At 46.1% G+C, this 370,927-nt stretch carries 360 protein-coding genes, 6 tRNA genes, 1 other RNA gene, 1 pseudogene, 6 riboswitches and 8 other annotated features (1 of these 382 cut by a window edge); of the genes and pseudogenes, 57 read left to right on the forward strand and 311 right to left on the reverse strand.

The features are described from left to right. The 12 genes from QMA01_RS05630 to QMA01_RS05685 form a co-directional block, all read right to left on the reverse strand. Window positions 1-58, reverse strand: the beginning of a protein-coding gene (locus QMA01_RS05630) for a BrxA/BrxB family bacilliredoxin (protein ID WP_191715824.1). Its footprint begins 383 nt before the window's first position; the window shows 58 of its 441 coding nt (coding positions 1-58); the start codon lies at window positions 56-58; the stop codon falls past the left edge of the window. 65 nt (window positions 59-123) lie between these two features. Beyond that, window positions 124-1,191 (reverse strand): methylmalonyl Co-A mutase-associated GTPase MeaB, encoded by a 1,068-nt coding sequence (meaB, locus tag QMA01_RS05635; RefSeq protein ID WP_290214502.1) that lies wholly within the window; start codon window positions 1,189-1,191, stop codon window positions 124-126. After that, window positions 1,191-3,338, reverse strand: coding sequence for a methylmalonyl-CoA mutase (scpA, locus tag QMA01_RS05640; protein WP_191715826.1), 2,148 nt, complete (start codon window positions 3,336-3,338; stop codon window positions 1,191-1,193). The genes meaB and scpA overlap by 1 nt, the downstream gene beginning before the upstream one ends. Window position 3,339: 1 nt before the next feature. Next, on the reverse strand, window positions 3,340-5,034 hold the full coding sequence (locus tag QMA01_RS05645) for a methylmalonyl-CoA mutase family protein (RefSeq protein ID WP_290214503.1): 1,695 nt from the start codon (window positions 5,032-5,034) through the stop codon (window positions 3,340-3,342). Between the two features lie 99 nt (window positions 5,035-5,133). Beyond that, window positions 5,134-6,477: a dihydrolipoamide acetyltransferase family protein gene (locus QMA01_RS05650; protein WP_290214504.1), complete on the reverse strand. Its 1,344-nt coding sequence runs from the start codon at window positions 6,475-6,477 to the stop codon at window positions 5,134-5,136. 151 nt (window positions 6,478-6,628) lie between these two features. Continuing rightward, on the reverse strand, window positions 6,629-7,612 hold the full coding sequence (locus QMA01_RS05655) for an alpha-ketoacid dehydrogenase subunit beta (RefSeq protein WP_290214505.1): 984 nt from the start codon (window positions 7,610-7,612) through the stop codon (window positions 6,629-6,631). Next, window positions 7,612-8,616: a thiamine pyrophosphate-dependent dehydrogenase E1 component subunit alpha gene (locus QMA01_RS05660; protein ID WP_191715830.1), complete on the reverse strand. Its 1,005-nt coding sequence runs from the start codon at window positions 8,614-8,616 to the stop codon at window positions 7,612-7,614. The genes QMA01_RS05655 and QMA01_RS05660 overlap by 1 nt, the downstream gene beginning before the upstream one ends. A 14-nt stretch (window positions 8,617-8,630) precedes the next feature. Beyond that, entirely contained in the window at window positions 8,631-10,058 is a 1,428-nt protein-coding gene (gene lpdA, locus QMA01_RS05665; protein ID WP_290184999.1) for a dihydrolipoyl dehydrogenase, read from the reverse strand. A 71-nt stretch (window positions 10,059-10,129) separates the two neighbouring features. Next, window positions 10,130-11,212 (reverse strand): butyrate kinase, encoded by a 1,083-nt coding sequence (buk, locus tag QMA01_RS05670; RefSeq protein WP_290214506.1) that lies wholly within the window; start codon window positions 11,210-11,212, stop codon window positions 10,130-10,132. 244 nt (window positions 11,213-11,456) lie between these two features. Beyond that, entirely contained in the window at window positions 11,457-12,551 is a 1,095-nt protein-coding gene (locus tag QMA01_RS05675; protein ID WP_191715833.1) for a Leu/Phe/Val dehydrogenase, read from the reverse strand. 25 nt (window positions 12,552-12,576) lie between these two features. Beyond that, complete coding sequence (gene yqiS, locus QMA01_RS05680) at window positions 12,577-13,485, reverse strand: phosphate butyryltransferase (RefSeq protein WP_203339856.1); 909 nt, start codon at window positions 13,483-13,485, stop codon at window positions 12,577-12,579. A 133-nt stretch (window positions 13,486-13,618) separates the two neighbouring features. Next, the gene (locus QMA01_RS05685) at window positions 13,619-15,664 is read right to left on the reverse strand and encodes a sigma-54 interaction domain-containing protein (RefSeq protein WP_290214507.1); all 2,046 of its coding nucleotides are present in this window, start codon (window positions 15,662-15,664) and stop codon (window positions 13,619-13,621) included. 124 nt (window positions 15,665-15,788) lie between these two features. Here QMA01_RS05685 and QMA01_RS05690 point away from each other — a divergent pair, with 124 nt between their 5' ends. Further along, window positions 15,789-16,022 (forward strand): DUF2627 domain-containing protein, encoded by a 234-nt coding sequence (locus QMA01_RS05690; RefSeq protein WP_191716060.1) that lies wholly within the window; start codon window positions 15,789-15,791, stop codon window positions 16,020-16,022. Between the two features lie 11 nt (window positions 16,023-16,033). Here the strand turns inward: QMA01_RS05690 and QMA01_RS05695 are convergent, their stop codons facing one another. The 21 genes from QMA01_RS05695 to QMA01_RS05795 all read right to left on the reverse strand — a co-directional run bounded on the left by QMA01_RS05695 (window position 16,034) and on the right by QMA01_RS05795 (window position 36,406). Further along, a complete protein-coding gene (locus QMA01_RS05695; RefSeq protein WP_290214508.1) occupies window positions 16,034-16,759 on the reverse strand; it encodes a glycerophosphodiester phosphodiesterase in 726 nt (241 codons plus the stop codon). 238 nt (window positions 16,760-16,997) lie between these two features. Continuing rightward, window positions 16,998-17,507, reverse strand: a complete 510-nt coding sequence (locus QMA01_RS05700) for a DUF6241 domain-containing protein (RefSeq protein WP_290214509.1) — start codon at window positions 17,505-17,507, stop codon at window positions 16,998-17,000. A 199-nt stretch (window positions 17,508-17,706) separates the two neighbouring features. Continuing rightward, window positions 17,707-17,841 (reverse strand): hypothetical protein, encoded by a 135-nt coding sequence (locus QMA01_RS05705; RefSeq protein WP_255548253.1) that lies wholly within the window; start codon window positions 17,839-17,841, stop codon window positions 17,707-17,709. Window positions 17,842-18,077: 236 nt separating this feature from the next. Further along, on the reverse strand, window positions 18,078-18,851 hold the full coding sequence (gene spo0A, locus QMA01_RS05710; protein WP_290185012.1) for a sporulation transcription factor Spo0A: 774 nt from the start codon (window positions 18,849-18,851) through the stop codon (window positions 18,078-18,080). Window positions 18,852-18,934: 83 nt separating this feature from the next. Beyond that, window positions 18,935-20,632, reverse strand: a complete 1,698-nt coding sequence (gene recN, locus QMA01_RS05715; RefSeq protein WP_290214510.1) for a DNA repair protein RecN — start codon at window positions 20,630-20,632, stop codon at window positions 18,935-18,937. Between the two features lie 16 nt (window positions 20,633-20,648). Next, on the reverse strand, window positions 20,649-21,098 hold the full coding sequence (gene ahrC, locus QMA01_RS05720) for a transcriptional regulator AhrC/ArgR (protein ID WP_142827854.1): 450 nt from the start codon (window positions 21,096-21,098) through the stop codon (window positions 20,649-20,651). Window positions 21,099-21,194: 96 nt separating this feature from the next. Next, the gene (locus tag QMA01_RS05725; RefSeq protein WP_290214511.1) at window positions 21,195-22,016 is read right to left on the reverse strand and encodes a TlyA family RNA methyltransferase; all 822 of its coding nucleotides are present in this window, start codon (window positions 22,014-22,016) and stop codon (window positions 21,195-21,197) included. Beyond that, entirely contained in the window at window positions 22,013-23,917 is a 1,905-nt protein-coding gene (gene dxs, locus QMA01_RS05730; protein WP_290214512.1) for a 1-deoxy-D-xylulose-5-phosphate synthase, read from the reverse strand. Before dxs ends, QMA01_RS05725 begins: the two co-directional genes overlap by 4 nt. Window positions 23,918-24,012: 95 nt before the next feature. Next, complete coding sequence (locus tag QMA01_RS05735; protein WP_191715841.1) at window positions 24,013-24,894, reverse strand: polyprenyl synthetase family protein; 882 nt, start codon at window positions 24,892-24,894, stop codon at window positions 24,013-24,015. After that, window positions 24,891-25,127: an exodeoxyribonuclease VII small subunit gene (gene xseB, locus QMA01_RS05740; protein WP_142827851.1), complete on the reverse strand. Its 237-nt coding sequence runs from the start codon at window positions 25,125-25,127 to the stop codon at window positions 24,891-24,893. Before xseB ends, QMA01_RS05735 begins: the two co-directional genes overlap by 4 nt. Window positions 25,128-25,131: 4 nt before the next feature. After that, window positions 25,132-26,481, reverse strand: coding sequence for an exodeoxyribonuclease VII large subunit (gene xseA, locus QMA01_RS05745; RefSeq protein WP_290214513.1), 1,350 nt, complete (start codon window positions 26,479-26,481; stop codon window positions 25,132-25,134). Between the two features lie 78 nt (window positions 26,482-26,559). Continuing rightward, a complete protein-coding gene (folD, locus tag QMA01_RS05750; RefSeq protein WP_191715843.1) occupies window positions 26,560-27,426 on the reverse strand; it encodes a bifunctional methylenetetrahydrofolate dehydrogenase/methenyltetrahydrofolate cyclohydrolase FolD in 867 nt (288 codons plus the stop codon). 14 nt (window positions 27,427-27,440) lie between these two features. Beyond that, window positions 27,441-27,830: a transcription antitermination factor NusB gene (nusB, locus tag QMA01_RS05755; protein ID WP_191715844.1), complete on the reverse strand. Its 390-nt coding sequence runs from the start codon at window positions 27,828-27,830 to the stop codon at window positions 27,441-27,443. Window positions 27,831-28,037: 207 nt separating this feature from the next. Further along, the gene (locus tag QMA01_RS05760; protein ID WP_191715845.1) at window positions 28,038-28,433 is read right to left on the reverse strand and encodes an Asp23/Gls24 family envelope stress response protein; all 396 of its coding nucleotides are present in this window, start codon (window positions 28,431-28,433) and stop codon (window positions 28,038-28,040) included. A 15-nt stretch (window positions 28,434-28,448) separates the two neighbouring features. Beyond that, window positions 28,449-29,798, reverse strand: a complete 1,350-nt coding sequence (gene accC, locus QMA01_RS05765; RefSeq protein ID WP_203340042.1) for an acetyl-CoA carboxylase biotin carboxylase subunit — start codon at window positions 29,796-29,798, stop codon at window positions 28,449-28,451. Between the two features lie 26 nt (window positions 29,799-29,824). Continuing rightward, the gene (accB, locus tag QMA01_RS05770; protein WP_290214514.1) at window positions 29,825-30,331 is read right to left on the reverse strand and encodes an acetyl-CoA carboxylase biotin carboxyl carrier protein; all 507 of its coding nucleotides are present in this window, start codon (window positions 30,329-30,331) and stop codon (window positions 29,825-29,827) included. Between the two features lie 127 nt (window positions 30,332-30,458). After that, on the reverse strand, window positions 30,459-31,019 hold the full coding sequence (gene efp / locus QMA01_RS05775) for an elongation factor P (protein ID WP_191715847.1): 561 nt from the start codon (window positions 31,017-31,019) through the stop codon (window positions 30,459-30,461). 17 nt (window positions 31,020-31,036) lie between these two features. Continuing rightward, window positions 31,037-32,104, reverse strand: a complete 1,068-nt coding sequence (locus QMA01_RS05780; protein WP_284700308.1) for a M24 family metallopeptidase — start codon at window positions 32,102-32,104, stop codon at window positions 31,037-31,039. Continuing rightward, complete coding sequence (gene aroQ / locus QMA01_RS05785) at window positions 32,101-32,541, reverse strand: type II 3-dehydroquinate dehydratase (protein ID WP_191715848.1); 441 nt, start codon at window positions 32,539-32,541, stop codon at window positions 32,101-32,103. Before aroQ ends, QMA01_RS05780 begins: the two co-directional genes overlap by 4 nt. 282 nt (window positions 32,542-32,823) lie before the next feature. After that, complete coding sequence (locus tag QMA01_RS05790; RefSeq protein WP_191715849.1) at window positions 32,824-35,382, reverse strand: vitamin B12-dependent ribonucleotide reductase; 2,559 nt, start codon at window positions 35,380-35,382, stop codon at window positions 32,824-32,826. A gap of 187 nt (window positions 35,383-35,569) precedes the next feature. Further along, entirely contained in the window at window positions 35,570-36,406 is an 837-nt protein-coding gene (locus QMA01_RS05795; protein WP_290185025.1) for a lipoate--protein ligase family protein, read from the reverse strand. Window positions 36,407-36,505: 99 nt separating this feature from the next. Here QMA01_RS05795 and QMA01_RS05800 point away from each other — a divergent pair, with 99 nt between their 5' ends. After that, complete coding sequence (locus QMA01_RS05800; protein WP_191715851.1) at window positions 36,506-36,889, forward strand: rhodanese-like domain-containing protein; 384 nt, start codon at window positions 36,506-36,508, stop codon at window positions 36,887-36,889. Window positions 36,890-37,187: 298 nt separating this feature from the next. Here the strand turns inward: QMA01_RS05800 and gcvPB are convergent, their stop codons facing one another. From gcvPB to comGA, 10 genes are all read right to left on the reverse strand, one after another. Next, a complete protein-coding gene (gene gcvPB, locus QMA01_RS05805) occupies window positions 37,188-38,651 on the reverse strand; it encodes an aminomethyl-transferring glycine dehydrogenase subunit GcvPB (RefSeq protein ID WP_191715852.1) in 1,464 nt (487 codons plus the stop codon). Next, window positions 38,644-40,011, reverse strand: a complete 1,368-nt coding sequence (gcvPA, locus tag QMA01_RS05810; protein WP_191715853.1) for an aminomethyl-transferring glycine dehydrogenase subunit GcvPA — start codon at window positions 40,009-40,011, stop codon at window positions 38,644-38,646. Before gcvPA ends, gcvPB begins: the two co-directional genes overlap by 8 nt. A gap of 27 nt (window positions 40,012-40,038) precedes the next feature. Then, window positions 40,039-41,139 (reverse strand): glycine cleavage system aminomethyltransferase GcvT, encoded by a 1,101-nt coding sequence (gene gcvT, locus QMA01_RS05815; protein ID WP_203339844.1) that lies wholly within the window; start codon window positions 41,137-41,139, stop codon window positions 40,039-40,041. Between the two features lie 90 nt (window positions 41,140-41,229). After that, window positions 41,230-41,306, reverse strand: a riboswitch (glycine riboswitch). A 1-nt stretch (window position 41,307) separates the two neighbouring features. Next, a riboswitch (glycine riboswitch) is annotated at window positions 41,308-41,399 on the reverse strand. A gap of 142 nt (window positions 41,400-41,541) precedes the next feature. Beyond that, window positions 41,542-42,054: a shikimate kinase gene (locus QMA01_RS05820; RefSeq protein WP_191715855.1), complete on the reverse strand. Its 513-nt coding sequence runs from the start codon at window positions 42,052-42,054 to the stop codon at window positions 41,542-41,544. 206 nt (window positions 42,055-42,260) lie between these two features. Then, window positions 42,261-42,698: a competence type IV pilus minor pilin ComGF gene (gene comGF, locus QMA01_RS05825; RefSeq protein ID WP_290214515.1), complete on the reverse strand. Its 438-nt coding sequence runs from the start codon at window positions 42,696-42,698 to the stop codon at window positions 42,261-42,263. Further along, entirely contained in the window at window positions 42,686-42,967 is a 282-nt protein-coding gene (locus QMA01_RS05830; RefSeq protein ID WP_225218537.1) for a hypothetical protein, read from the reverse strand. Before QMA01_RS05830 ends, comGF begins: the two co-directional genes overlap by 13 nt. Window positions 42,968-42,974: 7 nt before the next feature. After that, window positions 42,975-43,409, reverse strand: coding sequence for a competence type IV pilus minor pilin ComGD (gene comGD / locus QMA01_RS05835; RefSeq protein WP_340340195.1), 435 nt, complete (start codon window positions 43,407-43,409; stop codon window positions 42,975-42,977). Beyond that, the gene (gene comGC / locus QMA01_RS05840; protein ID WP_191715857.1) at window positions 43,400-43,717 is read right to left on the reverse strand and encodes a competence type IV pilus major pilin ComGC; all 318 of its coding nucleotides are present in this window, start codon (window positions 43,715-43,717) and stop codon (window positions 43,400-43,402) included. The genes comGD and comGC overlap by 10 nt, the downstream gene beginning before the upstream one ends. Before the next feature lie 11 nt (window positions 43,718-43,728). Continuing rightward, window positions 43,729-44,772 carry a competence type IV pilus assembly protein ComGB gene (comGB, locus tag QMA01_RS05845; RefSeq protein WP_290214516.1) on the reverse strand — a complete coding sequence of 348 codons (1,044 nt, stop codon included), beginning with the start codon at window positions 44,770-44,772 and terminating at the stop codon, window positions 43,729-43,731. Then, the gene (gene comGA, locus QMA01_RS05850) at window positions 44,741-45,769 is read right to left on the reverse strand and encodes a competence type IV pilus ATPase ComGA (RefSeq protein ID WP_290214517.1); all 1,029 of its coding nucleotides are present in this window, start codon (window positions 45,767-45,769) and stop codon (window positions 44,741-44,743) included. The genes comGB and comGA overlap by 32 nt, the downstream gene beginning before the upstream one ends. Before the next feature lie 316 nt (window positions 45,770-46,085). On the opposite strand from comGA, the gene QMA01_RS05855 reads away from it, so the two are divergent. Next, the gene (locus QMA01_RS05855; RefSeq protein WP_006830462.1) at window positions 46,086-46,328 is read left to right on the forward strand and encodes a DUF2626 domain-containing protein; all 243 of its coding nucleotides are present in this window, start codon (window positions 46,086-46,088) and stop codon (window positions 46,326-46,328) included. Window positions 46,329-46,399: 71 nt separating this feature from the next. On the opposite strand, the gene QMA01_RS05860 is transcribed toward QMA01_RS05855, so the two are convergent. Next, window positions 46,400-47,038, reverse strand: a complete 639-nt coding sequence (locus QMA01_RS05860) for an MBL fold metallo-hydrolase (protein ID WP_290185035.1) — start codon at window positions 47,036-47,038, stop codon at window positions 46,400-46,402. A 150-nt stretch (window positions 47,039-47,188) separates the two neighbouring features. On the opposite strand from QMA01_RS05860, the gene QMA01_RS05865 reads away from it, so the two are divergent. Continuing rightward, on the forward strand, window positions 47,189-47,371 hold the full coding sequence (locus QMA01_RS05865) for a DUF2759 domain-containing protein (RefSeq protein ID WP_191715861.1): 183 nt from the start codon (window positions 47,189-47,191) through the stop codon (window positions 47,369-47,371). A 77-nt stretch (window positions 47,372-47,448) separates the two neighbouring features. Here QMA01_RS05865 and QMA01_RS05870 read toward each other — a convergent pair whose 3' ends face one another. From QMA01_RS05870 to QMA01_RS05930, 13 genes are all read right to left on the reverse strand, one after another. Further along, entirely contained in the window at window positions 47,449-49,353 is a 1,905-nt protein-coding gene (locus QMA01_RS05870) for an LTA synthase family protein (RefSeq protein WP_290214518.1), read from the reverse strand. 143 nt (window positions 49,354-49,496) lie between these two features. Continuing rightward, window positions 49,497-49,694, reverse strand: coding sequence for a YqgQ family protein (locus tag QMA01_RS05875; protein WP_191715863.1), 198 nt, complete (start codon window positions 49,692-49,694; stop codon window positions 49,497-49,499). Beyond that, window positions 49,691-50,266, reverse strand: a complete 576-nt coding sequence (locus tag QMA01_RS05880; RefSeq protein WP_290214519.1) for a 5-formyltetrahydrofolate cyclo-ligase — start codon at window positions 50,264-50,266, stop codon at window positions 49,691-49,693. Before QMA01_RS05880 ends, QMA01_RS05875 begins: the two co-directional genes overlap by 4 nt. 65 nt (window positions 50,267-50,331) lie before the next feature. Next, the gene (gene rpmG / locus QMA01_RS05885) at window positions 50,332-50,481 is read right to left on the reverse strand and encodes a 50S ribosomal protein L33 (RefSeq protein ID WP_006830468.1); all 150 of its coding nucleotides are present in this window, start codon (window positions 50,479-50,481) and stop codon (window positions 50,332-50,334) included. 216 nt (window positions 50,482-50,697) lie between these two features. Further along, on the reverse strand, window positions 50,698-51,357 hold the full coding sequence (gene phoU / locus QMA01_RS05890) for a phosphate signaling complex protein PhoU (RefSeq protein ID WP_290214520.1): 660 nt from the start codon (window positions 51,355-51,357) through the stop codon (window positions 50,698-50,700). 18 nt (window positions 51,358-51,375) lie between these two features. Further along, complete coding sequence (gene pstB, locus QMA01_RS05895) at window positions 51,376-52,188, reverse strand: phosphate ABC transporter ATP-binding protein PstB (protein ID WP_422766031.1); 813 nt, start codon at window positions 52,186-52,188, stop codon at window positions 51,376-51,378. A gap of 28 nt (window positions 52,189-52,216) precedes the next feature. Further along, entirely contained in the window at window positions 52,217-53,095 is an 879-nt protein-coding gene (pstA, locus tag QMA01_RS05900; protein WP_191715867.1) for a phosphate ABC transporter permease PstA, read from the reverse strand. Between the two features lies 1 nt (window position 53,096). Next, entirely contained in the window at window positions 53,097-54,023 is a 927-nt protein-coding gene (gene pstC / locus QMA01_RS05905; RefSeq protein WP_191715868.1) for a phosphate ABC transporter permease subunit PstC, read from the reverse strand. A gap of 75 nt (window positions 54,024-54,098) precedes the next feature. Then, window positions 54,099-55,070: a PstS family phosphate ABC transporter substrate-binding protein gene (locus tag QMA01_RS05910; protein WP_290214521.1), complete on the reverse strand. Its 972-nt coding sequence runs from the start codon at window positions 55,068-55,070 to the stop codon at window positions 54,099-54,101. Window positions 55,071-55,237: 167 nt separating this feature from the next. After that, the gene (locus QMA01_RS05915; RefSeq protein WP_290185046.1) at window positions 55,238-57,415 is read right to left on the reverse strand and encodes a peptidoglycan D,D-transpeptidase FtsI family protein; all 2,178 of its coding nucleotides are present in this window, start codon (window positions 57,413-57,415) and stop codon (window positions 55,238-55,240) included. 112 nt (window positions 57,416-57,527) lie between these two features. Beyond that, a complete protein-coding gene (sodA, locus tag QMA01_RS05920; protein ID WP_191715871.1) occupies window positions 57,528-58,136 on the reverse strand; it encodes a superoxide dismutase SodA in 609 nt (202 codons plus the stop codon). A gap of 146 nt (window positions 58,137-58,282) precedes the next feature. Then, window positions 58,283-58,762 (reverse strand): DUF456 domain-containing protein, encoded by a 480-nt coding sequence (locus QMA01_RS05925; protein ID WP_191715872.1) that lies wholly within the window; start codon window positions 58,760-58,762, stop codon window positions 58,283-58,285. Window positions 58,763-59,087: 325 nt separating this feature from the next. Continuing rightward, on the reverse strand, window positions 59,088-60,719 hold the full coding sequence (locus QMA01_RS05930; protein ID WP_191715873.1) for a Na/Pi cotransporter family protein: 1,632 nt from the start codon (window positions 60,717-60,719) through the stop codon (window positions 59,088-59,090). Window positions 60,720-60,886: 167 nt separating this feature from the next. On the opposite strand from QMA01_RS05930, the gene QMA01_RS05935 reads away from it, so the two are divergent. From QMA01_RS05935 to QMA01_RS05945, 3 genes are all read left to right on the forward strand, one after another. After that, the gene (locus QMA01_RS05935; protein WP_191715874.1) at window positions 60,887-61,411 is read left to right on the forward strand and encodes a DUF1189 family protein; all 525 of its coding nucleotides are present in this window, start codon (window positions 60,887-60,889) and stop codon (window positions 61,409-61,411) included. 177 nt (window positions 61,412-61,588) lie between these two features. Beyond that, entirely contained in the window at window positions 61,589-62,716 is a 1,128-nt protein-coding gene (ispG, locus tag QMA01_RS05940) for a flavodoxin-dependent (E)-4-hydroxy-3-methylbut-2-enyl-diphosphate synthase (RefSeq protein WP_290185049.1), read from the forward strand. A gap of 13 nt (window positions 62,717-62,729) precedes the next feature. Beyond that, window positions 62,730-63,320, forward strand: coding sequence for a hypothetical protein (locus tag QMA01_RS05945; protein ID WP_191715875.1), 591 nt, complete (start codon window positions 62,730-62,732; stop codon window positions 63,318-63,320). Between the two features lie 45 nt (window positions 63,321-63,365). Here QMA01_RS05945 and QMA01_RS05950 read toward each other — a convergent pair whose 3' ends face one another. The 5 genes from QMA01_RS05950 to QMA01_RS05970 all read right to left on the reverse strand — a co-directional run bounded on the left by QMA01_RS05950 (window position 63,366) and on the right by QMA01_RS05970 (window position 67,828). Then, window positions 63,366-63,776 (reverse strand): Fur family transcriptional regulator, encoded by a 411-nt coding sequence (locus QMA01_RS05950; RefSeq protein WP_191715876.1) that lies wholly within the window; start codon window positions 63,774-63,776, stop codon window positions 63,366-63,368. After that, a complete protein-coding gene (locus tag QMA01_RS05955) occupies window positions 63,773-64,627 on the reverse strand; it encodes a metal ABC transporter permease (RefSeq protein WP_290214522.1) in 855 nt (284 codons plus the stop codon). The genes QMA01_RS05950 and QMA01_RS05955 overlap by 4 nt, the downstream gene beginning before the upstream one ends. Further along, window positions 64,624-65,391, reverse strand: coding sequence for a metal ABC transporter ATP-binding protein (locus QMA01_RS05960; protein WP_191715878.1), 768 nt, complete (start codon window positions 65,389-65,391; stop codon window positions 64,624-64,626). The genes QMA01_RS05955 and QMA01_RS05960 overlap by 4 nt, the downstream gene beginning before the upstream one ends. Window positions 65,392-65,626: 235 nt before the next feature. Continuing rightward, the gene (locus tag QMA01_RS05965; protein ID WP_191715879.1) at window positions 65,627-66,520 is read right to left on the reverse strand and encodes a deoxyribonuclease IV; all 894 of its coding nucleotides are present in this window, start codon (window positions 66,518-66,520) and stop codon (window positions 65,627-65,629) included. A gap of 12 nt (window positions 66,521-66,532) precedes the next feature. Then, entirely contained in the window at window positions 66,533-67,828 is a 1,296-nt protein-coding gene (locus QMA01_RS05970) for a DEAD/DEAH box helicase (protein WP_191715880.1), read from the reverse strand. Window positions 67,829-67,958: 130 nt separating this feature from the next. Between QMA01_RS05970 and QMA01_RS05975 the strand changes: the two genes are divergently transcribed. Both QMA01_RS05975 and QMA01_RS05980 read left to right on the forward strand, forming a co-directional pair. Continuing rightward, window positions 67,959-68,939, forward strand: a complete 981-nt coding sequence (locus QMA01_RS05975; RefSeq protein ID WP_191715881.1) for a 4-hydroxy-3-methylbut-2-enyl diphosphate reductase — start codon at window positions 67,959-67,961, stop codon at window positions 68,937-68,939. A 692-nt stretch (window positions 68,940-69,631) separates the two neighbouring features. Continuing rightward, window positions 69,632-69,997, forward strand: coding sequence for a hypothetical protein (locus QMA01_RS05980; protein WP_290185058.1), 366 nt, complete (start codon window positions 69,632-69,634; stop codon window positions 69,995-69,997). Window positions 69,998-70,091: 94 nt separating this feature from the next. Here the strand turns inward: QMA01_RS05980 and QMA01_RS05985 are convergent, their stop codons facing one another. The 8 genes from QMA01_RS05985 to ccpN form a co-directional block, all read right to left on the reverse strand. Beyond that, window positions 70,092-71,204, reverse strand: coding sequence for a Nif3-like dinuclear metal center hexameric protein (locus QMA01_RS05985; RefSeq protein WP_290214523.1), 1,113 nt, complete (start codon window positions 71,202-71,204; stop codon window positions 70,092-70,094). Then, complete coding sequence (locus tag QMA01_RS05990; protein WP_290185062.1) at window positions 71,191-71,904, reverse strand: tRNA (adenine(22)-N(1))-methyltransferase; 714 nt, start codon at window positions 71,902-71,904, stop codon at window positions 71,191-71,193. The genes QMA01_RS05985 and QMA01_RS05990 overlap by 14 nt, the downstream gene beginning before the upstream one ends. Window positions 71,905-71,967: 63 nt before the next feature. Next, a complete protein-coding gene (gene cccA, locus QMA01_RS05995; protein WP_290185064.1) occupies window positions 71,968-72,357 on the reverse strand; it encodes a cytochrome c550 in 390 nt (129 codons plus the stop codon). A gap of 263 nt (window positions 72,358-72,620) precedes the next feature. After that, window positions 72,621-73,760 (reverse strand): acyl-CoA dehydrogenase, encoded by a 1,140-nt coding sequence (locus tag QMA01_RS06000; RefSeq protein ID WP_290185066.1) that lies wholly within the window; start codon window positions 73,758-73,760, stop codon window positions 72,621-72,623. 151 nt (window positions 73,761-73,911) lie between these two features. Next, entirely contained in the window at window positions 73,912-75,066 is a 1,155-nt protein-coding gene (gene rpoD, locus QMA01_RS06005) for an RNA polymerase sigma factor RpoD (protein WP_142827801.1), read from the reverse strand. A gap of 33 nt (window positions 75,067-75,099) precedes the next feature. Further along, window positions 75,100-76,899 carry a DNA primase gene (gene dnaG / locus QMA01_RS06010; protein ID WP_290185068.1) on the reverse strand — a complete coding sequence of 600 codons (1,800 nt, stop codon included), beginning with the start codon at window positions 76,897-76,899 and terminating at the stop codon, window positions 75,100-75,102. Window positions 76,900-77,097: 198 nt separating this feature from the next. Next, the gene (locus tag QMA01_RS06015) at window positions 77,098-77,904 is read right to left on the reverse strand and encodes a pyruvate, water dikinase regulatory protein (protein ID WP_191715888.1); all 807 of its coding nucleotides are present in this window, start codon (window positions 77,902-77,904) and stop codon (window positions 77,098-77,100) included. A 10-nt stretch (window positions 77,905-77,914) separates the two neighbouring features. Next, window positions 77,915-78,553, reverse strand: a complete 639-nt coding sequence (ccpN, locus tag QMA01_RS06020) for a transcriptional regulator CcpN (RefSeq protein WP_191715889.1) — start codon at window positions 78,551-78,553, stop codon at window positions 77,915-77,917. Window positions 78,554-78,875: 322 nt separating this feature from the next. Between ccpN and QMA01_RS06025 the strand changes: the two genes are divergently transcribed. Continuing rightward, window positions 78,876-80,252, forward strand: a complete 1,377-nt coding sequence (locus tag QMA01_RS06025; RefSeq protein ID WP_191715890.1) for a glycine--tRNA ligase — start codon at window positions 78,876-78,878, stop codon at window positions 80,250-80,252. 255 nt (window positions 80,253-80,507) lie between these two features. On the opposite strand, the gene recO is transcribed toward QMA01_RS06025, so the two are convergent. The 20 genes from recO to lepA form a co-directional block, all read right to left on the reverse strand. Continuing rightward, window positions 80,508-81,290: a DNA repair protein RecO gene (gene recO / locus QMA01_RS06030; RefSeq protein ID WP_191715891.1), complete on the reverse strand. Its 783-nt coding sequence runs from the start codon at window positions 81,288-81,290 to the stop codon at window positions 80,508-80,510. Window positions 81,291-81,302: 12 nt separating this feature from the next. After that, window positions 81,303-82,220 (reverse strand): GTPase Era, encoded by a 918-nt coding sequence (gene era, locus QMA01_RS06035; protein WP_191715892.1) that lies wholly within the window; start codon window positions 82,218-82,220, stop codon window positions 81,303-81,305. After that, a complete protein-coding gene (locus QMA01_RS06040; protein WP_191715893.1) occupies window positions 82,204-82,614 on the reverse strand; it encodes a cytidine deaminase in 411 nt (136 codons plus the stop codon). The genes era and QMA01_RS06040 overlap by 17 nt, the downstream gene beginning before the upstream one ends. A gap of 19 nt (window positions 82,615-82,633) precedes the next feature. After that, window positions 82,634-82,987 (reverse strand): diacylglycerol kinase family protein, encoded by a 354-nt coding sequence (locus QMA01_RS06045; protein ID WP_290214524.1) that lies wholly within the window; start codon window positions 82,985-82,987, stop codon window positions 82,634-82,636. A 1-nt stretch (window position 82,988) separates the two neighbouring features. Continuing rightward, a complete protein-coding gene (gene ybeY / locus QMA01_RS06050; protein WP_290214525.1) occupies window positions 82,989-83,456 on the reverse strand; it encodes an rRNA maturation RNase YbeY in 468 nt (155 codons plus the stop codon). A gap of 14 nt (window positions 83,457-83,470) precedes the next feature. Beyond that, window positions 83,471-85,594: an HD family phosphohydrolase gene (locus tag QMA01_RS06055; protein WP_290214526.1), complete on the reverse strand. Its 2,124-nt coding sequence runs from the start codon at window positions 85,592-85,594 to the stop codon at window positions 83,471-83,473. A 185-nt stretch (window positions 85,595-85,779) separates the two neighbouring features. Further along, window positions 85,780-86,739: a PhoH family protein gene (locus QMA01_RS06060; protein WP_191715897.1), complete on the reverse strand. Its 960-nt coding sequence runs from the start codon at window positions 86,737-86,739 to the stop codon at window positions 85,780-85,782. 243 nt (window positions 86,740-86,982) lie between these two features. Further along, a complete protein-coding gene (locus tag QMA01_RS06065) occupies window positions 86,983-87,477 on the reverse strand; it encodes a hypothetical protein (protein ID WP_191715898.1) in 495 nt (164 codons plus the stop codon). 30 nt (window positions 87,478-87,507) lie between these two features. After that, window positions 87,508-88,494: a flotillin-like protein FloA gene (floA, locus tag QMA01_RS06070; RefSeq protein ID WP_191715899.1), complete on the reverse strand. Its 987-nt coding sequence runs from the start codon at window positions 88,492-88,494 to the stop codon at window positions 87,508-87,510. 4 nt (window positions 88,495-88,498) lie between these two features. Next, complete coding sequence (locus tag QMA01_RS06075; protein ID WP_191715900.1) at window positions 88,499-89,824, reverse strand: NfeD family protein; 1,326 nt, start codon at window positions 89,822-89,824, stop codon at window positions 88,499-88,501. Between the two features lie 230 nt (window positions 89,825-90,054). Continuing rightward, window positions 90,055-90,228 (reverse strand): 30S ribosomal protein S21, encoded by a 174-nt coding sequence (gene rpsU / locus QMA01_RS06080; RefSeq protein ID WP_008431605.1) that lies wholly within the window; start codon window positions 90,226-90,228, stop codon window positions 90,055-90,057. Between the two features lie 95 nt (window positions 90,229-90,323). Continuing rightward, complete coding sequence (deoC, locus tag QMA01_RS06085) at window positions 90,324-90,992, reverse strand: deoxyribose-phosphate aldolase (RefSeq protein WP_290214527.1); 669 nt, start codon at window positions 90,990-90,992, stop codon at window positions 90,324-90,326. A gap of 122 nt (window positions 90,993-91,114) precedes the next feature. Continuing rightward, window positions 91,115-91,852 (reverse strand): 16S rRNA (uracil(1498)-N(3))-methyltransferase, encoded by a 738-nt coding sequence (locus QMA01_RS06090; protein WP_290214528.1) that lies wholly within the window; start codon window positions 91,850-91,852, stop codon window positions 91,115-91,117. 12 nt (window positions 91,853-91,864) lie between these two features. After that, entirely contained in the window at window positions 91,865-92,806 is a 942-nt protein-coding gene (prmA, locus tag QMA01_RS06095; protein ID WP_191715903.1) for a 50S ribosomal protein L11 methyltransferase, read from the reverse strand. Between the two features lie 122 nt (window positions 92,807-92,928). Further along, on the reverse strand, window positions 92,929-94,050 hold the full coding sequence (gene dnaJ / locus QMA01_RS06100) for a molecular chaperone DnaJ (protein WP_191715904.1): 1,122 nt from the start codon (window positions 94,048-94,050) through the stop codon (window positions 92,929-92,931). Window positions 94,051-94,163: 113 nt separating this feature from the next. After that, window positions 94,164-95,990 carry a molecular chaperone DnaK gene (gene dnaK, locus QMA01_RS06105; RefSeq protein ID WP_290214529.1) on the reverse strand — a complete coding sequence of 609 codons (1,827 nt, stop codon included), beginning with the start codon at window positions 95,988-95,990 and terminating at the stop codon, window positions 94,164-94,166. A 22-nt stretch (window positions 95,991-96,012) separates the two neighbouring features. Then, window positions 96,013-96,618 (reverse strand): nucleotide exchange factor GrpE, encoded by a 606-nt coding sequence (gene grpE / locus QMA01_RS06110; RefSeq protein ID WP_225218540.1) that lies wholly within the window; start codon window positions 96,616-96,618, stop codon window positions 96,013-96,015. A 17-nt stretch (window positions 96,619-96,635) separates the two neighbouring features. After that, complete coding sequence (gene hrcA, locus QMA01_RS06115) at window positions 96,636-97,670, reverse strand: heat-inducible transcriptional repressor HrcA (RefSeq protein ID WP_191715906.1); 1,035 nt, start codon at window positions 97,668-97,670, stop codon at window positions 96,636-96,638. A 90-nt stretch (window positions 97,671-97,760) separates the two neighbouring features. Beyond that, the gene (gene hemW / locus QMA01_RS06120) at window positions 97,761-98,900 is read right to left on the reverse strand and encodes a radical SAM family heme chaperone HemW (RefSeq protein WP_290214530.1); all 1,140 of its coding nucleotides are present in this window, start codon (window positions 98,898-98,900) and stop codon (window positions 97,761-97,763) included. A gap of 59 nt (window positions 98,901-98,959) precedes the next feature. Further along, window positions 98,960-100,789 carry a translation elongation factor 4 gene (lepA, locus tag QMA01_RS06125; protein WP_203339811.1) on the reverse strand — a complete coding sequence of 610 codons (1,830 nt, stop codon included), beginning with the start codon at window positions 100,787-100,789 and terminating at the stop codon, window positions 98,960-98,962. 215 nt (window positions 100,790-101,004) lie between these two features. On the opposite strand from lepA, the gene rpsT reads away from it, so the two are divergent. After that, the gene (gene rpsT, locus QMA01_RS06130; RefSeq protein WP_290214531.1) at window positions 101,005-101,253 is read left to right on the forward strand and encodes a 30S ribosomal protein S20; all 249 of its coding nucleotides are present in this window, start codon (window positions 101,005-101,007) and stop codon (window positions 101,251-101,253) included. A gap of 53 nt (window positions 101,254-101,306) precedes the next feature. On the opposite strand, the gene holA is transcribed toward rpsT, so the two are convergent. Next, window positions 101,307-102,335, reverse strand: coding sequence for a DNA polymerase III subunit delta (gene holA, locus QMA01_RS06135; protein WP_191715910.1), 1,029 nt, complete (start codon window positions 102,333-102,335; stop codon window positions 101,307-101,309). A 156-nt stretch (window positions 102,336-102,491) separates the two neighbouring features. On the opposite strand from holA, the gene QMA01_RS06140 reads away from it, so the two are divergent. Further along, a complete protein-coding gene (locus QMA01_RS06140; RefSeq protein ID WP_008431587.1) occupies window positions 102,492-102,626 on the forward strand; it encodes a YqzM family protein in 135 nt (44 codons plus the stop codon). Between the two features lie 63 nt (window positions 102,627-102,689). Here QMA01_RS06140 and QMA01_RS06145 read toward each other — a convergent pair whose 3' ends face one another. From QMA01_RS06145 to QMA01_RS06200, 12 genes are all read right to left on the reverse strand, one after another. Then, window positions 102,690-104,834 carry a DNA internalization-related competence protein ComEC/Rec2 gene (locus tag QMA01_RS06145; RefSeq protein WP_290214532.1) on the reverse strand — a complete coding sequence of 715 codons (2,145 nt, stop codon included), beginning with the start codon at window positions 104,832-104,834 and terminating at the stop codon, window positions 102,690-102,692. A gap of 128 nt (window positions 104,835-104,962) precedes the next feature. Next, window positions 104,963-105,535: a ComE operon protein 2 gene (locus QMA01_RS06150; protein WP_203339810.1), complete on the reverse strand. Its 573-nt coding sequence runs from the start codon at window positions 105,533-105,535 to the stop codon at window positions 104,963-104,965. Window positions 105,536-105,616: 81 nt separating this feature from the next. Continuing rightward, the gene (locus tag QMA01_RS06155; RefSeq protein WP_290214533.1) at window positions 105,617-106,201 is read right to left on the reverse strand and encodes a helix-hairpin-helix domain-containing protein; all 585 of its coding nucleotides are present in this window, start codon (window positions 106,199-106,201) and stop codon (window positions 105,617-105,619) included. 177 nt (window positions 106,202-106,378) lie between these two features. After that, window positions 106,379-107,101 carry a class I SAM-dependent DNA methyltransferase gene (locus tag QMA01_RS06160; protein ID WP_290214534.1) on the reverse strand — a complete coding sequence of 241 codons (723 nt, stop codon included), beginning with the start codon at window positions 107,099-107,101 and terminating at the stop codon, window positions 106,379-106,381. Further along, a complete protein-coding gene (rsfS, locus tag QMA01_RS06165; protein WP_142827773.1) occupies window positions 107,098-107,436 on the reverse strand; it encodes a ribosome silencing factor in 339 nt (112 codons plus the stop codon). Before rsfS ends, QMA01_RS06160 begins: the two co-directional genes overlap by 4 nt. Then, a complete protein-coding gene (yqeK, locus tag QMA01_RS06170; RefSeq protein WP_203339808.1) occupies window positions 107,433-108,008 on the reverse strand; it encodes a bis(5'-nucleosyl)-tetraphosphatase (symmetrical) YqeK in 576 nt (191 codons plus the stop codon). Before yqeK ends, rsfS begins: the two co-directional genes overlap by 4 nt. Beyond that, window positions 107,977-108,564: a nicotinate-nucleotide adenylyltransferase gene (locus QMA01_RS06175; RefSeq protein WP_203339807.1), complete on the reverse strand. Its 588-nt coding sequence runs from the start codon at window positions 108,562-108,564 to the stop codon at window positions 107,977-107,979. The genes yqeK and QMA01_RS06175 overlap by 32 nt, the downstream gene beginning before the upstream one ends. Continuing rightward, on the reverse strand, window positions 108,561-108,860 hold the full coding sequence (gene yhbY, locus QMA01_RS06180) for a ribosome assembly RNA-binding protein YhbY (RefSeq protein ID WP_191715915.1): 300 nt from the start codon (window positions 108,858-108,860) through the stop codon (window positions 108,561-108,563). Before yhbY ends, QMA01_RS06175 begins: the two co-directional genes overlap by 4 nt. Continuing rightward, window positions 108,847-109,674, reverse strand: coding sequence for a shikimate dehydrogenase (gene aroE / locus QMA01_RS06185; protein ID WP_191715916.1), 828 nt, complete (start codon window positions 109,672-109,674; stop codon window positions 108,847-108,849). The genes yhbY and aroE overlap by 14 nt, the downstream gene beginning before the upstream one ends. An 11-nt stretch (window positions 109,675-109,685) precedes the next feature. Next, the gene (gene yqeH / locus QMA01_RS06190; RefSeq protein ID WP_191715917.1) at window positions 109,686-110,789 is read right to left on the reverse strand and encodes a ribosome biogenesis GTPase YqeH; all 1,104 of its coding nucleotides are present in this window, start codon (window positions 110,787-110,789) and stop codon (window positions 109,686-109,688) included. Further along, a complete protein-coding gene (locus QMA01_RS06195; protein WP_191715918.1) occupies window positions 110,786-111,307 on the reverse strand; it encodes a YqeG family HAD IIIA-type phosphatase in 522 nt (173 codons plus the stop codon). Before QMA01_RS06195 ends, yqeH begins: the two co-directional genes overlap by 4 nt. Window positions 111,308-111,345: 38 nt before the next feature. Next, a complete protein-coding gene (locus tag QMA01_RS06200) occupies window positions 111,346-112,119 on the reverse strand; it encodes a phosphatidylserine decarboxylase (protein WP_191715919.1) in 774 nt (257 codons plus the stop codon). 95 nt (window positions 112,120-112,214) lie between these two features. On the opposite strand from QMA01_RS06200, the gene pssA reads away from it, so the two are divergent. Further along, window positions 112,215-112,754 (forward strand): CDP-diacylglycerol--serine O-phosphatidyltransferase, encoded by a 540-nt coding sequence (gene pssA, locus QMA01_RS06205; RefSeq protein WP_203339805.1) that lies wholly within the window; start codon window positions 112,215-112,217, stop codon window positions 112,752-112,754. Between the two features lie 57 nt (window positions 112,755-112,811). Here pssA and mtnN read toward each other — a convergent pair whose 3' ends face one another. The 15 genes and pseudogenes from mtnN to cymR all read right to left on the reverse strand — a co-directional run bounded on the left by mtnN (window position 112,812) and on the right by cymR (window position 127,598). After that, the gene (mtnN, locus tag QMA01_RS06210; RefSeq protein WP_290214535.1) at window positions 112,812-113,516 is read right to left on the reverse strand and encodes a 5'-methylthioadenosine/S-adenosylhomocysteine nucleosidase; all 705 of its coding nucleotides are present in this window, start codon (window positions 113,514-113,516) and stop codon (window positions 112,812-112,814) included. 77 nt (window positions 113,517-113,593) lie between these two features. Continuing rightward, entirely contained in the window at window positions 113,594-114,283 is a 690-nt protein-coding gene (locus tag QMA01_RS06215) for a DUF1510 family protein (RefSeq protein ID WP_290214536.1), read from the reverse strand. Between the two features lie 132 nt (window positions 114,284-114,415). Continuing rightward, complete coding sequence (gene greA, locus QMA01_RS06220; RefSeq protein WP_191715923.1) at window positions 114,416-114,892, reverse strand: transcription elongation factor GreA; 477 nt, start codon at window positions 114,890-114,892, stop codon at window positions 114,416-114,418. An 80-nt stretch (window positions 114,893-114,972) separates the two neighbouring features. Further along, window positions 114,973-115,617, reverse strand: a pseudogene (gene udk / locus QMA01_RS06225) (uridine kinase); the annotation flags it as partial. 16 nt (window positions 115,618-115,633) lie between these two features. Next, the gene (locus tag QMA01_RS06230; protein WP_290214537.1) at window positions 115,634-116,239 is read right to left on the reverse strand and encodes an O-methyltransferase; all 606 of its coding nucleotides are present in this window, start codon (window positions 116,237-116,239) and stop codon (window positions 115,634-115,636) included. A gap of 91 nt (window positions 116,240-116,330) precedes the next feature. After that, window positions 116,331-117,455 carry an endolytic transglycosylase MltG gene (mltG, locus tag QMA01_RS06235; RefSeq protein WP_203339800.1) on the reverse strand — a complete coding sequence of 375 codons (1,125 nt, stop codon included), beginning with the start codon at window positions 117,453-117,455 and terminating at the stop codon, window positions 116,331-116,333. A gap of 125 nt (window positions 117,456-117,580) precedes the next feature. Then, on the reverse strand, window positions 117,581-117,889 hold the full coding sequence (locus QMA01_RS06240) for a DUF1292 domain-containing protein (RefSeq protein ID WP_191715927.1): 309 nt from the start codon (window positions 117,887-117,889) through the stop codon (window positions 117,581-117,583). A gap of 13 nt (window positions 117,890-117,902) precedes the next feature. Then, on the reverse strand, window positions 117,903-118,319 hold the full coding sequence (gene ruvX, locus QMA01_RS06245) for a Holliday junction resolvase RuvX (RefSeq protein ID WP_191715928.1): 417 nt from the start codon (window positions 118,317-118,319) through the stop codon (window positions 117,903-117,905). Between the two features lie 2 nt (window positions 118,320-118,321). Further along, window positions 118,322-118,588: an IreB family regulatory phosphoprotein gene (locus tag QMA01_RS06250; protein WP_191715929.1), complete on the reverse strand. Its 267-nt coding sequence runs from the start codon at window positions 118,586-118,588 to the stop codon at window positions 118,322-118,324. An 89-nt stretch (window positions 118,589-118,677) separates the two neighbouring features. Further along, the gene (gene alaS, locus QMA01_RS06255) at window positions 118,678-121,302 is read right to left on the reverse strand and encodes an alanine--tRNA ligase (protein ID WP_290214538.1); all 2,625 of its coding nucleotides are present in this window, start codon (window positions 121,300-121,302) and stop codon (window positions 118,678-118,680) included. A gap of 41 nt (window positions 121,303-121,343) precedes the next feature. Further along, window positions 121,344-121,553 (reverse strand) — a binding site (T-box leader). Window positions 121,554-121,783: 230 nt separating this feature from the next. Beyond that, entirely contained in the window at window positions 121,784-124,201 is a 2,418-nt protein-coding gene (recD2, locus tag QMA01_RS06260) for an SF1B family DNA helicase RecD2 (protein ID WP_290185115.1), read from the reverse strand. Window positions 124,202-124,225: 24 nt separating this feature from the next. Continuing rightward, window positions 124,226-124,885, reverse strand: a complete 660-nt coding sequence (locus QMA01_RS06265) for a tetratricopeptide repeat protein (RefSeq protein WP_290214539.1) — start codon at window positions 124,883-124,885, stop codon at window positions 124,226-124,228. A 14-nt stretch (window positions 124,886-124,899) separates the two neighbouring features. Further along, window positions 124,900-126,018 carry a tRNA 2-thiouridine(34) synthase MnmA gene (mnmA, locus tag QMA01_RS06270; RefSeq protein WP_290214540.1) on the reverse strand — a complete coding sequence of 373 codons (1,119 nt, stop codon included), beginning with the start codon at window positions 126,016-126,018 and terminating at the stop codon, window positions 124,900-124,902. Window positions 126,019-126,032: 14 nt separating this feature from the next. Further along, window positions 126,033-127,166 carry a cysteine desulfurase family protein gene (locus tag QMA01_RS06275; RefSeq protein WP_290185121.1) on the reverse strand — a complete coding sequence of 378 codons (1,134 nt, stop codon included), beginning with the start codon at window positions 127,164-127,166 and terminating at the stop codon, window positions 126,033-126,035. A 15-nt stretch (window positions 127,167-127,181) separates the two neighbouring features. After that, window positions 127,182-127,598 carry a cysteine metabolism transcriptional regulator CymR gene (gene cymR / locus QMA01_RS06280; RefSeq protein ID WP_191716070.1) on the reverse strand — a complete coding sequence of 139 codons (417 nt, stop codon included), beginning with the start codon at window positions 127,596-127,598 and terminating at the stop codon, window positions 127,182-127,184. A 274-nt stretch (window positions 127,599-127,872) separates the two neighbouring features. Here cymR and QMA01_RS06285 point away from each other — a divergent pair, with 274 nt between their 5' ends. Continuing rightward, window positions 127,873-129,162, forward strand: a complete 1,290-nt coding sequence (locus tag QMA01_RS06285; protein WP_191715935.1) for a replication-associated recombination protein A — start codon at window positions 127,873-127,875, stop codon at window positions 129,160-129,162. 107 nt (window positions 129,163-129,269) lie between these two features. Here QMA01_RS06285 and QMA01_RS06290 read toward each other — a convergent pair whose 3' ends face one another. The 4 genes from QMA01_RS06290 to hisS form a co-directional block, all read right to left on the reverse strand. Next, window positions 129,270-130,034: a tRNA threonylcarbamoyladenosine dehydratase gene (locus QMA01_RS06290; protein WP_290214541.1), complete on the reverse strand. Its 765-nt coding sequence runs from the start codon at window positions 130,032-130,034 to the stop codon at window positions 129,270-129,272. 102 nt (window positions 130,035-130,136) lie between these two features. Next, window positions 130,137-130,319: non-coding RNA, 6S RNA (gene ssrS / locus QMA01_RS06295), on the reverse strand. Between the two features lie 44 nt (window positions 130,320-130,363). Next, on the reverse strand, window positions 130,364-132,148 hold the full coding sequence (gene aspS / locus QMA01_RS06300; RefSeq protein ID WP_290214542.1) for an aspartate--tRNA ligase: 1,785 nt from the start codon (window positions 132,146-132,148) through the stop codon (window positions 130,364-130,366). A 2-nt stretch (window positions 132,149-132,150) separates the two neighbouring features. After that, entirely contained in the window at window positions 132,151-133,434 is a 1,284-nt protein-coding gene (gene hisS, locus QMA01_RS06305) for a histidine--tRNA ligase (protein WP_290214543.1), read from the reverse strand. Between the two features lie 52 nt (window positions 133,435-133,486). Next, window positions 133,487-133,726, reverse strand: a binding site (T-box leader). A 300-nt stretch (window positions 133,727-134,026) separates the two neighbouring features. Between hisS and QMA01_RS06310 the strand changes: the two genes are divergently transcribed. After that, window positions 134,027-135,598, forward strand: a complete 1,572-nt coding sequence (locus QMA01_RS06310; RefSeq protein ID WP_290214544.1) for an N-acetylmuramoyl-L-alanine amidase family protein — start codon at window positions 134,027-134,029, stop codon at window positions 135,596-135,598. A gap of 289 nt (window positions 135,599-135,887) precedes the next feature. On the opposite strand, the gene dtd is transcribed toward QMA01_RS06310, so the two are convergent. The 14 genes from dtd to ruvA all read right to left on the reverse strand — a co-directional run bounded on the left by dtd (window position 135,888) and on the right by ruvA (window position 151,176). Then, entirely contained in the window at window positions 135,888-136,328 is a 441-nt protein-coding gene (gene dtd / locus QMA01_RS06315; protein WP_191715940.1) for a D-aminoacyl-tRNA deacylase, read from the reverse strand. 9 nt (window positions 136,329-136,337) lie between these two features. Continuing rightward, window positions 136,338-138,530 carry a RelA/SpoT family protein gene (locus QMA01_RS06320; RefSeq protein WP_203339790.1) on the reverse strand — a complete coding sequence of 731 codons (2,193 nt, stop codon included), beginning with the start codon at window positions 138,528-138,530 and terminating at the stop codon, window positions 136,338-136,340. Window positions 138,531-138,610: 80 nt separating this feature from the next. Continuing rightward, complete coding sequence (locus QMA01_RS06325; RefSeq protein WP_290185134.1) at window positions 138,611-139,135, reverse strand: type 1 glutamine amidotransferase domain-containing protein; 525 nt, start codon at window positions 139,133-139,135, stop codon at window positions 138,611-138,613. Between the two features lie 25 nt (window positions 139,136-139,160). Next, window positions 139,161-140,714, reverse strand: coding sequence for a glycosyl hydrolase family 28-related protein (locus QMA01_RS06330; RefSeq protein WP_290214546.1), 1,554 nt, complete (start codon window positions 140,712-140,714; stop codon window positions 139,161-139,163). A 93-nt stretch (window positions 140,715-140,807) separates the two neighbouring features. After that, window positions 140,808-141,320, reverse strand: a complete 513-nt coding sequence (locus QMA01_RS06335; protein WP_191715944.1) for an adenine phosphoribosyltransferase — start codon at window positions 141,318-141,320, stop codon at window positions 140,808-140,810. Then, on the reverse strand, window positions 141,311-143,653 hold the full coding sequence (recJ, locus tag QMA01_RS06340; RefSeq protein ID WP_290214547.1) for a single-stranded-DNA-specific exonuclease RecJ: 2,343 nt from the start codon (window positions 143,651-143,653) through the stop codon (window positions 141,311-141,313). Before recJ ends, QMA01_RS06335 begins: the two co-directional genes overlap by 10 nt. A gap of 85 nt (window positions 143,654-143,738) precedes the next feature. Further along, window positions 143,739-144,092 carry a LapA family protein gene (locus QMA01_RS06345; protein ID WP_191715946.1) on the reverse strand — a complete coding sequence of 118 codons (354 nt, stop codon included), beginning with the start codon at window positions 144,090-144,092 and terminating at the stop codon, window positions 143,739-143,741. Window positions 144,093-144,168: 76 nt separating this feature from the next. Beyond that, a complete protein-coding gene (gene secDF, locus QMA01_RS06350) occupies window positions 144,169-146,442 on the reverse strand; it encodes a protein translocase subunit SecDF (protein WP_290214548.1) in 2,274 nt (757 codons plus the stop codon). A 150-nt stretch (window positions 146,443-146,592) separates the two neighbouring features. Beyond that, entirely contained in the window at window positions 146,593-146,907 is a 315-nt protein-coding gene (locus tag QMA01_RS06355) for a post-transcriptional regulator (protein WP_191715948.1), read from the reverse strand. 119 nt (window positions 146,908-147,026) lie between these two features. Next, on the reverse strand, window positions 147,027-147,302 hold the full coding sequence (gene yajC, locus QMA01_RS06360; protein WP_191715949.1) for a preprotein translocase subunit YajC: 276 nt from the start codon (window positions 147,300-147,302) through the stop codon (window positions 147,027-147,029). 42 nt (window positions 147,303-147,344) lie between these two features. Next, a complete protein-coding gene (gene tgt / locus QMA01_RS06365; protein ID WP_191715950.1) occupies window positions 147,345-148,487 on the reverse strand; it encodes a tRNA guanosine(34) transglycosylase Tgt in 1,143 nt (380 codons plus the stop codon). Further along, window positions 148,484-149,536 (reverse strand): tRNA preQ1(34) S-adenosylmethionine ribosyltransferase-isomerase QueA, encoded by a 1,053-nt coding sequence (gene queA / locus QMA01_RS06370; RefSeq protein WP_290214657.1) that lies wholly within the window; start codon window positions 149,534-149,536, stop codon window positions 148,484-148,486. The genes tgt and queA overlap by 4 nt, the downstream gene beginning before the upstream one ends. A gap of 26 nt (window positions 149,537-149,562) precedes the next feature. Further along, window positions 149,563-150,561, reverse strand: a complete 999-nt coding sequence (gene ruvB, locus QMA01_RS06375; RefSeq protein ID WP_191715951.1) for a Holliday junction branch migration DNA helicase RuvB — start codon at window positions 150,559-150,561, stop codon at window positions 149,563-149,565. Between the two features lie 18 nt (window positions 150,562-150,579). Then, window positions 150,580-151,176, reverse strand: coding sequence for a Holliday junction branch migration protein RuvA (gene ruvA / locus QMA01_RS06380; RefSeq protein WP_191715952.1), 597 nt, complete (start codon window positions 151,174-151,176; stop codon window positions 150,580-150,582). Window positions 151,177-151,301: 125 nt separating this feature from the next. On the opposite strand from ruvA, the gene QMA01_RS06385 reads away from it, so the two are divergent. Further along, window positions 151,302-151,835, forward strand: a complete 534-nt coding sequence (locus QMA01_RS06385) for a transcription repressor NadR (protein ID WP_290214549.1) — start codon at window positions 151,302-151,304, stop codon at window positions 151,833-151,835. Window positions 151,836-152,164: 329 nt separating this feature from the next. On the opposite strand, the gene pheA is transcribed toward QMA01_RS06385, so the two are convergent. The 15 genes from pheA to QMA01_RS06460 all read right to left on the reverse strand — a co-directional run bounded on the left by pheA (window position 152,165) and on the right by QMA01_RS06460 (window position 163,077). Continuing rightward, window positions 152,165-153,028 carry a prephenate dehydratase gene (pheA, locus tag QMA01_RS06390; RefSeq protein ID WP_191715954.1) on the reverse strand — a complete coding sequence of 288 codons (864 nt, stop codon included), beginning with the start codon at window positions 153,026-153,028 and terminating at the stop codon, window positions 152,165-152,167. Window positions 153,029-153,043: 15 nt separating this feature from the next. Continuing rightward, window positions 153,044-153,496 (reverse strand): ACT domain-containing protein, encoded by a 453-nt coding sequence (locus QMA01_RS06395; RefSeq protein ID WP_225218543.1) that lies wholly within the window; start codon window positions 153,494-153,496, stop codon window positions 153,044-153,046. A gap of 16 nt (window positions 153,497-153,512) precedes the next feature. Next, window positions 153,513-154,802 carry a GTPase ObgE gene (gene obgE / locus QMA01_RS06400; RefSeq protein ID WP_191715955.1) on the reverse strand — a complete coding sequence of 430 codons (1,290 nt, stop codon included), beginning with the start codon at window positions 154,800-154,802 and terminating at the stop codon, window positions 153,513-153,515. A 1-nt stretch (window position 154,803) separates the two neighbouring features. Next, complete coding sequence (locus QMA01_RS06405) at window positions 154,804-155,319, reverse strand: Spo0B domain-containing protein (RefSeq protein WP_290214550.1); 516 nt, start codon at window positions 155,317-155,319, stop codon at window positions 154,804-154,806. A gap of 143 nt (window positions 155,320-155,462) precedes the next feature. Next, window positions 155,463-155,753, reverse strand: coding sequence for a 50S ribosomal protein L27 (rpmA, locus tag QMA01_RS06410; RefSeq protein ID WP_008431505.1), 291 nt, complete (start codon window positions 155,751-155,753; stop codon window positions 155,463-155,465). Window positions 155,754-155,766: 13 nt separating this feature from the next. Further along, window positions 155,767-156,096, reverse strand: coding sequence for a ribosomal-processing cysteine protease Prp (locus tag QMA01_RS06415; protein ID WP_191715957.1), 330 nt, complete (start codon window positions 156,094-156,096; stop codon window positions 155,767-155,769). Window positions 156,097-156,098: 2 nt separating this feature from the next. Continuing rightward, on the reverse strand, window positions 156,099-156,407 hold the full coding sequence (gene rplU / locus QMA01_RS06420) for a 50S ribosomal protein L21 (protein ID WP_146557532.1): 309 nt from the start codon (window positions 156,405-156,407) through the stop codon (window positions 156,099-156,101). Window positions 156,408-156,421: 14 nt separating this feature from the next. Further along, window positions 156,422-156,503: a sequence feature (ribosomal protein L21 leader region), on the reverse strand. Window positions 156,504-156,744: 241 nt separating this feature from the next. Further along, the gene (locus tag QMA01_RS06425) at window positions 156,745-157,683 is read right to left on the reverse strand and encodes a nuclease-related domain-containing protein (protein WP_290214551.1); all 939 of its coding nucleotides are present in this window, start codon (window positions 157,681-157,683) and stop codon (window positions 156,745-156,747) included. Window positions 157,684-157,743: 60 nt separating this feature from the next. Continuing rightward, window positions 157,744-158,544 (reverse strand): septum site-determining protein MinD, encoded by an 801-nt coding sequence (minD, locus tag QMA01_RS06430; RefSeq protein WP_191715959.1) that lies wholly within the window; start codon window positions 158,542-158,544, stop codon window positions 157,744-157,746. Window position 158,545: 1 nt separating this feature from the next. After that, window positions 158,546-159,211, reverse strand: a complete 666-nt coding sequence (minC, locus tag QMA01_RS06435; RefSeq protein WP_191715960.1) for a septum site-determining protein MinC — start codon at window positions 159,209-159,211, stop codon at window positions 158,546-158,548. Between the two features lie 23 nt (window positions 159,212-159,234). Continuing rightward, the gene (mreD, locus tag QMA01_RS06440) at window positions 159,235-159,765 is read right to left on the reverse strand and encodes a rod shape-determining protein MreD (RefSeq protein WP_191715961.1); all 531 of its coding nucleotides are present in this window, start codon (window positions 159,763-159,765) and stop codon (window positions 159,235-159,237) included. After that, window positions 159,762-160,646, reverse strand: coding sequence for a rod shape-determining protein MreC (mreC, locus tag QMA01_RS06445; protein WP_290185161.1), 885 nt, complete (start codon window positions 160,644-160,646; stop codon window positions 159,762-159,764). Before mreC ends, mreD begins: the two co-directional genes overlap by 4 nt. A 13-nt stretch (window positions 160,647-160,659) precedes the next feature. Further along, on the reverse strand, window positions 160,660-161,688 hold the full coding sequence (locus QMA01_RS06450) for a rod shape-determining protein (protein ID WP_290185163.1): 1,029 nt from the start codon (window positions 161,686-161,688) through the stop codon (window positions 160,660-160,662). A 94-nt stretch (window positions 161,689-161,782) separates the two neighbouring features. Continuing rightward, window positions 161,783-162,475: a RadC family protein gene (gene radC / locus QMA01_RS06455; RefSeq protein ID WP_290214552.1), complete on the reverse strand. Its 693-nt coding sequence runs from the start codon at window positions 162,473-162,475 to the stop codon at window positions 161,783-161,785. After that, on the reverse strand, window positions 162,469-163,077 hold the full coding sequence (locus QMA01_RS06460) for a Maf family protein (protein ID WP_290214553.1): 609 nt from the start codon (window positions 163,075-163,077) through the stop codon (window positions 162,469-162,471). The genes radC and QMA01_RS06460 overlap by 7 nt, the downstream gene beginning before the upstream one ends. Window positions 163,078-163,452: 375 nt before the next feature. On the opposite strand from QMA01_RS06460, the gene QMA01_RS06465 reads away from it, so the two are divergent. Next, entirely contained in the window at window positions 163,453-164,979 is a 1,527-nt protein-coding gene (locus tag QMA01_RS06465; protein ID WP_191715965.1) for an AbgT family transporter, read from the forward strand. Between the two features lie 39 nt (window positions 164,980-165,018). On the opposite strand, the gene QMA01_RS06470 is transcribed toward QMA01_RS06465, so the two are convergent. The 10 genes from QMA01_RS06470 to QMA01_RS06515 all read right to left on the reverse strand — a co-directional run bounded on the left by QMA01_RS06470 (window position 165,019) and on the right by QMA01_RS06515 (window position 174,922). Then, window positions 165,019-165,774: a prepilin peptidase gene (locus QMA01_RS06470; protein ID WP_290214554.1), complete on the reverse strand. Its 756-nt coding sequence runs from the start codon at window positions 165,772-165,774 to the stop codon at window positions 165,019-165,021. Window positions 165,775-166,122: 348 nt separating this feature from the next. Then, a complete protein-coding gene (locus tag QMA01_RS06475) occupies window positions 166,123-166,911 on the reverse strand; it encodes a pilus assembly protein PilO (RefSeq protein ID WP_290214555.1) in 789 nt (262 codons plus the stop codon). Next, the gene (locus QMA01_RS06480) at window positions 166,908-167,630 is read right to left on the reverse strand and encodes a PilN domain-containing protein (RefSeq protein ID WP_290214556.1); all 723 of its coding nucleotides are present in this window, start codon (window positions 167,628-167,630) and stop codon (window positions 166,908-166,910) included. The genes QMA01_RS06475 and QMA01_RS06480 overlap by 4 nt, the downstream gene beginning before the upstream one ends. Before the next feature lie 2 nt (window positions 167,631-167,632). Then, on the reverse strand, window positions 167,633-168,559 hold the full coding sequence (pilM, locus tag QMA01_RS06485; protein WP_290214557.1) for a type IV pilus biogenesis protein PilM: 927 nt from the start codon (window positions 168,557-168,559) through the stop codon (window positions 167,633-167,635). A 23-nt stretch (window positions 168,560-168,582) separates the two neighbouring features. After that, window positions 168,583-169,053 carry a prepilin-type N-terminal cleavage/methylation domain-containing protein gene (locus tag QMA01_RS06490; protein WP_290214558.1) on the reverse strand — a complete coding sequence of 157 codons (471 nt, stop codon included), beginning with the start codon at window positions 169,051-169,053 and terminating at the stop codon, window positions 168,583-168,585. Between the two features lie 123 nt (window positions 169,054-169,176). Then, window positions 169,177-170,388: a type II secretion system F family protein gene (locus tag QMA01_RS06495; RefSeq protein ID WP_290214559.1), complete on the reverse strand. Its 1,212-nt coding sequence runs from the start codon at window positions 170,386-170,388 to the stop codon at window positions 169,177-169,179. 1 nt (window position 170,389) lies between these two features. Then, the gene (locus tag QMA01_RS06500) at window positions 170,390-171,430 is read right to left on the reverse strand and encodes a type IV pilus twitching motility protein PilT (RefSeq protein ID WP_290214560.1); all 1,041 of its coding nucleotides are present in this window, start codon (window positions 171,428-171,430) and stop codon (window positions 170,390-170,392) included. Window positions 171,431-171,434: 4 nt separating this feature from the next. After that, window positions 171,435-173,093, reverse strand: a complete 1,659-nt coding sequence (locus QMA01_RS06505) for a GspE/PulE family protein (RefSeq protein WP_290214561.1) — start codon at window positions 173,091-173,093, stop codon at window positions 171,435-171,437. A 22-nt stretch (window positions 173,094-173,115) separates the two neighbouring features. Then, complete coding sequence (locus QMA01_RS06510; protein WP_290214562.1) at window positions 173,116-174,531, reverse strand: VanW family protein; 1,416 nt, start codon at window positions 174,529-174,531, stop codon at window positions 173,116-173,118. Then, window positions 174,524-174,922: a hypothetical protein gene (locus QMA01_RS06515; RefSeq protein WP_290214563.1), complete on the reverse strand. Its 399-nt coding sequence runs from the start codon at window positions 174,920-174,922 to the stop codon at window positions 174,524-174,526. Before QMA01_RS06515 ends, QMA01_RS06510 begins: the two co-directional genes overlap by 8 nt. A 300-nt stretch (window positions 174,923-175,222) precedes the next feature. Between QMA01_RS06515 and QMA01_RS06520 the strand changes: the two genes are divergently transcribed. The 3 genes from QMA01_RS06520 to QMA01_RS06530 are packed head-to-tail and all read left to right on the forward strand — an operon-like array spanning window position 175,223 to window position 177,984. Continuing rightward, window positions 175,223-175,639 (forward strand): type IV pilus modification PilV family protein, encoded by a 417-nt coding sequence (locus QMA01_RS06520; RefSeq protein WP_225218544.1) that lies wholly within the window; start codon window positions 175,223-175,225, stop codon window positions 175,637-175,639. After that, the gene (locus QMA01_RS06525) at window positions 175,632-176,195 is read left to right on the forward strand and encodes a PulJ/GspJ family protein (RefSeq protein ID WP_191715977.1); all 564 of its coding nucleotides are present in this window, start codon (window positions 175,632-175,634) and stop codon (window positions 176,193-176,195) included. The genes QMA01_RS06520 and QMA01_RS06525 overlap by 8 nt, the downstream gene beginning before the upstream one ends. Further along, a complete protein-coding gene (locus QMA01_RS06530; RefSeq protein WP_290214564.1) occupies window positions 176,188-177,984 on the forward strand; it encodes a hypothetical protein in 1,797 nt (598 codons plus the stop codon). The genes QMA01_RS06525 and QMA01_RS06530 overlap by 8 nt, the downstream gene beginning before the upstream one ends. Window positions 177,985-178,045: 61 nt before the next feature. Here the strand turns inward: QMA01_RS06530 and QMA01_RS06535 are convergent, their stop codons facing one another. Next, a complete protein-coding gene (locus QMA01_RS06535) occupies window positions 178,046-179,749 on the reverse strand; it encodes a sensor domain-containing diguanylate cyclase (protein WP_290214565.1) in 1,704 nt (567 codons plus the stop codon). 51 nt (window positions 179,750-179,800) lie between these two features. Further along, window positions 179,801-180,985 carry a bifunctional folylpolyglutamate synthase/dihydrofolate synthase gene (locus QMA01_RS06540; RefSeq protein WP_290214566.1) on the reverse strand — a complete coding sequence of 395 codons (1,185 nt, stop codon included), beginning with the start codon at window positions 180,983-180,985 and terminating at the stop codon, window positions 179,801-179,803. Between the two features lie 72 nt (window positions 180,986-181,057). Between QMA01_RS06540 and QMA01_RS06545 the strand changes: the two genes are divergently transcribed. After that, the gene (locus tag QMA01_RS06545) at window positions 181,058-181,921 is read left to right on the forward strand and encodes an ATP-grasp domain-containing protein (RefSeq protein WP_290214567.1); all 864 of its coding nucleotides are present in this window, start codon (window positions 181,058-181,060) and stop codon (window positions 181,919-181,921) included. After that, window positions 181,918-182,715 (forward strand): ATP-grasp domain-containing protein, encoded by a 798-nt coding sequence (locus tag QMA01_RS06550; protein ID WP_290214568.1) that lies wholly within the window; start codon window positions 181,918-181,920, stop codon window positions 182,713-182,715. The genes QMA01_RS06545 and QMA01_RS06550 overlap by 4 nt, the downstream gene beginning before the upstream one ends. A 312-nt stretch (window positions 182,716-183,027) precedes the next feature. On the opposite strand, the gene QMA01_RS06555 is transcribed toward QMA01_RS06550, so the two are convergent. From QMA01_RS06555 to zapA, 36 genes are all read right to left on the reverse strand, one after another. After that, a complete protein-coding gene (locus tag QMA01_RS06555) occupies window positions 183,028-185,661 on the reverse strand; it encodes a valine--tRNA ligase (protein WP_290214569.1) in 2,634 nt (877 codons plus the stop codon). A 50-nt stretch (window positions 185,662-185,711) separates the two neighbouring features. Beyond that, window positions 185,712-185,933 (reverse strand) — a binding site (T-box leader). Between the two features lie 21 nt (window positions 185,934-185,954). Further along, window positions 185,955-187,004, reverse strand: coding sequence for an AbrB family transcriptional regulator (locus QMA01_RS06560; RefSeq protein ID WP_301611031.1), 1,050 nt, complete (start codon window positions 187,002-187,004; stop codon window positions 185,955-185,957). Window positions 187,005-187,157: 153 nt separating this feature from the next. Then, the gene (hemL, locus tag QMA01_RS06565; protein ID WP_191715984.1) at window positions 187,158-188,444 is read right to left on the reverse strand and encodes a glutamate-1-semialdehyde 2,1-aminomutase; all 1,287 of its coding nucleotides are present in this window, start codon (window positions 188,442-188,444) and stop codon (window positions 187,158-187,160) included. Next, window positions 188,441-189,424 (reverse strand): porphobilinogen synthase, encoded by a 984-nt coding sequence (gene hemB, locus QMA01_RS06570; protein ID WP_191715985.1) that lies wholly within the window; start codon window positions 189,422-189,424, stop codon window positions 188,441-188,443. The genes hemL and hemB overlap by 4 nt, the downstream gene beginning before the upstream one ends. Next, window positions 189,421-190,122: a uroporphyrinogen-III synthase gene (locus QMA01_RS06575; protein WP_290214571.1), complete on the reverse strand. Its 702-nt coding sequence runs from the start codon at window positions 190,120-190,122 to the stop codon at window positions 189,421-189,423. The genes hemB and QMA01_RS06575 overlap by 4 nt, the downstream gene beginning before the upstream one ends. Further along, complete coding sequence (gene hemC / locus QMA01_RS06580; RefSeq protein ID WP_290214572.1) at window positions 190,115-191,044, reverse strand: hydroxymethylbilane synthase; 930 nt, start codon at window positions 191,042-191,044, stop codon at window positions 190,115-190,117. The genes QMA01_RS06575 and hemC overlap by 8 nt, the downstream gene beginning before the upstream one ends. A 17-nt stretch (window positions 191,045-191,061) precedes the next feature. Further along, on the reverse strand, window positions 191,062-191,892 hold the full coding sequence (gene ccsA, locus QMA01_RS06585) for a cytochrome c biogenesis protein CcsA (protein ID WP_191715988.1): 831 nt from the start codon (window positions 191,890-191,892) through the stop codon (window positions 191,062-191,064). Window positions 191,893-191,976: 84 nt separating this feature from the next. Further along, window positions 191,977-193,347 carry a glutamyl-tRNA reductase gene (gene hemA / locus QMA01_RS06590; RefSeq protein ID WP_191715989.1) on the reverse strand — a complete coding sequence of 457 codons (1,371 nt, stop codon included), beginning with the start codon at window positions 193,345-193,347 and terminating at the stop codon, window positions 191,977-191,979. 314 nt (window positions 193,348-193,661) lie between these two features. Then, the gene (gene yihA, locus QMA01_RS06595; RefSeq protein WP_290214573.1) at window positions 193,662-194,246 is read right to left on the reverse strand and encodes a ribosome biogenesis GTP-binding protein YihA/YsxC; all 585 of its coding nucleotides are present in this window, start codon (window positions 194,244-194,246) and stop codon (window positions 193,662-193,664) included. Then, a complete protein-coding gene (gene lon / locus QMA01_RS06600; RefSeq protein ID WP_290214574.1) occupies window positions 194,243-196,570 on the reverse strand; it encodes an endopeptidase La in 2,328 nt (775 codons plus the stop codon). The genes yihA and lon overlap by 4 nt, the downstream gene beginning before the upstream one ends. Before the next feature lie 226 nt (window positions 196,571-196,796). After that, entirely contained in the window at window positions 196,797-198,068 is a 1,272-nt protein-coding gene (gene clpX, locus QMA01_RS06605) for an ATP-dependent protease ATP-binding subunit ClpX (RefSeq protein ID WP_191715992.1), read from the reverse strand. 173 nt (window positions 198,069-198,241) lie between these two features. Continuing rightward, window positions 198,242-199,528, reverse strand: a complete 1,287-nt coding sequence (gene tig, locus QMA01_RS06610; protein ID WP_191715993.1) for a trigger factor — start codon at window positions 199,526-199,528, stop codon at window positions 198,242-198,244. A 102-nt stretch (window positions 199,529-199,630) separates the two neighbouring features. After that, window positions 199,631-200,611: a tetratricopeptide repeat protein gene (locus QMA01_RS06615; protein ID WP_290214575.1), complete on the reverse strand. Its 981-nt coding sequence runs from the start codon at window positions 200,609-200,611 to the stop codon at window positions 199,631-199,633. Window positions 200,612-200,698: 87 nt separating this feature from the next. Beyond that, the gene (locus tag QMA01_RS06620; protein WP_290185207.1) at window positions 200,699-200,998 is read right to left on the reverse strand and encodes a TIGR04104 family putative zinc finger protein; all 300 of its coding nucleotides are present in this window, start codon (window positions 200,996-200,998) and stop codon (window positions 200,699-200,701) included. 205 nt (window positions 200,999-201,203) lie between these two features. Continuing rightward, window positions 201,204-201,277, reverse strand: a tRNA-Arg gene (locus QMA01_RS06625). Window positions 201,278-201,421: 144 nt separating this feature from the next. After that, window positions 201,422-202,027 (reverse strand): XTP/dITP diphosphatase, encoded by a 606-nt coding sequence (locus QMA01_RS06630; protein WP_290185209.1) that lies wholly within the window; start codon window positions 202,025-202,027, stop codon window positions 201,422-201,424. Then, a complete protein-coding gene (gene rph, locus QMA01_RS06635) occupies window positions 202,024-202,773 on the reverse strand; it encodes a ribonuclease PH (RefSeq protein ID WP_290185211.1) in 750 nt (249 codons plus the stop codon). The genes QMA01_RS06630 and rph overlap by 4 nt, the downstream gene beginning before the upstream one ends. A 77-nt stretch (window positions 202,774-202,850) precedes the next feature. Further along, on the reverse strand, window positions 202,851-203,654 hold the full coding sequence (racE, locus tag QMA01_RS06640; protein ID WP_191716075.1) for a glutamate racemase: 804 nt from the start codon (window positions 203,652-203,654) through the stop codon (window positions 202,851-202,853). 16 nt (window positions 203,655-203,670) lie between these two features. Next, window positions 203,671-204,123 (reverse strand): MarR family winged helix-turn-helix transcriptional regulator, encoded by a 453-nt coding sequence (locus QMA01_RS06645; RefSeq protein ID WP_191715998.1) that lies wholly within the window; start codon window positions 204,121-204,123, stop codon window positions 203,671-203,673. Between the two features lie 74 nt (window positions 204,124-204,197). Next, complete coding sequence (locus QMA01_RS06650) at window positions 204,198-204,665, reverse strand: acyl-CoA thioesterase (protein WP_191715999.1); 468 nt, start codon at window positions 204,663-204,665, stop codon at window positions 204,198-204,200. Window positions 204,666-204,788: 123 nt separating this feature from the next. After that, window positions 204,789-205,559, reverse strand: a complete 771-nt coding sequence (gene sdhB, locus QMA01_RS06655) for a succinate dehydrogenase iron-sulfur subunit (protein ID WP_290185214.1) — start codon at window positions 205,557-205,559, stop codon at window positions 204,789-204,791. Window positions 205,560-205,581: 22 nt separating this feature from the next. Continuing rightward, window positions 205,582-207,330 (reverse strand): succinate dehydrogenase flavoprotein subunit, encoded by a 1,749-nt coding sequence (sdhA, locus tag QMA01_RS06660; RefSeq protein ID WP_191716001.1) that lies wholly within the window; start codon window positions 207,328-207,330, stop codon window positions 205,582-205,584. A 45-nt stretch (window positions 207,331-207,375) separates the two neighbouring features. Next, window positions 207,376-207,990: a succinate dehydrogenase cytochrome b558 subunit gene (locus tag QMA01_RS06665; protein WP_191716002.1), complete on the reverse strand. Its 615-nt coding sequence runs from the start codon at window positions 207,988-207,990 to the stop codon at window positions 207,376-207,378. Window positions 207,991-208,368: 378 nt separating this feature from the next. Then, the gene (locus QMA01_RS06670; RefSeq protein ID WP_290214576.1) at window positions 208,369-209,607 is read right to left on the reverse strand and encodes an aspartate kinase; all 1,239 of its coding nucleotides are present in this window, start codon (window positions 209,605-209,607) and stop codon (window positions 208,369-208,371) included. A gap of 140 nt (window positions 209,608-209,747) precedes the next feature. Continuing rightward, window positions 209,748-209,923, reverse strand: a riboswitch (Lysine riboswitch). A 37-nt stretch (window positions 209,924-209,960) separates the two neighbouring features. Then, window positions 209,961-211,757, reverse strand: coding sequence for an excinuclease ABC subunit UvrC (gene uvrC / locus QMA01_RS06675; RefSeq protein ID WP_191716004.1), 1,797 nt, complete (start codon window positions 211,755-211,757; stop codon window positions 209,961-209,963). 54 nt (window positions 211,758-211,811) lie between these two features. Further along, entirely contained in the window at window positions 211,812-212,126 is a 315-nt protein-coding gene (gene trxA / locus QMA01_RS06680) for a thioredoxin (protein ID WP_008431421.1), read from the reverse strand. A 157-nt stretch (window positions 212,127-212,283) separates the two neighbouring features. Then, window positions 212,284-213,249 carry an electron transfer flavoprotein subunit alpha/FixB family protein gene (locus tag QMA01_RS06685; protein WP_191716005.1) on the reverse strand — a complete coding sequence of 322 codons (966 nt, stop codon included), beginning with the start codon at window positions 213,247-213,249 and terminating at the stop codon, window positions 212,284-212,286. 423 nt (window positions 213,250-213,672) lie between these two features. Further along, the gene (locus tag QMA01_RS06690) at window positions 213,673-214,446 is read right to left on the reverse strand and encodes an electron transfer flavoprotein subunit beta/FixA family protein (RefSeq protein WP_191716006.1); all 774 of its coding nucleotides are present in this window, start codon (window positions 214,444-214,446) and stop codon (window positions 213,673-213,675) included. 20 nt (window positions 214,447-214,466) lie between these two features. Continuing rightward, on the reverse strand, window positions 214,467-215,240 hold the full coding sequence (locus tag QMA01_RS06695) for an enoyl-CoA hydratase (RefSeq protein WP_290214577.1): 774 nt from the start codon (window positions 215,238-215,240) through the stop codon (window positions 214,467-214,469). 17 nt (window positions 215,241-215,257) lie between these two features. Then, the gene (locus tag QMA01_RS06700; RefSeq protein WP_290214578.1) at window positions 215,258-215,842 is read right to left on the reverse strand and encodes a TetR/AcrR family transcriptional regulator; all 585 of its coding nucleotides are present in this window, start codon (window positions 215,840-215,842) and stop codon (window positions 215,258-215,260) included. A 95-nt stretch (window positions 215,843-215,937) separates the two neighbouring features. Further along, complete coding sequence (locus QMA01_RS06705) at window positions 215,938-217,629, reverse strand: AMP-binding protein (protein ID WP_290214579.1); 1,692 nt, start codon at window positions 217,627-217,629, stop codon at window positions 215,938-215,940. Window positions 217,630-217,894: 265 nt separating this feature from the next. Further along, entirely contained in the window at window positions 217,895-218,308 is a 414-nt protein-coding gene (locus QMA01_RS06710; protein ID WP_191716010.1) for a DUF350 domain-containing protein, read from the reverse strand. A 23-nt stretch (window positions 218,309-218,331) separates the two neighbouring features. Beyond that, on the reverse strand, window positions 218,332-220,704 hold the full coding sequence (locus tag QMA01_RS06715) for an endonuclease MutS2 (protein WP_290214580.1): 2,373 nt from the start codon (window positions 220,702-220,704) through the stop codon (window positions 218,332-218,334). Between the two features lie 77 nt (window positions 220,705-220,781). Continuing rightward, window positions 220,782-222,491, reverse strand: coding sequence for a DNA polymerase/3'-5' exonuclease PolX (gene polX, locus QMA01_RS06720; protein ID WP_290214581.1), 1,710 nt, complete (start codon window positions 222,489-222,491; stop codon window positions 220,782-220,784). Between the two features lie 56 nt (window positions 222,492-222,547). Then, window positions 222,548-223,084: a CvpA family protein gene (locus tag QMA01_RS06725; protein WP_203339741.1), complete on the reverse strand. Its 537-nt coding sequence runs from the start codon at window positions 223,082-223,084 to the stop codon at window positions 222,548-222,550. Window positions 223,085-223,089: 5 nt separating this feature from the next. Next, complete coding sequence (gene zapA / locus QMA01_RS06730) at window positions 223,090-223,350, reverse strand: cell division protein ZapA (RefSeq protein ID WP_065537053.1); 261 nt, start codon at window positions 223,348-223,350, stop codon at window positions 223,090-223,092. A gap of 82 nt (window positions 223,351-223,432) precedes the next feature. On the opposite strand from zapA, the gene rnhC reads away from it, so the two are divergent. Further along, a complete protein-coding gene (gene rnhC, locus QMA01_RS06735; RefSeq protein WP_290214582.1) occupies window positions 223,433-224,365 on the forward strand; it encodes a ribonuclease HIII in 933 nt (310 codons plus the stop codon). 53 nt (window positions 224,366-224,418) lie between these two features. On the opposite strand, the gene pheT is transcribed toward rnhC, so the two are convergent. From pheT to QMA01_RS06770, 7 genes are all read right to left on the reverse strand, one after another. Then, entirely contained in the window at window positions 224,419-226,818 is a 2,400-nt protein-coding gene (gene pheT, locus QMA01_RS06740; protein ID WP_290214583.1) for a phenylalanine--tRNA ligase subunit beta, read from the reverse strand. A gap of 14 nt (window positions 226,819-226,832) precedes the next feature. Further along, complete coding sequence (gene pheS / locus QMA01_RS06745; RefSeq protein WP_191716016.1) at window positions 226,833-227,870, reverse strand: phenylalanine--tRNA ligase subunit alpha; 1,038 nt, start codon at window positions 227,868-227,870, stop codon at window positions 226,833-226,835. A gap of 39 nt (window positions 227,871-227,909) precedes the next feature. Then, window positions 227,910-228,137, reverse strand: a binding site (T-box leader). 47 nt (window positions 228,138-228,184) lie between these two features. Next, the gene (locus tag QMA01_RS06750) at window positions 228,185-228,952 is read right to left on the reverse strand and encodes a TrmH family RNA methyltransferase (RefSeq protein ID WP_290185232.1); all 768 of its coding nucleotides are present in this window, start codon (window positions 228,950-228,952) and stop codon (window positions 228,185-228,187) included. Between the two features lie 170 nt (window positions 228,953-229,122). Beyond that, complete coding sequence (locus tag QMA01_RS06755; RefSeq protein ID WP_191716018.1) at window positions 229,123-229,572, reverse strand: small multi-drug export protein; 450 nt, start codon at window positions 229,570-229,572, stop codon at window positions 229,123-229,125. 385 nt (window positions 229,573-229,957) lie between these two features. After that, a complete protein-coding gene (locus tag QMA01_RS06760) occupies window positions 229,958-230,938 on the reverse strand; it encodes a nuclease-related domain-containing protein (protein ID WP_290214584.1) in 981 nt (326 codons plus the stop codon). 277 nt (window positions 230,939-231,215) lie between these two features. After that, window positions 231,216-232,304 carry a M42 family metallopeptidase gene (locus QMA01_RS06765; protein ID WP_290214585.1) on the reverse strand — a complete coding sequence of 363 codons (1,089 nt, stop codon included), beginning with the start codon at window positions 232,302-232,304 and terminating at the stop codon, window positions 231,216-231,218. A gap of 76 nt (window positions 232,305-232,380) precedes the next feature. Then, complete coding sequence (locus tag QMA01_RS06770; protein ID WP_191716020.1) at window positions 232,381-232,866, reverse strand: dUTP diphosphatase; 486 nt, start codon at window positions 232,864-232,866, stop codon at window positions 232,381-232,383. Between the two features lie 97 nt (window positions 232,867-232,963). On the opposite strand from QMA01_RS06770, the gene QMA01_RS06775 reads away from it, so the two are divergent. Beyond that, entirely contained in the window at window positions 232,964-233,350 is a 387-nt protein-coding gene (locus QMA01_RS06775; RefSeq protein ID WP_191716021.1) for a sigma-w pathway protein ysdB, read from the forward strand. A gap of 3 nt (window positions 233,351-233,353) precedes the next feature. Here QMA01_RS06775 and QMA01_RS06780 read toward each other — a convergent pair whose 3' ends face one another. The 30 genes from QMA01_RS06780 to QMA01_RS06925 form a co-directional block, all read right to left on the reverse strand. Beyond that, a complete protein-coding gene (locus QMA01_RS06780; RefSeq protein WP_290214586.1) occupies window positions 233,354-233,638 on the reverse strand; it encodes a DUF1294 domain-containing protein in 285 nt (94 codons plus the stop codon). A 619-nt stretch (window positions 233,639-234,257) separates the two neighbouring features. After that, window positions 234,258-234,617 carry a 50S ribosomal protein L20 gene (gene rplT, locus QMA01_RS06785; RefSeq protein ID WP_146557605.1) on the reverse strand — a complete coding sequence of 120 codons (360 nt, stop codon included), beginning with the start codon at window positions 234,615-234,617 and terminating at the stop codon, window positions 234,258-234,260. Window positions 234,618-234,783: 166 nt separating this feature from the next. Then, on the reverse strand, window positions 234,784-234,984 hold the full coding sequence (gene rpmI, locus QMA01_RS06790) for a 50S ribosomal protein L35 (RefSeq protein WP_191716023.1): 201 nt from the start codon (window positions 234,982-234,984) through the stop codon (window positions 234,784-234,786). Between the two features lie 27 nt (window positions 234,985-235,011). Beyond that, window positions 235,012-235,518 (reverse strand): translation initiation factor IF-3, encoded by a 507-nt coding sequence (infC, locus tag QMA01_RS06795; protein ID WP_191716076.1) that lies wholly within the window; start codon window positions 235,516-235,518, stop codon window positions 235,012-235,014. 83 nt (window positions 235,519-235,601) lie between these two features. Beyond that, window positions 235,602-235,742, reverse strand: a sequence feature (ribosomal protein L20 leader region). A 57-nt stretch (window positions 235,743-235,799) separates the two neighbouring features. Continuing rightward, a complete protein-coding gene (gene thrS / locus QMA01_RS06800) occupies window positions 235,800-237,728 on the reverse strand; it encodes a threonine--tRNA ligase (protein ID WP_191716024.1) in 1,929 nt (642 codons plus the stop codon). Between the two features lie 483 nt (window positions 237,729-238,211). Then, window positions 238,212-239,147, reverse strand: a complete 936-nt coding sequence (gene dnaI / locus QMA01_RS06805; protein WP_191716025.1) for a primosomal protein DnaI — start codon at window positions 239,145-239,147, stop codon at window positions 238,212-238,214. Further along, window positions 239,148-240,530, reverse strand: coding sequence for a replication initiation and membrane attachment family protein (locus QMA01_RS06810; protein WP_191716026.1), 1,383 nt, complete (start codon window positions 240,528-240,530; stop codon window positions 239,148-239,150). Between the two features lie 11 nt (window positions 240,531-240,541). Further along, window positions 240,542-241,018 (reverse strand): transcriptional regulator NrdR, encoded by a 477-nt coding sequence (nrdR, locus tag QMA01_RS06815; protein WP_191716027.1) that lies wholly within the window; start codon window positions 241,016-241,018, stop codon window positions 240,542-240,544. A gap of 113 nt (window positions 241,019-241,131) precedes the next feature. Next, entirely contained in the window at window positions 241,132-241,515 is a 384-nt protein-coding gene (gene speD, locus QMA01_RS06820; protein ID WP_191716028.1) for an adenosylmethionine decarboxylase, read from the reverse strand. 316 nt (window positions 241,516-241,831) lie between these two features. After that, window positions 241,832-242,851 carry a glyceraldehyde-3-phosphate dehydrogenase gene (locus tag QMA01_RS06825; RefSeq protein WP_191716029.1) on the reverse strand — a complete coding sequence of 340 codons (1,020 nt, stop codon included), beginning with the start codon at window positions 242,849-242,851 and terminating at the stop codon, window positions 241,832-241,834. A gap of 101 nt (window positions 242,852-242,952) precedes the next feature. After that, window positions 242,953-243,558, reverse strand: a complete 606-nt coding sequence (gene coaE, locus QMA01_RS06830) for a dephospho-CoA kinase (protein WP_191716077.1) — start codon at window positions 243,556-243,558, stop codon at window positions 242,953-242,955. Window positions 243,559-243,567: 9 nt separating this feature from the next. Further along, complete coding sequence (gene mutM / locus QMA01_RS06835; RefSeq protein WP_290214587.1) at window positions 243,568-244,437, reverse strand: bifunctional DNA-formamidopyrimidine glycosylase/DNA-(apurinic or apyrimidinic site) lyase; 870 nt, start codon at window positions 244,435-244,437, stop codon at window positions 243,568-243,570. A gap of 15 nt (window positions 244,438-244,452) precedes the next feature. Then, window positions 244,453-247,089 carry a DNA polymerase I gene (polA, locus tag QMA01_RS06840; protein WP_290214588.1) on the reverse strand — a complete coding sequence of 879 codons (2,637 nt, stop codon included), beginning with the start codon at window positions 247,087-247,089 and terminating at the stop codon, window positions 244,453-244,455. 66 nt (window positions 247,090-247,155) lie between these two features. Further along, window positions 247,156-248,127 (reverse strand): protease modulator HflC, encoded by a 972-nt coding sequence (gene hflC, locus QMA01_RS06845; RefSeq protein ID WP_191716032.1) that lies wholly within the window; start codon window positions 248,125-248,127, stop codon window positions 247,156-247,158. Next, window positions 248,127-249,095, reverse strand: coding sequence for an FtsH protease activity modulator HflK (gene hflK, locus QMA01_RS06850; RefSeq protein ID WP_203339727.1), 969 nt, complete (start codon window positions 249,093-249,095; stop codon window positions 248,127-248,129). Before hflK ends, hflC begins: the two co-directional genes overlap by 1 nt. 169 nt (window positions 249,096-249,264) lie before the next feature. Further along, the gene (locus QMA01_RS06855) at window positions 249,265-250,482 is read right to left on the reverse strand and encodes a carboxylate--amine ligase (protein WP_290214589.1); all 1,218 of its coding nucleotides are present in this window, start codon (window positions 250,480-250,482) and stop codon (window positions 249,265-249,267) included. Window positions 250,483-250,496: 14 nt separating this feature from the next. Continuing rightward, window positions 250,497-251,894, reverse strand: a complete 1,398-nt coding sequence (gene pnpS, locus QMA01_RS06860; protein WP_191716035.1) for a two-component system histidine kinase PnpS — start codon at window positions 251,892-251,894, stop codon at window positions 250,497-250,499. After that, entirely contained in the window at window positions 251,891-252,598 is a 708-nt protein-coding gene (locus QMA01_RS06865; RefSeq protein WP_191716036.1) for a response regulator transcription factor, read from the reverse strand. The genes pnpS and QMA01_RS06865 overlap by 4 nt, the downstream gene beginning before the upstream one ends. Window positions 252,599-252,681: 83 nt before the next feature. Beyond that, on the reverse strand, window positions 252,682-253,119 hold the full coding sequence (locus QMA01_RS06870; protein WP_191716037.1) for a MaoC/PaaZ C-terminal domain-containing protein: 438 nt from the start codon (window positions 253,117-253,119) through the stop codon (window positions 252,682-252,684). Window positions 253,120-253,276: 157 nt separating this feature from the next. After that, complete coding sequence (mdh, locus tag QMA01_RS06875; protein ID WP_191716038.1) at window positions 253,277-254,215, reverse strand: malate dehydrogenase; 939 nt, start codon at window positions 254,213-254,215, stop codon at window positions 253,277-253,279. A gap of 327 nt (window positions 254,216-254,542) precedes the next feature. Beyond that, window positions 254,543-255,811: an NADP-dependent isocitrate dehydrogenase gene (icd, locus tag QMA01_RS06880; RefSeq protein ID WP_191716039.1), complete on the reverse strand. Its 1,269-nt coding sequence runs from the start codon at window positions 255,809-255,811 to the stop codon at window positions 254,543-254,545. 94 nt (window positions 255,812-255,905) lie between these two features. Beyond that, window positions 255,906-257,021, reverse strand: a complete 1,116-nt coding sequence (citZ, locus tag QMA01_RS06885) for a citrate synthase (RefSeq protein WP_290214590.1) — start codon at window positions 257,019-257,021, stop codon at window positions 255,906-255,908. 187 nt (window positions 257,022-257,208) lie between these two features. Further along, entirely contained in the window at window positions 257,209-257,595 is a 387-nt protein-coding gene (locus QMA01_RS06890) for an FxsA family protein (protein ID WP_191716749.1), read from the reverse strand. A gap of 81 nt (window positions 257,596-257,676) precedes the next feature. After that, the gene (pyk, locus tag QMA01_RS06895) at window positions 257,677-259,437 is read right to left on the reverse strand and encodes a pyruvate kinase (RefSeq protein ID WP_290214591.1); all 1,761 of its coding nucleotides are present in this window, start codon (window positions 259,435-259,437) and stop codon (window positions 257,677-257,679) included. Window positions 259,438-259,459: 22 nt separating this feature from the next. Continuing rightward, window positions 259,460-260,419 (reverse strand): 6-phosphofructokinase, encoded by a 960-nt coding sequence (pfkA, locus tag QMA01_RS06900; RefSeq protein WP_203341177.1) that lies wholly within the window; start codon window positions 260,417-260,419, stop codon window positions 259,460-259,462. Between the two features lie 175 nt (window positions 260,420-260,594). Next, window positions 260,595-261,563, reverse strand: coding sequence for an acetyl-CoA carboxylase carboxyl transferase subunit alpha (accA, locus tag QMA01_RS06905; RefSeq protein WP_290186942.1), 969 nt, complete (start codon window positions 261,561-261,563; stop codon window positions 260,595-260,597). Beyond that, a complete protein-coding gene (accD, locus tag QMA01_RS06910) occupies window positions 261,556-262,428 on the reverse strand; it encodes an acetyl-CoA carboxylase, carboxyltransferase subunit beta (protein WP_191716745.1) in 873 nt (290 codons plus the stop codon). The genes accA and accD overlap by 8 nt, the downstream gene beginning before the upstream one ends. Further along, window positions 262,412-263,062 (reverse strand): FadR/GntR family transcriptional regulator, encoded by a 651-nt coding sequence (locus tag QMA01_RS06915; protein WP_203341179.1) that lies wholly within the window; start codon window positions 263,060-263,062, stop codon window positions 262,412-262,414. The genes accD and QMA01_RS06915 overlap by 17 nt, the downstream gene beginning before the upstream one ends. A 113-nt stretch (window positions 263,063-263,175) precedes the next feature. Further along, on the reverse strand, window positions 263,176-266,232 hold the full coding sequence (gene dnaE, locus QMA01_RS06920) for a DNA polymerase III subunit alpha (protein WP_290187069.1): 3,057 nt from the start codon (window positions 266,230-266,232) through the stop codon (window positions 263,176-263,178). An 18-nt stretch (window positions 266,233-266,250) separates the two neighbouring features. Then, entirely contained in the window at window positions 266,251-267,195 is a 945-nt protein-coding gene (locus QMA01_RS06925) for a DHH family phosphoesterase (protein WP_290214592.1), read from the reverse strand. A gap of 92 nt (window positions 267,196-267,287) precedes the next feature. On the opposite strand from QMA01_RS06925, the gene QMA01_RS06930 reads away from it, so the two are divergent. Beyond that, the gene (locus QMA01_RS06930) at window positions 267,288-267,593 is read left to right on the forward strand and encodes a YtpI family protein (RefSeq protein WP_290186947.1); all 306 of its coding nucleotides are present in this window, start codon (window positions 267,288-267,290) and stop codon (window positions 267,591-267,593) included. Window positions 267,594-267,685: 92 nt separating this feature from the next. On the opposite strand, the gene QMA01_RS06935 is transcribed toward QMA01_RS06930, so the two are convergent. Both QMA01_RS06935 and QMA01_RS06940 read right to left on the reverse strand, forming a co-directional pair. After that, entirely contained in the window at window positions 267,686-268,993 is a 1,308-nt protein-coding gene (locus QMA01_RS06935; RefSeq protein WP_191716740.1) for a DRTGG domain-containing protein, read from the reverse strand. A 418-nt stretch (window positions 268,994-269,411) separates the two neighbouring features. Further along, a complete protein-coding gene (locus QMA01_RS06940; RefSeq protein ID WP_290214593.1) occupies window positions 269,412-270,092 on the reverse strand; it encodes a metal-dependent hydrolase in 681 nt (226 codons plus the stop codon). A gap of 191 nt (window positions 270,093-270,283) precedes the next feature. Between QMA01_RS06940 and QMA01_RS06945 the strand changes: the two genes are divergently transcribed. Continuing rightward, a complete protein-coding gene (locus QMA01_RS06945) occupies window positions 270,284-271,381 on the forward strand; it encodes a M24 family metallopeptidase (RefSeq protein WP_290186950.1) in 1,098 nt (365 codons plus the stop codon). A gap of 39 nt (window positions 271,382-271,420) precedes the next feature. On the opposite strand, the gene ald is transcribed toward QMA01_RS06945, so the two are convergent. Further along, window positions 271,421-272,539, reverse strand: coding sequence for an alanine dehydrogenase (gene ald / locus QMA01_RS06950; RefSeq protein ID WP_290214594.1), 1,119 nt, complete (start codon window positions 272,537-272,539; stop codon window positions 271,421-271,423). A gap of 250 nt (window positions 272,540-272,789) precedes the next feature. On the opposite strand from ald, the gene QMA01_RS06955 reads away from it, so the two are divergent. Then, a complete protein-coding gene (locus QMA01_RS06955; protein WP_191716736.1) occupies window positions 272,790-273,296 on the forward strand; it encodes a universal stress protein in 507 nt (168 codons plus the stop codon). A gap of 55 nt (window positions 273,297-273,351) precedes the next feature. On the opposite strand, the gene QMA01_RS06960 is transcribed toward QMA01_RS06955, so the two are convergent. Further along, a complete protein-coding gene (locus QMA01_RS06960; RefSeq protein ID WP_290214595.1) occupies window positions 273,352-274,290 on the reverse strand; it encodes an NADP-dependent oxidoreductase in 939 nt (312 codons plus the stop codon). Window positions 274,291-274,380: 90 nt separating this feature from the next. Continuing rightward, window positions 274,381-274,782 carry a DUF4362 domain-containing protein gene (locus QMA01_RS06965; protein ID WP_290186956.1) on the reverse strand — a complete coding sequence of 134 codons (402 nt, stop codon included), beginning with the start codon at window positions 274,780-274,782 and terminating at the stop codon, window positions 274,381-274,383. A gap of 158 nt (window positions 274,783-274,940) precedes the next feature. Next, window positions 274,941-274,984: riboswitch (PreQ1 riboswitch) on the forward strand. A gap of 6 nt (window positions 274,985-274,990) precedes the next feature. Here QMA01_RS06965 and queC point away from each other — a divergent pair. The 3 genes from queC to queE are packed head-to-tail and all read left to right on the forward strand — an operon-like array spanning window position 274,991 to window position 276,782. Further along, window positions 274,991-275,656 carry a 7-cyano-7-deazaguanine synthase QueC gene (gene queC / locus QMA01_RS06970; protein ID WP_290186958.1) on the forward strand — a complete coding sequence of 222 codons (666 nt, stop codon included), beginning with the start codon at window positions 274,991-274,993 and terminating at the stop codon, window positions 275,654-275,656. Then, window positions 275,653-276,078, forward strand: coding sequence for a 6-carboxytetrahydropterin synthase QueD (gene queD / locus QMA01_RS06975; RefSeq protein WP_290186960.1), 426 nt, complete (start codon window positions 275,653-275,655; stop codon window positions 276,076-276,078). Before queC ends, queD begins: the two co-directional genes overlap by 4 nt. Then, window positions 276,075-276,782 (forward strand): 7-carboxy-7-deazaguanine synthase QueE, encoded by a 708-nt coding sequence (gene queE, locus QMA01_RS06980; protein WP_290214596.1) that lies wholly within the window; start codon window positions 276,075-276,077, stop codon window positions 276,780-276,782. The genes queD and queE overlap by 4 nt, the downstream gene beginning before the upstream one ends. Window positions 276,783-276,872: 90 nt before the next feature. On the opposite strand, the gene QMA01_RS06985 is transcribed toward queE, so the two are convergent. The 16 genes from QMA01_RS06985 to ezrA all read right to left on the reverse strand — a co-directional run bounded on the left by QMA01_RS06985 (window position 276,873) and on the right by ezrA (window position 292,009). After that, a complete protein-coding gene (locus QMA01_RS06985; protein ID WP_203341189.1) occupies window positions 276,873-277,214 on the reverse strand; it encodes a zinc ribbon domain-containing protein YjdM in 342 nt (113 codons plus the stop codon). 95 nt (window positions 277,215-277,309) lie between these two features. After that, window positions 277,310-277,729, reverse strand: a complete 420-nt coding sequence (locus QMA01_RS06990; RefSeq protein ID WP_290214597.1) for a universal stress protein — start codon at window positions 277,727-277,729, stop codon at window positions 277,310-277,312. A gap of 141 nt (window positions 277,730-277,870) precedes the next feature. Then, entirely contained in the window at window positions 277,871-279,256 is a 1,386-nt protein-coding gene (gene nhaC, locus QMA01_RS06995) for a Na+/H+ antiporter NhaC (protein ID WP_290214598.1), read from the reverse strand. 309 nt (window positions 279,257-279,565) lie between these two features. Further along, window positions 279,566-280,087, reverse strand: a complete 522-nt coding sequence (locus QMA01_RS07000; RefSeq protein ID WP_290214599.1) for an RDD family protein — start codon at window positions 280,085-280,087, stop codon at window positions 279,566-279,568. A 28-nt stretch (window positions 280,088-280,115) separates the two neighbouring features. Beyond that, window positions 280,116-280,388, reverse strand: coding sequence for a pentapeptide repeat-containing protein (locus tag QMA01_RS18185; RefSeq protein ID WP_301611027.1), 273 nt, complete (start codon window positions 280,386-280,388; stop codon window positions 280,116-280,118). Then, window positions 280,372-280,989, reverse strand: coding sequence for a hypothetical protein (locus QMA01_RS07005; protein WP_301611026.1), 618 nt, complete (start codon window positions 280,987-280,989; stop codon window positions 280,372-280,374). The genes QMA01_RS18185 and QMA01_RS07005 overlap by 17 nt, the downstream gene beginning before the upstream one ends. A gap of 135 nt (window positions 280,990-281,124) precedes the next feature. Beyond that, window positions 281,125-281,310, reverse strand: a complete 186-nt coding sequence (locus QMA01_RS07010) for a hypothetical protein (RefSeq protein WP_191716725.1) — start codon at window positions 281,308-281,310, stop codon at window positions 281,125-281,127. A 73-nt stretch (window positions 281,311-281,383) separates the two neighbouring features. After that, window positions 281,384-282,307 (reverse strand): class I SAM-dependent methyltransferase, encoded by a 924-nt coding sequence (locus QMA01_RS07015; RefSeq protein WP_191716724.1) that lies wholly within the window; start codon window positions 282,305-282,307, stop codon window positions 281,384-281,386. A gap of 52 nt (window positions 282,308-282,359) precedes the next feature. After that, a complete protein-coding gene (gene tpx / locus QMA01_RS07020) occupies window positions 282,360-282,866 on the reverse strand; it encodes a thiol peroxidase (RefSeq protein WP_191716723.1) in 507 nt (168 codons plus the stop codon). 35 nt (window positions 282,867-282,901) lie between these two features. Further along, a complete protein-coding gene (locus tag QMA01_RS07025) occupies window positions 282,902-283,477 on the reverse strand; it encodes an RDD family protein (RefSeq protein WP_290214658.1) in 576 nt (191 codons plus the stop codon). A gap of 12 nt (window positions 283,478-283,489) precedes the next feature. Further along, complete coding sequence (sppA, locus tag QMA01_RS07030) at window positions 283,490-284,503, reverse strand: signal peptide peptidase SppA (protein WP_191716722.1); 1,014 nt, start codon at window positions 284,501-284,503, stop codon at window positions 283,490-283,492. A gap of 76 nt (window positions 284,504-284,579) precedes the next feature. Then, window positions 284,580-285,497: an EamA family transporter RarD gene (gene rarD, locus QMA01_RS07035; RefSeq protein WP_290214600.1), complete on the reverse strand. Its 918-nt coding sequence runs from the start codon at window positions 285,495-285,497 to the stop codon at window positions 284,580-284,582. 205 nt (window positions 285,498-285,702) lie between these two features. Beyond that, a complete protein-coding gene (mbcS, locus tag QMA01_RS07040) occupies window positions 285,703-287,277 on the reverse strand; it encodes an acyl-CoA synthetase MbcS (protein ID WP_290214601.1) in 1,575 nt (524 codons plus the stop codon). Between the two features lie 652 nt (window positions 287,278-287,929). Next, window positions 287,930-289,132: a tRNA uracil 4-sulfurtransferase ThiI gene (gene thiI / locus QMA01_RS07045; protein ID WP_290214602.1), complete on the reverse strand. Its 1,203-nt coding sequence runs from the start codon at window positions 289,130-289,132 to the stop codon at window positions 287,930-287,932. Window positions 289,133-289,138: 6 nt separating this feature from the next. Further along, window positions 289,139-290,242, reverse strand: a complete 1,104-nt coding sequence (locus QMA01_RS07050) for a cysteine desulfurase family protein (RefSeq protein WP_191716717.1) — start codon at window positions 290,240-290,242, stop codon at window positions 289,139-289,141. 63 nt (window positions 290,243-290,305) lie between these two features. Next, on the reverse strand, window positions 290,306-292,009 hold the full coding sequence (gene ezrA / locus QMA01_RS07055) for a septation ring formation regulator EzrA (RefSeq protein WP_191716716.1): 1,704 nt from the start codon (window positions 292,007-292,009) through the stop codon (window positions 290,306-290,308). A gap of 153 nt (window positions 292,010-292,162) precedes the next feature. Between ezrA and hisJ the strand changes: the two genes are divergently transcribed. Together hisJ and QMA01_RS07065 are read left to right on the forward strand one after the other, a co-directional pair. Next, the gene (hisJ, locus tag QMA01_RS07060) at window positions 292,163-292,963 is read left to right on the forward strand and encodes a histidinol-phosphatase HisJ (protein WP_290214603.1); all 801 of its coding nucleotides are present in this window, start codon (window positions 292,163-292,165) and stop codon (window positions 292,961-292,963) included. A gap of 36 nt (window positions 292,964-292,999) precedes the next feature. Further along, on the forward strand, window positions 293,000-293,479 hold the full coding sequence (locus QMA01_RS07065; protein ID WP_191716714.1) for a GAF domain-containing protein: 480 nt from the start codon (window positions 293,000-293,002) through the stop codon (window positions 293,477-293,479). A 41-nt stretch (window positions 293,480-293,520) separates the two neighbouring features. Here the strand turns inward: QMA01_RS07065 and megL are convergent, their stop codons facing one another. Continuing rightward, window positions 293,521-294,729: a methionine gamma-lyase gene (gene megL / locus QMA01_RS07070; protein WP_290214604.1), complete on the reverse strand. Its 1,209-nt coding sequence runs from the start codon at window positions 294,727-294,729 to the stop codon at window positions 293,521-293,523. 329 nt (window positions 294,730-295,058) lie between these two features. Between megL and rpsD the strand changes: the two genes are divergently transcribed. Further along, on the forward strand, window positions 295,059-295,661 hold the full coding sequence (gene rpsD, locus QMA01_RS07075) for a 30S ribosomal protein S4 (protein WP_191716712.1): 603 nt from the start codon (window positions 295,059-295,061) through the stop codon (window positions 295,659-295,661). Between the two features lie 297 nt (window positions 295,662-295,958). Here the strand turns inward: rpsD and QMA01_RS07080 are convergent, their stop codons facing one another. After that, window positions 295,959-296,801, reverse strand: a complete 843-nt coding sequence (locus QMA01_RS07080; protein ID WP_290214605.1) for an STAS domain-containing protein — start codon at window positions 296,799-296,801, stop codon at window positions 295,959-295,961. A gap of 316 nt (window positions 296,802-297,117) precedes the next feature. Here QMA01_RS07080 and QMA01_RS07085 point away from each other — a divergent pair, with 316 nt between their 5' ends. Beyond that, window positions 297,118-297,924, forward strand: a complete 807-nt coding sequence (locus QMA01_RS07085; RefSeq protein WP_191716710.1) for a cobalamin-binding protein — start codon at window positions 297,118-297,120, stop codon at window positions 297,922-297,924. An 84-nt stretch (window positions 297,925-298,008) separates the two neighbouring features. Here QMA01_RS07085 and QMA01_RS07090 read toward each other — a convergent pair whose 3' ends face one another. Both QMA01_RS07090 and tyrS read right to left on the reverse strand, forming a co-directional pair. Next, entirely contained in the window at window positions 298,009-298,596 is a 588-nt protein-coding gene (locus QMA01_RS07090) for a general stress protein (protein WP_191716709.1), read from the reverse strand. Window positions 298,597-298,743: 147 nt separating this feature from the next. Next, window positions 298,744-300,009, reverse strand: coding sequence for a tyrosine--tRNA ligase (gene tyrS / locus QMA01_RS07095; protein WP_191716708.1), 1,266 nt, complete (start codon window positions 300,007-300,009; stop codon window positions 298,744-298,746). Window positions 300,010-300,084: 75 nt separating this feature from the next. Then, window positions 300,085-300,273 (reverse strand) — a binding site (T-box leader). 105 nt (window positions 300,274-300,378) lie between these two features. Between tyrS and QMA01_RS07100 the strand changes: the two genes are divergently transcribed. Next, complete coding sequence (locus tag QMA01_RS07100) at window positions 300,379-303,366, forward strand: transglycosylase domain-containing protein (protein WP_290214606.1); 2,988 nt, start codon at window positions 300,379-300,381, stop codon at window positions 303,364-303,366. A gap of 92 nt (window positions 303,367-303,458) precedes the next feature. Here QMA01_RS07100 and acsA read toward each other — a convergent pair whose 3' ends face one another. Beyond that, complete coding sequence (gene acsA, locus QMA01_RS07105) at window positions 303,459-305,177, reverse strand: acetate--CoA ligase (protein ID WP_191716706.1); 1,719 nt, start codon at window positions 305,175-305,177, stop codon at window positions 303,459-303,461. Window positions 305,178-305,345: 168 nt separating this feature from the next. Here acsA and QMA01_RS07110 point away from each other — a divergent pair, with 168 nt between their 5' ends. Genes QMA01_RS07110 through QMA01_RS07120 form a run of 3 tightly spaced genes read left to right on the forward strand, consistent with a single transcriptional unit; the run spans window position 305,346 to window position 307,794 of the window. After that, a complete protein-coding gene (locus QMA01_RS07110) occupies window positions 305,346-305,978 on the forward strand; it encodes a GNAT family N-acetyltransferase (RefSeq protein WP_191716705.1) in 633 nt (210 codons plus the stop codon). A 23-nt stretch (window positions 305,979-306,001) separates the two neighbouring features. Beyond that, on the forward strand, window positions 306,002-306,646 hold the full coding sequence (locus QMA01_RS07115) for an acetoin utilization AcuB family protein (RefSeq protein ID WP_290214607.1): 645 nt from the start codon (window positions 306,002-306,004) through the stop codon (window positions 306,644-306,646). Then, window positions 306,643-307,794 carry an acetoin utilization protein AcuC gene (locus QMA01_RS07120; protein ID WP_191716756.1) on the forward strand — a complete coding sequence of 384 codons (1,152 nt, stop codon included), beginning with the start codon at window positions 306,643-306,645 and terminating at the stop codon, window positions 307,792-307,794. Before QMA01_RS07115 ends, QMA01_RS07120 begins: the two co-directional genes overlap by 4 nt. Before the next feature lie 142 nt (window positions 307,795-307,936). Here QMA01_RS07120 and ccpA read toward each other — a convergent pair whose 3' ends face one another. The 13 genes from ccpA to QMA01_RS07185 all read right to left on the reverse strand — a co-directional run bounded on the left by ccpA (window position 307,937) and on the right by QMA01_RS07185 (window position 320,320). Next, entirely contained in the window at window positions 307,937-308,935 is a 999-nt protein-coding gene (ccpA, locus tag QMA01_RS07125; protein ID WP_191716703.1) for a catabolite control protein A, read from the reverse strand. Between the two features lie 100 nt (window positions 308,936-309,035). After that, window positions 309,036-310,121: a bifunctional 3-deoxy-7-phosphoheptulonate synthase/chorismate mutase gene (locus tag QMA01_RS07130; protein ID WP_191716702.1), complete on the reverse strand. Its 1,086-nt coding sequence runs from the start codon at window positions 310,119-310,121 to the stop codon at window positions 309,036-309,038. Window positions 310,122-310,290: 169 nt separating this feature from the next. Further along, window positions 310,291-310,620 carry a bacillithiol system redox-active protein YtxJ gene (gene ytxJ / locus QMA01_RS07135; protein WP_203341210.1) on the reverse strand — a complete coding sequence of 110 codons (330 nt, stop codon included), beginning with the start codon at window positions 310,618-310,620 and terminating at the stop codon, window positions 310,291-310,293. 16 nt (window positions 310,621-310,636) lie between these two features. After that, window positions 310,637-311,476 (reverse strand): YtxH domain-containing protein, encoded by an 840-nt coding sequence (locus tag QMA01_RS07140; RefSeq protein ID WP_290214609.1) that lies wholly within the window; start codon window positions 311,474-311,476, stop codon window positions 310,637-310,639. A 39-nt stretch (window positions 311,477-311,515) separates the two neighbouring features. Next, window positions 311,516-312,007 (reverse strand): DUF948 domain-containing protein, encoded by a 492-nt coding sequence (locus tag QMA01_RS07145; protein WP_191716699.1) that lies wholly within the window; start codon window positions 312,005-312,007, stop codon window positions 311,516-311,518. A gap of 134 nt (window positions 312,008-312,141) precedes the next feature. Beyond that, window positions 312,142-313,455 carry a UDP-N-acetylmuramate--L-alanine ligase gene (murC, locus tag QMA01_RS07150; protein ID WP_191716698.1) on the reverse strand — a complete coding sequence of 438 codons (1,314 nt, stop codon included), beginning with the start codon at window positions 313,453-313,455 and terminating at the stop codon, window positions 312,142-312,144. Between the two features lie 328 nt (window positions 313,456-313,783). Then, complete coding sequence (locus QMA01_RS07155) at window positions 313,784-316,291, reverse strand: DNA translocase FtsK (RefSeq protein WP_290214610.1); 2,508 nt, start codon at window positions 316,289-316,291, stop codon at window positions 313,784-313,786. A 6-nt stretch (window positions 316,292-316,297) separates the two neighbouring features. Further along, a complete protein-coding gene (gene ytpR / locus QMA01_RS07160) occupies window positions 316,298-316,906 on the reverse strand; it encodes a YtpR family tRNA-binding protein (RefSeq protein ID WP_290214611.1) in 609 nt (202 codons plus the stop codon). Beyond that, the gene (locus QMA01_RS07165) at window positions 316,903-317,718 is read right to left on the reverse strand and encodes a DUF1444 family protein (RefSeq protein WP_191716695.1); all 816 of its coding nucleotides are present in this window, start codon (window positions 317,716-317,718) and stop codon (window positions 316,903-316,905) included. Before QMA01_RS07165 ends, ytpR begins: the two co-directional genes overlap by 4 nt. A 64-nt stretch (window positions 317,719-317,782) precedes the next feature. Beyond that, window positions 317,783-318,100 carry a thioredoxin family protein gene (locus QMA01_RS07170; protein ID WP_203341215.1) on the reverse strand — a complete coding sequence of 106 codons (318 nt, stop codon included), beginning with the start codon at window positions 318,098-318,100 and terminating at the stop codon, window positions 317,783-317,785. 12 nt (window positions 318,101-318,112) lie between these two features. Further along, window positions 318,113-318,625, reverse strand: coding sequence for a hypothetical protein (locus QMA01_RS07175; RefSeq protein WP_290214612.1), 513 nt, complete (start codon window positions 318,623-318,625; stop codon window positions 318,113-318,115). 59 nt (window positions 318,626-318,684) lie between these two features. After that, on the reverse strand, window positions 318,685-319,203 hold the full coding sequence (locus QMA01_RS07180) for a DUF84 family protein (RefSeq protein ID WP_191716692.1): 519 nt from the start codon (window positions 319,201-319,203) through the stop codon (window positions 318,685-318,687). A gap of 43 nt (window positions 319,204-319,246) precedes the next feature. Beyond that, window positions 319,247-320,320, reverse strand: a complete 1,074-nt coding sequence (locus tag QMA01_RS07185; protein WP_191716691.1) for a M42 family metallopeptidase — start codon at window positions 320,318-320,320, stop codon at window positions 319,247-319,249. Between the two features lie 167 nt (window positions 320,321-320,487). Between QMA01_RS07185 and QMA01_RS07190 the strand changes: the two genes are divergently transcribed. Next, window positions 320,488-320,802 (forward strand): PepSY domain-containing protein, encoded by a 315-nt coding sequence (locus QMA01_RS07190; protein ID WP_191716690.1) that lies wholly within the window; start codon window positions 320,488-320,490, stop codon window positions 320,800-320,802. A gap of 28 nt (window positions 320,803-320,830) precedes the next feature. On the opposite strand, the gene QMA01_RS07195 is transcribed toward QMA01_RS07190, so the two are convergent. The 6 genes from QMA01_RS07195 to pepV form a co-directional block, all read right to left on the reverse strand. Next, the gene (locus tag QMA01_RS07195) at window positions 320,831-321,685 is read right to left on the reverse strand and encodes a YtnP family quorum-quenching lactonase (protein WP_290187004.1); all 855 of its coding nucleotides are present in this window, start codon (window positions 321,683-321,685) and stop codon (window positions 320,831-320,833) included. Between the two features lie 22 nt (window positions 321,686-321,707). Further along, the gene (trmB, locus tag QMA01_RS07200) at window positions 321,708-322,358 is read right to left on the reverse strand and encodes a tRNA (guanosine(46)-N7)-methyltransferase TrmB (protein WP_191716688.1); all 651 of its coding nucleotides are present in this window, start codon (window positions 322,356-322,358) and stop codon (window positions 321,708-321,710) included. A gap of 3 nt (window positions 322,359-322,361) precedes the next feature. Beyond that, window positions 322,362-323,285, reverse strand: coding sequence for a diacylglycerol/lipid kinase family protein (locus QMA01_RS07205; RefSeq protein ID WP_290214613.1), 924 nt, complete (start codon window positions 323,283-323,285; stop codon window positions 322,362-322,364). Window positions 323,286-323,313: 28 nt separating this feature from the next. After that, window positions 323,314-323,847, reverse strand: a complete 534-nt coding sequence (gene thpR / locus QMA01_RS07210) for an RNA 2',3'-cyclic phosphodiesterase (RefSeq protein ID WP_290187009.1) — start codon at window positions 323,845-323,847, stop codon at window positions 323,314-323,316. Between the two features lie 91 nt (window positions 323,848-323,938). Then, on the reverse strand, window positions 323,939-324,787 hold the full coding sequence (gene dat, locus QMA01_RS07215) for a D-amino-acid transaminase (protein WP_290214614.1): 849 nt from the start codon (window positions 324,785-324,787) through the stop codon (window positions 323,939-323,941). Window positions 324,788-324,804: 17 nt separating this feature from the next. Continuing rightward, on the reverse strand, window positions 324,805-326,178 hold the full coding sequence (gene pepV / locus QMA01_RS07220; RefSeq protein ID WP_290214615.1) for a dipeptidase PepV: 1,374 nt from the start codon (window positions 326,176-326,178) through the stop codon (window positions 324,805-324,807). 303 nt (window positions 326,179-326,481) lie between these two features. On the opposite strand from pepV, the gene QMA01_RS07225 reads away from it, so the two are divergent. Beyond that, window positions 326,482-326,703 carry a DeoR family transcriptional regulator gene (locus QMA01_RS07225; RefSeq protein ID WP_142829443.1) on the forward strand — a complete coding sequence of 74 codons (222 nt, stop codon included), beginning with the start codon at window positions 326,482-326,484 and terminating at the stop codon, window positions 326,701-326,703. A 40-nt stretch (window positions 326,704-326,743) separates the two neighbouring features. On the opposite strand, the gene QMA01_RS07230 is transcribed toward QMA01_RS07225, so the two are convergent. Both QMA01_RS07230 and QMA01_RS07235 read right to left on the reverse strand, forming a co-directional pair. Next, entirely contained in the window at window positions 326,744-327,457 is a 714-nt protein-coding gene (locus QMA01_RS07230) for a pseudouridine synthase (RefSeq protein WP_203341223.1), read from the reverse strand. 10 nt (window positions 327,458-327,467) lie between these two features. Next, window positions 327,468-329,072: a putative polysaccharide biosynthesis protein gene (locus QMA01_RS07235; RefSeq protein ID WP_290214616.1), complete on the reverse strand. Its 1,605-nt coding sequence runs from the start codon at window positions 329,070-329,072 to the stop codon at window positions 327,468-327,470. Between the two features lie 128 nt (window positions 329,073-329,200). Between QMA01_RS07235 and QMA01_RS07240 the strand changes: the two genes are divergently transcribed. Then, the gene (locus QMA01_RS07240; RefSeq protein ID WP_191716681.1) at window positions 329,201-330,484 is read left to right on the forward strand and encodes a BaiN/RdsA family NAD(P)/FAD-dependent oxidoreductase; all 1,284 of its coding nucleotides are present in this window, start codon (window positions 329,201-329,203) and stop codon (window positions 330,482-330,484) included. A gap of 528 nt (window positions 330,485-331,012) precedes the next feature. Here QMA01_RS07240 and leuS read toward each other — a convergent pair. From leuS to QMA01_RS07255, 3 genes are all read right to left on the reverse strand, one after another. After that, window positions 331,013-333,424, reverse strand: coding sequence for a leucine--tRNA ligase (leuS, locus tag QMA01_RS07245; RefSeq protein WP_290214617.1), 2,412 nt, complete (start codon window positions 333,422-333,424; stop codon window positions 331,013-331,015). 43 nt (window positions 333,425-333,467) lie between these two features. Then, window positions 333,468-333,674: a binding site (T-box leader), on the reverse strand. A gap of 44 nt (window positions 333,675-333,718) precedes the next feature. Continuing rightward, on the reverse strand, window positions 333,719-334,372 hold the full coding sequence (locus QMA01_RS07250) for a 3-oxoacid CoA-transferase subunit B (RefSeq protein WP_191716679.1): 654 nt from the start codon (window positions 334,370-334,372) through the stop codon (window positions 333,719-333,721). Between the two features lie 18 nt (window positions 334,373-334,390). Further along, window positions 334,391-335,083: a CoA transferase subunit A gene (locus QMA01_RS07255; RefSeq protein ID WP_290214618.1), complete on the reverse strand. Its 693-nt coding sequence runs from the start codon at window positions 335,081-335,083 to the stop codon at window positions 334,391-334,393. Between the two features lie 143 nt (window positions 335,084-335,226). Here QMA01_RS07255 and mnmL point away from each other — a divergent pair, with 143 nt between their 5' ends. Both mnmL and mnmM read left to right on the forward strand, forming a co-directional pair. Continuing rightward, complete coding sequence (gene mnmL, locus QMA01_RS07260) at window positions 335,227-336,213, forward strand: tRNA modification radical SAM protein MnmL/YtqA (RefSeq protein ID WP_191716755.1); 987 nt, start codon at window positions 335,227-335,229, stop codon at window positions 336,211-336,213. After that, entirely contained in the window at window positions 336,210-336,773 is a 564-nt protein-coding gene (gene mnmM / locus QMA01_RS07265) for a tRNA 5-(aminomethyl)-2-thiouridylate-methyltransferase MnmM (protein ID WP_191716677.1), read from the forward strand. The genes mnmL and mnmM overlap by 4 nt, the downstream gene beginning before the upstream one ends. Window positions 336,774-336,844: 71 nt before the next feature. Here the strand turns inward: mnmM and QMA01_RS07270 are convergent, their stop codons facing one another. Further along, window positions 336,845-337,645, reverse strand: a complete 801-nt coding sequence (locus QMA01_RS07270; RefSeq protein WP_290214619.1) for a hypothetical protein — start codon at window positions 337,643-337,645, stop codon at window positions 336,845-336,847. A 374-nt stretch (window positions 337,646-338,019) separates the two neighbouring features. Beyond that, window positions 338,020-339,291: a serine/threonine transporter SstT gene (gene sstT / locus QMA01_RS07275; RefSeq protein ID WP_191716675.1), complete on the reverse strand. Its 1,272-nt coding sequence runs from the start codon at window positions 339,289-339,291 to the stop codon at window positions 338,020-338,022. Window positions 339,292-339,601: 310 nt separating this feature from the next. Here sstT and QMA01_RS07280 point away from each other — a divergent pair, with 310 nt between their 5' ends. From QMA01_RS07280 to QMA01_RS07300, 5 genes are all read left to right on the forward strand, one after another. After that, a complete protein-coding gene (locus QMA01_RS07280) occupies window positions 339,602-340,054 on the forward strand; it encodes a MarR family winged helix-turn-helix transcriptional regulator (protein ID WP_290187027.1) in 453 nt (150 codons plus the stop codon). A 26-nt stretch (window positions 340,055-340,080) separates the two neighbouring features. Continuing rightward, on the forward strand, window positions 340,081-340,599 hold the full coding sequence (paiA, locus tag QMA01_RS07285) for a spermidine/spermine N(1)-acetyltransferase (protein WP_290187029.1): 519 nt from the start codon (window positions 340,081-340,083) through the stop codon (window positions 340,597-340,599). Window positions 340,600-340,623: 24 nt separating this feature from the next. After that, a complete protein-coding gene (locus QMA01_RS07290) occupies window positions 340,624-341,241 on the forward strand; it encodes an FMN-binding negative transcriptional regulator (RefSeq protein WP_290187074.1) in 618 nt (205 codons plus the stop codon). Between the two features lie 64 nt (window positions 341,242-341,305). After that, a riboswitch (guanidine-I (ykkC/yxkD leader) is annotated at window positions 341,306-341,403 on the forward strand. Window positions 341,404-341,466: 63 nt separating this feature from the next. Next, window positions 341,467-341,808, forward strand: coding sequence for a DMT family transporter (locus QMA01_RS07295; protein ID WP_290214620.1), 342 nt, complete (start codon window positions 341,467-341,469; stop codon window positions 341,806-341,808). Then, on the forward strand, window positions 341,808-342,122 hold the full coding sequence (locus QMA01_RS07300) for a DMT family transporter (protein ID WP_290214621.1): 315 nt from the start codon (window positions 341,808-341,810) through the stop codon (window positions 342,120-342,122). Before QMA01_RS07295 ends, QMA01_RS07300 begins: the two co-directional genes overlap by 1 nt. Window positions 342,123-342,255: 133 nt before the next feature. Here the strand turns inward: QMA01_RS07300 and QMA01_RS07305 are convergent, their stop codons facing one another. Then, window positions 342,256-343,236 (reverse strand): quinone oxidoreductase family protein, encoded by a 981-nt coding sequence (locus QMA01_RS07305; RefSeq protein WP_290187035.1) that lies wholly within the window; start codon window positions 343,234-343,236, stop codon window positions 342,256-342,258. Window positions 343,237-343,457: 221 nt separating this feature from the next. Here QMA01_RS07305 and QMA01_RS07310 point away from each other — a divergent pair, with 221 nt between their 5' ends. Beyond that, window positions 343,458-344,549 carry an NAD(P)-dependent alcohol dehydrogenase gene (locus QMA01_RS07310; protein ID WP_290214622.1) on the forward strand — a complete coding sequence of 364 codons (1,092 nt, stop codon included), beginning with the start codon at window positions 343,458-343,460 and terminating at the stop codon, window positions 344,547-344,549. Between the two features lie 204 nt (window positions 344,550-344,753). On the opposite strand, the gene QMA01_RS07315 is transcribed toward QMA01_RS07310, so the two are convergent. From QMA01_RS07315 to QMA01_RS07330, 4 genes are all read right to left on the reverse strand, one after another. After that, window positions 344,754-345,035 (reverse strand): hypothetical protein, encoded by a 282-nt coding sequence (locus QMA01_RS07315; protein WP_290187039.1) that lies wholly within the window; start codon window positions 345,033-345,035, stop codon window positions 344,754-344,756. Then, window positions 345,004-346,056: a DUF1565 domain-containing protein gene (locus QMA01_RS07320; RefSeq protein WP_290187041.1), complete on the reverse strand. Its 1,053-nt coding sequence runs from the start codon at window positions 346,054-346,056 to the stop codon at window positions 345,004-345,006. Before QMA01_RS07320 ends, QMA01_RS07315 begins: the two co-directional genes overlap by 32 nt. Before the next feature lie 341 nt (window positions 346,057-346,397). Continuing rightward, window positions 346,398-347,405 carry an LLM class flavin-dependent oxidoreductase gene (locus QMA01_RS07325; RefSeq protein WP_290187043.1) on the reverse strand — a complete coding sequence of 336 codons (1,008 nt, stop codon included), beginning with the start codon at window positions 347,403-347,405 and terminating at the stop codon, window positions 346,398-346,400. Window positions 347,406-347,437: 32 nt separating this feature from the next. Next, window positions 347,438-348,244: an alpha/beta hydrolase gene (locus QMA01_RS07330; protein ID WP_290187045.1), complete on the reverse strand. Its 807-nt coding sequence runs from the start codon at window positions 348,242-348,244 to the stop codon at window positions 347,438-347,440. A 113-nt stretch (window positions 348,245-348,357) separates the two neighbouring features. Here QMA01_RS07330 and QMA01_RS07335 point away from each other — a divergent pair, with 113 nt between their 5' ends. Further along, window positions 348,358-348,873, forward strand: coding sequence for a gamma carbonic anhydrase (locus tag QMA01_RS07335; protein ID WP_290214623.1), 516 nt, complete (start codon window positions 348,358-348,360; stop codon window positions 348,871-348,873). Between the two features lie 63 nt (window positions 348,874-348,936). On the opposite strand, the gene QMA01_RS07340 is transcribed toward QMA01_RS07335, so the two are convergent. Continuing rightward, window positions 348,937-349,638, reverse strand: coding sequence for a response regulator transcription factor (locus QMA01_RS07340; protein ID WP_290214624.1), 702 nt, complete (start codon window positions 349,636-349,638; stop codon window positions 348,937-348,939). 169 nt (window positions 349,639-349,807) lie between these two features. Here QMA01_RS07340 and QMA01_RS07345 point away from each other — a divergent pair, with 169 nt between their 5' ends. After that, entirely contained in the window at window positions 349,808-351,343 is a 1,536-nt protein-coding gene (locus tag QMA01_RS07345) for an aldehyde dehydrogenase family protein (RefSeq protein WP_290214625.1), read from the forward strand. Window positions 351,344-351,367: 24 nt separating this feature from the next. After that, window positions 351,368-352,585: an iron-containing alcohol dehydrogenase gene (locus tag QMA01_RS07350; protein WP_290214626.1), complete on the forward strand. Its 1,218-nt coding sequence runs from the start codon at window positions 351,368-351,370 to the stop codon at window positions 352,583-352,585. A 58-nt stretch (window positions 352,586-352,643) separates the two neighbouring features. On the opposite strand, the gene metK is transcribed toward QMA01_RS07350, so the two are convergent. Then, entirely contained in the window at window positions 352,644-353,852 is a 1,209-nt protein-coding gene (metK, locus tag QMA01_RS07355) for a methionine adenosyltransferase (RefSeq protein ID WP_290214627.1), read from the reverse strand. A gap of 200 nt (window positions 353,853-354,052) precedes the next feature. Continuing rightward, window positions 354,053-354,165, reverse strand: a riboswitch (SAM riboswitch). Between the two features lie 412 nt (window positions 354,166-354,577). On the opposite strand from metK, the gene pckA reads away from it, so the two are divergent. Beyond that, window positions 354,578-356,167, forward strand: coding sequence for a phosphoenolpyruvate carboxykinase (ATP) (gene pckA, locus QMA01_RS07360; protein WP_290214628.1), 1,590 nt, complete (start codon window positions 354,578-354,580; stop codon window positions 356,165-356,167). A gap of 61 nt (window positions 356,168-356,228) precedes the next feature. On the opposite strand, the gene QMA01_RS07365 is transcribed toward pckA, so the two are convergent. The 3 genes from QMA01_RS07365 to QMA01_RS07375 all read right to left on the reverse strand — a co-directional run bounded on the left by QMA01_RS07365 (window position 356,229) and on the right by QMA01_RS07375 (window position 357,963). After that, window positions 356,229-357,011 (reverse strand): alpha/beta hydrolase family protein, encoded by a 783-nt coding sequence (locus tag QMA01_RS07365; protein WP_290187050.1) that lies wholly within the window; start codon window positions 357,009-357,011, stop codon window positions 356,229-356,231. Continuing rightward, the gene (gene ytkD / locus QMA01_RS07370; protein WP_290214629.1) at window positions 356,992-357,450 is read right to left on the reverse strand and encodes an RNA deprotection pyrophosphohydrolase; all 459 of its coding nucleotides are present in this window, start codon (window positions 357,448-357,450) and stop codon (window positions 356,992-356,994) included. Before ytkD ends, QMA01_RS07365 begins: the two co-directional genes overlap by 20 nt. 66 nt (window positions 357,451-357,516) lie before the next feature. Further along, complete coding sequence (locus QMA01_RS07375; RefSeq protein ID WP_290214630.1) at window positions 357,517-357,963, reverse strand: Dps family protein; 447 nt, start codon at window positions 357,961-357,963, stop codon at window positions 357,517-357,519. 107 nt (window positions 357,964-358,070) lie between these two features. On the opposite strand from QMA01_RS07375, the gene yidD reads away from it, so the two are divergent. Next, a complete protein-coding gene (yidD, locus tag QMA01_RS07380; protein ID WP_290214631.1) occupies window positions 358,071-358,301 on the forward strand; it encodes a membrane protein insertion efficiency factor YidD in 231 nt (76 codons plus the stop codon). An 87-nt stretch (window positions 358,302-358,388) separates the two neighbouring features. Continuing rightward, a complete protein-coding gene (locus tag QMA01_RS07385) occupies window positions 358,389-359,375 on the forward strand; it encodes a metal ABC transporter solute-binding protein, Zn/Mn family (RefSeq protein WP_290214632.1) in 987 nt (328 codons plus the stop codon). A gap of 79 nt (window positions 359,376-359,454) precedes the next feature. Here the strand turns inward: QMA01_RS07385 and QMA01_RS07390 are convergent, their stop codons facing one another. The 8 genes from QMA01_RS07390 to QMA01_RS07425 form a co-directional block, all read right to left on the reverse strand. Further along, the gene (locus tag QMA01_RS07390; RefSeq protein WP_290214633.1) at window positions 359,455-360,123 is read right to left on the reverse strand and encodes an MOSC domain-containing protein; all 669 of its coding nucleotides are present in this window, start codon (window positions 360,121-360,123) and stop codon (window positions 359,455-359,457) included. Window positions 360,124-360,184: 61 nt separating this feature from the next. After that, a complete protein-coding gene (locus QMA01_RS07395) occupies window positions 360,185-360,904 on the reverse strand; it encodes an AAA family ATPase (protein ID WP_191716659.1) in 720 nt (239 codons plus the stop codon). 155 nt (window positions 360,905-361,059) lie between these two features. Then, complete coding sequence (gene menC, locus QMA01_RS07400; RefSeq protein ID WP_290214635.1) at window positions 361,060-362,121, reverse strand: o-succinylbenzoate synthase; 1,062 nt, start codon at window positions 362,119-362,121, stop codon at window positions 361,060-361,062. Beyond that, a complete protein-coding gene (locus tag QMA01_RS07405) occupies window positions 362,112-363,545 on the reverse strand; it encodes an o-succinylbenzoate--CoA ligase (RefSeq protein WP_290187076.1) in 1,434 nt (477 codons plus the stop codon). Before QMA01_RS07405 ends, menC begins: the two co-directional genes overlap by 10 nt. Window positions 363,546-363,609: 64 nt before the next feature. Further along, a complete protein-coding gene (gene menB / locus QMA01_RS07410; RefSeq protein WP_191716657.1) occupies window positions 363,610-364,428 on the reverse strand; it encodes a 1,4-dihydroxy-2-naphthoyl-CoA synthase in 819 nt (272 codons plus the stop codon). Further along, a complete protein-coding gene (gene menH, locus QMA01_RS07415; protein ID WP_290214636.1) occupies window positions 364,425-365,252 on the reverse strand; it encodes a 2-succinyl-6-hydroxy-2,4-cyclohexadiene-1-carboxylate synthase in 828 nt (275 codons plus the stop codon). Before menH ends, menB begins: the two co-directional genes overlap by 4 nt. Continuing rightward, the gene (menD, locus tag QMA01_RS07420; RefSeq protein ID WP_290214637.1) at window positions 365,249-366,949 is read right to left on the reverse strand and encodes a 2-succinyl-5-enolpyruvyl-6-hydroxy-3-cyclohexene-1-carboxylic-acid synthase; all 1,701 of its coding nucleotides are present in this window, start codon (window positions 366,947-366,949) and stop codon (window positions 365,249-365,251) included. The genes menH and menD overlap by 4 nt, the downstream gene beginning before the upstream one ends. Further along, window positions 366,936-368,327: an isochorismate synthase gene (locus QMA01_RS07425; RefSeq protein ID WP_203341249.1), complete on the reverse strand. Its 1,392-nt coding sequence runs from the start codon at window positions 368,325-368,327 to the stop codon at window positions 366,936-366,938. Before QMA01_RS07425 ends, menD begins: the two co-directional genes overlap by 14 nt. Window positions 368,328-368,497: 170 nt before the next feature. On the opposite strand from QMA01_RS07425, the gene QMA01_RS07430 reads away from it, so the two are divergent. Beyond that, complete coding sequence (locus QMA01_RS07430) at window positions 368,498-369,409, forward strand: 1,4-dihydroxy-2-naphthoate polyprenyltransferase (protein ID WP_290214638.1); 912 nt, start codon at window positions 368,498-368,500, stop codon at window positions 369,407-369,409. A gap of 125 nt (window positions 369,410-369,534) precedes the next feature. Next, a complete protein-coding gene (locus QMA01_RS07435) occupies window positions 369,535-370,500 on the forward strand; it encodes a DMT family transporter (RefSeq protein ID WP_290214659.1) in 966 nt (321 codons plus the stop codon). A 12-nt stretch (window positions 370,501-370,512) separates the two neighbouring features. Here the strand turns inward: QMA01_RS07435 and QMA01_RS07440 are convergent. From QMA01_RS07440 to QMA01_RS07460, 5 genes are all read right to left on the reverse strand, one after another. Next, window positions 370,513-370,584: transfer RNA gene (locus QMA01_RS07440), tRNA-Glu, on the reverse strand. Window positions 370,585-370,590: 6 nt separating this feature from the next. Then, a tRNA-Ser gene (locus QMA01_RS07445) sits at window positions 370,591-370,681 on the reverse strand. Between the two features lie 4 nt (window positions 370,682-370,685). Further along, window positions 370,686-370,760, reverse strand: a tRNA-Asn gene (locus QMA01_RS07450). Window position 370,761: 1 nt separating this feature from the next. After that, window positions 370,762-370,838 (reverse strand) — tRNA-Ile (locus tag QMA01_RS07455). 14 nt (window positions 370,839-370,852) lie between these two features. Beyond that, window positions 370,853-370,926 (reverse strand) — tRNA-Gly (locus tag QMA01_RS07460). Window position 370,927 lies beyond the last annotated feature (1 nt).

Raw genomic sequence — 370,927 nt, forward strand, 5'->3', positions numbered from 1 at the left:
ATTCCTGGCGGGCTTGTGTAGCTATATCGTTCATCAGAAAATTAAAATCCATGCTCATCAAATATCACTCCTTATTGTCGCTTCTTTTATCATAGCAGGTGTTTATCCCACTTGCAAAAAAGCTTACTCAAACAGTTGCATAATTGCCTGTGCCACGGTCAATTCGTCGTTCAACACCTGCGTTTCCAATGTTTTGACCAATTGGCGTCGTTCTGCGTGATCGAAAAAACGGCTATGCAGTTCATCCGTGATCATCGAGCGGAACCAGTCCTTGGTCTGTTCCTGACGGCGTTTTTTCCAGTAGCCGCTGACTTTCACCGTATCTTCGAACTCCTTGACCATTTTCCAGACTTCGGGAATTCCCGTTTCTTCCACAGAGGACGCCGCAAGCGAACGCGTTTTCCAACTGTCCGTGGCCGGTTGCAGGAAATGCATCATCTGTTTGTATTCTGAAACGGTCTTTTTCGCCAACTGGGCGTTTTCCCCATCCGCTTTGTGGACAATGATGGCATCCGCCAACTCCAGGATGCCTTTTTTCATGCCCTGCAATTCGTCTCCGGCACCCGTCAACACCAACAACAGGAACATGTCGACCATTCCACGGACCAGTGTTTCGCTTTGTCCAACCCCAACCGTCTCCACCAAGATGACATCGTATCCTGCAGCCTCGCATAACAACATCGTTTCGCGGGTCTTTTTATGGACACCGCCAAGTGTTCCTGCTGTAGGGGAAGGGCGGATGAATGCTTTGGGATTTCGAGCCAATTGTTCCATCCGCGTCTTGTCTCCAAGAATGCTGCCGCCGGTAAGCGACGAACTCGGATCGATCGCCAAAACGGCGACCCGATGCCCAAGCCCAGTCAGCATTTCACCAAACGTTTCTATGAAGGTGCTTTTCCCGGCACCGGGAACACCGGTGATGCCGATGCGGATACTATTGCCGGTGAATGGCAGCAATTGGTTGAGCAGTTCCTGGCCATTTTTCTTATGTTCGGCACTCGAACTTTCCAGCAAAGTGATCGCTTTGCCCAAGTACAGACGCGAACCACTCCGGACTCCATCCGCAATAGCCTGGATATCCATGGTTGCATCAGCCGGTTTCTTGAACTTTTTCCGAGGCAAGGCTTTCATGCCGTCATGTGCAGCTTGAACACCCTCCATCACATGCCTGGAATTTTTCTTGCGGCTCATCAGTCTGCCACTTCCTCGTAACCAAGTCGCACGTAAATCTCTTCGATGACTTTCTGTGCCGCTACCGGAATCACTGTCCCCGGACCGAAAATTGCGCTGGCCCCATTATTGCGAAGGAATTCATAATCCTGTGCCGGTATAACTCCACCAACCACAATCAGAATGTCTTCGCGGCCAATTTTCGCCAGTTCCGCTTTCAGATCCGGAACCAATGTCATATGCCCAGCTGCCAGCGAACTTACGCCGATAACGTGGACGTCATTTTCTGCTGCCTGTTGTGCAGTTTCAGCCGGCGTTTGGAACAATGGCCCGATATCCACATCAAAGCCTAAATCAGCAAACGCTGTTGCTATGACTTTCGCTCCGCGGTCATGTCCGTCTTGCCCCATTTTGGCAATCAGGATACGCGGGCGGCGTCCTTCGTTTTCAATAAAGTCTTCCGTCATTTCTTTGACGATTTCCATTTCCTTCTGGTTAGAGAAATTCGAACTGTAAACTCCGCTCACTGAACGAATCACCGCCTTATGTCTTCCGGATGCTTTCTCGATGGCATCGGAGATTTCACCTAATGAGGCACGGTGACGTGCTGCCTCAACGGCGCAAGCCAAAATATTGTCTTCTCCGCTTTGTGCCGCTTTTGTCAATGCTTCCAGCGCGTCTGCCACTTTATCGCTGTCACGCTCTGCTTTCATGCGTTCCAAGCGTTCAATCTGTGTTTTGCGGACCATCGTGTTGTCGATGTTCAAAATATCAATCGGATCTTCCTGGTCCAGGCGATAACGGTTAACCCCGATGATCACTTCTTCATTGGAATCGATTTGTGCCTGTTTTTTCGCCGCTGCTTCTTCAATGCGCATTTTCGGCAAGCCGGTTTCGATGGCTTTTGCCATACCGCCCAATTCTTCAACTTCTTCAATCAATGCCCAAGCTTTTTCCGTCAATTCCTTGGTCAGCGATTCGACATAATAAGAGCCGCCCCATGGATCGATGACATTCGTCATCATGGTTTCTTCCTGAAGGAACAATTGTGTATTGCGGGCGATGCGTGCCGAGAAATCAGTCGGCAAGGCAATCGCTTCGTCGAGCGCATTGGTATGCAGTGATTGTGTATGCCCCATAGCTGCTGCATTCGCTTCAATCAAGGTACGGGTGACATTATTAAATGGATCCTGTTCCGTCAAACTCCAGCCGGATGTTTGGGAGTGCGTACGCAATGCCAAAGCTTTGCTGTTTTTCGGATCGAAGGTTTTCATCATTTTCGCCCAGATCTCACGGCCGGCACGCATTTTCGCAACTTCCATGAAATAGTTCATGCCAATGCCCCAGAAGAAGGATAGGCGCGGCGCGAAATGATCGATGTCGATGCCTGCTGCAAGCCCGGTACGGACATATTCAAGCCCGTCCGCTAGTGTATAGGCCAATTCAAGATCGGCGGTTGCTCCAGCTTCCTGGATGTGATAGCCCGAAATCGAAATGGAGTTGAACTTCGGCATATGGTCGGATGTATATTTGAAAATATCTGCAATGATCTGCATCGACATGGCCGGCGGATAAATATACGTATTGCGGACCATGTATTCTTTAAGAATGTCATTTTGGATGGTTCCGGCCAATTGTTCCGGAGACACACCCTGCTCTTCTGCTGCCACAATAAAGAATGCCATGATCGGCACTACGGCGCCGTTCATTGTCATCGATACGGACATTTGATCCAATGGGATGCCATCGAATAGGATTTTCATGTCTTCAACACTGTCTATTGCAACGCCGGCCTTGCCGACATCTCCAACAACTCGTTTGTGATCGGAATCATAGCCGCGGTGAGTCGCAAGGTCAAAAGCAACAGACAAGCCTTTTTGCCCCATCGCTAAATTGCGTCGGTAAAACGCATTACTTTCTTCCGCTGTTGAAAAACCGGCATATTGGCGTACAGTCCAAGGACGCGACACATACATGGTCGGATAAGGTCCGCGGACATTCGGTGCAAATCCAGGCAGGCTTTCTTCAAGGAAATCTATGTCCTTTTTTGTATATGTCGGTTTGATGTCAATGCCTTCATTGGTGGTAAAGGCGCTTTGCTGCTGAACTGTCTGTGAAGCAATAGCTAATTGGTCGAGTGTGACTTTTGAAAAATCGGGTTTAGCCATCTTATAGCGCCTCCTTTCCTAGAGCGAGAATTTTCTCCAGTTTCGCGGTCATCTGCTTGCCGGAATACACGGTATCTTTAATGCCATAGGTTGCCCATTCTGCTAATTGCTCTTTCGGATATTTGCCTGCAAGATCGATGCTGGCTTGACTGTCCAATCCTGGCACAAGTGCTGATACAGCTTCTTTTGATCCGCACAAGATGGCATAGTCCATTTTCTCGTCAGCTAGAAATTGATTAACTTCTTCAGCCGTAGCCAAATGCGGGCTGACTAATGCTTCGATTCCGCCAACTGCTAAAAAGCCGGAAACGAAATCTACTTGAGGCTTGATTTTCTTCAATGGTTCGATAAGGATGATTGCTGACTTAAGACTTGTTACTTTGCTCTGGGCACGTAGATTTTCAAATGGCGTCGCCAGACGTTTCGCTGTCATGTATTCAAGGTGGCCATCATCGATTTTCGCATCTTTTACCGGCTCTTGAGGATTGGCATAGACATTGGTTCCAATCAGCGATTGTTTGCGGGTAGCCACATTTTTTTCGCGCTCCACCCATTTCGCCTGGATGTCATCTGTCAGCCAGCCTGATTTGATGACTTCTGAATAGCCGCCAGCTTCTTCAATTTCAAGGAAATAGCTCCATGCTGCCTCAACGTATTCTTTTGTCAGCGTTTCGATAAAGTAAGAGCCTGCTGCTGGGTCGATCACATGCGACACATGGGCTTCTTCTTTTATGACTAATTGGACATTGCGGGCGATGCGCCGGCTTGAAGGATCCGGTTCTGTCAAAAAGTCATGTGGATGTACGCTGTGGGCATCGGTTCCTCCCAATACTGATGCAAATGTAGAATTTCCTGCACGCAGCAAGTTCACATAAGGATCCAGTTTAGAGTAGGAACGGACAGACGTTTCCGTAAACAATGGAATTGTCGGAGCTTCTTCGCCATATGCAGAACTGAAGGCTTGCCATAATACGCGGAAGGCACGCAATTTAGCGATTTCCTGGAAAAATTGTGTATCCACCGCAAAGCGGATCCAGCTATTTTCAGCACTTTCTTTGAAATTGTCTTCTGACATACGCTCAGACAAGATGCTGAGTGCGACTCCAAGTTCATGGATCACGGTTCCGCCAGCATGGTGGATTGGAATCGTGTCTACAACCTGTGTACGAATACTTGCCGGTGCCTCAACAGGTTCTTCAGAGAAAATAACCCCTTTGAGTTTCGGCAATTGTTCTGGAGTTACAAAATCGAAAACACGCAGAATGTCTTTATCGTCCCCTGTCAGTTTAAAGTACAAAGGATATTGGACAATCATTTCTGCCAATTCAGCCAATTGGGCATCTGTCCAGTCAAACTTACGGAATCCTTTATAGACAATAGTTTCATTGCCGCGAAGGATATCATCTTTCATCAAGGCCAAATATTCTTCCGCCGAATCCGCCATCACTTCCTGGGACACGAGCCAATTTGGCTGATGTTTTCCTTGTTGGACAGCTGCTGTTTGAGCTGTGATATAGCTGCCTAATTGTTCAAGCATGTCTTTGGTATAAAGAGGTTCCAGTGTTACATCTTCAATTGTGGGGGTCTTTAATGTTTCTTCAAACGGCTTGCCTTTAATCGCTTTTACTGCCGCTTCTTGCCATTCAGTATATGTACGGATTGGAAATTTCGTCTTTTTCATCGATTCGATTGTCAAACTGTTCCCTCCTTAAAGGCTTTCTAGTTTCATTTTACCCGACTCACGACAGACATTAAAGAGGAAAAAAAGCTGGAAGTCCGAAGACTCCAGCTTTTCTTAATATACAGACGTATTTTCTTTGGACATATTCTCCAATATTTCTTTGACGCGCGCAAGGAATTGGCCGCATACCAAACCATCAAGTACACGATGATCCAGTGACAAACAAAGATTGACCATGTCGCGTGCAGCAATCATGCCGTTGTCCATAATGACTGGGCGTTTGACGATCGATTCCACTTGCATGATAGCTGCCTGTGGGTGGTTAATGATTCCCATAGACTGAACAGAACCGAACGATCCGGTGTTGTTGACGGTGAAAGTGCCGCCCTGCATATCTGCAGATTTTAATTTTCCAGAGCGTGCTTTAAGTGCCAATTCATTGACTTCTTTGCCGATGCCTTTCACTGATTTTTCATCAGAATTCTTGATGACCGGTACGAATAAAGCACTATCCGAAGCGACAGCGATGGAAATATTGATGTCTTTCTTCTGGATGATTTTGTCTCCAGCCCACATCGAGTTCATCATCGGGAATTCTTTCAATGCCTGTGACACAGCTTTGACGAAGAAAGCAAAATACGTGATGTTAAAGCCTTCTTTTTTCTTGAATTCGCCTTTGATTGAGTCGCGGTACTGGACAAGGTTGGTGACATCCACTTCGACCATCATCCATGCATGCGGTGCTTCGTGTTTGCTCTTCAGCATATTCGCAGCTATCGCCCGGCGGACGCCGGTTACTGGGATTTCGATATCTCCCGGAGCACTTTCAATCGGTGCAGCTGCTGCTTTCGGAGCTTCCTGGACAGGCGTTTCCTTAGGCGCTGGTGGCTGTTCCTGCTGCTGAGCCTGAGGTTGTGCCGCCGGAGCTTCTCCCGCTTTTGGAATATTGCCGCTGTCGATCAATGCCATCAAATCTTTGCGTGTAATGCGCCCTTCGTTGCCAGAGCCTTCAACTTGTGACAAATCGATGTCATTGTCTTGAGCAAGACGCAAAACAGCTGGTGAGTAGCGCCCTTTCGCCCCTGAAGTTTTAACCGGTTGCGAAGATCCTTTCGTCCCTTCCAGTTTTTCCGTCGGTTTTGCGCCGGCTGCCGGCATTTCGGTCGCTTTCTCGCTGCTGGCAGGTTTTGCTTCTTCTACAGGAGCCGCGTCGCCGCCTTCGGTTTCAATCGTGCAGACGATTTCGCCTACCGCTAAAGTTTCGCCTTCTGAAGCAATCAATTCCTTGATTGTGCCGGTAAACGAAGATGGAACCTCCGCAGTCACTTTGTCTGTATTGACTTCAGCAAGCGGATCGTATTTATTCACATGGTCGCCTGGCTGGACGAGCCATTTTTCTATAGTGCCTTCTGTAACACTTTCACCCAGCTGAGGCATTTTAATGTTTTCAATAGCCAAGGGAGTTCCTCCTTTACTTGATGGTGTTTGATTGTTCTATTGGAGCTTCAGTGCCCGCCGAGGGACCGCAGGATGCGGGTCAGCTAACCGTTGCGACACGATGTCGCGCTTTTAGGTTGGCTTCTGTTGGCGGGCACTTACGCTTTTCGTTTTAAAACTCAGCTAATTCTCTCATTGCTTTTTCTACTTTGTCCGGATTGATCATGAAGAATTTCTCCATGGTTGGCGCATAAGCCATTGCCGGGATATCCGGCCCAGCAAGACGTTTGATTGGAGCGTCTAAGTCGAATAGGCAGTTTTCAGCAATGATTGCCGCTACTTCTCCGATGATGCTTCCTTCTTTATTGTCTTCTGTAACCAATAGCACTTTGCCGGTTTTCTTAGCGGCTTCGATGATGCCTTCTTTGTCCAACGGATAAATCGTACGCAAATCGAGGATATGTGCAGAGATGCCGTCTTCTGCCAAACGTTCGGCAGCCTGCAGCGCAAAGTGAACTGCTAAGCCGTAAGTAATGACGGTGATGTCTTCGCCTTCGTGTTTAACGTCCGCTTTGCCGATTTCAATGGTGTAGTCTTCTTCCGGCACTTCGCCTTTGATCAAGCGGTATGCCCGTTTGTGTTCGAAGAACATAACCGGATCTTCGTCGCGGATCGCTGCTTTCAAAAGGCCTTTTGCATCATATGGAGTGGAAGGAATGACAATTTTCAATCCAGGCTGGTTGGCGAAAATCGCTTCCACTGACTGGGAGTGGTAAAGAGCTCCGTGTACCCCTCCGCCAAAAGGTGCACGGAAGACGATTGGACATGACCAGTCGTTGTTCGAACGGTAACGGATGCGGGATGCTTCAGAAATGATTTGGTTGACAGCCGGCATAATGAAATCCGCAAATTGCATTTCTGCAATCGGCCGTAAGCCATACATTGCTGCGCCAATTCCAACACCGGCAATCGCCGATTCCGCAAGCGGTGTATCCAAGACGCGGTCTTCACCGAATTGGTCGTAGAGGCCTTGCGTCGCTTTAAAGACGCCGCCTTTTTTACCGACATCTTCTCCAAGAACAAAGACGTTTTCGTCACGTTCCATTTCTTCTTTCATGGCAAGCGTGATGGCATCAATATAAGACATAATAGCCATTATTCGTCTCCTCCTTCTTCGGCATAGACATATTTCATTGCATGTTCAGGTTCTGCATAAGGTGCATTTTCAGCGTAATCAGTCGCTTCATTGACTGTTACCATGATTCGGTCGTTGATGTCTTTTTCAAGCTCGTCGTCCATGATGCCATGCTCTTTCAAGTACGCTCCAAATGTCAGGATTGGATCCGTCGATTTTTGCGCAGCCAATTCGTCTGCTGAGCGGTATTGGCGATGGTCATCATCTGATGAGTGGGCGGTCATCCGCTCGGAAACGGTTTCGACCAAACTCGGGCCTTCGCCGCGGCGCGCACGGTCGGCAGCCTCTTTGACATGTTTGTATACTTCAATCGGGTCATTGCCGTCAATCGTCACACCTGGCATGCCATAACCGATTGCACGGTCCGAAACATTCTTGCTCGCCAATTGGCGTTCAACCGGCACCGAAATCGCATATTTATTGTTTTCGACCATGATGACGACCGGCAATTTATGGACACCGGCAAAGTTCATCCCTTCGTGGAAATCACCTTGGTTGGAAGAGCCTTCACCGAGCGTCGTGAACGTAATAAAGTCTTTTTTCTTCATTTTTCCAGCTAAAGCTACGCCTACTGCGTGAGGCAATTGAGTCGTTACAGGCGAAGAACCGGTAATGATGCGGTTGCTCTTCTGCCCAAAATGGCCAGGCATTTGCCGTCCACCTGAATTCGGATCCTCCGCTTTGGCAAAAGCCGACAGCATCAAATCTTTTGGCGTCATGCCAAAATGCAGGACCACACCGATATCACGGTAATAAGGAGCGATATAGTCTTTTGAGTTGTCAAGAGCGAAGGCAGCACCCACTTGAGCCGCTTCCTGCCCCTGGCATGAAATCACAAAAGGAATTTTCCCGGCACGGTTCAAGAGCCACATGCGTTCATCTACACGGCGTGCCATTAACATCGTTTCGTACATTTTCAATAAATCATCATTTGTTAAACCGATTTCTTCGTGTTTTGAAGCCATTGTTTTTTCCTCCTTCAACTATGGATTGCTTTTCCGTCAACGGCCAACGCCGCTTCTCCCATGACCTCTGAAAGAGTCGGGTGCGGGTGGATCGTATCCGCAATTTCCCACGGGGTCGCGTCCAGAACCATGGCCAGCCCTGCTTCAGAAATCATGTCTGTGACATGCGGGCCAATCATATGGACTCCCAGGATATCGTTCGTTTCTTTGTCGGCAATGATTTTGACAAATCCATCAGATTCGCCGTAGACCAATGCTTTACCGATCGCTTTGAAAGAAAACTTGCCGACTTTGACGTCATGCCCTTTTTCTTTTGCCTGATCTTCCGTAATTCCGACGCTTGCTGCTTCCGGATTGGAATAAATGCAGCGTGAAACCAAATCGTAATTGATGGCGTGCGGGTTGTTGCCTTTGATGTGTTCAATCGCTGTGATCCCTTCATGCGAAGCAACATGCGCCAATTGCAGCCCACCGATCACGTCACCGATTGCATAGATATGGGATTCTTTTGTTTGGAAAGATTTTTTCACTTGGATAAAGCCGTTTTCAATGATGATATCCGTGTTTTCGATGCCGATATTTTCGACATTCGCCTGACGGCCGACAGAAACCAGCATTTTTTCAGCGGAAAAACTTTCGTTCTTGCCATTGATTTCTGCCTGGATCGTTACACCATTCTCGCCTGTTTCCAATGTATCCGCCATCACTTTTGCACTTGTCGCAAACTTAATGCCTTTTTTCTTCAATAGCTTCAACATTTCTTTGGAGATATCTTTATCTTCCGTCGGGATGATCCGTTCTGCATATTCGATAACAGTTACATCAACGCCGAAATCATTGAGCATGGACGCCCATTCGATGCCGATGACACCACCGCCGACAATCAGGATTGATTTTGGCAGACTTTCCATTTTCAAAGCTTCGTCGGAACTCATGACGAATTCGCCATCAATTGTCAGCCCAGGCAATGTACGGGGGCGTGATCCGGTTGCAATGATGACATTGCTTGGAATCAGCATTTCATTTTCTTCTCCATTTTTCATTTCAACGGAAATGGTACCCGCGTTTGGAGAAAAAATGGATGGTCCAAGAATTCTGCCGATGCCTTCATAGACATCGATTTTCCCTTTTTTCATCAATCCCTGTACGCCTGCATGCAATTGATCGACAATTCCCTGCTTGCGCTGTTGGACACGTGCGAAATCCAGTGAAACTTCGCCGGTTTCAACACCAAAGTCAGCCGCATGATGTTTTGTTGTTGAATAGACTTCCGCACTGCGGAGCAATGCTTTACTTGGAATGCAGCCTTTATGTAAGCATGTGCCGCCCAGTTCGCCTTTTTCAACAATCGCTGTTTTTAAACCGAGTTGTGCCGACCGAATGGCCGCTACATAACCGCCGGTCCCGCCGCCTAGAATGACGACATCATAATTTTGAGCCATGATTTCTTCCTCCTTTATCCCACTTCGATCCACGGAAAATCAATTCCTGCTGATTGAAGTCTTTACTCTGGTTAAAATGAATAATGCTTGACCCGTTCTTCCCCATTCAATATGCGGACCGCTCCTTCAGCCAAAGCCTGAAGCTCATTTTCACCCGGTTGGATGTCCACATCGGCAATCCAGTTGACCCGTTCCGTGATTGCTTTAACAAAGCTTTCACCATGCGCAAGTTCCCCAGTCAAAATGATCGCATCTATTTGCCCCTTCAACACCGCGCTGGCAGCGCCGATTTCGCGGGCGATCTGATAGGCCATTGCCTGATAAACCAAATCCGCTTGAGAATCACCTTTTTTTATGCGTTGTTCAACTTTCACGACATCATTGGTATCCAGATAGGCCGTCAATCCACCTTGTCTGACCAACTTCATCATCATTTCCTGCCGGTTAAACTGTCCGGAAAAGCACAATTCCACTAAATCGCCTGCCGGTACGGCCCCTGCCCGTTCAGGACTGAATGGACCATCGCCATGCAGACCGTTGTTGACATCAATAACGCGGCCTCCTTGATGTACACCTACCGTGATGCCGACACCCATATGAGCGACAATCAGGTTGACCTCTTCATAAGAGCGTCCAACTTTGCTGGCGTATCGCCGGGCAACGGCCTTTTGGTTGAGTGCATGGAAAATGGACTTGCGTTCAATGGACGCAAAACCGGATATCCGGGCAATCGGCTCCATTTCATCAACCACTACCGGGTCGACGATATATGCGGGAATGTTTAACCCATCTGCAATTTCCGAAGCCAAAATTCCTCCCAGGTTGGATGCATGCTGACCTGCATAGCCTTGCCGCAAATCCTCAAGCATCTGTTCGTTCACCGTGTAGGTTCCACCTTCGATGGGGCGCAGCAAGCCGCCTCTTCCACAGACCGCGGACAACTTGGAAACATTCATGCCTTCTTCGTCCAACGCCTCCAGAATGGTTTGTTTCCTGAAGGGATATTGACTGAAAATATCAGCGGACTTCCCTAAATCTTCTGCCGTATGGAGAATGGTTTTCTCCATAATTAAGATATCGTTGTCAAAAACACCTATTTTAGTCGAAGTGGTTTTAGGGTTGATGATCAGGATACGATTTTGCTGTTTTTGCACATCCACCCCTCCATTTCTTTCTAAAATAACGTTTATTGGTTTTCCTTTTTATAAACTGTTCTTTCTTTTCGAGCAATGCTTCCGGCAGTTTGCTGTTTAAGCCAAGCAAGAAGCCAGGCATCAGATGCCTGGCTTCTCACGGGAGCGGTGCCCAAAGCAGCCGAAGCGGTGTTTATGGGAAACTTCTCAGAGGAAAGCTGCTCTTTTACAGTGGTCGTAAAAGAAACCTCCTGCTGATTGAAGTTTATCTTCTGCTTAAAATATTGTGTTCGTTTCTCAAGAATTGCGAACGTGATTTGCGGACGCGCTCAATGCGTTCTTCAGCCATGCGATCTGCCGCAATGTAACTTGGTACGTTGTCGCGTTTAGAAATTTCAAAGATTTTTGTGATGCTGTCATAAATTGTTTCTACACGTTTCATTGCACGTTCGTTATTGTAGCCATACAATTCATCCGCAACGTTGATGACGCCGCCAGAGTTGATAACAAAGTCAGGAGCATAAACGATGCCGCGTGCTTCAAGTTCATCGCCATGGCGTTCTTCTTTCAATTGGTTGTTGGCAGAACCGGCAACCACTTTCACTTTCAATTGGGGAATCGTGTCATCATTGATGATAGCGCCCATTGCACATGGTGCAAAAATATCCGCTTCCTGTGAATAGATGTCATTTGGTGCAACTGCTGTTGCGCCAAATGCAGTGACTGCACGTTGCACTGCTTCTTCGTTGATGTCCGTAACGATCAATTTCGCGCCTTCTTTATGAAGGTATTCGCAAAGCGGGTAAGCAACATTCCCTACTCCCTGTACTGCAACTGTTTTGCCTTCAAGAGAATCATCGCCGAAAGCTTCAAGTGCAGCAGCTTTCATGCCGATGTAGGCCCCGTATGCAGTAACAGGAGATGGATTGCCTGAAGAACCGAAAGCTGGCGAAATCCCAGTAACGTAATCTGTTTCTTCATGGATCAAATCCATATCCGCAACTGTAGTTCCAACATCTTCAGCAGTTATGTAACGGCCATTCAACCCTTGGATAAAGCGTCCGAAAGCGCGGAACATTTCTTCATTCTTGTCTTTTAACGGGTCACCGATGATAACTGTTTTTCCGCCGCCCAAGTTTAGGCCAGCTGCAGCATTTTTATAGGTCATTCCGCGCCCTAGGCGGATTGCGTCTTCAATTGCTTCTTCTTCAGTTGCATAATTCCACATGCGCGTGCCGCCAAGTGCCGGTCCAAGCGTCGTATCGTGGATACAAATAATGGCTTTAAGCCCTGAGTTTTTATCTTGGCAAAAAATTAATTGTTCGTAATCATGTTGTTCCATTCTGCTGAAAATTTCCATTTCAATTCCTCCTAGTAGTTGTTCCTTATGTTAATGATGAACAAATTGCCAAAGCCAATGAATATAATTTGCTTTCGGCACTGTCGGCACGGGACGTCAGAACAATTGGCGCTTTCGCACCCGCAACAATACTGCCGACTTTTGCATTTGAAAAGAATACCAGCGACTTATACAGGATATTGCCCGATTCAATAGTAGGAACCAGTAGAATGTCGGCTTTGCCGGCGTTGTCGCCGGCAATCCGTTTATGTTTGGCTGCATCAATGGAAATTGCATTGTCGAGGGCGAAAGGGCCGTCCACGATACAATTCTTTATTTGGCCGCGGCGGTTCATTGCGGTCAATGCGGCTGCATCCAGCGTGGCCTGCATATTCGGATTGATGACTTCCACTCCTGCTAATGGCGCGACAATCGGCATAACTACTCCGACTGAACGTGCAATCTGGACAGCATTTTGGATAATTTGTACTTTTTGAGGTAAGTCCGGATTGATGTTCATGCCCGCATCCGTGACGAAAATCAGCCGGTCGAATCCAGCTACTTCAAAAGCGGCAATTTGGGACATGACTCTTCCGGTTCTTAAGCCGTAATCCGGATGCAACACTGCTTTCAGCAGTATGGCGGTTGCAATCTGGCCTTTCATCAAGATATCGGAGTCATTTCTGTACACCGATTTCACGGCTTCTTCAGCAGCCATTTCCAGGCTGCTGACATGATGAAGCTGAACATCCGGATGATCCAGCAATTGAGGGAAATGCTCCCGCATCATTGCTGTTGTTGCCGATTCATCATCGTATAAGCGAAAACGCACCATGTTTCGGGCAACGGCCATACTCACCGCTTCCAGGACAGCCGAATCAGCAGCTGCAGCAACAGCGACAGTGAGATTTGAATCTGTTGGAACATTTTCGATCAATTGTGTTAATGTGGCCATTGATGCTCACCTCATTCTTCTTAATTAAAACAGAACAAATGAGGATATATAAGAGATGAAAGCGTTTTATTTGCAGTTTTAACCATATTTTATTGCAAATTCTTGCAAAACCCTGCAATAAATTGCAAAGTCGTTACATTAAACCGTATTTTTCTAATTTGTAATACAAGGTCCGCAAAGAGATTTCCAATTGCTTGGCTGTCTTCGATTTATTGCCGTTGTATTGCTGCAATGCACGGTGAAGAATTCCTCGTTCAACTGTATCCAACTGTTCCTGAAGTGGGGCCGAAGACTGGATAACGACTTCATTTTTGGCTTCCGCAACTTTTAGCATATTCAAAGGGATATGTTCTTCGGTCAACACTTTATCGTTCATCTGCATAAAAATCATGGCGCGGCTGAGGACGTTCTCTAGTTCTCTGACATTCCCCGGCCAATCGTAGACGCGCAAATACTGCAGAGCTTTGTCTGACACAGACTCAACACTTCGGCCATATTCCTGGTTCAGCTTCAGCAATAGCCGTTCAACGATTCTCGGAATGTCCTGCTTGCGGTTTCGCAGAGGCGGGATGAGGATCGGCATCCGGTTAAGGCGATAGTAAAGATCTTCACGAAACTTGCCGTCCAGCAATGCTTTTTCCATATTGGCATTTGTCGAAGCGATAACACGGACATTGACAGGAATCGGTTTGCCGCCGCCAATCCTCAACGTTTCATGTTCTTGCAGCACGCGCAACAGCTTGCTTTGCAGCGAAGAAGACAATTCACCGATCTCATCGAGGAAAATACTGCCGTTATTCGCTTCTTCGAACAACCCGCGCTTTTCTCCAGTCTTGATGCCGGGAATCGCCCCTTCTTCATAACCGAACAGTTCACTTTCTAGCAATTCTTCAGAAAGCGCTGCACAATTGACACGCACGAATTTGTTGAATTTCCGTTCACTCGCGCTATGGATGGCATGCGCAAAAAGCTCTTTGCCTGTACCGGATTCCCCGCGCAGCAAAACCGTCACCAAAGTCTGTGCCGCCAGTTTCGCCTGCTGAAGAGACAATTGCATTTCCGAAGACAAGCCGATGATGTCATCGAAGGTATATTTCGATTCCAATGTCCGGATGATGCTGCGGGCGCGGTCCAACTCTTTCATCAATGAGCGGATCTCGGTGGTATCATGAATGACCCCGACGCTGCCCTTTAATTTATTGTCGACGATTATTGGAGCGACATTGACGATGACTTCCCGGTTTGATGGGCCCACCTTCAAATTGACGCCCCGAACCGGTTTACGGGTCTGCAGCGCTTTCAAGTGCATACTTTCCCCTTCCGAAATATCCGCCGAGGCCGGTTGGCCGATGACGTCTTCCATCTGCAATCCGGTAATTCGCGTATAGGCAGGGTTGACCAGCAAGCCATTGCCTTTCTCATCAACGACTGAAATGGCATCGTCACTCGATTGGATGATGGCTTCCAGCATGGTCTGTATTTCCTTCAAATCTGTAATTTCCTCTGCCAGCGACACCACTTCCGTAATGTCTTTGAATACTGCAAATGCACCGATTGTCTCTCCATTTTCATCGATCATCGGAAAGCGTGAGGTGACAATCGTTGCTCCATTCATCAGTTCCAGCTCTTTATTCAGTTCAATCCGGCCGGTTTCGTAGATTCTTGGCAATTCGCTGAGTGAAATGAATTCATGAATGTGCCGTCCGATAGTTTCTTCCACCTGCACCCCCAGCATTCTTGCTGCGCTTTTGTTGATAAAAGTGATGCGGCTTGTTTTATCGATGCCGATCATGCCTTCTTCTATGGAATTGAAAATGATTTTTTCCCTGTGGCTATCTTTGCTGAGTTGCGTGATGAAATGCTCTTTCTCTTCCAGCAGCCGGACAAAGACATTTGCCAAGCTCCCCGGAATGACAACCGTTTTCTCCAAATAATAGTCCTTCAATTCCTGATAAAGCTGATCACTTCCCGTTACATTAAAAACAATATCCACCTGTTGCTTGTCGAATTTCGCGTAGTCTTCAGCGGTTGGAATGCCGCGGGATGCTGCTGTTTTAATGGCTGAAGCATTCGGATTTAAATCCACAACTCCATAGACATGCAGGTAATCCGTTTCCATTAGCGCATTGAGGATAGCTGATCCTCCAACGCCTCCTCCAATGATCAATACGTTTTGCAAGATAGTTCAACCTCATTTCCGATGTTTTGCAAGTAATTGCAATATAATTTAAGGGTAACGCAGGAAGGATTTCTTGACAACTTTAACCGAATTGGAAACAATAGATGAAGAAGGATGTGGAATTATGGGACGTTTAGTAGCATTTATTATTTTGCTGATCCCTGGAATCATGGCGGCATACGGCATCAAATTGATGCGCGATACCTTGTTCAATAAATTGCTCGAGCCTTATCCGGCTCTTTGGATTCAATTTACTTTAGGAACTATTTTTGTGGTTCTCGGAATCGGCTTTTTTGCTGGTTTCCTGCTGAACCGTGATCGAAAAAAAGGAACCGTGTCGAAAAGATTCCAGAAATAAAAAAATTGCGTCTACCCGATAAGGGGAGACGCAATTTTTCGTTTAACGCGATCCGGATAATTGGTGATGATTCCTACCAATTGCGGATCCAATCGTTTCATAAGGGGTTCTGACCCCAGAACTCCATATAAACGGACATTCTTATCAAGTTTAAACACATCTGCTTTAACGGATTTTGCAAGAAGCCGTTTATGAAGATGAATGCTATCCACCCATTCCATTTCTTTAATTCGGGACAACTGGACATTTTTCTTGATGATCCACGCCATTTCCGTGGAAGGCATCAACTTTTTCATTTCCTTCAATAACTCTGCATTAAAGGAGGACAGATGGATCTCTTTCATCCCTTCCAGCATAGCAGCGAGTATCTGTGGCCCCTTGGCATTTTTCGCAAACGAGCTTTTCAGTTCAATATTCAACGGTATGTTCTTTTTCTTTGCCCATTGAAAAACCTCATAAGCCAGCGGCATCTGATGGTGCTGAAATTTGCGCAGCCACCTCCGGCCGACAGGCAGATCCTTTATTTCTTCGTAATCGAGCGTTTCAATTCCAGCATCGACGCCAGTCAAGCGCCGCAGATTATCGTCATGGTAAACGACAACAACGCCGTCTTTGGTGATCTGGACATCCAATTCGATGCCAACACCAAATTCACAGGCTTTGTAAAAAGCTGACCATGTATTTTCCAGTGCATATCCTGAAGCGCCTCGGTGTGCATACACTTTGACTTCAGACATTAAATCATCCTCTTCCATTTTTGAAATCCGCTTAACTCAACAAGATCATATTCTGCCAATCCAGCTGACTTCTAAATAGTTTCCCAACCATTTTAACATTTATTGCAACAGACTAAAAGCCTTGCCGGTTGTTGTTTTCTTGTTACGGGTTTGGATTTTGTTCATTTAACCTTATGTAAGATATTACATTTTAAGCTGGGAACAAGAAGAATCCGGCTTCAGGCCGGATTCCGAAATTTTAATTGCTGAAATTATTTTCAATGAATTGCTGTTCTTGTTGTTCTGTCAAAATGCCTGTCGCTCGGCCAATGCTGCCGCCTTGGAGTTCCCAAATGAAGTTATGGTCATCATCCACTTGATCGAATTTGCCTTTTTCCCACCGGTTGATGATTTCCAGCAACTCTTCTTTGAAATTGAAATCAGATGCCTGCAAAAGCTGTTTTGCTTTGGAAATGGATTCTTGGTCCATTTGGATGATTCCCCATTTTTCAGAAGCGATAACTTTTTGATGGGTCATCTTGTGCATCATGGCCATCACCGTGGCTTCTGAAGCATCTTCTGGAACAGATTGGGCAAATTCCAGCCCTTCCATCTTTTTGACGCTTGTCTCAAGCGCCTCTTCCGAAGAAGTTTCAGCAGATATCGAACTGCCGGACAGTTTGTCCTTATCCCAAAACTTCAATGCTCCAAATGCGATAACAGCCATTAAAATAATAGCGGAAACCAAATAGACACTCCGTTTAATCATGCAAAAACTCCTTCAGCAAATTTCATTTTTTTATTCAGCGCAATAAGTACCACTATACCAAATAGCTCATCGATTTTCCATGTATTTGGCAATTTTTTTCCTTTATGTATATAACACGTTGTTCTGCTTTTTCCCATAAAAAATAACCAATGAGCATATTCTCACTGGCTTGCTTTTCCTATGGATCCTGCCTGGACATCTATACTAACGACAGCATGGTAAAAAATGCGATGCCTAAAGTTGCACAATATACCCCGTAAAAATACAGCCGGTCGACAACTGTCCCTTCTCCATTGCCCAAAAAGTAGTCATCAATTTGCCTGATCATTTGCACGTGCATTCGCCTCTTTCCATTTTGCTGAAATCGTTTCATTGAAGTCTTCTACTGCTTGCAATAAAGCAGCGTCTTAACCTTTTCCTCTAATCCACAGAAGCTAAACCTGGATTTCCTGTCTAAAAGTAAGCGTATTTCCATCGAATTCAAGTGCAGCAAGGGACCTTCGGCGTTATCCTCCAGATAAATAAAAAACTTTCTTGCCGCTGTTTAAGCGATAAGAAAGTTAAAAAATTCTATTGGTCTGATTCATTTCGCATTTCAAGCCGCAAACTATCTACGACCATTGCGATAAATTCAGAATTAGTCGGCTTCGATTCTAAATGCGCTACACTGTATCCGAAAATTTTGGCGATGTGGTCAATGGTTTCGTGGCGATTCCACACTTGTTCGATGGCATGGCGAATTGATCTTTCGACCCGCGCTGATGTTGTATCGAATTTAGAGGCGATTCCAGGATACAGTACTTTCGTGACTTTATTGAGTACCTCTGGCTGCTCTAATACTAAAGTGATGGCTTCCTTCAAATAATTATATCCTTTTAAATGAGGAGGGATGCCAATTTCTTTGACCATATTGGTAATTCGGTCTTCTTGCGTCAAACGGCCTTCAGGCGGTCCTCCCGCGTTGCTCCGCGCATTCATGATATGGTTGATTTGTACAGCCAGGCGGTTGGCTTCAAAAGGCTTCATAATGAAATAGGAAGCCCCGTAATCGGCTGCCTGGCTCATGATGGATTCCTGTCCGAAAGCAGACAGCATAATAACGTCAATCTCTTTCAAATCCCCATTTTCCTTGAGTGCATCCAAAACAGCGATACCGTCCAGATAGGGCATGATGATGTCCAGCAATAAGATATCGACCGTTTGCTTTTGCAGCATCTCGATGCAGGTCTTGCCGTTATAGGCAACATCCACCACTTCCATGTTGGGTTGTGCATTTAAATAATCTTCCATCAGTCCGACCAATTCGCGATTATCATCTGCAATTGCGATTTTAATTTTATCCATTTGGCTCTCTCCTTGGTGACTGACTCTTCTGATTTCACATTTACAATCCAACAGCGGGCCCTACTACCCGGCTGCCGGACCGGCTATTTCATCATGAGCTTACGATCGGCTGCAAGCGACAGCAATTCCTCTGCATGCTGCAGTGTCAGGTCCGTTATCTCAGCGCCTGACAGCATCCGGCTCATCTCTTCTGTTCGTTCGCGTCCATCCAACTCGGTGACCGCGGTGGTCGTCCGCTGTTTGTCGACTTTCTTTTCGATAAACAAATGCTGGTCTGCCATTGCAGCAACTTGCGGCAAATGGGAAATGCACAAGACCTGGGAATGCACAGAGATCGCTGCAATCTTCTCAGCAATCGCCTGGGCGACCCGGCCACTGACGCCTGTATCCACTTCATCAAAGATAATGGATGTAATTCCTTGGTGCTTGGAGAAAATAGTTTTCAAAGCCAGCATCATACGGGACAATTCGCCGCCTGAAGCTACTTTCGTCAACGGCTTGAGCGGTTCACCCAAATTGGTGGAAATATAGAAGGAAATTGAGTCATGGCCATTCCGGTCGAATCGGCCATTCGGTAAATTCCCGAAATTCACTTCGAACGAGGCTTTTGCCATATGCAATTCCTTCAATTGTTCCATGATGGCTTTGCCGAGGCTTTTCGCAGCTTTTTTGCGCAGAATCGTCAGCTCTTCGGCTTCGACTCGCAAATCATCGGTCAATTCCTTCAGCTTTTCCTGATCCAATTGATAGCGCTGATCTCGATTGACCAATTTATCCAATTCATCTGTCTGCTTTTCATGATACAGCAAAATGTCTTCTACGGATGCACCGTATTTTCTTTTTAACGATTGAATGACAGCTAGACGCTGTTCAATGTCATTTAAACGGGCAGGATCGAATTCCATATCATCCAAAATGCGCTTGATTTCCGTTCCTGTGTCCTGAATCAGATAAAATGCTCCAGAGAGAGTCTCGGAAGATCCGGTAAACGTTTCATCCACCGATGCAGCATGCTCCAGTTCTGACATGGCAGAACCTATCCAGTCCAGCCCTTTGCTCTCACCTTGGATCGCTTCATGGGCAGCTGAGATCGACTCGTAGATTTTATTGAAATTCTGCAGTTTTTTGCGTTCTGCCACCAATTCCTCTTCTTCACCGATGACCAACTCCGCTGCTTCGATTTCCTGCAGCTGAAACGTCAGCAAGTCGATGCGTTGGGCAATCTGCTGTTCATTCTCCGTATATGAAGAAAACTCGCGCTTCAATTTGGTGTATTTATCAAAAGTATGGTGATAGCTTTCCTTGGACTTAGCCAGGATTTTGCCGGCAAATTGGTCCAGCAGGTACAAATGCTGTTTTTCATCCATCAATTCCTGGGTTTCGTGCTGTCCGTGGATATCGATGAGCGCAGCTCCGACTTCGCGCAAAATGGAAATTGTCACCAGCTTGCCGTTGATGCGGCAAACATTCTTTCCTTTATCGTTCAATTCCCGGCGCAGCAAAATGTCGCCATCACTCCACATGATTCCGAATTCCTCTAATCTGCGGAAGACCGGATGCTGATCGTCGTCCAAAGAAAATAAGCCTTCTATTTCTGCTTTTTTGGCACCATGGCGAATAAATTCCTGGCTTCCCCGTCCACCGGCCAAAAGATGCACCGCATCAATGATAATGGATTTACCGGCACCGGTTTCCCCTGTCAAAACAGTCAGCCCTTCAGAAAAACTGACGGTCAGGGCATCGATAATGGCAAAATTGCGTATATCTAATTCCCGAAGCATATCCGTTCACCTCTTCTTAAAGCATTTCGATTAAACGCTGTTTTAGAATTTCACGATGTTCAGTGTCTCTGCAGATAATCAGGCAGGTATCGTCGCCGCAAATGGTCCCAAGAATCTCTTCCCAGTCCAAATGGTCGATCAGCGAACCGATTGCATGAGCGTTTCCAGGCAATGTTTTCATGACCAGGAAATGGCTGGCTCCATCGATGCTGACAAAAGCGTCCGTCAAAGCACGGTGCAGTTTCTGCATAGGATTAAAGCGCTGGTCTGCTGGCAGGCTGTATTTGTAGCGTCCATCCTGCAATGGGACTTTCACCAGATGCAATTCTTTGATATCACGTGATACGGTCGCTTGCGTTACTTCATAACCCGCTGACTTCAATAAATCCACCAGCTCGTCCTGTGTTTCAATTTCACGATTCGAAATAAGATCACGTATTTTTATGTGGCGCTGTCCTTTATTCATGGTGTTCCCCCTTGAATGAATAATTATTCCATATACTTAATATTCTACAGTTATAACATACATTAGACAAGAAAACACATTCCTTTTGGAATGTGTTTACAACAATTCATGTGCTGCTTTGACTGTTTCATCAATCAATGTTTCGGAAACTTCGGCTATTTCCTGTCCTTCAGCACTGGATTGAAGATGGAATAAAAATTCGATATTGCCTTCTCCTCCGGTAATCGGTGAAAACGACATGTTTTTCACATGGAATCCTGATTCGACTGCAAACTTGCCCACTTTGACCAATACATCCTGATGGATTTTCGGGTCGCGAATAATGCCTTTTTTCCCAACATTCTCCCTGCCGGCTTCAAACTGGGGCTTCACAAGCGCAATTACGTCTCCGCCTGGCACCAAAACTTGTTTCAAGACTGGAAAAATGATGCGCAAAGAAATAAAGGAGACATCAATCGTGGCGAATTCCGGCAGGCCCTGAACGAAATCTTCAGGTTTGGAATGGCGGAAATTAACCCGTTCCATTACCGTGACCCGCTCATCCTGCCGAATTTTCCACGCTAATTGATTATAGCCAACATCCAGCGCGTAGCAATGCTTGGCGCCATTTTGAAGGGCACAATCCGTAAAGCCGCCTGTCGATGAGCCGATATCCAGCATCAATTTGCCGTCAACCGACAAATCAAACTGCTGCAATGCTTTCTCAAGCTTCAAGCCGCCTCGGCTGACGTATTTCAAATCATTGCCTTTCATCTGAAGCGGTGCGTCCTCCGGAATTTTTTCTCCCGGTTTGTTCATCCGCTCAGATCCTGAATAGATGATTCCCGCCATAATGGCACGTTTTGCTTTTTCGCGTGTTTCACAAATACCCCGCTCAACCAACAGGATATCTACTCGCTCTTTTTTTGGTTTGTTCATAGAATAGTTGAACCTGCCTGCTTTTTGGATTGTGTCCATTTTTTCACGACACGTACAACTTCATCACTGTTCAGATGGATTTCGTCCATCAATTCAGAGACGTCGCCATGTTCGATAAAGTGGTCCGGTATTCCCAAACGATCGATGACAGTCTCGCGGTAGCCATTTTCTTGCGCAAATTCCAGAACGGCACTGCCGAATCCACCTTGAAGAACTGCTTCTTCAATCGTAACAACCGGAATATTCCGTTCGAAAATAGAATGCAGCATCGCTTCATCCATCGGTTTGATGAACCGAGCATTGACCACTTGTGCCGAAATGCCTTGTTCAAGCAATTGTTCGGCCGCATGCAAGGCCATCGGAATGGTGGTACCGAATGTCAGGATTACGGCATCGGTTCCTTCTTGCAGGACTTCCCATGAGCCGATCGGCAATGCTTTCAGCTCTTCGTCCATTGGCACACCTAAACCGTTGCCTCTTGGATAGCGGAGGGCAATAGGACCGCCATTGTAATCGATGGCAGTTTTGACCATATGTTGGCCTTCGTTCTCATCTTTCGGCATCATAATGACCATATTCGGCAAATGGCGCAGGAAGGCGATGTCGAATACACCTTGGTGTGTTTCCCCATCAGCTCCGACCAACCCCGAACGGTCAATTCCAATAAAGACGTTCAAATTCTGGCGGCAGATATCATGGACCACCTGATCGTAGGCACGTTGAAGGAATGTCGAGTAAATCGCTAAAAATGGTTTCATGTCCTGTGTTGCAAGTCCTGCAGCCATCGTTGTCGCATGTTGCTCCGCGATGCCGACATCAAACATGCGGTCCGGGAATTCGGAAGCAAACCCTTCCAATTTCGAACCGACCGGCATTGCCGGTGTAATAGCCACAATCCGTTCATCAGTGCGTGCCAATTTGCGGACAGTTTCTGCCACCAAGCCGCTCCATGAAGGAGCTTTTGAAGATGATTTCACCAAATCGCCAGTCTCCATCTTGTAAGGGCCTGTTCCATGCCAAGTGCCGATTGTATCCTGTTCAGCCGGCAAGAAACCTTTGCCTTTCTTCGTAACGACATGAAGCAGGACAGGGCCTTTCGTCTTCTTGGCATAACGCAGGTTGTCTTCCAATTCTTCCAAGTCATGTCCATCAATCGGCCCCAGATATGTAAAGCCCATTTCCTCGAAAAACATACCAGAAACCACTAAATATTTCAACGAGTCTTTTACACGTTCAGCCGTTGACGCCAATCGCCCGCCGACTGCCGGGACTTTCTTCAACAGGTATTCAAGATCGTCTTTGACTTTGTTGTATTTGCCTGCTGTCCGCATACGGCCAAGCATGCTATGCATCGCTCCAACATTCGGAGCGATGGACATTTCGTTGTCATTTAAGATAACGATCATGTCCGTTTTCGTATGGCCGATATGATTTAATGCTTCAAAAGCCATACCGCCCGTAAGCGCTCCGTCACCGATGATCGGAATGACATGATTGCTGTCTTTTTTGATGTCACGGGCTGCTGCCATTCCCATAGCTGCCGACAATGAAGTTGAACTGTGTCCGGTCTCCCACACATCATGGTCGCTTTCATTGCGTTTCGGGAAGCCGCAAAGGCCTTTAAATTGGCGCAAAGTATCAAATTGGCCAGCTCTTCCTGTCAGGATTTTATGGACATACGATTGATGTCCCACATCCCATATAAATTTGTCAGACGGGCTGTCGAATACTTTATGCAGCGCAACTGTCAGTTCCACCACGCCAAGATTCGGACCGATATGTCCGCCTGTTCTTGATAAGTTCTCTATTAGAAACCGTCGAATATCTTCACTTAATACTTCAAGCTGCTTAGTTGTCAGCTCTTTTAAGAAAGATGGACCAGTAATCGAATGAAGATCCATTGCCATCACGCACCTTTATATTGAAATTTTTCCTTCTGACTGTCTGTTCATATTATATCAGTCTACAGCGAATGTACAAATCAGAGCCTCACAATTCAGCTTTTTCTTTGGACAATCAATTGGGTCAATTGCAGAAGCAATGATTTTTCGCCTTCCAGCGATTCAAGTGCCTTAATGGCTTCTGATGCGTGAAAATCGAGTTTTTCTTTTGCTTTCGGCAATGTCAGCAGACTTGGATACGTACTTTTTTCACTCGTTTCATCTTTTCCGGCAGTTTTACCCAGTTCCTGGGAGGTACCGGTAACATCCAGTATGTCGTCTTGAATCTGGAACGCAAGGCCAAGGTGTTCGCCAAATCGGCTGAGTGCCATAATTTCTTCGTTGGATGCCTGCGCTAAAATGCCGCCAGCCAAAATGCTGTAGGTCAGCAAAGCCCCGGTTTTCAATCGATGGACTTGTTCCAGTTCTTCCAGCGTCAATTTCTTTTCTTCGCCTTCAATATCCAATATCTGGCCGCCGACCATTCCTTCAGCTCCAGAAGAAACACTCATCAAGTCAATCAAACGTATTTTATCGTCACTGGAAACGTGTTGAAGGCGTGCGACAATGCCAAAACTGTAAGTCAACAACGCGTCTCCTGCCAAAATCGCTACAGCTTCCCCAAATACTTTGTGGTTGGTCGGCATGCCGCGGCGCAAATCGTCGTCATCCATGCTTGGCAAATCATCGTGGATGAGCGAATATGTATGGATCATTTCAATGGCAGCTGCCACTTTTAATGCATCGGGATGTTCTTCACCACTCAGTTCGTGAAGTACAGCCAACAGCAGAATCGGGCGGATGCGTTTTCCGCCCGCTTGCAATGAATAATGCATGGAATCCTTTAAGGAATCCGGAATTGACAAAGACAAAATTAAATGTGCCATTTCCTGTTGGATAAGCGGTTCATAATGAGCTCGGAATTCAGTCAGATTCATTTCGCATTCCCATCCATTTCTATGTCAGCCGGCACTTCTTTGCCGTCCTTCATCATGGTCACCAATTGGCTTTCTGCATTCTGAAGTTTATCGTGGCAGACTTTCGAAAGCTCCATGCCTTTTTGATAGAGAGTCAGTGCCTGTTCCAGTGGCACATCTCCTTGTTCGAGCTGGCGGACGATTTCTTCAAGTTGCTCCATTGCATCATTGAACATGATTTTCTTTTCAGCCATCGTTTTAGTCTCCTTCATTTGCTGGATTTATTTCATTGACAGTCGCCTGGACAGTTCCATCCTGCATGGTAATGGTCAGACGATCGCCTGTTTTCACCTGCGTTACACTTTTGACGACATTTCCTTCTATATAAGGAATCGAATAGCCACGGTCCATAATCTTCAATGGACTCAGTGCATCAAGCGTCCGGATTGCTGAAGACAGCTGCTGCGATCGGTTTTTCAGCAATTGGTTCATTTGGTAATCAAGCCGTCTCGCCAGTTCCGCCACTTCCGTTTCGGATTGGCGGATCCGCTGCAGCGGCATACGCGATTTCAATTGCTGGTCAAGTGTTTTATGGCGTTCCTGAGAACGCTTCAAATGCTGCAGGGATTCCCTTTGCAAGGATTCTGCAGCGCGTTCGACACGTTCGATGAACGGCCGGTACAGGCGCTCAGGATAAGCCAACGGGAATGATGTCGCTAACCGGTTCAAGGCTATTTTTTGCTGATTGACGCTTCCTGAAACCATCCGGTACATGCGGCTGCGGTAACTCGCTATGCGTTCCAGCAGTTCCGCCTGGCTTGGCACAGCCAGTTCCGCAGCGGCCGTCGGCGTTGGTGCCCGTAGGTCCGAGACAAAGTCTGCAATGGTCGTGTCGGTTTCATGGCCAATGGCAGAAATGACCGGAATTCGGGAATCAAAAATCACCCGTGCGACCGCTTCTTCATTGAATGCCCATAAATCTTCAATCGACCCGCCGCCCCGTCCGACAATCATGACATCGAAATCACCTTTGTTGGCCGCCTGTATCGATTGGACAATGGATTGCGTCGCACCACTTCCCTGTACCAGTGTCGGATACAGCATGACATCTGCCAATGGGTAGCGACGGTGAAGCGTGATGATGATGTCTCGAACGGCAGCGCCGGTCTGGGCCGTCACTACTGCAATCCGTTTAGGGAAACGCGGCAGCGGCTTTTTATAGGAGGCATTAAACAAGCCTTCTTTGGCAAGTTTTTCTTTTAACTGTTCAAAAGCCAAGTAATAATCGCCAATGCCGTCCGCTTGCATCGACTGCGCATACAATTGGTATTGGCCGGATGCTTCGTAAACCGTGACATCTCCGCGGATCAGCACAGTCATGCCGCTTTCAGGTTTAAACTTGACCGATTTGGCATTTGCCGAAAACATGACGCCTGGCAAACGGGCCGCATTATCCTTCAGCGTAAAATAAATATGCCCGCTGGTATGGATTTTGACGTTCGAAAGCTCACCCTTAACGTAAACATCACGCAGGTGAGGATCGGCATCAAATTTCTTTTTTATGTATTTGGTTAACGCTTTGACACTTAAATACGGGTCGGTTGACACACTTTCAACCCCTGTCTGTGAATTTAAAAAGCTGTCTTTCTTTCGAAAAACAGCCCTATTGCTATTTATTTTACATGCTTATGCCTGTTTTGTCTTTGCTAACCCTTTTTCAGCTGATTCAAGCGTATTTTCCATCAGCATGGCAATCGTCATCGGCCCAACTCCGCCTGGTACCGGTGTTACAAAAGAAGCCGTTTCCTGAACATCCTCAAAGTCGACGTCACCGCACAACTTGCCGTTTTCATCGCGGTTCATGCCGACATCGATGATGACTGCACCCGGTTTGATGAACGTTCGGTCAATGAATTTAGCTCTGCCGATCGCGGCAATTAGGATATCCGCCTGCGCTGTGAAATTCGCCAAATCTTTCGTTTTCGAATGGCAATACGTCACGGTTGCATCTTTTTGAAGCAATAACTGTCCAATCGGCTTGCCGACGATATTGCTGCGGCCGATGACCACCGCATGCTTGCCGGCGGGATCGATGCCGTAATGGGCCAATAACTCCATGATGCCGTGCGGTGTACAAGGAAGGAAGGCATCCTTGCCGATCATCATATTGCCGACAGAAATCGGATGGAACCCATCCACATCTTTCTCTGGGCTGATGGCCGTGATGACTTTGAATTCATCAATTTGCTGCGGCAACGGTAATTGGACCAGAATGCCGTGAATTCCCGGATCGCTGTTCAATTCATCGATTTTCGCTAAAAGCTCTTGTTCAGTTAATGTATCCGGAAATTGATGAAGGTCCGATCGCATTCCCAGTGCTTCACACGTTTTTTTCTTGTTTTTCACATATGTAAGGGACGCAGAATCTTCCCCGACCAGCACTACGGCCAGCCCTGGGACAATTCCCTGTTGCGCTAATTTTTCTACGCGTGTTTTCACTTGCATTTTAATTTTCTGGCTTACCGCTTTTCCATCAATCAATTTTGCAGCCACGTAAATTCCTCCAATTAATTTGCTGTTTCGTCTGTGAATTTAGAAAGGACACCATTGACAAACCGGCTGGATTTATCGTCTCCAAATGTTTTGCATAGTTCAATCGCTTCGTTCATGACCACACGTGATGGGGCATCTTCCATATAGCCCAACTCAAAAATAGCCATACGCAGAATGGTCCGTTCAATTTTCGGCAAACGTTCGAGTGACCAATTTTCAAGATGGCCAACCAATTTTTCATCGATTTCCGCCATATTGGCGTGGGTGCCCTGTACCAACAAGCTATAGAAATTATCATTTTCTCCAGCCATTACATGATCCATGGCCTCATCAATCGTCAGTTCAGTACCTTCTAATTGAAATAAGGTCTGAAGCGCTTTTTCGCGTGCTTCGTGTCGTTTCATAATATATCCGATCTCCTTTTCACAGCTAATTATCCCCCATTATACAGGTATTCGGGCTGAACTTCCATGTTTGAAATGTTCGGTCAATAGCCCAGCACCGACTACTGGAGGGGTATTGCGCTGCCGGATTCAGTCTGGAGCGGCCAGCTAAAACAAAGAGAAGGCTGTCCTTGAAGCCATAACAGGACTCCAGGACAGCCTTGCTGATCATTCCGCTGCTTGTGCTTCGAAATTGACGCCGGTAATATGGACATTCACTTCTTGTGTTTGAAGAGACGTCATATTTTCAAGCGTCTGCCGAACCTGCTCCTGAATTTTTAGAGCGGTTTTCGGTATGGAAACACCATAGTTGATGACACAATAAACATCAATGGCAAGACCTTCCTCTGATAGGTCTGTCTTGATGCCTTTGCCATGCACTTTTTTCCCCAAGCGTTCAACAACCCCGGAAGCGAAGTTGCCGCGCATACTGGCGACCCCTTCAATATCCGTTGCTGCAATGCTGGCGATGATTTCCAAAACTTCCGGAGCCACTTCGATGTTGCCGAGGTCTTGTGCTCCGTGCGATTTCATTCGTACATAAGGTGCTGTTTTTTCAGCCATTTGAAAACTTCCTCCTTAAGATCCCAGCACGTCATATTTCTCCAGGAATTTCGTATTGAAATCTCCTGATTTGAATACTTCGTGATCCATTAATTTCAAATGGAATGGAATCGTCGTAAACACGCCTTCAATTACAAATTCGTCCAATGCGCGCTTCATCTTCGCTACCGCTTCTTCACGTGTATCAGCGAAAGTAATCAGCTTGGCAACCATCGAATCATAATAAGGCGGAATCGTATAGCCTGAATACATGGCTGAATCAATTCTGACACCTAAACCGCCCGGAGGCAAGTACATATCGATTTTGCCCGCTGAAGGCATAAAGTTTTTAGCTGGATTTTCCGCATTGATGCGGCATTCGATCGACCAGCCTTTAAACCTAACATCCTCTTGTTTATAAGCGAGTGTTTCGCCTGATGCCACACGCAATTGCTGCTGGATCAAGTCGATTCCAGTAATCATTTCCGTTACCGGATGCTCTACTTGAATGCGCGTGTTCATTTCCATGAAATAGAACTTCTGGTTAACCGCATCAAAAATGAACTCCACTGTGCCCGCTCCGCGGTAATTGACAGCCAAAGCCGCTTTTACAGCTGCATCGCCCATCTCTTCACGCAATTCAGGAGACAAAGCCGGTGATGGCGCTTCTTCGACCAATTTTTGCATGCGGCGCTGGATTGAACAATCGCGCTCGCCTAAATGAATCGCATTGCCATGGGAATCAGCAAGCACTTGAATTTCAATATGGCGGAAATCTTCGATGAATTTCTCGATGTAAACTCCCGGATTGCCGAAAGCCGCTGCCGCTTCTTTCTGCGTCATATTCAAGCCGGTGATGAAATCCTCGCGTGTGCGTGCCACACGGATTCCTTTACCGCCGCCGCCTGCTGTCGCTTTGATGATGACCGGAAAACCGATTTCATCAGCGATGCGCAATCCGTCTTCTTCGCTGGCTACGATGCCAGTCGAACCTGGAACAACTGGAACTCCCGCTTTGCGCATCGTTTCACGTGCCACGTCTTTAGTACCCATACGGGAAATTGCATCCGCTGTCGGGCCGATGAACATGATGTCACAAGCTTCACAAAGTTCTGCAAAGCTCGCATTCTCTGCTAAAAAGCCATAACCCGGGTGAATCCCGTCGCAATTAGTCAGTTTCGCAACCGACATGATATTGGAAAAGTCCAGATAGCTATCTTTCGATAATTTTGGACCGATGCAATACGCTTCGTCTGCCAGTTCAACATGAAGCGCCTCTTTATCGGCTTCAGAATATACAGCAACCGTTTTGATATCCATTTCCTTGCAGGCACGGATGATCCGTACCGCGATTTCTCCACGGTTTGCAATCAATACTTTTTTCATCGTCTTCATCGCCATCTCCCCTTTCCTCAGTTTGCTTTCACGAGGAATAAAGGCTGGCCGTATTCTACAAGCTGGCCGTCTTTTACAAGAATTTCAGCAATTTCCCCATCTACTTCAGCTTCGATTTCATTGAATAATTTCATTGCTTCGACGATGCAGACTACTTGGTCTGCTGTCACTTTAGTTCCCACTTGGACATAAGCATCTTCGTCCGGTGATGGAGATTCGTAGAACGTACCGACCATTGGAGAAAGGATTTTGTGGTACTCCGACTCGTTGTCCGCTGGAATTTCCGGTGCTTCTTCTGATACCAGCTCTTCAGCTTTCGGCTCTTTTGCCGGTGCTGGAGCACTTGGTGCTTCTACTGCTTTTGGTGCTGGGGATGTTTGGATGGATGAGCTGGCGCTTGGCTGAACTTTGCCTGAACCGCTCTTTTTCATCTTAACTTTAACGCCCTCAAATTCATAAGAGAACTCTTCAATAGATGATCCATCAACCAATTTGATAATTTCGCGAATTTCTTGAATTTTCATATTCGTCCGACTCCCCTAATTATGTATTTATTCAACTACTCTTCTATTTTAGACTTTTTCAGTCTATTTTGAAACACTTAATCTGACTTTTTAAAAAAAGACCTCTTTGTTAGAGGTCTTTTCATCATTATTGAGCTCTTGAAACGTATGAAGAATCTGTTGTATTGATGATCAAATGGTCGCCTTCATTAATGAAGAATGGCACTTGAACAGTCAATCCCGTTGTAAGTTTTGCTGGTTTTGATCCGCCGCTGGCTGTGTCGCCTTTGATGCCCGGATCAGTTTCAGCCACTTCCAGAACTACCGTGTTCGGCAACTCAACGCCAAGCACTTCTCCTTGGAATTGGATCACTTGGACTTCCATGTTCTCTTGAAGAAACTTCAATTCGTATTCAATGTTCTTTTCAGGCAACTCAATCTGTTCGTAGGTTTCTGTATCCATAAAGGCATGCATATCGCCATTGGCATACAAATACTGCATTTTGTTGTTGTCAATCTGTGCTTTTGCGACTTTTTCACCGGCACGGAAAGTTTTTTCAGTGACACTTCCTGTACGCAAGTTGCGAAGTTTCGACCGCACGAATGCAGCGCCTTTGCCTGGTTTTACGTGTTGGAATTCCATAACGCGCCAAATTCCGCCATCCACTTCAATTGTGACACCTGTTTTAAAATCGTTTACTGAAATCATAATAGTTCCTCCGTTTGTTATAAAATGCGAAGCTCTTTTGTGGAGTTAGTCAATCGTTCATTTCCTGACTCGGTTACCAGTATATCATCTTCAATGCGAACTCCGCCAACTCCTGGCAGATAAATCCCCGGTTCCACCGTCACAGCCATGCCCGGTTCGAGCACCGTTTCCGATCTGAATGACAACCCTGGGCCTTCATGGACTTCCAAACCGATGCCATGGCCAGTAGAATGGCCGAATGCTTCACCGTAGCCTTTGGACTTGATGTAATCGCGTGCAATGGCATCCGCTTCGATGCCGCTCATGCCTGGTCCAATTTTCTCTACGCCCAGTTCCTGCGCCTTCAATACAATATCATAAATTTCCTTCATCTGTGCAGAAGGTTCTCCGACTGCGACCGTACGGGTAATATCTGAGATATAGCCGTTGTAGAGTGCACCATAATCAAGCGTGATCATGTCTCCTTTTTCAATGACTTTATCCGTTGCCACACCGTGCGGAAGCGCTGAGCGCAGCCCTGAAGCCACAATGGTGTCAAAGCTCGACGAAGTCGCACCCTGTTTGCGCATGAAGAATTCCAGCTCATTGGATACTTCAAGTTCCGTCAATCCCGGACGGATAAATCCACAAATGTGTTCGAATGCATCATCTGCAATTTTGGCCGCTGCTTTCAGAATAGCTACTTCATCCGGTGTCTTGATCATTCGGATCTTTTCAATCAAGTTGCTGACAGGTTCCAGGTCGGCGTCGATTTTTGACTTGTATTGCACAACTGTCGAATAAGTCATATAGTCCTGTTCAAAAGCAAGCGTACGGATGCCCAGAGATTTCACGGACTTGACCGTTTCATCCATCAGGTTTTTTTCAGCCTGGATTACATCAAATTCTTTGACTTGTTCTCCGGCTTGTTCTGTATAACGGAAATCCGTGATGAAAACCGCTTGTTCCGCAGTTACAATCGCCAGCCCTGCAGTACCCGTAAATTCGGTGATGTAACGCAAGTTGAAAGGACTGGTGACGAGCAGCGCCTCCACATCCCGTTGTTTCATTTCAGCACGTAATTTTTGAAGTTTCAATGTGTTCATCCTCTCTCCTGTTTTAAGATCAATGCATGCAATGCTAATTTGTAGACATCTTGGCCGAATCCCACAATTTGCCCGATCGTGACCGGCGCAATGTAGGAATGATGGCGAAATTCCTCGCGTTTGTGGACATTCGATATATGTACTTCGATTACTGGCACTTGAATCGCAGCAATGGCGTCACGAATAGCGATGCTTGTATGGGTATATGCTCCAGCATTCAAGACAATGCCGGATAGGCCATCATCGCCCGCTCCGTGAATCCAGTCGATCAATTCCCCTTCATGATTCGACTGGCGGCAAATCAATTCAATATGATGGTGATAAGAAAACTCCACCAGTTCCTGTTCCAATTCCTCCAGCGTAAACGTTCCATACGCTTCTTTCTCCCGCTTGCCCAAGCGATTTAAATTAGGGCCGTTCAAGATCAGCACACGCATTCAGCTTTCCCCTTCCCCTGACACATTCTTCATTATTTTAACATATCGGAACAATCGAGCAACTTTTTAACAGAAAAGCGGAAGCGACCGTGTAGATTCGACGGGCATAAGACAGATCGGCGAAGCGGCGCTCTTTGCCGCACAGCCGGAATGGCTTATGACCCTAGAATCTGGGCGCTGCAGCTGGACAATAGAAAAGCGGAAGCAGTCAAAAATTCAAGCACCATCCAGAAACAAACCATAAAAAAGCGCGATGGCTATTCGGCCATCGCGCTGGTCATTTTACAATCCGCATTTCAGCTGAGCGTTGCAGTTGGTGCATGTGTTGCAGCCGCCCATTTCTTCGACTGTCCCTTTTCGGCAAACCGGGCATGTATCGCCTACTTCTGAACCGATGGTGACATTGGTTGAACGGAGATCCTGAATTGTGTCGATCAAGACGATCGGACGTTTGCCAGTCTCTTCCGGCTGTTGCTCTTCTTCAAATGTGTTTTCTTCGGCCTTCAGCGTCAAGACTTGTGAATCACGGCTGCCATCGACATAAACCGTTCCGCCTTTAGCGCCACCTTTGTAGAGACGCTCATAGACGCCTTCCACCTGTTTGACTGTATAACCTTTTGGAGCGTTGACAGTTTTCGAAATGGATGAGTCGATCCAGCGCTGGATGATGCACTGAACATCCGCATGTGCTTCAGGCGCCAAGTCCATCGATGTCACAAAGGCCTTCGGCAGGTTTTCTTCATCAGCCTCAGGGTTGTTTTTCAGGTATTCACTGACGATGTCTGCTTTCACCTCGATAAATTTGCCAAGGCGTCCACTGCGGTAGTATGTGAATGAATAATAAGGTTCAAGTCCGGTTGATACGCCAACCATCGTCCCAGTGGATCCTGTTGGAGCTACCGTCAACAGATGCGAGTTGCGGATACCTTTTTCAAGTACTGCTTCGCGAACATGTTCCGGCATTCCCTGCATAAATCCTGTTTCTGTGAAAGCTTTGCGGAGTGCTGCCGTCTCTTCATCAGTTTTGCCGATGAGGAACGGGAAGCTGCCGCGTTCTGCTGCTAAGTCTGTCGAAATTTCATAAGCAGCCGTAGCAATCGTCTTGAAGATTTCATCTACAAGCTCGTTGCCTTCCGGAGAACCGTATTCTTTATCGCAATAGATCAATAAATCTGCAAGCCCCATGACTCCCAAGCCAACACGGCGTTCACCAAGTGCCTGAACCTGGTTTTCTTCCAGGAAGTAAGGAGTTGCATCGATGACGTTGTCCTGCATGCGGACACCGACACGAACCGTTTCTTTCAACGCTTCGAAATCGACCGTCTTCGTTTTCGGATCTGCAAACTGCGCCAAGTTGACGGCAGCCAGGTTACAAACAGAATAAGGCGCCAATGGCTGCTCGCCGCAAGGGTTGGTCGCTACGACTTTTTGCCCGTAAGCTGCTGCATTGGTTTTTTCATTGGCATTGTCAATGAAGAAAATACCCGGTTCTGCTGAATAGGTAGCACAAATATTAATCAGGTTCCACAGTTCGCGTGCTTTCATCGTGCGGTAAACACGGACGCCATGGCCCATGCGTTCCCATTCACGGACATCGCCGACTTCCTGCCATTTTTCATTGTAGACAGCCATCTCTTCTTTTGAATACGACTCTACTGCAGGGAAGCGCAGATCGAAGTCTGCATCATTTTCCACTGCTGTCATGAAATCGCTGGTCAATGTGACGGAAATATTGGCGCCTGTCAGGAATTCTTCGTTGTGGACTGAATAAGTTCCGCCATCACGCAGCTTGGTTTCAGCATCGCGCATGATTTTCTCATTGAATCCGCCCATTCCAGGAATCGCACGGTAATTCAGGATCCCTTGGTACATTGCATCTTCCTGCTCTGTCAAAGGTTTGAATTTCAATTTGTCGTGAGCCAATTTTTTGATGGTCTCATCTTCTGTGTTCTCAATCAAATAACGAAGGATGCGCGGGTTCTGCATTTTCGAAATGATGAATTCCGCAATATCCGGATGCCAGTCAGCCAGCATGATCATCTGTGCGCCTCGGCGTGAACCGCCCTGCTCAACAAGATGCGTCAATTTAGCGATATCATCCAGCCACGAAACAGAACCTGATGATTTGCCGTTGACACCGCGTGCCAAGGTGTTGCGCGGGCGAAGTGTCGAACCATTTGTTCCGACACCGCCGCCGCGGCTCATGATTTCCATCACTTGTTTGCGGTGATCGGAAATGCCTTCACGTGAATCTGCCACGAATGGCATTACGTAACAGTTGAAGTACGTTACGTCCGTATCAGCACCCGCTCCGTATAGGACACGTCCAGCCGGAATGAATTTCAATCCAACCAATTGCTGATAGAATTTTTCAAACCATTCCTGGCGCTTTTCAGCTGTTTCTTCTACAGAGGCAAGCCCCGTTGCATTGCGTTTGGCGATCTGCTCGTAAAACACTTCAAGCGGTTTTTCAATCACGTCGATCGGGCGATTGACGATGCCTACCTGCTGCTCTTCCGGTTTGTCGATTGCACTTCTGTAATCTTCTTCGATCCAAACCTGTGCTTTATTGGCCTGGTGATCGATGGAAACGATGTAGCCAAGGCCGCGCGCCGGGAATTTCGGATCTTCTTTGACAGTCAATACAACAAAATCGCCTGCCTTGAGTGTTTTCTTCTCCGTGTCCTTAAAGGAATAACGGTCGATCATCACGAGGCGCGATACACCTTTATGCGTCAGTTTCATGTCAGGAGTAATTGCATGTACCTGGGGAAACGATTCGATATCTTTGTTTAAAGCTCTTGCATTCAACGAATATTGGGATTGTGTGGCGGAAACCATTTGACAATTCCTCCTTTGTGTTATATGGAGTTAGATACTATATATAGTATTAATTCAATTCCCATCATACTATATGTTGAAACTTCTTTTCAATAACAATTTTATGATGGAAATGATTGAAGCAATGAAAAGCTTTATTTACCAACGTTTCCAGCTTTGGAAATCTACAAAATGAGCCTAAAGACTCTCACGCGCGAAAATTCCATTCCGAATTTCCATATTTTATTTTTTCCAAAGCCTTGACATCCGCCAATTGTTGTACGGTCAAATTATAGGATTCCAGACTGATCGACAAGGCCTGTTCGAAACCGGCTTTAAACGCACGGATACACTCATCCGGCGTCACGGGTTTTTCACGGAGCGAATTGATCGATACTGCTTTTTCCGGAATTTTGCTGCGCATGCGCTCTTTGGCAGCTTCACTGGAAAACTTGAAAACCGACAATAGCTTCTCGGCATCCAGATCTATCAGTATAGCACCATGTTGCAGGATGACGCCTTTTTGGCGCGTTTGGGCACTGCCCGCTACTTTCTTTCCTTCTACGACCATTTCATACCAGCTCGGTGCATCGAAACAAACCGCTGATTTCGGTTTTTTCAAATCGGCCCGTTTTTCTTCTGTATCCGGCACCGAGAAATAGGCGTCCAACCCCAAATTTTTAAACCCTTCCAACAACCCTTCGCTCAATACGCGATAAGCTTCTGTTACGGTTTCGGGCATCTCCGGGTAATCTTCACTGACGATGATGCTATATGTAAGTTCATGCTCATGGAGAACACCTCTGCCTCCTGTAGGCCGACGGACAAATCCAAGGCCAAGCCGGTCGACGGCTTCCATATCAATTTCTTTTTCTACGTTCTGAAAATAACCGATCGATAAGGCAGCAGGCTGCCAGCTGTAAAAACGGATGACGGGCGGAATAAGCCCTTCACTATGCCATGCCAGCAAGGCTTCATCAAGCGCCATGTTGAACGCTGGACTGCCGGCACCGGAATTTATAAAAATCCATTTTGGATATTTCACAAGATCGCCTCCTATTTCCGATAATTAGTGTAACATTGGCATTGAATATCCGTCATCTCTTCTCTTATAATAAAGGAAGATGAGAAAGGGGCAAGAACATTGGAATTTCTGTACATCACGATCGCCATCGTATTGGCAATCATCATTTACGCGGTCATTTCTTATTTCCGCATCAAAAAAGCTGTCACTAACCTGACACAGGAGCAATTTATCGAAGGCTACCGCAGAGCACAATTGATTGATGTGCGCGAACCGAAAGATTTTGCTGCTGGCCATATTCTGGGAGCGCGCAATATTCCGCAAACGCAATTGCGCCAACGCTATAAGGAAATCCGTTCAGACAAGCCGGTTTACCTGTATGACCAAAACGGAGCACGCAGTGGACGGGTAGCTATTTTCCTTAAGAAAAAAGGCTACAATCAATTGTTCCAGCTTCAAGGCGGTTTCAAGCAATGGACCGGAAAAATCAAATCCAAATCCTAGGCTTCAAAAACCCTTTCTTAACCGGAAGGGTTTTCTCTATTTGCTAGGCTAATAAAAAAGTAGACAAGACGCTCTCCATCTTACCCCTCACTGAAATAATGCGGATAGCGGCTTCTTGAAGCGCACACAAAACGATTTACAGGCTTCCCGGTAGTATCTCGTCGACAAACATAACTTCCCCAATAAAGCGACGATGTTGAGACAGTTCCATTAGAAAAGCGTGGAAGCCAAGTGGCTTCCACGCTTTTTATTCATTTCCCTGCAGCAACCGAACGATACAACTGGGAATTATCGTACTTTATTCAGCTTTATAATAACGGAGCACAGGCTGGCGCGCCGCTTTTGTTTCATCCAAACGGTTGATGACAGTGGTATGCGGTGCATTTTGGACGATTTCAGGATTTTCTTCTACTTCTTTCGCAATCTGGATCATCGCATCGACAAATGCATCCAAAGTTTCTTTGGATTCTGTTTCAGTAGGCTCGATCATCATGCCTTCTTCCACATTCAACGGGAAGTAGATTGTCGGTGGATGGTAGCCAAAATCAAGCAGGCGTTTCGCCATATCCAATGTACGGACACCCAGTTTCTTCTGGCGGCGGCCGCTTAAGACGAATTCATGCTTGCAGTGACGGTCATACGGCAAATCGAAATGAGGCTGCAGCCTGCGCATCATGTAATTGGCATTTAGTACAGCATATTCGGTAACTGCCTTTAGGCCATCTGGTCCCATAGAGCGGATATACGTGTAGGCACGTACGTTGATGCCGAAGTTGCCATAGAACGGTTTGACTCGGCCAATGGAATCCGGGCGGTCGTAATCGAACGTATAAGCATCATCTTTTTTCACCAGTACCGGTTTCGGCAAGTACGGCAACAGATCATTTTTAACGCCGACAGGGCCTGAACCAGGTCCACCACCGCCATGAGGTCCGGTGAAGGTCTTGTGCAAGTTCAGGTGAACCACATCAAAGCCCATATCTCCCGGGCGTGCTTTAGACATAACTGCGTTCAAGTTGGCGCCATCGTAATACAGCTTGCCGCCGACTTCATGAATGATCGCAGCCATTTCCAGAATCTGCTCTTCAAACAAGCCGAGCGTATTCGGGTTTGTCAGCATTAATGCTGCTGTGTCTTCTCCAACCACGCGTTTCAAATCTTCCAGGTCTACTAGTCCTTGGTCACTTGATTTGACGGTCACGGTCTCAAAACCGGCAACGGTTGCTGAAGCCGGGTTTGTGCCGTGCGCTGAATCGGGAACAATGACTTTCGTCCGTTTAAAGTCACCGCGCGCTTCGTGGTAGGCACGGATCATCATCAATCCGGTCCATTCACCATGTGCACCTGCAGCTGGCTGCAACGTCACTTCATCCATACCGGTAATTTCTTTCAAATGCTCCTGCAAGTCAAACATCAAAGCAAGAGCCCCTTGAACCGTTTTTTCATCCTGCAGCGGATGGATGTTCGCGAACCCTGGGAAACGTGCTACTGTTTCGTTGATTTTCGGATTGTATTTCATTGTGCACGAGCCGAGCGGATAGAAGCCTGAATCCACACCGTGGTTCCGGTTAGACAGCGCCGTGTAATGGCGCATGATATCCAGTTCGGAAACTTCCGGCAGTTCTGCCGCTTCTGTACGGATCAAGTCAGCCGGCAATAGTTCGCTCAAATCCACTTCTGGTACATCAAGTGTCGGAAGGCTATAGCCGACGCGGCCTTCTTTGGTCAATTCAAAAATTAGCGCTTGGTTGTCCTTATGCATGAGTAGCCCCCACTTCCTGCACTTTGGCAGCGATTTCCTGCACGAATGCATCGATTTCTTCCTTTGTCCGTTGTTCAGTAACAGCAACCAGCATATGGCCACTCAATTCGTTATAGCTCAATCCAAGGTCATAACCGCCGATCATGCCGTTTTCAAACAGACGATCGTTCAACTGTTTAACGGATTCTTTCGTTTTCACAACGATTTCATTAAAATGAGCGCCTTCAAATGCAATTTCAAGGCCTGCTTTTTTCAATTGCTGTTTCATATAATGGGTCTTCACGATATTTTGCTTGGCAATTTCTTGTGTACCGACTTTGCCGAGTGCTGTCATCGCTACAGATGCAGCCAATGCGTTCAATGCTTGGTTGGAACAGATATTCGATGTCGCTTTGTCGCGGCGGATATGCTGTTCGCGTGCCTGCAACGTCAAAACGAATCCACGACGGCCTTCTTCATCCGTCGTTTCACCGACTAAACGGCCAGGTACTTTACGCATCAATTTCTTCGTCACAGCGAAATAACCGCAATGAGGTCCACCGAAAGCTTCCGGAATGCCGAAAGGCTGTGCATCGCCCACTGTAATATCAGCGCCAAGCTGTCCTGGAGAAGTCAAAGCACCGAGTGCCAATGGGTTGGAAGAAACCGATAGCAATGCACCGGCCCCGTGGACAATCGGTTCGATCGCTTTAAGGTTTTCAACTTGTCCAAAGAAGTTCGGGTACTGAATCATCACCGTTGCTACGTTTTCATCGATCATTTCCGTCAAAGCGTCCATATCCGTGTGTCCGTCTTTCAATGGAATTTCAACAACCTCGATCGACTGGCCAAGTGCGTAGCTTCGGACAACAGCACGTGATTCCGGGTGGACTGCACGCGAAACCAGGATTTTTTTGCGTCTCGTGTGTCCAGCAGCAAGCATTCCAGCTTCAGCAAGCGCAGTTCCGCCGTCATACATGGATGAGTTGGCAATGTCCATACCTGTCAATTCACTGATCATGGTCTGGAATTCAAAAATCGCCTGCAATTCGCCTTGAGAAATTTCAGGCTGATAAGGAGTATAAGCCGTATAAAATTCAGAACGGGAAATTACATGATCCACAATAATCGGTTTGTAATGGTCGTATACACCAGCTCCTAAAAACGATGCATAGCGGTTGGTGTCGGCATTTTGAGCAGCAAGCTGTGCCAATTCCTTTGTCAATGAAGACTCGGATTTAGCAGGCTTAATGTTGTATTCGCCTTTGAAACGAACTTTTTCCGGGATATCGGAAAACAATTCATCGATTGATCCGATGCCGATTGTTTCCAGCATTTCTTTTTCGTCTTGAGATGTCATTGGTAAATAACGATGTTTCATAAGGTGCTGTCCCCTTTTCAAGTTAGATTAGTTGGATCGTTTATAAAATGGCGTTTCTACTGTTTTCGCTTTTAACCGTTTGTTGCGAATTTCAACTTCCAATTCAATTCCGAGTTCAGCAAACTCACTTGAAACCAAGGCAAGGCCGATATTTTTTTTCAAAGTCGGCGATTGTGTGCCGGTCGTCACTTCTCCGATTTTACGGTCTTCTGCATATACCGCATAGCCATGACGCGGAATGCCTTTATCGATCATTTCAATGCCGACTGATTTGCGTGGAACACCTGCTTCTTTCTGTGCGGCTAATGCCTGTTTGCCGATAAAGTCCTGCTCTTTTTTCAATTTCACGACAAAATTGATGCCAGCTTCAAGTGGCGTTATGTCTTTCGACAATTCCTGGCCATATAAAGCAAGACCAGCCTCAAAGCGCAATGTATCACGCGCACCAAGACCTACTGGCACAACGCCATCCGATTTTCCTTCTGAAAGGATCTTGTCCCATAGAACAGTCAACGCTTCAGGAGCAGCATAAATCTCAAAACCATTTTCACCGGTATAACCAGTACGCGATAAAATCACCGTCTGACCAGCAACATCGACATCCTGTTTGAAACGGAAGGGCTTGATCGATGACAGGTCTTCATCTGTCAGCCGCTGAAGCACCACTTCTGCAAGAGGCCCCTGCAATGCCAAAAGACCGTACCGATCAGATGCGTTGTCTAATGTAACGTCGCCTTTTTTCGCCTGTTCCATCCATTCGAAATCTTTTTCGATATTAGATGCGTTGACGACCAAAAGATATTGTTGATCCGCCAATTTATAAACCAATAGATCGTCTACTGTACCGCCATCTTCATAGCACATCGCTGTATATTGTGCCTGGCCATCCTGGATTTTGGACACATCATTGGTAACCAGATGCTGGAGGTACGTTAAGCTATCAGGCCCGGTAACGAAGATTTCCCCCATATGGGATACATCAAAAAGTCCTGCTTTGGTTCTGACAGCTTCATGTTCTTCCTTGATGCTTGAAAATTGCACAGGCAGTTCCCAACCGCCAAAATCAATCGTTTTTCCACCATATTCCGAATACGTTTCAAATAAGGGTGTACGTTTTAACTGTGCCAATGATTTTCCTCCTCATTCTTCAACTTCCTTCGGCCGGCCAAACCTGACTGCAGACACGAAAAAAGGACAGAGATTTCCCTTTAAAGGGAAATCTCTGTCCTGGAACCTGAAAGTTTACCGTAATGGCTTTCCTCGTTGGTAGCTGACATGCAGCATTCTCCAGAGATGCGTCCTGTATGAGTCTTTTTGCCTGAGAGATTCATAACTTCTGTTATTTGCTCCTTCGGCGACGCCTTGGCGTTCTCTCCCCATACATTCATCCGCCCAAATCAATATTGATTGGTCCAATCCGTTATACAGAATAGTATAACTTTGAGTCAATCCTAACATTGATCCAAGGAAAGCGCAATCTTTTTTCCTTAAAAGGACTAAAGGCGAATGATTTGATTAATTAAAATCAAATCATTCGCCTTTTAGTCGATTTACTTGAAATGCAGCGTATTGTGTAATTTGCCGCAACGTCCGGAATTCGGTCCGGATAGTGATATGCGCAGTTTGTTTATACGCTTTGTAGCGAGATTTATGCAACGCTTCAATTTCCTCTCGCGTCGACTGGCGGACAATCGGCCTGTTTGGATCTCTATGGATCCGCCGCCAGATTTCCCGGAACGGCGCATCCAAAAACAGCACGAGCCCGGTATTTCTCATGATTTTCTGGTTTTCTTTTCGCATGGTCACGCCGCCGCCGGTGGAGATGATGCAATGATCCTGTTTAAAATTTCGCAAAAACTGCGTTTCCAATTGCCGGAAATATTCTTCGCCATGCTGCTCGAAAATCTCCGGAATCGTTTTCCCTACCTGCCGGACAATCTCTTTGTCCATGTCGTAGAAGGGCAGTTTCAGCAAAAAGCTTAGCCTTCTGCCGACTGCGCTTTTCCCGCAGCCCATGAATCCAATCAAATAAATTCTGTTCATCCTACCCACCCGATACTTACCTCTACTCAGGTATTTTATTTTGCTCTATTTCTATTAGTAGTTGTATCGTAGCATGTCTATGCATATTTTCCAAACCATCGTATGTTTTATATTGGACGGAATAAAGGACGAGCGTGTGGGATAACAGAACCAGAGCGGACATGAAAAAGACGATGGCAATCGGATAGATAGCACCTTTTTCATCCTTAAGGACGCGTAAAAACATACTCTGCCTCTTCCAAGGTGCCGGTGGAAAACTCTGCTTTGACCTTCAACTTGTCACCATTTAAAGAAAAGCTGCAATGGCGGATGCGCGTCAACATAACTTCATGGCCTTTTCTGTCTTTCTGTTTACGGATCATGTCCGTGTACATTTCAATATCATACTCCTCTCCCATCTGGATGATACGGACCCCGTTTCCTTCGTTGATGATTTCAAGCGAGTCGCTGCTGTTCAAATAACCCTGCAAATCGCTTGTGAACAATTGCCATTCGAGCCGGTGCGGATCCAAATCTCCTGTAAAACTGACAGCAAATCCATAAAACAGGACAATCAGCGGCAGCATCGTCATCAACACTAATAAGTCGAAAAGTGATGTCAGAAATGAAAACCCTCTTTCATCCAGCCGCTTTACTCGCTGCATAGCCGCTCCTGCTGACCTCTAAAATCCGCGTAATCGACACACAGGCTGTCTGCCATCTCCCAGCTGTAGACGATGCCGTTTACGCTGCGGCGGCCACGCAATGCCCCAGTCGAATGTATTTCCCTCGCTGCTTCATGGAGGGTTTCAAAAGCACTGACGCGTTCTTTTTTCACCTGCAGGCTTTGTTGGACACTGAGCATGGCCGGCAGCAGGCTGCCAAAAATGATAAACACCATGAACAGGCTTACCATGGTTTCAGCCCAGGACATTCCTCGTTCATTCAGAAAACACCACTCTCCCTCCTCCAAGATGGACAACCATTGTCTTTTCTCCGCTGCTTGTGCCAAAACGGAACGTTCCCGACTGGACCACTGACCCACTGGCATTGAATTTGATTTCCGTGAGATTGCTGGTCTTTTTCAAAGTGACGGAATCCGGAATTTTCCTGGTCTGGCCGGGTATGTGGGTGTCCATATAGATGTCATAAGATCTTTTGGTTTCCCGGAACGCGATTTTCACCACCTGCTTCAAGTCCAAACTCTGGCTTTGCGCATAATAAACATCCTGCTGCAGGATTTCAAAAAAACGCTGTTCTTCTTTCTTGACCGACATCGCCTGATAGCCAGGAATCGTTATGGCAATGATCGCCATCAACACCATCAAGACAAGCAACATTTCCAACAAGGTAAAGCCCTTCTCCTTTATGACGATTTAGTAGAGGTCACCACTCCGTCAACCGAAATATTCACGGCATCGCCATTCGGACACTCCGTCTCCCCAGTTTTCAGATAACCTTCCGTTACAAGATTCGCCAGTGTCGGAACCGCCTTCATGTCCATACGATAGGATTCCACTTGCCCTTGGACCATCTGGACATAAGCTTTACAGCCTTTTTCATCTACAGCAGAAGATTGTTTTGTGACATTTGGAATGGCTATAGCAATCAAGACTGTAATAATTAGCATAACAATGAGCATTTCAATTAACGTAAACCCTCTTTGATTTTTCAATAAGCGCATATTTTTCCTCCTTAAATGGTATGGACCAGGTTATACATCGGCATTAGGATGGCCAAGTAAGCACCCACAATGCAGATGGCGATCATGATAAAAAAACTCGGTTGGATAATGCGCAATATTCGCTGCGTCTGCTGTTCGATCTGTTCCATCAGCACTTCGCTATAGAGAAGCAATTCTTTCCCCAGATAGCCGGTCAATTCACCATGCTGCACAAATGCCGGCATGTCTTTGGAAACAAATGGAAAATGTTCCAGAGATGTTGAAAACGTCTGCCCCAGCATCAGCTCTTCATGGGACAGCCGTGTCATGAACTGGATGATTTTATGGTAATTCTGGCGTTGCAGAAGTTCGAGTGATTCCTGCATGGAAATTCCGCTATGCAACAATGTTCCAAGTTCACGAGCCAAAAGATGCGACCAATACAGTTTCATGAAGCTGCCGATCACGGGCACCGCCAGCAACCATTCGATTTGCCGCTCAATGGGCTGTCTTTTCAGCAATTGCCTGAAAACATAAACCGACAGAGCCGCCAGCGCAAAGATGGTAATAAAAAAATCTGGGAGGCTAAGCAAATAGGCCGGTACTCCGGATCCTTCTTCTCCTGATTGAAGCGAATCCATCATTTCTGTCAGATTCGGCACATAACTGGTGCGGAAAAACAAAAACAATACTGAAGTGAAAATCAACAGGGATACCGGGTAAATCAAAATATTCTTCAGCTTTTTCTGCACTTGTTCCGTCCTTGCAAAACTTTTGGCGATGCTGTCGATCGACTCAGCCAAGCGGCCGTGGTATTCCGCGATTTCAATCGGAAACAGCACATGGTCTTTAAAGCCTAGAAATTTTAGGATTTCAGCGGCATTTCCGCCTCCTTTTAAAATGCCGGTTATGCCTGCCAGTGTTTCCTCCAGCTTCGGCGTATGCATCGGCAGCAATAAGCTCAAAGCTGTCGGCAGCAGGTACCCTTCTTTCATGAGAACAGCCAGACGCGTCAAAAACTGTTCCCGATCACGTAGGCGGATTTTATCTGAGCGCAAAGGAAGCTTGAATTGCACCGATTTTCACCCCTTCCCTGATCTGGCCGTCAAATGTCAGTGAGTCTGGCAATGTGTAGTGTTTTTTCTGGCGGGCTGATGCTAATGCCTCTTCCAGCCTGGCGCCTTCTAAAATCTCATAGAGAGCACGATGGCACGATTCCGATTGGCCGGTATCCGAATACACCGGAATGATTTTTTGTGCCGAAACGGCGATCAGAGTTTGTGACATGTCTTCAAATGACACCCCTAAATCATGCAAACGGTGCAGGCAGCCGACCGAATGCCTGGCGTGAATGGTCGAAAAGACCAGATGGCCCGTCAAAGCAGCGCGCACGGCTATCTGCGCTGTCTCTGCATCACGTATCTCTCCGATCATGATGATGTCAGGATCGTGCCGCAAAATGGCCTTCAGCCCTGCAGCGTAGCTTAGGCCGGCTTTTTCATTGACTTGGATCTGCAGAATTGCCTGGTTTTTCCGTTCAACGGGATCTTCCAGCGTGATGATGTTTCGGTTCAATTTATCGGCGCAATGTTTCAGCAACGAATAAAGTGTGGTCGATTTGCCGCAGCCCGTTGGCCCGGTCAGTAAAATAAGTCCTTGTGAAGCTTCGGACAATTTTTCGAGTATGCGGGCAGAGTCACGGAAAGCCGCCAATTGTTCGAGGGATTGAGCAGCATCGTCCGGCATGATCCGAATGACAATGCTCTCTTTCGTCAAAACGGAAGGCAAAGTTGAAATGCGAAAGTAATAGGAAAGTTCGTCGATGGGAAGCTGGAATGAACCGGTTTGGGGTTTTCTTCTTTCACTCATATCTAAAAGGGATAGGTATTTGAAATAAGCGATCATGCGATCACCCAGATCAAAGGGGAGTTGTGTCACTTGCCGCAGGCTTTGGAACGAACGGTAAGTGACGGAATAGCAGGTTGGTTCGGGTTTGATGTGGATGTCCGTGGTCTTGTTTTTTGCCGCATCTTGCAGAAGATCAACGCAGCGGCGTTCAATAATCGATTGCATATCCACCTCCTGTTTCGGTTTAAACAAAGGCTGCCTCTCTGTTCCCACATAGTATAACCAGCTGGTTTTCAGAAAGGAATAGTTTTGGCCAAAATAAAATTTTGACCCCGGGATTCACGCCAAATCCGAGATTTGAAGCAGTCAGCCACGGCTTCTGAAATCGGATCCACAAATTTTTGTGAGAATCCTGACAATGATGAAAACAGCCGTACACGTGTTTGTCACAAAGAAAGACCAACTCGCTGTTTACACATTCACTGCCTATCCTATATAATGAATGAGAGATTATTGTGTTGTGGCAAAGGAGGGATTACCCATGAATAATATGTTCAAGTTAATGGGATGGTGGACTGGTATATTTGCAGTTCTCTTTTATGTAGGCGATATGGTTGAAGTATCTTTATTAATGGTCGCTAACACCGGATTTTTTGTTCTTCTTGGATTCTTAAATATTTCTGAACGCATGTATTTGTATATTTTTGGCGCCTATTTGACAGTATTTTTCGTAGGCTTCACTTATTACTCTACGTTCATCCACGTTCCTGGTGCTGGGCACTAATCAATACGAATTCAATGATAAAAGGTGCATCGGAGAAATCCGATGCACCTTTTATTTTTTAATTACATGCCTTACAATCCACGAAGAAACGGATTGCTCTTCATTTCCTGTTCGGGCGTCGTTTCCGGGCCGTGACCTGGATATAGAATCATATGCTCGGGAAGTGTCAGCAACGAGTCCTGGATGGACTGCAGCAGTTTTTTCTCAGAGCCGTCGATAAGATCTGTCCGTCCGATGCTTCCGCGGAAAAGTGTATCTCCAACTATGGCAAAGCCTTCTTTTCCAAAAGAGAAACTGACGCTTCCCGGGGAATGTCCAGGCGTATGGAAGATGTCCATCTGGAATGAGCCGATTTGCAGGTGTTTTTCATCAGTCAATAATACATCCGCGTCTTTGATACGGTAATCCGGCAACGCTCCGTATTTTCCAGATCCGTTCAAATTCGGCCGGCTTAGCCATTCCTTTTCCAGATGGTGGAGGTAGACCGGAATCGAATAATGTTCCCGTATATCATCCACTGCCCCGATATGGTCAAAATGGGCATGCGTAAGCAAAATGGCGATCGGTTTTAAGTTTTTCTTTTTAACCAGCGCCTGAATCTTTGCGCTTTCTTCTCCCGGATCGAAAATCAGGCATTCTTTCTGATCATCCGAGATGATGTAACAGTTGGTCTGGACAGGTCCCAGCTCCATTTGGTCGATTTTCAGCATTTTCTTCACCTCTGCCCGATTATACCATGATGCACCGGAAGGACTGTCAACATACTGACACTTTTTGTCCTCGACAAAACAGCGGAATATCTTTACAATATAAAGAGAACAAAGCGGCACTGGCTGTTTAAGTTGAAGGGAGTGTCATCGATGAGTTGGATGTTACTAGTTATTTTTGGCCTTATTGCAATTCTTGCAGCTGTCGGCACATTACAAACGCTTAAAAACAAAGAAATCCTCGGTTTTCTTTTTAACTTTGGGACGTTAGTAATTTTTGGCGGCTTCACTATTGCAACACTTATCACGCAAGGTTATCCACCAGCACTTCATTAATCAAGAAAAAGCCGATGCCGTCAAACGCTCGGCTTTTTTCATTCAAAAAAAAAGAGGGCGCAAAGCGCTCTCTCTTTTTATTGTTCCAGTTCGACGTCTGGAATCGTGGTCAACTGCCCGTCTTCTTCATCGTAGAAACGCAGCAAGTCGCCATTGATGATCGACTCGGAATACTCGATTTCGGTAAACGCCCGCTCAATATACGGTGCACACAGTTCCTGTTCAGCCGGTTCACCGGTTTCTTTGTCATAGCAGACATTTCCTGCGTAAACGACTTCATCTGTCACAAAGCGTCCATCGCGGAAGATGACAAATTCTTCATGCTCCTCAGAGAACAAGTCGCCGCCAAACTGAATATCTTTCGACGTGTCCATGCCCATCAAATTCATGATTGTCGGCCGCATGTCGATCTGGCCGCCGACTTCATCGTCAACATAGCCTTCCCCATATCCGGGAATGTGGACAAAGAAAGGTACTTTCTGCAATTCAGCAGATGTGAAATCCGTCACTTCTTCTCCCAAGTATTGGGTCATGGCTTCGTTATGGTTCTCGGAAATTCCGTAATGATCCCCATACATGACGATAATCGAATTTTCGTATAGGCCTTTTTCCTTCAACTCTTCAAACAGGACTTTGATTGACTCATCCAAATAACGCGATGTTTGGAAATAACGGTTCAAGGTTCCTGAATTGGAATCGTATTCATCGATCAATTTATCTTCTTCATCCAATGTAAACGGATGGTGGTTCGTCAATGTCAGCAAACGGCTGTAGAAAGGCTGTTGCATTTCAGTCATGTGTTCGACCGATTGTTCATGGAACGGAATATCTTTCATTCCCCAGTTGACCGCTTCACCTTCGCCAATTTCAAAGCTTTCGATATCATAAAATTTATCGATATTCATCGATTCGTACATAATATCACGATTCCAGAAGCTCTTCGTATTGGCATGCTGTACATTTGTTGAATAACCATTTTCACCGAGGCTTTCAGCCATGGAATTGAAGGTATTCCCGCTGTGCGTAAAGAAAACCGCACCGCCACTCAATGGATAAAGGGAGTTTTCAAGCAAGAACTCCGAATCCGAAGTTTTCCCCAATCCCGTCTGGTGGTAGAAATTCTCGAAATAAATCGTATCTTCATCTTCTGTCAGCGAATTCAAAAATGGCGTGATGGTCTGTCCATTCATTTCACTGTTGATGGTGAAGCTCTGCAGTGATTCCAATGTCACAACAATCAAGTTGCGCCCTTCGGCAATGCCTTTCATATCTTCTGAAGGATCGATTTGGTTGGCACGAACATAGTTATTGGCTTCCACCAATTCAGAGCCGTCCGCTAAAGCACGTTGGGCCTGAGATTTGGATTGGATGTAAATATCGTATAGATGATAATTGTACATCCCCAGGTTTTTCACCAGCATCTCCCGGTCGAAGCTGCGCGTCAGCAATTGAGGACGTTCAGCTTCAGCCAGCCCCAAGTTAAAGAACAGGACCGCTAGCGCCAAGACATAATAGGCTTTGCGCTGGACCGATGTAGAAGCAGCTATACCCGTTTTAGTTGAAATGAATTTGATCGCCAGCAAAATGATGGCCAAGTCTGCAAAATACAAGAGGTCCGTCCAAAAAATACTGGCAGCCGCACTTGATCCCAAATCGCCGAAGTTTTCAGTCTGAAACAATACCGGCAAGGTGATGAAATCATTGAAAAACCGGTAAAAGGCGACATTTCCATAAAGGACGATCGATGTAATAGCTGCTACAGCAATCAAATAACGATTTTTGGCTTTTTCACTTTTAAAGAACAGTGATATCCCATAGATAAACAACAGCATGCTCAAAGGATTGATAAATAAGATGAATTCCTGTAAAACATTGTCAATGGTGATCGAAAAACTGGTCTTATAAACAATATATGTTTTTAGCCATGTTGCGACAATGGCTATTGCCAGTATTGAATGCTTAGGCCATTCTTTTTTCAACATTCCCGCACAGCCTCCTTATTCGGTTGACTAAAAGTAGTTGAGATTACATCATAATAATACAGTATAAGAGATTTTTAATAGCATATGAAGTAATCACCCTTATTCTAGACGAATGAACTACGAATAAGTTTCGTTAAACGAATTTATTTCTTGTCATATTCCGATCTCTTCTGGCGAAGAATAAGCATGGCCGATGCGAATTCTTTAGCCGAAATAAACTGCATGCGATACAGTTCCTTGACTTCATCTTCCATTAGTTCAAGATCCGCTTTATAGTCAGCTGTATAGATGATCGTGCCGTAGCGCTTCAGTAACTGCATAACATCATATAAGTTTTTCATTTGTCCACCGCCCCCGTATCAATCAAACCGCTTTCGGTGTATATTCCCTGTACAGGCATATCGTGAACTTCCACTGGTATCGCATCCGCTATCTGGCAGTCGAAGGCTAAAGAGCGAGTCGCCCCTTTGTAAAAGGCCAAAAAACGGTCATAATAGCCTCCCCCAAAGCCAATTCGATAACCTTCCTTCGAAAAGACGACACCCGGTACGATTAACAGATCAATTTCTTCCGGTTTTATGTACACAGTTGCTGAAACAATCGGCTCCTGCAGCTTCATGTAAACAACTTCGAGCTGATCCAAACTGTCGATGATCCGGAAATCCATTTCCCTCGTAGCCGGATGGCATTTCGGGGCCGCCACTTTTTTGCCTGCTGCCCAGCATTTTTCCATTAAATCGAGTGTGTCCACTTCTGGATATGCAGAAATGGTCATGCCGATGGTTTCCGCTGCTAAAAATGCAGGATCCTCCAATAACCGGCTGATTATCGCCTCAGACTTTCTTCTATATTCTTTTTCTGTCATTTGATTGAGCAAAGCGAGTACTTTTTTTCGCTGTGAAATTTTTTCCATATCAGCACCATCTCCTCTACAAAGAAAAAAGCCAAAACCTCTGCAGGTTTTGGCAATCAATGTTATTACTTTGTTTCACGGTGTACTGTCATTTTCTTTTCACGTGAGCAATATTTTTTCATTTCAAGACGCTCAGGGTTGTTGCGCTTATTTTTAACAGTGCTGTAGTTACGTTCGCTACATTCTGTACAAGCTAAAGTGATGTTAACACGCATCGGTATCCCTCCTAATTCTTTCAAAGATCATTTATAAATAAGCGTGATCTATACGACTTAATTATTATAGCATATTTCAAAGCAAAGTCTACTGTAAAATCCCACTAAATTGAAGCTTTTAAATAAAAAAACTGCCAGGAGCTTTTTACTCCCGGCAACTGTTCTTACTGCAGAGGCCATTTAAAAGAACGCTAAGCCTGCAGATAATGCTTTCTCTTATTTATTCAAATCGTAATGCTGTCCGCGGACCAGGTAAAACAGTTGTTCCGCAATATTGGTGGCATGGTCAGCCGACCGTTCCATATAGCGGCTGATAAACGCCAATTGGGTGATTTGGCTGAGCTTCTCGGGTTTTTCTCCGCCTTCACGCATCAGCCTGCGAATCACATCACCATACAATTCATCTACTTGATCGTCGAGTTCGGCAATTTCTTTTGCTTTGACGATGTCTTCTTCGACAAATGCATCAATGACCTGGCGCAGCATGGCCACAGCCAACTTCTGCATCTGCTGGATATGCCCGATTTGAGGCAGCAACTCCTGCTTGCCGATGCGGATGGTCTCTTTCGCAATATTGACTGCATAATCCCCAACACGCTCCATATCCGAAGCCACTTTAATCGTCACAATCAAGCGCCTTAAATCGGTGGCAACTGGAGATTGCTTGGCAATCAATAAAATAACCCGGTCGTTGATGAACTCTTCCATCTGATTGATGTCTTTATCGTCTTCGATCACTTCAAGCGCTGCATCGACGTCTTGCGTCACCAATGCGTCCATGGATTTGCTCAAGGCATTGACCGCCATCGTACTCAAAACAATCAATTCTTCCTGCGCAGTCTTTAATTCAACATCGAATTTTTCACGTACCGACAAAATTTCCGCCTCCTGTCATTAACCGAATCTTCCTGAAATGTAATCTTCCGTCCGTTTGTCCGAAGGATTCGAAAAGATCGTGTCTGTATGGTCATACTCGACCACTTCCCCATTGAGGAAAAATGCGGTTTTGTCTGAAATCCGCGCGGCCTGCTGCATATTATGCGTCACAATAATGATGCTATAGTCTTTTTTCAGCTCCTGGACCAATTCCTCCACTTTCAAGGTTGAAATTGGGTCGAGCGCAGAGGTTGGTTCGTCCATCAAGATAACGTCAGGTTCGATTGCCAAGGCGCGCGCGATGCAAATCCGCTGTTGCTGCCCACCGGAGATGCTATAAGCATTTTCATTCAGCCGATCTTTCACTTCATCCCATATGGCAGCGCCGCGCAAGCTTTTTTCGATGATTTCATCAAGAATCTTCTTATTCTTGATGCCATGGATGCGCGGTCCATAAGCGATATTGTCATAGATTGATTTCGGGAATGGGTTCGGCTTTTGGAAAACCATCCCCACCCGCGTACGAAGTTCTTCCACCCCATAGTCGTGATTGAAGATATTTCGTCCGCGGTAGAGAATTTCACCGGATGTCTTCACTGAAGGCACCAACTCCACCATGCGGTTCAAGGTTTTGATATAGGTTGACTTGCCGCAACCGGAGGGTCCGATGATGGCTGTCACTTCATTTTCCATAATTTCCAGATCAATATTTTTAAGGGCATGGTTGTTGCCATACCAAAGATTGAGTTGTTTCGTTTCATAGACAGCCTTTTTCGAAGGCTGGGTCATTGTGTTCTCCATTGGTGGTTTCTTTGTAACGATGGTGGTCATTTGCAGAACCCCTTCCACATAATTTGCCTTAATAGCGTTTATCGAATTTGTTGCGGATGATGACAGCAATGGAATTCATGAACAGCAAGACGGCCATCAATACGATGATCCCCGCTGCTGCCACTGTCTGGAATTCCTGCTGCGGACGGCTGGACCAATCATAAATCTGCATTGGCAGCGCGGTAAATGTATCCATGACACCTGCTGGCAAAAACTGAATGATGACTGGAATGCCGATGACAATCAAAGGAGCTGTCTCACCGATTGCCCGCGACAGCGCCAAAATGCTGCCAGTCAAAATGCCCGGGATTGCGGCGGGCAAGATGATTTTGACGATGGTCTGCCATTTTGTTGCACCCATGCCGTAAGAGGCATCACGCAATTCACCCGGCACAGAACGGATTGCTTCCTGCGACGCCACGACGATCACCGGCAAGATCAATAGGCTCATGGTAAAACCGGCAGCTAATACACTGTTTCCGAGTGCCAGTGCACGGACGAAAATGGTCAGTCCCAGCAAACCGAAAACCACGGACGGAACTCCCGCCAGATTGGAGATGTTCATGCGGATAAACGTAGTGATGCGGTTTTGTTTTGCGTATTCCTCCAAATAGATGGCTGAACCGACACCAAGAATGATGGAAGTCGGCGCCACCACCAACATCAGCCACAAGGATCCGACGAGAGCCGCTTTAATGCCGGCTTTTTCGGGGAAGCGGGAAGCGAAGTTGGTCAAAAATTCGATCGATAAGTGCCCCGCCCCTTGCGTCACAATCCGGTAAAGCAGAATCACCAATGCCAATAAGGCGATCAGCGTCGCTGCCAGAAAGATGTATTTGAAGATGCTGTTGGCAATCAATCGGCCATTCATCCGTTTGACGACGGTCTGTTGTTCAATGTATCTCATATCAGTATTCCTCCCTGAAACGTTTCGAGACGTAGCCGGCAAGGATGTTCATCACCATCGTAAAGACAAACAGCGTGAATCCTACAGCGTAAATGGAATAGTAAATGGTCGTTCCGTATCCAGCGTCTCCTTTGGAAACCTGAACGATATAGGCGGTCATCGTTTGGATCGACCCGGTAAAATCCCCATCAAGCCTTGGGGTGGAACCTGCCGCAAGTGAAACGATCATGGTCTCACCGATTGCCCGGGATACCGCAAGAACCACCGATGCAATAATTCCTGAAAGCGCAGCTGGCACTGTGATTTTCCAGGCTACTTCAAATTTAGTCGAGCCCATCGCCAATGCCCCTTCACGGATGCTTTTCGGTACAGAAGACATGGCGTCTTCCGACAAGGACGCAATCATTGGGATGATCATGATGCCGACAACGATCCCCGGTGAAATGGCGTTGAAAATTTTGATTTCCGGGAATACTGCCTGCAGCACCGGCGTCACGAATGTCAATGCAAAGAATCCATAGACAATCGTCGGAACGCCAGCCAATACTTCAAGAACCGGTTTCAGGATACGCCGGACATTTTCACTGGCGTATTCACTCAAATAGATGGCAGCTGAAATGCCGATCGGCACTGCGACGATGACAGCAATCAACGTTACTTTCAAGGTACCGACGATTAATGGCAAAATGCCGAATTGGGCTTCTTTATTGGAAAATGGCAGCCAAGTGGTGCCAAAGATAAAATCAAAAAATGGAACACGGGTGAAAAATGTAACGGTCTCCACAATCAATGTCAAAACAATGCCGATGGATGTCAAAACCGAGACTGAAGCGATGAGAAATAAAATAATTGGAATGATTTTTTCGATCACTTTCTTGTTTTTCTTGCCGTTCGACTGCGCGATCATTTCCTGCACAGATGGTCGCATATAGAATCCCCTTTCAACCCCAAAAGGCGAGCAGTGGCTGCTCACCCTCAGACTAAACTACACTGGATCTTGTTCTTATTTCAATGCTTCTAAATCTGCTAAGCCTTTGTCGTAATCTTCCTGCGGCAAAGCTACATAACCGACTGCTTCTGCCATAGCTCCTGCATTTTCAAGTGTGTATTTCATGAAATCATAGGCTGCTTCGTTTTCGGTCAATGCTGCATTGTTCGCATAGGTGAACAATGGACGTGATAATGGGGAATATTCGCCTGATTCAATGGTGTCATTGTTCGGCTCCACTCCATCAATCGAAACAACTTTCAGTGTATCCTGATTCGCTACGTAATAGGCATAGCCGAAGAATCCGATAGCGTTTGGATCTGCCTGAATCCCTTGCACTAATGTGTTGTCGTCTTCAGAAAGTGTAGCTGAGCTGACAAGGTCTTCATCTTCAAGAATCACTTCGTTGAAGTAATCAAATGTTCCAGAGTCTGTTCCCGGTGCATAAAAGACCACTTCTTCATCCGGCCATTCCGGATTGATGTCCGACCATTTTTTTGAAGTGCCGTCTTCTATCCATAGTTTTTTCAAATCTTCCACGGTCAGATCTTCCACCCAGTCATTTTCCTGGCTGACCACCACTGATAATCCGTCGAATGCCAATTGGAATTCTGTGTATTCAACGCCAGCTTCTTCAAGGCTGGCAGCCTCTTCTTCTTTAATTGGACGCGAAGCGTTGGAGAAATCTGTTTCGCCTTGGATGAACTTCTCAAATCCGCCGCCAGTCCCTGATGTACCGACTGTCACTTGAACATCCGGCTGTGCTCCAGCGTATTCTTCCACAATACCTTCCATGATCGGTGCCACGGTAGAAGAGCCGTCACCTGACACAGTTCCTTCAACTACTGCTTCTTCTCCAGCTGTATCCGATGTCGTTTGCTCTGTTTCTGTGCCAGAACCGGTATTTTCTTCCGTACTGCCGCACGCACCAAGAATTAAAGCCGAACCAAGAATAGTTGATGCCATAGCGAATTTCCAGTTTCTCATTTTTCTGTTTCCCCCTACAGGTTAGTGTTTGTTTACATTCTCTACTATAAAGACTGATTGTTGAGAACATATAAAGGCTGTGTTAAGAAATTGTAAATTGAAATTCCGCCAAATTAATAAAGCCCCCAGGAAAGTTCTCATACTGAGACGTTCCTGGGGGCTTGCGGTTATTCGCCTTCCACTTCAACTGAAGCGCTGTACGGCGGTTTTATTGAATTGGATGCTGCCTGCGCTTCTTTATTTTTCAATTTAAAGTACTTATCCGCTGCAGCCCGGGCAATTTCATTATTCGCCTTCGGGACGTTTTTCGGATCGGTTGTCACATATGGAATCACGACGGCATAAGCGATTTCCGGATTGTCGAAAGGAGCGTAACCGACATGTGCAATATTGATTGCATATTGGCCGTTCATTTCGTGGTCTTTTTCGTAGAAATAAACTTCTGCGGTTCCGGTTTTCCCGGCGGCAGTATAAGGTGCATCACTGAATTGCGCACGCGCTGATCCTGAGCTGCCAACGTACACATTGCGCATCCCTTTTTGCACCTGTTCAATTTCTTCCTGCGAATTGTTGATGCGGTTAAGGATTTTAGGTTCAATAATGGTTTCGATCGGGCCGAGTGATTCTCCGTCCCGGGTTGCTTCACGAATTTCCTTGACGACATGAGGCTCCATGCGGTATCCATCATTGGCAATTGTCGAAATGTATTGAGCCAATTGAAGAGGGGTGTAGGTATCAAACTGCCCGATTGCCAAATCGAGCAGTTTGGCGCCTGGAGAGGTTCCTCCCATATAACCGGTGGCTTCGTTCGGCAAGTCGATGCCGGTTTTGACGCCCAGACCAAATTGCGCGAATGAATTCCGCATGGTCGCAAAACTCTCTGGCGGCACGTAAAGGCCACGGTTATACTGGTATTCCGCTCCTGCAATCTTCATGGCAATTTTAAACATGTAAACGTTGGAAGAACGTTCGATGGCCATCAAATCCGTCATTGGAATACGGTTGAATAATCGTGTATTGAAAACGGAATTCTTTTGAGCTGTACCGGCGAATTTCAATGGCTCATCAATTTGAACTTCATTCAATTCGACAGCATCCTGCGAATACCCGGTCAACAGCGTAGCTCCTTTAACAGTCGAGCCCATTTCATGGGAAGCTGTAAAACTGCCGAACGCATAATCATTGATGATTTGTTTGCCATTTTCATCTTTGCCCAGGCGTTTGCCTACCATGGAAAGCACTTCACCCGTCTGTGGATTCATCATGACGAGGTATGCGTCTTTGACCAGTTTAGAACTTGGGCCGGCCTTCAACTGCAACAACTTGTCCTCCACAATTTTTTCCAGTTCACTTTGCAATTCGCTGTCAATGGACAGAACCAGGTCTTTCCCTGCTTTGCCTTCATCTACAGGTATGGTTTCGATGACGCTGCCTCTGCCATCCGTAACATTTTTGACAACCGACTTTTGGCCTTGCAGCACGTCTTCATACTGCTGCTCCAGAAAACTGGTCCCGACGCGGTCATTGCGTGAATAATCGCGTGCCAGGTAATATTCAAGTTTATTGGCGGGGATTCCAGTTTCAGGAGTGGTCGTGCTGCCAAGTATGGTTAAATCACTCGATTTGACACGTTTCCAATCGGTTACCGTGTTGACGCCTTTGAGTTTCGGATCCGTCAACCGTTCAGAAACTCGGGCGAACTCTTCATCCGAGACGTCTTCATTTTTGATCATCTGCGGGGCCAGTGCGTAGCCTGAAGTCATCTCCCGGTATATGGCGAGAACTTCCAAGTCTTCAGCGCTTAGAGTAGCCAATTCTTCGTCCGTGATCTTTTCTCTGACTAATGCATCAAGCTTGCGTTGCTTTTCCTTTTCCGGAATGTCTTCAGCGGCGATGGCCGCTTTTTCTTCATCCGTGACTTTTTTGTTGGCACTTTCTGTGTTCATTTGTATATAAAAATCCTGTTTATCACGGAGTGTCACTTTGTCATCGTCTTTTTCGATCAATTTAGCCAATTCTTTAGCCACTGTCAGCATTTCTTCTCTTTTGGTCGTTTGCATCGCTGTATAGGTAATGGCATTGACCGGTGTATTGTTGACTTGGATCCGGCCTTCGCTATCAAAGATGCGCCCTCTCGGCACGCTGGTATTGACAGGAACTTCTTCAGTCCTGGCGATGGCGCGCGCGTAGTCTTCTCCTTTAACGATCTGGAGAAAACCCAAGCGAAGGATCAATACGGAAAACAAGAGGAAGATAGTGAAAAAGAGGATATTCATCCGAAAGACGGTATTGGACTGCAATTTCACTCTTGCAAGCGAAATGCGTCTTTTTTGAGGCGGTTTCATGAGGCGGTTTCTCCTTTCGCAAAAATATCCACTTATCAGTATAGCACCACATAAAAAAAAGCACACACTTTTTCAGACGAAAAAGTGTGTGCAAAGTTTCAATTCGTGACAATTATTTCGAAGTTTCGTAACGGTTTGAAACTTCTTCCCAGTTTACAACGTTCCAGAAAGCGTTGATGTAATCCGGACGTTTGTTTTGGTATTTCAAGTAGTAAGCGTGCTCCCAAACATCAAGGCCAAGTAATGGAGTTTTGCCTTCCATCAATGGTGAATCTTGGTTAGGAGTTGAAGTGATTTCTAATTCGCCGTTAGAAAGAACTAGCCAAGCCCATCCAGAACCAAAACGGGTTTTACCGGCTGCAGCGAATTTTTCTTTGAATTCGTCAAAGCTTCCGAACTTGCTGTTGATTGCTTCTCCAAGAGCGCCTGTTGGGTTGCCGCCGCCATTTGGAGACAATAGTTTCCAGAATAATGAGTGGTTGGCATGCCCTCCGCCGTTGTTGCGGACTGCAGTGCGGATTTCTTCAGGTACTGCGTTCAAATCAGAAATCAATTCTTCCACAGATTTTGAAGCAAGATCTTCGTGGCCTTCTAAAGCCGCATTTACGTTAGTTACGTATGTGTTGTGGTGTTTTGTGTGGTGAATGTTCATTGTTTCTTTGTCGATGTGCGGTTCAAGTGCGTCGTACGCGTAAGGTAATTCCGGTAATTCATATGCCATGATAAAATTCCTCCTTGAGTCTATTGGTCTACTCTCTTAGCCTATCAAAATTATCTGGCCTATACAAACATAATGCACGCCAAATCCTTTTATTCAGACCTTTGACTGAATTCACCTGATTTAGCAGGCTGTGGAACCAGTCCGTCTCAAATAGTGAAAAGGAAGATAGCGACCATGACAATCTGAATGATTCCTTTTGTGAAAACCGACGTGATAAATCCGACAACCGAACCGATTCCGGAATAGAAGGACTTCTTCAACGAAGATTTATTGAACAAAAGCTCGGCGATAATGGCACCAACGAATGGGCCAATCAAAATACCAATAATCGGAATGATAAAAGGACCGATGATCAAGCCGATTGTACTTCCCCACAAACCGGCTCTCGAGCCGCCGAACTTTTTGACACCGAACGCATTGGCGATGGCATCCGCTCCGAACAGCAGAATGACGAACAGGCTTTGAATCGCCCAGAACCACCATGGCAAATCACCAAAGCTGAAAAACAGCCCGTACATGACAAAACCTCCAAAAATAAACAGAACCGCCGGTATAATCGGATAAACCAGACCGATGAAACCAATCACGAAACAAAGCAGAATGACAATCCAGCCGATGATTTCCATCTGTATTCCTCCCTATATAAAAAGCTCTCTTCCATCGTGCCCTACATTTTTTAAAATGTAAAGCAGGATGAAAAAGAGCTTTTCCGTGGTTAAAACCAGTTATTCTGTTCAAAACTTAGTACGGGCGCTTCCGCATTTCTTTTGTCCAGCAACAGCGCCTAGAACCTCGGGGTCTTAAGTCCGCTTGCCTGTGCGGCACAAAACGCCGCTTCGGCAAACTGCCTTAAGCCTGTCGGAGGTCCGCAGGATGCGGATCATGCAAGCGTTGCGACAGGAAGGCGCGTTTTTAGCTTGCGTTCCTTTAGTCAGGCGCTTCCGCTTTTCTTTATGCACGGTTGCCTAAAATCGCTTCTGCAAGGTTTACAGCGTGGTCACCGATACGTTCCAGGTTGCTGACGATATCGACAAACACGATTCCAGCTTGCGCTGTACATTTTCCTTCATTCAGACGCAAAATATGTTTTTTACGGAATTTGCGTTCCATTTTATCAATCAGGTCTTCCTGTTCTGCTACTTCACGAGCCAATTCATGGCTTGTTGTGTTTAAAGCAGAAAGTGCTTTTTGAACCGTTGCGATCGTCAAAGTGAACATTTCATCCAGATCTTCTACCGCATCCGCTGTGATGTTGACACGGTTATTGATTTGGTAGTCGACCAATTCGATAATGTTTTCAAAATGATCACCGATACGTTCGATGTCGCGTACTGTCTCCATCAACATTGTGTGGCGCGTGGAATCAGCCGCAGAAAGAGATTCCGCTGAAATCATGACCAAGTAATCGGTGATTTTCGAATCCAGGTTATTGATGGCATCTTCCAATTGATAACCGGTTTCAGCGTGTTTCTTGCTTTGCGTTTTTAAGTATTGATACGTTTCCTGAAGCCCTTGAACGGAGAATTCACCCATTCGAAGCACTTCTTCTTTCGCCTGTCCAAGCGCGATCGATGGAGATTGTTCAATAAAGTGGATATCCAAATGTTTCGGTTTAAACTCAATTGTTACATCTTCACCTGGGATTGCTCTAGTTACCAGATAAGCCCATGCTCCGATTAACGGGAATTGGATGATCGTATTGGCAACGTTGAACGTTCCGTGGGCAAAAGCAATTTGCATTTTCGGTTCTAAATTCAAGATTCCAGAGATCCATTCAACATATGCGGTAAACGGCATCAGCAGAATCAAGAAGATAACACTTCCCAGCACGTTGAACAAGACATGGACAGCTGCTGCACGGCGGGCTGCAATAGAAGCACCTAGTGCTGCAAGGACTGCGGTTATGGTTGTTCCGATGTTGTCACCGAACAACACTGGCAATGAAGCTGCAAGACTCAGCACGTCTTCGGAATAAAGACCCTGCAATATAGCAACCGTAGCACTCGAGCTTTGGACAATTAAAGTGAAGACTGTCCCGACCACTACGCCAAGAATCGGCATTTCGCTTAGACTGATGGTCATATCGATGAAAGCTTGCGATTCACGCAAAGGTTTCATGCCATCGCTCATCAATTCAAGACCATAGAAGAGACCGCCAAAACCGAATACAACTTCACCTATATTTTGAATTTTATTCTTTTTAAAGAAGAAAATCAAAACTGCGCCTAATGCCAAAATTGGCAATGAATAAGCGCCTACATCCAGACCGATAATGAAGGCGGTGACGGTTGTCCCGATATTGGCTCCCATAATTACGCCAATCGCCTGTTTCAAAGTCATAAATCCGGCACTGACCAATCCTACAACGATTACGGTGGTACCAGAACTAGATTGGATCAATATCGTAACCGCAATCCCTACCAGAACACCCATGAACGGGTTAGTGGTAAAGCGATCCAATATTCCCCGTAATCTATCTCCTGCCGCTTTTTGCAGGGCGTCACCCATAAATTTAATGGAGAATAGAAATAATCCAAGTCCTCCAAAAAATGTAAAGAGCATTTCTTGCCAGTTCGTCTCCACGATTTCCGATCAACTCCTAAATTTAACTTGAACACCTAACCTATTATGAATAGTCCACTAAGGAATTGTAAACACCTTTATTGAAAATTTACATTCCCGTAACAAAGCGCCGTTTTTTTCTTCTTCTATCGTGTTACGATTGTTCTATAGATGAAAGGAAGATGTACGTGAATCTTTATCAATTATTTAAGGCAAGCCTGATGGAACCTAAAAAGCAGGCAGCCGTCCGTATTATGACCATCGGCAAAATCATGCAGTTTATTTTCGTCTTTATCGCGATCTTAACTATTGTCTCATTTGCCGAATGGGTCTTCGGTTTGGGCGATGCCACAGGCAATATCGATGGGTTGGTTGAGTTCGTGGAAGAAATTGAATGGCTCCTGTATCCGTTCGCTTTGGTTTTTCTGTTTGTCTCCACTACACTTTACCATTTTATAAAAATCAGTTTGTTCGCATTGGTGGCAGTGGCAATCCTCAACCTTAGAAAGCGCCGCGGTGAATACAGGCACTTGTGGAGAACCACCGCTCTCAGCGTCACAATTCCGACATTATTGGCATTCATTCTCAGCTTTTGGGATCTCGGTTTTGCCGTCTCGCTGATTACCAGCCTGCTGACTATCCTCTATTTGTATTTGGCGATCGGGTATTACCCGAAAAAGCCCCCTATGCAACAGAAACGCCAACCACGTTAATTTTATGTAAAGAAATGCAGGAAACAGCCGTCTTTCTTGTCTTTTGGCAAGCGACACTGCTAAAATGGCTATAGGTACAGGAAAAGAGCCGGCACTTTCTGGAGTATTCACTAGTATGCCGGACGAAGATATATGAGCCGATAGAACAGGCCATCATCAAAAAGGAGAGATTTTTTCATGAGCGAAATGACACACCGTTCAAAGACACGCCCCGTAAAAGTCGGAGATTTGACGATCGGCGGCAGTAATGAATTATTTATACAGAGTATGGCTACAACGAAAACACACGATGTGGAAGCCACTGTAGCTGAAATCCTGCGTTTGGAAGAAGCGGGATGCCAGATTGTCCGCGTCGCCTGCCCGGATGAACGTGCTGCCTATTCAATCGGCGCCATTAAAGAACGGATTAATATTCCTTTAGTAGTAGATATTCATTTTGATTATAAATTGGCATTGATCGCCATTGAACAAGGCGCAGACAAAATCCGCATCAACCCGGGCAACATTGGGCGACGCGAAAAAGTGGAAGCTGTCGTCAACGCGGCAAAAGCAAAAGGCATCCCAATCCGCATCGGTGTCAACGCCGGTTCATTGGAACGTAAAATCCTTGAGAAATATGGCTATCCAACAGCTGAAGGCATGGTTGAAAGTGCCCTTCACCACATTAAGATCCTGGAAGACCTGGATTTCCATGACATCATCGTTTCATTGAAAGCTTCGGATGTCAGCTTAGCTGTCGAAGCCTATGAATTAGCTTCAAAAGCTTTCGATTACCCATTGCACCTAGGCATCACCGAGTCGGGAACGCTGTTTTCCGGCACAGTAAAAAGCGCTGCCGGCCTCGGTGCCCTATTCGCAAAAGGCATCGGCAACACGCTGCGCGTATCCTTGAGTGCAGATCCGGTCGAGGAAGTTAAAGTAGCACGTGAAATGCTGAAGATTTTCGGTCTTTCTTCAAACGCAGCGACACTGATTTCATGCCCGACCTGCGGACGCATCGAAATCGACTTGATCGCCATCGCCAACGAAGTGGAAGAATACATCTCCCACATCAAAGCGCCATTGAAAGTGGCTGTTCTCGGCTGTGCAGTAAACGGACCGGGTGAAGCACGTGAAGCGGATATCGGCATCGCTGGTGCTCGTGGAGAAGGCTTGCTGTTCATGCACGGCAAAACCGTCCGAAAAGTGCCTGAAGAAACAATGGTTGATGAATTGAAGATCGAAATCGACAAATTGGCGGAAGAATATTTCGCGAAGCAAGCTGCAGAAAAGAAAGAAAAAGAAATGGAACAACAACAAGCATAAGGTTGTGAGCAGATTGAGATACCGTTTTGGAATTGATATAGATGGGACAGTGACTTCTCCAACGTCGCTGATCCCTCACATAAATGAAAAGTTCAAAAGCAAATTGACTTTGGATGATATCAAGGAATACGATTTGACGGCAGCTCTTCCCCATTTGTCGCAAGGTGAATTCTATTCTTGGTTCCGGGATTCCGAGCCGCGGATTTACGCGGCTTCCCCCGTTTCCGAAAACGCCAAGAATATCCTGAACGACTGGAAAGACCAATACGAGCTGTATTACATTTCTGCCCGCGGCGACAATGTCCGGGACGTTACGTTTGAATGGTTTGCCGAGCATGCCATTGCCTATGACCATATCGAATTGATTGGTTCCCATAAGAAAATCGAAACAGCCCGACGCCATAATGTCCATCTGTTCTTTGAGGACAAGCATGACAATGCTGTCGAAATTGCTGAAGAACTGGACATTCCCGTTTTGTTATTCGATACACCTTATAACCGCCAACCAATTCCTGATAAGGTCATTCGCGTTTATGATTGGGTCGAAGCCAATGAATGGGTAAAGAATGAATTCAGCGTCCAGAAAACATTGAGCGGCAACTAATATATAAAATTAAAGCGAGAGTGGGTTTTCCCCACTCTCGCTTTTTTATTTGCATTCCGGGCATTTCCCGTAAATTTCAAACTTGTGATTGGCAATTTCATAGGCAGGCAATGCCGCGCCCAGCATATCCATCGGACAAACCGGTATTTCTTTTATTTTTCCGCAGTCCATACAAATAAAATGATGGTGATGATGGTCGCTCTCACATTGCATACGGAAATGCCGTTCACCTGACAATTCCGTTTCTTCCAAAATGCCGAGTGACACAAACGTCGCCAAGTTCCGGTAAACCGTATCATAACTCATGCTCGGATAATCCTTCTGCATAACATCCAGCAAGTCCCGTGCCGTCAAATACCGTTCGTCATTGGCGAACAGTTCCAGAATCTGATTGCGTTTGGACGTTTCCTTAAATCCGTTCTCTTTCAAGATCGTCCATGCATTGGATAAATTCATGCGATCGCTCCTTTATTAAGTGAAACCGTGATTTTCTTATAGCCGATGACTAATAGCAACAGAAAAATGGATGTAACAACAATCGTGCCTCCCGGCGCCAAGTCGAAATAAAAAGCGGTAACCAATCCCGTGATGACGGAAATTTCGCCAAAAACGATGGACATGATGATGGTCTGTTTAAAGCTTTTGGTGACGCGCATGGCTGTTGCGACTGGAATCGTCATCAATGACGAAACCAGGAGGATGCCGACGATGCGCATCGAACCCGCAATGACCAAAGCCGTGACGATCATGAACATAAAATGAACCCATTTCGCGGGCAGTCCTGAAGCCCGTGCGTATTCGTCATCAAAAGACAAAACAAACAATTCCTTGAAAAAGAAATAGATGAATGCCAGAACAACGACGGCAATCCCTGCCACAATCAACAGGTCTTCCCTGCTGACAGCTGATACCGATCCGAAGAGGTAACCGAACAAGTCGTTTGAGAAGCCCTGTGCCAGAGAAATAAAGATGGCACCAAAGCCGATGCCCGCAGACAAAATAATCGGAATGGCCAGTTCTTCGTAATGTTTATACAAGCTTCTCAAACGCTCAATCAGCACCGAACCGCCGACAGATGCCGCAATTCCGAGAAACAACGGATTCAACATCGCCAGTGAAGCGACACTTTGGCTTAAATACAAGCTGCCTGCAATTCCCGCAAGTGTCACATGGCTTAACGCATCCGCAATCAGCGAAAGCCTGCGGACCACGATAAAGACGCCCAGAAGCGGTGCAATAACGCCGATGATGAGCCCCGCTGCAAAAGCGTTCTGTAAAAATTCGTAAGACAATATAGCATCGATCATGCGTGGCTTCCTCCGATATGATGAATTTTCCGGACAGAATGGCCGTACCACGCTTCGCGCTGTTCATCGCTCATCGTGTGAAGCTGTTCTTTGAATCCGTGGAAATGGATGGTCTGGTTCAAGCAGGCTACATGGGTGATGCGGTCTGTCACCGTATCGACGTCATGTGTCACCAGCACTAAAGTGATGTTCTGGTCCCGGTTAAGAGAAGCCAGCATATCATAGAAAGCCTGGACATTCTGATGGTCCACACCGACAGTCGGCTCATCCAGGATCAGTACTTTCGGCTTGGCAACAAGCGCACGGGCAATGAAGACCCGCTGTTGCTGGCCGCCTGACAGTTCGCTGACGCTTCTGCCCATAAAGTCCTCCATTCCGACCGCCTTCAACGCTTCAGCCACTTGCTGATGAGACGATTTCGGCAATCGATGGAACAATCCGGTCTTTTTGGCCAATCCCCCTGCAACCACTTCTTCTACAGTCGCCGGAAATCCGGAATTGAAGGAATTCGATTTCTGCGAAACATAGCCGATCCATTCACGGTTCTTGAAATTTTTCGCATCCACACCGAACAATTCAATCTTTCCTTTGCTCGGTTTGATCAACCCCAGCATGATTTTTAATAACGTCGATTTTCCGGAACCGTTTGGGCCCAGGATGGCCAGAAAGTCGCCTTCTTCCACTTTCATGGAAATATTATCGAGCGCTTTTGTTTGTTCATATTCAAAACTGATGTCTTTAATGTCAATTAATGGCGCGACCATTGTGTCGCCTCTTTTCTAATTAATAATGATTACGATTTACCTTAAGAAAGTATAGTAGAGTTTATGGCTAATGTAAATAGATTAAGCTTAATTAACTTTATTGTGCCATTTTCTACAGGGGTTGCTTCCGCTTCTTGCCAAATGTCTTTCCTTGCTGGCATTAATGAAAAATAAGAAGCTGAAGACAAACCCTAAAATCGGGGTCATCTTCAGCTTCCGCCTTTTGCCTTCCTGCTTATAGAGGAGATTTCAAATCTTCGATGGAGCCTGGAGAAAAGATGCCTGCTTTGAACATTTCAATTTCAAAGGCATAAGGCGGCTTTTTGTTTTTGGCATCCAGTCCGACATACGGCGTCTCCAAGATTTTCGGCACGTGCATAAGGTCAGGATGATGGACAATGCCGTTTAGAGCATCAAAGCCGATTTCTCCAAAGCCGATGTTCTCGTGGCGGTCTTTGCCCGCTCCGCGAACGTTTTTGCTGTCGTTGATGTGCAGCACTTGAAGGCGGTCGATTCCGACAATGCGGTCGAATTCTTCAAGGACTCCATTGAAATCTTCTTTGATGTTATACCCCGCATCATGTGTATGGCAGGTATCGAAGCACACGGACAGGCGGTCATTATGTGTAACGCCATTGATGATCGCAGCGATTTCTTCAAAACTGCGGCCGCATTCCGTGCCTTTTCCAGCCATGGTTTCCAATGCGATATTGACCGGGTAATCCTGCGTCAAGACTTCATTTAAACCTTCAATGATTTTAGCGATCCCCGCATCCGCCCCGGCTCCGACATGGGCACCTGGATGCAAAACGATTTGTTTTGCGCCAAGAGCCGCTGTCCGTTCAATTTCCTTTTGAAGGAATTCAACACCGTGTGCGAATGTATCAGGTTTTTGGGTATTGCCTAAATTGATGATGTACGGTGCATGGACCACAATGTTCGTTAAATTATGGGCAGCCATATGGGCAAGCCCTGCATCGATATTCAGCTCTTCAATCGGTTTGCGGCGTGTATTTTGCGGCGCACCCGTATAGATCATGAATGTTGTCGCTCCGTAGGAAGCGGCTTCTTCGCTTGCTGCAAGCAGCATCTTTTTGCCGCTCATCGATACGTGAGATCCTAATAGCATGAAACTATCTCCTTACTTTTTGCGATTTTTGCGTCGTTCCATTTTTTTGATTTCGTCCATTTTCCACTTCATTTTCTTCTTGTACATCGGTTTTACCGCTTTGGGTTTGTGGACCATCGTTTTCGCTTTTGCGTCTGCTTCGTTCGCCGTTCTGGTACGGGTCGTCCGGCTGTGGCGCTCTTTCAAATCGACGAATTCGCCTTTGACGATGTCTTTTTGCTGGAATGGAATGCCCATTTTTTCAATGCGCACGATTGCGTCGTCGTCTTCCGGCTTGAACAACGTGATGGCTACGCCTTTCATTCCTGCACGAGCCGTACGTCCGACACGGTGGATGAAGAATTCCAAGTCTTCCGGCAGTTCGTAGTTGATGACATGGCTGACGCCTTGGATGTCGATTCCGCGCGCTGCTAGATCTGTCGCTACGATGTATTGGTATTCAAGATCGCGGATCTGGCGCATCATTTTGACGCGTTCACGTGGAGCCAAATCACCGTGGACACGGCCGACACGGATGCCTTCTCTTGCCAGCTGATCAGCTACGTAATCAGCATTCGTACGGGTATTGACGAAAATGATTGCCAAATACGGATTGATCACTTTCATGACATCCTGCAGGCGATCCATTTTCTTTTTGCTGCGGACTGGCACCAAGTAGAAGTCCAAGCCATCAGCGGTCGGCAGTTTGTCGCCGATTTTCACGTGTACCGGTGATTCCATGTATTTTTTCAGGAACGGTTTTAACTTTTCAGGAATCGTCGCCGAAAAGACATACATCTCCAAGTCTTCCTGCATTTTGCCGGCTACTTGATCGATTTCTTCAATAAAGCCCATATCAAAAGCCAAATCGGCTTCATCCACAACCAGGATTTTGCCCGTGTGAACCAACAAGGCGTTTTCTTTAACCAGGTCTTTCAAACGGCCCGGTGTTCCGATGACGATATGCGGCTGAGTCTTTAATTTGTTGATTGAACGTTGCTTGTCTGTTCCACCGATAAACGATTTCACTTCAATGCCTGATCCGACAACCAATTTCTGCAATTCATTGTAGATCTGCGTTCCAAGTTCACGCGTCGGTGCTGCAATTACCGCCTGCACTTCCTGTTTGCTGACGTCGATACGTTCTACGATCGGGATAATGAAACTATGCGTTTTGCCAGTCCCTGTATGGGATTGTCCAATTGCACTTGAGCCTTTCAGTATATGGGGCATCATTTCCTTTTGGATCGGTGTCGGTTCTGTAAAACCGAGTTTTTCTACCGCTTCCAATAGGAAGGGTTTGAATGGATATTCGTTGAATTTTGTCATGGGATTAAATTCCCTCCTTACGCTCTAGCCATTATAGCATAAAATGGTGTCTTTACGCGATGCAACTTTTGTAAAGCTGCGCCGTCTCCGTTATAATGAATGTATGATTTTGAAAGGAGCGCGGTACTTGATGAAGGTTATGAAAATATCGCCAAGAGGATATTGCTACGGAGTGGTGGATGCCATGGTTATCGCTAAGAACGCTGCGATGGATGAAAGTTTGCCACGCCCCATTTATATACTAGGAATGATTGTCCACAACAAACACGTAACGGATGCGTTCGAAGAAGACGGCATCATTACATTGGACGGCAGCAACCGGCTTGAAATTCTGGAGAAAGTTGAAACCGGCACCGTCATTTTCACTGCGCACGGTGTTTCTCCACAAGTCCGTGAGTTAGCCAGACGGAAAGGTTTGGTGTCGATAGATGCTACGTGCCCTGACGTCACCGTGACGCACGATTTGATTCGTGAGAAGACAGCTGATGGTTACCAGATCGTCTATATCGGCAAGAGCGGACACCCGGAACCGGAAGGCGCAATCGGCGTCGCTCCGGATATGGTTCACCTGGTTGAAACCGTCGAAGACGTCAACCGCCTGGAGATCGACTCAGAGAAAATCATCGTCACCAACCAGACGACGATGAGCCAATGGGACGTTGTCGATATGATGGAACGCCTTAAAGAAAAATTCCCGCATTCAGAAGTCCATAAAGAAATCTGTCTGGCTACTCAGGTTCGGCAGGAAGCTGTTGCTCAGCAAGCAGGCGAAGCGGATCTATTGATCGTCATCGGCGACCCGATGAGCAATAACTCAAACCGTTTGGCGCAGGTATCACAGGACATCGCAGGCACTCCAGCCTACCGCATCTCTGACCTGTCTGAACTGAAATTGGAATGGCTTGAAGGTGTGGAAACTGTCGGCATTACAGCTGGAGCTTCTACACCGACACCGATCGTCAAAGAAGTCATGAAGTTCTTGGATCTTTATGACCCGGCAGACCCGAGCACACATGCACTGACACGCTCTGTACCGCTTAATAAGATTCTCCCTAAAATCAAGCACCCAAAACCTTCGGATCGCATTGAGCCGTATCCAGTAGGCGAATAAAACAGGGCTGCCCCAAAAGTCGTTTCCCGACTTTTGGGGCAGCTTTTTCTTTATATTTTATATTCATAAATTCTCCACTTTATAAATTCCTGTAGCTCTTGCGTTTTTTTCGCAGTGCTTAAACATAGGTTTACTTTTGATTGGCGAAATCTTAAATTTATACAGAAGCTCTTCTATCTAATAAGTTGTACTACTTGTTCTTTAGATGGTAAAGCAGAAATAGCCCCTTTTCCGGTAGTAGCGAGGGCTCCGCTCGCTTTTGCAAAAGCAAGGATTTCTTTATAATGCTCTTTTACTATAGCTTCTAAATTGTCTTGGCTTGCATCCTTGTCCAGCAATTGATATAAGAAACCGCCGATTATTCTCCAACTCCATGGAAATAAAAATTTTGTCTTCAGTATATACTAAAACCTTTCTAGGTTATTCATGATATCAAATTTCCTCCCACATAGCTCACGGCTAGTATACTTTAATAATTTGCGCTATTATATCATAGGTTCTTTCATCTAATTGGCAAATAAGAAAACTAAAGACCTCGTTTATAGATGATGCATGATTTTGCGCGTTTTTTCTAATTAGTAATATTAAGCTCGGTTTTATCAAACAATTTTTTCCTTTTCATTAAAAAAGAGAAGAAACTTCATAGCCGACCATCGCCACAACCACTTCTAATCATTGAAAGGAAGTCTAGTATGACCTATTTTTATTTTATTGCTTCTGATATCGAGTTGACTGGAGAAGCTTATAAAGAATACGAACTATACTTTGAACAATCCAATGAACGAATAAAAGGCTTCGATTTTCCTGTTCAAATTGAAATTGATAATGGCATCCATACAAAAGAAGAAGCAGCGATTCTGTTGGAGTATATTTATAAAAAGGCAGAAAACCAGAAAAGGTGTACGATTCAAATTGCCAAGCTGATTAATTCGAATAGAGTGCCGTTCAAAGTTTTAGAGAAAAAACAATTATTCTTGCATAAGATAAAGTCTGCAGAAGAATTATTATTGCCGGAAGGCCACTTGCTTACGATCAAGAAAGTCCCGGTAGTTTACTAGAGAAAGTTGGAATATGCTGGACATCCCGCTTTTTCTTTCAGGCAGATCAACTTTGATGGCTAAAGCAAAAAGAAGAAGCCGGGGCTTCTTCTTTTTAAATAAACCGGAAAGGTTCTGTATTCGTTTGTGATGGCAGGAATTCACATTGCCACATCGGCTGCTGCTTTGCCATATGCTCCACCACGCCTTGAATCATCACTTTTTCCACATGATGGCCCGGATCGATGATGTTCAGCCCCATTGCCTGTGCATCCTGTGCTACATGGAAATACATATCCCCTGTGACATAGACATCCGCTCCAGCGCGCTTGGCCTGTTGAATGTATTTATTGCCATCGCCTCCGAGCACGGCCACTTTTTTGATTGTGGCATTCGGATCCCCGACCATGCGCAGAGACGGAACATCCAATTGTTGCTTGGTCCGATCGGCAAATTCCTTTAATGTCATTGGCGTTTCCAATAATCCGACGCGCCCCAATCCCATAGCAATCTCTTTGTTCTCCAACGTAAAGACATCGTATGCGACTTCTTCGTATGGATGTGCCGCAATCATCGCTTTAATGACACGGTCTTTTTCTTGTTTGCGGACAACCACTTCCACTTTTGATTCTGCGGTCACTTCCATTTTCCCCGCTTCTCCGATATACGGATCCGCTTCTGCTGTTGGGCGGAAACGTCCTGTTCCGGACAAGGTGTAGCTGCAGTATTCATAATCGCCAATAGCGCCGGCTCCCGCTTTGCCGAACGCTTCCCGTACAGCCTCTTCATGGCTTTCCGGCACGAAGACTGCAATCTTCACCAATTCCGCTTCAAAAGTGGGCACCAGCACGCTCGTATTTTTTAATCCAAGGGCATCCGCTAATAAATCATTGACGCCTCCTTGTGCAACGTCCAGGTTGGTGTGTGCCGCGTAGACGGCAATATCGGATTTGATGAGTTTTTCCATTAGGCGCCCCTGCGGAAAATCCGTCTGCAGGTTTTTCAAAGGACGGAAAATCGGCGGATGATGGGCAATGATCAACCCGGCACCTTTAGCAACCGCTTCGTCTACAACGTCTTCATTGACGTCCAAAGTTACCAGAACCTTTTCGATTTTTTTGTTTAAAGTTCCTACATGCAAACCGATCGGGTCGCCTTCCATCGCTAAATACTTGGGCGACCACTTTTCGAATTCTTCGATGATCTGCTGGCCATTAGGAATTTTCACGCTGCAGCACCTCTTCCACCAATTGTATTTTTTCAACCAATTCCTGTTTTTTCTCTATGATTTCCATAGTTTGGGCTGTTGATTCCATGGAAGCGACAATTTTTTTCCATTGATCGCTTTCACGTGTCCATTTTTCATGGAAAATCGCTGTTTTTTCCTCCAGCAATTTTGGTCCCATCAACAATTGCTGTTGCGTTAATGAAATAGGCGTCTGCTCTTTTTCAAGAACCAAAATTTCATAGATCTTTTCATTTTCTTTTAATATTTCTTCTTCGACAATAGACCAATTATTGGCGACAGCCCAGTCGCGGATGGACTTGGCATGGACGTTCGGCTGCAGAATCAACCGCTCCACTCCAGGCAGCCGGTCTTTGCCCTGTTCCAGGATCGAACAGATCAACGGACCGCCCATGCCTGCTATCGTGACAGCGGTTATGCCATCTTCAGGATGGACGGCATCAAGTCCACTGGCCAGCCGGACTTCAATCTGGCTGTTCAACCCCTCCTGCTGGACTTGTCTTTTGGCCGATTCAAAAGGGCCTCTGACCACTTCTCCCGCCACAGCTTTCCCGGCAATGCCATTCAAGACCAAGTAGCAGGGCAGGTAAGCGTGGTCACTGCCGATGTCAGCCACTACAGCGCCTTTTGGCACATGGTGGGCAACACGGGTCAGACGATGTGATAATTGTTGTGCATTCATTCAGATCCTCCTAATTTGACAGAAAAACCCTTAGCTCCAGAAGAACTAAGGGTTTTTTAGATGCTATTCGAGTGATAATACCCACTCAGCCATTGCTGCTACGTTCGCTTCTGGAACAAGCCCGCCTGGCATAGTGCCTTTACCGTTGATCAAGATATCTTCGATGTCTTCTTGAGCAAGTTCTGTACCAACTAATGATGGACCTACTCCGCCTTCATAGCTTGAACCGTGACAAGAAATACAGTTTGCTTGTGCGTGTGCTTCAGGATCGAAATCTCCAGCTGCTGCTTCTTCGCCGCCTTCAGCTGCTTCTTCACCGCCGCCTTCTTCTTCTGCTGCATGTTCTTCTGCGATTTCGGCTTCGTTGTTAACTCCTTGAATGGACATGAAGAAAATCAAACCAATACCGAACGCCATGATTAAGATATAAGGTACAATTGCATTTTTTTGCATCCGTTACCCCTCCCTCTACTAGTTCTGCTTTATGATATTATTCGTATCATTCATTATTGTACTGTATTATCCGCCAAACGAAAAGTCTTATCAGATAACTTTTCCTTCTTTGTGACAAAAACGGTAATTTAATTTTTATTTCACGTGCAGACAGTGAAGTTTACCCAGATACTTTCCTGATAAAACATATTTCGCTGGCTTCTCATTACTAACGCATCGCGAACAATAAAAGCCCCGCGGGAAGCGGGACTTTTAAAAACTATTCAGCAGCCGATCTGGCGTGCAATAACCATGCGCTGAATTTCAGAAGTTCCCTCGCCGATTTCCAATAATTTAGCGTCACGCATATAGCGCTCCACTTCGTACTCTTTCATGTAGCCGTAGCCGCCGTGGATCTGAATCGCTTCATCGGCCACTTCCATGGAAATTTCAGAAGCATAAAGTTTCGCCATCGATGCCTCTTTAGTGAACGGGCGGCCTTGATCTTTCAACCAGGCTGCTTTATAGACCATATTGCGTGCCAGTTCGATCTTCATCGCCATGTCCGCCAACTTGAACTGCGTCACCTGAAACTCGGATAAAGGCTTTCCGAATTGCTTGCGTTCTTTGGAATAGGCTAGGGCTTTGTTAAATGCCGCCTGAGCGATCCCTACAGCCATTGCCGCAATGCCGATACGTCCGCCGTCGAGTGTCACCAGGAATTGTTTAAAGCCATCTCCACGCTTGCCTAACAGGTTTTCTTTAGGTACACGGACATTGTCGAGTACCAATTCTGTTGTGTTGGAGGAATGGAGACCCATCTTCTCGTAATTATCGATGATCGTAAAGCCTTCAGCGTCTGTCGGTACGATGATCGCACTGATTTCTTTCTTGCCGTCGTTCATGCCGGTGATGGCTGTAATCGCCAAATGCTTGGCATGGCTGGCATTCGTAATATAGACTTTTGATCCGTTGATGACCCAGTCATCGCCATCTTCAACAGCACGGGTTTCGGTGCCTCCTGCATCCGAACCGGCATTCGGTTCCGTCAATCCAAAAGCTCCGAACGATTCACCGGTGCAGATGGGTGTCAGGTATTTTTCTTTCTGTTCTTCCGTTCCGAACAAATTTAAAGGTGCACCGCCAAGTGAAATATGGGCAGAATACGTGATCCCAGTAGAAGCACAGGCACGGCTCAATTCTTCTGTTACAATTGCAAAACTGGTGGTATCCGCTCCAGCTCCACTGTATTTTTCGTCAAACGGCAAGCCCATCATCCCCATGTCGGACAGCTGTTTGAAGATTTCGGTCGGAAACGCCTTGGAACGATCACGGTCGATAGCCCCTGGTGCTACCACCTTATCGGCAAATTCCTTGATGGTCTTTTTGATCATCTGTTGTTCTTGTGTCAAATCGAAATCCATTTGTGTACATCCCCTTTGTCATGAATACGCTTACAACTTTCATTATATAGGGAAAATTAAGGCAAACTCAAGCTTTAACAGGAAATTAACCAGACTTCATCATAAAAAAGCCGCTTTCCGGGAAAAACGGAAGCGGCTCGAGCTATTATTCCTATTCAAGAAAATCTTTCAGTCGTTTGCTGCGGGAAGGATGGCGTAATTTGCGAAGAGCTTTTGCTTCGATTTGGCGAATCCGCTCACGCGTCACTCCAAATACCTTGCCCACTTCTTCGAGTGTCCGTGTACGGCCATCGTCTAAGCCGAAGCGAAGACGCAAGACATTTTCTTCACGGTCTGTCAACGTATCCAAAACATCTTCCAACTGCTCTTTCAACAATTCATAAGCAGCATGGTCAGATGGCGATTGTGCATCTGAATCCTCGATGAAGTCCCCCAAATGCGAATCATCTTCTTCACCGATCGGTGTTTCCAGTGAAACCGGTTCTTGTGCAATTTTAAGGATTTCACGCACTTTTTCAGGCAGCAAATCCATTTCCTCACCGATTTCTTCCGGTGAAGGCTCGCGGCCAAGATCCTGAAGCAATTGGCGTTGCACGCGGATCAGTTTATTGATGGTTTCAACCATGTGAACCGGGATACGGATTGTCCGTGCCTGGTCGGCAATGGCGCGCGTGATGGCCTGGCGAATCCACCAAGTGGCATACGTACTGAATTTAAACCCTTTCGAGTAATCGAACTTTTCAACAGCTTTGATCAACCCCATATTCCCTTCCTGAATCAGATCCAGGAACAGCATACCGCGGCCGACATAACGTTTCGCAATACTGACAACTAAACGCAGGTTGGCTTCAGCCAGACGCTTTTTCGCTTCTTCGTCGCCTTGCTCAATCAATTTCGCCAGACGGACTTCTTCTTCTGCTTTCAGCAAATCCACACGCCCGATTTCTTTCAAGTACATGCGGACCGGGTCATTGATTTTAACGCCAGGCGGAACACTCAAATCATTCAAGTCGAATTTATCTTCGGTCGGCTTCATGAGACGGTCCAAATGCTCTTCGTCATCTGATTTGCGTTCCAATTCGATGCCGTGCCCTTCCAATTGGTCGATAAACTCTTCTACTGCATCGGATTCCATTTCGAAAACCGCTAATTTGTCGGCAATTTGCTCGTAATTGAGTTCTCCGGTTTTTTTACCTGTTTCAATCAGCTGTTTTTTCGCTTCTTCAACAGTTGCTTCCGGACCTTCAGTAGTCAATGGTACATTGCTTGCTTCAACTTCAGTTTGGCGTTCAGATTTCTCAGCCATGTGACTTCCTCCTTTAAAAAAACCGGAATTAACTTACAATGATTTCCGTAAAGCAATCACTTCTTGTGCAAGAAGCAAAGCGCGCTTTATGTCATGCTGTTTTTCCGCTTCTTTTGATTGCTGGATTTTTAGATTGATTTGCTGCTCGACCCGATGTTTTTGCAGATGCTTTAAACAATCGGAAATTTCTTCATCCGCGTGTTCCGGATCGCGTTCGGATAATGCCGTTTCCATAACCAGTTTGCGGAGCTCTGCATCTTGCAGCGTCTCCAGGAATTTATGGAAATCCGCTTTATCCCATTCCTCGTAGAAACCGAGCAATTGAACGTACAGCGCCTGGAATTCTTCACTGACAAATGGTATGCCGTTGTCTTCGAGCGCCAATTTATCCATGACTGCCGGATCTGCCAAGGCATGTGATAAGAGCATCCGTTCCGCCCGGTGCAATGAAGTGACACGTTTCGGTTCTTTTTTGACCGTCTTCACTGCCGGTGTTTCGGGGCGGTTCCGTTCGATGGTCTTGTTCTCCAATTTGCGGTAATGCTGTAGGATCGCTTCTTGTGATAATCCGGTTTCCTCTGATAATTGCTTTATATATAAATCCCGCTCTAAAGGCGAGGATCTACCGGCTAATAATTGCAGCACTTCTTGTATATATTGCAACAGGTCATTTTCGTATTGAAAATTCTTATGCCTGCGGGCGTGCATCATGGCAAAGGCAATAAATGCATGCGGCTTTCCGATGATCTGTTCCTTAAAGGCTTCTGCACCGTTTTCACGAACAAAATCATCGGGGTCCATCTTGCCTGGCAGGACTGCCACTTCCACTTTGAAATTATCTTCGTTGAGTGCGATGGCAGCTCGCTTAGCAGCTTCCCAACCCGCATCATCGCCGTCAAAGCAAATGACGACTTCCTGGGCAAAACGTTTCATCTGCCGGATGTGCTGGGAAGTGAGCGATGTACCCATGGTCGCTAAAGCATTATCAACCCCTGCTTTACCCGCTGCAATGACATCCATAAACCCTTCAAACAAAATGATTTTTCGGTTTTTGCGTATCGCGCCTCTTGCATGATGGACGTTATACAGTACTTGGCTTTTTTGGAATATCGGAGATTCCGGGCTGTTCATGTATTTGGCATCCTGCTTCGTATGCTCAAGAACCCTGCCTGAAAAGGCGATGACTTTGCCGCTTTCATTCATGATTGGAAACATGATCCGGCCGCGAAAACGATCGAAATAGCCACTGGACTGCTCGCGGGCGATCGCTAAACCGCTCGCTTCCAATTCTTCTTCGCTGAAACCCTTCCGCTTGAGTGCAGATGCCATGTAATTCCATTCAGGAAGCGACCAGCCGATTCTGTTCTTCTCGATGATTTCCCGCGTAAAGCCCCTGTCTTCCAAATAATCCAATGCCGCTTGGCCTTCTTCTGTATTGAGAAGGATATGGTGGTACATGTCCGCAGCAAACTCGTGCATCAAAATCAATTGGTGATCGCTTTTTGACTGCACCGGACCGGAATCGGCTGGAGCCTGTATATCGACCTCGATGCCTGCCCTGCTTCCAAGTCTTGACAAGGCATCCTGAAACGTTAGATTTTCAATATCCATGAGAAACGTGATGACGTTACCACCGGCTCCACAACCAAAACAATGAAAGATCTGTTTATCGGCGGTGACAGAAAAAGATGGTGTGCTTTCTCCATGGAAAGGACAAAGGCCGAACCAATTGCGGCCTCTTTTGGTTAGTTGTACGTACTCACCGACGATATCCACAATATCTGTGCTGGAACGGATTTTTTCAATCACTTCTTCAGGAACTCGACTGGACATTATTTTCACCATCTTTGTTTGCTTAACTTATTTAATTCGTGATGCAAAGACAAAATCCTTCATTTTTCGACAAAAAGATAAAGCTGACTATACTATCCATTAGTAAGCTTTAGCCACAATTCTTCATTATAAAACGTTTTTATTAAAAAATCCACACAAAAGAAAGAAAAACCGCCTGTGCAGGTGGTTTTCCTGAAATCATTTTTGAAGTTTACTTAAAATCAGGTTAGCCGTTTCTTCAACCGCCCGATTGGTAACATCAAGAATTTCACAGCCGATGCGATCCACCACATTGTGGAAATGGCCGATTTCTTCATGGATCCGGTCCAGTTTCGCGTAATTGGCGTCATCATTCAAACCCAGTGCAATCAACCGCTCTTTGCGGATGCTATTGAGTTTGTCCGGCGAGATGACCAATCCGAAGCATTTTTTAGGATCTACATGATACAACTCTTCAGGCGGATCGACTTCCGGAACCAACGGCACGTTCGCGACTTTCAAGCGTTTATGTGCCAGGTATTGTGATAATGGCGTCTTGGACGTTCTTGAAATTCCGACAAGGACGATATCGGCCATTAAAATACCGCGAGGATCCCGTCCATCGTCATACTTGACCGCAAATTCAATTGCTTCGACTTTTTTGAAATAATCATCGTCCAATTTTCGGACGAGCCCTGCTTCCTGCAGTGGCGGTGCATCCAGCTCTTTTTCCAATGCATCCAATAAAGGCCCCATCAGATCGACAGCTGTCACCGAAAATTTAGCTGTTTCAGTTTCCATGTAGTTGCGCAGTTCCTGAGAAACCAATGTATAGACGATAAAAGCCTTTTGGGCGACGGCTAGTTTGATGATTTCCTGAAGATGTTCGATGGAATCAATATAAGGAAAACGTTTCAGTACGGCATTTTGATCACTATTAAGGTATTGGCTTATAGCAGCTTTTGCGACCAGCTCCCCTGTCTCTCCGACCGAATCGGAGACGATGAACATGCGGAGTGAATTCATAGTTGGCACCTCACAGATCGTGGTTTTCCGATAACGATAAAAACGCACGAGTAATATTCGTTTTTGTCAATCTGCCGACGACTTTAAAGCCATCCGGCTGTTCTTCAACCACAGGCAAGGCATCAATTTGCTGATTGATTAGTCGATGTGCTGCCTGGATCAAAGATTCGTTTTTCGCGCAATACGTAATGTTCGGCATGCGCGTCATGATGATATGTACAGGAATGCTTGTCAGGTTCTGGCTGCCGAGGCTTGCGCGCAGCAAATCTTTTCTCGACAATACGCCCGTCAGGTAGGATTGTTTGTCCACGACAAAAAGCGTACCCACGTCATCAAGAAACATCTGGCTGATGGCGTCGTAAACACTGACGTCTTCACGGACGACAACCGGAATCGATTGAAAATCCTTGACCTTCATGTTGTTCATCGTATCCGTGACATCCTGGCCCGGTTTTTTGCCCGAATAAAAATAGCCAACACGCGGACGGGCATCTAGAAAGCCTGCCATTGTCAGGATGGCTAAATCAGGTCGTAGCGTTGATCTTGTTAAGTTTAAGCGATCCGCTATCTGTTCGCCAGTAATCGGACCATTGCCTTTTACGATTTGCAATATTTCCTCTTGCCGTTTATTGAGTTCGATTGGACTCACCGCCTCAAAATATATATATGTTATACTCAATATCAATTATTATATACTAATTAACGTGATATTGCGAAGAAAACTTCGCCATGGTACAATATGAAAGAATTGAACACAGGCAATGACGGATAAATAAGTACTGTAACAAAAAGCGAGCAGGGAAAGTGAAAGCCTGCAACTACAGGAAAAGGCGATCCAGAGCTACTTTTTATTTTAAGCGGACTGCATTTTGCAGTCAATCGAGGTGGAACCGCGGGTCTTAACGTACTCGTCCTCGGACATGAAGATGTCCGAGGATGGGTGCGATTTTTTATTTTATGGAGGTTATTTTATGTCAATGGAAGAAGTAGTAGCATTAGCGAAACACAGAGGATTTGTATTCCCGGGCTCTGAAATTTATGGAGGCTTGGCGAACACATGGGATTACGGCCCACTTGGTGTTGAATTGAAAAACAACATCAAAAAAGCTTGGTGGAAAAAGTTCGTCCAGGAATCCCCGTATAACGTAGGATTGGACGCAGCCATCCTGATGAACCCGAAAACTTGGGTAGCTTCAGGGCACGTCGGCAACTTCAACGACCCGATGATCGATTGCAAAAGCTGTAAAACCCGCCACCGCGCAGATAAATTGATCGAAGACGCATTGGACGCCAAAGGCATCGAATTGATCGTCGACGGTTTGTCTTTTGACCGCATGGCCGAACTGATCCAGGAACACGAAGTGAAATGCCCGACATGCGGCAAACAAGATTTCACGGAAATCCGCCAGTTCAACTTGATGTTCAAAACGTTCCAAGGTGTTACTGAAGCTTCAACAAACGAAATCTTCCTGCGCCCGGAAACCGCACAAGGGATTTTCGTCAACTACAAGAACGTCCAGCGCTCGATGCGCAAAAAAATGCCTTTCGGAATTGCGCAGATCGGCAAGAGTTTCCGCAACGAAATCACACCCGGCAACTTTACGTTCCGTACACGCGAGTTTGAACAGATGGAACTTGAATTCTTCTGCAAGCCTGGCGAAGATTTGGAATGGTACGCTTACTGGCGCGATTTCTGCAAAAAATGGCTTTTGGATTTGAACTTGACCGAAGAAAATATGCGTCTGCGCGAGCATGACCAGGACGAGCTTTCCCATTACTCGAATGCCACTGTGGATATCGAATACAAATTCCCATTCGGCTGGGGCGAGCTTTGGGGCATCGCAGACCGTACGGACTTTGACTTGAAGCGCCATATGGAACATTCAGGTGAAGATTTCAATTACATCGATGCCGCAACAAATGAGCGCTTCGTGCCTTATTGCATCGAGCCTTCTCTTGGTGCAGACCGTGTTACACTAGCATTCCTGGTGGACGCTTTCACTGAAGAAGAGCTTGAAAATGACGACAAACGCACTGTATTGCGCTTCCACCCGGCATTGGCTCCTTATAAAGCTGCTGTCCTGCCGTTATCGAAAAAATTGGCAGAAGGCGCAACTGGCGTATTCGCTGATTTGGCTAAGCACTTTATGGTCGATTACGACGAATCGCAATCCATCGGCAAACGCTACCGCCGCCAGGATGAAATCGGTACGCCGTTCTGCATCACTTACGATTTTGACTCTGTCGAAGACGGCCAAGTAACAGTGCGCCACCGCGATTCCATGGAACAAACACGCATGCCGATCGCTGAAGTACAGGCTTATGTCGAGAAGCATATTCAGTTCTAATCTTTCAACATGATATTCCGCAAAACAACTCCGCTATCCCGCGGGAGTCTCCGTTGTTTTGCTCCATATCATTAAAAAAATTGGATTATCCATTAAATCATTAGCTATCGGAAAAAAATTTAATCTGATAACCTTCATGACTTTGAATAGAAAGAGCGATAGGTAATGAAGGGCAAAATATGCTGTTTCGTTCACCTGGAAAAATTTTTCTATTTCTTTTCAACTAAAAGCAAAACAAAAAGAGTTGCCGAAAGACTATTCGTCTTTTGGCAACTCTTCTTTTTTCGGTAAAAATTCAGGCGTCCGCTCCAACTGCTCGAGAAACTTCCTGGACTTTAAGCGGATTCCCGCCTTTTCTTCGTAAATGGTGCGAACGATTTGTTTGAGCAGGCTCTTGGATTCTTTTTTTAAGGTCAAGGAGCCTACCCGTTCAATCGGCACAAAATAGAAGGTACGGATCAATTTCACCAAAGCCGGGCTCAAACGGATGATGTAGCGGTCGATGTGGAAGCAGCGATGGCAGAGAAAGCCCAATTCCTGAAATGAAAATGCGAATTCCCCTTCGGTTGCCCCGCAGTTTGCACATTGATGCAGCGTCGGCGTTAAGCCGGCCTGCTGCAGCATCTTCCATTCCACAAACAATGTGATGGCTTCTGGATCATAGCCTTCATCGATGGCGTGAAGCGCCTGATAAAGCATGTCAAAAATGACAGGTTGCGGCTCGTCCTGTTCCGTCAGCCGGTCAATCAGTTCAGTCACATAGCTGGCATATGCCGTCGACATGATGTCTTCCCGTATATGCCGCAGCGATTCCAACGGATCTCCCGCCTGCAGCGTACCCATGCCTCTTCCTTTGTAGATGGAAAATGTGCCATGAGTAAAAACCTGGGTAATTGCAGCCAACCGGCTCGCCGGTTTTTTCGCACCTCTCGCCATGCAGGTGATTTTCCCCGCTTCTTTAGTAAACAAAGTGACGATTTTATTCGTTTCGCCGTAAGGCATCGTACGAATGACAATTCCCTCTACTTGACTTTGCATGGGAACGACTCCTTAGTATTCGTCTTCTCTAAAGCCGAAATCGCGTAAATGCATCGCTTTATTGCGCCAATCCTTTTGCACTTTGACCCATAGTTCCAAATACACTTTCGATCCCAGCAGGTTTTCGATATCCTGGCGGGCGCGTGTTCCGATCTGTTTCAGAAGCGCACCTTTTTTGCCGATGACAATCCCTTTTTGGGAATCGCGCTCAACCATAATCGTCGCCTGAACTCGGATCATGTCTTTATTCTCAGAATCCGGTGCAATCTTCTCGATCACCACAGCAATGGAATGCGGAATTTCTTCGCGCGTCAAATGCAGGGCTTTTTCACGGATCAATTCAGAAATGATAAAGCGTTCAGGATGGTCCGTGATTTGGTCTGCCGGGTAATATTGCGGGCCTTCCGGAAGCCGCTCGCTGATTTTAGCCAATAAGTTCTCCACGTTATTGCCTTCCAGCGCTGAAATTGGAATCGCTTCTGCAAAATCAAATTCATTGCGGTAAGATTCGATGATCTTCGGCAAATTGTCCGGGTGTACCTGGTCGATTTTATTGATGACCAAAAATACAGGCACGTCGATGCCTTTCAGCATATCAAGCACGTAGCGATCTTCTTTTCCGACACGGTCGACAGCGCTTGCTACAAATAACAGCACATCCACTTCACGGAACGTGTTTTTAGCCACTTTCAGCATAAAATCACCCAATTTATGGCGTGGTTCGTTGATTCCGGGCGTATCAATGAAAATCATTTGGCTTTCATTGGTGGTTACGACTCCCTGCACTTTATTGCGTGTTGTCTGGGGCTTGTCACTCATAATGGCAATTTTCTGGCCCACTACACGGTTAAGGAATGTCGATTTGCCCACATTCGGGCGACCGATGATTGAAATGAACCCTGATTTGAAACCGTTATTCTCTTGCTGCATATTTTAAATCCTCCGTTGAGAATGCGCCGGGAAGCAATTCACTGATTGTCGTTTCCTGGACGTCACCTTTTAAATTTGTTAAGTATACCGGCATATCCGGTGGGCAGAACTCAGCTAACACCTGTCTGCACGCTCCACAAGGTGATACAGGGCCCGGAGTGTCAGCGGACACCGCAAGTGCCGTAAATGTTTTGTTGCCTTCAGACACCGCTTTAAACACGGCTGTGCGCTCTGCGCAGTTTGTTAAAGAGTAGCCGGCATTTTCGATATTGCAGCCGGTGTATACTGTTCCGTCAGCTGCCAGCAAAGCGGCCCCGACAGGAAATTTCGAATAAGGCACATACGCCGTTCCACGTGCTTCTATCGCTTGCTTCATCAATTGTTCTTTTTCCATGTTTATCACCTCTGCGAATTTAAAACCATTTGGGTAGAAATATTAGTAATCCAATTATAGCACTTGCCACCGCAAATACCAAAACGGCACCTGCAGCCATGTCCTTGGCCTGCTTGGCAAGCGGATGAAGCTCAGATGTCGCAAGGTCCACCACCCGTTCAATGGCTGAATTGACCATCTCCAAAGCCATCATGCCCCCGATCAGCCCGATGACCACCAGCCATTCTAAAAGAGACAAACCCGTCAATAACCCTGCCGCCACCACAACAACAGCCGCCAGAATATGAAAGCGAATGTTTTGTTCATGCTTTAAGGCCGTCCGAATGCCTTCAGCCGCAAACAGGAAAGAGCGGAAAAATCTGCGTGCCTTCATCTTAATCACGTGTTATGCCGAGTGATACCAGGATTTCCTCTTGGCGGGAAAACATTTTCTTTTCATCTTCCTCTGTCATATGGTCGTATCCCAGCAGATGCAGAAAACCATGGATGGCCAGAAAGCCCAGCTCCCGTTCAAAGGAATGGCCGTAATCTGCCGCCTGCTCTTTTGTACGGTCCAGCGAAATAATGATATCGCCCAGCATGCGGGGCTCAGGTGAACCGATGATGGCTGTTTCCCCTTCGCCCAACTCCTCCATAGCAAATGAAATGACGTCTGTCGGCTGGTCTTTTCCGCGGTATTCACGGTTGATGTCGCGGATCATTTCATTGGTGACGAACGTCACCGACACTTCGCTTTCTCCCAAGCCTTCTTCTTTCGCTGCGTGCTCCAGTATTTTTTGCACAAAATCCAGTTCCTGCTGGTTCAGGCTTTCCGTCTCGTCCATAAAATCGATTGCAATCATAGCAGTTCCTCCTGTCAATTGGTTTCTTTCGGATATTCGATGCGTGAGTGGAAAATGCCGTTCAGGGTTTCACACATCACCGCTTTTACTGTCTTCAGCTCTTTCAAGGATATATCACATTCCTCGAATTGCCCATCTTTCAGTTTATCCTCAACTATCGCATCCACCAATTTTTTTATCTTTTCTGATGTTGGTTCCTTCATCGACCGGACAGCAGCTTCCAGGCTGTCTGCAATGCAAATGATGGCAATTTCCTTGGTTTGCGGCTTCGGCCCCCGGTAGCGGAAAGACGCTTCTTCAAGATCCGGATTGTTTTCCTTCGCTTTATAATAGAAAAACTTCAACAAACTTGTGCCATGGTGCTGTGCTGCCACATCCACGATTTCCTGAGGCATTTTATGTTTCTTAAGCATCTGCGCCCCTTGAAAGCCATGTGCGAGAATGATATCACGGCTTTTCTCTGGCGGCAGGCGGTCATGCGGATTTCCAATGTTCACTTGGTTTTCAATGAAGAATTGAGGCTGTTTGGTTTTGCCGATATCGTGGTAATAACAGCCGACTCTGGCAAGCAGGCCGTTCGCTCCGATCGCTTCACAGGAAGCATCCGCCAGATTGGCGACCATCAAACTGTGATGGTATGTACCAGGGGTTTCCATCAGGATTTTTTTCAATAAGGGATGATTCGGATTGGACAGCTCAATCAGGCGCATCGTCGACAATAGGCCGAAGGCTGACTCGAAGAACGGCAGCAAACCAATCGCCAAAGCACCGGAAAGCAACCCCGAGACAAGGGCTGCTGTAAAATAAAAGCCGATTTCCGACCAACTATACTGCGTTTGGCCGATCAACAAATAAATGGCGACAAACAGCATATTGACCAATGCGACTGCCAAGCTGATCTGCAGCAGACGCCCACGCCCTCCATCTTGTTCAATCAAATAAATGGCAGCCAATCCACCAAACAGGATATAAAGCGCGACATCAATTTGCAGGGAAGCCGAATAGCTGCTCTGGAGCATGATGCCTGCTGCTGCACTGATTAAAATGGTGACATAAACAGCAGCCCGTTCGCCGGCCAGCAGACGGACAATCATTCCTGCCAGCGCGGTAGGGAAGATAAATGCGATGACAAAATCAAAATTGCCGCCGACCGCATACAATAGTTTCATAAGTGCTAAAGAGATGCCGATGACTGCAGCAACCACCAGCAATTCAGTGGTTTTCTTCCGTTCACTTTCGGTTTTTGAACGGGACATGACGGCTAATAGAAGGCCCATGGCGACCAGCACGAAAATAAACAGCCCCAAAAGCGGCTTATAATCCAATTGCTCCTCCGTCATTCCAGCAAGCTCCAGCTGCCGGTACACTTCCCGGTCGACAACCTGGCCTTCCTGGACCAACACCTGCCCCTGCAGAATACGAGTGGGCTCGACACTATTGCGGACCTGTTCCACTTGGCTGGCCGTCAACTCTTCATTGACCAGTTCGTTCGGTATTATTCCGAAACGGCCGATGGTAACTGCTGCTTGGACAACGTTATCCGGAAATTGCTCATTGCGCCGGATGTCCTGCTCGATTTCCGTGCGAATCCTTGCCACTTCTTCTGTCCGAACAGGTTCACTCAAATAGGTTTCCATTAATGCTTCCAATTGCTGTTGCACGGTCAACAAGCTATCATCCGGCAACGCCAATAAAGACCGGAGCATATCATCCGTCAAACGCAAGCCATTTTCGCTGGTCTCCATCAGCCGAAGGTCTTCTCTCAAGTGCGAGATCATGGCATCCGGAGAACGTTGCTCTTTATCATTTTCAGGCGCAGCTTTTGCGTCCAGGATATAGCCGAACAGCGATTCGATCAACGCCACCTGATTGGCGGCAATTTCATCTATAAACTGATAGCTTGGCGCAACTTCTTCTGCCAAACGCTGTTTTTCCAATTCTGTTTTAATCGGATCTTCCACTGTTTTTTCTGAGCGAATCGTTTCCGATGACAATTGAAAAAGGTTGATGTCGTATGTATTGCCCTGAACCGATTCCACTAAAGCGGCATATAGGATTAGCCCGGTCAATAAAATGGCCACCAACATTATTTTTCGGTAGCCTAATTTATCAAAGATTTTCTGTGCCCTTTGACGCATGCCCCCACCCCGCTTTTCTACTTCCATCATAACAACTTAAGAAATAGATTTCACCGTGTATTTCTAAAAATTTGAAATTATCTCTATCCTTATGACAACAGATTGAACAGAGCTATTCGAGTCTGCGGCTATCACATAAAAAAGCACACAGGATTTTCATCCCGCGCGCCTTTATTCCACATCCGTCAGCTTGGCTGATTTTCATAAGCTTCAATTATTTTGGCCACCAGTGGGTGGCGGACAACATCCCCGCTTTCGAGGTATTGGAAATGGATGTTGCGAACCCCTTTCAAAATTGTTTCTGCCGCAATCAATCCGGATTCCGCTCCACGCGGCAAATCGATTTGAGTTTTGTCTCCGGTAATGATCATTTTCGATCCGAAACCAAGACGCGTCAAAAACATTTTCATTTGTGCTTTAGTGGTATTTTGCGCTTCGTCGAGAATAACAAAAGCTTCGTCCAGTGTCCGCCCTCTCATATACGCCAGAGGAGCGATTTCAATGGTGCCGCGTTCGATAAAGCGATTGGTTTGCTCAAGGCCGAGTACATCATGCAGGGAATCATAGAGCGGACGCAGATATGGATCCACTTTCTCTTTCAAGTCGCCGGGCAGAAAACCAAGGCTTTCTCCCGCTTCTACAGCAGGCCGTGTCAAAATGATCTTTTTCACATGGCCGTTTTTCAGTGCCTGGACAGCCATCACTACAGCTAAATAGGTCTTGCCTGTCCCAGCTGGTCCGATTCCAAATACCAGGTCCTTGCTGCGTACAGCATGGATGTAATGCCGCTGGCCGATGGTCTTCGCCCGTATCGATTTGCCGTTCGCATTGCGGGCCACTTCTTCGTCGTATAACTCCGCGAAGTATTCAATCGTTCCGTTTTTGGCCATCTCGATGGCAGAGACGATATCGCGTTGATCGATATTGATATTTTTGCGAATCACCCGCAATAATTGTTCAATCAATAATTTTCCAGTCTGCTTGCCCTCTTCGGAACCTGATAATTTAATAACGTCACCACGGGTAATAATATGGATGTCGAACGCTTCTTCGATTAAAGTTAAGTGGTTATCTGATATCCCGAGCAGCTGAACCGCTTCATTTGGGTCTTTCACATGTAATTCTAGTAGGTTGTTTTCTGTCATGTGGACGCTCCTTGGAATCGAGTATTTACTGCTATTTTTACTCTATCATTAAAGATAATCCTTTGTAAAATATTTGTATTAGATAATTCGAACTATAAGATTTTGTTTTCTCGGAATGTGTAAATTTCGCTGGATTTTGAATCGATTTTCTGTGTAAACCAAAGTTTTATTCCAGCTCTTTTTGTTTACATAATAAAGTTATCAGAAACATAAAAGGTCGGCCAGTAAAAACTGGCCGACCTTTTATCTTTTGGATTTGGGCGGCATCAAAATCTCTGCCATGATGATCCCTCTTCTGACATCCTCATTAGTCAACGGCAGGAAGTCATCTGCGTCTTTTTCTTTCTGTGCAACGGATGGCTGATTTCTCACTGACCGTAAACCGCCGGTAGTGATGCGGTCTTCTATTTCATCTTGCACTTCACGGGACGACACTCGGCGTTGGACTTCCTGGCGCGCTTCCCGGAGAGGCGTTCGATTTACCACTTCTTCCACTTGTTTTTTCACTTGCTGTGTTCGTTCAGGTCGCTGGGTTTGCTGTTTCTGCAGTTCCCCGTAAATCTCTTTGGCATAATCTTCTACTCGCTTAAACGTTTTTTGACCAGAACGCCTGTCGTCAACAGTGGATGATCTTGTCGGGACGGGGCGTTTCGGAACATCGTCAGCCGAGTCTTTTTTGTTCTTATTGAAAAAAGCACTAATCGCCATGATTACAAGCCCAAATATGAGAGCTTCCATACGAAAAACCTCCCTTATGGTTATCGCCGATTATTTATCGTCGGATTTGTCCATACCGGTTTTCGAAATGGACTCTCGCATACCTGTATCTGCTTGAACATTTTTATAGTTGATATAATCCATAACACCGATATTTCCTGAACGAAGCGCTTCGGACATCGCAAGCGGCACTTCCGCTTCCGCTTCGACAACTTTCGATCTCATTTCCACAACTTTCGCTTTCATTTCCTGTTCACTTGCAACAGCCATTGCTCTGCGTTCTTCAGCTTTAGCCTGGGCAATTTTCTTATCTGCTTCAGCTTGTTCAGTCTGCAGTTCCGCACCGATGTTTTTGCCGATATCAACGTCAGCAATATCAATCGATAGGATTTCAAAGGCCGTACCTGAGTCCAAGCCTTTCGAAAGAACAGTTTGAGAAATCAAGTCCGGGTTTTCAAGAACTTTTTTGTGGCTTGTGCTTGAACCGAGTGTTGATACGATACCTTCACCAACACGGGCAACGATCGTTTCTTCACCCGCACCACCGACTAGACGGTCGATGTTCGCACGAACCGTGATACGCGCCTTCGCTTTCACTTCGATTCCATCCATCGCAACACCGGCGATAAATGGTGTTTCAATCACTTTCGGGTTAACCGACATTTGAACTGCTTCCAACACGTCACGCCCTGCCAAGTCAATTGCAGCTGCACGTTCAAATGGCAATTCAATGTTTGCGCGATGCGCAGCAATCAATGCGTTGACTACGCGGTCAACGTTACCGCCTGCCAAGTAATGGCTTTCCAGTTGGTTGATGCTGACTGTCAAACCTGCTTTTGACGCTTTGATCAACGGATTTACAATCCGTGATGGAATAACACGGCGCAATCTCATCCCGATCAGTGTAAAGATACTGATTTTAACGCCTGCTGCCAATGCTGAAATCCATAATGTAATTGGCACAAATGTGAAGAAAATTGCCAAAACAATGATGATACCTATTATCGCTGCGCCTAAACCAATTGCTTCAATTCCCATTCTCTTATTCCTCCTCTTGTTTTTCAAGTTCGCGAACAACTATGCGCGAACCCTCTACCTTGATTATCTTAACATCTTTCCCATTGTCGATAAACCTGCCCTCCGAAACGGCGTCAATGCGCTCGTCATCCAGCTTGATTGTGCCTGAAGGGCGAAGCGCCGTTACAGTCCGGGCAATTTTGCCGACAAGTTCCGGGCGATTTGTAGTCGATACGTATCCACTTTCTGTATCGGTGGCATCCGTCAAGATAATCCGTTTGAACAAATCCAGCCGCTTACCAAAGAATTTCACTACAATCACCATCCCTACTGTTGCTACTATCATTGCAATAAGTACTGCTATGGCGGTGGACTTTAAATCGCCTCCAGCCAATAAAATGCTGCCAAGAATAGCGGCGATCCCGAGGAATCCGGCAACACCGCCCGGAATAATGAACTCGGCCACCAAAAGCCCGAAGCCGATGACCAATAAAATGATGGACTCGTATCCTGCCAAGCCTGCCACCAAGTGACCGTAAAAAAACAACAACAAGGAAGACAGCCCAATAATCCCAGGAATCCCGACTCCTGGTGTAAACAGTTCAAGCAGCAAACCCAAGCCTGCAATTGACAAAAGGATCGGTACAACGATCGGATTGGTCAGGAAACGAGCTAGACTTTCTGAAAATGTTTCATCGACTGTAACAACCGAAGCATTTTCATAGCCTTTTAGCGCCAGCAACTCGCCAAGAGAAGATACAGTCCCTTGCGAATAGCCAACCTGTTCAGCTTCCTGCGCTCCCAACGTCAGCAGCTCACCTTCTGCAACTCCCAGCTCCGGGAGAGCCATTGAAGCATCAGCCATTGCCAATGCATACTCAGGATCCCGCCCGGCTGTCTGAGCTGCATTCTTCATGGAAGCGAGCCATGCGCTGTTCGCCTTATCCGCAGCCGCATTCCCCGCCTGGTCGATCACCTGAGCAGCGCCCATGCGGCCGTTTGGATGCATATAGATTTCATCGTTATGCAAGGCCAGGAAAGCACCAGCCGATAAAGCATCTTGGTTGACGAATGCCATTGTTTCCAGCTGTGTTTTATTGAGTAGCCGAGCAATGCCATCTGCCGCATCCACAAAACCGCCTGGCGTATCGATTTCAAAGATGATGGCCTCTGCTCCAGCATCTTCAGCTTCTTCAATGCCCCGTTCGATAAAAGCTTGCAGTCCTCGTTCAACTTCATCTTCGATCGGAATTACATACACTGTCGAAGTGTCCGCCTGGATCGCCGGGAGCATGAGCAGAAAAGATAACAGTAAAAGTCCAAATCCTGTATAGACTTTGACTCTGCTCAATGGGATCTCTCCTTTCGCAAGTTAAATTTACTGTTTGTATATATACGGATGAAACTGGATTCGGTTTCATTTTTTTGAGCTATTTCCATTATAAATGATTGGCTGCCCAATAACGAAAGAATGCGCTTACAAATATGACAATTAGAAAAGCCGCCAACACATTTACTGTGTTGGCGGCTTAGGCTGGTCGTTCATATTTTTTAAAAGTCGATTATACTTCTTAATGTCAATTAAAATTTACGTTTACGCGCAGCTTCTGATTTTAATTTACGTTTCACGCTCGGCTTATCATAGTACTCGCGCTTTCTTACCTCTTGCATTGTTCCAGATTTAGAAACAGTGCGTTTGAAGCGGCGAAGAGCATCTTCAATCGATTCGTTTTTACGAACTGTAGTTTTTGTCATCTCTTTTTCCCTCCCTCCGAACACACGTTGAAGCGAAGAACAACAAGTGTTATATACTCAAAAATTATATCGTATTCTCAAAGAAAGGTCAATAGTTAATAATCGGAATCTGAAGTTAAGCCCTGCATAATTTTTACGCCTGAGCTTGCACCGATGCGCGTTGCTCCTGCTTCGATCATCGCTTGAACATCTTCCAGACTGCGAACGCCGCCTGAAGCTTTAACACCCAGATCAGAACCTACTGTCTCGCGCATCAATTTTACGTCCTCGACAGTCGCTCCACCAGTTGAGAAACCAGTTGAAGTTTTAACAAAGTCAGCTCCTGCTTCTTTAGACAGTCGGGAAGCCGCCGCTTTTTCTTCGTCGGTCAGCAGGCATGTTTCAAGGATCACTTTCACGATTGCTTTTCCTTTTGCCGCATTGACAACCGCTTCGATATCTTTTTTCACATGGTCCGTGTTGCCGCTTTTAAGGGCGCCTACATTCAACACCATGTCAATTTCGCCTGCACCTTTTGAAATAGCGTCAGTTGTTTCGAAAGCTTTTGTTTCCGGAGTCGATGCACCAAGCGGAAAGCCGATAACTGTACATACTTTGACTTCAGTGCCTGCCAATTCAGCTGCAGCAGTTTCAACCCAAGTCGGATTGACACATACAGAAGCGAACTTGAATTCAGCTGCTTCTTTGCAAAGCTGGATAACTTGGCTTTCGGTCGATTCCGGTTTTAGTAATGTGTGGTCGATATATGATGCAATGTTCGTCATAATAGAAAATCTCCATTCTTGTTTAAAGTCAGTTACTCATCAGGCCAGTTCCCCCAACCGGGAAATGCCGCCGATCACTGTTCTGAGCGTTTTGGATGCCTTGTACAGGCATAGCCCCATTCCTATTCAAACTCACAGGAAATAGCGGCCAGTGCGTACAAAGGCGCAGTTTCTGTCCGCAGAATCCGCGGGCCAAGCGAAGTGAAAACCGCCCCGAAGTTTTTCAAAGCAGCCACTTCAGACTCTGAAATCCCGCCTTCCGGGCCAAAGACAATCAGGACTGAATCTTTATCATACAACGCTTTTAAAATTTCAGCAAACCGCGTCCGGTTCCCGTCCCGCGCCTCTTCTTCATAAGCGACGATAACGGTGTCATAGGTTTCAGCTTGGACCATCAATTGCTTGAAACTGTGGACGGGATGGATTTCAGGGATGTGGGTTCTGTGAGATTGTTCAGCTGCCTCCTTAGCGATTTTTTGGAGCCTGCCGATTTTTTTCCCGCTTTTGGAACTGTCCCATTTGACAATCGAACGCTCTGCTGCAAATGGCAGCAGCGCGTACATTCCCAGCTCTGTTGCTTTTTGTGTAATCAAATCAAGCTTATCGCCTTTCGGCAACCCACAAGCAATGGTCACTTTTTTAGGCAATTCAACTTGCGTTTCCAATTTCTCGCCAAGCTCCACTTCCACATCGAAATCCGCCGTGACGATTTTTGAAAGGTGCGCTTCGCCTTCCATTACTGCGATCAAATAATCTCCTGCAGTTTGGCGCATAACTTTGGCGATGTGCTTAGCATCATCGCCGGTTATTACCACTATTCGATTTTCAGGAATTTTGCCTTCTATAAAATATCGTTGCATCGTGGCACCCCGTTATTCAGGTTTTTTGGAAATGATGGTGACCCAATCTTCCATCATCATGACGTCTTCAATGACAAAGCCAGATGCTTCGAGCGCTTCTTTGACATTGTTCTTTTTCGCTGCAATGATGCCGGATGTGATGTACTGGCCACCTGGTTTCACGACCTTGAACGCATCATCTGTAAAGGACATGATGACTTCCGCCAGAATATTGGCGACGACCACGTCACCCGGTTCCTTGATTTTATCGACCAGGTTGCCTTCTTCTACGGTCACAGTGTTTTGAACTTTATTCAGCTTGACGTTGATTGTTGCTGATTTTACAGCAATGTCATCCAAATCCAGCGCATAGACTTCTTTGGCAGAAAGCAAAGCCGCTCCAATCGCCAGCACTCCTGATCCCGTACCTATATCAATGACTCGGTCTCCCGGCTTAACTGTCTTTTCAAGTGCCTGTAGGCTCATAACAGTAGTTGGATGCGTGCCTGTACCAAAAGCCATTCCAGGATCCAATTCAATGATCAATTCATCGCTTGATACCGGATTATAAGTTTCCCATGTCGGCACAATTGTGAAACGTTTGGAGATTTTGACGGGATGATAATATTTTTTCCATGAAGTCGCCCATTCCTCTTCGTTCACTTCGCTGATGGTCACTTCGTTTTTGCCCAAATTAATATCAAAGGCCACCAGGTTATTGATAGCCAACTTAATGGCCTCAACCGTTTCGCCTAAAAAACTATTGACCGGCAAATAAGCTTTCAAGATTACGCCGTCCACCGGAAAATCTTCCGGATCCAACGAATAGATTTCACCAAAACGATCTTCCCGTTCTTTCGTCAAATCTTCCGAATCCTCGATGACTACTCCGCTGGCACCTGCTTCGTGCATGATATTGGAAACTGCTTCAATCGCTTCATTCGTGGTATGGATTGCTAATTCTGACCATTTCAATTCCGTCCAGCTCCTTTTTCGCTTCCACAATCAGCAAGACTCCCGCATTACGCAAGAGTCTACTGGTTGCAGAAACTGGATTAATTACTGACAGCAACTTCCCCATCAGTCCAGGTTCTCACTTATTCGCCTTTAATGGTCCGTTTGATTTTATCAAACAGCGAGCTGCTGTGTTCTTCTGGAATATCCCCGCTGATTTCCGCAAACTCACGCAGCAGCTGTTTTTGCTTCTCGCTGAGTTTTGTTTGTGTTTTGACGCGGACAATGACATGTTGATCTCCGGTTCCATAGCCATGAACGTTTTTGACGCCTTTGCCTTTCAGTCGGAAACGGGCTCCACTTTGTGTACCAGCTGGAATCTTCAACTTCACTTTACCTGAAATTGTCGGAACTTCGATTTCATCCCCCAATGCGGCCTGTGGATAGGTGATGGAAATATCCAGATAGATATCGTCCCCTTCACGCTGGAACTGTTTATGCGGTCTGACGCGGAATACAACATAGAGATCCCCTGCTGGTCCTCCGTTGATTCCCGGTCCACCTTGTCCAGTAACGCGCAATTGCTGGCCATCGTCTACACCGGCTGGAATCGTGACTTTGATTTTCTTGACTTTGCGCACTTTTCCTTCGCCGTGGCATGTCTGGCATTTTTCTTCGATGATTTGGCCAGAGCCTTCACAATGATGGCAGGCACGGCGGTTGACCATACGGCCAAATGGCGTATCCTGCGTCACATTCAGCTGGCCGGAGCCTTCACAATATGGACATGTCTTCTTCTTCGTACCTGGCTTAGCGCCAGAACCGTCACATGTTCCACATGTTTCGTCTTTCGGCAATTCAACTTCCGATTCCTTGCCGAATACGGCATCCATGAAATCGATGGTCATGGAGTACTGAAGATCATCGCCTTTACGTGGTGCATTCGGATCGCGGCGTCTTGAACCTCCACCGAAGAAAGTGCTGAAAATATCATCGAAACCGAATCCCTCAGCTCCGCCGAATCCGCCGCCGCCAAAGCCTTGGTTCGGATCCTGATGGCCAAACTGATCGTATTGTGCACGTTTTTGCTCATCGCTTAATACTTCATATGCCTCTTTAACTTCCTGGAACTTAGCAGAAGCATCTTTATCTTTATTGATGTCCGGATGAAACTTTTTGGATAAGGTCCGGTATGCTTTTTTAATTTCTTCTTTAGAAGCGGACTTGGATACGCCCAATACTTCATAATAATCTCGCTTATTCATAAGTCACTCTCCCTCTAGCAATCAACTGTAATTGTACACGGTTTAAATCACTGATGCAAAGACATTGAAAAAGCCAAAGCATGTTGCTTTGCTTTGACTTTTCAAGTTCTTGCTTATTTTTTATCGTCGTTAACTTCTTCAAATTCAGCATCGACTACATCGTCGTTGCCTGGAGCTGCGCCTTCTTCTTGAGCAGCTTGTTGAGCTGCTGCTGCCTGCTCGTACGCTTTCATGGAAAGGCCTTGAAGAATCTCCTGCAATTTATCTTTTTTCTCACGGATGTCTTCGATGTTGTCAGACTCCAATGCCGTTTTTAATTCGTCGCGCGCATCTTCCGCTTGTTTTTTCTCTTCTTCAGAGACAACTTCACCAAGGTCAGTGATTGTTTTGTCAGTTGTGAAGACAGCTTGGTCAGCTTCGTTGCGAAGTTCAACTTCTTCTTTTACTTTAGCATCCGCTTCAGCGTTTTCTTCTGCTTCTTTGATCATGCGTTCGATTTCATCGTCCGTCAAAGAAGTGTTGGATTGAATTGTAATTGTCTGCTCTTTTTGTGTCCCAAGATCTTTCGCTTTAACGCTGACGATACCGTTTTTATCGATATCGAAGCTTACTTCGATTTGCGGCACGCCGCGTGGAGCTGGCGGAATATCTGCCAATTGGAAACGGCCAAGCGTTTTGTTGGCTGCTGCCATCGGACGCTCCCCTTGCAATACATGAATATCTACAGCCGGCTGGTTGTCAGCAGCAGTTGAGAATGTTTGCGATTTAGAAGTCGGGATTGTTGTGTTGCGTTCGATCAATTTAGTGAATACGCCGCCCATTGTTTCAATACCAAGAGATAATGGCGTTACGTCCAATAGGACAACGTCTTTAACGTCACCAGTCAATACGCCGCCTTGGACTGCTGCACCCATAGCTACAACTTCATCCGGGTTAACGCCTTTATGCGGGTCTTTGCCTGTTTCTTTCTTAACAGCTTCCTGTACGGCTGGAATACGAGTAGATCCACCGACAAGGATAACACGGTCAATTTCAGAAGCAGAAATGCCAGCATCTTTCAACGCCTGGCGAGTCGGCCCCATTGTGCGTTCAACTAATGAAGAAGTCAATTCATCAAACTTCGCACGGCTCAATGTAACTTCCAAGTGAAGAGGTCCAGCTTCTCCTGCTGTGATGAACGGCAGTGAAATTTGAGTTGAGGATACGCCAGACAAATCTTTTTTCGCTTTTTCAGCCGCATCTTTCAAACGCTGTGTCGCCATCTTGTCTTTCGACAAGTCAACGCCATTTTCTTTTTTGAATTCCTGCACCAAATAATCGATGACCAATTTATCGAAGTCATCGCCACCCAGACGGTTGTCGCCGGCAGTTGATTTTACTTCAAAAACGCCGTCGCCCAGTTCAAGGATCGATACGTCGAACGTACCGCCGCCAAGGTCATAAACAAGGATTGTTTCATCTGTATCTGTTTTGTCCAAACCGTATGCAAGTGCTGCAGCAGTAGGCTCATTGATGATGCGTTCCACTTCTAAGCCTGCGATACGCCCAGCATCTTTTGTTGCCTGGCGTTCTGCATCGTTGAAATAAGCTGGAACTGTGATAACCGCTTTTGTTACTTTTTCGCCTAAGTATTCTTCAGCATAGCCTTTAAGATATTGAAGAATCATTGCAGAAACTTCTTGTGGCGTATATTCTTTGCCTTCAGCTGTTACTTTTTGCTGAGTACCCATCAAGCGTTTTACAGATTGGATGGTGTTCGGGTTTGTGATCGATTGGCGTTTTGCCACTTCACCGACTTGGCGTTCACCATTTTTGAAAGCGACAACAGAAGGTGTTGTACGGTTGCCTTCTGGGTTTGGAATGATTTTTGGCTCGCCGCCTTCTAATACTGCGACTGCTGAGTTTGTTGTACCTAAGTCAATACCGATAATTTTGCTCATTATGAATTCCTCCAATAATTTTTTATTCGTTTACTTTTACCATTGCCGGACGGAGAACGCGTCCTTTTAGGATATAGCCTTTTTGCAATTCCTGCAGGACAGTTCCCGGTTCAGCGGAATCATCTTTTTCCTGCATGACTGCCTGATGGAAATTCGGGTCGAAAGGTTCGCCAACCGCCTTGATTTCTTCCAAGCCTTCGCGGCTGACAGCTTCAATCAAGGATTTTTGGACCATTTCGACACCCTTCATTACAGAAGCCGATTCTTCGCTGGTGGTTTGAAGCGATAATGCACGCTCGAAATTATCCAAAACTGGCAGGATATCTGACAGCAGGGATTGAGAGCGGAATTTATTGGCTAAATCTTTGTCTATTTGCGTACGCCGTTTGAAATTATCATAATCGGCAAGCAGGCGCAAATATTTGTTCTGTTCTGCTTCCAACTGTTTGCGCAGCTCTTCAGCTTCGTCAACCGTTTCTTCCTCTTGCTCAGCGGAAAGGTCGACTTCCGGAGTTTCTGTATCCGCGAATTCTGTTTCCTCTTCAGCAACAGGCGCTTTCGCTTTTTCTTCCACTTCTTCAGCCATATCTTGTTCTTCAGTTTTTAATGGTTCATTTTTTTTTGACAAGTCTATTCCTCCTTTGTTCACGTTCCTTTAAACATGCGGGTCAACTCTTTCGATAAATCACCGCTTAATAGGTCCAATATGGAAACAATACGTTTGTAATCCATTCGTTTTGGCCCGATTATGGCAATTGACCCTGTTTGTTCTTCACCGATATCGTACGACACCGTAATGACACTGCAATCTTCCATTGCCGACAGCGTATTTTCCGAGCCGATGCGGATGTGGAGGCCTTGGCTTCCCACTGGCAAGATCATCGGAATATGCTTGGCTTCTTCCATAACATCCATCAAATTTCTGATTTTCTGGAGATCGTGAAAATCAGGTTGCTTGAGGATGTTCAATTTCCCACCGTAAAAGACGTTTTCATCTTCATGCGGCAATAAAACCGCTTTTCTGAACGTATGGAATAATTCGCCATAGTGTTCAACATGCTGTTTTAAGATCATCAGCGTTTCCTGTTCCAACCGCAGATGCAGGTTGTTCAGTGAGACGCCAACCAGCCGTTCATTGAGGATATTGGCCATCTTCTCAATATCTGATGGGTTAAGACCAGGCGGAATGGAAAACACGCGATTCTCCACATGCCCCGAATCGGTTACGATAATCGCAACCGCAGCATTTTCCGTCAACGGCACGATCGACAATTTCTTAACGATATGCATGCGCACATCAGGCCCCAAAAGAATGGATGTGTAATTGGTCAACTCCGAAAGAATCATCGCCGAGCGCTTAATGATTTCTTCAGTCTCTGTCAATTTTTCTTCAAAGATGGAACGCAATTGCACGATATCCTGTTGCGGCAATGGCCTTGGCGTCAGCAGGTGATCGACATAATAGCGGTACCCCTTTTCGGAAGGAATGCGTCCGGAAGACGTATGGGTTTTTTCCAGGAAGCCCATTCTTTCAAGCTCGGCCATCTCGTTGCGGATGGTTGCCGAACTATAGGAAATCCCAGGCTTCTTGGAGAGTTGGTTCGATCCTACCGGCTGAGCTGATTGAATATAATCATCCACTGTCACCTTTAAGATGAGCAGTTGCCGTTCTGTTAACATGATCATCACCTCTGTTAGCACTCTAAGTACCCGAGTGCTAATACTACATTAAAATTAACAAATATAACGACCCTTGTCAACGCAAGACCCCTATGCCAATAAAAATTGTTCAAATACTTCGTTGCCGACAAATCGGCCTTTTCTGGTCAACCGGACAAAGTCTCCGGCGATCTCCAAATTTTCCTTTTCGATTTCCTTTTCCAATATGCTGCCATATACATCCTGTATCGGTTTTTGGAACTTATCCTGGAAATGCAGCAGTGATACACCATTTGTCTTCCGCAACCCTAAAAACATTTCCTCTTCCATTTTTTCGTGGACCGGCACTTCGTGTGTATTGAGGATCGGGCGTTGGCCTGAATCCAGCGGTTCCATGTATTTTTTCAACGGTCCGGCATTCGAATAACGGACGCCGTCTACATAACCATGCGCGCCTGCTCCAACACCAATGTATTCAACATTGTCCCAATACAGGAGGTTATGCCGGGACTCATGGCCTGGGCGCGCGAAGTTGGAGATTTCATACTGTTTCAGTCCCCGGCCGTCCATTTCATTCATCAACCGTTCGTACATATCCGCTTCCAAATCTTCTGTGACAGTATTCAACTTGCCTTTTGTCATCAAGTTGTAGAAGACAGTCTTCGGTTCAATGATCAGCGAGTATGCGGAGAAATGCGGCAAGTCGAAAGCGAATGCCTGTGCGAGCGTATCTTCCCATTGCTGCATGCTCTGGCCCGGCAGCCCGTACATCAAATCAAAACTCAAGTTTTTGAAGCCGACTTGGCGCGCCGATTCGACCGCCCGCCCAACATCGGTATTGCTGTGTGTCCGGCCAAGCCGTTTCAGCAGGTCTTCATCAAATGACTGGACGCCCATGCTCAAACGGTTGACGCCTCCGTCAAACAATACCTGCATTTTGTCGCGTGTCAGTTCATCCGGATTGGCTTCTGAAGTCCATTCCAAGTCGTCTGCCATCGGCACATAGCGGTGGATATAGGACAACAGCTTCTCCAGCTGAACAGGTGTCAGCGAAGTTGGCGTGCCGCCTCCCAGAAAAATCGTTTCAAGCGGCTGGTCAAGTGCTCCTTGTTCTTTCCATAAAGCCAGCTCCTTCCCGACAGAATCGATATAGGCATCTACGGGCTGGTCTTTGAAAAAGACTTTATTGAAATCACAGTAAAAGCAGATCTGGTGGCAGAATGGAATATGGATATACAATCCTTTAACCATTTTATTTCCTCTTTTCTAATAAGAAAAGGAGGCTGAAATTCCCGCCCCCTTTTTTCCGTTTATTTTGATTGGTCATCCATTTTCAGGATCGCCATGAATGCTTCTTGTGGAACTTCAACAGATCCAACTTGCTTCATGCGTTTTTTACCTTCTTTTTGCTTGTCCAAAAGTTTGCGTTTTCGGGAGATATCCCCGCCGTAACACTTGGCAAGAACGTTTTTGCGCATGGCACTGATGGTCTGGCGTGCAACAATCTTCTGGCCGATGGCGGCTTGGATCGGCACTTCGAACTGCTGGCGCGGGATCAGGCTTCTCAACTTATCAACGATCACTTTGCCGCGTTCATAGGCAAAATCACGATGGACGATAAAGCTTAAGGCGTCGACTTGTTCGGAATTCAGTAGAATATCCATCTTCACAAGTTTCGACTCTTTGTAGCCGATCAATTCATAATCAAATGAAGCGTAGCCTTTTGTTCCCGATTTGAGCTGATCAAAGAAATCATAGACGATTTCAGCAAGCGGCAGCTCATAGATGATGCTGACACGTGTGTCGTCGACATAATCCATTGTCATGAAATTGCCTCGCTTGCGCTGGCAGATTTCCATAACTGCGCCGACATAATCATTCGGGACCATGACAGTCGCTTTCACATAAGGTTCTTCAACCATTTGGATTTTCTGCGCGTCCGGCATCATGGCAGGGTTATCGATTTTCAGGATTTCCCCGTCCGTCATGTGTACGTCGTAGATTACACTTGGTGCTGTTGTGATCAAATCAATGTTGAATTCACGCTCGATGCGTTCCTGAATGATTTCCATATGCAACAAGCCGAGGAAACCACAACGGTAACCAAAGCCAAGCGCCTGGGAAGATTCCGGTTCAAACTGCAGAGCGGCATCGTTCAACTCCAATTTCTCCAGCGCATCACGCAAGTCGTTGTATTTGGATGTATCGATCGGATACAATCCGCAATAAACCATCGGATTCAAACGGCGATAACCTGGCAATGCTTCTTTTGCCGGGTTATTGGCCAATGTAATGGTATCTCCGACGGTGGAATCGCCGACATTTTTGATGGCAGCGGTCAAAAATCCGACATCGCCAACTGTCAATTCATTACGAAGCGTTGCATGAGGAGTGAAAACCCCTGCTTCAATCACTTCAAATTCTTTTCCGGAAGCCATCATCTGGATGCGGTCTCCAGGCTTCACAGTTCCTTCCACAATCCGGATATAAGCGACGACGCCACGGTATGGATCGTAAAGGGAGTCAAAGATCAATGCTTTTAACGGCGCATTCGGGTCGCCTGTTGGTGCAGGAACTTTTTCGACAATCTGTTCAAGAATATCCTCGATGCCGATTCCCGCTTTTGCTGAAGCCAATACAGCTTCAGAAGCATCCAATCCGATAACATCTTCGATTTCCTGGCGAACACGCTCCGGATCGGCAGCAGGCAAATCGATTTTATTGATAACTGGCAGGATTTCCAAGTCATTGTCCAATGCCAAGTAAACGTTCGCTAAAGTCTGGGCTTCTATGCCTTGAGCCGCATCGACAACCAGTACAGCGCCTTCACAGGCGGCCAGGCTGCGCGATACTTCGTAAGTGAAGTCGACATGGCCCGGTGTGTCGATCAAATGCATAATATAGATTTCTCCGTCTTTGGCTTTATAATTCAGCTGGACAGCATTTAATTTGATGGTAATGCCGCGTTCCCGTTCAAGATCCATGGAATCCAGTGACTGTGCTTTCATTTCACGGGAAGTCAGCGCTTCCGTCTTTTCTAAAATTCGGTCAGCAAGCGTAGACTTGCCGTGGTCAATATGCGCAATAATTGAGAAGTTGCGGATTTTGCTTTGACGGGATAATCTTTCCTCATTATTCATTCTCTTCACTCCTAAATAAACTACTATGAATTATAGCAGTACAGCACGGATTGAGCAATGAAAGCCCAAGAAATCATTTCAGTGTCAAGTGAAACTTCTTTGCACGTAACTATTGCATTCCTGTCGTTGATTTGATAAAATAACTCTTGTTGTATAGAGACATTAAAGAGTTGGGATGATTTCCCCTCTTACATATTGTCTAGGAGGTGAAAGATATGCCAAACATTAAATCTGCAATCAAACGTGTGCGCACGAACGAAATAAAAAACGCTCAAAACTCACATGTGAAATCAGCAATGCGTTCTTCTATTAAGAAAGCTGAAACAGCTTTGACTAACAAAGACGATAACGCTAGCGATTCTGTAAAAGCTGCGATTAAACAGGTGGAAAAAGCGGCTTCTAAAGGCTTGATCCATAAAAACACTGCAGCTCGTAAAAAATCGAGCTTGATGAAAAAAGCGTAAAACCTTTTAAAAAGCCGGTTCCTCCAGAGGAACCGGCTTTTTTTCTATGCATGTTAACGTTTCATTTGAGACGCGCGCTTCATCAGGAAAAATTCCAGGATGCGCTCACGGTTGCCGCTGACTGTCTTCAGCTGCAGATCGATCGCCGCCAAATCCCCCAATACTTGAAGCAGCCGCTTCTCGGAAATCTGTTGGCGCTTTTCCACCAGCAGCTTGACGCGGTACGGATGGGCTTTCAATTGTTTGGAGATCTGCTGCGCATGATAGCCTTTTTTCTGCAAGTAATAGACTTGGATCATGAAGCGAATCTGCGAAGCCAGCAAAGCCGTCAGCGCCACAGGTTCTTCTTTTTGCCTCAACAAATCATAATAGACACTGAGTGCGCCGCTGACATCGCCGTCCAAATAAGATTGCAGCATTTTGAAGGCATCCTGTTCGAGCGTCCGCGCAGTCATTCTTTCTACAAGGTCTACCGTGATATCGCCTTCCGCTGCACCAAGGTACAACGACATCTTCTCAATTTCCGAAGACAGCAGGGTCAGATTGGTGCCTGCCATTTCCATCAGCCGCTGCGCCGCTTTCAAATCGATGCCTTTTCCAAAACTTTTCGCTTCATGCATCAGCCAGCTTTCCAGATCATTTGTCTGCAAAGATTTCGCTTCCACCAGAACGGTATGCTGTTTCATCAGCTTGGTGACTTTTTTCCGCTCATCCAGCTTTTCATAAGGTGCAACAAAAATCGTCACAGAACTGCCCGGTGGATTTTCAAGCCACGCTTCCAAAGCCTTCAAGTCATGATTGATCTTTTCCTTGCCGCGTTCCGCCGCCTTCAGGAACGAAGCATTGCGAGCGATTATGAGCTTTCGGTCGCTGAAGAAAGGAATGGTATCCGCTTCATCGATGACGTGGTCAACAGGAACTTCATCCAAATCAAAAAATGTCAGTTCCAATTCCCCGCCGTCCGTTAATTTATCTTTTAATAAGTCCAATGTTTTTTCAATGAAATAGCTTTCTGTTCCCACTATGAGATAAACAGGGTCTATTTGCCCGCTGCGTATGGATTTCCACACGGATGTAATCATCGTATCAGCCTCCCTCTCTCTACTATATCGGATTTTTGCCCATTTGGGTATTTGACAGTTATGTGTCAGCGCAGAAATTCGTTTGTTAAAGTCCACTTCAATCTAGATTTTTATTCAGACTTCGCTTATAATTAGAAGGAATTAGGAGGGATTTCAATGAATGAATTTGAACAGAATGTACAGTCCAAACGTAACGATGCAATCGACGCGGGAATGGGCTTTGTCGTATCCTTTGGATTTTTCGCCCTTATCTTTATCATCGCTGGACTTGTACAGTTCGCTGCACGGTAATTAAATCAAAAAAGGTTCCGGAGTTTCATATCCGGAACCTTTTTTTGTTGCTCAATACATCAGTCAACGCATAGTCTCCAACTCCACCTGTCCATCATTATATAACAGCCGGATGGTGCCGTTTTCAGCAGTGTTCAATGTACGGAGTTCCAATTCACTAAAGCGCTCGACCACTTCCAGGCTCGGATGTCCGTAACGGTTATCAGCACCCGTCGAAAATATCGACAGTGCAGGCTTGAGGGCAGCCAGGAAGCCTTCGCTGCTGGATGTTTTGCTGCCATGATGACCGACTTTCAATACTGTCAGCCCGGCAAGATCAGGTTCGTAAGACTCCAGCAGACGCGCTTCGCCTTCCGCTTCCAGGTCTCCCGTAAACAAAATTCGGTAATCGCCCGTTTTCATCAGCAATACCAAGGAATCATTATTGCCTTCGTACTCCTCATCATCCGGCGACAGATACGCAAAGTGCGTTTGTCCTACGGTCCAGTTTGATCCCTTAGCTGGAAATGCCACTTCCGTCTGCGCCGCATCAGGAGCCAGTTCGACCATCAACGCGTTCGCCGCTGACCCTGGCGTCAAATGCAACTGATCAATAGGAAACAGCTTGAAAATCTCCTCTGCTCCTTCTGCGTGATCGGCATCCGGATGCGAAATGATGAACAGATCCAGTGAAGAGATTCCACTCCCCTTTAAATAAGGTGCTACAACCTGCCTGCCAATTTCGTAAGGTCGCTTCTTCTCCTTAAAAGCTTCAGTATCGAATCGCAGCAAGCCCCCGCTGTCGATCAAATAGACCGCTTCCCGGTAAGGCAATTCAATTACTGCACTGTCCCCTTGGCCAACGTCCAAAAATGTCACTTTCAAACGCGGATCCAAATAAGGCAACGCTGTGAAAAGCAGGGCCGGAACGATCAAAATCAACAATTGGCGCCAATGGAACCCTAACTCTGCAACACAATAAAATACATAAACACTGGCAATGAGCAAACAGACGGCCAGAACTCCCGGCTTTCCAGGATTCCATAATTGATAAGGCAAATCCGCCAGCCACAGCATTAATTGCCCAACCAGCCCACGCAAAGGTTCGTAAAAATAAAACATGAAATCTGCCGCCGGTCGGCACAGCAGAGTCAGAAACAACAGCAAAAAATTCATCGGCAGAATCAGCAAGGTGAACAGCGGGACAAACAGGCTATTCACCAGGAATGCAGACAGAGACAATTCATAAAAATGAAACAGCAGCAACGGATACAAGGTCACTTGAGATATGAAGGTGATGACAAATCCCGTTTTCAAAGCAGACTGGATTCCCCTCAACAATTTTAGCGAGTATATAATACCGAATGTCGCGCCATAGGACAGTTGGAACCCAATTTTGAAGAGGACATACGGATCCCATAACAGCAAAAGAATCATACTAGTTAACATAACATTTGCAATAGGCAACCGGAATCCAAGCAACTTTCCTGCCAATACAAGAGTTACCATGCTGACAGCCCGCCAAACTGAAGGGGCACCACCAGCCATGACTGCGTAAAGCGGCAGAATGATGAGCAGAATGACTGTAGCCGACTCTTTTCGGACATGCAGGCGGGTAAGGATGAAATACAGCATCCCTGATGCGATTCCCACATGCAATCCCGAAATGGCAAACAGATGAGAAATTCCAAGCGTTTGATAAATGCGTTGATCTTCCGGGTCCATGTTTTCCCGCTCCCCGATCAGCAGCGCTTCCGCTTCCACTGACAAGCTTTCGGGAAAATGTTCACGGATATGGCGCTTGAGTGCATCACGCCTCCCCAACAGCCCTGTAAACCACGAATCGTTTTCGCTGATGCCTTCAATCGACTGAACAACCAGTAACTGGGAAGCTCCATTGTGGATCAGATATTCTTCCATATTGAACGAATAACGATGGGAAGGCGGTGACGGAACCTCAAATACCCCCTTTACCAGAAAGTCCGACCGGTCCACCAGGCCTTCCAGCTGATTTTTTCGCTCTTCCGAAGCTATTCGATAACGGGCATAGACGACCGTCCCATCCGCGATTACCGCAAAGCCTCTTAGGCTGTCACCATCGACAGCTGATCCTGCACGGAATGTCAGTTCACCCGAATAGGGAAGCGAGTAATCAAAATGGTCCTGGCTCCGGAAATCCTGCAAAAGGTAAATCGCGCCAGCAACTAAAAAGATACTGAGAATAAGCATTAGGCTTTCTCTTTTACAGCACATCCAACCAAAAAGCAGCGCCATGAACACGAGTTGAACCGGTGTTTCATGCGCTGCATATGTGGCAAGAGCTGTAGCAGTTGCCAGGTACAAAAATAGATTGGCTGTTACACTTCGACTTCTCCGAATAATTGGTTCACCCGTTCATTATAATGGGCCAATTCTTCCTCGCTTCCGCCTTTTTCACGTAATTTTTCCAGCAGCTCCATGTATAGAGCTGACTTTTCGACACTTAAAAAGTCGATTTTACGCTCATCGAATACCACTTGCACCACTTCCACACCAGCCTGTTCCAGTAATTCAATGGCGTATTCGTGATTTTTGTAGTCAGTTGCGTAATACAGACGGGAAATGCCTGACTGAATGATCGACTTGGTACATTGCAGACACGGGAAATGACTGACATACATGTCGGCGCCATTTACGCTGACGCCGTATTTGGCGCATTGCAACAGTGCATTCATTTCTGCATGGATGGTACGGACACAATGCCCATCGACGACATAACAGCCTTTATCGATGCAATGGTCGCCGCCTGAAATCGATCCGTTATAACCGCCGGCCATGATTCTGCGGTCGCGCACAATGGTCGCTCCGACCGACAGACGTGTACAAGTACTTCTAAGTGCCAGTAAATGGCTTTGCGCCATGAAGAATTGATCCCAAGTTATTCGCTTCATCTAATTGCCTCCTGCAAGTGTAGTTAAAATAAGTGTAGCAGAGGCAGTCGTTTCGTCAACCGTCTTTTCAAGCCGGTTCCGTTATTTAGTGGTGATCAACTCTTTTAATTGTTCGAAGGTTTTATCGCCGATGCCTGAGACTTCGGTCAATTCCTCCGGTGTTTTGAAGCTGCCGGCTTCTTCCCGGTAAGCAAGGATCGCAGCGGCTTTGGAAGGGCCGATGCCCGGCAACTCCATCAACTCGGTTTCAGTTGCCTGATTGATGTTGATCAAGCTGCTGCTGCCCGCTGAAGCTGTCTGTTCCAATGCGGGCAGGACGATTTCTTCACCGGCCGCCGGTACGTATAAACTGGTTTCATCAGCAACAATCAATGCCAAATTGATGGCGCGGCTGTCGGCTTCAGACGTAAATCCACCAGCTGCGTCTATAGCATCCTGCATACGAGAGCCTGGCGCGAGCTCATAAACGCCGGGATTGGCCACTTGGCCTTTCATATCAATCATTACAGTAGATTCGATTACAGGGTCTTCGTTTTCAGGAGTTTCTGTCTGCTGAGGGGATTCAGCGTTGATCAGTTCTAGAGAAGGAACAGGAGTTTTTTCAGGGTTTCCTTGAGGAAATAAAAAATAAATCAACAGCAGCGCAATGACGGCAGCGGGGATCAACAGCCATGCGGTTTTATTCTGAAGCTGGGAAAGTTTCAGCTGGCATTCCTCGTTTCTTCAGAAGGCAATTAAATAGAAGCTGTTTGAATTATATATTAATTCCATTTCACTTGTCCATCCTTTTCGAAATAGAAAAAAGCCCCCTGCATTGTGCAGGAGGCTGAGTAGAATTCTTGTTTATTTTTTAGCATAAAAGAAAATGCGTTCACTTTCTTCATCTGGAGCCTGATCCGAAAAATCGGCTGTAATCGATTCTATGGAAAATCCGGCTTCTTCCAGCCACTTGATGTAAACATCCACCGGGAAAGTCATCTGTTCATGCGTTTCTTCGAAGCGCTCAAACAAGCCATTCTGGCGGACAAAAAAAGTCATGTCATGAATCACACTATGTTCTGCCTCTCCAGGCTCGGTATGCCAAATATAAGCGATTTCCTCTGCATCATAAACAAACGGACTGTCCATATAAACTTTATCCACTTTGAAAACGGAATGCACATCAAAGAAAAAATGGCCTCCTGAGTTCAAGGCTTCATAAGCTTCCCTGAACGTCTGCCGGACCTGTTCGCCGCTCTGCAGATAATTTAAGGAATCGATTGCAATCGTGACGATATCGAAACCGGCAAGCCCTTCCAAGTTGTCCATGGACAATTGAAGCACCGGAATAGACTGGTTTGCTTCTTGAAACCGTTGATTGGCGACCGTCAGCATGTCTTCAGACAAATCGCTTGCGGTCACTTCATAGCCCATTTCAGCAAAAAGCTGTGACAATGTGCCGGTTCCGCACGCCACGTCCAGCAATTTGCCGGACGGGACGTGGGAAGCGACCCACTCCACATACTTTTCATAAGGAATATCTTCCATCAGTCCATCATAGACTGCGGCAAATTTTCCGTATTTCATATTTCCATTTGCGGAGCTTCTCTCCACAGGCGTTCAAGGTTATAGTACGAGCGTTCGTCTTTATGGAAAACGTGGGCTACCACATCTCCAAGGTCAACAAGGATCCAGCGTGCTGAATCGAATCCTTCAACACTTTTCACTTCGTGGCCTTCTTCGTGTGCTTTGTCCATGATTTCTTTTGCAATCGATTGGACTTGGCGATCGGAGTTCCCTGTACAAATAACGAAGAAATCAGCCAAAAGCGAAATCCCCTCCATATTCAAGACAACGATGTCTTCCGCTTTTTTGTCTTCCGCAGCATTATAAGCTACTTGCAGTAAAGTTTCTTTAGTCATTCTTTCACTTTCCCTTTCTGTTGCACGAAGTAGTTGTAGCACTTCAGTGAATCCGGAAATACCGGTTGATTTTTTGATACTAAAAATTCGATGGAATGTTTAACCGAGGCTTCCATCATAACATCCAATCCCCGATCTTTTAATTGTCGCAATTCTTCAACACCGGAAAACTTTCGGTTGGGCTCGATCAAATCGGCAATATAGACGACTTTTTCCAAGTCAGACATCGCTTCGCGCCCCGTCGTATGGTAACGGATGGCATTCAGGACATCTTCATCCTCCACTCCGAATTCGGTAGTTGCCAAATAAGCGCCAACCGGTGCATGCCAAAGTTCCGCATGGTATTCAAGCAAGAGCGGGTCCATCTCTTCAGAGACAATGATGGATTTCATCCAGTCACGATCCGAAAACTTCGCAACGTCGTGAAGAATGGCAGCAATTTCAGCTTTGGATTCAGAAACATTAAATTCCTTTGCCAGTTCAATCGCCGTATCCACTACCCCAAGCACATGCGTAAAACGATTGTCAGGCAGCCGTTCTTTAACTTTCTCCAACATTTGGCTTGGCTCCATACAACCCCTCCTCTCGAATAAATGCTTCCACTTTGTCAGGCACCAAAAATGCCAGCGGCCGCCCAACAGCAGCACGTTCTCTCAACATGGTCGATGACAGCAGCAATTCAGGTGAATCGATCATCATGACCGGATAAGGTGTTTCTGTATTATACCCCGGGCGCTTGACTCCAATAAAGCGAACCAACTTCACCAAATCATCGATGCGATACCAGGAAGGCAAACCTTCCACCATATCTCCGCCGATGATGAAGTAAAATTCCGCATCCGGTTCTTTTTCTGTCAGCTTTGTCAATGTATCAAACGAATAGGAAACGCCGCCGCTGTTGATTTCGAATTCCTCCACCCGGAATTGCGGATGGCCGGATATCGCCAGCCGTGTCATTTCCAGCCGCTGCTCAGCACTGGCTCCCGCTACATCTTTATGAGGTGCAATAAAATTCGGCATGAAGCGCACTTCATCCAGTTTCGCTGAATGGTATGCTTCGCTGGCCATAATCAGATGGCCGAGATGAGGTGGATTGAATGTTCCGCCCAATATCCCGACTTTTTTCATCGTTTGACCGGCAGCTCGATTCGTTTGTTGTTGACCGATTGCTTGTAAAGGACCACCGTATGACCAATCAATTGGACCAATTCCGATTTGGTGCCTTTTGCAAGAGCTTTCGCCACTTCATCTTTGCCGTCTTCATTGTTTTGCAGAATGCTGATTTTTACCAATTCGCGTTTTTCTAATGCTTCTTTGATTTGTACAAGCATCGCTTCATTGACGCCGCCTTTTCCTACCTGGAAAATCGGATCAAGATGATGTGCTTCGCTTCTCAAAAAGCTTTTTTGTTTAGTTGTTAACATAAGTGCCTCCTAGTTTTTCTGTGATCAATTGAATCATTTTCTCGGTGTTCGGCTGAACGCCCGTCCATTTCTCAAATGCAATTGCACCTTGATAGACGAACATGCCGACTCCGTTTACTGTCACGCAGTTTTTTTCTTTTGCTTTTTCTAAAAAAGGGGTAACCAAAGGTGTGTAGATGATATCCGCCGCTACTGTCCCAGCCTTGATCCGTTCCAAGGAAATCGGCAACGCTTCCCCTGTCGACAAACCGACTGAAGTGGTTTGGATGACAACAGAGAATTCTGCCAGCCGCTCTTCAGATTCCAAAAGAGTCACAGCGCTGGCACCGATTTCAGCAGCCAATTCCTCGGCTCTCCGGAATGTCCGGTTGGTGATGGTAATATCGGCAAAACCTGCACGTTTTAATGCAAAAGCGATGCCTCTTGCAGCGCCACCGGCACCAATCAGCAACACTTTCGCTGTCTTATCGACCGGATGCACGAGCAATGACCGGACAAAACCATCGCCATCGGTATTTGAACCCACAAATTCTTTGCCATCAAAATGCACGGTATTGACCGTATTCATCTGCATGGCGCTTTCGTCCAGGCTGCCGAGAAACGGCACAATGGACTGCTTATGCGGCAAGGTGATATTGAAACCGCTGATACCCAAGGTTTTCATGGCTTCAAAAGATTTTTCCAAATGTTCCGGTTCCACATGGATCGGAATATAGGCCGCATCGATGCCATGCTCGTCAAACCATGTTTCATGCATAAACGGGGATAGGGAGTGGGCAATCGGATCACCGATTACCGCGTACCATTTCTTCATCCAAAAACCTCCTAGATCAGCGATGGGCGCAACATGACTTCTACACCTTTAGGGGCATGGGCAGCAATGACTGCGTTGCCGTGCTGAATCGTGATCCAGCCAAGCCCGGAAAATACGATATCTGTTTTGGCATCTTTAACACGGAATTCATGGCGCACCAATTCAGGGAATTCGTCTTTATACTCAGCTGAAGGCGGCGCCAGCATATCTCCCAGATGCTGCTCATAGAGGGCATCTGCATTTTCCAATTTCGTACGGTGTATCGGCAGGTCATTGGCAACATGGACCGTAAACGATGAACGCTCCCCTTGAATAAAGTCAAAGCGCGCCAACCCTCCCACAAACAAGGTCTGCTCGGCATTCAGCTGGAACACACGCGGCTTGATTTCTTTTTTCGGCATGATCTGCTTTAGATCTGCTGTCTTTAAATGATGAGCCAATTGGTGATGGTTGATGATTCCCGGAGTATCAAATAATGAACGTTTGTCATCCAAAGGAATTTCAATCATATCCAATGTCGTTCCAGGGAAATGTGACGTTGTGATGACATCCGATTGGCCAGTCGCCTGTTTGATGACACGGTTGATGAACGTCGATTTCCCAACGTTTGTACAGCCGACCACGTAAACGTCTTTGCCTTTGCGGTACTTTTCAATGGCTTCCATCGCTTCCGGAACTCCTGTCCCTTTATGGGCACTGACCGTCAAGACATCGATTGGGTGCAAGCCCAATTTTTTGGCTTCCTGCTTCATCCAATTGACGAGTTTCTGTTGTTTGACCGACTTCGGCAGAAGATCCGCTTTGTTGGCAACTAACAAAATATCATTATTCCCCACAAAACGGTGAAGGCCTGGAAGCCAGCTGCCGTTGAAGTCGAAAATATCGACGATTTTCACGATCAGTCCATCACGTTCGCCCAATCCATTTAAAATACGCAGGAAATCATCGTCCGTCAACGATACCGGCTGAAGTTCATTGTAATTCTTTAAACGGAAACAGCGTTGGCAAATAATTTCTTCTTTTTCCAATGAAGACGGCGGAGCATATCCTACCTCTTCTTTGTTTTCAGTTTGAATCTGTACACCGCATCCGATGCATGTTGGCATTTCACTCAATTTTCTTCCTCCCACATCAATTGTCCTTTTTCTTTCAATCTCTTCATGATTCTGCGCTCGACTCTCCGGTTAAAACGGGTGAAAAACCCATCTGATTGCGCCACCGGCAACACCAGGATCGTATGCATCTTATTTAAGTTGCCTCCGAAAATATCCGTCAGCATCTGATCCCCGATCACCACTACCTGATCGCGTTTTGCTTCCATAATCCGAAGCGCCTTGCGGAAAGCGCGGCCCATCGGTTTGCGTGCCTGGTGAATAAACGGAATACCTAAAGGATCCGCAAAAGATTTAACGCGCAATTCCTTGTTGTTGGAAACGATGACGACTTGAATACCAGCTTCCTTCATTGATTTCAACCATTCAATCAATTTTGGCGTCGCATCCGGACGGTCCCATTCCACCAGCGTATTATCCAAATCCGTAATGATTCCTTTAATATTCTTTTCAATTAATGTTTCCGGCTTAATGTCAAAAACGTCTTTTACATATTGGCTTGGTACAAAATTCTGATACACGGCAACCCACTCCTGTTTTCCTAACTTAATTCTACTGATTATACCATAATTCCTAACGGTTCTCCCACCTTGATCCGATTGCCATTCGACATATCTTCAACAAATTCAATGGAGTTCGCCTCAAAAAACAAAACAACTGTGGAACCAAAACTGAAATACCCCACTTCGTTTCCTTTTTGCCATTCGCCGCCAGTCTCGGTCAATTTGATGGAATTGACGAACATGGCGCCGACTTTGACTACCAGCATATTGCCGAAAGCGGTATCGAGTTCAGTGACCATTCGGTAATTGCCACTGATCGGCGCTTTGCCATATTGTAATCCGGCAGCATTAACCGGGTAGGATTTTTTTCCAAGTACATACTGTCTGTTGACCTTGCCGTCAGCAGGGCTGTGGATCCGGTGGTAATCGGCCGGAGACAAATAAAGCACTGCGTATTTTCCATCCTGATAGCGATCGGCTAAAGCCTTATCCCCTAAAAGGTCAGCTAACGAGTAATGCTGTCCTTTTACAAGAAAATGGACATTTTCATGCAGGTCACCGGCAATTTCAATTTTTCCATCGACAGGAGAAACTACTGGTGCCGGAGCGACTGGGCGGCTCCCCGGCGACAATTTCCGCACGAAGAAATCATGGAGAGTCGAAAAAGAGTCTAACGGTTTTTCAACATCATCCGTTAAAATCTGATAGGCTTTAATATACCCTGGAATAAATCTGCGGCTGTTTTTAGATTGGGCAAATTTGCGGATTAAATTTGAAGTATAAGCTCCATTGGTCAATTCGATGGAGCGCTGGTACAAATATTTTTTCATAGAGATGCCTCCGTTGCTAAAATAGTCTACCATTTTTTTACCTTTCACAGTATAATAGAGTGAACAAGTTTACAAAAAAGAAGGAGTGTTTTCCATTGTTAATTACAGAAAGAATGGATCACACCATAAAAAAGTTGAGGTCACAGACAGCGAACATTATTACAATCGGTAATATGCTGTTTGGTGGTGCCTCTCTTATGGCCACTTTAAATGGATCATATAGCTATAGTGTGCTATTTATATTTATCGCGGCTTTTTTGGACCGCTTTGACGGTATGGTGGCAAGAAAGTTCAATCAGGAATCCGATTTAGGCAAACAGCTCGATTCAATGAGTGACATATTATCCTTTGGTGTTGCACCCGCAATTTTAATGTACCAGCTCGTTTTATCAGATTTCGGTTTTGTCGGAATGGTTTTTACTGTTATCTACATTTCGTGCGGCGCTTTCCGTCTGGCACGCTTCAACATTTCAGATGCGACAGGTTATTTTACCGGTTTGCCGATTACTGCAGCAGGTACAGTCATCACCCTTTCATACTTTGGGGTGCCAGCTTTTTCACCGGTCGTCTTTATGTTCCTGTTCATCCTTTGTTCATTGCTGATGGTCAGCACATTCACTTTGAGAAAAGTTTAAAAAAGCTGAGCGACGTTGAGAAAACGTCCTCAGCTTTTTTGTTGTCTTTCGGGAAGCTTAAATGCGTGCTGCCAATTGGCTGATGACATTAAAGACGATTTCCGTTGAATGTTTAGCTGCCACTGGCAGGAACTCATCGAAAGATACCGATGATTCCTTTCCGGCAATGTCTGATAAAGCACGGATTACCACAAAGGCAACATCGAATTGATAGCAAACCTGTGCAACCGCGGCCGCTTCCATTTCAGCTGCTTTCATCGTTGGGAAATATTCACGCACTGTAGCAACACGTTCAGGATCGTTCATGAACGAATCGCCAGTTGCGATCAATCCGACTGCATAATCATGCTGTCCCATTTCCTTGACTGCTTTAATTGCCAGTTCAATCAATTCTTCGTTCGAAGTGAATGCAGCCGGCAATTGAGGGACTTGTCCCATTTCATAGCCGAAGACTGTAACATCCACGTCGTGATGGCGAACTTCATCCGATATGACGACTGCCCCAACTTCGAGTTCTTCGTCAAAACCTCCTGCAGAGCCGATATTGATGACGATATCCGGCTGGTATTGCTGAAGGAGAATAGTTGTGGACATTGCAGCATTCACCTTGCCGATGCCGCTTTTCAACAACACGATTTCCTGGCCTGCGTATGTACCTAAAGTAAATTCACATTTAGCGATTTCTTCAGTCTGCGGACTTTCCAGCCTGCTTCTCAATAATTGAACTTCTTCTTCCATCGCACCAATTACACCGATTTTCATTTTGCATTCCTCATTCCGGCTTCGATTTATCTTACTCATTCCAATTACTCATACTAGCAAAGAAAAAGACGCCTTTATCAATAGGCGCCTTGCAGCGTTTTCAATACATCCATCTTCACCGGTTTCCAGCCTTCGCCGTCCACCCATTCCAAATGAACACGGTATTTCTCAGATTCGTCTTTAGACTGTACAGTCGCAATCGATTTCTGAGGGCCTCCGCCATTTTTGATCATCATGACGTACATATTGTTTGAGTCAAGGCCAGTTGCATAGGAAACAGCTTTGACTTTTTCATTCCAGTCAACAGAATCCTTCTGGTAAACGGAAACATGGTCTCCTTTTTGCTTGGTGCCAACCGGCTCCCAGCTTGTATTGATCACTGTTTCGTCTACAATTGGATCACTCGAATCTTCACGTGTGATGGTTCCGCCTTTTGTGACAGATCCTTCTTCTTCTTTTTCTTTTTCTTCTTTAGCTTTCTTGGCTGCTTCTTCTTCAGCTTTTGCTTCAGCGTCTTCATCCTCGTCACCGGCACTTGCGCTTTCACCGTCATCAGAGCCACTCGTTTGTTCTTCGGTACCAGTTGAGATTGCCACTTCTTCAGACTCGTTGGCCTGATCGTCCCCTCCGCTAAATAGCATAGAAACTCCAATAATGAGAATCAATGCAAATACCAGACCGATCATGATGTTCAAAATGGAATTTGACCGATTTTTTTCTTTCTTTTTCTTCAAACGAGAGGGATACGGTTTTTCTTCGTTCGTCATTGGATGTCCCCCTTTCTTGTAAGTTTAACATATAATCTTCATGACAAATTTGACGTTTCAACGATAATTTCGTTTCATATCGAGTAAAGTTAATGAAAAACGGCCATCCTGCATGCAGAATGGCCGCTTCCATCACGTGATAGAAAGAATTTTGATTTCCATTTCTCCGCCAGGCGTCAATACTTTCACATTTTCACCAATTGTGCGGCCGATCATGCTTTTCGCAATAGGAGAATCATTAGAAATGCGGCCTTCTAAAGGATCCGCTTCTGCTGATCCGACGATTGTATAAGATTCTTTATCGCCATCTGGAACTTCTATAAATGTCACAGTCGTCCCCAAACGAACGATATCCTTATTTGATTCGTTTTCATTTATGATAACGGCGTTACGGACCATCGATTCAAGCGTCGAAATACGGCCTTCTACAAAAGCCTGATCTTCTTTCGCAGAATCATACTCTGAGTTCTCGGACAAATCTCCGAAACTGCGGGCTACTTTAATCCGTTCCACTACTTCTTTTCTTTTTACCGTTTTTAAGAAATCCAGTTCGTCTTCCAACTTCTGCTTTCCTGCAGCTGTCATTGGAAATTGTTTTTCGTTAGCCATTCTTTCCACTCCTTCAACTGCTGACCTGGATGCATAGGTGCAACCGTCAGTCTGGTCTCATCATATTATAGTTTAACAATCTATTCAAGAATAGTTTTGATTTTTGTGACCATTAAATCAATCGCCACTTCGTTTTGCCCGCCTTCTGGAATAATTACATCTGCATAACGTTTTGTCGGCTCGATAAATTGGTTGTGCATTGGGCGGACAACCGTCAAATATTGCTCGATGACGGAATCGATGGTACGGCCGCGTTCATTGATATCGCGCAACAAACGGCGAATGATCCGCAAATCGCCATCCGTGTCGACAAACAGCTTGATGTCCATCAAATCGCGCAGGCGTGAATCTTCAAGCACTAAAATGCCTTCCAGTATGATAACATCTTTTGGGTCAATTAGCACCGTTTCTTCTGCACGGGTGTGCAAAGCGTAATTATAGACCGGCTTTTCGATTGGTCTGCGTTCAAGCAAATCATTGATGTGTTCAATCAGCAGATCTGTATCAAATGCCAATGGATGATCATAGTTTGTTTCCAGGCGTTCTTCGAAGGCCAAATGGCTTTGGTCTTTGTAATAATAGTCCTGTTCGATTACCACCACTGAGTTTTCTTTAAATACTTCATAAATGGAGTTCGTGACACTCGTTTTCCCCGAGCCCGAACCCCCTGCGATCCCAATAACGACCGGCCGATTCTTAGACATGTTGTTTAGCTCCTTGCAAACCTCGTTTTTAGTGTGTTCATTTCTTTTTGCAAATCATGATGCCATCGCCCACTGACAATAATTGCGTGTCATAAGCGGGGTGATGAAGCATATGTTCTTTAAATGCTGCAAGATTACGGATCATTGTACGTTTTCTTCTGGGAACTTCGGACAGTGGAATGTCAGAGAGTCCATGCATCGCCATGTTATCGCAATATATGATTCCGCCTGTTGCCAATAAGCTTTCGTACTTGTCGAAAAAGCGTTCATACTGGCCTTTGGCGGCATCGATGAAAATAGCGTCATACTGTGGTTTCAGTTCCGATAAGGCAAGTTCCAATGCATCTGCATGATAAATGCGGATCTGTCCCCCGAAACCTGATTGCGCAATAAATTCAACTGCTTTTTCATAGCGGGAAGCATCCCGTTCAACCGTATCCACTGTACATTCCGGCAGTGCCTCAGCCATTTTAATTGCTGAAAATCCAATGGCTGAACCGATTTCCAAAATCCGTTCGGGTTGTTGTGCTTTCAGTAAACCCACCAGTTCCCGGATTCCCTGATCTTCCATAATCGGCACATGATGTGCCGCTGCATAAGCTTGAACCGCTTTAAGCGTCGTTGATAATTGATTGTTCACCATACTGGAAAGCTCCTTTTCGGCTACGCAAAAATTACTTCAAATCTTACCATAAAAAGAGAAGGAAAGCGAGGACGCTTCCTTCTCGATGGCTTTACTTACCGATATGTTCATCCCGGTTGGCCAAATGTTCTTCATAGGTCTTGGCAAAATGATTCGTACCTGTAGAATCAGCCAAGAAATAGAAATATTCGGTTTCAGCGGGATCCAACACCGCTTCAATCGAAGAACCTCCAGCATTTGCAATCGGTCCAGGCGGCAGCCCTTTATTCTTGTAAGTACTGAATGGATGTTCAAACTCATAATCTGTATTGAAGAGACGATCCTTATGTTCGCCCATCGCATAAATGACCGTTGGATCCGTCTGCAATGGCATGTCATCGTTCAGTCGGTTATAGAATACGCTGGCGATGGTCTGGCGGTCTGATTGAGCCGTTGCCTCTTCTTCCAGTAGGGAAGCGAATGTCAGAAGCCAATGTGGGGTCTCGCCTTGTTCTTCCAACACGCTCTGGTATTGCATGACATTTGCTTGTGTCGTATCGAGCATTTGCTCAATAATCAACGTCAGCGATGGGTCTTCATCGTAGATCGGATAAGTTGCTGGGAACAAATAACCTTCCAACGCGTAGCGGATGTCTTCATTCAAAATCTCATCTGTCAGCAGATCAGGGTATTTGACCATCAGTTCTTCGATGTAAGCAGGATCCTGAATTTTCTCCAAGAACTCTTCTGCCGTAAACGACGTTTTCTTCGCGATGACATTTTCAGCGATTTCTTCTACCGTCAAACCTTCCGGAACATTGATGGTGAATAATGGCTCGCGGTAGACTTTTCCGCTTTTCAGGCTTTCCGTAATTTCATCCAATGTCATGGATGGCAACAAGTCGTATGTCCCTGCCTGGAATTCGGATTCATTGTTGAATTTAACGTAATATTTGTAGATGCGGGCATCTTCAATAATGCCGTTTTCTTCAAGCAATGCTGCAATACTGTCCAGACTCGAACCGATTGGAACTTCGACAGTAACCACTTCTTCAGAATCCGGATCAACCGGTTCCAGGCCGTTCGTGATGTAATTGTAGGTTTGAAAGCCTGCGATTCCGATGATGACCAATAGGATCAGCGCGACTATTAAGACGATGCGTCGGACGACTCTCACTTCCTTCTTTTTTTCTTTCATGCGTTCAAACATGATCTCTTTTTTTGACGGTTTCTCCACGGGTTCCCCCCCCAGCTTTTCTCTTCTGCAAAAGTTGATTTAATTGTCTCAACTTCTATCAGTATACAAGAAAAGTGCACAAAAGAAAAAGACGGAATCAGCAAACAATTCCGTCCCTTCCATTTTTATAGTTCTTCGTTTTCTTCTTCTTCGTCAAGGAACGTATTCAACATCTCTTCGATCATGTCCCACTCTTCATCAGTTTCAACCGGGCGAAGTTCTCCGCCGCCAACAGTTTCGTCTGATTCAGGGTTTTCCGTGAAGGAAGATGCATGAATTTCAATTTCGCCTTCTTCATCTTCTTCAGCGCCTACCGGGAAATACAAAACATATGATTTTCCGAAGTCTTCTGATTCAAATGTGAACAATACTTCAAATAATTGTTCGTTGCCGTTTTCGTCCACGACTGTAATGTGCTCTTGTCCGTGTTCCATTTGTGTCACCTCATCATTTTTTAAAATCAAGATAGCCTTGCAAAATCATGACTGCCGCCATCTTGTCGATCACTTTTTTGCGATTTTTGCGGCTGACGTCCGCGGAGATCAACATCTTTTCTGCTGCCGACGTCGTAAGCCGTTCATCCCATAGGACCACCGGTATACTATACGCTTCTTTCAGCAAAGCTGCAAATCTTTCGGAAGCTTCAGCGCGCGGCCCGATAGAGTTATTCATGTTTTTCGGGTAGCCGACGACCGCTTCGGTCACTTCATATTGCTTGATCAGCTCGCCAAGGCGGGCCATTCCGAATTCTTCGATCGCTTCATTTATTTTGACGGTTTCGATTCCTTGAGCTGTCCAGCCCATCGGGTCGCTGATTGCGACGCCGACTGTCTTCGATCCGACATCAAGTCCCATTATACGCATGATTATTCCCCGTTATTCTTTTTAATATAGAACTTTACAAGCTCTTCCAGAATTTCATCCCGTTCCAGTTTGCGAATCATATTTCGCGCATCCTGATGGCGAGGAATATAAGCCGGATCACCTGATAATAAATATCCGACAATCTGATTGATCGGGTTATAGCCTTTTTCTTCAAGTGCAGCATGGACTTGAAGCATCACTTGCTTCACATCTTGCTCCATCGACTCATCAGAAGAATCGAATTTCATAGTTCGATCAAATGAACTCACGACAAGCACCTCGCTTTCGGATTTTGAATAGGAATACTTACTCCTGCTGTCTGATTTCCATTATAACCGATAGCGTCGATTTATTAAACCTATTTCACTAAGCTATAGACTGATTCGAGCGCCGCGTCCAATTTTCCAGGATCTTTGGCGCCTGCCATTGCCATATCCGGACGTCCGCCGCCTTTGCCGCCGCACAGTTCTGCCACATGTTTGACGATTTGGCCAGCGTGATATTCCCCACTGGCTAAATCTTTCGTAACACCCGCCGCCAGCATGACTTTTTCTCCATCTGTTGCCCCAAGAACGATCACCGCTTTATCGATTTTCGTTTTCAGGTCATCCATCATCTGGCGCAGCTGGTTATTATCCTTCGCTTCAACTTTAACGGACAGGACAGTAATATCGCCTACTTTTTGCGCGCTGTCTAGAATGCCAGCAGATTGGGCATTGGAAATTTTTGCAAGCAGCGATTCGTTTTCACGCTGCAGCGATTTCATTTCCGCTTGGACAGACTGGACTTTTTGGACCATGTCTTTTGGAGATGATTTCAGGAGGCCGGATGCCTGTTCCAAGATATGTTCACTGTCTTTCAAACTTTCGTAAGCGCCTTTTCCTGTAACAGCTTCAATTCTGCGGATGCCGGCGCCGATGCCGCCTTCTGAAACAATTTTGAACAAACCGATTTCCGATGTATTCGTTACATGGACACCGCCGCATAGTTCAAGTGAGTAGCCGCCAATTTCAACGACACGGACAACATCTCCGTATTTCTCGCCGAATAAAGCCATCGCACCCATTTCTTTTGCTTCCTGCAAATTATGGTAGCCGGTCTGGACGGCAATGCCTTCCCAGACTTTTTCATTGACGATTTTTTCGATCGTCTCCAATTCTTCTGTCGTCACCTGGCCGAAATGCGAGAAATCGAAACGCAGACGGTCTGGCCCTACGTATGATCCTGCCTGGTTAACGTGCGTGCCTAGAACATCTTTTAGTGCTTGATGCAGAAGGTGCGTCGCTGTATGGTTCTTGACTGTGTGGCGGCGCTCTGAAGCATCGACTTGTGCATGGACAGCGGATTTCGTCAATTCACCGGTTTCAACTCGTACAGAATGAAGATTCTGGCCATTCGGCGCTTTTTTGACATCCAGTACAGCTGCTTGAACCAAATCGTTGCTCAATGTCCCGCGGTCTGCAATCTGCCCGCCGCTTTCCGCATAGAATGGTGTCTGGTCCAGGATAACTTGAACTTCTTCCCCTTCGTGGGCACTTTCTGCCAATTCGCCATCTTTAATGATGAACAGCACTTGGGCATCGGATACCGTTTGGCTATAGCCGATAAATTCACTGTTGTCTTTAATATTGCCCAATACTTCCGATTGCGTCTGCATTGAATTGACATTTTGACGCGCATTTCTTGCACGGTCACGCTGTGCCTGCATCGCTGCTTCAAATCCTTTATGGTCAATCGCCATGCCTTCTTCTTCCGCATATTCTTCCGTCAGCTCTACTGGGAAGCCGTACGTGTCATACAATCGGAATGCGTCTTCGCCTGGAATTTCCGTCTGGCCAGCCGCTTTTTGTTTTTCTACAACGGACGATAATATAGCCAGGCCATCATGCAGCGTTTCGTGGAAACGTTCTTCTTCAAGCTTCATGACGCGGATAATAAAGTCCTGTTTGTCGCTGACTTCCGGGTAGAAGTTTTTCATGATGTCCCCGACCACTGGAACCAGTTCAAACAAGAACGGTTTCTCGACGCCCAGCTTTTTCGCATAGCGTACAGCACGGCGCAGCAAGCGGCGCAATACATAGCCACGGCCTTCATTCGACGGAAGCGCTCCGTCCCCGATTGCAAATGCCACGGTGCGGATGTGGTCAGCGATTACTTTGAAAGCCATATCCATATCGGCATCTTGGCCATATTTCTTACCTGAAATTTCTTCGGTTTTCTGGATAATCGGAATGAACAGATCCGTGTCATAGTTTGTCGGTACGTCTTGGACAACGGAAGTGATGCGTTCCAAGCCCATTCCTGTATCGATGTTCTGTTTCGGAAGCGGTGTATACGTATGGTCGGGATTGTGGTTGAACTGAGAGAAAACCAAATTCCAGATTTCTAAATAACGGTCGTTTTCGCCACCCGGATACAATTCAGGGTCGTTCAAATCATTGCCGTAGCTTTCGCCGCGGTCGTAGAAAATTTCCGAGTTCGGGCCACTCGGGCCTTCGCCGATGTCCCAGAAGTTTCCTTCCAGGCGGATGATGCGTTCAGCAGGAACGCCGACCTCATTCAACCAAATGCCATATGCTTCTTCATCTTCCGGATGGATCGTTACGGATAATTTCTCCGGATCAAAACCAATCCATTTGTCATCAGTCAGGAATTCCCACGCCCAGTGGATCGCTTCGGTTTTAAAGTATTCACCGATGGAGAAGTTGCCGAGCATCTCAAAGAATGTATGGTGGCGTGCTGTTTTGCCGACGTTTTCGATATCGTTCGTCCGGATTGATTTTTGTGCGTTGACGATCCGTGGATTCTCAGGAATGACGCGACCATCGAAATATTTCTTCAATGTCGCCACGCCGCTGTTGATCCATAATAGGGACGGATCTTCAAATGGCACAAGCGGTGCGCTCGGTTCCTGGTCATGGCCTTTTTCTTTAAAGAAATCGATATACATTTGTCTGATGTCTTCAGCTTTCAAGTTTTTCATCTTTTTTTCCTCCTCAACAATATAAAAAGCCCTCATCCCAAAAAAGGGACGAAGGCTTTATTTCGCGGTACCACCCTAGTTACACAAAGCCAAAAGCTTCATGTCTCTCGAACACCTTAACGCGGTTCAACGGCAGGGATTAGCTGCACTCCGGAGTAGCTTTCTAAAATCAGATCTCGTCGGGGCCTTTCAGCCTGGGGCCCTGTTTCTGTCCGGATGCGATTTTATACTGTCTCCATCATTGTGTTTGTCTATCAGTCTAATTTGAATTATAGAAAAAGCTTTGGTCGATGTCAATAGTGGGACTTTTTATTGCTTCTATGTGCAGCTTAAATGTCGCCTAGTTGTTCCGCAAAACAACTTCGCTGCCAGGTCCGCAGGAAGTGAAGGAACAAAACGGCAGAAGGCATGCCCACGGCAAGCGTACGCCTGAAGCGATTTTTTAATCCTGAAACTATATTCTTTAGTGTGTTTTGATCAATTAAGCTTCCATGAATTTCTGCGGTGTGATGCCCTCCATGCCAATCATCGGGTGGATAGCGTGGACGTTTTCCGTGGTCAGGCTGACCGGTCCGCTTTGGACGGCTTCGGCTTTTTCCATGGTTTGCTGTTCGGTTTTCGGTTCCTCCGCTGCGACCGCCAAACGGTTTTTCAAGGTAGTCATCCGCTGCATATCATCCGTCCGTTCAACACCATATCGGAAAACGCTCGGGTCTCCGCACAGGATGAGAAAATCCCTGCTGCGGGTGATGCCGGTGTAAAGTAGGTTGCGACGCAGCATTTTCATATAGCCGCGGACAACCGGCATGATGACGGTCGGGAACTCCGACCCTTGCGATTTATGGATCGAGCAGCAATAGGCCAACGTCAGCTGGTTCAGGTCGCTGCGTTCGTAGGTCACTTCGATGCCGTCGAAAGACGCCACCAGCATGTCCTGCTTTTCGACTGTTTCTTTCGCTTTGAGAATGGCTACGACTTCGCCCATGTCGCCATTGAAGACGTTGCTTTCCGGCTGGTTGACCAGCTGCAGGATTTTGTCGCCGATGCGGTAGGTGATGTCGCCGAATACCAGTTCTTTGCGTTTGCCGTCGGCATTCGGGTTGACCATTTCCTGGATCAGCCGGTTCAAGGCATCAATTCCTGCCGGTCCTTTATACATCGGCGCCAGCACTTGGATATCCTTGATTGAATGGCCTTTCGACAAGGCACTTTTCACGACTTTTTCAACCACTGATGGAATTTGATCCGCTCCCGCTTTAATGAATGAGCGGTCTGCTGTTTTCGCGGTAATGTCTTCCGGCAATTTGCCTTTTTTCATTTGGTGCGCCAGCTCGATGATGGAAGATCCTGAAGACTGGCGGTAAATCTCGGTCAATTCCACCGTAGGAATCCGTTTTGATTCAAGCAGGTCCCGCAGCACTTGCCCCGGTCCTACCGGCGGCAATTGGTCTTGGTCCCCGACAAAAATCAATTGGGCATCTTCCGGAACGGCTTTCAGGAGCTGGTGCGCAAGCCAAGTGTCGACCATGGACATTTCGTCGATGATGATCAATTTGCCTTCGATTTCCTTTTCGGTTTCTTCGTCTTTTTCCTGTCCGTTAAAACCCAACAAGCGGTGGATGGTCATCGCCGGCAAATCGGTCGATTCGCTCAAGCGTTTGGCCGCCCGTCCTGTCGGTGCTGCCAGGATGATTGGAAATGGTTCTTTTTTCTTGGCGTACTCTTTTGGATCCAGAGATAAACCATGCAGCTCTGCGTAGATTTCAACCAATCCGCGGACTACGGTCGTCTTGCCGGTACCCGGGCCGCCCGTCAGAATCATGACCGATGAGTTGATGCTGTTTTCAATGGCATCCACCTGCGTTTCAGCGTAATTGACGCCAAGCCGCTCTTCCGCTTCTCCGAGTGCTTTGCGGACTTCTGAACTCGGGAATTTCGTGCGGGTTTCCTGCTCTGCCAGCAAGGTTTCCAGTTTGGTCGCAATGCCTACTTCCGAATAATAAAGCGATGGCAAATAAAGCCGCGTTTCTTCCCCTGCGACTTTGCCTTCTTCGTTCAATTCGATGGCTGCTTTGGAGATCGCATCAATCGGAATTTCTGCCTGCTGGCGCGATTCAAGCATTTCTTTAACCATTGGGATCAAGGTTTTAGCATCGACATAAACATGCCCATCCGACAAGGATGCCTGGTTAAGGATATGCAGGATAGATGCTTTGATGCGGTCGGGGTGGGCGCCGGTGATGCCGAGTTTCATTCCCAGTTCATCGGCACGCTGGAAACCGATGCCTTCGATTTCTTCGATCAGCTGGAAAGGATTTTTCGTCAAAATATCGATGGTTTCTTCACGGTAAGCCTGGTAGATCCGCATCCCGATTTGCGGGCCAAATCCCCAGTCGTTGAGCTGGATCATGACGCGCTCAAGTCCGAGATTCATCTGCAGCGTCGCACGGATCGTGTCTTTTTTATCGTCTGACAGACGCGGCACTTTGTCCAATGCATCCGGATCTTCCAAAATCTTTTTAATGGCGTCTTTGCCAAGCTTTTTGACGATGGTTTCAGCCGTCTTGCGGCCGATTCCATTGAACATATCACTCGACAGATAATGGATAATGCCTTGTTCAGTTTCGGGCACTTCCTTGGTGAAGGTTTCCACCTGGAACTGGACGCCGTATCGGGGGTGGTTTTTCACCACGCCGGTAAACCGGTATTGCTCTTCCATGGTCAGCATCGGGAAATAGCCCGACACGATGATTTCTTTTTCGGTATAAGGGGTGTTGGTTTCCTGGATTTTCACTTTCGCGATGGAGAATAAATTTTGGGGATTGTGAAAAATCGAGACGACAGGACGCCCTAATACAAACTGTTTTTCTTCTTGAAATAAATCGATTTGTCCGGTCATTTCTGTCGTCTCCTTTTCACGTGGCTATTCCAGTGTTGTTGCGATCATATCGTACGCGTAGCGCGCCATTTCATTGCGGTCATCAAGTGTATATGCTTGTTTCAGGTGATGCATGGCATCTTCCGTGCGATTGGTGGAAACCGCATAAAGAACACCCAGGTTGTAATGGGCGTCCGAGTGGTTCGGATCCTGTTCAAGCACCTGCAGAAATTGCGGTTCTGCCAGCTCGAACAATTCCATTGATGCCAGAGTGATGCCATAGCTCAAGCGAGCCTGGACATCGCCTTCATCCAGCTCTACTGCACGCTGCAGATAAGGCAGCGCCAATTTAGGCTGCTCCAGCTTTTCGAAGCATTTGCCGATCATGAAATGCGCATCTGCGCCTTCCAATTCGTACTGCAGAGCTTTTTCGTATAACTTTAATGCTTCTTCGTAACGCCCTGAATTGAAATAAAGATTGGCGAGGCCGTAATAAGCCGTCGCCGAGGTTTCATCAAGCGTGATTGCTTTTTGGAAAAAACGTTCTGCACGGTCGATTTCGTCCATGGAAGTCAGCACATGGCCAAAGTTGATGTAGCCAAGCGGATTATCCGGCTGCTCTTCAATCGCTTGTGTAAAAGCTTTGATCGCTTCTTCCGTGTTGCCTTCTTGTAAAGCCTGTATGCCGATTTCGTTGTAATTCATCGCTGTCTCTCCCATTACCCTACATATTCCAAACGCGCGCCATTTTTAAAGACACGGTCGATGGTTCCGCCGCCCAGACATTCTTCGCCGTCATAAAAAACAACGGCTTGTCCTGGTGTAATGGCACGGACCGGTTCTGCAAATGTCACGATGGCTTCCTCGCCTTTAAATTCCACTGTAACGCCGACATCCTGTTGGCGGTAGCGGAATTTCGCTGTGCACTCCAAAATGCCGGTCGGTGCTGTATTTGACGTGAAGCTTAAGTTTACCGCAGTCAGGCTATCCGAGAATAGAGCATCGTGATGGATATTTTGCCCAACGTATAAAACATTCTTTTTCAAATCTTTGCCGATGACAAACCAAGGGTCGCCGGCGCCGCCGATGCCAAGCCCTTGCCGTTGGCCGATTGTGTAATACATCAAACCGTCATGCGTGCCCATTTTGACGCCTTCCAACGTCTCCATCTGGCCGGGTTGAGCCGGCAGGTATTGCCCAAGGAATTCCTTGAAATTGCGTTCGCCAATGAAACAGATGCCTGTGGAATCTTTTTTCGTTGCTGTTGCAAGTTCAGCTTCCAATGCGATTTCACGGACCTTTTTCTTTTCCATATGGCCGATCGGGAACATCACTTTAGACAATTGGCTTTGATCCAATTGGTTCAGGAAATACGTCTGGTCTTTGTTGTTGTCTTTGCCGCGCAGCATTTTTGTTTCCCCGTTTGCCGAGTGTTCTACCTGTGCGTAATGGCCGGTCGCCAAATAATCTGCACCCAGGCTCAAAGCATGTTCAAGGAATGCTTTAAATTTGATTTCCTTGTTGCACATGACATCAGGATTCGGTGTACGCCCTGCTTTGTACTCTTCCAGGAAATATGTGAAAACCTTATCCCAGTACTGCTTTTCAAAATTGACGGCATAATACGGAATGCCAATCTGGTTGCAGACTCGGATAACATCTTCGTAATCTTCCGTCGCTGTACAGACGCCGTTTTCATCGGTGTCATCCCAGTTCTTCATGAAGATGCCGATGACATCATAACCCTGTTCTTTCAATAAATAAGCGGCAACCGAAGAGTCGACCCCTCCGGACATGCCGACGACAACACGTGTATCTTGTGGTGCTTTTGCAGTCATTATCTCTCACCTTTTCATTTTAACGCCAAACGCTGGCTGATTTGAGCTGTCTTTGCAGCAGCTTGTTCAATATCCTCAGGCGCCAATCCGAATCCGAAACTGAATCGGATGGAATTGCGGATTTCAGCAGCTTGTTCACCGTACATGGCCACGAGCACATGGGAAGGATCAATTGACCCGGCTGTGCAGGCGGACCCGCTTGAAGCTGAAATTCCCGCTAAATCCAGATTGACCAGAAACGATTCGATCTCGATGCCCGGAATGCTGAGATTTAATATATGCGGCAGTTGATTGCTGCCGTTTTCCTTGTAATCAATGCCTTGCTGATTCAATGCGGATTTGAAGATGGTTTTGTAGTGCTCATATGCCGCAGTTTTCTCTTCCATCGTCGACAATGAAATTTCTGCAGCTTTGGCAAATGCGGAAATTGCCGGTACGTTTTCTGTTCCTGCACGGCGTTTGCGTTCCTGTTCTCCGCCGTACAACAATGGACTTACCGCTATTCCTTTACGCTGGTATAGAAAACCGACGCCTTTCGGTCCATTCAGCTTGTGTGCGGATACAGACAATAAATCGACGTTCAATTTCTCAACATCAATCGGCAGCACACCATATGCCTGGACAGCATCCGTGTGGAACGTAATGCCTGTCCCTTTCAGCAGTTCACCGATTTCAGCGACCGGCTGAATGGTGCCGACTTCATTGTTGCCCAGCATCACCGACACTAGAATTGTATCGTCACGCAACGCATTTTTCACGTCTTCTGCTTGGACCTGGCCATTTTCATCAACCGCCAGATAAGTAATGTCGTAGCCTTCCCGTTCCAATTTCTCACAAGCATGCAGAACTGCATGATGTTCGATCACTGTCGTGATGATGTGTTTGCCGCTTTTTTTGGCAGCAGTGCCGAAAACCGCCAAATTGTCCGCTTCGGTTCCGCCGCTGGTGAAAATGATCTCCGTGTCATCAGCGTGGATGCTGTCAGCCAGTAATTTGCGGGCGTCGTCCAATGCCTTGCGGGCGGCTCTTCCGGTCCCGTGTATGCTCGACGGATTGCCATAGACCGTTCCAAGTGCTTCTGAAAAAGTGGACACCACTTCAGGATGCATCGGAGAAGTCGCTGCATGGTCTAAATAAATTCGATTCATGATTTGCTAACTCCTTTATATATAATACATATAACTTTCAGTTTCACCGTTATTGGCTTTGGCCAAATCTTCAATAGTCGTTGTATCGAGTACATTTTTCACTGCATCACGGATGCGCACCCATAGCTCGCGCTGGGGCTGTTTCTCGTCTTCAATGCCTTCGACCGGCTGTATCGGCCCTTCCAGCACGCGAATGACATCTCCTGCAGAAATCTCCCGTGGATGGCGAGTCAACATATAACCGCCATATGCTCCGCGGACACTTTTTACAAGTCCCGAGTTGCGGAGTGGTCCGACGAGCTGTTCCAGGTAAGCTTCCGATAAATCATTTTCTGCAGCAATCTTGCGCAGCGGAAGCGGGCCTTCCCCGTATTGTTTTCCTAATTCGATCATTATGGTCAGACCGTAACGGCCTTTGGTTGATATTTTCATCATTGCACCTCTGAGTTTAATAAATTGAATTTATAATTAGCCGGTCAAGAAATGAAGCAAATCAGTTGTGCCACCAGTAATTCTGCAAAAAGCACAGCCGATTTAAAGGATGAAATTAGCAGAATAATGCTAATAATAAATAACTGATCCACGCTAAACAAACACCGATATTCTTCAAAACAGTATAGCATAAATTGGGCCGAATGGACTTGCAATGACTTTTGAAACTTCAAACGCTATACTGATAGAACGAATGTACGGAAGGAGTTTTCTTATGCACAACGAACCTTTAGCTTTCCGTATGCGCCCCCGCACCATCGACGAAGTCGTCGGACAAAAAGATGTTATCGGGCCGCATACGGCTCTTTATAAAATGATCAGCAACGGCCATGTGCCGTCTATGCTGCTATACGGTGAGCCCGGAATCGGCAAGACCTCCATCGCCCACGCGATCGCAGGCACATCCAATTTGCCGTTCATCGCCTTGAACGCCACCACTTCCGGCAAGAAAGATGTTGAAGAGGTGGTGACCGAGTCACGGATGACTGGGAAAGTCTTGCTGTTTTTGGATGAAATCCATCGTTTCAACAAACTCCAGCAAGATGCTTTGCTTCCGCATGTCGAAAGTGGATCGATCGTCCTCATCGGTGCGACGACGGAAAACCCATTCCATGATGTCAACCCCGCAATCCGTTCTCGCTGCGGTGAAATCAAACAGCTGAAGCGATTAACGCAGGAAGATATCGTTCAGCTCTTGAATGCGGCTTTGACCGACACCAAGCGCGGCCTTGGCAGTGAAGAAATTGACATTTCCGCGAAACAAGTCGAACGCATCGCGGAAGGCACCAACGGAGATGCACGCAAAGCATTGACGATGCTTGAGTCAATCGTCATCGCTTCTGATGAACGCGATGGCAAATACATCGTGGAAGATCAGATGGTCGAACAGATGATCAAGCGCGTCGGCGTATTCGGCGACAAAAAAGGATCTCATTTCTTCAACCTGCTGTCTGCCCTCCAAAAATCCGTTCGCGGCAGCGATGTCAATGCCGCTATGTATTATTTGGCGCATCTGCTGGAAAACGGGGATTTGACGGCAGTCACACGCCGCTTATTGGTCATGGCCTACGAAGATATCGGGCTAGCCAACCCGGCAGTCGGTGGACACGTGCTGGCAGCTTGCCAGGCTGCAGACCGGCTCGGCCTTCCTGAAGCGCGCATCCCGCTCGCCCAAGCTGTAGCAGAAATGTGTTTGTCCGAAAAATCCAATTCAGCTTACAAAGCAATCGATGCTGCCACTGCAGCCATCAACAAAGGCCAAGTTGGCGACATCCCGCTGCATCTGCGCGATACCCATTACGCAGGCAGCGCGGAGCTTGGGCACGGCGGCTACCGCTATCCGCATGACTCTCCGATCGGTTCGTTTGGGGGCTGGGTCGATCAGGACTATCTACCGAAAGAAGTAAAATCGGCAGAGTTCTACAAACCGGTCGTCGCCGGTGAAGAAAAGAAATTTGCCGGGATCTATGAAAAACTGAAGAGTTTCCGGAAAAATAAAAAATGATGGTCTCTTAGCAAAGCCATTTCCTTCGTTGGAAATGGCTTTTTCTCTGTCTGGAATCTTTAAAACGGCACAGAAAAGCCGGCTCAAGTTTAAGAGCCGGCGGCTGGTCAGTTCATGCGGACACGCGTGATGGGAATGGACTTTGTGATGTCGTTGACTACCCAGCTCGCTGCAATCAAGCCGACTGTCGATGGCGTGAAGGCATTTGAGGACGGCGGCATCTGCGCTTTGCGGATGGCTGCATCGGGCTTGCCGACATTTTCTACGACATCTTCGCGGACGATGATCGGGCTTTCATCCGAAAAGATAACCGGAATGCCTTTGTAAATTCCAGCTTGGCGTAGCTTCTTGCGGATGATTTTCGCAAGTGGGTCGGTATGTGTCTTGGAAATATCCGCAATCTTGAAGCGTGTTGGGTCGGTTTTATTGGCCGCTCCCATGCTTGCGATGATTTTGATGCCGCGTTTGTAGCATTCTTCCATCAAGTGGACTTTGTAGATCATTGTATCGGAGGCATCAATTACATAGTCCGGATTATAGCTGAAGAATTCCTCATATGTCTCTTCGGTATAGAACATATGCAAGGAAATCACTTTGCATTCCGTGTTGATGTCCGCAATGCGGTCTTTCATGACACCTGCTTTTGACTGCCCAATAGTGGACAGATTGGCGACCAACTGGCGGTTGATGTTGGTGATGTCAACATTGTCTTTATCCACCAGGATGATGGTGCCGACGCCGCTGCGTGCGCATGCTTCTGCTGCAAATGAGCCTACGCCTCCGATGCCAAGAATGGCGACTGTCGCGTTTTTCAATAAATCGATTCCTTCTTTTCCTACTGCTAATTCATTTCTGGAGAATTGGTGTAACATTAAGCCACTGCCTTTCAAAGTTGATACGCATAATAGGAATTATACACAATAAAAATCCCTCCGACAATTAATTGCCGGAGGGATAAAAATGATTTTTTAATTAGGAATCCCAATCGTGCCGTCTTTGTTGGTGCGCATCGTTTGAACCCGCTGAAAGCAGGTGGGTGACCTCTTCACCACTTATAACTTCCCGTTAAGGCATGTTAGCCATGGTGAAATCCAATCTCCCGACGACATAATGTTGGGTCAAAATCGAATTGCTTAAAACGAACACATCAGGATTCTCTATAAACGTATGTTAGCACACCTTTTTTATTTAGACAAGCTTTTTACTCTGATACTTTTTTATTATTCTGAATGTTCAGCGATAGGCTCAATTCATCAAGCTGTGCACCTGAAACCGGGCTCGGCGCATCCGTCAGCAAATCGCTGGCGCTAGCTGTTTTCGGGAAAGCAATGGTGTCGCGCAAGTTTGTACGCCCTGCAAGAAGCATAACAAGACGGTCGAGGCCGAATGCAATCCCGCCATGCGGAGGCGTTCCGTATTCGAAAGCTTCCATAAGGAAACCGAATTGCGCATTGGCTTCTTCTTTGCTGAAGCCCAGTACTTCAAACATCTGCTCCTGAATTTCGCGGCGGTAAATACGCGAAGATCCCCCACCCAATTCATAGCCGTTCAACACAAGATCGTAGGCTTGTGCACGGACATTTTGCGGTTCTGTCGCCAATTTTTCCAAGTCTTCTTCGAATGGCATTGTGAAAGGATGATGGGCTGCATAATAGCGGCCGTCTTTGTCATCGTATTCCAATAGCGGCCAGTCCGTAATCCAAAGGAATTTGTAGATCGAGTTGTCGATCAGGCCAAGTTCTTTGCCGAACTTCAATCGAAGAGCGCCAAGCGCATCTGCGACAATCGTTTTCTTATCAGCTACAAACAGCAATAAATCCCCTGCTTCCGCTTCTGCACGTTCGGTCAAAGCAGTTGCTGCTTCGCCTTCGAAGAATTTCGCGATCGGTCCTTTGACGCCTTCTTCTTCAACTTTCAGCCAAGCTAATCCTTTTGCTCCGTAAACTGCAGCGAATGCACCCAGTGCATCGATGTCTTTTCGTGAATAATTGGCAGCTTGCCCTTTAACGTTGATCAGCTTCACTTGGCCGCCATTTTCAATTGCACCAGTGAAAACTTTGAATGCTGAATCTTTTACCAAATCCGATACATCGACCAATTCCAGGCCGAAACGGACATCCGGTTTATCTGATCCAAAGCGGTCCATTGCTTCTGTGTAGCTCATGCGCTGAAAAGTCGGTTCGATATCGATATTTTTGACATCCTTCATCATTTGCACCATTAGGCGTTCATTCATCCCGATAATGTCTTCCATCGTCTGGAAACTCATTTCCATATCGATTTGGGTGAATTCCGGCTGGCGGTCAGCACGAAGATCTTCATCACGGAAACAACGGGCAATCTGGTAATATTTATCGAATCCGGAAACCATCAGCATTTGCTTGAAAAGCTGCGGCGATTGCGGCAAGGCGTAGAATTCCCCGTCATGGACACGGCTCGGCACCAGGTAATCACGTGCGCCTTCAGGAGTCGATTTCGTCAAAATTGGTGTTTCGACTTCAATGAAACCTTCTTCATCCAAGAAGCGGCGGATCGATTTGGTGACGTCTGAACGCATTTTGAACGTTTCGTACATCGCCGGACGGCGCAAGTCCAAATAACGGTATTTCAAGCGCAGATCTTCATTGACATCGTTATTGTCGTCGATGGCGAAAGGCGGGTTTTTCGCTGCATTGATGATGGCTGCGTGATCCACCTGCACTTCAATTTTCCCGGTCTTCATCGCTGCGTTGATCTGGCCTTCTGACCGTGCCACGACTAAGCCGTCGATGTGGACTACGAATTCGTTCCGCAGGGATTCACCGATTGCAGCAGCTTCTGTTGAAATTTCCGGATTGAAGACCACTTGGACAATTCCTGAACGGTCACGGACGTCGACAAAGATCAAACCGCCAAGGTCCCGGCGTTTTTGTACCCATCCTTTTAATGTAACACGTTGTCCAATAACAGTTTCGTTGACTTCCCCACAATAATGCGTTCTTGACATGTCTATTCCTCCAGTGATTTCTTTTTCAATATGGTTCCAGCGATTTCTTCGAATGCCATTTCCTGTTGTTCACCCGTCGCCATTTCTTTCAATGCCACTTTTCCGCTTTCCAGCTCCGTTTCGCCAATGACAATGACAAATCCGGCGCCTTTGCGGTCTGCAGATTTCATCTGCGCTTTCACTTTGCGGCCTGTGAAATCCATATCCGCTGAAATGCCGTTCATCCGCAGATCGCGAACGACTGAAAAAGCTTTTTTCTTCGTCGACTCGTCCATCGCCACGACGTAGACTTCCAAGTTATTGGATTGGCCGATTTCCACTTTTTCCATTTCAAGCGCCAATAATAAGCGCTCGATGCTCATCGCAAAACCGATTCCCGGAGATTCCGGTCCGCCAAGATCTTCGACAAGGCCGTTATAGCGTCCCCCGCCCGCCAAAGTCGTAATGGCGCCAAAACCTTCTGCATCGCTCATGATTTCAAAGGCGGTGTGGTTATAGTAATCAAGGCCGCGCACCAAGTTGGGATCGACTACGAAGTCGATGTCCATGCTCGACAGATACGATTGCACTTCATCGAAATAAGCCTGCGATTCTTCATTTAAATAATCAGCCAGTGACGGCGCAGTAGCCATCAATGGGTGGTTGCGGTCCACTTTGCAATCAAGGATGCGCAAAGGGTTTTTCTCAAGGCGTGTTTGGCAGTCGCCGCAGAATTCATTGATGCTCGGTTCAAAATGTTGGATCAACGCCTCTTTGTGCGCCACACGGCTTTCCGTGTCACCAAGCGAATTGATGACCAGACGCAATTGTTTCAGACCGACAGAACGGTAAAGGTCCATTGCAAGTGAAATTACTTCTGCATCGATTGCAGGATCCTTCGAACCGATCGCTTCAACGCCAAATTGCACAAATTGGCGCATGCGGCCAGCCTGCGGGCGTTCATAGCGGAACATCGGGCCGGTATAGAATAATTTCACCGGCTGGTCCGGCATGCCGAATAATTTATTTTCTACATACGACCGGACAACTGAAGCTGTGCCTTCCGGACGCAATGTCAGCGAACGGTCGCCACGGTCCTGGAATGTATACATTTCCTTTTGGACAATATCCGTCGTGTCGCCGACACCGCGCTGGAATAATTCCGTATGCTCAAAAATCGGTGTGCGGATTTCCTTGTATTGATAAAGCCTGCATAAATCATTGATCTTTTGTTCCACTTCCTGCCATTTGGCGGATTGGTCGGGCAGCACGTCGTAAGTGCCCCGTGGTGCTTGAATGTTAGCCATGTTTTCACTCCTCTGTTTTTCCATACAAAAAAGCTCCCGTCCCTTGCTTTACGCAAGGGACGAGAGCCTGTATTAGCTTCCGCGGTTCCACCCTAGTTGATGCAAAATGATGCATCCTCTCATTCCGGGTAACGGCCGGTTCCGTTTTTTCCTACTAGGCGGCATACGCTTTTCAGAAAAAAGCCTCGAAAGTGTTTTTCATCACAGTTGTCTGCAGGAAAGTTTACAGCCTAAGACTTTCCTTCTCTTTTCAGCCAAATCATGCAATTACTTTCTTCGTCGTCAGCAAATATATAAGTATAATAAAGAGAAACTTCACTCAGTGAGGATTCTTTATCCCGCACTGAAGAAAAGCGGAACATAGGCTAAGAACGCCGCATCCTGCGGCAACGCCTATGTAACCGACATCCTGTCGGCCTCAATCGGACTGTTACGGGCAGTGGATCTCCATCTTTTTTAAGTAGGAGTCTTACTGCCCGTTAAAGCGGGATAAATCAATCTTAATAACTCACCGGAAGCTTGTCAACCTTTTTGACACAAGGCGTCAGTTTTTTGATACTATTGTAGAGAACTTTGTTTTAGGAGGTATTGAATGAAACACAAATGGTTAATCGTACTTATATTATTCTTTTTATTCATAGCCAGCAGCTTTCCGCTGTTGGACCAAGACCATGTATCAGCTGACAATGGCTCTGTCGAAATTACCGGAACAACTGTCAATATCCGCTCAGGCCCCGGCCTGTCTTACAGCGTAACCGGTGATTTGGAGCAGGGGCAGACCGCTTCTGTCCTTTCAAAAGAAGGTGACTGGCTGGAAGTTCAGGTTGATGGCAAAGAAGGCTGGATCGCTTCTTGGCTAACGACCGGCGAAGGCGAGGAACAGACAGCCGCCGGCCAGACAGCCGTTTCATCCGTCAATGGCTTGAATGTCCGTGCGCAGGCTGATCTCTCGGCAGCCGTATTGACGAAAATGAATGCCGGCGACGAAGCCCAGGTGATCAGCACAGCCGGTGACTGGGTTGAAATCGATTTCCGCAACACACGAGGGTTCGTGTCCAAACAGTATTTGAATGTAACCGACGAAGCAGCGAAAAAAGAGCAGCCGGCTGACGAAGAAAAGCCGGAAGAGAAAAAAGATGCGCTTTCCAAAGTCTCTTCTTTTGAAATTGCTGTCAGTGCATTAAATGTCCGCTCGAAACCCGACCTCAGCTCGAAGATTCAACAGACGGTCAATAAAGGTGAAGTTTTCCCTGTCGTTTCCATGGCAGGCAATTGGGTTGAAATCCAATTGGCCAAAGACAAAAACGGCTGGGTCTATGCATTTCATGGCCAATTGTCCGATCAGACCGCAGAAACGGTAACGAATGACACCAATGAGTCTGTCACAATCCTAACCGACGGCACGAATCTGCGGACTGAGGCAACGACTGCATCCGAAGTTGCCAGCCGCGCGAATGCCGGTGACGAATTAGTGGTGATCGATAAACAAGGCGAATGGTACCACGTTTCATTGCCGGATGGCCAAAAAGCCTTTGTGGCTGAATGGGTTGTATCAGCAGAAGAAGCAATTGTTGAAAAAGAACAAAAAGACGTGCCTGACCGCAAAAAAGGCACGTTGAACGGCGTCACCATCGTGCTTGATCCGGGGCATGGCGGAAATGACGGCGGCACAGTCGGCGTCCGCAAAACAGAAGAAAAAGAATTGACGCTGAAAACAGCTGAAATCCTGTCCCACCATTTGAACGCGGCAGGTGCTGAAGTCGTCATGACGCGGCAATCCGATACTTACGTGGATCTCCGCAAACGTGTAGCTGGAAGCCACCAAGCTGGAGCAGATGCTTTTATCAGCATCCATTACGATGCCACTGAAGACAGCAGTATTTCTGGATTCACCTCATATTACCAGCAGGATTACCAAAAAGAATTGGCCGAATACCTGAATGCCGGTCTTGGCGGTAAATTGACTTTGCATGACCGGGGCGTCCAACGCGGCAACTACCTGGTGCTCCGTGAAAACCGGCAGCCCGCCGTTCTTGTCGAACTTGGCTTCCTGAGCAACTTCAACGAAGAACGCGTCCTGACTACCGATCAATTCAGAGAACAAGCGGCGCTAGGCCTCTACACCGGCGTCATCAATTATTTCGATGCCCAATTAGGCGAATAAAGAGACACTTTAATTAGTGGGATTCTTCATTCTCCACTGAAGAAAAGCGGGATAAAAAAGCGCGGAGAATTTTTCTCCGCGCTTTTTTTGTGCGCATTTTGCGTTGCGTGCGTATTTCTTGTTGAACGTGCGCAAAATCTGTTGAACGTGCGCATTTTCCTATGAACGTGCGTATTTCTTAAAAAGCGAGCGTATCCGGCCACAATCCGTGCGTATACCCCAGGATTCGCCTATATCCAAGCGAAAAAAAGAAGCACAGGCCATTTCACCCGTACTTCTCAACATTTTTCTATTTAGACTCCACTAAAATCGTCACCGGGCCATCATTGACCAATTGGACGTCCATCATAGCGCCGAAGACGCCCGTTTCGACTACGAGACCTTGATGGCGCAAAGCGTCGTTAAAGGCCTGCCAAAGCGGTTCAGCCGTTTCCGGTCGCGCAGCCGACGTGAAACTTGGCCGACGCCCTTTTTTGACGTCGCCGTAGAGCGTGAACTGGGAAATCGACAGGATCTCGCCTCCGTTGTCGAGGATCGAACGATTCATTTTGCCTTCTTCGTCTTCAAACAGGCGAAGCTGGGCAATTTTGCCGGCCAGATAATCAGCGTCTTTTTCTGTATCTTCATGAGTGATGCCGACGAGCAGCACATATCCGGAACTGATGGCTCCGGTTATATCGCCATCGACTGTCACTGATGCTTTTTTGGAACGTTGCAGAACTACTCTCATAGTGCCTCCTTAATTCGTCACACGCTCGACCGAATACACATCCGGGATCGATTTGATCCGTTCAACGACACGGTTTAAGTGTGTGATATGCGGAATCATAATGGAAAGGTTGATCGTTGCGATCTTGTCTTTGTCCGCACGGCCGCTCACTGCGGTGATGGTCGTTTTCGTTTCACTGACCATGTGCATGACTTCATTGATCAAACCGGTACGGTCGTATGCCTGGACTTCAATATCGATTTGATAGGATTTGTTATCCCCTGCGCCGTCGATTTCCCATTCAACCGGAATCAGCCGATCGTTTTCATCGGCATGGATATTCGGGCAATCGGTGCGGTGTACCGATACCCCGCGGCCTTTGGTGATGAACCCGATGATATCGTCTCCTGGCACCGGGTTGCAGCATTTGGACAAGCGGATCATCATATTGTCGATGCCTCTGACGATGACACCTGATTCCGTTTGTTTTTTCGGTGTGTTGGATTTCATTTCAACGGTGATTTTCTCGATGGCTTCTTCTTGCTCACGCTTTTTGCGCATTTTTTCAGCCAATCGGTTGACGACTTGCTGTGCCGTGATGCCGTTAAAGCCGACCGCCGCATACATATCGTCTTCGCCCGCAAAATTGAACTTCTCGCAGACGCGCTTGATGTTTTCGTTGGTCAGCACTTCTTTCACCGGGAACTCCTGCGACTTTATTTCTTTCTCGATCAAATCGCGGCCTTTTTGGACATTGTCTTCTCGCAATTGCTTTTTGAAGAATTGCTTGATCTTATTTTTGGTCTGTGTCGATTTAGCGATTTTCAGCCAATCGCGGCTAGGTCCGAAAGATTGCTTGGACGTCAAAATTTCAACGATGTCCCCTGTATGCAATTCGGTATCGAGCGGTGCCATCTTGCCGTTTATTTTGGCGCCGATGGTTTTATTGCCGATTTCCGAATGGACACGGTAAGCAAAATCGATTGGACAAGATCCAGCCGGCATTTCGATGACGTCGCCTTTTGGCGAAAAGACATAGACCATATCGGAAAACAAGTCGTATTTCAACGACTCCATGAATTCTTCGGCGTTATCGGATTCATTTTGGAAATCCAAAATTTCCCGGAACCATGACAAGCGCGAATCGACGGAGCTTTTCGGCTTGTCGATGGTTTTGCCTTCTTTGTAAGCCCAATGCGCCGCCACCCCGTATTCGGCAATCCGGTGCATTTCTTCTGTACGGATCTGCACTTCCAATGGATCCCCTTGAGGCCCGATGACCGTGGTATGAAGCGACTGGTACAAGTTTTGTTTCGGCATGGCGATGTAGTCCTTGAAGCGGCCCGGCATCGGCTTCCACGTGGAATGGATGATCCCAAGTACCGCATAGCAGTCCTTAATGCTTTCGACCGTAATGCGGACAGCCAATAAATCATAGATTTCATTAAATTGCTTGTTTTGCATCGCCATTTTCCGGTAAATGCTGTAAATGTGTTTCGGCCGCCCGAAAAGATCCGCTTTGATGTCGACTTCGTCGAGCTGCGTGCGGATCTCCCCCATGACGTTATTCAAATATTCTTCCCGTTCGGTCCGTTTCTTTTTCATCAAATTGACGATCCGGTAATACTGCTGCGGATTCAAGTAACGCAGCGCGGTATCTTCCAATTCCCATTTGATGGTGTTGATTCCAAGGCGGTGCGCAATCGGGGCAAAGATTTCCAGTGTCTCGTTTGCTTTGATGCGCTGCTTTTCGACAGACTGGTATTTCAATGTCCGAAGATTGTGCAGGCGGTCAGCCAATTTGATCAAAATGACACGGATGTCCTGTGCCATTGCCACAAACATTTTGCGGTGGTTTTCCGCTTGCTGTTCTTCTTTTGATAAATACTTGATTTTGCTCAGCTTGGTCACGCCGTCGACCAGCATTGCCACTTCTTCATCAAAATCACGGACGATGTCTTCACGGCTGACTTCCGTGTCTTCAACCACATCATGCAAAAAGCCCGCTGCTACGGTAGCTGGATCCATTTGCAACTCTGCCAGGATTCCAGCCACCTGCACCGGATGCACAATATAAGGTTCTCCCGATTTCCGGAACTGTCCCATGTGGGCATCGTACGCAACTTGGTACGCCTTCTTAATCGTTTTCACGTGTTCGGCATTCATATAAGACGCAACCATCTCGAATACATCTTCAGCTGTTCTCACTAGATCTTTCGCCATAATTGCCCACCTTGCTTTAAATTTTTCCAAAAGTATATCTTTCTATTATAAAAAACAAAGTGGCTAAATGTAAAGCTTTGTTAGCTGTTCTCAATCACTTTAATGAATTCACGGAGATAATCCGGCAGATCCGGCGGCCGGCGGCTTGACACCAAATGTCCGTCGACCACAACCGGTTCATCCAGCCACTCCGCGCCGGCGTTGACCATATCGTCTTTTATGCCTGGTGTACTGGTGACTTTTCGGCCGTTTAAAATATTGGCGGAAATAAGCACCCAACCAGCATGGCAAATTTGGCCGATTGGCTTTTGCCGGTCGTCCATATGGCAAACCATTTCCAAAACCTCAGGAAAACGCCTGATTTTATCAGGTGCCCAACCGCCGGGAACTAAAATCGCGTCGTATTGATTGGCAAGAGCTTCCCCGTATGTCATGTCGGATTTTGCGGGAACGCCATATTTGCCGATATAATTGACGCCCGCTTCTTCCCCGGCAATGTCGACATGGGCACCTTCTTCGCGGAGCCTTAAAATCGGATACCAAAGTTCCAAATCTTCAAATTCATGATGAACAAAACTAAGCACTTTCTTTCCAGCTAATCTCATGGTATTTCCTCCTTTTAGCATCGATTCACAATAAATGAGAACTGCGCTTTCTGATGCCCTCGAGTTGCACCAGTTCACTGCCTCTGCCAACAGTTACAGCCTGTTCCGCCGAAGCCAGGCTGACAAGATTCTGAACCCTGACATTTCGCGCGCTTTGTTCGCCTCCTGCAATCGATAGGTCTGCTCCAGCGGTCGTGAAGTCCCTCACGACGCCATTGGCCAGCAAAACACAGGCAGCCCGGTATTGAATAGCGGCTGCCGGCTGCCGTTTATAATCGTAATCCGGGTTTCCGACAAACAGAAAACGGTTGATGGCAACATTGCGGTAGCCTGAAACAACCAGCGAGCGGGGCGCAGACCCTTCATAAAGGGCAGTTTCGATCGGTTCGATCGACACCAGCCGCTGAGCGCGGATATTGAAAGCCGAACGCGATTCGGGATCTTCTTTTTTGTGGTGGCCGATATGACGGAAATTGAATGAACGGTTGTCATGGACCGACAGATGCCCTGAAATATGGACACCAGAAGCAGCAGAAGAATTGGCATGGGCTTTAATTTCAATTCCGCCAAAGCAACGCGTGCTGGAATTATCGGAAAGCCAGACATGTCTTGAGCCATCATCCACTTCAAAACCATTGGAGTTGGAGAATCCACGCTTATGTGCCCGTCCGCTCGGATCGCAGAAATGAGAGTTGGAAACGAAAATATAGTCGCTGTGGTGCGTCGTCAGCCCATCATCGCCGAATCCTGATCCCGTTACCCCGTCCAGCCAGACAAAGCGGCTGCCGCGTTTCCCGCGCAATCCGTCTCCTGCATAATTATATAATGAAGCCGTAATATCGAAGCAATGAAGCCCTGGGTTTAGCGCATCGACGTCTATGACCCAACCGTATGTGACATGGGCATAGGTCAGGCAACTGGAATAGTTCCCCCCAGCACTGGTCATTTCAATGTCACCGAGACGCTCGACATTCCAGTCCAAAGTCAGTTTTTCCACGGCAATATTGCGGTTGCCGGATACATAATTACGGTTTGTCAGCAACCGGGTTTTTCGGGAAGCTTTCGGATGCAGTTTTAAAACGGTACGCCCTTTTCCTGCTCCGACCAAACGGGTCCATGATGGCAAACGCAACCCCTCCACTACAAAAACGCCTGCAGGGACTTTCACTTCCACGGCCCCGGCGCCGAAAGCTTTTTTGAATGCTTCTGTACAATCCGTTTCCCCGTCTCCTACAGCTCCGTAATCCCGGACATTGACACGGCGCTGAATCGTCGCATCAAGTTTGCGGTATTCGGCATCCAACCGATCTTTCCATTCAGGTACTGCCTGGTTTCCTTCAACTCTTGTTCCAAAATTGTGCTCATCTTCAATCGAGAACGGTTCAGCAAACAAAGACCACAATCTTTCGGTGAACGTCATTTTTCGCTGTGCGTGTTCGCTGAGGGCAAAATCTTTTTTGATGGCTGTAAAGAATTGTTCAGTTTCGCGGGTAATTTTTTCAAGAGGTGTGCGATCATCCAAGTATTGGCTGATCCATGCAGCATTTAATCGGGGGTCGTGATCTTTTTCCAGTTTCATTTTCCAGTCACCTCCACAATCCAGTTATTATGTATCCATACCCTTGATGCTAGAAAAAAATCCCCCCGCCCCAAAAGGCGAAGAGATTCGTTATTAATATTGCATTAAAGTCGTTACGTCATAGCCGTTCAAGTTCTTGCGGCCATCCAAATAAGTCAGTTCGATCAAAAATGCGCAGCCGACGACGATTCCGCCCAGTTTTTCAACCAGATTGATTGTCGCGCCGATTGTTCCGCCTGTAGCAAGCAAGTCATCCGTGATCAGGACGCGCTGTCCCGGTTTGATGGCGTCTTTGTGCATAGTCAACACATCAGATCCGTATTCAAGGCCATATTGTGCACGAATAACTTCGCGCGGCAATTTTCCTTCTTTGCGGACAGGGGCAAAGCCAAGCTCAAGTGCATAAGCAACTGGACATCCAATGATGAATCCGCGTGCTTCCGGTCCTACAATAATTTCAGCATTTACTTTTTTTGCGTATTCAACGATCTGGTCTGTTGCATACTTATAGGCAGTTCCATTGTCCATCAACGAAGTGATGTCCTTAAACTGGATTCCTGGTTTCGGCCAATCTTCAACAATAGTGATGTACTTCTTCAAATCCATATTTCTTCCTCCTTGGCAGACACTTTCGCATCGAACCACTCTTTTAAATCTTTATAAGACGCATACAAAAGCTTCTGCTCCAGGGCAATCTGCTGTTCGCGCTTTTTGTAGATCGGCGCTTCCGACAAATCCTTTTTGCTCGGCGATTGTGCAATCTCGGTAACGCCATTGTTAAGTGTAACAAAACCGAGTTCAAAAAACACCTGCAGCATGAAAAATAATGCATCCCGTGTCCAACCTTTGTGTTTTGCCAGTTCGTCACAATGTTTATTGAAATCGAATGTGCCGCGTTTCTTGATGAAAGCGAACAACCATTTGAATTGTTCACGGGTCGGAATCTGCTCAAAATACTGAGAGTCCTTGGCATGGAAATGTGCATAGATGCGCTTCGGCTTCAATTTTGCCAGCACTTCAGCCAATTGTTCTTCCGATTCCGGCAAGTCCAACAGCACCATGTGATGTTGGTTGCCGGGAAGTTCGTCCAATTGAGAAGCCATGCAGATCGGCTGCGACAGGAATGACTGGAAAAGAGCCGGCGTTTCTTCTTTGAAAGCCAAGTAAACCTGATTTTCCTGAGGAATCAGCTTCGACCAGCGCGACACTTGGCGGATGCCGCGGATATCAAACAATTGCCATTGATCCGTTCGGACATCCTCCACCATCAGCTGCGGCTTTTTGCGGCCGTTCCACTCATTGATCTGCAAATCACCGATCACGTCGATTTTGACATCAGGGGTCAACTCGTCACCGACCGGTCCGATACCGAAACCGACGGCGTCCAGTGAAGCGGCATGCTGCGTCAATTCCATCTTCAAGTGATTTTGCGCAGCTCCGATTTTGCGGATAGATGCCACTTTGACGCCTTCCAGGTAAAATTTCGGTTTGGCAAAGCCCATGCCGTATGGCGCCAGAAGACGCATCGATTCGATGGCTGTAATATCGATTTCATCCAAACGGAGCGGAATATCAATTTCCACGACCGGCAACAAATCCTCTTCCGTCAGGCTGGTCTCGGCCTGTTTGTTGAGCCGTTCGCGCAATTCGTCGACATCTTTCGCTTCCAGGGTCATACCGGCTGCCATCGGGTGCCCTCCGAAATGAGGCAGGATGTCCCGGTTCTTGGCGAGCTCGTTATACAAATGAAACCCTTCGATGCTGCGGGCAGATCCTTTCGCTTTGCCGGTTTCCGGATTCAGCGACAAGACAATCGACGGGCGGTAGAATTTCTCTGTCAGTTTCGAAGCCACGATGCCGACAACTCCTGGATTCCAGCCTTCCTGAGCCACCACGATGACACGTGGTGAACCATTCGGATAGCGCTGCTCCACTTGCTGCATCGCTTCCTCTGATATCTGCTTGACGATGGCCTGACGCTCTTTGTTCAATACGTCCAGTCCGGAAGCCAGTGAACGCGCTTCCGCTGCATCATCAGTCAGGAACATCTGCACAGCCGGATCTGCATCCTGCAGACGGCCGATGGCATTGATGCGCGGGCCGAACATGAAACCGATCGTTTCTTCCGTAATGTCCTGCTGCTTGATGCCCGCCACTTCACATAATGCGGCAATCGCCGGACTCGGCGAATCAATCAACGCGGCCAAGCCTTCTTTGACGAACAACCGGTTTTCACCGTGAAGCGGAACCAGGTCGGCCACCGTACCGATCGCTGTCAGTTCAATCAAATGATCAGGAACTTCTTCATATAAGGCATGTGCCATTTTAAATGCCACGCCGACACCAGCCAACTCTCCGAACGGATAATTGCCTTCCGGATGGCGCGGATGGACTACCGCAAGCGCGTTTGGCAAAGCCTCCCCGATATCGTGGTGGTCGCTGATGATGACGTCCATTCCCAATCCATTGGCGAAATCGACTTGTTCGATGCCCGAGATGCCGTTATCGACAGTCACAATCAGTTTTGTGCCATTGTCATACGCCTGCTGGAATAATTCCGTATTCGGCCCATACCCGTGCTTAAAGCGATTGGGGATCATAAAAGATACATCTGCCCCCAGGTCCTGCAACACGGTCATCATAACAGTCGTGCTGGTGACGCCATCCGCATCATAGTCGCCATAGACAACAATTTTTTCCTGTTTATCGATGGCTGCGCGGATCCGTTCGACTGCCACATCCATATCTTTCATCAAATATGGATTATGTATGCCGCTGACGTCCATTTCCATAAACGTACGGGCTGCTTCTGCAGTATCCAGTCCGCGCGTCACTAAAATTTTTGCCAATACGGACGATATATTCAATTCTTTCCGGATTTCCTCAACTGTCTGTTCATCGGGCGTCGTCAAACGCCATCTTTTTTTGGATTCAATCATCTGTATCACTTCCTCACCGATTCATTATACAGCAAAAATTCACAGACAAAAACCTTTCGGCAACTACACCGAAAGGTTCATTTTTTCAGAATTGCTCTTTAGTCTGTTCTTCGTTGGTGACGACCTGGGCTTCCGGCACTACACCGGCTTTCTGATACTCCCCAATTTCATTTTGCTGTGTGGCAATCAGATTTTCTTTGACCGCCATTTCTTTTTGCAGCGCCTTTACTTTACGTTGCATCTGGTAGTTGCGGATGATCGCCAACACACCGCTGAGCAAAAATCCAAGCAATGCAGATGCCAGGATAACCAGGATCAATGGCCATTCAGCTTCACCAAATACGTAATTGACAGGCACTTCGTCAACGTTGACAACGGCGAACACCGCAATAATTACTGCAAATACAAGTCCAATTAAAATAAGCCATTGTAACTTCATTGTGGATTCTCCTCTCAAAATAAAAAAATGGAACAAGGTCATAGTAACTATACCCTGTTCCATTTCAACTCTAAACTTATACAACAGGCTCGTCAGAACCCCATTTGCTTTCCTGCTCTTTCTTCTCGATGTCGATCGGGCCTTTTTTCTTCAACTCGCCTTTTTTCAGTACCAGCCATAGCTGGGCAGCGATAAAGATTGAAGAGTAAGTTCCCGCGATCAAACCGATCAATAAGGCGATGGAGAAGTTGGTGATCGATGGCGCGCCAAAGATCAATAGCGCAATAACCACCAGTACCACGGTCAATACCGTATTGACTGAACGGCCAAGCGTTTGGCGAAGCGATACGTTGACCACCTTTTCCAACTGCTCGAAAGAATCGATTTTCTTCATACGTTTCATATTTTCCCGGATTCGGTCAAATGTCACAATCGTGTCATTGATGGAATACCCGACAATTGTCAGAACTGCCGCGATAAAGGTGATATCCACCTCGAGCCGCAATAGGCTAAAGACGGCAACGATGAAGAATGCATCGTGAATCAATGCCACTACCGAGGCTACACCCATGCGCCATTCAAAACGGAAGGCTACATAGATGATGATGCCGAGAGCGGCAATCGCCAGCGCATACAATGCATTTTTAGCCAGTTCCTGGCCTACTGTAGGCGACACGGTCGAAATATTCGGTTCTGCACCGAATTCTTCTGCAGCGACCGCTTTCAGGCTATTGATTTCTTCCTGACTGAATTCCTCGTTAAACCGGGCTACGCCGATATTGGATGCATCACCCGAAATGACGATATCTTCCGTTTCATAGCCTGCGCCGTCCAGGAAAGTCTGCACTTCCTCTTTCGACAACGCCGCTTCTGATGCGATTTCCACACGTGTACCGCTGGAGAAGTCGATGCCCAAGTTCAAACGGAACACACCGATTACGGCCATTCCTGCAATGATCAGGACAATCGAAGCCAAGAAGAATTTATTGCGGTGGCCCGCAAAATCAAAACGGTCAAAGCGTGTTGAAAGGTCTGTGATTTCCAACCCTTCTTCTCTTGCATGGATAGTCGATTTCTTCAAACCGAACAAACCGAATTTATTGTCAAGCACACCACTGTGGACCCATAGCCCAAGCAACAGGCGAGAGCCCCATACAGCTGTCAGGAAGCTGACCAGAATGGAAATGATCAACAGCGTTGCAAATCCTTTCACGGAACTCGTTCCGAAATAGAACAATACAATAGCTGCCAGCAGCGTCGTGATATTGGCATCGATAATCGCGGAGAAAGAAGAGCGGGCTCCTACTTTAAACGCTTCTTGAACCGATTTGCCGACACGCATTTCTTCGCGTATCCGCTCGTAGGTGATGATGTTGGCATCAACTGCCATCCCGACACCAAGCATGATTGCCGCGATTCCCGGCAAAGTCAGAACGCCGCCGATCCATTCGAACACCAGCAAGATCAGGTACACATAGGTCGATAAGGTGACGACTGCCACCATTCCGGGCAAGCGGTAATAAACCAGCATAAACAGCAGAACCAGTGAAATACCGACTGCTGCAGCGACTATGGTCTGGTCGAGTGCCTGTTCACCGAACTGGGCTCCGACAGAAGTCGAATAGATTTCCGTCAAGCTTACCGGCAACGCACCGGCATTCAAGATTCCTGCCAGGTTCTGTGTTTCTTCCACAGTGAACGATCCCGAAATTTCAACGGATGGTGATGAAATCCGTTGCTGCACACTTGGTGCCGAGACGAATTTCGGGTCTGCCTTCATGCGTTCTTCCGCAAAGGAATCCACGCCTTCTTCAAAATCAAGCCAGATGACCAACACGTTGTCAGGGGCGGGCATCTGGGAAACTTCTTCCGTCACTTCCGCAAACTTGCCGGGATCGTTCAATTCCAGTGTGACAATCGGATTGCCGTTCTGATCGAACGTTCCGGTGGCTCCACCTTGTTTCAGGTCATTTCCGGAAAGCAGCAAATTATCTTGAGCATCACGGAAAGTCAGGTTTGCTTCAGTCGACAGTAACTCACGTGCTGAAGACTGATCCTCTACTCCCGCCAATTGGACACGGATCCGGTTATCCCCTTCAATCTGGATGACCGGTTCACTGACACCCAATACATTGATCCGGTTCATCAACGCATCTGTTGTATCCGTCAGTACTTTTTCCGTAACTTCCTTGCCATCTAAGGTTTCCACCTCGTAGAGCACTTCAAAGCCGCCCTGCAGGTCCAGGCCTAGCCGAATGTCTTTAGCGATGGGTAAACTTGTGGTGCCAATGATTCCTATCAGTACAATAACCAGTAAGAAAAAGGCGATAATGCGACCTCTTGCTTTCATATGTAAACTTCCTCCTCGGGTGTGTAAAACACAGCACTATCATTATGAAACAGCCGCTGATTGCTGTCAAATGCAACTGGACATGAGTTGAATAAAAGATCGAATCAACAAAAGCAATCTGGTTGAACGATGAAATGTTCATCGGTTATTTTACTTCGTTTTTTTCGGGGACGGCCTCAAAAGATGTTCGATGTTCTCCAGTGTGCTGTCATCGTTCCAGCGCGCTTTTTTTAAACCCTCCACTTGGTGGTAAGCCAAAAAGTCGGAAGCGGTCATGTCCATGATGTCGTTGATCATTTCATAGAGATGCATGGTTTCTATATCTTTTTTTCGCCATTTTTTCTTCACACAAAATTCCCATAAGTCTTGTTCTGTAAACGTGTCGTATTCAAAATGATGAAATTCACTGCGTTTGCTCTGAAGGGCCGGCAGAACGAATTCGAATTGCTCAGGGTGACTCGTCATGCGTATACTCCTTTCCGATGTACTGTATCCATTGTACCTCGCAACTGGAAAATTTAGAATAAAATATTATTTAATCATGAAAAAAACGCCTTCACAGTCGAAGGCGTTCCTTTACTTGTTTAGATTGTCGATTTTGCTGATTCCACTACTTTCGCGATTGCTTGGCGCTCGAACTGCATGCGCGTGCCATCCGCTACTGTGATGTAGACAGTTGCATCGTCAACTGCATCCACAAGTCCGTGCAATCCGCCGATTGTAACGATGCGGTCGCCGCGTCTCAATTCTGACTGCATGTTTGCCGTTGCCTTCTGACGTTTTTGGGCAGGACGGATGATGAAAAACCACATTAGCAAGAACATTAATAGTAAAGGTGATAACGCAATTAAAGTTTCCATTATTCATTTTCCCCCTTTCACTTTCTCTATTCTCATACAAACTCAGAAATTTTTAGCGTTGGGTTTATTGAAACCGTATGCTTCAAAAAATTCTTCGCGGAAATCTCCCAGACGGTCTTCGCGAATCGCTTGACGCACCTGTTCCATTAAGTTTAACAGAAATTGCAGGTTATGATAACTAGTAAGCCTAATTCCGAATGTTTCATCTGCTCGGATCAAGTGATGGACATAGGCGCGCGAATAGTTTTTGCATGTATAGCAATCGCATTTCTCATCAATCGGTCCGAAATCACGTTTAAATGCCGCGTTTTTGATGTTCAATCGGCCTGTGCTGGTCATCAATGTCCCATTACGGGCGATGCGCGTCGGCAAGACACAATCGAACATATCGATGCCGCGGATAGCGCCGTCGATCAACGAATCAGGAGATCCGACGCCCATCAGGTAACGCGGTTTGTTGGCAGGCATCAACGGCGTTGTGAACTCAAGCGCACGGTTCATGACATCTTTCGGCTCGCCGACAGACAATCCGCCGATGGCATAGCCAGGAAAATCAAGTGACACCAGATCCTGAGCGCTTTGTTTGCGAAGATCTTCGTACTCGCCGCCCTGGATGATGCCGAACAAGCCCTGGTCCGCTTTGCGGGCATGCGCTTCCAGGCAGCGTTCTGCCCAGCGGGACGTGCGTTCGACACTGGCTTTCATGTATTCATGCGTCGCCGGGAACGGCGGGCATTCGTCAAAAGCCATCATGATGTCAGAACCCAGGTCATTTTGGATCTGCATCGCTTTTTCCGGACTCAGGAACAGCTTGTCGCCGTTCATGTGATTGCGGAAATGGACGCCTTCTTCTTTGATGTTGCGGAATTCGCTTAGCGAAAACACTTGAAACCCGCCGGAATCCGTCAGAATCGGACGGTCCCAGTTCATGAATTTATGCAGGCCGCCCGCTTCTTTGATGACATCATTGCCGGGACGCAGCCACAAGTGGTACGTATTGCTGAGGATAATGCCGGCGTTCATGGCTTTCAACTCTTCAGGTGACATGGTCTTGACCGTCGCTTGCGTGCCGACGGGCATGAATGCCGGGGTTTCAAACGAACCGTGCGGTGTGTGGACGATGCCCAGGCGTGCGCCGGTCTGTTTGCAGGTTTTGATATGTTCATAGGTTACTGCTGCTGTCATTGGTGAGTCTCCTTTTTCTGTGGCTCAATGAACATGGCGTCTCCGAAACTGAAGAAACGGTAGCGTTCATTTACAGCTTGTTGATAAGCGTTCAAAATATAGTCACGGTTCGACAATGCGCTGACGAGCATAACGAGCGTCGATTTCGGCAAATGGAAATTGGTGATCAACCCATCGATCGCTTTGAATTCATAGCCCGGGAAAATGAAGATATCGGTCCAGCCACTATCTTCCTGCAGCTCGCCTCCGAATTTCTGGGCAACGGATTCCAAGGTGCGCGTCGAAGTCGTACCGACCGAAATGATGCGTCCCCCTTGTGCTTTTGTTTGATTGATCAAATCAGCCGTTTCCTGTGTAATGCGATAAAATTCCGAATGCATTTCATGGTCTTCAATCGAATCTACCGATACCGGCCGGAATGTTCCAAGTCCCACGTGAAGTGTGATAAAGGCGATATTGACTCCTTTTGCCCGGATTTCTTCCAATAGCTCATCGGTGAAATGAAGCCCTGCTGTCGGTGCCGCCGCACTTCCCCGCTCTTTCGCGAAAACAGTCTGGTAGCGATCCTGGTCTTCCAGTTTTTCACGGATATATGGCGGCAATGGCATTTCGCCCAATTCGTCCAGAATTTCGTAGAAAATGCCATCGTAGATCATCTTGAAATGGCGTCCGCCATGGTCCAGGATGCCGGTGCATTCAGCACGCAGCAAACCTTCTCCAAATGAAACAACGGTGCCGACTTTCACTTTTTTCGCTGGTTTGACCAACGTCTCCCATACATCGTCTTCTATCTGCTTCAACAGCAGCAATTCGATGTTGGCTCCTGTATCTTCCTTCACACCCATCAGGCGTGCAGGCAAAACACGCGTATCGTTGAGGATCAGCGTATCGCCTTTATGCAGATACTCGGTGATGTCGCGGAAATGGCGGTGCTCCGTGTTGCCGTTGGTTTTATTCATGACCAATAGCCGGCTCGACGTACGGTCCAGCAGCGGTGTTTGGGCGATCAACTCATCCGGAAGTTCAAAATCAAAATCTTGTACATTCAATGTTGTGGGTGGTGTATTTAATTTAGTCATTCAGGCATCTCCATTTTAAAGTGTTCATAGGCAAGCGGCGTTACAGTGCGGCCTCTCGGCGTACGCTGGATAAATCCGATCTGCAGCAAATACGGTTCATAGACGTCTTCAATCGTCGTCGACTCTTCCCCGATGCTGGCTGCGATGGTATCCAGTCCAACCGGGCCGCCGCGGAAACGTTCAATCATGCCCGTCAATAATTTATGGTCTATATGGTCCAATCCAAGCGGATCGACCTGCAGCATTTCCAAAGCCTGTTCCGCCATGTCCATCGTGATGGACCCGGTGCCGCGCACTTGCGCATAATCACGCACGCGCTTCAGCAACCGGTTGGCGATGCGCGGAGTTCCACGGGAACGGCGGGCAATTTCGACAGCTGCGTTCGGATCGATATCCGCTTCGAACAATTTCGAGCTGCGGATGACGATATCCGTCAGTGCTTCTGTATCGTAGTATTCCAGGCGCGACAAGACGCCGAAACGGTCGCGCAGCGGTGCAGACAAAGCGCCTGCGCGCGTCGTCGCCCCAATCAAAGTGAACGGCGGCAGATCCAGCCGGACAGAACGCGCCGTCGGACCTTTGCCGACGACGATATCCAAACAGAAATCCTCCATTGCCGGATACAGCACTTCTTCAATCGAACGGTTCAAGCGATGGATCTCATCAATGAACAGCACATCTCCAGGCTCCAATGACGACACGATTGCCGCCAAGTCACCCGGACGCTCGATTGCCGGTCCGCTGGTCATCTTGATGTTGACTTCCATTTCATTGGCGATGACAGCAGCGAGTGTCGTTTTCCCGAGTCCAGGAGGCCCGTACAACAGCACATGGTCCAAGCTTTCCTGGCGCATTTTCGCTGCCTCGATGAAAATTTGCAGATTGTGTTTTACTTTCTGCTGCCCGATATACTGGCCCAGCAATTGCGGACGCAAGGATTGTTCAAAACGTTCATCAAATTCCGAGATCTCGCTGTCGATAATGCGGTCTTCCATGCCGTTCGCCTCCTTTCATCAGTTTTGTTTAAGCAGCAATTGCAATGCTTTTTTCATGAAGCCTTCTGTATCCAGGTCCAAATCCCGCAGCTGTGGTTTGACTTTGGTGATTTCCCGTTCTGAATAGCCAAGAGCACCCAGTGCCAGCATCGCTTCTTCCAGTTCTGCCTGGTCGTTCGACAGCAATGTAGTTGTCTCTTCCGGATCGAAAGGATCGCCGAAAAACTCGGTCAGCTTGCCTTTCAAATCCAATATCATCTGGCGTGCCGTCTTCTTGCCGACACCCGGGAACTTCACCAAATAGGATTCATCTTCCCGTTCGATCGCTTCGATGACATGCTGCGGCTGTCCGCTGGCCAAAATCGCCAATGCGCCTTTGGGGCCGATGCCCGATACCGAAATCAGCTTGCGGAACAATTCGCGTTGTTCCAGTGTCGGAAAACCGAACAGCAATTGCGCGTCTTCACGGACATGATGATGCAGAAAGACCTGCAATTCATCACTGCCGAAAGAATACGGATTCGGCGCGAAAATCTGCCAGCCGATCCCTTGTTGTTCTATCACTAAATATTCAGGCGTTACGCGTGTAACCTTGCCTTTTATGTAATCGTACATGGACAGTCTCTCCTTCAATTCAACTTTATAATTATAGCATATTCAGCTGCTTTAGACGAAATAAACCCGTTGTTGAGTGGCACATGATAAGATAAAGAGAACGAGTCAATAAGCGAGGGAATCTAATGAAAAAATTATTCGGCGAACAGCGGCGCCAATTCCTGCTGGAAAAAATAAAAACGTCAACACAACCACTGACTGGCGGTGAGCTGGCCGCTTTAACCAGCGTGTCCCGCCAGGTCATCGTCGGCGACATGACATTATTGAAGGCAAAAGGCGAGCCCATCATCGCGACCAGCCAGGGTTATCTGTACCTGGCTGACCGGGCGACAGAAGAAGCAAGCCGGCGCATAGCCTGCCACCACCAGGCTGAAGACACCGAACGCGAACTGAAACTGCTGGTTGAGTCGGGCGTCACAGTGAAAGATGTGTCGATCGAGCATCCGGTATATGGCGAACTGACAGCCGGCATCCACGTATCAAACGTCCAGGAAGTTGAAGCTTTCATGAAGCGCGTCCGCGAAACCGGCGCCAGCTACTTGCTGGAACTGACAGACGGCACGCATCTCCATACCATCACTGCACCTGATAATGCGACGCTTGAAAAAGCTGTCCAGGCGATGCGGGAAAACGGATTTTTGTTGGAGGAAATTGAATAGTTTTATGATGAGCCCGTGATCCGCAATTTGCGGAATTATGGGCTTTTTGTTTTGAATGCTTAGGTATAGCTATGGCAATTTTAAAAAAGGATAGCCCTTACACAACGCTTCGGCCGCTTAGGGCATAGCTTACGCAAGAATCCAGAGCGCAAGACGGCGAAAGGAAAAGATAGGCTCCTGTATCGCTCCGCAAGTCCATGGAAAGCATCCGCCTGGGGTGCAGGATTGGCTATGAAGCTAATAAACCGGCTACTTATTCTTCTAATTAATCATTTATTGCCTAAAAGCTAGAAGTCCCGCAGCGAAAAACGCTGCGGGACTTCTCTTTTTCATTTATACGTATAATACGATCCTAAGGTTTTTACTGTACAGCCAAGTGCCGCAAGCTCTTCGAACGCACCGCGCATCATGGCGTCTTTTTCGTCCGCCAGTACATCAGCGATGAAGAAATAATCGCCGAGGCCGGTTTTCAATGGGCGCGATTCGATTTTGCTCAAGTTCAATCGGCGCCATGCGAAAACGGACAAGATCTGGTGCAGGACACCTGAACGGTCATCGTCAGGCGGTGTGATCATCAACGTTGTTTTGATTTGATCGTCATGCGTCGGGTCTGTCAATTTGTGATCAGACTTCGACAACACGAAAAAGCGTGTGTGGTTAAAATGGAAATCGTGGATGTCACGCTGCAGAATGTCCAACCCGTATTTATGGGCGGAAAATTCGTTGGCGATAGCCGCAATGTTACGCTCCGGCAATTCGGCAACCATCTTCGCTGCAGCCGCTGTCGAACTATACTGCTCCAAAGGCGTATTCTTGTATGTATAAAACAGGAATTTATGGCATTGCGCCAATGCATGCGGATGTGAATAAATCGCTTCAAACGATTCCGCATTGCGGTTATCCGGATGTACCAGCAAATGTTGTTGAATCGACGACAATACTTCCGCCGTCACATACAATTGCGCTTCGTGGAATAGATAATCCACTGTCAATGGAACTGATCCTTCCAACGCATTTTCCAGTGGCACGACAGCGTAATCCACGCTGCCTTCTGCCACTGCTTCTATGCATTCAGGGATGGTCGTAAATGGCACCAGGGTACCTTCAGGGAAAACTTTTGTTGCCGCAAGGTGTGTAAATGACGCTTCCGGCCCTAAATATGAAATTCGTGTATCAACAGCTTGTCCAGTCATTTAAACATTCCTCCATTAAGATGATCCACTTGATACCACATCAGCCGACTCGACGAAATCGAGCTTTTTCAGCTGTTGCAAAAACACGTCCAAATCCCCGTCCATCGCCGTTACGTCCAAAGACAGCGTGACATTCGCACGCCCTTGGATCGGAATGGTCTGGTGGATGGTTAAAATATTGCAGCCGTTTTCAGCGACTGACTGCAGAAGCGTCGCGAGCGTTCCCGAGCGGTCTTCCAGTTGCAGGAAAACCGTCAGGATCCGTTCTTTGACGATCGAATGGAACGGAAATACAGCGTCCCGATATTTATAAAACGCAGAGCGTGAAAGACCTGTCTTGTTGACCGCGTCCATAATGGAAATGCGGTCGTTCTGCAGCATTTTTTTCACTTCAAGCGTTTTTTGCATCGCTTCCGTCAAAACGTCTTCACGCACTAAATAATACCGTTGTTCCGAAATATCCTTCATTCAAGCTACCTCCGCATCAATCCATAAATTCGAATTCGAATTCAAGCAGGCGAACCGTATCGCCGTTTTCTGCACCGCGCTCACGAAGTGCATCGTCAATTCCCATACCGCGCATTTGGCGGGCAAATCGGCGAATCGAATCTTCACGTGAAAAGTCGGTCATCTTGAACATGCGTTCAATGGCATAACCGGACAACACGAATGCGCCATCAGACTCACGCGTGATGCTGAATCCATCTGCATCGGTTTCGTGTTTGTACAAGACCGTGCTTTCTGACTCAGCTTCTTCCTCGTCGATCAATGGGAATTCAGGTGTCACTTCAATAACGTCAGCAATGGCGAACAAGAGATTGTTCAATCCTTTGCGGGATAAAGCAGAAATTGGGAAAATACGGGCATCTTCCGGCAATTTTTCACGGAATTTCGCTAAGTTCTCTTCCGACTCCGGCATATCCATTTTGTTCGCAACGATCAATTGCGGACGTTCGGTCAAACGCATATTGTATTGTTTCAGTTCTTCATTGATTGTTACGTAATCCTCATAAGGGTCGCGTCCTTCAAGACCTGACATATCGATGACGTGGATGATGACACGCGTCCGTTCAATATGGCGAAGGAATTGATGGCCTAGGCCAACGCCTTGGTGAGCGCCTTCGATCAATCCTGGAAGATCGGCCATTACAAAGCTGCGCTGGTCTTCTGTTTCGACCATGCCCAGATTCGGGACGATGGTCGTGAAATGATATTCAGCGATTTTTGGTTTTGCAGCAGAAACAACCGACAACAACGTCGATTTTCCGACACTTGGGAATCCGACAAGCCCGGCATCCGCCAACACTTTCAGCTCCAAGATGACATTGCGTTCAAAGCCCGGTTCGCCTTTTTCAGAAAGCTCTGGCGCCGGATTTGCAGGCGTTGCGAAACGAGAGTTTCCACGGCCGCCGCGGCCGCCTTTTGCGATGACTGCTGTCTGCCCATGTTCCACCAAATCAGCAATGGTTTCACCGGTATCCACGTCTTTAACGACTGTGCCCGGCGGAACTTTGATCAATGTATCTTCAGCTTTGGCACCGTGCTGGTTCTTGCTCATGCCGTGTGTTCCGCGTTCGGCTTTAAAGATCCGTTTGTAGCGGAAATCCATCAGCGTGCGCAATCCTTCTTCAACGATAAAGACGATATTTCCGCCTTTACCGCCATCTCCGCCGGCAGGGCCGCCGTTCGGTACATATTTTTCGCGGCGGAATGCAACCATGCCATCCCCGCCGTCGCCACCTTTAACATAAACTTTTACGTGATCGACAAACATATTATCCCTCCATCTGTGCGCGCACAACAATCAATGTGTTGTTTTCGCTGCACTCTTTTCGTGCCGTGAATCCCTGTACTTCTAAAACGTCCAAATCCAGCCAATTCCCCGGACAAGTAATTTTCATTTCAAACAGCGTGGAACTGGAAGCCAATGAAACTGTGCCATAAAACGCCTGATAAGGTTCCAGGCGCCCTTTGGCCGCTTCCACAAAACTCTCCAGAAAAAACCGAAATGCTGCGTCCAAATGAGTCGGTGCTTTAGCAGCCGAACATTCGACATGAAAATTAAATCCCGGGAAACGCCAATTTGCAGTCAACAGCCATTCCTCTGTCAGCGGAAGCCCGATATCAGACAGCCGGCTGGCATGCATAGCCGCTTCGGCATGCGAACGAATTATTTCTTGCGCCTCTTGCAGACGGCCCAAATCCAAATTCATTTTGATCAATTGCAATTCATTTAAAAAATCATGGCGCGCATGCCGAAGCGATTGTGCCACTGTGATTGTCTTTTCCATAAGTCACGTCCCGATTCAGCTTCTTATTCCAGTATACCAAGAGTTCGCAGGAATTTCCTAAAATAATGCGTTCAGCCGACAGGACCCGCGCTTATAAATTTCAAAAGAAAAAGGACTGCGAAAGCAGCCCTTTTCGTTTTGTATTAAGCTTCTTGTGCAACTGGATATACGCTAACTTTTTTCTTATCGCGTCCGTAACGTTCAAAACGTACGACTCCGTCGATTTTAGCAAAAAGTGTATCGTCTCCGCCGCGTCCAACGTTCTCACCTGGATAAATTTTAGTCCCGCGTTGACGGTATAAAATTGAACCACCAGTAACTTCTTGGCCGTCTGCACGTTTTGCGCCAAGGCGTTTAGATTCAGAGTCACGTCCGTTTCTCGTTGAACCTACACCTTTTTTGGATGCAAAAAACTGAAGATCTAATCTTAACATTCTGTCCCACCTCCTAAGCTGTGAAGGTTATTTTAATATATTCTTCATAGTCTTGTTCAATCGTTTTCAATGAAACAATCATTGCGCGTACAAGCAGTTGAACCTGCTCGTCCGTCTTGTCATCCAGGTTCTCCGGAAAACCGACTTTTAAAAAGCCACTGTTTGCCTGCTGAATGTCCGGTTCGATTCCCGTCAGCTCCATGATGGCGTTCACCGCTCCGAAAGAGACAGCAGACGCTCCAGCACATACGAGGTCTTGCCCGTGTTCAGCATAATCCGCATGGCCTGACATTTCAAAAGACGAAATGCGTTTTGAGGTTTCTTTTACAGTAACTTGTATCATTCTTACAGGTTGATCGCATCGACAGTCAATTTCGTGTATGGCTGACGGTGACCTTGTTTTTTATGGTAGTTCTTTTTAGCTTTATATTTGAAGACTGTGATTTTTTTCTGTTTGCCGTTTTTAACAACTTTGGCTGTAACAGTAGCTCCTTCAACAAAAGGAACACCCACTTTAGTATCGTCTCCACCTACAAATAGAACTTTGTCAAATGTGATAACATCCCCAGCTTCTCCGTTCAATTTCTCAACGTAGATCTCTTGGCCTGCTTCAACTTTGATTTGTTTTCCACCAGTTTCAATAATCGCGTACATATCCTTGCACCTCCTCTTAAAATAAGACTCGCCTATTCAGGTGACTCGCCGGAGCGAATGCTTAAGGTAACCTGATTCGAGCGGTTGCAGCATGGTACGCTACAAACATAACATTAGAATAATACCACGCCGTTGCGTGTCGCGTCAATAGATAATGTGAGGTTTTGAGAAATTGGTGATGAGTGGTTAGGCAAATGGTTGTGAGGAGTGATTTTGTCGATGCGAGGTGCGCTCTTTGGTGCGTGAGGTGCGCTTGTCCGCTTGCGGGGTGCGCTCTTGGACGGATGAGGTGCGCTTGTCCGCGGATGAGGTGCGCTTTTACCCATTTGAGGTGCGCTTACCGATAAATCTTACCAAAATAGCCGCGCAGTAAATCCCGGTCTTCCACAATGCGCCTCTTTCCGCGAACGTTGCTTTGCGGTGCAGCCGTTTTCAACAATCGGTACAACGTATATTTATTTTCTACTCCCAGCAACCGATACGCCAATTGCGTGTCTAGACTTTCACCAAACAGCACGGCATATTCCTGGAGGGTCACTTTATGTGCATCCCGTGAATGAAACCCGCAGATGCGGCAAAGCCATTTGCGTTCTTGCCAATCAAGTGCAAGGATGCGGCAATCCGGGCAGGTCACACCGGGGCGCAAAGCGTTAAAGTCGATGCGATGGCGCGCAAACCAATGGCGGCTCAAATTCTGCTGCGGCAATTGCTCCACTTTAGAAGCCAGTGCGGTCACGTCAAAAATCTTTGAACCCAGCGCAAGCCGTTCCAAATGAAAAGGAAGATAGTCGAGCGACACGATGGGATACTGCTTGGGTGCCTCCACCACTTTGCCGGACCGGCTCGCAAGTACGATTACGCCATGTACGGGGACGCCGAGAAAGTTGCTGACTGCACGGACCGCCCGGTGGAGCTGCGCTTCCGGATTGCGCATCCCTTCCCTGCGCCCATCGATGATCCGGTGAAACTGAAAATTGACGGAATCAAAATAAAACTCACCCACCATGTTCTTCACTTCCAGCACGCAGACCATTTGTTCATGAATCAACAGCAAATCGATTTGCGCCGTCCCATCTTTATAAGGTATGTGCACATCATTCAAAAAAATCGTTTCGCCTGGCAGATCCAATTCCCTTTTCAACAAAGTAGCCGTCCGCTGCTCACCACTGGCACCTGCCAATGAACTTTTTAATTCGAGTAAAACCGCTGCCTTGGATTCATGTGCATTCGGCAAACGTTCAGCTGCAACCATCTGTGCCAGTAAAAAATCGTTCATGCCACACCTCCCGGAAGTTTTAAAAAAGCCCCCGCTTGGACAGCGAGGGCTCTGACAATCTTATTTAGTGAAAACAGCTTTGATTTTGGTGAACAGGCTTGGCGGTGCTTTTTCCATACTCATCAATGGGACCGATTCTCCTAGCAAACGGCGCGCAATGTTGCGGTAGCCAAGTGCTGCAGTATTCGATGGGTCCATGACGATCGGCTCGCCTTTGTTCGAACTTGAGATGACACGCTCGTCATCTGCGATGATGCCCAGAAGATCGATCGACAAGTGAGTCGTGATTTCATTGACATCCAGCGCTTCTCCCGCTTTCATCAAATGGGGACGGATGCGGTTGATGATCAAACGCGGAGCGTCGATATTCTCTTCCAGCTCAAGCAATCCGATGATGCGGTCAGCGTCACGGACAGCTGAAATCTCAGGGGTCGTTACGACGATTGCATGATCTGCTCCAACAACAGCGTTCTTGTAGCCTTGCTCGATACCGGCTGGGCAGTCAATGATGACGAAATCATAGTCTTTCTTCAATTCCGTCACCAATTCCTTCATCTGTTCCGGATTGACGTCATTTTTGTCTGCGGTTTGAGCAGCAGGCAAAAGATACAGCATGTCATCAAAGCGTTTGTCTTTGACAAGTGCCTGATGCACTTTGCAGCGGCCTTCCAGAACGTCGATCAAATCATAGATGATGCGGTTTTCCAAACCGAGGATGACGTCGAGGTTGCGCAATCCGATGTCAGTGTCGATCAGGCATACTTTTTTCCCTTGAAGAGCCAATGCAGTGCCGAGGTTGGCGGTTGTCGTCGTTTTACCGACGCCTCCCTTGCCTGATGTAATTACGATAGCTTCTCCCACACTAGCTTCCTCCTTTAAACGTTGAAATTTGCGGACGAATAAACCGCAATTCCTGCAAACGGTCAATGATGATGGTGCCGTTTGTATGTAAATAAGCACATTCCATTTCCGGTTGTTCCGATAAGCTGGACAATTCGTCTGTCATGGTTTCCAATTCATCAGCGATTTTCAGTTGCGTCGCTTCCAGCCATGAGGCTGCAATGACTGCGTCGCGGTTGCCTTTGGTTCCGGCATGCGCCGCACCTTTCAGCCGGCCCAGCACGTAAACACTGCCGCCCGCTTCGACGCGGCCGTTCGGGTTGACGTCGCCAATGACGACCAGATCGCCGTTCGCTTTGACAACTTGTCCTGAACGCACAATGCCGACATATGTTTCCGACTGGCGTTCAAGGATCATCTGATCGCTTTCTTCGACCGTCAGGATATCGCTCGTTGTCGCAACTACCTTCAGATGAGGATTGGTCGAAACAATGTCGCTGATTTCTTTGATCTGGCTGTCGGTGCAATAGCGTTTATTCAGATGAACCGTCACTTCAGTATCACTGTCAAGCGCAGGATCCGACACCTTCGCCTTCAACTCGGCCAATAGATCCGTGTAGGCACATTGGTCATCGAGATACAGCACGAGGCCTTTATTTTTCCCTTTAATGTTAACGAGATTTTTCAAAAAATGTGTCACCTGCGCTTTCTTTAATATAACCCTATTTTAGTGTCACGCTCCGACAGCTGCGTGACCATTACTGATTTGAACACCCAGCCGAGCATCACCAGGAAGATTGAATTAGCGACCATTGTCGGCCAGAGCCGAGTCGCCAAAAATGTACCGAGCGGCATTCCTGTCAATGAAATCAGCAGGAAGAACTGGTAAAGCAAAAATTCGAATACGCCCAGCAAAACGAGCGTCAGAAGTGTCGCCGTCACCAAGTTCTGCGGAATTCGCTTGAAAGCAAATGCAGCTGCCAAACAAGTGGCTGGATACAAAAAAGAATATAATCCAATAATATCAATGTAAAAGACATCATACAAGAGCCCGAAAAATAATCCATAGAACATCGCATGCTTTAAATCATAGTACAAAGTCAGGAAAATCAGGAACATTATCAGGAAGCGCGGCACAATATAATTTAATTCGCCGCCAATATTAAGCGGTGAAAAAAGGCCGAAAACCGGTTCCATGAAAAACAGGACGAGGCAGATCAACGGGATAAGGAAACGGATCATGATTCATCGTCTCCAGTCACGCCGTTGTCTTCACCGTCCACTTCCGGCATGATGCGGTCAGCGATGACGACGTGGTCCAATAACGAAAAGTCGGCTGCCGGTTTCACATAAGCCAGTTTAGTCAATCCGAATTCATCGATGGTGATTTCGGTGATGGTGCCGACCAGAATGCCTTTCGGAAAAATGCCGCCGAGTCCGCTGGATATGACCTGGTCGCCTTCCTTCAATTCGACATTGGCATCAATCCGCTTGAGCAGCAATTCGCGGCGCTCCGCGTCATAGCCTTCGATCAAACCGAAAACATCTTTCTTCCCGCCAACGACCATCGCTGATACGCGGTAGTTCGGATTGAGTGTGGAAATCAATTCGACCGTTGAAGTTGTCGGAGTCGTCAATGTCACTTTGCCGATCAGGCCTGACGCAGTCATGACCGCCATATTCTCTGCCACTCCTTGGTTGGAGCCGCGGTTGAGGATGATTTTCTCTTCCCATTGATCCGGATTCCGTGCAATAACGGTGGCCTGGATCGGGTTGTAATCGCGCAGGTCTTCTTCTTTCCCTACGAGTTGTTTCAATTCTGCGTTTTCAGAACGCAAGTCTTTGACTTCAGCCTGCACGCCCGCAAATTCTTCTAAGCGCGTTTTCAGATGCTGGTTTTCCTCAAATGTATTCAATAGTGAATCGACATTGTCAAAAATTCCAGTGACAAAATGAGCAGGGCGTGAAAATACCGACTGCCCGGCTCCAACAGCATCTTTTATGATTTGTTCCGGCAGCGACACATTGCCGCGGTCACGGAGCGAAAAAGAAATCAGTGCAACGAGCAGGATGACACCCAACAGCAGCAAAATCAGCCGCTTGTTTGTTAAAAGCTGTGGCATATTGCCATCCTCCTTATTTGATTGATAATTGGCGGCGGAATTGGTCCATGTTCTCCAACGCTTTGCCAGTGCCCAGTGCGACGCAGTCCAATGGATTTTCGGCAATAAAGACCGGCATAGACGTTTCATCTGAAATGACGCGGTCGAGGTTCTTAAGCAATGCCCCTCCACCTGTCAAGACGATGCCGTTTTCCATGACGTCCGCACTTAATTCAGGCGGCGTCTTTTCAAGCGTCGATTTGATGCCTGAGACAATCGCAGCAATCGATTCACTGAGGGCTTCCACAATTTCACCCGACGTGATCTGCAGCGTTTTCGGGAAACCGCTCAACAAATCGCGCCCGCGGATTTCCATGGAAAGGTCTTTTTCAGCCTCTTCCATAATACGGGCGGATCCGATACCCATTTTCAGTGCTTCAGCTGTCCGTTCACCGATCAGGACGTTATACGTCTTGCGGATATACTGGATGATTTCAGTGTCCAGTGCATCTCCGGCTACACGAATCGAGTCGCTTGAAACGACGCCGCCAAGTGAAATGACCGCTACTTCAGTCGTTCCGCCTCCAATATCGACGACCATACTGCCCATAGGTTCCCAAACTGGCAAATCCGCTCCAATCGCCGCTGCGAAAGGCTCTTCAATGGTATAGGCTTCACGCGCGCCGGCTGAACGGGCTGCGTTCAAAACCGCCCGCCGTTCAACGGAGGTAATCCCATAGGGAACACAGATCATAACGTTTCCGCTTTTCCATTTGCCGCCTGCCGCTTTCGCCGCTTCGACCAGATTATGCTTGATCATCGCCAAGGTCATATCGTAATCCGCAATGACGCCATCACGCATCGGACGGATAGCGACGATCGACTCTGCTGTACGGCCCATCATGTTTTTCGCCTGGGTGCCGACAGCGACGATTTCTCCCGTATTTTTATTTTTAACGACAACGGAAGGTTCACGCAGAACAATTCCTTTGCCTTTAATGTACACCAATGTATTTGCAGTACCTAAGTCAATTCCAACATCTTTTGAACCAAATCCAAGCACAGGTTTTCTTCCTTTCTGTTACAAGCCGGTATTTCGGCAATTGCGTTGACACAATACCACTCATTATAGACGAAAAGAAAAAAAATAAACAGTGCTACATGAACCCCTTTTCTTTCAGGGAAATGAATTGATGATCACCGATGATGACATGGTCCAGCAGTTCGATGCCGATGATGCTGCCGGCTTCGACGAGGCGCTTCGTGACATCGATGTCTTCAGGTGATGGCGCAGGATTGCCGGAAGGATGGTTATGGGCACAGACGATCGAAGCTGAAGAACGGCGGACCGCTTCACGGAAAATTTCACGGGGATGGACAATGGAGGCGTTCAGGCTGCCGACAAAAATGGTTTGGCGGTGCATGACCTGATTTTTGATGTTGAGGAACAAGACAACAAAATGCTCCTGTTTCAACGAAGTCATATCGGCCATTAAATAGGAAGCCGCATCTTTCGGGGAACGGATGGTGAATTTCGTATCGGTCTGCTTGGATGACAGCCGCCGGCCAAGTTCTACAGCCGCAAGCAGCTGGACAGCTTTTGCCCGGCCAATGCCATGGATCGCCACCATCTCTTCGATGGTGGCGTTTTTCATTTCCTGGATCTGTTCGAAATGGGTCAGCACCCGATTGGCCAAATGCAGCACCGACTCCTGCTTGCTTCCGGTGCGCAGCAGGATGGCAATCAGCTCTTGATTGGACAATGCCGCTGCCCCTTGGTTGACCAGCCGTTCACGGGGACGGTCGGCAATGTGGACGTCACGGATCATCAACGGCGCGTCGTTCAGCATCGGACACCGCTCCCTTCTAGCGAAATAAACCCAGCAGCTGCCAGTTTCTGCGTCAGTTCCGCAACCGGCAAGCCAACGACAGCGTTGTAATCCCCTTGAATGTTTTTGACGAACAAGCCGGATACCGTTTGGATGCCATAAGCCCCTGCTTTGTCATAAGGATCTTCGGTTTCGGTATAGGCGTTGATCCAGGATTCAGGCAATTCGTAGAATGTTACATTGACCGCTTCATGGAATGACAGCTCGCTGTTTCCCTGCATAACCGTCACCGCTGTAATGACTTCATGTGTGCGGCCAGACAATTTCTGCAGGTAGCTTTTCGCCTGTTCTTTGCTATTCGGCTTCAACAAAATTTCACCATCTAAAACGACAATGGTATCAGATCCAATAACTACGGCTTCTTGATGGGCTGCTGACACTTCCTGCGCTTTTTGAGCGGCACATGCCAATACATAACCAAGCGGCGTTTGGAAGTCCTGTGGATCGGGTTCGTCCTGGAGACTCGGGATAACTTGAAAATGAACGCCAAGCAGACTAAGCAGTTCCTGGCGGCGCGGTGATTGTGAAGCGAGTATGACGGGGAACTCTGATGTGAATTTCATAGGGAAATCTCTCCTTTTTTCAAGAATCATACCATCCCTGACAGCACTCAACAAACCATCAAAAATGATTTTTGCCCTTCAGCAGGCGTTCAAAAATCATTTTTCAGTTAGTTTTTTCTTGAAAGCGCTGTATGCTGCCATCTAAAATTCACATTTGCTTTGTTCACGAACATCCGACAAAAGCTGTCGCAACAAGGTTTTTATGTCAAGCACAAAAGTCTTCTAACATTATTCAAAATTAGCATTATTGGCACTTTTGTATAGCGATTCACTTCATTAAAAAGAGCTATTATAATGAAATTTGGCTTTTAATTTCTGAAAATTATTATTATGAAATAATTTTCACCAATTCTATCAGTAAAGGAGCTGTCTTTTTTGAAGACAAAACGCAAAGGTTTATTTCAGAAATCGCTGGACCGCATCGAGCTGATCGGCAACAAGCTGCCTCATCCGGTGACATTGTTCGCCCTGTTGGCACTTGCCGTCCTTGTGATTTCCTCTATCATCTCGGCAATCGGCATTACCGTCGAACATCCGGGCCAGGAAGGCGAAATCATTGAAGTCAAGAACCTGCTGAATGCAGAAGGCATTCAATACATATTTGCCAGCATGGTCGATAATTTCATCGGATTCGCTCCGCTTGGCGTTGTCCTGGTCACCATGTTAGGTATCGGAATTGCGGAACGCACAGGACTCATCAGTGCTGTACTGCGGGCTTTCGTCCTATCCGTTCCGAAGTTCTTGATCACAGGAGGACTGGTATTCGCCGGAATCATGTCCAGTGTCGCTTCTGACGCAGGATATGTGGTCCTCCCCCCACTTGGTGCTGTCATTTTCGCGGCGCTCGGACGCCATCCATTGGCCGGACTTGCCGCAGCATTTGCCGGTGTATCCGCCGGATTCTCGGCAAACCTGCTGCTGTCTGCCACTGATGCCATGCTTGGTGAAATGACAATCGCGGCAGCAGCGATCATCGATCCGACTTACGCAGAAGGCATGAACATTGCCATGAACTATTACTTCATCATCGCTTCGGTCTTCCTGTTGACTATCGTCGGTGCAATTGTTACGGAAAAAGTGGTTGAACCGCGCCTTGGTGAATACAAAGGGCAATACCGCGAAGACTTGAACGGCTTGACAGCTGAAGAAAAGAAAGGTCTGCTATGGGCTGGGATTTCCGTATTGGTCGGAATTATCCTGACTGCCTTGTTGATCGTTCCAGAAAACGGCGTCTTGCGCGCTGAAGACGGCGGCATCGTCCAGTCACCATTTATGAGTTCATTGGTGCCGATCATTACGATCCTGTTCTTCATCCCTGGATTGTTCTACGGTATCGCCACCAAGAATATCCGCAGCGATAAAGACGTCGCTGCGCATTTGACGGATACAATGGCTGCCATGGGCATGTTCATCGTCCTGGCCTTCACTGCCGGACAATTCGTCGCCTATTTCACAGAATCAAATATTGGAATGGTGCTTGGCGTCTACGGGGCTGAAGCACTCGAAGCCGCTAATTTGACCGGCATCCCGTTGATCATTGGGTTTATCGTGGTCACTGGAATCATTAACCTGTTCATCGGTTCAGCTTCTGCGAAGTGGGCGATGATGGCGCCGGTCTTCGTTCCGATCATGATGCAGCTCGGCTACTCGCCTGAACTGACGCAGATGGCTTACCGCATCGCGGATTCATCGACGAACATCATCACGCCATTGATGACGTATTTCGCCATCATCATCGCTTTTGCCCAGAAATACGATAAGAAAATGGGCATCGGTACATTGATTTCGGTCATGTTCCCGTACTCCATCTTCTTCATGATCTTCTGGTCATTGATGCTGATCGTCTGGATGCTGTTTGGTCTTGATTTGGGGCCGGCATCACCGATTCTTTATTCAAAATAAAATAACAAAAAGCTCAAGGGAACATCCCTTGAGCTTTTTTTATAGCCAAAAATTCCAGTACCAAGAAAGCATGGCGTCGCCCCAGAAATAGACGATGACGGCTGCCGCTGCAATCGAAGGGCCGAACGGAATCGGTGTCTTGCGCCCTTTATTCGTCACGCGCAGCTGAATGATGCCGACAATCGCACCGATGAACGATGCAAAAAACAAGGTCATCAAGGTGCCGGCTGTACCGAGCACCAATCCGATAACGAAGAACAGCTTGATGTCTCCGCCCCCCATGCCGCCTTTGGAGACGACGGCGATTAGGAACAGCACTGAAAATCCAATGGCAGCGCCGAGCAGGCTATCCCACCACGGATCGAGCGGAATGACAAAACGCAAGCCCAGCAGCACCACTGCAAACGGCAGCAGCACTTTATCCGGAATAAGCATATAAGCGATGTCCGACACGGTGATGATCACCAGCAGTGAAACGAACAGGAGCGCTACAATCAGTTCCGGCGTAAACCCGAATACCAAGTACGACGCCACGAATAAAACCGCAGTGACCGCCTCCATCAAAGGATAGACCCAATGGATTTTCGAGCCGCACGTCCGGCATTGGCCTTTCAGAAAAAGATAAGAGAACACCGGCACCAGGTCGGGCGCGGTCAAACGGCGCTGGCAATTGGTGCAATGCGAAGGCGGATACGCAATCGATTCCTTTTTCGGCACACGCAAGCCCACCACATTGAAAAACGACCCAAAGACGAGCCCGAACAGCGAAATGAAAACAGAATAAGTCAGTACCATAGAAACCCTCTTTGCTTTAGTTTATTTTTGGTGATATTTCATAAGCAGCCTCACTTTTCGGCAGGAGGCTTCGGTGTTTCATTCTATATTGTTGGTGAAAAAACGGTTGATGGATGCTTTCCGCGGGCGAAAAGCGAATGAAAGAACTTTTGTTTGCGGAATACGGGTTTTATTTGCGGAATCTGCTCGGTTGTTTGCGGAATTCTGAGTTTGTTTGCGGAATAACACCGGTTGTTTGCAGAATCCGTCCTTTTGTTTGCAGAACGGCCTATTCCCTCTGCAAAACAAAGCTTCTAAGCTCAATTTATCAAAAAGAGAGAAATCACGATGATTTCTCTCTTTCCTCTATTACCGGTCTGACACTTTTTCCTGTTCCTCTACATTCACTTCCACATTCACTTCAGTTTGTGAACCGTCTGACGAAATTTCCGTTTCCACTTCTTCGTCAGTTGTTTTGTCGGGTATGACTAAGCTGGTGCCGTCATTTTGAGGTAGCGGATTTACTTTTTTCGCAGGTGCAGGGGAATCGACTTTCAATTGCGTCTCCGCAAGTTCAACGAGATCCGGACGGTAATAGGCTGAGAATGAAACGGAAACGGTTAACGGTTCCCCTTCCTGCTCCGCTTTTGTCACTTCCGGTGTAGAAGTGAAATCGATTCCGCCGATGACCATGATGCGCTCCATCGCTTCAATTTCTTTTATGAAAGCGATGATGCTCTTGTAGTCTGTGGCATTGAATTCCACTGTCGTGATGACTTCCTGGACATTTTCCATTCCTTCGACCGGCTGCAACAGCGTCAGTGGCGCTTCGGCGAAATTGACGGACGTGACAAGTGTTTCGGACAGCAGCTCGGCTTGTTCAACCTGCAAGAGAATCAAATCCGTCAAAGGTTCAATGGTGACTTTATGCTGCAATTCACGTGTACTAATTTTTTCAGCTGGTGGTGCAGCTTCTTGCTGCGCCTGCAAAGACATCAGCACTTCGTTTTCCGAGGTCAGCAATTGTTCAGATTGCAAGCGAGCGTCTCTAGTTGGAACGTAGAGGGAAAAATAGGAATAAGCTGCACTCCCTATCAATAACAGTACCGCCAAGACCAGCATAGCTATTTCTTTCTGCCGCTTTGATAAACTGCTCATTGAACGTCACCCTCCCCTTCGGCAGGAACGGTTTCCGCTTCTTCTGCTGGAACTTCTTCGGCAGATGCATCTTCAATAGCCGGCACTTCCGTAACGGTTCCATCAGCATTGATAATTTCTTCTACTGCCGGCAAACGTTCATCTACATAAACCAAACTGTAAGTTGCCAAATAGCGTGGATTTTCAATAATTTTTTCTTCTGCTACTTCAGTGCCTTCTTCTGTTGTTTCCACCAATTCCAATTCTTGATTCGTCACCGAATCCAGCTTTGCGGAATCCAGCAACTCGGAAGCTTTTAATTGTGACAAGTAATATGCCGCTTCACGGGCTGTATCAAATTGAATCGTCAACGTAGCCAAGTTCGGTTTGACAAAGGAAAAGGAATCAAAGAATCCGCGCTCCGGCAATCTGGATACCAAATCACTCAGTAAAGGCACAGTATCGAACTGGTAGCCTTCTGCCCAATCGACTGTCGCTTTTAATTGCTGTTCTTCGTTCAGTCCGACTGAAGCAGTTAGTTGCGTGCGAATCGCTTCGCTCTGTGCAGCGACTTGTGTATATTCTGCATCTATTGCTGCCTGTTGATTAGCCTGCGACTGTGCCAAAAAGAAAAAGGTCGCCCAGATGAAAACTGCCACCAATAAAATTCCAAACACCGCAAAAAGAAAAACAGGGCGTTCCCGTTCCTTTTGCGGCAATAAATTAATATCAACTAACATGTTCACACCTCTTTCAGGGCTAAACCGATAGCACGGTTAAAACGTTCAGGAACGCTGTCGTTTAATTCGGTAGGAATTGGTTTCATAACAATCGGATAAACTGGAACAGAGAGACGGCTTTCAAGCCGTGACTGAAGTTCCGGCCAATCGCCGAGTCCGTTGCAGATTATTTTGGTGATACCAGCTTCGCCGGCGTTCATGCTGTAGCGGTAAAAATTGCCGAGTTTTTCAATTTCCGTTTCAATCTCTTCTATAAAAATATCTGGATTGATGAACTCTTCATCCGTGAGATTCAATTCGACCGGGCGCATGAACAACGGGTAATGCTCGTGAAAAATGGAAACCGTCATTTTCTTTGATTGCAAATCAATCATCATGATATGCTCGTCTTCAATGAAATCATGTTGCAAATACGCCAGACGATATAAAGCCAGCGGCGTGATGTCCGCCACTGCCGCTTTTAATTTCGCCTGACCCAATACTTGTTCATACGAATTGACGACGGATTCCTTGGAAGCGATGATGAGCACTTCTTTATTGTCGTTGTAAGGCACAACGTCAAAGACAGGATCTTCAAAAGGAAGATAAAGGGTCGAACCGATTTCAATAAAGAAATGGCCTTGCAGCTCATCGGTTTTGACTCCTTGGGGAAATGCAACTTTGCGGATGATAACGAATTCGTCAGGGGCGAGGAATCGGACTGACTTCTTAGAGAGACCCCACTGATTGACAGCCTCACCAAGTATCGATCCAAGCGCTTTTACGTCGACAATTTCGCCATCTCTGATAACGCCGGCAGGAAGAACCATCTCTTCCGCCAGGCTAATATGAAGCGGGTCTATGGACTTCAATTCCACATACCGGATGGCGTCTTCTTCTATAGTAATTGTCACGACGCGTGCTTTTTTCGATAAAAACGGTAAGGCCATTTTTTCAGCTCCTAAAATATTTATTATCTTGAAGTTACAGTTACACCAGCAGGAGTGGAAGTTCCACCTTTTTCTGCTCCATTTGGCAAGCCATTTATTGAAGCTATTGAAGCATCTTTAAATGTTAGAACAATACCACTTAATTCTGAATTTGCACCACTTAAAGTATTATTTGTTAAGTTAACTGTAACAGCCCCAGTACCAGTTTTAACTGCAGACTCAAAAGATCCAGCGTCATCTATTAAACCAGCTTTTTCAAGTTGATCCAAAGTTACTGTAGTACCAGCACTAGATTCCGTTTTATATAGCTGTGCTGCATTAATGATATTTATTGCATCTGATTTTACAGCCCCAACACGACTATTCTCAATAATATTCCCGATTGCCGGAATTGCAATAGCTGCGATAATCGCGATGATTACGATAACGGCCAATAGCTCAATCAGCGTCATTCCTTTTTGATCTTTTAACTTTTTCTGAATGAAATTTTTCATTCTTATTCCCCCTGTTTTTGCTAAATTTTTAGTACTTCCTTCTTACTGCTTTATTATATCAAGTGATTCTAATTAAGCAATAGAGAAATATATAATTTTTAACATTTATTTGTATAGTTACTACTACATCGTGTCTACGTTATTAAACATTTCAAACATTGGAAGCATGATAGATAAGACTATAGTCCCGACTAAAGCTGCAAGTAAGACAATCATCAATGGTTCAACCAATGCTTTTAGCCGGTCAGTCTCTGCATCCACTTCTTTTTCATAAAACTCCGCTACTTTGAGCAGCATGTGATCGAGAGATCCTGTCTGTTCCCCAATGGAAATCATATGGGGAATCAGTGGCGGAAATGCCCAATGATCGCGCATCGGTTCGGTCAGTGAACCGCCCCGCTCCAAGGAGTCCCTAGAAGCCAGCACCACTTTAGACATCACTTCATTGCCGACCACTTTTTCGACCATGGTCAATGCTTGAAGAATAGGCACAGAACTGGTGAATAACGAGCTTAAAGTCCGTGTTAACCGTGCCAACGCTGATTTCTTAAAGATTTTTCCGAATATCGGCATGCGCAAAAGCATGGTATCCAGCACGAGACGTCCCTGCAGGCTACGCTTCATCAGCCAGTATGCACCGATAAGTGCTAGAACAGCCAGCACGATCAAGTACCAATAGCTGATGGTCAAATCGCTTAACTGCATGACGATTTGTGTCAATAGCGGAAGTTCCCCTCCGAAGCCTGCAAACATATCCACGAACATCGGCACAATGGTCGCCAAAAGAAAAATGACTACGCCGATTGCCAATACGCCAACGATTGCCGGGTAAGACATAGCAGAAACCACTTTCTGGCGGGTTTGATAAGCTTTATCGTAATGATTGGCCAAGCGTTCCAATGATTCATCAATATTTCCGGACATCTCCCCAGCTTTAATTAAGTTGATGGTCAGCGGTTCGAAGATTTTTGGATGTTTGGCTAGGCTGTCGGACAAAGTATTGCCTTTACGCAATTCATCCTCGACCATTGCCAGCGTCTTGGCTAATGCTTTTGATTCGACTTGTTGGGACAGGATGCGGATCGTATCGACGATTGTTACGCCGGCGCGCATCAATGTGGAGAACTGGCGCAGGAACATGATGAACTGGTCCCGCTTCACCGGATTTCCGATGGTGATGTCTTTTTGCAGGGTGGTAGTTTCGATCTCCCGCATATCAATGACTTTGATGCCCTCATCGCGCAGCTTGATGATAGCTTCCCTGCGGTTGCCGGCAGTGACGATGCCGGTTCTTATTTGTTTTGTATCGCGTCCTTCGTATTTAAAGCGAGCCATCTTATCCTTCTCCTTTCAGATAAGGATGAGCGACATGACGTGCGATTTTCCCATTCGCCAGAAGCTCTTGGACCGATGAAGACATCATATGCATTCCCGTTGCGCGATTCGTCAAAATGACGTTGGGAATTTGATGCACTTTTTCCGTACGGATCAAATTCGAGATCGCGGTGTTGTTGATCATGATTTCTGTAGCGGACACCCGCCCCTTGCCATCAGCTGTCGGCAGCAAACGCTGTGAAACGACCGCTTTTAAGACACCTGCTAATTGGGTGCGGATTTGGGATTGCTGGCCGGCCGGAAACACATCTATGATGCGCTCGATTGTCGAAGCGGCACTTGAGGTATGCAATGTCGCCATAACCAAATGGCCGGTCTCCGCTGCAGTAATCGCCGTTGTAATGGTTTCCAGATCCCGCATTTCGCCGACTAAAATAACATCGGGGTCTTGCCGCAATGCTGCGCGCAATCCATTGGCAAAGGAATGGGTATCAGATCCGATTTCGCGTTGGTTGATGATGGAATTTCCGTGCCTGTGCAGGTATTCAATCGGGTCCTCCAAGGTGATGATGTGTTTCGACATGTTGTCGTTGATGTGGCGGATCATGGATGCAAGTGTTGTCGACTTGCCGGATCCGGTCGGGCCTGTAACCAATATCAGTCCTTGTTGAGATTCTGAAAGCACCTTCAAAATATCCGGCATTTTGAGTTGATCGATTGTCGGAACACCTGTCGTAATTGTCCGAAAAGCATGGGAATCGGATCCACGCTGATGGAACGTGTTGACACGGAAACGGGCTACTCCCGGCAATGAATAGGAATAGTCCATTTCTCCTTTTTCCAGAAATTTATCAAAAGACCTTTCCGGAATAAGAAGTTTGCTGATTTTCCTTGTTTGCTCATAGCTGACGTTGTCTTTTCCGTAACGGCGCAATTCCCCGTTTAAACGGAAAACAGGAGGAATTCCAACGGTCAAATGAATATCAGAAGCATCTAAATTGATTGCGGCTGTTAAAATTTCATCTATATAAGTTGTCGGCATAGGCTTAGTCCATCATGGCAACGCGCAGAACTTCTTCTGTTGTCGTCATGCCCTCCTTCACTTTTAATAGACCATCATCAATCAGGAAAATCGTCTTGTTTCTGATGGCGACTTCACGAATTTCGCCCGCTGTGCCGTTGCGGTTGATAATGTCTTTGATTTCTTCGTTGACCACCAGCACTTCATGGATGGCCATACGTCCCCGGTAGCCCGTCATATTGCATTGCGAACACCCTTTGCCGCGGGCAATTGTTTCGATCGACAAGCCTCTTTTTTCAAAGATGTGTTTTTCGCGTTCGGTTGCCTGGTGGATTTCCCGACAATCCCGGCATACTTTCCGAATCAAGCGCTGAGCGACCACTGCATTCAGTGAAGCGGTGACGAGAAAGGGCTCGATTCCCATGTCCATCAAACGGGTGATCGAAGCGATTGAGTCGTTGGTGTGGATGGTGCTCAATACCAAATGTCCGGTAAGCGACGCACGGATGGAAATATCGGCCGTTTCTTTGTCGCGAATTTCGCCGACCATGACAATATCCGGATCCTGACGGAGAATTGAGCGAAGCCCTGCTGCGAACGTCAAGCCGACATTTGTATTCACTTGAATCTGGTTGATGCCTTCAAGCTGGTACTCTACCGGATCTTCAACAGTAATGATGTTGACTTCTTCGTTATTTAATTTGTTCAAGGCTGCATACAGCGTCGAAGATTTCCCTGATCCCGTCGGACCTGATATTAAAATGATGCCATTCGGTTTATCGATTTCACGCATAAAACGTTCCATGTTCAAGTCATTAAAGCCAAGCTTCGAAATATCGGTCAAGTTGGCACTCAAATCCAAAATACGCATAACGATTTTTTCGCCGTAGACGGTCGGCAACGACGAAACACGCAAATCGATGGGGCGCATATCGACATTGGTCTTGATCCGTCCATCCTGCGGAATCCGGCTTTCGGTGATATCGAGGTTCGCCAAAATCTTGATTCGCGCCGTGATCATTCCTTGCATGGCTTTCGGCAAAATGCGTTCGGTCCGGAGCGAGCCGTCAATCCGATACCGAATCAAGACGCGGTTTTCCTGAGGATCCATGTGAACATCACTGGCTTTCAGTGAAACAGCATTCGACAGGATTTGGCTCACCAGGCGGACGATGGGCGCATCCAAATCGCTCATATCTTCCTGTTGGTCCTGTTTGGTCTCAGGCAATTCGCCGATCAGATCATCGAACGATTCTTCATCGTAATATTTGGATATAGTTTTTAAGACATCTTCTTTTGAAGCGATTGCTGGCTGGATCTGAAATCCCGTCATCAAACGGAGATCATCGATGACGATGTAATCCATCGGATTAGTCATCGCCAGAAATAATTTATCCCCTTCAATTTTCAACGGAACCAGCTGATTCCGTTTCGCCATTTCTTTCGGCACCATATTGAATAAGTTTTTATCGAAAGGATAGCGGAATAAGGAAACGTGCGGAATGCCCAGCTGCACTTCAAGCGTCTCGATCAATTGTTGTTCCGTGATCAAGCCGCGCTGCAAGAGAGCATCCCCAATTCGCTGTTCCGCTGTTTTCGTCTGTAAAGCTTCATTTAAATCATCTTGCGTTAGTAACCCATGTTCGACCAGGATATCCCCCAGCCGCTTGCGTATTTTCGCCACTCTTTTTCCTCCTTAAAACCGATTAAGGGTTAACCAAATTCCCGCCCTTGTCGTATACAGGTTCACTCGACTTGGCATCCCCATCTGTTCCAGGGTTCTCGATATTTTTTTCGTTGCCTTTAGGATTCTGTTTGTTTTCGGAATTGCCAGTTGAGCTGCCATCTCCAGCTGGTTGATCACCAGCGCCTTCCCCGGATGAATCTGCCGGCACTTGCCCGCCTTCAGTAAGCCCTTCTTCCGTTTCACCGTCTGGAGTTTCACTTCCATTCGTTCCTGGCACACTTTCTACTGAAACTGGTTCGGTTTCCAACGGATAAATTTCCACACGGTTAACCGGAGGATAAAAGTCTGTTGAAATCGACTCGAGTTCCAATTCATTTCCGTCCGAAATTACGGAACGATTGACGTGAATCCGGATCCCTTCACTGCCTTCTTCGTCTACCGCTTTCCCTGCAGTCACAAAAGCACTGTATTGCTTAATCAAACGGGGTTCGACTGTTTCTTTGCCGCTGGTCTGAAGCGCATAGTCATAGATGAATGGAAACCCACTCAACGAAGCAATCAACGAATCTCCTGTAAGCTCTGTGTTTAACGTAAATGAACTGGCGTTGGGATTGGTGAAGACCAAATCCACTCCAAGAGAACGGTTAATGGCAGCTTCTTGTCCAGCCGGAATATTTTTTGGAATTGAAGTTCCAATGCTGCGTTCATCAACCGTAAAGTTTGTTTCAAGCACAGCTGCATAGATGGCTGAAGCGATCTTTGTCAGCTCTTTATCAGTAGCTCCGGTCGGCGGAAGCTGACTTAAGAACTCCAAGAAGGAAAATTTCGCACCAGGCGCAATTTGAATTTCATCAATCGCTGAAATTACAGCCGCTGCCCCTTCGCCAGTCGAACCTTGTGGAAACACAACTTCAGAGACCGTTTCACGATCTACAGCCAGTGAATCGTCACTGATTGTCACATGCGTTTGTGCAAGCCCTGATTCAAGTGCCTGCTCCAGCTTCATGGTGATGCGCTCCGCTTCTATATTGGAAAATTCAGCCGCTTGGAAGTTGGCAACTAAAAACTTTTTTGTCGTTTGTTCTTGAAGATCAAACACAAAAGTATTTTGAACACCCGTTTGAGCGCGGGCAGCTGTTTCTTCTAATAGAATATTGGCATTATTGAGTGGATACTTCGCTGTTGCATCCTGGTAAGTCACCAATAGTTCAGAAGAGGCGCGAAATGACTCAGCTGTACCGGAAAATTGAGCCATGGCACTGGCAACATCCATATTCGAAACATTTGTCGTGCCAATATACGTATGATCACCAAATTTTTCAGTCGGGAATATCCATTTATCCACAACGGCCGCTCCTGCATTGGCGACTCCAAAAAACAGTAGTGCAGATCCCATAATTGCTGCAAAGGTCATTCCAAAAACTTTATTATTCAACTTTCTGTTCCTCCCTAACGACTGGTATCGACTTCATTCCATACGTTTTATCGGCTGCAGGTTCTTCAAACCGTTTATTTGTTATTACGGTTGAACTCGGCTGCACTCGAGTTTTATTGTTTCTCCGCTCTTCAAGCAATTGCTCATTTTTCATTTGTTCTTTTTCGAGAACTTTCATATAGATCATTGCTGCAATCAAGGCTACCGCCAGCATTCCTAATAAGGACTGGTATAACGGAAATGCCGTCTGCATGAATACTCCAACTGCCGCAGCCAAGATGCCGCTTCCAAGAAGAATCATGAACTTCTTTTTGCTACTGCTCTTTCCTATGAAGTAAACAAGCGCCATAGCAATAGCAGCTACCATAATGAAGATAAGTATACGGACCATTTAAACTCCTCCTGTGAAATTATGCGCTGATAAGAATATTTTATTTGCTATTCCCTCGAAATTGTAAATTTAAGTAATAGAAACAGTTAAAGTATCCCATCTGATATAGCTATAATACAAGATAAATGGTATAAATAATAGCGAATAACAAAAATAAATTTCATTACTAATATACTATTTTAGATATAAAAATTTCCATTAATAATCTAGTCAGTTCAAAAAGAAAATGGTATATATAACAGTACGGTTAATTTTTATTAAATGTATCCATGACTTTAGACATAAGCGGGTGATTTTTTTATGTGGTATTTGACGAAGAACGAAAGAGGTTTCACATTGGTAGAGGTGTTGGCTTCACTGGTCATACTTTCGATTGTATTAATGAGTTTTATGGCGGTATTTGCGAATACAAATCGTTTAGCGGTAAGCAATAGTGAAAAGTTGGTTGTCATTAATTTAGCAGATGCTTATCTAGAAAGGGTTAAGGCCAACCCTTCTGAATTTATTTCCCCTTTTCCCCCTACCAAAGTAAATGAAAGCAAAGGAAAAGCATTAAATTCATTTGAAATGAATAATAAGAAATACAAAGTAACTATTAAAGTAACTCAAACAGCGGATGAATATAATAAGTTTACACTCTTAAACATCGTGGTCACAGTAAACTCCGAAAGTTCAAAACATAAAAGTTCTGTGGAAGGATACATTCCATATGAATAAGGGCTTAAAAATTATTAAAGATCACAAAGGAGTTACCTTGGTAGAATTGCTTGCTACCATAATCATCGTAGGTATTGTTGGAGCCCTCGCGTTCTCCGTTCTTTTTCAAGGCTATTCAAATTATCAAAGAATAAAAGTCGAATCAGAACTTAGAGATGAAGCGGATTTAATCATGGCAAGTATGGTAAAAGATCTCTTTGTGTTAAAAAAATCTCAAATAAGCTTAAAAAACCAATGTACTTCCGGAGTTAACAATTCTTTTATTGAAGTAAAAAAACCAGGAGCTGTGGCAGGAACTACAGAAATATACAAAACTGGATTTGAAAACGGCAAAGTCATAGTAAAGGATAAGGAAGTCAGTTTTTATAATAATATTAAACTTCTAAAAAATGATTGTACTGCCCTCTCTCCAACAGTAATTAAGAAGAAAGAGGATACAAATGCCTATACTATCATTTTTACGCTTGAGACAATGAAAGACAAAACGATGCATTCAATGAAATTTGAAAATACGATAACTATAATTGATGATTCCAGGGAGGTTCGAGATGAATAAACTAATTGTTAATGAAAAAGGATATTCCCTGCTGCTTACATTAATGTTAGTTCTATTGTTTAGCATTCTCGGAGCCAGTTTAATGGCAATGACCTTTAATGGTGCTCAAAAAAATGTAACAAGAGAGCATATAGTTCAGTCTGAAGATTTGGCTACTAAGGGAATAGAAAGAATCGAAAAAGAAGTCTCAGCCAAATTAAAAATATTTCCAGCTAGCTATACAAACGGAATGACAAACTCTCAATTTGAAAGCCACTTCAATAATGTAATACTCGGCTTCAGATGCTCTACCGGCAAAGAAATAACGTTGGCTGATGAAACAGGTGATGGCAAATTCAGAACTTGTATTGATCAAGTAAAAGAAATATCAGATGGAAGCGGTAGTAAGACTAGGAAAGAGTTAGTTTTTAAAAGCACCGGCTATAAGGGCAAACAAGAATCCACTGTATATGAAACACTAGAAATGGGTGCTGATGATATACAAAAAGTGCTTAATTATACTGTATCTACATTGAAACGCGGTGAAGATGGAGGAAACCTTTTACTTAATGGTGGCTCTGAAATTACAGGTGATATGAATATTGCAGGGAATATTTTCTCCACTAACAATGGACATGGGGATGGAGGATGGCTTCAAAGTGTTTTGCCACGCTCACTTAAAACTATGGACAGTGAAAATAATTTAGTGAACAGCAAGCTTAATTTGGGTGGAAAAGCTTATAATTTTAAAGACTATTTCGACAGAACCTATGCACAGCATATTACTGGAGATTTTTCTAACAGAAACTATGATGAATTGAGTAGAGAGAATACTAAAAATATATTTGCTACTAACTATGCCCCTTCCATCCAATATGAATCCGAAAAAATAAAACCTGTAAACTTTACCGAAGAATTTAATATTGATAGAAGCTCCTATTCCAGAATATCCGCAAGCATAGCCTATACTTCAGATCAGAATATTAAAAGTTCGACCAGTTATAATGAAAATTTAACCATTAGAGGAAACAACACTGATATAAAATTTGATAAGAATATTTATGTGAATAAAAATTTTACGATTGGAAATTCTTCTAATACTACCTTTGAAAATGTTTCAATTGATGGAAAAAGAATTTATGTAAATGGCGACGTAAATATTAACAAAGTGAATCTTCAAGCAAATTTCACTATGTTTGTAAAAGGAAAAGTATCTATTCAATATGTAACAGTGTCTGGCATAAAAGAAAATACCAGTACCAATCCTCGAGGTTCCTTAATAGTATTTGCAGATGGAAACTTTATTTTATCCAACTTATCTGAATTTCAAGATACTCCAAGCACTGTTAACGGGTTCTTTTATTCTACCGGTACTATGGAAATGTATGGTTTTGGCTCCAATACGAAAATTATCGGAGGAGTAGCTGCAAATAATATCGTTTTGAATGCAATGCGTGGAAAATCAAAAGCCAACCTTTCTGAGTGGGAAAAAACAGCTCAAACGGGCACCAAAGAAGAATGTCGTTTTGGTTTTAGATCGCCCGGAAATGAGTGGCGTTATGAAAGCTTCTTATACTGGTGCAGAGATGTTCCCGATATAACAACAATTGTAAAACCATATCAAAAAATAAATAATCATTATTATGAAACAAGAGAAAACCAAGAAAATGCCGCTTCGCGTCTTCAAATAATTTACGATCATGAGTTATTGGATACCTATAGAAACACAATTGATTACACAAGCAGTGTCATCATGCCGCAAAATATAATCGATCCAATAAAAAAAGGTCGAAGTCTTGGTCCGGATTAACATTAAATTCTTTATTATTACAGAAAAAAGACGGAAGTTTATCCCGTCTTTTTTCTGTGCTCTATTTCACATACGCCGCAACCTTATTCCGTCCCGCCTGTTTCGCTCCAATATACAACGCCCTATCGGCATTCCGGATCAGCGACATGCCTTCATCGCTGTCGTCCGGTGCAGTGGATACGCCGATGCTTAAAGTGATGTGGACGATTTGTTGGCTACGGTCTTCCCCCAAGTCGTTTTCAATTACGAAGTCGTGCTTCTCGATGCGTTTGCGCAGATTTTCTGCCAGCAGCACGGCTACGTCCTTACTGTAATTCGGCAACAGGATGACGAATTCTTCGCCGCCGTAGCGGGCGATGGTTCCTTCATCGCCAAACTCTTCCCGCAAAATATCAGCCAATTGCACAAGAATATCGTTTCCGCTCTGGTGTCCGTAGCGGTCATTGATGCTCTTGAAATGATCGATGTCCATCATGACCAAAGACAATTGCTCGAGACGGCCTTCATTCATTTCCTTAATGCAACTTTCCAGACTTTCGTCCAGATAGCGATAATTATATAACTTGGTCAATCCGCAGCGTTCACTTTTGGCAATGACTTTTTGCATATACCCTGCTTTTTCCACCGATACGGCGAAATAAGTACTGAGGATTTCCAAAATTTGAAGCTGGTGCTTGGCAAAAGCGTATTTCTTTTTAGAAGCTAAAATCAGTACACCCTCGGTTTTATTGTTTCGGGCAATCGGCGTGGCCATCAAACTCTGTGTATCTTCTGGCAGGTTGCCGGTGACATAATCCGCCCATTGGCTTTTTTCATCAAAGATGAACGAGTCGTTGGTGACGATGACATGTCCAGCAACTCCCCGATTATAAGGAAGTGACTCAATTTCACGGGGCTGCAATTGATTATTTTCATAAAGCCGCAACATTTGCTGTTGGCCATCACGGTAATCGACGATATAGGCATATTCAACTTTGAACATCTTGGCAACCTCTACAACAAATTGATCAAGCACTTCATTCGCTTCCAGACGATCTGCAAGCTGATGGCCAATATCTCCAGCCCGTTTCAAGTCAATATTGACTTGTTCTGAGCTGGTGAACTTTTTCATGACCGCTGCCATAATGAAAAACGGCACACCCAGCAATACAAGCGCCGGAATTCCGATATGCGACTCAAACAAATACAAAGCGACCGCAAAAGGGAAAATCACAAACATCAAGGCAAAATCCCAAATGGCGTCGACCGAAAAGAATTTGCTCCGACCACCTGTCGTGTAGTCATATAAGTGATAAATGATTTGATTAATCAATACGGAAAGCACCTGGAATATCAAGCCATACAAAATGACATGCGACATTTCCAATGTTCCGATTTGGCCGCCTGCCCCTATGAAAGCCAATCCTGCTATTAATGAGACAAAGAAAAACATCAGCGAGTTGAAAGGAATCCGCACCGATTGTTCTTCATTGGTTCGAATACGGTACAGCACAATCAACATGCTCAATTGGGATACCAGCATTTCGATAAAAAGTCCATATTTCAGAAACAGCGCCACTGTTACCCATTGCACCAAAAATGTCGAGGCTCCATTGATGTTCATCGGCATCAAACTCATCAAAATAAAAAACAGAATGTACGCCATTAAGTTCCACGGATCTGCTACAGATGGCGGGAAGAAACGGTAAACAATCACTAAGCCTGCCGGAACTATCAATGCCCATAGGCACCATAAAACGATTTTCCGGTTAAATTTCTCCCCCATGACATCTTTCCTTTCTGAAACGAATTAGTGAGGTATAGATCAGGGTATGATTTATTGATAATTCTTGAAAAAGACGTTCGCTGAGTTTCGAAGAAGTGTAAGAAGATGTAACGAACCTGTGACTATAGTCTTTTCTTTGTTGTGCGATACAGGTAATATATCACACATATTTGTAATTGTCTTTCTTTTACTGGAACTTTCCTTAAATAGTTCTGCAGCTGGCAATGCCCGTTCATTGTCAAAGTCCACAAAGGTGAAATGATTACTGATTGTCTCCAAATGGCGGAGTACGCTTCGATAATCTTTATCTTTGAAGATTCCCATGACGATATGGATAGGGTCATCCGGAAATGTGTCTCTTATGGTAGCAACCAAGGCTTCGGCACTCGCCTGATTATGGGCACCGTCAAAAATAACATCAGGAAATACTTCTTCAAAACGGTACGGCAAAGTAGCTGAAGAAAGCCCAAGCCCCGCTTTTTCCTCGCTAAATTCCAAGCCCAGCAGTTCCTTAGCGGCTTCCAACGCCAGTTGGGCATTTTTTTGTTGATGCGGCCCTTTCAGTTTCAGCGGTACATCAATTTGTCCAGCCGGTCGGATGACTTCTGCATGTAAACGGTCAGCTGTCTCCTGGATGATTTCCAGAGACTTAAGCGGCAGTTCCCCTATGACCACCGGCTTCCATTTCTTGATGATTCCTGCTTTATGGCGTGTAATTTCTTCTATAGTTTCTCCCAGAAAATTCGTGTGTTCAATGGAAATGGAAGGAATGATGGAAAGTTCGGGATTGATGACGTTCGTGCTGTCAAGCGCTCCTCCCATGCCTGCTTCAATGATGGCAAAATCAGGTGCCTGCTGCTGGAAAGCGATAAAGGCGGCCGCCGTCAAGAGTTCAAAATCCGTTAACGGCGTCTTTATTTTGCTTAACCGCTCCATCACTTGCTCAAGTTCCACTGGGTTGATCGGCTCTCCATTCATTTGGATCTGGTCATGGAGATCTTCAAGGCAAGGAGAAAAGAAATTCCCGACACTGTGGCCATGCGCCTGAAGGATTGCCGACAGGAATGTAGCTGTCGACCCTTTGCCGTTGGTGCCTGCCAGATGAATGAATCTGCCGTTTTTATGCGGGTTCCCCAATTCGTCCAATGCCCCTGTAATAGCTTCCAGACCGGGTTGAATCGAAGCATCTGTATGAATATTCCATTTGTCTTTGTATTGTTCGAGTCCAATTATCATTTTGAAGCCTCTTTTCTGCGGTAAACATGATACACTTTTTGAGTATGATTATAGCACGAAGGTGGAATGGATATGACGAGTTGTTGGGTTATTTACAACGGAAGCTTAGTTTCCGATAAGTTTGCAGATCAGGCCAGACTTGTTGCTGAAGCAGCAGAACGTGCTGGCATCACTGTCAAGATTATGAAAAACTACGAAACTATTATGGATTTATCTGTTACTTTAAGTATACCTGATTTTGCAATTTTATTGGATAAAGATATATTGCTTGGATATTTTTTGAAGAGTCGCGGGGTCCCCGTTTATAACGATCCGGCTGTCATCGATTTATGTGATAATAAAGCTACACAATACGTCCAATTGGCTGCAAAAGGTTTGCCGATGCCACGGACCATCGTGGCGCCGAAAGTCTATCCGAATTTCTCCATACTGGATTCGGGCTATTTCGAAAGAGTCATTGATCGTCTCGGGTTGCCGATGGTCATCAAGGAAGGGCATGGCTCTTTTGGCATGAAGGTCTACCTGATTGAAACCGAGGAACAATTCTACGAAAAAGTCGATAGCCTGCGGGGCATCGATTTTGTGTTCCAGGAGTTTATCGCCTCCAGCCGGGGGCGCGATATCCGTGTCAATATCGTCGGCGGACGGATTTTGGCTGCCATGTACCGCCATTCCGAAACCGATTTCCGCGCCAACATCACCAATGGCGGTGTCGCTTCACCCGTAGAATTAACTGAGGCACAACAAGAGCTGGCCCTGTCAGCGGCTGAAGCAGTTGGTGCAACATTTGCGGGTGTCGATCTGTTGTTCGGTGAAAACGACCAGCCCTTGGTTTGTGAAGTGAATGCCGCTGCCCATATCCGCAATATCCTTAATGTCACAGGAGTTAATGTTGCAGACGCCATGATCGCTTATATACTGGAGGACTTAGCATGAAACTTCTTTATGAAACTAAAGAGGCCAAACGTAATCACGGGTTTATTGAAGAGTTGCAGCGTTTTGGTGATTTTGAGCTGATTCAATGGGATGACTGGAGCGAAGAAGGCTTGGCTATGCTTGTGGATAAGTTGCGCAGCGGCATCACTCTTTTCCGCGCACGGCGTCCGGAAGCGGCCCGTTTTCTTGAAGATCAAGGCATCCATTTAGCGAACCGCGCCGAAGTCAACCGTATCGCCAACGATAAATGGCAAAGCTATCAACTGCTTTTATTGCTCGGTGTTCCGGCGGTACCGACTTTCCGCGAAGCCATGGAGTTTCCGTGCGTCGCCAAAACTGCGGATGGCCACGGCGGCTCGGAGGTCTGGCTCGTTCAATCGGCTGAGGAAATTCCACCTGCCTCTTCCCCGCTGATTTTCCAGCCGGTTGTTGAACATGTGGCAGACGTTCGCGCCTATGTCGTTGGAACAGAAGTCGTCGGTGCGGTTAAACGTAGTTCCACTGATGATTTTAAAGCCAATTATTCACTTGGCGGCCATGCTGAGAAATACGTCTTGAGTGCTGCCCAAGAAAAAGACGTCTTGCGAATTGCCCGTGCCTTGAACAGCGACTATATCGGTATCGACTTTCTTTTGTTGGATGACGGCCGTCATCTGTTCAATGAAATTGAAGATCCCGTCGGCGCCCGCTCGTTCTACGAAACGCACGACGAAAATATCGCAGAACTATTAGTGGAGCATCTGCGGAAATTGGAAAAGCATGCACCGTTTCGGCAGGAAGATCGGCCGAAGTAGTTAGTGAGCTATTTTAAATCGCTTCGGTCGCTTTGGGCATGACTCACACGCTGAACCAGGAAAAGCACCTGTTTCATGGCTCCGTCTAGCCCGGGGACGCGCCGGCGCTAAGAGATTCAGGAAATTCGAAGTGAGTATTTAGTTTCCATGTTTAAATAACCAGTTTAGAGCTATGCAAGCTAAACTGAAGACTAACTTTTTTATTCCTTATGTTCTTTCTTCTGAGAATTCTTTAGCGGAGTTAGTTTACGGAATATCCTTATAAAATCGAAAAAACCGCTCTCCCATTTGGGAAAGCGGTTTTTGTAGTTCTTACAAGTTCTGCAACTCTTCAATGCGTTTTTCAACCGTTGCGTGTTTTTCAACGTAATCGGCTTGCTTCGCACGTTCTTCTGCAACAACGGCTTCAGGAGCTTTCGAAACAAAGCGTTCGTTCGACAATTTGCCGCTGACGAGCTTCACTTCTTTCGCCCATTTTTCCAATTCTTTTTGCAAGCGTGCAAGTTCGGCATCAATATCGATCAGGCCTTCAAGCGGCATGAACAATTCAGCACCGGATACAACCGCTGACATCGATTTGTCTGGAGCTTCGATGTTTTGGCCGATCGTCAATGTTTCCGGGTTGCAGAAACGTTCGATGTAGGCAGCGTTCGCTTCAAGCACTGCATGCGTGTCGGCGTCTTTCGCTGAAATCGTCAACGGCACTTTCTTGCTCATCGGCGACTGAACTTCTGCGCGGATAGTCCGTACCGAACGGATCACATCCATCAACAGCTTCATGCTAGAAGACTGGCTTTGGTCGGTCAAGGAATCGTCCACTGTCGGCCATGCAGCAACGGTGATCGATTCGCCTTCATGCGGCAGGTTCTGCCAGATTTCTTCTGTAATGAACGGCATGAACGGATGCAATAGGCGCATCGTGTTATCCAATACATAAGCGAGGACTGAACGCGTCATTTTCTTCGCTTCTTCGTCTTCACCGTATAATGGCAATTTCGACATCTCGATGTACCAATCACAGAAATCGTCCCAGATGAAGTTATAAAGCGAACGGCCTACTTCGCCGAATTCATAGCGTTCTGCAAGGTCCGTCACTTGTTCGATGGTTTCATTCAAACGAGTCAGGATCCATGAATCGGCTACGGATTTCTTGCCGGACAAATCGATTTGATCGTACGTCATGCCTTCCATGTTCATCAATGCAAAACGGGAAGCGTTCCAGATTTTATTGGCAAAGTTCCAAACCGACTCTACTTTGTCGTTCGAGTAGCGGAGATCCTGTCCTGGAGATGAAGCAGTAGCCAGGAAGTAACGCAGGGAATCCGCACCGTATTGAGAAATGACATCCATCGGATCAACGCCGTTGCCCAGTGATTTGGACATTTTACGTCCTTCCGCATCGCGTACAAGGCCGTGGATCAACACGTCTTTAAACGGTTTTTCACCTGTGAATTCAAGTGCCTGGAAAATCATCCGGGATACCCAGAAATTGATGATGTCGTAGCCTGTAACCAACGCGTCGGTCGGGTAATAGCGGCTAAGGTCATCGTTTTCTTTCGGCCAGCCGAGCGTTGAGAACGGCCATAATGCAGATGAGAACCAAGTATCCAAAACGTCTTCGTCCTGTGTCCAGTTTTCAGCATCCGCCGGCGCTTCGTGCCCTACATAAATTTCACCTGTTTCGTTATGGTACCAGGCTGGAATTTGATGTCCCCACCAAAGCTGGCGTGAAATACACCAGTCGCGGATGTTCTCCATCCAGTGCAGGTAGGTTTTCTCGAAACGGTCCGGTACAAAATTAACGCCCGTCTCGTTTTTCTGCGCTTCCACTGAAGCGGCAGCCAAAGGCTTCATGTCAACAAACCATTGTGTAGACAGATAAGGCTCAACAACTGCTCCACTGCGCTCTGAGTGTCCTACAGAATGCATATGTTCTTCGATTTTGAACAACACATCCAAATCCTGCAGGTCCTTGACGATTTGCTTGCGGCATTCGAAGCGGTCGAGCCCTTCGTATTTGCCGGCGTTTTCATTCATCGTACCGTCTTCGTGCATGATCAGCACACGTTCCAGGTTGTGGCGATTGCCGATTTCAAAGTCATTCGGGTCATGCGCTGGCGTAATTTTTACAGCGCCGCTTCCGAATTCCATGTCCACGTAATCGTCCGCAACGATTTCCATTTCACGGCCGATAATTGGCAGGATCACTTTTTTGCCGATCAAGTGCTGGTAGCGCTCATCTTTCGGGTGAACCGCAACCGCTGTATCGCCCAGCATCGTTTCCGGACGCGTCGTCGCGATTTCGATATGGCCGCTGCCATCTGCCAGCGGATAGCGCATATGGTAAAACGCACCTTGTACGTCTTTGTAGATAACTTCAATATCCGAAATAGCAGTTTTCGTCGCCGGATCCCAGTTGATAATGTATTTCCCACGGTAGATCAATTTTTTCTCATAGAGTTTCACGAAAACTTCGCGCACCGCATCTGATAAACCGGCATCCAATGTAAACCGCTCACGGGAATAGTCAAGGCCAAGGCCTAGTTTTGCCCATTGCTCACGGATATGTCCCGCGTATTGGTCTTTCCATTTCCACGACTCTTCAAGAAATGCTTCACGGCCCAAATCATAGCGTGAACGCCCTTCTTCTTTCAATTTGCCTTCCACTTTCGCTTGTGTCGCAATGCCTGCGTGGTCCATTCCAGGCAGCCATAATGCGTCAAAGCCCTGCATACGTTTCATGCGTGTCATGATGTCCTGCAATGTCGTGTCCCAGGCATGCCCTAAATGCAGCTTGCCGGTAACGTTCGGCGGGGGAATCACAATGGTATACGGCGTTTTGCCGCTTTCCGGTTTCGCTTCGAAGAATTTTTTGTCGACCCACCAATCGTAACGGCCTTTCTCAATCGATTGTGGATCGTACTTAGTAGACATTTGTTCAGTCATTGGAATTCCTCCTCTTATTTCTGATAGAACGCAAAAAACTCCTGTCGTCTGTAAAGGACGAAGGAGTTTTTCGCGGTACCACCTTTATACACAGGTCCACTTGCACACCTGGCTCTCAAGTTTCATAACGGATGTTAAGTCCGGTTCCCGCTACTCATTTCACGGCAACTGCTCCGAGGTGACATTCAAATATGGGTCCATGAAAGCCTCTCACCAATCGGCCTTCTCTCTGAAATGCACACACATTCTACTATCCTCATCAACGCATGAATATCTAATTACTCTTATTGTACTCAATATCCGGTTTTAGCGTCAAGTTTTTTTACAATGAATGCCACAAGCGGCGCGGCCACCAATAGAATAAAGAACAGCCGGAACAGCTGGAATCCGGTGATGAGTGCCACGTCCCCTCCAACAGCGAGCGCGGTGATGGCCATTTCCGCTATGCCACCGGGTGCTGCACTTAGAAAGAAGTCGAGGAATATGTATTCAGGCAGCCAGTTTGCAAGGATGTAAGCAATCAATACAGTAAAACTGATGAGCAGCACATTATTCAACACAATCGCAGCACCCAACCGGAACGTCAGCTTATCGCCGATGCCTTCCATCTGCAGGCCGAGATTCGCACCGATGCAGACCTGTGCAATGGCAATGAGCCAATACGGCATATCAATCAGGACATCCCCCGACACGGCCTGGACAATCGCCATGGCCAGGATGGGTGCCAACAGTTCAGCGGCAGGAAATTTAATCTTCTTCATACCCGCATACAATAATAAACTGACAGCAAGTGCCAACAGGAATAAGCCTGGCGAGAAAGTGAACAGCTGCTCTTCCATTTCCCCTGCCCCTCTGCCATGTAAGAAAATCGTCAGGAAGGGGACAATCGTCACCACCATGAAAATGCGAATGGTCTGCATCATCGTCACTACGGTAATATTCGCCGAAGGGATTTCTTCAGCTAAAACCACCATCTGCGCCAATCCACCCGGTATGGAACCAAGCAGGCTCGTTCCCAGGCTTTCATGGACCATCCGCTTGAACAGCAGACCGAGAGCAACCGACAAGGCCACGACCGAAACCGTCATGAACGCCATATAAGGCAAGTCCATCACCATCAATAACACCGCATCGCGTGTAAACGACGAACCGATCTGCACACCGAGCATCACCAGACCCGCTGTCCGCAAGAATCGAGGCCAGTAGAGAGGGATTTGGGTGAATTGATTGACGAGCAAAAGTGCGAACATCGGTCCCAGCAACCAAGGCAGAAACATGCCGACCGCCTCGAATACCGCCCCTGCAGCAATCGCAATAACTGCCGTTACTAAAAATGGCTTCACAGCCATCCCTCCTTTCCCAAGTGCCTTAGTTGTTTTCTATGGTACAGGAAACAAGGGCATCTGTGGAGTATGCAGGCTGTCGTTCGGTGTTCTTTCCAATAAAAAAACCGGGGCCTCTGAAAATTCCAGAAGCCTCGGCCTGTTTTTCTTTTATTAACGTGCCAGTTTAGCAAATACGGTATGGAATGCTTCAACGGTTTTTGCAATGTGCTCTTCCGTGTGGGCAGTCGATAGGAACATGCCTTCAAACTGGGACGGCGGCAGGAAGATGCCTTCTTCCGCCATCAAACGGTAGTAATCTGCAAACAACTCGGTGTCCGAAGTTTTTGCTGATTCAAAATCGACTACGTCTTCATTTGTGAAGAAGAAACCAATCATTGATCCTGCACGGTTCACGGTATGCGGGATGTTGTATTTCGTCGCTGCTTCACGGAATCCTTTTTCAAGCTGGTCGCCGCGTTCGATAAAGACGTCATAGCTTTCTTCCGTCAAACGGGACAGCGTTTCGTATCCTGCGCGCATTGCAAGCGGATTGCCCGACAACGTACCTGCCTGGTAGATTGAACCGCTCGGTGCCACTTGTTGCATGATTTCACGCTTGCCGCCGAATGCCCCAACAGGCAACCCGCCGCCGATGACTTTGCCGAGGCACGTCATGTCCGGTGTAACGCCGAAATAGCCTTGTGCACAATTAAAGCCGACACGGAAACCGGTCATGACTTCATCAAAAATCAAAATCGTGCCATTTTCATGAGTCAAATTGCGAAGCTCTGTCAAAAAGCCTTCATTTGGCGGCACAACGCCCATATTGCCGGCAACCGGCTCGACAATGACTGCAGCCAAATCGTCGCCGAATTCCTGGAACGCCAAACGCACGCTTTCCAGATCGTTATATGGAACTGTAATGGTGTTTTTAGCGATCGATTCTGGAACTCCTGGAGAATCAGGCAATCCTAAAGTCGCAACGCCTGACCCGGCTTTGATCAGCAGGCTATCGCCATGGCCGTGGTAGCAGCCTTCAAATTTCAGGATCTTGTCACGGCCCGTGTAGCCACGTGCCACACGCAATGCGCTCATCGTCGCTTCTGTTCCGGATGAAACCATGCGGACCATTTCGATGGAAGGAACACGTTCCATAACCAACTTCGCCATGGTATTTTCAAGTTCAGTCGGTGCACCGAATGAAGTCCCAAGCGCTGCCGTTTCCTGAATCGCCTTGACCACTTCCGGATGGGCATGGCCCAAAATCAGCGGTCCCCAAGACAGGACATAGTCAATATACGTATTGCCATCAATATCTGTGATGGTTGCTCCGCTGCCGGATTGCATGAATATCGGGTCCATGTTGACCGATTTAAACGCACGGACCGGGCTGTTGACGCCACCCGGCATTAGTTTTTTTGCTTCAGTGAATGCTGCTAATGATTTTTCGTATGTCATTTAGTTCCCTCCAACCAGCGTGCCGCATCTTTTGCATGATACGTCATCACGATATCCGCTCCTGCGCGTTTCATGCTGAGCAGTGTTTCCAAAACGATTTTTTCTTCATCGATCCAACCGTTTGCCGCTGCTGCTTTGACCATGGCGTATTCGCCTGAAACATTGTAAGCAACAATCGGGATATCAAAATTATCGCGTACTTCACGGATGATGTCCAAATAAGACAATGCCGGTTTAACGATCATGAAATCTGCGCCTTCCTGAATGTCGGAAGTAGCTTCACGCAATGCTTCCATACGGTTTGCGGGATCCATTTGGTATGTTTTGCGGTCTCCGAATTGAGGAGTACTGTGTGCTGCTTCACGGAAAGGTCCATAATAAGCAGATGAATACTTGACGCCGTAAGACATGATCGGTGTGTTTTCAAAACCGGCTTGGTCCAGTCCATAACGGATGGCTGCAACAAAGCCGTCCATCATATTCGACGGCGCAATGATGTCAGCTCCTGCTTTTGCTTGAGACACGGCAGTGCGCGCCAACAAGTCAAGTGATTCATCGTTCAAGATGACGCCATTTTCGATTACGCCGCAATGGCCATGATCGGTATATTGGCAAAGGCAAGTATCAGCGATAACCACCAATTCCGGATGGCGTTCTTTCGCAAAGCGGATCGCTTCCTGTGTAATGCCATGGTCGTGATAAGCTTGCGAACCGACCGCATCTTTTTCATTTGGCACACCGAACAAAATAACAGAAGGAATTCCAAGATCTACAACTTCGTCCAGCTCTTCGCCTAATTTATCCAATGAGTAATGGAAAACACCCGGCATTGAAGAAATTTCCTCTTTAATGTTCTCGCCTTCAACGACAAAAATCGGATAAATGAAATCCTCTTTATGTAAGCTCGTTTCGCGGACCATTGAACGGATATTGGCAGATCCACGCAAACGGCGATGGCGGTTAAAATTCAATTCTTTCATTTTGAAAAACTTCCTTTCGCTATTTCATTGATGACTTCCATATAAGTGTATTTCTTCGGAGTAAAATCGACTTTTCCGCCGTTTGCCTCAATGGCCCCTTGTGTAACATGGCCAATGGCAGCGGTGCGGATATTCGACCAGTCTCCTCCTGCCTGCCGGTAAGCCAACACAGCAGAAGGACTGGCGAATAGAATGATGACATCTTTCAGTTGCACTAGCTTTTCCGCATTCTTCAAGTCCAGCACGGTATCATAAACCGTCCACTCGTCCACTTGCATATGCATCGAAGCAATCGTGTTTTTCGCTAAATTGCCTTTGATGAACAGGCATTTGACTTTGCCGGAAACCACCGGAAACTCCTGGATGAAATGGTCGGCACTAAAAACCCGCGGGATGAAATCAACGGTGTAGCCATGCTGCTGCAGCACAGCAGCCGTCTGGTCGCCGACAGCTGCAATTTTCGCGGTCACGTTTTCATCGAGCTGGCAAAATGCCTGTGCACTGGTGCGGCTCGTGAAAATCAGCCAGTCGTAGCCACCGAGGTCCGGCTTGTCCAATTGGCGGATCGAAGTGGTGACGAGCGGCACATAAAGCGTTTCCGCTCCCAGTGATTGTGCACGGCGAACCGCTTCCACCGGATTTCTCGAACCAGTGAAAACGATGGTTTCGCCTTGAAGCAAAAGATCTTTATCAAACATTGCTCTCAGCTTTAACGCGTTGAATTAAATCGTATCCGCCTTGTGCACTGATTTTCTCAGCCACTTCACGGCCTGCTTGAATTGGGTCACGGCTGATTGATGTTTCCTTGAATACCTGATCCGCTTCCGGTGAAGAAATCAATCCTGTAAATGTAATTTTTCCATCTTTCACTGTTCCATATCCCGCAATCGGCACTTGGCAGCTGCCATCCATGTCACGCAGGAATTTACGCTCCGCATTAACAGCCAAAGCTGTTTCTTCATGATTCAGTTTAGCCAGTTCCGCCAAAAGTTCTTTGTCGTCTTCGCGGCATTCAATTCCTAACGCGCCTTGTCCGATAGCTGGAAGGCATTCGTCGACTTCCAGGAATTCGGTAACCAAGTCATCTTTCCAGCCCATGCGTTTCAAGCCGGCTGCAGCCAAAATAATGGCATCAAAATCACCTGCCTGCAATTTCGCAAGACGTGTATCGATGTTGCCGCGGATCCATTGGATATCAAGGTCTGGACGCAACAGCAAAAGCTGTGAACTGCGGCGCAAGCTGCTTGTTCCAACAACTGCTCCAACCGGAAGTTCCAATAATTTCACATGGCCGTTGGCGATATAAGCGTCGCGCGGATCTTCACGTTCTGGAATACAGCCGATAGTCAGGCTTTCCGGCAAGACAGAAGGCATATCCTTCATGCTGTGGACAGCAAAATCGATTTCTTTATTGAACAGCGCCTGTTCGATTTCTTTGACGAAAAGACCTTTGCCGCCGACTTTTGATAGCATGACGTCGACAATGCGATCGCCTTTCGTAACGATTTCCTTGATTTCAAATTCAAAAGGCGATCCCGCCGCTTTCATTTTTTCGATGAACTGGTTGGTTTGTGTCAATGCCAGCTTGCTTCTTCTAGAACCTACAATAATTTTTCTCAAATGAATCCTACCCTTCTTTAATACCAAAAATGAAATTCAGATAATCGGCTGCCTAAAAAGAAATTGATCAGCAGCAATAAAAATGCATACGTATGTGCCAGCGCGTAATTCATCCCATTCAACGAGCCTTTGCGGTGCCACCACAGCACAAAGCTGTAGACCACCAGCAAGATGAACGATCCGACAATCTTCATGTCGAAGATAGAAAATGCAGCAAGTGAAATAAATGCCCATTGCAGCCCGAGCACCAATGACACGAACAGCAGCGAAATCCCGACGAGAATCGAAATCGTCATAAATTGCTGTGTTTGGCTGAGTGACGGCAAGCTGCTCCATTGCTTTGTCCATTTTTTCTGCTTCAATAATCGGTAAAGGATCATGTGAAGCGCCGAAAAAACGAATGACAAGGAAAATGCCACATAGGATAAAATCGCGAAACTGATATGGATGAACAATAATTCCGAGACCAGCGATTCCCCGACAGGCGAACGCTCGATCTGGACCGGCGCGAAGGTGTGGATCGTCATGAAGATGAATCCAATGATGTTGATGAAGAATACAGCAAAATCAAAACGGTAGAAAATCCTCAATACGAGCGACAACGTCACCAGCAACCAGGCATAAAAATAAATGCCTTCGAATAAAGTCAGTATCGGAAATCGCTGAGTCTCAACGATATACAGCACCAGGAAGACCGTCTGCAGCACCCATACAATGCCGAGCAGCGTCATGGCTATCCGGCTGGCCCTTTTCTCTTTATATAAGTAATCTATAAAATAAAAAACAAGGCTGACAGCATATAGTATAACCATAGCTTCGTGCAGCCTTGCCATTGTTATATCAGCCATCCCATTCCCCTTCGTTTCCATAGTTAAAGGCGTTCCGTCTCTACATTTTAACATATAGATCCGAAAACGCCTCTTTAAGAAAGCTTAAAATGAATATTTGGGAGTTTCAGTTGCTTGTTGGGTTTCGAGAACGGCTTTTTCCGTTTTCTTTTGTGCAGCTTGCGACTGCTTTTCAATTTCTTTTTCAACGTCTTCTTCGATTCCGAAAATTTGCATGAATAATTCCAATTGCTCACGTGACTTAGGCGCTCCGCCCATTTCTTTCGCTTGCAGAATCGGATCTTTCAACAATTGATTGATAATCGATTTGGTGTGTTTGTTGAGAATTTTCTTTTCGCGGTCAGTCAGATCCGGCATTTTGTTTTCAATGCTTGCCATGGTCTCAGCCTGTATGCCAAGCGCTTTTTGGCGCAGCGCGGAAATTACCGGGACAACGCCAAGCGTTGTCAGCCAGTCGTTGAACTGAAGTGCTTCCTGATCGATCATGGTCATGATTTGGCCAGCCGCGCGTTCACGTTCTGCCAAATTCGCTTCTACGATGCCTTGCATGTCATCAATGTCGTACAAGAAGACATTCGGCAAGTCGCCGATGCGTGGATCCATATCACGTGGAACTGCGATATCCACCATGAATAACGGTTTGCCTTTGCGTAGTTTTTCCACAAACTGCATCAATTCAAGATCGATGACAAAGTCAGTCGAGCCGGTTGATGAAATCAGAATGTCCGCTTCCAGCAAAGCGCATTGCAATTGGTTCAACGGTTTTGCATTGCCGCCGAATTTGTCTGCCAACAGTTCCGCTTTCTCGAATGTACGGTTAATGACAGTGATACGGTCAGCTCCGCTCCCCTGCAAGTTCTTGATGGCCAATTCACCCATTTTTCCGGCACCTAAAATAACAACATGTTTGTTTTTAAGCGTACCAAAAATCTTCTTGCCGAGTTCAACAGCTGCATACGATACCGACACGGCATTTTCGCCGATGGCCGTTTCAGAATGCGCTCTTTTCGCCAATGTAACAGCTTGCTTGAACAATTGATTAAACACCGTACCTGTAGTGCCGTGCTCTTGGCCTGCAAGGAAACTGTTTTTTACTTGCCCAAGAATCTGCGTTTCACCCAATACCATTGAGTCGATGCCGGCTGTTACACGGAATAAGTGTTCAATTGCCTGATCTTGCTCATGGACAAATAAATACTGGGAAATGGCTTCTTGCGGCAAGCCAAAATAGTCAGCAAGAAATTGCTTCACATAATACTTCCCAGTGTGAAGCTGATCCACGACCGCATAGATTTCCGTCCGGTTACAAGTGGACACGATCACGTTCTCCAATATGCTTTTTTGTTCTTTTAACGCCTGCATCGCCTGTGGCAGCTCATTTTCAATAAATGAAAGCTTTTCGCGAATCTCCACGGGTGCAGAGCGATAATTCACCCCGACTACTAATGTATGCATGGGTACAAAACACCTTTCACGTTCATATTTCCTCTAGATTTAGTATACCACTTATCATCTTTAAAATGCCTTTGAATTTGTGAACAAGGCATGAATATAGTCCTTATTTATAATTATTATAAATTAATAGTAGCAAAGGTGTCTGACGTCTACAAGTATAACGCTCTTAGTCGGAATTACCTGTCAACTCAAACTATCGCGAGAGATAAATTCGCTTTAGGCGGGCGATTGAAGAGCAGTTAGGCAGAGGGAAATCTATGGAAGAAGGAGCTATTTCCAATAAAAAAAGCACAGCCCGGAGGCTGCGCTTGAATTTATTGCATTCTGCTTTCGATTTCTTTCCAAGCTTCGTCTTTGCCGAGACCGGTTTCAGACGAAAAAATGATCAATGGATCGGTTTTATCCATATCCAACGTGGTGCGCACAATTTTCTTGTGCTTGTCCCATTTTCCTTTAGGAATTTTATCCGCTTTGGTTGCGATAATGATGCATGGAATGTCATAATGCTTCATGAAATCGTACATTGCAATATCATCTCTGCTTGGCGGATGGCGCAAGTCGACGATTTGGATCACAGCACGCAATGGTTCGCGGTCTGTGATGTACCTTTCAATCATCTTGCCCCATGCTTCCCGTTCGCTTTTTGATACTTTGGCATAGCCGTATCCGGGAACATCGACATAGAACAGCTTTTCTTCAATTTTATAGAAGTTCAAGGTCTGTGTCTTGCCGGGTTTAGATGAGATTCGTGCCATGCTTTTGCGCCCGATCATTTTGTTGATGAAAGACGATTTCCCGACGTTTGAACGTCCGGCTAAAGCGAATTCCGGTAAACCGTCTTCCGGATATTGATCCGGACGGACGGCACTGATGACTAGTTCTACATTATTAACTTTCATTCATTTTCTCCTTCTAAGGCAATTTCCAATGCCTCATCCGCTTGAGAAACCAGTTTAAAGGTCAACTCTTCACGGATTGTTTCTGGTATATCTTCCAGGTCGCGCTCGTTATCAAGCGGCAGGATGATCGTTTTCAGGCCAGCACGGTGCGCACTCAGGGTTTTCTCTTTGACTCCACCGATTGGCAGAACGCGTCCGCGCAAGGTGATTTCACCCGTCATGCCGACTTCACGGCGGATCGGACGTTTCGTTAAAGCAGATACCAAAGCAGTCGCGATGGTAATCCCCGCTGAAGGGCCGTCTTTTGGAACAGCGCCTTCCGGAACGTGGATGTGGATATCGTGCGATTCATGGAAATTCGGATCGATCCCAAGAGATTCAGCACGGGCACGGACAAACGACAATGCCGTTTGTGCAGATTCTTTCATAACGTCCCCCAACTTACCAGTCAACTGCAATTTGCCTTTGCCGGCTGACAGCGAAACTTCGATTTGAAGCGTGTCCCCGCCGACTGTTGTATAGGCAAGGCCAGTAGCCACGCCGATTTGGTTTTCTGTTTCAGCCATTCCGTAACGGAATTTGCGTTTTCCAAGGTACGATTCCACTTCTTCTGCGCCGACTTTCACTTGGTCTTTCTCTTTTGAGACAATTTGCTTGGTTACTTTGCGGCAGATTGAAGCGATTTGGCGTTCCAGTCCACGGACACCCGCTTCGCGCGTATAGTAGCGGACGATATTAAGCAAGGCTTCGTCATCAAACTGCAACTGTTCTTCCGTCAAACCATGTTCTTTCAATTGCTTCGGTGCCAAATGGTTTTTAGCGATCATTTGTTTTTCGACTTCTGTGTAGCCCGCAATTGAAATGACTTCCATCCGGTCACGCAGCGGTCCAGGAATTGATCCTAAATCATTGGCTGTCGCGATGAAAAGCACATTGGAAAGATCATACGTTTCTTCAATGTAATGGTCACTGAACGAATTATTCTGTTCTGGATCCAATACTTCCAGCATCGCCGAAGATGGATCGCCGCGGAAATCATTCGACATCTTATCGATTTCATCCAACAGGAAGACCGGGTTAACGGTTCCCGCTTTTTTCATTCCTTGTATGATACGGCCTGGCATCGCACCGACATACGTCCGGCGATGGCCTCGGATTTCCGATTCATCGCGGACGCCGCCAAGTGAAACGCGGACAAATTTGCGGTCCAAGGATTCGGCGATCGATTTCGCCAAGGACGTTTTCCCGACACCTGGAGGTCCGACCAGACAAAGAATTGGGCCACGCAATGAATTGGTCATCTGCTGGACAGCCAAGTATTCCAGTACGCGTTCTTTGACGCTTTCCAGTCCATCATGGTCACGGTCCAACACTTCTTCTGCGTATTTGATATCCAGACGATCATCTGTCGCTTCCGACCACGGAATCGTTACCAACCACTCGATATAATTGCGGATAATGCCGCTTTCTGCAGCTGCAGAAGGAAGTTTCTCGTAACGGTCCAGTTCTTTGAAAGCCACTTTTTGAGTAGATTCCGGCATTTTCGCTTCTTCGATCCGTTTTTTCAGATCGACCACTTCAGCTGATTTGCCGTCTTTGTCGCCAAGTTCCGTTTGGATCGCTTTCATCTGCTCGCGCAAATAAAATTCTTTTTGCGTCTGCTCCATCGCTTTTTTCACACGAAGGTTGATCCGTTTTTCCAGATCTACGACTTCCTGTTCACTATGGAGACGGGTAATCAAAAGCTCTAAGCGTTTGCTGATATCGAATGTTTCCAAAACTTCCTGCTTGGCAGCCACTTTCATCGAAAGATGGGAAGCGACCATATCCGCCAAGCGGCCAGGCTCTTCAATATCAGCAACGGTATTATACGTTTCTGTGCTGACTTTTTTCGAGCTCTTCGCGTAGTTCTCAAAATGCTCAATCAACAAACGCATTAGGGCGTCTTGTTCTGCATCTCTTTCTGTTTCGTCCGGGAAAGAAGTCACTTCAACAATCGTGAAGTCCTCCCCTTCCTCGTAGTTCTTCATTTGTCCGCGTTCCAAACCTTCAACCAGTACACGGATTGTGCCATTCGGCAATTTCAGCATCTGCTTGACATATGCCAGCGTACCGATTTTGTGGAGATCGTCTTTCTCCGGCTGCTCTGTACTCATGTCTTTTTGAGTTGCCAAAAAGATGATGTTGTCATCCAGCAATGCCTGTTCCAATGCAGCCACCGAACGCTCACGGCCTACATCTATATGCAATACCATCGTCGGGAATACAAGAAGTCCGCGCAATGGCAGTAATGGCACACTTTTCGTCACTTTTTTCTTCGCCATCTGGGAAGTCACCTCCGGGAATATTTTCAACAAGAAACAATCGTAAGTAAGTTTTTAAGGTTATAAGACATATCGCAGCCTTGACAGGTGCTTCCGCTTTTCTAATAAAAACGGGCCAACTCCGAAATGCGCGGATGCGCACGATCAGAGTCAGCCCGTATCATCCTTTTGATTGGTTCAACTGCCACTCAGTGAGACTTTTCCACTGCGTGAAGTTCCACTCATTTTACGCGGATGTTTTCTCATTATTGTCGTTGACGAATACGGAGCCATCTTCCAAAATCAGTTTAGGCTGTACGCTATCCGCAACAGTTTCTTTTGTGATGACACATTCAACGATGTCTTCACGTGAAGGCAGGTCAAACATCACTTCAAGCATGATATTCTCGATAATTGAACGAAGTCCACGGGCACCGGTTTTGCGTTCAATTGCCAATTTCGCAATTTCAACAAGTGCACCAGGCTCGAAAGTCAATTTAACGCCATCAAGTTCCATCATCTTCTGATATTGCTTGATCAATGCATTCTTCGGTTCAGTCAAGATTTCAACCAAAGCTTTTTCATCCAATTGCTCAAGGCTTGCCAATACAGGCAAACGGCCGATGAACTCTGGAATCAAACCAAATTTCAACAGATCTTCCGGAATCAATTGGCTAAGCAATGATTTCTCATCCAATTCTTCCTTGTTCGGATCTGCACCGAAACCGATGATTTTATTGCCGAGACGGCGTTTGATGATTTGGTCTACTCCATCGAAAGCACCGCCTACGATGAACAGAACGTTCGTCGTATCGATTTGGATGAATTCCTGATGTGGATGCTTGCGTCCGCCCTGAGGTGGAACACTTGCAGTGGTTCCTTCCAAAATCTTCAGAAGGGCCTGCTGTACGCCTTCACCGGAAACATCGCGTGTAATCGATGGGTTTTCGGATTTGCGTGCCACTTTGTCGATCTCATCAATATAGATGATTCCTTTTTCTGCGCGCTCCACATCATAGTCTGCAGCTTGGATCAGCTTTAGTAGAATGTTTTCTACGTCTTCTCCGACATAACCAGCTTCAGTCAATGAAGTTGCGTCTGCAATCGCAAACGGCACATTCAGAATGCGGGCCAAAGTTTGTGCAAGCAAGGTTTTCCCGCTTCCTGTTGGTCCGATCAAGACAATATTAGATTTCGACAACTCGACATCATCGATTTTGCTGTTTGAGTTGACGCGTTTGTAGTGGTTATAAACTGCTACAGCCAACGATTTCTTCGCTTTTTCCTGGCCGATGACATAGCCATTTAAAATATCCAGAATTTCTTTTGGCTTAGGCACTTCTTTGAATTCTACTTCTTCGTCTGTACCAAGCTCTTCTTCTACGATTTCCGTACAAAGCTCAATACATTCGTCACAAATATAAACACCTGGTCCTGCGACCAGTTTACGAACTTGCTCCTGTGGTTTACCACAAAATGAACATTTTAAATGCTCTTTCTCGTCATTGAATTTGAACAATGTATTCACCCCTATTCAAGCCATTATCTTACAAGATTATCGTAATTGTAGCAACTAATTAGATTCACAGTCAATTTCTTGGCATCCTAAGTATAATTCCAGTGTTCTATGTAGTGGAAAACAAGGTGCGTCTCCGCACCTTGTTTCCTAATTCTTTATATGTTGCTTATGTGTTATTCAGCGATTTTAGCGTTGTCCACTAGGAACTCAACTGTGTTCTGCATGCGGATATCGTTCTCAAGCATTTCAGTTCCACCTAGAGCTGTTTTGATCTGTTCAATGTCCATGTTGAATTGACCAGCCATTTTTTCAAGCTCTTTGTCGATGTCTTCTGAAGTAACTTGCATGTTTTCAGCTTCAGCAATAGCTTCAAGTGTCAATGAAACGCGTACGCGTGTTTCAGCATCACCGTGCATTTGCTCACGAAGTGCAGCTTCGTCTTGCCCAGAGAACTGGAAGTATAATTCAAGGTTCATGCCTTGTTGAGTCAAACGTTGTTCGAAATCACTCATCATACGGTCCATTTCTGTGTGGATCATTGCATGAGGAATATCGATTGTTGCGTTTTCAGCAGCTTTTTGAACCAATTCGTCGCGAAGCGTTGCATCAGCAGCAGATTTCTTCTCAGCAATCAGGCTTTCTTTCATTTTCGTGCGAAGCGCTTCAAGGCTTTCCACTTCAGGGTCGATTTCTTTAGCGAACTCGTCGTTCAACTCTGGAAGTTCCTTGCCTTTAACTTCGTTTACTTTCACTTTGAATGTTGCAGCTTTGCCTGCAAGTTCAGCAGCGTGGTATTCTTCTGGGAAAGTGACTTCAACGTCTTTTTCTTCTCCAGCTTTAACGCCTACCAATTGCTCTTCAAATCCAGGGATGAAAGAGTTTGATCCGATTTCAAGGGAATAATCATTTCCTTGGCCGCCTTCAAAAGCTTCTCCATCAACAAATCCTTCGAAATCGATAACAGCTGTATCGCCTTCAACGATTGCTTCGTCTTCTTTAACAGTCAACTCAGCCATACGCTCCTGGTTTTCTTTCAACTGGTTTTCGATGTCTTCGTCAGTCACTTCAGTATCAGGTTTCGATGCTTCAAGACCTTTGTATTCGCCAAGCTCAACTTCTGGTTTTACAATCACTTTCGCTGTAAATACAAGAGGCTGGCCTTTTTCGATTGTTTCAATGTCGATTTCAGGACGGTCAACCGGGTTGATTCCTGCTTCTTCAACTGCATTCGCGTAAGCGTCAGGCAAGATGAAATCCAAAGCGTCCTGGTAAAGTGATTCTACGCCAAAACGTTTTTCGAACATTTGACGAGGCATTTTTCCTTTACGGAAACCTGGTACGTTAATTTCTTTAACAACTTTCTTAAACGCTTTATCAAGACCGGCGTTTACTTCTTCTGCAGGAACTTCAACTGTAAGAACCCCTGTGTTACCTTCTTGTTTTTCCCATTTTGCTGACATATTATAAGCCCTCCAAACATTTTCTACAAAGTCATTTTACGTTTTATACGAATTTTGACAACTTCAATATTATAGCACACATGCCGACAGGTTCAACTATTTCTACCCATTGCGCATTTCGAACCAAAGTTCGGCCTGCTGAATCAGCTCGAGCAGCTTTTCGTCTTCACTGAATGAAGTCATTCCGCTGAACAGCCCTTCTGTGTAATCCATATACCCCTGCGCCACGTCTTCTTCATTATAGTCATCCCAGATGAACGGATACAATAGATAAATATGCCGTTCAAACAGTTCTTTGACCATCTCTAGACGAGTCGGATCCTTCGCCAGCTCGTTGTCGATGATAGCGGTGATTTTCCGGATTCGGCTGTTGTTCACCGGATCCGGCAATTCATTGATGCTGAATGTGCCTTGGTAATGAAATTTTCGGACGGAAACTTCCGCATCGATCTTTTCCTGGAACAGCATGAATAATATGTATGTCTTCGTCAAGAGATCGGCTTCCGGATGTTCGATGATCGCAATCAGCTTCTTCTTCAAAGCCTGATAGGAAGTCGTCGGCAAATCCAGAATCAATTGCTCTTGTTCCGCAGGGTGAAGCGCCAAAAATGTATCGATGGCGTACTTCGAAGCATCCACTTTTTCAGATGCCGCATTTGATGCAATGCGTTCGTTCAAGTCACGCAATTGCTGGAATTGTTCCAGCCGTTCTTCCGGCAACACTTTTTCTTCTATTAGAGCTTCAATCATTTTTTCCGCTTCTTCAAATTCGCGAACTTGCATCAAAATACTTATGTATAATTCCATCGTTTCCAGGTAATGAATCGGTCCGATCTTCAATAATTCACGGCACACTTCTAGCGCTTCCTGGAATTCCCCAAGCTCATAGAGGCAATAGGCATAACCGCCGAGGGCTGCTGCGTGTTCAGGTTCATATGACAAAACTTGATATAGACTGTCACGGGCATCTTCGTACTTTTCTTCTTTTAAATAGGTCATTCCTTCAGACAACAAACGTGTTACGGTCGTCGGAAAAACAATGACATTCCCCTTGCGCTTTAAATCGCGATATTTCTTCCGCATCCTACCACCTCTTTTGTATCTCATAATCATATCATATTCCCGTTAGAGCGAAAATAAAAACCTTATTGTTGGAATAATGATTGCCCATCACCACAAAGCTTTCTGTTCGCTGGTCAGTTCCAGAAATTTTGGAATCAGGGACAGGCCAATCGCAAACAGTACAATCATCATGCCGACTGTATAAATCAATGGTAAATCCAAAATTATTGCAAATGGCAAAGGCAAAAGAATCATCCAATTGATCAGCGTCATTCGTTGCCGAGATTTTGGTGTTGCATATTGACTGTCCTTGCAATTCGGACAGCGCATGGGGCCATGGATTTTCCATGAGGCCATGATCGACTGCTTCCAAGTCCATTGAGTTCCGCATCTTTCACATACTGGCATAAAAAAACCTCCTTATAAGTATTACGTCTTAAGCAGGATTTAGTTTCACTCTCCTTAAAATTCACGCCAAAAGCGAATATAAAAAGCCATATAGAAGCCGGTAGTTCAGAGATGAAAAATCACCTGTTGCATGCACAAAGAAACCTCCCCGCCGTTCCATGAACGATGAGGAGGTTTCTTTGTTGTACTATGTACATTCCTATAATGTCCCAGGAGGGATTCGAACCCCCGACCGACGCCTTAGAAGGGCGTTGCTCTATCCAGCTGAGCTACTGAGACCAAAGCTTTCTTAGAGTCCAGACTGTGGCGCCTGCTGATGCGGGCGGCTTCGCTTTTCTAACGAAAGACAATTTTAATTATAGAAATGATTTGAATAAAAGTCAATGCTATTTTAAAAAAACATTAAAATTAATTTACAGGCATTTATTCTTGTTTATTCATCCATGTCGGCAGGCTTTCCTGCAACTTGCGCAAAGCATTTCCTCTGTGAGAGATCGCTGCTTTTTCATGAGGCTCAAGTTCAGCCATTGCTTTATCCTGTTCAGGCACGAAGAAAATCGGATCGTAGCCAAAACCATGATTGCCTCGGCGCTCATGAAGGATCATTCCTTCGCATGACCCCGAAAAGGTTTCGGTCTTCTGACCAGGAGCTGCGACAGCCAACACACACCGAAAACGCGCTGTACGCTCGCTGTCCGGCACGCCACTCAATTTCTCGAGCACTTTGTCGATATTTGCGTCATCGCTCTTAGCGAGGCCTGCATAGCGCGCTGAGTAGACCCCCGGTTCCCCGTTCAACGCGTCAATTTCCAATCCACTGTCATCTGATATAACCGGGATGCCAAGCGCATCCGCTACAGCTTCAGCTTTCAAAATAGCATTTTCTTCAAATGTCACGCCTGTTTCTTCCACGTCCATATCCTCTGCCACGTCCCGCAAAGTCAGCACTTCATAGCCGAGTGGAGACAGCATGGTTTCGAAATCTTTGGCTTTGCCTTTGTTTTGAGTTGCGATTACAATTTTTTTCATAGTTCTGCCGGCACCTTTTCACCAACACGCAAAGCGATTTCACCCAGTGCCTCACGCTGCATGGCAATCAATTGGCTGATTCCCACTTCTCCAAGATCCAATAACTCATTCAATTGGGCACGTGTGAAAGTGGATTCTTCGCCTGTTCCCTGCAATTCCACAAAATGGCCTGCACCGGTCATCACCAAGTTCATATCAACTTCCGCACTTGAATCTTCAACGTAATTCAAGTCAAGGATCGGCCCATTTTCAGCAGAAACGCCAACACTTGTCGCTGCAAGAAAATCCGTTACCGGGAATGCCGGCAATTCTAATTTGCTGATGGCCATTGTCATCGCGATAAAAGCGCCTGTAATGGATGCTGTGCGCGTTCCACCGTCTGCCTGGATCACGTCGCAGTCAATCCATAAAGTACGCTCACCCAGCTTCTCCAGGTCGACTACAGCACGCAATGCACGGCCAATTAGGCGTTGGATCTCCATTGTGCGTCCGCCAATTTTGCCGGCTGAAGCTTCGCGGCGGTTCCGGCTGTTGGTAGCGCGCGGCAACATGGAGTACTCAGCAGTAATCCAGCCTTTGCCTTGCCCGCGTAAAAAACCGGGTACTTTATCTTCAATCGTCGCTGTACAAATGACTTTTGTCTGTCCAACAGTAATCAGAACCGAACCTTCCGGATGAATCAAGTAGTCGACGTCCACTGATACGGGACGCAGTTCGTTTGTTTGTCTATTATCTATGCGTGTCATAAAAATCCTCCTCATATATGCTCAAATAGCTTACCATATTTCCCTGACAACAACAAAAACCTGACAGCCGGAAGCCATCAGGTTTTGGGAAAGCGAATCGAATGGATCAGCGGTTCCTCAATCCCCAGCCATTTCTGGATGATGGAACCGAAAATCTGTGTAGAGCCTGATGTATAAAAACGATGCACCGGCGGCTGCTTCCATTCTGCGAATTGATCTTTATAGCTCAAGTAACGTTCTACATCCTTTGCTGTCTCTTCTGCTGAAGACAACACATGGACCGTATCACCAAGAACTTCTTCAATAAAGCCCTGCAGCAACGGATAATGGGTACAGCCTAAAATGGCGGTATCGAATTCTTCATGGGCAATTGTCGCTAACGTATCCTGGACAATGCGGTGAGCGAATTCACCTTCGTATTCATCACTTTCAACCAAAGGAACGAAACGCGGGCATGCCAGCTGCACGACGTGGGAAGCAGAAACGAGAGACAAGATTGCTTTCTCGTAGGCTCCGCTTTGCACTGTCCCTAAAGTGCCCAAAACGGCAATGTTTTTTGTTGTTGATGATTTGATTGCAGCTCTGGCTCCAGGAAAGATTACACCGATTACAGGGATCGGCAAGTGTTTCTGAAGAGAATACAGCGCTGCTGCTGTTGCGGTATTGCAAGCGATGACCAGCATTTTTATATTCTTTTTCATCAATGCATTAGCCATTTGCCACGTATAGGTCCGTACTTCCGAAAGCGGACGCGGGCCATAAGGGCACCTGGCATTATCACCGATATAGTAAATTTGCTCATTCGGCAATAGTTTCATTATTTCCTTTGCGACGGTAAGTCCACCGACTCCTGAATCAATTACTCCGATTGGCGCATTCAACGTCATCGCCTCTATCCTATTTCATGTTTGTATGCAGTTTCTCAAGCAAAGCTGCAAATTGTTCCGCTTCGTCTACTGTGAAATCCGCTAATACCGTTTTCAAATATTCCTGGCGCTTTTGAATCACTTCTTCAATGACCCGCTCGCCTTCTTTTAATAATTTGATCCGCACGACACGGCGATCCTGTTCTTCACGGATACGGACAACGAGTTCGTTCTTTTCCATGCGATCGACCAGATCCGTCGTTGTGCTGAACGCTAAATACATCTTGTTCGACAAATCGCCGATGGTCATGTCGCCATGTTCAAACAGCCATTGCAATGCAACGAATTGAGGTGGTGTAATCGTATAGGAATTCAGAATCTCCCGGCCTTTTTGCTTAATGATCCCTGAAATGTAACGCAGTTCCTTTTCCATGAATGCGATACGTTCTGAATCATGGCTGATGCCTTGCTTGTCATCATTCATTAATAATTACCACTCCTTGAAAAACCATCTTCTTCTTATAGTGAAGGTTTTTTATTGATATAGCAAGAACTCACTTATTTTTTAACGGTCGCCAACTGTTCGGCACGCAGCAATTCGATGTCTTGCTCGGACCAAGGATGGCCTTTTCCAGTCTTTTTCGAAATCTGGACGATCGTCCCTCTCCCAGTGAAACATGTTTCCTCTTTTTCGTTGACCGTCCAATAATGGACATCTGCCGAAGAAGTTCCGACACGCGCGATTTTGACGTAGACACTCAATTTTTCATCAAAAAAGACTTGCTGCACAAAATCCACTTGCATATCCGCGACGACAGGAAATAATTCATTGCCAGCTTCCAACCAGCGCTGCATCAAACCCATCTCTTTCATGAATTCAATCCGTGCAAATTCAAAATAAGCGATCGGTACCGTATTGTTCACATGACCGAACATATCGGTTTCAGAAAACCGCACTTGCACCGGAGCGGAAAAGGAAAATTCCCGGCTCCACTCATTGAAATTCTCAATATAATTTGCTTTCATCGAAAAAACCTCCACTGGCTCAACTTCTTCATTTTCCTAGTATATCAAAAACTTGAGAAAAGAGCAGGCATTTTCTAAACAGGACAAAATAAAAACCCCGCCGCAGCGGGGTTTTAGTGGATACTAGTCAACCATTCTGTCGCTTCCGAAGAAGTTCCGGAACATTTGAACAGTCGTGTCGCGGTTCAACGCTGCGATTGAAGTTGTCAAAGGAATTCCTTTTGGACAAGACTCCACACAGTTTTGAGAGTTACCGCAGCTTGCAAGTCCGCCTTCACCCATAATCGCATTCAAACGTGCATCGCGGTTCATAGAACCAGTTGGATGCGCGTTCATCAAGCGAACTTGTGAAAGTGGGGCAGCTCCGATGAAATCAGATTTATCGTTGACGTTCGGGCATGCTTCAAGACATACGCCGCAAGTCATACATTTAGACAATTCGTAAGCCCATTGGCGCTTGCGCTCAGGCATACGTGGTCCGTCTCCAAGGTCATGCGTACCATCAATCGGCACCCATGCTTTAACTTTCTTCAACGAATCGAACATCCGGCTGCGGTCAATGACAAGGTCACGGACAACAGGGAATGTCTTCATCGGCTGAAGGCGGATTGGCTGTTCCAATTGGTCAACTAAAGCAGTACACGATTGACGCGCTTTGCCATTGATGACCATCGAACATGCTCCACAAACCTCTTCCAGACAGTTCATGTCCCAGTTTACAGGAGTGGTTTTCTTCCCTTCCATGTTGACAGGGTTACGGCGAATTTCCATCAATGCCGAGATGACATTCATATTCGCTTTATATGGCAATTCGAACTTTTCCCAATACGAATTCTCATCCGTAGAGTTTCGGCGTTCGATTTCAAATATAACCGTCTTTGCTGCTTCACCCATGGTAAATTAGCTCCCTTCTAGATTATGCTTTTGCTGAGTAATCACGTTTGCGCGGTGGAATCAACGATGTATCGACTTCTTCATAGTGGAAGATAGGTGCATCATTGCCATTAAATTTAGCCATAGTCGTTTTAAGGAATTCTTCGTCATTACGATCCGGGAATTCCGGTTTGTAGTGAGCTCCGCGGCTTTCGTTACGGTTAAGCGCTCCGATTGTGATCACTCGTGCTAAATGTAGCATATTTCGCAACTGGCGTGTAAACATTGCGCCTTGGTTGCTCCAAAGCTGTGTATCAGTAATATTGATATGGTTGAAACGTTCAAGCAGTTCCTGGAGTTTTTCATCCGTCTTCTGCAAACGATCATTGTAGCGTACTACTGTTACATTGTCCGTCATCCATTCGCCAAGCTCTTTGTGGAGGACATAAGCGTTTTCTGTGCCGTTCAATGCAAGGATTTCTTCCCATTTGCGCTGCTCTTCTGCTTCGTATTTTTCATAAATAGCCGAAGGAAGATCTTCTGCCAACACATCAAGGCCATTTACATATTCAATAGCGTTTGGTCCTGCGACCATACCGCCGTAAATCGCTGAAAGCAATGAGTTCGCACCTAGACGGTTACCGCCGTGTTGAGAATAATCACATTCACCCGCTGCCAAAACGCCAGGGATGCTTGTCATTTGGTGGTCATCGACCCATAATCCACCCATTGAATAATGGACAGCCGGGAAGATTTTCATTGGTACTTTGCGAGGGTCATCACCAGTGAATTTCTCGTAGATCTCAATGATGCCGCCTAGTTTGATATCAAGCTCTTTAGGATCTTTGTGTGAAAGATCCAGGTAGACCATGTTCTCGCCATTAATGCCGAGTTTTTGGTTGACGCAGACATCGAAGATTTCACGTGTTGCAATATCACGTGGAACCAGGTTTCCGTAAGCTGGATATTTTTCTTCAAGGAAATACCAAGGCTTGCCGTCCTTGTATGTCCAAATACGTCCGCCTTCCCCACGAGCTGATTCTGACATTAAGCGCAGTTTATCGTCTCCTGGAATCGCTGTCGGGTGAATTTGGATAAATTCGCCGTTTGCGTAGTATGCACCTTGCTGATAGACGATAGAAGCCGCTGAACCTGTATTGATGACAGAGTTCGTCGATTTCCCGAAAATGATCCCCGGTCCGCCAGTTGCCATGATGATAGCATCTGCACGGAACGATTTGATTTCCATAGTCGTCATATTTTGAGCTGTGATCCCTTTGCCGACGCCTTGCTCGTCAAGAACAAGACCCAGGAATTCCCAGCCTTCGTATTTCGTGATCAGTCCGCTCACTTCGTAGCGGCGAACTTGCTCGTCCAATGCGTATAGCAATTGCTGGCCAGTTGTTGCACCGGCAAATGCTGTTCTGTGGTACATCGTTCCACCAAAGCGGCGGAAGTCCAAAAGGCCTTCCGGCGTACGGTTGAACATAACGCCCATGCGGTCAAACATCCGGATAATTCCAGGTGCTGCATCCGCCATTGCTTTTACGGGACGCTGATTCGCAAGGAAGTCGCCTCCGTATACAGTATCATCAAAGTGAATATCCGGGGAATCCCCTTCACCTTTTGTATTAACCGCTCCGTTGATCCCGCCTTGCGCACATACTGAGTGGGACCGTTTAACGGGAACGATTGAAAATAAATCGACGGAAGAACCTGCTTCTGCAACTTTAATTGCTGCCATTAGGCCAGCTAGGCCGCCACCGACGATCGTAATTTTGCCCTTCGCCATGTTAGTATTCACTCCTCTTTTAGTTCACCAATGATTGAAACATTCTTAAACGAATGCAAACAATGCTCTGATACCAATGATCGATAATACAATAAATACTAGAAGTGTGAAATATGTTGCATTTCGTTGAGATGCTTCGGATTGTGTGATTCCCCATGTAACAAGGAAAGACCAAAGTCCGTTTGATAAATGGAAGACTGCAGCCAAGACACCGACGATGTAGAATGCCAGCATGAACGGGTTGCTTAAAATGTTTTCCATCATGTTGAAATCAGCTGCAGCAGCTGCTCCGATTGCAACTTGGAATCTTGTTTCAAATACGTGCCAAGCGATGAAGACTACAAGGAAGACACCTGTATAGCGCTGTGCAACGAACAGAATGTTGCGCAAATAGCTATAATGGCCAGGATTGTTCTTCGAAGTAAACGCTATGTATAGGCCATAAAACGCATGATACAAGATTGGTAAATAGATGACAAAAATCTCCAGGAAAATGACGAATGGAAGATTAGCCATAAATTCGGATGCTTTATTGAATGACTCCACACCCTGAGTTGCAAAATGGTTGACGATTAAGTGCTGCGTTAAGAATAAACCGATAGGAATGATCCCCAACAATGAGTGCAGCCTGCGCATTAAAAATTCACGATTGTTATCCAAAATTTTACCCCCCTCAAAACATTGATTGGCAGCGTCCAGAGCAAACGAAAAATTGACGAAAGCACCTGAAGCCGCAACACCATCATGATACAAGAATATGACATATTTATTGTACTCCCCCCCTCTGAGAGCGTCAAGGCAACGAATCCCTTTTAAACAGATAGTTATTACATTAAAAAGGGGGACTTCACGCCGCATAAGGGGGAAAACCTATGTGAATGTAACCGTTTTATTAGATTTATGCGAAAAAGCGATTCTCTAATTGAGAATCGCTTTTTCAGCTGTTTCTGCTGTATTCCACTGTTGTCGGGATTATCGCAGCATTGCTATTGAGAATTTGAACATTTTGTGAATATTTTCACGTACACCGTTTTTAATTCAAGATATGTCTTGATGCACCTGAAGTTCTGAAAGTCCATAGGCCTCGTGCAAAGCATTTGCCGATTTCTTCATATCCGTTTCCGGCACTACCACTGAAATTTTGATCTCAGATGTGCTGACCATCTTCACTGGGATGTCTTGACTTCTCAAAATATCAAACATCCGTGCAGCCACCCCTGGATTTGATACCATGCCTGACCCGACAATGGAGACTTTCGATAGGCCGATTTCCACATTCATGGAAAGAAAGCCAATTTCACTTTGAGCTTCAGTCAACACGCGGCGTGTTTCTTCCAAGCTTTCCTGGCTGATGGAAAACGATACCGAAGGAGGAAATTCATCACTGATGCTTTGAACAATAATATCAACGTCGATCTGATTTTCTGCCAACTTGGTAAAAATATTTGCCAGCGATCCGTTAAACGGTTTTTTGTAAATGACAGTTACACGCGCTACCCCAGGTTCGAACGCTACACCTCTGACGATTAAGTTTTTTTCCACAGTGATCACCTCTTGTATGATTGTGCCAGGCTCGTCTGAATAACTTGCTCTGACCGATAATGGTACGCGATTGTTTTTTGCGAATTCAACTGCACGCGGGTGTAGCACACCTGCTCCCAGATTAGCGAGTTCGAGCATTTCGTCATATGAAATCTGTTCCAGCTTCCGTGCACCTGTTACAAAACGTGGATCGGAAGTGTAGACACCGTCGACATCGGTATAGATTTCGCATTTTTCAGCTCCGAGCGCTGCCGCAAGTGCGACTGCGGTCGTATCGGAACCTCCCCGGCCAAGGGTGGTGATGTTACCGATTTTATCTACCCCTTGGAATCCAGCCACTACACATAAATAACCATTGTCAAGCACGCGTTCAAGCCGTTCCGTGTGAATTTGTTCAATCCGGGCATTTCGCGGAACAGACTCTGTTTCAATTCCGGCTTGCCACCCCGTAAACGATAGCGCTTCATGGCCAAGCTTCTTAAAGGCCATAGCCAGTAACGAGATGGTAATCTGCTCGCCTGTAGCCAATAGCATATCCATTTCCCGTTTCGGCGGCTCAGCTGAGATTTCCCCTGCTAACCCAAGCAGCGTATCTGTTGTCTTGCCCATTGCCGAAACCACAATGACTACGCGTTTTCCTTTTTCTTTTTCTCGAATGGCTCTTTCTGCCACTCCAATGATTTTCTCAGGTGTAGCAACAGACGTGCCTCCAAATTTCATGACGATCGTTTCCATTCCATCCACTCCCACATTTAGTATGTGGCCCTCAACATGCCTAGCCAGGAAACAGCATAACTCCCGGGCAAAGACACAAAAAGAGGCAGCTCACCGCAACCGCGGCAAACTACCTCTTTTATCATGTACGAAAAACGTCCATGTGAGATAGCCCTCCAGAGATTGACTCTGACAGCTCTGCACTTCTTAAATGCAGAACCAGCATGCGAAACAGCAGTAAATACGCACACTTCGGCGACCGCCCCTTTCAACATTCTTCACGGATTCTGCAAATCTCCAAATGCTTACTATTGACGTTCGCGCCTCTATCATCACTTTTCCAAGTGATTCAATTATGGTCTTACGATAACATGTTATGAATCGCTTGGCAATGTCTCCTCAGCAAAATGCTGATTGATGGATGTCGCCAAAGCTAACGGGATTCCCGCTTGTTGAATATCTTCTATAGAAGCTTCTTTTATTTTTTTGACGGAACCGAAATGCTTCAGCAATTGCTGTTTGCGTTTCGGGCCAACTCCTTCAAGGCCATCCAAAGCGGACTGGATCGAATTCTTGCCGCGCAGCTGCCGGTGGAACGTGATAACGAAACGGTGGACTTCATCTTGAATGCGCTGCATCAAGTAAAATGCTTCGCTGGTCCGTTTCAACGGAACCACTTCAGGAGGTGAACCATAGAGCAATTGGGACGTTTGGTGCTTGGCGTCTTTTGCCAAACCGGCAATCGGAATCGACAAGCCGAGTTCATCTTCCAGAATTTCACGGGCTGATTCCATTTGTCCCTTGCCGCCATCAATGACAATCAAATCCGGCAAAGGCAATCCATCTTTCAAGACCCGTGAATAGCGCCGGCGGATCACTTCACGCATCGCTGCATAATCATCGGGCTTGGAAGCGTTTCGCGTTTTGTATTTCCGGTAATCTTTTTTAGAAGGCTTGCCGTCAATGAACGTAATCATTGCAGACACCGCATCGGCACCTTGAATATGCGAGTTGTCGAACGCTTCGATGCGCAAAGGCGTTTCAATGTTCATTGCTTCACCTAAATCTACGCATGCACCGACTGTCCGTTCTTCCTGGCGCTCCAATAGCTGAAATTTCTCTTTAATGGCAATCTCGGCATTTTTCTTCGCCAACGCCACCAAATCTTTTTTCTTGCCGCGCTGCGGAACGAGCACCCGGACTCCGAGCCATTCTTTCAGCATATCCGGATCGTCCGCTTCCGGAAGCAGAATTTCATTGGGCTTAACATGGTTCGGTTTTTCGTAAAACTGGCCAAGATAAGTCAAAAATTCTTCTTCCGGGTCCCGGTAAAGCGGGAAAAGCGAAACATCCCGTTCAATCAATTTGCCTTGGCGCACAAAAAAGACCTGCACACACATCCAGCCTTTATCGACCGCATAAGCAAATACATCGCGATTGGTGAAATCATTCATCGCCATTTTCTGTTTTTCCATAACGGTTTCAATCATCGAAATTTGGTCACGGTATTCCTTGGCCCGCTCAAATTCCAGATTTTCTGCCGCTTCAGACATTTTCTCGACCAATTCCTGTTTGACTTCACGAAAACCGCCATTTAGAAATTTGCTGATGCCGTCGATCATTTCCTGATAGGTTTCTTTTTCTACTGGCTTGACGCATGGCGCAAGACATTGCCCCAAATGATAATACAAACAAACCCGGTCCGGCATGGTATGGCATTTCCGCAATGGGTACAGGCGGTCCAGCAACTTTTTCGTCTCTGCCGCGGCATAAGCATTCGGATACGGACCGAAATACTTGCCTTTGTCTTTTTTGACATGTCTGGTCGTGATCAGCTTCGGATGGCGCTCACCGGTAATCTTTAAATACGGATAGCTTTTGTCATCTTTCAGCATGATGTTGTATTTCGGATCGTATTTCTTGATCAAATTCAATTCAAGAATCAGCGCTTCCTTATCGGAAGATGTCACGATGTATTCGAAATCCTCGATTTCATTGACCAAACGCTGGGTTTTTGCATCGTGGCTTCCCGTAAAGTAGGAGCGCACGCGATTTTTAAGAACTTTCGCCTTGCCGACATAAATGACGGTATTCTGGCGGTCCTTCATCAAATAACAGCCTGGTTGATCAGGCAATATTGCTAATTTATGCTGAATCAATTCGTTAGCCATCTTTTATCTCACCCTATTAAAAAACCGGGCACCATCACTGGACCCGGTTAAGAATTATGCGTGTTTTTCAACCAATTCAGCCAATGCTTCTTTTGGTCTGAAACCAACTACTTTATCTACTGTCTCTCCGTCTTTCATCAATAGCAAAGTCGGAATTGACATGATGCCGTAGTTTCCAGCTGTTTCCTGGTTTTGATCCACATCAACTTTTACGATTTTAACTTTATCGCTCATTTCAGCGTCTAACTCTTCCAGCACTGGAGCAATCATTTTACATGGTCCGCACCAAGTTGCCCAAAAATCTACTAAAACGAGTCCTTCTGATACTTCTTGTGAAAAGTTCTGATCTGTACCGTGTACGATTGCCATGAATAATTCCTCCTTATGATTAAAACCAAACTATATACAGAGTATAGCATGCGTTAAAAACAACAGCTATTTATTTGCCTACTCTTCCATTACCCGTCAATTGGGTGCGTTAAACAGAAAATGGCGGCGAGTCTTGTAGACCCGCCGCCATCCAAAATTACATTACTTTCTTGAATTCTTCTGTCAGCATCGGGATGACTTCAAACAAGTCTCCGACAATGCCGTAATCTGCTACTTTGAAAATATTCGCTTCTGGATCTTTGTTGATCGCCACGATCACTTTCGAGTTGGACATACCCGCCATGTGCTGAATCGCTCCGGAAATGCCGGCTGCAATATACAGGTCCGGTGTAACCACTTTCCCTGTCTGTCCGATTTGAAGCGAGTAATCGCAATAATCTGCGTCACATGCGCCACGGGACGCGCCAACAGCGCCGCCTAGAAGATTCGCCAATTCCTGCAATGGCTCAAATCCTTCAGCACTCTTCACGCCACGGCCACCGGCGATGATGACTTTCGCTTCCGAAAGATCGACACCTTCAGAAGATTTGCGGACAACGTTTTTAATGATGGTGCGAAGGTTCGTGATATCTACAGACAATGAACTAACTTCGCCTGTACGCTCCTGGCGTTCAAGTGGTGCAATGTTGTTCGAACGCACTGTGATAAAGTCGATGCCTTCTTTCAGCTTCACTTTTTCAAATGCTTTACCAGAGAAGATCGGGCGGATAAAGACAGCTTCATCGCCTTCGCCTTCAATATCCGTTACGTCCGAAATCAATCCAGCCTGCAACTTGGAAGCGATTTTCGGTGCCAGGTCTTTTCCGACTGCTGTGTGGCCAAAGACAAGGCCTTCCGGATTTTCCTGCTCAACGACTGCCATAAATGCTTGGCCATAGCCGTCAGATGTGTATGACTTCAAGTGCGGGTGTTCTACCGTTACGACACGGTCTGCTCCGTATGCAATCAATTCAGCACCAAAATCAGCAACCGAATCCCCAATCAGAACGCCTACTACTTCTCCGCCGCCAGAAATTTTCTTGGCAGCCGCAATTGCTTCAAATGAGACATTACGCAAAGCGCCTTCACGCGTTTCGCCCAAAACTAATACTTTTTTCGCCATAGTCCGTTTACCCCCTAAGTAGATGTGAAAATTATATGGAACCATTACTTGCTGTCAGTCGAATGGGAAGTAGCCTATTCTTCGGGATGCAATCCACTCTGGCTGTGCGGCTGAAAACATGCCGCTTCGCCAGATCGTCTTACCCCTGTCAGAGCTGAATGGGCACCTTCGCTTTCTTTGTCCAGACTCCGGTACCCAACTTTTTGGGTCATAAGCCAACCCAACTGTGCGGCAAAGAGCGCCACTTCGCTGGTTTGTCTTATGCCCGTCAGAGCTGAACGGGCACCTTCGCTTTTCTTTGTCCAGACCCCGGCACCCAACTCTTTGGGTCATAAGCCAGCCCAGCTGTGCGGCAAAGAGCGCCACTTCGCTGGTCTGTCTTATGCCCGTCAGAGCTGAACGGGCACCTTCGCTTTTCTTTGATTAAATAACTTTTGCTTCGTTGCGCAATAGTCCGACCAATTCTGTCACTTGGTTGGAAATGTCGCCTTCCAGAATACGGCCAGCCGCTTTTTTCGGCGGCAAGTAGATTTCAATCGTTTCAGTTTTAGCTTCTACATCGTCTTCTTCGATATCCAAATCATCCAATTCCAATTCTTCAAGCGGCTTTTTCTTCGCTTTCATGATACCCGGAAGTGATGGATAGCGAGGCTCGTTCAGCCCTTGCTGAGCAGTAACTAGAAGCGGTAAAGATGTTTCCAATTCTTCCGCATCCCCTTCAATGTCGCGGACGATGGTAACTGTTTCGCCTTCGATGCTCAAGCTGGTGATTGTCGTTACGTAGTTGATGCCAAGCAAATCAGCCACACGTGGTCCGACTTGTCCAGATCCGCCGTCGATTGCTACATTCCCTGCTAGAATCAAATCAGCTTCTTTATCTTTCAAGTATTCAGCCAGTATGTACGCAGAAGTAAACTGGTCCATTTCTTCAACATCGTCTTCTGTATTAATCAAGACAGCTTTGTCAGCGCCCATCGCAAGTGCGGTACGCAGCTGCTTCTCTGCTTCTTCATTGCCGATTGTGACAACTGTCACTTCGCCGCCGTGTGCGTCACGCACAGTGATGGCTTCTTCAATTGCGTACTCATCGTATGGATTGATGATGAATTCCGCTCCGTCTTCCTGGATTTGTCCACCTGAAACGACGATTTTCTCTTCTGTGTCAAACGTACGTTTTACCAATACATAAATGTTCATGAACGTAAACCTCCCAAGTATTATTTCCCTTTAAAATGTGCTTCACGTTTCTCCAGAAATGCCTGGATTCCTTCTTTTGCATCTTCTGAAACAAAAACAGTTCCAAAAGATTGTGCTTCTGCATTTACGCCTTCATGATAAGACGCAGGCTTTGTGTACTGCAGCATCCCAATCGCCGCTTTAACGGAAACCGGGCTTTTCTTCGCAATTTTACGGGCGATTGAAAGCGTTTCCGTTAACAGTTCTTCTTCAGCATAAGCCCGGTTAGCCAAACCATATTGTGCAGCTTCGGTACCGGAGATCGGATCGCTCGTCAACAGCATTTCAGCTGCTTTCGCCGAGCCTACATATCTTGGCAGGCGCTGCGTCCCAGCAAACCCGGGTATTAAGCCCAGTTGAAGCTCCGGTAATCCCAGTTTAGCATTTTCAGTGACAAATCGCATATGGCAACTCATCGCCAATTCCAATCCGCCTCCTAATGCCGCTCCGTGGATCGCCGCAATCACAGGCTTATGGAAGGTTTCAACCCGTTCAAAAACTTCCTGGCCGCTCGCTGATAATTTCGAAAATTCTTCTCCTGAAGATACTTGCGTAAACTCCTTGATGTCAGCCCCTGCAGAAAAGAATCTTCCTTCCCCATGCAAGACAATGACTCGAACCTCTTCATCATTCTGAACTTGGTTCAACAATTCATCAACTTCCAAAATGAGCGAACGCGACAGTGCATTTGCCGGTGGACGATTAATCGTCGCGACAGCTACTCCGTCTTCTTTTTTCCAACTGATAAATTCCATCCAATGAGCCCCTTCCTTTAAGCCCGCATACCTTTCAGCAGCAAACGCTGAACTTGTGGTGCGAGTTCGACTAAATCATATTTATGATCATTCATCACCCAAGTGGTGATGGTCTCATCCATTGTACCAAAAACCATTTGCCTTGCTAAACGAATATCCATAGATTGATCAAATTCTCCATCTTCCATGCCTTTAACCAGAATCTGGTCCATCAGCTTCAAATACTCCCTCAGCACATTATTGATTTTCATGCGGATTTCGTAATTGGATTGGCGCAGTTCAAGCTGTGTGACAATCGCTAAATGGATGTCACCAGCCAAAAGTTCAAAATGGCTTTCGATCATTAATCCCAATTTGGATGCAGCATCCAAGTCACGTGAGATAATCTGCTCCAGCTTACTGACGAACACGCCCATCTTTTCCTGGAATACAGAAATCAAAATGTCTTCTTTGTTTTTGAAATACAGGTAAATCGTTCCGTCGGCTACCCCGGCCTGTTTAGCTATTTTCGAGACTTGTGCTTGATGATAGCCATTTTCAGCGATGACAATAACGGCCGCATCAATGATTTGTTTATATTTCGGCTTATCCTTTTTTACCATGTTGTCACCACCCAAAAAAATATGAAAATATGAATGGCGATTCATTCATATTTTCATATTATAGTTTATTCAATAATGTGTCAAGCTATATTCGATTAAGATGGCACTGCTTCGTTCTGCTTGGCAATTTCTTCGTCCACTAGTGAACGGCGCAGAATTTTCCCAACTGCTGTTTTTGGCAGTTCTTTACGGAATTCGTAAATGCGCGGCACTTTAAATGAAGCAAGATGCTCACGGCAGTAAACATTGAATTCTTCCTCAGTTACATTATAGCCTTCTTTTAGCACGATGTATGCTTTTACTGTTTCCCCGCGATATGGATCCGGTATACCCGCTACTACACATTCCTGAACAGCTTCATGTTCATATAGCACTTCCTCGATTTCACGCGGATAAATATTGAAACCACCAGCAATGATCATGTCTTTTTTGCGATCGACGATAAAGAAATGACCTTCATCGTCCATATAGCCAAGGTCTCCTGTCAATAACCAGCCATCGACGATTGTAGCAGCTGTTTCTTGAGGTTTGTTCCAATAGCCTTTCATTACCTGAGGCCCTTTGATGGCGATTTCACCGATTTCCCCATTTGGAACCGGACTGGTTGTGCCTGTCTGGAAAATCTTGCAATCCGTATCCGGATATGGAAGACCGATTGACCCTTTTGTCCGTTCGCCCCAAACCAGATTCGAGTGGGTGACCGGTGACGTTTCCGTCAAACCATAGCCTTCCACCAATTTCCCGCCGGTCAATGCTTCAAATTTCTCCTGCACTTCAGCCGGCAGTGGTGCTGAACCGCTCAAGCAGGCTTCGATGGAAGACAAATCGTATTTGGCAATATCGGGGTGGTTCATTAAACCGATATACAAAGTTGGTGCTCCAGGGAAAAGCGTCGGTTTTTGCTTGTTGATCGTCTTCAATGCCGTTTCCGGATCGAATTTCGGCAGCAATACCATTTTATTTCCTTGCATAACCGATAAAATTAAGACGGTCGTTAATCCGTAGACATGGAATAACGGGATGATTCCGATGATTGTCTCTTCACCATCTGTTGTTTTATACAGCCAGCTGTCGCACATTGTAGCATTGGAGATGATGTTCTTATGCGTCAACATAACACCTTTTGGAGAACCAGTTGTTCCTCCTGTGTACTGCAGCAATGCCAAATCTTCATCGAAATCAAATGGCGTTTCTGCTACAGTCGGCTGCGCCGTTTTCATGATTTCTGTAAACAAGTGATTAACGCCCCGATGTTCCACTTTCACATTCATGCCATATTGTTTTTTCTGGATAAACGGATAAACCAAATTTTTCGGGAATGCCAGGTAATCCTTGATGCCTGTGACGATGACATTTTCCAGATCCGTTTCCTTCAATACTTTCGAAATCCTCGGGAACAGGATATCCAACCCAATAATGGCACGGGCTCCTGAATCTTTCATTTGGTAAGCGATTTCCCGTTCTGTGTACAGCGGATTGGTCATAACGACAACACCGCCGGCATAGAGGATCCCATAAAAACTGATGACCGCCTGCGGACAGTTCGGCAACATGATTGAAACCCGATCGCCTTTCTGGATGCCCAGTTTCTGCAGGTAGTTGGCAAACTTCATAGAGGATTGATAAAGTTCTTCATAAGAAAGTTCTCTCCCCATGAAATGGATGGCTATTTTTTTCGGGAACTTTCTGTATGCCTTTGTTAAATAATCCTGTACCGGCATGCTGGGATACGTTAACGTGTGCGGAACTTCCGGTGGGTAATGGGCTAACCACGGCTTTTCAGTCATTCTTTTGACCCCCTATTTTTTTAGAATCGTGCGAATATTCCTATATTTAATTATAAAGAAAAATGATACCGCTTACAAACTATATTTTTTATATATTGTACTATCTTGCTTAAATCTGTCTATTCTTAGATTAAGGCAAGAAAAAAGCCAGCTCCAAGGCTGGCGCTGCTCTTTAGAAAAGAAACAGAAAAATGACTCCCACAATCAGAAAGATTGCACAAAAGACAAATAATATCTTGATTAAGTTTTCCACGACATCCAACTCCTATTGAATACTGGCTCCGATCACAAAAGACAAACCGACAGAAATGACCATTGAAATCAATCCGACAGACCGGTTGTCCTGCTCAATTTCATCATCCACTTTGAACTTAGGGGTCAGAAACTCAAACAGGATATAAGCAAAAATCAGCAAGGTGAAACCGAACAATCCCCAGCCGATCATTTCGAACAAGGAATTATGCTGCTCGATGGAAAAGCGGAAAATATTAGTGACGCCAAAAATCTTTCCGCCTGTAGCCATTGCTACCGCCAAATTCCCTTTTTTGATTTGTTCCCAGTTATTATATTTTGTCACCATTTCAAAAATTACCATGGCAACGATCAGGCACAATACCACCACACTGAAGTAGCCAGCTGATTCGACTACTGGGTGCGTCCAAAATCCATTCTCTGTCATGTCCTATACTCCTCTGCGGAAACTCACTTTAACTCGGCGACGGTAACGCCCGAGCCGCCTTCCCCTGCTTCACCAAAACGATAGCTTTTCACCCGTGGATGCTTTTTCAAATATTGCTGGACACCTTGGCGCAATGCACCGGTCCCTTTTCCATGAATGATCGATACTTGATGGTAATTTGATAATAACGCATCGTCTAGGTATTTTTCAACACGCGCCAGGGCATCTTCATAGCGTTCCCCGCGCAAATCGAGTTCCATCTTCACATGGCTGTCCCGGTCTTTCAAGGTTGCCATGGTCCGGGTCTCTTTCTGTTTTTCGGGTTTGGTATAGGATAAATCAGACTCCGGCAACTTCATTTTCAAAATGCCGATTTGAACAATCCATTCATTTTTCGACACTTTCTCGACCAATGTCCCTTTTTGGCCAAAGGAAATTACTTTGACTTCGTCATTGGCTTTCAGCGGTTTGGCTGCGTTATCTTTTGCTGCTTTTTTCAGGATACGGTTTTGGGGCATCGCGTCTTCCAGACGTTTTTTCGCGTCAATCAGTTCATGCTCTTTTACAGACGAACTTTGGTTCAGTTGCATCTTGCGAAGATCCGAGATGACAGCTTCAGCTTCTGCCCGTGCCTGGTCGACGATTTTCCGCGCTTTTTCTTTCGCTTTTTCTTCCAGCCGTTCTTTTTGCTGTTCTTTTTGCTGTTCGTACTCTTCCAGCTGCTTCGCCAGCTCATTTTTCAGCCGTTCGGATTCAGCCAGGACCCGTTTGCTTTCTTCGGCGTCCTGCTCCGCTTCACGGCGGCTCTTTTCAAGAGAGGCAATCATCGAATCGACTGCTTTGCTGTCAGTTCCCGTAAAGCTCTTGGCATGGCTGATGATATGTTCCGGCAAGCCGAGGCGTTTGGAAATTTCAAAAGCATTGCTTCGGCCCGGTACGCCAATTAACAGGCGATAAGTCGGGCTTAATGTTTCCACGTCAAATTCAACGCTGGCATTAGCTACACCCGGACGGTTAAAGCCATATGCTTTCAATTCCGGATAATGCGTCGTTGCAATGACACGTGCTCCTCTGCCATGCACTTCATCCAGCAGTGAAATGGCAAGCGCAGCTCCCTCCTGCGGATCTGTACCTGCACCCAACTCATCAAAAATCACCAATGAATTCTCATCGAACTTGGTCAGGATATCAACGATATTGACCATATGGGATGAAAAGGTACTGAGGCTTTGTTCGATGGATTGTTCATCGCCGATATCCGCAAAAATCTGATCAAATACCGCCAGTTCCGAGCCATCGAGCGCGGGAACCGGCAAACCGGATTGAGCCATCAAAGTTGAGAGGCCAACTGTTTTCAAGGTCACCGTTTTACCGCCTGTATTCGGGCCGGTAATAACGATGGCGGTGATTTCCCCACCAAATTCGATATCATTCGGCACCACTTCATCTTTTGGAATCAGTGGATGGCGGGCTTTCTTCAAATTGATGTAGCCTTCTGTGTTCATAGTCGGCTTGGTCCCTCTATGGGCAGCTCCGTATTTCGCTTTTGCCAAAATCAAATCGATTTCCCCAAGCACTTCCACTAAATCAAATAGTTCATGAGCCACTTCCTGCACTTGTGCTGACAGCATTTGCAGAATGCGGTCGATTTCCTCTTTTTCTTTCATTTTCAGGCGGCGCACTTCATTATTGGCCTGTACCACGGCATCCGGTTCAATGAACAATGTTTGCCCGGATGATGATTGATCGTGCACAATGCCGCCATAATGGCTGCGGTATTCCTGTTTAACGGGAATAACAAAACGGTCATTGCGGATGGTGACGATGGAATCCGACAGCATTTTCGATGCATTTTTACCGCGCACCAGACTTTCCAGCCGTTCACGGACGCGGCTTTCCTGCGTCCGCAGTTGCTGGCGAATTGAGCGCAATTCAGAACTCGCACTGTCCAAAACGCCGCCGTTATCGTCAATACAGATGTTGATGGCATGTTCGAGAGCTGTCAGAATCGGCATCGATTCTTTTTTCTCCAGGAAATGTGGAATTTGAATCACTGCTTCTTCCTGGATCATTTCGAAAAACTGGCGCAGGATGCGGCTGGCACGGATGGTCGATGAAACTTCCATCAACTCCATCGGGCTCAGGCTGCCGCCAATTTGCGCTCTCCGTGCATGCAGACGGATATCAAAAATACCGCCCATCGGCACATTATTTTTGACACGCAATACTTGTGCGCCTTCATCCATTTCTTCGAGCAAACGATTAACTTCGTTGATATCTGTAGATGGCAGCAAGTTATCCACATGGGCTTTTCCTAGTGACGATGTGCAATACCGTGCCACTTCATCCCGGATTTTATAAAATTCAAGTGTTCTTAACGCGCGTTCTGCGATCATTTAAGAACCTCCTAACGTTTCAGATAAATTAATAAAGATATTCCGAAAAACAACTTCATATGATTTTAAAAACAAATTTACTTCGATTTATTCAAATAGGCTTTCAATTTTTCCAGCGACCATGTGTTTACTACATTGTCTTTTTTCAGCCATGCCTTTTGGGCATGCTTGACGCCGGTTTCCATGACTTCCAGGCCTTCAATGGCATGGGCATCCGTATTGATTGCGACAGGCACACCTTTTTCCTGCGCCATCACCAAATACGGGACAGCAAGATCCAAACGGTACGGGCTGGCGTTCAACTCGACAATTTTGCCGTATTCCTTGGCCCAATCCAGAATCTGTTCAACATCCGGATCGTACCCTTCGCGTTGGCCTACGATTCGGCCAGTTGGATGTGCGATCATGTGGACATGCGGATTCTTCATCGCAGTCAAAATGCGTGCCATGATCTGTTCCTGTGGCTGTTGGAAGCTAGAATGGATACTGGCAATGACAAAATCCAATTGCTTCAGCATATCATCGTCAAAATCCAATGTGGCGTCCGGCAAAATGTCCATTTCCGTTCCGGACAACACTTCAATCGCCGGGTACTGCTCATTGATTTCGCGGATTAATCCATTCTGCTCTGTCAAACGCTCCGGCGTCAAGCCATTGGCGACTTTCAAGTATTGGGAATGGTCGGTGATGACCATAAATTCATAGGATTTCGCCACACAGGCGTCGACCATTTCCTTCAAAGAATTGGCTCCGTCAGACCAGGTGGTATGCATATGCAGATCGCCTTTGATGTCTTCAATCGCCACCAGCTCAGGCAATTCTTCCAGGCGGTCAAGCTCACGCCCATCTTCACGAACGGATGGCGGAATGAAAGGCAGTCCGAAATGCGCGAAAAATTCTTTCTCGGATGCAAAAGTCACAACTGCCCCGTCTTCTTGCTCTACTCCGTATTCACTGATTTTCTTGTTCTGGGATTTCGCCAATTGGCGCATTTTGACATTATGGTCTTTAGATCCGGTGAAGTGATGCAAAGCGGTGACGAACTCTTCAGGTGCCACCAGGCGGAAATCGACATCAATCGGCTCCAATACATCGACAGTAACAGATACTTTCGTTTCTCCTGATGCAATCGTTTCCTGCACGGGCAACGCTGCCAGCAATTGTTCCTTCACAAGCGCCGGTTCAGCCGTTGCAATGATAAAGTCCAAATCTTTGCTGGTTTCTTTGGTTCGACGGAAACTGCCGGCCACTGAAAACTCAGTGACTTCCGCAATTGTAATCAGGACGTCTTCAATGAATGCCACGGTTTCTTCCGTTTTCCAGATCGGCTGGCGATCAGGTTTGGTTTCGAAATCATTCAGTTCTTTCAAGATTTTTTCTTCCGATTTCGGACCGAACCCAGGAAGTTTTTGAATTTCCTGATTCAAGCAGGCTGCCTTCAAGGCTTCCATCGAGTCGATGCCAAGTTCCTTGTACAGCTTGGCGATCTTTTTGCCGCCCATTCCCTGCAGCTTCATCATTGGGATGAGGCCTTTCGGCACCTCTTCCTGAAGCTCTTCAAGAACGGTCGATTTGCCGTCGTTGATCAATTCGAGGATGACGTCTCCCGTGCCTTTGCCGATGCCTTTCAGCTTCGTAACATCTTCAATTTCGTCCAGGCTGCGCTGGTCCAGTTCAAGCGCCTGCGCGGCTTTTCGGAAAGCTGATACTTTAAACGGGTTTTCCCCTTTAAGCTCCATATATAATGCTATCTTTTCAAGCGTACGGATGATGATTTTTTTATTCAACGAGAGCCCTCCCCATTTCGATTAAAAAAACTTCCCTCGTAAGAGAGAAGTTCCTACTACATATAAATATACCACCATTCTTTCACTTTCTCAGAGAAATAAGGTGTATGTTCAAGCATAGACTGGGCAATTCCTGAATTCTCCAATTGGTTCTGCACTGCATCAACCGGCAGCAGCGCCAGTACATAGATGAAGATAAACAACAGGATGTAAACTTCAATTAAGCCTAATACTGCTCCAAGAATCTTGCTGAAAAATCCGAGCACCGGCAAAAACTTCAAGAAATCAAACATAGAAGCAATCAGCTGCAAACCGAACTTCACCACAAAGAAAATAAGCGCAAACGCCAATAATTGATAGAAGGTCTGATCCAGATCCAATTGGTCTACGACGATTGTGAACTGCGAGTTTTCATTTACTGCCGGGTACGGAATCCATAACGTGAAGTATTCGGATAAGGGTTTATAATACTTATAAGCCACAATCAAAGCGACAACAAAGCCGACCATGTGGATTAACTGGACAATAAAGCCTCGTTTGGCGCCCACGATGATGCCGCCAAGCAGTATGATGAGTAAAAGTATATCAAGCATTAGCGTCAACCCTTCAGTTTTTTCAATTCATTTTCTAATTGTTCAACTTGCTCTTTCAGTTTAAGATAGTCATGTACCGCATTTGAAGCCGTCAAGACCGCAAGCTTCGCTTGGTCCAGCGATGGATTCAAGGCATTGATCTCGCGCATTTTGCTGTCGACGATCGATGCGACCAGACGCATGTGGCCGGAAGTCTCGGTACCGACCATTTTATAGGTGTTGCCATAGATGTCAACGACCGTGTGAATTTTATGTTGCTCTGACAATGCAATATCCCCCTTTGGAATTCTATAGACCATCATACCATGAAAACAAGCCGATTGTGAATCAAAGAAAGGTGACGTGTCCATGTCAAATACAGTTCTGAAACTCCCGGAGGAAAGTCTGCTCCAAGTGATTTCGCATTACCAGAAAAACAAAATCCAGACCAAAAATCCATATGCCCGCTTTAGCGCCAAATTGCCGGATACTGTGGTCACTGTCTACACTTCCGGAAAAGTCATGTTCCAAGGAAACGGCGCCGCTCGTGAAGCCGCCAAATGGGGAGCTGCAGAATCAGCAGTCGAAAAGACCGTTTCGACGAAAGGCGACAAACTGCCTGACGGATTCGCCAAGCTATCCGTCCTTGGGTCTGATGAAACCGGCACCGGCGACTTCTTCGGCCCGATTACGGTAGCTGCCTGTTATGTACCTGCAGACAAAGTCGAACTCGCCCATGAACTCGGCGTCAAAGATTCCAAGCAGCTTACCGATGCATGGATGCGCCAAGTGGCACCCGACTTAAGGGAAGCATTTGCCCATAAAGTGCTGACTTTGAAAAATGATAAATACAACAAAGTGCAAGGCAAAGGCTGGTCGCAAGGAAAAATAAAAGCACTGCTGCATAACCAGGTACTTAAACATGTATTGAGCAAAATCGCGCCGGAAAAACCGGACGCTATTCTGATCGACCAATTCGCCGAGCGCGGCATCTACTACAAACACATCAAAGAAGAACCTGAAATTGTCCGTGAGAACGTTCTGTTCTCCACTAAAGCGGAAGGGCTCCATGTATCTGTGGCCTGCGCTTCCATCATTGCACGCGTTGCTTTTTTGGAAGAAATGGATCGCATGAGCGCAGAAGCAGGAGTGACATTGCCAAAAGGTGCTGGAAAGATTGTTGATGAAGCTGCGGCGAAGATTTTGCTGAAGCATGGTGAGGAATATTTGAAGAGTTTGACGAAGGTGCATTTTGCGAATACCGGGAAGGCGAAGGTTTTGGCTGGGAAGCGACGTGGATAGATGAATAACCCCTCGAGAAAATTTCTCGAGGGGTTATTTTAGTCAAAAATAAATTAACTTCTCAACTCAGCGCCGACTTCCGTCAATGCTGCTAATACTTTATCGTGTGCGTTGATGACTTCTTCGTCCGTCAACGTCTTCTCAGGATCGAAGTAAGTTAACGAGAAGGCCACTGATTTTTTGCCTTCTTCCATTTTATCGCCTTCGTACAGATCGAATACGCGAACGTCTTTCAAAAGCTTGCCGCCTGCGTTGCGGATAACTGTTTCAATCGTTGCCGCTTCGACAATTTTCGAAAGGACCAATGCTACATCGCGTGACATGGATGGGTAGCGCGGCACTGGCGTGTAGACCAAAGCTTCTGTTTCCAGATTCAACAGCGCTGCCAGGTTTAATTCCATGACAATCGTTGTTTTTAAGTCGCGTGCTTTTTGCTCGGACGGATGCAATTGGCCCATAACACCAATGCGTTGGCCGTCGTGCATGATGAATGCCGTTCTGCCTGGATGCAAATCATCCATTTGGCCGCGTTCAAACGTCAACTGGATACCCAGTTTATCGGCAAGGCTTTCCACAATGCCTTTCAGAACGAAAAAGTCGACTGGCTTTTTCTCGCCCTGCCAGCTGTTATCAAGCCAAAGACCGGTCATTGCGACTGCCAAATGCTCCTGCTCGTTCAAAAGCTCATCATTGCCTTTTAGGAAGACTGAACCGGTTTCATACAATGCCACTGAATCCATTCTTCTCGCTGTGTTATACGTAACAGATTCCAAAAGATGCGGAAGCAAGCTTTGGCGAAGGATGCTGCGTTCTTCGCTCATCGGCATCAACAGACGCGTCGTATCCGTTTCTTCCAAAGCAAATTGCTTCGCCGATTTCTCGGAAGTCAGTGAATACGTCGTCGCCTGAAGCAAACCAGCGCCTTCCATCAGGTTGCGGACAATGCGGCGTTTTGCCTGGTAAGGCGTCAAGCCGCCTGGCGTAGTTTCCGCTTCCGGCAAAGTTGCTGGAATTTCGTCATAGCCATAAAGGCGTGCGATTTCTTCCACCACGTCTTCAGGAATTTGAATATCCTGGCGGCGTGTTGGTACGGAAATCACTAATTGGCCATTTACTGCTTGTGTATCGAATTTCAGGCGCTTCAGAATATCCAGCATGTCTTCGAAAGGAATTTTCATGCCGAGACGGCTGTTAATGAAATCCGGAGAAACTTTAACAATTTTCTCTTCTTTATTTAATTCATCAAATACCACTGATCCCGCCAATACTTCCCCGCCGGCGAGTTCAGACAGCAATTGCGCTGCACGTTCTGCAGCTGGGATGACACGATTTGGATCAACGCCTTTTTCGTAGCGTGAACTTGCATCGCTGCGAAGTCCGTGGTCTTTCGATGTTTGGCGTACAGATCCTGACGCAAAATAAGCCGATTCAATGACAACCGTCGTTGTCGAATCACTTACTTCTGAGTTGGCTCCACCCATTACACCTGCAATCGCCACTGGTTTTTCACCATTGGTGATGACTAAGTGATGGCCGGATAATTTTCGTTCTGCGTCGTCAAGCGTAGTGATCATTTCGCCTTCTTTGGCGTGGCGAACTGTAATGTTGCCGGTTCCCAGTGCATCGTAATCAAACGCATGAAGCGGCTGGCCGTATTCCATCAAAATGTAGTTGGTGACATCGACCACATTATTATGCGGGCGGACGCCGGCTGCCATCAAACGCTGTTGAAGCCACATTGGCGATTCCTGTACTTTGATGTTGCGGACCACTTTTGCGACATATAATGGATTGGCTTCAGGTGCATCCACATTCAACGTCAGCATTGACGCCGCAGTATCGGATGCTTCGTTGTAGCTGATTTCAGGAAGCTGCACTTCTTCGGAAAGAATCGCACCCACTTCATAAGCGACTCCAAGCATGCTCATCGCGTCTGCACGGTTTGGCGTCAAGCCCAGTTCCAACACTGTGTCATCCAAATCAAAATTGGTGATGACGTCAGATCCTGTTTCCGCATCTTCCGGCAATACATAGATGCCTTCAGCGTAAGCTTTGGGAACCAACTTGCCTTCAATGCCCAGTTCCTGCAGCGAGCAGATCATGCCATGGGATTCTTCTCCACGAAGCTTCGCTTTCTTGATTTTGATATCGCCAGGAAGTTTTGCGCCAGGACGAGCAACGATGACTTTTTGACCGGCTGCGATATTCGGTGCACCGCAGATGATTTGAGTGGTTTCTTCGCCAACATTGACTTGGCAAATGGATAGTTTATCGGCTTCCGGATGCTTTACGCAAGACTCGACATAGCCGACGACGATATTTGTCATACCGTGCGAACGGTCAATGACTGCGTCCACTTCGATACCGGAACGCGTTATTTTTTCACCCAGTTCAGCGGGCGGCAATTGTTGTGTATTTACATAGTCTTTCAACCAATTAATGGATACGAGCATGTTTTATTTCCTCCTTAAAGTTCTGTACGTTGGAATTGGGATAAAAAGCGGACATCGTTCGTATAGAAATGACGGATATCTTCAACGCCATATTTCAACATGGCAATGCGCTCAGGCCCCATGCCGAAAGCGAAGCCAGTCAGGCGTTTTGAATCATAGCCGGCCATTTCAAGAACATTCGGATGCACCATTCCAGCGCCCAGAATTTCAATCCAGCCTGTTTTTTTACAGACGTTGCAGCCACTGCCGCCGCATTTGAAGCAGGAAATATCCATTTCCACAGATGGCTCCGTGAATGGGAAGAAGCTTGGGCGAAGACGGATTTCGCGGTCGTCGCCGAACATTTTCTTGGCGAAGACGGAAAGTGTCCCTTTCAAGTCGCTCATGCGGATATCTTCTCCGATGACCAATCCTTCTATTTGCGTGAACTGGTGCGAATGCGTTGCGTCATCGCTGTCGCGGCGATACACTTTGCCCGGGCAGATGATTTTAATCGGTTCTCCGCCTTTGGCTTCCATCGTACGCGCCTGTACCGGTGATGTATGTGTACGCAATAGAATATCTTCTGTTATATAGAAGGAATCCTGCATATCGCGAGCCGGATGACCTTTCGGCAAATTCAGCGCTTCAAAGTTGTAATAATCCTTTTCCACTTCCGGCCCTTCTGCCACTTCGTAGCCCATGGAAATAAACAAGTCTTCGATTTCTTCCACAACGCGCGTCAACGGATGCGAATTGCCTGTTTTCACAGGGCGTCCTGGCAAGGTGATGTCGATCGTTTCACTTTGCAGCTTCATGTTGATCGCTTCTTCTTCCAGGATAGCCATACGGCCTTCCAATTGAGTTGTCACTTCTTCACGTACAACATTGACCAAAGCACCCATTTTCGGACGTTCTTCAGCCGGGAGTTTCCCCATGCCTTTCAATAAATCCGTAATCGGCCCTTTTTTCCCTAAATACGCCACGCGGACGTCGTTCAGTTCTTTGACCGTTGAAGCTGCGGCAATCTGATCGAGTGCCTGTGTTTTCAATTCCTGCAATTGTGCTTCCATTCTTTTCTCCTCCTTAGACAGTAAAAAGCCCCGTCCCAGAAAAGGGACGAGGCATTATTCGCGGTACCACCCTAGTTATCGCCATACAGCAATCACTCATTTACATAACGGCTCTTCACCGGCCCATCTTTACAGTATTTCTACTGGTCCCGTCGGGCAGCTCGCGGGGTGAACTTCTGAGGCGTTTACATATCCACACTTCCAGTCAAGGTGCGGAATCTCTGTGATGTAAGGGCGCAACGTACTTTTCCCGTTCTTCGCTTTTACTTATATTTACTCTTTCATTATACGAAAGTTCACGGCTTTTATCAAACTTAGTTTTTCGGGACGAGACTATACAAAAGAATGCCGGTTGCTACTGCGACATTCAATGACTCTGCACTGCCATAAAGCGGCACCATCAGGTTTTGGTCTGTCTGCTGAAGCAGCACTTGGTCAACACCGCTGCCTTCATTTCCAACGATCAAAGCAAATTTCTCATGCGTCTCCGCTTCATGGACCGGCACCGAGTTTTGCAATGCCGTTCCGAAAATTTGGATGCCGCTCGCTTTGGACTGTTCAATCCATTCAACCAATTCCCCTTTAACGACAGGGATTTGGAAATGCGATCCTTGCGCCGAACGCACGGTTTTCGGATTATACGGATCTGCGCATCCTTTGCCCAGAATCACGGCGTCGATGCCGCTCGCCGATGCCGTACGGATCATTGTGCCGATATTGCCCGGATCCTGGACAGCATCGATCATCAGAAGCTTCGTCCATGTCTTCTGTTCGTCTTCCGCAAACTCAGGCTGCGCACAATGTGCAAAAATTCCCTGCGTATGTTCGGTTTCCGATATTTCTTTTGCTACACCCGCTGTTACGGAATATTGAGGAACTCCTTCAACATCCCAGTCTGCTGGAATGTCCACACCTTCACGGACGATCAATGACTTGATCAGCTCTTTTTTCTTTAAAGCCTCTTCCGTCAAATGAAAGCCTTCGACCAGGAATTCCGCGAATTTATCGCGTTCTTTCCGGGTCGTTCCAAGCTTTTTCCAATGCTTGACGAGTGAGTTTTGGTTCGATTCAATTCTTTTCATTACAGGATCACGCCTTTATTTCAGAATAGCTTCAGTATAGCATACAGAAAAGCGGAAGCGCCCATCTAGCCCCGACAAGCGCTGGAAGCCTTTACGGTAATGGCGTCCTTTGCCATTGCTGGAAAGGCTGAAGCGACTCGAGGGGCTGGGCGCTGGAGTCTGGACACAGCTTAGATTTCCCTCGTGAAGAAATCAAAGCCAAGAGCTGTTAAAATGCCGAAAGCCAATGTCCAGACGGCGATGCTGATAGTCAGCCACAACGTCGTATTCTTTTTCGTAGCACCGAGTGTCATACCGATGAAAGCTGCGATATGCGTCCCAATCAAAATAGGTCCAAGCATGGCGAGACCGGGCAAGCCGTATTTATTCCAAATTCGTTTGGCGCGTTCGTTCTTTTTCGAAACAGCTTTGCCTTTCGCTTCCTGGCGCTTGTTGTACCAGATCTGAAACCGGTCAAAGCCGATAATCAACGCCAGCACAGTCACCATATTGCCGACAAAAGCCAGCACCATCACCCAAAACGGCGACAAGCCCCAGATGATGCCGAGCGGAATGACCAACGCGATTTCAAACCAAGGAATCGCAGCTCCCAGAAAGACCAAAAAGTATTCATAAATCATTCAAGTTCCTCCTTGTAATGTTTGCGGAAGTTCAAAAAATACAGAGCGAAAACTCTCCTTTTCAATAAAGGCAATCGTCTGGCGGGCGGCATCCACTTGCTTTGCGTGGAACCAGAGCGAACTCTCAACTCTTTTACGCAATTCTTAAGCATTGGTTTCACCTTCCTGGAGATATCTTCGGTTTTTATAACACAATGTAAACTAAACATAACATATTTCCAGTATCCGTTTATGCTTCATTTCTATTTAAAGGGTTGTTTGCGGAAACGCGATAGTTGTTTGCAGAATACGTATGTTTATTTGCGGAATAACCATTTTGTTTGCAGAATACCCAACGTTGTTTGCGGAATTCGGCAGCTTGTTTGCAGAACGCAAAAAAAGCTCTTCACCAAGGGCGAAAAGCTACTGTTTCTTCTTTAATTTGATAACTGCGGTTCCGCAAAGCGCCAATGGGTTCAAGATCGAATGCTGCCAGCAAACGTGAAGCCAGATAAGGCGAGTCAATATTGCAGAATTGCCGAAGCTGCCGGTTGCTCAGCTGCGGATGGACCAACGAGAAATATTCTTGCACAGCACATTCCAACGCAAGCGGATCCACCAGCTGACATCTCTCACATACCCACCCTGATTTGTGTTTGCGTACCATACTATGTTTTTTACAAGCTGCACAGAGAATGCCTGTTTGCAATTCATTGGGATCGATAAAGTATTGCTGGCACAATGGATACCGATTGTAAGGAGTTTGAAATTTTTGAAGGGGTTTATCAATCTTCTGTAGATTTTGAGGTGTGGCTTGTTGAGGGAATGTATCGAGTATGGTGAACAAATAATCAATGAGTTGATAATTTTTGCAGACATAGCGCATTTTCGGCTTTGTCATGAACTCACAATACTTTGAAGTGAAAACCACTATGCCGTCGATTGGCAAATTGATTTTGTGCTGTTTGAAGAATAGTGAAAGAAAACGGATATGCTTATTTAATTGGACTGTCGGATCTTCCATAACAGTTCGGATGCCTTCCAAGTCGATTCGTGAAAATTCGCCTGTCTTATCATCGAAAAACAATTGGCCGCTGATGTTTTTGGACTCAATGATGATGGCCCCCCGTTCGGTCAGCAATAATCCATCCATCTGAATTCTCCACTCGCCTTTTGATAAGCAAACATTCCGCAGAAAATGATGATTTTCTGCAAGTCTAAATTCTTTCAATTTTTGTTCCAGCCGTTTTTCTCCTCTTTTTCCTGCAGCTGTTCTAAACAATTCGACTTGCAAAAATTGGCGTTTCGGATGATTTTCCGGCAAACGATATAACAGCCTTTCCAGCGACTCTGTTTCCGACAGTAAACCCATTTCTTTTTTGCTCATTAAGCACCTCCCCATAGAATAGTTGAAGTATAGCATTAAGCGACGTTTCTTTCTTTCGTAGGTTTTTGTTGAACTTATCAAGATTCCGCATTTCCAAATGAAAAAACACTTGTAATGAATGCTTTTCGCAGGCGAAAAGCGAAAGATCAAACGATTGTTTGCGGAATAACCATTTTATTTGCAGAATACCCAACGTTGTTTGCGGAATTCGGCAGCTTGTTTGCAGAATCAACAAAAATTAAAAAACCCCTTCGTCAAAGCGAAGAGGTCACCTAGTTTATTCAAATGTAATGCGCGCCACTGTGTCTTTATCGAGCTTTTTGATCACTTCAATAATCAGTTTCACGGCATTTTCGTAATCGTCGCGATGCAGGATGCCTGCGTGCGAGTGGATATAGCGTGTCGCTACGCCGATCGCCAAGGCAGGAACTCCGTTTGCCGTCAAATGGATAGATCCGGCATCTGTTCCGCCGCCGGCAATCGTTTCGAACTGATACGGAATGCCTGCTTCTTCAGCCGTGTCTACGACCAGTTCACGCAAGCCGCGATGGGAAACCATCGAAGCATCGAACAGCAACAATTGCGGGCCATCGCCCATCTTGCTGTTGGATTCTTTGCTGGTAATACCCGGCGTATCGCCGGCAATACCGACGTCCACAGCAAATCCGATATCCGGCTGTATTTGGGCAGTCGCTGTTTTAGCGCCGCGCAAGCCGATTTCTTCCTGCACCGTGCCCACTCCGTAAACGACGTTCGGGTGGTCGACGCCTTTCAGTCCTTTTAGAACATCAATAGCGATTGCACAACCAATGCGGTTGTCCCAAGCTTTTGCCATCAGCAATTTTTCATTGTTCATTACCGTGAACTCGAAATATGGAGTGATCATGTCGCCGGGAGTCACGCCCCACTTTTTCACTTCTTCACGCGAAGACGCTCCGATATCGATGAACATGTCTTTGATTTCGACAGGTTTTTTGCGCGCTTCCGGAGACAGGATATGCGGTGGTTTGGAACCGATCACCCCTGTAATTTCCTTGTCGCTGCGCGTGGTAATTGTCACACGCTGAGCCAGCATCACTTGTGACCACCAGCCGCCTACCGGTTGGAACTTCAAGAAGCCTTTTTCGTCGATTTGCGTAACCATAAATCCGACCTCGTCCAAATGGCCAGCTACCATGATCTTAGGTCCGTCAGCCAGTCCTTCTTTTCGTGCAATCAAACTTCCCAAGCCATCTGTTTCTATGGAATCGGCAAATGGTGCTATGTATTTTTTCATGACTTCACGCGATTGGCGCTCATTTCCAGGAATGCCGTTCGCATCCGTCAATTCTTTTAACATCAATTGTGTTTCATCTAGAGTAGACATTATTTCGACCTCCTAAATAATCCGTTGCTTTTCCATTATAATGCAATCCTGTTCAATTATCAAAACATTCATTCTTTCAATAGCCGTTATGCTGGCGGTCGTAATTGGTTTTATTCTTTTGGATATAGGCTTCGAGCACTTCCTCATAGCTAAATTCCAACGCTAGCGCCAATCCGCCATAGCAGCTCCAAATCTCCATGAAATTGGACATTGAATAATTCTCCAGAAACTCTTGAATGGCTTTTTGAGTCAGCAAAAACAGCTCCGTCAAATCCGTTTCCGCTACGGGCTCGGGCCACTTCTTTAAGGTATTCAAATCCTTCTCAATACCGAGTGATAGCAAGAAATGAATCGAGTCAACGTATTCCTCTAAAATGACCGACCGCTCAGAAGGTCCTTTGGTACTCCAAAATTTGAAGCAGCGCGTTTCATTCGCCAGTTCAGCTAACTCCACTAATAAAGCCAAACCTTTCTTTCTGAAAACGTCTTCGTTGATTTCCTGATTCGATTGGATAAATCGGTCCAATTCTTCCTGCATTTTGAATAGTTCATGCAAATTCATAAAAATCTCCCCTTTTAATAGAATAAATCTTGAAACCAAACTACTTTTGATTCGTATATAAGACAGATAGGACTATGTAACTTAGGAGGTAATTCAGATGGCTTTTCTCATACGCCTCATTGTACTGGCATTGATTATCTACTTATTCTATCGATTGATCCGTTTTATTGTAGATCCGAAAAGAAAATTAGACTCTGCCCTTGAATCAGGTACGTATTATTTCCTTGATGATGTAAAAAATGTACAAAAGAACTTTTTCATCGCTTTTCGTGGTGTGTTGTTCGAAGGCGAAAAATATCTTGGTACTACTGAAAATGCATTCGAAGTGGTTTCCATATTTGTGTGGGTAGAAAATCCCGACAAATTGCAGGGCTTCACGAAAGAAGATTTTCATTTCCTCGAAAAAGAGATCTTAATGAATTATCCCGAAGCCCGCATCAATTGGAAAAATCCGATTGAACAGTTAATGAAGCAAAACCAATGAGCATTATGCCCAGCCATTAAAAAATTTCAGGTAGCACCAGATTAAAATGGCAGCATCCAGCATGGCAAGCATCAAAAAACCGACACGGAAATTGGTGTGTTTGGTTTTGTGGCGAAATGCCATCATGCCAAGATAAGCGCCGATGCCTCCGCCAAAAATGGCAACAGTCCACAGGTTCTTTTCAGGAATCCGTTGTCCGCGCCGTTGAGCCTGGTGTTTGTCGACCTTCATCATAATGAAAGCCATGATGGTCAAAATCGCGAAATACGCAGCAATAATCAAGAACATAAGGTTTTCCTCCATAAGAAAAGACTGACGAAAATTCGTCAGTCTTTTTTATTGTTCGCTAAACGCCTGAGCATTGCAGCTTTCTAGTTGTGTGATGTCTATGGACCGCTTGGTCAGGCGCTTACGCTTTTATTACTCTAGCTTCAATGACCTGCTCCTCGGGACATAAGCCGCCCTTCCTGTGCGGCAAAAAGCGCCGCTTTGGAAGTTCAACTTATGCCTGTCGGAGCATAACGGTCATTTCAGCATTTATTACTATCCAGCTTCAGCGCCTAGCCCCTCGGGGTCTTAAGTCAGCCCATCTATGCGGCAAAGTACGCCGCTTCGATGGTCCGCCTTAAGCCTGTCGGGCCTGGACAGGCGCTTACGCTTTTATACTATCCAGCTTCAATGACCTGCTCCTCGGGTCATAAGCTGCCCTTCCTGTGCGGCAAAAAGCGCCGCTTCGGAAGTTCATCTTATGCCTGTCGGAGCATAACGGTCATTTCAGCATTTATTACTATCCAGCTTCAGCGCCTAGTCCCTCGGGGTCTTAAGTCAGCCCATCTATGCGGCAAAGAACGCCGCTTCGATGGTCCGCCTTAAGCCTGTCGGGCCTAAACAGGCGCTTACGCTTTTATTACTTAGCTACTGCTTGCTTCGCTTGATCAACCAATGCTGTGAATGCAGCTGCATCAGATACAGCGATTTCAGCTAGCATTTTGCGGTTGATGTCGATGCCTGCAACTTTCAATCCGTGCATAAGACGGCTGTATGAAATGTCGTTCATGCGAGCTGCTGCGTTGATACGTGTAATCCATAGTTTACGGAAATCACGTTTTTTGTTGCGACGGTCACGGTAAGCATAGTTACCTGACTTCATTACCTGTTGGTTTGCTACTTTGAAAAGGATGTGCTTTGCACCATAATAACCTTTTGCTAATTTAATGACCTTTTTACGACGCTGGCGCGTCACTGTTCCACCTTTTACGCGTGGCATATCACATTACCTCCTGCTGAATATATAAAATTCGATTTTTTGTTGCTTGTCTAGACTTCAGCACCCAGTTCTCGGAATCATAAGCTAAAGCAGCTGTGCGGCAATAAGCACCGCTTCGCCTCTTCGTCTTATGCCCATCGAATCTATACGGGCGCTTACGCTTTTCTTATTTCATGTTATAGATTAATGATTTGATGCGTTTCAAGTCGCCTGAAGAAACTAATTTCCCTTTGCGAAGTTTACGCTTTTGCTTAGTTGATTTGTTTGCAAATAAGTGGCTAGTGTGTGAGCTGTTGCGTCTTACTTTACCAGTACCCGTTTTTTTGAAACGTTTAGACGCACCTCTATGGCTTTTCATTTTCGGCATTTCGAATTCCTCCTAAACAATGATCTCTTATTCTTTTTCGTTGACTGGTGCAAGCATCAAGAACATGCTGCGACCATCCATTTTAGGGCGCTGTTCAACCGTTGCAACTTCTTTGCACGCTTCTGCGAAACGTTCAAGAACACGTTGTCCGATTTCTTTGTGCGTAATTGCACGGCCTTTAAAACGAATAGAAGCTTTCACTTTGTCGCCTTTTTCAAGGAACTTGATCGCGTTGCGAAGTTTCGTGTTGAAATCGTGATCGTCAATTGAAGGGCTTAAGCGAACTTCTTTGACGACTATCACTTTCTGATTTTTACGGATTTCACGATCTTTCTTTTGCTGCTCGAACTTGAATTTACCATGGTCCATGATACGAGCAACCGGCGGCTTAGCTTGAGGAGCCACAAGAACAAGATCCAAGTTGACACGAGCTGCAATTTCAAGTGCTTCGTTACGTGTTTTGATGCCAAGTTGTTCACCGTTTTGATCAATAACTCGCAACTCACGTGCACGAATACCGTCATTTACATTAATGTCTTTGCTAATAGTAATCCACCTCCGGATAGTGTCGCGAATAGCTTAAATGTGTGAACCGGCCGAACCGGTTTACAGGGTTCCGATCAAAACAAAAGCGGGTGAACCACAGAGGTCCACCCGCAAATATGACAACACGCTTCTTTCTGCGTGTAAAAGTCAATCGTGTATACCTGCCAACAATCGGTCGATCAGGTGAGAAGCGGGTGCTCCTGCTTGCACATATAAGTATTCTATAACCTTAACTATAATATCACGTGCCTTTGGACCTGTCAACCCTTCTAGCGAAGTTCGCTTTGAACCAGTTTCACGAAGTCTTCAAATGGCATGCTTTCAGATTTCTGCTCCCCGTATTTGCGGACGTTGACAGAACCGGCTTCCAATTCCTTGTCTCCGATGACCAGCATATAAGGAACTTTCTGCATTTGCGCTTCGCGGATCTTATAGCCCAGCTTTTCATCGCGCTCATCAATGTCCACACGGATCTTGTGATTCTGCAGTTTTTCTTGCAGTTCTTTTGTATAAGCACTGTGTGCATCAAGCGATACTGGAATCAATTCCACCTGGACTGGTGCTAGCCAAGTCGGGAATGCCCCTTTGTATTCTTCAATCAGGAATGCCACAAAACGCTCCATAGTCGAAACGACTCCACGGTGGATTACGACCGGACGGTGCTGTTTGCCATCTTCGCCGATATACGACAAGTCAAAGCGTTCCGGCAGAAGGAAATCAAGCTGGACAGTCGACAATGTTTCTTCTTTGCCAAGCGCCGTTTTCACTTGAACATCCACTTTCGGTCCGTAGAATGCCGCTTCGCCTTCTACTTCGATATAATCGATTTCCAGTTCGTCCATTGCTTCTTTCAGCATGGCTTGTGCGCGGTTCCACATAGCATCATCGTCAAAGTATTTTTCTTTGTCAGCCGGATCGCGGTAGGACAAACGGAATGAATAATCCTTGATGTCGAAATCTTTATAGACTTCCACCACCAAATTAACAACACGCTTGAATTCTTCTTTGATCTGGTCTGGACGGACGAAGATGTGGGCATCGTTCAATGTCATGCCGCGGACACGCTGCAATCCAGACAAAGCACCTGACATTTCGTAGCGGTGCATCAAGCCAAGTTCCGCAATACGGACCGGCATTTGGCGGTATGAATGAATGCCTTGTTTGAAAATCATCATATGATGCGGGCAGTTCATTGGACGCAGCACCAATTCCTCGTTATCCATTTTCATGACCGGGAACATATCATCCTGGTAATGATCCCAGTGGCCGCTCGTTTTATACAGCTCCACGCTTCCCATTACCGGAGTATAAACGTGGTCATAGCCCAGACGTTCTTCTTTGTCGACAATATATCGTTCGATGATGCGGCGGATTGTCGCCCCTTTAGGAAGCCACATCGGCAAGCCTTGCCCAACTTTCTGGGAATTCATGAACAAATCCAGTTCTTTCCCTATTTTGCGATGGTCACGTTCTTTCGCTTCCTCCAGCATAGCCAAATGCGCTTTCAGGTCTTCTTTCTTGAAGAATGCAGTTCCGTAGATGCGCTGAAGCATTTTGTTGTCGCTGTTCCCTCTCCAATAAGCTCCGGCAACACTCAATAATTTGAACTCTTTCAGTTTTCCTGTCGAAGGCACGTGAATGCCTCGGCACAAGTCAAAAAAGTCGCCTTGTTCGTAGATGGATACTTGATCGCCTTCTGGAATTGCTTCAAGCAGCTCCAATTTGTAAGGATCTTCAATTGCCGCAAAACGTTCTTGAGCTTCTGCACGAGTTACGTCCTGGCGGATGATTTCGAAGTTCTCGTTGATCAGTTGCTTCATTTCTTTTTCAATCAATGGCAAGTCTTCTGAAGTGATGGCTGTCTCTGTATCGATATCGTAATAAAAACCGTTTTCGATGACCGGACCTACACCGAGTTTTGCATCCGGATACATCCGTTTGATTGCTTGTGCCAATAAGTGAGCAGTACTGTGACGCAAAATTTCCAATGCCTCATCCGATTCTGGTGTGATGATGGCGATGTCTCCATCTTCCTTCAACGGTGCACGCAAATCGACTAGTTTGTCGCCTACTTTGCCGGCCAACGCTTTTTTGCGTAATCCCGGACTGATTGATTGTGCAATTTCCTCAGTAGTTGTGCCCTGTTCAAACTCTTTTACTGCTCCATCAGGGAATTTCAGTTGAATCATGTCTGCCATGCCAATCTCTCCTTTTATATGTTCTGCCGGAAATGCCTTGCCACAGGGTCTGGCTTGGTATTCCCGCTTTTCTTTGTCCAGCTTCAGCGGCTAAAGCCGCTTCGGCAGCTCACCTTAAGCCTTATGGCTCTACACAGCCGCTTCCGCCTTTCTTTTTTTCCACGCAAAAAAGCTCCATCCCAAAAGGGACGAAGCTTTAGTTCGTGGTTCCACCCTTCTTCTATTCGATACGGACAGATCCGTTCGAATGAAGCTCTGCATCGGCTAACGGGCCGGTACCGTCAGCTGCTACTGATAAAAACGTTCACAGCTGCTGCTCGAAGGTGGTAAATGGGATTGCCGGTACTTAAGAAGCTTACAGCCTGGGCTTCTCTCTCTGAAAGTAGTACAATTCCACTATTGTCCTTGTCTGCGCATGTAAAATCTTTGCTTGATTGTCTTTACTATAAACCGAAATGGGCTAAAACGCAATACTTCCAGCGGTTAATTCCGGCGATTAAGACCTTCCAGCTTCACTGGCTTGGTCAAGGCACGAATCCGCTCCATGACGCGTGCAGCTTTCAAATCTTCTTTTTCTCCGCGCTGTGAGTAAGTCAGATGATGTTCCAACTCCGAATAACTAAAGTTCGATGACATGAAAGTCGGGAGTTTTTCAGCCATCCGGTAATGGAGAATCGTTCCGAGCACTTCATCGCGCGTCCAGCTCGACATCGCTTCTGCTCCGATATCATCGAGCATCAGGACATCGGCCTTTTTGACGTAGTCGACTTTCTCCTGCAAGGTCTGGTCACCGATTGCTTGTTTCATTTCCCGCATGAATTCAGGGACGAACACCAATACCGTTTTGACATTCAGTTCGGCCAGTTCGTTGGCGGCTGCGCTCAATAAATACGATTTGCCGATGCCGAATTGACCGTACAAATACAAGCCTTTTTCAGGCAGGCTGCCAGGCCCAGTCACCTGATCCAGAAATTCCCCGACAGCCATCAACGCTTCCATCCGGCTTTCGTCTGCATCAAATTTATCCAATGTCGCCTGCATGACTTCTTTCGGCATGTACATGCTGTGAATCAGTGAAGAGGCATGGCGTTTGTTGTCTGCGGCTTCTTTCAAACGGCATTTGGTGTAAGAGATGCCGATGGTGCCGCGCTCCAATACCAGATTCGGTTCGAAACCTTTCAAATGGTTGATGCATGCATCTACACTTGGGCATTTATTGCAGTCATGGGACTGATCAATATATTCATATAACTTCCCAAGCCCTCTATCAATGGTGGAATCATCTATTTCGTCTGCATGGTCTTCCCGGAATTTTTGGACCCCGGGATGGGCCAGCACTTCTTTGCGCATGTCGTTGTATCGCTCAGAGAAAGCAGGCGCATTGACTACACGTTTCAATGTTTCACGAATCGGTTCCATTTAACCACCTTTTCCTTTCTTCAGCGCAAGTTTCGCAAGAAGTTTTTGTTTTTCCACTTCCAGGCTATCGTTTTTCGGTCCGGTCTTGACGACACGTGCCTGATCCTTATTATGGAACCATTCCGGCAGCTTTTCTTCACGCAGCGGTTTTCGGTTTCCGTTGCCTGTAAACGGCTTGGCAACTGTCGTAGGCGAGCCTTCTGATTTCCACTTCATATACTGCATATGCTCGACGCGAGCCAGTTCCATCGCTTCTTTTGCCGTAGTAACATTTTTGCGCAGCCAATGCGAAGCGATTTTTTCCACGTACGCCTTTGTCAGTTTCATATCAGTACGCAAGAGTACATACTGGAGCAGCACATTGACGACAGCCGGCTTCATGCCATGGGTTACCACCAACTGATTGGCCAGCTGGACATCTGCCGGCAGCGGTTCGTTGCCATCAGCGATGTCGCGGAGCACTTGAATCGGTGGCGCCGTTTCCAAATAGGCCAGCAATTCGTCCTGTTTGGTTTTCGGAACTTCCTCTCCTTCTGTTTCCGGCAGTTTCGGAGTTTCCTTCTGCATTTGGACGAGCTGAGGAGCAGTAGTGGAAACTGTCAATTTATAGTACTCGGATGCTGCTCGTTTCAGCCCCTCCACCGTCAAACGGTAATCGTCTTCAATCGCCAGCAAAACCACTTTTTGCATTTCCAATGGCCCCCATCCATACAGATAAGCCAGTTTGGAAATGAACTCTCTGATGACAGCGGTCAAAACTCGCCGAGGCACCAGCTGTTCTGACAGTCCTTGGCGAAGCAAAGTAAAATCAAACTCGAAATCAGATTCGTATCCACCTTTTTTCCGTTCCTGCAAATCCTGCTGTGCCGGAGGATATCCTGCTTTCGCATGGACAGGCTGGAAAATATCCGTGAACGTCCGCGACACTTCGTCAAAATCCGAAGGGATTTCATTGTGCACAAGAAAACGATCGCGTACACGGCGATAAGACGTTTCACCGATTTTGCTGAATAGGAACATCGACAACAAAGGATCCATAAAAAAGGTTTTCGGGTCTAACGGCGGACATAACTCATAGATAAAGCAGCGGTCATCCGTGTTTTTCCGATAAGTCTTCAGCAAACCGATCGCTTCCAATTGAATTCTTGCTTCAAAAATTTTCGCGATGGGGTTTCCCAATGTATTCATCAGCGTGTAATGCGTTGCCTCTTCCTTAGCGCCTTCTGCTTCCGCCCACAGCGTCAAATACAACGCGATGGCTTCCGCTCCAATCATCGGCTGATACAGCATCGTCAACAATTGCCGGTCATAATTTGAGAACGGGTACGGCAAGCGGATCCGATACGGATCAGCAGCTTGTAATTCTTTATAATACGCAGTCATAAGTCACCGCCTTATTCGCTTTTCTTATCTTCCGGACTTTTATTGAGCAAATCCTTCAGTTCGTCGATAAAGACTGTAATGTCTTTGAATTGGCGGTAAACAGAGGCGAAGCGCACATATGCCACTTCATCGATTGTTGCCAGCCGGTTCATGACCAATTCACCGACTTCTTCGGATTTCACTTCCGGGTTGCCTGCTCGGCGCAGGTCTTTCTCGATCGTAAAGACGACTTCTTCCAATACTTCCAAAGATACCGGCCGTTTTTCGCAAGCACGAATTAAGCCCCGCAATACTTTTTCACGGCTGAACTCTTCACGTGACCCATCTTTTTTGACGACAATCAGCGGCATTTCTTCGACTTTTTCGAAAGTGGTAAAGCGGTAACCGCATGACTCACATTCTCTGCGCCTTCTGATTGACTTCATTTCATCGATTGGCCGTGAATCGACAACACGTGTGCCGTTATGTTGGCAAGCTGGACATTTCATTTCGACATCTCCCTAACTTCTCTATCTAGTGTATCTAGTATAACAAAAATTCATTGGGAAAATAGAAAAAGCAGAGGATTTTGTCCCCTGCTTAGTGTTTTTTGTTTAATGGATTATACAGTTACTGAAACTTTGGATTTCTCAACACTGACCGGACCCATACCGCGCGGAATTTCGACAAGCTCACTTGAGGTTGACCCTAGCGCTTCTGCGATATATTTCGCTGCAATAGTTGGATCTAAATCGCCGCAAGTATAAACATCTACACTTGCATAGCCGTGTTCCGGGAAGCTGTGGATGGTTAAGTGAGATTCAGAGATGATCACAACTCCGCTGACACCTTGTGGCGCGAATTTATGAAAAGCTACCTCTCTTACTTCAGCTCCAGATTTGAGTGCAGCATCAACAAAAGTTTGTTCGATAAAATCCATATCGTTTAATTTGTCAAAATCACACTGCCAAAGTTCTGCAATTACGTGACGTCCCATTGTTTCCATGGTTCGTTTTCCCCCTTTGATATCATTTTGTTTTTTGCGCAAAATATTCAAAGTTGACTACCACGGGGGAAAGTTAGTCCAAAGAGGTCCTAACCCTTTAAGCAGTCATGTGAATAAAAATCTTACGCTCCTAATTCCGAGGTACATGATGGAAATTCAGAAGTGGTAGTCGTTTTTCAACTACGATTCATAGTATAAAACGGATTTATCGCAATTGCAATAATAATATCTTTTGGATATTGAAAAACTTTCATTAAATTTTCCATAAAAAAACCCCGTTTCTCCAGACGTTCTGGAAGAAACGGGATGTAAGACCTTATTTAGATACCAGTACCATAGCCTGAGCAACTTTTTTGGTCAAATCGATGACACGTGCTGAATAGCCCCATTCGTTATCATACCATGCCAGAACTTTCACTTTCCGGTCACCAATGACCATTGTCGACAAACCGTCTATAATCGCTGAACTAGGATTGCTGTTGAAGTCGACAGAAACCAACGGCTCCATCGTTAAGCTTAAAATTCCAGCTAAACCATTTTCAGATGCTTCGACAAAAGCCTGATTGACTTCTTCGATGGTCACTCCTGTCTCCAGGTCAACTACCAAATCCACAAGAGATACATTCGGTGTCGGTACACGCAATGCCATACCATGAAGTTTGCCCTGTAATTCAGGCAATACTAATGATAACGCTTTCGCAGCACCTGTAGAAGTTGGAATGATGGATTGTGCACATGCCCGTGCCCGGCGAAGATCTTTATGCGGGTTATCTAAGTTCTGCTGGTCATTTGTGTAAGAGTGGATTGTCGTCATCAAACCGTTTTCGATGCCAAATTTGTCATGGAGCACTTTGACAACAGGTGCAAGACAGTTTGTTGTGCAGCTTGCATTGGAGATGATGTCATGTTGGTCGATATCCAACTTTTCATCGTTGACGCCCATAACGATCGTGATATCCTCTTTTTTGCCAGGTGCCGTCAAAATGACTTTCTTAGCTCCTGCTTCTAAATGCTGAGCCGCTTTCTCGCGTGAATTGAATTTGCCTGTCGCTTCAATGACAATATCAATGCCCATTTCTTTCCATGGCAGATTCAAAGGATTGCGTTCGCTTACCAATTGAACACGTTTCCCGTTAACAATTAATGCATCCTCTTCTGAAGATACGTCACCTGCGAAGGTGCCGTGATTTGTGTCATACTTAATCAAATGCGCCAGGGTTTCAGCTGGATGAGTGGCGTTGACTGCCGTAATTGTGACATCGTCCATCATTATCGCCTGTCTGAAAACCATACGGCCAATACGGCCAAATCCGTTAATTGCAATAGAAACTGTCATGTGGGAGTCCTCCGTTTATAATTAAGTTATACTGATGTTTTTAATTTCTTATATAGTATAACACAATTAACCATTTAGAGAACCTTAAAAACCACATATCTCTATTCTTTTTCTGGACTCGCTTTCCAGTTATCCAAAATTCTGTTCAATTGCCATTTTGTTTCATCCAATGTTCCATTATTGTATATAACCGCATCCGCACCATCTTCTTTCACCGACATCGGCAATTGTGAACTGATGCGAGCCCGTGCCTCTTTTTCCGTAAAGCCGTTTCGCTCCACCAACCGGTTGAATTGATTTTCTTCTGTTACGCTGACGACCAGAATTTTATCCACCAGATGCTGAAGGCGGCTTTCAAACAACAAGGGAATGTCCATAACGATGGTCTTATATCCTTCTGTCATGTAATCATGGCGCTGCTGAAGCATTTCCTGGCGGATGGCCGGGTGGATTATGTCATTCAGGATTTTCCTCTTGGCGGGATCGTTGAAAATGATTTCCCCCACTTTTGGCCGGTCCATCGTTCCATCTTCCCGAATTACCTCCGGACCGAATGCCTGTTCAATTTGTTCGAGTGTATCGGAACCTGGTTCTACAACCTGACGCGCAACAAGGTCCGCATCAATAATCGGATATCCAGAGTTTTTCAGCATTTCCGATACCGTGCTTTTTCCACTGGCAATACTGCCTGTCAATCCAATGATCATCATCCATCCTCATTTCTGGCAAGCGGGACAGTAAACCGATGCCCGCCCGCCTATTTTCAAGGTTTTTGTCATCGTTCCACATACCATGCATTGTTTTTTTCCATACATGCCAAAACGGTTTTGCATGCTGCCCGATACGCCGTTGATGTTGCGGTAATCCGAAATGGTACTGCCTCCTGCTTCAATGCTTTCCAGTAAAACGGCCACAATGGCTTCGAATAGTTCCACTTTGCGTTTTTTGCTGATCCGGCTGGCAGCCCGTTTCGGGTGAATTTTCATTTTAAAAAGCGCTTCAGTAGCATAAATGTTGCCGCAGCCAGAAATGACCTGGCCATCCATGATCACTTCTTTGATGGCCTTGTTCCGGTATTTTGGGCTTTCCGCCATCAAAAGGAAATGATCGAGGGCGACTGCTTCAAAAGGCTCTGGTGCCATCAGCAGCAAGGGCGGAAAATCCGCCTCTTCCTGCAATACCCTCATTTCCCCGAAGCGGCGGATATCAGAAAACGCCAGTAAATTGCCATCGCTTAATGTTAGGACCACATGGACATGCCGCCGGAATTTGTCTTCAGGAATGGACTGCAGCTGGTCGACATAAAACCAGGCTCCCGACATCCCCAAATGATTGACCAATAAAAATTCGTTTTCATTTCGCAATGTAAAATAAATGTATTTGCTGCGCCGTTCGACACGGATGATTTGTGCACCGACCAGGCTATCGATAAACCGGTCAGCTTCCATCCGTTTAATGATCGCTTCTTTGCCGTTCGTTTTCGACACACGGATGGTGTCTGAAACTTCTACTGCTTCAATCTTTTTTCCAATAGAGACGGGGCGGATCTGCCGAACGACACCTTCCACTTCCGGAAGTTCAGGCATATCGTTGCCCTCCTGTCATTTAGTGTCGTACCAAGTGTCGCCTTGTGCAATGTCGACTTTTAATGGAACGCTCAGCTTCACTGCATTTTCCATTATTTCAGGCACCAATTTCATGAGTTTGTCCACTTCTTCCGGCGGTGCTTCAAAAATCAATTCATCATGCACTTGCAGCAACATGCGCGTTTGCATATCTTCACGCTCTAATGCGGCATCCATATCGATCATAGCTTTTTTGATGATGTCTGCTGCACTGCCTTGAATCGGTGTATTCATTGCCGTCCGCTCAGCAAAACTGCGCAAATTGAAATTCGAGCTGGTAATGTCCGGCAAGTAACGCCGGCGGTTCATCAAAGTCGTCACAAACCCATCCCGCTTGGCATCTGCAACAATAGTAGTCATATACGTCTTAACGCCAGGGAAGCTTTCGAAATAACGCTCGATAAATGCTGCCGCTTCTTTCCGGGTGATGTTCAGGTTCTGTGACAGGCCATAATCGCTGATGCCGTAGACAATTCCGAAGTTGACGGCTTTTGCCGCTCTTCGCATATCGCCGGTAACTTGTTCTTCAGGCACGTGGAAAACATCGCTTGCTGTCGTCGTATGGATATCGCGATCGTCTTTAAATGCCTGAACCAATCGCTCATCTTCCGACATATCCGCCAATACTCGTAATTCAATCTGCGAATAATCGGCGGCCACCATCACCCAGCCCGGTTCGGATGGAACAAAGGCTTTGCGGATCTTGCGTCCTTCTTCCAGGCGCACAGGAATGTTCTGCAGATTCGGATTGGTGGAACTGAGGCGTCCCGTTGTCGTCAGTGCTTGCTGGAAGCGTGTATGGACTTTGCCGTCTTTATGGATTTCTTTCAATAAACCTTCTATATAAGTAGACAACAACTTGCCTAATTGGCGGTACAACAAGATATGGGAAATAATTTCATGCTGGCCTTCCAGTTTCTCCAGGACGTCCGCTGCTGTTGAATAGCCTGTCTTCGTTTTCTTCAACGCCGGCAATCCCAAATGCTCAAACAGGACTACACCCAGTTGCTTCGGTGAATTGATATTGAATTCCTGTCCAGCCAGACTGTAAATGTCCGACTCGATTTTCTCCAGTTTATGGGACAATTCCTTGCCCATTTCGGATAATTGGTTGCGGTCGACCATGACGCCCAATGATTCCATTTGGCCAAGAACAGTCGCTAGCGGCAATTCCAGTTTGTCATACAAATCAAATTGCTCGTTTTCTTCCAGCTTGTCTACGACCAACGGACGCACTTTCCAAATGGTCCGTGCTTTTCTGGCGATATGCTCGTGTAGAATTGAATCTTCCGGCACTTTCTTCTTAGCGCCTTTTCCGTAAATCTGCTCATTGGTGGAAACATCTGTATAGCCATACTCTTGCACAATGCTCGCCATATCCGTGTAAGTGAGCGAAGGATTGACGATGTAAGCGCCCAGCATCAAATCGAAATCGACGCCTTTCAGCTCAATGCCACAGCGCAAAAATGCTGCGGTTGCGGCTTTCGAATCCGCCATGAATTTTTTCTTCGATGGATCTTTGAACCAATCACGGAATTCCTTCGACTGCTCCACAACCTCCATGGGAATCACATACGTTTCCGTGTCAGTCGCCAGAGAGACCCCAAGCAAATCACAGCTATGGTAATGCTCATCATACAATTCCAGGTGAACCGCCATTTCATCCTTCAGAATAGCCGGATCCACAGTCGACAGCACTTCGAATGTCAATTCTTCTTTGACGGTTTCTTCAGCTGTATAATCCATTTTCTCCAATAAGGATTTAAACGCCAGTTCATTCCAAACTTTCACCAATTCATCCTGGTCCGGTCCTGCATAGCTTAATTCCTCGATGCTGATGTCAATCGGTGCATTGCGTTCGATGGTAGCCAGTTGTTTGCTGATATAGGCAAGATCTTCATTGGCAACCAACTTTTCCTTCATTTTTCCTTTTTGCTGTTCAATGGCTTCATAGACGCCTTCAACCGATCCATGGGCTGCCAACAATTTCAACGCCGTTTTTTCACCGACACCCGGCACACCCGGAATATTATCTGAAGAGTCGCCCATCAGCCCTTTCATGTCGATGATTTGAAGAGGTGTCAGTCCATACTTTTCTTTAATATGTTCTACTGTATATTTCTCAATATCGGTGATGCCTTTTCGGGTGATGTAAACGGTTGTCGACGGCGAAGCCAATTGCGTCAAATCTTTATCTCCTGAAATGACCACTACTTCGTCGCCTTCCCGCTCCGCTTCCAAGCTCAAGGTACCGATAATATCATCCGCTTCGTAATTCTCCAATTCATAGCGTTTGATCCGGTACGCATCGATCAATTTTTTTAAATAAGGAAATTGTTCCGATAACTCAGGCGGCGTCTTTTGCCGTCCGCCTTTGTATTCGCTGAACGTCTTATGCCGGAAAGTCGTTTTCCCCGCGTCAAAAGCTACGATCATATGTGTCGGCTTTTCTTCCTCCAATACTCGTTGAAGCATCATGGTAAATCCGTATACTGCATTCGTATGGATGCCATTTTCATTGGTCAACAGCGGCAAGGCGAAAAACGCACGATACGCCAAGCTGTTCCCATCTAATAAAAGTATTTTCTTTGCCACAAAATTACCCCTTTCCATAAAAAAAGCCGTCATTCCCTTTATTTTACCACGCGGGCAAATAGAAGAGAAATGACGGCCTTGGCCTTATTCGAAATTACCGGATAGAATATCCGCATATGGAGAATCCGACGGCAGAATAATCACTGTGTCATCACCAATTGTTTTCTTATAGGATTCCAATGAACGGTACAGTTCATAGAATTCGGGATCTTTTGAGAATGATTGGTTATAGATTTTCGCAGCTTCCGACTCACCTTCAGCCTGGATCAATGCCGCTTCCTTACGTGCCGTCGCAATTACTTCCTGCGCTTCCCGATCAGCTTGTGCTTCGATTTCACGTTTTTTCGCATCGCCTTGTGACAAATAGTCCTGAGCGGTGGAATCACGTTCTGAAATCATCCGCGTGTACACGGACTGCTCATTTTCTTCAGGCAGATCCGTACGCTTGATGCGGACATCCATCACTCGGATGCCGTATTGATCTTTTTCCAGCAGCTCATTGACTTTAGCAGTGACATTATCGTTCAGGCTACCTCGGGACGAATTTTCATCATTGATGATTTCATCGTAATTCAATTGCCCAAGTTCTGTCCGTACCACTGAATAAATGAATTCTTCCATCCGGCTTTCTGCATTGACGATCGTCCCGGCATTTGAAATAAGATCAAGCGGATTCACTACGTGCCAAACTGCATAATTATCAATAATGATGCGTTTTTTGTCTTTGGTGTTGATTTCCGCTTCGGACACGTCATAAGTCATTTGGTAGTTCGGCAAAGTCGTAACACTTTGGATAAAAGGGATTTTCATTTTGATGCCAGGCTCTTCCTGGATTTTTACAACTTCCCCAAACTGGCGGACAACCCGGTATTCACTTTCCTTCACCACATAAACGTTCGTCAAAACGATAAGCAGCACAGCGAAAGCGATTGTCAGACCGGCTATCAACTTCCAGTATTTTTTGAAATCAATGGGATCTTTCGGTTCTTTTTTCTTTTTCGGTTTTGCATAAGGGTTGTATTTTTTCACTTCATCTAAGGGTTTATTCGGTTCCATTAATTGCCGCCCCCTTCTTCTTCCGTTTCAGCCACGGGCGGAACTGCTGTCTGCAGCCCATCCAGCGGCAAGTACTTCATGGTCCCGCCATCGTCGTTCATAATGTACAGTTTCGCATTTGGCAGAACGGATTCCAGCGTTTCCATGACAATCCGCTGTTTCGTCACTTCGGGATTGTTGTCATATTCCAGATACAGCTTATCGAATAAAGCCACATCCCCTGTTGCCTGTTGGACACGAGCAACTTTTTCACCTTCTGCACGTGAATTGATGGCGGCTTTTTCACCCAACGCTTCGTTGCGTTTTTGGTTTTCATACTTCTTCGCTTCATTGATTTTCGTATTCATCGTTTCTCGGGCATCCGTTACATTTGTAAATGCCGCGCGCACTTCTTCGTTCGGCAGCTCAACGTCCTGCAGTTTGACTGCCAGAACCGTGATGCCGATATCGTATTTCTCAATCAATGAGGCGAGCAAATCGCGGGTTTCGGCTTCAATTTCGGCCTTTCCGGATGTCAGGGCATCATCGATCAATGAACTGCCGATGATGGAGCGGATGGAAGCAGAGGTTGCATCGTGCAAAATGTCCTGTGGCGCTTCCGCATTAAACAAGTATTTTTTAGGGTCCGTGATTTTCCACTGGACTACCAAGTCAGTTAAGACGATGTTTTCGTCTCCTGTAATCATCTTGGTTTCCTTATCGAAAGCCACAATCTCCCCTTCAGCGTTCTGGTTATAGCCGAATTGCAGGCTATACGTTTCTTTGGAGAGGATTTCCGCTTTTTGAATTGGCCAAGGCAATTTGAAATGCAGTCCGGCCTCTGTATTGGTTTCATTTGCTACACCAAATGTAACAATGACTGCCTGTTCGGATTCATCTACTGTATACCAGGAAGTAAAGACTGCAATAAGCAGAAGTATTCCCACAATAGACAAACCGATCACCGACAACAACTTTTTCGTCGACATGATAAGTCCCCCTTTTTCTTGTTATCTGTAATACGGAATAATTGTAAAATAGTTTCATAAAAATAGAAAAAGAGCCCGGGGAAGGACTCTTTTTCCAATTATGCGGTTGAAGGGGGTTCTATTAAACCTTACCATCCGACTGTGAAGCTGGTGTTAAGTTACTGTAAAATTACCATTGATTGTTTTTGTACTTTTTATAGTAATTCACTTGCCGTGCCAGCAAATAGAGCTTGCGCTTTAAATGCTTGTCTTTTTTGTAGAACAAAGGATTGCCGTACTGGCCTTTCTTAATCAGGCGCTTGATGTCTTTGAGAACTGCTTTGTTATCTACGAAATTGCGCAGGACAGCTTTCGGCACAACCGTAAACAGGAAATCCTCGTTCAGATATGTCACCGGCTTGTCCGCCCGATAAATCAGGTCATCGACAAAATACTCAGCCATATTATGGCCAAGAGCGGTCACATAATAGCTTGAACGGCCCTGTCGAATGTTTACTTCGAACACTTTGAATTTTTTGTCACGTGCATCGTATTTCAAATCGAAATTCGCAAAACCGGTATAACCGACAGCTTCCAGGAAATTCTGCAGCTTGACCATCATTTCTTTATCGAAACGTGTAATCAATGCGGTATAATTCCCGATGGCCGTAACAGTATGCTCCTGCAAAACTACTTGAGCAAATGTCACCAACTGCGTCTTACCTTTTGAATTCGCATAAATAACCGAATCCCACATGAAAGTGTCGTCTCCCGGGATATAATCCTGGATGATCAATTCGTCGCTATAACCGCTTGCTTTGATTTGCTGGATGACGTTGTGCATCTCTTTCGGGCTATCGACTTTATAGACTTTCTGCTGCCCTTCAAACTTGTTTCGGCTGTATTCGATCCCGTTGCTCGGCTTGATGATGATTGGGTACATCATTTCTTCCTCGAACGGTTCAGCTGATTTGCAGTCATAGAAAAATGTCGTTGGCGTTTCGATGCCATGCACTTTACACAATTCATAGAAATTCGCTTTGACCTGCAGCTGGTTCATCAAATCTTCCGTAATATAATTGAAGACATAGTGCTCGCGCAAAATTCTTGCGTTTTCGATAATCAACCGAACATACAGGTCATTGGTTCCGATCAGCAAAAGCGTTTTTCCAGGTGCTCGGTACTTTTCGGCAATATCAATTAAGATATCGGCAAACTGGGAATCTTCCGCCAATCCAGAACGCAATTCGATCGTTTCGGTAATTGTGCTCAATGAAGTAAATGATAACGGTTCTTTACCGACTAAAATCGGCTTGATGCCATATGCTTCGTGAAAAGAAATGGCCATATTATAGGCATTCATGTCTGTGCCGATGATGATTGGCAAAAATGGGTGTTTGGTTTCCATACTTTCCTCCTAAATTAACTAGCCAATGGCAAATAAATGGTGAATGTCGTGCCGACGCCAACTTCACTGTCGACTTCCACTTTTCCATGATGCGCCTCGATTAAATGTTTGACAATGGAGAGACCCAGACCGGTGCCGCCTGAATTGCGGCTGCGTGCACGGTCAACACGGTAAAAACGCTCAAATAAACGGCCGATTTCTGAGCTTTCAATACCGATTCCTTGGTCTGCCACTTGAATGACGGCTTGCTCGCCTTTAACGAAAAGCCGGATATTGATTTCTGTATTGGCACTAGAATATGTAACAGCATTGATCAATAGATTCATGATCACTTGAATTAACCGGTTAGCGTCACCGAATACAGTGGCCGGCCTTACATCCAGCTTTAAGCGGATCGATTTTTCATCAAGTTTCGGTTGAATCATTTCGACTGCCCGTTTAATGACCGCTTTCATATCCGTCGGCTGGGCTTTGACGTCAAATCCACTTTGTTCAACTCTTGATAAGTCCAACAAGTCATTAATGAGCATCTCCAGCCGGTTGCTTTCGGTATGGACAATTTCCAGAAACGACAATAACGTTTCTGTATCTTTATAGGCACCATCAAGCAGCGTTTCTGAAAATCCTTTAATGGAAGTGACCGGCGTCCGAAGTTCATGGGAAACGTTTGCGACAAAATCTTTGCGGATCTGTTCCAACCGCTTCAGTTCCGTAATATCATGGAAGACAATTACAATGCCAAGCCAGCGCTGATGTTCTCCGATTACCGGCGCCCCGTATACGTTTAAATTTTTCAAGGTTAACCCCGACATAAATTCAATTTGGGCACGGGAATGGGTTTCCGTCATGAACACATCTTCAATAAAGCTTTCTAATTCTATTGGGATTCGAAGCTCTTTGTAGAACTTGCCCATGACATGATCAGGAGCCAAATCGAATTCTTCCAGAAATGGTTTATTGACAAGTGAAATGCCTCCTTGCCGATCAATCATGATCAACGCGCTGCCCATATTTTCAATCAGTGTTTTCAACCGTTCCTGTTCCATGATACGGACTGCTGTAATTTCCTGCAAATTTCGCGCTAGTACATTGATGGTCCGGCTTAATCCAACACTGCTTTGTGCATTTGATTCAGATGCACGTGCCCGGTAATTTCCTTTTACCAATTCCATAGCCGTCTCTGTGGCATTTTCAATCGGTTTGATATGGACATCGATGATTCTGCTGCCCACGATGCCTGAAAACACCAAAGCTGCCGCAAATGCCAAAAATAAAACAAGCCAGATATTCGAATTATCCTCAGTACCTTCGTAGAATTGCAGTATCTGAAGCACGATCATGAACAGACCCGTAAGCATCGTTCCAATCCACACCAGCAAGGTGAGCAACAGCCGATGCCGAAAAGATTTCATGAGCTTTTCGGCTCCTCAAACTTATAGCCTAATCCCCTGATCGTTTTGATGAAGGTCGGTTTCCGGCTGTTTTCTTCTATCTTATCGCGCAAATGGCTGATATGGACGTCAACAATGCGAGTATCTCCTGCAAAATCATATTTCCAAACAGCACTCAGCAACTGATCCCGTGTTAACACACGATTTTTATTTTCCATCAAATAGACCAGAAGCTCAAATTCTTTAGGCGTAAATTCCAACTGCTCCTTATTGAGAAATACTTCGAATCGATCAGGATAAACATCCAATTTTCCGAGAGAAATCGGTGCGGATGAATCCTGTTGCGGAGTCGGGACATTGTTCGCTCTTCTCAACACCGCTTTAATGCGCGCAACTACTTCTCTTGGACTGAACGGTTTGGTCATGTAATCGTCCGCTCCCAATTCCAGACCCAAGACTTTATCGAACTCATCACCTTTTGCAGTCAACATAATAATCGGTGTATTGATTTTTTGCTGGCGCAGCGATTTACAGACTTCTACGCCATCCATTGATGGAAGCATGAGATCCAAGACAATCAAAGATGGATTCTCGCTCAGAGCCAAATCGTAGCCCTGTTTGCCATCGTTGGCGATAATAGTTTCAAAACCCGCTTGGACAAGGTTATAGGATAATAAGGTTGCAATTGAATGTTCATCTTCAATGATCAATATTTTCTTCAGCATTTTACATCCTCCACACTCAGTTTGAAACCCCCATCTCAAACCGCGTCAGAAATTATCTATTGCATAAGTTGTTACTTGTTCCCCTATTGCGGTGGGTTAGCTGTGATTTGACCTTGAACCACGACATCCCCGTGTTCATCGCTTCCTTGAACTTGGATGACAACCTCATTATGCTTGATATCCACTTCGGTGACTTCCAATAAAAAATCAATCGTCGCGTAATGGTGGACGGGTTTTAAAAACTTCAGCTCCTGTCCGGTAATATACGAACCGGGGCCCGGTATATATTTGGAAACCGCTGATGTAAGAATGCCCGTCAACATAATATTCGGCACCACAGGCTTTTCAAAAGCGGTTTGCGCCGCAAAATCGTGTTGAATATACAGCGGATTGCTGTCATTAGTCAAACCCAGATAAAGAAGAAGATCTTTGTCTTCAATTTTTTCTGTCAGTTTCAGTTTTTCTCCGATTTTGATGTCTTCTACTCGCCGGCCTAATTTCCGCTTTTTCCCAAGCAACAAATAACATCCCTCCAATTAACTTGATACTCTTATAGTATCAAGTTAATCAATGAAAGTGCAAGCGCCCAAGGTACCGGGAACATTTGAATGCAGAGGGCTGCCGATTTTTAAGGACAGAAAAACGGACAGGAGTTCCCCTGTCCGCTTCGCACATTGCCTATGCCAATACTTTCATGACCGCTTTAACCGAATTGGCTGACTGGTTCAACAATGTTTTTTCTTCTTCATTCAAATCAATTTCAATTATTTTTTCAATGCCGCCCGCACCCAAAATGGTTGGCACACCTAAGTAGATGCCATTCAATCCATACTCGCCTTCCAAATAAGCGATGGACGGCAGGATGCGGCGCTGGTCTTTGATGATGGCCTCTGCCATTTCAACCAGTGATGCGGCAGGTGCGTAATAAGCTGAACCATTCCCCAACAGATTGACGATTTCAGCTCCGCCTTTGCGCGTGCGCTCCACAATTTCATCTAAGCGCTCTTTTGCAATCATCGACTCCAGTGGGATTCCACCAGCATAAGAATACCTCACAAGCGGTACCATGTCATCACCATGTCCTCCTAGCACGAATCCAGTCACATCTTTGACTGAAATGTTCAATTCTTCAGCTACGAACGTGCGGAAACGTGCGGAATCCAGGACGCCCGATTGTCCGATAACACGTTCTTTCGGAAAGCCGGATGCCTGGAAAACCGTGTACGTCATGGCATCAACAGGATTTGTCAGAACGATGATTGTCGTCTCCGGAGAGTACTTCACAATATCCGCTGTAACAGCTTTCATGACTTTCTGGTTGGTTTGGACCAAATCATCCCGGCTCATGCCAGGTTTACGGGCAATCCCAGCTGTGATGATGACCAGATCTGAATCCTTGGTATCTTCGTAATTGGATGTGCCTGATACGCGGGCATCGAATCCTTGTACAGGACCAGCCTCCGCCATATCCAAAGCCTTTCCTTTTGCCGGATTTTCCATCGGAGGAATATCAACCAACACGACATCTCCCAGCTCTTTTTGAGCCAATAGGAATGCCGTTGTCGCCCCGGTGAAGCCAGAACCAATCACTGAAATCTTTTTACGCTTGAATGTCATGAACGATCTCTCCTTTAACAGTAGTTGAGTTGAAATAAAACATCTTCTTCCCGTGGCAGCTGCTGCCGCTTTGGGTACAGCGAAGCCAGTTGCTCCTAAGCAAGCAGCGCGCGTCGCTATAATAATTTAGTAAGAAAGATGTATGTTTTCTTTCTTTACCCTAAAGGAATTCGACCAAAACAGCGGACATCCCAAAAGGAGCATGACAGCCTGTTAACAAATGGCCAGCAGTGAAAACCGACAAACGTTCTGGTGAATATTTATCAGAAATAATTGCGACAAAAAAAGGAGGGGAAAATCCCCCTCCTTTTTGCTTGTCATTTACTCTTATAGGTTTTTGATCAATTCATCAGCAAACTCAGAGCATTTCACTTCTGTAGCGCCGTCCATTAGACGAGCAAAGTCATAAGTTACAACTTTAGAAGCAATTGTTTTCTCCATAGAGTTTGTGATCATTTTAGCAGCTTCTCCCCATCCTAGGTGTTCAAGCATCAATACACCTGAAAGGATAACTGAAGAAGGGTTTACTTTATCAAGGCCAGCATATTTAGGAGCTGTTCCGTGAGTTGCTTCGAAAATCGCATGTCCAGTATCATAGTTGATGTTCGCTCCAGGAGCAATACCAATTCCGCCTACTTGAGCAGCCAAAGCATCAGAGATGTAATCTCCGTTCAAGTTCATTGTTGCAACAACATCGAACTCGCTTGGGCGTGTAAGGATTTGTTGAAGGAAGATATCAGCGATTGAATCTTTAACAAGGATTTTACCTGAAGCAAGTGCTTCTTCCTGTGCTTTGTTCGCAGCGTCTGTACCTTTTTCATCTTTAATTGCATCATATTCGTTCCATGTAAATACTTTATCGCCGAATTCTTGTTCAGCCACTTCATAGCCCCAGTTTTTGAAAGCTCCTTCAGTGAACTTCATGATGTTACCTTTGTGAACTAGTGTCAATGATTCGCGGCCTTCAGAAATTGCATAGTTGATTGCAGCGCGCACTAAACGTTTTGTTCCATCTTCTGAAATCGGTTTGATGCCGATACCTGAAGACTCAGGGAAACGGATGTTTTTAACGCCCATTTCATCCTGTAGGAATGAAATCAATTTTTTCACTTCATCTGAACCGTTAGCGTATTCGATACCAGCATAGATATCTTCAGTGTTTTCGCGGAAAATAACCATGTCCGTGTCTTCAGGACGTTTTACCGGTGAAGGTACGCCGTCGAAGTAACGAACTGGACGCAAGCAAGTGTACAAATCAAGTTCCTGGCGAAGTGCTACGTTCAATGAACGGATACCGCCGCCGATTGGCGTAGTAAGAGGTCCTTTGATAGCGATCAAGTACTCACGGATTACTTCAAGAGTTTCTTCAGGAAGCCATTCTCCTGTTTCGTCGAATGCTTTTTGTCCTGCAAGAACTTCTTTCCAGACAATTGATTTTTCACCGTTATAAGCTTTTGTTACTGCTTCTTCTAAAACGCGTGAAGCTGCATTCCAGATATCCGGTCCTGTTCCGTCACCGATAATATAAGGGATTACTGCGTTATTTGGAACATTCAAGACACCGTTTTCTACTGAAATTTTTTCGCCGTTAGTCATTTGTAATTTCCTCCTGTGGTCAAAGTCATAGGGCTGCACCAAGAGTGCTAGCCCTATGAGTTATATTTTTTTGTGGATCTGAAATGAATACTCCTTAGCGTTCTTCAACCGGTACATACGTCTGCATGCCAGGCCCGATGTATTCCGCACGCGGGCGGATCAGGCGGTTGTTCGAATACTGCTCAAGGATATGTGCCAGCCAGCCCGATGTGCGGGAAACCGCAAAGATCGGCGTGAACAGGTCATGTTCGATGTTCAGGCTGTGGTAAACCGATGCCGAGTAGAAATCGACGTTCGGCGGCAGGTTCTTCTGGCCAGTAACGATTTCGTGGATCTTCACGGACATGTCGTACCATTTTTCTTCGCCGCGGATCTGCGTCAATTTCTGGGACATTTCACGCAAGTGCTTCGCACGCGGGTCGCCATTGCGGTAGACACGGTGGCCGAAGCCCATGATTTTTTCTTTGTTCGCCAGTTTTTCGTTGATGACCGCTTCCACGTTGTCGACAGAACCGATTTCCGTCAGCATCTTCATCACCTGTTCGTTGGCGCCGCCGTGAAGCGGGCCTTTCAAGGCGCCGATGGCTGCCGTGACGCCGGAATAGACGTCAGACAATGTTGCCACAGCCACACGCGCCGTGAACGTCGATGCGTTCAATTCGTGGTCGGCATGAAGCACCAACGCTTTGTTGAACGCTTCTTCTTCCACTGCTTCCGGCAGGTTGCCGGACAGCATGTACAGGAAGTTCGCCGCAAAGCTCAAGTCCGATTTGGGTGCAATCGGATCCTGGCCATTGCGGATGCGGCCGAAAGCCGTCACAAGCGTCGAAATCTTCGCCTGGATCTTGATGGCTTTGCGGTAGTTCGCTTCCGGCTCCATTACTTCTGCCTCTTCGTCGAACAGGCCAAGCATGGAAACTGCCGTGCGGAGTGCCGCCATCGGGTGAACCGATTTGATGTCGTATGTTTTAAAGTGGTCCAGCACAGCCTGTGGAACCGCCATGTTGTCTGCCAATTGCTGCTTCAGTTCCGCCAATTCGTCTGCTTTTGGCAACCGTTGGTGCCACAGCAGATAAATCACTTCTTCAAAGCTCGCGTTTACGGCCAAGTCATCAATATCGTAGCCGACATATGTAAGTGTGTCATCAATGATCGAGCTGATCGCGGATTGGGTTGCTACTACACCTTCTAAACCTTTTGACGATGTCATTTAAATCGCTCCTTCTTCAGTTTGATTCATCATTCCAAAAAAAAATGCAGAATGATGTCTCATCTGCGTTTATGAACTTCTGTTTTTATTCCCTTACTTAGCCATTATAATCAACTTTGTAGAATTTGTGAATGGAAACGCTTATAGAATTTAAATTTCCTTTCAAAATCCATGGAAATACCCGGTATTATCCAACGATAACCCGGGTATTTTTCATTTTTTTGTGGATTATTCGGTAAATGAATGGCTTATACATTTTCTGAGTAGGACTGAAAAGCATCGTAAACCCGACTGCATCAGAAATGAAGCCTGGTGTCAGCAACAAAATACCGCCCACCAGAATGAATGCCGCATTCAATAATTGATCCCCAGGAGCTTGAAAACTATTCATGCCATCCTGGATATCCTTTAATGCTTTTAGACCTTGCTTTTTGGCAAGAAAAGCGCCAAGCAAGCCGGTCGCCACAATGATTGCCATTGTTGCAAAGAATCCGAGCTTGCCTCCAGCCCAAATCAGCAAAGCCAATTCCAAAGTCGGTACTATGATCAAGGCCAAGAAAATCCATTTCATCATGTTGACCGGCCTCCTTCTTCTTTACTTTCCTTTGATGCTTTAACGGAGAGCAAAACTCCCTGCTAACTGATTCTCTATTACTTAAAGGACACTCGCGTGGCCATGATAAACTATGCCGGTTTCCGCATCCATTGTAATATCATAGTTGTTCTTAATCAATGAAGTTGCTTCTTTGACACCAACGATTACCGGAATGCCAAGGCTCAAACCGACAACTGCGGCATGGCTCGTCAATCCGCCTTCTTCTGTAATGAGGCCAGCACACTTATTAATAGCCGGCATCATGTCGCGGTCGCTGCCGATCGTAACAATGATTTTGCCTTCTACATCGACTGCCAGCGCTTCTTCTGCGTTTTTGACCACAACAGTTTCACCGAAAGCGACTGTTTTGCCGATTCCCTGTCCTTTTGCAAGGATATCGCCGATTACATGCACTTTCATCAAGTTGGTCGTTCCGGCTTGCCCGACTGGAACGCCCGCCGTAATGACGACAAGATCACCGTGTTTGACATAGCCGTGTTTCAAACTTTCATCCACAGCTTTTTCCAGCAATTCATCCGTCGATTCAACAGACGACCCGACGATTGGCTGAACGCCCCAAACCAATGTTAACTTACGAGCAGGTATATCGGAAGACGTGACAGCAATGATTGGCGCTCCCGGACGGTATTTGGAAATCATTTTAGCAGTTGTTCCGCTTTCCGTCGGTGCAATGATCGCCTGAACTTTCAAGTTCAGTGCAGTGTAGGCAACTGCCTGTCCAATCGCTTCAGTCATATTCGACTCTTTTTCTTTTCTTCTGGTTGAGACGATTTGTTTATAATTCAGTGCCGCTTCCGTTGTTTCTGCGATGCGGTGCATTGTTTCAACAGATTCGATCGGATACAGCCCCGCTGCCGTTTCACCTGACAACATAATAGCGTCTGTGCCATCAAAAATTGCATTGGCCACATCACTTGCTTCTGCACGTGTCGGACGTGGATTGCGTTGCATGGAATCGAGCATCTGTGTAGCTGTAATAACCGGTTTTCCAGCGCTGTTGCATTTATCGATCAATGACTTCTGAACCAATGGCACTTCTTCTGCCGGAATTTCTACACCAAGATCTCCGCGCGCCACCATCAGACCGTCAGATACCATGATGATTTCATCAATGTTGTCGACGCCTTCCTGGTTTTCGATTTTCGGGATGATTTGGATATGGGCTCCGCCGTTTTTCTCAAGAAGCCCTCTGATGTCTAAGACAGCGGCAGCATTTCTGACAAAAGAAGCAGCTACGAAGTCAACTTTTTGTTCAATACCGAATAAAATATCCTGGGCATCTTTTTCAGTGATTCCCGGCAACTGAACTGAAACTCCTGGAACATTGACGCCTTTTTTGGTTTTCAAAGTTCCGGCATTTTCAACTATCGTGTGGATAATTCCATTTACTTTATCCAGGCTTTCCACGCGCAGTTCAATCAGTCCGTCATCAAGCAAAATGATAGATCCAGCATCTACATCTTCAATCAATTGATCATACGTAATAGAGAATCTTTCAGGAGTCCCCACTACTTCCGTCATGGAGATTTCAATTTTTTGGCCCGTTACCAATTCGATTGAATCGTTCTCCATTTGATGCGTACGGATTTCCGGCCCTTTTGTGTCCAATAGGATGCCGACAATTTTACCCGCTTTATCTGCCGCTTCACGGATCCGTTTGATGCGCAGTGCATGCTCTTCATGGTTACCGTGTGAAAAGTTCAAACGGGCGACGTTCATGCCCGCTTCAATTAAACGTTCAAGCAGTTCAGGTGATTCACTTGCTGGTCCGATTGTGCAGACGATTTTCGTTTTTCTCAATAAACTCACTCCATTTACCGTATTAAATTGCCAATTCTTTAGATAAAGTATACAAACTCATATCCGCATTATGCTCAGCAGTGAATGCTTCTGTCATATCATAGTCTACCACCTGATGATTTTTCATGCCAATAGCTCGTCCTCCAGCACCGGTAAGCAAAACTTCCACTGCCCGTGCGCCAAACAAACTGCCAAGGACACGATCTCGGGCAGTCGGTGATCCACCGCGTTGAATATGGCCGAGTACCGACACGCGTGTTTCTATATCCGCCTTCTCTTTAATGAGCTCAGCCAGTTCATTGCCGCCCATGACTCCTTCCGCCACAATGATGATGCTGTGGCGCTTGCCTCGGTTGCGGCCTTTTTGGAGACGATCGACCATGTCATCGATATCATAGCTGTCTTCCGGAATGAGGATGGTTTCTGCACCGCCGGCCAGACCTGCCCACAAAGCCAAATCACCGGCATCGCGGCCCATCACTTCGACGATGAACGTCCGTTCGTGGCTTGTCGCGGTATCACGGATTTTATCAATCGCTTCGATAACAGTATTCAATGCCGTATCAAATCCAATGGTGTAGTCGGTTCCCGGAATGTCATTGTCGATGGTTCCCGGAACGCCTACGCATGGAAATCCTCTTTTTGTCAATGCCATCGCTCCACGATAAGAACCGTCGCCCCCAATGACTACTAGCCCTTCAAGACCTTCTTTGCGCATGTTTTCAATCGCTTTTAATTGGCCTTCTTCGGTGCGAAACTCCTCGCAGCGTGCGGAATATAATTTAGTTCCGCCACGCTGGATAATGTCTCCCACATCTCCTGCTTCCAGCTTTTTGATGGTGCCTTCGATCAGGCCCTGATACCCGGAATAAACCCCAGCTACTTCAATGCCATGGAAAATCCCTTTACGGACAACTGCCCGAACAGCTGCATTCATGCCCGGCGAATCTCCTCCGCTGGTCAACACTCCAATTTTCTTCATTGATATACCCCTCCTGCAGTCCATTTACTCTGTTTACCTTACCACGCCAAGGCGTTGCTGTCAGTCCTGAATAGCCTTTAAACTTGTTAAGATTTTGTTTGCAAAATCCAAAGCTTATTTAATTCAGGTGCCTCAATTTTCCGAAAACAAAAAGAACCGCCGAGGCGGTTCTCCATCATTCACTGAAAACACCGATTGATTTGAACTTCCGGTAACGCTGGTCAATCAGTTCTTCAGAGGTCATGCCATTCAATTCCTCAAGGGAACGGCGGATCGCCTCAGAAATGATTGCCGCCTGCCGCTGTGGATCATGATGTGCACCACCGCGCACTTCCGGAATCATGTGTTCAATTATCTTCATTTCCAACAAGTCGGGTGCAGTGATTTTCATGGCTTCAGCTGCTGTTTGCGCAAGAGCCGAATCTTTCCATAAAATCGATGCCGCGCCTTCAGGCGAGATAACCGAGAAAGTTGAGTTTTCCAGCATCAAAATCTGGTTGCCGACGCCAAGTGCCAATGCGCCCCCGCTACCTCCTTCACCGATGACAATAGATAGGACAGGAACTTCCAGCCCGGCCATTTCCACAAGGTTCCGCGCAATCGCTTCGCTTTGCCCACGTTCTTCAGCTGCTTTACCCGGATACGCCCCTTTCGTGTCTATCAGGCAAATGATCGGACGCTTGAATTTCTCCGCCTGCTTCATCAAGCGCAAAGCTTTCCGGTAGCCTTCAGGATGCGGCATGCCGAAATTCCGTCTGACATTCTCTTTCGTATCTTTGCCGCGCTGATGGCCGATAATCGTAACCGGCTGGCCGTGAAAAGAAGCGATTCCACTGACGATCGCTTCATCGTCCCCGTAAAGGCGATCGCCATGCAATTCGATAAAGTCATTAAAAATCAATGGGATATAGTCGAGAGTAGTCGGCCGTTCCGGATGGCGAGCCACTTGGACACGGTCCCAAGGTTTCATGTTTTCGTATATCTCTTCTTCAAGCTTGGAGAACCTGTCTTCCAGAGACTTGATTTCCGAACTCAAATCAACTTCGGCATTCGCTGTATACTCCTTCAGCTCTGAGATTTTTGTTCTCAGCTGAATAAGCGGTTCTTCAAAAGGCATTGTTTTTTTTCCGTTTTTCTTAGCCATTGGTCACGGCTCCTTTCGTGTGGAGACGCACAATCGTCGCCAGCGTATCTTTCATTGACGCCCGGTGAACGACTGCATCCAGTTGTCCGTGGGCCAGTAAAAATTCAGCAGTCTGAAAGTCTTCCGGCAATTTCTCGCGCACGGTCTGTTCAATAACCCGGCGTCCTGCAAAACCGATCAATGCTTTTGGTTCAGCGATATTGATATCCCCCACTGATGCAAAACTTGCGGAAACGCCGCCTGTTGTCGGATGCGTCAGAACTGAGACAAAAAGCAGGCCTTCGTTGCTGTGGCGTTTCAAAGCCACACTGGTTTTTGCCATCTGCATCAACGACAGAACGCCTTCTTGCATACGTGCTCCACCGCTCGCTGTAAAAATGATAAAAGGCAATTTGCGCTCAGTAGCTGCTTCAATGGCACGCGTAATCTTCTCTCCAACAACCGACCCCATAGAACCCATCCGGAAATGGGAATCCATAATCGCTACTACAATCGGATGGCCAAACAGCTGGCCGGTACCAGTCAAGACCGCTTCATTCAAACCGGTTTTTTCACTGTCTGCCTGGACTTTTTCTGTATAGCCAGGAAAGCCGAGTGGGTTTTCCGATTTTAAATGATCGTCCATCGATTCGAAGCTTCCGGCATCCAGCAAACTATTGACACGTTCATAAGCAGTCATCTTAAAATGATGGTCGCATTTTGGACAAACCTTATTATTTTTATCTAAATCCTTCGTCAATGTAATTTCTTTGCAGGAAGGACATTTAGTCATCAAGCCTTCTGGGACATCCTTTGCAGATTTCGTAGGTATGGTCGCCTCTTTGCTGTCTTTATTGCGTTTAAAAATATCACGAATCATTGCCATTGCGTATTCTCTCCTTTTGTAGCCATTCATTCCAGGCCCGAAACTCCCGAACGGCCGTCTCTGCATCTTGCTGCTCAATTGCAGTAAGTATATGGTTCATGTGTTCAATTTCATCAGAAGTGACAGTTCCATCATATGGATTTCCGCTGTATTGCTTCAATAGAAACCAGATTTTCAATGACAATCGATTGCCCGACAGCACCATCAGTTCACGGACAAAGTCTTCTCGCTGAAAGCTGTCGTTTGTAAGGTGCAGCCGAAAACTGTCCCAGACCTTCATTTGGCTGGCTGCTTCATTTTGGCAAATAGACTGGATCGCGGCCACTTCATGGAGCAAGCGCGTTTCCCAGACATCTTTATGCGACTGATTGTCCTGCAGGACGAACGTCGACAACACCTCAACCAATGTATGGTTGCGATGGTCAGACAGAAATGTACCTTCACCTCTGCGCGTTTCGATCAACCCAAGCAATTCCAAACTGCGCAATGCTTCCCGCAGCGTTGAGCGACCTACTTGCATGGTTTCGGCCAATTCCCTTTCAGATGGAATGCGGTCACCCGGCTTGATTTTTTCCTGCCGGATCATATCACGAATGTCCCTGACTATATCCAAATACCGTTTAGTTTGATTCATGACAGTTCCTCAGTTCCCATTTTTTTGAAAGTGGTCTGACCACTCATATTCTATACCTTACAAAAAAAATATGGCTACGTAAAGAAAAAACTGCTTTTCTTTTAGAAAAGCAGTCAGGTTTCTATATTCTTGCAGATAATCGCTGTTTTATGGTTGCGGTTTTCGACTTGCCCCTGAATTTCGAGGATGGCATGGGACTCAAGAAGAAGGTTGTATTTGGCATATTCCACTGGAAACAATGTGACAGAAGCTGGACCAGTTTCATCCACTAAGGTCACAAATGCCATAGCATCTCCTTTTTTTGTCCGGATCCGTTTAATATCTTCCACCATTCCAAGTACCCTAACCGATTCACGGTCCCGTTTTGTATGAAGTGATTTCAGTTCATTATAGGATTTCTGCCTTTCTTCTTTTTCCCGTTCAACCGGATGCTTAGACAAATAAAAGCCCAGCACTTCTTTTTCGTAATCGAGTTTCAGACTTTCCGGGAGTTCCGTTGCTTTGGTGTATTTCGGTTTCATGAAGCTCGACCCCATATCATCAAATAGGCCGGGGTCTTCATTCGGCTTAACCAGTTCAGCATGTTTGATGGCGCTATCCAGCGATGCCAGCAAAACACTGCGGTCATACCCAAAGTCATCCAAAGCTCCTGCTTTGATCAAGGGTTCAAACGATTTCCTGTTGAAATGCAAGGCTGAAATCCGTTCGGCAATATTGAACAGGCTGCTGAACGGCCCATCTTCTCTTGCGTTCAGCAACGCTTTGATCGTTGTTCCCGGAACTCCTTTTACCGCATTCAACCCAATCCGGATCTTGCCGTCTTCTACAGAAAAGGAATGGCGGCTTTGCTGAACAGAAGGCGGCAGCAATGGAATTTTATTATCTTTGATTTCCTGCAGCAACTGTCTCGTTTTATCCGCATTCCCCGCGCTGTTGCCCAACAACCCGGTATAGAAATGAACCGGATAATGGGTCTTCACATAGCTCAGCTGATAGGAAATGATGCTGTAGGCGACGGCATGGCTTTTCGGAAAACCGTAATCCGCGAAACGGACAATCAAATCGTAGACTTCTGATGCTTCCGCTTCTGTAAAACCTTTCGCTTTGGCTCCAAGGGCAAAATGCGCGCGTTCTTGATCCAAAATCTCGCGTTTCTTTTTGCTGACTGCACGCCGCAACAAGTCGGCTTCTCCCAAAGAAAAGCCGGCCATCTTCGCTGCAATGTGCATAATCTGTTCCTGATAAACGATGACGCCATAAGTCTCGCTTAAAATGGGTTCCAGAATCGGGTGGACATATTTCACAGTTTCCTGCTTGTGTTTCCGTCTTGCATATAACGGAATGAATTCCATTGGGCCTGGCCGGAACAAAGCATTTACTGCGACGATGTCACCGAATGCCGTGGGTTTAATTTGACGGAGCGCCCCGCGCATGCCCTCGGATTCCAATTGGAAGACACCGGTTGTATCGCCAGCAGCCAGCAGCTTGAACGTTTCAGCATCCGTCAACGGAATATTCCGGTAGTCTATCCGTTTTTTCGTATCCCAATAAATCAAGTTGCGGATTTGTTCCAGGATCGTTAAATTGCGCAGACCCAAAAAGTCCATTTTCAGTAAGCCGATCGCTTCCAGTTCCTGCATAGGCCATTGCGTCAAATAAATGCCTTCATGCCCTTTTTCGATCGGGACATGGTCAACCAGCGGCGATGGACTTAAAATCACTCCTGCTGCATGGGTTGAAGCATGGCGCGGCAGCCCTTCCAATTTCAGTGCTGTCTTGAACCAAGTTTTGCGCTCTTCCCGCTCCATGATCCAGCTCTCCAAAGTCTGCGATTCTTTGAGGGCCAACCGGAGCGTAGTGCCTGGACGATTCGGAATCATTTTCGAAATCGCATCCAGCTCTTCAGCTTCAAAACCGAACACGCGGGCTGTATCACGGGCAACAGCTTTTGCCGATAAGGTGCCGAAGGTGATAATTTGGGCGGTTCGGACCGCTCCATATTTTTCCGCTACATATTCCACTACTTCGTGCCGTCTGTGATCCGCAAAATCAATATCGATATCGGGCAGCGTTACGCGTTCTGGATTCAAGAAGCGTTCAAACAGCAAACCGTGTTCGAGAGGATCCACATCTGTGATTTTCAGTGAATACGCCACAAGCGAACTGGCCGAAGATCCACGCCCAGGGCCTGTCATGATGCCCTGGTCTTTGGCATATTTCATGAAATCCGAAACAATGAGGAAATAATCGATAAATCCCATCGTTCCAATCACAGACAACTCATAATCCAATCGGTCCTGATAGTCCCGTGAATAGCCGGGGACCCGTTCAGCCAACCCCGATTTGCACAACTCTGCAATAAAAGCCGCTTTGTCGGTTTCTTTCGGCAATGGGAATACTGGCAGCAGTTGGCGGTTCATCGGAATCGTCAACTGGCAGCTTTTCAAGACATCCGCTGTTCGCTGGAACCATTCCGGACGGTCAGCGAACCAGGACTCGAACTCTTGTCGGCTCGGCACATAGGCATTGGTGTGCTCAGGTTTCTTTCTTTCCGGATCTTCCATCTTCAAGCCCTGGCCAATGGCCGATGCCACTTCATAGGCAAATGCATCTTGTTGGTGCAGGTAACGGCTTTCCTGTGAAGCGATAATCGGTAAGCCCATATTTTCGCAGATGCCGACAAATGCAGGTTCATGTTCCGATGTTATTCCGCCTGGCCGTTCAATGCTTCCAAAAGCTGCTGAGCCGAATAAATGCTTAACGTATTCAAATACCAGGCTGCGGTCGGTCAATAACCATTCTGTCTTATTGGGAATAACACAAATCAACCCTTCTCGATAGGCTTTGAGCCATTGCTCAGGGATGGCCTCTTTGTCTCTTGTCGACAAGGCACTGGAGATTTTCAGCAAATTGCCGTAGCCTTTATTCGATTGGGCATATAAAACGACCGGATAGGATTGCTCTTCGTATTCGATAGCCGCCGAAAGGCCGACCACCCCATGGATGCCGGCACGGCGGCATGCTTCCCAAAAAGGAAGAATACCATATAATTTGGTGTTGACGATTGCGGCTGAAGCGGCTCCTTGTTCCTTCAGATATGGGAAAAGTTCGTCAAGGCGTACCGTGCTTTTCAGCAAATCAGCCGATGTGCTTATATGCGGATAAACCATTGACAACCGACTCCCTCCTTAGTTTGCAGCAGCACAGATTTCGGCAAGGCGTGCGATAACCTGGTCAGCTTCCTGCCATGAATAAGCAGTTGCACCGGATGCCAACGGATGTCCTCCGCCTCCGAATTCCTTCGCTAGTGTATTGATGATCGGCCCTTTTGAGCGCAGGCGTACACGGATTTCAGTGTCTTCTTCAATCAAGATGACCCACGCTTTCATGCCTTTTACATTGCCGAGCGATCCGACCAGCAAAGAGGTGTCGGTTGCCGTTACGTCAAATTCCTTGAGAATATCCTTGGTGATTTTAACATGGGCCGCACCGTTTTCATCCATTTTGAAGTTTTGGTACATATAGCCCTGCAAATGCAATAATTTGCGGTCCATTTCATACATGCCGTTATGCAATGCGTTGCGGTCAAAATCGTATTTGATAAGTTCGCCTGCAACCGCAAATGTTTTTTGTGTCGTACTTGGGAACAGGAAACGTCCCGTGTCTCCAATAATTCCTGCATACAGCAGACGGGCTGCTTTTGCCGTCATCGTCCAGCCCTCGTGGTCACGCCCATATGTAAATAACTCGTAGATCAATTCAGAAGCGGAACTTGCGGTCGTATCAACGGAAACAATGTCGCCGTAAGCATCATCATTCGGGTGGTGATCGATTTTAATGAGCTTGGCACCCGTCTTGTAGCGCTGATCGTCCACACGCTCCGTATTCGCCGTATCGGTCACGATCACCAATGCGCCTTCAAAATCCTGATCTTCTACCAGATCAGGAAAGTCCAGGAAGTCCATTGTGTAATCATGGGTGCCGGCAGCCAGGATGCGTTTGTCCGGATAATTGTGTTCCAAAATATATTTCAGGCCAAGCTGTGAACCATAGGCATCCGGGTCTGGGCGCACATGGCGGTGAATGATAATGGTACTGTATTGTTTAATTGTGTCGATGATTTGACTGTTCATTTCCGAGTTCCTCCATTTATAAGGAAATCCATTCGCAATTTTGCTCAATTCTCAGTACAATGAAAATGAGTTTTGGAATTCAGGAGGTCCCTATGTTAATATTCGTTGTTTTAATCATTGTATCATTTGTCGTTTATTTTTATAACAAAACCAAGCAATTCCGCACCCGCTCCGTTTTGCCGATACGCAAAAAATGGTACGCAGCACGCGCATCCATGGCTTTGGGTAGTTTTGTCACTTTATTCGGCATTAATCAGCTATTCGTTTTCCAGAGCACGGTCACCTACATCGTCTCAGCTATTTTCATCGTCCTTGGCTTAGCGCTTATGTATTACAATTACAAAGCAGCACGCCATTACCAAACATTCCTGGAGGAAGAAGCGGACTTGAACCCGTAAGCCCCTTTTTCTCCTTAGGAATGTTCAGGCAGCAGATGCACTCGATCATCGAGTGTTCCTGCTGCCTTTTTTATGGATGGAATTCACTTATCTCAACGGTCCAACAATTGGAAAGTCAAAATGGCTTTACCGACGATTTCATTTTCCAGGGAAACTTCCACTTCTACTTTGGCCGATTTTCGGCTGATGTCGAGAATCTGGGGTTTGACGAATACCAAGGTATCCAATTGGACCGGCTTCAGGAAATAAACAGACATGTTTTCCAACACACTGTCTTTTCGGTTTTTGGTTTTCAGCGCCGCTCCTGCCGCTTCCGTCAAGATCATCGTATAGGCACCATGGGAAATCGAGCCATAAGCATTGGTCATTTGCGGCGTTACCCGGAATTCCAACATCAATTTATCGCCCGTCTGCTGATGCAGCTGGCTTTTGATGATGTCATCAATCGTTTCGCCTTGCTGCGGCTGGCGTTGGGCGGTTTGAATCGCTTTCAGGACATCCTGCCTGCTGATGACCCCTTTTAATTTGCCGTGGTCATCTGCGACCGGCAGTAAATCGATGCCTTCCCAAATCATACGGTGCCCAGCAGCGGCCACACTGGTTTGCATCGAAACTGTGATTGGATCTTTGGTCATCGCTTTTTCAACCAAATCCGTCGGCTGATGGCCGATAACATCTCTTGATGTGATGATTCCCACCAGTTTATTGGAATGATCGACGACCGGAAAACCGCCATGGGTCGTTTCTTCATTCAAATCATGGTAACGGCTGATCGGATCTTTTACATTCAAATGTGCCGTCACTTCCAACGGAATCAAAATATCTTCAATCAATAGAATTTCTTTTTTGATCAATTGATCGTAAATGGCACGGTTGATCATGGTCGCTACAGTAAAGGTGTCATAGCTTGTCGAAATGACCGGCAGTTCAAATTCATCCGCCAGTTTTTTCACCCCTTCAGATGCTTCAAACCCGCCTGTCACAAGTACTGCCGCTCCGGCTCGCAATGCATATTCATGTGCTTTGTAACGATTTCCGACAATCAGCAGATTGCCGGCTTCGGTATAGCGCATCATGTCTTCCAGCTGCATAGCCCCAATAACGAATTTATTGAGGGATTTATGCAATCCGGCTCTGCCGCCCAATACCTGGCCATCAACAATATTGACGATTTCAGCATAGGTCAGCCGCTCAATGTTCTCTTTTTTCTTGCGTTCGATGCGAATGGTTCCGACACGTTCAATCGTCGACACCAATCGTTTCGTCTCCGCTTCTTTGATAGCCCGGTAAGCGGTACCTTCACTGACCTGCAAATCTTTCGCAATGCGCCGCACGGAAATTTTTTCCCCTACCGCTAAAGTTTCAATATAATCCAATATCTGTTCATGTTTAGTCGCCATGATTTCACCCATTCTTTCTACGTAGCTGTACATTATAGTGTAGCATAATTACAAGAAAAGTGGAGACGGGCGTCCTGGTCCGACAGGCGTAAGACGATCTGGCTGAGCGGCGTTTTTTCAGCCGAACTGCCAGAGGGGCTTACGTACCGAGGAACAGCCCGTCGCAACTGGACAATCGAAAAGTGGAGACGGGCGATGGAAGGCAACCTAAGACCGCGACTTCCTGTCGCAACGGTTACCTGACCCACTTCCTGTTGGCCTCCGACAGGCAAGAGATGGGGCAAGATTAGTTGACCCATCTCATTGCGACGAAGCGCGCAGTGCTGCAGGAGCAGGGGGTTTTGCCAGACCAGCAAAACTGTTCCCGGAGTCCATGAAAAACCCCGAAAAGCCTCTGCTCTTCGGGGTTTTGTACTTATTATAATTCGATGCTGCCACCTGGCTGCAGAATATTCACTTCTGCACCTTTTACCAGTGACTTGAAATGCTCCGGATCTTGTTTGATTGGCGGGAACGTATTGTAATGGATCGGCACCACTACTTTCGGCTTTAACAATTCAACCGCATACGCTGCATCTTCCGGCCCCATAGTGAAAAAATCGCCGATGGGCACAAACGCTACATCAATTTCATTGCGTTCCCCAAGAATTTTCATGTCACCGAAAACTTCGGTATCGCCGGCATGGTAAACTGTCTTGCCTTCAGCCTTAAAGAGGATTCCGGCTGGCATACCGCCGTATACCACTTCACCTTCTTCAGTAGTATAGGAAGAACTATGAAATGCTTTTGTGAATTTCACTACGCCAAAATCAAATTCATGTGCGCCGCCCAGATTCATTCCAGCAGCACTCACTCCCTGGCTGCCCAAATAATTAGCCAACTCAACTGGCGCCACAACTTGTGCATTATTGCTTTTTGCCAATTCCACAGTATCTCCAACATGGTCGTTATGTGCATGCGTCAATAAAATCGCCGTGGGTTTTTCATCCCCTACTTTCAAGTCTGTCAATTCGTTGCCGTTGATGAACGGGTCGATTAAAATCGTGTGCTCACCCGTTTTGATTTTTACAATGGAATGTCCGTGATATGAGATGTGCATGAAATCCCTCCAAAAAGTTTTTAAATAATGATGGATATAAGAGCTGAACTGGTTCTTTCTGATAAAAGCTGACAAAATGTCTTCATCCTGTTTTCGGGCTGATTGAATGGTGAAGCGCTGGTTAATTCAACTCACATAGCTGTTTTATACCCTGATTTTTGATATGCTACACATGTAGAGGAGGAATACATATGACCAAAATCAAGCAATTACAGAATTATTTAAAGGAACAATCAATCGATGCGGCGTTCATCACCGATCCTTATAACGTCTTTTACGTCAGCGGTTTCCAAAGCAACCCGCATGAACGCCTGCTGGGTGTAATGGTCTTCGCTGAAGCTGAGCCATTTCTGATCTGTCCGAAAATGGAAATGCCCGACGCAAAAAACGCAGGATGGACGGGCGAAATCATCGGGCACGAAGATACACAGAACTCTATGGAAATCCTGTTCAACACCGTCCAATCGCGTGGAGTTGAAGTGAAGGCATTGGCAATCGAAAAAGCGCATATGACGGTTGACCGTTACGATGCCATTCTTTCATTATTCGGCTCGCTCCAAATTGTCCAAATGGATGACCAGCTGAATGCTATGCGGGTCATCAAAGACAATGCAGAACTTCAGATTTTGCGTGAAGCGGCAGCATTGGCTGATTATGCCATCGAAGTTGCGGCCAAAACAATTAAAGAAGGCATCACCGAAGTTGAAGTGATGACTGAAATTGAATTGGCTTTGAAAAAACGCGGCGTAACCCATATGTCTTTCGATACGACCGTATTGGCTGGAGATAAGGCCGCGTCGCCTCACGGCAAAACCGGTGACCGGAAACTGCAGAATGGTGATTTGGTTTTATTCGACCTTGGCGTTGTCCATAAAGGCTATTGTTCGGACATCACCCGCACATTGGCACTTGGTGAACCAGGCGAAGAGCAGAAAAAAGTATATGAGATTGTCTTGAAAGCTGAAACGGCTGCACTCGAAGCCGTCAAACCAGGTGTTACTGCAGCTGAACTCGACCAGATTTCACGTAAGGTCATTACGGATGCAGGATACGGTGACTATTTCACGCACCGCCTGGGACATGGCCTCGGCATCTCCGTGCATGAATTCCCTTCTATCCACGGTGCGAATCCGATGAAGATGGAAAAAGGGATGGTCTTTACTTTGGAGCCTGGCATTTACGTTCCCGGCACAGTCGGCGTTCGCATCGAAGACGATGTGGCGGTTACAGAAGACGGCTATGAAGTGTTGACGAAATTCCCGAAAGAACTTCAGATCATTACAAATTAATTATAAAAATGGCATCGGATTTTCTCCGATGCCATTTTTTTATTTCCCTAATATCTCGTCGACTGACTTATATTCCAGTCCCTGATCAGCAGCCACTGCCTGGTAGGTGACATGGCCCCCCAATGTATTTACTCCTTTTTTCAAAGCTTCGTTTTCGGAGATTGCTTTTGCAAATCCTTTATTCGCGATCTGCACGGCGTAGGGTACTGTAACGTTCGTCAAACCAATTGTTGAAGTTCTGGGAACAGCACCGGGCATATTCGCGACTGCATAATGAACGACTCCATGTTTCACATAGGTCGGTTCATCGTGGGTCGTGATGCGATCACTGGTTTCAAAAATTCCGCCTTGGTCAATCGCGATATCAACCACCACGGAACCCGGATTCATGGATTTGATCATGTCTTCTTTCACCAATTTAGGTGCTTTCGCCCCCGGAATCAAAACAGCTCCAATAACCAAATCCGCCTTTTTCACGGATTCTGCAATATTCAGCGGATTGGACATCAAGGTCTGTACATCCTGACCGAACTGGTCATCCAATTGACGCAAGCGATCGGGATTCAAATCCAGGATCGTCACATTCGCCCCCATTCCAACGGCTACTTTTGCAGCGTTGGTTCCCGCTACACCTGCACCGATTATGGCAACATTCCCTCGGCCGACGCCGGGAATACCGCCTAGCAGAATCCCTGCACCGCCGTGTATCTTCTCGAGGAACTGAGCTCCGATCTGCGTGGACATCCGGCCTGCCACTTCACTCATTGGTGTCAGCAACGGCAAGGAATTGTTGGGCAACTGCACCGTTTCGTACGCAATGCCTGTCACTTTAGCTTCCAGCAATGCCTGAGTCAACTCTTTTTCAGGCGCTAGATGCAGATAGGTGAACAGAATCAGTCCTTCCCGGAAATAACGGTACTCTTCCTGGACGGGTTCTTTTACTTTCATGACCATTTCCTGTGCCCAGGCTTCGTCCGCTGTTTCAACAATTTTCGCACCAGCTGCACTGTAATCTTCATCGGTAAAACCGGAACCCAGACCAGCGCCCGACTGAATAAATACATCATGCCCATGAACTTCAAGATTGACTACGCCGGCCGGTGTCATGGCTATTCTGTTTTCATTGTTCTTTACTTCTTTCGGTACACCAATTCGCATTTCGAAACCCTCCATCATTTTAAGTAGTTTAATCCGGTACAATAGATTGTTTATTCTGATATCTACTTTATTCTATCAGACTTCACTTGTTTCCGCTGTCATATCAGCTGCCCTCCTTTCTGATGCTGTTACCAGAAGGACTCATCACCGTCTTTAATTTGACAAATATTCAGTAAAATTAACTTCAATTTAGAAGGAACTCTTGCAGTTATAGCGAATAGTATAAGTAGAGACAAAGGAGGAATGTAGGATGACATTAAAGTATAGTCAGATTCTTGTAGCAGTAGACGGGTCAAAAGAAGCGGAATGGGCATTCAAAAAATCGGTCGGCATAGCTGAGCGGAACAATGCCACATTAAATTTGGTGAACGTAATCGACACCCGCTCATTTGCAGCAATTGAAGCATATGACCGCTCCATCGCCGACCGCGCCCAAAAATTCGCCGAAGACCTGCTGGAAGATTATAAGAAAGAAGCTTTAGCAGGCGGGGTTCAAAAAGTGAATATTGTTGTTGATTATGGTTCTCCAAAAACAATGATTTCAAGAGAGTTGGCTCAAAAAGTGGAAGCAGACCTAATCGTCTGTGGTGCTACCGGATTAAATGCAGTTGAACGTTTCTTAATCGGAAGCGTATCTGAACACATTGTCCGTTCTGCAAAATGCGATGTTTTGGTCGTCCGTACAGAAGAAGCCCAAAACGATGCTCCCGATGAATATTATTCAGAAGACAAATCAGGTAAACCTGAAAACTTCTAAAATAACAGACGAAAAAAGCCTCTCACATAATTTTGTGAGAGGCTCTTTCGTTTTATTAAGCTTTTATTTTGATGATTATTTTTCCTCTGGCATGATGAGATTCACTTAACTCATGTGCATCTTGCAAACCTCGTTCAGTAAATGCAAATACTTCACCGATTGTAGGCTTCAATTCGCCAGATACATAAAGGTTTGCTAACTTTTTTAATTGCTCTCCACTCGGTTCCAGCCAAAAGTCACTGGCCTTCACTTCGTGTTGCTCCGCTTTTTCAGCAGAAGGCTGTCCAGCAATGGAGATCAATTTCCCACCTTTTTTCAGGACCTTAAAGCTTTTATCGAGAACTTCGCCGCCCATCGTATCCAATACTGCGTCGAAATCTTCCAGCAGCTCGCTGAAATCTTCTTCACGGTAGTTGATGACCCGATTGGCTCCCAAAGATTTAACCAATTCATCGTTTTTATCGCTGGCCGTTGTCGCCACATAAGCACCGATGCTGTTGGCAATTTGAATGGCCATACTGCCGACACCGCCGGCTCCCGCATGGATCAGCACTTTATCGCCTTTTTTCACTTCTGCAAAGTCCACAAGACATTGGTAAGCTGTCAATCCCGTCAACGGAATTGCGGCCCCCTCTTCGAATGTCATACTTTCCGGCATATGCGCAAGCAAGTCTTCATCCACAGGCACATATTCTGCATAGGTTCCTTGACGCGTAGTTGCAGGTCTTGCGAAAACACGGTCGCCCACTTTAAAGTGCTTTACGTCTTTGCCAACTTCAGCAATGGTGCCTGCTGCATCCCAACCTAAAATAATTGGAAACTCCCAAGGCAGCAGTTCTTTCAAATATCCTTCACGCAATTTCCAGTCAATCGGGTTGATGGAAGTAGCATGGATCTCCACCAGAACCTGATTGTCCGTAATTGCCGGTTTATCCACTTGCTGTTCCTTCAATTGCTCTTTGCCGCCGTAACTATCAATGACGATTGCTTTCATCTCACATCTCTCCTTCCGTTATTATCAAATATACCCTTATACAGAAAAATTACTCATAAAAAACTTGGTGATATTTGGTGGTAAAGCGTCTTACCAGGTTTCGTGCAGAATGGTATCCCATCCGGATTCAGGGTCACATTCCCGCAGAACATATATCGCTTCAGTTTCGGAAGTCAGAATCAGGATTGATTCGCATTGTCTGATGACAACTTCTTCAGAACTGAACTGATCTTCTCTATTATCTTCTACGGACTCAATTTTGTTGCCATCAAAATGCAGATCATGATAGATGGGATCACCTTCTGTCGTGTAGCTGATCACTCTTACGGCATCTTCTTCTCCATTTTCCGTGTGTTCATAAAACTCATACAGGCGCTCCCCGTTCGTGATTTCGCCTTGAGCATCTTCGATGATATCTCCTTCTTCAAACGATTCCCGGTTGCAGGCAACTGCTGTTGCTGCTATCAACACCAGTAAAGCGATTCGTTTCATCTCTACACCTCCCATTGCAGATTAGACGCATTGCGTATTGAATAATTACAGATTTCATCATTGACCGGCTTGCGGGTAACGCATTTGTCTGATGACATCACAAGCTTTCTGTCAATTGTTTCCTCTAGTGCACAATATGTTATCATTAAAACTGTTCGTTCAAAGAGGTTCGCAAACTCCCTCTCTAAAAAACTAAGGAGTGTTACAGATGAAAAATGAAAAAGCAGTCGTTGTTTTCAGCGGCGGCCAGGACAGCACCACTTGCCTGTTTTGGGCCATCAAGAATTTTAAGGAAGTGGCCACGGTCACATTCGATTATGGCCAGCGCCATTCAGCTGAGATTGAATGCGCACGAAAAATCGCCGAAGAACTCGGCGTCTCGTTCAAAGTATTGGATATGACGTTGATCAACCAATTATCCGCGAATGCATTGACGCGTGATGATATCGCCGTAAGTGATGAAGAAGGACAACTGCCTTCCACTTTTGTACCAGGCAGAAACCACTTATTTCTGTCTTTTGCAGCGGTTTATGCAGATGCCATCGGTTCACGGCATTTGATCACCGGCGTCAGCCAAACGGATTTCAGCGGTTATCCCGATTGCCGGGATACTTTTATCCGCTCGTTGAATGTCACATTGAATTTGGCCATGGACAAGCAATTCATTATCCATACCCCGCTGATGTGGCTCGATAAAGCCGAAGTATGGGAGCTCTCTGACACACTTGATGCATTTGAGTTTGTCCAGAAGAAAACGCTGACCTGCTATAACGGCATCCCGAGCACCGGTTGTGGCCATTGCCCGGCCTGTCAATTGCGCAATGATGGGCTTGCCCGCTATCAGGCGAAAAAATCAGCAGGTACAATCATATGATGCAGCAATTTTATCCGACAGCTACGCATAACTTTCAATTCGAACTCAATAAAGACCTGCATTTCTCTGCAGCACATTTTATTCCCAGCGAAGATGCCGGGAAATGCCGGATGATGCACGGCCATACTTACCACCTGAACATTACCATTGCCGGCAATGAGCTTGACGCCACCGGCTTCCTGATTGACTTTAAATTGCTGAAAGAATTGATTCATAAAAAATACGACCACAGTGTCTTGAATGATCATGCTGAATTTGCAACTAAATTTCCCACTACTGAATTGCTTGCCCAGCAGGTTTGGCAGTCCATTCAGCATGTGCTGAAAACGAAAAGCAACCGGCCCGACTGCCTGCAGGTCATTGTCCGCGAAACGCCGACAAGCTATGTGGTCTACCGGCCGCGCAAGGAAGACCTGTCATGAGAATTCCCGTCATGGAAATCTTTGGTCCGACTATACAGGGAGAAGGCATGGTCATGGGGCAAAAAACCATGTTCGTGCGCACCGCTGGATGCGACTATTCCTGCTCTTGGTGCGATTCAAAATTCACTTGGGACGGCACAGGCACCAGCACTTCCAAGCAGCCTGAAGATATTATTGAAGAATTGATCCGCATAGGCGGCAAGGCATTTTCACACGTCACCATTTCCGGAGGCAATCCTGCACTTCACAAAGGCATAGCTGAATTGGTCGATCTTTGCCACCAGCAGGGCTGGAAAGTTGCTGTTGAGACACAGGCCTCCATTTGGCAAGACTGGCTGGCAGCAATCGATGACATCACCTTATCGCCTAAACCACCCAGCTCAGGCATGTCGACGGATTTTGCCAAATTGGATTTCTTTATCGACAAACTGCAAAACGCCAATGTCAGTTTGAAAGTCGTTGTATTCGACCAGGATGATTTTGCCTATGCAGAAAATCTTCATCAGCGTTATCCAGCTGTTCCGTTCTTTCTTCAGACCGGCAATGAAGACACAGCGACAACGGATGACACGCAGCTGGTCGCCGATTTGCTGCAGCGGTACGAGCAATTGATCGATTACCATGTACGCTCTTCCGTTATGAACGACGTGAAGGTATTGCCTCAATTGCACACGTTGGTTTGGGGCAATAAACGCGGCGTATGACAGTTGGCCGAGTAGAATAGCTGTTAGTTTCTTTATAATCGAAAGACCCCGTGCAAACTTTTCGCTAAGTTTGCACGGGGTCTTTTCACGTTACACTTTTTTGACGAATTCCGATTTCAGCTTCATTGCGCCAAAACCATCAATTTTGCAATCGATGTTATGGTCGCCTTCTACCAAACGGATACTCTTTACTTTAGTGCCAATCTTCAAAGTAGAAGAACTGCCTTTGACTTTCAAATCTTTGATGACAGTAACCGCGTCTCCATCTTTCAGAAGCGTGCCATTGGCATCTTTAACAAGCTGTTCTGCTTCCGCGTTTTCAGCCTCAGCTACAAGGCTCCACTCGTGAGCGCATTCCGGACATACCAGCAAGCGGCCATCTTCATACGTATACTCAGAGTTGCATTCGGGACAATTCGGTAAATTTTCCATTGATTTTTCCTCCAGCTGGTCTTGCAGTATCTCAAGCAACTGGCAGACCGATCATTTTCTCCAGTATACCAGAATCGAATGCTGACCGGTCTGCCTTATTTCACGACGAGAACTGGACAATGCACATGATTTAAGACTTTATGGCTGACGCTCCCTAAAACCATTTCAGAAATCGGATTCAACCCTCTGCTGCCGATGACCACCAAATCAAAATTGCCGTCGTTAGCCAGCTCGATGATGACTGGCGCCGGCCGGCCATGCATGATTTCCGTTTTATAATAGATATTTTCACGCTCCAATGATTCTCTGACAGGCTGAATTTTTTTCTCACGCGACAGTTCAAACTCAACCGAACCGCCATCATGCACTTCTTCGTTGCTGTCTTCGTTGAAATCCGAAACATATAACACCGTCACTTCCACACCTGTTATCAGAGATGCCAGTTGTGCGGCTTGTTTGCCAGCCCGCATGGAATTCTCCGAACCGTCTACGGCTAATAAAATTGATTGATACATTTTATCCACTCCTTCGACTGTTTTTCCGAGGCATGGCGGCAAAATAGTCTGTTACGAGTACTATTCGACTCCCTTTCGAAATTCCCTCTACTGAAATAAAAACAGATGAGCCTAAGCATCACCTGTTCCTGCTTTTCTATTTTATTTAGCTTGCTTGTACGTCAACGTTTTTCCTGTAAAACCAAACAGTACAGTCAATAATGGAGACAAGAGGCAAAAGAAGGCGAAAGGAAGATAATCAAGCGTCGAAACACCGATGCCCCCTGTAATAAAGATTCCGCAGACGCTCCAGGGAACGAGTGGATTGACCACGGTCCCTGCATCTTCCATCACTCGGCTAAGGTTTTTCCCCGCCAGCCCTACTTTGTCATAAGGTTCTTTAAATGCTTGCCCAGTTAACAATATCGACAAGTATTGTTCGCCGATCAGCACATTGATGCCGATTGCCGTTAAAGCAGAAGCAGCAATGACAGATGAAACCTTTTTCAGCAAGCTCTCTATAGTTGCCAGCAAACATTGGACAATGCCCAATGTAAACAACAAGCCACCCATGCTGAGTGCGAGCAGCACCAATGCCACAGTGAACATCATACTTTCCATTCCGCCGCGGGACAGCAATGCATCAATTTCTTCAATCCCTGTCGTGGATACGTACCCACTGAACAGTACTGAAAAAATCTCGGATGCCGTCGAACTCTGATGGAGAAAAGAAATGAAGATAGCGGATATCGAGCTCAAAGCCAGCGTCATTAATGCGGGTATTTTCATGAGTGTCGAAATGATCAGTACAGCCAATGGGATAATCGTATACCAGTGAATCATCCCGGTGGTTTTAAGCCCTTCTTTAAAGAGCGTTACGTCTTGCACACTTGCGCCAGCTGTTTCAGGAGAAAGCAACGCAAACAAAATTAATGTAATGCCAAATGCCGGAATAGTTGTCCAGCCCATATTGCGGATATGTTCAAACAGGTCCACTCCAACAATTGTGGAAGCCAGGTTCGTCGTATCAGATAGCGGTGACATTTTATCTCCAAAAAAGGCACCTGACACAATCGCCCCTGCTGTAATCGCCAATGACAAATCCATTGCTGTCGCCATACCGATAAAAGCAACCCCGATTGTCGCAACGGTCGTCAAGGAACTGCCGATGGACAAACCGATCAATGAAGTCACAATAAAGACAATGGCGTAGAAGAACGTCATTGAAATTAACGTGAATCCCGTGAAAATCAGTGTCGGAATGGTTCCGCTGATCATCCAGCTGCTGATAAGTATGCCGATAAAGAAAAACAGGAAAACGGCACTCATTCCAGCTCCGGCCCCTTCCACCAAGCCTTTTTCCAGCGTCCGGTACGACACTTTCTTTAACAAGCCATAGCCAAACAGCAAGAGAATCGACAACAGAATCGGAATATGCGGAACCGATTCAAAGCGGATGATGCTGACGCTGATCAACAGAAAAATAATAACTATCAGTGCAAATGCTTCTGCAAATTTCGGTGTAATCACCGGTTTGATCTGGTACATATTGAACACTCCTTTTTCCTATAAAAAAAGAGAAAACCACTCATCCCCATAAAGGGACGAAGGTTTTCTCCGCGTTACCACCCAATTTGATGCTTTGACAGTTCAAAACATCCACTTCTTTTCGAAACGATCCCAACTGATGGTGTATTTCATCCAATTTGCTGCCTGAATTCACACCTGCCATCCAGTCTCTTGCTGCTGCACACAAATTGCCTACTAAATCATCGATCGCTTTATTTATCAATAGTTGATTTTTTAAAAGTATATTGAAATAGATTCTACCAGTTCTCTTCCTCAAGTCAATACTTTTTAGGAAAAATTTGATTTCACTACATGGGTTTTTGCAATCCAATCATAAAGTGACTGTTTGTTTTTCGTGAATATAACCATGAGAATATACAAAAAAATCAATGCGTAGACCAAGCCGCCCATAACGTAATCCATTAACTGAACTGCTCCATCTCCTAAATAAATCATACGGTACGCCATGAAATGGGACAATTCCCAAGGCAAAAATTTTAATGCAGTCCGCAAGACAGCACGGGAAACGGAAATCGCTTGGTGGTTTTCATCAACCACTTGAATATGGATTTTGCGTTTGCCCAACGATTGCCCCCCTAGACGCGAATCCGTTACAACAAAGTAAAGCGAAACCGGTAAAGTGACCAATAAGAAACCGGTCAGCTGAGCCTTTCCTGGAGAAGCTTGAAATAATTCCTGAAGTGAGGGAATCAAAAACATCGAAACAACCATCACCAACAGCAAGTAGCCAAAAATCAATAAATAATCAGCAGCAAAAGCCTGGAACCGCAGCCACAATCCTGCAGGCATCCTATCCCTCCTCTTTTAAGCCATCACGTCACCACAGAGTTCGCCCGGCACTTTCCCAATGAGCAGGTTTTGACAAGAGAGGCGGCAAGCAAGTGTCTGCATCTCCCTTTGCCGAATTTACTTGCATTTGCGTCAGAAAAATAGCGCCTGTTAGATCGACTCCGCTTAAGTTGCAATCCCGCAGGTCCGCACCGATAAAATCCGAATTCCTTAAATCGGCATCACTCAAATCAGCACCAATCAAGTAGGCACCTCTAAAATTCGCACCTCTTATATCGCGTCCTCTAAGTTTCTCCCCCATCAAGTTTGCTCCCTGGTAATCCGGGCCTTTTTTCTTCTGTTTTTTTTTTGCCTAAACGTCCCGATTCAAGACGGACCTGTTCACTGACTTGCACAAGCAATTCGTTAATGGATCGGCGCATTTTCGGCAGATTTTCAGCCAATAGCTGTTCAGCAGATGCTTGTGTCAATTTATCGATTTCTCGTCTGCTGATTTGCAGTGTTTCCTGTAGCTGCTTATCAGTGCAGCGCTCGATTCCCTCGGTGAGGTACAGCAGCATTTCCTGGAGCTGCTGCATAATCGGCAGTACTTGAAACATTTGGGAAGCTGATTTCGGATCGTCTTTCCAACTAATGCCCCCGAATGTCTGCTGCGATACTTTTTGTCCAGCTCCAAGACAATCGAATGTTGTGCAGCCGCTGTAGCCGGAAAGCTTTAAGTTCCGATGGATGGCACAGCGAAAATCATCCTGCAGGTTTTTGCAGGCAATGCCCCTTTCCTTGTCGACCGGAAAGTCGGCTGAAACGGTAAAGGCCAGTGCCACGCAGCATAGCCCAAAACAATTGGCACAGTCCGCCTGAAAAGTCCTGGAGTCAAAGGCAGGTTGCAGATTGGCATGCATATCGATTTCCTCCTTATATCCGAATATTCAATTAACTATAGTATACACATTCTATATCAAGAATTTAATATAGAATTTTCCCCATAGAAAAAAGGCAAAGGATAGACTCCCTTGCCTTTTGTCATTTGCCGTTCATTACGTACCCATTTTACGGCGGTTATTGCTGACTTTCTTTGATTGCTGGCTCTTCATTTTCTTAGTTGAAAGTGAAGCGTTGCCGCCAGACTGTTTGCCTGACTCCTGGTTTTTCTTAGCTTCCAATTGGCGTTTTACAGCTTCCTGCAAACTAACTTTTTTCGGCGCTTCGTTTGACTCAGTCATTGCGCATCCCTCTTTTCATCAAAATAGTGCATATGGATGTTTTATAGCTTAAGTATAGCATAAACACGCTTCTCTATTCTTTGTTTTCTTTAAACCAACCTGCAACCTGTGAGAAGAATTTAGACATGGATTCCGGTTTGGACATATTCGGAACGCGTGCCAACAGCACTTCCTTCGGTGCTTTGACGCCTTCTTGCTTTTTCTGCAAAACCAAAATCCCTTTAGCGTGGGCCGAGTTCTTGAACAGGGTTTCCGGCAATTCCATGACAGCCTGGATATGGGCATGTTTTTTCAGGAAACTATGCAATTGGCTCGCCTGCGCTGATTCAAATAAAGCTTTCGGCACGATAAAAAACAGATATCCGCCTTCAGCCGTATGCTTCAATGATTGTTCGATAAAGAGGTGGTGAGCATAGGACATGCCTTCATCCGCCTTCAACTCATAAGTTGCTGCTGTTTCCTCGTCGGGATAATAGCCCACTGGCAGATCTGAAACCACTACGTCCACCGGGTCGATCAATAAAGGCTGCAGCGCATCCTGCAAATAGAAAGTGATGGGCTGTTCAACCAGGTTGCCGGCATTGGAAGCCAGTCGAATCAACAGGTCATCCAGCTCTACACCCGCTCCTGTCATTCGGCCGTCCAAGTAATTCATTACAGTCAGCAGCAGATTGCCGGTGCCGACAGCCGGATCCAAAATAACGGCCTGTTCTTTTTTAACGAATAATTCCACCAGATAGCCGACCAATAACCCAAGTGCGTCCGGAGTCATTTGATGATGCGGCTGAATATGCTCTTTCATGCCTTTAAGTACAGCCAGCTGAAGTGCTTTACGGATGTCTTCCTTGCTGGCTCCCTCCTCGGGCTTGATGATGCCGTCCAGCCAATTTTCAGTAGTGGTCAACAGACTTTCCAAATAAGCATTATCCTGCTCTTTCTGGATAGCCGTTGTGTGATTATCAATAAAATTAAATGTCTTTTCCATCATAGAATTCATGCTTTCGCCGTCCTCAATAAGGAAACCCACTCTCCCGAGTGGGTTTCTAGTATTAGTTTGTTAATTCTTTAACTGCGTTCAACGCTTTTTCGTAATCCGGATGGTCCGTTCCTTCAGGCACATACTCTACATATGCAATTTTGTCGTTTCCATCAATGACAAAAATCGAACGGGCAAGCAATCGCAGCTCCTGCATCGTCACGCCATAAGCTTCACCGAATGACAGGTCACGATGATCGGATAAAGTCGTAATCGCGTCCACTTTATTGATTTCCGTCCAACGCTTTTGCGCAAACGGCAAATCAGCAGAAATCGTCAGAACCTCCACATCGTCACCAAGGGAAGCCGCTTCTTCGCTGAAACGTTTCGTCTGATCTGAGCATACGCCCGTATCCAGTGAAGGCACTACGCTGACCAATCGGATTTTTCCGGCTGTATCCTTAAGCGTCACCGGTTCCAAACCTGTTGACAGGACTGTAAACTCCGGAGCCTGCTCTCCAACTTTCACTTCTTTGTTCGGTAAAGTCACAGGGTTTTTCTTGAATGTAATTTGTACCAATTAAAGCGCCTCACTTTCGTCTTCCATCTATCATACTAAACCGCGCTGGTCTCATGCAACCCAGACCCGTCTGTACGTTTCTTCACTGCATTGTTTTTTCTGAAAGATTCTTCGTGGACCACTGTCGTATCTGCGATAAAATCATGAACTCCTTGTTTTAAGGGCGTAAAGCCGACAATCCAGTAAAGCGGCCAGATGGTCACTGAAAGGAAGCGGCCAATCCATTCACGGAACAGCAATGTCGTCCATGACAAGTGATTGGACTTTAAAGATACCACACGGATGCCCATGATCATTTTTCCGACCGTCTGTCTGAAGAATTTGGTCATCAGTACAAAATAGCCATAGAAGACGATGGCTGACATGATGGCAAATGGTGCATACCACGAGGTTTCAGTTGTTTCAAGACCCATTAAAGCAAAGGCGGGTTTGATCAAAATCGATGTAAGGGCTGTAATGATCAGTAAATCAATCAAATATGCCCAAAACCGAACCCAAAACCCCGCAGGTTTCCGTTCGTAAAAAAGAACTTCCTCGTAGCTCGGCGTTTCGGGACGATGCGGCGCGACTTGAACTTCTGTTGCTGTTTCATTCGTTTCGTGGTCTGTCATCATGGTCCCTCCTTATTTATCACCGTATAAATACATCATACGAGGAGAACTATACTCAGTAAGCATTTTCGAAATCATTTGAGTTTCAATATCATTGCCGAAGAAAGAACTCATTTTCATCGACAGGAGCGATTCCCATCCTTGTGAAGCTCCATATTGGAACACCTGGGCATTGCCCAGTTCGAAATCAGCTTTCACTTGTTCGATGACATCTTCTTCAAATCCGAAATCGTCTGCCAGATTTGCTTCAACTGCTTGACGGCCATTCATGATTCGCCCATCAGCAACAGCTTTGACTTGTTCTTCAGTCATGCCTCGGCCTTCTTCAATAACATCCACAAATGACTCGTACGAATCATCCAGCATCGTTTGAAGAAGAGCACGCTCATCTTCTGTCATATCACGCGTCGCACTCATAATATCTTTGTATGGACCTGACTTGATGGTCACAAAGTCAACGCCGTACCGCTCAGCCAATTCACCATAATTGACGCTCTGCATAATGACGCCGATTGAACCCGTCAAAGTTTCTTCGTTCACAAAAATCTTTTCAGCTGGTGCCGCAATATAATAACCGCCTGATGCAGCCATGGCTCCCATTGAGACATAAAAAGGCTTTTGCGTTTCTTCCTGGATTTCAGTGATTTTATCGTAAATCTCTGCAGATTCCACTACGCCTCCACCTGGTGAGTTTACTGTAAGCACCACGGCTTTAACTGTAGAATCCTCTTTCACATTTTCCAATTGTTCCATGAAGGAAGAGTGGTTGTAGCCGGTTGTACCAAATAGAGATGCCGCTTCACCGGTATCCTGGATGGCGCCATCTACATTCAACACGGCGACCCGATTATCGAAATCTCCATCTTCCATGACAACTTCCGAGAGGCTTGATTGTGTAGTCGCCATTAATTCATCGACACTTTCGCCAAATCCGCTTTGAAGAAAAGCGAACGCTGAATTGATGACCAGCGAAATCCCCAATACGGCTGCAGCTACTACTAAAGCGATCCATCGTTTCGTATTCATTTAAGCAATTCCCTCCTTAGTTTCTACTTCTTACTATACGGGAAACACTGGCAAATGTTTCATTGGAAAAGGAATTTTATGCCGAAATTTTGCGATTAGCTTTCCGGATGCTCCGCGCCTCAAGAAATTTCGACGATGTGAAAAGAATCAATGCACTCCAAATCAACGAAAAGGAAATCAAATCTACCGCATCGAACGCCTCGCCATAAATGAATACTCCGATCAACAGCATCAGTGAAGGCGCAATGTACTGCAGGAATCCGATCATGTACAAAGGAATTAGCGGAGCACCAATAGCAAAAAGCAATAATGGCAGTGCCGTGACCAATCCGCTGGCGATCAGCAAGACGTCTGTCGTCAATCCGATCTGCAAAAAGGACACACGGTCTATCGACATCAAATAGACATAATAAGCGATGGCAATCGGGAAAACGAACAAGGTTTCAATCGCTAATCCACGAAGCGCATCCAAACGGATCGTTTTCTTGATGAGGCCATAAAAAGCAAAGCTGAAAGCCATTCCCAATGCCAGCCACGGCAAAGAACCGAACGAAAATGTTAAAATCAAAACGCCTGTTGCAGCCAATAGAAACGCTATTTTAATAGCGGGCGATAGTTTCTCCTTCAGGAAAAGAGCCCCCAATAGCATGGAAATCAACGGGTTAATGTAATAGCCAAGGCTGGTCTCGACAATCCGGCCTTCGGAAACCGCATAGACATACAAAAACCAGTTTGCAGAAATCAGAAAAGAGGCCAACATCAGCAAAAAGAATTTTTTCTTGGAAGCCCACAGCATTTTCAAATCAAGCCAAAGCTGTCGGCCGCCATTCAATAGAAGAATAAAACCCAGCGTCAGCAAGAACGACCAAATAATTCGGCCTGCCAGGATTTCGTCTGCCGGAACATGATCGATCTGTTTCCAGAATATCGGCATAAATCCCCATAATGTGTAAGTTAAAATAATGACTAAAACGCCTTTTTTAGAATCTGTCATCCTGCATCGCGCACCATTCTGTTTTTTATTTTATATTTCGAAATAATAGTCTCATTATAGGCTGACAGTACGCGGAAAGTAAATAAAGACAAACTCCTTGAAATAAGGAATTTGCCTTGTGAAAATGGAAATTACATTGTTCGGGTACTGCAGTTTGAGCGGTATCGCTGATGTCATTGAAATCAGCCAAAGAAAGTGCGGATCATTATTTCTTTTGGTTTTCCTGCTGGCGCAATTCCACTCGCCGAATTTTGCCGGATGCCGTTTTCGGCAATTCCTGACGAAAATCAATAGCGCGCGGGTATTTATACGGTGCCGTCAATTCTTTGACATAGTCTTGCAGTTCTTTCACTAAGTCGTCGGAAGCTTTGTAGTCCGCCACTAGCACCACAAAAGCTTTAACGATGGTGCCACGTATTTCATCAGGTGCACCGATGACTGCACATTCCTGAACAGCCGGATGCTTGACCAGCGCATCTTCCACTTCGAACGGCCCGATTGTGTAACCGGATGAAATGATGATGTCGTCTCCCCTTCCTTCAAACCAGAAGTAACCATCATCGTCTCTTGACGCTTTGTCTCCTGTGACATAATACTCCCCGCGGAATTGCATGCTGGTGCGCTCCGGATCTTTAAAGTATTCCTTGAACAAAGCAGGGGTGTCCACATGGACCGCGATGTCCCCTACTTCTCCGGTAGCACACGGCTGACCGAAATCATCAATGATTTCCACTCGGTTGCCGGGCGTCGGTTTCCCCATTGAGCCGGTACGGGCTTCCATGCCTTTCATCACACCGACAAGCAATGTATTTTCAGTCTGTCCATAGCCGTCCCGTACTTCCAGGTTGAAGTGATTTTTAAAGACATTGATCACTTCTGCATTGAGCGGTTCTCCAGCTGACACGGCACTGTGCAAAGCAGATAAATCATATTTCGCTAAATCTTTTTGTTTCGCCATCAACCGGTATTCTGTCGGTGTGCAGCACAGCACGTTAATTTTGCGCTTCTCCAAAAGCTCTAAATAGACAGCCGGATCGAATTTGCCATTGTAGACAAAACCTGTTGCTCCACTGCCGAGCGTTGCCAGGAACGGGCTCCAAATCCATTTTTGCCAGCCCGGACTCGCTGTAGCCCATACGACATCGCCTTCCTTCGCTCCCAGCCAGTGTTCAGCGGATGTCCGAAGATGGGCATATGCCCAGCCATGGCTGTGGACTGCGCCTTTTGGATTGCCGGTGGTTCCTGATGTATATGACAAAAATGCCATATCGTCTTTCTTTGTCGGTGCTGCTATGTATTCGGCAGAAGCGGTTTCCATTTCATCCAATAAGGATATCCAAGACTGATCAGATTGGCCGATGACAAACTTGACGACATTATCCATTTCCTTGACGCCTTCAAATTGGTCCATGAACGGCTCATAAGCAATGACTGCTTTGGCATCACTGTGGTTCAAACGGTAGGCAATGTCTTTGGCTCTAAGCATTTCCGAGCTTGGAATGACCGCCAATCCGGCTTTCAAAGCACCAATGTACGCAACATAGGCTTCAATCAAACGCGGCACCATCACCAGGACCACATCGCCTTTCACCAATCCCGCTTTTTCAAAACTATTTGCTGCACGGTTGGCGCGTTGCATTAATTCATCATATGTAACTTGCTGTTTCTCGCCTTGGCCATTTTCCCATAGAATCGCCAGTTTCCCGTCCCCTTTGGCGTATCGCTCAATTTCCTCGACCAGGTTATACGATTCCGGCGCTACTAATTCTTCTCGTTTCACAGTAATTCCCCCTTGCAGATAGTGTTATTATTATACTCCTATCATTATACAGGAAGTTTTTAAGTATTCATATAATTTCATATAGTGGGACTATGAGATGAAACGGATCACTTTTTCGCCTTAAATTTTATTTGTAGATATTGGAGTTTTAACGGGTGACAGGTTAAATGCATATACACGAACAAATTGAGTTTCTTTCAACAATTTCGGAGCGGCTATAGGGATATGCCCTCTTTCTTCCTGAACTAATTGGTCCTTTACATGCACTTCCTCCATTCTTACCTAAATTCGAGCTGTTTCACAAAAGTTCCAGCCAATGAATGGAAGCTGTCCGCACCACGAACAGTTACAGAAAGAGTGCTACACTTTACCGAAGCAAAGCTCACACACAGTGTTGGACCTTTCGCCCACCGAGCACAGTGTGCATCTTCAATTTCCGCATGATTCATGCAGGCATGCAGAAACTTCACATAGAGAAGCAACTAGTTAAGGCAGCAGCATCACATACTCCGGTAGACCTCCGAATCGCTCATGCAGAACCGTCAATTCATCCTATACAATCACAAAACCCCATGCGTCCTCCTCAACTCTATGTAAAACAATAAGATTGTTGACAATAAAAAAAGAGCCACCCATATAGGCAGCTCAATCTTTATAACAAATCTTCAAATTGATTTACTTTTACGCGCGGAAACTTGATGATTTCCCGCTCCGCCACAGCTTCCTGGATCAATTCATCAAATGAAACGAAGTTTTCATAGTACTCCACTTTTTCAAGCTTTGGTTTGGTTTTCGGATTTGCCGGGGTAAAAATGGTGCAGCAATCTTCAAACGGCCGGATGGAAATATCATAGGTCCCGATTTTCTGGGCCGTCTCGATAATCTCCAATTTATCCGCAGCAATCAACGGACGCAGGACTGGGGTATTTGTTACGGCATTGATGGCCTGCAGGCTTTCCAGCGTCTGGCTGGCCACTTGACCCAAGCTTTCACCGGTGATGATGGCACGGCAATTGGTTTCATTCAAAACCAAATCAGCGACACGCATCATCATGCGTCGTGTAGAAGTCATCGTAATATTATCAGGAACCTGCTTGTGCACTTCCTGCTGAAGCTTGGTGAATGGAATGATGTGCAGATTGACGGAAGAACCGAATTGCGATAGCTTTTCAGCCAGATCGAATACCTTTTCCTTGGCACGGTCGTTGGTGAATGGCGGACTAAAGAAATGGATCAGCTCCAACCGGACTCCGCGCTTCAGCATATGATATCCTGCCACGGGGCTATCTAAGCCACCTGACAGCATCAATAATGCCTTGCCGCCTGCACCGACCGGCAAGCCCCCGGCTCCTTGAATGACTTCCGCCATCATATAGACCGCTTCTTCACGTACTTCCACTTTCAGGTCGATTTCCGGATCTTTCATTTGGACTTTTAAATCCGGAAAAGCTCTCAGGACGTGTGAGCTCAGCTCTTTCATAATTTCCGGTTTTTCATGCGGAAACTCCTTGAACGGCCGCTTCACGGATACTTTGAAGCTCTTATCGGTATCCTGGATTTTTGCGACCACAGCTTCCGCTGTCCGCTTCATCGATTCCAAATCCAATTCACATGCGGTCACAGGGCTGAACGATTGGATGCCGAATACTTGCGGCAAACGTTCAATCACCTGTGCCAATTCCTCTTCATCGTCTGAGGTAATGAACATCCGGTCACGTTCCGCTTTGATGCGGATCTTTTCCAAATCAGAGAAAGTCTGTCTGACGTTGTCGCGCAGCCTTCCAATAAATGAACTCCGGTTTTTGCCTTTGGTTGACAGCTCGCCATAACGGACGAGAATTTGATTGGTTTTCATATAAGGTTAAACTCCTTTAATCATGCGGTATACCCGCTGAAATGCTCTTTTTAGGGAAATGATGTCCTGTTTTTCAGTAAATGCTCCGAAACTGATCCGCATGACACCGTCTTTAAACTCGCGCGGCAGACCGATTGCCTGACTCACGTGGCTGGTGTCCTTGCTTTTAGAAGAACAAGCACTGGAAGTAGAGACGATTACCGACTCTTTTTGCAATCCAGATACCAGTATTTCACCTTTTATTCCTTTGACGGCTACCGCCAGGATATGTGGAGCCGCGCCTTTAGGACTAACGATTTTCACGCCTTTAAATTCCGAGAAAAATTGGCGCAGATCTTGATTCCATTGGTGATGCTGCGGGTTCGGCTGTGCCAGCCTTACTGCTTTCGAAAGCGCAACTGCATTCGGGACAGAGACAGTGCCGCTCCGAATTCCATCTTCCTGTCCGCCGCCGTATTGAATAGCCTGCAGTTCAACACCTGTATAGGCCAATAATCCGCTGCCTTTCAAACCATGAATTTTATGGCCTGATAGGGTCAATAAATCCGGCATCGCTGTCGGGTCCAATGTCAGCTTGCCAATGCTTTGGACAGCATCGACATGAAAGATAATTCGGCGTTCTTTCAGCATACCCGCGATTTCTGCAATAGGGTGGATGGTGCCGATTTCATTATTGACATGCATGAGTGATACTAGAATCGTATCGCTTCGCAAAGAATTCTTCAACTCATCGATATCAATTTCCCCCGCGTAGTTTACAGACAGACGCGTCACTTCAAAACCTTGTTGTTCCAATGCTGCCAGGCTGTTCAAGACCGAAGGATGCTCAGTTTGGGCGGTGACAATATGCCTGCCCCGGTGCTGGTAACTTTTTGCTGTGCCCATCAAAGCCAAATTATTCGATTCTGTTCCGCCAGAAGTGAAGATGACTTTATCCATGTGCAATAGGTCCTTCAATTGCTTACGGGCCGTTTCCAGCAAATCTTCAGCTTGATTGCCAAGTGCATGCAAAGAAGCCGGATTGGCATAAAATTGCTCATTTACTTTTATGAATGCTTCAAGCACTTCTTGTTTCGGCTTAGTTGTTGCGCTATTGTCCAGGTAATTCATTCTGTAACCTCCGAAAAAGAAAACCACCAGCTCAAATCCGCTGGTGGTTTTGCCTTTTGTTTTTTAGATGTTCCAAGCGTCTTCTTTGACCAGTACTTCAATCCGTTTCATTGAACCCGGTTCAAAGTTTTCAACCGCAGTAGCCGCTTCTTCCAATGCTTTCGAATAACGAAGCTGGCGGAATGACTCTTCGGCTTCTCCAAGTTTAGCATCTAATTGCTGATTCGACTTCCGGTAACGGTTGCCGTATTGAATAATGCGTTCAATCAACAACACATTTTCTACCATCTCAACGGCTTTATCATGAACGTCATCAATACTTTTTTCTGCCTGCTCCAAATAATTGTCCACAAGCTTCATGTTCAATGGCACTTCACGCAAAGTTTGCATCGCAACAAAAAGATGTTCTTCAGCTTCTTCGAGGCGCACATCCATATCTTCCGGAATTCCAGGGATATTGGCTTTATGCAAGATGCGATCCGTTTCCTGCAATTTGCGTTTCAGCTGCTCCACTTTAGCGTTGGCATTGGTTTCTTCAACACGCAAGTTCTTCAATGCTGTCATGAAATCGTTTTGTGTCGAATCGACAATCGACAGATCTTCACGTATATGCATCAGTTCTTCCTGCAAACTTGAATAAGCGGATTGGTCTTCTTCTAAGCGCGTACGCAATAAGTCGTAGCGTTGCGCCAATTGCTCCATTTTTTCTTTGCATGCTTTTGGAATGGCAGCTTCGCTTTCACTAATCTTGTAGCTATGCTGCACGTAGCGGCTTTCCTCTTCCATTTCCTGTGTATCGCGTGCCACAACTTCCAAATGGCGTTCTGTATCTATTTGGAATTCATCGACATAATGCTTTGCTTCAACTTCTTTTTCCAACAATTCATAGAACGAGTCGATGCGGTCTTTTATTTTTTCTACTGCGATTTTTGTTTGGGCAATTTCCAGCTGGGCGATGTTTTCTTCTAACACTGCCAATTCTTCTTCTATCTCATCGAGTTGAAGCGTGAGCTCCAAGTGGCCAAGATAATACGACTGCTCTTCCATTTCGCTCTTGCCTTGACGCAATTCAGCTATATAAGAAGGGATCTTATTGTGGACATCAGCCAACAATGATGGAATGTCATCTGCCAATAAAAACGCTTCTTCGCCTTCAGTTGATAAACTGATGACAATTTCGCGGGCTTTTAAGTAATTGCCTTCAGTCGTCAATTTTTCGTATTCATCAAACATCGGAATGAATGACTCCAACTTTTTCTCTAGTGGCGCAGCTGCAGCACCATAAGAATGCTGATGAGCCAATAGATTCTTACGGGCGCGGCGGTATTTTTCCTGGATCAGATCAATTTCGTTGCGATTCTTTTCATCGCTGCCGATTAATTCTGCCAGTTCCACCAGGATACCGTTCATATCTTTATCTACATTATCAATTTTGACTTCAGTTTCCTGTTCGATCTTCGTCGCTTTACCGAAACGGAAACGGTTAATGGCTTCCTCAGCGTCATAGAGAGAAGCATCGATTTTAGGAATGTGGACATCCATGATTTCAGTCCACACATTGCGCCAGCGTTCGAACATTTCTTCTGTCTGGCCATTCATGTTCAGCTGTTTCACTTTAGTCAGTTCTTCAAGTATCGGTTTATTTTGTATTTGCAGTTTTAATTGTTCTAAGCGCTCAATTTCAGCCAAATGTTTTTTACGAAACATAAAGCCGATGATTATTATCGCTAATAGAATGATGACCGCAATGATGATATACTCCATCATAAGTCATATAGCCCCCTGTTCCAAAATCACATTACCAGTTATACGTAAATGTATTCATGATTCTTTTATTTTAACATGTATTCTACTCTTTTGTTTGCCAAATTAGAAGAAAAGCGATTATATTTTTTAATACATAGAAAAGAGGCTGCTTTTATGAGACGAGATGGTCACATTCATACGAAATTTTGTCCTCACGGGACTAAAGACGCAACACAACTTTATATTGAAAAAGCAATAAAGTCCGGTTTTACAGATATTTCCTTCACCGAACATGCACCGCTCCCGGGTAACTTTACAGACCCCACTCCTGATCAGGACAGCGGCATGAGCATGGAGCAGCTCACACCTTATCTCCACGAAATCACCCATTTTAAAAATGTCTATAAAAACGATATCCGCATTCGCGTAGGTTTGGAAGTGGACTTTATCTCAGGATACGAAAAAGAAACCCGCTCTTTCTTGGATGACATCGGACCAGCTCTCGACGATGCCATTCTTTCGGTCCATTTTCTCAAAGCAGATAACCGTTATTTCTGCGCCGATTACAGCAAAGACGTCTTTACTGAATTGGCAGCTGCAAGCGGTTCAGTGGAAGCTGCTTATAAGCTTTATTATGACACAGTGGAAGCATCCATACACGCTGACCTCGGCCAATTCAAACCTAAGCGCATCGGCCATCCGACACTGATCCATAAATTCCAATTGGCGCATGGCGAAAAAGTCGATGATAGCGCACAGATTCACTATATTCTCCAATTAATGAAGAAAGCCGGTCTGGAGCTTGATGTGAATGGTGCAGGATTCTCGAAACTAGACTGTTTGGAACCCTATCCACCACTCTCTTTTATCGGATATGCCAAGTACCTCGGCATCCCCCTGGTTTTTGGATCAGATGCCCACAATGTCAATGGCTTGCATAAGCATTATGATAAAATCTATACTTACTTAAGTTGAACCATTACTTAACAAAATGAAATGGGGTTATCATTTATGTTTACGCAAACCGATTACAGCGGCAGTAGTATAGAACAATATACAATGTTATCAAAGCAATTGGATGCTTTATTGGAAGGCGAAAGCAACAGCATCGCCAACCTGAGCAATGCCTCTGCTTTGCTGAACCAATTTCTTGAACGCATCAACTGGGTAGGATTTTATTTGATGGAAGACGGCGAGCTTGTCCTTGGCCCGTTTCAAGGTCTACCGGCCTGCGTACGGATTCCAGTTGGGAAAGGCGTCTGCGGAACTGCCGTAGCTGACAAAAAAACCATGTTGGTCGAAGATGTCCAAGCATTTCCTGGCCACATCGCCTGTGATGCAGCATCCCGTTCTGAAATTGTCATTCCACTGATGAAAGAAGATCAGGTGATCGGTGTCCTGGATATCGACAGCCCTGAGCTGAGCCGTTTTACAGAAGACGACCAGAAAGGTTTGGAGCTTTTCGTTGAAGTTTTAGCTAAGCATCTGTAATAGGAAGACCCTGGACTCGATTGTCGAGTCCAGGGTCTTTTTTAGATTTCCTGAAGTTTTGGTTTCACCTGTTCGAACGCATAGTTGAGGTCAGCGATCAAATCATCCGTATGCTCGAGCCCCACTGACAGCCGCAGCAAGGAGTCACTGATGCCCATCGCTTCTCTGTTTTCCTGTGGTACAGCGGCATGGGTCATGGTAGCCGGATGCTGGATCAGTGTCTCGGCATCACCTAAACTGACAGCGATTTTGATGAGGGACAGCGAATCCAGAAATTGCTGTGCCTGTTTTTTGCCGCCTTCAATTTCAAAAGAAATCAATCCGCCGCCCTGCCTCATTTGCTGCTTGGCAATTTCGTACTGTGGATGCTGAACGTCAAATGGATAGTAAATCTTTTTCACCAGTTCCTGCCGCTTTAAAAATTCCAGCACTTTCTGAGCATTTGCGACGTGACGGTCCATCCGTACGTGAAGCGTTTTCAGCCCGCGAAGCAGTAGCCAGGCGTCAAAAGGCGACATGATGCCGCCGACATCCTTCTGCACAGTCATCCGGACATGCTGCATTTCATCTGCATCACGCCCCACCAAAACGCCGCCGACCACATCCCCATGGCCGTTCAAATATTTGGTGGCACTATGCAAAACAAAATCAGCTCCCATCCGCAGTGGGTTCTGCAAATAAGGCGAACTGAATGTGTTGTCTACAACCACTCGGATACCATGCTTTTTCGCCACAGCCATTACGGCCTGCAGGTTGACAAGTTCCATCGTTGGATTGATCGGCGTCTCCACATAGATGCAAACTGTTTCCGGCCTAATCGCCTGCTCCACTTCCTGTTCCGTCGTCATTGACACCAAATCATGCGTAATGCCATATTTCTCCTCCATAATTTCAAGCAATCCGAACGTGCAGCCATAAATCCCTCTCGAGCAAAGCACGTGATCGCCCGCTTTTGTCAAATAGATCAATGTGGCGCTTACTGCGGCCATTCCAGAACCAAAAGCCAACGCCCCTTGGCCCCCTTCAATTTCCGCCATCCGCTCTTCCAATACCCGGACTGTCGGATTGCCGAGACGCGAATATATATTGCCTTCACTGTTTCCGGCAAAGCGGTCTTCCCCTTCTTGCGCATTGGCAAAAGAATATGTCGAGGTCTGATAAAGCGGTGTCACCAGACTGTCGTGATGTTCGGAGCTGTTGTATCCTTTGTGGATCACAGCCGTCTCCATGTTCATCTCTTTATTTCTCATAAATACCCACCCCTTAACTAAAATAGAAAGCGCTTACATTCATACTTAATTTCATTCTACCTTGAACAATCAAAAAAAGGAAGCTGTTGCTTTTAAATGTTCTAGAGCTCTCTGTTGACTTAAAGAGCGAAAATCGGTTATACTATGCTTTGTGTAAAATAATCGCAGCAGTTGTATGTGCGTGTTCGTCCATTTTATTCCTCATTGCAGGTGTATCGTGTAACTCTTTGGCTGCTGAGCGAAGGTACAAGAATATAAAATGGCTTGCAGCATGAATGCATCTGGTTTTTATTTTACTCTAAAAACCAAAAACAGAGGAGGAGACTTATATGTCTCGTTATACAGGTCCATCATGGAAACTGTCACGCCGTTTGGGAATTTCTCTTACAGGCACAGGTAAAGAATTAGAAAAACGCCCTTACGCACCAGGTCAACACGGTGCTAACCAACGCAGAAAAGTTTCTGAATACGGTTTGCAACTACAAGAAAAACAAAAACTACGCTTCATGTACGGAGTTAACGAACGTCAGTTCAAAACTTTGTTCAACAAAGCCGGCAAAATGCCTGGTAAGCACGGTGAAAACTTCATGATCCTTCTTGAAGCTCGCCTTGACAACGTAGTTTACCGTTTGGGTCTTGCGCGCACTCGTCGCCAAGCTCGCCAGCTTGTAAACCACGGCCACATCCTTGTTGATGGCAAACGCGTTGACATTCCGTCATTCAGCGTGAAACCAGGACAAACAATTGCTTTCCGCGAAAAATCAAGCAACCTTGATGTAGTAAACGAAGCAATCGAAGTAAGCAACTTCGTTCCTGAATACGTAACTATCGATACTGATAGCAAAACAGGAACATTCGTACGCCTTCCAGAGCGCAGCGAATTGTCTGCTGAAATCAACGAACAATTGATCGTTGAGTACTACTCACGTTAAGGAAAACTTTTTCCTGAGCAGAGTGATGAAAACCCTCAATTCCTTGTTAATTCAAGGATTTGGGGGTTTTTCTTTATGCTGATGAGACCTTTTAAACGCCGTCGTTTGAAATTTTAGGATTCTGCAAACAAACTCCGATTGTCTGCAAACAATTTGTTTATTCTGCAAATAACCAAGGCAATTCCGCAAATAACCCCTCCCATTCCGCAAACAAACATCCCGTTTCTGCAAACAATCAGCCAGACCGCATAAAAAAATCCCCGAGACCTCTACAGGACACAGGGATTTCGTACTTTATTAAACTAAATGAACTCTATTTTGTTTCAATGCCTGTGCGAGCGTGTTATAAACTTCAATGTCGATAAATTTAATGCCTAATTGTACAGCAGTTTGTGCGATGACCGGACTAATACCCGACAATGCGACTTGGACGCCGATGATTTCAAGGCCTTTGATCAATTGGAAAACCTGCTGGGCAACCATCGTATCGATGAGCGGCACGCCGGACAAATCGATGAACAGTTTTTCCAAGTTGTGCTTGGAACTTTGCGCCAGTGCTTTTTCAAACATGATTTCTGAACGATGAGGAGTGATTTCACCAATCAATGGCAGCATGCCTGTCTTTTTAGCCAGCAGAATGACGGGGGCACTCATTTCTACAATCATCTGCTGCTGGGAGTTCATCCGCTTTTCAGCAGCTTTCGAATTTTTATCCGTAAATTCCACAATCACTTTACTGATGGTTTGAACGACGGCCGTGGTCCAATCCATCAGTGTTTCGTGGCTGATTTCTTCTTTATGGGCTAAGGCATAAGCACCGATTTCTTCCAGGTATTGTTGCTGAGTACGGAAAAACTCTCCGATGACTTCCACAATCGGCGTATCAAGATGAGCTTCATCTTTGGCGATTGTTTCGATCCAATCCTGAAAATCTGACATAAAATCACGTTCCCCCTGCTGGAACATGGCACAAAAACGAATATGAAATTCGTGGTTCTGCTCTTTCAGCAAGGTCACTTTATCCGGATCATTTGTCCCGTACACTCCTGCTTTATTTTTATCCAAGGAGTCATACCAGTCTTCTGTCATTTTCCAGGTTCGTGCGCTTAAGTACTCAAACAAGTCTTGGTCTTTCAACATTTACCAGCTATTGCGACGGCTGCATGATTGGATATCCTGCAAATCCGAACAATAGCCTCACCCCACTCTCGCTTATAATTTCAATTCAATAAATCCCAATCAGACGGTCCTTCAATTGTTTACCTTCCTATGCTTACCCAAATAAGCGGAAATTGAATCCTTCTTCACCTGACTGTAAGTCGACAATCAAGTTAATTGGCCAGAATCCATCAGTTGTATCTCTTAACCATCATACTTGGTTTTGCCCATTTCAACAATTCAGAACAAAAAAATTTCGATAGCATGGTAAACTAATAAAAAATGGAGGTGGAGCTGGATGCGAATTATTTCAATTTGCCCGAGCAATACAGAATTATTGGCATTTTTAAATGCGGAACATTTATTGGTCGGCATTGATGATTATTCAGATTGGCCAAAAGAAATTACGGCATTGCCTCGGCTTGGGCCAGATTTATCAATCCGTATGGATGAACTCGAAGCCTTAAAGCCCGACTTGGTTCTGGCTTCGCTGAGCGTGCCCGGAATGGAAAAGAATGTTGACGAACTGGTCCGGCGAAAGATACCGCATCTCGTACTGGATCCTCAAACGCTGGAAGAAATCGGGCAGGACCTGTTAAAAGTGGCCGATGCCTGTGGAATCGATGCCACCACTGTCCACTCTGAATACTTATCGGTTATCGAAGACATCAAAAAACGCGGCGAAAAAGCGACAGCTCGGCCATCCCTCTATTGGGAATGGTGGCCAAAACCCGTTTTCACGCCAGGGAACATCAACTGGCTGAACGAGATCAGCCGCCTAACAGGCGCCCGCAACGTTTTCGATGATATCGATTCAGCCAATGTCCAAACCGATTGGAATGATGTATTCAACCGTCAGCCTGATTATATATTGCTTGCTTGGGTCGGCATCCTGACTGCCAAAGTCAAACCGGAACTCGTCAAAAAACGCCCGGGATGGAATGAAATGAAAGCCATCGACCAAATTCACGTTATGGAAGAAGAACTATATTGCCGCCCTTCTCCTCGATTGATTGAAGGAGCTATCCGCCTGGGGAAACTGATTCATCCCGAAGAGTTTTCCGACATGGAACTCCCCCGCTTCATTAAAGAAAAACAGGTCTAGATGCCAGGTGCAACGTTTTTCCCATCACTCGGCAAACAAAAAAAGCCATCCAACAGGATGGCTTTTTCCAATTTAGAATCATCTTTACAATCCAGCTTGGCCACGGCGGTTGCCGCGCAGCGGGTCATTGTCCAACTCGCTTTGATCGCCTCTTATGGTTGTCGTCTTTTCATTCCCGATCAGCGGATCCCGTTCACCGATAAAAGTGTCACGGTCATTGCGGTCCGGAATCGTACTGTCGTTTTCTTCGACCAGCACCAAAATTTTTCCTTCATTAAAATGCGTTTCGTACATTTCTGCTTCTTCGTCCGGGATTCCAAGTCCGATCAGGGCACCTGCAAGGCCCCCTACACCAGCTCCTGCAGCTGCCCCCGTTAGACCAGCTGCTATCGGCCCGGCTGCTACAATCGGGCCGATCCCCGGAATTGCCAAGGCGCCAATTCCAGCCAATACGCCACCGAGGCCACCAAGAGCTCCACCGGTTATCGCACCGGCCGCCGCGCCTTCCCCAGCATGCGTCCCCGTTTCTTCTGTTATGTTTTCTGTTTCCTTTTTGTCTTTGCTCAATACGGAAATATCTTCACTGCGATAGCCTTGCCGTTGTAAATCTTCAATTGCCCGAATGGCTTCGTTTTCCGTTTCGTATGATCCAACTACTCTTGACATTTCCATCGCCTCCCAGAAGTTTTAGTAAAGTCAATCGCCGTTCATTCCTCATCTTACCCGCTGCATTTCTGTTTAAACGTTCATCCTCCATTTTCCTTTTAAACGGCAAAAGAGCAGCCGAAATTTCTCCGGCTGCCCTTTTATTGTTATTGTTTATTGGAACTGGACCATATGGTATTTCTTTTTGCCCCGGCGGATGATGGCAAATGCATCTTCCAGTCGGTCTTTTTCATCAACTACGTAATCCAGATCGACAACTTTTTCACCGTTTACCGAAATCGCGCCATTCGTAACATCTTCGCGTGCCTGTCTTTTCGATGACGAAATGCCAGCTTCAACGATCAAGTCGACAATGGATTTGCTTTCTTTCGGCATTTCCACTGAGGGTACGTCTTTAAAGGCAGCTTTCATTTCTTCTGCTGACAAGGCCTTCAAGTCTCCGCTGAACAAAGCTTTCGTGATGCGCTGTGCATCAGCAAGGGCTTCCTCACCGTGAATCAATTTAGTCATTTCTTCTGCCAAAGTTTTTTGTGCTTTACGCAGGTGTGCTTCAGTTTCTACTGTCACTTCCAACGCTTCAATTTCTTCGCGGCTGATGAACGTGAAAATCTTCAAGTATTTGATGACATCCGCATCTGCTGCGTTGATCCAGAACTGGTAAAACTCATAAGGCGTCGTCTTTTTCGGATCTAACCAGACAGCGCCGCCGGCTGATTTACCGAATTTGGTGCCATCTGCTTTTGTTACCAGCGGAATGGTGATGCCAAATGCTTTTGCTTCTTCGTCATGTGTTTTGCGGATCATTTCAAGGCCGGAAGTAATGTTCCCCCACTGGTCGGATCCACCGATTTGGATGCGGCAATTGTGTTCGTTGTATAAATGGTTAAAGTCGATTGCCTGTATCAGAGTATAAGAAAACTCCGTAAAGGAGATGCCCGTTTCCAAGCGGGAGGCAACAGAATCTTTAGCGAGCATGTAGTTGACCGAAATCAATTTTCCGTAATCGCGCAGGAATTCGATGACGCTCATCTTGCCGACCCAGTCCCGGTTATTGACCATTTTCGCCCCGTTTTCGGATTGGAAATCAAAAATCTGTTCCATCTGCACTTTGATGCCTTCCACGTTGCGGTCGATCTGTTCAGTTGTCTGCAGCTGACGCTCTTCATTCCGCCCTGAAGGGTCTCCAATCATTCCTGTCGCTCCGCCAACCAATAAGATCGGCTGATGGCCATGCATTTGAAAACGGCGCAGCGTCAATAATGGAACAATGTGCCCGATATGCATGCTGTCTGCTGTCGGATCGACTCCACAGTACAAGGAAATTTTCTGTTCATCCAATAATTTTTCCATACCTTCTTCATCGGTCTGCTGGTACAGCAAACCACGCCATTGTAAGTCTTGAATCAATTCGTTCGCCATTGTAATTCCTCCTCAAAATTTTAAAGCGATGAGAACTGTAAAACCACATAAAAAAGCCCCTGCATGATTGATTCATGCAGGGACGCAATTGCGCGGTACCACCCAGCTTGGAGAAAAGATTCTCCCTCTCATCATGTGCCGAACGGGGCACTTCCGTAAACTCCAGGCCTGTAATTCGAATCATATGTTTTGACCGGTTCGCACCATCCACCGGCTCTCTAAACAAAATCACATGCTCTACTTCGGACCCTTCAACGTTTAAAATATCAAATATATTAGTAGTTTACTTTATTATATGGCATTGTCAATAAGTTTAGGTGCAATTATGAGAATATGATATAATATAATGGATTTTAGGAGGGCGATAACGTGCGTGATAAAATAAAATATTGGACGAAAAAAGCCGAGGAAACAACCGATAGATGGGCTTCAACCAAATGGTTTAAGCGACTGAGCATTACATCAGGAGTCATATGGAATCTGGCATTGATTCTGGCGATTGTCCTGGTTACCGGCGGAGTCTTCGCAGCGTCTGTTGGAGCCGGCTATTTTGCTTCGCTGGTGGATGAAGAGAAACTGCGGACCCCGGATGAAATGCGGGGCGAAATCTACAGTTTCGAAGAAACATCAGAACTGTATTTCGACAATGATGTATACCTTGGAAAGCTGCAGACAGATTTGGAGCGTGAAGTCACGACTCTGGATAAAGTGTCAACCTACGCCAAAGATGCCGTTCTCGCTACTGAAGATGAATACTTTCTCGAGCATGAAGGAATCGTGCCAAAAGCGATTCTCCGAGGCCTGTTCCAGGATGTATCAAATTCAGACAGCCAGACAGGCGGTTCAACGCTGACACAGCAGTTGATCAAAAATCAGATTTTGACCAATGAAGTTTCCTATGAACGAAAAGCGAAAGAAATCCTTTTGGCTATGCGCCTGGAAAAATTCATGACGAAAAACGAGATTATGGAAGCCTACTTGAATATCATTCCTTATGGCCGAATTTCTTCTGGTGCCCATATTGCCGGTATTGAAACGGCAGCAAAAGGGATATTCAATGTGCCGGCGAGTGATCTGAACCTTCCACAAGCGGCATTCATTGCCGGCATTCCAAAAGCTCCATATAGCTATACACCTTACTTTGAAGGTGGAAAATTAAAAGATGAAGCTGGATTGCAGCCTGGTCTTGACCGGATGAAAACGGTGCTTTACAGAATGAAAGAGACTGAATACATTACCCAGCAGGAATACGATGAAGCCATCGCTTACGATATCGTATCCGATTTCCGCCAGAACGAATCGCGATCTTATTCCGAGTTCCCCTTCGTTACAGTGGAAATTGAAAAACGGGCTTCCCGCATTCTTATGGATGTTTTAGCTGAAAAAGACGGCATTGATCCTGCCACACTTACAGAAAACGATAAGCTTTACGAAGAGTATGCAATTCTTGCAGACCGGGCAGTCCGTTCAAACGGCTACCGGATTCATTCGACCATCGACAAAGATCTTTATCTGGCACAGGAAGAAGCTCAAAAGTCCTATCCATCATACGGCACAACCGTCGGAGGTAAAGGGACGAACGATGCAGGAGAAGTTGTTGACAAACAATTCCCTGTTCAAGTCGGCAGCATCATGATTGAAAATGCCACTGGACGCATCCTTAGCTTTGTTGGGGGGCGTGACCATGATGTCGAAAACCTGAATCACGCCACATCAGCGTACCGATCAATGGGGTCTACCGTAAAACCTCTATTGGTTTACGGCCCTGCTATCGAATTGGGACAGATTGGTGCCGGCTCACCGTTGGTCGATGTGAAATTCGAACATATGGACGGCAGTACAATGTGGAGACCTGCAAACTTTATTGCTACAAGTGAACAGGGGATTATGCCGGCACGCGATGCATTGGCGCAATCCCAAAACTTACCCACTCTTCGTTTATTTGCTCAAATTCAACAGCAAATGCCGATCCAGTACATGATGAACGCTGGATTTACGCGTGTTGAAAAAGCGGAAAACGATAACTACTCTTCTGCCCTTGGCGGAGGAATTGAAGCATCTGTAGAAGAAATCACCAATGGATATGCAATGGTCGGAAACAATGGCCAATATGTTCAAACGACGATGATCGACAAAATCGAAGACGCTGAAGGCAATGTCATCTACGAACATAAAGTGGAGCCGGCAGAAGTATTCACGCCTCCAACTGCTTACGTGTTGACGGATATGTTGCGCGATGTCTTCAAGACCGATCGCGGAACAGCGAAACGGGCAAATGGTTTATTGAAATTCAATGCCGATTTCGCTGGTAAAACAGGAACAACCCAGAGCACAAAAGACGTGTGGTTGGTCGGCTATAACCCGAATATAACCATGGGCGTCTGGCTCGGCTATGATTCTGAAAAATTCACTTTGTCACAGTTTGAAAACCGCGATTTGCCGGCTTCTCTGCGTGTCAATCAATTGTGGGCGCGTTTGATGAATGCCAGTTATGATGTCAAGCCAGAACTGGTCGGTACAGCCGAGAAGTTCAAACAGCCCGAAGGCGTCGTGACGAAGTCATTCTGCGGAATCTCCGGACTTGCTCCAGGCGGCGCCTGCCAAGAAGCAGGACTTGTCCGTTCTGATTTATTCAATGCCAAAGCAATGGTTCCAACAGAAAAAGACGATAGCTTAACCAGTGGTTCATTTACTTCGATCAATGGAAAACGCTATGCTGCCTTATCAAGCACGCCAAGTGAATTTGTTTCTGGCGGAGGCATCGGCGTGTCGCAGAAATACATCGACCGCATGATGGCACCGTTCGGCGGAGACGCCAGCAAGCTGTTCCCTGGCAATTCGAAGTTTTCTTCTGTTGTTTCAGGCGCTGCATTCAAAGCTGACGGTGCAGCTCCTGCAGGCGTCAAAGCGGCCATCAATGGCAATACGATTACTTGGACCGATTCTCCTTCCAATGACGTGGTAGGATATCGTGTCTACAAAGGCGGTTCCCGTGTGGCCTCAATTTCTGAAGCGAAAGGAAATTCCTATTCTGCTTCAGGAGCCGGAAGTTATACAGTAGTGGCCGTAGATATTACAGGCAAGCAATCGGCAGCTTCAAGCAGTGTCAGCATAGCGGCACCGAAGCCGAAGCCGAAACCTGAACCGAAGCCAGAACCGAAACCAACACCGCCGCCGGAAGAAAAAGAACCGGAGGCGGAAGAAAAACCACCTGCTGAAGAGGAAGTTGAAACTCCTCCAGCTGAAGAAGAGGAAGAAGCTCCTCCGGAAGAAGAACCTGAAGAGCCGGCTGAAGAAGAGCCTGCTCCAGACGAACCGGAAGAACCCGAAGAGCCTGCTGAAGACGACGCGGCTTAACAAAAATAAACCCCGATTCGCCTGAGTAGCGAATCGGGGTTTTATTTCTTAAAAAAGAAGCCGTTCACGTGAACGGCTTCTTTTTCTGTGCATTAATCTTCCATTGTAGATAAATCGCCTGTCGGCAAATCCAGCTCCCAAGCTTTCAAGACACGGCGCATAATCTTACCGCTTCGCGTTTTTGGAAGTTTATCCTTAAACTCGATTTCACGTGGCGCTGCATGCGCAGCCAAGCCTTTTTTGACGAATTGGCGGATATCCTCTATTAATTCTTCCGATGGTTCATAACCGTCAACCAAAGCGACAAACGCCTTGATAATTTCACCACGTACCGGATCTGGTTTGCCGATTACACCGGCTTCGGCAATTGCTGGATGTTCCAACAGTTTGCTTTCCACTTCAAACGGGCCGACGCGTTCACCTGAAGTCATGATGACATCATCCACTCGTCCCTGGAACCAGAAATAGCCTTCTTCGTCCATATAAGCCGAATCTCCTGAAACATACCATTTGTCTTTCAGGAAATAGGATTCGTATTTCGCTGGGTTGTTCCAAATTTGGCGCATCATAGCCGGCCAGCCTTTTTCAATGGCCAGGTTGCCCATTTGATTCGGCGGCAGTTCATTCCCCTGGTCATCTACAATCGCAACTTTGAGGCCTGGCACCGGTTTGCCCATCGACCCCGGCTTGATAGCCATAGATGGATAGTTACAGATGGTCTGCGCACCCGTTTCCGTCATCCACCATGTATCGTGGATACGTTTATCGAATACTTGAGCTCCCCATCTCACTACTTCAGGGTTTAATGGTTCGCCCACCGATAATACATGGCGCAGTGTCGATAAATCATACTCTTTCACTAAAGCGTCCCCCGCTCCCATCAGCATACGGAAGGCAGTCGGCGCGCTATACCAGATGGTTACGCCAAAATCCTCAATCGCTTTGTACCAGCCATCCGGCGAGAAACGTCCCCCTAAAATGACTGTCGTAACACCGTTGAGCCAAGGTGAAAACACCCCATATGCCGTTCCTGTCACCCAGCCTGGATCCGCTGTACACCAATAGATATCGGTTTCAGTGAAATCCAAGACCCATTTGCCGGTCTGGTATTGCTGCACCATTGCATACTGGGCATGCAAAACACCTTTCGGCTTGCCTGTGGAACCCGATGTATAATGAAGAACCAAACCATCTTCTTTGTCCAGCCACTCAATTTCAAATTTATCGGAACTAGTTGGCAAGTGCTTCAGTACATCGATGTGCCCCTCGTGTTCAGCGACGTCTTCTCCCACCAGGAAAACCGTCTCCAATTTCGGCAAACGGTCATACGGTACACGGCTCAACAGCTCCGGTGTCGTAATGATCGATTTGGCATCACTGTCATCCAACCGGTCATAAATCGCACCTTCCATAAATGCTTCAAATAACGGTCCGACAATCAGACCCATTTTCAACGCGCCAAACATCAGAAAATACAATTCTGGAGAACGTGGCATGAAAATAAAGATCCGATCCCCTTTTTCCAATGTTGAATTTTCCTTCAATAAATTGGCCGCACGGTTTGTCATGCGCTTCATCTGATAGAATGTATACGACTCATTTCTATTCTGATCCTTGTAGTACAGAGCCACTTTGTTTTTTCGGTCGGAATCGGCATGGCGATCAATCGCTTCATGAGCCATATTTACTTTTCCGCTTTCATACCAACTGAATTCCTTCTCGACTTCAGTCCAATCGAAATTCTCAGCTATCTCTTCATAGTTATGTAATTGATGCACCCCTGCTCTTGCTGGTAACGCTTCCACTTTCATCCTGATCACCCTTTCAGATTGATTACCTTATATTCTACAACATTGTCACAATTGAATGCTAATTATTTTAACTTTTTAGAAAATATAGCTTATTTCGCCAGCTTTTTTCCATATCTTCCATCAGTTCATGTATAATGTAGCTAATTGTATCCTACAGGCGGTGAAAAGATGGAACATAAAAAAACGTATAACTCCACGGAGCTGGAAACCAAACATGGTCTTTTGACCATTGAAGGCCCTCTTCCTGGAAAAGAATTAAATGAACTCGAGTTTCATGAAGACCTGGTCGCTTTCAGGCCACCTGCCCAACAGCATAAGGCCATTGTAGAAATTGCTGACTTGCCGGAAGGCCGAATTCTTATTGCCCGCGAAAACAATACCATTGTCGGTTATGTCACATTCCTTTATCCTGATCCTTTGGAACGGTGGTCCGAAGGAAAAATGGACAACCTGATCGAGCTCGGTGCAATTGAAGTCATCCCCAAATACCGGGGCAGCGGCGTCGGAAAATCATTATTGAAAATCTCGATGATGGATGACGCTTTTGAAGATTTCATTGTCATTACCACTGAGTATTACTGGCATTGGGATTTGAAAGGAACTGGCTTAAATGTCTGGGAATACCGCAAAATCATGGAGAAAATGATGCAAGCCGGCGGGTTGGAATATTATGCCACGGATGATCCTGAAATCAGCTCACATCCGGCCAATTGCTTGATGGCAAAAATCGGCAGCCGTGTCGACAATGAATCGATCCAAAAATTCGATCAGCTGCGGTTTATGAATCGTTATATGTACTGATTTATTACTGAAGGGGTGTTCATATGCTAGTGGAAGAAATTATGAAAACCGATGTTTTTACATTGAGTTCTGATCAAACGGTCCAGGACGTCATGGACTTATTTAAGGAAAAACGCATTCGGCATGCACCGATTGTCGATGACGGAAAAGTGGTCGGGATCGTAACCGATCGGGATCTTAAAGATGCTGTCCCATCCAGATTCACCGTAGCTCCTAAAGGTGAACCCTATAAAAAGAAAGTGGCAGAAATCATGACGCCCAATCCCGTCACTGCCCACCCGCTCGACTTTGTCGAAGAAGTGGCGATGATTTTCTATGAATATAAAATCGGCTGCATTCCGGTCGTCAGCAACGATGAGCTTGTCGGTTTCCTGACTGAGACGGATCTTTTGTATACCTTCATCGAGCTGACAGGTGCCCATCAGCCCGGCTCCCAAATTGAAGTCCGTGTGGAAAACCGTTCTGGAATCCTGTATGAGGTGTCCAAAGTTTTCCATGAGCAGAACGTTAATGTGCTGAGTGTACTCGTTTACCCCGACAGAGAAAACAACAGCAATAAAATTCTTGTTTTCCGCGTCCAGACGATGAATCCACTTGCCATTATCAGCGACCTAAAAAAAGAAGGATTCGATGTCCTATGGCCAAACATGCCGCAAGTGAACGAATGAAACATGCTGTATTCATCTTTTCAGAAGATCAATTGGGGTATAAATTTTCTGAAACACATCCATTCAACCAGAAAAGACTTGTATTGACGATTGATTTATTAAAAAAAATGAATGCGCTTCCAGATGAATTGGTTGTCCCTGCACGCATCGCCACTGACGAAGAACTGCTGCTTGCCCACGATGAGCGGTATATCGACATCGTCAAGAAAGCAAGCCGTGGAGAAATCACGCCAGAAGCCGGCGAAAGCTACGGCATCGGCACGGAAGATACACCGATATTCGAAAACATGCATGAAGCCAGTGCCCGTCTGGTCGGTGGAACCTTAACGGCTGTCGATTACGTCATGGAAGGAAAAGCGCAGCATGCGTTGAACTTAGGCGGCGGGCTTCACCATGGCTTCAGAGGCAAAGCTTCCGGGTTTTGCATCTATAACGACAGCTCAGTTGCCATCAACTACTTGAAAAGCAAATACAATGCGCGCGTCATGTATATTGATACCGATGCCCATCACGGCGATGGCGTTCAATGGAGTTTTTATGACGATCCCGATGTTTGTACGGTTTCCATCCATGAAACCGGCCGCTACCTCTTTCCAGGAACCGGAAACATCAATGAACGCGGCAGTGGCCAAGGATATGGAACTTCTTTCAATTTTCCGATCGATGCATTCACCGAAGATGAATCTTTTCTCGAAATTTACCGTACGTCCATGAAAGAAATCATTGAATTCTTTAAGCCAGATGTCATTTTGACACAGAATGGAGCAGACGCCCATTATTTGGACCCTCTGACGCATTTATACGGTACTATGAATATTTACAAGGAAATACCCAAGATTGCTCATGAACTCGCCCATGAGTACTGTGATGGCCGCTGGATAGCTGTTGGCGGCGGTGGATATGATATTTGGCGCGTAGTTCCGAGAGCTTGGTCGTTGATTTGGATGGAAATGAACAATTTTTCCATTCCAACAGGCAAGTTGCCGGTTTCTTGGATGGAGAAATGGCAGCCGGAATCCCCTGTGAAATTGATTGACACTTGGGAAGATCCTCCGAATATGTATAAAGCCATTCCACGGAAAGCCGAAATCACTGACAAGAATCAGCAAATGTTGAATAAAGCACTGTATATGATCCGCAATAAATAAGGGTGATCATAGCAAAAAAGAGCCGCCGGAGAAATTCCGTCGACTCTTTTTTTGTTCATGCGATAAGAAAGCCTGTCTGGATTTGCAATCCGGACAGGCTTTTCTAAATTCTACTTGATCACTCTTATTGTATCTATAGCGGTTATTCTTGCTTCGTCGATTGTCTTTCTTCGATGCGGTATGGAAGAATGACCTGCTTTTCTTCAATTTCCTCATCGTTCATATACTTCGTCAGCAAACGCATTGAAACTGCTCCAATATCATAGAGCGGGAAAGCGACAGATGTCAGTGTCGGACGAGCCATGCGCGCCAGCTTTGAATTTTCATAGCTGATGACTTCTGCATCTTCCGGTATTGTTTTCCCTAGCTCTCCCAATCCATGGAGAACACCGATCGACATTTCGTCATTGCTGACAAAATAAGCAGTAGGCTCAAAAGCAGCCAACGTTTTTGCTGCTTCGATGCCTTCATCATAAGTGTTGTTGCATTCCACAACCAAGTTCTCATCAAACTCAATGCCTGCGTCTGCCAATGCTTCTCGATAAGCTTTCAACTTATAGGCTTTATTGATTCTTGAAGTGAACGGTCCCGATACAAAAGCAATTTTTTTATGGCCATTGTCGATAAATTTCTTGACCACTTCATAGGCAGCACCATAATAATCGATATTAACCGAAGCAATTGCTGCCGATTCATCTATCGAACCTGCCAAAACGATTGGCGTTGGAGAACGTTGCATTTCATAAAGAAGTTCAGATGAGATTACATCGCTCATAAAGACGATGCCATCCACTTGTTTACCCAGCATGGTTTCCAATAACTGAAGTTCCTTATTTTCGTTCTGATCTGAATTGGATAAAATGATGTTGTAACGGTACATCGTAGCGATATCTTCAATTCCACGGGCTAATTCAGCATACATGCTATTGGAAATATCGGGTATGATGACGCCGACCGTCGTTGTTTTTTTGCTTGCAAGTCCACGAGCAACAGCATTTGGACGATAGCCCAATTCTTCTATTACTTTCAATACTTTCTTTCTTGTGGCAGGTTTTACGTTTTGATTGGCATTTACTACACGTGACACAGTAGCCATGGAAACGTTTGCCTCACGTGCCACATCGTATATCGTAACGGTCATTGTGCGCCCTCCTTTTCCAGTCTTTCTCTAATCATACGACAAATTCTTCAACAATATCAACTAAAAAAAGAAAAGCCGGAGTTTATCCGACTTTTCAGTGTCACACTTTCATTTCATATTGTTTCATGAACTTCATCAACGCATCGTAGTACTCATCGAATTGACCCAAATCCATTTGTTGTTGAGCATCTGATAAGGCTACTGCCGGATCCGGATGAACTTCAGCCATAACGCCATCTGCTCCAATTGCGATTGCAGCTTTAGCTGCTGGCAACAACAAGTCACGGCGGCCGGTTGAATGCGTTACGTCAACAAATACCGGAAGGTGCGTTTCTTGTTTCAAGATTGGCACTGCTGAAATATCCAAGGTGTTGCGTGTCGCTTTTTCATATGTGCGGATACCGCGTTCACATAAAATGATGTTTTCATTTCCTGAAGCGATGATGTATTCAGCCGCATTGATGAATTCTTCGATAGTCGCTGACATTCCGCGTTTCAGTAGAACCGGTTTGTTGATCGACCCGACAGCTTTCAGCAATTCGAAGTTCTGCATATTGCGGGCGCCGACTTGAACTACGTCTACGTAGTCAAGAGCAGCTTCTAAATGGGAAGGTGTGACGATTTCAGATACAACAGCCAAGTTATACTGATCGGCTGCATTTTTCAGCATCTTCAATCCTTCTAAACCAAGACCCTGGAAATCGTAAGGCGATGTACGCGGCTTGTAAGCTCCACCGCGGATCATCTTCAATCCTTTAGCTCCGATGGCTTCAGCAACTTTCGATACTTGATCCTGAGATTCAACTGCACATGGGCCAAAGATGAAAGAAGGCTCACCAGCACCGACTTGTTCGCCGTTGATTGTAATAACAGTATCTTCAGCTTTCTTTTTGCGTGAAACGAGCAATGCTTTGCGTGTATCTTCTTCTTGCATGTTTAAGGCAGATTTGAAGATTTCCTTAAAAATATGATCAACGGTCTTCTGTTCTAATGGACCGTCATTATTATCTTTCAGCAAGTTCAACATGTGGCGTTCCCGCAACGGATCGTAGCGGTCAACTCCTTGTTTTTCTTTCAATTTTCCGATGTCTTGAATTACGGAAGCTCTCTCGTTGATCAGAGACAGAATTTGCAGGTTGACTGCATCCACTTTTTCTCTTAGCTGTTCTAAATCTAAATTACTCATTCTATAACTTCCCCTTTCGCGAATAACCTTTATCAGGTGACTCATATTAACATGATAGGACTATTATAAGCAAACTATTCGGTAAAGTCACGAAATTTATTTTAGCGATTCAACGCGCTAAAGTATTTCGAACATGAAAAAGCCGAAGCACCAAGGCTTCGGCTAATTTCTAAGCAATAAATTCTTGCATAGATTCTCTTTTAATATTGTTGTGGGAAGCGTGCCAATCAACTTTTTGACTCGTAAAATGGAACAATTGTGGCGACTCATGCTTAACTCCCGTTATCTCTTCAATCGCTTGAGAGAATTCCCGGTCTTCTTGCACCACTAGATACAAAAAGACTTGGTGCGGGTGTAATGAGCAATATTCGTTATACTCATTCCACGCTTTAGCAGATACCGGGCATGTACTGCTATGTTTAAAAAGCCAGTAATGCTGGTTATTCCCTACGGCTTGCTTTAAACTGTCCAGACTGTTTACATGCACTAAGTTTTCCATCTAAACCGCTCCCAGATTAATTCTTTTTATTGTAGTTGTTGCTTGATGAATTATTGGATGATTTGTTGTTGCTGTTGTTGCTATTGTTGTTGCTGTTAGAGTTTGTTGATTTATTCGTGTTGCTGGTATTTGACGATTTATTGCTGTTGTTGTTGCTGCTGGTCGTATTTGGACCTGTGCTTGAATTCGCAGTATTGCTGTTTGTGCTGCTGCCAGTGTTGCCGGCTACTGACGACGAACTTGAACCCGATTTTTTTTCTTCTTTCACTTCTTCAACTGCTTCTTTTAAAGCGTTAGCAGTAGAAGTGAACGCATCGGATCCTTTTTTGTCTGCTGACTGGCTTGTACTGTTTTGGACAGTCGAATGGATGTTGATGGACTCTTCGCCTTCAGATGAAGCTGTGCCATCGTCCATTGGTGACGTTCCGCCTTTCATGTTTTTCACTTTATCAACAACTTTAGTTGATTGTTCTTTTAATTGTTGAGCAAAACCAGCAGAATCATCATTAGAATCCGATTGCTGAGCTGCTTTTTCTTTCAATGTAGTGGCTTGATTTTTTAAATCAGCCTGGAATTCTTTGCCTGATTTCGGAGCTAGGAATAGAGCAGCTGCAGCTCCGACGATCCCGCCGACTAAAATACCGACTAGGAAGCTCGAGCCTCCGCCTGATTCTTCATAATCATATAAGTCGTCATAACGGTTAGAAGCGCCGTACGACTGCGGCACATAATCACTTTGCTGATAGTTGCGGCCGCTGTTCTGGTTGTATTGACCGCCTTGAGTGTAGTAATCCTTGTTATACTGTGAATCGTTATAGTTGTTAGATTGGGTAAAATTATCTTTGTTTTTGCTCATTGATATTCCCTCCAATTAGTATTAGTGGTAAAAGCAGTTTTAGTATTGTTCGTTATGCGGTAATTTTTTTTGGCCTGGTACTGGTTCATAAGTAGAGTTTGCACGAGCTTCATAAATTTTACGCTCATTCCATTTGTCGCGGATGCCCATAAAGACATTGCCCCATTGGACAACTTGTGCGATTTTGTCTTCGTTCTGTTCTACTTGCACACCAACGCGTGACGTGATGTGGCGGACAGTAGAGTTCAAATCAGTAACAGAGTTGCCGACGCCTTTAACTGCGTCAACTACACCATTCAATTTTTCTGATTTTACTTGAATGTCTTCAGCTAGTTCATTTGTCTTATGCAGCAGATTGGTTGTTTCCAACGTTACCCCCTGCAATTGATTTTCAAGACCAGCTACGGTGCCTGAAACTTCTTTTAAAGTGTTTTTCAGCGAATTTAATGTCATTGCCAACGCTACGCATAGAATTAAGAATCCAACAGCGGCGACGATCGCGGCAATGTAAAGCAAGATTTGCCAATCCATCCTGTTTCCTCCTTTTAACGAATTTATGTTATATCCCTTTTCTACCCTTGATAAGTTTGGGTTAAACACGGACTCTATTATTATTCGACAAAAACACTTGTATTCCTGCATAAAAAAACAGTTTAACCCGAAAGTTAAACCGTTTCTCCTGTATTCAATACATTTTCAAAAGCTTCCTGGAATTTGGTGACATCTCCAGCGCCCATAAACAAATAGACAGCATTGCTATGCTCTGTTAACGACGCAACTTCATCCAGTTGCAGCAGGCGGCTGCCTTCAATCTTTTCAGCCAAATCCTGAATCTTCAATGTGCCCGCTTTTTCCCGGGCAGAACCGAAAATATCACATAGATATACATGATCTGCTTCAAGCAGACAATCCGCAAATTCCTGCAGGAAAGTCTGAGTCCGTGTGAATGTATGCGGCTGGAATATCGCGATAAGCTCACGCTCCGGATATTTTTGGCGAGCTGATTGCAAGGTCGCACGAATTTCTGTTGGATGATGAGCGTAATCATCTATTAAAATCCGATCACCGATTGCCGTTTGTGTAAAACGCCGCTTAACGCCTTCAAAATCTTCAAATTGCTGCTGAATGATATCAGCTGGAATATTTTCATAATGGCAAAGCGAAATAACTGCCAATGCATTCAAAATAGCATGGTCCCCAAACATTGGTATTGTGAACGTATGATAAAACTCATTGCGGATGACTACATCAAAAGTTGTTCCGGCAGTGGTTTTTTCCACATTTCTAGCCTGGAAATCATTTTCTTCACCAAATCCGTAATAGACCACTGGAACCGGTGCTTGAATACGCTGTAAGTATTCATCGTCCCCACATGCAATAATGCATTTCTTCACTTGCTGGGCCATCTCTTCAAAAGCCTTGAAGACGTCATCTACGCCAGTGAAGTAATCCGGGTGATCATAATCGATATTCGTCATGATTGCGTAATCAGGGTGGTAAGCAAGAAAATGCCGACGATATTCGCAAGCTTCCGCCACGAAGAAATGAGAGTTTTCTTGGCCAACCCCTGTTCCGTCACCAATTAAATAAGATACAGGTTTGTAACCAGCTAAAACATGAGCCATTAAACCTGTCGTCGAAGTTTTTCCATGGGCTCCTGTAATGGCCACTGAAACGTATTGCTTCATCAAGTCGCCTAAAAACTGGTGATAGCGAATGATGGTCGCGCCTAATTCCCGCGCTTTAACCAGTTCAGGATGGTCATCCCCAAAGGCATTGCCTGCAATGATTGTCATGTTTTTTTCTATATTGCTTGCATCAAACGGCAAAATGGTGATGCCTCTTTCACGAAGGCGGTCTTCCGTGAAGAAATGCTGTTCGATATCAGAGCCTTGAACTTTTTCGCCCATATCATGCATGATTTGTGCAAGCGGACTCATACCGGAACCTTTGATACCGGTAAAATGTAAAACTGTCATAAATGAACCTCCTGTGGAAGTTGAAAATTAGTCTATAGAAATGCATTGCATCGTCTATAGCTGATGATGATTAGTGAGTATTTAATTGATAGGAATTGCATCATTTTTTTGATCACATGCCTTTAAATCTTCCTACTGCGACCTGTCAGCTTCCTCTGCGCAATAAGCGAAGTCCGACTTTCCATGATGGGATCGTAAACACAATATAGTATTATACCACAAATTTGCTATCTCGCGAAATGAGCCAGTATTCTTACTATTACACCAATTGACAAAGCTGGAGACAGCCTATTGGCTATTGCCTGCCTGCTTCGCCAATCCGGCTATTTTATGAATGAAAAACTTCTTCGATATCAGATTCAGTGATCAGAACCGATCGGGCTTTGCTGCCGTTCTGTTCGGAAATAAAGCCGTGTTGTTCTATCAAATCCATTAATCTTGCTGCACGGTTATAACCGATATGGAACTTTCGTTGAAGAAGTGAAGTAGAAGCACTGCCCTGTAGCATGATAAAACGGCATGCTTCTTCAAATAAATCATCCTGTTCAGCAGGAGACTCACTCCGCTTGATCAGTTCCTCTTCTTTGAAGAAGTATTCAGGTTTGCCTTGCAGCCGGACATGTTCAATGACTTTCTCAATCTCATCATCCGTAACAAATGTGCCCTGCAGGCGGCTTGGAGCGGACATTCCATTTCCTAGATACAACATGTCCCCTCTTCCGAGAAGGCGTTCTGCCCCTTGGGAATCAAGGATAGTTCTGCTGTCGACTTGTGAAGAAACCGAAAATGCAATGCGTGTCGGGATATTGGATTTAATCAGGCCCGTAATGACATCGACAGACGGCCGTTGCGTTGCGATCACCAAATGAATGCCACAGGCTCTTGCTTTCTGTGCGATCCGGCAAATCGAATCTTCAACATCCGAAGGAGACATCATCATTAGATCAGCCAACTCATCAATAACGATGAGAATATAAGGAAGATGTTGTGCATAATCTCCTTTTTCTTTTACCATTTTATTGTAGCGGCTGATGTCGCGTACTCCGCTGTGTGCGAAGAGTTGATAACGGCGTTCCATTTCTTCAACGGCCCATTTAAGTGAGGCCGTAGCCGCTTTGACATCCGTAATGACCGGGCTGACAAGATGCGGGATGTGGTTATACGGTGCCAGCTCAACCATTTTCGGATCAATCAGCAGCAGTTTCAAGTCTCTTGGCGATGATTTATACAGCAAACTGACCAATAGTGAATTAATGCAGACGGATTTACCAGATCCTGTTGCTCCGGCAATCAAACCATGCGGCATTTTGCGCAGATCCAATGTCACCGGCTTCCCTGTTAAATCCAATCCTAGTGCAGCTTCCAGTGGCGAATCCGATTCTTCGAATACCGCACTGCCGATTATTTCGGAAATGCGCACTGCACGGCTTGTCCGGTTCGGTATTTCGATGCCGATCGAACTCTTGCCTGGAATCGGAGCCTGGATTCGGATATCCCGTGCAGCCAGCGCCAGTTTTAAATCATCCGCTAAATTACGGATTTTGCTGACTTTCACTCCTTTGGCCACCTTCAGCTCAAATTGCGTGACAGCCGGCCCTTGGACAGTACTTAATATTTCAGCTTTGATCTGAAAATGCGATAACGCTTCGATCAAGCGCTCGCCTTGCTCTTCCATCCACTCTTCGTCTTTCCGGTCGTTTTCAGGTGCCAATAAATATTCGGGTAAAGGAAATTCATAGGCTTTTGACTCGGCTTCAGATACGGAGTTCAATGCATGGGAAGGCTGTTCAGCTAAATCTGCCGTTTTTTTTTCCGGTGATACGGCAGATCCCCCTGTTGTTTCCTCTACAGGTGCAGCAGGAGATGACAATTTTGTTTTATTTTTTAGCAGGTCTTTGTCCGATTTAAGCATCAAAACATTAAAAGGCACTGTTTTTTCACGCTTAGGCGCTGGCACGGATTTCGGTTCCGGTACCTGATCTGTTTCCGGCTCTGCCATTGCTTCTGCTACATGTTCTGTAGTCGCTGCTGGTTCTATTGCAGGTTCCGGTACTTGTTCTGCTTCTGGTTCCGTTACAGGTTCAGGCTGCAATTCCGTTTCTGGCTCGGGCTGTGTTTCCAGCTCCTGCTCTGCTTCAACTGCATCGGCTGATTCAGTTGTTAACGGGTCGTTATGTATTAAGGTTTCAGTGGTTTTGGCCTCCGTCTCTACGTTTGAAGGAGCTTGAGAAGTTTCGTGCACCACAGGTTCTGGATGTTCTGCTGTTTCACGAGCTGTTGTCTGCTCCGGCTCGTTCTCGAAAATCGGTGCAATCTCATGCTCAACTACAGGTCTTGGCTTATGCCAACCAGCTCTTGCTCTTGCCTGAATCGCTTCATCATGCAATTCACGGTTATATTTATTTTCTCTTTCTTCTGTCATCTTTTGTGTGGGTGCAGGGCGTGACGTATTATAGCCGTAAACCGATGAAACTGAACGGCTAGGTTCGAAACGGCGCGCAGTATTAACAGGCAGTTCGGTCGCTTTGCGTTTTGGTGCAGGGCGTACCGGGGCCTCTTTTGGTCCCATAATTGGCTTTTCTGTTGGAACGACCGATTCTTTTCGCAAAATCTCTCTTTCACGCTCATCGAAAATAGGCATTTTCGGGCGGATTTCTGTCCGTTTTACATCACGGATAAAATCGTCTTTTTCTTCATCTGGAATAAGCGGGAAACGAAAAGGCGCTTTTTCTTTTTTGGCAGTCGGGGCCGGTTCATAGAGAACCTCTTCTTCCGTTTCCTCAACATCATCTGCATCTGTGAACATGCGGTTCCATACGTTTTTAATCCAGCTCATTTCGCGTCACGCCTTTACTTGGAAAGCTGAACCGACTTCTGCATCTTCAGGCAGCACAAGAATGCCTTTTTCCTGAGGTGCATCCGGCAAAGCCAATTCTTTTGCTGAACAGATCATTCCGGACGATGCCACTCCCCGAAGTTCCGCATCACGGATGACCATACCTGAAGGCATGACAGCTCCTACTTTTGCCACAACCACTTTTTGGCCCTGTTCAACGTTCGGTGCACCACAGACGATCTGCAATTGCTCGCCGCCGACAGAAACCTGGCAGACATTCAATTTATCGGCATTTGGATGCTTTTCTTTTGATTCCACAAAACCGACAACAAATTTTGGTGAGAAATCCACTTCCAGTGTGAAATCGATTTCGTTTTTCGAAAGAGCATTCTGTAAAGAAGTAACAAGTGCTTCAGTCACTTCCACTTTCTTTCCTTCCGGAAGTTCTGCATAGCTTGAAGCATTGAACAAATTGAATCCGGCAATTTCACCGGCTTCGTCTTTGATCAATGTGACATCGCCATTTTGTTCAGGAAGAATTTTTTCTGGGGTTTCTGTTTGCAGTTGAACCAGCAAAACATCGCCAATTCCCTGTTTATTGTAGAATGCATTCATTTTTTATCGTTCTCCTCATTCGGTTTATTTTTGGCCATGATGAAAATCGGCTCTAATTCTTCATTTTCATAAATGAACGACAAGGAAGTGATCGGCACTTTGCCATTGGTAAAGAAATGCATGGCCATCTGTGCGAGCACGTCGTATCCCGTTTCATTTCGGATATCTCCAATGATCAATACATCTTGATGAGGTACGGACACCGTCATATCTCCCGTTGTTTTTGCCTTCATTTCTTTCAGGAAAGATTCGTTTAAAATGCGGGAAGCATCGTAACCATCATTTTCATTCAGGAAATAAAAGACATTTCCCGCTACATGATCTTCTTTGACAGCGGTCTTCAACTTTCTCACCTGAAACTTCGCGATTTCCTTTATCTGCTCTTCTGTCAGACTTAATGAATTTAACACATTTTCGTCAATTAAGCGATAGGTAGTGCCAGCATCCAAAGCGAAATAAATACGTGTTTCTGCTGTATGTTCTGCTGTAATGAACTTATGGCCTTCATTGGATTCAGTTGGAAACGAAGTAGAACGGATTACCGGAAAAATATGCTCAGTCGATTTCATTTCTCCTTTGGCTTCCCTTTCCATAGCATCAAAAGTTTCGGTGATGGTATAAACGATTTCCTGGATCGCTGCATCCCCTTTTGCTTCAAAACGATTGATCACCTGTGGCATAGAGATGTTCATGCCTTTTCCAAGTTCTTTGTGGTTGATATGCGTAATGTCCTTTTCACGGTCAAAGCGCCATTCCAATTGGCGGCTTGGCATCCGTTCTCTAAGTATATTAAAAAGTTCAGTTGATTTCATCGTTGTTTTGACCTCTCTTTCATAAATAAACGGTTCAGCCCAGTCAAGGCGAACCGTCTTTTTATCATTTTGGCAAATTCGAAATAAACCCTTCGATTTCTGCTTGTGTTTTACGGTCTTTGCTGACGAAACGCCCTGTTTCCCGGCCATTTGAATAAGCAAGGAAGCTCGGGATGCCAAAGATATCCTGTTCGATGCACAGATCGATAAATTGATCGCGGTCTACTGAAATAAAGGCATAATCCGGAAACGTCTTTTCGATATCCGGCATAATGGGATCGATCACGCGGCAATCCGGGCACCAGCCTGCTGTGAACATAAAAACAGCTGGCGTCCCTTTCGTCAGGTCATGAAATTCTTCGGTCGATTGTAAGTTTCTCATTTGCGTATTCTCCTATTCATCGGTATTGATTGAACGAACAGTTTCCATCATCCACTCCATTTTCTGAGGGACGTCGTCTTTGCCCGTCATAGTCGTCATTTTTGCACCGCCGGAACTGACCACCAGCTCCAGCTGATCTTCGGCTATTTCTTTAACGGTTACAAAGCCGAAACGGCCGTGTTGCCGAAATGTCTCATCTGCTATCCAGATCTGTTCGGGATCTGCTTTTTGCAAGTCGTAGAAAAAAGTGCTTGCGCCTTTTTCATTCGGGTTGATGAATAAAATAAATGAATCATTGCCTTTTGTAATCATGCTGTTATAGTCATCCGACGGTTCTTCTATGTCGTAGCCTTTAGGCAGGTACAAATCCATTTTGCCCACCTTTTCATTGGGTTTTTCTGGCTCTCCCTGAAACGCTTCGCGCGCATTGGCTATTCCTTGGGTAATCTGTTCTTCCGGTGTCGCCATGCACCCAGCCAGTATGACGGACAACAGCAAGACAAGAACCAATCCATTTCGAGGCACGTCCATTCCCCCTTACGTTACTGCTACTTATTTTAAAGGTGTTTACAGACACATGCAACTTAATCGCTGTCCAGCTGGTATTGCCCAATCAGCAACTTGACCACATGGCTAAACATTTCTCCTCGATTGACTGCACCGTCAGTCAAAATTCCGATAGCGCCTTTATGATGGCGGATTCCAATTTCATTGGCATAGTCATCCATGACCGGTCCCAGCTCCGCACCTGAATACAATTTGTCTGCAATCGCTTTCGGCAAAGGAATCTGGGCACCGGCTGCTGTGTACATCCGGCCATCCTTTGTGGTTAAAGCACCCCAATTGCATAAATACAGAATGCCTTCCATTTCATAGACGCCGCCTTCAAGTCCAATGGCGAAATCGAAATCTCCCAATGCGTTTGCGGCACGATTCTTTGCACCCTGACGCGTTTCCTCTTGGGAAAAAGGCTGTTCCGAAACTCCAGAAGCGGCTTCAACTGCTGACAAGTCAACAGTCCACTCAAGATTTGCCAGGATGCTTGAGACCGCATTTATTTTCGCCGGGTTTTTTGAGGCGATAACTGCACGAATTTTCTTCATCTTCACTATTCCTTTCCAAAAAAAAGAGCCCGCAGGCACTTTTTTAGACGTTTTGTTTAATGGTTTCAAGCGTCGAACGATCTGTCGCTTTGACAAGTTTCGTCAAGAGTTCTTTCGCCGCAGCATAGTCGTCCGTGTGGATGATAGACGACGAGGTATGGATATAGCGTGAGCAGATCCCAATCACAGAACTTGGAATCCCTTCGTTGGCTGTGTGCACACGACCTGCATCCGTTCCACCTTGTGAAACAAAATACTGATATGGGATGTTATGCGTTTCGGCAGTATCCAAGATAAATTCACGCATGCCGCGATGCGTTACCATGCTCTTGTCTAAAATGCGCAACAACGTCCCTTTGCCAAGCTGGCCAAATTCATTTTTATCGCCTGTCGCATCATTCGCCGGGCTGGCGTCCAATGCGAAGAACAAATCCGGCTTGATCATCGCTGCCGCTGTCTGCGCTCCCCGCAAACCGACTTCTTCCATCACTGTCGCTCCGGAGAATAATTGGTTCGGCAGTTTTTCGTCCTTCAGTTCTTTCAGTAATTCGATGGCCAATCCGCAACCATAGCGGTTATCCCAGGCTTTTGCCATAATCTTTTTGTCATTGGCCATTGGCGTGAAGGGGCTGAACGGGACGATCTGCTGGCCTGGACGTACGCCGAGAGCCAACGCATCGTCTTTGTCATCTGCGCCGATGTCGATTAACATGTTCTTGATTTCCATTGGTTTGCTGCGCAATTCATCACTCAATAAATGCGGAGGAATCGAACCGATAACTCCAGGAATCACCCGATTTCCAGCTACTATGTCTACACGGGTAGCCAGCATTACCTGGTTCCACCAACCACCTAAAGGCTGGAAGCGAATCATGCCGTTTTCTGTAATTTGCGTCACCATAAATCCTACTTCGTCCATATGTCCAGCCACCATGATCCGTGGTCCATCTTCTTGGCCATCTTTGACACCAAAAATACTCCCTAGATTATCTTGGAGCAATCGATCTGAAACTTTTTCCAGTTCCTGGCGCATAAACTTCCGGACAGCATGTTCATTGCCCGGGGCGCCCGGCAGTTCCGTTAAGGTTTTAAACATTTCACGAGTTTCAGCATTCATATCAAAATTCCTCCTAATAACTTACCTTCATTAAGTTTAGAGCTTTTTTCAGACGATTTCCAGCTATATAATTCGTTTTTCGAAAGATTAATGACTTTTAAGCTATCATTTCGCCCTTCAAAATATTTATGGTACAATTTATTCAGTAAGCAGAGGAGGGATTTTTAGTGAAAAATCGTGATTTATTGATTGGATTTGCTACAGGTGTAGCAGCAGCATATTTAGTAAAAGAAGTGGTTGATCGCACACAAAAACTTTATCCGGCGGACAACGTCTTGAAAGAAGTCAAGTCTGCGTTTAAAGAAGAAGGCCCGATCGACGGTTCATGGATCTTCATGAAAACCGAGCCTTATAAACAGCATGCACTTACGACGGAAGTCTATAAAGGCGGCATCACGCGCCATAAAGAAGACGAACTTCAGCAATTCGAGTTTTTGGCGGATGCCTACACAGGCGCAGTAATTGAAGTCAAACAAGTATAATAAAAAAGGAGCCTAATCGGCTCCTTTTTCATATCACTTTTTCTTTTCGCTCAAGCGATTCGACGATTTCTTTGCCGTCCACGCTCCATTTCAGGATGCGGTAATAGGCATCGTGGTAAAAACTGAAGTAATAGCCATTTTCCAACGCTTCTTTCATCAGCTTTTCTTTCGCGTAAATCGAATCCATCGGATAATCATCAAACGCCAGTACCCATAGCGGGTTTTGATGCGCATGAGTCGGCATGATGTCCGCCATATGGAGAATCGTTTCATCCCCGCTTTGCATCTTGATGACGCTGTGGCCATCTGAATGGCCTCCTGTATGGATCAGCGTAATGGCATCAAACAAAGTTTTCTCACCTTCGAAAGTCTCCACTTGACCGGTTATCGGCTCCCAGTTTTCTTTCCAGTAGGTGTTGCGCGAGCGGATATTCGGATGCTGCATTTCATTCCATTCTGTTGCTGAAACATGGATGGTTGCATTCGGGAATGCCGAAACCAGCTCTTCTCCCTGCCATTTCGTCAACCCCGCTGCATGGTCACCATGAAGATGAGTCATGAGGATTGTATCGATATCTTCAGGCGTCAGCCCAAGCTCCGCCAAGTCCTCTTCCACACGCGACTCTTGGGAAACCCCTAAATTACGCAGTTGGCGTTCAGTCAATTTGCCGGCACCGAGGCCGCTGTCGATCAAGATATTGTGGCCTTCGTATTGGACTAAGATTGGATGTGTCGGCAATTCAATCTGGTTTTTTTCATTGACCGGATACCGCTTTGACCAAATCACTTTCGGCACTACCCCAAACATCGTGCCGCCATCCAAATACGTCGTTCCCCCATCAAGCCAAGTTAAAGCCATGTTGTGAAATTGAAATTTCTGCATTCCCTTTTCCCCCTTGTCGTGATCAGCTAATTGAAAACTGTGCTTCCATCCGGTAAATCGGCTGGCCTTTTTTCGAGAATTTTTCTTCGTACTCCGTCATGATGTTCCACTCGGGTTCATTGTCATGAAGATCCAATGAGACCTCTTTTAATAACATACCATATTCAGAAATGCTCGTAAGCGAATATTCGAAAAGTTTCCGGTTATCGGTTTTAAAATGGATTTCTCCTTGTTCAGGAAGCACTGCTTCGTAAAGCTTCAAAAAAGATTCATGGGTCAGACGGCGTTTGGCATGCCGTTTTTTCGGCCATGGATCAGAAAAGTTCAAGTACAGTCTATCCACTTCACCTTTTTCAAAATAATCAGCGATGTCTTTTGCATTCACTTTCAATAAACGCAGATTCGGAATTTCTTCCTCATTTTCCAAAATAGTCTCAAGAGCCGTGACGATGACACTATCGAACAACTCGATGCCGATATAATTAATCTGCGGATTAGCTATAGCCATTCCGATGATGAAGCGTCCTTTTCCAGTTCCAGCTTCGATATGAAGCGGATTTTCATTACCGAAAACTTCCTGCCATTTTCCTTTTTTCTGCTCTGGATCGGGAATAACGATTTCTGGATGGGTGTCGATCAAATCGGCTGCCCATGGTTTAAAACGTGATCTCATGTTTCATCCTCTTTCTTTTCCAATATTTATTGAGTTCCATTTTTTGTGGCTGACTGCATAAACGACCATTTCGTTTGGAGAACTTATACCGGCATCGTCACCATCCACATGGCGGCAAACCGGTTTATCCGTCGAGAGCCGGAATTCCCGGCTGCTCATTTGGCTGACCTCTTTGAAACGTGTATGTGCTCCGCTGAATACCGTACCAAAAACCAGCAGGAGTTTCAAACGCGAAATGTGATGGACGACCGTCAGCTCAAGCAATCCGTCATCTGTTTTTGAGGACGGTGATATTTTCATGCCTCCGCCAAAGTACGGCTGATTGCTGACCGTCGCCAGCCAGACATCTTCGTAGACTGTTAAATCTCCATCCGTCTCCACTGATAAAGTAAATTTCTCAAACGTCAAAAAAGTCCTGATGACGTACAAAAAATAAACCAGCTTTCCAAGGCCAAGCTGATTGAGCTTTTGCTTAATGGCTGAAAGGTTCACAGCGATGGTGATTTGCGCATCAAAACCGATTCCAGTACTGCTGACGAACTGGGATTCGGCCCTATCTGTAAACTCACCAAGATCTTCCCGCCGAAAAAAAGGCCGTTCAAGAAATCGCTCGATGGCCTGTGCATCCTTAAAACTTCCATATGCTCTGGCAAAGTCGTTGCCAGAACCAGCCGCTACAGAGCCGACAATAATTCCTTTTGCACCGGCAGCTCCAACTATAATTTCTCTGAGCGTGCCGTCTCCGCCAAAACCAATCAATAAGACATTTTGCTGGTGCCGGTAGCCGGCTGCTAGTTCAACTGCATGCCCGGGAAATTGCGTAACAATAGGCTCATAAGGAAACCGGATGGTCTTTTCAAATCGGTGCCATTTTTTCAGTGCTCTGCCATTTCCCGCGAGGGGATTGATGATAAATACTGTTTTCATATACACTCGCCTTTAGACATATTAGGAACTAAATCCCGAGAGGGTAGTTAGCGATTTTCTGGTACCGTGTTTTTTCTTTTGGCGCTATTCGGAATAGCGAGAACTCCGCCACCTCAAATTCCAACAGGCTGACTGACAAATGAAGATCCACCGGTTCCCCGCCAGCCCACTTATTCGCCAACGTAATGTGCGGCACAAATCTTTTCTGATCGGTTCCGAGCTGCAATGGCTCCAACAATTCTGCAATAGCACGCTGCAGCTTTTCCAGTTCAGCACTTTTTTTCAGTGCGGCATAAATTACCCTGGGTGTTTCGGGATTGCCGAAAGTCTGGATGCCCTCAATCATTAACCGAAACGGCGATCCTTGTATTCCGGCTAACTGCTCTGCAACCTGCTTGATTTTATCTTCTTTGTCTTCGCCTATAAACAGAAGCGTCATATGCATATCTTCTGGAGGCGTCAGTCTTTTATGGGTTTGCAGCTGCCAGCTGTCGCGTTCTTTGCCCAATGTTTCTGCGATATTTTGCGGAATTTTAATTCCAATAAAATAATGTGGTTTCATTGTCATCACCTGGCTTCAGTTTACCATGCAAACAGACGCAAAAAAATAGTGATCGGCTAGAGCCAATCACTTTTCTTTTAAAATGCTATTATTATAATTTGATTCCCACTTGAATACGTGCTTCAAATGCTTTCTGAAGCTTACGCGTCAATTCTCCCGGCGTTCCATCGCCGATCTGCTGATCACCAATCTTGACGATCGGCATCACTTCAGTGGTCGTCGATGACATGAAGAATTCATCCATTTTGAGTGCTTGCGTTTTTGTAAATGCCGTTTCCTCTACAGGAATTTCCAGCTCTTTGCACAACTCGAGAATTACTCTTCTTGTAATACCGTTCAATATGAGGTTATTGGCAGGATGTGTATAAAGAGTCCCATTTTTAAATCCATACATATTTGATGAACAGCCTTCCGTCACCGTCTCGCCTCGATGCAGAATCGCTTCAAAATAGCCTTCCTCGTAGGCTTCTTGTTTAGCCAGAACATTGCCCAATAAGTTCAAGCTCTTGATGTCACAGCGCAACCAACGGATGTCCTCAATGAATTTAGCCGTTACGCCTGACTGCATGCTGGCAACCGGACGCTCAACGGTCTTCGTATTGCCTGTGATGACCGGTGTAGCACCCGTCGGGAACTGATGCTGACGTTCTGCAGCTCCGCGCGTGATCTGGACATATACCTGGCCATTGTCAATATTGTTCATTTCAACAAAATCGTACATCATTTTATGAAATACATCTTTTGTGTAAGGAATGACGATTTTGATCTTATCGGCGCTTTCATAAAAACGATCAATATGTTCTTTCGCTGTAAACAGGTTTCCGTCATATACACGGATCACTTCATAAATTCCGTCTCCAAATTGATAGCCGCGGTCTTCCTTTGAAATCACCAAATCTTCTTCGCGAATAAACTCTCCATTATGCAAAATCAAATCCATATCCATTCCCTCTTCCCTCATTTTTTACATGCTAATTGATAAATTGCTTCTGCATAAATCGCAGTCGCTTTTATTAAATTGTCGATATCGACAAATTCATCCGCTTGATGGGCAAGGTCCGGTTCTCCCGGAAACAGCATGCCAAAAGCTACACCTTTATCCAGCACACGTGCATAAGTGCCTCCGCCAATGGCAATTAATTCGGCGGTTTCGCCGGTCTGCTTTTCATACGCATTTTGCAGCGTCTTGATGAGTGGATCATTTTCTTCCACATAATGAGGTGGAGAATTGGACACCACTTCCAGTACAAAATCTTCTAATTGGTAGGCAGCCATCTTTTCTGCAAACGGATAACTGACAGAGTACCGCATGCTGACATTGATCGTCGCCGTTTTCGATTTTTCAAAACGGATGATGCCCGCATTGAATGTTGTGTCACCGGATTGCTCATCCGAAAAATCAAGACCCAGCTTGCGCCCTCGTGAATCCTGATAAAATGTGTCCGCAACAAAAGCCACGAATTTCTGGCCATCGCCTTCCAACCGATCCTTTAAAAACAAAGCAAGCAGGATTCCGGCATTGATGCCATCCTCCGGCTCCATGGCATGCGCTGATTTGCCTTTCACGGTCAATTCGGTTGAGCCGTTATGCTGTTCCACCACACCTGTCACTTGATGCTTGGCACAAAACGCCCTAAACTCCTCTTGCCATTCAGCCAATTGCCCGTTTAAAATAGCGGTTGCCTTGTCCGGCACCATATTTGTCCGATGTCCGGCAATGAACGATTCCAGAATCGCGTCTTCGTGCATCGAAAATGTGGAGAAGACCAAGCTGGCAATACCTTTTTCCGCATTGATGATCGGAAAATCCGCATCGGGGGCAAAAGCCATAGCTGGCATTTCCTCTGTTTCGAAATAACGTTCGACACACCGGAATCCACTCTCTTCATCCGTTCCGATGATCAAGCGAATGCGCTTATTGAATTCCACGCCGGCATCTTTCAGCATATTCAACGCAGTCCAAGCGGCGATTGTCGGCCCTTTGTCATCGATGGCTCCCCGGCCATAAAGCCGACCATCATGGATTTCTCCGCCGAACGGATCTTTGGTCCATCCTTCGCCTGCCGGAACCACATCCACATGCCCTAAAATCCCAAGCAATTCTTCTCCTTGGCCAATTTCAAGATGCCCTGCCATGTCGGCCACATTTTTTACTGAATAGCCATGTTGTCTACCTTTTTCCAAAAACCAGTCCAAAGCCTGCTTAACATCTTTTCCAAAAGGAGCTGTTGGCGTTGTTTCGTCACTTAGTACACTGGGAATCGCCACGAGCTCCTGCAATTCACTCAGCATGGTATCTTTTCTTTTTTTAGCTTCTAGCAGCCAATCCATGTTTCACACTCCTTTTTGTTATGGCTATTGTACACCTTTTTTCACTTAATTAAAGAATTTGTATGGAATTTGCACAAAAAATTCTGTCTTTCCAATGTTATATTTGTGTAAAAATAAAGGAAAATCCTAGAATTCGAAATGTTTTTCCGCTATAATCAAATTGTCAGATTAGTTAGATTGACACATCTTTTTAGGAAAAGGGGCTGTCTTTGGCATCTATCTTAAACCTGCTGTATAAACCTCAGGATATCGTCCGCTAGTCTTTGCCAATGGGAAAAAAGATGAAGGAGTGGTTCTATCATTATGAAACCTACGACCGACCGCATGCTCATTCGAATTAAAGATATGTATAAGTACATTCTCGAAAACGGGACTGTAACGACGCAAGATCTTGTCGACGAATTCGGCATCACTCCTCGCACCATTCAAAGAGATTTGAATGTGTTAGCCTTTAACGACTTGGTGACAAGCCCAACTCGAGGCAAATGGACAACGACGCAACGGAAAGTGAAGATGACGTCCTGAAAAGATTTCCTAAACAAAGAAAATGACCGCAGCTATGCGGTCATTTTCTTTGTTTTAAACTGTTTACTTCCTCTTCCGTCAAATGGCGGTATTCACCGAGCCCGAGCTCCGGGTCCAAAGTTAACGGTCCCATCGACAGACGCTTCAAGTAAACTACCCGTTTACCGACACTTTCGAACATCCGCTTGACCTGATGAAACTTGCCTTCAGTAATGGTCAATTCAATTTTAGAAAGAGGTCCGCTTTCAAGGATGTTCAGGCTGGCAGGCTTTGTCACATACCCATCATCCAACGCTACACCTTTCTTGAATGCTTCTTTATCCGCTTCCGTAACCAACCCTTCAATCAATGCATAATAGGTTTTATCCACATGCTTTTTAGGCGACAGCAGTTCATGCGCCAATTTGCCGTCATTGGTCAACAACAGAAATCCTTCGGTGTCCTTGTCCAGCCGCCCGACCGGAAACGGTTCGAAATGCTGCTCTTCTTCATCCAGTAAATCAATGACCGTTTGGTCGTACTTGTCTTCTGTCGCCGATATCACATCCTGCGGCTTGTTCATCAACAAATAGATGAATTCCGTATAGGCGACTGCTTCTCCGCCAACCAGCACTTGGTCGGCATGTTCATCCACATGAACTTTCGGATCGCGGACAATTTCGCCGTTTACTTCCACTGCTTTTGTTTTAAGCAGGACTTTGACTTCTTTTCTTGAGCCGAAGCCCATGTTTGAAAGAAATTTATCTATACGCATAGTGTCACTCCTAAAAACCGAGCTTCCGGGAAATTTTCGTTATTTTCGAGCCCAACAGTTTTTGTGCCAAACCGGTCTTCAGGCCAAGATAGCCGTATATGACTGCCCCGACTCCACCAATTAGGATGATCCGTATCATAGATAAGAATTTATTGTCCATTCCCAAGAACAGATCCAGCCCTGACATTGCCAGATAAACCGCTCCGGCCATGATCAAGTTCAAAATAACGATCAGGATGACACGTCTTCCCACCATCTGCGAACGATAGTTCATGGTTTTGACGATGACCAGCATATTCATGCCGATAGCAACTAGATAACCGATGATGGTTGCTGCAATCGCGCCGTCCGTTTCAAAACGCTCGATCAGCGGTGTATTCAGGATTGCTTTCAGCAGCAAACCGGTAGACAAGTTGATGATGATCCATTTTTGTTTGTTGATTCCTTGCAGAATTGACGCCGTTACCGGGAAAGCTGAAAACAAAATCGCTACCGGCAAGTAATGCGCCAAAATTTCCGAACCAATATCGCTGACTTCATAAAAGACATGATACAGTTCGTCTGACAACATCGTCATCCCGATTACGGCAGGCAATGTCAGGAACAGCAAGACCTGTATGGACTGATCCAAAGTCCGTGATACCTGAAGATGCTCATTGCGGGTGAAATGCTTGGTGATCAACGGAATCAAGGCCATGGAAAAACCTGTGGCCAGCATAACTGGAATCATAACGAGCTTATGCGCCGTCAAGTTCAAAATTCCAAGCAAATCGATTTCAGAGACATTGCCTCCCGAACTCATGGCCCGGTTAAATGTCATCAGATCGACAAATTGAAACAACGGATTGGCGATGCCAAGGAAAATGACCGGAATCGCATAAATTACAATTTCCTTGTACATATCACGCAGTTTAACATCGTAAGACTCAACTGAATTGGCCAGCAGACGGTTGTATTCCGGTTTTTTCTTTTTCCAGAAATAACCCAACGTGACAATTCCGCCAAGTGCTCCGACAGCTGCAGATAATACAGCAAATTGAATCGCTGTTTTTGGAGTGCCATCGAAAATATAGATAACGGCAAAAGCGCCGCCCAGCAAGAAAATAATGCGGACAATCTGTTCAACCAACTGGGATACAGCGGTTGGCATCATGTAGTTATAGCCCTGGAAAAACCCTCTCCAAAGACTCATAAATGGAACAACGATCAATGCAAAGCTGACCCAGCGAATCGCTTCGGTGACATCCCCAACTGAATAAATCAGTTCGTCTTCAGAAATTGTAATGCGGGCAAGCGGTTCCGCAAACAAATAAAGCAAGAGGAAAGAAATAAAGCCAGTGACCATCATCGTCAGCAACCCGGACTTCAATAATCTCCTCCCTGTCTCGTAATCTCCAAGGGAATTGTATTTGGCTGTGAATTTCGAGAAAGCGATCGGGGCGCCTGAAATGGCCAGCGCCAGCATCAGGTTATACGGTATGTATGCGTATTGATAAAGACCGATATTGTCTTCTCCCACCATGCTGTAAAACGGGATGATATAAATAACGCCCAGGATTTTCGACAAAAATAAACCCAAAGTTAAGATGGCTGTACCTTTAATTAATGATGACATTTTGCACTTCCTGACTTGTTCATGATAAAAGCAATCTACACGATAGTTTACACCTATAAAAGAAATTACTCAACGAGTTTCGCATCATCGTGTATACTGAGAGAAAAACGAAAGCGAGTTCTTATTTTATGTATGACGTTATAATCATCGGTGGGGGTCCCTCCGGTTTAATGGCTTCAATTGCCGCAGCTTCTAGAAACCAAAAGGTTTTGTTGATCGAAAAAGGAAAAAAGTTAGGAAAAAAATTAATTATTTCGGGCGGCGGCCGCTGCAACGTGACCAACCGCTTGCCTCTTGACGAAATTGTGAAACATATTCCAGGAAATGGACGCTTTCTCCACAGTCCGTTTTCCGTCTTCAATAACGAAGACATCATCTCCTTCTTTGAAGGACTTGGCGTCGCTTTAAAAGAAGAAGACCACGGCCGGATGTTCCCGGTCTCCAACCGGGCACAGGACGTGGCAGATGCCATGTTCAAGGAAATGGACCGGCTGAATGTCACCGTGCTCCTCGATTCGCCAGTCAAGAAATTATTGATGACTGACGAAAAAGTAACCGGCGTCCGCCTTCATACCGGCGAAGAGTATACGGCCAAAGCCATCGTCGTGGCGGTCGGCGGCAAAGCCGTGCCGCAAACCGGTTCTACTGGAGACGGGTACCCATGGGCCGAAAAAGCCGGGCATACCGTCACCGACCTTTATCCGACCGAGGTTCCTTTGCTGTCGAAAGAACCGTTTATTGTCAGCAAGGAACTTCAAGGCCTCGCACTGCGTGATGCTGCCGTAACCGTCTTGAACAAAAAAGGCAAAGTCCTCGTGACCCATCAGATGGATATGCTGTTTACCCATTTCGGATTGAGCGGACCTGCCGTTTTGCGCTGCAGCCAGTATGTCGTCAAGGAAATGAAGAAAAACGGTGGCCAGCCTGTGGAAATGCGCATCAATTCTATGCCCGATGAAAATGCAGAGTCCGCATTTCAGCTGCTCTTTAAGATGATGAAAGAAGATCCCAAAAAATCGGTTAAAAACGTTTGGAAAAGTCTAGCACAGGAACGTTGGCTGCTGTTCCTTCTTGCGCGTGCAGATATCGACCCCCAATTGACCGGCGCGGAACTTGCCAGCGAAAAAGTGCGTGCATTCGCTCAGCAATTGACTGCTTTCAGCATGTTTGTAAATGGCACTCAGCCGATTGAGAAAGCCTTTGTTACCGGAGGCGGCGTATCCATCAAGGAAATCGAACCGAAAACGATGGCGTCCAAAAAGAAACCAGGCTTGTATTTCTGCGGTGAAATTTTGGATATCCACGGCTATACCGGCGGTTACAACATTACCTCTGCACTCGTGACGGGCAATGTCGCCGGCCAAAGTGCAGCGCGTTTTGTGCAGGAAAGCCAGGTAGAAAGCGGGGCTTGAAATTAATGGACAGCTTTACCGAATACACGTTGCTGTTAGTCTATTTTCTGCCATTGCTTATTATTTTCGGCGCTTTGCTGATCGGGCGCGCTTTTGATAAGAATAAGAAAAAGTGAACGATTCCATAGTTTTGCTGCAAAGATAAGGACCAAAACGATACTTTTCTATCTAAACAATAGAGAGGCAGACCGGAATTTTCCGGCCTGCCTCTCTTTTTTGCTATTGCACTGTGCCTATCCGAGAACTTCTATCTTTTCAAGTACCCGGAAGACTCCGCTTTTCTTCTGTCCAGACTCCGTCTCCCAGCCCCTTGGATCTTAAGTCTGCCTGGCTGTGCGGCAAAAAACGCCGCTTCGCCAGTCCGCCTTAAGTCTTTCGGGGCTACCGGAAGACTCCGCTTTTCTTCTGTCCAGACTCCGTCTTCCAGCCCCTCGGATCTTAAGTCTGCCTGGCTGTGCGGCAAAAAGCGCCGCTTCGCCAGTCCGCCTTAAGTCTTTCGGGGCTACCGGAAGACTCCGCTTTTCTTCATTACCCTACTACGATGTTAACCAATTTCCCTGGAATGACGATAACTTTTCGTACTTGTTTGCCTTCGGCTGCTTTTTGGACATGTTCGTCCGCCAGTGCCGCCGTCTCCAGTTCTTCTTTTGTGCTGTCTTTGGCAATTGTCAACTTGGTTTTTACTTTGCCGTTGACTTGTACCACGACTTCAACTTCATCATCGACCATTTTCGACTCGTCGTAGTGCGGCCAATTTTCGTAAGCCACAGAACCCTCGTGCCCCAATTTCTCCCACAGTTCTTCTGCTACGTGAGGTGCAATCGGCGACAACAGTTTGACAAAGCCTTCCACGTACTCTTTTGGAATGGAATCCACTTTATAGCCTTCATTGACGAAGACCATCATTTGTGAAATCGCTGTGTTGAAACGCAGGCCTTCAAAGTCGTCTGTTACTTTTTTGACGGTCTGGTGATAAACCTTGTCCAGCTTGCCGTCGTTCGCATCGGTGACTTTAGCACTCAATTGCTCTTCGTCCATCAACAGACGCCATACGCGGTCCAGGAACCTGCGGGAACCGTCCAAACCGTTCGTTGACCAGGCAATCGAAGCTTCTAGTGGACCCATGAACATTTCGTACATGCGCAATGTATCTGCACCATGGCTTTCGATAATCTGATCCGGATTGACGACATTGCCTTTTGATTTCGACATTTTCTCATTGCCTTCCCCAAGAATCATCCCTTGGTTGAACAGCTTCTGGAATGGCTCTTTCGTCGAGACCACACCGATGTCATAAAGTACTTTATGCCAGAAACGGGCATACAATAAATGAAGCACAGCGTGTTCAGCTCCACCGATATAAACATCAACCGGCAACCAGCGTTTCAGAAGTTCCGGATCTGCCAGCATTTCGTCATTGGTCGGATCGATAAAGCGCAAGTAATACCAGCAGCTGCCCGCCCATTGTGGCATCGTATTTGTTTCACGGCGCCCTTTCATGCCAGTTTCAGGATGAACGACATTGACCCATTCATCGATATTGGCAAGAGGTGATTCGCCAGTGCCGCTTGGCTTGATATCTGTTGTTACCGGAAGCATCAATGGCAAGTCTTTTTCTTCAACCGGTGTCATTGTGCCATCTTCCCAGTGGATAATCGGAATCGGCTCGCCCCAATAACGCTGTCTGCTGAATAGCCAATCACGCAGACGGTAAGTGATTTTCTTTTCACCGACTTGTTTTTCGACCAACCAGTTGATGGCTTTTTCAATTGCTTCTTTTTTATTAAGGCCATTCAAGAAATCAGAATTGATCAATTCACCGTCGCCGGCATACGCTTCTTCATCGATGTTACCGCCTGAAACGACTTCCACAATCGGCAAATCGAATTGCTTAGCAAATTCATAATCGCGCTCATCATGAGCAGGTACCGCCATAATAGCGCCTGTCCCATAAGTCGCCAATACATAATCGGCAATCCAGATCGGCATTTTTTCGTCGCTGACCGGATTGGTTGCATAAGCACCCGTGAAGACGCCTGATTTATCTTTAGCCAAATCGGTGCGCTCCAAGTCACTTTTCGTCTTGACGTCATCGATGTATTTTTCGACAGCCTGTTGTTGGCCGGCAGTTGTAATGGCTGCCACCAATTTATGTTCAGGAGCCAGTACCGCATAAGTCGCGCCGAAAATCGTATCCGGGCGTGTTGTGAAAGCACGGAAAGAATGTTCGGTGTCTGCCACCTGGAATTCCAGTTCCGCCCCTTCAGATTTGCCGATCCAGTTGCGCTGCATATCTTTCAGGCTTTCAGGCCAGTCCAAATCATCCAGATCTTCAAGCAAACGATCTGCATATTCCGTAATGCGCAACACCCATTGGCGCATCGGACGGCGTTCGACGGGATGGCCGCCACGCTCTGATTTGCCGTCGATAACTTCTTCGTTGGCCAAAACCGTGCCAAGTGCCGGGCACCAGTTAACTGCCACTTCGTCTACATAAGCAAGGCCTTTATTATACAATTGGATGAAAATCCATTGTGTCCATTTATAGTAGGAAGGATCCGTCGTATTGATTTCACGGTCCCAATCATAGGAAAATCCAAGTTCCTGAATCTGGCGCTTGAAAGTTGCGATGTTTTTCGCTGTGAATTCGGCCGGATCGTTGCCAGTATCGAGTGCATACTGTTCTGCTGGAAGACCGAATGCATCCCATCCCATAGGATGAAGAACGTTATAGCCCTGCATGCGTTTGACGCGGCTCAAAATATCCGTCGCCGTGTACCCCTCTGGATGGCCAACATGAAGTCCAGCACCTGATGGATATGGGAACATATCCAATGCGTAAAATTTCGGTTTCGATGGGTCATCCACCATCTTGAATGTTTTGTTGTCTTGCCAATATTTCTGCCATTTCTTTTCTACTATCTTATGCTTGAATGTCATTTTTCTGTTCCTCCTCAAAAATAAAAACTCCCGTCCCTTATAAATAAGGGACGGGAGTTTTCCCGCGGTACCACCCAAATTAGCGAACGCTCGCTCAACTTGACTCCTTAACGCGGAAAACGGTGTATCTTACTTGGTTTCACATACACTGACTCCAAGGTGAGTTCGATTGCGCATTTCACCGGCTTGCACCACCCGCCGGCTCTCTGTGGAAAACACACAATGTACTGGTCCTCTTCGCTGTCATTGGCTATTGTCTTCATTTTAGACGAACGGCCGTTTTTTGGCAATAGCCTATGAGACTTTAACGTTATCGGTGTTCAGCGGTGCATCTGTAGAGTCGATGATATCCTGGACCGAAAAGCCCTCAAATACCTCAGACAGGACCAGTCCAGCGTCCGTCACTTCGATAACTGCACGTTCTGTAATGATTTTGTCGACCACGGCTTTGCCAGTCAACGGCAAATCGCATTGCTTTTTGATTTTGGCAGAGCCATCTTTTGACACGTGGTCCATGATGACGATGACTTTTTTGGCGCCATGGACAAGATCCATTGCACCGCCCATGCCTTTGATCATTTTGCCGGGAATCATCCAGTTGGCTAAGTCGCCGTTCTCAGCTACTTCCATGCCGCCGAGAATCGCCACATCAATATGTCCGCCACGGATCATCGCAAAGGATTCCGCACTTGTAAAGAATGCGGATCCCGGTATTGTGGTCACTGTTTCTTTTCCGGCGTTGATCAAATCAGGGTCGACCTGATCTTCGGTCGGATAAGGTCCGATCCCCAGAAGTCCGTTTTCAGACTGAAGCACCACGCTTTTGTTTTCGGAAATGAAATTGGCCACCAACGTGGGCATACCGATTCCCAGGTTGACGTAATCACCGTCTTTAATTTCTTTTTCGGCCCGTTTTGCAATTCGTTCTCTGACTGCTTGTTTATCCACGTTTTTCCCCACCCTTCCCTAAACAGTGCGTGTTGTTAAGCGCTCAATGCGTTTTTCCTGGTCCGCCTGCAGCAAACCTTGGACATAGATGCTCGGGGTTTGCACATGGTTCGGATCAATTTCTCCGATTTCCACGATTTCTTCGACTTCTGCGATGGTTATTTTCCCAGCGGCTGCAGCGAGCGGGTTAAAGTTCTGTGCTGTCTTGTTGTACACCAGGTTCCCCATTTTATCGGCACGGTGAGCCCGAACCAATGAAAAGTCAGCCCTCAAAGCATGTTCGAGCACATATTCCTTACCGCCAAACTCGCGGATTTCCTTGCCGTCCGCAACCGTTGTCCCGACGCCAGCCGGTGTAAAGAATGCGGGAATGCCTGCTCCGCCTGCCCTCATTTTCTCAGCAAGCGTTCCTTGCGGCGTTAACTCCACTTCAATTTCACCAGACAGTACTTGCCGCTCGAATTCTTTGTTTTCCCCTACATACGAACCGATCATTTTTTTGATCTGCTTGTTTTTCAATAATAATCCAAGACCCCACTCATCCACTCCGCAATTATTGGAAATGACGGTCAGATCAGTTACCCCTTTATCAACAAGAGCCAGTATGAGCTGTTCAGGTATTCCCACTAAGCCAAATCCGCCTACCATAATTGTGGCTCCGTCCTGAATCTGTTCAACGGCTTCTTTCGCAGAACTGTAAATCGGTTTCATCCCATCGTGCCCCCTTTGCCAATAAACTGAATATTATTAATTAGAACGCTTTCATTCTAATTTAAACAAACTATTGCTGGAAACGCAATATGAACAAAATTAGCCAACCTCCTTTGCTGGTGATTGTTTGCCATTTCCAAGACATGCTACAATATCAGGTAGAGGAGTTGTTTAGAGTGAACACAGAATTTCCTTTTTCATCTGATGGAAAACGCTACTATACATGGAACCGCCACCTGCGCGACCATTTTGGCTTTAAAGTTATGAAAATCGCCTTGGATGCAGGCTTTGATTGTCCGAACCGTGACGGCACAGTGGCCCACGGCGGCTGCACATTCTGCAGTGTGGCAGGATCCGGTGATTTCGCGGGTGACCGTGTAGATCCCATCCCTGTGCAGTTCGACAAAATCAAAGCAAAAATGCACCGCAAATGGAAAGACGCTAAATACATGGCTTATTTTCAGGCCTATACCAATACACATGCTCCTTTGCCTGTCATCAAAGAAAAATTTGAAGCAGCACTGGAACAGGAGAATGTCATCGGCTTAAGCATCGCAACACGCCCCGATTGCCTGCCGGACGATGTGGTCGATTATTTGGCTGAGTTGAATGGCCGTACCTACTTGTGGGTGGAACTCGGGCTTCAGACCGTACACGAAAGGACAGCCTTATTGGTCAACCGTGCACATGATTTCGAGGCTTATGTTGAAGGTGTTACGAAACTGCGCAAACGAGGCATTCGCGTTTGCACCCATATCATCAATGGCTTGCCACTGGAAGACCGCGATATGATGATGGAGACTGCCCGTGAAGTTGCCAAGCTTGATGTACAAGGCATCAAAATTCACTTGCTTCATTTATTGAAAGGGACACCGATGGTAAAGCAATACGAAAAAGGCATGGTCGAGTTCTTGGAAAAACAGGAATACATCAATTTGGTCGCTGATCAGCTGGAAGTGCTGCCGCCTGAGATGGTCGTTCAGCGCATCACCGGGGACGGCCCCATTGACTTGATGATCGGACCGATGTGGAGTGCAAACAAATGGGAAGTGCTGAATGGCATTGATGGAGAATTAGAACGGCGCGGAAGCTGGCAAGGGAAATTGGCCGAGGGAAGTGTGGCGTTATGACGTTGGAACGTGTGTTGCCTTTTACAAAATCCTTGCTTGAAGAAGCTGTCTCTCCCGGAGACTGTGTCATAGACGGCACGGCAGGCAATGGGCATGATACCCTTTTTCTTGCCGAGTTGACCGGACCTTCCGGTAAAGTCTTCGCGTTTGACATCCAACAAGAAGCAATCAAAGCGACAAGCGAGAAAGTTCGCGGCTACCAGCATGTAGAGCTTGTTCATGACAGCCATGCAAAAATCCAAGAGTATGTTAAAGAATCGGTATCCGCAGCTGTTTTTAACTTAGGGTATTTGCCGAAAGGCGACCATAGCATCATCACGAAAGCCCAAAGCACATTGACTGCCCTCCAGCAATGTTTGGATTTGCTGAAGGCAAATGGTTTATTGTTGGTTGTTGTATACAGCGGACACGAAGGCGGCAGCGACGAACGCGATGCCGTGATGGAATTCGTTTCAACTTTGCCGCAAAAGTCTTTCGATGTGTTGAAATATGAATTCATCAATCAAAAGCATTCTCCTCCTTTCCTATTGGCGGTCGAGAAAAAGAAACATAAAAATTAGAAGATGCCGAAAAGGACATTTGTTCTTTTCGGCATCTGCTAGTTTAACGTCGAATTCTCATCTAAACCTGTTTAAAAACCATTTTCATAACTCGTCAATTCAGAGGCCGCCAATCTGGCATAGGCCTCAGATTCTATTGCGGCTTCCACCGACTCATTCACCAATGCAACCCACGATTGTTTCGTCTCCAATGCTTCCAGGAATGCGGAGGCTGCTTCCATCCGATAAAGTATTGCTCCTTCAAGGTATAATTTATAGTCATGCAAATGCTGAGCATATTCCGTGGAATTCTTAAATTCCATATAGCTGATTTGATTCAATAAGGTTTCATACTTCCGTTGGATGCTGCTCAGGTGTTCAGATAAAACTCCTTCCTCAAAATCCTCAGATCCTGCAAGGATTTTTCCCCAATGCTTTTGCCAGATTGTATTGAATTTCTCGTTCACATCGTTGATTTCCAACCACGCATAGTCGTGTGAATAATTTTGTTTTTCCAAAACTGCATGAGTCATATGCGGTTCTTTAAAATCATCCGACGGTACACGAATTTCAGCAGCTTCTTTCACTTCCAGAAGGACCATTTCCCATTGCTCTTCCTGTAAACGACCCAAAAAATATTGAAAAACTTCAGCATCTGAAACTTCTGTAGTTTGCAATCCAATTTCCATCCCACTGACAGCATCTTCTTCTACCGGCCCTATTGCTTGAGTAATTTCCTGCTCATCCCTTCCCTTCTCCAGCTCCTTTTTTTCTTCCGCAGAAGGAAAAGGCGAAGTCTGTTCGTCAGCTTCAACACAGCCGCTCAAAAGGATAAATGCCATCAAAAAATTACCCGCCAAAAAGACAGGGCCGTCATGGCTTTGTCTGATCATGAAACAAACCTTCCTCCATAGGTTGTTATTGATACTGTTCCACAAACTGATCAGCGCAAAATAATTCAAGGGCTAAAGGAGTTCCTACATCTGTTCTCCGGCTTAACTTACCCAGTATGTATGAATCTTTTTATTACAAATATCATTTTTTTAACAAATTAAAACACATTACATTAATACCATCTTTTCCCTGTTTTCAAACCTTGGTGATAAAGTTTCTTAGATCTGCCGCTGGAACAAAATAGTAAGCTGCATGATTCCGAAAAACGGGATCATACAGCTTACTGTTTTATAAATCGGCTTATTCCATCTTATTGGTTCAATTAATTTTTATTCGACAACTTACGCTCACTTGATTCGAAAAATCAATTAACTCAGTTTTTCACTAGATCTTCAGAAGGTTTTTTGATAGCAAAAGCTTCTTTGAAGTTTACTTTCTCTCCTTCTTTTAGACGCTTCTTGTATTCAGCTGTTGCTGTAAAAAGAACATCCGTTGAAGAGTTAAGCGATGTTTCAAAAGAATCCTGCAATACACCAATGACAAACCCAACGCCAACTACTTGCATCGCTACATCTGCAGGGATTCCAAACAAGCCGCAAGCCAAAGGAATAAGCAATAGGGAACCGCCAGCCACACCAGAAGCACCACATGCACATACAGCTGCTAAGACGCTAAGAATAATCGCCGTTGGAATATCGACTTGTATGCCGAGCGTATGGACTGCAGCAAGTGTCAATACAGAAATTGTAACAGCTGCACCGGCCATATTAACCGTTGCTCCTAGAGGAATTGAAACAGAATAAGTGTCTTTATCCAACCCCAGCTTTTCACATAAAGTCATATTTACTGGAATATTCGCTGCAGAACTACGTGTAAAGAATGCCGTAATACCACTTTCTCGTAAACATTTAAATACAAGTGGATATGGGTTCTGGCGTATGTTTATAAATACGATTAGCGGATTAACTACAAGAGCCACAAACAGCATACAGCCGATTAACAGTGCAAGGAGCTTTCCATAGCTCAGCAATGACTCAAGTCCATTTGTCGTAATCGACTCAATCACTAAGCCCATGATGCCGAGTGGCGCTAACTTGATTATCCAGCCAACCATCTTGATAATTGCATCAGAAAAATTGGTAATAAGTAATTTCGTAGAATCTGGTGCTGTTCTCAATGCGACTCCAAGAACAATCGCCCAAGCTAAAATGCCGATGTAGTTTGCATTGTATAGGGCACTGACTGGATTATCGACGACATTCAACAATAAAGTTTTAATTACTTCAATTGCATTCCCCGGAGCCGCTAAATCTTCTGCTCCCTGAGTAAGTGCAATACTTACAGGAAAAATGAAACTGGCGATCACAGCTATCAATCCTGCAAAAAACGTACCTAACAGGTAAAGGAAGATGATAGATTTCATATTTGTCTGTTGGCCACTTCTATGCTGAGCGATTGACGCCATGACAAGAAACAAGACCAGTATAGGAGCAACTGCTTTTAATGCGCCTACAAATAGCGTGCCAAAAATAGTTAAGGATTTGGCTGCGTCAGGAATCAAAACAGCTAAAACCACTCCAAAAATCAACCCAATTAATATTTGTTTCACTAAGCTTATCTGATTCCACATTTTGAACACTTTCATACATTATTCCCCCTGTTAATTTCCATTAAAACTGCAACATAATCCATCCTTACGATCCATCTTGTGTAGTACGCAACCTCCTATATTACTGCAAACTGTTCAAGCTAATCCTATTCTATACAAAGTAAAGCACGAATTAAACAAATTTTTTATAAAATCAATAATTTGTACAATAATTTTTAGCAATTTGTCTGCCGTCACTTTCTATCAGGAAAGACAAAAGCTATCTTTTTGTTGCAAATGCAACTATGAACTGTTATATTCAATTTCAAACACTTGCTAAACTGCTATTCAAATGAGGAGATTTTTTATGAAAGAGATTCTACGTGAAATTGGCATGATCGCCAGAGCCTTGGACTCCATAAGCAATATTGAATTTAAAGAGTTCGATTTGACCAAAGGACAGTATTTGTATGTCATACGCATTTGCGAACATCCAGGAATCATTCAAGCACAATTATTGGAGATGATTAAAGTCGATAAATCAACTGCAGCCCGCGCACTCCAAAAACTTGAAAAAAATGGATTTATCGAAAAAAAAGACAATCCAGCTAACAAAAAAAATAAAAATCTCTTTCCAACAGATAAAGCGCGAGCCGTCTACCCTTTCATCAGAAAGGAGAACGATCATTCCGATCAAGTTGCATTGTCCGGTTTCTCTGAAGAAGAAGCAGAAACTGCTTTTGGTCTTCTGCAGCGCATCCGGAAAAATGTCGAAAAGGATTGGGAATCTGTTAAAAAAGGCAAGAAGCGAAACTATTGACCACTTAAAGGAGTGATGATTCATATATGGCTACAATGTTAACAGCGTGTACACTTAACGAGATACACGAACTTCAAGCTATCAGCATTATTACATTCACTGAAACATTCAAGGACCAGAATTCACCTGAACACCTCCAGGCTTATTTAGACAAAGCTTATGACTTGGACAAATTGGAAAAAGAATTAACCACCCCTTTTTCCCACTTCTACTTAATGTATGTTGACCAACAAGTGGCAGGATACCTGAAACTCAATACGGATGCTGCACAGACAGAACCGATGGGGTCTGACTCATTGGAAGTCGAGCGGATTTATATAAAGAAAGCCTTTCAAAGACATGGGTTGGGGAAACAGCTGTTGAACAAAGCCTTCGAAATGGCAGCTGAACAAGACAAAAAAAGGATCTGGCTCGGTGTTTGGGAAGAAAATGCAAACGCCATTGCGTTTTATCGAAAAAAAGGATTTGTGCAAACAGGATCCCATTCTTTCTATATGGGCGATGACGAACAAGTCGATTTGATCATGGTTAAAACACTCCACTAACACTTGTCAGAAAGGCGGAACATGATGTATATTCCAAAGTATTTTAAAGTCAGTGAGTTTGAGGAAATTCGGGAGTTTGTTCACCAAAATTCTTTCGGAACACTTGTCACCACGAAAAAAGGCAAGCCCATTGCGACACATCTGCCTTTACAGTTAATAAAAGAAGAGGAAGGATACTGTATTACCGGACATATGGCTTATGGCAATCCCCAGTGGCGGACATTCGAAACAGATGAAGATGTATTGGTCATGTTTCAAGGACCGCACGCTTACATATCGTCTTCCTGGTATGAACAGGAAAATGTCTCGACCTGGAATTATCAGGCTGTCCACATTTATGGAACTGCGCAAATCTTAACCGAAGAAGAATTGAAACAGGATCTGACTCGTTTAATGGAAAAGTACGAAAGCCACCGTGCCAATCCAGTTCTTTGGGATACCCTCTCCCGTGAGCTATTGGAGAGAGAATTGAAAGGCATAGTTGGTTTCAAGATTCCGTTGAGAGAAGTTCAAGCCGCCTATAAAATGAGCCAGAACCGAAACAAAACCGATTACCAAAACATCATTAGCCGCCTGCAGGAAGAAAAAGATCCGAATGCACAAAAAATAGCGGATAAGATGAGTGAAAGGCAAATTGATTAATTATAAGCACCCATTAATTGAAGGATTGCGTTGAAGCGTGTACAATACGGGTTAATTGTATAATTGAAATGTTTTCTAGGGTTCCGCAGCAAACAAGCTGGTCTGGTCCGAGAGAAAACTCACAGCTCTGCTGTGTCACGGAAGGACAAAAGCCTGGGAGAAACTGTATTTACAGTTCTCTCAGGCTTTTTTTATTCCCATAATTCAACGAAGGAGGAAGATAGAATGAATTCGAATTGGTTAAAAGTTGTATTAGCGGCAGTTTTTGAAGTGGTATGGGTTATCGGATTAAAACACGCAGACGGTTTTTGGGATTGGGCAGTCACGGTCATCGCGATTGTCATCAGTTTTACTGTCATGATCATGGCAGGAAGAAAGTTACCGGTGGGGACCGTCTATGCAGTCTTCGTCGGTTTAGGAACAGCGGGGACGATGCTTTCCGAAATCATTTTTTTCAATGAACCGTTCAATGCTTCAAAACTATTACTGGTCGGAGTTTTGCTGGCAGGCGTCATCGGGCTGAAACTGGTCACGCCAGACCCTGTTTCTGAAGGAGGAGAAGCGTAATGGCATGGACAGCATTGGTTTTGGCGGGGATATTCGAAATGATGGGGGTTGCGATGATAAATAAATTGCACCAGGACCGCAATTGGCAGTCTCTAGTATTGTTGATTGCCGGTTTTGGGGCGAGCTTTGTATTTTTGTCTTATGCAATGGAAACCCTGGCCATGGGAACTGCATATGCCATTTGGACAGGAATCGGCGCTTCAGGCGGAGCCATTCTCGGCATGCTATTTTACAATGAATCCGCAGATTGGAAGCGAATTTTCTTTATGGCGATGGTTTTAGGGGCGGCAGTAGGCTTGAAATTGGTTTCTTGAAATTGGTCTCCGGCAACTTAATTGAATAGACAGGAAATTGAAAAGCGAAGAAACTAAAACTACGTTTCTTCGCTTTTTTATGCTGCATGTACAAGCTTTCTCCTTTGCCTGGAAAGCATTTTAAGAATCTGTTTCACTCTATTTCCAATACCAGTTTCCCTAAATAATGTTGCTGTAAAGCCACGTGAGCAGCAGAAGCTTGTTCTAAAGTAAAAACTTTGTCCACATGCGCTTTTACGTTTCCATTCTTCACATAATGAACAAACCTGCTGATTATATCCGCATCTGGGTCTCCATTATAGGCAATTGTCTTAAAATCTTTACTTTCCGGCAATGGAAAAACTCCGTTTGGATACGCTATCCGCCCATTTTTTTTCATGGATTGCATGACCGATTTCGCCGCTTCTCCTCCCGCAGTCAATAAAGCGGCATCAAATCCTTCGGGTTCTGCTGCTTTTGCCGCAGCCAATAAGTTCTCTGCATAGCCATCGGCGACATTCTTTACACCCAGGTTGTGGACCATCCCGACTCCATCTGCTCCTGAGGCAATGGCAAAAACCCGGGCACCAATTTTTTTGGCGAGTTGGACCGCTATATGGCCAACTCCTCCACTGGCACCTAAAATGACGACGGAATCACCTTTTTGCAGCTGAAGCACATCATCCAACCCGCGCAATGCCGTTATCCCCACTCCTAAAATCCCGCCCGCTTCTTGCGCATTTAGAGACGTTGGAACAAGCGTTACATATTTCCGGTCGACTGTTGCATACTCTGCATAGAAGCCGCCTTTCGGATTCAGAAAACCTGCGGCCATCACCTTATCCCCTATTTCAAATTCATTTACATTTTCGCCTTTTGAAATAATGGTTCCGGAACCTTCAGAGCCCAGCACATAAGGAAACTCCACTTCCATCTTCAGCATCTCCGCATAACCGCCTTGCCTTTCAAAAAGATCCCATTGCCCGATTCCTGCAAATTCCACTTTCATCACTATCTCATCCTTGCCAACATCCGGTACCGGGATAAACTCAGTCGCCAACTGGTTTTCATTTCCGAACGCATGCAATACAGCAGCTTTCATGAAACCGGCAGGAGCAATTGAATTGCTGTCCATCTTACTTCCTCCTTTCATGTGTTTAATGCTTAATTCGAGTTAAGCACATCAGGATCGCTATTTCCAATAAGGCAAATTGAAGCTACACACTTAATTATTGGCAATGATAAATTCTAGTTTTTCTGGCTGCTGGAAGTCCTCATTCACTTTGATTACCATGTCTAAATAAAAACTGAACGGGTAGTAGGATAAGGACATCAATTTAAAGGAGGAGGATTTGAATGAAAATCCAAGCAGCTGTAACACATGGTTTAGGAGAAGATTTTAAATTTGAAGAAGTGGAATTGGGCGAACCGAAGATGAATGAGGTATTGGTCAAAATTGTAGCATCGGGAGTTTGCCACACAGATGCCGTGGCACGGGATTTAGGATTATCCCCATTTCCTGCTGTTCTTGGGCATGAAGGCTCGGGAGTTGTTGAAAAAGTGGGGGCTGCAGTGACAACGATTAAGGCTGGCGACCACGTGGTGCTGTCTTTCGCTTATTGTGGCCACTGTGAAAATTGCCTGACTGGACACCCGACGGTTTGCCTGAACTTCAACGAATTGAACTTTGGCGGCAAAATGCAGGACGGCACAAACCGAATCCATCACCACGACCACGCCGTGTCGACGTTTTTCGGCCAATCGTCTTTTGGAACTTTTGCGGTTGCTCATGAACGCAATGTCATCAAAGTCGATCCAGGAGTCGATTTGGCGCTCCTCGGTCCACTTGGCTGTGGCATTCAGACTGGCGCTGGTACAGTATTGAACCGGTTCAATCCCGAATTCGGTTCTTCCATCGCCATTTATGGCAGTGGCGCAGTTGGATTGAGTGCTGTCATGGCTGCAAAAATTGCAGGTTGCCTTAACATCATTGCGGTTGATATCCACGACAACCGCCTGGAACTGGCCAAAGAACTTGGTGCGACACATACCTTAAACGGAAAAAATGTCGACGTCGTACAGGAAATCAAAAAAATCACCAACGTAGGAACCCATTATGCCGTTGAAACGACAGGGGTACCGCCTGTAGTCAAACAAGCCATCCATGCCCTCCGTCCACTCGGTTCATGCGCCATTGTCGGCGTAACACCTGAAATCACCTTTGATGTCCATAATGACATCATGGCGGAAGGCAAAACGGTAATGGGCGTAATTGAAGGCGACTCTATTCCGCAAGTGTTCATTCCCCAATTGGTCGATTATTACAAACAAGGTCTGTTTCCGTTCGATAAACTGATTAAAGTGTATGATTTTGACCAGATTAACGATGCATTCGAAGACTCAAAAAAAGGAATCACGATCAAGCCGATTGTCCGAATTGGCCAATAATAAAATCCACTTTTTGCAAAGGAAGTTCATAGGCTGCAGATAGGCATGGAGCAATCGTACCCTTCTGCAGCTTTTCTACCTTTTAGCGTCTTGAAGCTGCAACTTGCTTAATCAATAAACAAGCCATACTCGAGCCGGAAATCCTATTTCACTCTTGATCGAGGAACTTCTTTCCTCAAACTTTCCCAGATGAATATTCCACAGTCATTCAAAAATCCCCTTTATCGGAGAATCTTCAGCGAATCTGAAATCAAAACTACTGGAATTCACATATTTGGGATCTGTATACCTTGTTGCTTTGTCAGTTCCTGAAACTGATTCAAAGGCTGTAAAAGAAGTGAATTCTTCATCTTCCCAAATCCAAATCCCCTTTTCTCCATTTTCTTTATGAAACACATTTTGAATGAGTTTATTATTTTTCCCTGTTTTAAAATAATTAGCGATGAAAATACGATTAGCACCAGCAGTTAAGATGTTTTTTTTCAATCTTGTTGCCTTGTGCATCATGCTGAATCATCAATTGTCCCCCGCCTATTCCCTTGGCATCATTCCTGTACAATATGTTTTTCGCAATATGGGAATTGCGGGTCCCTCCACGCTCCTCGTCATACCCACCAATGGATATACCGGTATACGCATTTCCATAGACCGTATTTTTATGAATCTTGATGTGTTCGGCAGCCTGTCCTTGTTGTTCTGACGTTGCTTCAATTCCAATATCATTTTTATAAACCAGGTTCTCTTCAATGTTAATATCTCTTCCCCCATCCACATAAATCCCTGCCGCACTGTATTCATTTCCATAAGCAGGATTGCCGTATGCTGAGATGGCGTATACTTCGTTTTGGAAAACAACGCCGTTTCGCGCATAATCCATTTTTTTATTCGATGAGATGCCTTCGTGTCCAATCAAATCGATGCCGATATTATTGCATCTGCGCACCACGTTTCCGCTGATTTCAAACCCCTCAATATTTCCATTGAGGACGAGCGCTTCACTGGTTCCAAGCTTAAGATCCTCCACTTTATTATTGAGCAACTTAATGTCTTTTATTGCATTGACGCCATATACCGCTATGCCATGAGCATTCCCTTGATCTGAATGGGTTTCAATTCGCCGCACATGATTATGATCCAATCGGATGTGGCTGCTCGACCCTGTGACCAGAATCCCCATCACAGTCGCGTCTGCTGAATCTGTCGATAGATCCTGTACAGTGAATCCACTGATCGCCACATGATTTTTATTGTCAATTGTAATCATGGCGGTGTCGTCTTCCACACTCTTAAAACCCTTTCCACTCAGGATGACTTGTTCATTTTGGTAAGGCTTGAATACAATCGGCATAGATCTGCTGCCGCTGTGTTTGATCGTCAATTTTTCTTCATATGTTCCTTCACGCACATAGACAGTAGTCCCTGCTTTTGCCAATAAAGCTGCTTGTTTTAATGTTTTCAATGGCTGTTCCACTGTTCCGCTTTGCTGATCATCTCCATCAATTGACACGTAAATCTCTAGGTGCTTTTCATCATGGCCGGTCAAATAAGCAAAGGCTGCAGCAATCGCAAATATTGCGAAAAAACGGCGGCTGCTTTTTTCATTTCACACCTCTTTCCCAAATAAGGATTACAAATCCTAACATCTACTTTAACTGCAGTTACATAGATGATGACAGATGGTATTTTTATCTTTCGATATCTGCTTTGAACATATATTTTTAAAAATTAAATGTATACAATGAAATAAAATAATTTGAATATTCAATCCATTTTTACTGAATTCCCCTTTTTTATTCTAAATTTTTGGAAACAAAAATCTGCCATAAAAATACGCCGATAAGATTTCTCCTATCGGCGTTTCTGCATTTCTTCCGCAATCAATCGGAAAGTTTTAAGTTTGTCATTAAAGTCGTAAGCCGATGAAACCAGCATCACTTCATCCGCTCCATATTCGGATGACATAATTTCCAGTTTGTCCACTACCTGCTCCGGTGTACCGACGACCATTCGGCGGCGGTTTTCAGCGACCAATAACTTTTCAAATTTGGAATAGGGATATGCCCTAGCATTTTCAGGAGGCGGTGTGCCTTTTGAAGGCATTCCCTGCGCACCCATGCACAAGGACAGATCCATCGATGAAGCCACCCACTCCGCCTGTTCGGCCGTTTCCTGACAGACGACGAATATCGCGAAGCCTACCCGGGGTTCGCTTTCTTTATGAGACTTAAACTGTTTCCGGTATTCTTTGGCAAACTCCTGTCCGCCTTCGCCATTGATGAAATGAGCGAACATATAAGGCAATCCTTTTTCCGCTGCCAGCTGTGCCGAGTTTTCACTTGACCCCAATATCCAGATCGGCGGGCTATGCTTCGTCACCGGTGTCGCTTTCATTCCGTAATACGGATGTTCTTCGGGAATCGAATCCATCAAGTACATGCGCAGCTCATCGATTTGTTTAGGGAATTGGCTGGTGTCCCGTTTTTTGCCTTCGTTCAATGCATAGGAAGCACGCGGCATGCCTCCAGGTGCACGGCCGACTCCGGCATCGATTCTGTCTGGATACAACGCTTCCAGCAGCTTAAAGTTTTCAGCAATTTTAAAAGGGGCATAATGCGGCAGCATGACACCCCCCGATCCCAACCGAATAGTGTTGGTCACCGCTCCGAGATGGGCGATCAGCACTTCTGGCGAAGAGCCGGCCAGGGTCGTCGCATCGTGATGCTCAGACACCCAAAAGCGGGTATACCCCCATTGCTCAGCTTTTTGTGCGAGAACCGCCGTCTGTTTCAAGGCTTCCTGCGGTGAACTGCCTTCTGAAATCGGGGATTGGTCCAGTATGCTATAGCTTAATGCCATTGTAATCTCTCCTCTGTGCCATTTATTCTCGTTCACTCTTCAACCAAGTAACCGACCGACCGCAGCACTGTATAGATAAATGCTTGCGCCGCTTGAAAAACTTCTTCTTTTTCCGGTTCCTGAAAAATGTCGTGATAGCAGAATTTCCATTCCTTATAACTAAACTCGGTAAGCTGCTGCTTCAGCAGCCATTGCCGGGATGCGTCTATTTCAGTAATCATATCCCGCTCTGCTGTATGCAGATACGTCGGAATCCGAGGATACAAGTCGACAGCAGCTGCGGTTTCTTTCATATAGCTCTGCAACTCCTTATACCATCCAGAGGTGATGACTGAATGGTACAGTTTGTTTTCAGTTTCCTGATCTAAGGAAAATTGGTCTCTGGTCAAATGGCGGAGTTCAATGCCATGTTCCATTTTCCTCCGGCCCGTCAACTGAGAAACTCCCGGAAATGCATGAGGTGCTTTCGGAGGCAATTTCTTCAATTGAAGCCATGGAGAGGTGAAAATGGCACCGGCCACATTGAACTTTCGGTTTGCCAGCACATTCATCGCTATGGTTGCGCCCAGTCCATGCGCTATGACAAATACCGGCAAATCATTTTCCGATGACAGTTTCAGCATTTCACTTACTGCCTGCTCGTAGTCATCAAACGATTCACGGTGTACGTGATCGGCACCAGCATTCCTGCCATGGCCCGGCAAATCTCCCGTATAGACATGAAATCCAGCCGATCGCCATTTCTCAATTTGCCATGCATAACGCAGATGCTGCTCATACGCGCTATGGATCAATACCACTACCGCTTTTGCTGTGCCTTCCGCCTGCCATTTCCACATATTCCGACTTCCTTTCTCCACCAATAATTCTTACTGCTGTATTTCCTATTTGACGTTTTGATTTGATTTGTTACGATTATAGAATATCTTATCTTTTTTAAAGGAGCTTTGCCATGATTTATCCATATAAAGACAAATTCCCCCAAATCGATCCATCGGTTTTCATCGCTGACTATACGACCATCTCGGGTGATGTGACGATTGGCGCCCATTCATCGGTTTGGTTCAACACGGTTATCCGCGGCGATGTCTCACCAACCATTATCGGCAATAAAGTCAATATCCAGGATCTTTGCATGCTTCATCAAAGCCCTGGCAAAACCTTGCTTTTGGAAGATGAAGTGACCATTGGCCATCAAGTGACTTTGCATAGCTGCATCATCCGCAAAGGGGCGCTGGTAGGCATGGGGTCCGTCATTCTCGACGGAGCGGAAATCGGAGAAGGCGCATTTGTCGGAGCGGGCAGCTTGGTTCCTCCCGGAAAAGTCATTCCACCCGGCATGCTTGCGCTCGGCCGTCCCGCAAAAGTGGTCCGTGAACTGCGCGAAGATGACAAAATCGACATGGAACGCATCGTTCGCGAATATGCGGAAAAAGGGGCTTATTACAAGTCTCTTCAGAAAGAATAAAATCTGTTAAACAAAAGAAGCAGTGGACTTAGTCCATCGCTTCTTTTTGTATGTAAAATCCTTTTATGAAATCAATCCGCTCCTGATTGCTTCGCCAATGGCTTGTGCCCGGTGCTTGACGTTCAATTTTTTCATTGCGGATGCGATATAGTCCCTTGCGGTAAATTCACTGATTCCCATATTCATGGCCATTTCCTTTGTGCTCCACCCTATTGACAACTGTTCAAGAACTTCGATTTCCCGTGGGCTCAATTTATGTCCCATATGTTTATCATCAAATAAAGACAATTTGATAAACGCCCTCCCGAAATAATTTTCTGCCGATTGGACCATCGACTCTTTATCGCTTTCTTCCCCTTTGTACCCATCAATCAATACGCAGCCGATGACCATCGCTCCTGTTTTGATAGGCACAACGAGAACAGAAGAAAGCTTATATTTTTTCACATATTTTGCAGGCAACTCAGAATGATCTTCACTAACGGTTATGTAGCGGGCTTTCTTATTCAGAACAGCCTCGTAAATTGGCTGGATTGTACGGATGTCTTCGCGAATAGCATCCTGGTTGAGCATTGATCCGTCAGCATGCAGCGAAAAAATCAATTCACTGATGAAGTTGATGGGTGAATAAGAAAATAATGAGAGCCTTGAAAATGGAAATAAGATGAAAAAGCCTTCGACTATCCGATTGATTTTGTCTTCAGTACTGCCTGTATCCAATAAACTATCGATAAACCGCTCTGCAGAAACCGGTAAAACCTTCATCTATCTGCCTCCCTCTTCACCCCTACATTTTCAGGGATAGACTTATACACCGCGCAAATTTACACTCTACTTGAAAGCCCTTACATTTATTTTTGAATATTCCGTCTTTTCATCAGTTAAGCTTCATCATATCTTGTCTTATAGAAAAATTCAATTAGGGGGTAAAGCCATGTCCATTCAAGTTGGAGTACAAAAATTTTCACATTTCATCAACGGCGCTTGGGTTTCTTCTTCAAGCGGCGAAACTTTCGACGTCCATAATCCCGCTACAGGTGAAGTAGTGGCAAAAGTTGCAAAAGGTTCGGCGACAGAAGTCGACCAGGCAGTTGAAGCAGCCCTGGACGCTTTTGAAAATTCCGGTTGGAGCCAAATGACTCCGTTGGAAAGAGCCGAGGCACTTAACCGGATTGCCGACGCCATTGCGATGAATAAAGATGAACTCATCTACTTGGAATCATTGACTTCCGGTGGAACTGTCCGACGCATTGCAGGGAACGACATTATGAGCATCATCGACCTGTTCCAGCAAATGGCGAAATTTGTTGTGGACTACCCGTTCACTGAAACATTGCCATCGCCGCTTTTCCCAGGCCCTGCCCATAACTTTGTCTGGCGGGAACCAATCGGCGTATGCGCAGCCATCACTCCATGGAATATGCCCCTATTGATTGCGGCTTGGAAAATTGCGCCTGCTCTCGCTACCGGCAACACCATCGTATTAAAGCCGGCCAGCCATACACCGGTGACCGCTCTGCGCTTGGCTGAAATCATTTCACAAGTCGTTCCTCCCGGTGTCATCAATGTAGTCGCCGGATCCGGGACTGAAGTTGGCGAACCGCTTGTCCGCCATCCGAAAGTCAGCAAAGTTGCTTTTACCGGTTCAACTGAAGTCGGGCGCAATATCATGAAAATCGCAGCCGAATCAATCAAGAATATCACCCTCGAACTAGGCGGCAAGTCGCCTAATATTCTGTTGGAAGACGCAGATCTTGAAATCGCCTTGCCCGGCAGCCTGTTCGGTGTCTTTCTCCATTCGGGCCAGCTATGCGAATCGGGCACTCGCCTGTTTGTTCCAGACTCGCTCCATGATGTCGTGGTCGAAAAACTTGCCGAACTGACAAAAACGCTGAAGCTTGGCAATCAATTGGAAGAAACGACTGCTATGGGCCCCGTCATCTCACAGCGGCAGAAAGAGACCATTCTTTCCTACATTGACACCGGCATTAAGGAAGGTGCCCGGCTAGTCTGCGGCGGAAAAGAAGCTGTAGTTGAAGGGTTTGAAAACGGTTATTTTATCGAGCCGACTATTTTTGCGGATGTCACCAACGATATGGCTATCGCGCAGGAAGAAATCTTCGGTCCGGTCCTGACAATCATCCGCTACAACGATGTGGACGAAGCCATTAAGATGGCCAACGACTCAATCTACGGCCTTGCCGGCGGCGTATGGACCCAGGATGTCAATAAAGCCTATGATGTTGCCCGCAAAATTAAAGCCGGCGTCATCTGGATCAATGACTGGCATATGCTGCGGAATGATGCGCCTTTCGGCGGGTATAAGCAAAGCGGCATCGGCCGTGAAATGGGCAAGTATTCGTTGGACGCCTATACGCAATTAAAACATGTCCATACTTCCATGGTGCCGGAACTTGAGCGCCGCCTTGCATTTGGACTGCTGTTTCCTGAAGGAACAAATGACCACTAATTTTAAAGATTGGGGTGACTCTCATTGATTACAACCTATTCGAATTTCGCATTGATGACCACTATCCACAGCGGCTCCAATACGAGGGCAATGATACCAGACCTATTAAATGGGCTTGGCGCCAAACGGGTCGTGCTCTTCAGCGACCAAGGACTGAAAGATGCCGGTATCGTTGATAAAGTAGCAGAGATATTCCGCTTGACACAAAACGGCACCGGCACTCAATTGGTCGGCATCTTCACCGACATCCAGCAGGATGCGGGCAGTGAATCTGTAAACCGCGCTATCCAGTATGCAAGAGAAATGGCAGCTGACTCTTTATTGGCTGTTGGAGGCGGCAGTGTCTTGGATACCGTGAAAGGCATCAAGTTTGCCTTACACCACGGATTGACCGACATCAAAAAAGCGATCCCGGGCGGTTTGGCACATTATACCTGGCCAGAAGCTCAATTTATTCCCATTCCGCATATCGCCGTTCCGACCACTGCCGGGACTGGTTCGGAAGTATCGCCGATTGCCGTAATCTACAATGAAGAAAAAAAGGTCAAAACAAATATTATTCACCCCTTCATCAGCGCCAATATGGCTGTTCTGGATCCTGATCTAACACTCGGCTTGCCACCGTTCATTACGGCTTTTACCGGATTTGACGCATTGACACATGCCATTGAAGCGCTCGCGTCACCGACAGCAACTGGATTTACCGACGCCTACGCGCTTCAGACCATCCGGATGTTCGAAAAAAACATTGTTGAAGCAGTCAACAATGGCAGCAATATCAAAGCACGCATGGAAATGCTGCAGGCCAGCACCATGGGGATTACTGCTTTCAGCTTCGCGCTGAACGCCATTCCTGTCCATAACCTGGCTCATGCATATGGCGCTCTATACCGCATTCCACACGGACTTGCGAATGCCGTTTTCCTGCCTCATGTTATCGAGATGATTCCAGCCCTGTATTTGCCGAAAATCGACCAGCTGGCGCAGGCCTTAAATGTGGACATTCGTGACAAGTCTCCACAAAATTTGCTCGAGGAAGTAGTACAGAAAATCCGCGATTTGCAGGAAGAAGTAGGCTTACCGAAAGATTTTTCGAAATACAATATTCCTGACGATTCACTGCCGACCACTATAGCGGCAGTCCAGTCAGATCCTGCGGCTATGAATTTTCCACTTCCCGCTGAATTGATAGAAGCGATAGGCAAACGTGTTGATAAACTGCAGACCAGCTCCACTTCATAAAACAGAAAAAGAACGGCCAGGCATCGCTGCCTGGCCGTTCTTTTTTATTGTGTGCTAATTAAATACCAGCTTCTACGCCAGCTTGTTCTTTAAGGATTGCTGCTTTGTCAGTACGTTCCCAAGGAAGATCAACATCTGTACGGCCAAAATGTCCGTAGGCCGCTGTCTGCTTGTAGATCGGGCGGCGCAGATCCAACATTTTGATGATGCCGGCAGGACGCAAATCAAAGTTCGCCCGTACCAAATCGGCCAATTTGTCTTCATCCACTTTGCCGGTGCCGAATGTATCGAAAGCGATGGACACAGGATGTGCTACACCGATTGCATACGCCAACTGCACTTCGCATTTGTCTGCAAGGCCTGCAGCAACGATGTTTTTCGCTACATAACGGGCTGCATAAGCTGCTGAACGGTCAACTTTTGTTGCATCTTTACCAGAGAAAGCTCCGCCGCCGTGGCGAGCATAGCCACCATAAGTATCCACGATGATTTTGCGGCCAGTCAAGCCCGCATCTCCTTGAGGTCCGCCAATAACGAAACGACCAGTTGGATTGATGAAGTATTTAGTATCTTCATCGATCCATTTAGCTGGAACGACTTCATTGATGACGTATTCTTTGATATTGCGTTGGATTTGCTCCAGCGTTACTTCTGGGTGGTGCTGAGTAGAAATAACAATCGTATCTACACGAAGCGGTTGATTGTTTTCATCGTATTCAACTGTCACCTGCGTTTTGCCATCCGGACGCAAATACGGAAGAATTTCTTCCTTGCGCACTTCAGCCAAGCGGCGCGCCAATTTATGCGCCAATGAAATCGGCAATGGCATTAATTCTTCTGTTTCGTTGTTGGCATATCCGAACATCAACCCTTGGTCGCCTGCTCCGATATCGTCCATTTCTTTATCTGTCATTTGGCCTTCACGTGATTCAAGTGCCACATTGACTCCGGCAGCAATATCCGGCGATTGCTCATCGATCGCTGTAAGAACTGCACTTGTTTCTGAATCGAAACCATATTTAGCGCGTGTGTATCCAATTTCTCTTACCGTTTGTCTAACGACTTTTGGAATGTCCACATAAGTGGACGTAGTGATCTCCCCTGCTACTAAAACAAGTCCTGTCGTTACAGTCGTTTCACACGCAACACGTGCGTTTGGATCCTCGGTTAAGATTGCATCCAAAATAGCATCTGAGATTTGGTCACAGATTTTGTCCGGATGCCCTTCTGTTACTGATTCTGAAGTAAATAATCGACGGTTTTTCAAAAAATGTTCCTCCTTATATCCTGCGAGATTGCTCTCGAAATTGATACGGTACTCGTTTCCCATGTCAAGTCCGTTCCGGAATTTCCGGATTGAACTTCAAGCCGTCTGTGGCCTTTCACACGAGGATTAAGGGCATTCCATAAAAAAATCCCTTCACTCATTCGTCATGAGGAAAGGAGAATCATCATAAGCACCTTTCACTCTTATCATCCAAGGCCTGTAAGCCTTGTTTCAGGTTTGGCACCATCACTGCAGTTGCAGCAGGTTGCCGGGTTTCATAGGGCCTGTCCCCTCCACCAGCTCGGAATAAGAGTATCCGTTCAATTTTTCATCATACGGAAATAGTTCGGGGATGTCAACGATTTCGGCGAATAAAATGCTCAAATTTTATTGCTGAATGTTCTCATCCTACGCAGTGAACATTCGTGAAGTTCTTTTCCTATCGGCCAGGAAACTGCAATAATTTCTCATTGGGATTATGTGATTTCATTCAGCTCCTGTTATGATGGGAGTTAGCCCCATCTTTAAAACAATATGACCTTCGAATTTTCCAAGGAGCAACGGCCTCCGTCCTTCCCAATCCCCTAATATAGAACCTTATTTCAATATTTTTTCAATTCTGCAGCGAATTAGTATAGACTAATGAACCTAATGTGTTATACTAATGAACGAATATACATCCTCCCCATCGCCATGGGAATAACAGAAAAGGAAGGTACATATATATGACTTCAGTGAACTTTGCAAACGATTTGAAGGATCTTTTAACTGGCCCAAATGTACATGTTCAATTATCAGTGCCACAATTAGTGGAAGCAGCAACATCCCGCGGAGAAGCGGTTTTGACACGGGAAGGCGCTGTTAAAGCGGAGACTGGGAAATACACAGGCCGCTCGCCGAAAGACAAATACATGGTCGAAGAAGAAAGTTCTAAAAACAAAGTCGACTGGGGCAATGTGAACCGTCCGATTTCCAGCGAAGTGTTCGAAAACCTGTACGCTAAAGTGCTTAAACACCTAAAAGAAAAAGATGCGCTATACGTATTCAAAGGATTCGCCGGAGCTGACCACGAATCCCGTGTACCGATCCAAACAATCAATGAATACGCGTGGCATAACCTGTTTGCCCACCAATTGTTCATCCGTCCGACGGCTGAAGAATTGAAAACGCATGAAGCTGAATTCACTGTAGTCTATGCTCCTACATTCATGGCAGACCCTGCAGTTGATGGGACCGCTTCTGAAACATTCATCATTGTATCGATGGAACAACGCATCATTTTGATCGGGGGTACTGAATACGCCGGCGAAATGAAGAAGTCCATCTTCTCAATCATGAACTACTTATTGCCTGAAAAAGGCATTCTTCCTATGCACTGTTCAGCGAACGTTGGCCAAGACGGCGATGTGACTTTGTTCTTCGGCTTGTCCGGTACAGGCAAAACGACTTTGTCAGCTGATGGAGACCGTAAATTGGTCGGTGATGACGAGCATGGCTGGTCCGATAATGGCGTCTTCAATATCGAAGGCGGCTGCTATGCCAAAACCATCAACTTGTCACGCGAAAACGAACCACAAATCTACGACGCCATCCGTTTTGGTTCTGTCCTTGAAAACGTGGTAGTGGATCCGGATACACGCATCCCTGACTACAACGATGGTTCATTGACTGAAAATACACGTGCTGCTTACCCAATGCAGGCAATCGATAATATTGTAGACCCTTCAATTGCTGGACATCCGAAAACGATCGTCTTCTTGACAGCAGATGCATTCGGCGTCTTGCCTCCAATCAGCAAGTTGACGAAAGAACAGGCGATGTACCATTTCCTAAGCGGCTATACATCAAAATTGGCTGGTACAGAACGCGGCATTACATCTCCTGAAGCAACATTCTCTACTTGCTTCGGTTCACCATTCCTGCCGTTGCACGCAACGGTCTATGCAGAAATGCTCGGCAATAAAATCGATGAGCACAGCGTTCAAGTCTTCCTTGTCAACACAGGTTGGACTGGCGGCGTCTACGGAGTCGGCAGCCGCATGAAGCTTTCTTACACGCGTACAATGGTTCGCGCTGCCATCAAAGGCGAGTTGAACAACGTACCGACCGAAAAAGAAGCGATCTTCGGCCTCGAGATTCCTGTAGAAGTACCAGGAGTGCCGACAGAAGTATTGAACCCACGCAATGCATGGGCAGACAAAGAAGCTTATGACCAGAAAGCAACGGAATTGGCACAGAAATTCCAAGAGAACTTCCAAAAGTTCGGTACTGTCGCACCGGAAATTACTACACTCGGCGGACCACTTCAAAAATAAGCATATGTTAAAAAAACGTTCGGAGAAATCCGAACGGTTTTTTTGTTTGGATTCAGTTAAATCATTTTTTTTCTTGTTCACCCATCCACTTACAGACTGCTTGTACTGTTTGGCGATTTGCTGCCGGCGGAAAAAAATGTGTGTAATCCGGAAAATACCAGGTTTCGTGCGTCTGCCCATTCAGCTTTAATGCTTCTTCCAACAGAAAAGCTTGAGCCGGATAGACGTTTTCATCCTTCAGGCCATGAATGATCAAAAAAGGGGCTGCACTTTCCTCGATCCGCAACAAGGGATTGCGTTCTTCGTATTCAGCCAATGCTGTGTTGGGCGTCCCGCCATAGAGCCGTTTCATCATGCGCCGCATGTCCGGCCGCTCTTTATATGTCAGTACTGTATCTGTTACACCCGCCCACGTAACGACAGATGCAATATCCGGGCGAAGGATTGCCGTCCATAAAGCCATGATGCCGCCTCTTGAAAACGCCAGCAGATGCACGTTTTCGTTGCTGTAGTGCTTCAGGACATCGACTGCATGGACCGCATCCCACCGGTCTGCCCCCGCAAATTCATCACGGCCTTCACCACCCCGGTTGCCTCTGTAATAAGGCGCAAACACGACAAAGCCCTGTGCCGCAAATTGGGCGATCCGAGCAGGGCGCACCATTCCGATCGACTGGATGCCACCCCTTAAATACAAAATGCCGCTATAGTTTCCGGGCTCCTTAGGCTCTGCCAGCATGCCTTTTACCCTTAATCCTTCCGACCAATAAATAATTTCCGTCAAACGGACATGAGGATTCGGTGATGGATAAGGTTTCTTTTTATCAATCATTCCATTTTCCAAGCTGCTTCACCTTCTCTATTATTGTCTTCATTCCTTCGTCTTTCATCAAAAAACTGTAGCTGTCGTCCAACTCCAAATTTCCTGATAACACGATTCCTTGCGTTTCAAGAAGCGTGATCCGATCAATTTTTTCGATTTCCCCTGTAAAGACCGTTTTGCAAAAAGGAATTTCCGAAAAAACCACGTATTCTGCAAACCATTCTAGGTCCTTCAGATGAGCGCCCGTTTCTTCATAAACTTCCCTCATCGCCGCCTCCTGTAAACTTTCACCCGCTTCTACTTTGCCTCCGGGAAATTCCAGTCCGCGCTCATTATGCCGTGTCAATAGCCATTGCCCTTTGTAACGGCTGATCACCAACACATGCCTGCTCTCAATTGAGAAGCTGTTTTCTTCGAATGATAATTGACATAAATAGCCGTTTAAATCTGTATACTGCATTTTTTCACCCCGATGCCATAGGAAAAGCGTACACTAGAATTCAGTGTACGCTTGTATAGTTCTATTTTACTTCTTTTCACCCAGGAATGCTGATAACATCCAAGAATGTTTTTCGAGGTTCTGGTGAATAGCATTCAGCATATCTTCTGTCATGTCGTCGCCGTCTTTAGCCGCCAATTCCATGCCTTTTTTCAAAGATTTCATGATTTTGTCGTAGTCACTGACAACGGTATCAACCATTTCTTCGGCTGTTTCTTTTTTGTTTGCTTCTTCAATAACGGACAGCTCAAGCTGCTCTTTCATTGTAGCGACCGGTTTTCCGCCCAATGCCAGCAAGCGCTCAGCGATTTCATCCATATGAAGGGTTGCTTCGTTATACAATTCTTCAAATTTTACATGTAGAGTAAAGAACGAAGGCCCTTTAACGTACCAATGAAAATTATGTAATTTTGTATAAGCTACAGACCATGTAGCCACCTGTACGTTTAATTCGTGGTTTAATTCGTTTGACATTTCCAATCACACTCCAGTTAGTTTGATAAGTTCTTATACTTTATTTATACCTCTTATGCCCCTACAATAAACATATAAAGAACTTACCCGAAAAGAGCTGAACAATCATGAAGACGGTTTTACTGAATATTTTCCGCTTCTACCAGCGGTTCATCTCGCCATTGTCTCCACCAAGCTGCCGTTTCTATCCGACCTGTTCCCATTATGGCATCGAAGCGGTCGAGAAGCACGGCGCATTGAAAGGCGGATATTTGGCAGCAAAACGCATTTTGAGCTGTCACCCTTTCCATAAAGGCGGGATTGATTTTGTCCCGGAAGAATGGCCACCAAAAAAATAATTGGTGGTTTTTCTTGTGTTTTTAAAGAGCTTCCTGTAATATTCAAATAGTCATTAAAACGTAATCGTTACATTTTGGAGGTTGAATATGAAAAAGATTCTATTATTGGTATCCTTGATTTTGTTATTGGCAGCTTGTGGAAAGACAAGTGAAGAAGCACAAAGCGTGGATGGAGATCCGGAAAAGCTGCAGGTGTACACAACAGTTTATCCCCTGACTTATTTCACTGAGCGCATTGCTGGAGATTTGGTCGATGTCCGATCAATCTATCCGGCAGGTTCAAATGAACATACTTTTGAACCTACACAGCAAGAGATGATCAAGTTGGCAGATGCTGATTTGATGTTTTCAATCGGTCTGGGGCTGGAAGGATTTATCGACAGCGCCAAACAAACTTTACAGAATGAAAACGTCGAATTCGTTGCCACAGCCGATCAGATTTCAGATGAAGACCTGGAAGCAGCTCTCGGCCATAAAGAAGAGGAACACAAAGAAGAGCATGACGAAGCACATGCCGAAGAAGCGGAAAGCCACGATGGCCATGATCACGGTTCTACTGACCCACATGTCTGGATGTCTCCGGTGCTTAGCGAGAAACTGGCGGAATCCATCAAGGTTTCGTTGACACAGGCTGATCCGGAAAATGCAGAAGTTTACGAAAGCAATTATACGGAACTGGTTGCGGAGTTAGAGACTTTGGATCGATCCTTCGAAGCTTTGTCTGAACGTGTCAGCAAAGATACTTTCTTCGTCTCTCACGCGGCTTTCAGCTACCTTTCTGAACCTTATGGCTTTGAACAAGTTGCGATTGCAGGATTGAACAGCCAGGATGAACCATCGCAAAAAGAGTTGACCAAAATCGTCGATTTGGCGAAAGAAAAAGACGTTCAGTACATTGTCTTCGAACAAAATGTTTCTTCCAATTTGACGGAAGTCATTCAAAACGAAGTAGGTGCAGAAGCGATTCAAATGCATAATCTCGGTGTATTGACACAGGAGGATATCGACAACGAAGAAACTTACTTCACCTTAATGGAAAAAAATCTGCAGGTACTGGAAACAATTCTGAAATAAAAAAGGTACACCAATCCATTAAAAAGCACGGCAGCTGAAATTTCGCTGCCGTGCTTTTTGATGGGAAAGAAAAGGTATGCTACTTTCCAGAAGTCAGCTTAATCAACCGCTTTGTCAGAAATTGCCGCCATTCATCTGCAAGTTCTTCCGCTTCAAGCACTTTGACGATGCCATCAACATCTTTCGGGCGATGGAAATTGATTTCATTGGCATAGAGAACCGATACTTGTTGAGGATCTTTCGATACTAAACGGATGGTTGAATGGGCTCTGATTGTCCCTTCTTCCAAGACTCGGCATAAATATCCTGTATAGCCTGTCTTAACCATGTCTTTCAGCAGCGGCTTCATATCGAGCCGCTTGTCGATTGTATGGCAAGGAACTCTACCCTGCGTCACTTGAATAATGGCTTCTCCCACCTGAAAAATATCGCCAATGCAGACATCCTGCTCCAGCATATTCGTTACTGTCAGGTTTTCTCCAAAAGCAGCGTGGGGCAATTGTGTGCCGAAATGGCTGTTCCAGTAATCATAATGTTCATAAGGATAAATGCAGACAGCGCGATCCGGTCCCCCATGGTGCTTCAGGTCCGCCACGCCATCTCCCTCGAAACCATCTTTGGTTAAATATACTTTTTCCACCTGTTTTTTTCGTATAGCCGTTTCCATAGTTTTGCCGTCTCCATAGACCATCTTTTCCGGCATGCCGACAGCAAGATTTTTTATGGCTGCTCTCTCCGAATTTGTCACATTCACCCCACCTTTTGTTTATACTAATGATTCTCATTTTCTTCCATTGTACAACGGCTTGTCAATCCTCCAAAATCTCTTTCAAAAACTTTTCCCGATGGTCCAGAAAATATTTAGTGATTCGGTAATGGTCTGTCATTTCATAATCGATTTCTTCAATGGAGCCGCCATCAAAGCTCAAGATTTTGGCATCCGGATAGCCAAGAAGAATAGGCGAATGGGTCGCGATGATGAACTGGCAATTTTCCTCATCAATCAAATCCTTCAATATTCGCAGAAACGTCAATTGCCGCTGCGGCGATAATGCTGCCTCGGGCTCGTCCAGCAAATACAGGGCACGGCCGTTAAAACGGTTCAAGAACAAAGACAGGAATGATTCACCGTGTGATTGTTCGTGCAAGGAACGGCCTCCATACGATTGGAACCCATCCCCGTCGATTTCTTCAAGATGTGTGGCAAAGTTGTAAAACGATTCCGCACGCATAAAGAACCCATTCGTGACTTTCGGCATCCAGGAAAGCCGGATATAGTCGCCCAATGCCGATTCAGCGGCATGGACTTCATAGGTATTATTGCGGCCTCCTCCAGCTGTATTAAAACCACATTTATCCGCTATGGCCTCGAGCAATGTAGACTTGCCCGAGCCATTCTCCCCTACAAAAAAAGTAATTGGATTGCTCAAATCCAGTTGATCCATAGTGCCGATCGAAGGAACAGTAAAAGGATACTGTCCATAATCGTCGATTTCTTCTTTCAATAAACTGATTCGATTCAAAAACATGGATGCACCTCCCTGGCTTCTTCCCTCAGATCTTTAAAAGAATGATCACAACCGCTAATTATTCATTACTGTTAATTTTTATTCATTGTCTCATATTATTTCCCAACTGCAAACAAAAATTCCACCTGATAAAAAAGGTCTGAACCATAATTGATTCAGACCACTGTATAACCGATTCCCGGTTGATCGCTCAAAACGATTTCGCCATTTTCTACTATGATTTCAGGCTCGATGATATCTTTCTCCCAGAAATGTCCGGAAGCTGAAAAATCACCAGGGTAGATGATTCCCGGCAACGATGCCAAAGCCAGATTATGGGCTTTGGAAACGCCGAATTCAATCATTCCCCCGACCCAGGTACCGATGGAATGGGTCCGGCACAGTTCGATCACTTTTAATGTTTCTGTCCATCCCCCAAGCCGGCTCATTTTCAAGACGATAATGTCGCCGGCTTCTCGGTCAATCATTTCCTGCATATCTTCCACAGAGGCAATACTTTCATCCAAACAGATCTTCGTGTCCAGCTCTTTTTTCGCCTGTGCATGCAACTCCCATTGCCGTTCGCCAAAAGGCTGTTCAATCAGCGTAAAGCCGATATCGTCGAATGTTTTCAATCGTTCAACACTGTGTGTCTGGAAACTGCCATTGGCATCTGCAAAAAACAGGATTTCCGGGTAGGCGGCAACAATCGTTTTCAATAAAGTACGATCTGTTTCAGGGTGTATCTTTATTTTTATTCGCCGGTAACCGGAGTTCACAGCCTGTGCCACCTGCTCTGCTATTTTTGAAGGGTCCGCAGCTACAACCACGCCTGCTGGAATCGCTTGCCGGGAACCTCCAACAAACTTCCACAATGATTGTTGGTCCACTTTGGCGAACAAATCCCATACCGCCATTTCAACCGCCGCTTTGGCCATCCGGTTGCCTTTGACAGTTTGGAACAACTCCCAAACTTCGTTTGGATGGCTGATGGTTTTACCGTCAAGAAGCGGCAGCAACGAATGCACCAATACAAAACGGCAGCCGGTAATCGTCTCTTCTGTATACCAGGGCGTTTCGAAAGCCACGCATTCCCCGTAGCCGACATGCCCTTTATCACCGGTCACCGACACAATGATCACTTCACGCTCTTCCACTTGCTGCAGCACCGTTTTAAACGGTTTCCGCAGCGGTTGCCGCACCGTTTCCAACTGGATGTCCCGGATGGTTACAGCCATGTTCTCAACTCTCTTCTCAAAAGCTTGTTGGAGGCATTGCGGGGCAGCTCCTCAACAAACAGCAGCTGCTTTGGCACTTTATAAGAAGCGATCTGCTCGCGGCAATACACCAACAGCTCATCCGCCGTCGCTTCTTTGTTCAACACCACGAACGCTACGGGAACTTCTCCCCATTTATCACTCGGCCCACCGCATACACCGGCTTCACGGACAGCGGGATGGGCCAGCAACACTTTTTCAATTTCAGCGGGATAGACATTTTCCCCACCTGAAACAATCAGGTCTGAACGGCGATCCACCACAAATAAAAACCCTTCATTATCTAAATAACCGATGTCCCCGGTATGGAGCCAGCCGTCTTCCTGAACTTTCCGTTCAGCAAATTTGCCGATGTATCCAGGCGTGACTTGAGGACCGTGAATAAGGATTTCGCCTTTTTCTCCCGGTTCCTCTGTGCCATCAATTTTCACTTGATATAAAAACAGCGGTTTGCCGGAAGAGCCGATTTTTCGTTCGGCATCCGCTGATTGCAAAGTGGTAGTCTGAGAAGATGTTTCCGTCATGCCGTATGTCTGCAGCACCGGAATTCCACATTTTTCTGCGCGATTGATGTAGGCGACCGGAATCGGTCCTCCTCCTGCAAGAATCGCTTTGAAACGGGGAGAAGCCGGCATTGCGGCTTCTTCCACATTTGCCAGAATACGCTCCAGCATCACCCCGACCATGGACATGTACGTCACCGTGCCGTTGCAGATTTCCTCTGCACTGCGCTGGGCATCGAATTTTTCATACAACCGCACTCCCATACCGTAGATTAGCGATCTCATGAGAATCGAAAAACCGCTGATGTGGAACAGCGGGACTGAACAAAGCCAGACATCTTCAGGGGCAATTCCTATATTAAGCGCTGATGAAACTGCACTGGAGAAATGATTCTCGGCTGTCTGACGGACTCCTTTCGGGTTCCCAGTAGTACCCGAGGTATACATGATCGAAATGGTGCGGTCCTGTTGCCATTGTTTTTGCGGTTCGAATGCTGCCGGTTCCGTTTCATCCAATTGGCTGAACAAAATCACATTGGCTGCGTCTATTTTCTCCTTCAGGACATCAACCACCAATACATAATTTACCTGGGCATCTTCAATTTGATAGGCCAGTTCAGCTTTCGCCAAACGCTCATTCAACATGACCATCTCACAGCCTAAATGAAGGCAACCGTACATGACAAAAACAAAATCAGGATTGGACTTGGCAAGGATCGCTACACGCGAATCGGCTTTAACGCCAAGTGCTGACAATTTGCCGGCATAAACAAGCGCCAGATCATTGATTTCTGAAAATGTCCATTGCCGCTCCTCGAATGACAAGGCCATACGGTCTCCACTCAAATAACTCCGCTGGCTCAACCAGTTCGGATACGTCATTTTAAAAAATCCTTTCTTCAAAAAAAGCTGTCCCCTGAGAGGACAGCTTTCAATTATTCGGTGATCAAGGGAAACGTGGGAATTGGCCAAAGTCCGGTTTGCGTTTTTCTTTGAACGCATCGCGGCCTTCTTTTGCTTCATCCGTTGTGTAGTACAACAATGTCGCGTCTCCAGCCATCTGCTGCAATCCGGCAAGGCCATCTGTATCTGCATTCATTGCCGCTTTAACGAAACGAAGAGCAGTTGGGCTCATTTCAAGCATTTCCTGGCACCATTGAACGGTCTCGTCTTCCAGCTGGTCCAGAGGAACCACTGTGTTGACTAAGCCCATATCCAATGCTTCCTGCGCATCGTATTGACGGCATAGGTACCAGATTTCACGTGCTTTCTTGTGTCCGATGATGCGTGCCAAGTAACCCGAACCATAGCCGGCATCAAATGAACCAACGCGCGGGCCAGTTTGGCCGAAACGTGCGTTATCAGCTGCGATCGTCAAGTCACATACTACGTGAAGGACATGTCCGCCGCCGATTGCATATCCTGCAACCATTGCGATGACCGGTTTTGGAATAACACGGATCAAACGCTGAAGGTCCAAGACGTTCAAACGCGGAATTTCATCTTCCCCTACATAGCCGCCATGTCCGCGTACGGATTGGTCTCCGCCTGAACAGAAAGCTTTTTCGCCTTCTCCTGTCAAAATGATGACGCCGACATCTGAATTATCACGTGCACGTGAAAATGCATCGATCAATTCGTGAACCGTTTTTGGACGGAATGCATTGCGCACTTCCGGACGGTTGATGGTAATTTTAGCAATACCATTAAAAATTTCATACTTGATATCTTCATATGTACGTTCTGTAATCCACTCGCGTGTCATGATTTTCCTCCTTGATAGTTCAAACTTGAATACTCCCTTACTATTGTAGCAAATTCAGCAGGTTTTTCCACATGTATTGCATGCCCGCCTTCAATAGTTTTATGAACAGCATCCGGCAGCAGCTCAGCCATCTCTTCGGCGATTGCTCTAAACTTCCCATCCAATTGCCCTGTCACCAATAAAACCGGTGTTTCTAAGTTCTTCAGCAACTCCCAGTAAGATTCCTGCGCACCTGTGCCCATCCCTTTCAAACTGTTTGCAAGGCCAATGGGATTCTGTGCCAACCTTTCTTCCCGGATAGCTTGTTTCACCGGCTCAGAGAGGGATTTCTGGCTGTTGAACAACGGAATGTTTTCCCAATGGTCAACAAAATTCGTTATTCCACCGGCAGCAATCCGCTGCGCCAGTCCTTCATCACGGGTCTGCCGTTCTTGCTGTTCTTCATCAGTCCGAAGCCCCGGAGACGCACTTTCCAATACCAATCCTTTAAGGCGTTCCGGAAAATTGCAGGCATAAGCAAGTGCGGTGCGTCCGCCCATCGAATAGCCGATAAGCGTCAATCCCTCCAAACCCAATTGGGCGAACAACGCATCCAGGTCTTCCACCTGCCGTTGCATTCGATAATGCTCGATCTCTTCCGGACAATCCGTTTCGCCGTGGCCAATCAAGTCGATCAGAACGATTTTCACATCGTTCCATCCTTCAATGACCGGCTGCCAGCTTTTTGTGCTGCCGGTAAAGCCATGCAAAAAGACAATCGTTTCCTGTTGGTCGGCATTGATTACCTCCACATGGTAGCTTACTCCATTAACGTCCAGTTTCATTGTGTTGCCAGCTCCTCATTAAAGCGGCTCCATAATTTGCGGTGCGTCACAACATTGTGCTGTCGGTCCGTAAACACTTCAATGATTTTTACGGCTTTATTTTTCGGCTGGTCCAATGCTTTTGCCAATTGCTCAGCCGTTTCCACCGCTGCATACTGTGCATCGTACATTTTCGCAACATCACCAAAAGTCAGTCCTGTCGGCGTTCCGAACAAATCCTCAAAATGACGTTCTTCCTGAGACTGAGGCAAATAGGAGAAGATGCCCCCACCATCGTTGTTCATGATGACAATAGTCAGATCCGTTTTCTGCATTTTGGACGCAATCAGCCCATTCATATCATGCAGAAATGATAAATCACCGATAAACAGATAAGCCGGCCGCTGTTTCGCAGCCTGAACCCCGAATGCTGTTGAGACCACGCCGTCAATGCCGTTTGCTCCCCGGTTTGCAAACACCATAACATCCCGCTCTGTCGCTTTAAAAAACGTATCGACGTCACGGATGGGCATGCTGCTGCCGACAATCAGATCGCAAGCTTCCAATCTGTCAAAAAATACTTTGGCCAAGACACCTTCGTCCAATTCTTCCTGGCAGTGGCGCTCGACAACTTCCCAGTAAAGGGCGGATGCTGCTGTCCATTTTTCACGGTAAGAGTTGGCATTTCCAGTGTCCATAGGCATTTTCCATAAACTATTCGCCGATGCCTGGATATGGTGCGTCACCACGGATTGGGCATCCCGCAACATGGGGCTTTCGTCAAAGACAATGTACTTTTCCGGTTTTGCTGCAGCTAAGAACAAAGTCAATGGCTTTGAAACCGGCTGCGGTCCGACGCGGATGACCACTTCAGGCACCACGTCTTCTTTAAATGCTTCACTTTTCAATAAAGCGTCGTAAGAATCGATAAAAAAGTGTCTTGCTTCCGCAGGCACATTGCCCCGCAGATTCGACAGCGGATCCGCCAATACCGGCCAACCGAGATTTTGAATAAAGCCCCAGAATTCCTCCGGCATCGGTGCAGTCATTTCGCCGACAATCAGCAAGCCTTTTTCTTTTTTCACAAGGTCCTGCAGAAATGCCTGGCTATCAGCACTCAATGACATCTCACCGCCAAAATGAGCAATTTCACCAAGGCTTTCATACGCCTGTTCGAAATCAATACGCAATGGTTCGCGGAAAGGCACATTGATATGTACCGGGCCTTTTGGTTCGCTGCTGGCATTTCGGACAGAACGATGCAGATGGCGGGATAGGAACGCCAATTGATTTTCCGTTTCCGGCAATGGCAGATCCGTCGCCCATTTCACATGTGAGCCAAATAAATTAATTTGATTGATTGCTTGAGGAGCCCCTACTTCCCGCAGTTCATGCGGACGATCTGCCGTTACGACAATCAATGGAACCCGTGCATAATAGGCTTCGACGATTGCAGGAAAATAATTTGCTGCCGCCGTTCCGGATGTACATAACAACATCACCGGTTTGCCGGAAGCCTTCGCCATGCCCAGTGCAAAATAAGCTGCTGAACGTTCATCAATCTGCCGATAGACTGTCATCCCTTCCTGCTTCATACAGGCATAGGCAAGCGGCGTTGAACGGGATCCCGGACTGATAACCGCGTCCGTCACTCCCTGCTCGACCAGCGAATGGGTAAATGCGGATACGTACTCTGTTAATGCTTCACGACTCGTCACTCAATTGACCTCCCAATGCCCGAAGCATCGGTCTGAATTTAACCCATGTCTCGTCATACTCTGATTGCGGTGTAGAATCGGCTACAATTCCGCCTCCCGCATATAAATAAGCCTCTTTTCCATCCAATAAAGCCGAACGGATGGCAACAGCGAATTCACCGTCTCCTTTAGCGTCAATCCAGCCGACGGGCGCTGCATAATAGCCGCGGTTCAATGCCTCATACTCCCGGATCATCTCCATAGCTTCCAGTTTAGGCTCTCCACCAAGTGCTGGCGTCGGGTGGAGGGCTTCCACCAAATCAAACAAAGTAGCACCTGGATTTAAATTACCTTCCACCGGTGTATATAAGTGCTGGATATCCCTGATCTTCATCAATTTCGGCAGTTTAGGGACACTTGCCTGACTGCAATAAGCTTCAAAAACCTCAGAAATCATATTGACCACGTATTGGTGTTCTCCACGGTTTTTGGGATCTGCCAGCAAAGCATTTCCCAGTTCCGTATCTTTCTCGACAGTTTTCCCGCGAGGCGTAGAGCCCGCCAAACAAGTGGAAAGTGCTTTTTTGTCTTCCACTTTCACTAGCCGTTCCGGTGTGGCCCCAAAGAAAAACTGCTCTTCTGCTTCAAGCCCGAAGAGGAAACTTTCGGGTTGTTCGTTGGATACCTGGTACAAGGCAGCCGTCGGCGAAAGTTTTTCATCGAACTCCAGCTTCAACGCACGTGCGATAACGACTTTCTCCACCTCTTCAGCTTTGATGGTGTCGGTGACTTGTTGAATGGAATGCAGGTATTCCTCTTTTCTCAATTCCAGATGGCCAATTGCCTGTGGCTTATCGTATTTGTCCACTTCGGATACTTGAGCTGCATGAATCAACTTGTCGCGCTCTTTGCGCAATGCCTCAAATTCGGCAAAGCTCTCTTGTTGTTCAGTGATCAGATGAATGCTGACGTAAGCCTGCTCGCCTTTTAAAATAAGCTGGAAAGTCGGCACAGCGAAATAAGCTTGCGGGAAATTTGTCCATTCACTTTCCTTATCGTTTAACGGATCAAATGAAAATCCTCCAAACAGCACTGGCTGTACAGCATGCTCTTCATTGACGATTTGCCGGCATAAGCTCTTCCAATCAACTTTGATATTCTGAAACCGGCCTTGTGCCGCATCTGATGTCAAAACGTGGGCATGCCCGAGTCCAACAAGCGTAAAGGTCTTTTCACGATTTTGCCAATACATGCGCTTTCCTGCATGGCCGTCTCTGCCCGCTTCAAAAAAAGCTAACGCGGACATGCGGGTTACTTCGATTGTTTCCGTATAAAAGCGGTAGCCTTCGTAACGGCTTTCCGCAAATTGCTGGGTCGATGAATACGATTCTGAATTCACCTGATTACCTCCGTTTTAAACAATAGTTTAGTTTATTTCATTCAGTATTCTACTTTTTAATCTCTATCCTCTATCATACTCTTTTCTGCTAAAATCAGCACATCATATGCTGTATTTGCCTCTATTTTGAAGTACAATGAAGAGTGGAAAGAATTAAAGGAGAGATATACATGACACATTCACTACAGGCAGACAGCGGATGGCGCGTCTGGTGGCAGTTAACCCGTCCCCATACCTTAACCGCTTCCTTCGCTCCCGTTTTTCTGGGAACGATGATTGCTTTGCATTATTCTACGATCAACTGGACTTTATTTTTAGCTATGCTGATCGCAAGTTTATTGATTCAGGCAGCTACGAATATGTTCAATGAGTATTACGATTTCGCCCGTGGCTTAGATAACGAGAAATCTGTCGGCATCGGCGGCGCAATCGTACGGAACGGCGTCAAACCCAAAACCGTTCTGATGTTGGCGTTGTTGCTTTACGTGATAGCCGGTGCAATCGGAATCTATATTTGTTCACAGACTACTTGGTGGCTATTAGTCGTAGGCGGAGTGGCAATGATGATCGGCTACCTTTATACAGGCGGACCTTATCCGATTGCCTATACCCCTTTCGGAGAACTCTTTTCCGGAGTCGTCATGGGCTACTTGATCGTCATCATCGCCTTCTATATTCAAACAGGCACCGTGACACTGGAAGCATCTTTGCTTGCTGTTCCGAGTACTTTGTTGGTGGCAGCTATCATGATGTCCAATAATATCCGTGACATTGTGGGAGATGAAGAAAGCGGCCGCAAGACGCTGGCGATTTTAGTTAGAAGACCGGCAGCAGTCAATATTCTGATGTTATTCTTTATTATTGCTTATGCATGGATTGTCATCCTAGTTATTTCAGGGACATTGACACCCTGGGCTTTACTGGTTTTTCTGAGCGTCCTCAAACCGGTTAAAGTTGTGCAGATCTTTAAACGCTATACGGAACCGTTACAAGTAATGCCGGCTATGAAGGATACAGGTAAAACAAATACATTTTTCGCATTTTTGCTGGGCATCGGTTTATTGATTGACTACCTACTATAATAGAAGGCTCAAAAGGGATTTCTTCGGAGATCCCTTTTTGTGTTTAAATTACACTTTGAAAAATCGATAGCCATACGATATAGTAGATAGATAATTCAGGAGATTCTAGTTTGGAGGGGAAGAAGCTGAAACCTGTCATTATCGGCATTTGCGCCGCATTTTTCTTCGCCTTTACGTTTGTATTGAACGCTATCATGGAAGCCGGCGGAGGCAGCTGGATTTGGAGTGCTTCTCTCCGCTTTATTTTTATGGTTCCTTTTTTGTTGGTTATTGTTCTTATGCGAGGCAATTTGAAACAATTGCTGCTGGAAATGAACAAAAATAAAAGAGCATGGGCGCTCTGGAGTTTTGTCGGATTTGGGTTGTTCTATGCCCCACTGTGTTTTGCCGCTGCCTATTCGCCGGGATGGCTAATAGCCGGTACATGGCAAATCACCATAATAGCAGGTACGCTGCTGGCTCCACTTTTTCTAATTACTCTATATACAAATAAAGGGCCCCTTCAAGTCAGAGGCCAAATCCCCATTAAGGGATTGCTGGTATCACTTATCATCGTGGCCGGTGTCAGCCTGATGCAATTGGAACACATAGCTTCTGTTTCCTCAGCTTCAATATGGTTCGGTTTTCTTCCAGTTATACTCGCTGCTTTTGCCTATCCATTAGGAAATAGAAAGATGATGGAAGTGTGCGATGGCAGACTGGACGCTTATCAAAGAGTACTGGGAATGGCATTAGCGAGCCTTCCTTTTTGGTTTTTGCTGTCACTCTATGGCCTGTTTACAGTTGGTGGACCGACGGGATCGCAAAGCATCCAAACACTGGTCGTGGCAATCAGTTCAGGAGTCATTGCCACCGTACTGTTTTTTAAAGCAACGGATCTGGTCAGAGGGAATATGCAAAAGTTGGCCGCAGTGGAAGCTACCCAATCTATGGAAGTTGTATTTGCCTTAATAGGGGAAATCCTTTTCTTGTCAATTGCATGGCCTTCTGCATTATCCTGGTGCGGCATCGTACTCGTCATGCTTGGGATGACGGTCCACAGCTACATTTCTGGACAAAAGAAAAAAAGTGTCATGCAACTGAATGCATGACACTTTTTATGATGACCCCTACGGGATTCGAACCCGTGTTACCGCCGTGAAAGGGCGGTGTCTTAACCGCTTGACCAAGGGGCCATATACTGGCGGAGAAGGAGGGATTTGAACCCTCGCGCCGGTTGCCCGACCTACACCCTTAGCAGGGGCGCCTCTTCAGCCACTTGAGTACTTCCCCAGTATGGCTCCGAAGGTAGGACTCGAACCTACGACCATCGCATTAACAGTGCGGTGCTCTACCACTGAGCTACTTCGGAATGGTGGGCCTAAATGGACTCGAACCATCGACCTCACGCTTATCAGGCGTGCGCTCTAACCAGCTGAGCTATAGGCCCATATGTATATAAAATGGAGCGGGTGAAGGGAATCGAACCCTCATCATCAGCTTGGAAGGCTGAGGTTTTACCACTAAACTACACCCGCA

The organism is Planococcus notacanthi (assembly GCF_030407825.1).
Taxonomy (GTDB): domain Bacteria; phylum Bacillota; class Bacilli; order Bacillales_A; family Planococcaceae; genus Planococcus; species Planococcus notacanthi.

Coding starts and splice junctions, on each gene's coding strand:
- QMA01_RS07155 (WP_290214610.1), bottom strand. CDS start 316,291: ATGAGCTGGATTAAAAACGTATGGAACCGCATGTTCACAGATGCAGAT.
- QMA01_RS07195 (WP_290187004.1), bottom strand. CDS start 321,685: ATGCAGAAATTTCAATTTCACAACATGGCTTTAACTTGGCTTGATGGG.
- QMA01_RS06540 (WP_290214566.1), bottom strand. CDS start 180,985: ATGATAATTGGACTCGAACAATACAAAGACAAATGGAATATTCATACA.
- QMA01_RS06525 (WP_191715977.1), top strand. CDS start 175,632: ATGAATAAGGGCTTAAAAATTATTAAAGATCACAAAGGAGTTACCTTG.
- mnmM (WP_191716677.1), top strand. CDS start 336,210: ATGACGTTGGAACGTGTGTTGCCTTTTACAAAATCCTTGCTTGAAGAA.
- acsA (WP_191716706.1), bottom strand. CDS start 305,177: ATGAAAGTGGAAGCGTTACCAGCAAGAGCAGGGGTGCATCAATTACAT.
- rsfS (WP_142827773.1), bottom strand. CDS start 107,436: ATGACTAAAGAAACTTTACTGCAAGTAGCTTATAATGCTGCGGAAGAC.
- ccsA (WP_191715988.1), bottom strand. CDS start 191,892: ATGGCTGATATAACAATGGCAAGGCTGCACGAAGCTATGGTTATACTA.
- QMA01_RS05790 (WP_191715849.1), bottom strand. CDS start 35,382: ATGGTTTCCGCCACACAATCCCAATATTCGTTGAATGCAAGAGCTTTA.
- QMA01_RS06710 (WP_191716010.1), bottom strand. CDS start 218,308: ATGACAGAGAATGGATTTTGGACGCACCCAGTAGTCGAATCAGCTGGC.
- mtnN (WP_290214535.1), bottom strand. CDS start 113,516: ATGAAAATCGGTGTAATTGGTGCGATGGAAGAAGAAGTTCAATTATTG.
- dtd (WP_191715940.1), bottom strand. CDS start 136,328: ATGAGAGTAGTTCTGCAACGTTCCAAAAAAGCATCAGTGACAGTCGAT.
- uvrC (WP_191716004.1), bottom strand. CDS start 211,757: ATGGCTAACGAATTGATTCAGCATAAATTAGCAATATTGCCTGATCAA.
- cymR (WP_191716070.1), bottom strand. CDS start 127,598: ATGAAAATATCAACCAAAGGCCGTTACGGTCTGACCATAATGATCGAA.
- ytpR (WP_290214611.1), bottom strand. CDS start 316,906: ATGAATGCATTCTACAATAAACAGGGAATTGGCGATGTTTTGCTGGTT.
- QMA01_RS07025 (WP_290214658.1), bottom strand. CDS start 283,477: ATGACAGACCACGAAACGAATGAAACAGCAACAGAAGTTCAAGTCGCG.
- QMA01_RS07010 (WP_191716725.1), bottom strand. CDS start 281,310: ATGACTGAGTCAAACGAAGCGCCGAAAAAAGTTAGTTTGCAGGAAGCT.
- QMA01_RS06940 (WP_290214593.1), bottom strand. CDS start 270,092: ATGCACATCTCATATCACGGACATTCCATTGTAAAAATCAAAACGGGT.
- QMA01_RS07090 (WP_191716709.1), bottom strand. CDS start 298,596: ATGGAAATGTCAAGAGTAGTTGGATCATACGAAACGGAAAACGAAGCC.
- QMA01_RS05915 (WP_290185046.1), bottom strand. CDS start 57,415: ATGAAACCGCCTCAAAAAAGACGCATTTCGCTTGCAAGAGTGAAATTG.
- QMA01_RS06055 (WP_290214526.1), bottom strand. CDS start 85,594: ATGCGTCAAAGGGCACAGAAAATCTTTGATAAATTAGGCTACCGAAAA.
- QMA01_RS07115 (WP_290214607.1), top strand. CDS start 306,002: ATGCTAGTGGAAGAAATTATGAAAACCGATGTTTTTACATTGAGTTCT.
- QMA01_RS18185 (WP_301611027.1), bottom strand. CDS start 280,388: ATGGGGGAGAAACTTAGAGGACGCGATATAAGAGGTGCGAATTTTAGA.
- pstA (WP_191715867.1), bottom strand. CDS start 53,095: ATGAGATACATTGAACAACAGACCGTCGTCAAACGGATGAATGGCCGA.
- mutM (WP_290214587.1), bottom strand. CDS start 244,437: ATGCCTGAACTTCCGGAAGTGGAAGGTGTCGTTCGGCAGATCCGCCCC.
- sdhB (WP_290185214.1), bottom strand. CDS start 205,559: ATGGGTGAAGCAGCAAAGACGGTTATATTTGAAATCGAACGCCGAAAC.
- ispG (WP_290185049.1), top strand. CDS start 61,589: ATGAGCGAAATGACACACCGTTCAAAGACACGCCCCGTAAAAGTCGGA.
- ald (WP_290214594.1), bottom strand. CDS start 272,539: ATGCGAATTGGTGTACCGAAAGAAGTAAAGAACAATGAAAACAGAATA.
- QMA01_RS07050 (WP_191716717.1), bottom strand. CDS start 290,242: ATGAATTACCTGGACAATAGCGCAACAACTAAGCCGAAACAAGAAGTG.
- rpmA (WP_008431505.1), bottom strand. CDS start 155,753: ATGTTAAGATTAGATCTTCAGTTTTTTGCATCCAAAAAAGGTGTAGGT.
- recO (WP_191715891.1), bottom strand. CDS start 81,290: ATGCAAAGTCAAGTAGAGGGAATTGTCATTCGTACGATGCCTTACGGC.
- QMA01_RS06985 (WP_203341189.1), bottom strand. CDS start 277,214: ATGGAAAATTTACCGAATTGTCCCGAATGCAACTCTGAGTATACGTAT.
- sppA (WP_191716722.1), bottom strand. CDS start 284,503: ATGAATACGAAACGATGGATCGCTTTAGTAGTAGCTGCAGCCGTATTG.
- comGC (WP_191715857.1), bottom strand. CDS start 43,717: ATGCGCTTATTGAAAAATCAAAGAGGGTTTACGTTAATTGAAATGCTC.
- QMA01_RS05955 (WP_290214522.1), bottom strand. CDS start 64,627: ATGATCGATGCTATATTGTCTTACGAATTTTTACAGAACGCTTTTGCA.
- QMA01_RS06615 (WP_290214575.1), bottom strand. CDS start 200,611: ATGCGGAAGAAATATCGCGATTTAAAGCGCAAGGGGAATGTCATTGTT.
- QMA01_RS05780 (WP_284700308.1), bottom strand. CDS start 32,104: ATGAACACATTGAAACTTCAAAAATTACGTGCTGAAATGAAACAACGG.
- pepV (WP_290214615.1), bottom strand. CDS start 326,178: ATGGATTGGCTGCTAGAAGCTAAAAAAAGAAAAGATACCATGCTGAGT.
- QMA01_RS05695 (WP_290214508.1), bottom strand. CDS start 16,759: ATGTCTGAAGTCAAAGTGTATGCACACCGAGGCGCTTCAGGATATGCA.
- QMA01_RS06965 (WP_290186956.1), bottom strand. CDS start 274,782: ATGAAACGAATCGCTTTACTGGTGTTGATAGCAGCAACAGCAGTTGCC.
- QMA01_RS07205 (WP_290214613.1), bottom strand. CDS start 323,285: ATGAAAACAGTATTTATCATCAATCCCCTCGCGGGAAATGGCAGAGCA.
- QMA01_RS06945 (WP_290186950.1), top strand. CDS start 270,284: ATGACCAAAATCAAGCAATTACAGAATTATTTAAAGGAACAATCAATC.
- rplU (WP_146557532.1), bottom strand. CDS start 156,407: ATGTACGCGATTATTGAAACTGGTGGAAAACAAATCAAAGTTGAAGCA.
- sodA (WP_191715871.1), bottom strand. CDS start 58,136: ATGGCATATGAATTACCGGAATTACCTTACGCGTACGACGCACTTGAA.
- polA (WP_290214588.1), bottom strand. CDS start 247,089: ATGGAAAGGGGTAATTTTGTGGCAAAGAAAATACTTTTATTAGATGGG.
- QMA01_RS07385 (WP_290214632.1), top strand. CDS start 358,389: ATGAAAAAGATTCTATTATTGGTATCCTTGATTTTGTTATTGGCAGCT.
- QMA01_RS06520 (WP_225218544.1), top strand. CDS start 175,223: ATGTGGTATTTGACGAAGAACGAAAGAGGTTTCACATTGGTAGAGGTG.
- QMA01_RS07290 (WP_290187074.1), top strand. CDS start 340,624: ATGTATATTCCAAAGTATTTTAAAGTCAGTGAGTTTGAGGAAATTCGG.
- dnaI (WP_191716025.1), bottom strand. CDS start 239,147: ATGGAACCGATTCGTGAAACATTGAAACGTGTAGTCAATGCGCCTGCT.
- QMA01_RS05880 (WP_290214519.1), bottom strand. CDS start 50,266: ATGGAAAAAATTTCACAGCGAAAAAAAGTACTCGCTTTGCTCAATCAA.
- deoC (WP_290214527.1), bottom strand. CDS start 90,992: ATGACGAACATTGCATCATATATCGACCACACATTACTAAAACCGGAA.
- speD (WP_191716028.1), bottom strand. CDS start 241,515: ATGGAAACAATGGGACGTCACGTAATTGCAGAACTTTGGCAGTGTGAT.
- QMA01_RS06150 (WP_203339810.1), bottom strand. CDS start 105,535: ATGAAGCGAATAACTTGGGATCAATTCTTCATGGCGCAAAGCCATTTA.
- QMA01_RS07345 (WP_290214625.1), top strand. CDS start 349,808: ATGTCCATTCAAGTTGGAGTACAAAAATTTTCACATTTCATCAACGGC.
- QMA01_RS06825 (WP_191716029.1), bottom strand. CDS start 242,851: ATGACAGTTTCTATTGCAATTAACGGATTTGGCCGTATTGGCCGTATG.
- rarD (WP_290214600.1), bottom strand. CDS start 285,497: ATGACAGATTCTAAAAAAGGCGTTTTAGTCATTATTTTAACTTACACA.
- QMA01_RS06700 (WP_290214578.1), bottom strand. CDS start 215,842: ATGGTAAAAAAGGATAAGCCGAAATATAAACAAATCATTGATGCGGCC.
- QMA01_RS06645 (WP_191715998.1), bottom strand. CDS start 204,123: ATGAATGATGACAAGCAAGGCATCAGCCATGATTCAGAACGTATCGCA.
- spo0A (WP_290185012.1), bottom strand. CDS start 18,851: ATGGATAAAATTAAAATCGCAATTGCAGATGATAATCGCGAATTGGTC.
- hflC (WP_191716032.1), bottom strand. CDS start 248,127: ATGGAACCGAATAAACCCTTAGATGAAGTGAAAAAATACAACCCTTAT.
- QMA01_RS07310 (WP_290214622.1), top strand. CDS start 343,458: ATGAAAATCCAAGCAGCTGTAACACATGGTTTAGGAGAAGATTTTAAA.
- QMA01_RS07110 (WP_191716705.1), top strand. CDS start 305,346: ATGGAACATAAAAAAACGTATAACTCCACGGAGCTGGAAACCAAACAT.
- ybeY (WP_290214525.1), bottom strand. CDS start 83,456: ATGATTGCAATCGATTTTATGGACGAGACGGAAAGCCTGAACCAGCAG.
- QMA01_RS07145 (WP_191716699.1), bottom strand. CDS start 312,007: ATGGATTGGCAAATCTTGCTTTACATTGCCGCGATCGTCGCCGCTGTT.
- megL (WP_290214604.1), bottom strand. CDS start 294,729: ATGAGAAATAAAGAGATGAACATGGAGACGGCTGTGATCCACAAAGGA.
- QMA01_RS06810 (WP_191716026.1), bottom strand. CDS start 240,530: ATGACTGCGTATTATAAAGAATTACAAGCTGCTGATCCGTATCGGATC.
- QMA01_RS05925 (WP_191715872.1), bottom strand. CDS start 58,762: ATGGAAATCATCGGCTGGATTGTCATTCTGCTTTGTTTCGTGATTGGT.
- pstC (WP_191715868.1), bottom strand. CDS start 54,023: ATGCGACCATCTGTGCAGGAAATGATCGCGCAGTCGAACGGCAAGAAA.
- QMA01_RS06490 (WP_290214558.1), bottom strand. CDS start 169,053: ATGAAAAATTTCATTCAGAAAAAGTTAAAAGATCAAAAAGGAATGACG.
- QMA01_RS07330 (WP_290187045.1), bottom strand. CDS start 348,244: ATGTGGAAATGGCAGGCGGAAGGCACAGCAAAAGCGGTAGTGGTATTG.
- nrdR (WP_191716027.1), bottom strand. CDS start 241,018: ATGAAATGTCCAGCTTGCCAACATAACGGCACACGTGTTGTCGATTCA.
- cccA (WP_290185064.1), bottom strand. CDS start 72,357: ATGCAAAAAAATGCAATTGTACCTTATATCTTAATCATGGCGTTCGGT.
- pheS (WP_191716016.1), bottom strand. CDS start 227,870: ATGGAAGCACAATTGCAGGAATTGAAAACACAGGCACTCGATCAGATT.
- rph (WP_290185211.1), bottom strand. CDS start 202,773: ATGACACGCATAGATAATAGACAAACAAACGAACTGCGTCCCGTATCA.
- QMA01_RS06000 (WP_290185066.1), bottom strand. CDS start 73,760: ATGGATTTCGATTTGACACAAGAACAACAGATGATCAAAAAGACCATC.
- obgE (WP_191715955.1), bottom strand. CDS start 154,802: ATGTTTGTCGATCACGTAAAAGTTTATGTTAAAGGTGGCGACGGCGGG.
- QMA01_RS07340 (WP_290214624.1), bottom strand. CDS start 349,638: ATGAAGGTTTTACCGGTTTCTGCAGAGCGGTTTATCGATAGTTTATTG.
- scpA (WP_191715826.1), bottom strand. CDS start 3,338: ATGGCTAAACCCGATTTTTCAAAAGTCACACTCGACCAATTAGCTATT.
- QMA01_RS05675 (WP_191715833.1), bottom strand. CDS start 12,551: ATGGAAATTTTCAGCAGAATGGAACAACATGATTACGAACAATTAATT.
- QMA01_RS06415 (WP_191715957.1), bottom strand. CDS start 156,096: ATGATACAAGTTACTGTAAAAGAAACCTCAAAACGCATTTCGTCTTTT.
- QMA01_RS05660 (WP_191715830.1), bottom strand. CDS start 8,616: ATGGCTTCAAAACACGAAGAAATCGGTTTAACAAATGATGATTTATTG.
- QMA01_RS06780 (WP_290214586.1), bottom strand. CDS start 233,638: ATGTTCTTGATTATTGCTGCGTATTTCGCGATTTTGACCATCATGGCT.
- QMA01_RS07300 (WP_290214621.1), top strand. CDS start 341,808: ATGGCATGGACAGCATTGGTTTTGGCGGGGATATTCGAAATGATGGGG.
- QMA01_RS06355 (WP_191715948.1), bottom strand. CDS start 146,907: ATGACGAGTCACCCTGAGCAATTCGAATTCGTTCTGCCGGCCCTTCAG.
- QMA01_RS06715 (WP_290214580.1), bottom strand. CDS start 220,704: ATGATCGCAGAACGCGCGTTAAGAACACTTGAATTTTATAAAATCCGG.
- ahrC (WP_142827854.1), bottom strand. CDS start 21,098: ATGAATAAAGGACAGCGCCACATAAAAATACGTGATCTTATTTCGAAT.
- lon (WP_290214574.1), bottom strand. CDS start 196,570: ATGGCGAAGAAAAAAGTGACGAAAAGTGTGCCATTACTGCCATTGCGC.
- trxA (WP_008431421.1), bottom strand. CDS start 212,126: ATGGCAATCGTACACGGTACAGATCAGAACTTTTCACAAGAAGTATCA.
- aroE (WP_191715916.1), bottom strand. CDS start 109,674: ATGAAGAAATGGTACGCGGTAATCGGTGATCCGATTGCCCACTCCCTA.
- QMA01_RS06725 (WP_203339741.1), bottom strand. CDS start 223,084: ATGCTTGATATACTTTTACTCATCATACTGCTTGGCGGCATCATCGTG.
- QMA01_RS07130 (WP_191716702.1), bottom strand. CDS start 310,121: ATGAGTAATTTAGATTTAGAACAGCTAAGAGAAAAAGTGGATGCAGTC.
- comGF (WP_290214515.1), bottom strand. CDS start 42,698: ATGCAGCGAGTAAAGCGGCTGGATGAAAGAGGGTTTTCATTTCTGACA.
- queD (WP_290186960.1), top strand. CDS start 275,653: ATGATGCAGCAATTTTATCCGACAGCTACGCATAACTTTCAATTCGAA.
- QMA01_RS07225 (WP_142829443.1), top strand. CDS start 326,482: ATGAAACCTACGACCGACCGCATGCTCATTCGAATTAAAGATATGTAT.
- QMA01_RS06890 (WP_191716749.1), bottom strand. CDS start 257,595: ATGATGAAATGGATTTTCTTGGCCTTGATCATAGTACCGACTTTGGAA.
- QMA01_RS06690 (WP_191716006.1), bottom strand. CDS start 214,446: ATGAACATTTATGTATTGGTAAAACGTACGTTTGACACAGAAGAGAAA.
- QMA01_RS06670 (WP_290214576.1), bottom strand. CDS start 209,607: ATGGAAACGATCGTCATGAAATTTGGAGGCACGTCTGTTGCTACACCT.
- gcvPB (WP_191715852.1), bottom strand. CDS start 38,651: ATGCATAAGGACAACCAAGCGCTAATTTTTGAATTGACCAAAGAAGGC.
- QMA01_RS05875 (WP_191715863.1), bottom strand. CDS start 49,694: ATGAAAAACTTATATGATGTTATGCAGTTACTGAAGCGCTACGGCACG.
- dxs (WP_290214512.1), bottom strand. CDS start 23,917: ATGGATCTTCATTCGATTACTGGTCCATCTTTCTTAAAAGAGCTGACA.
- QMA01_RS06865 (WP_191716036.1), bottom strand. CDS start 252,598: ATGCTGAAGAAAATATTGATCATTGAAGATGAACATTCAATTGCAACC.
- QMA01_RS06630 (WP_290185209.1), bottom strand. CDS start 202,027: ATGAAAAAAATTGTAATCGCAACTCAAAACAAAGGCAAAGCCAAAGAT.
- QMA01_RS06515 (WP_290214563.1), bottom strand. CDS start 174,922: ATGGTCCGTATACTTATCTTCATTATGGTAGCTGCTATTGCTATGGCG.
- lpdA (WP_290184999.1), bottom strand. CDS start 10,058: ATGGCTCAAAATTATGATGTCGTCATTCTAGGCGGCGGGACCGGCGGT.
- QMA01_RS05960 (WP_191715878.1), bottom strand. CDS start 65,391: ATGGTCGCGCCATTAATTGACATTAAAGACATCAGTTTTGAATATGAA.
- QMA01_RS06935 (WP_191716740.1), bottom strand. CDS start 268,993: ATGGCGACTAAACATGAACAGATATTGGATTATATTGAAACTTTAGCG.
- ytkD (WP_290214629.1), bottom strand. CDS start 357,450: ATGCAGTATACAGATTTAAACGGCTATTTATGTCAATTATCATTCGAA.
- QMA01_RS06320 (WP_203339790.1), bottom strand. CDS start 138,530: ATGGCGAAAGATCTAGTGAGAACAGCTGAAGATGTATTCGAGATGGTT.
- QMA01_RS06045 (WP_290214524.1), bottom strand. CDS start 82,987: ATGAAGGCACGCAGATTTTTCCGCTCTTTCCTGTTTGCGGCTGAAGGC.
- recJ (WP_290214547.1), bottom strand. CDS start 143,653: ATGATTGAATCCAAAAAAAGATGGCGTTTGACGACGCCCGATGAACAG.
- pheA (WP_191715954.1), bottom strand. CDS start 153,028: ATGACTGGACAAGCTGTTGATACACGAATTTCATATTTAGGGCCGGAA.
- QMA01_RS06060 (WP_191715897.1), bottom strand. CDS start 86,739: ATGACAGAAAACAACCTACTAGAATTACATGTGAAAGACCCAAATGAA.
- pckA (WP_290214628.1), top strand. CDS start 354,578: ATGACTTCAGTGAACTTTGCAAACGATTTGAAGGATCTTTTAACTGGC.
- menC (WP_290214635.1), bottom strand. CDS start 362,121: ATGGCTGTAACCATCCGGGACATCCAGTTGGAAACGGTGCGGCAACCG.
- QMA01_RS07165 (WP_191716695.1), bottom strand. CDS start 317,718: ATGAAATCAACTGAACTTTTTAATATACTTAGAGAACGGATGCCAAGC.
- comGA (WP_290214517.1), bottom strand. CDS start 45,769: ATGCAATCGATTATTGAACGCCGCTGCGTTGATCTTCTGCAAGATGCG.
- ruvA (WP_191715952.1), bottom strand. CDS start 151,176: ATGTACGATTACATAAAAGGCAAGGTTACACGCGTAACGCCTGAATAT.
- QMA01_RS07305 (WP_290187035.1), bottom strand. CDS start 343,236: ATGGACAGCAATTCAATTGCTCCTGCCGGTTTCATGAAAGCTGCTGTA.
- coaE (WP_191716077.1), bottom strand. CDS start 243,558: ATGATCATTGGATTGACAGGCAGTATTGCCAGTGGAAAAAGCACGGTA.
- QMA01_RS06065 (WP_191715898.1), bottom strand. CDS start 87,477: ATGGAAGCTCTCATATTTGGGCTTGTAATCATGGCGATTAGTGCTTTT.
- ruvB (WP_191715951.1), bottom strand. CDS start 150,561: ATGGAAGACCGCATTATCGACAGCGAGATCTCGGAATTTGATGAACGT.
- QMA01_RS06550 (WP_290214568.1), top strand. CDS start 181,918: ATGAAACTTCTTTATGAAACTAAAGAGGCCAAACGTAATCACGGGTTT.
- hflK (WP_203339727.1), bottom strand. CDS start 249,095: ATGTCGACGAAAAAGTTGTTGTCGGTGATCGGTTTGTCTATTGTGGGA.
- QMA01_RS07295 (WP_290214620.1), top strand. CDS start 341,467: ATGAATTCGAATTGGTTAAAAGTTGTATTAGCGGCAGTTTTTGAAGTG.
- QMA01_RS06230 (WP_290214537.1), bottom strand. CDS start 116,239: ATGGTGAACAATCAATTATCAACGACGCTTAAAGCGGTTCAAGCTTAT.
- QMA01_RS05870 (WP_290214518.1), bottom strand. CDS start 49,353: ATGTTGAAAAAAGAATGGCCTAAGCATTCAATACTGGCAATAGCCATT.
- hisS (WP_290214543.1), bottom strand. CDS start 133,434: ATGGCTAACATTCAAGCACCACGGGGCACTTACGACGTGCTGCCCGAC.
- hemL (WP_191715984.1), bottom strand. CDS start 188,444: ATGACATACGAAAAATCATTAGCAGCATTCACTGAAGCAAAAAAACTA.
- pfkA (WP_203341177.1), bottom strand. CDS start 260,419: ATGAAGAAAATTGGAGTGTTGACCAGCGGAGGAGATTCGCCGGGCATG.
- aroQ (WP_191715848.1), bottom strand. CDS start 32,541: ATGCGTGTGCTGATCTTGAACGGCCCTAATTTAAATCGCTTGGGCAAG.
- QMA01_RS05965 (WP_191715879.1), bottom strand. CDS start 66,520: ATGCTATTAGGATCTCACGTATCGATGAGCGGCAAAAAGATGCTGCTT.
- QMA01_RS06025 (WP_191715890.1), top strand. CDS start 78,876: ATGTCAATGGAAGAAGTAGTAGCATTAGCGAAACACAGAGGATTTGTA.
- QMA01_RS07120 (WP_191716756.1), top strand. CDS start 306,643: ATGAAACATGCTGTATTCATCTTTTCAGAAGATCAATTGGGGTATAAA.
- QMA01_RS06265 (WP_290214539.1), bottom strand. CDS start 124,885: ATGAATTACAACGAAATCGGCATACAGGCTTTACAAGAAGGCAACACG.
- QMA01_RS07185 (WP_191716691.1), bottom strand. CDS start 320,320: ATGAATGCTGAAACTCGTGAAATGTTTAAAACCTTAACGGAACTGCCG.
- QMA01_RS06555 (WP_290214569.1), bottom strand. CDS start 185,661: ATGACTGAACAAATGTCTACTAAGTACGATCCACAATCGATTGAGAAA.
- lepA (WP_203339811.1), bottom strand. CDS start 100,789: ATGAATAATGAGGAAAGATTATCCCGTCAAAGCAAAATCCGCAACTTC.
- QMA01_RS07015 (WP_191716724.1), bottom strand. CDS start 282,307: ATGAATTCTATGATGGAAAAGACATTTAATTTTATTGATAATCACACA.
- accD (WP_191716745.1), bottom strand. CDS start 262,428: ATGGCAATGATTCGTGATATTTTTAAACGCAATAAAGACAGCAAAGAG.
- QMA01_RS06285 (WP_191715935.1), top strand. CDS start 127,873: ATGCACAACGAACCTTTAGCTTTCCGTATGCGCCCCCGCACCATCGAC.
- hemA (WP_191715989.1), bottom strand. CDS start 193,347: ATGCATACATTAGTAGTCGGGGTGAATTATCGCTCTGCACCCGTGGAG.
- leuS (WP_290214617.1), bottom strand. CDS start 333,424: ATGACATTCAAGCATAAGATAGTAGAAAAGAAATGGCAGAAATATTGG.
- thrS (WP_191716024.1), bottom strand. CDS start 237,728: ATGGCAGACATGATTCAACTGAAATTCCCTGATGGAGCAGTAAAAGAG.
- QMA01_RS07280 (WP_290187027.1), top strand. CDS start 339,602: ATGAAAGAGATTCTACGTGAAATTGGCATGATCGCCAGAGCCTTGGAC.
- QMA01_RS06925 (WP_290214592.1), bottom strand. CDS start 267,195: ATGAACAGTCAAATCATCGACACAATTAAACAATACAGTACCATTATC.
- QMA01_RS07005 (WP_301611026.1), bottom strand. CDS start 280,989: ATGCATGCCAATCTGCAACCTGCCTTTGACTCCAGGACTTTTCAGGCG.
- mdh (WP_191716038.1), bottom strand. CDS start 254,215: ATGACATTCAAGCGTAAAAAGATTTCAGTGATTGGTTCTGGCTTCACC.
- dnaK (WP_290214529.1), bottom strand. CDS start 95,990: ATGAGCAAAATTATCGGTATTGACTTAGGTACAACAAACTCAGCAGTC.
- rpmG (WP_006830468.1), bottom strand. CDS start 50,481: ATGCGTGTTAACATCACTTTAGCTTGTACAGAATGTAGCGAACGTAAC.
- meaB (WP_290214502.1), bottom strand. CDS start 1,191: ATGAGCCGCAAGAAAAATTCCAGGCATGTGATGGAGGGTGTTCAAGCT.
- tig (WP_191715993.1), bottom strand. CDS start 199,528: ATGTCAGCAAAATGGGAAAAACAAGAAGGTAACACAGGGGTTCTTACA.
- QMA01_RS06500 (WP_290214560.1), bottom strand. CDS start 171,430: ATGCCGACAACTTATATAGATGAAATTTTAACAGCCGCAATCAATTTA.
- QMA01_RS06705 (WP_290214579.1), bottom strand. CDS start 217,629: ATGACTGAAAAGCCGTGGTTAGCCCATTACCCACCGGAAGTTCCGCAC.
- QMA01_RS06200 (WP_191715919.1), bottom strand. CDS start 112,119: ATGAAAAAATATTTGTACCAGCGCTCCATCGAATTGACCAATGGAGCT.
- QMA01_RS07180 (WP_191716692.1), bottom strand. CDS start 319,203: ATGAAGAAAATTCGTGCAGTTATCGCCTCAAAAAACCCGGCGAAAATA.
- hemW (WP_290214530.1), bottom strand. CDS start 98,900: ATGGTTAAAGGATTGTATATCCATATTCCATTCTGCCACCAGATCTGC.
- QMA01_RS06765 (WP_290214585.1), bottom strand. CDS start 232,304: ATGTCTACTCTAGATGAAACACAATTGATGTTAAAAGAATTGACGGAT.
- QMA01_RS06545 (WP_290214567.1), top strand. CDS start 181,058: ATGACGAGTTGTTGGGTTATTTACAACGGAAGCTTAGTTTCCGATAAG.
- hisJ (WP_290214603.1), top strand. CDS start 292,163: ATGAGACGAGATGGTCACATTCATACGAAATTTTGTCCTCACGGGACT.
- thpR (WP_290187009.1), bottom strand. CDS start 323,847: ATGAAACCACATTATTTTATTGGAATTAAAATTCCGCAAAATATCGCA.
- mnmA (WP_290214540.1), bottom strand. CDS start 126,018: ATGACTGCAAAAGCACCACAAGATACACGTGTTGTCGTCGGCATGTCC.
- QMA01_RS06405 (WP_290214550.1), bottom strand. CDS start 155,319: ATGGAAAAGACAATCACAGTGGCACAATCGCTTCGGCATGCGCGCCAT.
- QMA01_RS07230 (WP_203341223.1), bottom strand. CDS start 327,457: ATGCGTATAGATAAATTTCTTTCAAACATGGGCTTCGGCTCAAGAAAA.
- QMA01_RS07255 (WP_290214618.1), bottom strand. CDS start 335,083: ATGAAACCGATTTACAGTTCTGCGAAAGAAGCCGTTGAACAGATTCAG.
- yqiS (WP_203339856.1), bottom strand. CDS start 13,485: ATGGCCACATTAACACAATTGATCGAAAATGTTCCAACAGATTCAAAT.
- ruvX (WP_191715928.1), bottom strand. CDS start 118,319: ATGCGTATAATGGGACTTGATGTCGGATCGAAGACAGTCGGCGTCGCA.
- QMA01_RS05975 (WP_191715881.1), top strand. CDS start 67,959: ATGAAGGTTATGAAAATATCGCCAAGAGGATATTGCTACGGAGTGGTG.
- paiA (WP_290187029.1), top strand. CDS start 340,081: ATGGCTACAATGTTAACAGCGTGTACACTTAACGAGATACACGAACTT.
- tyrS (WP_191716708.1), bottom strand. CDS start 300,009: ATGGCGAACGAATTGATTCAAGACTTACAATGGCGTGGTTTGCTGTAC.
- queC (WP_290186958.1), top strand. CDS start 274,991: ATGAAAAATGAAAAAGCAGTCGTTGTTTTCAGCGGCGGCCAGGACAGC.
- recN (WP_290214510.1), bottom strand. CDS start 20,632: ATGCTTCGGGAATTAGATATACGCAATTTTGCCATTATCGATGCCCTG.
- gcvPA (WP_191715853.1), bottom strand. CDS start 40,011: ATGAAACATCGTTATTTACCAATGACATCTCAAGACGAAAAAGAAATG.
- radC (WP_290214552.1), bottom strand. CDS start 162,475: ATGCTGAACGACGCGCCGTTGATGATCCGTGACGTCCACATTGCCGAC.
- QMA01_RS07375 (WP_290214630.1), bottom strand. CDS start 357,963: ATGTCAAACGAATTAAACCACGAATTAAACGTACAGGTGGCTACATGG.
- rpsT (WP_290214531.1), top strand. CDS start 101,005: ATGCCAAACATTAAATCTGCAATCAAACGTGTGCGCACGAACGAAATA.
- nusB (WP_191715844.1), bottom strand. CDS start 27,830: ATGAAACGACACGAAGCACGCGAAAAAGCGCTTCAGACCTTATTTCAA.
- QMA01_RS07065 (WP_191716714.1), top strand. CDS start 293,000: ATGTTTACGCAAACCGATTACAGCGGCAGTAGTATAGAACAATATACA.
- QMA01_RS07430 (WP_290214638.1), top strand. CDS start 368,498: ATGACACATTCACTACAGGCAGACAGCGGATGGCGCGTCTGGTGGCAG.
- QMA01_RS06695 (WP_290214577.1), bottom strand. CDS start 215,240: ATGGAATTTATCAGTTGGAAAAAAGAAGACGGAGTAGCTGTCGCGACG.
- dat (WP_290214614.1), bottom strand. CDS start 324,787: ATGGATTTGATTTTGCATAATGGAGAGTTTATTCGCGAAGAAGATTTG.
- QMA01_RS05830 (WP_225218537.1), bottom strand. CDS start 42,967: ATGTCCTGGGCTGAAACCATGGTAAGCCTGTTCATGGTGTTTATCATT.
- QMA01_RS06960 (WP_290214595.1), bottom strand. CDS start 274,290: ATGAAAGCAATCGTCATTGATAGTTACGGCGGCAAAGAGCAATTGAAG.
- QMA01_RS05865 (WP_191715861.1), top strand. CDS start 47,189: ATGAGTTGGATGTTACTAGTTATTTTTGGCCTTATTGCAATTCTTGCA.
- rpsD (WP_191716712.1), top strand. CDS start 295,059: ATGTCTCGTTATACAGGTCCATCATGGAAACTGTCACGCCGTTTGGGA.
- QMA01_RS06475 (WP_290214555.1), bottom strand. CDS start 166,911: ATGAGCAGTTTATCAAAGCGGCAGAAAGAAATAGCTATGCTGGTCTTG.
- QMA01_RS06015 (WP_191715888.1), bottom strand. CDS start 77,904: ATGAATTCACTCCGCATGTTCATCGTCTCCGATTCGGTCGGAGAGACA.
- rnhC (WP_290214582.1), top strand. CDS start 223,433: ATGTCAAATACAGTTCTGAAACTCCCGGAGGAAAGTCTGCTCCAAGTG.
- QMA01_RS06575 (WP_290214571.1), bottom strand. CDS start 190,122: ATGTTTGATAAAGATCTTTTGCTTCAAGGCGAAACCATCGTTTTCACT.
- dnaE (WP_290187069.1), bottom strand. CDS start 266,232: ATGGTTTATCCGCATATAAGCACATCGGCTGATTTGCTGAAAAGCACG.
- mnmL (WP_191716755.1), top strand. CDS start 335,227: ATGCTACAATATCAGGTAGAGGAGTTGTTTAGAGTGAACACAGAATTT.
- QMA01_RS06770 (WP_191716020.1), bottom strand. CDS start 232,866: ATGAATTTGCATGAACTATTCAAAATGCAGGAAGAATTGGACCGATTT.
- QMA01_RS06040 (WP_191715893.1), bottom strand. CDS start 82,614: ATGGAAAAAGAACAATTGATGAAGCAAGCGATAGAAGCACGTGGAACG.
- QMA01_RS06160 (WP_290214534.1), bottom strand. CDS start 107,101: ATGAAATACGGAAAATTTGCCGCAGTCTATGATGGACTGATGGAAGAT.
- hemB (WP_191715985.1), bottom strand. CDS start 189,424: ATGAAAGAATTGAATTTTAACCGCCATCGCCGTTTGCGTGGATCTGCC.
- xseB (WP_142827851.1), bottom strand. CDS start 25,127: ATGGCTGAAAAGAAAATCATGTTCAATGATGCAATGGAGCAACTTGAA.
- ezrA (WP_191716716.1), bottom strand. CDS start 292,009: ATGATGGAGTATATCATCATTGCGGTCATCATTCTATTAGCGATAATA.
- rpsU (WP_008431605.1), bottom strand. CDS start 90,228: ATGACAAAAACTACAGTTCGTAAAAACGAATCGATTGAAGATGCTCTT.
- QMA01_RS07395 (WP_191716659.1), bottom strand. CDS start 360,904: ATGTTTTTGAATCGAATCAGTTTATTGAAAGAAGAAATCGACGATTAT.
- QMA01_RS06480 (WP_290214556.1), bottom strand. CDS start 167,630: ATGTTAGTTGATATTAATTTATTGCCGCAAAAGGAACGGGAACGCCCT.
- efp (WP_191715847.1), bottom strand. CDS start 31,019: ATGATTTCAGTAAACGATTTTAAAACAGGTGTCACAATTGAAGTGGAT.
- accA (WP_290186942.1), bottom strand. CDS start 261,563: ATGGCTAAGAAAAACGGAAAAAAAACAATGCCTTTTGAAGAACCGCTT.
- rpoD (WP_142827801.1), bottom strand. CDS start 75,066: ATGGCTGAGAAATCTGAACGCCAAACTGAAGTTGAAGCAAGCAATGTA.
- QMA01_RS06395 (WP_225218543.1), bottom strand. CDS start 153,496: ATGAAGGATATTTCGGAACAACGGTATTATTTAGTGCGTGAAGACGTT.
- yajC (WP_191715949.1), bottom strand. CDS start 147,302: ATGGAAACTTTAATTGCGTTATCACCTTTACTATTAATGTTCTTGCTA.
- QMA01_RS07000 (WP_290214599.1), bottom strand. CDS start 280,087: ATGCCTGCAGGATTGTGGCTGCGGTTCCAGGCTTTTGCTGCTGATTAT.
- QMA01_RS06090 (WP_290214528.1), bottom strand. CDS start 91,852: ATGCAACGATATTTTATAGAAGGCAAAATTCCTGAAAATCGAATAGTG.
- QMA01_RS06335 (WP_191715944.1), bottom strand. CDS start 141,320: ATGGATTTGAAGAAGTACATCACTATTGTTGAAGATTGGCCGAAACCA.
- accB (WP_290214514.1), bottom strand. CDS start 30,331: ATGAAAATTCAAGAAATTCGCGAAATTATCAAATTGGTTGATGGATCA.
- citZ (WP_290214590.1), bottom strand. CDS start 257,021: ATGACATCGTCAAAAGGTTTAGAAGGTGTAGTAGCAACCCAATCCGCG.
- QMA01_RS05855 (WP_006830462.1), top strand. CDS start 46,086: ATGAATAATATGTTCAAGTTAATGGGATGGTGGACTGGTATATTTGCA.
- secDF (WP_290214548.1), bottom strand. CDS start 146,442: ATGAAAGCAAGAGGTCGCATTATCGCCTTTTTCTTACTGGTTATTGTA.
- pnpS (WP_191716035.1), bottom strand. CDS start 251,894: ATGAAATCTTTTCGGCATCGGCTGTTGCTCACCTTGCTGGTGTGGATT.
- QMA01_RS05860 (WP_290185035.1), bottom strand. CDS start 47,038: ATGCTGAAAATCGACCAAATGGAGCTGGGACCTGTCCAGACCAACTGT.
- QMA01_RS06140 (WP_008431587.1), top strand. CDS start 102,492: ATGAATGAATTTGAACAGAATGTACAGTCCAAACGTAACGATGCAATC.
- QMA01_RS07335 (WP_290214623.1), top strand. CDS start 348,358: ATGATTTATCCATATAAAGACAAATTCCCCCAAATCGATCCATCGGTT.
- QMA01_RS07085 (WP_191716710.1), top strand. CDS start 297,118: ATGCGAATTATTTCAATTTGCCCGAGCAATACAGAATTATTGGCATTT.
- hrcA (WP_191715906.1), bottom strand. CDS start 97,670: ATGTTAACAGAACGGCAACTGCTCATCTTAAAGGTGACAGTGGATGAT.
- queE (WP_290214596.1), top strand. CDS start 276,075: ATGAGAATTCCCGTCATGGAAATCTTTGGTCCGACTATACAGGGAGAA.
- QMA01_RS06385 (WP_290214549.1), top strand. CDS start 151,302: ATGAAAAAATTATTCGGCGAACAGCGGCGCCAATTCCTGCTGGAAAAA.
- QMA01_RS06290 (WP_290214541.1), bottom strand. CDS start 130,034: ATGTTACACCAATTCTCCAGAAATGAATTAGCAGTAGGAAAAGAAGGA.
- QMA01_RS06425 (WP_290214551.1), bottom strand. CDS start 157,683: ATGAACGATTTTTTACTGGCACAGATGGTTGCAGCTGAACGTTTGCCG.
- mreD (WP_191715961.1), bottom strand. CDS start 159,765: ATGATCCGTTTCCTTATCCCGTTGATCTGCCTCGTCCTGTTTTTCATG.
- QMA01_RS07405 (WP_290187076.1), bottom strand. CDS start 363,545: ATGACGTATCCGAACTGGTTGAGCCAGCGGAGTTATTTGAGTGGAGAC.
- QMA01_RS05760 (WP_191715845.1), bottom strand. CDS start 28,433: ATGGCTGAAAAAACAGCACCTTATGTACGAATGAAATCGCACGGAGCA.
- QMA01_RS06955 (WP_191716736.1), top strand. CDS start 272,790: ATGACATTAAAGTATAGTCAGATTCTTGTAGCAGTAGACGGGTCAAAA.
- QMA01_RS05990 (WP_290185062.1), bottom strand. CDS start 71,904: ATGAATGCACAACAATTATCACATCGTCTGACCCGTGTTGCCCACCAT.
- QMA01_RS06215 (WP_290214536.1), bottom strand. CDS start 114,283: ATGACGAACGAAGAAAAACCGTATCCCTCTCGTTTGAAGAAAAAGAAA.
- QMA01_RS06915 (WP_203341179.1), bottom strand. CDS start 263,062: ATGAATCAAACTAAACGGTATTTGGATATAGTCAGGGACATTCGTGAT.
- yidD (WP_290214631.1), top strand. CDS start 358,071: ATGAAGACGGTTTTACTGAATATTTTCCGCTTCTACCAGCGGTTCATC.
- QMA01_RS05655 (WP_290214505.1), bottom strand. CDS start 7,612: ATGGCTATTATGTCTTATATTGATGCCATCACGCTTGCCATGAAAGAA.
- QMA01_RS06650 (WP_191715999.1), bottom strand. CDS start 204,665: ATGAAAGCAAATTATATTGAGAATTTCAATGAGTGGAGCCGGGAATTT.
- QMA01_RS07140 (WP_290214609.1), bottom strand. CDS start 311,476: ATGAGCAAAAACAAAGATAATTTTACCCAATCTAACAACTATAACGAT.
- QMA01_RS06990 (WP_290214597.1), bottom strand. CDS start 277,729: ATGTATCAATCAATTTTATTAGCCGTAGACGGTTCGGAGAATTCCATG.
- QMA01_RS05970 (WP_191715880.1), bottom strand. CDS start 67,828: ATGACAAAATTCAACGAATATCCATTCAAACCCTTCCTATTGGAAGCG.
- dnaG (WP_290185068.1), bottom strand. CDS start 76,899: ATGTCCAGTCGAGTTCCTGAAGAAGTGATTGAAAAAATCCGTTCCAGC.
- QMA01_RS05910 (WP_290214521.1), bottom strand. CDS start 55,070: ATGAGAAACTGGAAATTCGCTATGGCATCAACTATTCTTGGTTCGGCT.
- sstT (WP_191716675.1), bottom strand. CDS start 339,291: ATGAAAGTGTTCAAAATGTGGAATCAGATAAGCTTAGTGAAACAAATA.
- QMA01_RS05950 (WP_191715876.1), bottom strand. CDS start 63,776: ATGAATTTATCCAATGCATGGACGATCTTGAAAGAGAACGGATTTAAG.
- QMA01_RS06535 (WP_290214565.1), bottom strand. CDS start 179,749: ATGGGGGAGAAATTTAACCGGAAAATCGTTTTATGGTGCCTATGGGCA.
- QMA01_RS06460 (WP_290214553.1), bottom strand. CDS start 163,077: ATGAAATTCACATCAGAGTTCCCCGTCATACTCGCTTCACAATCACCG.
- tgt (WP_191715950.1), bottom strand. CDS start 148,487: ATGACAGCAGCAGTAACCTATGAACATATCAAAACCTGCAAACAGACC.
- QMA01_RS05725 (WP_290214511.1), bottom strand. CDS start 22,016: ATGAACAAACCAAAAAAAGAGCGAGTAGATATCCTGTTGGTTGAGCGG.
- rplT (WP_146557605.1), bottom strand. CDS start 234,617: ATGCCACGCGTAAAAGGTGGAACAGTGACGCGCCAGCGTCGTAAAAAG.
- QMA01_RS06345 (WP_191715946.1), bottom strand. CDS start 144,092: ATGAAGTTACAATGGCTTATTTTAATTGGACTTGTATTTGCAGTAATT.
- QMA01_RS06495 (WP_290214559.1), bottom strand. CDS start 170,388: ATGGCTCGCTTTAAATACGAAGGACGCGATACAAAACAAATAAGAACC.
- holA (WP_191715910.1), bottom strand. CDS start 102,335: ATGATTACATCCGTGTGGAAATCCATACGCAGCGGGCAAATAGACCCT.
- QMA01_RS06775 (WP_191716021.1), top strand. CDS start 232,964: ATGGCTTTTCTCATACGCCTCATTGTACTGGCATTGATTATCTACTTA.
- pilM (WP_290214557.1), bottom strand. CDS start 168,559: ATGGCCTTACCGTTTTTATCGAAAAAAGCACGCGTCGTGACAATTACT.
- QMA01_RS07325 (WP_290187043.1), bottom strand. CDS start 347,405: ATGGCATTAAGCTATAGCATACTGGACCAATCCCCGATTTCAGAAGGC.
- QMA01_RS06145 (WP_290214532.1), bottom strand. CDS start 104,834: ATGCTTATTCTCAGTATCTTTTTAGTTGCTGGCGCGATTTACCTTTTG.
- QMA01_RS06310 (WP_290214544.1), top strand. CDS start 134,027: ATGAAACACAAATGGTTAATCGTACTTATATTATTCTTTTTATTCATA.
- menB (WP_191716657.1), bottom strand. CDS start 364,428: ATGACACGCGAGTGGATTACAGAACGTACATATGAAGATATCAAGTAT.
- QMA01_RS07170 (WP_203341215.1), bottom strand. CDS start 318,100: ATGAGAAACTTACAATCGACCGAAGAATTTCATGACCTGACGAAAGGG.
- yqeK (WP_203339808.1), bottom strand. CDS start 108,008: ATGGAGCCAAGCCAAATGTTGGAGAAAGTTAAAGAACGGCTGCCTGAC.
- QMA01_RS05700 (WP_290214509.1), bottom strand. CDS start 17,507: ATGATTAAACGGAGTGTCTATTTGGTTTCCGCTATTATTTTAATGGCT.
- QMA01_RS06530 (WP_290214564.1), top strand. CDS start 176,188: ATGAATAAACTAATTGTTAATGAAAAAGGATATTCCCTGCTGCTTACA.
- QMA01_RS06325 (WP_290185134.1), bottom strand. CDS start 139,135: ATGAGATTAGCTGGAAAGAAAGTGCTTAGTTTTGTTCATCATGAATTT.
- QMA01_RS05690 (WP_191716060.1), top strand. CDS start 15,789: ATGGGACGTTTAGTAGCATTTATTATTTTGCTGATCCCTGGAATCATG.
- greA (WP_191715923.1), bottom strand. CDS start 114,892: ATGGCTAACGAAAAACAATTTCCAATGACAGCTGCAGGAAAGCAGAAG.
- QMA01_RS06755 (WP_191716018.1), bottom strand. CDS start 229,572: ATGATTTATGAATACTTTTTGGTCTTTCTGGGAGCTGCGATTCCTTGG.
- QMA01_RS06620 (WP_290185207.1), bottom strand. CDS start 200,998: ATGCCAGTATGTGAAAGATGCGGAACTCAATGGACTTGGAAGCAGTCG.
- aspS (WP_290214542.1), bottom strand. CDS start 132,148: ATGTCAAGAACGCATTATTGTGGGGAAGTCAACGAAACTGTTATTGGA.
- QMA01_RS06750 (WP_290185232.1), bottom strand. CDS start 228,952: ATGAAAAGAATTGAATCGAACCAAAACTCACTCGTCAAGCATTGGAAA.
- accC (WP_203340042.1), bottom strand. CDS start 29,798: ATGAAAAAAGTATTGATTGCAAACCGTGGAGAAATCGCGGTACGGATC.
- QMA01_RS07235 (WP_290214616.1), bottom strand. CDS start 329,072: ATGTCATCATTAATTAAAGGTACAGCCATCTTAACTTTGGGTTTATTT.
- QMA01_RS06470 (WP_290214554.1), bottom strand. CDS start 165,774: ATGGTACTGACTTATTCTGTTTTCATTTCGCTGTTCGGGCTCGTCTTT.
- QMA01_RS05980 (WP_290185058.1), top strand. CDS start 69,632: ATGACCTATTTTTATTTTATTGCTTCTGATATCGAGTTGACTGGAGAA.
- recD2 (WP_290185115.1), bottom strand. CDS start 124,201: ATGACCGGACAAATCGATTTATTTCAAGAAGAAAAACAGTTTGTATTA.
- QMA01_RS06275 (WP_290185121.1), bottom strand. CDS start 127,166: ATGAATCGAATTTATTTAGACCATGCAGCGACTTCTCCGATGCATCCT.
- ytxJ (WP_203341210.1), bottom strand. CDS start 310,620: ATGGAAAACTTAGTGCATGTAAACAGTCTGGACAGTTTAAAGCAAGCC.
- QMA01_RS06685 (WP_191716005.1), bottom strand. CDS start 213,249: ATGGCGAAAAAAGTATTAGTTTTGGGCGAAACGCGTGAAGGCGCTTTG.
- icd (WP_191716039.1), bottom strand. CDS start 255,811: ATGACTAACGGCGAAAAAATTTCAGTAGAAAACGGTGTCTTGAATGTT.
- pheT (WP_290214583.1), bottom strand. CDS start 226,818: ATGCTCGTATCCATTAATTGGTTGAAAGACTATGTAAATACACAACAA.
- floA (WP_191715899.1), bottom strand. CDS start 88,494: ATGGGAATTGAAGCAATTGGTTTAGGCGCAGCGATAATAGGTATCATC.
- QMA01_RS05735 (WP_191715841.1), bottom strand. CDS start 24,894: ATGAATCTGACTGAATTCCGAGCTCATTATGAACCGCTTATCCAACAG.
- QMA01_RS05820 (WP_191715855.1), bottom strand. CDS start 42,054: ATGAACAGAATTTATTTGATTGGATTCATGGGCTGCGGGAAAAGCGCA.
- QMA01_RS07080 (WP_290214605.1), bottom strand. CDS start 296,801: ATGTTGAAAGACCAAGACTTGTTTGAGTACTTAAGCGCACGAACCTGG.
- yhbY (WP_191715915.1), bottom strand. CDS start 108,860: ATGTTAACAACTAAACAAAAAAGCTTTTTGAGAAGCGAAGCACATCAT.
- thiI (WP_290214602.1), bottom strand. CDS start 289,132: ATGAAAACCAATCAAATTCTCGTCCGTTATGGCGAGCTGTCAACCAAA.
- rpmI (WP_191716023.1), bottom strand. CDS start 234,984: ATGCCGAAAATGAAAAGCCATAGAGGTGCGTCTAAACGTTTCAAAAAA.
- QMA01_RS06930 (WP_290186947.1), top strand. CDS start 267,288: ATGTTAATATTCGTTGTTTTAATCATTGTATCATTTGTCGTTTATTTT.
- era (WP_191715892.1), bottom strand. CDS start 82,220: ATGCAGCAAGAGAATAACGGTTTCAAATCAGGGTTCATTTCAATCATC.
- QMA01_RS06760 (WP_290214584.1), bottom strand. CDS start 230,938: ATGAGCAAAAAAGAAATGGGTTTACTGTCGGAAACAGAGTCGCTGGAA.
- murC (WP_191716698.1), bottom strand. CDS start 313,455: ATGACAGTTTTACATTTTACCGGTATCAAAGGTTCCGGTATGAGTCCG.
- QMA01_RS06240 (WP_191715927.1), bottom strand. CDS start 117,889: ATGGAACACGGACAAGAGCACATTACAGTCGTGGACGAAAACGGCAAC.
- sdhA (WP_191716001.1), bottom strand. CDS start 207,330: ATGGCGAAGGGCAAAATTACGATCGTCGGTGGCGGCCTAGCTGGCCTA.
- QMA01_RS07240 (WP_191716681.1), top strand. CDS start 329,201: ATGTATGACGTTATAATCATCGGTGGGGGTCCCTCCGGTTTAATGGCT.
- QMA01_RS06175 (WP_203339807.1), bottom strand. CDS start 108,564: ATGAAAAAAGTCGGGATATTGGGCGGAACATTCAATCCACCTCATCTC.
- mreC (WP_290185161.1), bottom strand. CDS start 160,646: ATGCCACAGCTTTTAACAAACAAGCGGCTGATTTTGCTGCTGTTGGGT.
- ccpA (WP_191716703.1), bottom strand. CDS start 308,935: ATGACCGTTACGATATACGATGTGGCACGTGAGGCAAACGTTTCCATG.
- alaS (WP_290214538.1), bottom strand. CDS start 121,302: ATGAAAAACTTGAAAGCTGAAGACATCAGACAAATGTATATCGATTTC.
- pstB (WP_422766031.1), bottom strand. CDS start 52,188: ATGACCACCATCGTTACAAAGAAACCACCAATGGAGAACACAATGACC.
- QMA01_RS07270 (WP_290214619.1), bottom strand. CDS start 337,645: ATGATCAGACAAAGCCATGACGGCCCTGTCTTTTTGGCGGGTAATTTT.
- nhaC (WP_290214598.1), bottom strand. CDS start 279,256: ATGTACCAGATCAAACCGGTGATTACACCGAAATTTGCAGAAGCATTT.
- trmB (WP_191716688.1), bottom strand. CDS start 322,358: ATGAGATCACGTTTTAAACCATGGGCAGCCGATTTGATCGACACCCAT.
- QMA01_RS06330 (WP_290214546.1), bottom strand. CDS start 140,714: ATGAAACTGGAAAAAGATCACGACCCCCGATTAAATGCTGCATGGATC.
- QMA01_RS06855 (WP_290214589.1), bottom strand. CDS start 250,482: ATGGAAACCAAACACCCATTTTTGCCAATCATCATCGGCACAGACATG.
- dnaJ (WP_191715904.1), bottom strand. CDS start 94,050: ATGAATAAGCGAGATTATTATGAAGTATTGGGCGTATCCAAGTCCGCT.
- yihA (WP_290214573.1), bottom strand. CDS start 194,246: ATGAAAGTTAATAATGTAGAACTAGTCATCAGTGCCGTCCGTCCGGAT.
- menH (WP_290214636.1), bottom strand. CDS start 365,252: ATGAAACTGGACGTTAATGGAGTAAGCTACCATGTGGAGGTAATCAAT.